Source organism: Ekhidna sp. (assembly GCF_965227465.1).
Classification (GTDB): Bacteria; Bacteroidota; Bacteroidia; order Cytophagales; family Cyclobacteriaceae; genus Ekhidna.
Genome location: NZ_OZ245746.1, coordinates 2,383,156 through 2,844,528, shown reverse-complemented (window position 1 = coordinate 2,844,528; position 461,373 = coordinate 2,383,156). Strand labels below are relative to the sequence as shown.

At 39.9% G+C, this 461,373-nt stretch carries 387 protein-coding genes, 2 tRNA genes, 2 pseudogenes and 1 riboswitch (2 of these 392 cut by a window edge); of the genes and pseudogenes, 178 read left to right on the top strand and 213 right to left on the bottom strand.

Translation table 11 applies throughout. The features are described 5' to 3' along the window. A protein-coding gene (locus tag ACO05G_RS12430) for a PIG-L family deacetylase (RefSeq protein ID WP_421763072.1) crosses the window boundary here: on the top strand, positions 1–143 show its end. 2,326 nt of this gene lie to the left of the window's left edge; 143 of the gene's 2,469 nt are visible here — the last part of the coding sequence; the start codon falls outside the window, past its left edge; the stop codon is at positions 141–143. A 134-nt stretch (positions 144–277) separates the two neighbouring features. Then, positions 278–1,984: a sodium:solute symporter gene (locus ACO05G_RS12425; protein WP_421763071.1), complete on the top strand. Its 1,707-nt coding sequence runs from the start codon at positions 278–280 to the stop codon at positions 1,982–1,984. Between the two features lie 32 nt (positions 1,985–2,016). On the opposite strand, the gene ACO05G_RS12420 is transcribed toward ACO05G_RS12425, so the two are convergent. After that, positions 2,017–2,880 (bottom strand): DUF2911 domain-containing protein, encoded by an 864-nt coding sequence (locus ACO05G_RS12420; protein ID WP_421763070.1) that lies wholly within the window; start codon positions 2,878–2,880, stop codon positions 2,017–2,019. 16 nt (positions 2,881–2,896) lie between these two features. Here ACO05G_RS12420 and ACO05G_RS12415 point away from each other — a divergent pair, with 16 nt between their 5' ends. After that, positions 2,897–3,517 (top strand): DNA-3-methyladenine glycosylase, encoded by a 621-nt coding sequence (locus tag ACO05G_RS12415; protein WP_348283775.1) that lies wholly within the window; start codon positions 2,897–2,899, stop codon positions 3,515–3,517. Positions 3,518–3,668: 151 nt separating this feature from the next. Further along, complete coding sequence (locus ACO05G_RS12410) at positions 3,669–5,153, top strand: OmpA family protein (RefSeq protein ID WP_421763069.1); 1,485 nt, start codon at positions 3,669–3,671, stop codon at positions 5,151–5,153. Between the two features lies 1 nt (position 5,154). On the opposite strand, the gene ACO05G_RS12405 is transcribed toward ACO05G_RS12410, so the two are convergent. Genes ACO05G_RS12405 through ACO05G_RS12395 form a run of 3 tightly spaced genes read right to left on the bottom strand, consistent with a single transcriptional unit; the run spans position 5,155 to position 7,301 of the window. Continuing rightward, the gene (locus tag ACO05G_RS12405) at positions 5,155–5,883 is read right to left on the bottom strand and encodes an ankyrin repeat domain-containing protein (protein ID WP_421763068.1); all 729 of its coding nucleotides are present in this window, start codon (positions 5,881–5,883) and stop codon (positions 5,155–5,157) included. A gap of 33 nt (positions 5,884–5,916) precedes the next feature. Continuing rightward, complete coding sequence (locus ACO05G_RS12400) at positions 5,917–6,375, bottom strand: N-acetyltransferase (RefSeq protein ID WP_348283772.1); 459 nt, start codon at positions 6,373–6,375, stop codon at positions 5,917–5,919. Continuing rightward, positions 6,372–7,301 carry a succinylglutamate desuccinylase/aspartoacylase family protein gene (locus tag ACO05G_RS12395; protein WP_421763067.1) on the bottom strand — a complete coding sequence of 310 codons (930 nt, stop codon included), beginning with the start codon at positions 7,299–7,301 and terminating at the stop codon, positions 6,372–6,374. Before ACO05G_RS12395 ends, ACO05G_RS12400 begins: the two co-directional genes overlap by 4 nt. Before the next feature lie 70 nt (positions 7,302–7,371). Here ACO05G_RS12395 and ACO05G_RS12390 point away from each other — a divergent pair, with 70 nt between their 5' ends. From ACO05G_RS12390 to ACO05G_RS12375, 4 genes are all read left to right on the top strand, one after another. After that, the gene (locus ACO05G_RS12390) at positions 7,372–8,658 is read left to right on the top strand and encodes an MFS transporter (RefSeq protein WP_421763066.1); all 1,287 of its coding nucleotides are present in this window, start codon (positions 7,372–7,374) and stop codon (positions 8,656–8,658) included. Beyond that, positions 8,645–9,070, top strand: a complete 426-nt coding sequence (locus ACO05G_RS12385; RefSeq protein ID WP_348283769.1) for a type I restriction enzyme HsdR N-terminal domain-containing protein — start codon at positions 8,645–8,647, stop codon at positions 9,068–9,070. The genes ACO05G_RS12390 and ACO05G_RS12385 overlap by 14 nt, the downstream gene beginning before the upstream one ends. A gap of 128 nt (positions 9,071–9,198) precedes the next feature. Beyond that, on the top strand, positions 9,199–9,501 hold the full coding sequence (locus ACO05G_RS12380; RefSeq protein WP_348283768.1) for an FtsB family cell division protein: 303 nt from the start codon (positions 9,199–9,201) through the stop codon (positions 9,499–9,501). Next, the gene (locus ACO05G_RS12375) at positions 9,501–10,028 is read left to right on the top strand and encodes a hypothetical protein (RefSeq protein ID WP_421763065.1); all 528 of its coding nucleotides are present in this window, start codon (positions 9,501–9,503) and stop codon (positions 10,026–10,028) included. The genes ACO05G_RS12380 and ACO05G_RS12375 overlap by 1 nt, the downstream gene beginning before the upstream one ends. Here the strand turns inward: ACO05G_RS12375 and ACO05G_RS12370 are convergent. The 6 genes from ACO05G_RS12370 to ACO05G_RS12345 all read right to left on the bottom strand — a co-directional run bounded on the left by ACO05G_RS12370 (position 10,025) and on the right by ACO05G_RS12345 (position 14,213). Beyond that, positions 10,025–10,381 (bottom strand): SiaC family regulatory phosphoprotein, encoded by a 357-nt coding sequence (locus ACO05G_RS12370; RefSeq protein WP_348283766.1) that lies wholly within the window; start codon positions 10,379–10,381, stop codon positions 10,025–10,027. The genes ACO05G_RS12375 and ACO05G_RS12370 overlap by 4 nt on opposite strands. Before the next feature lie 118 nt (positions 10,382–10,499). Then, on the bottom strand, positions 10,500–10,958 hold the full coding sequence (locus ACO05G_RS12365) for a hypothetical protein (RefSeq protein ID WP_421763064.1): 459 nt from the start codon (positions 10,956–10,958) through the stop codon (positions 10,500–10,502). Beyond that, the gene (locus ACO05G_RS12360) at positions 10,942–11,367 is read right to left on the bottom strand and encodes a DUF1801 domain-containing protein (RefSeq protein WP_421763063.1); all 426 of its coding nucleotides are present in this window, start codon (positions 11,365–11,367) and stop codon (positions 10,942–10,944) included. Before ACO05G_RS12360 ends, ACO05G_RS12365 begins: the two co-directional genes overlap by 17 nt. After that, positions 11,367–12,122 (bottom strand): ion transporter, encoded by a 756-nt coding sequence (locus tag ACO05G_RS12355; RefSeq protein WP_421763062.1) that lies wholly within the window; start codon positions 12,120–12,122, stop codon positions 11,367–11,369. Before ACO05G_RS12355 ends, ACO05G_RS12360 begins: the two co-directional genes overlap by 1 nt. Positions 12,123–12,175: 53 nt before the next feature. Continuing rightward, positions 12,176–13,252: an Ldh family oxidoreductase gene (locus ACO05G_RS12350; RefSeq protein WP_421763061.1), complete on the bottom strand. Its 1,077-nt coding sequence runs from the start codon at positions 13,250–13,252 to the stop codon at positions 12,176–12,178. 31 nt (positions 13,253–13,283) lie between these two features. Beyond that, positions 13,284–14,213, bottom strand: coding sequence for an exopolyphosphatase (locus tag ACO05G_RS12345; protein ID WP_421763060.1), 930 nt, complete (start codon positions 14,211–14,213; stop codon positions 13,284–13,286). 256 nt (positions 14,214–14,469) lie between these two features. Between ACO05G_RS12345 and ACO05G_RS12340 the strand changes: the two genes are divergently transcribed. From ACO05G_RS12340 to ACO05G_RS12320, 5 genes are all read left to right on the top strand, one after another. Next, on the top strand, positions 14,470–15,981 hold the full coding sequence (locus ACO05G_RS12340) for an acyl-CoA carboxylase subunit beta (protein ID WP_421765716.1): 1,512 nt from the start codon (positions 14,470–14,472) through the stop codon (positions 15,979–15,981). 127 nt (positions 15,982–16,108) lie between these two features. After that, positions 16,109–16,804 carry an SDR family oxidoreductase gene (locus ACO05G_RS12335; RefSeq protein ID WP_421763059.1) on the top strand — a complete coding sequence of 232 codons (696 nt, stop codon included), beginning with the start codon at positions 16,109–16,111 and terminating at the stop codon, positions 16,802–16,804. Between the two features lie 3 nt (positions 16,805–16,807). Next, positions 16,808–17,875 carry a M42 family metallopeptidase gene (locus ACO05G_RS12330; protein WP_348283759.1) on the top strand — a complete coding sequence of 356 codons (1,068 nt, stop codon included), beginning with the start codon at positions 16,808–16,810 and terminating at the stop codon, positions 17,873–17,875. After that, positions 17,875–18,327, top strand: a complete 453-nt coding sequence (locus ACO05G_RS12325) for a hypothetical protein (protein WP_421763058.1) — start codon at positions 17,875–17,877, stop codon at positions 18,325–18,327. The genes ACO05G_RS12330 and ACO05G_RS12325 overlap by 1 nt, the downstream gene beginning before the upstream one ends. A gap of 2 nt (positions 18,328–18,329) precedes the next feature. Continuing rightward, the gene (locus ACO05G_RS12320) at positions 18,330–19,076 is read left to right on the top strand and encodes a helical backbone metal receptor (RefSeq protein ID WP_421763057.1); all 747 of its coding nucleotides are present in this window, start codon (positions 18,330–18,332) and stop codon (positions 19,074–19,076) included. 3 nt (positions 19,077–19,079) lie between these two features. On the opposite strand, the gene ACO05G_RS12315 is transcribed toward ACO05G_RS12320, so the two are convergent. Both ACO05G_RS12315 and ACO05G_RS12310 read right to left on the bottom strand, forming a co-directional pair. Then, positions 19,080–20,063, bottom strand: coding sequence for an alpha/beta hydrolase family protein (locus tag ACO05G_RS12315; protein WP_421763056.1), 984 nt, complete (start codon positions 20,061–20,063; stop codon positions 19,080–19,082). A 71-nt stretch (positions 20,064–20,134) separates the two neighbouring features. After that, a complete protein-coding gene (locus ACO05G_RS12310) occupies positions 20,135–21,238 on the bottom strand; it encodes a helix-turn-helix domain-containing protein (RefSeq protein WP_421763055.1) in 1,104 nt (367 codons plus the stop codon). Positions 21,239–21,324: 86 nt separating this feature from the next. Here ACO05G_RS12310 and aat (ACO05G_RS12305) point away from each other — a divergent pair, with 86 nt between their 5' ends. Continuing rightward, positions 21,325–21,963 (top strand): leucyl/phenylalanyl-tRNA--protein transferase, encoded by a 639-nt coding sequence (gene aat / locus ACO05G_RS12305; protein WP_421763054.1) that lies wholly within the window; start codon positions 21,325–21,327, stop codon positions 21,961–21,963. On the opposite strand, the gene ACO05G_RS12300 is transcribed toward aat (ACO05G_RS12305), so the two are convergent. Both ACO05G_RS12300 and ACO05G_RS12295 read right to left on the bottom strand, forming a co-directional pair. Continuing rightward, entirely contained in the window at positions 21,960–23,075 is a 1,116-nt protein-coding gene (locus tag ACO05G_RS12300) for a DUF2914 domain-containing protein (protein WP_421763053.1), read from the bottom strand. The genes aat (ACO05G_RS12305) and ACO05G_RS12300 overlap by 4 nt on opposite strands. Before the next feature lie 83 nt (positions 23,076–23,158). Further along, positions 23,159–23,524, bottom strand: a complete 366-nt coding sequence (locus tag ACO05G_RS12295) for a glyoxalase/bleomycin resistance/extradiol dioxygenase family protein (protein WP_421763052.1) — start codon at positions 23,522–23,524, stop codon at positions 23,159–23,161. A 98-nt stretch (positions 23,525–23,622) separates the two neighbouring features. Between ACO05G_RS12295 and aat (ACO05G_RS12290) the strand changes: the two genes are divergently transcribed. The 5 genes from aat (ACO05G_RS12290) to ACO05G_RS12270 all read left to right on the top strand — a co-directional run bounded on the left by aat (ACO05G_RS12290) (position 23,623) and on the right by ACO05G_RS12270 (position 30,679). Continuing rightward, positions 23,623–24,270, top strand: a complete 648-nt coding sequence (aat, locus tag ACO05G_RS12290) for a leucyl/phenylalanyl-tRNA--protein transferase (protein WP_421763051.1) — start codon at positions 23,623–23,625, stop codon at positions 24,268–24,270. Between the two features lie 372 nt (positions 24,271–24,642). Continuing rightward, a complete protein-coding gene (locus ACO05G_RS12285; RefSeq protein ID WP_421763050.1) occupies positions 24,643–27,546 on the top strand; it encodes a GH92 family glycosyl hydrolase in 2,904 nt (967 codons plus the stop codon). 3 nt (positions 27,547–27,549) lie between these two features. After that, complete coding sequence (locus ACO05G_RS12280) at positions 27,550–28,527, top strand: isoaspartyl peptidase/L-asparaginase family protein (protein WP_421763049.1); 978 nt, start codon at positions 27,550–27,552, stop codon at positions 28,525–28,527. Next, positions 28,520–29,773, top strand: a complete 1,254-nt coding sequence (locus tag ACO05G_RS12275) for a sugar MFS transporter (protein ID WP_421763048.1) — start codon at positions 28,520–28,522, stop codon at positions 29,771–29,773. Before ACO05G_RS12280 ends, ACO05G_RS12275 begins: the two co-directional genes overlap by 8 nt. Then, complete coding sequence (locus ACO05G_RS12270; RefSeq protein WP_421763047.1) at positions 29,774–30,679, top strand: ROK family protein; 906 nt, start codon at positions 29,774–29,776, stop codon at positions 30,677–30,679. Here the strand turns inward: ACO05G_RS12270 and ACO05G_RS12265 are convergent. Further along, positions 30,676–31,230: a DinB family protein gene (locus tag ACO05G_RS12265; protein ID WP_421763046.1), complete on the bottom strand. Its 555-nt coding sequence runs from the start codon at positions 31,228–31,230 to the stop codon at positions 30,676–30,678. The two genes, ACO05G_RS12270 and ACO05G_RS12265, sit on opposite strands and share 4 nt — an antisense overlap. A 9-nt stretch (positions 31,231–31,239) precedes the next feature. Further along, complete coding sequence (gene ggt / locus ACO05G_RS12260) at positions 31,240–32,937, bottom strand: gamma-glutamyltransferase (RefSeq protein ID WP_421763045.1); 1,698 nt, start codon at positions 32,935–32,937, stop codon at positions 31,240–31,242. 420 nt (positions 32,938–33,357) lie between these two features. Here ggt and ACO05G_RS12255 point away from each other — a divergent pair, with 420 nt between their 5' ends. The 3 genes from ACO05G_RS12255 to ACO05G_RS12245 are packed head-to-tail and all read left to right on the top strand — an operon-like array spanning position 33,358 to position 36,439. Further along, entirely contained in the window at positions 33,358–34,158 is an 801-nt protein-coding gene (locus ACO05G_RS12255) for a hypothetical protein (RefSeq protein ID WP_421763044.1), read from the top strand. Between the two features lie 45 nt (positions 34,159–34,203). Further along, entirely contained in the window at positions 34,204–35,361 is a 1,158-nt protein-coding gene (locus ACO05G_RS12250; RefSeq protein ID WP_421763043.1) for a tetratricopeptide repeat protein, read from the top strand. A gap of 25 nt (positions 35,362–35,386) precedes the next feature. Beyond that, positions 35,387–36,439 carry an amidohydrolase family protein gene (locus ACO05G_RS12245; RefSeq protein ID WP_421763042.1) on the top strand — a complete coding sequence of 351 codons (1,053 nt, stop codon included), beginning with the start codon at positions 35,387–35,389 and terminating at the stop codon, positions 36,437–36,439. Positions 36,440–36,462: 23 nt separating this feature from the next. On the opposite strand, the gene ACO05G_RS12240 is transcribed toward ACO05G_RS12245, so the two are convergent. Then, a complete protein-coding gene (locus ACO05G_RS12240) occupies positions 36,463–36,927 on the bottom strand; it encodes a nuclear transport factor 2 family protein (protein WP_421763041.1) in 465 nt (154 codons plus the stop codon). After that, complete coding sequence (locus tag ACO05G_RS12235) at positions 36,924–37,616, bottom strand: SIR2 family NAD-dependent protein deacylase (protein WP_421763040.1); 693 nt, start codon at positions 37,614–37,616, stop codon at positions 36,924–36,926. Before ACO05G_RS12235 ends, ACO05G_RS12240 begins: the two co-directional genes overlap by 4 nt. 370 nt (positions 37,617–37,986) lie before the next feature. Between ACO05G_RS12235 and ACO05G_RS12230 the strand changes: the two genes are divergently transcribed. Then, the gene (locus ACO05G_RS12230) at positions 37,987–38,511 is read left to right on the top strand and encodes a hypothetical protein (protein ID WP_421763039.1); all 525 of its coding nucleotides are present in this window, start codon (positions 37,987–37,989) and stop codon (positions 38,509–38,511) included. Positions 38,512–38,521: 10 nt separating this feature from the next. On the opposite strand, the gene rsmG is transcribed toward ACO05G_RS12230, so the two are convergent. Genes rsmG through ACO05G_RS12215 form a run of 3 tightly spaced genes read right to left on the bottom strand, consistent with a single transcriptional unit; the run spans position 38,522 to position 40,836 of the window. After that, complete coding sequence (gene rsmG / locus ACO05G_RS12225) at positions 38,522–39,157, bottom strand: 16S rRNA (guanine(527)-N(7))-methyltransferase RsmG (RefSeq protein ID WP_421763038.1); 636 nt, start codon at positions 39,155–39,157, stop codon at positions 38,522–38,524. Beyond that, positions 39,158–39,769: an RNA polymerase sigma factor gene (locus tag ACO05G_RS12220; RefSeq protein WP_348283739.1), complete on the bottom strand. Its 612-nt coding sequence runs from the start codon at positions 39,767–39,769 to the stop codon at positions 39,158–39,160. Continuing rightward, positions 39,757–40,836 carry a glycosyltransferase gene (locus tag ACO05G_RS12215; RefSeq protein WP_421763037.1) on the bottom strand — a complete coding sequence of 360 codons (1,080 nt, stop codon included), beginning with the start codon at positions 40,834–40,836 and terminating at the stop codon, positions 39,757–39,759. The genes ACO05G_RS12220 and ACO05G_RS12215 overlap by 13 nt, the downstream gene beginning before the upstream one ends. A 90-nt stretch (positions 40,837–40,926) precedes the next feature. Here ACO05G_RS12215 and tgt point away from each other — a divergent pair, with 90 nt between their 5' ends. The 5 genes from tgt to ACO05G_RS12190 are packed head-to-tail and all read left to right on the top strand — an operon-like array spanning position 40,927 to position 45,551. After that, positions 40,927–42,057, top strand: coding sequence for a tRNA guanosine(34) transglycosylase Tgt (gene tgt, locus ACO05G_RS12210; RefSeq protein ID WP_421763036.1), 1,131 nt, complete (start codon positions 40,927–40,929; stop codon positions 42,055–42,057). Between the two features lie 6 nt (positions 42,058–42,063). After that, positions 42,064–43,149 (top strand): LptF/LptG family permease, encoded by a 1,086-nt coding sequence (locus ACO05G_RS12205; RefSeq protein ID WP_421763035.1) that lies wholly within the window; start codon positions 42,064–42,066, stop codon positions 43,147–43,149. Continuing rightward, on the top strand, positions 43,146–44,057 hold the full coding sequence (locus tag ACO05G_RS12200; RefSeq protein WP_421763034.1) for a DMT family transporter: 912 nt from the start codon (positions 43,146–43,148) through the stop codon (positions 44,055–44,057). Before ACO05G_RS12205 ends, ACO05G_RS12200 begins: the two co-directional genes overlap by 4 nt. A gap of 5 nt (positions 44,058–44,062) precedes the next feature. Further along, positions 44,063–44,383, top strand: a complete 321-nt coding sequence (locus ACO05G_RS12195) for a heavy metal-binding domain-containing protein (protein WP_348283734.1) — start codon at positions 44,063–44,065, stop codon at positions 44,381–44,383. Positions 44,384–44,411: 28 nt separating this feature from the next. Next, positions 44,412–45,551 carry a serine hydrolase domain-containing protein gene (locus ACO05G_RS12190; RefSeq protein WP_421763033.1) on the top strand — a complete coding sequence of 380 codons (1,140 nt, stop codon included), beginning with the start codon at positions 44,412–44,414 and terminating at the stop codon, positions 45,549–45,551. On the opposite strand, the gene ACO05G_RS12185 is transcribed toward ACO05G_RS12190, so the two are convergent. The 14 genes from ACO05G_RS12185 to ACO05G_RS12120 all read right to left on the bottom strand — a co-directional run bounded on the left by ACO05G_RS12185 (position 45,548) and on the right by ACO05G_RS12120 (position 60,247). Then, positions 45,548–46,504 carry an NAD(P)-dependent alcohol dehydrogenase gene (locus tag ACO05G_RS12185; RefSeq protein ID WP_348283732.1) on the bottom strand — a complete coding sequence of 319 codons (957 nt, stop codon included), beginning with the start codon at positions 46,502–46,504 and terminating at the stop codon, positions 45,548–45,550. The two genes, ACO05G_RS12190 and ACO05G_RS12185, sit on opposite strands and share 4 nt — an antisense overlap. A gap of 60 nt (positions 46,505–46,564) precedes the next feature. Continuing rightward, positions 46,565–48,178: a SulP family inorganic anion transporter gene (locus ACO05G_RS12180; protein WP_348283731.1), complete on the bottom strand. Its 1,614-nt coding sequence runs from the start codon at positions 48,176–48,178 to the stop codon at positions 46,565–46,567. 224 nt (positions 48,179–48,402) lie between these two features. After that, positions 48,403–48,945 (bottom strand): hypothetical protein, encoded by a 543-nt coding sequence (locus tag ACO05G_RS12175; RefSeq protein ID WP_348283730.1) that lies wholly within the window; start codon positions 48,943–48,945, stop codon positions 48,403–48,405. Positions 48,946–49,092: 147 nt separating this feature from the next. Further along, positions 49,093–49,572 carry a hypothetical protein gene (locus tag ACO05G_RS12170; protein WP_421763032.1) on the bottom strand — a complete coding sequence of 160 codons (480 nt, stop codon included), beginning with the start codon at positions 49,570–49,572 and terminating at the stop codon, positions 49,093–49,095. A gap of 330 nt (positions 49,573–49,902) precedes the next feature. Further along, complete coding sequence (locus tag ACO05G_RS12165; RefSeq protein WP_421763031.1) at positions 49,903–50,451, bottom strand: hypothetical protein; 549 nt, start codon at positions 50,449–50,451, stop codon at positions 49,903–49,905. A 218-nt stretch (positions 50,452–50,669) separates the two neighbouring features. Continuing rightward, on the bottom strand, positions 50,670–51,590 hold the full coding sequence (locus ACO05G_RS12160; protein ID WP_421763030.1) for an AraC family transcriptional regulator: 921 nt from the start codon (positions 51,588–51,590) through the stop codon (positions 50,670–50,672). A gap of 153 nt (positions 51,591–51,743) precedes the next feature. After that, a complete protein-coding gene (gene ispE, locus ACO05G_RS12155) occupies positions 51,744–52,532 on the bottom strand; it encodes a 4-(cytidine 5'-diphospho)-2-C-methyl-D-erythritol kinase (RefSeq protein ID WP_421763029.1) in 789 nt (262 codons plus the stop codon). Between the two features lie 109 nt (positions 52,533–52,641). Next, positions 52,642–53,454 carry an enoyl-ACP reductase FabI gene (locus ACO05G_RS12150; protein ID WP_348283725.1) on the bottom strand — a complete coding sequence of 271 codons (813 nt, stop codon included), beginning with the start codon at positions 53,452–53,454 and terminating at the stop codon, positions 52,642–52,644. Positions 53,455–53,610: 156 nt separating this feature from the next. Beyond that, positions 53,611–55,281, bottom strand: a complete 1,671-nt coding sequence (gene recN, locus ACO05G_RS12145; protein ID WP_421763028.1) for a DNA repair protein RecN — start codon at positions 55,279–55,281, stop codon at positions 53,611–53,613. 26 nt (positions 55,282–55,307) lie between these two features. Next, positions 55,308–56,195, bottom strand: a complete 888-nt coding sequence (locus tag ACO05G_RS12140; protein WP_348283723.1) for a DUF4835 family protein — start codon at positions 56,193–56,195, stop codon at positions 55,308–55,310. A 6-nt stretch (positions 56,196–56,201) separates the two neighbouring features. Beyond that, positions 56,202–57,392 carry a bifunctional phosphopantothenoylcysteine decarboxylase/phosphopantothenate--cysteine ligase CoaBC gene (coaBC, locus tag ACO05G_RS12135; RefSeq protein WP_421763027.1) on the bottom strand — a complete coding sequence of 397 codons (1,191 nt, stop codon included), beginning with the start codon at positions 57,390–57,392 and terminating at the stop codon, positions 56,202–56,204. A gap of 10 nt (positions 57,393–57,402) precedes the next feature. Beyond that, complete coding sequence (locus ACO05G_RS12130; protein ID WP_348283721.1) at positions 57,403–57,735, bottom strand: DNA-directed RNA polymerase subunit omega; 333 nt, start codon at positions 57,733–57,735, stop codon at positions 57,403–57,405. A gap of 10 nt (positions 57,736–57,745) precedes the next feature. Continuing rightward, entirely contained in the window at positions 57,746–58,552 is an 807-nt protein-coding gene (locus ACO05G_RS12125; protein ID WP_348283720.1) for an outer membrane protein assembly factor BamD, read from the bottom strand. Positions 58,553–58,615: 63 nt separating this feature from the next. Continuing rightward, the gene (locus ACO05G_RS12120; protein WP_421763026.1) at positions 58,616–60,247 is read right to left on the bottom strand and encodes an OstA-like protein; all 1,632 of its coding nucleotides are present in this window, start codon (positions 60,245–60,247) and stop codon (positions 58,616–58,618) included. Between the two features lie 24 nt (positions 60,248–60,271). Between ACO05G_RS12120 and tilS the strand changes: the two genes are divergently transcribed. Continuing rightward, on the top strand, positions 60,272–61,576 hold the full coding sequence (gene tilS / locus ACO05G_RS12115) for a tRNA lysidine(34) synthetase TilS (protein ID WP_421763025.1): 1,305 nt from the start codon (positions 60,272–60,274) through the stop codon (positions 61,574–61,576). A 34-nt stretch (positions 61,577–61,610) separates the two neighbouring features. Here the strand turns inward: tilS and ACO05G_RS12110 are convergent, their stop codons facing one another. The 16 genes from ACO05G_RS12110 to ACO05G_RS12035 all read right to left on the bottom strand — a co-directional run bounded on the left by ACO05G_RS12110 (position 61,611) and on the right by ACO05G_RS12035 (position 79,508). Then, positions 61,611–63,464 (bottom strand): cation:proton antiporter, encoded by a 1,854-nt coding sequence (locus ACO05G_RS12110; RefSeq protein ID WP_421763024.1) that lies wholly within the window; start codon positions 63,462–63,464, stop codon positions 61,611–61,613. A 91-nt stretch (positions 63,465–63,555) separates the two neighbouring features. Then, positions 63,556–65,271, bottom strand: coding sequence for a tetratricopeptide repeat-containing sensor histidine kinase (locus ACO05G_RS12105; RefSeq protein ID WP_421763023.1), 1,716 nt, complete (start codon positions 65,269–65,271; stop codon positions 63,556–63,558). A 5-nt stretch (positions 65,272–65,276) separates the two neighbouring features. Beyond that, positions 65,277–66,995 (bottom strand): OmpL47-type beta-barrel domain-containing protein, encoded by a 1,719-nt coding sequence (locus ACO05G_RS12100; protein WP_421763022.1) that lies wholly within the window; start codon positions 66,993–66,995, stop codon positions 65,277–65,279. 129 nt (positions 66,996–67,124) lie between these two features. Continuing rightward, positions 67,125–67,319, bottom strand: coding sequence for a YwbE family protein (locus ACO05G_RS12095; protein ID WP_421763021.1), 195 nt, complete (start codon positions 67,317–67,319; stop codon positions 67,125–67,127). Continuing rightward, positions 67,319–67,558 carry a CBU_0592 family membrane protein gene (locus tag ACO05G_RS12090; protein WP_348283713.1) on the bottom strand — a complete coding sequence of 80 codons (240 nt, stop codon included), beginning with the start codon at positions 67,556–67,558 and terminating at the stop codon, positions 67,319–67,321. Before ACO05G_RS12090 ends, ACO05G_RS12095 begins: the two co-directional genes overlap by 1 nt. 48 nt (positions 67,559–67,606) lie before the next feature. Beyond that, positions 67,607–70,183: an ABC transporter permease gene (locus ACO05G_RS12085; protein ID WP_421763020.1), complete on the bottom strand. Its 2,577-nt coding sequence runs from the start codon at positions 70,181–70,183 to the stop codon at positions 67,607–67,609. Continuing rightward, positions 70,170–70,499, bottom strand: coding sequence for a PadR family transcriptional regulator (locus ACO05G_RS12080; protein WP_421763019.1), 330 nt, complete (start codon positions 70,497–70,499; stop codon positions 70,170–70,172). Before ACO05G_RS12080 ends, ACO05G_RS12085 begins: the two co-directional genes overlap by 14 nt. 121 nt (positions 70,500–70,620) lie before the next feature. After that, complete coding sequence (locus ACO05G_RS12075; protein WP_421763018.1) at positions 70,621–71,067, bottom strand: YHS domain-containing (seleno)protein; 447 nt, start codon at positions 71,065–71,067, stop codon at positions 70,621–70,623. A gap of 11 nt (positions 71,068–71,078) precedes the next feature. Beyond that, the gene (locus ACO05G_RS12070; protein WP_421763017.1) at positions 71,079–71,420 is read right to left on the bottom strand and encodes a hypothetical protein; all 342 of its coding nucleotides are present in this window, start codon (positions 71,418–71,420) and stop codon (positions 71,079–71,081) included. 66 nt (positions 71,421–71,486) lie between these two features. After that, positions 71,487–72,443: an AraC family transcriptional regulator gene (locus tag ACO05G_RS12065; RefSeq protein WP_421763016.1), complete on the bottom strand. Its 957-nt coding sequence runs from the start codon at positions 72,441–72,443 to the stop codon at positions 71,487–71,489. 127 nt (positions 72,444–72,570) lie between these two features. Beyond that, positions 72,571–73,089 carry a DinB family protein gene (locus ACO05G_RS12060; protein ID WP_421763015.1) on the bottom strand — a complete coding sequence of 173 codons (519 nt, stop codon included), beginning with the start codon at positions 73,087–73,089 and terminating at the stop codon, positions 72,571–72,573. Positions 73,090–73,297: 208 nt separating this feature from the next. Further along, positions 73,298–74,836, bottom strand: a complete 1,539-nt coding sequence (locus tag ACO05G_RS12055; protein WP_421763014.1) for an NFACT RNA binding domain-containing protein — start codon at positions 74,834–74,836, stop codon at positions 73,298–73,300. A gap of 12 nt (positions 74,837–74,848) precedes the next feature. Continuing rightward, positions 74,849–75,619 carry an MBL fold metallo-hydrolase gene (locus ACO05G_RS12050; protein WP_421763013.1) on the bottom strand — a complete coding sequence of 257 codons (771 nt, stop codon included), beginning with the start codon at positions 75,617–75,619 and terminating at the stop codon, positions 74,849–74,851. After that, on the bottom strand, positions 75,616–75,891 hold the full coding sequence (locus ACO05G_RS12045; protein ID WP_421763012.1) for a hypothetical protein: 276 nt from the start codon (positions 75,889–75,891) through the stop codon (positions 75,616–75,618). The genes ACO05G_RS12050 and ACO05G_RS12045 overlap by 4 nt, the downstream gene beginning before the upstream one ends. Next, positions 75,881–76,255 carry a response regulator gene (locus ACO05G_RS12040; RefSeq protein ID WP_421763011.1) on the bottom strand — a complete coding sequence of 125 codons (375 nt, stop codon included), beginning with the start codon at positions 76,253–76,255 and terminating at the stop codon, positions 75,881–75,883. Before ACO05G_RS12040 ends, ACO05G_RS12045 begins: the two co-directional genes overlap by 11 nt. Next, complete coding sequence (locus tag ACO05G_RS12035) at positions 76,248–79,508, bottom strand: PAS domain S-box protein (protein ID WP_421763010.1); 3,261 nt, start codon at positions 79,506–79,508, stop codon at positions 76,248–76,250. Before ACO05G_RS12035 ends, ACO05G_RS12040 begins: the two co-directional genes overlap by 8 nt. Positions 79,509–79,540: 32 nt before the next feature. Between ACO05G_RS12035 and miaA the strand changes: the two genes are divergently transcribed. From miaA to ACO05G_RS11990, 9 genes are all read left to right on the top strand, one after another. After that, on the top strand, positions 79,541–80,458 hold the full coding sequence (gene miaA, locus ACO05G_RS12030) for a tRNA (adenosine(37)-N6)-dimethylallyltransferase MiaA (protein ID WP_421763009.1): 918 nt from the start codon (positions 79,541–79,543) through the stop codon (positions 80,456–80,458). A gap of 35 nt (positions 80,459–80,493) precedes the next feature. Next, positions 80,494–81,777: a hypothetical protein gene (locus ACO05G_RS12025; protein WP_421763008.1), complete on the top strand. Its 1,284-nt coding sequence runs from the start codon at positions 80,494–80,496 to the stop codon at positions 81,775–81,777. Next, complete coding sequence (locus ACO05G_RS12020) at positions 81,770–82,777, top strand: Gfo/Idh/MocA family protein (protein ID WP_421763007.1); 1,008 nt, start codon at positions 81,770–81,772, stop codon at positions 82,775–82,777. Before ACO05G_RS12025 ends, ACO05G_RS12020 begins: the two co-directional genes overlap by 8 nt. Then, positions 82,770–83,609 carry a hypothetical protein gene (locus ACO05G_RS12015; protein ID WP_421763006.1) on the top strand — a complete coding sequence of 280 codons (840 nt, stop codon included), beginning with the start codon at positions 82,770–82,772 and terminating at the stop codon, positions 83,607–83,609. The genes ACO05G_RS12020 and ACO05G_RS12015 overlap by 8 nt, the downstream gene beginning before the upstream one ends. Next, positions 83,602–84,423, top strand: a complete 822-nt coding sequence (gene murQ, locus ACO05G_RS12010; RefSeq protein WP_421763005.1) for an N-acetylmuramic acid 6-phosphate etherase — start codon at positions 83,602–83,604, stop codon at positions 84,421–84,423. The genes ACO05G_RS12015 and murQ overlap by 8 nt, the downstream gene beginning before the upstream one ends. A gap of 177 nt (positions 84,424–84,600) precedes the next feature. Beyond that, complete coding sequence (locus ACO05G_RS12005; protein WP_421763004.1) at positions 84,601–87,216, top strand: TonB-dependent receptor; 2,616 nt, start codon at positions 84,601–84,603, stop codon at positions 87,214–87,216. A gap of 20 nt (positions 87,217–87,236) precedes the next feature. Then, entirely contained in the window at positions 87,237–88,949 is a 1,713-nt protein-coding gene (locus ACO05G_RS12000; protein WP_421763003.1) for a choice-of-anchor J domain-containing protein, read from the top strand. Positions 88,950–89,034: 85 nt separating this feature from the next. Then, on the top strand, positions 89,035–89,934 hold the full coding sequence (locus ACO05G_RS11995; RefSeq protein WP_421763002.1) for an endonuclease/exonuclease/phosphatase family protein: 900 nt from the start codon (positions 89,035–89,037) through the stop codon (positions 89,932–89,934). 9 nt (positions 89,935–89,943) lie between these two features. Beyond that, positions 89,944–90,513, top strand: a complete 570-nt coding sequence (locus tag ACO05G_RS11990) for a hypothetical protein (RefSeq protein WP_421763001.1) — start codon at positions 89,944–89,946, stop codon at positions 90,511–90,513. Here ACO05G_RS11990 and ACO05G_RS11985 read toward each other — a convergent pair. From ACO05G_RS11985 to era, 6 genes are all read right to left on the bottom strand, one after another. Beyond that, complete coding sequence (locus ACO05G_RS11985; RefSeq protein WP_421763000.1) at positions 90,506–91,318, bottom strand: ParA family protein; 813 nt, start codon at positions 91,316–91,318, stop codon at positions 90,506–90,508. The genes ACO05G_RS11990 and ACO05G_RS11985 overlap by 8 nt on opposite strands. 91 nt (positions 91,319–91,409) lie before the next feature. After that, complete coding sequence (locus tag ACO05G_RS11980) at positions 91,410–92,012, bottom strand: SprT-like domain-containing protein (protein ID WP_421762999.1); 603 nt, start codon at positions 92,010–92,012, stop codon at positions 91,410–91,412. Further along, the gene (gene der / locus ACO05G_RS11975; protein WP_421762998.1) at positions 92,009–93,313 is read right to left on the bottom strand and encodes a ribosome biogenesis GTPase Der; all 1,305 of its coding nucleotides are present in this window, start codon (positions 93,311–93,313) and stop codon (positions 92,009–92,011) included. Before der ends, ACO05G_RS11980 begins: the two co-directional genes overlap by 4 nt. Positions 93,314–93,372: 59 nt before the next feature. After that, positions 93,373–95,112, bottom strand: coding sequence for a DUF885 domain-containing protein (locus ACO05G_RS11970; protein WP_421762997.1), 1,740 nt, complete (start codon positions 95,110–95,112; stop codon positions 93,373–93,375). 42 nt (positions 95,113–95,154) lie between these two features. Further along, a complete protein-coding gene (locus tag ACO05G_RS11965; protein ID WP_421762996.1) occupies positions 95,155–96,975 on the bottom strand; it encodes a S41 family peptidase in 1,821 nt (606 codons plus the stop codon). A gap of 17 nt (positions 96,976–96,992) precedes the next feature. Beyond that, positions 96,993–97,877 (bottom strand): GTPase Era, encoded by an 885-nt coding sequence (gene era, locus ACO05G_RS11960; protein WP_421762995.1) that lies wholly within the window; start codon positions 97,875–97,877, stop codon positions 96,993–96,995. A 15-nt stretch (positions 97,878–97,892) separates the two neighbouring features. Between era and ACO05G_RS11955 the strand changes: the two genes are divergently transcribed. Beyond that, positions 97,893–98,333: a YybH family protein gene (locus ACO05G_RS11955; protein ID WP_421762994.1), complete on the top strand. Its 441-nt coding sequence runs from the start codon at positions 97,893–97,895 to the stop codon at positions 98,331–98,333. Between the two features lie 58 nt (positions 98,334–98,391). Beyond that, positions 98,392–98,464, top strand: a tRNA-Met gene (locus ACO05G_RS11950). A 195-nt stretch (positions 98,465–98,659) separates the two neighbouring features. On the opposite strand, the gene ACO05G_RS11945 is transcribed toward ACO05G_RS11950, so the two are convergent. The 10 genes from ACO05G_RS11945 to ACO05G_RS11900 all read right to left on the bottom strand — a co-directional run bounded on the left by ACO05G_RS11945 (position 98,660) and on the right by ACO05G_RS11900 (position 109,231). Further along, positions 98,660–100,525, bottom strand: coding sequence for a M1 family aminopeptidase (locus tag ACO05G_RS11945; protein WP_421762993.1), 1,866 nt, complete (start codon positions 100,523–100,525; stop codon positions 98,660–98,662). A gap of 2 nt (positions 100,526–100,527) precedes the next feature. Then, complete coding sequence (locus ACO05G_RS11940) at positions 100,528–102,285, bottom strand: ABC transporter permease (RefSeq protein ID WP_421762992.1); 1,758 nt, start codon at positions 102,283–102,285, stop codon at positions 100,528–100,530. Between the two features lie 34 nt (positions 102,286–102,319). Next, complete coding sequence (locus tag ACO05G_RS11935; protein WP_421762991.1) at positions 102,320–103,207, bottom strand: ABC transporter ATP-binding protein; 888 nt, start codon at positions 103,205–103,207, stop codon at positions 102,320–102,322. A 43-nt stretch (positions 103,208–103,250) separates the two neighbouring features. Further along, entirely contained in the window at positions 103,251–103,565 is a 315-nt protein-coding gene (locus ACO05G_RS11930) for a YbjQ family protein (RefSeq protein WP_421762990.1), read from the bottom strand. 69 nt (positions 103,566–103,634) lie between these two features. Beyond that, entirely contained in the window at positions 103,635–104,270 is a 636-nt protein-coding gene (locus tag ACO05G_RS11925) for an ABC-2 transporter permease (protein ID WP_421762989.1), read from the bottom strand. Further along, positions 104,267–104,941, bottom strand: coding sequence for an ABC-2 transporter permease (locus ACO05G_RS11920; protein WP_421762988.1), 675 nt, complete (start codon positions 104,939–104,941; stop codon positions 104,267–104,269). The genes ACO05G_RS11925 and ACO05G_RS11920 overlap by 4 nt, the downstream gene beginning before the upstream one ends. After that, positions 104,941–105,810 (bottom strand): ABC transporter ATP-binding protein, encoded by an 870-nt coding sequence (locus ACO05G_RS11915; RefSeq protein WP_421762987.1) that lies wholly within the window; start codon positions 105,808–105,810, stop codon positions 104,941–104,943. The genes ACO05G_RS11920 and ACO05G_RS11915 overlap by 1 nt, the downstream gene beginning before the upstream one ends. Further along, positions 105,803–106,180 carry a GntR family transcriptional regulator gene (locus ACO05G_RS11910; RefSeq protein WP_421762986.1) on the bottom strand — a complete coding sequence of 126 codons (378 nt, stop codon included), beginning with the start codon at positions 106,178–106,180 and terminating at the stop codon, positions 105,803–105,805. Before ACO05G_RS11910 ends, ACO05G_RS11915 begins: the two co-directional genes overlap by 8 nt. A 470-nt stretch (positions 106,181–106,650) precedes the next feature. Next, on the bottom strand, positions 106,651–108,264 hold the full coding sequence (locus tag ACO05G_RS11905; RefSeq protein WP_421762985.1) for a caspase family protein: 1,614 nt from the start codon (positions 108,262–108,264) through the stop codon (positions 106,651–106,653). Positions 108,265–108,319: 55 nt separating this feature from the next. After that, a complete protein-coding gene (locus ACO05G_RS11900) occupies positions 108,320–109,231 on the bottom strand; it encodes a LysR substrate-binding domain-containing protein (RefSeq protein ID WP_421762984.1) in 912 nt (303 codons plus the stop codon). Between the two features lie 94 nt (positions 109,232–109,325). On the opposite strand from ACO05G_RS11900, the gene ACO05G_RS11895 reads away from it, so the two are divergent. Genes ACO05G_RS11895 through ACO05G_RS11880 form a run of 4 tightly spaced genes read left to right on the top strand, consistent with a single transcriptional unit; the run spans position 109,326 to position 114,152 of the window. Next, on the top strand, positions 109,326–109,700 hold the full coding sequence (locus tag ACO05G_RS11895; RefSeq protein ID WP_421762983.1) for a hypothetical protein: 375 nt from the start codon (positions 109,326–109,328) through the stop codon (positions 109,698–109,700). Positions 109,701–109,734: 34 nt separating this feature from the next. Further along, on the top strand, positions 109,735–109,977 hold the full coding sequence (locus ACO05G_RS11890; RefSeq protein ID WP_421762982.1) for a hypothetical protein: 243 nt from the start codon (positions 109,735–109,737) through the stop codon (positions 109,975–109,977). 24 nt (positions 109,978–110,001) lie between these two features. Beyond that, complete coding sequence (locus ACO05G_RS11885) at positions 110,002–111,675, top strand: proton-conducting transporter membrane subunit (RefSeq protein WP_421762981.1); 1,674 nt, start codon at positions 110,002–110,004, stop codon at positions 111,673–111,675. A gap of 11 nt (positions 111,676–111,686) precedes the next feature. Beyond that, on the top strand, positions 111,687–114,152 hold the full coding sequence (locus ACO05G_RS11880; protein ID WP_421762980.1) for a YbcC family protein: 2,466 nt from the start codon (positions 111,687–111,689) through the stop codon (positions 114,150–114,152). A gap of 56 nt (positions 114,153–114,208) precedes the next feature. Here ACO05G_RS11880 and ACO05G_RS11875 read toward each other — a convergent pair whose 3' ends face one another. Continuing rightward, complete coding sequence (locus ACO05G_RS11875; RefSeq protein WP_421762979.1) at positions 114,209–115,237, bottom strand: metallophosphoesterase; 1,029 nt, start codon at positions 115,235–115,237, stop codon at positions 114,209–114,211. Positions 115,238–115,522: 285 nt separating this feature from the next. Between ACO05G_RS11875 and sqr the strand changes: the two genes are divergently transcribed. From sqr to ACO05G_RS11860, 3 genes are read left to right on the top strand one after another with little or no spacing between them, the layout of a single operon-like run. Then, positions 115,523–116,782 carry a type III sulfide quinone reductase, selenoprotein subtype gene (gene sqr / locus ACO05G_RS11870; RefSeq protein WP_421762978.1) on the top strand — a complete coding sequence of 420 codons (1,260 nt, stop codon included), beginning with the start codon at positions 115,523–115,525 and terminating at the stop codon, positions 116,780–116,782. 11 nt (positions 116,783–116,793) lie between these two features. Continuing rightward, positions 116,794–117,102, top strand: a complete 309-nt coding sequence (locus ACO05G_RS11865; protein WP_421762977.1) for a TusE/DsrC/DsvC family sulfur relay protein — start codon at positions 116,794–116,796, stop codon at positions 117,100–117,102. An 18-nt stretch (positions 117,103–117,120) separates the two neighbouring features. Further along, complete coding sequence (locus ACO05G_RS11860; protein ID WP_421762976.1) at positions 117,121–117,633, top strand: DsrE/DsrF/DrsH-like family protein; 513 nt, start codon at positions 117,121–117,123, stop codon at positions 117,631–117,633. A gap of 77 nt (positions 117,634–117,710) precedes the next feature. Here ACO05G_RS11860 and ACO05G_RS11855 read toward each other — a convergent pair whose 3' ends face one another. The 4 genes from ACO05G_RS11855 to ACO05G_RS11840 are packed head-to-tail and all read right to left on the bottom strand — an operon-like array spanning position 117,711 to position 120,753. Next, positions 117,711–118,622 (bottom strand): TolB family protein, encoded by a 912-nt coding sequence (locus tag ACO05G_RS11855; RefSeq protein WP_421762975.1) that lies wholly within the window; start codon positions 118,620–118,622, stop codon positions 117,711–117,713. Next, the gene (locus ACO05G_RS11850; protein WP_421762974.1) at positions 118,600–119,094 is read right to left on the bottom strand and encodes a GNAT family N-acetyltransferase; all 495 of its coding nucleotides are present in this window, start codon (positions 119,092–119,094) and stop codon (positions 118,600–118,602) included. The genes ACO05G_RS11855 and ACO05G_RS11850 overlap by 23 nt, the downstream gene beginning before the upstream one ends. Then, entirely contained in the window at positions 119,045–120,178 is a 1,134-nt protein-coding gene (locus ACO05G_RS11845; protein WP_421762973.1) for an acyltransferase family protein, read from the bottom strand. Before ACO05G_RS11845 ends, ACO05G_RS11850 begins: the two co-directional genes overlap by 50 nt. After that, entirely contained in the window at positions 120,178–120,753 is a 576-nt protein-coding gene (locus tag ACO05G_RS11840) for an ankyrin repeat domain-containing protein (RefSeq protein WP_421762972.1), read from the bottom strand. Before ACO05G_RS11840 ends, ACO05G_RS11845 begins: the two co-directional genes overlap by 1 nt. A 203-nt stretch (positions 120,754–120,956) precedes the next feature. On the opposite strand from ACO05G_RS11840, the gene ACO05G_RS11835 reads away from it, so the two are divergent. Next, on the top strand, positions 120,957–123,005 hold the full coding sequence (locus tag ACO05G_RS11835; protein ID WP_421762971.1) for a helix-turn-helix domain-containing protein: 2,049 nt from the start codon (positions 120,957–120,959) through the stop codon (positions 123,003–123,005). 10 nt (positions 123,006–123,015) lie between these two features. Here ACO05G_RS11835 and ACO05G_RS11830 read toward each other — a convergent pair whose 3' ends face one another. The 3 genes from ACO05G_RS11830 to ACO05G_RS11820 all read right to left on the bottom strand — a co-directional run bounded on the left by ACO05G_RS11830 (position 123,016) and on the right by ACO05G_RS11820 (position 126,920). Next, the gene (locus ACO05G_RS11830; protein WP_421762970.1) at positions 123,016–124,257 is read right to left on the bottom strand and encodes a sensor histidine kinase; all 1,242 of its coding nucleotides are present in this window, start codon (positions 124,255–124,257) and stop codon (positions 123,016–123,018) included. Between the two features lie 163 nt (positions 124,258–124,420). Beyond that, the gene (locus ACO05G_RS11825; protein WP_421762969.1) at positions 124,421–125,818 is read right to left on the bottom strand and encodes an OmpA family protein; all 1,398 of its coding nucleotides are present in this window, start codon (positions 125,816–125,818) and stop codon (positions 124,421–124,423) included. A 7-nt stretch (positions 125,819–125,825) separates the two neighbouring features. Continuing rightward, the gene (locus ACO05G_RS11820; RefSeq protein WP_421762968.1) at positions 125,826–126,920 is read right to left on the bottom strand and encodes an OmpA family protein; all 1,095 of its coding nucleotides are present in this window, start codon (positions 126,918–126,920) and stop codon (positions 125,826–125,828) included. 208 nt (positions 126,921–127,128) lie between these two features. Between ACO05G_RS11820 and ACO05G_RS11815 the strand changes: the two genes are divergently transcribed. From ACO05G_RS11815 to ACO05G_RS11795, 5 genes are read left to right on the top strand one after another with little or no spacing between them, the layout of a single operon-like run. Beyond that, a complete protein-coding gene (locus tag ACO05G_RS11815) occupies positions 127,129–127,611 on the top strand; it encodes a Rab family GTPase (protein WP_421762967.1) in 483 nt (160 codons plus the stop codon). Beyond that, positions 127,608–128,372: a LytR/AlgR family response regulator transcription factor gene (locus ACO05G_RS11810; RefSeq protein WP_421762966.1), complete on the top strand. Its 765-nt coding sequence runs from the start codon at positions 127,608–127,610 to the stop codon at positions 128,370–128,372. The genes ACO05G_RS11815 and ACO05G_RS11810 overlap by 4 nt, the downstream gene beginning before the upstream one ends. A 27-nt stretch (positions 128,373–128,399) precedes the next feature. Beyond that, the gene (locus tag ACO05G_RS11805; RefSeq protein ID WP_348283669.1) at positions 128,400–128,723 is read left to right on the top strand and encodes a hypothetical protein; all 324 of its coding nucleotides are present in this window, start codon (positions 128,400–128,402) and stop codon (positions 128,721–128,723) included. Positions 128,724–128,726: 3 nt separating this feature from the next. Continuing rightward, complete coding sequence (locus ACO05G_RS11800) at positions 128,727–129,539, top strand: hypothetical protein (protein ID WP_421762965.1); 813 nt, start codon at positions 128,727–128,729, stop codon at positions 129,537–129,539. 5 nt (positions 129,540–129,544) lie between these two features. Continuing rightward, complete coding sequence (locus tag ACO05G_RS11795) at positions 129,545–130,177, top strand: peptidoglycan-binding domain-containing protein (protein ID WP_421762964.1); 633 nt, start codon at positions 129,545–129,547, stop codon at positions 130,175–130,177. A gap of 25 nt (positions 130,178–130,202) precedes the next feature. Here ACO05G_RS11795 and ACO05G_RS11790 read toward each other — a convergent pair whose 3' ends face one another. Further along, a complete protein-coding gene (locus tag ACO05G_RS11790) occupies positions 130,203–131,108 on the bottom strand; it encodes a Ppx/GppA phosphatase family protein (RefSeq protein WP_421762963.1) in 906 nt (301 codons plus the stop codon). A 67-nt stretch (positions 131,109–131,175) separates the two neighbouring features. Continuing rightward, a riboswitch (SAM riboswitch) is annotated at positions 131,176–131,287 on the top strand. A gap of 45 nt (positions 131,288–131,332) precedes the next feature. Between ACO05G_RS11790 and ACO05G_RS11785 the strand changes: the two genes are divergently transcribed. The 6 genes from ACO05G_RS11785 (at position 131,333) to ACO05G_RS11760 (ending at position 137,753) form a co-directional block, all read left to right on the top strand. Further along, complete coding sequence (locus tag ACO05G_RS11785) at positions 131,333–132,349, top strand: homocysteine S-methyltransferase family protein (protein ID WP_421762962.1); 1,017 nt, start codon at positions 131,333–131,335, stop codon at positions 132,347–132,349. A 2-nt stretch (positions 132,350–132,351) separates the two neighbouring features. Further along, complete coding sequence (locus ACO05G_RS11780) at positions 132,352–132,705, top strand: four helix bundle protein (protein WP_421762961.1); 354 nt, start codon at positions 132,352–132,354, stop codon at positions 132,703–132,705. Beyond that, positions 132,702–135,374, top strand: a complete 2,673-nt coding sequence (metH, locus tag ACO05G_RS11775; protein ID WP_421762960.1) for a methionine synthase — start codon at positions 132,702–132,704, stop codon at positions 135,372–135,374. Before ACO05G_RS11780 ends, metH begins: the two co-directional genes overlap by 4 nt. Positions 135,375–135,440: 66 nt before the next feature. Beyond that, positions 135,441–136,394 carry a methylenetetrahydrofolate reductase [NAD(P)H] gene (gene metF / locus ACO05G_RS11770; RefSeq protein WP_421762959.1) on the top strand — a complete coding sequence of 318 codons (954 nt, stop codon included), beginning with the start codon at positions 135,441–135,443 and terminating at the stop codon, positions 136,392–136,394. A 53-nt stretch (positions 136,395–136,447) separates the two neighbouring features. Beyond that, on the top strand, positions 136,448–136,906 hold the full coding sequence (locus ACO05G_RS11765; protein ID WP_421762958.1) for a hypothetical protein: 459 nt from the start codon (positions 136,448–136,450) through the stop codon (positions 136,904–136,906). Position 136,907: 1 nt separating this feature from the next. After that, positions 136,908–137,753 (top strand): hydroxymethylglutaryl-CoA lyase, encoded by an 846-nt coding sequence (locus ACO05G_RS11760; protein ID WP_421762957.1) that lies wholly within the window; start codon positions 136,908–136,910, stop codon positions 137,751–137,753. A 10-nt stretch (positions 137,754–137,763) separates the two neighbouring features. On the opposite strand, the gene dprA is transcribed toward ACO05G_RS11760, so the two are convergent. From dprA to ACO05G_RS11740, 4 genes are all read right to left on the bottom strand, one after another. Beyond that, a complete protein-coding gene (dprA, locus tag ACO05G_RS11755) occupies positions 137,764–138,858 on the bottom strand; it encodes a DNA-processing protein DprA (RefSeq protein ID WP_421762956.1) in 1,095 nt (364 codons plus the stop codon). A gap of 2 nt (positions 138,859–138,860) precedes the next feature. Continuing rightward, positions 138,861–139,196, bottom strand: coding sequence for a MerR family transcriptional regulator (locus ACO05G_RS11750; RefSeq protein WP_421762955.1), 336 nt, complete (start codon positions 139,194–139,196; stop codon positions 138,861–138,863). An 18-nt stretch (positions 139,197–139,214) separates the two neighbouring features. Next, positions 139,215–140,399, bottom strand: coding sequence for a CapA family protein (locus ACO05G_RS11745; RefSeq protein WP_421762954.1), 1,185 nt, complete (start codon positions 140,397–140,399; stop codon positions 139,215–139,217). 63 nt (positions 140,400–140,462) lie between these two features. Further along, positions 140,463–141,446: a M23 family metallopeptidase gene (locus ACO05G_RS11740; protein WP_421762953.1), complete on the bottom strand. Its 984-nt coding sequence runs from the start codon at positions 141,444–141,446 to the stop codon at positions 140,463–140,465. Between the two features lie 138 nt (positions 141,447–141,584). On the opposite strand from ACO05G_RS11740, the gene alaS reads away from it, so the two are divergent. The 5 genes from alaS to ACO05G_RS11715 are packed head-to-tail and all read left to right on the top strand — an operon-like array spanning position 141,585 to position 147,881. Then, a complete protein-coding gene (gene alaS, locus ACO05G_RS11735; RefSeq protein WP_421762952.1) occupies positions 141,585–144,200 on the top strand; it encodes an alanine--tRNA ligase in 2,616 nt (871 codons plus the stop codon). Continuing rightward, positions 144,201–145,667: an Asp-tRNA(Asn)/Glu-tRNA(Gln) amidotransferase subunit GatB gene (gene gatB / locus ACO05G_RS11730; RefSeq protein ID WP_421762951.1), complete on the top strand. Its 1,467-nt coding sequence runs from the start codon at positions 144,201–144,203 to the stop codon at positions 145,665–145,667. Beyond that, the gene (locus tag ACO05G_RS11725) at positions 145,664–146,773 is read left to right on the top strand and encodes a redoxin domain-containing protein (RefSeq protein ID WP_421762950.1); all 1,110 of its coding nucleotides are present in this window, start codon (positions 145,664–145,666) and stop codon (positions 146,771–146,773) included. Before gatB ends, ACO05G_RS11725 begins: the two co-directional genes overlap by 4 nt. Positions 146,774–146,777: 4 nt before the next feature. Beyond that, positions 146,778–147,356: a methyltransferase domain-containing protein gene (locus ACO05G_RS11720; RefSeq protein WP_421762949.1), complete on the top strand. Its 579-nt coding sequence runs from the start codon at positions 146,778–146,780 to the stop codon at positions 147,354–147,356. Between the two features lie 57 nt (positions 147,357–147,413). Further along, entirely contained in the window at positions 147,414–147,881 is a 468-nt protein-coding gene (locus ACO05G_RS11715) for a hypothetical protein (RefSeq protein WP_421762948.1), read from the top strand. A 7-nt stretch (positions 147,882–147,888) separates the two neighbouring features. Here ACO05G_RS11715 and ACO05G_RS11710 read toward each other — a convergent pair whose 3' ends face one another. The 4 genes from ACO05G_RS11710 to ACO05G_RS11695 form a co-directional block, all read right to left on the bottom strand. After that, a complete protein-coding gene (locus ACO05G_RS11710; RefSeq protein ID WP_421762947.1) occupies positions 147,889–148,398 on the bottom strand; it encodes a DUF1456 family protein in 510 nt (169 codons plus the stop codon). A gap of 11 nt (positions 148,399–148,409) precedes the next feature. Continuing rightward, positions 148,410–148,976 carry a hypothetical protein gene (locus ACO05G_RS11705; RefSeq protein ID WP_421762946.1) on the bottom strand — a complete coding sequence of 189 codons (567 nt, stop codon included), beginning with the start codon at positions 148,974–148,976 and terminating at the stop codon, positions 148,410–148,412. Positions 148,977–148,981: 5 nt separating this feature from the next. Beyond that, positions 148,982–149,503, bottom strand: a complete 522-nt coding sequence (locus tag ACO05G_RS11700) for an acyl-CoA thioesterase (RefSeq protein WP_348283648.1) — start codon at positions 149,501–149,503, stop codon at positions 148,982–148,984. Positions 149,504–149,568: 65 nt separating this feature from the next. Beyond that, on the bottom strand, positions 149,569–150,240 hold the full coding sequence (locus ACO05G_RS11695; protein WP_348283919.1) for a protein-L-isoaspartate(D-aspartate) O-methyltransferase: 672 nt from the start codon (positions 150,238–150,240) through the stop codon (positions 149,569–149,571). A gap of 23 nt (positions 150,241–150,263) precedes the next feature. Here ACO05G_RS11695 and ACO05G_RS11690 point away from each other — a divergent pair, with 23 nt between their 5' ends. Together ACO05G_RS11690 and ACO05G_RS11685 are read left to right on the top strand one after the other, a co-directional pair. Beyond that, positions 150,264–150,845, top strand: coding sequence for a riboflavin synthase (locus tag ACO05G_RS11690; protein ID WP_421762945.1), 582 nt, complete (start codon positions 150,264–150,266; stop codon positions 150,843–150,845). After that, complete coding sequence (locus ACO05G_RS11685) at positions 150,845–151,549, top strand: LytTR family DNA-binding domain-containing protein (RefSeq protein WP_348283646.1); 705 nt, start codon at positions 150,845–150,847, stop codon at positions 151,547–151,549. Before ACO05G_RS11690 ends, ACO05G_RS11685 begins: the two co-directional genes overlap by 1 nt. 22 nt (positions 151,550–151,571) lie before the next feature. On the opposite strand, the gene hemF is transcribed toward ACO05G_RS11685, so the two are convergent. Both hemF and ACO05G_RS11675 read right to left on the bottom strand, forming a co-directional pair. After that, positions 151,572–152,465 (bottom strand): oxygen-dependent coproporphyrinogen oxidase, encoded by an 894-nt coding sequence (gene hemF, locus ACO05G_RS11680; protein WP_421762944.1) that lies wholly within the window; start codon positions 152,463–152,465, stop codon positions 151,572–151,574. Between the two features lie 8 nt (positions 152,466–152,473). Further along, positions 152,474–154,993, bottom strand: a complete 2,520-nt coding sequence (locus tag ACO05G_RS11675) for a BamA/TamA family outer membrane protein (RefSeq protein ID WP_421762943.1) — start codon at positions 154,991–154,993, stop codon at positions 152,474–152,476. 5 nt (positions 154,994–154,998) lie between these two features. Here ACO05G_RS11675 and ACO05G_RS11670 point away from each other — a divergent pair, with 5 nt between their 5' ends. Beyond that, entirely contained in the window at positions 154,999–155,730 is a 732-nt protein-coding gene (locus ACO05G_RS11670) for a TrmH family RNA methyltransferase (protein WP_421762942.1), read from the top strand. Here the strand turns inward: ACO05G_RS11670 and pgi are convergent. The 4 genes from pgi to trpS form a co-directional block, all read right to left on the bottom strand. Further along, on the bottom strand, positions 155,712–157,301 hold the full coding sequence (gene pgi / locus ACO05G_RS11665; protein ID WP_421762941.1) for a glucose-6-phosphate isomerase: 1,590 nt from the start codon (positions 157,299–157,301) through the stop codon (positions 155,712–155,714). The genes ACO05G_RS11670 and pgi overlap by 19 nt on opposite strands. Before the next feature lie 11 nt (positions 157,302–157,312). Continuing rightward, positions 157,313–158,320: a calcium/sodium antiporter gene (locus ACO05G_RS11660; protein ID WP_348283641.1), complete on the bottom strand. Its 1,008-nt coding sequence runs from the start codon at positions 158,318–158,320 to the stop codon at positions 157,313–157,315. 116 nt (positions 158,321–158,436) lie between these two features. Further along, positions 158,437–160,146 (bottom strand): phospho-sugar mutase, encoded by a 1,710-nt coding sequence (locus ACO05G_RS11655; protein WP_421762940.1) that lies wholly within the window; start codon positions 160,144–160,146, stop codon positions 158,437–158,439. After that, positions 160,143–161,114, bottom strand: coding sequence for a tryptophan--tRNA ligase (gene trpS / locus ACO05G_RS11650; protein WP_421762939.1), 972 nt, complete (start codon positions 161,112–161,114; stop codon positions 160,143–160,145). The genes ACO05G_RS11655 and trpS overlap by 4 nt, the downstream gene beginning before the upstream one ends. Positions 161,115–161,191: 77 nt before the next feature. Between trpS and ACO05G_RS11645 the strand changes: the two genes are divergently transcribed. Then, complete coding sequence (locus tag ACO05G_RS11645) at positions 161,192–162,262, top strand: DUF1573 domain-containing protein (protein WP_421762938.1); 1,071 nt, start codon at positions 161,192–161,194, stop codon at positions 162,260–162,262. Between the two features lie 13 nt (positions 162,263–162,275). On the opposite strand, the gene ACO05G_RS11640 is transcribed toward ACO05G_RS11645, so the two are convergent. Next, the gene (locus ACO05G_RS11640; RefSeq protein WP_421762937.1) at positions 162,276–164,105 is read right to left on the bottom strand and encodes a M1 family metallopeptidase; all 1,830 of its coding nucleotides are present in this window, start codon (positions 164,103–164,105) and stop codon (positions 162,276–162,278) included. Between the two features lie 81 nt (positions 164,106–164,186). Between ACO05G_RS11640 and ACO05G_RS11635 the strand changes: the two genes are divergently transcribed. Beyond that, positions 164,187–164,309: a hypothetical protein gene (locus ACO05G_RS11635; protein WP_348283636.1), complete on the top strand. Its 123-nt coding sequence runs from the start codon at positions 164,187–164,189 to the stop codon at positions 164,307–164,309. Between the two features lie 2 nt (positions 164,310–164,311). Here the strand turns inward: ACO05G_RS11635 and gyrB are convergent, their stop codons facing one another. Next, the gene (gene gyrB / locus ACO05G_RS11630; protein ID WP_348283635.1) at positions 164,312–166,270 is read right to left on the bottom strand and encodes a DNA topoisomerase (ATP-hydrolyzing) subunit B; all 1,959 of its coding nucleotides are present in this window, start codon (positions 166,268–166,270) and stop codon (positions 164,312–164,314) included. Between the two features lie 183 nt (positions 166,271–166,453). Between gyrB and ACO05G_RS11625 the strand changes: the two genes are divergently transcribed. Next, positions 166,454–167,842, top strand: coding sequence for a leucine-rich repeat domain-containing protein (locus ACO05G_RS11625; RefSeq protein ID WP_421762936.1), 1,389 nt, complete (start codon positions 166,454–166,456; stop codon positions 167,840–167,842). 14 nt (positions 167,843–167,856) lie between these two features. On the opposite strand, the gene ACO05G_RS11620 is transcribed toward ACO05G_RS11625, so the two are convergent. The 3 genes from ACO05G_RS11620 to ACO05G_RS11610 are packed head-to-tail and all read right to left on the bottom strand — an operon-like array spanning position 167,857 to position 171,006. After that, positions 167,857–168,225 (bottom strand): CoA-binding protein, encoded by a 369-nt coding sequence (locus tag ACO05G_RS11620; RefSeq protein WP_348283633.1) that lies wholly within the window; start codon positions 168,223–168,225, stop codon positions 167,857–167,859. Then, a complete protein-coding gene (locus tag ACO05G_RS11615; protein WP_421762935.1) occupies positions 168,222–170,021 on the bottom strand; it encodes a toxin-antitoxin system YwqK family antitoxin in 1,800 nt (599 codons plus the stop codon). The genes ACO05G_RS11620 and ACO05G_RS11615 overlap by 4 nt, the downstream gene beginning before the upstream one ends. A gap of 25 nt (positions 170,022–170,046) precedes the next feature. Then, the gene (locus ACO05G_RS11610; protein WP_421762934.1) at positions 170,047–171,006 is read right to left on the bottom strand and encodes a tryptophan 2,3-dioxygenase family protein; all 960 of its coding nucleotides are present in this window, start codon (positions 171,004–171,006) and stop codon (positions 170,047–170,049) included. A gap of 76 nt (positions 171,007–171,082) precedes the next feature. Here ACO05G_RS11610 and ACO05G_RS11605 point away from each other — a divergent pair, with 76 nt between their 5' ends. Beyond that, a complete protein-coding gene (locus tag ACO05G_RS11605; protein WP_421762933.1) occupies positions 171,083–172,279 on the top strand; it encodes an acyl-CoA dehydrogenase family protein in 1,197 nt (398 codons plus the stop codon). A gap of 68 nt (positions 172,280–172,347) precedes the next feature. Here ACO05G_RS11605 and ACO05G_RS11600 read toward each other — a convergent pair whose 3' ends face one another. The 3 genes from ACO05G_RS11600 to ACO05G_RS11590 all read right to left on the bottom strand — a co-directional run bounded on the left by ACO05G_RS11600 (position 172,348) and on the right by ACO05G_RS11590 (position 174,724). Then, positions 172,348–172,584, bottom strand: a complete 237-nt coding sequence (locus ACO05G_RS11600; RefSeq protein ID WP_421762932.1) for a hypothetical protein — start codon at positions 172,582–172,584, stop codon at positions 172,348–172,350. 261 nt (positions 172,585–172,845) lie between these two features. Further along, entirely contained in the window at positions 172,846–173,301 is a 456-nt protein-coding gene (locus ACO05G_RS11595) for a DUF2214 family protein (protein ID WP_421762931.1), read from the bottom strand. Between the two features lie 610 nt (positions 173,302–173,911). Beyond that, positions 173,912–174,724, bottom strand: a complete 813-nt coding sequence (locus ACO05G_RS11590; protein ID WP_421762930.1) for a purine-nucleoside phosphorylase — start codon at positions 174,722–174,724, stop codon at positions 173,912–173,914. Positions 174,725–174,806: 82 nt separating this feature from the next. Between ACO05G_RS11590 and ACO05G_RS11585 the strand changes: the two genes are divergently transcribed. Further along, the gene (locus ACO05G_RS11585) at positions 174,807–175,985 is read left to right on the top strand and encodes an aspartyl protease family protein (protein WP_421762929.1); all 1,179 of its coding nucleotides are present in this window, start codon (positions 174,807–174,809) and stop codon (positions 175,983–175,985) included. On the opposite strand, the gene ACO05G_RS11580 is transcribed toward ACO05G_RS11585, so the two are convergent. The 3 genes from ACO05G_RS11580 to ACO05G_RS11570 form a co-directional block, all read right to left on the bottom strand. Further along, entirely contained in the window at positions 175,982–177,115 is a 1,134-nt protein-coding gene (locus ACO05G_RS11580) for an aspartate aminotransferase family protein (RefSeq protein WP_421762928.1), read from the bottom strand. The two genes, ACO05G_RS11585 and ACO05G_RS11580, sit on opposite strands and share 4 nt — an antisense overlap. A 135-nt stretch (positions 177,116–177,250) precedes the next feature. Further along, entirely contained in the window at positions 177,251–178,207 is a 957-nt protein-coding gene (locus ACO05G_RS11575; protein WP_421762927.1) for a transketolase family protein, read from the bottom strand. A gap of 21 nt (positions 178,208–178,228) precedes the next feature. Next, positions 178,229–179,080, bottom strand: a complete 852-nt coding sequence (locus ACO05G_RS11570) for a transketolase (protein WP_421762926.1) — start codon at positions 179,078–179,080, stop codon at positions 178,229–178,231. A gap of 236 nt (positions 179,081–179,316) precedes the next feature. Here ACO05G_RS11570 and ACO05G_RS11565 point away from each other — a divergent pair, with 236 nt between their 5' ends. From ACO05G_RS11565 to ACO05G_RS11535, 7 genes are all read left to right on the top strand, one after another. After that, positions 179,317–182,535 carry a SusC/RagA family TonB-linked outer membrane protein gene (locus ACO05G_RS11565; protein ID WP_421762925.1) on the top strand — a complete coding sequence of 1,073 codons (3,219 nt, stop codon included), beginning with the start codon at positions 179,317–179,319 and terminating at the stop codon, positions 182,533–182,535. A gap of 18 nt (positions 182,536–182,553) precedes the next feature. Continuing rightward, on the top strand, positions 182,554–183,903 hold the full coding sequence (locus tag ACO05G_RS11560) for a SusD/RagB family nutrient-binding outer membrane lipoprotein (protein ID WP_421762924.1): 1,350 nt from the start codon (positions 182,554–182,556) through the stop codon (positions 183,901–183,903). A gap of 69 nt (positions 183,904–183,972) precedes the next feature. Continuing rightward, positions 183,973–184,623, top strand: a complete 651-nt coding sequence (locus ACO05G_RS11555) for a hypothetical protein (protein WP_421762923.1) — start codon at positions 183,973–183,975, stop codon at positions 184,621–184,623. A gap of 11 nt (positions 184,624–184,634) precedes the next feature. After that, on the top strand, positions 184,635–185,966 hold the full coding sequence (locus tag ACO05G_RS11550) for a M28 family peptidase (RefSeq protein WP_421762922.1): 1,332 nt from the start codon (positions 184,635–184,637) through the stop codon (positions 185,964–185,966). 12 nt (positions 185,967–185,978) lie between these two features. Continuing rightward, positions 185,979–187,118, top strand: a complete 1,140-nt coding sequence (locus ACO05G_RS11545) for a hypothetical protein (protein WP_421762921.1) — start codon at positions 185,979–185,981, stop codon at positions 187,116–187,118. 206 nt (positions 187,119–187,324) lie between these two features. Beyond that, a complete protein-coding gene (locus tag ACO05G_RS11540) occupies positions 187,325–190,552 on the top strand; it encodes a SusC/RagA family TonB-linked outer membrane protein (protein WP_421762920.1) in 3,228 nt (1,075 codons plus the stop codon). Positions 190,553–190,572: 20 nt separating this feature from the next. Then, positions 190,573–191,958, top strand: coding sequence for a SusD/RagB family nutrient-binding outer membrane lipoprotein (locus tag ACO05G_RS11535; protein WP_421762919.1), 1,386 nt, complete (start codon positions 190,573–190,575; stop codon positions 191,956–191,958). Between the two features lie 72 nt (positions 191,959–192,030). Here ACO05G_RS11535 and bcp read toward each other — a convergent pair whose 3' ends face one another. The 5 genes from bcp to ACO05G_RS11510 all read right to left on the bottom strand — a co-directional run bounded on the left by bcp (position 192,031) and on the right by ACO05G_RS11510 (position 197,051). Then, positions 192,031–192,483, bottom strand: coding sequence for a thioredoxin-dependent thiol peroxidase (gene bcp / locus ACO05G_RS11530; RefSeq protein ID WP_421762918.1), 453 nt, complete (start codon positions 192,481–192,483; stop codon positions 192,031–192,033). Then, complete coding sequence (locus tag ACO05G_RS11525) at positions 192,480–194,312, bottom strand: M23 family metallopeptidase (RefSeq protein WP_421762917.1); 1,833 nt, start codon at positions 194,310–194,312, stop codon at positions 192,480–192,482. The genes bcp and ACO05G_RS11525 overlap by 4 nt, the downstream gene beginning before the upstream one ends. Positions 194,313–194,315: 3 nt before the next feature. After that, entirely contained in the window at positions 194,316–194,924 is a 609-nt protein-coding gene (locus ACO05G_RS11520) for a fumarylacetoacetate hydrolase family protein (protein ID WP_421762916.1), read from the bottom strand. Positions 194,925–194,969: 45 nt separating this feature from the next. Next, complete coding sequence (mtaB, locus tag ACO05G_RS11515; RefSeq protein ID WP_421762915.1) at positions 194,970–196,280, bottom strand: tRNA (N(6)-L-threonylcarbamoyladenosine(37)-C(2))-methylthiotransferase MtaB; 1,311 nt, start codon at positions 196,278–196,280, stop codon at positions 194,970–194,972. Between the two features lie 84 nt (positions 196,281–196,364). Beyond that, a complete protein-coding gene (locus tag ACO05G_RS11510) occupies positions 196,365–197,051 on the bottom strand; it encodes an arylesterase (RefSeq protein ID WP_421762914.1) in 687 nt (228 codons plus the stop codon). Positions 197,052–197,174: 123 nt separating this feature from the next. Here ACO05G_RS11510 and ACO05G_RS11505 point away from each other — a divergent pair, with 123 nt between their 5' ends. Together ACO05G_RS11505 and ACO05G_RS11500 are read left to right on the top strand one after the other, a co-directional pair. Continuing rightward, positions 197,175–197,897, top strand: coding sequence for an ABC transporter ATP-binding protein (locus ACO05G_RS11505; RefSeq protein WP_348283610.1), 723 nt, complete (start codon positions 197,175–197,177; stop codon positions 197,895–197,897). 3 nt (positions 197,898–197,900) lie between these two features. Next, the gene (locus ACO05G_RS11500) at positions 197,901–200,456 is read left to right on the top strand and encodes an ABC transporter permease (protein WP_421762913.1); all 2,556 of its coding nucleotides are present in this window, start codon (positions 197,901–197,903) and stop codon (positions 200,454–200,456) included. 234 nt (positions 200,457–200,690) lie between these two features. Here ACO05G_RS11500 and ACO05G_RS11495 read toward each other — a convergent pair whose 3' ends face one another. After that, complete coding sequence (locus ACO05G_RS11495; protein WP_421762912.1) at positions 200,691–201,863, bottom strand: hypothetical protein; 1,173 nt, start codon at positions 201,861–201,863, stop codon at positions 200,691–200,693. 264 nt (positions 201,864–202,127) lie between these two features. Here ACO05G_RS11495 and ACO05G_RS11490 point away from each other — a divergent pair, with 264 nt between their 5' ends. Then, positions 202,128–202,637 (top strand): transposase, encoded by a 510-nt coding sequence (locus tag ACO05G_RS11490; protein ID WP_421762911.1) that lies wholly within the window; start codon positions 202,128–202,130, stop codon positions 202,635–202,637. A 129-nt stretch (positions 202,638–202,766) separates the two neighbouring features. On the opposite strand, the gene ACO05G_RS11485 is transcribed toward ACO05G_RS11490, so the two are convergent. The 14 genes from ACO05G_RS11485 to ACO05G_RS11420 form a co-directional block, all read right to left on the bottom strand. After that, positions 202,767–203,228 carry a hypothetical protein gene (locus tag ACO05G_RS11485; protein WP_421762910.1) on the bottom strand — a complete coding sequence of 154 codons (462 nt, stop codon included), beginning with the start codon at positions 203,226–203,228 and terminating at the stop codon, positions 202,767–202,769. A gap of 638 nt (positions 203,229–203,866) precedes the next feature. Next, positions 203,867–204,130, bottom strand: a complete 264-nt coding sequence (locus ACO05G_RS11480) for a hypothetical protein (RefSeq protein WP_421762909.1) — start codon at positions 204,128–204,130, stop codon at positions 203,867–203,869. Between the two features lie 20 nt (positions 204,131–204,150). Beyond that, entirely contained in the window at positions 204,151–204,744 is a 594-nt protein-coding gene (locus ACO05G_RS11475) for a hypothetical protein (protein WP_421762908.1), read from the bottom strand. A gap of 192 nt (positions 204,745–204,936) precedes the next feature. Next, positions 204,937–205,155, bottom strand: coding sequence for a hypothetical protein (locus tag ACO05G_RS11470; RefSeq protein ID WP_421762907.1), 219 nt, complete (start codon positions 205,153–205,155; stop codon positions 204,937–204,939). A gap of 322 nt (positions 205,156–205,477) precedes the next feature. Further along, the gene (locus ACO05G_RS11465; RefSeq protein WP_421762906.1) at positions 205,478–205,870 is read right to left on the bottom strand and encodes an Imm7 family immunity protein; all 393 of its coding nucleotides are present in this window, start codon (positions 205,868–205,870) and stop codon (positions 205,478–205,480) included. A 24-nt stretch (positions 205,871–205,894) separates the two neighbouring features. Next, positions 205,895–210,148: a DUF6443 domain-containing protein gene (locus tag ACO05G_RS11460; RefSeq protein WP_421762905.1), complete on the bottom strand. Its 4,254-nt coding sequence runs from the start codon at positions 210,146–210,148 to the stop codon at positions 205,895–205,897. Between the two features lie 15 nt (positions 210,149–210,163). Further along, positions 210,164–213,712 (bottom strand): hypothetical protein, encoded by a 3,549-nt coding sequence (locus ACO05G_RS11455; protein WP_421762904.1) that lies wholly within the window; start codon positions 213,710–213,712, stop codon positions 210,164–210,166. A gap of 17 nt (positions 213,713–213,729) precedes the next feature. Continuing rightward, complete coding sequence (locus ACO05G_RS11450; protein ID WP_421762903.1) at positions 213,730–214,926, bottom strand: hypothetical protein; 1,197 nt, start codon at positions 214,924–214,926, stop codon at positions 213,730–213,732. Next, positions 214,907–216,301 (bottom strand): hypothetical protein, encoded by a 1,395-nt coding sequence (locus ACO05G_RS11445; protein WP_421762902.1) that lies wholly within the window; start codon positions 216,299–216,301, stop codon positions 214,907–214,909. Before ACO05G_RS11445 ends, ACO05G_RS11450 begins: the two co-directional genes overlap by 20 nt. Next, entirely contained in the window at positions 216,302–217,633 is a 1,332-nt protein-coding gene (locus ACO05G_RS11440; protein WP_421762901.1) for a hypothetical protein, read from the bottom strand. It abuts the gene before it with no gap. Continuing rightward, positions 217,626–219,056: a hypothetical protein gene (locus tag ACO05G_RS11435; RefSeq protein ID WP_421762900.1), complete on the bottom strand. Its 1,431-nt coding sequence runs from the start codon at positions 219,054–219,056 to the stop codon at positions 217,626–217,628. The genes ACO05G_RS11440 and ACO05G_RS11435 overlap by 8 nt, the downstream gene beginning before the upstream one ends. Before the next feature lie 2 nt (positions 219,057–219,058). After that, positions 219,059–220,144, bottom strand: coding sequence for a hypothetical protein (locus tag ACO05G_RS11430; RefSeq protein ID WP_421762899.1), 1,086 nt, complete (start codon positions 220,142–220,144; stop codon positions 219,059–219,061). Between the two features lie 1,738 nt (positions 220,145–221,882). Next, a complete protein-coding gene (locus ACO05G_RS11425; protein WP_421762898.1) occupies positions 221,883–223,013 on the bottom strand; it encodes a DEAD/DEAH box helicase in 1,131 nt (376 codons plus the stop codon). Positions 223,014–223,082: 69 nt separating this feature from the next. After that, positions 223,083–223,511, bottom strand: a complete 429-nt coding sequence (locus tag ACO05G_RS11420) for a hypothetical protein (RefSeq protein WP_421762897.1) — start codon at positions 223,509–223,511, stop codon at positions 223,083–223,085. Positions 223,512–223,587: 76 nt separating this feature from the next. On the opposite strand from ACO05G_RS11420, the gene ACO05G_RS11415 reads away from it, so the two are divergent. Beyond that, complete coding sequence (locus ACO05G_RS11415; protein WP_421762896.1) at positions 223,588–224,790, top strand: TlpA disulfide reductase family protein; 1,203 nt, start codon at positions 223,588–223,590, stop codon at positions 224,788–224,790. A gap of 5 nt (positions 224,791–224,795) precedes the next feature. Here ACO05G_RS11415 and ACO05G_RS11410 read toward each other — a convergent pair whose 3' ends face one another. The 5 genes from ACO05G_RS11410 to ACO05G_RS11390 all read right to left on the bottom strand — a co-directional run bounded on the left by ACO05G_RS11410 (position 224,796) and on the right by ACO05G_RS11390 (position 230,229). Then, positions 224,796–224,978, bottom strand: a complete 183-nt coding sequence (locus tag ACO05G_RS11410; RefSeq protein WP_421762895.1) for a hypothetical protein — start codon at positions 224,976–224,978, stop codon at positions 224,796–224,798. Positions 224,979–225,075: 97 nt separating this feature from the next. Further along, positions 225,076–225,645 carry a hypothetical protein gene (locus ACO05G_RS11405; RefSeq protein WP_421762894.1) on the bottom strand — a complete coding sequence of 190 codons (570 nt, stop codon included), beginning with the start codon at positions 225,643–225,645 and terminating at the stop codon, positions 225,076–225,078. Positions 225,646–225,729: 84 nt separating this feature from the next. Then, positions 225,730–226,578, bottom strand: a complete 849-nt coding sequence (locus ACO05G_RS11400) for a LytR/AlgR family response regulator transcription factor (protein ID WP_421762893.1) — start codon at positions 226,576–226,578, stop codon at positions 225,730–225,732. A gap of 5 nt (positions 226,579–226,583) precedes the next feature. Then, positions 226,584–229,268, bottom strand: coding sequence for a CHAT domain-containing protein (locus ACO05G_RS11395; protein WP_421762892.1), 2,685 nt, complete (start codon positions 229,266–229,268; stop codon positions 226,584–226,586). Between the two features lies 1 nt (position 229,269). Further along, on the bottom strand, positions 229,270–230,229 hold the full coding sequence (locus ACO05G_RS11390; RefSeq protein WP_421762891.1) for a hypothetical protein: 960 nt from the start codon (positions 230,227–230,229) through the stop codon (positions 229,270–229,272). A gap of 140 nt (positions 230,230–230,369) precedes the next feature. Here ACO05G_RS11390 and ACO05G_RS11385 point away from each other — a divergent pair, with 140 nt between their 5' ends. Next, positions 230,370–231,203 (top strand): hypothetical protein, encoded by an 834-nt coding sequence (locus ACO05G_RS11385; protein WP_421762890.1) that lies wholly within the window; start codon positions 230,370–230,372, stop codon positions 231,201–231,203. A gap of 67 nt (positions 231,204–231,270) precedes the next feature. Here the strand turns inward: ACO05G_RS11385 and ACO05G_RS11380 are convergent, their stop codons facing one another. Further along, the gene (locus ACO05G_RS11380) at positions 231,271–231,921 is read right to left on the bottom strand and encodes a DUF4159 domain-containing protein (RefSeq protein ID WP_421762889.1); all 651 of its coding nucleotides are present in this window, start codon (positions 231,919–231,921) and stop codon (positions 231,271–231,273) included. A 31-nt stretch (positions 231,922–231,952) separates the two neighbouring features. Continuing rightward, the gene (gene pafA, locus ACO05G_RS11375; protein ID WP_421762888.1) at positions 231,953–233,563 is read right to left on the bottom strand and encodes an alkaline phosphatase PafA; all 1,611 of its coding nucleotides are present in this window, start codon (positions 233,561–233,563) and stop codon (positions 231,953–231,955) included. Positions 233,564–233,696: 133 nt separating this feature from the next. On the opposite strand from pafA, the gene guaA reads away from it, so the two are divergent. From guaA to hemL, 3 genes are read left to right on the top strand one after another with little or no spacing between them, the layout of a single operon-like run. Beyond that, entirely contained in the window at positions 233,697–235,220 is a 1,524-nt protein-coding gene (gene guaA, locus ACO05G_RS11370; RefSeq protein ID WP_421762887.1) for a glutamine-hydrolyzing GMP synthase, read from the top strand. A gap of 30 nt (positions 235,221–235,250) precedes the next feature. Next, the gene (locus ACO05G_RS11365) at positions 235,251–237,095 is read left to right on the top strand and encodes a hypothetical protein (protein ID WP_421762886.1); all 1,845 of its coding nucleotides are present in this window, start codon (positions 235,251–235,253) and stop codon (positions 237,093–237,095) included. Further along, positions 237,076–238,365, top strand: coding sequence for a glutamate-1-semialdehyde 2,1-aminomutase (gene hemL / locus ACO05G_RS11360; RefSeq protein ID WP_421762885.1), 1,290 nt, complete (start codon positions 237,076–237,078; stop codon positions 238,363–238,365). Before ACO05G_RS11365 ends, hemL begins: the two co-directional genes overlap by 20 nt. A 16-nt stretch (positions 238,366–238,381) precedes the next feature. Here the strand turns inward: hemL and ACO05G_RS11355 are convergent, their stop codons facing one another. The 4 genes and pseudogenes from ACO05G_RS11355 to ACO05G_RS11340 form a co-directional block, all read right to left on the bottom strand. Next, a complete protein-coding gene (locus tag ACO05G_RS11355; RefSeq protein WP_421765726.1) occupies positions 238,382–239,059 on the bottom strand; it encodes a hypothetical protein in 678 nt (225 codons plus the stop codon). 18 nt (positions 239,060–239,077) lie between these two features. Then, positions 239,078–239,356: pseudogene (locus ACO05G_RS11350) on the bottom strand (DUF3667 domain-containing protein); the annotation flags it as partial. After that, complete coding sequence (locus ACO05G_RS11345; RefSeq protein WP_421762884.1) at positions 239,334–239,510, bottom strand: hypothetical protein; 177 nt, start codon at positions 239,508–239,510, stop codon at positions 239,334–239,336. The gene ACO05G_RS11345 and the pseudogene ACO05G_RS11350, both read right to left, overlap by 23 nt. Further along, entirely contained in the window at positions 239,507–240,841 is a 1,335-nt protein-coding gene (locus ACO05G_RS11340; protein ID WP_421762883.1) for an NfeD family protein, read from the bottom strand. Before ACO05G_RS11340 ends, ACO05G_RS11345 begins: the two co-directional genes overlap by 4 nt. Positions 240,842–240,941: 100 nt before the next feature. Between ACO05G_RS11340 and ACO05G_RS11335 the strand changes: the two genes are divergently transcribed. Genes ACO05G_RS11335 through ACO05G_RS11325 form a run of 3 tightly spaced genes read left to right on the top strand, consistent with a single transcriptional unit; the run spans position 240,942 to position 243,356 of the window. Continuing rightward, a complete protein-coding gene (locus tag ACO05G_RS11335) occupies positions 240,942–241,577 on the top strand; it encodes a hypothetical protein (RefSeq protein WP_421762882.1) in 636 nt (211 codons plus the stop codon). After that, the gene (locus ACO05G_RS11330) at positions 241,567–242,589 is read left to right on the top strand and encodes a LysM peptidoglycan-binding domain-containing protein (RefSeq protein ID WP_421762881.1); all 1,023 of its coding nucleotides are present in this window, start codon (positions 241,567–241,569) and stop codon (positions 242,587–242,589) included. The genes ACO05G_RS11335 and ACO05G_RS11330 overlap by 11 nt, the downstream gene beginning before the upstream one ends. Next, positions 242,586–243,356: a TIGR02757 family protein gene (locus tag ACO05G_RS11325; RefSeq protein WP_421762880.1), complete on the top strand. Its 771-nt coding sequence runs from the start codon at positions 242,586–242,588 to the stop codon at positions 243,354–243,356. The genes ACO05G_RS11330 and ACO05G_RS11325 overlap by 4 nt, the downstream gene beginning before the upstream one ends. A gap of 41 nt (positions 243,357–243,397) precedes the next feature. Here the strand turns inward: ACO05G_RS11325 and ACO05G_RS11320 are convergent, their stop codons facing one another. The 7 genes from ACO05G_RS11320 to pyrE all read right to left on the bottom strand — a co-directional run bounded on the left by ACO05G_RS11320 (position 243,398) and on the right by pyrE (position 248,384). Continuing rightward, positions 243,398–243,784, bottom strand: coding sequence for a VOC family protein (locus ACO05G_RS11320; protein WP_421762879.1), 387 nt, complete (start codon positions 243,782–243,784; stop codon positions 243,398–243,400). A 131-nt stretch (positions 243,785–243,915) separates the two neighbouring features. After that, the gene (locus tag ACO05G_RS11315) at positions 243,916–245,214 is read right to left on the bottom strand and encodes a serine hydrolase domain-containing protein (protein WP_421762878.1); all 1,299 of its coding nucleotides are present in this window, start codon (positions 245,212–245,214) and stop codon (positions 243,916–243,918) included. Positions 245,215–245,446: 232 nt separating this feature from the next. Further along, positions 245,447–245,800, bottom strand: a complete 354-nt coding sequence (locus tag ACO05G_RS11310) for a DUF5615 family PIN-like protein (protein WP_421762877.1) — start codon at positions 245,798–245,800, stop codon at positions 245,447–245,449. 12 nt (positions 245,801–245,812) lie between these two features. Then, the gene (locus tag ACO05G_RS11305; RefSeq protein ID WP_421762876.1) at positions 245,813–246,040 is read right to left on the bottom strand and encodes a DUF433 domain-containing protein; all 228 of its coding nucleotides are present in this window, start codon (positions 246,038–246,040) and stop codon (positions 245,813–245,815) included. Between the two features lie 293 nt (positions 246,041–246,333). Further along, positions 246,334–246,714 (bottom strand): hypothetical protein, encoded by a 381-nt coding sequence (locus ACO05G_RS11300; protein ID WP_421762875.1) that lies wholly within the window; start codon positions 246,712–246,714, stop codon positions 246,334–246,336. A 297-nt stretch (positions 246,715–247,011) separates the two neighbouring features. Next, positions 247,012–247,521, bottom strand: a complete 510-nt coding sequence (locus tag ACO05G_RS11295) for a dihydrofolate reductase family protein (protein ID WP_421762874.1) — start codon at positions 247,519–247,521, stop codon at positions 247,012–247,014. 221 nt (positions 247,522–247,742) lie between these two features. Continuing rightward, positions 247,743–248,384 (bottom strand): orotate phosphoribosyltransferase, encoded by a 642-nt coding sequence (gene pyrE / locus ACO05G_RS11290; RefSeq protein WP_421765715.1) that lies wholly within the window; start codon positions 248,382–248,384, stop codon positions 247,743–247,745. A gap of 104 nt (positions 248,385–248,488) precedes the next feature. On the opposite strand from pyrE, the gene ACO05G_RS11285 reads away from it, so the two are divergent. Beyond that, a complete protein-coding gene (locus ACO05G_RS11285; RefSeq protein ID WP_421762873.1) occupies positions 248,489–249,163 on the top strand; it encodes an NUDIX hydrolase in 675 nt (224 codons plus the stop codon). Here ACO05G_RS11285 and coaD read toward each other — a convergent pair whose 3' ends face one another. The 4 genes from coaD to ACO05G_RS11265 form a co-directional block, all read right to left on the bottom strand. Continuing rightward, positions 249,164–249,619 carry a pantetheine-phosphate adenylyltransferase gene (gene coaD / locus ACO05G_RS11280; RefSeq protein WP_421765714.1) on the bottom strand — a complete coding sequence of 152 codons (456 nt, stop codon included), beginning with the start codon at positions 249,617–249,619 and terminating at the stop codon, positions 249,164–249,166. A 15-nt stretch (positions 249,620–249,634) separates the two neighbouring features. Continuing rightward, on the bottom strand, positions 249,635–250,525 hold the full coding sequence (locus tag ACO05G_RS11275) for a DUF3822 family protein (RefSeq protein ID WP_421762872.1): 891 nt from the start codon (positions 250,523–250,525) through the stop codon (positions 249,635–249,637). Between the two features lie 4 nt (positions 250,526–250,529). After that, complete coding sequence (locus ACO05G_RS11270) at positions 250,530–251,123, bottom strand: hypothetical protein (RefSeq protein ID WP_348284050.1); 594 nt, start codon at positions 251,121–251,123, stop codon at positions 250,530–250,532. Between the two features lie 73 nt (positions 251,124–251,196). Further along, positions 251,197–251,688: an NUDIX hydrolase gene (locus ACO05G_RS11265; protein WP_348284051.1), complete on the bottom strand. Its 492-nt coding sequence runs from the start codon at positions 251,686–251,688 to the stop codon at positions 251,197–251,199. A 52-nt stretch (positions 251,689–251,740) separates the two neighbouring features. Here ACO05G_RS11265 and ACO05G_RS11260 point away from each other — a divergent pair, with 52 nt between their 5' ends. Beyond that, on the top strand, positions 251,741–252,145 hold the full coding sequence (locus tag ACO05G_RS11260) for a DUF1573 domain-containing protein (RefSeq protein ID WP_348284052.1): 405 nt from the start codon (positions 251,741–251,743) through the stop codon (positions 252,143–252,145). On the opposite strand, the gene ACO05G_RS11255 is transcribed toward ACO05G_RS11260, so the two are convergent. Then, entirely contained in the window at positions 252,142–252,810 is a 669-nt protein-coding gene (locus ACO05G_RS11255; protein WP_421762871.1) for a YggS family pyridoxal phosphate-dependent enzyme, read from the bottom strand. The two genes, ACO05G_RS11260 and ACO05G_RS11255, sit on opposite strands and share 4 nt — an antisense overlap. A 59-nt stretch (positions 252,811–252,869) precedes the next feature. On the opposite strand from ACO05G_RS11255, the gene ACO05G_RS11250 reads away from it, so the two are divergent. Both ACO05G_RS11250 and ACO05G_RS11245 read left to right on the top strand, forming a co-directional pair. Beyond that, positions 252,870–254,423, top strand: a complete 1,554-nt coding sequence (locus tag ACO05G_RS11250; protein ID WP_421762870.1) for a GH3 family domain-containing protein — start codon at positions 252,870–252,872, stop codon at positions 254,421–254,423. Beyond that, positions 254,424–255,044 carry a LysE family translocator gene (locus ACO05G_RS11245; protein WP_421762869.1) on the top strand — a complete coding sequence of 207 codons (621 nt, stop codon included), beginning with the start codon at positions 254,424–254,426 and terminating at the stop codon, positions 255,042–255,044. A 59-nt stretch (positions 255,045–255,103) separates the two neighbouring features. On the opposite strand, the gene ACO05G_RS11240 is transcribed toward ACO05G_RS11245, so the two are convergent. From ACO05G_RS11240 to ACO05G_RS11195, 10 genes are all read right to left on the bottom strand, one after another. After that, positions 255,104–255,445, bottom strand: coding sequence for a hypothetical protein (locus ACO05G_RS11240; protein WP_348284056.1), 342 nt, complete (start codon positions 255,443–255,445; stop codon positions 255,104–255,106). Positions 255,446–255,556: 111 nt separating this feature from the next. Further along, positions 255,557–256,396, bottom strand: coding sequence for an ABC transporter permease (locus tag ACO05G_RS11235; protein ID WP_348284057.1), 840 nt, complete (start codon positions 256,394–256,396; stop codon positions 255,557–255,559). Further along, on the bottom strand, positions 256,389–257,282 hold the full coding sequence (locus tag ACO05G_RS11230) for an ABC transporter ATP-binding protein (RefSeq protein ID WP_421762868.1): 894 nt from the start codon (positions 257,280–257,282) through the stop codon (positions 256,389–256,391). Before ACO05G_RS11230 ends, ACO05G_RS11235 begins: the two co-directional genes overlap by 8 nt. After that, the gene (locus ACO05G_RS11225) at positions 257,282–257,770 is read right to left on the bottom strand and encodes a hypothetical protein (RefSeq protein WP_348284059.1); all 489 of its coding nucleotides are present in this window, start codon (positions 257,768–257,770) and stop codon (positions 257,282–257,284) included. The genes ACO05G_RS11230 and ACO05G_RS11225 overlap by 1 nt, the downstream gene beginning before the upstream one ends. 69 nt (positions 257,771–257,839) lie before the next feature. Then, positions 257,840–258,361, bottom strand: a complete 522-nt coding sequence (locus tag ACO05G_RS11220) for a DUF4252 domain-containing protein (RefSeq protein ID WP_421762867.1) — start codon at positions 258,359–258,361, stop codon at positions 257,840–257,842. Positions 258,362–258,421: 60 nt separating this feature from the next. Further along, positions 258,422–258,838 carry a hypothetical protein gene (locus ACO05G_RS11215; RefSeq protein WP_421762866.1) on the bottom strand — a complete coding sequence of 139 codons (417 nt, stop codon included), beginning with the start codon at positions 258,836–258,838 and terminating at the stop codon, positions 258,422–258,424. Next, positions 258,822–259,331: an RNA polymerase sigma factor gene (locus tag ACO05G_RS11210; RefSeq protein WP_421762865.1), complete on the bottom strand. Its 510-nt coding sequence runs from the start codon at positions 259,329–259,331 to the stop codon at positions 258,822–258,824. Before ACO05G_RS11210 ends, ACO05G_RS11215 begins: the two co-directional genes overlap by 17 nt. Before the next feature lie 55 nt (positions 259,332–259,386). Beyond that, positions 259,387–260,430, bottom strand: a complete 1,044-nt coding sequence (locus ACO05G_RS11205) for a VWA domain-containing protein (protein WP_421762864.1) — start codon at positions 260,428–260,430, stop codon at positions 259,387–259,389. Next, positions 260,420–261,322, bottom strand: coding sequence for a hypothetical protein (locus ACO05G_RS11200; RefSeq protein ID WP_421762863.1), 903 nt, complete (start codon positions 261,320–261,322; stop codon positions 260,420–260,422). Before ACO05G_RS11200 ends, ACO05G_RS11205 begins: the two co-directional genes overlap by 11 nt. Beyond that, complete coding sequence (locus ACO05G_RS11195; RefSeq protein WP_348284067.1) at positions 261,303–262,187, bottom strand: DUF58 domain-containing protein; 885 nt, start codon at positions 262,185–262,187, stop codon at positions 261,303–261,305. The genes ACO05G_RS11200 and ACO05G_RS11195 overlap by 20 nt, the downstream gene beginning before the upstream one ends. Positions 262,188–262,322: 135 nt before the next feature. On the opposite strand from ACO05G_RS11195, the gene ACO05G_RS11190 reads away from it, so the two are divergent. From ACO05G_RS11190 to ACO05G_RS11125, 14 genes are all read left to right on the top strand, one after another. Beyond that, positions 262,323–262,655: a DUF4296 domain-containing protein gene (locus ACO05G_RS11190; RefSeq protein WP_421762862.1), complete on the top strand. Its 333-nt coding sequence runs from the start codon at positions 262,323–262,325 to the stop codon at positions 262,653–262,655. Then, a complete protein-coding gene (locus tag ACO05G_RS11185) occupies positions 262,655–265,015 on the top strand; it encodes an endonuclease MutS2 (RefSeq protein ID WP_421762861.1) in 2,361 nt (786 codons plus the stop codon). Before ACO05G_RS11190 ends, ACO05G_RS11185 begins: the two co-directional genes overlap by 1 nt. Then, positions 265,012–265,239: a cytochrome b5 domain-containing protein gene (locus ACO05G_RS11180; RefSeq protein ID WP_421762860.1), complete on the top strand. Its 228-nt coding sequence runs from the start codon at positions 265,012–265,014 to the stop codon at positions 265,237–265,239. Before ACO05G_RS11185 ends, ACO05G_RS11180 begins: the two co-directional genes overlap by 4 nt. Beyond that, complete coding sequence (locus ACO05G_RS11175) at positions 265,239–265,694, top strand: acyltransferase (protein ID WP_421762859.1); 456 nt, start codon at positions 265,239–265,241, stop codon at positions 265,692–265,694. The genes ACO05G_RS11180 and ACO05G_RS11175 overlap by 1 nt, the downstream gene beginning before the upstream one ends. Next, complete coding sequence (locus ACO05G_RS11170) at positions 265,691–266,791, top strand: DegT/DnrJ/EryC1/StrS family aminotransferase (protein WP_421762858.1); 1,101 nt, start codon at positions 265,691–265,693, stop codon at positions 266,789–266,791. The genes ACO05G_RS11175 and ACO05G_RS11170 overlap by 4 nt, the downstream gene beginning before the upstream one ends. A 29-nt stretch (positions 266,792–266,820) precedes the next feature. Continuing rightward, positions 266,821–269,712 (top strand): histidine kinase, encoded by a 2,892-nt coding sequence (locus tag ACO05G_RS11165; RefSeq protein WP_421762857.1) that lies wholly within the window; start codon positions 266,821–266,823, stop codon positions 269,710–269,712. Between the two features lie 3 nt (positions 269,713–269,715). Further along, a complete protein-coding gene (locus ACO05G_RS11160; RefSeq protein ID WP_421762856.1) occupies positions 269,716–270,453 on the top strand; it encodes a LytR/AlgR family response regulator transcription factor in 738 nt (245 codons plus the stop codon). A gap of 220 nt (positions 270,454–270,673) precedes the next feature. Continuing rightward, entirely contained in the window at positions 270,674–272,431 is a 1,758-nt protein-coding gene (locus tag ACO05G_RS11155) for a LamG domain-containing protein (RefSeq protein WP_421762855.1), read from the top strand. A 28-nt stretch (positions 272,432–272,459) separates the two neighbouring features. After that, positions 272,460–273,731 carry a hypothetical protein gene (locus ACO05G_RS11150; protein WP_421762854.1) on the top strand — a complete coding sequence of 424 codons (1,272 nt, stop codon included), beginning with the start codon at positions 272,460–272,462 and terminating at the stop codon, positions 273,729–273,731. After that, the gene (locus ACO05G_RS11145) at positions 273,728–274,267 is read left to right on the top strand and encodes an OmpH family outer membrane protein (RefSeq protein ID WP_421762853.1); all 540 of its coding nucleotides are present in this window, start codon (positions 273,728–273,730) and stop codon (positions 274,265–274,267) included. Before ACO05G_RS11150 ends, ACO05G_RS11145 begins: the two co-directional genes overlap by 4 nt. Beyond that, positions 274,264–274,932, top strand: coding sequence for a hypothetical protein (locus ACO05G_RS11140; protein ID WP_421762852.1), 669 nt, complete (start codon positions 274,264–274,266; stop codon positions 274,930–274,932). Before ACO05G_RS11145 ends, ACO05G_RS11140 begins: the two co-directional genes overlap by 4 nt. Then, positions 274,910–280,858 carry a hypothetical protein gene (locus tag ACO05G_RS11135; protein WP_421762851.1) on the top strand — a complete coding sequence of 1,983 codons (5,949 nt, stop codon included), beginning with the start codon at positions 274,910–274,912 and terminating at the stop codon, positions 280,856–280,858. The genes ACO05G_RS11140 and ACO05G_RS11135 overlap by 23 nt, the downstream gene beginning before the upstream one ends. Before the next feature lie 10 nt (positions 280,859–280,868). After that, a complete protein-coding gene (locus ACO05G_RS11130; protein ID WP_421762850.1) occupies positions 280,869–286,271 on the top strand; it encodes an RHS repeat-associated core domain-containing protein in 5,403 nt (1,800 codons plus the stop codon). Then, positions 286,264–286,716, top strand: a complete 453-nt coding sequence (locus ACO05G_RS11125) for a hypothetical protein (protein WP_421762849.1) — start codon at positions 286,264–286,266, stop codon at positions 286,714–286,716. Before ACO05G_RS11130 ends, ACO05G_RS11125 begins: the two co-directional genes overlap by 8 nt. A gap of 293 nt (positions 286,717–287,009) precedes the next feature. Here the strand turns inward: ACO05G_RS11125 and ACO05G_RS11120 are convergent, their stop codons facing one another. Continuing rightward, complete coding sequence (locus tag ACO05G_RS11120) at positions 287,010–288,179, bottom strand: hypothetical protein (RefSeq protein ID WP_421762848.1); 1,170 nt, start codon at positions 288,177–288,179, stop codon at positions 287,010–287,012. A 57-nt stretch (positions 288,180–288,236) separates the two neighbouring features. Here ACO05G_RS11120 and ACO05G_RS11115 point away from each other — a divergent pair, with 57 nt between their 5' ends. Beyond that, complete coding sequence (locus tag ACO05G_RS11115) at positions 288,237–290,312, top strand: IPT/TIG domain-containing protein (protein ID WP_421762847.1); 2,076 nt, start codon at positions 288,237–288,239, stop codon at positions 290,310–290,312. Between the two features lie 31 nt (positions 290,313–290,343). Here ACO05G_RS11115 and ACO05G_RS11110 read toward each other — a convergent pair whose 3' ends face one another. The 9 genes from ACO05G_RS11110 to folK are packed head-to-tail and all read right to left on the bottom strand — an operon-like array spanning position 290,344 to position 300,002. After that, complete coding sequence (locus ACO05G_RS11110; RefSeq protein WP_421762846.1) at positions 290,344–291,480, bottom strand: hypothetical protein; 1,137 nt, start codon at positions 291,478–291,480, stop codon at positions 290,344–290,346. Then, positions 291,477–292,397 carry a hypothetical protein gene (locus ACO05G_RS11105; protein ID WP_421762845.1) on the bottom strand — a complete coding sequence of 307 codons (921 nt, stop codon included), beginning with the start codon at positions 292,395–292,397 and terminating at the stop codon, positions 291,477–291,479. The genes ACO05G_RS11110 and ACO05G_RS11105 overlap by 4 nt, the downstream gene beginning before the upstream one ends. Next, the gene (locus ACO05G_RS11100) at positions 292,384–293,280 is read right to left on the bottom strand and encodes a hypothetical protein (RefSeq protein ID WP_421762844.1); all 897 of its coding nucleotides are present in this window, start codon (positions 293,278–293,280) and stop codon (positions 292,384–292,386) included. Before ACO05G_RS11100 ends, ACO05G_RS11105 begins: the two co-directional genes overlap by 14 nt. A gap of 2 nt (positions 293,281–293,282) precedes the next feature. After that, positions 293,283–294,026, bottom strand: a complete 744-nt coding sequence (locus ACO05G_RS11095) for an FkbM family methyltransferase (RefSeq protein ID WP_421762843.1) — start codon at positions 294,024–294,026, stop codon at positions 293,283–293,285. Positions 294,027–294,031: 5 nt separating this feature from the next. Beyond that, positions 294,032–294,850: a sulfotransferase domain-containing protein gene (locus tag ACO05G_RS11090; RefSeq protein ID WP_421762842.1), complete on the bottom strand. Its 819-nt coding sequence runs from the start codon at positions 294,848–294,850 to the stop codon at positions 294,032–294,034. Beyond that, positions 294,837–297,263: a YfhO family protein gene (locus tag ACO05G_RS11085; RefSeq protein WP_421762841.1), complete on the bottom strand. Its 2,427-nt coding sequence runs from the start codon at positions 297,261–297,263 to the stop codon at positions 294,837–294,839. The genes ACO05G_RS11090 and ACO05G_RS11085 overlap by 14 nt, the downstream gene beginning before the upstream one ends. Further along, positions 297,260–298,753, bottom strand: coding sequence for a lipopolysaccharide biosynthesis protein (locus tag ACO05G_RS11080; protein WP_421762840.1), 1,494 nt, complete (start codon positions 298,751–298,753; stop codon positions 297,260–297,262). The genes ACO05G_RS11085 and ACO05G_RS11080 overlap by 4 nt, the downstream gene beginning before the upstream one ends. A 9-nt stretch (positions 298,754–298,762) precedes the next feature. After that, positions 298,763–299,509: a sulfite exporter TauE/SafE family protein gene (locus ACO05G_RS11075; protein ID WP_421762839.1), complete on the bottom strand. Its 747-nt coding sequence runs from the start codon at positions 299,507–299,509 to the stop codon at positions 298,763–298,765. Position 299,510: 1 nt separating this feature from the next. Beyond that, the gene (folK, locus tag ACO05G_RS11070) at positions 299,511–300,002 is read right to left on the bottom strand and encodes a 2-amino-4-hydroxy-6-hydroxymethyldihydropteridine diphosphokinase (RefSeq protein WP_421762838.1); all 492 of its coding nucleotides are present in this window, start codon (positions 300,000–300,002) and stop codon (positions 299,511–299,513) included. Positions 300,003–300,085: 83 nt separating this feature from the next. Here folK and sppA point away from each other — a divergent pair, with 83 nt between their 5' ends. Next, a complete protein-coding gene (sppA, locus tag ACO05G_RS11065) occupies positions 300,086–301,819 on the top strand; it encodes a signal peptide peptidase SppA (RefSeq protein ID WP_421762837.1) in 1,734 nt (577 codons plus the stop codon). 175 nt (positions 301,820–301,994) lie between these two features. On the opposite strand, the gene ACO05G_RS11060 is transcribed toward sppA, so the two are convergent. The 6 genes from ACO05G_RS11060 to ACO05G_RS11035 all read right to left on the bottom strand — a co-directional run bounded on the left by ACO05G_RS11060 (position 301,995) and on the right by ACO05G_RS11035 (position 304,901). Then, positions 301,995–302,366: a hypothetical protein gene (locus tag ACO05G_RS11060; protein ID WP_421762836.1), complete on the bottom strand. Its 372-nt coding sequence runs from the start codon at positions 302,364–302,366 to the stop codon at positions 301,995–301,997. 27 nt (positions 302,367–302,393) lie between these two features. Further along, complete coding sequence (locus ACO05G_RS11055) at positions 302,394–302,675, bottom strand: hypothetical protein (protein WP_421762835.1); 282 nt, start codon at positions 302,673–302,675, stop codon at positions 302,394–302,396. A 127-nt stretch (positions 302,676–302,802) separates the two neighbouring features. After that, on the bottom strand, positions 302,803–303,345 hold the full coding sequence (locus tag ACO05G_RS11050; RefSeq protein ID WP_421762834.1) for a dihydrofolate reductase family protein: 543 nt from the start codon (positions 303,343–303,345) through the stop codon (positions 302,803–302,805). A gap of 21 nt (positions 303,346–303,366) precedes the next feature. Beyond that, on the bottom strand, positions 303,367–303,939 hold the full coding sequence (locus tag ACO05G_RS11045; RefSeq protein WP_421762833.1) for a hypothetical protein: 573 nt from the start codon (positions 303,937–303,939) through the stop codon (positions 303,367–303,369). Then, a complete protein-coding gene (locus ACO05G_RS11040) occupies positions 303,929–304,438 on the bottom strand; it encodes an RNA polymerase sigma factor (protein WP_421762832.1) in 510 nt (169 codons plus the stop codon). Before ACO05G_RS11040 ends, ACO05G_RS11045 begins: the two co-directional genes overlap by 11 nt. A gap of 97 nt (positions 304,439–304,535) precedes the next feature. Continuing rightward, positions 304,536–304,901 (bottom strand): cupin domain-containing protein, encoded by a 366-nt coding sequence (locus tag ACO05G_RS11035; protein ID WP_348284086.1) that lies wholly within the window; start codon positions 304,899–304,901, stop codon positions 304,536–304,538. A gap of 55 nt (positions 304,902–304,956) precedes the next feature. Here ACO05G_RS11035 and ACO05G_RS11030 point away from each other — a divergent pair, with 55 nt between their 5' ends. From ACO05G_RS11030 to ACO05G_RS11010, 5 genes are all read left to right on the top strand, one after another. Continuing rightward, the gene (locus tag ACO05G_RS11030; protein ID WP_421762831.1) at positions 304,957–306,531 is read left to right on the top strand and encodes an NAD(P)/FAD-dependent oxidoreductase; all 1,575 of its coding nucleotides are present in this window, start codon (positions 304,957–304,959) and stop codon (positions 306,529–306,531) included. 159 nt (positions 306,532–306,690) lie between these two features. Continuing rightward, on the top strand, positions 306,691–315,168 hold the full coding sequence (locus ACO05G_RS11025) for a beta strand repeat-containing protein (protein ID WP_421762830.1): 8,478 nt from the start codon (positions 306,691–306,693) through the stop codon (positions 315,166–315,168). A 7-nt stretch (positions 315,169–315,175) separates the two neighbouring features. After that, positions 315,176–316,381, top strand: a complete 1,206-nt coding sequence (locus ACO05G_RS11020) for a gliding motility-associated C-terminal domain-containing protein (RefSeq protein ID WP_421762829.1) — start codon at positions 315,176–315,178, stop codon at positions 316,379–316,381. Further along, positions 316,378–317,421, top strand: coding sequence for a PorP/SprF family type IX secretion system membrane protein (locus tag ACO05G_RS11015; protein ID WP_421762828.1), 1,044 nt, complete (start codon positions 316,378–316,380; stop codon positions 317,419–317,421). Before ACO05G_RS11020 ends, ACO05G_RS11015 begins: the two co-directional genes overlap by 4 nt. An 8-nt stretch (positions 317,422–317,429) precedes the next feature. Then, positions 317,430–319,487 carry an OmpA family protein gene (locus ACO05G_RS11010; protein WP_421762827.1) on the top strand — a complete coding sequence of 686 codons (2,058 nt, stop codon included), beginning with the start codon at positions 317,430–317,432 and terminating at the stop codon, positions 319,485–319,487. Here the strand turns inward: ACO05G_RS11010 and ACO05G_RS11005 are convergent, their stop codons facing one another. The 3 genes from ACO05G_RS11005 to ACO05G_RS10995 form a co-directional block, all read right to left on the bottom strand. Then, positions 319,488–322,376 carry a CHAT domain-containing protein gene (locus ACO05G_RS11005; protein ID WP_421762826.1) on the bottom strand — a complete coding sequence of 963 codons (2,889 nt, stop codon included), beginning with the start codon at positions 322,374–322,376 and terminating at the stop codon, positions 319,488–319,490. A gap of 113 nt (positions 322,377–322,489) precedes the next feature. Next, positions 322,490–323,032 (bottom strand): DUF1572 family protein, encoded by a 543-nt coding sequence (locus ACO05G_RS11000; protein WP_348284093.1) that lies wholly within the window; start codon positions 323,030–323,032, stop codon positions 322,490–322,492. A gap of 2 nt (positions 323,033–323,034) precedes the next feature. Further along, a complete protein-coding gene (locus ACO05G_RS10995) occupies positions 323,035–323,559 on the bottom strand; it encodes an NAD(P)H-dependent oxidoreductase (protein ID WP_348284094.1) in 525 nt (174 codons plus the stop codon). Between the two features lie 132 nt (positions 323,560–323,691). On the opposite strand from ACO05G_RS10995, the gene gldA reads away from it, so the two are divergent. The 5 genes from gldA to dnaN all read left to right on the top strand — a co-directional run bounded on the left by gldA (position 323,692) and on the right by dnaN (position 329,102). Next, positions 323,692–324,591, top strand: a complete 900-nt coding sequence (gene gldA / locus ACO05G_RS10990; protein WP_421762825.1) for a gliding motility-associated ABC transporter ATP-binding subunit GldA — start codon at positions 323,692–323,694, stop codon at positions 324,589–324,591. Then, on the top strand, positions 324,588–325,316 hold the full coding sequence (gldF, locus tag ACO05G_RS10985; RefSeq protein ID WP_421762824.1) for a gliding motility-associated ABC transporter permease subunit GldF: 729 nt from the start codon (positions 324,588–324,590) through the stop codon (positions 325,314–325,316). The genes gldA and gldF overlap by 4 nt, the downstream gene beginning before the upstream one ends. After that, positions 325,313–326,989, top strand: a complete 1,677-nt coding sequence (gene gldG, locus ACO05G_RS10980; RefSeq protein WP_421762823.1) for a gliding motility-associated ABC transporter substrate-binding protein GldG — start codon at positions 325,313–325,315, stop codon at positions 326,987–326,989. Before gldF ends, gldG begins: the two co-directional genes overlap by 4 nt. Positions 326,990–327,066: 77 nt before the next feature. Beyond that, a complete protein-coding gene (locus ACO05G_RS10975) occupies positions 327,067–327,882 on the top strand; it encodes a hypothetical protein (protein ID WP_421762822.1) in 816 nt (271 codons plus the stop codon). Between the two features lie 95 nt (positions 327,883–327,977). Then, on the top strand, positions 327,978–329,102 hold the full coding sequence (gene dnaN, locus ACO05G_RS10970; protein WP_421762821.1) for a DNA polymerase III subunit beta: 1,125 nt from the start codon (positions 327,978–327,980) through the stop codon (positions 329,100–329,102). A gap of 46 nt (positions 329,103–329,148) precedes the next feature. Here the strand turns inward: dnaN and ACO05G_RS10965 are convergent, their stop codons facing one another. The 4 genes from ACO05G_RS10965 to topA are packed head-to-tail and all read right to left on the bottom strand — an operon-like array spanning position 329,149 to position 333,101. Beyond that, positions 329,149–329,649 (bottom strand): GNAT family N-acetyltransferase, encoded by a 501-nt coding sequence (locus ACO05G_RS10965; protein ID WP_421762820.1) that lies wholly within the window; start codon positions 329,647–329,649, stop codon positions 329,149–329,151. A 4-nt stretch (positions 329,650–329,653) separates the two neighbouring features. Then, on the bottom strand, positions 329,654–330,250 hold the full coding sequence (locus ACO05G_RS10960) for a hypothetical protein (protein WP_421762819.1): 597 nt from the start codon (positions 330,248–330,250) through the stop codon (positions 329,654–329,656). Further along, a complete protein-coding gene (locus ACO05G_RS10955; RefSeq protein WP_421762818.1) occupies positions 330,243–330,719 on the bottom strand; it encodes an RNA polymerase sigma factor in 477 nt (158 codons plus the stop codon). The genes ACO05G_RS10960 and ACO05G_RS10955 overlap by 8 nt, the downstream gene beginning before the upstream one ends. Positions 330,720–330,767: 48 nt before the next feature. After that, positions 330,768–333,101, bottom strand: a complete 2,334-nt coding sequence (gene topA / locus ACO05G_RS10950) for a type I DNA topoisomerase (RefSeq protein WP_421762817.1) — start codon at positions 333,099–333,101, stop codon at positions 330,768–330,770. Positions 333,102–333,266: 165 nt separating this feature from the next. Between topA and ACO05G_RS10945 the strand changes: the two genes are divergently transcribed. Together ACO05G_RS10945 and ACO05G_RS10940 are read left to right on the top strand one after the other, a co-directional pair. Further along, positions 333,267–333,755 (top strand): SixA phosphatase family protein, encoded by a 489-nt coding sequence (locus ACO05G_RS10945; protein ID WP_421762816.1) that lies wholly within the window; start codon positions 333,267–333,269, stop codon positions 333,753–333,755. After that, positions 333,755–334,765: an agmatinase family protein gene (locus tag ACO05G_RS10940; protein WP_421762815.1), complete on the top strand. Its 1,011-nt coding sequence runs from the start codon at positions 333,755–333,757 to the stop codon at positions 334,763–334,765. Before ACO05G_RS10945 ends, ACO05G_RS10940 begins: the two co-directional genes overlap by 1 nt. Here the strand turns inward: ACO05G_RS10940 and ACO05G_RS10935 are convergent. After that, complete coding sequence (locus ACO05G_RS10935; RefSeq protein WP_421762814.1) at positions 334,754–335,323, bottom strand: TlpA family protein disulfide reductase; 570 nt, start codon at positions 335,321–335,323, stop codon at positions 334,754–334,756. The two genes, ACO05G_RS10940 and ACO05G_RS10935, sit on opposite strands and share 12 nt — an antisense overlap. A gap of 109 nt (positions 335,324–335,432) precedes the next feature. On the opposite strand from ACO05G_RS10935, the gene ACO05G_RS10930 reads away from it, so the two are divergent. The 4 genes from ACO05G_RS10930 (at position 335,433) to ACO05G_RS10915 (ending at position 360,165) form a co-directional block, all read left to right on the top strand. Beyond that, positions 335,433–337,232: a hypothetical protein gene (locus ACO05G_RS10930; protein ID WP_421762813.1), complete on the top strand. Its 1,800-nt coding sequence runs from the start codon at positions 335,433–335,435 to the stop codon at positions 337,230–337,232. Continuing rightward, the gene (locus tag ACO05G_RS10925; protein WP_421762812.1) at positions 337,222–337,638 is read left to right on the top strand and encodes a hypothetical protein; all 417 of its coding nucleotides are present in this window, start codon (positions 337,222–337,224) and stop codon (positions 337,636–337,638) included. Before ACO05G_RS10930 ends, ACO05G_RS10925 begins: the two co-directional genes overlap by 11 nt. 174 nt (positions 337,639–337,812) lie before the next feature. Next, positions 337,813–351,264: a T9SS type A sorting domain-containing protein gene (locus ACO05G_RS10920; protein ID WP_421762811.1), complete on the top strand. Its 13,452-nt coding sequence runs from the start codon at positions 337,813–337,815 to the stop codon at positions 351,262–351,264. A gap of 279 nt (positions 351,265–351,543) precedes the next feature. Next, positions 351,544–360,165 (top strand): T9SS type A sorting domain-containing protein, encoded by an 8,622-nt coding sequence (locus tag ACO05G_RS10915; RefSeq protein ID WP_421762810.1) that lies wholly within the window; start codon positions 351,544–351,546, stop codon positions 360,163–360,165. Here ACO05G_RS10915 and ACO05G_RS10910 read toward each other — a convergent pair whose 3' ends face one another. Then, on the bottom strand, positions 360,166–360,864 hold the full coding sequence (locus tag ACO05G_RS10910; RefSeq protein ID WP_421762809.1) for a 16S rRNA (uracil(1498)-N(3))-methyltransferase: 699 nt from the start codon (positions 360,862–360,864) through the stop codon (positions 360,166–360,168). A 138-nt stretch (positions 360,865–361,002) separates the two neighbouring features. On the opposite strand from ACO05G_RS10910, the gene ACO05G_RS10905 reads away from it, so the two are divergent. Continuing rightward, a complete protein-coding gene (locus tag ACO05G_RS10905) occupies positions 361,003–363,165 on the top strand; it encodes a glutamine synthetase III (protein WP_421762808.1) in 2,163 nt (720 codons plus the stop codon). Between the two features lie 154 nt (positions 363,166–363,319). Here the strand turns inward: ACO05G_RS10905 and ACO05G_RS10900 are convergent, their stop codons facing one another. Beyond that, positions 363,320–365,701 carry an ABC transporter permease gene (locus ACO05G_RS10900; RefSeq protein ID WP_421762807.1) on the bottom strand — a complete coding sequence of 794 codons (2,382 nt, stop codon included), beginning with the start codon at positions 365,699–365,701 and terminating at the stop codon, positions 363,320–363,322. Positions 365,702–365,809: 108 nt separating this feature from the next. Between ACO05G_RS10900 and ACO05G_RS10895 the strand changes: the two genes are divergently transcribed. The 5 genes from ACO05G_RS10895 to ACO05G_RS10875 all read left to right on the top strand — a co-directional run bounded on the left by ACO05G_RS10895 (position 365,810) and on the right by ACO05G_RS10875 (position 376,523). Next, positions 365,810–366,244 carry a peptidylprolyl isomerase gene (locus ACO05G_RS10895; RefSeq protein ID WP_421762806.1) on the top strand — a complete coding sequence of 145 codons (435 nt, stop codon included), beginning with the start codon at positions 365,810–365,812 and terminating at the stop codon, positions 366,242–366,244. A gap of 102 nt (positions 366,245–366,346) precedes the next feature. Then, on the top strand, positions 366,347–367,102 hold the full coding sequence (locus tag ACO05G_RS10890) for an MBL fold metallo-hydrolase (RefSeq protein ID WP_421762805.1): 756 nt from the start codon (positions 366,347–366,349) through the stop codon (positions 367,100–367,102). Positions 367,103–367,393: 291 nt separating this feature from the next. Further along, positions 367,394–368,110 (top strand): hypothetical protein, encoded by a 717-nt coding sequence (locus tag ACO05G_RS10885; protein WP_348284115.1) that lies wholly within the window; start codon positions 367,394–367,396, stop codon positions 368,108–368,110. A 15-nt stretch (positions 368,111–368,125) separates the two neighbouring features. Then, on the top strand, positions 368,126–376,048 hold the full coding sequence (locus ACO05G_RS10880) for a T9SS type A sorting domain-containing protein (protein WP_421762804.1): 7,923 nt from the start codon (positions 368,126–368,128) through the stop codon (positions 376,046–376,048). A 61-nt stretch (positions 376,049–376,109) separates the two neighbouring features. Further along, positions 376,110–376,523 carry a hypothetical protein gene (locus tag ACO05G_RS10875; RefSeq protein ID WP_348284117.1) on the top strand — a complete coding sequence of 138 codons (414 nt, stop codon included), beginning with the start codon at positions 376,110–376,112 and terminating at the stop codon, positions 376,521–376,523. 93 nt (positions 376,524–376,616) lie between these two features. Here the strand turns inward: ACO05G_RS10875 and ACO05G_RS10870 are convergent, their stop codons facing one another. From ACO05G_RS10870 to dnaE, 8 genes are all read right to left on the bottom strand, one after another. Then, positions 376,617–377,495, bottom strand: a complete 879-nt coding sequence (locus ACO05G_RS10870; RefSeq protein ID WP_421762803.1) for a hypothetical protein — start codon at positions 377,493–377,495, stop codon at positions 376,617–376,619. A 3-nt stretch (positions 377,496–377,498) separates the two neighbouring features. Continuing rightward, positions 377,499–377,939: a hypothetical protein gene (locus ACO05G_RS10865; RefSeq protein WP_348284119.1), complete on the bottom strand. Its 441-nt coding sequence runs from the start codon at positions 377,937–377,939 to the stop codon at positions 377,499–377,501. Between the two features lie 110 nt (positions 377,940–378,049). After that, a complete protein-coding gene (locus tag ACO05G_RS10860) occupies positions 378,050–378,268 on the bottom strand; it encodes a hypothetical protein (protein ID WP_348284120.1) in 219 nt (72 codons plus the stop codon). A 105-nt stretch (positions 378,269–378,373) separates the two neighbouring features. Next, a complete protein-coding gene (locus ACO05G_RS10855) occupies positions 378,374–379,273 on the bottom strand; it encodes an aminotransferase class IV (RefSeq protein ID WP_421762802.1) in 900 nt (299 codons plus the stop codon). A gap of 2 nt (positions 379,274–379,275) precedes the next feature. Next, a complete protein-coding gene (locus ACO05G_RS10850) occupies positions 379,276–379,989 on the bottom strand; it encodes a sulfotransferase family protein (protein WP_421762801.1) in 714 nt (237 codons plus the stop codon). Between the two features lie 3 nt (positions 379,990–379,992). Further along, entirely contained in the window at positions 379,993–380,355 is a 363-nt protein-coding gene (locus tag ACO05G_RS10845; protein WP_421762800.1) for a VOC family protein, read from the bottom strand. Between the two features lie 65 nt (positions 380,356–380,420). Beyond that, the gene (gene trxA, locus ACO05G_RS10840) at positions 380,421–380,744 is read right to left on the bottom strand and encodes a thioredoxin (RefSeq protein ID WP_348284124.1); all 324 of its coding nucleotides are present in this window, start codon (positions 380,742–380,744) and stop codon (positions 380,421–380,423) included. Between the two features lie 103 nt (positions 380,745–380,847). Beyond that, positions 380,848–385,080 (bottom strand): DNA polymerase III subunit alpha, encoded by a 4,233-nt coding sequence (gene dnaE / locus ACO05G_RS10835; RefSeq protein WP_421762799.1) that lies wholly within the window; start codon positions 385,078–385,080, stop codon positions 380,848–380,850. A gap of 229 nt (positions 385,081–385,309) precedes the next feature. On the opposite strand from dnaE, the gene ACO05G_RS10830 reads away from it, so the two are divergent. Next, on the top strand, positions 385,310–386,299 hold the full coding sequence (locus ACO05G_RS10830) for a hypothetical protein (RefSeq protein ID WP_421762798.1): 990 nt from the start codon (positions 385,310–385,312) through the stop codon (positions 386,297–386,299). Beyond that, entirely contained in the window at positions 386,286–387,866 is a 1,581-nt protein-coding gene (locus ACO05G_RS10825) for an N-acyl-D-amino-acid deacylase family protein (RefSeq protein WP_421762797.1), read from the top strand. Before ACO05G_RS10830 ends, ACO05G_RS10825 begins: the two co-directional genes overlap by 14 nt. Before the next feature lie 66 nt (positions 387,867–387,932). Here ACO05G_RS10825 and ACO05G_RS10820 read toward each other — a convergent pair whose 3' ends face one another. The 4 genes from ACO05G_RS10820 to ACO05G_RS10805 all read right to left on the bottom strand — a co-directional run bounded on the left by ACO05G_RS10820 (position 387,933) and on the right by ACO05G_RS10805 (position 393,422). Then, positions 387,933–390,365, bottom strand: coding sequence for an FtsX-like permease family protein (locus ACO05G_RS10820; RefSeq protein WP_421762796.1), 2,433 nt, complete (start codon positions 390,363–390,365; stop codon positions 387,933–387,935). Between the two features lie 51 nt (positions 390,366–390,416). Continuing rightward, positions 390,417–391,667, bottom strand: coding sequence for a hypothetical protein (locus ACO05G_RS10815; protein WP_421762795.1), 1,251 nt, complete (start codon positions 391,665–391,667; stop codon positions 390,417–390,419). Positions 391,668–391,816: 149 nt separating this feature from the next. Beyond that, complete coding sequence (locus ACO05G_RS10810; RefSeq protein WP_348284130.1) at positions 391,817–392,140, bottom strand: YciI family protein; 324 nt, start codon at positions 392,138–392,140, stop codon at positions 391,817–391,819. 37 nt (positions 392,141–392,177) lie between these two features. Next, positions 392,178–393,422 (bottom strand): hypothetical protein, encoded by a 1,245-nt coding sequence (locus ACO05G_RS10805; protein ID WP_421762794.1) that lies wholly within the window; start codon positions 393,420–393,422, stop codon positions 392,178–392,180. A gap of 180 nt (positions 393,423–393,602) precedes the next feature. Between ACO05G_RS10805 and ACO05G_RS10800 the strand changes: the two genes are divergently transcribed. Together ACO05G_RS10800 and ACO05G_RS10795 are read left to right on the top strand one after the other, a co-directional pair. Then, complete coding sequence (locus ACO05G_RS10800) at positions 393,603–393,962, top strand: hypothetical protein (protein WP_348284132.1); 360 nt, start codon at positions 393,603–393,605, stop codon at positions 393,960–393,962. 5 nt (positions 393,963–393,967) lie between these two features. Continuing rightward, on the top strand, positions 393,968–395,857 hold the full coding sequence (locus tag ACO05G_RS10795; RefSeq protein ID WP_421762793.1) for a tetratricopeptide repeat-containing sensor histidine kinase: 1,890 nt from the start codon (positions 393,968–393,970) through the stop codon (positions 395,855–395,857). Positions 395,858–396,123: 266 nt separating this feature from the next. Here the strand turns inward: ACO05G_RS10795 and ACO05G_RS10790 are convergent, their stop codons facing one another. Beyond that, positions 396,124–397,350 carry a M20/M25/M40 family metallo-hydrolase gene (locus ACO05G_RS10790; RefSeq protein ID WP_421762792.1) on the bottom strand — a complete coding sequence of 409 codons (1,227 nt, stop codon included), beginning with the start codon at positions 397,348–397,350 and terminating at the stop codon, positions 396,124–396,126. Between the two features lie 42 nt (positions 397,351–397,392). On the opposite strand from ACO05G_RS10790, the gene ACO05G_RS10785 reads away from it, so the two are divergent. Then, positions 397,393–398,475, top strand: coding sequence for a TolB family protein (locus ACO05G_RS10785; protein WP_421762791.1), 1,083 nt, complete (start codon positions 397,393–397,395; stop codon positions 398,473–398,475). A 168-nt stretch (positions 398,476–398,643) separates the two neighbouring features. Continuing rightward, the gene (locus ACO05G_RS10780; RefSeq protein ID WP_421762790.1) at positions 398,644–398,988 is read left to right on the top strand and encodes an endonuclease domain-containing protein; all 345 of its coding nucleotides are present in this window, start codon (positions 398,644–398,646) and stop codon (positions 398,986–398,988) included. Positions 398,989–399,128: 140 nt separating this feature from the next. Here ACO05G_RS10780 and ACO05G_RS10775 read toward each other — a convergent pair whose 3' ends face one another. From ACO05G_RS10775 to ACO05G_RS10755, 5 genes and pseudogenes are all read right to left on the bottom strand, one after another. Then, a complete protein-coding gene (locus tag ACO05G_RS10775; RefSeq protein ID WP_421762789.1) occupies positions 399,129–399,926 on the bottom strand; it encodes a phosphopeptide-binding protein in 798 nt (265 codons plus the stop codon). Positions 399,927–400,074: 148 nt separating this feature from the next. Continuing rightward, positions 400,075–402,807, bottom strand: a complete 2,733-nt coding sequence (gene acnA / locus ACO05G_RS10770; RefSeq protein ID WP_421762788.1) for an aconitate hydratase AcnA — start codon at positions 402,805–402,807, stop codon at positions 400,075–400,077. A gap of 269 nt (positions 402,808–403,076) precedes the next feature. After that, positions 403,077–403,718, bottom strand: a complete 642-nt coding sequence (locus ACO05G_RS10765; RefSeq protein ID WP_421762787.1) for a hypothetical protein — start codon at positions 403,716–403,718, stop codon at positions 403,077–403,079. 138 nt (positions 403,719–403,856) lie between these two features. Then, a pseudogene (locus ACO05G_RS10760) lies at positions 403,857–406,622 on the bottom strand (hypothetical protein); the annotation flags it as partial. A 173-nt stretch (positions 406,623–406,795) separates the two neighbouring features. Continuing rightward, the gene (locus ACO05G_RS10755) at positions 406,796–407,794 is read right to left on the bottom strand and encodes an acyl-CoA reductase (RefSeq protein ID WP_421762786.1); all 999 of its coding nucleotides are present in this window, start codon (positions 407,792–407,794) and stop codon (positions 406,796–406,798) included. A gap of 98 nt (positions 407,795–407,892) precedes the next feature. Here ACO05G_RS10755 and ACO05G_RS10750 point away from each other — a divergent pair, with 98 nt between their 5' ends. Further along, positions 407,893–408,237, top strand: coding sequence for a 4Fe-4S dicluster domain-containing protein (locus tag ACO05G_RS10750; RefSeq protein WP_348284144.1), 345 nt, complete (start codon positions 407,893–407,895; stop codon positions 408,235–408,237). A gap of 5 nt (positions 408,238–408,242) precedes the next feature. On the opposite strand, the gene ACO05G_RS10745 is transcribed toward ACO05G_RS10750, so the two are convergent. Beyond that, complete coding sequence (locus ACO05G_RS10745; protein WP_421762785.1) at positions 408,243–409,142, bottom strand: DUF58 domain-containing protein; 900 nt, start codon at positions 409,140–409,142, stop codon at positions 408,243–408,245. Between the two features lie 114 nt (positions 409,143–409,256). On the opposite strand from ACO05G_RS10745, the gene ACO05G_RS10740 reads away from it, so the two are divergent. Both ACO05G_RS10740 and ychF read left to right on the top strand, forming a co-directional pair. Next, entirely contained in the window at positions 409,257–409,613 is a 357-nt protein-coding gene (locus ACO05G_RS10740) for a DUF3276 family protein (RefSeq protein WP_348284146.1), read from the top strand. Positions 409,614–409,725: 112 nt separating this feature from the next. Beyond that, the gene (ychF, locus tag ACO05G_RS10735) at positions 409,726–410,823 is read left to right on the top strand and encodes a redox-regulated ATPase YchF (protein ID WP_348284147.1); all 1,098 of its coding nucleotides are present in this window, start codon (positions 409,726–409,728) and stop codon (positions 410,821–410,823) included. Here the strand turns inward: ychF and ACO05G_RS10730 are convergent, their stop codons facing one another. Next, positions 410,824–412,116, bottom strand: coding sequence for a type IX secretion system plug protein domain-containing protein (locus tag ACO05G_RS10730; RefSeq protein WP_421762784.1), 1,293 nt, complete (start codon positions 412,114–412,116; stop codon positions 410,824–410,826). A gap of 79 nt (positions 412,117–412,195) precedes the next feature. Here ACO05G_RS10730 and ACO05G_RS10725 point away from each other — a divergent pair, with 79 nt between their 5' ends. The 6 genes from ACO05G_RS10725 (at position 412,196) to nspC (ending at position 419,650) form a co-directional block, all read left to right on the top strand. Next, positions 412,196–412,753 (top strand): RNA polymerase sigma factor, encoded by a 558-nt coding sequence (locus tag ACO05G_RS10725; RefSeq protein ID WP_348284149.1) that lies wholly within the window; start codon positions 412,196–412,198, stop codon positions 412,751–412,753. Continuing rightward, positions 412,734–414,035, top strand: a complete 1,302-nt coding sequence (locus tag ACO05G_RS10720) for an outer membrane beta-barrel protein (protein ID WP_421762783.1) — start codon at positions 412,734–412,736, stop codon at positions 414,033–414,035. Before ACO05G_RS10725 ends, ACO05G_RS10720 begins: the two co-directional genes overlap by 20 nt. Positions 414,036–414,159: 124 nt before the next feature. After that, on the top strand, positions 414,160–416,781 hold the full coding sequence (locus tag ACO05G_RS10715) for a DUF5916 domain-containing protein (RefSeq protein ID WP_421762782.1): 2,622 nt from the start codon (positions 414,160–414,162) through the stop codon (positions 416,779–416,781). Between the two features lie 43 nt (positions 416,782–416,824). Continuing rightward, the gene (locus ACO05G_RS10710; protein WP_421762781.1) at positions 416,825–418,030 is read left to right on the top strand and encodes a saccharopine dehydrogenase C-terminal domain-containing protein; all 1,206 of its coding nucleotides are present in this window, start codon (positions 416,825–416,827) and stop codon (positions 418,028–418,030) included. A 1-nt stretch (position 418,031) separates the two neighbouring features. Beyond that, entirely contained in the window at positions 418,032–418,538 is a 507-nt protein-coding gene (locus ACO05G_RS10705) for a DinB family protein (protein ID WP_421762780.1), read from the top strand. After that, a complete protein-coding gene (nspC, locus tag ACO05G_RS10700) occupies positions 418,535–419,650 on the top strand; it encodes a carboxynorspermidine decarboxylase (RefSeq protein ID WP_421762779.1) in 1,116 nt (371 codons plus the stop codon). Before ACO05G_RS10705 ends, nspC begins: the two co-directional genes overlap by 4 nt. A 36-nt stretch (positions 419,651–419,686) precedes the next feature. On the opposite strand, the gene ACO05G_RS10695 is transcribed toward nspC, so the two are convergent. After that, positions 419,687–420,265, bottom strand: coding sequence for a hypothetical protein (locus ACO05G_RS10695; protein ID WP_421762777.1), 579 nt, complete (start codon positions 420,263–420,265; stop codon positions 419,687–419,689). Positions 420,266–420,416: 151 nt separating this feature from the next. On the opposite strand from ACO05G_RS10695, the gene ACO05G_RS10690 reads away from it, so the two are divergent. Then, positions 420,417–420,782 carry a hypothetical protein gene (locus ACO05G_RS10690; RefSeq protein WP_421762776.1) on the top strand — a complete coding sequence of 122 codons (366 nt, stop codon included), beginning with the start codon at positions 420,417–420,419 and terminating at the stop codon, positions 420,780–420,782. On the opposite strand, the gene ACO05G_RS10685 is transcribed toward ACO05G_RS10690, so the two are convergent. The 4 genes from ACO05G_RS10685 to ACO05G_RS10670 all read right to left on the bottom strand — a co-directional run bounded on the left by ACO05G_RS10685 (position 420,779) and on the right by ACO05G_RS10670 (position 423,728). Continuing rightward, the gene (locus ACO05G_RS10685) at positions 420,779–421,285 is read right to left on the bottom strand and encodes a hypothetical protein (protein WP_421762775.1); all 507 of its coding nucleotides are present in this window, start codon (positions 421,283–421,285) and stop codon (positions 420,779–420,781) included. The genes ACO05G_RS10690 and ACO05G_RS10685 overlap by 4 nt on opposite strands. A 51-nt stretch (positions 421,286–421,336) precedes the next feature. Beyond that, complete coding sequence (locus ACO05G_RS10680) at positions 421,337–421,795, bottom strand: hypothetical protein (protein WP_421762774.1); 459 nt, start codon at positions 421,793–421,795, stop codon at positions 421,337–421,339. Positions 421,796–421,910: 115 nt separating this feature from the next. Beyond that, positions 421,911–422,489, bottom strand: coding sequence for an ABC transporter ATP-binding protein (locus tag ACO05G_RS10675; RefSeq protein WP_421762773.1), 579 nt, complete (start codon positions 422,487–422,489; stop codon positions 421,911–421,913). Positions 422,490–422,495: 6 nt separating this feature from the next. After that, positions 422,496–423,728: an HD domain-containing protein gene (locus ACO05G_RS10670; protein ID WP_421762772.1), complete on the bottom strand. Its 1,233-nt coding sequence runs from the start codon at positions 423,726–423,728 to the stop codon at positions 422,496–422,498. A 45-nt stretch (positions 423,729–423,773) separates the two neighbouring features. On the opposite strand from ACO05G_RS10670, the gene ACO05G_RS10665 reads away from it, so the two are divergent. The 3 genes from ACO05G_RS10665 to ACO05G_RS10655 are packed head-to-tail and all read left to right on the top strand — an operon-like array spanning position 423,774 to position 426,963. Further along, a complete protein-coding gene (locus tag ACO05G_RS10665) occupies positions 423,774–425,324 on the top strand; it encodes a PglZ domain-containing protein (protein ID WP_421762771.1) in 1,551 nt (516 codons plus the stop codon). After that, the gene (tsaE, locus tag ACO05G_RS10660; protein ID WP_421762770.1) at positions 425,321–425,740 is read left to right on the top strand and encodes a tRNA (adenosine(37)-N6)-threonylcarbamoyltransferase complex ATPase subunit type 1 TsaE; all 420 of its coding nucleotides are present in this window, start codon (positions 425,321–425,323) and stop codon (positions 425,738–425,740) included. Before ACO05G_RS10665 ends, tsaE begins: the two co-directional genes overlap by 4 nt. Further along, positions 425,737–426,963 carry an alanine dehydrogenase gene (locus ACO05G_RS10655; protein WP_348284163.1) on the top strand — a complete coding sequence of 409 codons (1,227 nt, stop codon included), beginning with the start codon at positions 425,737–425,739 and terminating at the stop codon, positions 426,961–426,963. Before tsaE ends, ACO05G_RS10655 begins: the two co-directional genes overlap by 4 nt. Before the next feature lie 340 nt (positions 426,964–427,303). Here ACO05G_RS10655 and ACO05G_RS10650 read toward each other — a convergent pair whose 3' ends face one another. Further along, positions 427,304–429,970: a valine--tRNA ligase gene (locus tag ACO05G_RS10650; protein ID WP_421762769.1), complete on the bottom strand. Its 2,667-nt coding sequence runs from the start codon at positions 429,968–429,970 to the stop codon at positions 427,304–427,306. Between the two features lie 123 nt (positions 429,971–430,093). Here ACO05G_RS10650 and fahA point away from each other — a divergent pair, with 123 nt between their 5' ends. The 3 genes from fahA to ACO05G_RS10635 are packed head-to-tail and all read left to right on the top strand — an operon-like array spanning position 430,094 to position 433,038. Then, a complete protein-coding gene (gene fahA, locus ACO05G_RS10645) occupies positions 430,094–431,362 on the top strand; it encodes a fumarylacetoacetase (protein ID WP_421762768.1) in 1,269 nt (422 codons plus the stop codon). Further along, complete coding sequence (locus tag ACO05G_RS10640; RefSeq protein ID WP_421762767.1) at positions 431,359–432,243, top strand: flavin reductase family protein; 885 nt, start codon at positions 431,359–431,361, stop codon at positions 432,241–432,243. The genes fahA and ACO05G_RS10640 overlap by 4 nt, the downstream gene beginning before the upstream one ends. A gap of 57 nt (positions 432,244–432,300) precedes the next feature. Further along, a complete protein-coding gene (locus tag ACO05G_RS10635) occupies positions 432,301–433,038 on the top strand; it encodes a class I SAM-dependent methyltransferase (RefSeq protein WP_421762766.1) in 738 nt (245 codons plus the stop codon). Here the strand turns inward: ACO05G_RS10635 and ACO05G_RS10630 are convergent. Together ACO05G_RS10630 and ACO05G_RS10625 are read right to left on the bottom strand one after the other, a co-directional pair. Then, complete coding sequence (locus ACO05G_RS10630; RefSeq protein ID WP_421762765.1) at positions 433,035–433,955, bottom strand: NAD-dependent epimerase/dehydratase family protein; 921 nt, start codon at positions 433,953–433,955, stop codon at positions 433,035–433,037. The genes ACO05G_RS10635 and ACO05G_RS10630 overlap by 4 nt on opposite strands. Positions 433,956–433,966: 11 nt before the next feature. Continuing rightward, positions 433,967–434,620, bottom strand: a complete 654-nt coding sequence (locus ACO05G_RS10625) for a phosphoadenylyl-sulfate reductase (protein WP_421762764.1) — start codon at positions 434,618–434,620, stop codon at positions 433,967–433,969. 103 nt (positions 434,621–434,723) lie between these two features. Between ACO05G_RS10625 and ACO05G_RS10620 the strand changes: the two genes are divergently transcribed. The 17 genes from ACO05G_RS10620 (at position 434,724) to ACO05G_RS10540 (ending at position 452,290) form a co-directional block, all read left to right on the top strand. Further along, positions 434,724–435,134 (top strand): 6-pyruvoyl trahydropterin synthase family protein, encoded by a 411-nt coding sequence (locus tag ACO05G_RS10620; RefSeq protein ID WP_421762763.1) that lies wholly within the window; start codon positions 434,724–434,726, stop codon positions 435,132–435,134. Further along, a complete protein-coding gene (gene folE / locus ACO05G_RS10615; protein WP_421762762.1) occupies positions 435,097–435,789 on the top strand; it encodes a GTP cyclohydrolase I FolE in 693 nt (230 codons plus the stop codon). The genes ACO05G_RS10620 and folE overlap by 38 nt, the downstream gene beginning before the upstream one ends. Positions 435,790–435,884: 95 nt before the next feature. Continuing rightward, positions 435,885–438,278 carry a sodium-translocating pyrophosphatase gene (locus ACO05G_RS10610; protein ID WP_348284172.1) on the top strand — a complete coding sequence of 798 codons (2,394 nt, stop codon included), beginning with the start codon at positions 435,885–435,887 and terminating at the stop codon, positions 438,276–438,278. A gap of 73 nt (positions 438,279–438,351) precedes the next feature. Beyond that, positions 438,352–440,817, top strand: a complete 2,466-nt coding sequence (locus ACO05G_RS10605) for a ligase-associated DNA damage response DEXH box helicase (RefSeq protein ID WP_421762761.1) — start codon at positions 438,352–438,354, stop codon at positions 440,815–440,817. Between the two features lie 9 nt (positions 440,818–440,826). After that, on the top strand, positions 440,827–441,258 hold the full coding sequence (locus ACO05G_RS10600) for a DUF2147 domain-containing protein (RefSeq protein WP_421762760.1): 432 nt from the start codon (positions 440,827–440,829) through the stop codon (positions 441,256–441,258). Continuing rightward, complete coding sequence (gene pdeM / locus ACO05G_RS10595; RefSeq protein ID WP_421762759.1) at positions 441,259–441,879, top strand: ligase-associated DNA damage response endonuclease PdeM; 621 nt, start codon at positions 441,259–441,261, stop codon at positions 441,877–441,879. It abuts the gene before it with no gap. A gap of 91 nt (positions 441,880–441,970) precedes the next feature. Continuing rightward, positions 441,971–442,510: an RNA polymerase sigma factor gene (locus ACO05G_RS10590; protein ID WP_348284176.1), complete on the top strand. Its 540-nt coding sequence runs from the start codon at positions 441,971–441,973 to the stop codon at positions 442,508–442,510. Positions 442,511–442,512: 2 nt separating this feature from the next. Beyond that, positions 442,513–443,427 carry a hypothetical protein gene (locus ACO05G_RS10585; protein WP_421762758.1) on the top strand — a complete coding sequence of 305 codons (915 nt, stop codon included), beginning with the start codon at positions 442,513–442,515 and terminating at the stop codon, positions 443,425–443,427. Between the two features lie 48 nt (positions 443,428–443,475). Next, the gene (locus ACO05G_RS10580) at positions 443,476–444,366 is read left to right on the top strand and encodes a cell division protein FtsX (RefSeq protein ID WP_421762757.1); all 891 of its coding nucleotides are present in this window, start codon (positions 443,476–443,478) and stop codon (positions 444,364–444,366) included. Positions 444,367–444,369: 3 nt separating this feature from the next. Further along, positions 444,370–444,594 carry a DUF3098 domain-containing protein gene (locus tag ACO05G_RS10575; RefSeq protein WP_421762756.1) on the top strand — a complete coding sequence of 75 codons (225 nt, stop codon included), beginning with the start codon at positions 444,370–444,372 and terminating at the stop codon, positions 444,592–444,594. Beyond that, positions 444,591–445,376, top strand: coding sequence for an undecaprenyl-diphosphate phosphatase (locus tag ACO05G_RS10570; protein ID WP_421762755.1), 786 nt, complete (start codon positions 444,591–444,593; stop codon positions 445,374–445,376). Before ACO05G_RS10575 ends, ACO05G_RS10570 begins: the two co-directional genes overlap by 4 nt. Positions 445,377–445,380: 4 nt before the next feature. After that, the gene (gene truB / locus ACO05G_RS10565) at positions 445,381–446,055 is read left to right on the top strand and encodes a tRNA pseudouridine(55) synthase TruB (protein ID WP_421762754.1); all 675 of its coding nucleotides are present in this window, start codon (positions 445,381–445,383) and stop codon (positions 446,053–446,055) included. Further along, positions 446,042–446,968, top strand: a complete 927-nt coding sequence (locus ACO05G_RS10560) for a bifunctional riboflavin kinase/FAD synthetase (RefSeq protein ID WP_421762753.1) — start codon at positions 446,042–446,044, stop codon at positions 446,966–446,968. Before truB ends, ACO05G_RS10560 begins: the two co-directional genes overlap by 14 nt. Then, complete coding sequence (locus tag ACO05G_RS10555; RefSeq protein ID WP_421762752.1) at positions 446,965–447,771, top strand: M48 family metallopeptidase; 807 nt, start codon at positions 446,965–446,967, stop codon at positions 447,769–447,771. The genes ACO05G_RS10560 and ACO05G_RS10555 overlap by 4 nt, the downstream gene beginning before the upstream one ends. Positions 447,772–447,808: 37 nt before the next feature. Then, a complete protein-coding gene (gene gldC / locus ACO05G_RS10550; protein WP_348284184.1) occupies positions 447,809–448,138 on the top strand; it encodes a gliding motility protein GldC in 330 nt (109 codons plus the stop codon). Between the two features lie 155 nt (positions 448,139–448,293). Continuing rightward, positions 448,294–451,254 (top strand): TonB-dependent receptor, encoded by a 2,961-nt coding sequence (locus ACO05G_RS10545; RefSeq protein ID WP_421762751.1) that lies wholly within the window; start codon positions 448,294–448,296, stop codon positions 451,252–451,254. A 70-nt stretch (positions 451,255–451,324) separates the two neighbouring features. Then, positions 451,325–452,290: an alpha/beta hydrolase gene (locus ACO05G_RS10540; RefSeq protein ID WP_421762750.1), complete on the top strand. Its 966-nt coding sequence runs from the start codon at positions 451,325–451,327 to the stop codon at positions 452,288–452,290. A gap of 77 nt (positions 452,291–452,367) precedes the next feature. On the opposite strand, the gene ACO05G_RS10535 is transcribed toward ACO05G_RS10540, so the two are convergent. Further along, positions 452,368–453,501, bottom strand: coding sequence for a fasciclin domain-containing protein (locus tag ACO05G_RS10535; protein ID WP_421762749.1), 1,134 nt, complete (start codon positions 453,499–453,501; stop codon positions 452,368–452,370). Positions 453,502–453,619: 118 nt separating this feature from the next. Here ACO05G_RS10535 and ACO05G_RS10530 point away from each other — a divergent pair, with 118 nt between their 5' ends. Continuing rightward, a complete protein-coding gene (locus ACO05G_RS10530; protein ID WP_421762748.1) occupies positions 453,620–454,456 on the top strand; it encodes an ion transporter in 837 nt (278 codons plus the stop codon). Here ACO05G_RS10530 and ACO05G_RS10525 read toward each other — a convergent pair. Then, entirely contained in the window at positions 454,453–454,599 is a 147-nt protein-coding gene (locus ACO05G_RS10525) for a hypothetical protein (protein WP_421762747.1), read from the bottom strand. The two genes, ACO05G_RS10530 and ACO05G_RS10525, sit on opposite strands and share 4 nt — an antisense overlap. 86 nt (positions 454,600–454,685) lie before the next feature. On the opposite strand from ACO05G_RS10525, the gene ACO05G_RS10520 reads away from it, so the two are divergent. Beyond that, positions 454,686–455,057 (top strand): hypothetical protein, encoded by a 372-nt coding sequence (locus ACO05G_RS10520; protein ID WP_421762746.1) that lies wholly within the window; start codon positions 454,686–454,688, stop codon positions 455,055–455,057. A 34-nt stretch (positions 455,058–455,091) separates the two neighbouring features. Beyond that, positions 455,092–455,165: transfer RNA gene (locus ACO05G_RS10515), tRNA-Arg, on the top strand. A gap of 689 nt (positions 455,166–455,854) precedes the next feature. Here the strand turns inward: ACO05G_RS10515 and ACO05G_RS10510 are convergent. Both ACO05G_RS10510 and sucC read right to left on the bottom strand, forming a co-directional pair. Then, positions 455,855–456,280, bottom strand: coding sequence for a hypothetical protein (locus ACO05G_RS10510; RefSeq protein WP_421762745.1), 426 nt, complete (start codon positions 456,278–456,280; stop codon positions 455,855–455,857). Between the two features lie 67 nt (positions 456,281–456,347). Then, on the bottom strand, positions 456,348–457,559 hold the full coding sequence (gene sucC, locus ACO05G_RS10505) for an ADP-forming succinate--CoA ligase subunit beta (protein WP_348284192.1): 1,212 nt from the start codon (positions 457,557–457,559) through the stop codon (positions 456,348–456,350). A gap of 101 nt (positions 457,560–457,660) precedes the next feature. Between sucC and ACO05G_RS10500 the strand changes: the two genes are divergently transcribed. From ACO05G_RS10500 to ACO05G_RS10490, 3 genes are read left to right on the top strand one after another with little or no spacing between them, the layout of a single operon-like run. Further along, positions 457,661–458,308, top strand: a complete 648-nt coding sequence (locus ACO05G_RS10500) for an ABC transporter ATP-binding protein (RefSeq protein WP_421765713.1) — start codon at positions 457,661–457,663, stop codon at positions 458,306–458,308. Between the two features lie 4 nt (positions 458,309–458,312). Further along, a complete protein-coding gene (locus ACO05G_RS10495) occupies positions 458,313–459,143 on the top strand; it encodes a DMT family transporter (protein WP_421762744.1) in 831 nt (276 codons plus the stop codon). A 52-nt stretch (positions 459,144–459,195) separates the two neighbouring features. Next, positions 459,196–459,906 (top strand): YebC/PmpR family DNA-binding transcriptional regulator, encoded by a 711-nt coding sequence (locus ACO05G_RS10490; protein WP_421762743.1) that lies wholly within the window; start codon positions 459,196–459,198, stop codon positions 459,904–459,906. Between the two features lie 66 nt (positions 459,907–459,972). On the opposite strand, the gene gap is transcribed toward ACO05G_RS10490, so the two are convergent. Next, entirely contained in the window at positions 459,973–460,962 is a 990-nt protein-coding gene (gene gap / locus ACO05G_RS10485) for a type I glyceraldehyde-3-phosphate dehydrogenase (RefSeq protein ID WP_421762742.1), read from the bottom strand. A 173-nt stretch (positions 460,963–461,135) separates the two neighbouring features. Between gap and ACO05G_RS10480 the strand changes: the two genes are divergently transcribed. Further along, positions 461,136–461,373, top strand: the beginning of a protein-coding gene (locus ACO05G_RS10480) for a M16 family metallopeptidase (RefSeq protein WP_421762741.1). 2,609 nt of this gene lie beyond the right edge of the window; only the first 238 of its 2,847 coding nucleotides appear in the window; its start codon is at positions 461,136–461,138; the stop codon falls past the right edge of the window.

The following is a 461,373-nucleotide window of genomic DNA, read 5'->3' as shown; positions in this document are numbered from 1 at the left end:
GTCCAAAAAATGGAGGCTTACTCGTCGCTAGATATGGAGAGGGATATTATGTCTATTCAGGGTACAGCTGGTTTAGAGAATTACCGGCAGGGGTGCCTGGGGCATATAGAATTTTTGTAAACTTGATATCATTAGGTAAATGACAGAATTGATTTCCGAGCGGAACATAGATAAGCCACCATTCTTCAAAAAATGGAGATACCTCTACCTGTTTGTGGCGGCATGGTTGGCAGTAATGATTACAATGTTTCATCTATTTAGCTCCTCCTATTAAAGCATGAATACCCTCGACCTGATTGTGCTATTTGGCACACTGTTATTTATTGTGGCCTATGGCGTTTACAAAACGAGAGGGCAAAAAGATATAGAAGGATACCTTCTGGGAGGAAACTCTATGAAGTGGGGGACGATAGGACTCTCGGTGATGGCTACACAAGCGAGTGCTATTACTTTCATTTCCACCCCAGGTCAGGCATATGAAAGTGGGATGGGTTTTGTTCAAAATTACTTTGGCTTGCCGATTGCCTTGATTGTTGTATCTGCAGTCTTCATTCCCATATTCTATCGTTTGAAAGTATATACTGCGTACGAGTTTTTGGAGAAACGTTTTGATCTAAAAACCCGATACTTAGGGGCAGCTCTTTTCCTTATTCAACGTGGCTTAGCCGCAGGAATTACGATTTATGCACCTGCAATTATCATTTCCTCGATACTTCATTGGGACTTAACCATCACAATACTTGGGACGGGTATCCTGGTGATTATTTATACCGTATCCGGTGGAACTAAAGCGGTTTCTATTACACAGAAACAGCAAATGGCGGTTATAATGGCTGGTATGTTTGCAGCCTTTTTTATGATTATTGGATACATAAATGATCATACAACTTTTAGCGGAGCACTGGAGATTGCAGGTAATCTCGGGAAGTTGGAAGCTGTAAACTTTAGCACAGATGCTGGAGAGCGTTACACCATATGGTCGGGCCTTACAGGTGGTTTCTTCTTAGCACTTTCATACTTTGGTACCGATCAGTCGCAGGTTCAAAGATATTTAGGAGGAACAAGCGCGGCAGAGAGTAGGATGGGGCTGATGTTCAATGCCATTCTGAAAATTCCGATGCAATTTTTTATTCTGTTCGTAGGAGTTATGGTGTATGTATTTTTCATATTCTATAATCCACCCATTCACTTCAAAGAGGCTTCAGTCGATATTGTTGAAAATTCTGCTTATGCAGGTGATTTTGAAGCTCTTAATCAACAATATGATGAGATTTTGAGTGCGCGGAGAGTAGCTGCTGAGAATCTGGCAAAAGAATCTTTAACGGATGAACAGCGTTCGAATTTTGCGACTCAGCTGAAAGAGGCAGATGCAAGGTCGGTGCAGATAAGGCAGCAGGCCAAAGAGGTTATTTTAAAGGCTGATGAAACGTTGGAAACCAAAGATTCTGATTATGTTTTTCTCACATTTATCATCACCTACCTGCCTCATGGTTTGATTGGCCTGTTAATAGCAGTTATTTTTTCAGCGGCTATGTCCTCTACCTCTTCAGAGCTCAATGCATTGGCATCTACAACCTCCGTTGATTTTTATAAGCGTGCCATTAAAAAAGATGGATCGCCTCATCATTACTTAAATACATCTAAGCTAATGACCTTTGGATGGGGAGTGCTGGCGATTTTGTTTGCTATTCTTGCCAAGAACTCTGAGAACCTGATAGAGGCGGTAAATATTATCGGGTCAATTTTTTACGGAACTGTTTTAGGAATATTTTTAGTAGCTTTTTTCTTTAAGCGTGTGATGGGGAATGCAGTTTTCATTTCCGCTTTAATTGCACAAACGGGCGTTATTATTGTTCATTTCATGACAGAAGCTGGTGTATTCTCACTTAGCTACTTGTGGTATAATGTGATAGGTTGTGGCAGCACCATCATTTTGAGTTTGATCCTTCAGCAATTGATTGGACATAAAAAAAGCGTGAGCTGAGCCCACGCTTTTTAATCTTACTTGGTTTATAATTACTTCAATGAAGCAATTAAGTCTTCGTTTCTTTTGATGTATCCGAAATCCCCGCCTTCCCAGTTTTTCGCTTTTTCCATTGACTCTTGAGCGGCTGCAATAGCTTCTTTCTTCTTACCAAGCTTAGCTAATATTTGAGCTTTTGTGTGAATGTTCCAGAACTGTGCCGAATTTTCTCCTATAGATAAGTACATGTTCATCCACTCCAATGCTTTATCTAGATTTTCTCCAGAATTCAAATAATAGTTAGCAGCAGCAACGTAATTCTGAGGATTTACCTGGGTCTTAGCAGCAATGTCTTTCATTACTGCATCATGAAAGTTTACTGTTACAGGGATTTTAACCGAAGTATTTTCCCACGAAAGTTCAATGTTTGCTGAAGTGTTATCCGCACTGATGTCAGTAATCTGAAATGTCATAGACTCAACAGTGTTACTAAGTTTGGTAGGCTTTACAGTAGCTGTTGCGGCCACATTTTCTTCCTTATAGTTACCCATGTTTCCCCCAATCATTTCCGTATGAAGCATAACTTTCCATTCATCAGCTCCAGGCATGGATACAATTTGGTACTTTCCAGCCTTTACATCTTGTCCGGCTACTTTTACATCTGTACTAAAGTTTATGATAGTTCCTGCATTTGCTCCAGTCCTCCAGATTTGGCCATTAGGTACTAGCACATCAGGCCCCTCTCCAAAAATTGTTCTTCCTTTCTTACCAGGTCTAAAATAATCAATGGAAACATCAGTTAAGCCTACAGTTGAGCTCACAGAGCCTGCCGGGCTAGGCTGAGGAGTATTAATCTGTGCAGTTGCGCCAAATGTGATCAAAACGCATAGTGCGATTAGATTTGTGATTCTTTTCATGTTGTTTTAAGGTTTTATGGTTTTCGAAATTAATACATCCGTTTACGAAAAACTCCCAAGATCGTTTTATCTGAGAGAAGATGTTGTGCAAATCGCACAAGATCTTTTGGGCAAGGTACTTATAACGAACATAGGGGGGCTATTTACTGCTGGTAAAATTGTCGAAACAGAAGCCTATTGTGGCAGGGGAGACAAAGCATGCCATGCAAATGGAAAGCGAACACCGCGTACGGAGGTTATGTATGGTGAGGGTGGGAGAGCCTATGTGTATCTGTGTTATGGCATTCATCACCTCTTAAATGTGGTAACGAATAAAGATGGACAAGCAGATGCTGTACTAATTAGAGCGCTGGAACCCCTGGAGGGAATGGAAATAATGAAAGAGCGAAGGAAATTCACCAACGCTAAGCTGGCCTCCGGTCCTGGAACATTAAGCCAGGCAATGGGTATTCATGTAAAAATGACTGGACATGATCTGCTTTCAGATAAGATATGGATAGGAGAGAGCAATACAGACAATAATTTCAAGATTTTATCAGATACACGTATTGGGGTTGAGTATGCTGAAGAAGATGCGTTAAAACTATGGAGGTTTGTGATTGAAGGTAATAAGTTTGTAAGTAAATCAGTAAAATAAAAAAGTCCGGCTAACCATACCGGACTTCAAATAATTCACTAGCAGTTTAGCTTTGTCACCAACTAACCAATAGAGAAACTTTACAAGTACAATAATATATAAGGATATTTATATTATCAAATAAAATTCACAAAAAAATTAAATTAAATAGTTGAAAAGTTCAATATTTTTATTTTTAGTTCTCTTTAGCCTTAGGACTATTGCTCAAATCACTTTTGAAAGCAGTGGCTCACCTGTAGATTCATTGAATACACACTATGGACAGAACTACCTAACGCTTGACCCAGCTTCCGAAAGAATGGCCTTCACTCAGGATCGGAGTGGTTTGTCAGATTCTTTTATTGACAAGGAAAATATCAATGGTCAGGAGGTAATCCTATTTACAGATTGGCTGGATACACCTGGTATGGTGAGTCCAATCGGTTTTTCCGATGAGTGGATTTATTTCAATAAAGTGATTTTCGAATTAGGTGTTTATAAAGGCGGGGTTTATCGCACAAAATCGGTCAATATGAAGCCACAACCTGTGGAAATACCCTTCTTTAAGAATAGGTCTCCGGTACAAAGCGGTTGTATTTCTATGGACGGGAAATTCATGATACTCAGCATGGAATCCAATCATACCTATGGTGTAGAAGATCTTTATGTAGTTCGTCGCAACTTTGATGGGAGTTGGGGGAGTGCAAAAAATCTGGGCTTGCAATTAAATACGCCCTTTCAGGAAGTGACCCCTTTTCTGGCCGAGGATAATAAGACCTTATTTTTCGCAACTAATGGACGTGGAGGCGAAGGCAGTTTTGACCTCTTTTACACCGTTCGTCAGGATAATTCATGGCGTAATTGGAGTGAGCCCGTAAACCTTGGGCCTATGGTAAATACCAGTGGATCTGAGACTTCATTTGCTTATAGAGATGGGGCTCAATGGGCTTATTACATCAGTTCACAGGACAGTGATGGATATGGGGATATCATTCGGATCGAGTTCAAAGAGGACATTGCGGAAGACTCTGTTAGTTACGAGAAGCCATTGGTTGTTGTGCAAATACCACAACCTGAGGAACCAACGCTTGTTACACTGAAGGTGGTAGATGGAAATACTCAGGAAGTATTAGCCTCAGAATTAATCACGAGGTATGATACGTTAGTAAGAGCCAATGGAGTGTTTACTATCGATTCACTAACTGGTGAGGAAGTCGAAATAAAAGCTGCAGGCTACTTGCCAAAAATTATTGTTTTGGATGATCAATTAAAAGTAGGCGAGAATATCATTGCCTTATCTTCGGTAAAGAAAGGAAGTATAATTACGCTGGATCACGTGTTGTTCCATCGTGGAACTGCGGACATGATAGCAGGATCTGAGAACGAACTAGATCTTGTAGTGGAAGTCATGAATGATAATCCGAAGATTAAAATTTTACTTAAGGGTCACACGGATAATACGGGAGATCCTGTTAGGAATGTTCAACTTTCGGAAGCACGGGTTAAAGCGGTAAAAGCATACATCCTTGCACAAGGAATAAGCCCTTATCGAGTAACCGGTAAAGGATATGGAGGCAATGAGCCTATTGCAAGTAATGAAACGGAAGAAACACGGAAGCTTAACAGGCGAGTAGAGTTCGAAGTAGTGGCTGATTAGTTTATTCAGGTAAGTAATCACCTATTAGATTCCAATCCATTCCAGTTCCCCATCCATTTCCGTGATCACTTGTATTTATTTCTTCGTGTTTTTTGCTGATAGTATGATTACCATGAGCCAACAGACGTAAAATAGATCCAGGACGAAGATGTTGACTCGCCCAACTGAGTGGAGTATCCCCGTGAGCATCCTGCGCCTCTTTATTCGCGCCATGGTCCAACAAAAATCTAATAATCCGGTCGTCAGCATATGCTGCAGCCCGGTGAAGTGGTGTTTCCCCCCTGGTTCTTACATCCCTCATAAATGCACCTGTTTCTAGACCAGGAATCGTTATACCGTTTACGTCAGCACCATTATCAACCAATAGTTTTATTACGTAGAAATAGTACGGGCGCCCGGCTTTCGCCAGCGCATTGTGCAAGGGAGTCTCATTAGTTTTATCTACATGATAGTTCACATCTGCCCCGTGCTTAATTAGGAAATCACAAACTTTCCAGTGACCGAAAAAAGCAGCATTACCCAATTCATCATTTACGTTAATAGAAGATAAATCTCCACCTGCATTTAATACTAGTTTAAGCGCGGTGGTATCGTTATAATAAACAAGCCACTGCAATGGTTTAACGTGACCTTCATGAAGTAGCTCTTTCCAATTTGATTTTTCGAGAAGTTTAAATATAAAATCAGTACGTCCTCTACTGATATCTCTTATTATTTCTTGTGCGTCCACATAACTAATTTACTGAATTAGTAACTGAAATGCTTAGGGTTCAAATACTTTCACAAAAGCAACTTTTTCTATTCCGACCTCTGTCATCCACTGTTTTACTTGTTTAAATCCAAATCGCTCATAAAGTGCAATGGCCGGCCCATTTGCTGCTCCGGTTTCTACCGTATATTCTTCAGATTGAAAGTTGTGAAATAAAAAAATCAGTAATTCACTGGCTATCCCTTGCCTGAAAAAATCAGGACTAACCACAAGACTCTGAATATGGATTTTCTCAGCCTCTGCTTTTATTTCTATGACACCAGCAATATGCTCACCCTTCTGATAGCCGTAAAATTCAGTCTCTGCATTTAAAAACCCTGATAGCGGCCTTTTAAGTGGAGGAAAGTTGTTTTCAGCACCCAGAAGTTTAGCTTCTACCGCATATGAAGCCTGAAATACTTTCCTTATTCGCAATGCGACTTGCTCGTCTTTATGATCAAGTTTAGCAATCATTCAGCTGCTATGCCTGTATGAAATAGTGCGTCTCCACGATTGACGACTGGATTATTATTGATACTCAATACATAGCAATCATGCGTAGCTTTTATCGGGCGTTCATAATCGCCATAAGGATCAGAAATGACACCCAGAACTTCTCCTTTTTTGACAAATGCTCCATTTCGCGCCTGAGCATAATGCAATCCTGCTCTGCTCGCTCTGGACCAGCTTGATTTTCCGATAATGATCGAGTTTTTTTTAGGCTCTGGTGCTGTTTCAATCAACCCGAGATGTTTCATTACTCGTAGCATTCCTGCAATTCCCTCATCAATAGCCGGTTTTCTTAGCTTTAATGATTCACCGGCCTCATATACCAGCATACTTTTACCAAGTTTTCCTGCTGCCTTTCTTAGTGATCTATCCCGAAAAGGTGAGTTGATAACGAAGGGGGATGCAAAAGCCCTGGCTAAAGATTCATTCTTTTCATCATCCAGCATCGCTCTGACCTGCGGATAATTATTAATCAATTTACCACCTGTATGAAAATCTATTCCAAAGTCTACATGTGGAAGAACTTCATCCGTAAGAAAATAAGCAAACTGGCTTGCCAGGGAGCCATTTTTTGTTCCTGGGAAAGACCTGTTAACATCTTTTCCGTCCGGGACTTCCCGGCTAAAGTTTATAAAGCCAAACACATTGAAAATGGGAATTAAGATGACGCGACCGGCAGATACCTTATAAAGTTTCTGGCTGATGATTCTTCTCATGATTTCTACCCCATTTATTTCATCGCCGTGCATCCCAGCCATCAATAGTAGCGTCGGACCTTTCTTTTTTGCTTCATAGGAGAAGATGGGAATCTCAATCACTGTTCCAGAAGGGAGTCTTGCTGTTGGAATGTTTTGTCGGTGTAGTTTTTCAGGCTTTAGGTTGAAGTCCATGTTCTAATTTGATTTGACTAAAAGTAGTCAATGTAGCATTCATTATATTGCCACATCAACACGATTTTGCATGCTTAACGACAAAAAAATCATCAACGCCTGGTGTATGTACGACTGGGCCAACTCTGTCTATTCACTTACCATCACTTCAGCCATTTTCCCCATTTATTTTCAAAATGTGGCTGTTAATGCAAATGGTGGAGATAGAATTAACGCATTTGGATTTGAGATTGTGAATTCAGTTTTGTATTCATATGCCCTCTCGCTTTCCTTCTTATTGGTGGCTGTAGTTCTACCAATTTTATCGGGAATAGCAGATTACGCGGGCAAGAAGAAGTTCTTTCTAAAGATGTTTATGTTTATTGGCTCTTTTTCCTGCATAGGCCTGTTCTTCTTTACAGGAGAAAATGTGGAGTGGGGAATCCTTTGCTCAATTTTTGCCAGTGTTGGGTACTCGGGCAGTCTTGTTTTCTATGACGCATTCCTAAGTGAAATCGTCACGGAGGATAAGCGAGATATTGTGAGTGCCAGAGGTTATTCTTATGGATACATTGGTAGTGTGATATTGTTGGTAGTCAATCTGGTGATGGTTCAGATGCCAGATACCTTTGGATTTGCAGATGCAGGAGTAGCCTCCAGAGCTGCATTTCTAACTGTAGGAGTCTGGTGGATAGGGTTTTCCCTTTACGCGATCTCGAAACTCCCGGAAAATCCACATGGTAGAAAACCTGAAGGACATTACCTCACTAATGGATACAGGGAGTTACGAAAAGTATGGATGCAGCTGAAGGAAATGACGGGTATGCGGAAGTTTTTGCTGGCCTTTTTTTTCTACAATATGGGCGTTCAGACGGTAATGTATTTGGCTGCTACCTTCGGTTCCAAGGAACTAAAAATGGAGGCATCCAAGCTAATTATGACTGTTTTGCTTATTCAGTTTGTGGCAATAGGAGGCGCTTATCTTTTTGCTTATGTTTCCAAAAAGCTGGGAAACATCAAGTCGCTACTCATTCAAATTGTCATCTGGATTGGATGCTGTTTAGGTGCATACTTTGTGGATCAAGAGCTGGAATTCTTCGCGCTGGCGGCAATTGTAGGCTTGGTGATGGGTGGCATACAATCCCTTTCAAGAGCTACTTATTCTAAAATTATGCCACAGGATACTGTTGATACAGCATCATTTTTTAGCTTTTATGATGTCACTTACAATGTATCCATTGTCTTTGGGACCTTTGTCTATGGCTACATTGAGCAGGTTACTGGAAGTATGCGAAACAGCACTTTGGCGCTGGCATCTTTCTTTATTATTGGCATCATTTTTCTATCTCAAGTGAAGTTGAAGAATGCACCCACTTAAGCTACCTGATTACGATTACCATCTAAATGGGAATAAAATTTTCTGTCTCATTCGGAAAAAATGGATTGTATTGACAGCTGAAGAATGGGTGCGCCAGCACTTTATAAATTTATTGATAAGTCATCTAGACTATCCAAAAGGCCTTTTCAAGTTGGAGCATTCGCTGAGTTATTTCAAAAATCAAAAGCGATCAGACATTACGATTTTGAATAAAGAGGGAGGAGTGTTTTTATTAGTTGAGTGCAAAGCACCAACTATAAAACTTAATCAGAAAGTACTTGGGCAGGTTTCTGCTTATAATAAGGTTCTTGATGCCAAGTACCTCGCTATCACCAATGGATTGAATCATTTTATCTGGGCAAAAACGGTTAAAGGTTTTCAGCAAATCAGACTGTTTCCTGATTACAAGTGATTAATACAATTAGACATTATTAATACATTTCAGCGTGAATTGCTTATCAAAAACTGGTTGTTTCTCGTTACATTTGTATTGATCTGCTAAGCTTTGAAATACAAACCACCCACAAAAATTCAAAGCAGATGAAGCATTTATTAGATCGTATTCCGTCTTTTTTTAAGAATTTCTATTTTCTATCCATACTTTTTTTTATTGTATGGTTGGCATTTGTAGACAGCAATGATTTATTCATGCAAGCGAGTCTATCTGGGAAAAAGAGTGAATTAATCAAAGCAAAAAGCTTTTATCAGGAGCGAATCCTTCAAGTGAAAAATGATCAGGCTGCTCTAAATAACAATCCTGATCTTCTAGAGAAAATGGCACGTGAAAAATACCTCATGAAAAAAGAAAACGAGGACCTGTTTATTGTCGTTAAAGGGGACTAATGAGATCTTTTTTTACCATACTACTTTTAAGTTTTGTATGCTGTTCTTTTGCCCAAAACCAGCTTTCTGATAAAATATACTATGGAGGAGGGGGAGGATTCAGTACGAGTGCTAACCAGACAAACATTAGCATCTTTCCGCAGATCGGCTACAAAATAACTGACCGCCATTCTGCAGGTATTGGCATTATCTACCAGTATGTAAAAATAAAGCGGCCTGTGGACGCTTCTTTATCTAACTTCGGTTGGAGTGTTTTTAATCGCTTTAACGTAACAGACCAGTTTTTTGGATATGCAGAATTTGAGCGATTAACTTTTGAGTATTTCACATCTTTTTCACCGGAGCGAACAGAAAAATCAGCTTTTAATAGTTTACTTGTAGGGGCAGGCTATTCGGAGCAAATAAGTGATCGAGCCTCTTTTAATGTCATGGCGCTGTACAATGTGCTCTACGATGAAAGTGAAACTCCACGCCCTTATAATAGCCCTTGGGTTCTGCGCGCAGGTCTTGGAATAGGTATTTTTTAGTTGGGAGACACGATAAAGTCCATCCCTAACAACTCACTGTAATCCATTCCCATCTCCCGCATTTCAGCGTCCTTTTGATCATATAACCAATGAATTGATATTGGGTGTTTGCTTTTTTTGATTTCCCTAAATATCTCTAGTAATAGTTTTGCTGACTTGGTATTAAAAACTTTAAGCTGAAAATTAAAGTCATTGTAGATACGCCTTTGCAAATTTTGCTTTATCTCAGTAAGGATTTGCTGGTAGGAAGACCAATCATCACTGATTGATATACCTTTTACAAGAGCGGATTTAGTGGATGAATCCATGATGATTGCCGGCATGGTCCGGGTGGCTTTTTTAAAGTAGTCCATCAGGTTAAACAGTAAGGTGATATTAAGTTTAACTGGCGGGAAATGTTGAAGTTTTTATGATTAGTTAAGCTAAACCCAATCGTCGTTGAAGTGGTACTGTCTATCGTTAAATGTCTGCTTATTCAACTACCCTGATTGAGCGGATGATTCGCTTTAAGGCACGAGCTGCTTTGCGATTATTCATTTGTAAATGTGAAGTCCTTAGTTCGAACCTTTGACCCAATTTATAGAACCGATAATTTGTTTTTAAGAGCCCTTCTGAAATTTGAGTTGAGTACTTAGCTGAGACTTTTGCAATCTTAAAATCTAATGTTTTGACTAGCTCTTGCGTCTTTGCAGATTGTCCAATGTTAAAGGCCCCAAATGGTTGGGCATCTTCGAAATAGGTAATTATAAGATAGGTTGAACTGGAGTCTTTAACCGACGGAAATACCTTCACTTCATATCCTGTATCAATTACCTGCCAGCTTTTAGGTTTCTTAAAACTGAAAGTCAGATCCGGATCTTCGAATGAAACACGCTGCGAAAATGAAAGAAATGCTGAGATAAGAACAAAAAAGCTAATTATAATCCGCATATCGTTTCTTCAACATTTCAATAGACTTTTCTGTCATTTTTTCAAGTATGCCAAGGTCTATGTCTGCGAGTTTTTTAATATAAAGACAACCTACACTTTTTTTGTGTTTCCCCAATTTCCCCAAAAGTGCCTCCTGCCCTTCAAAACCTCCCATTACATAAATGGTCATACTGGTTTTGCGCGGAGAGAATCCTGCCAAAAACCAATCTCCCTCACGTCCGCTATCGTATTTGTAGTGATAGTTGCCAAAGCCTACAATCGAATCGCCCCACATGACCGGTTTTTCACCGGATATTTTTGTGATCAGTTTCAATAATTCACGCGCATCGTCTCGTTTCCATTCCGGCTCTATTGAGTCAATAAATGCTTCGACACTTAGATTGTTGGGTTTGGTTTTAAGCTCTGCCATTAGTTTCTTTTTCTCTTTCTTTCTAAAATTTGTTCCGTATAGCCAGATGCAATTATTCCTGAGGGTAAAGCGATGAGTCCAACACTCATTAAAGTTATGATACCTCCAAGGAATTTGCCCAATCGAGTTATAGGATAAATATCACCATAGCCAACTGTTGTTAAAGTGACTATACCCCACCAGATTGATTTTGATATACTTGAAAAGTGTTCGGGCTGAGCATCTCTTTCAACATAATACATGAGTGTTGAGATTATTACCAGGATAATGGAAATTAAACCCAATGTGATCACTAGTTCTTCTTTTTTCTCCTTCAATACTTTTTGAATTAAGTCAAAGGCCTTTGAATACCTAGCCATCTTTAGAATTCTAAAAACTCTAAATAGCCGCATTATCCGCAGGAATCTTAAATCAATTCCAATGAAAGGGAGATAAAAGGGCAGTATGGCAAACAAGTCTATCAATGCAATAGGGGTAGTCATAAACCTTAACCTTCCTATTATTGGTCTCGAATATTTTACTTTTTCTGTGGCAGTCCATACCCTTAATAGATATTCTATACTGAAAACAATTACAGAAAAGATTTCAAATTGTCTGAAAACAGGTCTATAAATAGTCCTTAAAGATTCTTCCGATTCCAGTATGATAGCTAATACGTTTAAAAGAATCAGAATTATGATAAATATGTCAAAATAATGACTAGCTCCATTCTTCTTTTTGGAGGGTTCAATTATTCTATAGATCGTACTTCTCATACAGCTGGATAAAGCTAATGAGTATTGTTGAATTTGGTTGGTAGCGTCTATCCCTATTTAATTATCTCAACACCCAACTTCTCGCCCAATTCTCTAAGATCTCTTACCACAGGATCCAATAAATGAATCCCATTCTTCAGTCGCTCGGCTGTCATTACCCGTTCAGGATCACCTGGTATCAGTACTTTTTCATGTGCATTCACCGTTTCCGAACCCCTGAATCGTTCAATCCAGTTGTCCATGTGGGATTTAAATTCCTCTCCATCACGGAATGCATCGATCCGCATAGCGCCAAAGAAATGTCCCAATCCTTCGCCTACCGGATTAGGAGCCGGATCTATAAATGCTACAAAAGGAGGTACCCAAGGACCATAATTGGCTCCTGATAATACAGCCGAAAGTATATCGACAACAGCACCAAGCGCATAGCCTTTATGAGAGCCATGCTCTCGATCTCCGCCTAGCGGTCGCATGGATCCTCCATTGATCAATCCTTTTGCATCCGTAGTGATATGACCTTTTTTATCCTGAAGCCACCCTTCCGGTGCATCCATTCCCTTTCGTTGCAAGACTTCCAGTTTGCCGTTAGCTGCAGTTGTTGTGGCCATGTCCAGCACAAATGGAGGCTGATTTTTTGTTGGAATCGCGATGGAAATAGGGTTCGTGCCGAGTAGTCGTTCTTTTGAAAACGTCGGAGAAACCAGCGGGCTGGCATTGGTCAGGGAAATACCGATACAGTCTGCTTCCAGTGCCATCATGGCATGGTATCCGGCAATTCCGTAATGGTTCGAGTTCTTTACAGCGACCCATCCTGAACCTACATTTTTTGCTTTTTCAATCGCCAGATTCATGGCGTGGGGGCCAACAACCAGGCCTAACCCAAGATCACCGTCTACAACGGCGGTTGAAGGAGTCTCGTGGACAGTAGTGATTTTTGGAGTGGCATTAAGTCTGTTTTTTTCATGCAAACGAATGTAGCCTGAGAGTCGAGCAACCCCATGAGAATCAACCCCACGAAGGTCGGCGCTTACTAACACATCTGCAGCTTGCCTGGCTTCATTTTCCGGACAGCCAATTTTTATAAATACGCTTATTGCGTATTGTTTGAGTTCTTCCGCTGAGAAAATCATGCGGCGAAATTAACCCATTGTGAATTATGTACTACGATTTTAGTTGATCTAGTACGTTGAAAAGAATTCCTTCTTTCAATGCATATCCGGAGATGCGGATATAGTTTAGAGATAAATTATCCAAAATATAATCGATTAAAACACAAGCCACCACAATCATATCCACGCGCATTTCAATCATTCCGGGTATGGCCAGACGTTCAATTCTGTTTTTCTTGATAAGATTTTCAAAAATCCATTGGAACGCATCTTTTCCAAACGGATACTCTGTCGCATCCTCATTTCGTTCAATTCCGTTTTCCTCACAATAGATGTCACTAAGCGTATCGAAAGTGCCTGAACATCCAATTAGGGTCTCTGGTTTGAATTCAGCACATGCTTTTAAAAGAGGAGCCAATTCAGTGTCAAAAAATAGGTGTAGATCGTCAATCTCTTTCTGAGTGATTGGATCGGTCTTGTGGAATCGCTCCACTAACCTTTGACCACCGACTTCAAAGCTTTGTCTCCAGTATGTTTTCGACTGATCTGCAATGATGAACTCGATGCTTCCACCACCAATATCCATGATCAGGTTCCTCTTGACTCCTAAGTCTAGTGCTTTGCTTGCTCCAAAGTGAATGAGTTCGGCTTCTCTGTCTCCTGAAATTATTTCGATTTCAATTCCGGTCAGATTTTTTATTTCATGGACCAACGCCTTGCCATTAGTTGCATTTCGAATCGCACTTGTTGCTGTGGCAAATATCTTTTCAACCTTATGAGAATCTATTGTTGATTTAAATTCATGCAAAGCTTTTAATGCACGGCCCCATGCTTCCGGCGCTATTTCGTCCCTATTGATTCCCTTCTCACCAATTTTCACAGCTTTCCGCTCACGATGAAGGATCTCATGCGACTCTTTTTCCACTTGAGCGATCAAGAGGTGGAAAGTATTGGTACCCAGGTCTATAACAGCGACTTTCATAGCAGGCCGCAATTTAACCCGAATAATTTGAGAGATAAATATTTGACTAGGTACTTCTTCAAAAGACTTTAAAGCATATTTGAAACACAAAATGACACTAAATAAAGCGTAGTTTGCTAACAAGCGTAAATTGCACAGCTGTAACTCTCAAGAGTATTTTATCTTTGGCGCTTTCAATAGAAATATGAGCACAGAAAAACCTAAAACCGCAACCAACATACAAAGTATCACAGAAAAAGTGGATCGCTTAGAATCTATGAACGAGGAAGCCTTAAAGGGTGGAGGCGAGGATCGAATTGCGAAACAACATGAAAAGGGGAAGCTCACTGCGCGGGAGCGAATTGACCTGTTATTGGATGAAGGATCATTTGAAGAAATTGGAAAGTTTGTGACGCATCGAGCTACCGATTTTGGGATGGAAAAGCAGAAGATCTTAGGAGATGGTGTAGTGACCGGTTACGGTACCATCGATGGTCGATTGACTTATGTTTTTAGTCAGGATTTTACGGTTTTCGGTGGATCTCTTTCTGAGACTTTTGCCGAGAAGATTGTTAAGATCATGGATATGGCCATGAAGAATGGAGCACCAGTGATTGGACTCAACGATTCAGGTGGTGCAAGAATTCAAGAGGGAGTAGTTTCGTTAGGTGGCTATGCAGATATATTCTATCGAAATACGTTGGCCTCTGGAGTAATTCCTCAGATTTCTGCAATTCTAGGCCCTTGTGCGGGTGGCGCAGTTTACTCACCTGCTATTACCGATTTCATCTTTATGGTGGAGCAAAGCAGCTACATGTTTGTGACTGGGCCCAATGTTGTGAAGACGGTGACTCAGGAAGATGTGACAAGCGAGGAACTTGGCGGTGCTCAGACACATGCTTCCAAAAGTGGGGTTACTCATTTTGCCTGTGCGAATGAGGCTGAGTGTATACGTCAAATCAAACAATTGATGAGTTACATCCCATCTAATTGTGAGGAAGAGCCGCCACGTTTAGCATACGATCTTGGGAATGAGACGCGAAATGAATTGGATAGTATGTTGCCTGATAATCCCAATCAACCATACGACATGCATGATGTCATAAATGGGATAATTGATTCAGATTCTTTTTTAGAGGTACATAAAGATTTTGCGGAAAATATCATCTGCGGTTTTGCTCGACTAGCAGGAAGAAGTATCGGAATTGTAGCAAATCAGCCCATGAGTATGGCCGGAGTATTGGATATCCATTCCAGCACAAAGGGAGGACGATTTGTTCGATTCTGTGACAGTTTCAATGTACCGCTTCTGGTACTGGTAGATGTACCCGGATTCTTGCCTGGTACGGATCAGGAATGGAATGGAATCATTACAAATGGGGCCAAACTGCTTTATGCATTTAGTGAAGCTACCGTACCAAGAATTTCCGTGATAACAAGAAAAGCGTATGGTGGAGCTTACGATGTAATGAATTCGAAACATATAGGAGCGGACATGAATTATGCCTGGCCAACAGCCGAGATTGCCGTGATGGGTGCGCAGGGAGCTTCTGAGATTATTTTCAGAAAGGAAATTCAGAAAGCAGATGATCCAAACGCAATGCATCAGGAGAAAATCAATGAGTACACGGAGAAGTTTGCTAATCCATACATTGCTGCTGCTCGTGGCTTTGTAGATGAAGTAATTATGCCGCATAACACTCGATCAAAATTGATCAGTGCGTTCAGAATGCTTGAGAATAAGGTGGATAAGTTGCCAAGGAAAAAGCATGGTAATATTCCGCTTTAACGAAATACTTCTTGGTGTCATTTCGACGCAGGAGAAATCCTTACTTAAAACTAGTGGAAGATCTCTCACATTCGTTCGAGATGACACAAATAAGGATGAATATGCTCAACAGCAATAGTTTGAGATTATGAATAATAAAACAGCAATAATTACCGCCGCATCGAAAGGAATGGGACAGGCATGCGCAGAAAAGTTGCACGCAGAAGGTTATCAACTGGCTATTCTGTCTCGTTCATCCGGAATACATGACCTGGCAAGTAGACTTGGTGGTATAGCCGTGCAAGGTTCCACAGATAATTTGGAAGATCTGACACGATTGGTTGAAGCCACCTTAGAGACGTACGGACAAATTGATGTTGTCATCAACAACACCGGACATCCACCAAAGGGTGAGTTACTCGAGCTAACAGATGAACAATGGAGTGAAGGTCTTAACCTGGCACTTATGAACGTGGTTCGCATGTCTAGGTTGGTTGTACCCCATATGAGTGGAGGTGGTTCTATTATTAATATCTCCACTTTTGGTGCCAAGGAGCCATCGCTTAGTTTTCCTATTTCTTCGGTAGCAAGAACGGCGCTTAGTTCTTTCACTAAGCTTTTTGCTATCAAATACGGACCTTCAAATATTCGAATGAATAATATTCTACCTGGCTTTATTGACAGCTACAAAGCAGATGCGGAAACAATAAAGCAAATTCCAATGTTGCGACAAGGAACGCCAGATGAGGTAGGGGAACTGGCAGCTTTTTTGGCTAGTGATAAATCAGGATATATAACAGGGCAAGACTTTTTGATAGATGGTGGTCTTGTCAAATCAATATAAAATATGGATAAAAAGAGTACAGATTTTCTTTTCAAATACCTTAACAATGCTTCACCGACCGGATTTGAAGCTGAGGGACAAAAAATATGGTTGGATTATATAAAGCCATACGTCGATGATTACGAGGTAGATACGTACGGAAGTGTCTATGGAGTGGTCAATCCTGAAGCTAAATACAAGGTTGTAATTGAAGCACATGCCGATGAGATCAGCTGGTTTGTAAACTACATCACGGATAAAGGCTACATCTACGTAGTGAGAAATGGTGGATCTGATCATCAGATTGCACCGTCTATGCGGGTAAATCTTCACACAGATAAAGGGATAGTAAAGGGCGTTTTTGGATGGCCGGCAATTCATGTCAGAAAAGACAAAGAGGATAACCCTACGTTGAAAAACATATGCATTGATGTAGGAGCGGAGAGCAAAGAAGAGGTAGAAAAAATGGGTATCCATGTAGGTACCGTTGCTACTTTCCAGGACGAGCTCTTCGAGATGAATAAAAAATATTTTGTTGGAAGAGCGTTAGACAACCGGGCTGGAGGATTCATGATTGCTGAGGTAGTTCGAAGACTTTCTGAAAATAAAGTGAAACTACCTTTTGGGCTGTATGTGGTGAATTCAGTGCAGGAGGAAATTGGACTCAGAGGAGCTGAAATGATCTCTAGACGAATAAAGCCAAATGTGGCAATCGTTACAGATGTAACTCATGACACGCAATCTCCGATGTATGATAAAATCACCAGTGGAGATATGACTGCAGGAAATGGACCTGCTATTACTTATGGTCCAGCTGTCCAAAACAATGTTAGAGATATGATCATCAAAGTAGCTGAAAAGAATAAAATTCCATATCAGCGAATGGCAGCATCCAGAACTACAGGTACGGATACAGATGCGTTTGCGTATTCCGATATCGGAGTAGCTTCAGCGTTGATTTCACTTCCGTTGAAATACATGCATACAACAGTAGAAACTGTGCATAAAGATGATGTTGAGAATGTGATTAAGCTTATTTATGAAACAGTAGCGCAAATCAAAGACGGTCAGGATTTTACGTATTTTAAATAATGAAAAGACTGCTTTTTATCACAATTTCTACATTGTTCTTAGCTTGTTCGTCCAGTGAAGAGCGAAAGGTAATTGGGAAATGGTATACCTACGCTGAGAGTGGTGACTACATGGAGTTATGGTTAAGCGAAGACAAGGCAATGACCTATCTCAGTAGCATAGATCAGTTTTTGCTCTATGATTTAAAACGAGATGAAAATCGGCTGAAATTTTCGCTGATTGAAAGCAAGTTTATAGAGGAACACAACTTTGAATTAGCCATTAATAAGTCAGATGAAGAATTGTTTCAAGCCACATTTATTGGGGATCAAAAAATAGATTCTTTAAAGACTTATTTTCTCCTAGATCGTGAGGTCCCGGTAATCAAAAGCACCTTAAGTGAAAATACATCTCTGATGGAAGAGCTATTTGTGCGATTGGAGAGTGGCTCTCACGCAGGACATGGTCATTAACAGTGAATGCCAAAACATATATTGATCAGATGGGGAGAGAGGTGGAAATAGTCTCTCCACCTCGTCGGATCATTTCTATAGTACCCTCTCAGACAGAGTTTTTGATTGATATCGGAGCTCCTGTAGTGGGTCGTACTAAATTCTGCATTCATCCGAATGACAAAGTAGAAGAAATTCAGATAATAGGCGGAACCAAAAACTTCCGATTTGATGCCATTCGAAACCTTAAGCCTGATCTAATTATAGGGAACAAAGAGGAGAATTATCAAGAGGGTATCAGAGAGTTAGAAAAAGAATTCCCGGTTTGGATGAGTGATATCTATTCACTAGATGATGCATTCGGAATGATGCAAAACCTTGGACAAATTTGTGAAAAAGATGAGCGAGCTAAAGAAGTCTTTAGGACTTGTCAACTCGCGGTTGAAAATGTTAAAGAATCAAAGTCTGGTGGAGTAGTTTACCTCATCTGGAAAAACCCATGGATGGCTGCTGGAAAAAATACATTTATAGATCACATGCTTTCACATCTGGGCTATGAAAACCTTGTAACTGAAGAGCGGTATCCTGAGCTTTCTGAAGATGATATCTCGAAGCTCAATCCAGATCAAATTTTATTCAGCTCGGAACCATTCCCCTTTAGGGATGAACATATGATAGATGCCAAACAGCTGTTCCCTGCTGCTCAATGTGAGTTGGTTGATGGTGAGCTGTATAGCTGGTATGGCAGTCGGTTGAGATTTTGGAATTGATTATCAATGCTTTCTGAATTTAAATCCATTGTCACCATTTATTTTAATCAGCCATTGATAAAGGTCAGCTTCATATTCCTTTTCTTTCACATTGTGATCCTGATCTGAATAGCTACGAATTTCATAGTTCTTGGAAGCTATTAATGATTCAAGGTTTTCAATACTTTTCTTGACCGGTCCATGATTATCCAGTTTAGGATCTCCGAAAATCCACATGATAGGAATATCTATTTGCTTTAAATATGTAATCGGATCAAAATAAGCGATTGTGGAATACCATTCTCTGTAAGCGATTAATGAAGGATGTGAAGGTTCTAAATCACCATAAACCCTCTTAATCCATGGAGTATCTTTGTATTTCTCAAATAGATCAGGAAATAGATCTTCTTCAGAGGTTTTAGCCTCAACATTTTGTATTGTTTTAGCTTGAGCTAATTCATCATCTGAAAATTCTTCTTTTTTCAGTCGCTGTGTCCTTTCAAATACTCTGTCTTCATGAACAGTAGTAACTGAGGCTGATTTAATGATCATAAAGTTGATTTTTTCGGACTTGGCAGCTGCCAATACAGAGACCCATCCTCCCTGACTAGCAGCATGGATGCCAATTTTTGCAGCTTTAACTTTAGGGTCAGTTGCTAAAATATCAACTGCTGCCATTATATCTCCAGCTAAATGCTCGAAACTGAAACGTTTCCAGTCATTTTCATCTCCATCTGATTCTCCAGTACCTCGTTTGTCATAAGTCAATGCGACATATCCAATAGAGGCCATCCATTTGGCACTGTATTTACTATTATCCCTCGTTTCAGGACCGGATCCATGCACAAAAACTACAGCAGGGAAAGGGCCTTCACCTTTTGGGTAGTACAATGTGCCTTGAAGTGTTACATCCCTGTTTTTAAAACTTATTTCTTTCGTAGTTGTGGCGAAGGAGATGATAGATACCCCGAAAACTAATAGAATAGGTAAGCCAATTTTTAAGTCCATATTATTTCATTTTTTTTTGCTCAAAAGACATGAATTGTAATTCTAAAATCGACTCATTTCTAAAGTGAGACTCATTTTAACTGATCGACATACTCAGAGGGTGTCAGTCCGGTGTGTTCCTTAAAGTTTCTGTTAAACGTGGCTTTACTATTATACCCTGCTTCGTGCGCAAGTCCAAGTAAAGTCATTGATCGATGATCGCCTTTGGATATCCTGTTTTGAATTTCGTTCACACGATAGGTGGCGATAAAATCTGAAATGGAGATTCCTAGCTGACCATTAATCAGATAAGATAATTGCTGTTCCGATAGTTCCACTTTATCAGCAATATCCCCAGATGTTAGACTTTCATTTAGGTATATTTTTTCTAATTCAAACAAGCCCAATAATCGTTCTATATATTTCGATTCTTGACCATTAAAAGAATTTACTATCTGCTTGTGATAACTTTTTCGAAGAAAGAGATGCTGGTAATTAAAAATCAAGCTCCCGAGTAGATAGATAAGCAGAGATACGATTAAACTTCCTATTCTATCAGAATCACCAAGATTTAAGAGTTTGAAATAGGAAATATAAAAGAGTCCATAAATTAAGGTAATAATGAATGAAAGTGCCCAAATTAACTTCCGCGTGGCATTTAGTAATCTAATTTTTTTATTGTTGTGAATGAATGCTTTATATCTGGACATGGAAGTTGAAAGTGTGGAAATCAATATGATCAAAAAGCCAACAGTGAATATCAGCTTAAAAGTCACTAAGCCAAAAATACTTTGAGGTATTCCTTCTGAGAAGAAAGAAAGCTTTGATGCGTCAGATAGTACTAGAAAGGGAATCTGCCATGCAATAGCAATGAGTAGAGGTAAGAAATATAAAATTATTCGCCAGTTCTTTCTTCTTACACCACAGATAAATTCAATATAAGAAATCAAGAACGGCCAGATGAGTAAGTCGATAACCGGTGAAATGCCTAACAGGAATGGATAAGAATCCACCAGATTAGTCTCCTCTACTATTTCGAAAAATAACAGTAAGGATAGTATGAGTAATATGACTGTTATGTTTTGAACATGTGGTGTATATCTCTTTCTGGATGCAAAGAATATGATCGCCATAAACAATCCCATGGTAAAGCCACACGAATAGAGTACTACCCAAGCATTTAAAGAGAAAGACATTTTAACTTTGAGGATCGACGATCCATTAAGGTTTCATTAGCTAATAAAAATACTCACCAAAGTTTTAATACACATTTATCACATCCATGCCCATCTATCAACTTACCGATGACATCATATTTCCACCCGTTGATGGAGCCGAAGATGGTATTGTAGCTGTAGGAGGGGATTTGCTACCAGAAAGACTCTTATTAGCGTATAAATTAGGCATCTTTCCATGGTACAGCGAAGATGAGCCAATTATCTGGTGGAGCCCAGATCCTCGCTTTGTCCTATTTCCGGAACGTCTGCATATCTCTAAATCGATGAGGCGAGTCATTAATAGTGATGTGCTTAAAGTTACATTCAATCAGGATTTTGAAGGAGTGATTGCAGCATGCAAAAAGATGCCTAGAGAAGGGCAGCAAGGAACCTGGATTACAGATGAAATGGAACTGGCCTATATTCGATTGCATGAGTTAGGTCATGCTCAGTCGATTGAGGTTTGGAAGGAAAATGAATTGGTAGGTGGAATGTATGGAGTAGATTTAGGTTCTGTTTTTTGTGGTGAATCCATGTTTTCAACGGTGAGTAATGCTTCTAAATTGGCACTCATTACTTTCATTAAAAAATTTAAGCAAGATGGAGGTAAGCTGTTTGATTGTCAGGTTCATTCGGAACATATGGTGACAATGGGGGCTGAAGAGATTAGCCGTAAGGAGTACCTGACGTTTTTACCAGACTAGAACTTTCTATTTATGAGCCTATGTGGCTCCTTGTTTTCGTTCTTTTGAATTTCAAATTCTATAACACCCAGCACCAACTCCTCTTCGGTCAGTACTTCAACTTTCCATTCTCCTTCTTTTACATGGCTCTTATAGGTATAGCCTCTGTACCCACCATCTCTTCCACCCATTATTTCATACGTGATATCTTCAATAAATTCCCATTTTTCTTTACGGGCATTATACCACTTCCACCGGTGGAATATGGTTTTCTTCAAGTCGGTAGGAGCAAAAATGGAAGAAAATACATAGACCTTTTCGTCAGGATTCCATATAAATTCACGTCGATGAGTTCGCCAAAATACGTACCATTCATCCCGCTCGAATGAAACGACATACTTATTGCCATCACGTTGAATATTGTGAGCAACAATGGCCTCACTTAAAGCCAATGGGACGGGTGGTATTAGCCTGAAAAAATAGAACGAATTAATAAAGACGTATATCACCAGGACTATTCCCAGGAGTTTCCAAAGTTTGACCTCCACTTTCATGTTTGGACTAACACGGTATACAATGAGTATAAGGGTAAGCGTACAAAGCAAACTAATAGCCCCAGAGAAAATAAATACATTGGTATTCATTGCTTTAATAAATACGGGGATAATAAAGGTGAAGAAAGTGAAGCTTAGAAAAAAGTAGATGCTAAACTGCAAGTACTTGTTCGAGATTCGTTTTTTGAGAAATTCATTGGCGAAGAGTAACAAAACTAAAATACCAAAAAAGTAGGCGGTCTTCGATAACGAGACACTTCTTGAGAAGTAGACCACATATGCGCTTGAAAGTGCCCCAAAGAAAAATTGAATAGCGAGTGGCAAGTATTCCTTGTAGCGGTCAATGAGCGTTCCCTTCCATTTCCCATCAGGTATCCGATTGTAAATGTAAAGCGTGACAGAAAGTGAGGTCATGTGCAGACACAAGATGGTTAAATCATAAAGCCGATCTATGCGGCCTAGTGTTAGCGAGTCGAATATGAATCCGCCCATGAAAAAAAAGATTGGGGCATATTTTTCATGCTTTTGAATGAATCTGCTGAAAGCACTTTTCTTGTATCTGGCGAGTATTTTTATCATCTACCTTTTCGAGAATCCAAATAAAGAATGAATTGGGCTCACAACCTATCGGGTTAGCGATTAAAAATAGATGAAGGAAGAATTTATGCGTCCTGTACAATAAAGATCGCATTGTTGTTCAAATCGTAGAAGCCAAACTCATGAGTCCCCCATGGAGTGTTCATCCGTAGCTTATCCTTGGGAATAGTTCCACGTTTTACAAACTCCTCATAATAAGGTTGAATATCCTTTACAAATATTTTCATCACAGAAGGGTAAACAGGGTCATCATCATTGTTGTGGTGCCATTGTAAATGAAACTCAAGGTTGTCACGTTGCAGTCCAGAATATCCCTTATCACCAAAATAAAGATTAAAACCAGTATGCTTTTCGTACCAGGCAAGATCTCGCTCAATGTCCGATGATGATAAAACAGGAATGATGTAGAGGGTTGAGGATGGGGTGTTCATAAGTTTTACTAACGTGGACGATGACTTTGCGTTACCGGGCAATTAAGGATTACTAGTTTTAGCATAACTTGACAAAGAATTTCTAATATTAAACACGAATGAGCTACCAACTTACTCAGGAGCTATTTTTCCCACCTGTTTCTGATGCCGAAGAAGATGGCTGTGTGGCTATCGGAGGAGATCTGAGTCCAGAACGACTCATGCTGGCATACCATTCAGGTATATTTCCCTGGTATAATGATGATGAACCAATCATGTGGTATAGCCCCAATCCAAGGTTTGTCTTGTTACCGGATAAGCTATATGTATCCAGATCTATGCGAAGTGTTTTGCGAAAGGAAGAATTCAAAGTCACATACAATGAGGATTTTGAAGGAGTAATTAACAGTTGCAAGCAGATGCAGCGGGTAGGTCAGGATGGTACATGGATTACTCAGGAAATGGTCGACTCATATATAGAACTACACAAACTTGGATACGCCCAATCTTTAGAAGTATGGAAAGAGAATGAACTGGTTGGAGGAATGTACGGTATTCATTTGGGGACCATATACTGTGGCGAATCTATGTTCTCAAAAGTGAGCAATGCTTCCAAAGTAGGGTTAATCAGATTCATTGAAAAGTTCAAAGAAGAGGGCGGGCAACTTTATGACTGCCAGGCCTATACGGATCACATGTCCAGCATGGGCGCAGAGCTGATTGATAGAGAAGAATTTCTTAAGTATTTAGAAGCAGTGAAAAAATAAGCAGCGGAAATTCGCTGCTTTTGGGTCTATCTTTTTTTAGCTTTCTTTTCACGTTTTTCCGCCTTCTTTTCTTTTGGCGTTTTCGTTGCTTCTTTTTTTACACTTTTCTGTGCGTTTTTTCCTTTAGCCATTTGCTTATTTATTTATACCAAAGATGGAATATATAAGTTGAATATGAGCATTCTGGGAAATTATATATTTCAAGATAGAAAGGCATTTAATAACTTAGCATTGCTCTAAATCTGCGTCCGTGAAGCAACCAAAATATTGATTAACCGCAATTTTGAAACCTAAACTTTATTACTAATCATTTGAAAGCCGGACTAAATCCCTAATTCCTTTGTTTCACAATTTCATTAATTTCCGATTCGTATGCAGAATCGTAACCTAATCATGAAGTCCTGTCAATGGTTTTTGTTGTGCCTCATTTTCTTTTCATGCACAGAACAATCACCAAAAAATCCTTTTGAACATGTGAACCCATTCATCGGTACCGGAGGACATGGGCACACCTTTCCTGGAGCTACTATGCCTTTCGGAATGGTGCAGCTTAGTCCGGATACCCGCTTGGAAGGTTGGGATGGGTGTTCGGGTTATCACTATAGCGATTCAATTGTTTACGGCTTTAGCCATACCCACCTAAGCGGGACAGGTATTGCAGATTATGGAGATATATTGCTGATGCCTTATACGGGAGAAACGTTTTTTAACAATGGCGCTGATGGTGACTCAGGATATCGTTCACACTTCTTAAAAGAAACCGAAATAGCAGAGCCGGGTTACTATGCAGTTAATCTCGAGGATGATGATATCGCTGTACAGTTGACGATAGGAAAGCGAGTAGGCTTTCATCAATATGATTTTAATGGAGCGAAAGATCGTAGACTCATCATCGACCTGGCTCACAGGGATGAAATCCTGGAGTCTAACTTGGAACAAGTTAATGCCTATGAGCTCACGGGATACCGCCACAGCAAATCCTGGGCACAGAAACAATACCTTTTCTTTCGGATCATTTTTGATCAACCGATTCAGTCACTGCAATATGGTGGAGGTGATGATGGAAAAAAAGCAGCACTCTCATTTGGTCAGGGCAATCAACTGAAAGTCAAAGTGGCTATTTCTGCTGTAGATGAGGAAGGAGCTCAACAAAATCTGGAAGCTGAAATTCCCGACTGGGATTTTGATAAAGCACGAAATGATTCTCGTTTGACGTGGGAATCACAGCTAAATAAGATCAATGTTGAAGGAGGGAGTGAAGAACAAAAAGAGGTTTTTTACACGGCCCTTTACCATACCATGATTGCACCTAATCTGTATCAGGATGTAGATGGCCGGTATAGAAGCACCGACCTGGAGGTTCACTCTGACACTTCCTTTACCAACCACACCGTATTCTCCCTATGGGATACCTATCGCAGTACACATCCCTTATATACTATCATTGAGAGAAAGCGGACCTCCGATTTCATTCAAACATTCCTTAAGCAATATGAATATGGTGGTCGGCTGCCTATGTGGGAATTGGCAGGCAACTACACGGATTGCATGATCGGATATCATGCAGTACCAACCATTGCGGATGCCTATTTGAAAGGGATCAAGGACTTTGATAGTGAAAAGGCTTTAGAAGCAATGATTCATAGCTCCATGCAAAACCGATTAGGGATAGATGAATTCAGATCTTCCGGTTATATTCCTTCAGATGTAGAAGCTGAAAGCGTGTCAAAAACACTAGAATATGCCTATGATGATTGGACCATTGCAGAGATGGCTAATCAATTGGGTAAGCCGGACATTGCGTCCGTCTACTACCAGCGTGCCCAGAACTATAAGAATGTTTTTGATCCGACCACCGGATTCATGCGCGCGCGAAATAATAACCGATGGTTTTATCCATTCGAACCTGCAGAAGTTAATTTCAACTATACTGAGGCAAATTCCTGGCAGTACAGTTACTATGTACCACAAGATGTAGAAACATGGATTGAAATGCTTGGGGGGGATGAAGCAGCAGAAACCAAGCTGGATGAGATCTTTTCTGCTAACTCGGAAACGAAAGGACGGGACCAGGCAGATATTACCGGACTCATTGGACAATATGCCCACGGCAATGAGCCAAGTCATCACATTCCTTATCTCTACAATTTTGTTGGAAGACCCGATAAAACACAAAAATTGGTTCGGCAAATCATGGATGAATTATACTCAAATCAGCCAGATGGACTTTCGGGTAACGAAGACTGTGGACAGATGTCTTCCTGGTTGGTGATGAGTGCCATCGGGTTCTATCCCGTTACTCCCGCAAGCACAGATTACATTTTAGGAAGTCCGTGGTTTAAAAGAGCTACAATCAACCTTGAAAATGGCAATCAATTTATCATTGAAGCAAAAGATAATGGTTCGAATAATGTTTATGTAGGGTCAGTTGAACTGAATAATTCTGAGTATCCGTATACCTACATCAAGCATGATGAATTGATGAAAGGTGGGATACTAACCTTCAACATGCAGGCAGAGCCCTCTTCATTCGGACGGGAGAAGGAGCATCGTCCCAAATCTAAAATTGATACAGAGGCTATTGCAATACCTGCGCTGGAAACCGGGGATCATGCTTTTATGGAAACCACGCTCGTGACACTCTCTACACCTACTTCGGAAGCAGATATCTACTACACCTTTACAGCAGGTGGTGAAAAAATAAAATACGATGAGCCTTTTGAGATAAATAGATCCACAGACCTCTTTGTTTGGGCTGAGAAGGGAGAAAAAGAAAGCCTGAAGGCCCGTAGTACTTTTTACAAAATTCCTGAAAAAAGAAGCATTTCACTGAGTACCGAATATGCCAATCATTATACTGCCGGAGGAGACATGGCTTTGATAGATTTTATCCGTGGAGGAGAAGATTTCCGTACTGGATCATGGCAGGGTTATGAAGGTGTAGACCTGGAGGCGGTAATAGATATGGGTCGAATTGGTGACTTCACTGTTGCGAAGATTGGGTTCCTGCAGGATGAGAATGCCTGGATTTTTATGCCCACTGAAGTGCAATTCTTTACATCGATTGATGGGGAAAGTTTTGAGGCCATCGGAACAGATGTCAATGGCATTACCTATAAGGAGAAAGGAGCAATCTTGCATGACTTTAAAGTTAACAAGTCTTTTAAAGGACGATACATTAAAATAGTGGCCAAAAATCGAGGGGTGTGTCCACCAGACCATAAAGGAGCCGGTGGAAAATCATGGATTTTTGCAGATGAAATTGTAATCAACTAACCAATGAGTACCAGAAGAAAGTTTTTAAAAAACTCACTCGCAGCGACAGCAGGTGTGGGATTGGTGGGAGCCGCTTGTGCCAAGGCAGAGCCTGCAGGAGTTGTCAGATCAAATACGCCTAAAGCACTCAGTACCTGGGTGCACGGATTGGAAGCCAACGAAGAGGCAATGCGAGTAATGAATGAGGGAGGCAATGCCTTGGATGGAGTAGAAAAAGGTGTGATGGTCGTAGAAGCTGATCCTAAGGGCAGCTCTGTTGGACTGGGAGGCTTGCCTGATCGGGATGGAAATGTGACATTAGATGCGTGCATCATGGATCATGCGGGAAATGCTGGTTCCGTGTGTTTTTTGCAAAACATCAAACATCCCATAGCGGTGGCAAGGAAAGTAATGGAAGAAACTCCTCATGTCATGCTTGCAGGAGAGGGAGCGAAACGGTTTGCATTGGCACAAGGGTTTGCAGAAGAAAACTTATTAACCGAAAGCTCTAAGAAAGCGTGGGAAGAATGGTTGAAATCCGCAGAATATAACCCCATAATAAATGTGGAAAATCATGATACCATTGGCATGATTTGCCAGGATGCGAAAGGCAACCTATCGGGCTCCTGCACGACCAGCGGGTTAGCCTATAAAATGCATGGAAGAGTGGGTGATTCTCCGATCATTGGAGCGGGGCTTTTTGTAGATAATGACTATGGAGCAGCTGTAGCCACAGGTATGGGTGAACTGATGATGAAAACCCTTGGATCTTTTCTTGTGGTGGAATTAATGCGCCAGGGAGCAAATGCTCAGGAAGCGTGCGAGGCGGCTATCCAACGAATAGTTGATAAACTGGATTACAAATCATTTCAGGTTGGATACCTGGCAATGGATATTGCAGGAAATACAGGGGCCTATGCCATCCATCCGGGCTTTAATTACGCTGAAATGGTAGGCGAAAAAAACGAATTGATCGACGCTAAATCCTACCTAAATGGCTAAGAAAAAATACGAAGCATCCATGTTTTACATGCTGGTGCTATTCTTTACATGGGGTTTTTTAACCGAGCTGGATGGCGCCCTTATTCCGTATTTGAAAGGACTATTTTCGTTATCTAATTTTCAAGCTGCACTAGTACAGTTTGCCTTTTTTATTGCCTTTTTCTGTGTGAGTATACCATCATCATGGCTACTTAATCGCATCGGGTATCATAAAGGAATTATCGTTGGGTTACTGGTTATGGCTATCGGAAGTTGGTTGTTTTATCCAGCATCAGCTATGGTCTCATATCCGCTATTTCTGGGAGCCATATTTGTGCTGGCGTCTGGTGTCACACTCCTTCAGGTGGCGGCCAATCCCTACGTAGCAAGACTTGGCGACCCTGAAAAAGCTTCAAATCGGTTGAATCTGGCACAAGGATTTAATAGTGTAGCCAAGATGATAGCTCCGCTGGCCGGTAGTTATTTTATTTTGCGAGGGCTTGCCGGTTTGTCAACTGCAGAGCAGGCAGAATCCGTTCAGATTCCCTATCTCGTACTCGGTGCTTTGTTGTTGATATTGGCAGTCATCTTCAGGTTTCTGGAATTACCAGAAGTGGTAGAGACGGCTGAAACATCTAATGCGGATAAGGGACAAAGTGTATGGAGAAAACCCCATCTCGTAAAAGGAGCTGTCGCTATTTTTTTATATGTGGGTGCGGAGGTTACGATCGCTTCTTTTCTGGTAATCTATTTAAGTGAAAATATTTTCCCGGGTCTCCCCGAATTTCAAGGATATATTGAGGGACTTAAGAATCCGGAGGATCAAATTGCCAGGTTTCGGGAAGTAGGTGCGAGATATCTTCCTTTTTATTGGGGTGGTTTGATGATTGGAAGATTATCGGGTTCATACATTCTCAAATTCGTTTCAAGTCAAAGACTTTTGACACTGGCGTCTCTTACTTGCATTGCATTGATGCTTGGATTCAGTATTTCATCCGGTTACCTGGCCATGTGGTTGTTGATAGGTACCGGATTATTCCTGTCTATCATGTGGAGCAATATTTTCACACTAGCTATAGCTGATTTGGGTCCGCAAACAAGCAAGGGGTCCGGTATATTGGTAGCAGCAATAGTTGGTGGAGCCGTGCTCCCACCATTGCAAGGACTGATTGCTGATAGTTCTTTTGGGTTACATAATTCATTTCTGATAACGATTATCTGCTTTATCTATATCGCCTGGTATGGATGGAAAGGGTATAAACATTAGATGAAATACTACATAGGAATAGATATTGGAGGAACAAGTACAACAGTTGGGCTGGTATCAGAGGAGGGTGTAATTAAAGATCGATCCATTATCCTGATTAAGGGATTTGCCTCCGAACCTATTGAGACTTTTTTAGATGCCATTGCAGAAGAGATTAAGAAGTTATCAGAAAAGCACGATCACTCCATCGAGGGGATAGGCATAGGTGCACCCAACGGAAATTTCTATAGAGGAACCATTGAGTATGCGCCTAATATGCCCTGGAAAGATGTGCATAAGGTAGCTGCATATCTTGAAGATAAAATGAACTGCCAGACAGTGCTCACCAATGATGCCAATGCTGCTGCAATTGGCGAGAAGCAATTTGGGGTTGCGAAAGACCTTAATGACTTCATCCTGATCACTTTAGGAACAGGTCTAGGGAGCGGAATTGTATCTGGGGGAAATGTAATTTACGGGCATGATGGATTTGCCGGAGAACTTGGACATTCTATTGTGGTGCCCGGAGGTAGAGATTGTACCTGTGGAAGAAAGGGATGTTTGGAAGCTTATGTTTCCATCCGTGGATTATTGGAGACTTACCATGCATATGATGTTGGGAAAGTAACTACTCCTCAGGAGATTGCCATTAAAGCTGTAGCGAGAGATCAGTTTGCGATAGAAACATTTGAAAAGACCGGTGAGTGGCTGGGTCTCAAGTTGGCAGATGCAGCTACCTACACGAGCCCCGAAGCGATCATCTTTTTTGGTGGAATTGCACAAGCAAGTGACTTGTTTTTTCCTTCATTAAAACAGACATTGGAGGCCAATGTGCACAATCTTTATCGAAATAAAATTCGAATCATGAAATCAGGGCTTCCATTAAATGATGCGGCGATACTTGGGAGTGCTGCTTTGGTGATTTAATTGGGAATTCGACCCATAATTAAACGGATTTGCCCCATGTGATTTGCTTGATGTTCCATCACGTGATACCATGCCCAATGGTTGCTCATTGCTCCTGAAGCTTTTTTTGAGAACCACTTATCATCTTTTTCCTTTAAAAGCGCTTTTGTTTCGGCTCGCACTTCATCCCATATCTCTAAATAATAGGAGATTGGCTGATCTTTCAGCCGGCCCCTGCCTTCATCACCCAGATTTAGGGCAGCACCCCATTTCTCATTTTCGTCTGCCGTAAATCCCCTTCCTTCAAACGTATATTTCTGATAGTAAACTTCTGTTGCTGCCAGATGCATGATCATCGCTCCAATTCGATTGGCTTTTTCATCCAGCAAAAAGTCTGTCCCTTCCTGATCAAGATTAGCCACACTTCGAGTGACCCTACCTTTTAAATCATCCAGCATAGTAACCATATTGCCGATGTTTTCACTATAGCCTTTAGGCGGTTTAATTACACTTTGAGCTTGGGCATTCCCTAAAAATAAGAGAACTGTAACTGAGTAGAATATTTTCTTCATGTAGTTTAATTAAAATCCTTCGGCGTAATTATCTCCTCTAGAGTAATCTGCACCACCCTCGAGCTTTCCATCGTCTCGTACAAGTATACAATCCATCCGCCCCATTGATTTGCGGCGTTCTATTACATGTCCAAGCTTCTCAAGGCCTTTTATTACGTTCGGTTTGATTGGCCGCTCTTCGATCAGAATACGGTCTGGGAGCCACTGGCTATGTGTACGTGTAGCGTTTACTGCATCTTGCATACCCATTCCATGATCGATTACATTCATTATCACCTGAAAGTTGGAAGTAATGATGGTCGATCCACCCGGAGTTCCAACGACCATCTTTAATTTTCCATCTTTTTCCACAAGGGTAGGGGTCATGCTGCTGAGCATACGCTTTTCAGGAAGTATAGAATTTGCTTCTCCACCTACTAATCCAAATTGGTTAGGCACTCCTGGCTTAGCGCTAAAATCATCCATTTCATTATTTAGGAAAAACCCAGCACCTTTTACATATACTTTGCATCCGAAAAATGAATTTAGCGTTGTTGTCAAGGAAACTGCATTTCCTTCAGGGTCCACTATCGAAAAGTGAGTGGTTTCCACGCTCTCGATGATTTCGACCTCACCTTCTTTGATCTCCTGAGAATCCGTTTTTTTCTTTAGTGAAATACTGGAAAATCGTTCCTCATTATACTCCTTATCCAGTAGCATATCAACCGGAACATCATAATAATCAGGGTCACCCAAATGAGTCGCCCGATCTGCATAGACCCTGCGCTCAAGTTCTGTCATTAAGTGAATGGTTTCGGCAGTATTATGACCCATTGCTTTTACATCGTACAGCTCGGCACCTTGTAGCAACTGTAAGATGGCTACTCCTCCACTAGAAGGGGGAGGCATGGAAATGATCTTATGTCCTCGGTAATTGCTGGTAATTGGATCTCTCCATTGGGCATTATACGCCTTTAGATCTTCCTCGGTAATTAGCCCACCTCCGCTTTGCATTTCCTTCACAATTTGATCAGCAACAATTCCTCCATAAAAACCTTCTCTACCTCTATCTCTTATCTGGGTCAATGTAGCTGCCAGTTCTGTGAATTTTAACGTATCACCAGCCTGCCATAGTTGGTCTTTTACAAGAAAGAAATCGGGTCCATTTACTTCAACAAATTCTTCACTTTTTTCATTGAATTCATCTGCCTGATCCTCTGTAATAGTAAAACCATAATAAGCAAGCTCTATGGATGGCTGAATTAATTCAGCAAGCGGCTTTGTTCCCAATTTTTCATAAAGCTTTAATATCCCATCCACTGAACCGGGAACACCTGCAGCCTTATGCCCAATTAAACTTAAATTATCTATCACATTTCCAGCCTCATCAAGGTACATGTTGCGACTTGCATTCTTTGGAGCTTTCTCCCGGAAGTCAAGTGCTCCTGTACTTCCGTCATTTAACCGATAGACTGCAAAACCACCTCCTCCAAGATTACCTGCACGAGGAAATACCACCGCTAGCGCAAATTTGACAGCAACTGCAGCATCAATCGCGTTTCCGCCATTTTTTAAAACCTCAACACCCACTTTGGTAGCTAATGGGTGCGCAGATGAGACCATTGCCTGTTCACCTAATGGTCCTACTTCAGGTTCGCGGGTAGTACTAATTTGTGATGACTGGCACGCGCAAACGAGCAGTGCCAGAAAGAGTGATTTTATTTTCATGAGTATGGTATCAGGATTTCATCCGCACAATTTTGGTGCGTTTTCTTTTTCTATGCTTTGCCTGGTTATAGGGGAACCAATGTTTTTTTGGTTTCACAACCTTCACTGTATGGGCACTCGACTTACATGAGGTGAATAGGAAGCCACTGGCCAGAATGACAAATGCTAAAAGTAATTTCTTATACATAATTACACGGTGAAACTAATCAACGAATAATCGGTAAAAAAATTAGACTTGAAGAGCGTTATAAGTCAATAAAATAGACCGTCATCATAAGTGGGTAACTATCAGTGGTTAGCATTTGGTTTCGTTAAGGAATTCGTGAATCGAAAATTTTGTTGTTACGGGTCGAATGTTTATCTTCATCAGCCCTAAGCGAAAATCAAGATCAAATCAACTTAAAAGCTTTCCAGCTACAAATGAAAGAGTCACCTAGAACCCCCATTGAAATCGAAATCCCAAAAGGCTATAGAAGATATAAATTGAAAGGCATTGATCGCGAGATCATAGCGAAGAAGGGCGGTCCAACAGCCAGACAGATTAAGACCAAAGCCTCGTATAAAGAGCTAAGAAATAATCAGAAAGAATTTGGTGTGGCTTCTATGATGGCTAAAACGTTACGCCAATCATTGTCAACCGGCATGGCTGAAATCTGCGAAACTTACGTTTCAGGTAAGCTTACGGCGCAGTTTCGAAATCTGGCAAAAATGGAAGAGGGAAAAACAGGAACAAGACCTTTATTCCTGAGTAAGCATGGACATCTTCTAAATGGATTTGAATTCAACTCGAAGGCACCATACGAGAAAATTTTTGGAGCCAAGTATTTTGTCAAACCTGGATCTCAGCGAGGACAGGTAATCCTTCATTTTCCAGCGTTTATTCCTGAAAAAACTTTTAAGAGCCCAAAAGGAGCTTCAAATTTTAAGATTACAGCAAGACTTATCGCCCTGTCAGATTATCAATTTGATCAAAAGGAGGGCGGATATAAGCCGGTGAATAAAGACCTGCATGGAAAATTTGGAACCTATGAGAGTTCTATGTTGCCTCTTCTAAAGATTCCTACCGAGCCAATGACCGGAATGATTTCGATCGATAACCGAATTATTCCTGAAGGTACCGGATTGTTTTTGGTGATGGCCATTAGCTTTTATAAGATGGAGAATGGGAAATTCAACCATCTTCACAAAGAAAGCAGCATGCAAATCCAGCGAGTATTATAACCTAAGGTTGAAGAGGCGCGTTTCTGTATAGGAAATACTAGCCTCATGAAATTAGTACTAACATCTGCGCTATTTTTTATCGTTGGTAGTCTGGTTGCTCAAGACTATTATGATAAAGCGCGAAGCTATTTTAATGCTGACAATCTGGATTCTGCCAGGCACTACATCAACAAAAATTTAAACCGAAAGCCGAATGCGGAGGATTACTTTTTAAGTGCGATGATACATGAGGCTGAAGGCAAGAATATTCGTGCGCTGGCTGACTATGAAGCAGTGATTCAAAAAGAGCCCGATAACATCGAAGCGTATTTCCAAAAAGGACTCATCTATTACAATACGGCAAGCATCGATCAAGCAATCAAGGATTTTAGCTATGTAATAGAAAATCAAAGAGGGTCAGAAACGAAAGCAATCTATTACGGCTATGATCCTTCTGGAGAGAAGGGAACGTTCCTTACAACTCTGCAATCGATGATTGGCCGGGTATATCAATATAGAGGACTATGTTATCAGCAGAATGGTAATTGGGATCAGGCACTAGCTGATTTTTCTGAGGCTTTTGAGTATGAGGCAAACGCAGATTTGTATATCAACCGTTCACAATTATATGCGAAAATGGGTCGAGAGTCAGCAGCGACAGCAGACTTGAAATCTGCAATCCAACTGGACTCAACAAATTATCGTGCTTGGTATAACCTGGCCATCATGGATGAATCTGTACAACTTCCTCCTGAATTAATAGCAGATGAAGAATTTGCACCAATGCTTAATTTGGTAGGTGCAAACGCTTATGAAAGCGGTGATTACAGTGCAGCTGCCATGTATCATTCAAAAGCGATTGAGGCCAATCCGGAAGATGACCTGGCTTACGTAAGCAGGGGCAAAGCCTTATTAAGAACAGGAGCTTTTGGTCAGGCCAGAAGAGATTTTATTAAAGCAATGCAGCTGGAGCCCTCAAGGACGGAAGCATTTTACTTAATCGGAAACTCGCTGTTTCATGAAAAGAAATTTAAGGATGCAGTTGGGTTTTATGAACAATACCTCTCCATTGATGCCCAGTATGAGAATGTCTGGTTTAATGCCGCAATGGCGTATTTGAGCTTAAAAGAAAAAGATAAAGCGTGCAAGTATTTGCAGAATGCTCAAAGATTGGGGATGCAAAAAGCGATCGAAATGTTAGATAAGCACTGTAGCAGTCAATAGGTGATTTTCTTTTTACCTTTGTAAGATGGCAAAGCAAACAAGTTTGAAAATTGATATGCACACGCATATCCTTCCTCATAGTATTCCAAATTTTGCAGAGAAGTTCGGCTATGGTGATTTCATTCATTTATTGCATCATAAGCCGGAAGCTGCTCGCATGATGAAAGGCGATAAGTTTTTCAGGGAAATCCAATCAAATTGCTGGGACGAAAAACTTAGAATTGAAGAGTACAAGAAATTCGATACGCAAGTACAGGTAGTATGCACAATACCTGTAATGTTTAGCTATTGGGCGGATGCCCATGATTGTCTGGATCTTTCCATGTTTTTGAATGATCACATTGCCCAGTTGGTGGAGGAAAATCCAAAGAACTACATTGGTTTAGGAACAGTACCTATGCAGGATACAGACCTGGCAATTAAAGAACTGGAAAGGCTTAAAGAACTCGGTATACCTGGAGTTCAGATAGGTTCAAATATCAATAACCATAATTTAAGCAAACCTCGTTTCTTTGAGTTTTTTGAAGCATGCGAGAAGCTTGAGATGGCCATATTGGTGCATCCATGGGAAATGATGGGTAAAGAGTACATGGAGAAGTACTGGTTGCCTTGGCTTGTTGGAATGCCAGCTGAAACCGCCAGAGCTGCAGCATCTATGATCTTCGGAGGTGTTTTTGAACGTTACCCAAACCTAAGGGTGTGCTTTGCCCATTCAGGAGGTTCTTTACTCGCTACCATTGGTAGGCTGGAGCATGGTTTTAACTGTAGGCCCGACCTGGTTGCGGTACACAATAACGTGAACCCACGTGAGTACCTTGGCAAATTCTGGGTAGATAGCATCACACATGATCCTACCTATTTGAAATACGTGATTGACCTGATTGGATCAGAAAAAGTATGTTTAGGCTCAGATTATCCATTTCCGCTTGGAGATTTGGAAATCGGGAAATTCATTACCGAAATGGATTTATCGCAACAAGATCTTGATAATATTTTTTACCAATCTACTTTAGACTGGTTGGGAATGAGCAAGGGGGAAAATAAAGAGCTATTAAAGGTGCTGATGGAGGAGAATTAATATCCTCTATTTATATCGATTTACTACTGACTTTTCAGGTATTTATCCAGAGAAGCAATGGCCATTTTCCTTACCTTATTTTTAAGCATTGGTGACCATCCCAGCAGAGTTCCTGTAAGTCCCAGTGCCATCTTTGACCAACGCCAAAAGTTAAAATCATCGGTATGTTTGATAATCAGACCATCTTTGAATTCCATGGTACTGTGGATGATGTTATGCACGGAGTTGCCTGTTTTTGAAAACTCATACTCAGCCTCCCAGATACAATTAGCCAATTCATCGTCACCAACTATTGAGTGGAAGTCAATTTCAAGCTTTCCTTTCGAACGATCTATGAGCATCTCCCACATGCCAGTGACCTCCCGATGATTTAGGTTTTTAAAAACAGGGTCATTAAATACCACATCCGGATGATAGCATTCGGCCATTTTAGATGCATCCTGCGATTGGAATGCTGAATAAAATTTCTCAAGTGTCGATCTACTCATATGTGATTTGCTATCAGGTGTTCTTTGACTTTTGGCAGTCCGGAGGTTGCCGTTTCTTCATAAAGATAGAAGTTATTTCTTGTAGCGATATCCGGAATGCTAGGATCAACGATGTATTTGGGAGTCTCTGGCCTTAGGAAATCAATAAGACTGGCAGCAGGGTAAACGACCAATGAGGTTCCGGCAACAATGAAAATATCGGCTGATTGAGCTTCCTGAATAGCTGGCTCCATCATAGGAACAGCTTCTCCAAACCAGACGATGTGTGGTCTAAGCTGTGATCCTTTCTCACATTTGTCTCCATCTCTCAGTTCCCAGCCATCCAATTCATAAACTAAATTTTCATCTAGCGTGCTTCGTACCTTTTGGATCTCTCCATGCAAGTGCAACACATTTTCACTTCCTGCTTTTTCATGCAATGCATCGATGTTTTGTGTGATTACCATCACCTCAAAATGTTCTTGTAGTTCTGCGAGTGCGAGATGACCCGCATTTGGCTGTACTTCCAGTGCTTGTTTCCTTCTTTGATTATAAAACTCCAGAACAAGTTCCCGATCTCGGGCCCATGCCTGAGGAGTTGCCACCTGAGTTACATCATGACCTTCCCAAAGGCCTCCAGAGTCTCGAAAAGTTTTTAGTCCACTTTCGGCGCTGATGCCTGCTCCTGTTAGTACAACAATCTTATTCATAAAAAAGCCTCCTTATTTTGGAAGCTTAATTTAGTGATATTACAGATTCCATTAGTTTAAAGTAAACGGATACCTCCGAACAGAGAAAGTTGGTCAGCTATCTCTTAAAAACATATTTCGATTTAGTAAATGGCATTGCTGATCCTTCAATACCAATGTTTGTAGTTCAATTGCTTGTTGGTTCTTAAAAAAAATATGAGATCAAATAAGTATTTCCTCAGAAAGTGAAAATGGGATATCACCGGCTTCCAAATTCATGATTCTTTTAGCTGGACTTGGAGTGTATTCTGGACGAAAATATACCATTAGATGTTGTAAATATCACAAGCATGAAAGCGTAACTTACATCTATGTGTAATCACTAATTACAATGAAAAAAGTATTGCTAATCGCTACTCTTGTAGCGTTCTTCGGTTGTGCCGATGCACAGACCGAAAAAGGTGGATGGCTAATTGGAGCATCTACAAGTTTTGAATATGCATCAACAAGCTATGATGATCCAACATTGGATAAAACCACAAATTTTAATTTGGAGATAGTAACCGGTTATTTTTTGATAGACAACCTTGCTGTGGGATTAAACTATGGTTATGACAAAGAAAAACAAGGATTTGATGGTAATACAACGACTTTCATTGGTCCGTTTGTTAGGTACTATGTTAAAGGAACATTCTTTGTGGGTACATCTTATTCTGCTGCAAGCCGTGAAGATATATTTGCAAGGGCGCCAGAAAAAAGCAGTTTTCGTTTATTGGCATTTGAGGCTGGATATCCTATATGGATCGTTGATACCATAGCAATTGAGCCTAGCCTTAACTATGGGATTGCTACAGGTGAGGATATTGTTAATAGCAAAACATTCGGACTGAATCTGGGATTAAATCTCTACTTCTAAAATTGAGAAATCATTGATGAACAGGCACGTAGATAATTTTCTTTGTCTCAAAGAAGGCCTCCTCGAAATATTCGGGGAGGCCTTTTTCCATATACCTCCGCCCAAACTCTTTCATCTCCTGTGTCAGATCCCCTCCTTTTAAAAGGATCATCCCATTGTCTAAATCATTCCGCTGATCCTTGCTTACTTTTTGGTGAGCCCAAATGAACAACTGCTTGGTTTGTGCAACTGCTCTTGAAACGATGAAGTCATATTTACCCTTTACTTTTTCCATTCGCTGATGCTCAGCAGTAAGGTTCTTTAATCCAAGAGCAGAAGCGACCTCCTTTACCACGGTTATTTTCTTTCCAATAGAATCAACCAGGTGGAAATGACATTCGGGAAAAAGAATGGCTAGTGGGATGCCTGGAAAGCCGCCACCTGTTCCTACATCCAGTATGTTGGAATCAGGAACAAAGGATGTGAATTTAGCTATGGCCAGGCTATGTAGTACGTGCCGCTCATAAAGTTGATCAATGTCCTTTCTGCTGACTACATTGATTTTTGCGTTCCATTCCTCATAGAGGCTAGCTAGCTGATCAATTTGATTTTTTTGATTATCAGAGAGCTCAGGAAAGTACTTATAAATGATTTCTGAGGTAATCAATTAGATGTGTTTCTTTTTGTCCTTCACCAGCTCATACATAAGCTCTCGAGCTCTATGTAGTTGTGCTTTGACGGTTCCCAAAGGTGCTTCAAGCTCTTTTGCAATTTCGTCATAAGATAGCTCATCAAAGTACCTCAATTTCACCAGTCGTTGATATTTTGCAGGAAGCTTATCTACAAACATCCGTACCAATTCGATTTTTTGATCTTTAATCGTCTCCTGGTCAGGTGTCAGGTTTTTATCTTGAACATCGATATTTACAGATTCACCGCTATCATCGGTAAACGTGCTGTTTAGACTGAAGGTATTTAGCTTTTTCTTTCGGATAAAGTCAATGGCATTGTTAGTTGCAATACGAAAAAGCCAGGTACTGAAGGTGTAGTCTTTTTTGAACCTTCCTAAGTTTTTAAACGCTTTTGCAAATGCTTCGATGGTTAGGTCCTCTGCATCGTCAACATTCCTCACCATCTTTAATATCATGTGGTAAACAGGCTTTTTGTAACGCTGCATCAACTCTGCATAAGCTGCCTGATCTTTACCCTCTGTGGCAAGATCAATCAACTTAAAGTCACGCAGCGCCTTCTCAGAAAACTGACGATTTAGTTCTTCCATGTAATGTCCTTTACGAGTTTTGACCACAGTGAAATTACCGGGGTAAGCACTGCATATAGCATGTCAACGAGAGGGAGCAACATATAGTTGATATTGATTCCCATTTTACTCGCTGCAAATCTATAACTCACTAATTTAATAAATAGGTAAAAAAGAACTAGCCAAAGTGAATTTCTTAAAGAAATAACCGGAAGAATTGTGATTAAAAAGAGTAAATGACTGGCATGAACCAGGCTCAACAAGGTTTTATGCTTCCATTTATAGTGATGACCCACTGAAAAGTGACGCAATTTTTGTCTGAAATAAGATTTCCAGTTTGATCCAGGAGTGGTGTAAACGAGCGTTTTTTCACCAAGCATCATCTGAATATTACTTTTTGAGGCATATTTCTGAATAAATAAATCATCATCTCCTCCTGTCACTGATTTGAATGTTTCATATCCACCCATTTTATTGAAGAATGATCTTCTGATGGATAGATTTCTTCCTACTGCCATGTAAGGATCTCCTTTAAGTCCAAAGGTGATATAGAGAAAAGCAGTCATAAATGCCTCAAATCGAATGTATTGACTTAAAAATGAATTTGAGTGCTGGTAGGGTGAAATACCAATGATGATTTCCTTGGAATCTTCAATCAGGCCGCTGATAGATGAAAGCCATTGAGAAGAGGCTGGCACACAATCAGCGTCGGTGAAAACAAGAAATTCGCCAGAAGCTCTGTTACAAGCTTGCTGCAAAGCAAACTTTTTTGAATTCCAATCGGATGGTACTTCTTTGATATCCAAGGTGTGGATTTTTTCAGATCTTAAAGATTTTAAATAACCTAAACTGCCATCTGTACATCTATCTAGTGCAATGATGATTTCAAAGTCGGGATAGTCTTGATTCAGCAGTTGAGGGACAAGCTGCCTTAAATGATATTCCTCATTCCTCGCTGCAATGACAATGGAAAGAGGAGGACGATTTATCGCAGGTTTTTTTCGAGACTTTTTTGCAAAAGCCAATGCTAAATACACCGTTATAATGAGGTGTAATCCTGCTAAGATGTAGGGCAGCACGAAATCCATTTGGTGAATTAAATAAAACCGCTGCTAAAAAGAATCAGATTTCTGAATAACCGGGTTTACCCATATCATTTAAGCTTATTTTTGCGACCGATGAAATTTGACTTACATCATACAGATAGCAAATCCAGGGCACGAGCTGGGACAATCACTACGGATCATGGAGATATTCAGACACCCATTTTCATGCCTGTGGGTACTGCAGGGACTGTCAAAGCGGTACATCAACGGGAGCTGAAGGACGATATAAAAGCCCAAATAATTTTGGGGAATACCTACCACCTCTACATGAGGCCTGGATTGGATATTGTGGAGCAAGCAGGAGGACTGCATAAGTTTAATGGCTGGGACCGGCCTATTTTGACGGATAGCGGAGGTTACCAGGTGTACTCACTGGCAGACAATCGAAAAATCGTGGAGGAGGGTGTTCACTTCCAATCGCATAAAGACGGAAGCAGGCATTTCTTCACTCCTGAGTCAATCATGGATATCCAAAGGACGATTGGTGCCGATATCATGATGGCTTTTGATGAGTGTACGCCATACCCCTGTGAGTATGATTACGCCGGGAAATCGATGCATATGACGCATAGATGGCTGGATAGATGCATCAATCGATTTGATGAAACGGAGAGCAAATACGGATTTAGTCAAACCCTTTTTCCAATTGTACAAGGCAGTGTATATAAAGATCTCAGGACACAATCAGCTGAGTATATTGCCAGTAAGGAGCGAGAAGGAAATGCGATCGGAGGGCTATCGGTTGGGGAGCCTGCCGAGGACATGTATGAGATGACGGATCATGTATGCGGCATACTTCCAGTAGATAAGCCACGATACTTGATGGGAGTGGGAACACCTGCCAATATTTTGGAATGTATTGCTTTAGGAGTAGACATGTTTGATTGCGTGATGCCAACACGAAATGCACGCAATGGAATGCTTTTTACCACTCAAGGAATCCTTAATATCCGAAATGAAAAATGGAAAGATGATTTTACGCCGATAGATGATGAGTTGGGAGGATATACAAGCACCTTTTACACAAAAGGATACCTGCGTCATTTAATTACGAGCAATGAAATTCTTGGCGCACAAATTGCAAGCATCCAAAATCTTACCTTTTACCTATGGTTGGTAGGGGAAGCACGGAAACAAATCTTAAATGATAACTTCGCTAGTTGGAAAGAAACAATGGTGAAAAAAGTAAGCCAGCGTCTCTAATCTGAAATGAAAAAACTTGACTGGTACATATTAAAAAAACTACTTATCACCTTCGTATTTGTGGTAGGCATGTTTGAGGTGATTATCTGTGTATTGGATTATGCAGATAAGAATGACGACTTCATTAAAAATGAACTCTCACTCGAACAAATATGGCAATACTACATCACCTTTATCCCTTTTATTGCCGGCCTTCTGACTCCCATTACGGTATTTATTGCCACGGTATTTGTTACTGCTCAACTTGCAGCCAAGACTGAAATTGTTGCAATTCTTGCGAGTGGAGTTAGTTTTAGGAGAATGATGCTCCCGTATTTGATGGGCGCACTATTGATAGGATTTGCCAGCTTTTATCTGAATAGTTACGTGATTCCAGATGCCAATAAATTCAGGATCAGCTTCGAGTACGAATACTTAAAAGATCCATTCTATAATACAGACAAACACATTCATTTAAAAATTGCAGAGCGAGACAGCCTGGAGGATTACATATACATGTATCGATATGATGTACGCAGAGATGTAGGTAACTCTGTGACCATTGAGACAGTGCATGGAACCAAGTTGATTGAAAAAGTAACAGCCAGACAAATTGAATGGAATGATGAGTCAGAGACCTGGAATTTAAAGAGGTGGCAAAACCGAAAGATTGTTAATCAGAAAGAGATTATTACCGAGGGGGACGATTTGGATACCTTACTCAATCTTTCCCCGGCCGATTTTGGTAATAAAGAACGGATATGGGAGACCATGACGATGACTGAACTTAATAAATACATTAAGCTTCAGAAGTCCAGAGGGGCTGACGATGTACACATCTTTCAGGTTGAGGAGTATATCAGATATATGTCGCCTTTTACGGTAATTGTCCTGATGTCTATCGGCGTGATCGTAGCAGCACGAAAATCCCGCCAGGGTACGGGTTTTCAGATAGCACTTGGTTTCGTTATAGCATTCGCTTTTATCATCACATTTGTACTAGCCAGGGCCATTGCAGAGGCAGATTCCATGAACACCGTATTGGCCATCTGGACACCTAATATCATTTTTGCCTGTGTCGCGGCATTGCTTTATAAAACCGTCCCACGATGATTCAGGAAAGGAAGGATTACCTGACCCTTCATTTCATTGTATTGATTTGGGGGTTTACAGCGATTCTTGGATTGCTGATTGATATTCCATCTGTTGAGGTAGTGTTTTTCCGGACGTTTATCTCATCGATCGGACTTTGGGTGTTATTGAAATTCTGGAAAAGACCCCTTAAAATCAATTCTCAAAAGCATCTGTTGATCATTTTAGGAACAGGGGTTCTCATAGCCGCTCACTGGATTTTATTTTTCTTATCCGCACGAATTTCTAACGCTTCGGTTTGCCTGGCAGGGATGGCGACATGTTCCCTCTGGACCAGTCTGCTGGAGCCACTTTCGCAAAAAAGAAAGATTAAAGGGTTTGAGGTGATGCTTAGTATCATCGCCTTTATTGGCATAGGGGTGATTTTTAACGTGGAATTTGATTATTTATCCGGTTTGCTCACCGCCGTGCTATCCGCGTTCATAGCATCCGTTTTTACTGTGATCAACGGACGATTGACAAAGACCTACGATCCATACGTCATTACTTTCTATGAAATGATGGGAGCATGTGTGGCGATCGCATTATTCTTCCCTGTTTATACTGGTTTCTTTGTTGAAAGCCTCTCCCTCAATCCATCCCTAATGGATTGGCTGTATTTGAGCGTGCTGGCCTTAGTTTGTACGGTGTATGCATACTCTATTTCTGTAGAGCTGATGAAACGACTATCCGCATTCTCTATCAACCTGGTAGTTAATCTGGAACCTGTCTACGGAATCATTTTGGCGCTCATTATATTTGGAGCAAGTGAAGAAATGAGCGCGGGATTCTATTTAGGAACCCTGTTAATCTTAACCTCTGTGCTACTCTATCCGTTATTGAATCGACGCTATAAGAAAAAGGCGTTATCAACCGATATAATTAGATAATAAATATGCTATTAACTACTACAAACAATGTGGAAGGAAAATCCATATCCACTTATTATGGAATGGTAACAGGAGAAGCCATCATTGGAGCAAACATCTTTAAAGATATTTTTGCTTCGATTACCGATATCGTAGGTGGTCGCTCGGGATCTTATGAAAAGTCACTGAAGGATGCCAAGAACATTGCAGTACAGGAAATGATGGAAGCTGCACAGGCACTCGGAGCAAATGCAGTTATTGCGATTGACTTGGACTATGAAACCTTAGGAAAAGATGGCGGAATGATGATGGTAAGTGCAAACGGTACCGCTGTTAGACTGGATTAAAAAAATCTACATTTTGTATCTTGCTATCATGGCAAGAAATACATTACTACTACTGGCACTGAGTGTTTCAATTACACTCAGTGCTCAATATTATCCTGCTAAAAATCAATGGGAAAGTAAATCTCCCACTCAGGTTGGTTTAGATCAATCGGCCATTGATGAAGCTGTACAGTTTGCGTTGGAGAATGAATATTCCGGTGAGAAGGACCTTCGCTTAGCAATACTCAAAAGTTTTAGCAGAGAACCCTACCATAAGTTACAAGGACCAACGAAAGAGCGTGGCGGTCCCGCAGGGATGATTATCAAGGATGGATATGTCGTAGCATCCTGGGGCGATACCAAGCGGGTAGATATGACTTTTAGCGTGACGAAAAGCTATCTTTCAACAACAGCTGGCCTGGCAGTAGATGATGGCTTGATTTGGTCAGTGAAGGACTTGGTCAAAGATTACGTTTGGGACGAGACCTTTATGGGCGAGCACAATGCGAAGATTACATGGGAACATCTACTTCAACAGACTTCCGATTGGTCAGGAGCGTTGTTTGGCTTGTACGACTGGGCAGATCGCCCAGATCGGGAAGGGAAATTTGATGATTGGAAATACCGTAAGCTAAATGAGCCGGGGAGCAGTTATAAATACAATGACGTCCGTGTCAACGTACTTTCATATTCCCTGCTGAATGTTTGGCGGAGACCATTACCACAAGTACTGAAAGAACGCATCATGGATCCGATTGGAGCGAGCACCACCTGGCGGTGGTTTGGGTATTGTGATTCGTGGATTACTATGGATGGACAACACATGCAAGTGGTGAGTGGCGGTGGCCATCATGGTGGAGGGGTATTTATCAGCACCGAGGATCATGCCCGATTTGGATTACTATTCGCAAGAAAAGGAATGTGGAATGGAGATCAGCTTATTTCTGAGAAGTGGACACAGCAGATTCAAACTCCTGCTTCAGCCTATGAAAGCTATGGGTATATGTGGTGGCTAAACAAAGGTCCTCGATCGTGGGAAGGCCTCCCGAATCATCTGTACTATGCAGCCGGATTTGGAGGGAATTTTATTGTGGTCGATGAGCAAAATGATTTGGTAATCGTAACCCGCTGGCTGGAACCATCCAAGATTGGTGAGATGGTCAGTAAAGTGTATAACGGACTGGATTAACTGACGGCAATTATCACTTTTCCCTTGTGCTTCCCTTCACCAAAATATTGGATAGCCCAGGGGGTCTTTTCCAATGGGTAGGGTCCGTCAATTAATGGTTTGATCTTGCCAGACTTGCATAGACCCTGAATCTGTTCCAGGTCTTTATTAGCATCAAGAGGTAGCATGTAAACAGGCTTTCTTAGGATGTATTGGGCAAAAACGACTTGCAAGAGCCGGCCGATATCGCCACCTACAGTGACATATCTTCCGTTAGGATTTAAGACTTTTACGTAAGCTTTAGGAGCGCGAGTGGATTTAGCATCGAGGATTAAATCGTACGTATTGTTGCCCTTGGTAAAGTCTTCCTTTTTGTAATCGATGATATGGTCAAAGCCAATTTCTTTCATAACCTCCAATTTATCACCTGTATCTACACCGGTCACCTGACAATTGTAGGTCTTAGCTATTTGTAGTCCAATTGAACCAACACCACCTCCGGCACCATTGATTAAGATATTCATGCCATCTTCGATTTTGCCCAGATCGACTAATCCCTGCCAAGCGAGGTTTGCGGCATGAGAAAGTGCCGCTGATTCTTCAAAAGAAAGATATTCAGGCTTTCTCACGATGGCATTCTCATGAATTGCAATGTATTCCGCAAAGCTTCCAAAACCGTAATTTGAGATATCTCCATATACCGCATCTCCAATCTGAAATTTCGTTACTTCTTCGCCAAGGGATTCCACTACCCCTGAAAGTTCCATGCCTGGAATAGCTCTCTTTGGTTTGAAGAGGCCAAAGAGGAGCCGATAGAGGTTGGGTTTGCCCCTGACCATACTCCAGTCGTAATCATTAACGGCACTACATTTAACGTTAATTAAAACCTCATTGGCCTTTGGGACCGGCTTTGAAACATCTTTAATTTCGAGGTTCTTAACAGGACCGTATTTGGGACAGTAAATGGCTTTCATTCATCGGGTAGTTAGGTTCAAACTACAGACGAAATTGCATCTTAGATAGTTACCAAAAGATCAAACTTCTTTGTCCATCAAATCAGTTACTACATGATAGCGAGGATCATCTATAGATGTTTCAATCATGTGTTCGAAATCAGGACTGGCCTTGAATAGGAGGGTCTTACACTCCGGGCTTAGGTGGACGAGCTTTACCTGCTTTCCATAATCCTTATATTTTTTTTCCAATGCGAATATGGCCTCAATACCGGAATGATCACTCACACGTGATTCCAGGAAATCAAGTTCAATGCTATCAGGGTCATTTGCCGGATCAAATTTGGAGTTGAAGGACTGAACAGATCCGAAAAACAATGGACCCCAGATTTCATACACTTTGGTACCATCATCTTTCATGGACTTGCGTGCACGAATCTTGGTTGCATTCTGCCATGCAAAAACGAGTGCTGACATAATTACACCAACAATTACTGCAATCGCCAGATCTTGCCATACTGTAACGGCGGAAACGGTTACTAATACAATGGCATCAGCCAAAGGAATTTTATTGATGATGCGAAAGCTACTCCAGGCAAATGTGCCAATGACCACCATAAACATCACGCCAACAAGTGCAGCAATCGGAATCTGCTCAATAAGTGGTGCCGCAAAAAGTATGAAACAGAGTAGTGCAAGTGCAGCAGTAATTCCGGATAATCTTCCTCTACCTCCCGAGCTAACGTTGATGATGGACTGACCAATCATGGCACAGCCTCCCATGCCGCCAAACATGCCATTAAGAATGTTTGCACCTCCCTGAGCGACACATTCACGGTTTCCGCTACCACGGGTTTCAGTCATCTCGTCAATCAGGTTGAGGGTCATCAATGACTCAATTAAACCAACAGCGGCGAGTAAAATTGCTGTTGAAATGATTAATCCCCAGTTTCCCTGAAGGGTATCAAATAATCCGAATATTTGCATTTGAAATGAAGGCAAACTGCCTTCTAGTCCGTTTCCTCCACCTTCTCTGATAAATGAACCTACGGTGCTTACATCCAGACCACCAAAAATGGTGATCGATGCGACTACAATGATTCCAACCAATGCAGCGGGTAGTTTTTTGGTGACTTTAGGCAGAAAGTACATAATTCCCATGGTAAGCCCCACCAAGGCGAGCATAATCAAAAGATCCTGTCCCTGCATCCATTGGTACTCACCATTGATACGTTCTTTGAATAGACCCAATTGGGATAGGAAGATGACAATGGCCAATCCATTCACGAACCCCATCATAACCGAGTGTGGAATAAGTCTTACAAACTTTCCAAGACGAAGCACCCCGGCTAAAATCTGAATACCACCAACCAATAAGAGGGTAATAAAAAGCCACTGTAGTCCGAGATTTTCTATCGGAGTGGTTAGTGCAGCTCCCACCTCATTTCCTTTTTGGATCATATGCACCATTACTACGGCCATGGCACCTGTCGCTCCTGAAATCATCCCGGGTCTTCCACCAAACATGGAGGTCACGATCCCCATCATGAATGCTCCATACAAACCAACCATGGGGTCAATGCCTGCAACGAATGCAAATGCAACTGCCTCTGGGACCAGTGCGAGTGCCACGGTAAGTCCGGAAAGGATGTCGTTTTTGGGATTGAAGGTGAAGTTTCGGAATAATCTTTTCATGGTCTTTCAAATGAGCGCGCAAAGATAGAATATTCGGGGAGGGGAAGTAACGGAGGCTTAATTATTTATCCGTAATCAGACCAATAGATGCTGTATGTCGATAAGCTTCCTCGAGTGTCACTCACCAGCAACATTGGTATCTAAGTTTTCAATAGTATGAATTCAATACCGTAAACAAAAAAAGCGCATTGAATGCGCTTACTTTCTAAAAGGATTTAAAAAATTTAGTTATCGCAAAAGTCGACTGCAAAAGTACCTTTTATCCAAAAGTTGCCATCTAATGTCGCATCGATCTTGCCAATCACATTTGTATCATTAATTGAAATGATCTCAATAAATCCATTATAGCCGTTGTAATTCTCAGTTGCACCAATCACGTGAAAGGTTACTCCCTGGTAATACCCAGCTTCCTCATCTGCGAATAAATCGTAGACACCTACCTCGGCTGGAGGTCTAAAAGAAACCGCATCCGTACTCCTAAATGTGAAATCACATACATCATTTGGATCATTTTTATCGAAGAGCTGAATAAACAGGTCTTGTGTGTCGTTAGCGTCATTACCAGTATCTGCTGCAATTTCTACGCTACCCCCTTTGGACTGAAATGAGACACCATTAATCATTCCATCAATGTCTGTCACAACTTCATCGGTTTCCTCATCAGGTATATTTTGTGTCGGATCAATGCTTTCATCTGTACATGAAGAAAGAATCGCTAATGCAAAAATTAAGTTAGCTCGGAGAAAGTTCTTGTAAATCTGTTTCATACTTAAACGTTTTGTTGAAAATGACCTACAATGGAGCAATTTTTATGCCGTAAAACGTTTTATGAAATGATATCAAGTGAGCTTTAGCATCTCTAACTTTTATTTTTACAATGATCCCAGAATAGGAAGCGACCGTTGGTATTTCGACTAAGTTTCGTGTTGAGAAACTTTAATAACTCTTTCGTTTTCAAAATAGATGTCAAGTACCGAAGGGTCGATGTTCATAATCCCTGGAACAAAACCGATTCCGTATGCCCAATGATTTTCATCATAGGTATAATCATAGTTGCCTAAAAGTTCAGTTACCTCGTCTTTGGTTAGTCCAATTAGAAGCTCTGATTCGATAATGTCTTCCGTTAGCTCGTAGCGTTCATATGGTTTTTGTTCCCAAGTTGTCTTGTCAAAAGTTCTATCTGGATAGTATGAAATGCTGAATATCCATATAAAAACAAAAGAAAAGTAGATTATCGGAACGAGCACAATTGTTCCAATCCATGGAACAATATTTCGCAGTTTATTATTTGATTTAAAGATTTTGTTGGTTAGCCATCTTATTAAAAAGAATGTTGGAATGACAAGAACCAAATTGATGATGAAAACCTCAATGCTAAATCCAAAAAATGCCATGGTTAAAATGAAGTGTTAGGAGTTGCAAGACTGTAGATTATTGATAACCCAACTATGAAGCTGCGGCCTTCGAGCTTAATTAATTGCGATGAAATTAGTGAAATCCTATGATTCATGACGGGTTGATAGCATGAAATGTGTTCTGAGAAGTCTGCCGATGCATTCAAAGTATCAGGTACGCACTTCACCATTCCAGATAAAAAACTCCCACTAGAATGAGAGGGTAGAAAGCACCTCAGGTTTTTGGCGGCAGATGAGCGGGATGTTCAGGAGACTCTTTGCAGGTGGCTAAGTAAGGCCATGCGCCATCATCGTATGTTATGGGCTTTTTTAGTCTTCTTCAAATTCCTCAAAGTTATCCAGTACTACGATTCGAGTGATTTTTAACTTCTTATGAAGTTCTTCGTCCAATGGATATTTAGGAAGCGTGGTATCTCTGGGAACTGCATATTCAATTCCAGGATATTCTGAATACCATTCAATAGCCTGTCCAGCGATGTACCAGTCAAGAGAATCATGAACTGCTTGAACATCGGCCATGGTTGATTCGTTAAGTGTTATCCCCTTGTCAGTAGTTCCTTTGAAAGGATAGAAAAATTCAATTGCAGATATAGTCTCCGATATTTTTGGTTCATAGTAGAATGAAAGCCCTAAATCATGATAGATCAATTCAGTGGAATAGCCATTATGATCAACCTTTTGAAAGTTGTCTCCTAGTTCTCTAATAATTTCAGATATTGAGGTTATACCGATTTGATAGTTGTCAAACCCCTTCCCATTGAGAATAAGTTTCTCTTGTTGTTGGTTCGTCTTGATTCCAAATGCGAATAAGAAAAGGACTAAAACTATGCCTGCTAATAAAGTGAAGTTGTATTTCATGAGTTGCGCAATTTCCCATAACGTTTTGTGTATGAAACGTAGCGTTTAAAAAGACACTAGTTTTCGTATAAACACAGAGCCGAATTTTTATATTTTGTTTTTATTTTTTCTATTCTTAAAAGCCAAATTTAAAAATTTGGCGGTCTTTGTAAACAAGCACAAACCTTTCGATTTGTACTTATTAGCTATGTTTTATACACCTTGTTGTACAGCGTTTTTTATTCAATTGGTATATACAAATCAACTATGAATTTATTTTCTGGATGTTCCCTAAAATCATTGTGATAAATTTCAAAAGGGTTTTCTGTACTTTTTTTGTATCCGTTTTCATTCATCCAAATAAAAAGACCTGTCCAAGATTTTTCAAATTCGTTAGATGTGATTTCAAAACGACCAACAATGCATTTTCCTTTATTAATAGTCAACTTATTAATCTCGCCTTCTACTTCAAATGGTTCATTCGTTATCAAAAATATGCTCATACGAACTTTGTCGGGTGCCGTAACTTTAATACTATCATAGAAAACTCTACCAATTTTAGCTTCAGGATTTTTTAATAGAGCTTTTGAATTTGCCCATTTTATAAGCTTTTCAAAGCCGTTTTCAACACCGTTTATTCCAATATGTGTGACTCCAGCAAGACTCAATTCAGGTGTCTCTTTAATTTCAATGTTTGCATTCATTTTTGTCCATTTTTTATGATTATTAACGATGCAAATATATTTTTCATAGTCGGGATACTCTTGACCATTCTTGCTTTCCAATTGACGAATCTTGCTAAATCTATTTGGATTTTGTTTCCTAAACTCTGTTGGATTTACTCCATAGTATTTTTTGAAAGCTCTAGTAAATGAAGAATTATCATTAAATCCACAGTTAGTTGATATTTCTGATATTCCAATGGTTTTATGCTTCAATTCCAAAGCAGACTTTTCTATTCTCCTTCTTGTTATATATTCATTCAAGGTTTCTTCTGTAATGAACTTAAATACTCTATGAAAGTGGTAAGGTGAGAAAAAGGCAATTTCCGAAACTGTGCTCAACGATAAATCCGACCCCAAGTTTTCGTCAATGAATTCAAAAACTCGGTTAATTCGATTTTTGTAATCGATTTCTATTTCTTTATCTAAAATTCTCATTTGTGGTCAAATGCTGTACAACTATAACGTAACACGCAAACTACTGAATTCCTTTTAAACAACGTGTCTGCAGCGTTTTCATTTGTTTTAAAACGTTTCATAGCCGTTTTTTATACGTATCACTTACGCCTATAAACGTTTATCAGACGCTTATTATAATTTGATCGATTTCCATTGATCGCTTTCTATCTCTTCTTCAAAGAGTCCATACACGGTACTGCCGCTACCGGTCATGGAGGCATAGCTAGCGCCTGCCTCGTACATCTCTTTTTTCAGTTGTTCAATTTCCGGATGATTGGGAAAAATGGAAGCTTCAAAGTCATTGAATAGCACCTCTTTCCACTCGTTTTTAGTCGTATGAATAAGGTCAGCGATGGGAGTGGGAGGTATCTGAGGTTTTACTCTGGCATATGCTTCCTGGGTAGAAACATGAATGCCCGGATTATGGATCGCTAAATAATATCCTGACAACTCAAGAGCTATCGGTTCTAGCTGCTCACCCCGACCCTTTGCCAGTGCTGGTTGGTTTTTGATGAAAAAGGGGCAGTCGCTTCCCAGCTGCAACGCATATGCTTCCAGTTGTGAGTGTGAAAGGCCAAGTTCAAAAAGATTGTTGAGCATTTTTAAGGTAAAGGCTCCATCAGCCGAGCCGCCCCCCAGACCAGCGCCCATTGGGATATTTTTCAGTAGGTGAATCTCTACTAGAGGGATGTCATGATCTGCCCGGATGAGTTCATAGGCTTTGATACAGAGATTGGAATTGGAATCCCCCGGGATGTCCAGCCCATAGCTGTAGAAACCAAAAGAGGCTGCCTCTATCACCTCCAGGCTGTCGTACCAGGGAATGGGATAAAAGCAGCTTTCAATGTTATGGTAGCCATCTTCCCGCTTGCTCACAATATTGAGTCCAAGATTGATTTTAGCGTTTGGGAAGGTGATCATAGTCGGTACTTTCTAGCATGTCATTCCGACGAAAGGAGGAATCTATACTACCAGAGAGATAGATCCTTCACTGCGTTCAGGATGACACTTTATTTATGCAGAGTTATTATTACTTACTCAGTTCCTCCACCATTGCCTCGGTAATCCCTGAACTGGAGAATCCACCATCATGCATCAGGTTTTGCATAGTAACCATGCGGGTAAGGTCGGAGAACATGGTAATGCAATAGTCAGCACAACTTTCTGCATCTGCATTTCCAAGCGGAGACATCTTATCAGCATAGTTAAAGAAAACATCAAAACCTGGAACACCCGATCCTGCAGTGGTCATGGTTGGAGACTGAGAGATGGTATTTACTCTGACGTTTTTGTCCCGACCCATTCGGTATCCATAGCTACGTGCGATTGATTCCAGAAGGGCCTTTGCTTGCGCCATGTCCGAGTAATCCGGGAACGTACGCTGAGCGGCAATGTAGGAAAGTCCAACAATGGAGCCCCACTCATTCATTGCATCCAGTTTTTCTGCCGTCTGCATCATCTTGTGAAACGAAAGCGCAGATACATCCAGTGTTTTTTGGAACCAATCGTAGTTCAGGTCACCGTAATCTTTTCCTTTTCGAACATTCGGACTCATGCCGATGGAGTGAAGCACGAAATCAATTTTTCCACCAAGAGCTTCAGTGGACTTGCTAAATAAGTTCTCTAGGTCTTCCATGGAGGTGGCATCTGCAGGGATGATTTCAGCGCCAACCTTTTCGGCCAGCTTGTTGATTTCGCCCATGCGCATGGCTATGGGAGCGTTGGTAAGCGTGAAAGTAGCTCCTTGTTCGTGGGCCTTTTCGGCCACTTTCCATGCAATTGAATTTTGGTCCAATGCTCCGGAGATAATTCCTCTTTTTCCTTTCAGTAGATTATGTGACATAGTATTTCTTTTTTCTATTCTTTCAATTAATCCCTAATTAACCCATTTTACTGAATCTACTCCCCCTTAACAAAGGGGGCTGGGGGGTTGTGTTTTTCTTCAAACTCTAAAATAAAACTTTCGATGGTTCTTAAGACATTTGACATGTGGTGTTTTTTAATTTGAGCGCTCGGGAGACATCTGCAACAACTCCTTCGCACTCTCCACCGCAGATGAACCGGGATTTTCTCCTCCAATCATCTTAGCAATCGCTGTAATGCGATCTTCATCAGCCAGGCGTTTGATTCTACTCACTGAACGATGAGAGGTATGATCTTTATAAACGAAGTAATGCGCATCACCACCAGCCGCAAACTGCGGCAAATGACTGATGCTGATCACCTGATGGTTTTTTGCCATGTGCTTCATCATACGGATCATCTGAAGAGCTACCTCACCAGACACCCCTGTATCTATTTCATCAAAAATGATGGTCGGCATAGCTGTCTTATCCGCGATCAGGTATTTCACCGCAAATATTAATCGGGAGAATTCTCCACCGGACGCTACCTCTTTGAGTTCTTGAGGTTTGATCCCTTTATTGGCACTAAACAGCATCTCAATGAGATCTAGTCCGTTTGTGGATGGTTCAGATGCGTTGACTTTGATTTCTACGGTTCCATTCTCAATACCAATTTGATGAATGATTTTCTCGATTTCATCTGCGAAATTCAGTGCACTCAGCTTTCTGGATTCAGACAGCTTACTTCCTTTGTCCCGCATTTCTTTTTCAGTAGATGCTAATTCCTTTTTCGCTTGAGTTATTTCATTGTCCAGATTGGCAACCTTGCTCAGGCTTTCGTCCAGTTCATCTCGAATAGCAACCAGTTCGGCCACAGTCAGCACATTGTGTTTTTTCTGAAGTCGAAAAAGTAAATCCAGCCGGTCTTTAAGTTTCTGAATTTTTTCCGGGTCATGCTCAACCTTCTCCTGCAATCGCTGCATCTCGTTAGCAACGTCAGCCAATTCAATGGAAGTACTCTCCAGCCTGTTGCTCAGCTCTTCGAGTTCCTTTGAAAAAGATGCAATGGAGTTGATCTGTGATTTAGCTTCAGTTAGTTGTTGTAAAACGGCAACCTCAGATTCATCTATCAAATGAATGGTTTGCGAGAGCTTAAGTTTAATGTCTTCGGCGTTTTCCAATACTTCCAGCTCATTTTCTAACTCCTCTTGATTGAGGTCATCAAGATCTGCTTCTTGAAGTTCATTTAGCAAAAATTGCTTGTAGTCGGCATCCTCTGCACTTTGTGCAGCCAGGGATTCCAATTTGTCCAGCTGTTTTTTGGCAATTGAAAATGCCTGGTATGATTCTTTATATGCATAGATCAATTCCGGGTGAGCGGCGAATGCATCCAATGCATTTAGCTGATAGGTATTGTTTCCTAATTGAAGCGATTCATGCTGAGAGTGCACATCCATCAGTTTTTCACCAATGGCTTTCAAAGTACTTAGGTTGGTGGGTGTGTCGTTTACGAATGCACGTGATTTACCTGATGGGCTGATTTCCCTGCGTATAACACACTCAGCTTCATAATCCAGGTCTTCTTCCTGAAAGATTTTTTGAAGTGCGTAGGAGGAAATATCAAAGATTCCTTCCACGATACACTTTTGATTCTCATCCAGTAATACTTTGGTGTCGGCGCGTTTCCCGAGGAGTAATCCTACTGCACCCAGCATGATTGACTTACCAGCACCTGTCTCTCCTGTAATAATATTTAGTTGCGGAGATGGAGACATCTCCAACTCCTGGATGAGGGCATAATTCTTTATCTGAAGCGACTTGATCATAAGTGTGGTCGCAAAGATATCAGAGACTATTGAATCAAGGCCTTATATTCATCGGTTCTTGATGGATCAATGTTGCTAAGCAGGTTGTAGGCCTGTCTGCGAGTGGCCAGACTTGATTCTGAGAAAATTTGCTGCAACTCGCCAGACTTAGCATCCATAAAACTGATTGTCAGGATTGAGCGTGGACGCGCTCGATTTGCTTTTTGAATTTCTGAAAGTGCAGCAAGAATGTTTTTTTCCGCTTGCTCACGATCTTCTGCCATGATATCAAGCCCATTCCTGTGGTAGGTGTATAGCGCTTTGCGGATAGGCTCCAATTGTGGATTTTGCACATTTTCTACCAACCAATACCGATTTCTGACACTATTGAACTGTTGCCAGCCGGTGTAGTTAGTTTGCTGTGCATTGTTTACAATTTTAAAGGCATTCTGAAAATGAGGACTGCCACCTAGCTCGGAAAAAGTATCGTAATCAAAACCTATAACCATGTAGGCATAATAGGCAAGCATGGATGTGATGTTACTTGTAAAGGTGTTTTCGTTGAATCGAAGTGGTTGAGACTGTACATATTCGAAATCCCAATCCCGATCTGCAAAATTCATAATGACTGACTCATATCCGGTTCCATAAACTGGACGGCTGGAAAGTACCTGGACGGAGGCTTTAAAAACTCCTACGCTAGGCATTTCCGTCATGGTGATAACCAAATTACAGTTGATGACTTCTTCTTCCTGAAATTCATCATTTGTCCACTTGGTGGTATTTAGAAATTGGGCAAACTCTGTTTCCATCTCCGTGAAGATGGCCCGTTCGGTGGTTTGGATTTGCTGAGCATTGACAATGACTCGGCAGTTGAGCTCTTGCGAAAAACCAATTGATGAGAATAGAATGAAAAGAATGCCTAAATATTTCACTTGATCTTATTTGAGATTTTTTATGACATAATCAACAATATCTTCTGCCACATCAGTCTTAGACTTCAACTCGAAATCCTGCTTGTTATTGTTCGCATCATAGAAGGTGACCTTGTTGGTGTCCTGCTGAAAACCGGCACCTTTATCATTTAATGAATTCAGAACAATGAGGTCGAAGTTTTTCTTCTTCAATTTCTCCTTTGCATTGACCTCTTCATTATGGGTCTCCAGAGCAAACCCGATATGGAATTGCTTTTTCTTTTTCTTTCCGAGCTCGGCAGCAATATCTGGGTTCTTTATCAGGTTGATCTGGAAGGTGTCTTCACTTTTTTTGATCTTTTCTTTAGCCGGGCTTTCCGGACGATAATCCGAGACGGCAGCCGAAAAAACCACAATATCTGCGTTTGAATAAGCGGTATCAGCTTGTTCCAGCATTTCCACTGCCGAATTTACGCTTATGACCTTCCCATGGTTTGGAGTATATGTGGCTGGACCGGAAATCATGGTTACCTCAGCTCCGGCGTTTTTAAAAGCATCGGCAATAGCAGTACCCATTTTGCCAGTAGAGTGGTTGCCAATGAACCGTACAGGATCAATTGCTTCGAAGGTAGGACCGGAGGTGATGAGAACTTTCTTTCCTTTAAGCCTTAAGCTTTTAGCGAACTTTTTTTTTATGATATCCAGGAGCTCTTCTGGCTCAGCCATTCTGCCCTGGCCGGATAGCCCACTGGCTAACTCACCATCTCTAGCGTCAATGACTTCATTGCCATATGATTGCAACTTTCTCAGATTTTCCTGAGTTGAAGGATGCTGATACATGTCCAGATCCATGGCAGGAGCCACTATGACCGGGCATTTAGCTGAAAGGTAAGTGGCTAATAAAAGGTTATCGCAGATTCCATTGGCCATTTTCCCTAAGGTATTGGCGCTAAGGGGAGCCACCATCATTAAATCAGCCCACATGCCTAGTTCCACATGATTGTGCCATTCGCCGGATTTTTTGTCAAAATATTCGGAGTAAACAGGATTTTTTGAAAGGGTCGCTAGTGTAAGCGGTGTGATAAAGTCCTTGGCACTGTTGGTCATGATGACTTTGACTTCCGCGCCTTCTTTTTTAAGTAGGCGCACAAAAAAAGCGGTTTTATAGGCCGCTATAGACCCACAAACCGCTAATAATATTTTTTTACCCGCCAACATGGCGACTAATTTATGCTAAATCCGAACCAGAGTTGTCTTCTTCTTCAGGTAATCTGAAATTAAGTTCTCCATTCAAGAATTCTTCAATTGCTGAAGTAGTTGGCTTTGGCATTCTTTCGTAGAACTTAGAAATTTCGATTTGTTCTCTGTTTTCGAAGATTTCTTCCAAATTATCTACAGAAGAAGCAAATTCAGCAAGCTTGGAGTTAAGCTCTTCTTTTTGATTTGCGCTGATTTGTCTCGCTCGTTTAGCGATAATGACCAAAGATTCATACAAATTGCCTGTCGGCTCAAGGATGTCTTGATTGTCTCTGGTTATTATTGATGGGTTTACGTGCTGCATTTCGCTCTTTTTAATTTGAATCCGCAAATTTAGTGATTTCTTCAATGCTTTCAGCATAAAACTTCTCAGCATCTTTTAAAAATTTGCTGTTAGGGTATTTATCAATAAAAGCCAGGTAATGATCGATGGTGCTTCTGAATCTTTCTTCCTGTTTGGAGCGGATACTTTCGGTAGCTAAATCATAAGAAGTTTCTATTCGGAGGAAAGCAACTTCCTCATTGTAATTAGAGTCTGGAAAGTCATCGGCAAAGTTGTCATAGACCACAAGTGCAGACTTATACCTTCTAAGCTTGTAGTAGAGTTTACATTGCTCATAGGCTTTCTTTTCCAGTTTCTGCTGCATAGAATCAATGATCCGATCCGCTTCAGGTGCATATTCAGAAGATGGATATCTGTTCAGGAATTTTTGCATCGCAGCAATTGCCTCAAATGTTATGGTTTGATCCAGCTCATAATCAGGGGATTGTAGGTATAACGAGTAGGCATGCCTATAAACTGCCTCCATTACGTACTCCGACCGACCATAAATTTTGACAAACTCATCGAAATGATGCGCACTCAAAATGTATTGTTTCTGATAGTAATAACTATAGGCCAGGTAAAAATTCCCTAACTCAGCCTCTGCGGTACCTCTTATGATTGGTAAAATGTCTTCAAGAAGGATGATCGTTCTGTGGTAATCCTCATTTTCATAATATTCAAGAGCCGCCTCATATTTTACTTTCCAATCTCCGCTTTTTTGAATCTTGCGAAACTTACTACAGCCAACTATTGTAACAGCCAATATCAACAAGAATAGAATTCGAATTTCCCTCATAATTTTTTTATCGGTCGGCAAAACTAGTGACTAATACCCTAAACAGAAATATGCCTTAGGTTATTAACCATCCTCTTTAATGGTTTTTAACATTTTGTCACGCTTTGGAGCGCCTCCCTCCAGATTAATTTTCTGCGAAGGGACGGAATTAGTAGAATCACTATCTTCTTTAGGTCTTACCCACATATCCGTAAAGAGGTCTTTTAGTTCAGGCCTTTCTTCTCCTCTCCATTGAAATCCTTCCAGCTTTTGGAGAGCCCCCGTGAGCTCGTGCGGAGGTATGAATCTGGCTTCCGGTTTGATGTAAAAAGTAATATTTTCTAATTCTTCATCTTTAAATCTGATAGTCATATCACTACACAGAATGCGATTCATCCCGAGTGTAATGATGTCATTGGGGTCATCATCATCAAGTACATAATAGATACTTTCACCGTTACCGTTTACATAGATCCGATCAATTTTCGATTTTTCAAAGTGGGCCTTCATGGTTCGACCCTTAATTTGATTGTAATTGGTAAGGGTATCTTCAGTGGCTAAAAAAGCCTTCTGTAACAAGGTCATTGACTTAATTTCTTTCTCAGTTACCTCCATGGAGATGGTATCACCTTCTAATTGATTTTTTAGATTCCAAAAGATTGGATCCTCATAAAAGAAAAGCAGTGAATCCTGCAGGAAATAAGCCGCAGAGTCTGCCAGTCCTTGCAGGTTTTTTTTCCAGATTCTCACGTTATTGTAGGCCAATATTCGTTTGGCGGAATCATAATCACTTTCAATAGAGACCAGGGTATCTGCAGCTAAATAAAGTGTATCCCTTTCAAGAAATCGCCTCATCAGGGCATTTCCATAGACTTTACTGATTCCATTGCCTTTATCTGCAAATCCATAATCTCCTGTGATCACTACCTCATCTTCTTTGGAAGTCAATTTCACATTTCCTTTTGCATCATAGTATTTCTTTAAATCATCGAAGGAGAGTTGATCTCCTTCCATGTAATAATCTGTCGTTTCAATCGTCCCCTCAATAAATTCAGATTGCTCAATCCGTGTTCTGAATGTTCCCCCTTTAGAGTGGAGGATAGATTCATCTTCAGTAATGATGGTGGTTTTTCCTTCTGTTATGGCAATTTTTGGAACCGTATTGTATCGGAGGGTATCTGATTTGAGGGTGTAATCGGGCGCAACTAAAACGACATTGGTCCAAAACAATGCGTATTTCTGCAGTCCATAATAGTATCCGGTTTCACTGGTCAGGACGTTTACTGAATCTTTAAGCTTTCCTCCGTTGTAATAATTTCCAACCTCGGTATCCATGTTGTAATCCAGGAAATTGGTGGTTAACCGTTGATCAGCTTTGGTATAGACCACATTTTGACGAAGTTTTGCGGTTCTATCCTGGCCATTGTAGATAAGTGAGCGTGCGGTAATTGTGACCGAGTCATCTATGATTTTCACATTGCCAAAAGCTTCCATCACATTATCCTTCACGTAGTAATAAGAGCTGTCGCAGTACATGGTGGTTGTTTCCTGAGCGAAAACAACGTTACCGATTAGTCGTCTTATTTTTTCTCCGTTTTTTCGAAATTCAAATAAATCCTCAGCTTTGTATTTAATTCTATCCACCTTCTGTGCCTGAATGGACAGAGTGTTGAATAGAATGGTTAAAAAAAATGTGGTTTGGACTAACTTCCGCATTGTGCAAAATTAACTGATCAAGTTGTGCATTCTTTACAAAAACAGTTCCATGATTTCATTCTTTCCAATCACCTGGTAAAAAAGGGTGAAAAAATACTCCTGGCTGTCAGTGGAGGATTGGATTCAATGGTAATGGCGCATTTGTTCCTGAAGGAAGAAATACCTTTTGCTATCGCACATTGCAATTTTGGATTGCGAGGTGAGGAGTCTGATGATGACGAAGCTTTTGTATTGGATTGGGCAGATCAGCACAATGTGAATTGCTACGTAAAGGGGTTTGATCTCAGCAGTGGTTCTATACAACTTGCAGCGAGAAATGCGAGATACAGTTGGTTTAACGAACTGGTATTGGAACATCATTTTGATAAAATCGCTACGGCCCACCATTTAAATGATTCACTGGAGACGTTATTGCTCAACCTTTCCAGAGGTACAGGGATTAAAGGAGTTTCTGGCATAGTGATAAAAAATAATCAAATTATAAGGCCCTTGTTGTTCGCTGAAAAGCAAAGGTTGTATGACTATGCGATGGATAATGATTTGGATTGGAGAGAAGATTCCAGCAATCAGAAAGTTGATTATGATAGAAATCTTCTTCGACATGATGTTATCCCTGATTTCCTAAAACTTAATCCATCCATGTTTAAAACGTTTGGTCTTACTCTTGAGCGGTTGACACATGCGTCTGATATAGTTCATCAGCAAGTAAATGAACTAAAAGCCCGGCATTTAACTGTTGAAGGAAGCGGCTATAGGCTGAATTTAGAATGGATTAATAAACCTTCTGATGAGTTAATGCTTGCTGAACTGCTGGCCCCTTATGGAGTGAATTATGTAACAGCTAAAGATATATTTGAAGCTCGTGGGAAGTCGGGTAAGAGTTTTCCTGTTAAAGACTGGTTAATCACATTAGACAGAGATGTGATCTATATTGATCAGGCGGGTGAAGAGAAGAAAGTAGAAGTATCGATTGGTTCCGCTGGGGAATACGGCTTAAATGGTGGAAGAATTTTGGTGGAGCAAATTACGAAAAAGGATGTGGTGTTTGGAGATGCTGATGTTGCACATTTTGATGCAGACAAACTTAGATATCCGTTTGTGATTAGATCGTGGGAAAATGGAGATCGATTTCAGCCGTTGGGGATGAAAGGGGAGAAAAAAGTCAGCGACTATTTGATAGATGAAAAAATACCACTGGCATCAAAGAAAAAGGTGCTGGTTATTGAATGCAATGGTAAAATTGCCTGGGTTGTTGGAATGCGTATAGCAGACAATTTTAAGCTTACAGAAGCAAGTTCCAGTGTTATTAAATTAACCTTTTATGGATAGCGCTAGAATGGTTTCAATTATACCATTAGTGTTGTTACCCCTCTAAAATATTTCTAAAATCAGTAAGGGCGTTGGTGTTTCCAATCACAGTCATCACATCGCCGAGAAGTAGATGGGTATCTCCATGAGGGATAAAAATTTCTTCTTTTCTACGCTGAATTACAAGTGATCCAGAAGGAGGGAAAGCGATCTCTTTTACGAGCTTTCTATGAAGATCTTTTTTTGTAATTTGAATTTCTTCGACGCGATAGATTCCAAAACTCTCTTGTACTGTTCCGACCGAATGCGGTCTTGTTACCATTGCTTCAATGTGACTTGCAAGTACTTCATCATGATCGACTATTTTCAGATCCCCTTGAGGATCAATCAGGTCATGTGATGCGGCCTGTTTTCTTGTAATAAGTTTGGTATGCTTTAAATCATTCTTGATATAACGTGTTATTTCCAAATTCAAAATACGCGATTCCATTAGTACGATAACCAGGTCTTTCGGCCTGAAATGAAGGGTATTTAGGAATTCAGGATCAATTTTCTCAACGTCGACATGCTTGATTCCTTTTTTATCAAACTCATGAACAATATCCTTATTTTGAAGGTAAGTGATGGAGGACGAGTCATGCATGTTTAGCCGCTCTGCCAGAAATAGACTTGCTCTGCTACCGCCAAAGATGTAAATCCCATGATGTTCTTCTTTTTGATCGCTAAACATCTGGTAGATAAATGGTGAGATCAAACTTACGATAATCGAGGAGGCGACAATTCCCGCGTTATCTGCCGTCGTAATTACACCTAATGACAACCCGACCTGAGCGGTTGCAATAGTTAAACCCATTCTTGCGGAATTAAGAAACCCACCGGCAATTGCTCGCTTGATTCCAAAAATCCGGGTCATGATCAGGGACGGTGTGATTTGAATGAAGTAAAAACTAAAAACCAACGTTAGGATCAAAGGAATGGACTCCTGAAAATTACTGAGCGCGGATAGGTCAAGATTCACACCCACCATGATGAAGAAAATAGGAATGAAAAAGCCGTAACTCATCCCATCCAGCTTGAATAGCAATGCTGATCGCTCTTTACTGACAAACATGCTGAGAAGCACTCCGGCGAAGAATGCCCCCATAACGTACTCGGTATCGATGAGGTGAGCAACTACTACAAATAGTAGCAGCAACGTCACTGCACCGCGTACTCTGATCTGACTGGCAGCATGCTCAAGGGTGTAAAGTAGTTTCTGAAAAGCTCTGACTTTAAGCAGTTTTTTGCCCAGTATATAGGTCACTACAAAAACCACGAAAATAACAGAGAAGAGCAAGAGCTCTACCTGAAATCCGTTTTTAAGCACGCCGGAATAAACAGAGATCAAAATGATACTCATTACGGTGGCGATTGCCCCTTGCATCAATAAAACCTGACCGAATCTACGGGTTAATTCTCCCTCTGCTTTAAGAATAGGTACCGTAATACTCACAGCCACTGTGGGTAAAATGAGTGTGTAAAAAACGATATCGATTTCGATAAATTGATTGATCAACAATGCCATAGGTAGTGAGAGGATCAAAGATCCAAAATAGATGATGATGGCCATGATAAGGGTATTGCTTACCAGATCAAAGGCCTTTAATTTGCGAGGGAAGGACGAAATGATCTTGTTGATGTCAATTTCAAGTCCGGCAAGAAAAATAAGTATAAGGAATCCGGTTTGGGCAAGAAAGTCCATATAGGCGGTCTCTTCCATCAAATCCAATACATACGGGCCAATTACGACCCCTAATACGATTTTGACGACAACTGCCGGCACTTTGGAAATTTCCAGCCATGAAAGCAGGAGTGGTACCAGCCATGCAATGATGAAGATGATAAATAGAGGTTGATAATTTAAATCCATAGCTGGGAATGCGGTGAAGTCGAACCTCCAGAGTAGGTAAAATAGTGAAAGAAATGATACCTATATCAATATCTTCACGAAGTATTACAATTTAATTCTCCCAGCGGGGTAAGGTCATATAGAAAGTAGTGCCTTTTCCAACTTCACTCTCGCATCGTATCTCTCCTTTCATGGCCTCCATGTACTTCTGCGAAATCGTTAATCCCAGGCCTGTCGACTCTAAGTCGCCATTCTTAAGTGGTCTGAAAGTCTCGAATAAGTAGGTAAGATCTTCCTTATCCATACCCGGGCCTTCGTCCTTCACAAAGATTTCATAGGACCCATTGCTACTATTTGCTCCTAGGTAGATCGTTGACTTTTCAGGAGAATATTTTACCGCATTGTACAGGACATTTTCAATTGCCTGAGTTAGGTAGATTTTGTCCCCTCGAATAAAAGAATTTTCTGGAATCTGAGAGAGATCGAAGGTTATGTTCTTTTTTGATGCAGCCAGGTTTTGTGATTCCGCATTATCTTCAAGCACATCTTTAATTAAGAGTTTTTCTTCAACCACGTTTAGTTTTCGGCTTTCAATAGCTCCCGCATCGAGGATTTTATGCACCATGTCCCTGTATCCTTGCGAAGACTTTTTCAACACACCTACCAAATGATTGAAATCTTCCGGTAGCTTATCTTCAAACTGCTCCAAAATTTGAGATAATGAACTTAGATCATTGATCGGTTTTTTCAGGTCGTGAGCAACCATGCTCATCATCATGTTCTTCTCTTTGTTTACAGCAGACAGTTCTTCATTTTTGATGGATAGATAGCTTCCTTGCTTCTCAATCTCTTCTTTTTGCTGGCTGATCTTATGGTTCTGCTCTGCCAGAAGAATATTTTTCTTTTTCTTTTGCCGGTACTGGATGTAGAGAATTACGAGAAAAGTAAGCGTAAGTCCGATAATAGTGATTAGTCCATTACGGAGCAGGCGTTCTTTTTCAAGCTGGGTTTGCTGCTCTCTAAGCGTGACTTCATTCAGTTTAAGCTGAAGTCTTTGTCTTTCTGCAATTTCATTGGCACGCTGTAAAGAATCCTGGGCGGCTTGTAATTTGAAGTTACTGTTTACGAGTTCCCGATCAGTTTTTGCTTTTTCCGTGGCAATTTGAGCTACTTTTTGCTGTGATTCGGATTGAATTTTTTTGGCTTGTTCATCACGCAGGAATTTATCTACTGTAGAATAAAGATCGAAGTATTCAATAGACTTTTCAGATTGCCCCATGGACTGATAGCATTCGTAAAGGATACCGTAGCATCTCTTTGTCATGTTTATATCTTCAAGTTCCTGTGCAACATCCAGAGCCTCCAGTGCCAGGTCAATGGCTTCCTGATTTTTGCCTAAACTTTGACTCACAGATGCGGCATTGATAAGGCCGGAAAGAATAAAATTCTTTTGTTTTAACTCTTTGGCAAGTGTGATGCCCTGGTTAAAGGCTGTAAGCGCATCCTCATATTGTTCATTATCAATTCGAACAAGTCCTAAGTTGAAGTATGCACTCTTAACACCATTCTTATTGCCTACTTTCTTATTGTTTTCAATGGATTGTTCAAAAAATGAAATGGCTTTATCAAATTTTCGATTGTTCCAATAGATGTAGGCTATTTTACCACAAACACCAGCGGCATTATCAAATTTAGCTTCATCGAGTGCTTTTTGAAGCGCTTCCTCGTAATGTGCAATCTGCTCGGAAGCTTCATTATTCAAATCTTGAGCAACCATGCATGTAACTATGCAAGAGAAAAAAAGATATAAATATGCGATTCTTGTCATACTCATCATTCAATATAGAATGCAATTTCTTCCTGATTTTCATTACCAAGCTTATCCAAAACCAATACATTAATTCTGTAGAGCCTGTTTTTCTTGAAATTCTCGATTAAACTTCTGTAAGGTAGCATAGTACCGCCATTTACCTGATAGCTAATCTTGTCTAGTCCGGCACCCTTGTCTGTCGAGGAAAGGAACAACACCACATGCGGTGGATATACATTTACAGTTTCACCTTCGATGATCTTCGTTTTGTTGCTGTTTATACTGAATCTGTTGAAAACTTCAGGGCCTTCATTGTCTACCATACAAATCATGCTTTCGGTGCTCGAATTGGATAAGTTATCATATCCATTATAGGTGATGGTATGAAATCCTCCGGACTCGATGCTAAATGGCTCTGCGTAGGTGCTTGAAGCACCATTATCGATTTGGTAATCAATTTCTTTAAAACCTGAATCGTCATCTGAACCCTTCAAACTAATCGTGGTTGCTTTTGAAATGTAAATCGTGTCTTTGACTGTAAATGAGGGTCCTGCTACTGAATGTCCGAGTTTTGGACCTGCTAGATCTACATAGCTTAGGAGGTTGTTTTTATCCGAAAATTCTGCACTTCTCACTCGGTTGTTCACCTTGTCCATGACCAATACCTCAATATTGAGGTTTCCAGCCTCAGTCAAATAAAACGGACTTTCATACAGTTTAAATTCTCCACCGTTGACGGAATATCTAATTTCTTTAACGCCAGCTTTATTGTCCATTGCGACTAGCTTAAGCTTGGTTCTTCCCGAATAGTACTCTTTGCCATTGGCGATGAACGTATTACCGATAATTTCATCAATGACTCTTGGTGCGGACTTGTCCAAATAAAAGGTGTAGGATTTCTTTTCCTCATTGTTGTCTACATCATCCACTGCGAAGTAGGTTACCGTATGCTCGCCTTCGCTGAGATTCGTAATTGCAATGGGATTTAAATACACATAGGTCTTTCCCTCATCAATCGTGTAAAATATCTTGCTGTTAGTTGAAGAATTGTCTTTTGCTTCTAAAAGTATTGTTGATCGTGCAGATAGTACATCCTCTGATTTATCACCTTCGACATTGAGTGCGCTTACAGGCGCAGAGTTATCAATTAATAGATTTACAGTCGAAATTTCTTCAACATTACCTACATTATCTACCGAGTAATATGCAATAGCACTGGACTTTTCGTCATTAAAAGCTAATGGACTGGTATATTTCTCAAAAGGCCCATTATCCACTGAGTAATAGATTGCTTCTATGCCTGAGGTTTCGTCGATTGCGGAGAAGCTCACCTTTCCTGCTTTCATTACAATTTGTTCACCGACTCTGGCCAATTTCTCTGAATCAAAATCAATGGCAGTTTTGGGTGGCTTACTATCTGCATAAAGTTCAAATATGACTTCTGCTTTGGGGTAAACAACCTTTTTGGTTTCAGGGTCCACTTGCCATGGAGAACGGATGGTATTATAACCTTCAGAATCGAGATACATGGGGCTACTATAAGCCGGATTTTTACCATCCAGTATCTCACGATCACTACCGTCTGGCGTTGAAGAAACGCTTAAGTAAACAGGCAGGTCTTTGTTTACAAAAACTTTACCTTCCTCGTCTTTGAATATCTTCTTCTTGTGTCTCGAATCTTGTGCAAGCAATTCAAACGAAAGTAAGGCTAGTATTGATAAAGTCAGGATCCTGATGCTCATGGAAAATGGTTATTTTGGTTAATATTTTCACTAATATATACCGTGAACCAGCCTACAGTTTTTTTTATAAGACGGATTGGAAGACCACATCGACCAATAAGCAAATAAAACGACCAATGGATTTCTTCTTTACTCTAAAACCTGCTTAACTCTTCCGACAATTCCGTCTTCTAACATGACTTTGATGCCATGAGGGTGTGTTGGCGATTTCGTAAGTATCCGCTTGACAATCCCTTCTGTGAGCTCACCTGATCGCTGGTGATGCTTTTGTACAACAGCTACTTCAGTGCCTACTTGAATATCGCTTCTTTTGGTTCCGTCCATCAGGCCTTTACTCTCATTTGTACCAACTTGAAAGCTGAAAATACGACCCACACAAAATTGACTGCCACAAAAGGGAATGCGCCATTCATGTAGGCGTTGTAAAGGAGCAAAAGTGAGCCGATTAAATTGAGAAGGAGGTAGGCATTGGATTCAGCATGGATTTTCTGAAAAAGATTCAGAGCGAATCCGATAAGTAAACAGCCGGCTCCCAGCCACCCGATGAGTTCTAATGTAGACATAGTTGAATTAGTTGTCTGGCGAAAGTAGGGAGCTTTAATGAAATTTGCTTACTCGTCCTTGAGGTATTGTACGGGATTGGTCTTCACTACTTTAAAAACTTGAGAAACAATGGCAATTAAGGCGATGGTGATAGTGATAACAATCGTGACTCCAATGATGCCAGCACCAAAGTTTACATGATAGGGATAATTTTCAAGCCACTTGTTTATCAGGATATGCCCAATAATTAACCCACCTGTCAATCCCAAAGAAATAATAATAAGGAATCGCTTGGTGAATACTTTGTATAAGTTTCCAGGAGATGCCCCAAGCACTTTTCGAATACTGATTTCTTTGAGTCGTATGTTGAGCTGAAGACCTACGATTCCCAACAGTCCCATAGATGCTAAAAATATGGAAACGAAACAACCAGTTGCAAGCAGTTGCATCATACGATTTTCCTGTCTGTAGGCACTCATATATTCTTCTTCCAGGAAGCTAAAATCGAATGGAAATGGATCGAAATGCTTTGCCCAGACCACATCAAATTTTTCTTGATTAAAAACGGTACCGTTACTGATTTTGAGATAAACTGATTGTAACGGGCTGACCGGAGCTTTATAGATCACAAGAGGATCTACTAAATTTTTGACTGATTCAAAATGATAATCCTCGACAACTCCAATAATTTTCGGATTGATCAAATCACCGTATTCGAAAGATACGATTTCACCAATGGGATTTTTGAGACCCATTTTTGAGACAAACGTCTCATTTACCAAAATCGCTTGAGTTTCATCTGTACCAATTTTAGGATCAAAATTTCTACCTAGTACAAGGTTGATATCTAACAGATTCAATAGGTCATTGTGAATACGCAGGTGGCGAACATCAAATTGATTTTCTCCTTTAATGCGCGTGCCATTGTAGCTGGAAATAGCAGCCACACTCGCCACCTCTGGCATCTGCGACAGTTCTCGCACAAAAGGTGTGATCTGACTTTCTTCTGCTTGGATATAGTCCATGTAAATCACATTCTTATAATTGATTTTGGTATCAAATGAGGTTAGATACTTGATCTGATTGTTCATGGTGAGCATTCCGGCTACCAATACAGTAGAGATAATAAACTGAAGCCCAAGCAGTGATTGAGTAATCCATTTGCCTGACTTGATTTTCTGTTCACCTTTTAAGCTTTTAATGATTTTGAATCTCGAAAGCACAGACGCTGGATACACTCCGCTGATGAATGCCACTCCGATCAAAATCCCAATAGCACCTAATATAAAGTTCCAGTCGGCTAGATATGAGAGACTGTAATTCTTGTTTACAAATGATGAAAAACCGGGCAGCAGAAACATCATAAGAACGAGTGCAAGACCACCTGAGAGGAGCGAAGAAATAAAGGATTCTGTAATCAGTTGGCTAAATATTCCGCCTTTTTCTGCGCCAATAACTTTTCGGAGAGCTACTTCCCTGGCTCTATTGATATAAAGCGAAATGTTAAAATTGGAATAGTTGATCATAGATATGATAAGGCAGAAAAAACCAATTCCGACAAAAAGGCGAATCATAGTAGTACTTCCGCCACGTGAAATTCCGTTGTAGTGACCATAGTCGTCATTTAGGTGAATCTCAGCAATAGGCTGAAGTTTTAGAATAACAAAGCCATCCTCACTATCTGGCTCATTCTCCTGATGAAGTAGGTTCATCTTTTCCTGAGCACTTGAAAGTGATGATACATTTTTTAGTTTTACCAAAGAGTTCATGTTGATGTCAAACCATGTGGTGAGTCTTCTTTCGGGAGCATTTGTAAGGTAGTTGCTGTAAGACATGATAAGGTCCCTTCGGATCGAAGTGTTTTCTGGGATATCCTGATAAACACCTCGTACTATAAAGTCTTCAAACTCCTTCCCTCTAATCAGCGAAATAATAGCACCGACCGCTTTGCCTCTCAGGTCTAATTTACCAGCCAGTTTTTCAGAAATAATGATATCGTTGGGCTGATCAAAAGTTGATGGCGTACCTTCCAGGAATTTTAAATCCAGAATTTTGACCATTTCTAAATCTGCCATGATAAATGATTGACCGATGGTTTCTTCACCTTTTCTTATCAAACCATAATCAGACTTGAATCGCGCGATACTTTCTATCTCGGGGATTTTCTCCTCAAATTGAACAGACATGAAATTGGAGCTTCCACCGATGTAGTGAATGTCGTCTCCACGCCTAAAGTCTGACACGATTCGATAAAGTCGTTCGTGATCCGGAAGGTGCTTGTCAAAGCTCAATTCATCATTGCCATATAGATATGCAAGCCAGCAGAATGATATACCGAGAGCAAGGCCAAGGATATTCAGACTTGAGTAGAGTTTATTTTTTTTGAGAAATCTCCATCCTGTTTTGACATAGTTTTGGTACATCATAAGGTATTGATTTAGATAGTTAGTAGGTTTCAGTGTTGAAAAACGAAGCGATCGAATTACTTCGAAAACAAAAAGCAGTCTGGCACGAAAGATGCCTTTCTTTTCAGCTCTCCAATAAAAGGCTTCATGCAAATCTCCCTGAATCTCCTCCAGCAGGTGGGAAACACAAAGTCTTTGGATCAGCCAATCGGCCCATTTTGGAGGATTAGACTTGGACATATTCAAGCGATGGTTTGGTCACTCCATTCCAAAGACGAACCTTAACGTCATTCAACTCGCTTACTATCTGGTACGCTGTGGTTGTTGCCCAGTAGATGCGTTTTCGTCTACCCCCTCTTTCGGCAGTAGGCTCACCAAATTTCGACTTTACCCAGCCTTTCTTCTCCATGCGTTTTAGCACAACATGTATAGCTGGGATAGAAATGTTTTTGCTTAGTGCATCCTCGTATTCTTTTGCGATATCTACACTGTTGATTTTCTCATTGCGTAGCAAAATCATCAATACAATTTCTTCAAGTGATCCAATCGATTCCATTAGATTAATAAATGTTTAAGTTATCAATACGAATATCATTAATAAATGTTTAAGTAATTAAAAAAAAAGGACGAAATTGCTTTCGCCCTTAACATTCAACCATAATTAAAGCCCGGAGAAACTACATTGATTTTAGTTTCTTCCAGTTTTCATTGGCATTTTTCACCATGTTGTTATGCCCTTTTTCATTCCAAACCTGTTTGGCGTCCACTTCGATGCTGTTTAGAAACAGGTAGTATTTTCCATCTTTTACCACAAACTTGTTTGGATCTACTCTGAATTTTGCACCTATTGCTATTCCGGTTGCACACCAGCCTCCATATTGAGGTTGGTATTTTTCGGGGTTTGCGTCGAATGATTTTTTTTGATCTGCTGAAGTAAAAAAGTATTTCACTCCATCTACCTCCGATACATACTCTTTTGAGCCACGCTGAGCTAACTGTAAATCAAGGTACGAGACAGGGCTATACCCACCCAGGGCGATCTTGCTATCATCGATGTTATATTCTTGTGCTGATACTGCCAAGGCACAAAATGCCATTAGGAAAGTTGCTATGATGTTTTTCATTTTTTTCGATTTTAGTTTTGGAAATATGTTTCGTTTACTACTAAGCCATTCTGCCATTTCCGGCGAATCACCTCGTGCCATTTAATTTCACTTCCGTCCTTCATATTGAAATGAAATAGGAATTCTGACATGCTTATATCGTCCCTGATCGAGCTGTTTAACAGAGAGATTTCATTTACCTGCGCGATACTGCCGACAAATCCGGTCAGCTTTTGTACCGCTTGTTCCCGAGTAGTCGTCTCTGATCCGTCCACGTCTCGGGTTTGAGCCTCTTCGCTAAAGAATTTGGCTACTGCCTGAGGAATCTCTCCTCTCAGTACCATGTTGTCCATTTGTGTTACTAATTCTTGCATTGTTTTATAGTTTATTGACAATGCAAAGCAAGTGTGAGGAGGTGCCAGCGTGTTTACAAAAAATACCTATTCAATGGTACTTTTTACCACTTCGGATGGGGTTTGATGGGTATGGTGTTTGAAAAAATTTGAAAAATGGCTGATTTCTTCAAAGCCAAGTCCAAAAGCTACTGAACCAACAGCGTGTCCTTCCTTCAAAAGTGATTTCGATTTTGAGATTAATGCGGTTTCAATGTGTTTCTTAGCGCCCTTTCCAGTGGCGGATTTTACAAGTCGACTTAAGCTTTTGGATGTCAGGTTTAATTGATTTGCATAAAATACAACCTGATGTTCTTTGTCTACATACTGTTTGAGCAGAGACTTGAAATCGTTAAGAATCTTTTTTTCACGAGGTTTATCCGTTATCTGCTCAATAAACTCTCTAGGCGAAAGAGTGGTGTTGTTTCTGAAAAACCTACAGAAGTAGGCTGTATCCTTAAACCCTAATGCGTACGATGTTTCCTTTATCGAGCCCCCCGATTCGAAAAGTGTTTGCCTGGCCTGATTAATAAGTTTATGATTCTTCCATTGAAAAAGCGTGAGGTTGAGTTTTTCCTTTGAAAGCTGCTGTATTTCTGAGTATGAAAGGATTTTATTTTTTATATCCAATGCTGCTTCAACATTTTTATCAAGCCATTCATTCGTGTCAAAAAGCATTTCCAGCTCTTCTTCATTCGTATTAAAAGGGTTTAAGCTTTTCCATTTTTTATTTGAGTAATCAAGTATTTCCTGACTCTGAGTTACCTTTATTTTTTCGTCTGCTTCAACATGACCTACTGAAAGCACGCGGGAGAAGAGGTAGCGATAATTTTTTGGAGATTTGGGATTAACCTGAAAGCACTTAGTGTCAGTACTTGTGAGAATAAACTGGTCAGCTGGAACAAAAACAGCAGATTCGTTTTCAAAGTAGTGCGATTGAAAATTCAATTCGAAGGAGGAATTCTCCGGTACGAGAAAAATAGCGGGGGCTTTAGTCCTCTCCATAGATATGAAATTACGAGGAGCACTGTTTTAATTTACGGAAACGACGCTATTCTCAATAGAAATGTCTTATGAACGTCAAAAAACTAGTAGGCACAACGAGACGTATTTTATGGCTCCTTGTTTTTGCTTACTGGTTCAAATACTTCGTTTTAATAAAGTTGCAATGATGTATGTTGTGACCAATCATTGCAAAACCAAGCGTCCTGGCTGTATAGGGTTGTTTATTGGCAGTTCCTTTAAAATCTAACATTTCGGGTTTAATATTTCTATAAATCCAAATTGTTGAATTTCGAACGGCTAGATATTCTTCTTGTAAGTCAGACAGCTTTACATCGGTTTGCTTTACTTTTTCTATGTAGTCATTTTCTTCTACACCTGATAATTCTGTCTCGTCAAATCGTGAAAACCGAAAAGCTCTATACGCGAAGATTCTTTCCATATCTATTATATGTCGAAAGACTTCCTTAATGGTCCATTTGTTTGACAGGTAGGAATAGTTTTCTAATTCAGGAGAAATTAATTCAAAAACGTTGAGGGTTAATTCTTTGCTTTTTTCAAATTCCGAAAACAAATCATCTGATTGTATTAAATCGAAATAATAACCGCAATATTCAGGTGCGTCTTTATAAATGGTCTTATTGTTCATACAATCTTTCTTGGATCAATTTATAGCTATATAACGGCAAGGTTTGTATGGTGTCGTTTATGAAGAGAATAACGATCATGTAAACGCCACAAACCCGTGCAAAACATTATTTTTATGCAGTTCATGACGTTCAAGCGGAAAAATTAAGGATTTGAGAATTAATTGGCGAGTGGAGACGAACAAAATGCTCGATTTTTAGCTGTGCATCTCATTGATCCAGCGATTTTGGCTCAACCATGACCACTTCTTCTTTCTCTACAATTACCTGCCCGGCTGGGGATCCTTTCATCTTACGCACAAACTTCTTTTCTGTGTAAATCACCGGGCACAAGGTGTCCGTTTTCCGTTTGGAATTAGCCGCAGCTAAAGCCGCCGCTTTTTCAATGATATGAGCAGGGTAGTTCTGTCCGGGTTGCTGTCGTATCACAACATGTGAGCCAGCCACGTCTTTAGCGTGAAGCCACAGGTCGTTTTTGTTGGCCACCTTTAGGGTTAACTCATCGTTCGCTTTGGCATTTTTGCCCAATAGAATCTGCCACCCGTCTACTTCGAAGGAATGATAGGGGAGGTTTTCTGTTTTGACTTTTTCCTTTTGTGTCAGACCATGATCTTTGAAATACCTTCTCAGTTCTTTGGTGTCTGCTATTTCCTGAATGTGAAGAATTTGCCGGCTCAGTTTATCAATTAGTTTTTCTTTAGCTGCAATGTTTTCTTGCAGCGCATTGATTTCCTGATGCCTGTTTTTGGCTTTTCTATATAGATTTTCTGCATTTTTTTGAGGACTCAGTTCTCGGTTGAGCTTAATTTCAATTGGCTGATCGGTATAAAAATCGTGGAGTACCGCTTTGGTCAACCCTGTTTGCAGACTGTGGAGGTTTGCCATGAGGATGTTGGCTAGTTCTTCCGGACTTCTCGAATTTTCAACTTGGGCCAGCTTACTACGTGTTTTCGAAATGTAATTCTCGGATTTTTTGATTCGCTGTTTGAGTTTGGAGATACCGTCAGCCTTTTCTTTCTCAAAGTAAAAACTTCGAACGGTCTTGTTATAGAGCCAATTTGTTGCTGCAATTGCACGCTCTGCTTTTTCTGTGCTTTGCTTCACAAGACTAATAGCCGGACCATCATGCAGGAAAATTGGATTTATGTCGAGTTTACTTAGCAATTCCTGAAAGTGGATCCATTTCTCCCGGTCTATTAGCTCATAAAAACCAGTTTCCTCGAGATACATTTTCACTTCTTTTCCCAGTGCCGGAATTAACTCAATCGGATTGCATCCATGAGCCACAAATTGTTGCTGGGAAATCTCAATGTCCTTATGCAAATCCGCCGGATTAATCTCTAAATCCTGGCTGAGATTTTTTCTGAAAATACTGTTCACCTCACCATTCTTCAGATAGAGTATGTTGGCCCTGCGTGCATGCATTTTAAAGATCAACGCTTCATCTGCAAATAGGATCTGAAAAGATCTTTCAAATCGAAAGACCTCAACCTTGGTGACGGTTTTGTCAAGTAATTGAGGAAATAGGTCGACGCTGTTTTTTCCAGCCCGTGCAAATTGCTCCGGAAAGGAGAGAAGCGAAACATTTGGATCCAGGTTGGCTCGGATGTAGAACTCCCGATCTTTATCTCCAAATCCAAGAATGAGCTCGTCCTTATTTTGTGAGAAACATTCGAGCAACGCCAATCCTTTTAGCTCTTTTTCCAGTTGCGGAGCAAGCCTTTTTAGAAAAAAATAGTTATGAAACATACCAATTGGCAATTAATGATCCTCAATTGACAATTGCAGTCCATCCCAGGCTAGCTCAATGTTCTCAGGTAGTTCCTTAGAAACTTCAGCGTGTAATCCAAGTCGGTGACTGATGTGGGTGAGGTAGCCTTTCTCCGGATTTAATTCCTGCATCAATTCGACCGCCTCATCCATGGTGAAATGACTGATGTGATCTTCTTTCTGCAATGCGTTTAAGACGATCACTTTTGATCCTTTGATTTTTTCTTTTTCCTCTTCTGAGATATAGTTAGCATCGGTGATGTAGGTAAAATCTCCAAAACGAAAACCGTAAACAGACAGCTTATGGTGCATCACCTCAACAGGTACAATAGTTTGTCCCTCTACTTCAAACGGAGAACCATCAAGCGTATGAAGTGCTATTCTGGGTATTCCCGGGTATTTACTCTCTGAAAAGATGTATGAAAACTCCCTTTTCAGCTGGTCTTGCACCTCTGTTCGGGCATAAACAGGCATATCCTTTTTTTGCCGAAAGTTGTAGCTTCTGATGTCATCCATTCCGGCTGTATGGTCTTTATGCGCATGCGTGAAGAGCACCGCGTCTAACCGATTGACTCGAGCTCGCAACATTTGCTGACGGAAATCAGGTCCGGTATCTACAACAATATGGACACCATTCATTTCAACAAAAATGGAAGACCTCAGTCGATTATCTCTAAAGTCCACTGAAGTACAAATATCGCAATGACAACCAATGACGGGTACCCCTTGTGAGGTTCCGGTACCAAGAAACGTGACCTTCACAGCTGCAATTGATTATTGGTGATTTCTGAATACAGCTTTTTATTGTTTTCGCTGAGTCTGGATGGGTCGATCCGAATGGACCTAATGATTTCAATGAGACTGTTGACCTTACCTTCAAGAGCGAAAAACTTATTGACAACAGCGACCTTACTTTCATTCAGAATGCAGTATCCTGATTGAAAATTTCCTTTCTCGTACCGAAGGATGTAGTCAGTTTCGGAGAGGATATCCTCCAGTTTATTTAAAAAATGATTGGTGTATTTAATTGTCATCCGTATACTTTTTCACCATTTCTACCACAGAATCATAATTCAGCGGCTTAGGGATGAAAGCATTAATTCCTACCTGCTCAAAATCCTCCATTGTATAATTATTCGCATTGCCTGTAATGGCAATTATTGGGATGTTGTTGTTGCTCCCATCCATGCTCCGAATTTGTTTGGCGCATTCCATGCCATCCATGACGGGCATATGTATATCTAATAAAACCAGGCTGAAATCATCCTTTTGCAAAAGATCGAGGACTTGTTGTCCATTTTTGACAGAGGAGATCTCATAGTTTAGTTGAGACAAGATTTTTCTCGTTAGGTTTTGAATTACGCTGCTATCTTCAGCTACAATTATTTTTTTACTCATTGGTGACTAATAGATTTTGGCTACTTTCTTTAAACTCATTAAACAAGTCCTTCAAAACTTGTACTTCACTATCTAACCCTTCAAATTTATTTTCTTTTAATCGTTTTTCAATAAAAGCTGCTTGCTTGGATAATTTTTCTACTCCTAATGTCCCCGCATTTCCTTTTAAGGTGTGAAGTTCGCCTTTCATTTTCTCATAATCCTTGCTGGCAAGAAACTTCTCCGTATTAGTCACAAGTAGCTCAGCTTCCTCTTCAAAGTCTATCAATGTTGATTCTATGAGTTCCTGCCCTCCAAATTTTGCCAGCTGATTGAGTGTATTTTGATTGATAACTAATTCCTCCGTTTTTTCTGCAATCGAGTCAATGGAAACTTCAAGAGGTTTAAAGTCAACCCACTTTTTGATTTTTTCAATTAACATCTCGGCTTTAATGGGTTTGGCGAGATAGTCATCCAGCCCTGCCTTCAGGAATCTCTCCCGATCTTCTTCCATGGAGTATGCTGTCATGGCAATAATGGGAGTATTAGATCCATGCTCGAGTTTTCTCACCTCAGATGTAGCTTTTATCCCATCCATTTTAGGCATTTGTATGTCCATGAAGATTAAATCAAAATCTTCCTGAGAGATTTTTTCAATCGCATGAAATCCATCAAAAGCTTCTTCTACCTGGCACCCGGACTTAATCATGATACTGCTTGCCACTTTTCTGTTCACATCATTATCATCCACAAGTAAGATTTTTGGCTGTTTGCCGGTAAATTCTTTCGTAAATGGTTTGTCGGTTTTAGTAGCCTTTACCAGGTCTGGAGAAACTTCCTCTGCCATGAATGTAAACCAAAAGGTGCTGCCCAGCCCTGGGGTTGAAACTACTCCAATCTCTCCTTTCATTGATTTAACTAACTCGCGTGATATGGCCAGTCCCAATCCGGTTCCGCCAAAATTCTTAGAGCTACTATTATCCAATTGATGGAAGCTTTGAAACAAGCTCTTTTGATCTTCTTCGGAAATGCCGATACCTGAATCTTTGATGGAAACTTTAAACACAAATTGTTTACCTCTCTGCTTGACCAGGCGGATGCTCATATTGATGTTTCCTTTGCTTTCACTGAATTTAATGGCATTAGAAGTCAGGTTAGAAAGGACCTGGATTAGCCTGGTTTCATCCCCAAGAATCCAATCCGGAATTTTTTCGTCAATGTGATAATAAAGGTTATTGTCTTTCGATGAGGCCTGCTGAGAAAATAGATCGTATACTTTTTCGATTGTTTTCACCAGATGAAGAGGTTGCTGCCGAAGGTCCATTTTACCGGCCTCAATTTTAGAAAGGTCAAGTATATCATTCAAAATGTTGAGCAATGTCTGAGAGGATTTATTAATCGTTTTAACATACTCAGACTGTTCGTTATCCAAACTCGTACTGGCCAGCAGGTCAATCATCCCAATGATTCCGTTCATCGGAGTTCGAATTTCATGACTCATGTTTGCAAGAAATCGCTCTTTGATTTTTAATGAACGTTCTGCCATCTCCTTGGCTCTTTTCAGTTCTTCATTGGTCTTTTTCAGTTGAGATATGTCCCTTGCTACCCCCTCTATTTCTACAGATCCATCGTCCTTGTTAATTAACCTGATATTAAAAAAGAATTGCAGCTTATTTCCTTTTGCCGTTTTCAGCGTCCCCTCTACGTTTCTTATCCGTTCTTCTTTCGTTATTCTTTTTCCAATTTCTAAAATTTGCCTGGTTCTGTCTGCATATTCCAAGATATTGGTATTTATCACCTCGCTCGACGCATAACCCAAGACTTCCTGTACTGAAGGACTAATCATCGTGATTTTTCCTTCTGTATCACATCGAAAATAGATGTCCTGAAAGGATTCAAATATGGTACGGAATTTTTCTTCACTCGCTATTAACGCACTCTCTGACTCCTTCTTTTCGGTTATATCATTCGCAATGATGGAAAGCTCTTCAATTCGTCCATTGGGTAAGAATATGGGGTTGACAAAAACCTCACGCCAGACCATCTTCCCATTCTTGTCCAGATTGTTCGTTTGAAAGTTGATGAATTTTCCTTTGAAGGCATCAGCATATTTGGCAATCCAAAATTTCTTAACCTCCTTGTTCAACAGGTCATGATCTACCTCATTGATACTGGTCCCAACTTTTGGTGCTATGCCATAGTATTTCTTGAATGCGGTCTCATAATTTTGATTGAAAGAGGTAAATCTAAAATCCCGATCAACAGACCAGATTTCGTGTGTGCTACTATCGAATATGGCTCCTAAAGTGGCTGCCTGGTTTTCAATCTTTTCCTCTTTGTGCTGGCGCTCCATGGCCAGACTTATCTGGCCACCGATATAGTCAAGTAGCTCCAGATCTTTATTGTTAAAGGCACTCTGGTCATGGTAGCTGCAAATGGACATTACTCCCATTTCAGAAGCTGTTCGAATAATTACTCCCAGCCAAATCTTAGGAATAGGGTCTTTGAATTCGATTTTATCCTGCTGACCAATCTTTTCTATTCCATCTTTATAAATAATCAGCGATCGGTCGCGTTGGACCGTGTAGTCCATGAGTGTTTGATCTACGTCAAAAGAGAAATTTTCAGATTCTGCATTCTGATTGATCCAGAAAACTTTCCGGTACTTCCTACCTTCTTTTAAGGAAATTTGAAAGTTTTGGACCTTCAACATTTGATTTAGCTGATGGTAGATATTCTTGTAGAGTTGCTCTAAGTCATTCTCAGTAATGGTAATGTTTGCAATCTGATAATACAGACTCTGAGCACTTTCTGCCCGAATTCTCTCGGTGATATCATAAAATACGCATCGATATTCTACCGGCTCATCATTCTCGAAAACAGACGTCATTTTGCCTGTCACATATATGTTTTTCCCCGACTTAGAAATCAGGACCGTCTCAAACCGTTCGAAACGGCTACCTGCTGTAATTTTTAAAATATTTTGAAGAGTGCCTCTTTGATATTCATGATGTACTGCTTGAAGAAATTTCATGTCAATAATTTCTTCTTCTGAGTAGCCGAGTTTTTTCTTGACAGCTTCATTGGCAAAGCGAATTTCTCCGGTGCGCCTAAAAATGATAATCAGGTCATTTGAGTTGTCAAAAAGGTCTTTGAGGTTTTGATTGGTCTTTTCAACCAGCGTGTAATAATCTCGCTGAGTATTATCTAACTGACCTTGAAGCTTGGCTATTTTCTTCTTTAGTTCATCAATATCGTTTTCTACCTCAGCCATATCGAATAAAATTAGGCATTTTAGCCATTCAAATGATGGCTATTTCGAACAAACCCTTATTAATATCTATCGTTGGACCTACCGCCGTAGGTAAGACAGCTCTGGCTATTCAACTTGCACAATGGCTGGAAACGGAAATTATCTCCGCCGATTCACGACAATTTTATCAGGAGATGACCATTGGCACGGCCAAGCCATCTCCCAAAGAACTAGCGTTAGTTCCACATCATTTTATAGACTCCCATTCCATAAAGGAAATTTATAGCGCTGGAGCATTTGGTAGAGATGCGGAGAAAAAAATTGTTGAAATTCATCAAACTAAGAAGACCGTTATCGCGGTTGGCGGATCAGGACTGTACTTGAAAGCTATATGGGAAGGGTTTGATGACATGCCGGAGGTCGATCTCAATATCCGAAAAGAGTTAAATGAAGAGCTTGGAGAGAATGGCTTGACTCACTTGCTGGACCAGTTAAAAGACTTGGATCCGGAATATTATGAAGAGGTCGATAAAATGAATGGTCAGCGGATCATTCGAGCATTAGAGGTTATCCGTGGAACCGGGAAGCCTTTTTCTTATTTCAGGCGCGCGAATACGAGAGAGATGCCATACGAGCAGTTAAAAATCGGGTTGAATTTGGAAAGAGAAAAACTTTTTGAACGAATTAATCTGAGGATGGACCTGATGATAAAAGCCGGACTTTTTGAAGAAGCTAAAGCTCTTTATAAACACAAAAATCACAATGCCTTGCAGACGGTGGGATATTCGGAAATATTTGATTTTTTTGACAGAGCATACGACCGGGAGGAAGCGATTCGGTTGCTCAAAAGAAATAGCCGAAGGTATGCCAAAAGGCAGTTGACCTGGTTCAATAAATATGATGACATTCATTGGTTTGAACCTGATCAGGTTGATGAAATTAAAGCACTAATTGAAAAGGCACTTCTTTAGGAAGCCGGATTTATGTTGATTTGCCATTTCTACCCATGACCCAGAATCGTAAAATCTTAATCATTACCTATTATTGGCCGCCCAGTGGAGGGGTAGGAGTGCAGCGATGGATGAATTATGCCATTCAACTAAATAATCGTGGATGGGACCCAATAATTCTTACTCCTGAAAATCCGCAATTTGAGATTAAAGATGAGAAGCTTCTTGAAAAAGTAAAAGATATCCCTGTATACAAGCTACCCATATGGGAGCCGTTCAATCTGTTTCATAAGCTAACAGGAAATAAAGATCGAAAGAATGTTCAGCAGGGTTTAGTCCTTGAAAAAACGACTCGATCTTTTAAGGACAAATTGATGATTTGGGTTCGTGGTAATCTTTTGGTTCCTGACCCTCGGGTTTTTTGGGTGAGAACTGCTTCCAAAAAAGCGATCTCTCTGGTGAAAGAACATGATATAGGTACAGTAATAACAACAGGCCCGCCGCATAGTATGCATTTGATTGGCAGAAGAGTGAGGAAAGCCACCAAGGTAAAATGGGTTGCGGATTTTCGTGATCCATGGAGTGAATGGGATGTGTTAGAGAAGTTAAATACCAGCACAATCATCCGTGGCGTTCACAGAAAGCTGGAATCACGAGTCAAAGAAGAGGCTGATGTTGCAGTAACTGTGAGTGCTAGGTTAGCGCAATCATTTGGAGGCATTGAGGTACTGCATAATGGAGTCACATCAGATGCCTTGAATAAAAGTGAGCTCGAATTTTCCAACTTTACGATTGGATATTTCGGAATGTTGAATGAACTCAGAAACCCACGCCAACTATGGCAATTGCTCGATCAAATGTGTCGTGAAAATCAGGTTTTTGCTTCAAAACTGCGTGTGAGAATTGGAGGAATCGTCTCTGAATCCATAAAAGAGGAGATAGATGAATTAAGTGAACTTCGGAGTAAAGTCGAATTTTTGGGATATCTACCTCATGATTCAATGCAGGAAGAATATCGTAAATGCCACGTCTTATTGTTGTTACTGAACAAGTCCAATAATTCAAACTGGATTCTTCCCGTTAAATTTTTCGAGTACCTGAGTGCTCGGCGAATGATTTTAGGTCTTGGCGAACGAAAAAGTGACTTAGGAGACTTGATGAACCCTAAGGATGTCGGTGAAGTATTGTCTTATTCTGAAGTTGATGGTATCAGGAACTTTTTAGAAGATATTTTTGAAAATGAAAGATTACCCAATGACAAGGATGTAACATCTTTGCTTAGGGAATTTTCTCATGAAAACTTGGTCAAAAAACTGGAAGAATTAATTAGTGATGAGTAAAATTCGAATAGGAATTATTGGTTGCGGACGGATTGCCCAAAGGCATGCCAAACATATTAATAAGCTTGGAGTTTTAGCAGCAGTTTGTGATGCTAGAAAAGAGCGGGCAGATAATTTGGGCAAAGAGTATGGTGTTCCCTCTTTCGATTCTATTGATGATTTTCTTCAAACCAAAGAGATGGATGTGGTAGCCATCTGTTCCCCAAATGGACTGCATGCTGAGCATACAATAGCCTCTTTCAATGCCGGATTCCATGTTCTATGTGAAAAACCCATGGCATTAACCTCTTCGGACTGTGAGGAAATGATCAAAACAGCTGAAAGGTGCAATCGAAGATTATTCATTGTTAAACAGAATAGGTTCAACCCTGCGATCGAAGCAGTAAAGGAAAAAATTGACAGAGGAGATTTTGGGAAGATCTATTCGATTCAACTTAACTGTTTTTGGAACAGAAATTTTGACTATTACGAAAAATCCGAATGGAAGGGTACCAAGAAATTAGATGGCGGTACGCTATTTACCCAGTTTAGTCACTTTATAGACTTGTTATATTGGATGATCGGTGATGTGGAAGAAGCCTACGCAATGATTGAAAATTATGCGCATCAAGGGGTGATTGAGTTTGAGGACTCAGGAGCAGTTGCATTAAAATTCAAAAATGGAGTGCTTGGTACCGTGAACTATACGGTCAATTCCTTTGCAAAAAATATGGAAGGATCTATCACCATTTTTGGAGAAAAAGGGACTGTTAAAGTAGGAGGTCAGTATTTGAACAAATTGGAATACCAGTCTTTCGAAGGTGAAGAAATCGGAGAGCTGAAGGAAGGGAATCCGGCAAATGAGTATGGTGAGTACCAGGGCAGTATGAGTAATCACGATCGGGTTTATGAAAATCTCATTGATGTGTTGCTCAATGAAGGAAGTATTTCTACAAATGGACTAGAGGGGTTGAAAACCGTCGAGATAATTGAGAGAATTTATAAATCGGCCAATGCCTGAACAAACGTTCATTGTGGGTGACGCTGGAGGTACCGGTACTCAATGGAGAGTGGTAAACGATGGAAATATTGAGCAGTTTGAAACGATTGGGTTTAATGCTTTCACGCATAGCATTGCGGATCTTAAATCAAGCATAGCAGATGTTTTTTTAAAAGGGATTAAAAAAGATACTCCGGTATTTTTTTATGCTGCCGGAGCGGATACGACCCAACAGTGCACCGAGATTGCTTCTTCGTTGAGTTCATTATTTGGAAATCGAGTAATAGTAAAAAACGATCTTCTGGGTGTGGCAAGATCACTTTGCGGCAAGGAAGAGGGCAATGTTTGTATCCTTGGGACAGGAGCAAATGCATGTTACTACAATGGAGAAGAAGTGAATAAAGTAAGTGCTTCATTGGGATATGTTTTAGGAGACGAAGGGAGTGGTGCATACCTCGGAAAAAAGCTTTTACAAGGAGTCTTTAGAAAATACTTTTCAGACGAGGTGATCCATCTTTTTCAAAATCAATATAGCCTCACACCCCATGAAGCAATTCAAAAACTTTACACAACCCCAAAACCTAATCAACTTCTAGCCTCTTTTGCCCCTTTCATACATGAACACAAGCATCAACCGGATATGTTTAGATTGATTACATCTTCTTTTGAAGATTTTTTTGATGGATTTTTCCGGAACAGCACATCTGACCTTCCATTTCATTTTTCCGGATCGGTTGCATATCATTTCTCAGATATCTTAAGAGAGGTAGGAAATGAAAGAGGGTTTTATATTAAGAATATTGTACAGTCGCCAATTTCAGGATTAGTTTTATATCATCAAAAATATGAGTAAAACGTCTTTAACCGAATCAGATTCCCGTTATGATCATTTAGAGTCAATGACCGTGTCAGATTTATTGACCAATATCAATAAGGAAGATCAGTTTGTTGCTGGCACTGTTCAACAATGCATTCCCCAAATTGAAAGCCTGGTATCAGAAATTGTCCCCCGGATGAAAAAAGGGGGTCGTCTATTTTACATAGGTGCAGGCACAAGCGGAAGGTTGGGGATAGTAGATGCATCAGAGTGCCCGCCCACATTTGGTGTTGATCACGGGTTGGTTGTCGGAATTATTGCCGGAGGAGATGGTGCTATTCGAAAGGCAGTGGAATTTGCCGAAGATGATGCCAAGCAAGGTTGGAAAGACCTGCAAGAATTTAATGTTGGTAAGGAAGATACAGTTATCGGAATAGCTGCTTCAGGAAGAACCCCCTATGTGATCGGAGCTGTCGACTCAGCACATGAGTTTGGTTGTTTGACCGGTTGTATCACCTGTAATGAACATACAGCATTGTCCAAAGTTTCTCAATTTCCGATCGAAGCATTGGTCGGACCGGAATTTGTGACCGGTAGTACCCGAATGAAAGCGGGAACTGCTCAGAAGCTCATATTGAATATGATTTCTACCTCTGTCATGATTCAATTGGGTCATGTTTCCGGCAATAAAATGGTAGACATGCAGCTCAGCAATGATAAGTTGGTGGAGCGAGGCGTGTTGATGATAATGGATCAGTTGTCGGTCACACGAGAACAGGCAAATGATCTATTAGCTAAGCACAAAACTGTCAGGGCAGCCATTGCCAATTTTTCTAAGTCAACTACCTGATTCAAAATTTTCATTCTCTACTCGATTAGTTATTTTCGTGGCTGGGATACAGATCACTTTGCCAAATTTTGTTTGTTATCTATTTGTTAAATGTGGCCTGTGAAACTTAAACGTAAAGAAACGTCTGCTTAGATAGTAGATTCTACTTTTGCAACCTTGTAACTATAAACCAATTTTATGATGAAAAAAACTCTACTGACTTTAATGTTGGCCCTGAGTGTAACTGTAATCTTCGCACAGTCTACAGTATCAGGGAAGGTGATTGACGCGGAGACCGGTGAAGCTCTTATTGGAGCAACAATCCTTGAAAAAGGAACAAGTAATGGAGTCATTACTGATATGCAGGGAAGTTTTTCAATTGAAGTACCTAATGGTGCTACGTTGGAAATTTCTTATGTTGGATTCTTATCCAAAGATGTATCTAGTAGCTCAGATTTATCTGCGATCAGACTTGAATCAGATGCCGTTGGATTAGCGGAAGTCCAGGTAATTGCTTCATTTGCAATTGATCGTAAAACGCCGGTTGCTGTATCTAGAATCACACAAGCTGAAATTGAGACGAAAATAGGAAGTCAGGAGTTTCCTGAGATTCTTAAGTCTACTCCAGGTGTATACGCTACCAAAGCTGGTGGTGGATTCGGAGATGGAAGAATCAATGTTCGAGGATTTAACAGTGAGAATGTTGCGGTTATGATCAACGGAATTCCTGTAAATGACATGGAAAACGGTCGGATTTTTTGGTCAAACTGGGCTGGATTAACTGACGCAACTACAAGCATGCAGGTTCAAAGAGGACTTGGAGCTTCTAAAGTTGCCGTGCCATCAATCGGTGGAACAATCAATATTGTTTCTAAAGCGACTGATAGAGCTGAAGGTGGTCACGTGTATGTGGCAACAGGAAATGATGCTTATTCGAAAGTAGGATTTTCACTTTCTTCAGGATTGAAGGACAATGGATGGGCATTTACTATTTCAGGAGCTAAGACTCAGGGAGATGGTTACGTTGATGGAACCGAATTTTTAGGGTTCTCTTACTTTGCAAACATTGCGAAGAAGATTAACGATAGTCATGAAGTAACCTTCACCGCAGTGGGTGCAAAACAACGCCACGGTCAAAGACAAAACAGAAGCACACTTGAAGATTATGAATTATCTGAAAGTGGAATCAAGTACAACCCGGATTGGGGATATAAAAATGGTCAATTGTTGCATGTAGAAGATAATTTCTACCACAAACCACAGCTATCTTTAAACCACTACTGGACAATCAGTAACAAAACAGATGTCTCAACTGCAGTCTATGCTTCCTGGGGTTCTGGTGGAGGCGGAGGAACCGGTGGTGATTTTGACCCTGCCAGAAATAATCGAGTTGGTGGACCTTACGGTACACTTAATATCGATGCACTTGTAGATAGAAATGAGTCTAGTGTAACTGGTGAGTCTGAAGCTTGGCTAAGAGCATCAAGAAATGATCACAATTGGTACGGTATTCTTTCATCTGTAAATCATCAGCTGAATGAAAATATTACTTTATTGGGAGGATTGGACTTGAGAAGTTACCTGGGTAAGCACTTTTATGAAGTTACTGACTTGCTAGGTGGTGAGTTCATCTTAAATGATGATGACATCAATAATCCAGTGAGAACTTTAAGAAAAGGAGATAAGTATAACTACAACTACGATGGTCATGTAGGCTGGCAAGGTGTATTCGCTCAGGCAGAATATTCGAAAGAAAAGTTGTCTGCTTTTGTAACAGTATCTCTTTCAAATACTTCTTATGCTCAAACAGAGTATTTCAATACATTAAGTGATGAGACTAAGGCAAATATCAATTCTGATGCAGCTGTTAGAACCCAGTATGAAAATCTGGCAGGCGGAACTGAGGAGTTAAACGCATTATTAGCGGAGAATCAGAAAACGGATAATATCAATTTCTTCGGATATCAGTTCAAAGGTGGAGCTAACTACAACCTGGATGATTACAATAATGTTTATGCTAATATAGGAACGTTTTCTAAAGCTCCTTTCTACAGAAACGTGTTCACTGATCGAAGATCAAATGAAGCGAATACTGAAGCTAAGAATGAGACAATCTTCAGTGCTGAGATAGGTTATGGTATGAGAAGAGGTCCTTTGAGTTTGAATGTAAATGTTTACAGAACAGAGTGGAATAACAGAGCATATACAATCGTAAGAACGGACAATGATGGAAACACCATTTTCGGTAACATCACCGGAATTGACGCGCTCCACCAGGGTGTTGAAGTGGATGGAAAGTATACGGTAAATTCTAAACTATCGTTCACGTATATGGCTTCAGTTGGCGATTGGAGATGGCTGAACAACATCAACGATGTGATCATCGAAGATGAGAATAATGTTCAGGTTGGAGATCCAATTGATGTTTATATAGAAAACTTGAGAGTTGGGGATGCTGCACAAACAACCGCAGCTCTAGGTGTGAGATATAACTTATTGGATGGGTTATTCATTGGAGCTGATGTGAATTTCTATGATAACCTATATGCATCGTATGATCCTACCTCACGAACTTCTCCAGAGGATAATGTAGAAGCATGGAAAGTGCCTTCATATACGTTGATGGATGTAAACCTTACCTACAAGTTTATGATCGGTGATTTCAATGCGTCACTTTACGGTAACGTTTACAATTTCTTTGATGAGAAATATGTTGCAGATGCAAATGATGGAAGCAACAATGATGCTCAGTCAGCATTTGTTTACTACGGTTTTGGTAGAACCTGGAACTTAGGCCTTAAGGTTAATTTCTAATTTAAGAACAGTTTAGAATAATGAAAAAACTAAATATATATTCATTGATAATCGCTTTGCTAGCGGTTGTTGTTATCTCATGTAATCCATTACAAGATGACATAGATCAAATAGAGCAGAATCTCACTATCGTGAAAGATGTGGAATACACATTGACAGATGATGATTACGAAACATTGGATGAGATTTGTGGATGCACGGGCTTTGGAAACTTCGGAAGCGAAGAAGATGTGAAAGCCAATGTTCCTACCATTCTTGCAGAACAATTTCCAGCATTGGGCCTTGGTTCTTCTGCAGTAGTGACTTATGATTTTTTCAGAGGTTTCAATGACGATGTGGATGTTTATCTGGATGTTGTAGATGATTTGAGGTATGAATTAGGTGAGTCAGACTATGCAGTTGGAAGTGCAGAAGCAGGTGATGCCGGTTTCTTCAATAACACTGTGACGTTTGAGGATAATGTAACTGCCATTCTTAATGCTGGGGTATCTTCTCCAACTGATGGTCAAATTGTTGCAGTAACTTATGAAAAATCGGATCTGGCTTATTCAGATATCAATTTCACTTCAGCGTATTCTGAGGATTATACCAGTATCACGGATCTTTCAGCAAGTAGCTTTCAGCTTTTTGATTTGGAAGGAACCCAGGATTGGCACAAGTATGTGAGCTCGTATCCATATGAAGCTGCAAGGATGTCTGGATTTAGCAGTGGCAACCAGCCCAATACAGATTGGATGATCACACCAGCAGTTGACCTTACTGGATTTGATGATGCAGAGCTTAGAATCCAACATGTACTTAATTTCTTAGGAGATGGTGTGTTTGGAACTGATATTGCAATCAGAGTTTCTACCGATTATGATGAGGTAGACCCTGCAACTGCAACGTGGGAAGATTTGACTTTCGACGTAGAACCAGCTGGTGATAGCTGGGATCCGGTAGATTCTAAAGCCAGCTTAGCAGCTTATGCAGATGAGACTATTTATATCTCTTTCTACTATAAGTCTACAGCTGATTATGCTCCAAACTGGAGGGTAATTGATATTGCAGTCCTTCAAGGAGAGGAAGTTGAAAAGGATACGTATAATGAGTTTTATACTTACAATTCAGCAACAACATCATGGTCAGCCATTGATTACGAAGATGCTTACTTTGTATCAGATTCGGATTATAAAGCATTCGGCCTAAGCGCTGGCTACTTTACAAGTTCGGATAGAGCTGAAAATTATTTACCTGGTTTCTTATCAAAAACGCTGAGACCTTTTGCTCAGGAAGATGATACTCAGATCGTCATTTATGATTATGTCTCAAGTAGCTCAGGGGCTCAAGTCCGAGGTGACTTTTATACATTCACTGGTGGTGAATGGGTAGAGTATGCTTCGACCATTGAAGCTTCATTTAACTTCGGATTCAAAGAAGAAGGATGGGTTGCTGATAACACCATCAAGGTTTCATTCGGAACCGCTGATTATACCTGGATAGTGGACAACTTCACAGGGGTATACAATGGTGCAAGTAACATGGCTCAGTTTGGTAATTTTAGCTGTTTCAACTGGACAGAAGCTGAAAAATTTGATGTGATTAGTTCCAGATTGGAAGTACTATATCCTTCAATTGAGGAAGACCCACAACCTTTCAAGGTTACGTATTCAGAATTCTGTGGCGCTACCGCAAACAGAGTGATGACAGTAGTCTACTCAGGAGGCGAATGGACGTTGGAGAGCGATGAATAGTAATTAAGATCAATTAAATATTTAAAAGGGCTGATATTTTCAGCCCTTTTCTTTTTTACTTTTGTATTTCATTAAGCGCACTTTTATGAGAAGATATTCTTCATTCTTTTTATCTATTTTAATTCTGTCTTTAGCTGGATGTGGGGATTCAGAAAACCCCACAATTAAAGAAGATCCGGACCCGGTATTTGAAGGAGACCCTGCAGTAGTAGCGGACGCTTGTTACCCTGCTTTTGAGGAAGATGAATTGAATGTGGCTACCTGGAACATCAAGTTTTTCCCACAAAGAACAACCACAGTAGAAAAGGTCAGCGAGATCATCGAATCATTACAAGCAGATATTATTGCTGTCCAGGAGATAGCTGAGCCTGAAGAATTTGTCGATCTTGGAGAGGAGATTGATAACTGGAATGCAGTTTACAGCGACGTTAGGTATGGTCAGGAACTCGGATTTCTATATAAGGAAAGTGCGTTTGATTCTTTTGGAGAACTTACTCAATTATTTGATGATGATTCATACGCTTTTCCAAGACAAGCTGTAATGGTTGAAGCGACACATGTCAGTGGGTTGGATGTTGTGCTTATTAATATTCACTTAAAGTGTTGTGGAGAAGATGACAGTGAGGAGCAGCAAAGAAGGGCGTTGGCAAGCGCCAAACTCCAAACCTACATCAATGATAATTTGGACGATAAAGCAGTCATTTTATTGGGAGATTTCAATGATGACATCACCGATGGATTAGTAAGTCCATTTCAGAATTTCATTGACGCTGCTGATTTTACCTTTGCCGATCAGGCAGTTGCAAATGGTGACATTTCGAATTGGAGTTATCCTAGCTGGCCTAGTCACCTGGATCATATTCTAATCTCTGATGAGCTATTTGATATGGTCAGAGGCACTCAAACGCTTCTGTTAGAGTCGTGTATAAGTAATTATTCAACTACGGTCTCTGACCACCGACCGGTAGTGGCATCATTTAAATAATATGTTTTAGTGCATACCATTACTCCTTACGAGCGCTGGAATCAATACTACAATTCCAGTCACGATGAAAAGTCACCTTTTTCAGGTAAGGAGTACAATTATGACCTGTACTCCGAAAACATCTACGGATACTACATTGATCCGGCATGGGATTTTTTTGGATCTGAGACCCTCTACATCAAAATACTGTTTGCGGACTATGAGCTCGGATTTGCAGTCATAGAGATGATCGGTGAATGGAATGATGCAATCAACAATGACATTATGCAGTTCAAGCGAAATATACTGGAGCACATGATGGATTTCGGTATCAATAAATTTGCACTGGTAGGAGAGAACATCATGAACTTTCATGGGAGTGATGACTGCTACTACGAAGAATGGTTTGAGGAGGTAGAAGACGGTTGGATCGCCGGGATCAATTTCGGCGAATTCATCATCGATGAAATGAAAAATTACAACATTGATAACTACATCAATATGTCCGGCAGTCTGCAGATAGAAAAATGGCGAACGGTGCCTCCTTTAAGGTTTTATCAGCTGGTTGATGGATTAATTCAACGCAGGTTGGCTATCTAGTTTGAACTTCCTGTTTTTGTAATTTCTCAACTACTTCGGCCAGATTCAGGCGGTTAATTCTTTCAATTACTTCTTCACTGAGCTTTAGAAAATCTTCAGCTACTGCACTCTGATTCGTAAAAGCATACACAGATTCATTTTGTTCATTTGCTTCGCTTACACGGATAGATTCTCGAACCCGCTGGTCTAAAATCAAGTTTCCTAGCTGTTGTTCTGCCTCCCTGGCAATTTTCTGATGAAACAGGGTCTGCTTTCTGTATTGATTAAAGAAAATGCCAAGTATCTGAAGGGCATGCTCGTGATTGACACTTTGCAGATAGGTCAAGAGTTTTTTAAATCCAGCAACAGAGAACGATCCGGGTGTGGCTGGAATTAAGATGCTGTTGATATTGGCAAGAAATGACTTGACTGTCACACCAAAGTGAGTGGGGAAATCAAGAAGAATGAAATCATAGTCATGTCTGATAGCGGATAACAGCTTATAGAAAATGATGTGTCCAAAGGAAATAAATTGCGTGTTTGATTCCATTTCTGCCATCCGATAATCCCCGGGTATCAAGTGTAGGTATTGATGTATTTCCAGGGGTTGAATATCCGGTTGTTCATTGTGGAGAAATTCCTTCGTCAGCGAGAATAGTGAATGATGATGGTCTGAATCAGTAAGAGCTTGAGTAAGATTGGCTTGTGGATCACAATCGATGACCAGTACTTTAAATGACCTGGACCAGCTGTGAGCAAGGCTTAGCACGGTGCTTGTCTTGCCAACACCTCCTTTGAAATTATAAACTGCTATCGATTGGGACATCCTCTCCTTTTAATTATTATTCCCAGCAGCGATGATTGTGATTGTTAAAATAAGAAAATTTTTTCTTTAAATCATCCTAATTCTAATAAAACTATTCGATTATCTCTACTTCTGCCAAGTCAGAGATAAGGTACTTCTTTTTGGTTTGAATTTCCTGACAAACAGATCGGGTACGTTTATTTTCCAGCTTGATAAATGATTTTTTGTTGAAAACGAACGCTGTTCCTATTGCTAACTCTTTAAGCAGCAAAGAATCTGAGGGTTCGTCAAACTGCTTGAGGATTTGATACAGGACAGGATCTGAACAGCTGGACGCTTTCGGATTCTTAAAATATCTTTTCAGTGCTGCTAGTACGCTTACATGAAATACCTCAGGAAGAAGCATCGGCTCAGCGATTTCCTTAAACGCTTGCTTCCATTCTTTACCATGTGGCTGGATTCTTCTGCCATATTGCTTAAAAGCAACCAAATGTCCAACTTCATGCAGGTAAGTGACCAGAAATGCATAAGGATTAAGGTCGTTATTGACGGTAATGGTATGCTTGTTCGATTTGGGATTGAATCGGTAATCTCCAAGCTTGGTTTGCCGGGCTTTTTTTACTTTGAACTCAAATCCCAATCGTTCATAAAGCTTCACACAGTAGGACACAGAAGCTTCCGGGACAAACTTTTTAAAGACTTCCGCTGAAGTCATTTTTTCCTAAAGATCATTTTGATTGGGACTCCCCTAAAGTCGAAATGCTCTCGCATCCGGTTTGTCAGGTAGCGCTGATAAGGCTCCTTGATGTACTGCGGGAAATTGCAGAAAAAAGCAAAGTTTGGCGTGTGTGTAGGAAGTTGGGTGATGTATTTGATCTTGATGTAATGACCTCTTACTGCGGGAGGCGGATATTTTTCAATTTCCTTACCCATAATCTCATTGAGCTTCGAGGTAGAAATTTTTCTTTCCCTGTTTTCGTGCACCTGCAGTGCAAGTTCCAGCGTCTGCATGATCCGCTGCTTGTTTAATACCGAGGTGAATATTACCGGGATGTAATTCAATGGCCCAAGCTTCTCTTCCAAAAACTTGCGATAGGTATCAGCAGTTTTAGAGTCTTTTTCCTGAAGATCCCATTTATTGACCATTAAGACACATCCTTTCTTATACTTATGCGCCAATCCTATGATGTTCATGTCTTGAGATTCGAGTCCGGTTTCCGCATCAATCATGATGACGCAAACGTCCGAATCCTGAAGTGCTTGAATCGCTCTCAAAACGGAGTAAAATTCAATATTCTCTTTAACACGTGATTTCCTTCGAATCCCAGCCGTATCCGTTAGGATAAAGTCTTTTCCGAACAGATTGTATCGGGTGTTGATGGCATCTCGAGTCGTACCTGCAATGTTGGTAACGATACTTCTTTCCTTACCTACCAGTGCATTGACAAAAGATGATTTACCAACGTTAGGTCTGCCTAGTATAGCGATCCTTGGGATGTCTTCGCGCTTCAGTTCATCATCATCAAAACCCTGAACTACTTCATCCAACAGGTCACCTGTGCCCGCACCACTTGCTGCTGCTATGGCATAGAGTGGAGCGTCCAGTCCCAAAGCATAAAATTCATTAGATGCAAGCATCTTTTCCTGGTTGTCGGCCTTATTTGCAGCGATAAAGATGGGCTTATCTATTTCGCGAACGACATTGGCAAAATCTTGATCCAGTCCATGTAAGCCTGTATCGCAATCCACCATAAAAAGGATAGCCGTAGCTTCTTCCAGCGCTTCTTTTACCTGGGTACGAATTGCTCCTTCAAAAATGTCATCAGATCCCTCTACATAACCTCCGGTATCGATGACGGTAAATTTCTTACCGTTCCACTCACCGTATCCATAATGACGGTCGCGGGTCACGCCCGACTCATTGTCCATAATGGCCTGCTTACTTTCTATCAGGCGATTGAAAAGCGTGGATTTACCTACGTTAGGTCTGCCTACTATTGCTAAAATGTTTGCCATTTACGGATAAATACTTATTCGGAACGATTTAAAGCGCGAAGTTAACTAAAGACTGATCGTTAATTTCCATTTTGTGATAAGATGTACGTATCAATCTCTTTTTCCAGAATGGGTAATGGCACAGATCCATTCCTGAGTATCGCATCATGAAAAGTCTGTATATCAAAGCTTTCACCTAATTCATCAGTAGCCTTTGCACGTAAATTTTTGATGGTCAGTTCACCCATTTTGTAACTCACAGCCTGTCCTGGCCAACCAATGTATCTGTCTATTTCGGTGGTTACCTCGTGAAGCGATAAAGCGGTGTTTTCCGCCATGTAATCAATAGCTTGTTGCCTTGTCCATCCTTTGTAATGCAAACCTACATCAACCACCAGGCGGCACGCACGCCACATTTCATAGGTATACCTTCCGAAGAGTTCATAAGGAGTTCCGTACATGCCCATTTCTTCACCCAAATATTCCGAATAAAGTCCCCATCCTTCACCAAAAGCACTGATGTAATAATTCGCTCGATAAGCCGGAAGATCGGTTAGTTCAGATGCCAATGTTATTTGAAGGTGATGACCCGGCACTGCCTCATGCAGAGACAGAGCAGGCAATGTGTAAAGGGTCCTGCTCGATAGATTGTAGGTGTTGACCCAGTATATGCCGGGTTTATTTTGAGACCTGCTACCTCCAACATACCGACCACCGGTATATTTTGGTGCGATCGCATCGGGTACAGGCTCTACCGTAAAAGGCAATGAATACAGTTTGGAAAATAGCTTAGGCAATTGTCCTTCTGCCTTTTTGCTTAACCAGGCAGCCCTGTTTAATAGCTCCTGTCCTGTTTTTGGATAGAATTGAGGATCCGTTCGTAGAAATGCTAAAAAATCCGCAAAAGACCCTTGAAATTCAACATCTGCAATGATTTGATCCATCTGCGCTCGTATGCGGGCGACTTCAGTTAAACCAGTGGCATACACTGAGTCTGGGGTGATGTCCAGCGTGGTGAAGTGGCGCACCCGATTCTCGTAATAGGCTTTACCATTTTTGATTCCACTAATACCTTCTGTTTCAGGAGCAGCACGAAGGTATTTTTCGGACACAAATTCCCTTAGCTCCTGATAGGCTGGAATAATCTCATTGGTGATAATTTCATTTGCCTGATTTTGTATTTGAGTGCGCTCATCAGCAGGAATCTGGTCCGGGATATCAAGGACTGGGCGGTAAAACGGATGTTGCGTGGGATCTTCATTAACCCAGGTATCCAATAAGTTTAAGGCATTTTTGACGATGATTTTGGGTGCCTGTATTTTTTCTTTTATTCCGTTTTTCATAAGTCCCTGATTGTATACCAGGAAATCCGGAAAGGTCCTTAACCATTTAAAATAGGATTCATAATCAGCCGCTGAAGCGAAAGGAAGATTAGGCAGGAAAAAGGAGGGAGCGTTAAAAAAGCCACCTTCTGCGTTAAAAGGAATCAGGTAGATTTTGTAATCGATTTCACTGATCTGATTTCGAAGTTGTAAAACCAGGATGGACCTGTTGATGATCTCATTATTAGTCAGTTCCTCATCAGGGATTTGTTCCAACGCTGTGAGTAGGGGACGTAGCTTATCAACCTTTTCATTCTGATTTTCAATTTTCTGAAAAACGTACGCCTCCGGATGTTTCCCTCGCCAGATCGGGTTGGCTACTGAGTAAGCATCATTTAATTCATCAATACGCTCGACGATGGAAAGTAATTTTTCATTGGATTGACCGTGGACGAACATTGCTCCAATCAAAAAAAGAAGGGCCAGTAATTTTCGCATATTCTTGACTATTTGAGGATAGTCAAGTTAAGAAACAATTTGCTATTGCTTCCCGTCTTCGATTTTGACTTTTAGTGAGTCTAACTGAAGAGTATCCGGTTGCATTTGCTTCAACCTTAAAGAGTCCATTCGCATGGAATCTAATCTTAGCTGCTCCTGTATTGCAAGCTGTTCAAGCCTGGCGATCTCTTTCAATCGTGCAAGCTCTTCCTTTGCTACCTCTATAGCTTTATCAAGTACTTCATCCTTTCCAGCACGAATGCCAGCCGATGTTGGTCTAACGTACATATCAGGCACAATTCCAATACGCTGAGTCTCGCCCTTATCGGGATAATAAACACCTATGCCTGATAGTGATGAGTAGGATCGTTGAAACACACGCAGTTTGGTCACATTCCCATCCGCTCCCGATGTTTGGCTTCCGACGATGGTCACATTAGGAGCTGTTTGCAGGCACATGCAAGTAAATTCAGCATGACTCTGGGTCTTTTCGTTAACCAACAGGATGACTTTTCCTTTGTAGTAATCTTCGTTTTTCTCTCCGCAGGTACTGGCACCTGACCAGATAAACTTACCCGGGTAGGTATAATCAGGTCGGGTAAAGATCGCGAAGGTGGTATCTGAAGGGTTCAAATACTTTGCAATAGAGCGGTAGGTGCCTCGAGGGTAATTACGGACGTCAAAAATGAGTACAGCGTTATCCATTAACTCATCCATCATCTCATCGACTTCCTGAATAGTCAGATTTTTTAAATCAACATAGCCGATGGAGTCACCAATATTCTTCCACTTGGGATCAGTTTTTTCTTTAGGGTTGAGGTCCACTGATTTATAAAAGGTAATGTTACCGGTTTTAGTAACACCATTTCGCCGGATCGTAATTTCGCCGGTCTCTTTGATGCCCATAAATAAGGTATATGGAATTCTTGATTTTTTGACAGCTTCGTTAGACCCCCAGAGATATTTTTTTTGTGATTCGTGAAGGGCCGTGGCAGATTGATTATTTACTGTGAGCAGGATGTCGCCCACTTGAAGATCATCTTTGCGTGCTTTTTCTTCATCAATAACCTCTGTCACCATTATTTGGTCTTTCACCATTTCAAAACGGACAACAGGAAAATTGAAATAAGGAAGTTGATCTACCAAAGGTGGAATAAAAGCGCCATGACTGTCATCTACTTTTACGACCAGTTCCAGCATAGTCAGCTGAAAGTCCAGTTGGATCTTTGCTTCTAAGAACTTAGGGATCATCTCCTTCAATACATCGTCCCAGGGTTGGTCGGTTTTGTATTTGTAAGGAAAGAAATACTCAATGTAGTTCCAGTATCGAAACAAAGGAAGCAGTCTGATATTTTCACTCTCCCAACTCAGTCCATAGTCGGGATTTTCATTTTTAGGTTCAAATTGCGCCACATTCCCTTGTCCGATGTAATGATGTTTGCCTTGAAACCGGTTGTTTTCAATGTGCATCAATGACTTTTTTAATTCATCAGAAAATCGATTGTCCTGAGTCCAGGAGAGGTCAAAGTTTTTCAGAAAAAGCTCATCTTCGCCAGTTTGATTACACTTGGTGCAAGGCTTTACCTGGCCAATGTAGTAGATCCACCGGTTCATGTATTCGGAAAATGCTTCGTAGGTACGGATGTTTGCGGTGTTCTTAAGAACCCCTTGCAATTTTTCATCCCAGTCAAAAGCTCCCTTGCCTACGAGTGGGTGATAGTACTTTAGAAATCCCCAAATCTTGCAGGTATAATAAAGTTTGTCAACCTCGGATAGCTCCTGAGACGTATTGTTCAATTCAACCCTGCTAAAACTGGATGAGGTGACGCTTAGAAGGATGATGCAAAAAAGGAATGAACGCATGACCGGGTTAGATTGGTTTAGTAGCCAAACCTAGTCAACTTTCTGTCGTCTTTCCGCCAATCTTTCTCCACTTTTACGAAAGTCTGCAGGTGAATTTTCTTTCCAAAGAAAGCTTCCATGTCCTTTCGGGCTTGCATACCTACTTTTTTAATGGATTCTGCCTTCTTTCCAATGATGATTCCTTTTTGGCTGTCACGCTCCACAAATATCTCGGCATCTATGTGAATGATGGTTTCTTCTTCCTTAAAGGAGGTGACTACCACCTCTGAACTATAAGGGATTTCCTGTTGATAATTGAGGAATATCTTTTCCCGGATAATTTCTGCGCTAATGAAGCGTTCGCTCTTATCTGTGATTTCATCTTTAGGGAAAAATGCCGGGTGCGTCGGCAGTAACTCCAAGATCCGCTCTTTTAATTCCTGCACCCCTTGATGCTCCAGGGCAGAGATGTTCATAATCTCCATGTCCGGATAGAGCTCTTTCCAGTAGTTGGTTTTGTCATAGGCCTGAGAGCCCTTGCTGGTATCTGTTTTATTGACAAGGAATATCACGGGCGCTTCGGCTCGTTGGGCCATTTCCACCAACTGGGGATAATCATTTTTGTCTTCCAAAGCCACCATGAACAGGATAATGTCTGCATCATCCAATGCCATGCGTACATATCCCATCATTTTCTCCTGCAGCTTGTAAGCAGGGTCAATGGCACCCGGGGTATCTGAGAATACGATCTGATAGTTTTCATCATTTAGAATGCCAAACATGCGATGACGCGTTGTTTGCGCCTTGCTACTCGTGATGGCAATTTTCTCATTCATCAATGCATTTAGCAAGGTGGACTTACCTACATTGGGCCTGCCGATGATGTTGACAAAACCGGACTTAAATTCTTTCGTTTCACTCATTGAACTGACAAAACTATGCGGATAACACTAACCATACTAATACTGGCACTTTTTACCTCCTTAAATGCGCAGGACGCTGAGGTGGAATTAATTAAATCTCAGGCAGATCAATTTTCTACATATTTAATGAATGGCGAGCGGGACAAGGTAGTAGCGATGTACACTAAAGATGCAAAAATCTTTCCTTCCGATCGCGACATATTGGAAGGTGAAGAACTGGCGAATTACTGGAATCCACCCGGTGAGCGGTCCTGGAAAACAACAAAACATCGTTTTATGGCAGTAGAGATCAAGATTATGGGCGATGAGGCGTATGATTATGGGTATTATGAAGGTACTTCAACCAATGGAGAACAAACGTCTGATTGGAGGGGTAAATATGTGGTTATCTGGCGAAAAGAGGACGGAGTGTGGAAGATCTACCTTGATATCTGGAACAGGATTAAAAATGACTAAGTATATTTTGAATTCTATTTGGTAAGAAAATATAAGCAGCGTAATTTTGCACTCATATCGCGGGGTGGAGCAGTTGGTAGCTCGTCGGGCTCATAACCCGAAGGTCACAGGTTCGAGTCCTGTCCCCGCTACATCCAAGCCTCAGAGTAATCTGAGGCTTTTTTTATGCCCTTTTAAGGACGAGAAGTTTATCCCGTGCTTGACACGGGAAGTCCTGTCCCCGCTACTAGAAACAGAAACCGATTCAGCAATGGATCGGTTTTTTTAGTTATTGCTCACTCAACCTGCTTACCACTTTCGTTCTCGATAGTGTTCAATTTTACTCATTAATCATTGCTTATCAGCTTAACATCGCTTCGATTATTCTCAGCATCGGTATCAATCAACTTATGGTATGGGTCTATACCAACTTCGATAGGTTTTTTATCCACAATAATTGCGAGTTCATTATGAATGGAAGTAATCTTATGTTTCTTCAGGTGTAACTGCTCTTCATTTTCACCAAAAATGCCAATGTCCAGGTAGTCTGCTAACTTAATTGAACTCGTGTTTCCCCATTTCGCCACTTCAGTTCCATAACTACGATTTCCTTTTGCATCGCTTCTAAACTTACTGACGTGAAACTCAAACGTTACCTGATATTGTCCATTTGCTAACTTTTTGTAAGTGGCACTAATCATTTTGTTGTCATACAAAGTGATGGTCTCAAACATGTCTGTAATGGTGTATTGAAGGGAATCTGGAGTTGCAGACCTGAGAAACTCCACCAACTCCAATGAAGTAGTGTAGGGTGCCTCCTGAAACTTTACTTTTTCAATATAGCGGCTTAGGGCGTCATTCATTTTATCCTCGCCGATGTAATCGCTCAGTGCATACAACACCACAGATGCTTTGGAATATCGAATGTACGGTTGATTATCTTCATAAATCACTGTGTTTTCGCCTTTTGGATCACTACCCCGATCGCGAAGATATTTGTCCGTGGCGTATTTGAGGTATTTCCGCATTTTACCTTTTCCATAGTGCTTTTCAAGCACCTTCAAACGAACATAATCGGCAAGTCCTTCTGCCAAAACACCAGCGCCAGCTACATCCGCCCCAATGACTTGATGCGCCCACCATTGGTGCGCCATTTCATGAACAGTAACATCAAAGGCGTAATCCACTCCTCCTTCCTCAGAATCATCTACATCTGCAATAAAACCACGTCCCTCAGAAAAAGGGATGGTGTTGGGGTAGGCTTGTGCGAAATTCCCAAACGTTTTTGGAAACTCAATTATCCGTGCCTGTTTATGCTGATAAGGACTGAAATTTTCTGAGCAATACACCAGCGCGGCTTTCATTCCATCCATCATTCTATCCAGATTATATTCATGTCCCTTGTGATAATAAATCTCCAAACTAACGTCATTCCAACGGTCTTTTTTGATTTCATAATTAGCAGAATTGAAAGAATAGAGATTGAGCATTTTACTATCCATTTTATAATGAAAGTATCTGCGTCCATTCTCTACCCATTCTTTTTGTAAATAACCGGGCGCAATGGCTGTTTGGTCTATCGAAGTACTGAAGATGGTTTCAAAATTGACCCAGTCTGAATCTTTGGATAGGGAATGATTTGCTAAAGCGGCTGTGTCAGAAGGTGATGGTGTGGGAGACAATTCAGGCAAACCAAACTTTTTTCTAACCTGATCATCCACTAACCCACCCCCGGGAAACCCAAGTGTAGGAAATAGTTTGTGTTTATTTAGAAAGGTGCCGTTGCTCAATACTGGGGAATGAGTACTCAAGAAGGTGTTGGGTTTGTTCCAAACTTGGAAGGTAAGCTCTAGACTGTCACCGGGCATTAGCGACTGTGTCAGTAAGTATCTATTGAACCTGAAAATGGTATCCTCTGATATAATCTCGGTAGGTTTATTAAATGCAAAGCGAGAATAGTAATCATTGTACTTAAGGAAAATGGTATCAATGCTTACTGTAGACTTATTCACCATTTTGTATGTGCCACCTGCTTTGAAATCAAGTGACTCTGGAAATATGTCTAGGAAGGTATTGATATCTGTAATTCGTGGCTGCACAGCGCCAGCATGATGCCCATATTTCAATTCCCATTCTGCACGATACTTTTCAATTTCCTTTGAAGAAGCGCGTGAATTTTCAATGTTGTCTTCGTAGTAAATTCGAAATCCCATTCCTAAAAACCAAGTAGTATAATGAAGAATACCATTCTATTGGAGCCCTTAAATCGAGTATTCATCACGCTCAGTCGTTCCCGAAAGGATACATGAAACCCACGATCCATCAAAAAGCCTGCGCCTATTAGTAGGAGTAATCCTGCAAGCATCCAATACAATGTATAGGCATAAAATGGAGATAGACTACTTCCAAAACCATTCATATCTGAATACCATGTGCCTGGACCTCTTCCATACACAAATACATCCTGCTCCACACCAATCATCCTAAGCAAAGGAGTGGCACAAGCCATGAATATCATGATGAGTACGAATGTGCCGACGTATGCGTTTCGAACGATCGTTTGTATAAAAAATGCAAGAAAAGCCCAGATCAAGAACTGCCACAAATTCGTGCCAAACAAACCGATTACATACAGGTCAATTTCAACATTATAGTAGCCTTTGGATAACTGAAAAATGATACCTGAGATCAGGACCATCAGTAGCATCACGAATTGCATTTTGATTAGGGCAATGAATCTTGAGCCAAGCAAGACCCAATTGTGAGCAGGGGTTGTGTCAACCAGGGGTTGCATTTCAGTTGATTTGGCACGCTGAATCAGTAGCCCTGAATACAGGAACGTGCAAACAATCATTGCAAATTGGAAAGCTTCGCTATAGTTGATCATCTTCCAGGTTACAGGTATCATACCAGTGCCTCGCACAACACCGGCTTGCGAATGTTCCACTATGATCATAATGACGCCAAATAATGTAAGGGCAACAAATGGCCAACTTTTCAAAATGAATTTCAGGTCAAGGTTGGAGAGTTTCCACATCACCTTTACGTTTTGTAGAAATGAAAAGTCAAATTTCACCTTTGGAAGTATCACTTGGGTGATGTTGCCAAAATTAGGAGGCATGGTACGCTCGCTCGCTTTTTTCCGAAAGGAAAAGGAAAGCGCCTGTTGGCCAAAGTAAAAGGATCGATACGCTACAGCTGAAATTAATGCAGCCATACTCAGCCAGGTCAGTCGGTTATAAAGAATGTACCCTGTAATAGGGATATGAAGCTCATTCATCTCCGCGGCTGTCCAATATTGAATGTAGAATTGGGTGGCCGAGTAACCAAATGGGTCCATGAAAGCGGCGAGTATACGGTTTTCTGGGTCTTGTAGCAGTGAATTTGTCAATCCTTGAATTAGCGAAAGGGCAATAACTGTGATGAAGCCAGCTGTGAGGTTTCTGGAAAACATTACTACAGCGAAAACAATCGACCCGTACAATATTGTATTGGGTAGGGTGTAAACAAGGTAAACATGCGCGTAGGATAGCAAATCAAACGGTATAGTAAGTGCTTTGTTAGTGCCCGGTAATACAGCTCCTACGGCCAGCCCAATTCCAATAAAAAGGACAATGATAGTGACTATCAGAAGCGAACTGAGAAATTTTGCAGATAAATAATTGGCCTTAGTGAAAGGGTAAGCGTACAGAATTTTATGCATCTCACAGCTAAAGTCTCTATACACAGACATACCGAAAATGGTGGGAAATAAGAAAATGATCAGTGTGGAGAGCGTATTAAACATCCCCATAATCGATGAAGGTGAATTCACTATTTTGCTACTAACGACCGTAGCGCTCACTTCATCTAAGATACCTGCGGATATGGAGGCAACCAGCAATGCAGCGATTAAGAATATGTTGCAATAGATATAGAATACTGGTCTGGTAAACCAATAGGAGAGTTCCTGTTTAAAGATGGAATAGAACATGTTGATGAGTTTTTTGATTAAATATTGAGGGACTTTAAGCGACTACTCGCTCGTCATCTTTTAATGTGTGGAAGTACACATCTTCTAAGTCTGGTATGACACTCTTAAAATCTCCATCTGGCTTAGATGCTGAATAAATCCGTATGTTCAGTCGATTCTCCTGATTGTAGTTGGAAGACAGCACCTGAAAGGTTGATTGTGCTGTGTCGAATTCCTCGGGATCAATGGTGCTACTCCAAATTTTTCCTTTAAAATCTTTGAGTGCATCCTGAGGAATGGCATGTTTCAAAATCCGACCTCTGTTTAAAATGGCCATGTCTGTGCATAGCTCTTTCACATCGTCTACAATGTGAGTAGAGAAAATGACTGTACTCTTAGTTCCTATTTCCCTAATCACATTCAGGAATCGAGTTCTCTCAGCGGGATCTAATCCTGCGGTTGGTTCATCTACAATGATGAGCTTTGGATTATTGAGAAGCAACTGCGCAATTCCGAAACGCTGCTTCATCCCTCCGGAATATCCGGCAACATACTTTTTACGAACATCAAAAAGGTTGGTAATGGTCAGCGTTTCATGCACCAGTTTCTTCCGGTCAACTTTAGATTTTACGCCTTTCAAGGTGGCCAGATAATTCAACAGACTTTCAGCTGACATTTTGGGATACACCCCAAAGGATTGAGGCAGGTAGCCTAGGCATTTTCTTAGATCGGTCTGCTCTTTTAGAACATCAATATCTCCAAAAGTGATGGAGCCAGTATCTGGCGGTTGCAATGTGGCGATCGTCCGCATAAGTGATGATTTGCCAGCACCGTTTGGACCTAGCAGCCCAAACATTCCTGTACCAATTTCTAGGTTCAGGTTATCGATTGCCTTCACTCCGTTGGCGTAGGTTTTTGTTAAGTTTTCAATTGTTAATTGCATTGTAGTGGTTTATTGTTTTCAATCTTTGACTAAAATCTTAGAGCTATGAAAGCTTTACTGCTGTGCCGTAGGCGAGGATTTCGGAAGTCGCTTGCATCACCATCGAAGTAGTGAATCGTATGTTGATGATACCATCTGCACCCATTTGCCTTGCCTCGTCAATCATCCGTTTCATGGCTTGATCTCTAGATTGCGAAAGCAGCTTGGTGTATTCGTCAATTTCACCGCCAACGATGTTTTTCAGCCCTGCGAAAATGTCTCTTCCAACATGTCGCGCTCGTACAGTACTGCCTTTGGCGATACCCACGATCTCCGAAATTTCTTTACCTGGTATCGATTCTGTGGTTGATATAATCATTTTTTATTTGTTAAATAACTGTTTTAATTAAATGGGTGACCACTCCTGTATTGTTGATTTTTAGAAACGCTACAAGTCCTTTTTTCTGTAATAGTTCACAGTGGTGAAAAAGGATAGCCAAACGATGAATAATGTAGCTAAGCTGAATAGCATTAGGTAGCCATTATTCCCTGGGATGTAATCATTTAGAAAGCCTGCTCCAGGAGAAAGAGTTGTCCAAAGCATTGCTGGCATCACGAAGATGATAACAGAAATTATCAAATTGATTCGATAGAAAACGAAATAGTATAGGGCTAGCTGAAAAATCCCATAGAAGCACGCAAAAACGAGCAGACTTATACTGGTATAAACTGGCTCTTGGTGTAAAGTGGCAGTTGTGAGATTGAATACGATAAAGTGGAGTAGTGTATTTGCCAACATGATGATAGATGAAGAGAGGAATCGTGCAAATACAATTTCTCTTCGAGTCACAGGTAGGCTGGCGGTGTGCATCCTCACCACGCTATTGGATTGTTCTGCAGCAAACACTCCAAGGATGATCATAATGATGTTCCCAATTCCGGAAGAGAATATTCCTAGTGTATTGGTATTGATAAAGGTGATGAACATGCTGAACACCAATATGAATGCTGATAGCACTAGAATCGACGTTTTATAGGCCTTGAAATCTCTGAAAATGAGTTGTTTGATCATCGTTTTGTTCATAGGTCTTTGTGTTTAAATACGTGTATGGAGATGATAATTGAACCGCCTAAAATCAAGAAACCGAAAACAGCAAGCTCTACTATTAAAGCGATAGGGTGTTGATTGATGAGGGTGATGTATACTTGGTAAAGAAGGTCAGTAGGGTTAAGCATATTGACAGTGAGCACGGTCACTATCATCAGAACAAGGAGACAAAATCCGTATACAATGGCTCCTTTTGCCATTCCAAAGCGGAAGAAAAATGGAAATGAGAAAGCATCTGAAAAGGTGAGTATGATAAAGGAGAAAATCCACAAAGGTGGCTGATACATAAAAAGATGCGCTGCTCTTAATGCCTCATTTGAACTGAAGGTGATCGCAAGAAAATGCACGCCTAAAGTGACCAAAACAAGCATCGCAGAGGAAAGGTATTTCCCCAACACGATTTGCTTGCGATTGACAGGAAGTCCGGCAAAAAAGAGATCCGCATTTGACTCATTGTCACTTATGGTAAATACTTTGGATGCTATCATCGTGCTTAGGATGACGGCCAAAACATATAATTCTACTTCTATATCTACCTTCGCTTTGATGGTGATATTGAACCCCGCACTAATGCCTGCGATGACGACAAAGAGCAAAAGCAAGTACATCGTATTGGCTCTGAAATCCTTTATTACCAACTTTAACATTAGCGTGCGTTTTTGAGCTGAAGGTTGTGGAAAAACATGATGTCTTCGAGCGATGCTTTGTCATAAACAGCCTGATCGCCAAATACCTTTTTTGAAGTTTTCAAATCAGCGGTAAGTCCCTCAAAACCATATTCGCCACTTCTTACAGCGATCATGTTCTTTTTTGTGTCATCATCAAGCAAATCATTTCCTCCTTTTATCAATGCGTATGCTTCGTTTACCTCATCTGTTGTCCTCGAAAACACTACTTGCCCATTGTTTACGTAAGTGATGTAGTCAGCTGCCTGCTCTATATCGCTTGTCACGTGGGAGGAGAAAAGAATAGACTTGTTTTCGTCTTGCATGATTCCTCGTAGGAAGTCAAGCATCTCCCTTCGTACTACAGGGTCTAAACCAGAAGTGGGCTCGTCCATTATGATGAAATCAGCATCATGTGATAGGGCGATGGCAATCGAAGCTTTCATGGACATACCTCGTGAAAATTTCTTTATTGATTTGTTTAGAGGGAGTCCAAATCGATCTACCAAATCATTGAAAGCAGCGTCATTCCATTTTTCATAAAATGGCGCAATTACATTTTTCAATTGCTTGAGGTTGAGGTGTGCGTAAAAAGTAGGTGTATCGTATACAAATCCAATACGTTTCTTGATGTCTACTTCCTGCTCTTGATGATCCATTCCAAATATTTTGATAGACCCTTCCTGCTTCATCACTAGGTTCATGATCGTTTTGATGATAGTGGTTTTTCCTGCACCATTCGGGCCAATTAGCCCCATGATGTATCCAGTTGGTAGATTGAAGGAGACGTTGTTCAAGTGAAAGCCTTTGTAGCTCTTTGAAAGATTTGATATTTCTAAAGTATTAGTCATTGTCATTAAATAAAATGTTTAGCATCTCTTCAAGTTCCTCTAATCCGATTCCCATTTTCTTAGCTTCAGTGACCATTTCCGTCATCTGATCTTCAATCGATTTCATTTTTTTCTCTCGAAGCATTTCTTTGTTTTGAATAGCTACGAATGTTCCTTTTCCTGCTACTGTGTCAATGAAGCCCTCTTTTTCAAGTTCTTCATATGCTCGTTTTGTGGTGATCACACTGATGTGGAGTTCTTGCGCAAGCTTCCGAATGGAGGGTAATGGAGCGCCCTCGTCTAGATCACCAGAAATGATCTGAGTTTTAATCTGCTTGCCTATTTGCTCGTAGATCGGCTCAGGGGACGCATTTGAGATAATTACTTTCATCTATTTTGCACTAAAATCTTAAATTGTAACTATTGTTAATAGTGTATATACTGTATATATACGCAAGTATAACACTTTTGTTTTAATTCACAATTATTTTTCTTAATAAGGAAGAGTTATTGGATTGCGTGTTTAGATATAAACACCAATTATTTTAGAAGAAGATTTGTTTTTTCACAAACTAGCTAGCGCTCGTTTGCAACGAGTGCTTTCATAACAATGTGATGCTTGCAAGCTACATTTTGAAATAGACACGCGTCACAGACGTGCCAGCCGGGAGTGCTTTCAAAATAATTTAAATAGGCACAAGCGGACGCTTGCGCCAGTTAAAGGGGGATGTTTTGCCGCATTCTTGACAACCTCCTAACCCCCTTTGATAAGGGTGAATTTGGAACCTGAAAGGGCGGATCGCACGTCAAGAAGCTCAAGTTCGTACTGCTTCGAGGGAAACTTGGTTAGAAACAATGAGCTTATTCTCGATCTTTTCGAATAAAAATAAAATCGCCACCTTCATCACCTGTATCCATGATAACGCCATCCTGAGGGACGGTTAGACTGTTGTTGAGAACACTTCGCCGCACTTGCGTAAAAAGCTCACTTGCTGGCAAAAAATCCCTTTCATTGTCTTCCAGATACTTGACCAAATAATTGAAGAATACAGAATTGTCTGGTACGGTGGAAAGCGTGCCTGAAGTTATGGCCCTGCGACTGGGCATTCTATAAAGCAGCTTGATATCGGTAGATGCTTTCCGGATGTCCTCACCACCACGTGTTTTAAAGATCCCGCCACTGAAGCAGGCATCAGAAATAAGTAAGGTATGTGCCGTGTTAATGCCTCGAATTTGCTCACGCAGATCACTATTTGACAACCAGTTGGAAGGGTTGTCTTTATCTGCATCCACCGGCCACCAATATCCTTGCGCCACCTGTTCGTCCCAGAAACCATGACCGGCATAAAAGATGAGCAAATTATCATTAGCGGTGAGTTGCGTGCGCAGCTGATATAACGTGCTGAATATCACCTCACGCGGAGCATTTTCGAGAACAACGATATTGCCAGAGTCAAAGCTGTAGTTATTCTCGAGGACTGATTTTAATTTAAGTACATCTTCATGAGGCTTTTCCAGATCGAGCGCATCGTCGTGATAATTGGAGTTCCCGATAAGCAAAGCGTGGTAAGAGCCATTTGGCTTGACGATATTCGATTTATTTCCCAAAGGCTCCTGATTTCTTTGTGCAACGATTTGTTTTGATTCGGCAGACGATTGATTTTGTATGTCTGTGAGGGCTTCTTTTACAATGGCCGGAGTTTCCATGAGGTAAAGGTCCCCTTCTTCCCAGCTTGCATACAGCATGATGTCGTTGAAGGGGGTAATGGAAAGGGCAAAAGGCTCTTGATCAATGGATTTTACCCCATAAGGAACCGACCACTGACCATTCGCTAATTGCTTCAAATAAAACCATCTCATGTGTTTCTCTGATTTTAGCGCACCAAGTACCAAAACTGATTGATTGTCAATTCCGATAACGTCAAGGATTCCTCCAAACTCTTCAAAAATGTGTTCAGTTTTCTTTGAGAAGTCCTTCGTGTCGGTGTAGCGCCAAATGATATTAGACTTTTTGGCATTATCAGAGAGGTACAATACCGAATTATCATAAGAGAAGCTGGGAGTAAAGTTAAAATATGAATAATCTCCTGGGTCGATTATGTCTCGAAAAAGACTCCATTCCCCGTTTGGTTGTTGCTCGGTAAGGTAAATGTGATGCTCATTTTTGCCGTGTAGCATCAGGATCATTTTGGTAAAATCATTGGAAAATCGAAAATGCACATGACTCTCATGATAGATCACGCCGTTGATGAGTTCAGTTAGCTGATTTGGAGTGTATACCCATTGACTTCCGTCAAAAACAAATCTCTTTACTTCATAATTTTCGACGGTCCCTCGAGCGACAAGGACGGATGAGTCGGGAAGCAATGCTCCGGATACTTCCTGATCCTCGGTATTGATTGGTTCTGGTAATCGTTGTGCAGAGGTAATTATTACCAGTAAACAGGATAATTTGATAATCAGTAAGTATCGCATAGCACTATAAAGATAAAAAATTGGTACGGTATATCCGATTCTTACATTTAGTGTCTCATTTTACCCAGCTGAAGTGCTTTTCTACCAGCCGCTCTTTGTTTTCTTCCATGTATTTGATGAGTTCAGACTGTGCGGGAGTTAGCGCTTTGCCCTTATTATAAATCAAATTCCAGCGTGTGGTGATTGGTAAGCCCGGCAAAGGGTAGAGCGCAATGTGCTCTCGGGCAAGCGCAGTTCGTAATCCAATCAGTGGCACGATAGACACTCCAAGACCCGCATTGATGGCTTGTTTTACTGCTTCATTGGATACCAACTCCATCGATTTACCTACTTTAATATTTTTGCTTTCCAGGTAATTGACCATCGCATTACGAGTAGCAGATCCTTCTTCCCGAAGCAGCAACGTGACCTTTTCCAGATCTTTTGGTTTTTTGATACGTCCTTCAAATTCCATATTCCCCACCAGGTTTAACTGATTCTCCATAAGTTCCACCTTATGAACCTTAAGGTCATCAGGTACCACAGAGACCAGCGAAAAGTCACTATCATTCTTGTGGAGCCCCTCAATCACCCGGTTCTTATTTGATACATCAATGGAAATCTCTACACTGGGGTAGCGATCCATAAAGTCTTTCAAAAAGTAAGGGATCACGTACTTTCCGGTGGACACTACTGAAATCTTAATCTTGCCAGTAAGTAAGCCTTTATGCTGATCGATCGTATAGCGGATGCCGTCCGCTTCTTCAAGAATTCGACGACTTCTTATGGCGATCTCTTTACCAAAATCAGTGACGTAAAGCTGCCTGCCTATCACTTCTGTAAGAGGTAATTCGAATTGCTCCTGTAATTTTTTTAACTGAATTGAGATAGCAGGCTGAGTTAAATGAAGATCCTCTGCTGCCTTTGTAATGCTCTGATAATCAGAAACCTTAAGAAATATTTTTAACTGATGCAAGGTATAATGCATATACTTATGTTTATGTAATTCATAATAAAATTAAATAAAAATTAATGAATAACCCCTATTAGTTTCGCAGTATCAATTATAAAAAATTAATGATATGTCACTTTTAATGAAATCAGTTCCGGTAAGCGAGTCGCAATCTCAAACACATGAAACAGCGCGCTCCAAAAGCAACGAATCACATGACGAGATGACCCTCGTAATGAAGACAACAAATACGCAAATCAGTTCCATGTCAGATGAGATGAAAGCAAAGAAGCGTAGAGCTTCAGCATCGCTCGAAGAGATGTTTAGAAATACGGTAGAGGATAAAGGGCAGCTAGATGCTCTTAAATCCAGTTGGACGTCTGATGATGAGTTGGAAATAGAAGGAATCTCTCAAATGACGCTACATAGTTTTCTATTAAAAGCAGAGGAGTTAGGAAAGAATATTACCTACACAAGGACTTTAAAAGTCGAGATCACGGACTAACTCAATCTCAATTAGAAAAATCAAATAAGTGAAAATGAAAAATTTCAGATTTCTTCTTATCGGTGCAGTCGCAGGAGGTGCTTTTGGTGCCAAGATCGGTGCTTACTTGTCCAACTTGTTGGAAGTATCTGCCTCATCCCTTTGGATCAATTCAGGATTTATTTACGGGATGTTTAGCGGAACCTTATTAGTTGTGGCATTCTTAGTCGCATTTGCGATAGCTGGGTATCAGCAACAGCCACGAGGTTACTCTCAAAAAAATATGGCAAGGGCCTGAACATCTCGCTAAAATCAAAAAGACATGCAAACAACATTGTTAACATTTGTCCCACTCCTGGCGCCTTTTTTACTTCTTGGTTATGCCGGGCTTCTGGCCATGCGCAGATCAAGCGAGTCTGAGGTATTAAAGGTTAGTGGAGAATCTATTGGTTTGATAGGAATAGTCATTGCGCTGATTTGTGCAACAAGGGTATTCATTAATGGTCCATTTCAGTCCACTTTGCTAGGTATAAACGAACTGGGCTTTTCGATCAGATTAGATGCGCTAAGTGTGTCTATGCTGGTAATGATTGCGATCCTGGGATTTGTTATCCTAAGGTTTAGCGCCAACTACCTGGATGGGGAGAAACGAAAAAGTGTATTTTTTAGTCGCCTGGCAGTAACTATAGCTTCGGTGGAGTTGCTTATTCTTTCAGGTAACCTATTTCAAATCTTCTTTTTCTGGGTGATTACCAGCGTTTGTTTGCATTCGCTGCTGGTCTTTTATCGAAAGCGACCTCAGGCAGTAGCTGCTGCTCGAAAAAAGTTTATAGTCGCACGTCTTGGAGATATTAGCTTACTTCTTGCTATTTACTTTATTTATCGATCTCTTGGGACAGGTAACCTGAGTACTATTTTTGAAATCGTCCAGTCAGAAAGTTTTGTAATGGATGGATGGTTAAACTGGGCAACAGCCTTACTAGTAATTACTGCGGCGCTTAAATCAGCTCAGTTTCCTACACATGGATGGTTAATAGAAGTAGTGGAAACACCAACACCTGTTTCTGCATTACTTCATGCTGGATTGTTAAATGCAGGACCATTTCTAATGGTTCGCATGAGCTTTCTGATGATAGAGTCTTCTACCGCATCCATGATGCTAATTATAATCGGAGGTCTTACTGCAATGATTGCATCGGTAGTTTATATGACTCAAGCTTCAATAAAAATTGCATTGGGATACTCAAGTGTAGCTCATATGGGATTTTCTTTGATGATTTGTGGTTTTGGAGTATATACAGCAGCCATCCTCCACGTAGTGGCCCATTCTTTCTACAAAGCTCACGCCTTTTTATCCTCCGGAAGTGCAGTAGATGTAGTTCGTTCTAAAAAATTCACTCTTCCAAAGCGAAAGGGCAGCATCCTTCGATTGATGCTGAGTATTTCACTGGCGTTAGGAATGTACTTTTTGTTCTGCAACATATGGGGAATCCACCCAGAACAAAACTTCAACCTGATGGCAATCGGCTTAATCATCGTGATGGGCCTTGCGCAGATGTTGGCAGCAACCATCGATACCAAAGGCAGTGGAAAAGCCATAGTGCTGACCATCGGAATGGCACTAATCGTCTCTACATCCTTTTTTACATTGGAGCATGGTGCAAGGGTTTTGCTTGGCTCGGAAATACCTGAACTGCAACAACCCGTCATGATCGTACAGTGGGCTATTGCTAGTCTGCTAGTCTGCTATGCCTTCATTATCGGATTACAACTTTTAGCACCGCGCCTTATGTCAGCTGGTATTGGTTATCGACTAGGCGTTCACATGAGAAATGGATTTTATGCAAATGTGATCTTTGATCGAATGATTGGCTCCCTGAAAAATGAAAAATTCAAATGGGCTAACCTGACAGTAGAGGAAGAAAAATCTCCTGATACATCTATTGAAACTATTGAAAAGATGGTTCAACAGCCTGAGTTATTAGTCAACCATTAAACACTAGAAAATTGACAACAATAAAGACATCCGTTCGATCTGAAATGAGGGACATCCTGAAACAAGGAACCCAATCGATTGCACCACTTTGGTCACTAGAAAATTTTGTAGCCGTTAACCCTTACCTGGGCTTATCGTCCACTCAATTTAATGAGGCGATGGACTTTCTTCATACCTGTGCAGGCGCGGAAGCTACTCTTCCGATCGTGTTCTACCTCGAAGCTTTGGAGAAAGGCCGTTTAACTCGTGAGGATATTGCAGAGGCATTGAAGACAAGCAATTTGAGTGATACAGAAGAAGCTGATGTGTTTATTCAAAACCTTTATAAGCTACGCGATCAGCAAGCTTCTTTTCAAGTGGCTACCATGATGGATGTTGCTAGCGAAATAAATGGAAAAAAATGGCGCAGATTCATGATAGACAGAATCTCACATTGGGCATCCGCATACTTCGATGAAAAGCAAGCACTTTGGAAAACTACGGCTAAAACAAACTCGCTTTTTGAGGCGTGGAAAAAAGATGCTGAGATAGATCTTAGTGCAGACGCTATGGGGCTCAAAGGATTCCGGAAATTGGTTAAATCTCTACCAAAAGATCACCTCGAAGCTGCTTCTCACGCATTGAATGTCTTGGATATTCCGGAGGACATGAGGCATCATTACCTCAATTGTCTATTGCTAAAAATGAATGGCTGGGCAGGTTTTGCTGCTCGTATTGACTGGGATGCCGGATTAAGAGGTGAGGAAAGCAATGCTTTGGAAGAATTTATGGTAATCCTTTTAGTGTGGGAAATGAGCTTGAAAGAGCTTCTTCCTTATCAAAACCTGGACACAAAGTGGAGGCAAGCTAAAGCGGAAACATTAGGAGTACTCTCAGCTAACCATTTTAATGAGTCGCTTAACCAAAAACTCATTCTTCAGCAAGCGTTTGATTTAGCCAATCAACGAAAGCTTATTAGTTCCATCAACCTGGCGGATAGTACCCTTAAGGAGAAAAGCATCCCACAGGTACAGGCGGTCTTTTGTATTGATGTACGCTCTGAGGTTATTCGAAGAAATCTTGAGGCGGCTCATAAAGACATTGAAACCATGGGATTTGCGGGATTCTTTGGATTCCCAATTAAATACCAACAGCTTGGCCAAAATGAAGGAACCGATCAATGTCCTGTATTACTTACCACCTCTCATACGGTAAGGGATCGGATGCAAAGCATAGAAGTAAACAGACGTGTCATTGATGGTCTAAAGCTTGGTGCACATCTGAAGAAAGCATGGAAGACTTTTAAATCAGGGGCTATTAGCTGTTTCAGTTTTGTCAGTCCATTAGGACTGTTTTATTTACCTAAGTTAGTAACTGACTCATTGGGTTTAACGCGACCGGTGGTACAGCCGAATCGTTCCGGATTAACTGCATATCAATTAAAGCACAAGGATGTAGAACTTGATGTGACAAAGACAGCCACTGCACAATCGGGCATCCCGATGAGCGATCGGGTACAATTAGCGCACAATGCACTGAAGGGGATGTCACTAACAGAGAATTTTGCTCCAATCGTGATGCTTGTGGGACATGGTGCCTCAACGACGAATAATCCGCATGCGACTGGCTTGGATTGTGGAGCCTGTGGTGGAAATTCCGGAGAGGCGAATGCGAAAGTAGCTGCGGCTACTTTGAATGATCCGGATGTGCGAAAGAAACTGGTGGATCTAGGGATTGATATTCCAAAATCTACGCTATTCATAGCAGCACTGCACGATACTACAACCGATGACATTTCACTTTTCCCATCAGGAAAGGTATCTACTTGGCATGAGAAACATCTTGAAGAATTAGCCACTGCGATACGAATCGCCGGTGAGGTTACTCGTCGAGAACGAGCCGTCAGAATGAACATCAAAGGAAAAAATATAAACGAGCGAGTAATACATCGAAGCAAAGACTGGTCTCAGGTTCGTCCGGAATGGGGACTGGCAGGTTGCTCTTCTTTCATCGTTGCTCCTCGTGAACGTACTGCGAATTTGAACCTGGAGGGTAAATCTTTTATGCACAGCTATGACTGGAAAAAAGATACGGGTTTTGGCGTACTGGAATTGATTATGACTGCTCCAATGGTTGTCACTTCATGGATCAACTTACAGTATTATGCTTCCACAGTAGACAACAAACGATTTGGATCAGGCAATAAGACCTTACACAATGTAGTAGGGGGACTGGGCGTGCTGGAAGGGTTTGCCGGTGACCTTCGGGTCGGGCTTCCATTACAATCCGTTCATGATGGTGAAAAATACCAGCACGAGCCGCAGCGACTGAATGTATTCATAGAAGCTCCAGTGGATGAAATGAGTAAGATTCTAAAAAAACACGAATCCATACGTCAGCTGTGTGATAATGAATGGATCTTCCTATTTGCGATGAATGAGCATGGGAAGGTCGCTTACAAATACATTGGAAATCTTGAATGGGAAGTTATAGAGTAGTAGAGTAGTGAATCATTCGTTTTGGTTCACAGCCGGTCCGCAAGGGCCGGTTTTTTTTATTCAAATTCCACAAGCTTCCCTTCTTTAGTGCCTCGATAATAGCGATTACCTGAGAGAAAAAGCACTTCTCCGTAGTGTCCATTTTTGATACTGGAATCCACCCCAAATATTTTGTTATTAAACAAGCTCACTACTTCGTCATTAGAACAGTGACCAACAACTACATGCTCAGAATTTGTCCGAGTTAACACACTGTCAATGGCTTGATCAGAAAGGTCTCCATAAAAATAGCCCCGATACCAGATGGGGCCGGAGCTTCCATAATAGGTTTTATAAAAATCGGTTTTTTTCATCTCCTCCTTACTGCGATCAATGGATTCTCGCATGGTTTTGTTGATAGATGTTAAGTCGAACCCAACAGTACTTAAAAAAGCATTGGAGATCCCTCCATGTACAAACACATGTTCGTTGATTTTGATAATGGTGTGCTTGGAACGCAACCATCGTCCCAGAACGGTATTTTTTCCATACAAATCATCATAACTCATTTCCAGCAATTCAGAAACCATTAGATATTTTTCATGTAAATACCTCAGGTCTTTGTGTAGCACCATGTATTCATGATTGCCAAGCAGGTAATGGAGGTTCCCGCCCAACTTTTGTGCTTGCTTTTCTAGCTTATAGATAAGCCAAAGGACTTCTGTTACCTTGTCTCCACGGTCAAAAATATCTCCGACTATGACTAAATGACCTTTGCCATAGCTCCAGTTTAATTCATTGTTGATTATGTTATTGTTTTGAAGAATTTCGACCGCCAAATCATATTGGCCATGGATGTCACTCAAAACAACGATCTTTTCCACATCCGTGTAGGTGGAGGGCTCCACCCGGAAAGTAGTGTCATAGGCATCTGCCATTAGCTCCTTTTGGACCACAGCTCCGTCTTCCACGCTTTTTTGTACCAGTTGTTGGTCTTCAATGAAGATATAGGGACCGTCGTTAGTGTCAGAGCTACCCTTTGTGGTTTGAGCATTTGCAGTGAATAAGGAGGTTATTGCTAGTGCAGCTATGATGAATCGTATCATGAGGTCTAAGTTATAAAATGTGTTCTTCATTTTGTCTTGATATAGTACCGCCATTTGAATTCACTAAAAAAGTATGGTACCAGCCTTGAAAGAAGGGAAAGGAACTATCATAACGCTTGCGATTTAAGGGATGGTTTAGAGGTTCTGGATAAAAGAATGAAGCTTGTGTAACATTTGTTACACAACTCACTATCAGCGACATAGCTCATGTCCGTCCTTGATATTTGTCAGCACTACTCCCCTCATTGTGGTCTTATTTTACCCCATCAATAAAGGAGATAAAAGATGAAAAATTTACTCATACTCGGAGCAGGGTCGGCAGGAACAATGATGGCCAATCATCTCAAAACGAGATTACCTAAAGACTGGAAGATCACAATTGTTGATCAATTCGAAAAGCATTACTATCAACCTGGGTTTTTATTTCTTCCATTTGGGATTTATGAAGAGGAGGACTGCTTTAGATCGAAGGGAGCATATATTCCTGAGGGAGTAAACTATATCCAAAAGAAGATTGAAGTAATTGAGCCAGAACAGCATCAGGTTAGGTTAGAAGAAGGGGATGTCTTGAAATATGACCTATTGATTATCGCTACGGGTTCCAGAATAGCACCAGAGGAAGTTGAGGGCATGAATGGGTCAGAATGGCAAAAATCTGTTTTTGATTTTTACACGTTTGAAGGCGCCAGACAGCTTCGAGATAAGTTGGAAAAATTTGAAGAAGGTAAGTTGGTGGTTCATATCACAGAAATGCCAATCAAATGTCCGGTAGCGCCTTTGGAGTTTGCTTTCTTGGCTGACTGGTACTTTCAGGAACGAGGCATCAGAGAAAAGGTAGATATCACCTATGTGACTCCATTGGATGGAGCTTTCACCAAACCCACAGCGGCTGCAACACTCGGGCACCTGCTTGATGAAAAAGGCATCAATACCGTCCCGGACTTTGCCATCGCTTCTGTAGATAATGAAAACAAGAAGATTGTCTCCTGGGATGAGATCGAGGTACCTTTTGATTTGCTAGTTACTGTACCTACTAATATGGGAGACGATGTGATCCTTCGAAGTGGGATGGGTGACGACCTAAACTTTGTGCCTACTAACAAGCATACATTACAATCTCAGGAATATGAGGATGTATTTGTTATTGGCGATGCAACAAACATCCCGACTTCCAAAGCTGGGTCTGTCGCTCACTTTGAAGCTGAGGTGCTTACTGAAAATATTCTGAATTATGTTAATGGAAGGGCATTGGAGCCAGCTTTTGATGGACATGCCAACTGCTTTGTAGAGACAGGTTTCAATAAGGCAATGTTGATCGATTTTAACTACGATCAGGAGCCGGTACCCGGAGTATTCCCTTTCAGAGGAATTGGACCAATGAAGTTGTTGAAAGAAAACAAGGTCAATCACTGGGGTAAACTGGCTTTCAGATGGATTTACTGGAATCGACTAATGAAAGGTAAAACGATACCATTTATCTCACCTCAGATGTCTTATGCAGGCAAAGAGGTGGAGCAAAAAAAAGAAGAACTGACAACACACTAAATATTTGAATCATGGAAACACTAATTGCAAATAGACCGGTAGAAGTAAATGAGCAAGGATACCTAATGGACATGGACCAATGGGATAAAGAAATTGCCAAAAGTATTGCTGCTGAGGAAGAAATTGAATTAACTGATCGTCACTTTGAAATCCTGGATTACCTGAGGGAAGAGCAAGTGAAAGGAACTGCCTTATCTATTAGAAGAATAGGCAAATCCGGGGTGGTGGACATAAAGGAATTCTATCAACTTTTTCCTGGTGGCCCGCTTAAAAAGGCATCTCGCTGCGCGGGAATACCCAAACCCGCAAGTTGTATTTAAACTTAAAATATTACCAAAATGGAAACAATAGAAGCACCTGCAAAGGAAACAACAAAGAAAAAACGAGCATTGAAAAAATTGATGATTATCAATTCCAAAGCTACCGTAGACTCAGTTTATGCTGCATTGATACTAGCGAATGGAGCAAGAATGGAGGGGCTGGACTCAGAGATTTTTTGTACTTTTTTTGGATTGGAAATGCTACAGCCTAAGAAGATGGACAACCTACATGTAGCAACTGTGGGTAATCCCGGGATGCATATTCCTACGATGATCGGAGGGTTACCAGGTATGGAAACATTGGCAAGTGCCATGATGAAACGCGAAATGGATAAACTTGATATTCCTCCTGTAAGTGAGTTTTTAGAAATATACAAAGCCTCAGGAGGTAAAGTATTTGCCTGCAAGCTTGCCATGGACATGTTTCACCTTAAGAGGGAAGACCTTTGGGATGAGTTGGACGATGTACTGACTGTCGGTGATTTTTATGAACGTGGACAGGAAGAGGGATCACAGATCATCTTTATTTAATAGAGGAATAAAAGGGCTCTTTTTAAAGAGCCTTTTTTTAGTGTGCGGCGAACAAATAGTAAGCATTTATCTTTTGGTTAGTACGAATCATCAGTCATACTCATGAATGCTTTAGTGCTCACCCATTGCACACTCCACTCTTCTCCTCCTTTGGTAAAAAACAAAAAATCACCATCTGGACTAACATATGGATTTCCTTGTCCATTATCGTTAATCCTCGAAGGAAGTGGCCTTGGAGTGCCCCAATTATTATTGGCTTTTTTATTACTGATCATTAAATCCAGCTGCCCCTCAATACTTGCATAAATGAGATAATCGCCATTAGGGGATACATAGGGAGTACACCTCGGTGAGCCACTTTCAAATACTTTCTTTGCATTTTGAAACTTGCCATCTCTCAGTTTAGCAACGAATAAATCCATGTTGCTGTAGTCAGGATTACTTGAGTGGAAATAAAGATTCCCCTCTTGAGTAATTGTTGGATGAGACGTCAACTTCTCTCGAAGATTTGGAATATCAACGTATTCCGGTTGTTGCCACTTACCACGCATTAATTCTGACTTCCAGATATGCCAGGTATCCACTGCTCGCTCTGATTCTACAGGCCTTGTAGAGCTGAAATAGACTGTGTTTCCATCTGGTGAAAATGACATCCCATGATCATTATAATTGCTATTGAAAAATGCATTTTCTGACGCAGACCATTGACCATTTTCTTTATGGATCACTTTCACATCAAATTTAGCAAAGTTCTTGTCTGAAACGGTGAAGTAATACTCATCTAAATCATTGGAAAATATCCCCTTGTGAATCAAATATTTGTCACTTACCAGGCCAGGAAGAAAAGGTAAAGGAGATTCTGTTGGAACCTTTTCTACCAAGTATTTATCCCCGATACTTTTACTGTTTTTTCTATCGCAACTTAAAAAGAGTGCTAGAAAGATAGAACTAGCCCATAATCTTGATTTAAGCATATCTGTAAACCTCATGTGGGCCAAAATCTAATAATTCAATTGTTCCGTCATGCTTTGCCCCTAGTTTTTCGGCTAATTTTTTAGAGGGTTCATTATCTGAACTAATGTAACTGACCAAACTTCCAAGTTTTAATTTATCCAATGCAAAATTTCTCACAGCAATCCCAGCTTCAACCCCATACCCTTTTCCTTGAGAAGAGGGGAGCAACCAATAGCCTAATTCAGGTTCAGGCCATGGCTCAGAATTCCATAATCCTACCGTTCCAATGAGATTACCTGACGAACGTTCCTGAAGTGCAAGGTATGAATAACCATGCAGTTCATAATGACCAATATAAGTTGCCATTAAGCGCCAGGAATCCTCAACATTCTTTACTCCACCAACAAATCGTGCATCTTCTTCTTTGGAAAAGAATTTGGCTATCAAGGGGAAATCCTCATGTCTCCATTGTCTGAATTTCAATCTTTCTGTTTCTAGATTTATCATGCTGTTGTTCTGTTGCAGAAACATCAAAGCTATTATCGATTTGCTTCAACCCGAATAAGGGTCTCAAAATTTTTGCACGTCGGATTGCAAATTCATACGTAATAAAACTACCTGCAAATGTGAAAATGTTGAGAAGTACAAATTGGAAAATAACATGGATATCTGATTGAAAAAACAGCCATGATCCTAGGTAAATGAATACCATGTGAATGATATAAACAGGATATGCCGCCTGACTTAAATAGCTAAGTGCGTGACTGGGTTTATTTAAATGCTTATACCCAAAACCAAATATGGCCATGATCCAGTGGAAGGATTCGATCGCCATCAAATAGTTTGGCGTTCTCAGATCGAATATCAATAACCGTATGAAGTACATTACTACAGCTATAGTAAGTAGTACCCATCTGCGCTTTGTCACTTCTTCCCAAAACCCTGAACCACTGTAGACACACAGAAAACCGGTTAGGAATGCGATAAGGCCAAGAAAAAATCCATGGGTAGTCATGGCGTAGACTTCAAATTCTGAAGGTGATACGATCTCAGCCTCCAGAATGAACGGAATCATCAGGATCAATAGTCCCAAGGAATTGTTGGTGAACCTCTTAATCATTTGGTGTACCCGACCACCCTGATTCTTTTTCAGAAAAAAGAAGATAGGGGATAGGACAAGGACGTAAATGAAAATATTACCTAAAAACCACAGATGCGAGGGGTTAAAAATGTACCTGAGTTTCTGATGATAATAATCCTGCCAGATAAAAACGTGAATAGGAATAATAACCGTCATTCCAAACAAGAATGGCAACAGAATTCGCTTAGACCGTTCGGTCAATAATTGTTTCCAGTTCCTGCGTTGAATTGCAAACCATACACCCATTCCTGATACGAAAAACAAGAGTGGGATTCTCCAAATATTGAGCATAGACATTGGAATCCACACCGACTCCATGGGATCGTTCGTCTGGATAAATCCAATAAGAACGCCCCAAGGTTGAAAGGCAATGGCGATGTGGTAGATCAATAATAATCCGATCGCGATCACTCTTAGCCAATCAATATCATATCTTCTTTCGGCTAACATTACTGGCTGTTTTTAATCATTTCAACGATAACAGGTCGTGTTTCCTGAACCTGTTGATAGTCTAGTTTCAAACCCAAAGGACCCAGGTCTCTGCTGATTTGATCATAAAAAGGCTTTACATCTTCAAATGGCGCAGAAATAGATTCCAACGCGGTAGATCCATAGTTGTTCCGCGCAGTTTTATCTGCCCCCTTATTCAAAAGCATCGCCACTATGTCTTTTCTGCAGAAAAAAGCTGCTGAGTGTAATGGAGTAGAGCCATCTGCGCTTTTGATATTGATATCAGCTCCGCCTTCAATTAATGCTCTGGCAACTTCAGGTTTATTGAAAATTGTCGCAATTGCTAGCGGCGAAGATCCGTAAGCATCTTTTTCATTGAGATCGGATTTTGCATCTACATGAGCTTTGATAGCTTCTATGTTTCCCATAAATGCTGCTTCATGAATATTGGTAAGAGAAGTCTTTTGTTTGGAATCATTTTGACCTTTAGAATTACAGGCACTGAACGAAAATACTAGAACTAATAGTAAAGCCAGATAGCTTGATTTAATTGTTTTCACTTTTGATAGTTTCATTGTTTTACTTTTAAGTTTTTGATAATACAAAGGTCTAAATCGTTGCTGCGGTAGAGTTATTAGCTATGAATTGATTATTGTCAACTATGAATTATCTCTTGTAACTATGAATTAACAGTATAAACTATGATGCAAAAGTCCTCACTCTTGTTGCTGAAGGGGTTTAATTTGACGATCATTGGCACTACTTAATCACAATGTTTATGGCCGATTTCCTGAATCCTCAGAATGATTTCCTTCAAAAGGTCATAGCGATTATTGAGGAAAATTTAGCGGATGAGCACTTTGAAGTTCCTGACTTGGCTCAGCAAATGAGCATGAGTCGGTCCAATTTACTGAGAAAGGTGAAAAACCTATCAGGTCTGTCCGTCAGTGTTTTCATCAGACAGGTGAGACTTCATCATGCCAAAGAATTGCTTAAAGGAGACTCGCATACTGTTTCAGAGGTTTCATATAAAGTAGGCTTCAACAGCACATCATACTTTACCAAATGCTTTCGTGAAACATTTGGTTATACACCTGGAGAAGAAAAGAGTCAGTCTGAAAAAAAACCAGTAATTGATCAGGCAAAAAGGCGATATAAAGTATTTTTTTTAGCAATCATGAGTTTTTTGGTGGTGATTGTATGCGTGATTTTATTGACTCGCGAATCAAAGGATTATGTTGAGCTGGACAAGTCCATTGCAGTATTGCCATTTAAGAATGACAGTGATGATTCATCCAATGTGTACATCATCAACGGGCTAATGGAAACCATTCTGGATAATCTACAAAAGATCGAAGATCTGGATGTGACCAGTCGGACTACTGTAGAAAAATATCGAGGAGCAGTAAAAACAATCCCGGAATTGTCCAAGGAACTGGGTGTGAGCTATTTCGTAGAAGGAAGTGGTCAAAAGATTGGAAATCAGATCCTGCTCACCATTCAGCTGATTGATGCAAAAAATGATCGCCATATTTGGTCACAACAATATGAACGTGAGGTTACTGATATATTCAAACTTCAGCAGGAAGTGGCTAAAAACATCGCAGGCAAAATACAAGCAATCATAACGCCCGAAGAGCAGAGGCGCATTGAAAAGATTCCAACAGATAACCTAGTTGCATATGATTATTACCTGAAAGGTCTTGACTTGACGAATAATGCGGAATCATCGGAAGAATTAATGGAAGCGCTACCGTACTTCAAAGAAGCGATAGCCGAAGATGAGAAATTTGCATTGGCATATGCTTACAGTGCGATATGCTACTATTACCTGGATATTTTTCAGGCCAATAAGCAGTATGGGGCAGAGATAAACACCTATGCTGACAAAGCACTGCTTTACGATGAAGAACAGCCTGAGAGTCTAATTGCTAAAGCGCTTTTTTACTGGCAGGATAATCAGTACGAGCTTGCGGTTAAATACTTTGAAAAAGTGCTCACTTTCAGTCCTAACTCGGGATGGGTGCACAATAAGTTATCCGATATTTATGCTGATTATATTCCTAATACTCAGCTTTATTTGAAGCATGCTTTACAAGGGATTCGAGTAGCTATTTCAGATCAGGATTCAACAGAAGCTAGCTATACGTATTTGCATTTGGGTAATGCGCTGGTTGAAAACGGATTTATACGAGAGGCAGAAAAGTATGTACTACGGTCTCTGGATTATAATCCGGATAATCTGTTTTCCGAATATGTATTGACCTATATCAAGCTGGCACAAAACTTCGATCTGAATCGTGCAAAAAATGAGCTTTTAGAGACCCTGGTAAAAGATACTATGCGTGTAGATATCATTCAGGAAATAGCCAAAGTATGCTATACCATGGAAGATTATGATGAAGCATGGGTCTACTATGAAAAATTCCTGAAGATCAAGAACACCTTTAATTTGGACATTTATGCTAGCGAGGATATTAAAATAGCCTTTACACTTGATCAATTGGGACGCTATGCAGAAGCCGAGAGATTTTATGAAGATTATTTACTTTATGCTCAGAACGATCCCACCATTTATAAGAATCTTAGTTTAAGTGCATACTATGCTGCTAAAGGGGATGTAGAAAAAGGAATGGAATACCTTAAAGCCTTTACAAAAGAAAGTGACTATTTCTACTGGTTAATCTTATTTTTAGATAAGGACCCAATTATCTTGAAACTTTCGGATCATCCTGATTTTGGGCAAACCCTGGGTTTAATTAATGAGAATTTTTGGGGGCAGCATCATGAGACAAGAAAAATGCTTGAGGAGGAAGGGGTATTCTAGATTAATAAGCCTAATTTTTTTCTTTTGAAAGATTCAGCGTTTCAATCTGATCCGCAAGACTAAATTTTATTCCTCTTTTTTCGAGTGTTTTCTTGGTTATTGATATCTCCTTAGTCAATTGATTGTTTCCATTCTCTCCTAAGATCCAATAAATGTTTTTTAGCGATGGATCAATGGCAGGCAATATGTTTTTCTTTACCCAGTGTTGAAATTCTATTGGAATTTTTGGGGCATTTGAAAAATCAAATAGCCATGAGGATGGCAAATACTCAGACTGAATAGCAATAGAGTGACTGTAAGCATCTTTAAAATCTCCGAAAGTGAAGTCTTCTTTCCATTTTAAAGAATAAATACTTAATTGCTTGTTGTAGAAAATAATTGCAGAATTATTCTCAAAAAGCACCTTATTGCTGTCTTTTGCCTTCTTTTTAAAATATAAAATAAATTCAGTCCCAATCCCTGATTCGCTTTTAACTTCGATTTTTCCGCCTAAGGATTCAATTTGCATTTTGGTGAGATAAAGCCCCATTCCTTTTCCATCTATTTCAGGATGAAATCTATTGTATAGCTTAAAGATTTTATCTCCATTTTTTTTCAAATCTATTCCAAGCCCATTATCCTTTATACGAATGATTACATGATCTACCGTTTCTTCGCTTTCGATTTTTATGACCAAATCCCGATGGGATGATCGATACTTTACTGCATTATTTAAAACATTGTAGAGTATGTTGTTAAATACCGGCCGAACAGAAAAAAGAGATCCGGCATTGGATAAATCTGCTTCCAATTCAAAATCACTTGTTTGCAAATTTGAAGTCAATATTTTCTTTATTTTTTCAACTTCAGGTTCTATCAATACTTTAACATTTGTATGAAAAAGCTGATCTCTGATGTTCGTGATTTCATTCATATCCCGTAAGAGTAAATCGAGATGGTCAATGACTATCCCCATTTTCTCAGAGATCTCGTATTCATCATTTTGAATTTGAAAAAGGGAATACAATCCCTTAAGTGCGGCAACTGGCGACCTTAGATTGTGTGAGACGAAGAAAGAAAACTCTCTCATTTCACTTATGTGTTTATCCAGTTCAATATTGGTGTTTTTTAGCTGGTTATTAGCTTCAGTCAGCTTTTCAGTAAGGTGCAGCTTTTCAGTTTTTAACTGACTATTTTCATCATTAAGTTTCTTTATGACTCTGCGTAATTCTGTAATCTCAGAATAATCAATGTTGGTTAAAGAAGTGTTCATGGCGAGGGTAATTATTAGACATCAAACATAGATCTGACATAATTGTAATTTTCGGATATTCGGTAAACAAACAATTGATCCAGTCAAACAACATTTCATAAAAAAGCCCGCCCCAAAAGGGGCAGGCTTAGACTCGCTTTTATAATTAGTCACCAACGATTGGTCATTTAAAAACTATCTCAAATTCTACACGTCTATTTTTAGCTCTTCCTTCTCTGGTGTTATTGTCAGCAACCGGGTTCGCTATACCATACCCTTCTGCTGTAATTCTAGAAGCATCAATGCCATTATCAATAAGATACTTTTCAGCAGCATGAGCCCTTTTTTGTGATAGGACTAAGTTTGCTTGTTCATTACCGGTATTGTCAGTGTAGCCTGATATTTTCAGGTTGAAGGTTAGATTACCTTTCAATACTTTAACCACCTTATCAAGCTTAGCATTTGAAGAGCCAAGTAACACATCACTCCCTGATTTAAATTGCACTCCTTCAAGAGCCTCTCTTAATACCTCTCTGACCTCATCATTGATTTCAGGGCATCCATTGTTAGAGGTAGGTCCTGCAGTCTCTGGACAATCGTCTTCTTTATCGATTACACCGTCACTGTCCGTGTCTTTCTCCGGACAGCCACTATTTGCACGCAATCCCTTTACTTGAGGGCATCTATCATCTTTGTCCGCTACTCCGTCTCCATCCGAGTCAGGGCATCCGTTCATGTTTGATATACCAGCCACATCAGGACAGGCATCATCTCTGTCAATAATCCCATCTCCATCAGAATCAGGGCAGCCATTGTTTTCCTTGCTACCGGCTTCATTAGGACAAGAATCTTGAGTGTCAACAATTCCATCTCCATCAGAATCTGGACAGCCCATGAACTGAGCTACTCCAGCGATTCGAGGACAGTTGTCTTCCTTGTCTGCAACACCATCTTTATCACTATCCGGACATCCATTAGTTGCCATTCCTCCTGCTTGAGATGGACACTTATCAAGTTTATCAATCACACCATCTCTATCAGAATCTTTCTTTCCTCCAGGTGTAAACACTAGACCAAGACTAGTTGTGAGATAATCAAATGCTTCATCTTTAGGTGTTATTTTATACCTGGATTGAATCTGAAAATCTACATTATTGGACAATTCATACCTTAAGCCTGCACCTACAGGTATTACCCCCAGGTTTTTATCTATATCTGTATCACTATTGTGTAGTAATCCAAATCCAGCTGTCAGATAAGGTTTGAGTTTAGCGTCTTCACTCATTATGAGCCCGTTATTCAACTTGTATTCTAAAGCCAGGTCATAGTCCTGAGTATTTATCTCAAAATTTTCACCATCTAGCTTAAAGAAATGAAGATTCCCAGCCAGGTTAAAAGACTTACTTAAGTAGTACTTGACACCAGTCTCTACACCTAACGATGCTTCATTTAGTTTGAATAGTTTGCCTTCAAAATGATTAAGAGTAAGTCCTAATGGGAAAGCAATTCTGTTGTCAGCACTCTGACCTACAACCAGGTAGCAGGATGCTAGAAGAACGATTATTGAAAGTAATTTTCTCATTTCTGTTTTAAAAAACTTTGAATTCAGTTCTTCTATTAGCTGCATGTTTAGAATCAGAACACTGAACTCCATCCACACACTCATTGAGTGGTTTGGTTTCGCCATATCCCACAGCTAGTAATCTTTCTTTATCGATTCCTTTGCTTATCAGGTATTCTACAACTGACTTTGCTCTTCTTTCTGACAGACTTTGATTAGCTTCTGCGGAACCGCGTGCATCCGTATGTGATCCAATTTCTACGATAGAATTTGGTTCTTCCTGCATGCGAGTCAAAAGTTTTGTGTCAATGATTCTTAAAGAAGATCTGGTTAACTCAGCACTACCAACTTCATAGTTTATTGGAAGCACGGTACCATTAGAAGGAATTGTACAAGGGACTTCTCTCCATACCGTAAGACCTCCTTGCTTTACCAAAACCCTTTTTGTCACGTCAGTGTAAATTGCATCTACGGTGACTTCTCTTGTTGTTTCATCTTTGACAAGCACGGTTTTAACAATTTCTTTTGTTTCAGCAGGTATTACTTCAGTTCTGTAAGTTGGCTCCTTTACGATTTCCTCTCTCGCAACTACCTGGTATTTACCTTCAACTTTTTTGGACGAAGTAGTCTGGTCTTTCACTTTTTTCTTAATAGAAACATCTCTTGTAACTGCTGGAATTTCTACAAAGTGAAGAACTCTACAGTCATCAGGGTCTATTGATGGACAGTCAGGATCTTTTTCTCCTGCAACCCACCTTCCTGTTTTCGACTTGATTTCTACAGTCTGAACATCGTTAGAAAATTCCTCAGGAACAACAGATAATTTATTGTATGGATCCTTAATCCAAATCGTGTCATATACTGTTTTGTATTCTGCAGGCTCAAGGATGTACTTTTTTGTCTCAGGCTTAATGACGACAGTTTCTGTTACTTCCTTATATTCTGCTGGGATCACTTCTAAAGTAGTATATGCTGGTTTTAGCATTACTCTTTCAGTTTCCTCCTTGTATTCATCCGGAGCTACACATTTTGCATAGCATTTACCTGGTTCTGGATTCTCCGGTAGGCCATCTTGTCCCTTGGACACATAAGCAAGTACCATAAATGATACTGCTAAAGCCATCTGTTTGGTGATTTTAATCATAACTTTTTAGGACAAACATTGCCATTCAAACTATCAACCATTGAAAATTTTCGGTGAACGCCCGTATTTCCCATCTAAACAGCAATCATTTAAAGGTTGTAAGCCATCTTATGATAGGGTGTTGTAGAATTATTGAATAGATTTATCTTTCAGAACCTAACCAAACATGTTTTTAATCTAATCTAAGGTGGAAGTATCCAAAAAAATAATCGTTGTTGGTCATTTCGGTGTGGGTAAAACATCACTGATCAAGCAATTTGTGTATGAGAAATTCTCCGATCAGTATCTGACCACTATAGGGGTTAAGATTGATAAAAAACTAGTGGAGATTGAGGGAGCTAAGCTTAATTTAATCTTGTGGGATATAGCAGGCGAACAAAGTGTTTCTAAGATCCCTAAAAATTATTTCATGGGAGCACACGGAATGATCTATGTTTTTGATCTTACCAGAGAAGAAACATATCAAAATATAGAAGATGAAATTTTCTCAATAGCAAAGGAAAACAGTCAAATGGAGTCTGTCGTGCTTGGCAATAAGTCTGACCTTGTTTCAAAAGAGTTTATCGAAGAAGTTCAGGGAGAAATTCCTATAAAGTTTAAGATTACCAGCGCAATGACAGGGGAGAATGTAGAAGAAGCATTCATCTCATTAGCCAAGAGTATATTATGAATTTAAAAGAATTAAAGTGTGAGCCATTTGTATCGAAAGCACAAGCTATAGTTTTCGGCAGAGATGGCTTGGTTCTTGAATCAGACAATACCCTTTTTAAAATGAAAAAAGGGAATGATAATGTGTTTTCAACAATATATTTCTTTCAGGGAATGGAGGAAATTGTTTTTGCTTTGGAAGATTCAGATGAGTTAAAATTCAATTGTATCTCAATTGATTTATTAGGACATGATTCTCATTTCGATTTTCGAGTAAAAAAGATATCTACTGATACCTTTTGCTTAAGTGTTTATGATTTTTCTGAACAATATGAGCGGGTTTTTGAACTTCAACAAGAGAGAAACTTGCGAGATATTTCTTCAAAAAAACTGGAAAGAGAAAATCGAAGAATCCAAGAAGAAAACGAGGTAATAAATAGACTTTATAAGCAAATGTCCCAATCAGGGACCTCAGAATTTGTACTGTTAAAATCTGATAATCTTTTAGTCAATGTTGATTTTAAGAATATAAACTATTTTGAGGCTTATGGCGATTATGTGAAAGTGTACACCGATGCAAAAATGTATATCATTCATAATCGGATGAAAAATATAGAGGAAGAATTACCTCCGGGCATGTTTGTACGAATTCACAGATCCTTCATCGTCCAAATAAATAAAATTAAAAATATTGAACAGATGAGTATTGATATTGCTGATCGGATATTGCCAATAGGGAGACAGCATAAAGCCCAACTCCTGAATCAAATAAAACAGTTGTAGATTATTAACTCACAATCTCTATTTAATATGAGCGAAAAAGATAATATGAGTAAACAGGAACAGGATAAGCTTGAAGCTGTAAGGGATTTACTGTTTGGCCAAAATGTAAAAGAGTACAGAGGTGAAATAAGTGAATTAAAACAATTTATTAGTAAGAATAGAGATGAAATTGAGTCATCAATTTCCAACCTCGAAAGCAAGTATTCCAAAAAATTAGACGATCTGGATAAGGTGCTCAAGGATCGTTTCAAAACCATTGAAAAAAACATGGAAGTCATGTCCGAATCTAAAATGGACAGAGGGCAATTGGCTAAGTTTTTAAGAGATCTGGCAAATCAGATAGAATCCTAATAGATGGGCAAAAAAGGTGATTTATCGATTCTAAAAGACCTTCTTTTTGAAGAAGAGAAGAAGAAATATGAAGAGCTAAGTCATGACCTTTCTGAAGTAAACGATAAAATAGATCGATCCCTTAGTAATAGGGTTGTGCCTGATCATGAAGTGAATCAAATAATGGGTAAGATGATGCAGGTAATGCCTGATAAACTTGGTCCTACCATAACGCAAACACTTAAGGTTCAGATAAAAGAATCCAGAGACGATGTAGTTCAGGCACTTTTTCCAATCATTGGACAGATGATTAAAAAGTATGTTGCGCAAGAGATAGAGGTTTTATCCGAAAAGATTGACAAACAGGTTGAGTCCCTGTTGTCATTTGAAAATCTTATTTTAAGGATCAAAGCATCATTCTTGGGTAAAAGCTATGCAGAGCTTTTAATACAAAAAGCCAGCGAGGCTGAGATACAAGAAATATTTATCATTGAAGAAAACTCGGGAATACTCCTGGCCAGTTATTCAAGGAACAAATCTTTTGATCAGGATATGATAGCTGGCATGCTCACCGCCATCAAATCATTTGCAAATGATTCTTTTTCCAAAGGGAATCAGAGTCTGGAGAATATTACTTATCAGTCACTGTCCATCAACATTCAGTCTTTTGAGAAATTTTACGTAGCAACAGCTGTCTCCGGAGTAATGACTAAAGAGTTCCAATCGAAGCTCAACGACATAATATTGAATTTCATTAAAGATATAGCCAGCAAATACTCTGAGCTTGATGAAGCCAAACTTGCGAAAAAAATTGAATTCCATTTTCGAAAAATCTAATCCCTATGAAAAAGATACTTTTTGTGATCTTGATAATCACCTTACCACTTATAGCATACTTTCAGTATAAAGACTACAAAAGGTTTAATCCTCCAACTAGTTATGAGTATATAATTAATGATGGTGTGGATGTGAATTACCATGATCAATTAGTGGTAGACGAATATTTTACAAAATCATTAGAGATTGGATCATTCGCACGAATGGTTTGGAATAATCATTCGATAGATGTGAGATTTCCTGATCAAAACTCGGAGTTGGCTATGAATTCAGCTGCGAACTATAATAGACTTATCTCAAGAGTAAAGCAATTAGAAGCCATTCTTTTAAATTCAACCAGCCTTAAAGAAGAAAACTTTTCAAACGAGGATATAAAGCTGATTGAAAGTGGAATGCCAGTCTCTTTGGTTAAATCAAATAGTGATGAAGTTGAAATTATAGCTCTTACTTTAGGTGATCAAAACCGATATGTTTGGGAACTCCAGAAACGTTTAATAGCCAAAGGCTATGACCACCAACTTGATGGGCTATTCGGCACGGATACTCAAACAGCTCTCATTAGTTATCAAAGAGATAATGGGTTTTATCCATCTGGAAGAATGAATGAACAAGTTTTCAGGAGCCTTTTCCTAGACTAAAATCCATTATTGATAAAAAAATCAATCAATTCTTCACAAATACTTTGTCGCTCTCCGGATGCTTTGTTTGATACAGATGATAATTGATACCATCTTTCAGGCCTACATCAGGGACAATGATTTTCTTTGCTTTGGCCGCCTTCATCACTGCAACATATATATCTGAGGCAGGAATAATAACGTCAGCCCGGTCCGGGTTAAGCTGAAGTTTGTTTAATCGATCTTCTAATGTGAGGTTCTTAAGCACGTCTTGAGTCTTTGTAAGTGTTTCGAGACTCATTTTTCTTGATTTAGGACTTGATCCGGAAAGCTCAAAAAGCTTATTGATGTTACCTCCTGTACCTACCGCTTCAATTTTTTGACCTTTTTTAAAGGCATACTTGCCCACCCATTCCCTCATTTCCTGCCAGGCTTCCGGTGTATCCCTACCTTCAAGTGTTCTAACGGAACCTATTTTAAAGGAATGTGAATAGACTTTTTCGTGATTTTCGTAGATATTCAGCTCAGTACTGCCGCCACCTACATCGATATGGATATAATGTGCATTGTCCAACCCTTGCAAAATGACTTTGTTGATCATTTCGGCTTCCTCATCACCAGAAATGATTTTTATATCTATCCCTAATTCCTGGTAAACACGATCTACAATTTCTCTTCCGTTTTCAGACTCTCGCATAGCAGAAGTAGCACATCCAAAATATCCATCTATCTCATACAAATCGATTAGATTTTTGTAAGCAGTCATAAGCTTGAAGAAACGCTCCTCATTATACTCGCTGATTCTACCTTCAGAGAATACATCATGACCTAGCCGAAGAGGGAACCGGACGTATTCGAGCTTCTTAAAAGTGATTACTTTTTCGTATTCCAATACCCTTGTTATTTGCAAACGAACCGCATTGGAACCAATATCTATGGCTGCTAATTTCATGTGGGGTAAAAATAGGAAAGAACCTACAGATCACTTGTGTACTATCGACCGATGCGTATATTTGCTCTACTTATCAAGAAAGACCGAGGGAATGGGCCCTGAGACGTCTTAGCAACCTGATCATCAGTGTGTGATTTTCGGTGCTACTTCCCAGCCTGTAGCAACAGGAAAGATGAGCGAATCCATTCGGAACTTTCTCTGGTAAGTAAGCTTTAAGCCAGAGAATGAAGAAACTAACAGAACTTTTACATAATAAAATCTTAGTGCTTGATGGAGCTATGGGCACGATGATCCAGCGTCATAAGCTGGAAGAGGAGGATTTCAGGAACAAAGAATTGAAGAATCACCCAAAGTCTCTTAAAGGGAATAATGATCTCCTCTCCATCACACGCCCTGACATTATCAAAGAAATTCATGCTGAATACTTTGAGGCAGGAGCCGATATTGCTGAAACAAACACGTTCTCAAGTACGTCCATTGCACAAGCAGATTATGGCTTAGAAGAATTGGTTTATGAATTGAATTATCAATCAGCCAAAATAGCCAAAGAAGTTGCAGAGGAGTTCACAGTCAGAGAGTCAGATAAGCCACGTTTTGTGGCCGGATCAATGGGCCCAACCAATCGAACAGCCTCTCTTTCACCTGATGTAAATGATCCTGGTTTCCGTGCCATTTCTTTTGAGGAATTAAGAATTGCTTATAAGCAACAGGCGGAAGCGTTGCTCGACGGGGGTGTAGATATGTTACTTGTTGAGACTGTTTTTGATACGCTTAATGCAAAGGCTGCATTATTTGCCATTGATGAAGTTAAAGAAGAACGCAACATTGATGTTCCGGTCATGATCTCTGGAACAATTACGGATGCTTCCGGCCGGACCCTTTCCGGACAAACCACCGAAGCTTTCTTGATTTCTATTGCCCATGTTGACTTATTAAGTGTAGGGCTGAATTGTGCATTGGGAGCCTCACAGCTAAGACCCTATCTCAAGATTTTAGCTGATAAATCTAATTTTTTTGTAAGCGCACATCCAAACGCAGGCCTTCCAAATGAATTTGGACAGTATGATGAGACACCCGAACTAATGGCTGAGCAAATCAAAGAATTTCTGGATGAAGGATTGGTGAATATTATCGGAGGTTGTTGTGGTACGACTCCAGAGCATGTTGCAGCGATAGCCAAGCTTGCGCAAGGCTACAGTCCACGGCAATTAGTCCATAGTCAACAGATAATCAGTGAATAGTTATGGCATTTAAGTTTGAGAAATTACAAGTCTGGCAAAGAGCTTTGGAGCTTACGGTTGAAATTGACAAGCTCATAAAAAAAATTCCGTCTGAAGAAAAGTACGCACTTGCCTCGCAAATAAAACGAGCTGCAGATTCAATTGTACTTAATATCGCTGAAGGCTCGACTGGTCAAACCAATAAAGAATTCTCTCGATTTCTAGGTATTGCTTTAAGATCAGGTATTGAAGTGGTGGCATGTCTTCACTTAGGAAAAAAGAGAGAAATAATTAATATGACTGATTTCAATGTACTTTATAACGAGCTAGAAGAGATAATTAAAATGATTCAGGGACTTAGAAATAGTTTAAAGTGAACCAATCTATCGACTATAATCTATCGACTAAAAGACTGGTTCTATCAGGTCTCGAACCCCTAATTGTAACCGAAAACACGAATTTTGTCAACGTAGGTGAGCGCACTAATGTAACCGGCTCCAAGCGTTTTGCGAGACTCATTGCTGAAGATAAGTACGATGAAGCACTAGAAGTGGCTTTAGATCAGGTACGCAGTGGGGCGCAAATCCTGGATGTGAACATGGATGAAGGAATGCTGGATGGAAAGAAGGCAATGGTCAAGTTCCTCCATTTAATTGCTTCTGAGCCAGAGATTGCACGCATCCCGATTATGATTGACTCTTCCAAGTGGGAAATCATTGAAGCGGGCTTGCAATGTGTGCAAGGAAAAGGAGTTGTGAATTCCATCAGTTTGAAGGGTGGGGAGGAGGAGTTCATTGAACAAGCCAGAAAAGTAAAGCGATATGGTGCTGCGGTGATTGTGATGGCTTTTGATGAAAAAGGCCAGGCTGACAGCTACGAACGTAGAATTGAAATTTGTGAAAGATGCTATCGCATACTGGTTGATCAGGTGAAGTTTTCACCTCAGGACATCATTTTTGATCCAAACATATTTCCGGTAGCAACCGGCATTGAAGAGCATAATAACAATGCACTTGATTTCTTTCGGTCGACTAAATGGATAAAGGAAAATCTACACGAAGCTAAAGTCAGTGGGGGTGTGAGCAACGTTTCGTTTTCATTTCGGGGAAATAATGTGGTTAGAGAAGCAATGCATTCGGCTTTCCTATATCACGGAATAAAGGCGGGTATGGACATGGGAATTGTCAATGCCGGAATGATTGAAGTATATGATGAGATTCCAAAAGACTTATTGGAGCATGTGGAAGATGTACTTCTCAATCGTAGAAATGATGCAACTGAGAGGCTTCTTGAATTTGCTGAAAATGTAAAAGGAGAAGGAAAAAAGAAAGTTGAAGATCTGGAATGGAGAAAAGGATCTATTGAAGAGCGTTTATCTCATGCGTTGATTAAGGGAATTGTTGATTTTATTGAAGACGATACTGAGGAGGCACGACAGAAATATCAAAGTCCACTAAAGGTGATAGAAGGCCCTCTGATGGATGGAATGAACATCGTAGGAGATCTATTCGGGAGTGGCAAAATGTTTCTTCCGCAAGTGGTGAAGAGCGCCAGAGTGATGAAGAAGTCCGTCGCATACCTAACTCCTTATCTGGAAGAAGAAAAAGCTTCGGGCAATACAAAAGGCAAGATTCTTTTAGCTACTGTAAAGGGAGATGTTCACGACATTGGAAAGAACATAGTAGGGGTTGTCATGGCTTGCAATAACTTCGAGATTGAGGATATGGGTGTGATGGTACCGGCCGATAAAATATTAGATCATGCAGAAGAAATAGGAGCTGATATCATCGGCTTAAGTGGTTTGATTACTCCTTCTCTGGATGAAATGGTGACGGTTGCGGAGGAGATGAGCAGAAGAAAAATGACAACTCCTTTATTGATAGGCGGAGCTACTACTTCACGCATTCATACAGCAGTGAAAATTGTCCCTAAATACAATCAGACGGTCGTTCATGTGCTTGATGCCTCCAAAAGTGTTGGGGTTTCAACAAAACTATTAAGCGATAAATCAGCTGAATTTAGCAAATTAATTAGGTCAGAATATGATACGCTAGCTGCAGATCATGCTTCCAAAACAGAGATAAAAAATTATATTCCTTACATTCAAGCAAAGGAAAACGCGATCTCCATAGATTGGTCAGATCACTCCGTTTACAAACCCTATAAAGAAGGAATTACCATTTTCGAAGACTACAACTTGGCAGAAATCAGAAAATATATTGATTGGACGCCATTCTTTTCAACGTGGATGCTGAAAGGCAAGTATCCTCAGATTTTTGAAAATCCAACCGTAGGGGAGGAAGCCAAAAAACTTTTTGATGATGCACAAGAAATGCTTGATGAAATTATTGCAAATGCATCCTTAAGAGCAAATGCTGTAGTTGGATTGTTTGAGGTTCAAAGAAATGGTGATGATGTTGAAATCTTATCTCAAGAGCAAACGTCGAAATTCCATTTTCTCAGACAGCAGGGAAAGAAAGCAAAAGGAGTCCCTAATCTTTCATTGGTTGATTTCTTAAATCCGATTGATAATGATTTTATGGGTGGGTTTGCCGTAACTGCTGGTATTGGTATTGAGGCATTGATTGAAAAATTCAAAGCAGAGCATGATGATTATAAAGAAATTATGGTCAAAGCACTTGCTGATCGATTAGCAGAGGCTTTTGCAGAATTGATGCATGAAAAAGTAAGAAAAGATCTATGGGGATATGCTAATGATGAAAAGTGGTCGAATAGTGACTTGATCAAAGAAAAATATCAAGGCATCAGGCCGGCTCCCGGTTACCCCGCTTGTCCTGATCACACAGAAAAAAGAATCCTGTTTGATTTGCTAAAAGTAGAGGATCATACGGGCATGGAGCTTACTGAATCTTTCGCGATGTACCCGGCTTCATCCGTAAGTGGATTCTATTTTTCTCATCCTGAATCTAAATATTTCGGACTTGGAAAAATCAGCAAAGATCAGGTTGAAGATTATGCTAAGCGAAAACAAATGAAAATAGCTGAAGTTGAAAAGTGGCTGGCGCCTAACCTAAATTATAAATAGAATTCCCCCTTTGAAGGGGGGAGGGATGGCTCCTGACGATTGACAGGGGGATGTAAAAAAACTAATATGAAAGTTGTAGATCACATAAAAAAATCTGACAGAACACTATTTTCTTTGGAAATCATACCTCCCAAAAAAGGGGACAGTATCAAAAATCTGTTTGATCAGATAGATCCTTTAATGGAATTTAAGCCGCCTTTCATTGATGTGACTTACCATAGAGAGGAATATGTGTATAAGGAAAGAGAAAACGGCCTTTTGGAAAAAAGAAGCATCAAGAAAAGACCAGGAACTGTGGGGATATGTGCAGCAATCCAGAACCACTACCACATAGATGCTATTCCCCATATCATCTGTGGGGGGTTTTCCAGAGAAGAAACTGAGAATGCGTTGATTGACCTGAATTTTTTGGGGATTGATAACGTACTGGCCTTACGGGGCGATAGCATCAAATCTGAAAGAGAATTTAAGCCTGAACCTGATGGCAATGCGTATGCCTCCGACCTGGTGCAACAGATTTCAGGGATGAATAAAGGTGAGTACATAGATGAGGAATTGCAAAATGCGATTCCCAGCAATTTTTGTATTGGAGTAGCCGGATATCCGGAAAAGCACTTTGAGGCCCCTAATATGAACTTTGACTTGAAATGGTTGAAGAAGAAGGTGGAATTAGGGGCAGAATATATCGTTACTCAGATGTTTTTTGACAACAAGGCATACTTCAAGTTTGTAGATGAGTGTCGTGCAATAGGAATAAACGTTCCGATCATTCCGGGGATTAAGCCGGTTGCTATCAAAAAGCATTTAACGGTATTGCCTAATATTTTTAAAATTGACCTACCGGATGAACTGGAGCAGGAAATCACTAAATGTAAGGACAATTCAGAGGTAAAAGAGCTAGGAATTGAGTGGGGTATTCAGCAATGTCGGGAATTGGTCGATGCAGGAGTCCCGGTATTACATTTCTACAGCATGGGTAAGTCAGACGCAATTCACCGAATAGCCAGAGAGTTTTTCTAATTTTTTTGGCACGATTTGGGAAGTGGTTAACTTCAAGTCTTAATTCTAATACTATGAAAAAAACACTTTTCCTTTTTGTATGCGTCCTATTTACATATTCGCTTTCTTATTCTCAAATGCCAACAACAACACCACTAAAAGATGGTGATGTTGATAAATTCATTAAAACATATGAGCCTTTGGTTGCAGATTTAGAAGCGTTGGGTGAGTCATTTGATAATATAGAAGATTATAATATGATTCAAGCGTTTGCTGCGAATGAAAAAATAAAATCAGTTTTTGAAAAGCACGGTTGGGATGAAGGTTGGACAGGAAAGTGGATTACCATATCCATCGCATACGGATTAGTGAAAATGGAGCAGGAAATCGCAAAAATGCCAGCCGAGCAAAGGGCACAAGTCCAGCAATATATGGCTACTTCTTCAACTCAAATGAAAACGATGGTGACAGATGATGATGTTGAGAAAGTTAAGAGTAAGATGGATGAGCTAAACAAAATATTTGACAAGTAATATGAAGATCATCGAATGTCCACGTGACGCCATGCAGGGCTTGCATGATTTTATTCCAACAGAAACTAAAGTCAACTACATCAATCAGCTTTTAAAAGTGGGGTTCGACACCATTGATTTCGGAAGCTTTGTTTCACCAAAAGCAATACCGCAAATGCGCGATACCGCGGAGGTTTTAGCAGGACTTAACCTTTCTGAGACTACATCAAAACTGCTTGCGATTGTTGCTAATATTCGGGGAGCAAATGATGCATGCCAGTTCGATGAGATTAACTATTTAGGATATCCACTTTCCTTATCGGAAACCTTTCAGCAGAGAAATACCAATCGGTCAGTAAACGATGCATTTAATGATCTGGCAGAGATGCAAGAACTCTGCGAGGACCATGAAAAAGTATTGGTTGTCTATCTTTCTATGGGGTTCGGAAATCCCTATGGAGATCCGTACGAAATGGATTATGTGGGCGAATTTGTAGATCGCTTAGATAAAATGGAGGTGCAGGTTATTTCCCTGGCAGATACCATTGGAGTTTCAGCTCCTGAAAATATATCTACCCTTTTTGAGACGTTAATTCCTAAATTTCCTCATATAGAATTCGGAGCTCACTTACATTCAACACCGACTACCATTTCAGAAAAAGTTGCAGCAGCGTATGAATCAGGATGCCGACGAATGGATGGAGCGCTCAAAGGGTATGGAGGGTGCCCGATGGCCAAAGATGATCTGACTGGAAATATGGCAACAGAAAAGATGTTAGCCTATTTTAATGCTGCCAATGTGGAAACCGGATTAGACATGACTGAATTTAAAGCAGCCATGAATATGACTCCCTCAATTTTTGGCTGAATCCAGAGGCTTAAACCAAACCAAACTTTTTGCCAGGCATACTCTTCACTAGGTTCTTGAATTCAAGACTAAGCAGGTGTGAAGCAACCTGATTGATAGGTATCTGACTTTTCGCGGAGATTAAGTCAATCTCAATTGGGGATCTATTTTCGCTTAATAATTCAAAAATTATTTGCTCCTGTTCACTTAGCTCAGGGATGATTTTTGGTTTATCATCTTCCAGATTCACATCCCAGTTAAGGTGGTAGATTAAATCTTCTACTCCGGTATAAATAAGTGCTCGTTGGGTCGCAATGAGTTTATTAGTGCCCTCAGAAAAGGTATGTCCCACATCACCAGGAACAGCAAAAACCAATCTGTTATATGAGTCTGCAATATTTGCTGTAATGAGAGCGCCCCCCCTTTCCGCAGCTTCTACCACTATGGTTGCATCTGTCATCCCGGCAATGATTCGATTCCTGACAGGAAAAAGGTGAGGGTCAGGCTTAGTTCCCGGGATACTTTCAGTGATGATAGCTCCATGCTCCTGTATTTCTTCTGCATATTTTTTATGGACTGAAGGATAAATTCGATCTAACCCACCTGCAAGAATAGCACAAGTAGGAATGTTGTTTTTGAGACAGGCTTTGTGTGATTGAATATCTATCCCGTAGGCAAGACCACTGATAATTGTGACACCCAGAACAGATAAGTCTGATACAATTTTATCTGTAATGTTTTTCCCGTAGGAGGTTGCTTTCCTCGTGCCAACTATGGCAATGGATTTTTTGGGATTGAGATCACCATGCCCCTTCTTATAGATGATGCTTGGGGCGTCCGGTATTTGCTTTAATCGCTTTGGGAAGAGTGGGTTTGAATAGTGAAGAATTTCTGCCCCGATTTTTTCGGAAGAAAAAACGATAGATTCAGCTTCTTTAAAAGGGCTGGCTTCTTTGACCGCCTTTGCCATTTTCTCACCAACTCCAGGGATTTTTAGCAACTTACTTTTTGGAGCTCTGAAAACCTCAGTGGCAGAACCACAATAACTTAAAAGTTGCTTTGTTCCTTTATTACCAACTCCTGGAATCAGCTCCAGCGCAATCTGGAAAACCAACTCCTCCGACATTGTTACAATTCTTGCTTAAGCTCGGTAAGAAATTTTCTAATCTTTTTTAAAGATTCAATCATCTCCATTTTGTCAGATGCCGTATCTCCACCATTGGAAATAAAATCTCTGGCCCCTTGAAGGGTATAGCCTTTTTCTTTTACCAGGTGGTAAATAAGCTTAACATTTTGAAGATCGTCTTTGGTAAACTGGCGATTACCTTTTCTATTCTTCTTTGGCTTGATGTTATCAAACTCACCTTCCCAAAAACGGATAAGAGAAGTAGCTACACCCAATTCGTCGGCCACTTCGCCGATGGTGTAATACTTTTTTTCAATTTCCTTTTCCTTGTAGGGCACTGTAGGTTGAGTAGGCTTTTATTTTTGAAGATAGAATATCTTCCCATCATTGTCAATCGCAATTGGATTTTCCGGGAAGTCTTCCAAAGATAATCGTTGGATTGTTTTTATCGAAGAAAGATTCAAATCATTTCTTGGTCCATCGGAATAACTTTGCCTGAAAGCATGAATTTTCCCTTTTAAAAACTTCCCGGTGGCATCTGTTTCGACTTCCAGAATAGGTGCTTCACCTGCAAGCCCCCTCAAATTAAATCTTCCATAGGTTAGAAAATTTCCTAAACTATAGGCGATAATGCGCTCTTTATAAACTTCAATCGCTCTTACAATGTGAGGCCCATGACCTAATACCACATCAGCACCATTATCAATCATGAGGTGCGAGAGTTCATATACATTCCCACGATCTTCACCATAATAGTATTCTCTTTTTCGGGTTACGTGCTGATGTTTAGATCCTTCGGCTCCTGCATGAAAAGAAGCAACAACGATATCAGTTAGAGAATCTAGAAGCTGGATGGTTGACCTGATTCTTTCATACTGGTGAATGCTTGCGGTACCTCTATTAGGTGCGAATGCACAAAACCCAACCTTTAGGTGACCAATTTTGGTAATAGTGTAAGGTTGGTCAATAGATCCGGCATGAGCAATTCCCAAAGAGTCCAAAACTCTTTGCGTATTTTTTCTTCCGATTTCTCCGAAATCATTTGCATGATTGTTGGCCACACTCATTAGGTCGAAACCATTTTCTGAAAAATTAGCCGCCAGGTATTCAGGTGATCTGAATAGATAGCAGAGTTTCGGGTTATTGCATTCTTTCTGATCGCCACCCTCATTGAGAACCGTCCCCTCTAAATTCCCAAAGGTGATATCTGCATTTCTCAAAGTTGTCCCTACATGGTCCCATAGATAATCACCATTTCCATCAGGTAAATACGATTTGTTTGGGAAATTGGTCCCAATCATAATGTCCCCAACTGCAACTATGGTCACGGTATCCGGAAGCAGTCTTTCGATGGATATATCAATTTCTTGATGAAGTTTTGAGAGTGTATCGCCTTTTTTGGTAATGAGATAGGTGGTATCCAGCTTAGCTTCAATAACCTCTGAAATTGGCAAATTAGGGGAAGTAGACGTTGGAGTCTTCACCGTATTACATGACCCTGCTGAAACTACTAGAGTTAGAAAAAAAAACTTTGTTTTCATGAACTACAAATAAAAAAGCGGTTAGCCGCAAAGACCAACCGCTTTTAAAGAAATTTTAAAAGCTTAGTAGTTACCCATTGACTGGTTTTCCAATGAGGAAAGTCTAAGTACCTCAGCATATTCCTCATCACTCAAATCTTGATAGAAGAAATTAACCGGGTTCACTTTTTTATTGTCCTTGATCACTTCATAGTGCAGGTGTGGAGCAGTTGATCCTCCAGTATTCCCTGAATACCCAATAATCTGTCCACGCTTCACTTTTTGACCCGGCTTTACAAGAAATTCACTGAGGTGAGCATATAGTGTCTGGTAACCAAACCCATGTTTGACCTTAATGTGCTTGCCATATCCCGAGAACTTTGTTTTCGTGTAAACAACTTGACCATCACCAGTAGCATAAACAGGAGTACCTGTAGGGAGTGAAAAGTCGGTTCCGGTGTGCATCTTTCTTACTTTATATATTGGATGCATTCGATAGCCAAATCCGGAAGCTAATCTTTTTAATTCTTTGTTGGAAACAGGCTGAATGGCCGGCATACTAGCCAATAAGGCTTCTTTATCTCGAGCCATATCCATGATGTTATCATAAGATTTTGTCTGGATATACATCTGCTTCTTCAACTTATCAATGCGCTGCATGTTAGTAAGAATCAACTCTTCACGTTCCAGGCCTTTTTCTAAAAGCTCCCGATACCTGTTTGATCCCCCAACTCCTGCAGATCTGATTGCATCAGGAATGGGCTCTACGCCAAAAACCACTCGATAAATATCATCATCTCGCTCTTCGAGAACGCCAAGCATTTTATTTGCTTCAGCGATATCGTTTTCAAGAAATTCGTAGTAAAGTTTAAGCTCTTCGTTCTCTTTTCTTAAGGCTGCCTTAGCAGGCGACTCAAAATAGTGGTCGGTCACAAAAAAGATTCCTAGACCAATTATCGAAGAAACAACAAGAAAACCTAGCAGATTGACCACAATATCCCAGGATGAGACTTTGATGCGCTCATACCGGCAGGATTCCGTGTCGTAGTAGTACTTAATTTTTGCCATGGGTTGATAGGGTAATTATCGTAATTTTGTAATTATTCTTTGCAGGTGATTTACAAATTACCGGTGCAATTTACGGATAATTGAGATTTTTTCATAATTACAAGATTTAACAGTAACATTCTAATCTACTCTTCCTCAATGGATTCTAAGTCAATAAGGAAAAAATTCCTTACATTTTTCGAGAGCAAATCTCACAAAATAGTGCCCTCTGCACCCATTGTTGTGCAAAATGATCCTACCCTTATGTTCACAAATGCGGGAATGAATCAATTTAAAGACTACTTTCTTGGTAATAAGGTTGCGGAATCTAAGCGAGTTTCTGATACACAGAAATGTTTAAGAGTTTCCGGAAAACATAATGATTTGGAAGAGGTGGGTATTGATACCTACCACCACACCATGTTTGAAATGCTTGGCAATTGGTCATTTGGAGACTATTTTAAGCAGGAAGCCATTGATTGGGCATGGGAGCTATTAACTAAAGAGTTTAAACTACCGGAGGATCGATTTTACGCAACCATATTTGAGGGAGACAGCTCAGAAAATCTAGATCAGGATACAGAAGCAAAAAAAATCTGGATGCAATACCTTCCTGAGGATCGGGTATTGAATGGAAATAAAAAAGATAATTTCTGGGAAATGGGCGATACCGGGCCATGTGGTCCGTGCTCAGAGTTGCACATTGATTTAAGGCCCCAAAGCGAAGTAGATAAAGTGCCCGGCAAAGACCTGGTTAACCAGGATCATCCTCAGGTGGTAGAAGTTTGGAATCTGGTATTCATTCAATATAATCGTCTTAGCAATGGATCGCTCGAAAACCTGCCGGAAAAGCATGTGGACACTGGGATGGGATTTGAGCGCTTAGCAATGGCGATTCAGGGCAAGCAATCCAATTATGACTCAGATGTATTTCAGCCGCTAATACAATGGGTGGCTAAAAAGGCTGGTGTTGATTATGGAAAAGATGAAAAAACGGATATCGCCATCCGAGTTATTTCGGATCACATCAGGGCAATTGCATTTACCATTGCCGATGGACAATTGCCAAGCAACAATAAAGCAGGATATGTAATAAGAAGAATTTTAAGAAGAGCAGTTAGGTACGGATACACGTTTCTCAATTTCAAGGGGCCATTTCTATATCAACTGCTTGATATTCTGGTTGACCAGTTTGAGGGAGTATTTCCTGAACTGACCAGTCAAAAGGATTTCATTGCAAAAGTCATCAGAGAGGAGGAGCTATCCTTCTTGCGAACACTGGATAATGGTTTGAAGAAACTGGATACGATTACTAGTGGAAAGGCTAAAGTTATTGAAGGGTCAACAGCTTTCGAATTGTATGATACCTATGGTTTCCCACTTGATTTAACTGCTTTGATTGCTCGCGAAAATGGCATGGAGGTTGACGAATCCGGATTTCAAAAGGAGATGGAAGTCCAAAAAAACCGATCTAAAAGTGCGGGAAAGCAGACTACCGGTGACTGGATGATGGTACATGAGGGCGATGAAACAGTATTTGTAGGATATGCGGAAACGCAAGCAACGACGAAAGCTCTTCGGTATAGAGAAGTAAAACAAAAAGATAAGACACAGTATCAAATTGTTCTTGAATCAACACCATTCTATGCAGAGAGTGGGGGCCAGGTTGGTGATACAGGATATTTACAATTTGGAGAAGAAAAGGTGGAGGTGATAGACACTAAAAAAGAGAATGACCTAATTGTTCATTTTGTTAAAAAGCTTCCCTCTTCACTTGAAAGTGATGTGAGGGCTGTAGTAAATGAGAGTAAGAGGCGATTAACAGAGAACAATCATTCAGCAACTCACTTATTGCATGCAGCATTAAGACAGGTGCTAGGTGATCACGTTCAGCAAAAGGGCTCTTTAGTAAATGACAAAATCTTAAGATTCGATTTTTCTCACTTTGCTAAAATGACGGATGAGGAAATAGCAGAAGTTGAGCGAATAGTTAACCAAAAGATTAGGGAGAATATCGCGCTTGATGAGAAGAAGAATGTGCCTATTGACGAAGCACAAAGAATGGGAGCGATGGCACTCTTTGGTGAGAAGTATGGAGATTTTGTACGCGTGATCACCTTTGACTCAGACTATTCGGTAGAATTGTGTGGAGGAACTCACGTGCTAAGAACAGGTAATATTGGCTTATTCAAAATTGTAAGTGAGGGTTCTAGTGCGGCTGGCGTTAGAAGAATTGAGGCTGTCACATCAGTAGCTGCTGAGAAGTACTATCAGCAAAAGCTTGAACTAATTTCGGAGCTGGAGGAAATGCTCAAACATCCGAAAGACTTGAAAAAAACAATTGAGAATCTGGTAAAAGAGAATCTTGCCAATCAGAAAAAGATTGATGAGATGAACAGTCAGCAAGCGGGTCAGATTAAGAATCAGTTAAAGAATGAGGCGAAGGAAGTAAATGGGAAGAAATTAATTCTTTACAAAGGAGAGTTTCCATCTGCAGATGCAATGAAGCAGGTGGCATTTGATCTAAAGCGAGAGGTTGATAATCTGGTATTACTCATTGCAGCTAATATAGATGGGAAGCCCATGTTAACTGTAATGCTTGCAGATGAGCTTGTAAAGAATGGAATGAATGCAAATGAAATCATTCGAAAAATGGCTTCTGCCATTAAAGGTGGAGGAGGAGGGCAACCGTTCTACGCTACTGCGGGTGGAAAAGATATTTCCGGTCTGGATGAAGCCCTTAAACTGGGTAAGGAAATGGTGGAAGCATCCTAGATGGAAAAGAGTTTACCTAACGAATTTCAACTGGTTGTAGGGCTGGAGGTACACATCCAGCTTTCTACAGTTAGTAAGCTCTTTGCGGCTGACTCTGCAGCTTATGGATCCCCTCCAAATACCAATGTGAGTGTGATTACCCTGGCTCACCCTGGAGTGTTGCCCAAGTTGAATAAGCAGGCTGTAGAATACGCAATCAGGATGGGCTTAGCATGCAATAGTGCTATTTCAAGGTACTGCATATTTGATCGCAAAAACTACTTCTACCCTGACCTGCCCAAGGGATTTCAAACCACACAGGATCGAACGCCCATTTGTATTGGAGGGGAGATTCGAATTAAAACGAAAAGTGGTGGAGAAAGAGTTGTAGAACTTAATCGAATTCACCTCGAAGAAGATGCTGGCAAATCCATTCATGATCTTGATGCAAATGATTCGTTTATTGATTTAAATAGAGCAGGAGTTCCGTTAATTGAGCTTGTAACCGAGCCATGTATTTATTCAGCAGATGAGGCAATGGCATTTTTAACGGAAATCAGGCATACCGTAAAGTTTCTCGATATATGCGACGGAAACATGGAGCAAGGGTCTTTGAGATGCGATGCGAATATCTCTGTAAATAGAAGAGGAGATAAAGAGCTTGGCCAAAAAGTAGAGGTAAAGAACATGAACTCGATCAGAAATGTAGGTAGAGCCATCAACCATGAGTTTAAAAGGCAAGTCGACTTACTGCAGAGAGATGAGCAAATTATTTCAGAGACCAGGCTGTTTGATGCAAATAAAGGGACGACTTCAGGCATGCGAATGAAAGAGGAGCTTAACGATTACCGATATTTTCCTGAACCTGATTTAAGCCCTTTTACTGTTTCGGATGAGTGGTTGGAGGAAATTCGAAGTAAAATGCCTCTCACGCCTAAAGAGTTGCGTGACCGATTCAGGAAAGTATATAAACTTTCAGATTATGATATTGGGGTTTTGACAAGTGACAAGTCAATGGCTATTTATTTTGAAGAAGTTTGCAAAAGGACCATTTACTATAAACAAGCAGCAAACTGGATATGTGGAGCTATAAAATCCATTATCAATAATGAAACTGACGGTGAAATGCCAGTTTCGGCTACTCAATTAGCAGATTTGATCAATGCAATAGAATCTGGAAAAATCAATCATTCAGCTGCCAGCAAGCACGTACTTCCTTTTTTAGTAAAGAACCACACGCATAGCGTCAGCGAGGCTATTGAGAAGCTTAATTTGAATCAGTCTGGTGAGGAAGATATTTCAAATGTAATTTTGGAGGTCTTAAATGCATTTCCGGATAAGGTCAAGGCTTACCAAAATGGAAAGAAAAACCTGATCGGTCTATTCATGGGTGAAGTGATGAAACGGACAAAAGGCAGTACTGACCCTAAGAAGATGAACGATCTTTTGAGAGATGCGTTGGAAAAAAGAGAACTGAAAAACAGATGATGAAAAGTATCTTATTATTGTTAGGTCTGGTGTTTAGTGTGGGATGTGCCCAGCAAGACTCAATAGGAACCAAAATCAGTGGCAATTTGGAGCAATTTCCGGCTGGTGGATTTGCTTATTTGGAAGTTATTGGAGAAAATGGCGTGCAGCCAATAGACACATTGGAAGTTGATACCAATGGGGATTACTCCACTTTTCTTTCGATTAATGAACCAGCATTTTATCGACTCAATTTCAATGGACGGCAGATAATTACCCTTATTCTCACAGGTGAGGAGAATGAGGTGGTAGTAAATGCCCAGGGGAATGATCCAAGGGGATTCTCAGAAGTATCTGGCTCATACGATACAGAATACAAAAATCAAATTGATGCGATGATGCAGGCGTATCGTCAACAGATACAACAACTTCAGCAAGCACAGCGGGAGGCACGTACAAACAATGATGCACAATCCTTTCAAAGTGCTCAGCTTCAAATGATGGACTTAGCAAAGACAACAGAAGGTGAATTGAAATCACTTATTAGAGATGCAAGTCCTTCGTTAGCTGCTTTTTATGGTATTCAAATGATTGATGCCACACAAAACTTTATGTTCATTGATTCCATTGCTGCTGAAATGCAGACTGAAATGCCGGAGAATTTTCATGTCAAAGGATTGTTAACTCAAGTGGCGGCCAAGAAGAGTTTGGCAATTGGTAAAGAAGCTCCGGAAATCGCTTTGGAAAATCCTGAAGGAGAAATCATAACCTTAAGTTCATTGAGAGGTAATTATGTTTTGGTGGATTTTTGGGCTGCTTGGTGTAGACCATGCAGAGCAGAAAACCCCAACGTGGTACGTGTATATAATCTGTACTCAAATAGGAACTTTGAAATTCTTGGTATTTCATTAGATAGAACCAGAGAGAAATGGCTGGGGGCCATTCAACAAGATGGATTGCCTTGGCTTCATGTTTCTGACTTAAAATACTGGAGGAGTCAGGCCGCAATAGACTATCAAGTCAATGCCATTCCTGCAACTTTCCTCATTGACCCAGAAGGTAAAATTATTGCAAAGAATCTTAGAGGAGCTAGCCTGGAAGCTAAGTTGAAGGAGATTTTTGGGTAATCTGATGTCATTAGATCAGTCGTATTGGGAAAAACGTTATCAGGAGGGTTCAAAAGGCTGGGATACAGGTGGTCCCACAAAACCTTTGACTTCATACATCGATCAGCTAGCCGATAAAGAAATTCGAATTTTAATTCCCGGAGCAGGGAATGCATATGAAGCAGAATACCTTTTTAATAAAGGATTCAAACACGTTTATATCATTGACTTAGCAAAGCAACCGTTAGATAACTTTAAAAGCAGGGTCCCTGATTTCCCCGAAAATCAGCTGATACAGGAAGATTTTTTTAATCATAAAGGCACTTATGATTTGATACTGGAGCAAACTTTTTTTTGCGCGATCGACCCTTCACTAAGAGCGTCCTATGTGCGAAAAACTAAATCACTCTTGAATCCGAGTGGAAAGCTCGTAGGGGTGCTCTGGTCCATCGCAATGAATGAAGGCCAGCCACCTTATGGAGGTTCCATAGCTGAGTATCAGAAGCTTTTCCATACTCAGTTCAAGATCAATTCATTATCCCCCTGCTACAATTCAATTAAGCCCAGAATGGGAAATGAGCTTTTCATCAACTTAGAGAATTAAGAGTTTCCAGCATTATGTCAATTTGGGGGTTTAAGAACCATTAGTTGACATATAATCATGAAACCAACACGTACTACCTGCCTTTTCCTAATCATTCTTCTTTTTTCATTTTATGTTGAAGCTCAGGAAGAAGACGAGACTCCAACCAGTGAAACGATTCTAAAAGTAGAACCTCCTTTTCGGAAAGGACAACTAAAATGGCTGAATGAGAATGGTTTTGAAACCCATTTGTACACATGGGATGAGGCAGAGGTAAATCTATATTTAAATAAATCACTTGAAAGGCGGTCAACTGCTAATATTATTGGTGCAGTTGGTGGGACTATTTTAGTGATGGGACTAGCAGCAAATTTTATGGGTAGCCTGGCTCACGATATATCGAATAATGACCCAGATGAAACGTATCAGGTATTTAAAGCCCCATACTATCTGGGTGGTACTATGATTGTCGCATCAGTCGGCCTAAGCTTTGACGCCTTGAGTAAGTTGAAAAAAGCGAAAACTGCCCGAGCCAATAAGAATTAACAGCTTCTTATGTAGCAGGTTTTTGTTTTTGTGCATCGTCGCTTTTCTCGTCTTCATTAGACCCTCTGTATTTTATCTGAAGTCCCTGAAGAAAATTTCTTAGAAACTGATCCTTACATAATCGATATTGTTTCTGAGTTGGTTTTCGAAAAAAGGCACTGACTTCATGTTTACTGACTTCAAACTTGGCGAGATCAAACGTCTGAATGATATCTTCATCGCGCATGTTAAGCGCAATTTTCAGCTTCCTGAAAATGATGTTATTGTTTAATTTTTTTTCTGGCTTAGGTGTTTCACCATCTTTTTTCCCTCTATGTTTTATTATCAAGCCATTTAAGAAAGCTGCCAGATCAACATCGTAGAATGATTTTTGATCGGGATCATCCTCTTTCTTCATCCAATCACTTATTTGAGTTCTTGTAACCTCTTTTCCTCCTTGCTTAAAAAGCTTAATCATTTTATCATCTCCATAATCGAAAATGTACCTGATACGTCGAAGGATGTCATTGTTATTCATGATAGATGAACTTAAATCAAATGGTCAACAAACTTTTGAAGTGCAGCCCAGAGTTTAGCTTTTTCCTGAACGTTCCCTGAAATCTGATCCAGTGGTTTGGAACAAAGGAATTCGCTCCCTTTGTAAGGGATAGGGGTGTAGAAGGCTTTGGCTTCTGGCACAAAAACCAGCGCTTTTTTAAACATCACAGATTGATCAAACCCATTACTGAAGATCTTGTAATCACTCTCAGGTACTTTACAGGCATCCAGGATTTTGTGAAGAAGTTCGTTCTCCGCGGGAGCGTGACTGGTATGAAAAACAGCAAAAGGCAAAGGTTTGGAGTCTGGAAGATCGTGATGCGGAATGTGGGGAGACTCCTGATGGTGCACTTCTTCTGGTTCCTCTTTTGATGCGGGCTTTGGTTGCTCTGGTGCAGCTTTTTCCTGCTTTGCTAAAAGCTCAGGTTCCGGTTCAGCTACAGTAGTAGATTCCTGCACTTCTTCCGTCTTATCAAGAGTCTCATCTTCAATGAGTTTGTCTTGTGGTAGCAAGTAGATTTCTTCGTTTATGAGTAAGTGCAGGTTTTCTTTTTCCATGGAGTTTAGTCTTCCATATCAAATATAGACTTTAGTTCTTTTGCTTCACTCGGTTTCATCCGCTTACCTAGCACCAGACGTAGTTGTCGCCTTCTTAGCGCTCCTTCATAGAGCTCTTTTTCAAAATCTGTTTCTGGTTGTAGCTGAGGTATATCTATTGGTTTTCCTGATTGATCAACAGCCACAAAAGTGAAAAATGCGCGGTTAGTATGTACTTTTTTGTCAGCCGGAATGTCTTCCGCAACTACTTCCAGATAGACCTCCATGGATGAGCTAAATGCTCGAGTGACAAAAGCAGAGATCGTTACTGTGTTTCCTTTACGGATCGGTTCAGAAAAAGAGATATTATCAACAGAGGCAGTAACAACAATGCGGTTAGAATGCTTTTGAGCGGCGATGGCAGCAGCAATGTCCATCCAATGCATAAGGCGGCCTCCCATTAAATTGTCAAGTCCGTTCGTATCGTTTGGAAGAACAAGTTCGGTCATAGTAACAAATGAGTCCTTGCAGTTTTTAATTTTTTTCATATGTAGATACAGTTTGAAATAGAGTGTATGAATACGCTTCCAACTTCTATAAAGAGTTTTATCAATTATTTAGTCCCTTTGCTGGGCCAGCCGCGTTCCCCACGCAAAGGTACGAAGCTGAAATTGTTGAATTGCTTCTTTTTTATCTTGTTTTCTGACACTTTCTCTATCAAAACCATTGATTGAATGTCGTTGTTCCCGACTGGGATAACTAGTCGTCCACCAATTTTTAGTTGTTCAATAAGCTCTTCAGGAATAGTAGGTGCTCCTGCCGTTACAATGATGCCGTCGTAAGGAGCAAAACGCGGCATACCTTTGGATCCATCCCCCTGATACATGTGAGGCTGATAGCCGAGTTTTGGTAGAAATCGAATGGCTTTTTGATAAAGCTTCTTTTGATATTCAATCGTGTAAACTTTTGCACCAAGCTCCACAAGTACGCATGCTTGATAGCCAGACCCGGTACCTATTTCTAAGATTTTATCCCCCGGTTGAACTTTCAATAGTTGCGATTGAAATGCTACGGTATAGGGCTGACTAATGGTTTGCCCTGCATCTATGGGAAAAGCTTTATCCTCATATGCATGATTTTCAAATATGGGATCAAAGAAATAGTGGCGGGGAATTTTGCCTATTGCCGCTAAAACAGCAGAATTTTTTACACCTTTTTTAGAAATTTCTAAAACCAATTGCTTTCGCAAACCCTTATGCTTGTAGGTATCTTCCAATTCACTTATTTTGAAGCTTAAATTTAATCAGCGTGTTTACAGGAATAGTTGAAACTGTCGGGAAAGTAGAAGAAATTTATCCAGTTGGGACCAATGTTGACTTTGTCATTTCTTCATTGATCTCTGATGAGTTAAAAATTGATCAAAGTGTTTCACATAATGGCGTTTGCCTGACCGTTACCAAAGTTGCAGATGGAAAGCATTGGGTTACAGCTATTGATGAGACGATGAATAAATCAAATCTTAGTCAATGGCAGGTTGGTAGTAAAGTGAATTTGGAGCGCTGCATGAAAGCGGATGGCCGATTTGATGGACATATTGTACAAGGGCATGTGGATAGCACAGCTAAAGTGGTTGACTTTAAAGATGAAAATGGTAGTTGGTTGTTCACATTTGAGCTACAGGAAGAGGGGTTAGTGGTGGAAAAAGGAAGTGTTTGTATTAACGGTACCAGCCTTACTTGTTTCAATGTTGGAAAAAAAATCTTTTCTGTGGCAATAATTCCTTATACATTTGAACATACCAACTTCAATCAGCTAGTGGTTGGTAGCACGGTAAATATTGAATTTGATATTATCGGAAAGTATATTGACTTAATCGTAAATAGAAAATAATGGCTCTCAATTGCATGGTAGTTGATGACGACAAAATGTCTCGTCTCGTTATTAAAAAATTCATTGATAAGACCGACTCACTGGTCTTAACTCACGATCTTGATAATACACAAGAAGCTCACGATATTTTACTTGGCGAAAGTGCCAATGATGTAGATATCGTATTTCTCGATATCGAAATGCCGGGAATGAGTGGCCTGGATCTCGTTAAAGACCTCCAGCATGCGTACAACGTAATTCTGGTAACGTCTAAGAAGGAATACGCGATTGAAGCTTTTGAAGATGCGGTGGCGGACTATCTGGTAAAACCGGTCGAGTATGAACGCTTCATGAAGGCAGTGAACAAGGTGAAAGAAAACCTTGAGAAGGAAAAGTTAATTGCGGAGCAGGAAGATCATATTTATGTAAAGAGCGATGGTAAGCTTTTCCGTTTGAGCTATGATAACATATTGTTTGTTGAGGCTTTAGCAGATTATGTCATTTTTAATACGGAAGCGGGGAAAAAACATATTGTTCATCATACAATGAAGGGGATCGAGAAGCGACTACCGGAAAGTATATTTAGTCGAGTTCATCGAAGCTATATCATCAATCGAGATAAAATAAATAAGATAGAAGACCTACAAGTCCACATTGGAGAGAAAACGTTCTCAATAGGAGCATCCTATAAAGAATCTCTTATGGAAAAGTTTAATCTTCTATAAATCAAAAACACTTTTTTAAGAATTAGGCATTGACCCAGTCAATGCCTTTTTTTAGTGATTTCAATGTTTCTTTTTGATCTGGCGTCTGTGGTTGATGGTCATATTCCCAGTTGGCTTCAGGAGGAAGGCTCATCAAAATAGATTCTGTCCGTCCGTTTGTATCAAGACCGAACTTGGTTCCTTTATCATGAACCAGATTGAATTCCACATATCTGCCCCTTCGAATTCTTTGCCAATTTTTGTCTTCCTCTGTCCAATCTTTAGACTTCAAATCAATCACAGCATCTTTATATGCAGGTATAAATGTTTCACCAACATCTTTTACAAAATTCCACTGGTCTGATTTAGACCGACCTTCTTTGTCACCTAGTCGGTCAAAAAATATTCCTCCGATTCCGCGAGTCTCATTTCGGTGTTTCACAAAGAAGTAGTCATCTGCCCAATCTTTAAATTTTGGGTAGAAACCAAGATCATGTTTATCGCAGGTGTTCTTTAAATGCCAATGAAAATTTTTAGCTTTTGCTTTTATCACATAATGAGGTGTGAGATCTATACCTCCGCCAAACCACCAAATGCCGTTACTCATTTCAAAGTACCGCACATTCATATGTATGATCGGGACCCATGGATTTTGCGGGTGTAGCACGATAGAAACGCCAGTGGCAAAAAAGTCAGCTTTACTTAGGTTTAACGCCTGTAGGATTTTTTCCGGTGTAGGTCCTGAAACTGCAGAAAAATTCACTCCTCCTTTTTCTATTAGATCACCATCCTTGATTACACGGGATCTTCCGCCACCGCCTTCATTTCTCTCCCAATTATCTTCCTGAAATGTTGATTTACCATCCAATATTTCAAGTGCTTGACAAATTGAATCTTGCAAGTCTTTGAACCAATCTGCGATACGTTCTTTTGTCATTTCTTCCATTAAAAAGGATATCCTATTCCGATGTTTACTTGCGTATTTCTATTAAAGTTTGAGAAGAATTCATCCCCAACAAATCGTTCGCCTTCCTTTTGTGCCGGGTCAATTAATTTAATACCTAGGTCTACTCTGAAGATGAGAAATTGCAGGTCAAATCTTAATCCAACGCCGGTACCCACAGCTATTTCGCTAAGGAAATCATTAAACTCGAATAGCCCATCATCACCCTCCGCATCAGGACCTACCAAGGACTGTCCCACTTGCCATATATTACCGGCATCCACAAAAATGGCACCATCAAGAAAGCCCACTAAATCTTGTCTTAGCTCTATACTTGACTCGATGAGTACATTTCCCTGCCGCTCATTGTTATAATTGACCTCATCAGTAGGGACATCATCTACTTCTAAAAATGTTGCATGAGATCCAGGTCCCAGTCTTCTGGGTCGCCAGGCTCGAATGCTACTACTACCACCAGCAAAGAAGTACTTTTCATAGGGTAGTGATTGATTGTCTCCGTATGGATAAGCCAAGCCGGCATTAAACCTGAATGCAACGTTGGTGTTTCTTGTTAAGCGATGAATTTTTCGAAGATCTATTTGCGTTTTCACGTATTGATAGGTCTCCAGGCTGTCACCGAAGAAAGACACGTTTTCCAATTGATTATTCAAATCTCCACCAACTTCAGCATTGAACCTTATATATGCACCTTCATTTCCGTTCGCATAATCACCAACCGATATATCAACCTGAAATCCGGCACTGCTTACAACTGCCGGTACGAAAGCAAGCGCATACGGATTATTTTCAAGTAAAAGTTCATCAATTTCATCTCTAAATTCTTGTCCTGTGATTAAGGCATCTGTTAGGTCAAGCTGCAGTGGAGTCAATGTATACCTAATTCTGTCTTTCACCTGCCAACTGTAGGACCACCTGGCTGAATAAATTTGACGCCTGTATTCGTCTACCCGATCTTCAAAAGAATAACTAAGAGAGAGCCTTGTTTTTGGGTTGAGTTTACCAAGCTTATTTTTAAAATATGATCCGAATGGGAATATAAACTGGGGGAAAGTGATTGCTCCTTCAGCTCCAAACTGACGAGATGTATAATTTGTGACACGCTCAGTACTTTCTGTAACAGAGTTTAAGTCTTCAAGTTTTGCGTTGGCATCAAAACTGAGTATTTCAAGCGTGCGAAAGGTGTTTCTATTCTTTAAGTTGATGTTTACGAATGGACCCGGTTTTCCCTGGGTGCGCGATAAACCAAATTCGCTGGATGTTTGAAATTTATCAAATGGCGAAGTAAAAATGTTTGCTACAAAGAAATTACCCGTAGTATCATAGTTGATATTTATAAATTTGAAATTATCTAAAAATGAAAGTTGTCGTTGGGTTTCTATTGTCAAATCACGACTGTATGGATCATCTTGTTGAAGCGGAATCCGCCATTCCAGTACCTTTTTAGAATACCTGTTTTCAGCAAAACTGAATGTAATGTCTCCATAAGTCTCAATCGTTCTATCTGCAGCTTCGTTAATACTTGCATCAGAAATAAAAACGATTGAATCGAGGTAAAATATTTTATGTTCTTGCTGACCTGCAGGATTTTTAATGATCTCCCTGATAATCAACGTATCCTGACCGAGTTGTGTCGAGTCTATTTGAAATAAGGTGTACTGCTTAGAAAACTCATAATAGCCGTTATTCACTGCCAGATCATAAACAAAATCACGTTCCTCTGAGATGGTCTCCTGATTATAATAACCTTTCTTAAGAGGTGCGTCTTTTAGGTTTTCAAAAACTAAGTCACGGAGTACAGAGTCCTCAATTTGATATTGAATTGAATCAACGTAATAGCGATTGTTAAGGTCAATGTGATACTCCAGGTTTATATAACGATCACTTTCACCAAACCATCCGCTCACCCAGTTTCTTAAATTTCGCCCAAACTTTCCGATTGCATTTAGGCTGTCGTAGTTTGCTGTATCAATTTGGATGGATGCTTCAAAATATCCTTTTGAATTTAGAAACTGATTAATTTTTTCTTTGGAGAGTTTTGTGCTGTTGTGGTTATAGATGGCTAGGGGTTCGCCCCACCTCATTAATTGATTGCCTTGTTTGACTTTTCTGTTTTTCTTGTCATATTTTTTCGCCTTTTTGTTCCTTAATTTTTGTTTACGTTTGTCGCTTTTAGCGGCGGCAATTTTACGATCATACTTTGAGAGAATTGAATCTCGTTTAGCTATTGCTTTTTCTTTATCGTAACCTTTAAATATCCATCCGTTTTCTCCTAGTTTGTATAAATGAGCAAGATGAGTAAAGGGATAGCCTAAAATGATTCTGCTATTACGATTCTGCTCTAATAAGATGGTAGAATTATCAGCCAAAGAGCCTGACACCCCATTAATTTTCTGTTTGGCAAGTATTTGCTCATCTTCCTTAAGAAACTTTGAGCCAAGGCACGAAGTAAGGAATATGCCCGCGAATAGTGATATTTGACTCAGTTTTAAAAATTTCTTCAAATCAGATGCTCTCTAGAAAGGAACAGAAGTATATAAAATCACTCAAAGTTAAGAAGTACAGAACTCGTGAGGAACGCTTTTTGGTGGAAGGTGCAAAAAATGTGCAAGAGTTGATCAATTCGGACTATGAAATTGAGATGATTGTTGGCACAGAGCAGTTTTTCGCTCAAAATTTGAAAACGGGCAATCACAGAAATGAAATAGTTGATGAGGATTTACTTACTCAGCTAAGTACATTTAAAACCAACGAAGATGCCATTGCTGTGGCAATAATGAAAAGTTGGAGTATGGAAGAGATCGATTTCACCGATCATCTTTTTGTTTTGGATGGAGTGGGAGATCCGGGCAATGTTGGAACGATCATAAGAACACTTGACTGGTTTGGGTTTTCTCAGCTCATATGCTCACAAGATTCAGCAGAATTTTATCACCCTAAAGTGATCAATAGCTCTATGGGATCTTTTACAAGATTGAAGGTTTACCACATTGATTTGGATGAATTCTACAAGAGAAACAAGTTGCCAGCCTATGCTGCAGACATGGAGGGTGAAAGCCTAAGTTCGTTAAGTTTTAAAGACCCAAGGGTCATCGTAATGGGCAGTGAATCCCATGGTGTTAGCGAGGTTACAAAATCACACCTTTCAAATACCGTATCTATACCTAAACACGGCGGTGCTGAGTCTCTGAATGTGGGTATAGCAACAGGTATAATTGCAGCTCACTTACGCATGGATTGAAATTTTTTCAGTAGGGATATAGTCGAATGGTCGTGATTTCCCTCTCTATTTTCCTTGATTTCTTTTAAGATGGGTTTTGAGAGTTGTTTTCCCAACTCAACACCCCATTGGTCAAAGCTGAAAATGTTCCAGATTAACCCTTGAGTAAAGACTCTGTGTTCATAGTATGCGATCAACTTCCCTAGATTGAATGGATTGAGTTCTTTGATGAGAATACTTGTTGATGGCCTATTTCCTTTAAAAATCTTAGAATTAATCAGGATTTCATCTGCTTCATCATCTACTTCATTTAAAACCTGACTCCTGGACTTTCCAGTCAACAATGCTTCAGATTGAGCAAAAAAATTGGCTAGCAGTTTCTCATGATGATCCGAAAATTTGTGCGCAGGATTTACAATCCCAATGAACTCACACGGTATAATCTTGGTGCCTTGATGAATGAGTTGATAAAATGCATGCTGCCCATTCGTACCGGGCTCACCCCAGATAATAGGTCCTGTTTGATAATTCACTTCATTTCCAGAACGGTCAACATATTTTCCGTTGCTCTCCATATCAACTTGTTGGAGGTAGGAGGGGAGGTATCTCAATCGATGGTCATATGGAAGTATTGCCATTGAGTTATATCCTTTGAAATTGTTGTACCAAATACCTATCATAGCCGAAATAATCGGGAGGTTTTTTGATGTCTCAGTCGTTCTGAAATGATCATCCATTTCCTTGGCACCTTGAAGCAGTTTTTCAAACTCATCAAACCCAACTGCACAGGCAATTGACAAACCGATGACTGACCAAAGAGAGAATCGCCCACCGACCCATTCCCAAAACTCAAACATGTTTTCACTTAAAATCCCAAATTCCGTAACAGCAGGTTCATTCGTGCTGACGGCCACAAAATGCTTGCTAATCGTCTCCTTAGTCCCACCATTTTCCAGGAACCAACTCCGTGCAGATAGCGCATTTGTGATTGTTTCCTGAGTGGTAAAGGTCTTCGATGCAATAATGAAAAGCGTGGTTTCAGGATTCAACCCTTCTAATGTTTCTACGGTTTGCGCCGCATCGACATTTGAGATGAAGTGAGGCGTTACATTTTTCCAATAGGGTCTCAACGCATAGGTGATCATTTTTGGGCCCAGGTCTGAGCCGCCAATTCCAATGTTTACAATATCTGTGATTTTCTTTCCTGAATAACCTGTCCAATCTCCGGAATGCAGCTTTTCTGTAAACGATTTAACTTTTCTAAGTTCCTTTTCCACTTCCTCCTTTTCGCGTGCCCTCAATGCGACATGTTGAACAGATCTGCTTTCGGTTTCATTTATTGGATCACCATCAAACATGGCTTTTATCCCTTCTTTTAAACCACACTCTTCTGCCAGGTTTATTAACGACTGCATCACATCTGACGAAAGATTGTTCTTAGAGAAATCAAAGTGAAAATCAGAAAAATCAAAGGTAAATTGATCTAGTCGATTTGAATTTTTTAGCAAATCACTAATGCTGGTTTCCTTAGCGGAAAGCTCGCTTAGTTTTGCCCATGACTTGGTTGTCGTTGGGTCAATTTTTGGTAGCATAATCGTTTAATTTAAAAAAATCCTGGAAGGATGTCTTCTCTTACAAACAGGTAGTAGGAATAGGCAATAAACCCGATTATGTAAACCATTCCTTCTGCTCTATCTAGTTTGTACTTATTCAAGGTAAACATGAATATGAACAGCATGAATGTTCCTAACATCACAATATACAAATCTGTATTTAGTGTAGAAGTGTAGACAAGCGGTGCATGTACAAGAGATGTAGCACCTAGGACCAATAATAGATTGAAAATATTGGATCCAACAATATTTCCGACCGCTAAATCTGATTTTTTATGAAATGCTGCAACTGCCGATGTAGCTAGTTCCGGTAATGATGTTCCTGCGGCTAAAATTGTTAATCCAATCATCTTATCACTTACATGATAGAATTTTGCTATTGTCACTGCATTTTCAACTATTAGGTTTCCACCGAAAACTAAACCTACAATTCCCAGCACAATCATAATAGTTGTTTTTAAACTACCATGAATTTCAATATCCTCTACTTCTGCTTCAGGGTTTCTGCTCAGGTTCATAAAAATATAAACCAAAAACAGCACAAACATGACAAGGAGAATGATTCCATCTTTCACATCTAGCGAATTCACATCGCCACCAAAGAAAAGTGTATCATTAACAAGAATAAAGAATATAAATGTTGCTAGTAAAGAGTATGGAACCTCTTTCCAGAGCGCATTTCTTTCAACTGTGAGTGGGTAAATAATACTGGCTATACCCAGAATCAGGAATATGTTAAAAATATTTGATCCAATAATATTTCCGAAAACGACTTCATTGGCTCCACTGCCACCATCTTGTACGGAACCGGAAATGATATTTACGACTAACTCAGGAGCAGAAGTTCCCATAGCTACTACGGTGAGTCCTATAGCAATATCGGATACATTAAAACGTTTGGCTAGTGAAGAAGCTCCATTTACCAGGTAATCAGCTCCTTTGATTAGAAGGATGAAACCTGCGATGACAAGTACAAAATTTAAAGCTACGGTGCTCAATTCAATTTCGGTTAGATTGGTGACTCACTGTTCGGAAAGACGAATTGTTATTATGTCTGTCTAATCTTCGCAAATTAACACTTTTGATTTATTTAATCCAATAATTTGTGATCTCATCACAAATTCAAGTCTTTCAGCAAGTTATGTACTTTATTTTTTAATTTTTCTTCAGTTCTAAAGTAATCATTGCCTTCTAATTCACTCTTGACCGAAAAATAAAATTTAATTTTTGGTTCTGTGCCTGAAGGTCTAACGCTTACTTTAGTACCATCAGCAGTAAGGTATTGAAGCACATTTGATTTTGGAAGATCAACGGGTTCTTTTTTTCCATTTTCATCGATTTTTTGTCCTTCTAAATAATCGATTGTGTTGATAATATGAGAGCCGGCCAATTGGCTAGGTGGATTTTGCCTAAAATTGATCATCATATCTTTGATTTCTTCTGCCCCTTTCAAGCCCTTCTTTGTAATGGATTTGAGTTCTTCGTAGTAGAAACCATGTTTTCCATAAACCTCAATGAGTAAATCAAAGACACTCATTTCTTTATCTTTTGCCCATGCCGTCATTTCAGCGATCATGACACTGCTGGCTACAGCATCTTTGTCACGTACCATTTCTCCAATCATGTATCCGTAGCTTTCTTCCCCACCTCCAATAAATATTTCCTTGCCTTCCTTGCTCCGAATCAGATCAGCGATCCATTTGAAGCCTGTTAGCGTGTCGTAGCAATTGACTTCATACGCTGACGCAATATCACGAATGAGCTCAGTAGTGACAATTGTTTTACCAATATACTCATTGCCTTCTAACCCTTTTTCACTCCATTTTTTTAATAGATAATAGACGAGAAGTGCTCCAGTTTGATTCCCATTAAGAAGTTGGAAATCTCCCTTTGAATTTTTCACAGCTATTCCTACTCTATCTGCATCAGGGTCTGTAGCCATTACAAGATCCGCATCAATGTTTCTTGCTGTTTTCAGTGCTAAGGACATGGCCTCTTGCTCTTCCGGATTCGGATAAACCACCGTTGGAAAGTCTCCGTCCGGTACAGATTGCTCTTCAACGACATGCACATTTTTGAATCCCAATTCTTCTAGGGCTTTGGGCACCATTGTAATTCCAGTTCCGTGAATTGGAGAGAATACAATTTTGAGGTCACTGTGACGCTCAATTTCTTTCTTTGAAAGCGATAACCCGTGGATCATTTGCAAGTAAGCCTTGTCCACATCCTCTCCTATGGTTTGGATAAGTGATGGATTCGAATTGAAATTAATCTCATCGATGGATTGAATTTTTTGAACTTCAGCGATGATGTTTTGATCATGTGGCGGCACTATCTGTCCTCCATCTTCCCAGTAGGCTTTATATCCATTGTATTCTCTAGGGTTGTGTGAGGCCGTAAGGACAACTCCGCCTTGACATCCTAAATATCTAATTGCAAATGATAGTTCTGGAGTAGGTCGAAGGTCTTCGAAAAGAAACACCTTTATACCATTTGCAGAGAAAACGCCTGCTGCAGTTTCTGCAAATAGGCGGCTATTGTTTCGGCTATCGTATGCAATGGCAACCTTTATATCGCTATTAAATTGACTTTTCAAATAATTTGAGAAGCCCTGTGTGGCCATGCCTACCGTGAACTTATTGATACGGTTTGTACCAATCCCCATTATTCCGCGGAGACCACCCGTTCCGAATGCTAAATCATTTTGAAAAGCTTCTTCCAACTCCTCCTGGTTCTCAAGCAATAAAGAAATTTGTTCTCTAGCATCTTGATCCAGATTAGTAGCGGCCAGCCATTCGTTCGCTTTATCTTTTGCTATGCTCATGCAAATCCTAATTTTCTTTTTACTCTTGTTAAAACTTCATTAGCAATCACAGCTGCTTTTTCTTCTCCTTTTTTGAGCTCGTTCTCCAACTCCTCCAGATTATTCATATAGTAGTCATATTTTTCACGCTCAGAGCTAAACTTATCTCTTAGTAATTCAAATAGCTCTTGTTTGGCGTGACCATAACCATAATTTCCCCCCAGATATTTCTGTCTCATGACGGCCACTTGATCTTTTGAAGCCAATAGCTTATAGATTGCAAATACATGACAAGTATCCGGATTTTTAGGTTCTTCAAGCGGGGTGCTGTCAGTAACAATTTGCATTACATTTTTTCTAAGCTTTTTTTCAGGTAGGAACACATCAATGATATTCCCATAGCTTTTGCTCATTTTTTGTCCGTCGGTACCTGGGATAGTCATCACGTTATCGTCAATCAATGCTTCGGGAACTGTGAATGTTTCCCCAAACTGATGATTAAATGATGATGCCATATCACGTGTCATTTCAAGGTGTTGCCTTTGATCTTTTCCTACTGGTACAAAATTGGCATCATATAGTAAAATGTCAGAGGCCATCAATACGGGGTAATCGAAAAGTCCGGCGTTTACATCAGCTAACCTATCTGCCTTATCCTTGAAAGAATGAGCATTTGCAAGCATTGGAAAGGGGGTGAAGCAATTTAAGTACCAGGTTAGCTCACAGCAGGCCGGAACCCTTGATTGTCGATAGAATGTATTCACAGAAGTATCGAAACCACACGCTAACCAGGCTGCTGCTACAGCATTTGTATTTTCAATTCGTAGATTTGCATCTTTAATGGTGGTAAGTGAGTGCAGGTCTGCTATAAAGAAAAAGGATTCATTGTCTTTCTTTTTAGATAATTCAATAGCTGGAATAATTGCTCCTAAGAGATTACCTAAGTGGGGTTTACCAGAACTTTGTATACCTGTTAGTATTCTTGCCATTCGTTCACAATTTTGTGCAAACCTATATAATTTGGGGCTTGTATTTTGAGGGCTATCTTGTAAAATATAATTTGAAAATGAAACTACTATTATCTACAGTCTCTGTGCTATTTCTTTTATCTGCTCAGGCACAACCGAATCTTTCATTCGAGATAACTGATTATAATTTTGGTGAGTTAAATGAGGAGGGGGGCTTTGCAGAATACACTTTTAAGTTTGTTAATAGTGGAGATGTGCCAATTAAGGTTACCGCAGTGAAGGCTTCTTGTGGGTGCACCACCCCTGGATGGACGAAAGAGGAAGTCATGCCTGGTGATTCGGGTTACGTAAAAGCAAAATATAATCCAAGAAATCGACCTGGACGTTTCAGGAAATCTCTAAGAGTAAGCACAACTCACGGACCCTCTAATCAGACATTATACATCTCAGGTTTTGTCAAACCAAAACCTAAAACTCCCGAGCAGGAGTTCCCAATTCTGGCGGGAGATTTGAGATTGAAATATCGTGGGTTAAATATGGGGAAGATCACAACAGAGAGGCCTGTGGAAAAATCATTTGACGTGTTCAACTACTCTGACACCATCGTTTCCCTTAATTCACTAAGTATTAGTCTACCAGAGCACATTACAGTATCACTGGTTCAGGAGTTCCTTAACCCCAGAGAAGTTGGTCAAATGATTGTGACTTACGATCCAATCAAAAAAGGAGACTATGGATATGTAAGTGACATGATTGAATTGACAGATAACTCTGAGGAATCCCTTTCAGTCATTGCGGTAATTGAAGAGTACTTCCCTGAAATGACTGCTGAAGAGCTTGACAATGCTGCAAAGTTGGAAATCATTGATAGATCTTATGACCTTGGAAAGGTCACAGCTGGAGAAAAATTGGAAATTGAGTTTGAATTAAAGAATGTCGGAAATGAAAAACTTTATTTCCGGACCATTAAATCAAATTGTGGCTGCATAACGTATGAAGTAAAAAATAAAGGCATCAAAAAAGGAAAAAGCCAAATGCTTAAAGTCTTTTTTGATACCTCTGATATGCGTGGTAATCAATATAAGTCAATCACGATTTATTCAAATGATCCCGTAGCTCCGACTCAGATAATTACAATTAAAGGTAATGTAAGTAGAGCAGAGAATTAAATTAAGGAGGGGATTAGTTCTCCCATTTATTATTTTCTCGCCTTACATCAGCCATATATCCATCAGGATCAATTTCTATTGAACTGATGTTTTCTTTAGATGAATCTACTGTGAACTCGTAGTACCTGTGAGTCCATGACCAATCCGGCAGTATAATTCGTTCAAGATCTGTTTCATTGGATTTTTCGCCTCTCATTATTCCTAGAGGAGCATAGTAAATTTTCTTTGTTCCATCTGAAAAAGTAACAAGAACATCCATTGGCATTGGCATCATACCTTCTCTTTTCAGCATAACGACTGTGTTGTCATCCTCTTCTCTTACCTCATTAATACCATAATCAATGGTGTGGGTAGTATTGAGCCAGTAGTCCAAATACCAATCTAATTCCAATCCGGATTCTTTTTCAAAAACCCTGATCCAGTCGTTGGCATCAGGATGCTTAAATCTCCACTGGTAATAGTATTTTTTCAGGGCTCGTGCAGTAGCTTCTTTTCCTATTAAGTAATTCATCTGCGCAAGTGCAATTGCGCCCTTGTAGTAAGAGCCTAATCCATAGGCAGAATTTGTATTAAAATGATCAGAATGAGTACTTAATGGTTCTTCTTTGCCTGATTGAGTCAAATAAACATAAGTTTTAAAATTCCTTGCCTGCGTGCGATCTGATCTATCAAATATGTGTGATGTAGTTTCAGCTGTTGCGTAGGTCGTGAAGCCTTCATCCATCCATGCATAGTAGCTCTCATTTGTAGCTAATAATCCTTGATACCAACTATGAAGTGCCTCATGAACAGTGACACCTACAAGGCTTTGAAGATTGCGATGGCCAGTAATAAGGGTAGCCATTGGGTACTCCATACCTCCATCACCACCCTGAATAACTGAATAGTGGGGGTAGGGGTATTCACCAAAATTCTCTTCTATGTATTCAAAAGCCTTGACTGCAAGATCTGGAAGCTCTTTCCATGCTTCAGTTTTTTCACCCTCCTGATAAAAGAAATGTAGTTCAGGCCCATTCTTAACAGTGGCAATTTTGTGTATATAGTCTGGGTCTGCAGCCCAAACAAAGTCATGAACTTTTTCGGCTTTAAATTTCCAGGTTAGGCTTTTTCCCTTTCTTTTAACTTTAACGCCCTCATCCTCATAACCGTATCCGATTTCATTTGGATTCTGTAAAACACCAGTTGCCGCAATCACATAATTTTTGTCGATGGTTAAGTTCACTTCAAAGTCACCCCAAGGGGCATAGAACTCTCTTCCTATGTAAGGATGCGCATGCCAACCCTTTTCATCATACTCCGCTATTTTCGGATACCATTGCGCCATGCTGTAGTCAATTCCTTCTGCATTATCTCGCCCACTTCTTCTGATTTGAATAGGCACCTGGCTTTGAAAATTCATATTTAAAACGGTTGCGGAACCCGGAATCAAAGGCTCTGCTAGCTTGACCTCAAGCACCGTGCCTTCAATATTATAAGCGAGGGCTACACCATCCTGATTCAAAGATTCAATCTTATGCCATCCAATCTCTGAATCATTCAATTTTGAAATACGATCGCCAACCCTTCCATCTGGATCTTCAATAGTCCTACTTCGTGTATCCATCATGCTATTTGGCTGAAAAGCATTAAAATAAAGGTGATAGAATACCTTCGTTAAGGTATCCGGACTATTGTTGAAATACTTCAATGATTGAGTGCCATTATATTGGTGGTTATCTACATTGAAATCAATGTCCATTTTATATTCCACTCTCTGTTGCCAATAGCCTTGGGAGAAGGAAAATGACCCGTAACAACCAAATAATAGCAGGCAAAAGACTTTATAAGTAAAATTATATTTCATAATTGAAAATTAGTTTAACATTTTAGCACCTCTTTGGTTAATTAAATCGTATATTGTTTTCAATCAATTAACCTGAAGAGTATGGAAAAAATTTTAGACTTTTTTCTTCTGATCATATTTGCTTTCGGTTCTGCTATCCTTTTCACATTTGCTGTGATATGGAAGTTTCTTCAAGCGATGTATCAGATTATTTTATCTAAATAACACTAAACGTCAACTTTAGCGTATTTGGCATTTTTCTCGATGAACTCCCTTCGAGGAGCTACCTCATCTCCCATAAGCATAGAGAACAAATGATCTGCCTCTGCAGCAGATTCTATCGTTACTCGCTTTAAACTTCTATGGGCAGGATCCATTGTGGTTGTCCATAGTTGATCGGGATTCATTTCCCCCAATCCTTTATACCTCTGAACATTTACAGCATCCTCCTTACCATTAGGAGCTACTTCTTTTATAACTCGTACTCGATCGTCTTCGGACCATGCATACTTTTCCGACTTTCCTTTTTTGATAAGGTAAAGGGGAGGTAATGCAATATATAAGTATCCACTTTCGATCAATGATCGCATATACCTAAAGAAAAAGGTCAAAATTAAAGTTCGAATGTGACTTCCGTCAATATCCGCATCGGTCATAATTATGATCTTATGATATCGAAGCTTCTCCATGTTAAGTGCTTTCTCATCTTCTTCGGTACCAAAAGAAACACCCAATGCAGTGATCATGTTCTTGATCTCCTCATTGTCATAGATCTTATGCTCTTGAGCCTTTTCCACATTAAGGATTTTACCTCTTAACGGAAGAATGGCTTGAAATTTCCGATCTCTACCTTGCTTAGCAGAACCGCCGGCTGAGTCTCCCTCAACTAGATATAACTCGCATACTGATGGATCCTTATCAGAGCAATCTGCTAATTTACCTGGTAAACCAGTCCCGGACAGTACATTTTTACGCTGCACCATTTCACGTGCCTTCCTAGCAGCGTGTCTGGCTTGAGCAGCCACTATAACTTTGGAAACGATTTGCTTGGCTTCTTTTGGATGCTCTTCTAAGTATTCATTCAGGATTTCACTCACACACGTATCTACCGCACCCATTACGTCAGAGTTACCAAGTTTTGTTTTTGTCTGACCTTCAAATTGAGGTTCAGCAACCTTGACCGAAATAACTGCCGTTAATCCTTCCCTGAAATCATCACCGGCTATCTCTACTTTTACTTTATCCAGAAGGCCTGATTTATCAGCATAGCTCTTTAATGTCCGGGTAAGTGCTCTCCTGAAACCTGAAACGTGCGTCCCACCCTCAATCGTATTAATGTTATTCACATAGGATACGACGTTTTCAGAATATGAGGTGTTGTAGCTAAGTGCAACCTCTACTGGAACAGTTCCCTTTTCACTAACCATATAGATCGGATCTGGAATCAGATTTTCCCGGGTCGAATCTAGATAGGAGACGAATTCAGAAAGCCCTCCTTCAGAGAAGAATGTTTCCTTTAGTGGTTCATCTGATTCATCAAGATCCCGATGATCGATCATGTGAATGGTGATTCCGGCGTTCAAGAATGAAAGTTCTCTCAATCTGGAAGCGATGGTTTCCGAATTATATTTATTGGCACTGAAAATATCCATGTCCGGTTGGAAATGAATGATCGTACCACTAATATCTGTTTTCCCTATTTCTTTGACAGGCTCTTGTGGTACACCTATCCTGTATTCCTGCTGATAGATCTTACCGTTTCGATGAACCGTCGCTGTTAGCTTGGATGATAAGGCATTGACACAGGAAACACCCACTCCATGAAGTCCACCGGAGACTTTATAGGTATCCTTATCGAACTTACCCCCCGCGTGAAGTACAGTCATTACCACTTCTAAGGCACTTCTGTTTTCTTTTTTATGGATGTCGGTTGGAATACCTCGCCCATTATCCGTTACGGTAATCGATTCATCTTTATTGATCTCTACGGTAATGGTATCACAGTGTCCCGCTAAAGCTTCGTCAATGGAGTTATCGACGACCTCCCATACCATGTGATGTAGTCCTTTTAGTCCTATATCACCAATGTACATTGCGGGTCTTTTACGTACTGCCTCCAGGCCTTCTAATACCTGGATATTACTAGCAGAGTAATCCCCTTTTTTGTTTTGCTTATTTTCTTCCATGTGCAGTGATTATAAACTCAATAAAGAGCTAAAATTGAATGATTTTGCAATTTTTTTAAGTCGCTCTTTTTAGTTTAGAATGTAGTCATTTTCAATCCTCAAAAGTACTAAAATTATCTCGATTTGGCGAGGTTTTTGATGGTTTAAATCGACCTTTAAAACCATTCTTAAACCTAACCTGTAATGCGAGTAAAAAACTGTCTGTTAATTCTATTTTTCTGTGTTCATGGCCTTTCTCTTTTTCCACAAGATTCTGCAAGAACATTTGAGCAAAATGAGAAGGATAGCATAGCTAATGATAGCAGAAGGCAATATGAAGAAAGATTAAAATTTTTGGAGGAGATTAGGAGGAGGAGAGAAAAAGATCCAATAAGATTTGATGATTCTGTGTCAAGGATTAAAGAATTGAGTAGGTATGAGGAAGCGACTCAACGAATAGAAAAGTATAAACTATCCGATATTTCTACACTAAAAGAGATCGATCTAACTGGTGCCAGACTGGAAAAAGTACCTGAATGGATATATAGTGCTCATAAATTAGAAGTATTTATTCTCGATCATAACAAGATATCAAAGCTCCCAAAAAGGCTAAAGGAGTTACCTAATCTAAAACGGATCTACTGGAGGTTTAATGATCTAAGTAAAAGCAAAGTCAAAATCAGCAAATTACCAAAGGTTGAGAAGCTAGATTTAACAGGGAATGGTTTAAGCAAATTACCCCGTCTACATCACTTGAATGAATTGAATGAGCTCGTTTTAGAGGATAATCAGTTTACTAAACTTCCTACATGGAAAGGAAGGCGCTTAAAGAATCTAGAGGAGTTGGATGTATCTAAAAATCCATTAAAACTCGATAAGAGATGGTATGGCCTTATTGATCATGTAGAAATCCTTAGGTTAAATAAATGTCAAATTGATGAAATACACCCTACGCTGTATAAGATGAGCGGACTAAAACAGTTACTTATTCAGGTGAATGAACTGGAGGAAATCCCAGAAGGTATCTCGTCTCTTAAATTTTTAAATAAACTTTCGTTTTATAAAAATAGTATTTCTACACTGCCTCCGGATCTTTTTGAGTTGAGAGGTTTGCAGGTAATTGATCTCTATTATAATGAATTGGAATTCCTTCCACCAGCTATTTCAAACCTCGAAAATCTAGAAATTCTTTATCTATCGTTTAATAAACTATATGATATCCCAGCTGAGATAGGTGAATTAGCCAATCTTAAAGAGCTATATATTCATCACAATAGATTGAGTCAAATTCCTTCAGAATATGCCCAATTAAAAAAACTTGAGGTGTTTCATATACAAGACAATTACATACCTGCATTTCCAAATCAAGTATTTAAGATGACTAGTTTGATAGATCTGGATATTTCAGACACAGAGATCAAGTCTATACCAATGGAACTTACGGATCTTAAATTGAAGAATTTTTATTGGAGAAATCTGGATATCAACTTGAACGACATCAGACAAATCGAGACCAGGAGGACATTGGTGGAATTGATGAAAAATAAAACAAATATTGTTCCGAGAATATCAATTAGAGAAACAACAAATTAATTTTTCAACCAGGTTTAGTATAGTTGATTAGACAGCATAACGAGCGTACAGGCATTTAAGGTTTCAATTCCCTTTTCCCTGGCTCTGTTTGCGAGTTGTGAATTTTCAGCTCCGGGGTTAAATATGATTCTTTTTGGATTCAGGGAAATAATATAGTCTTCCCATTCTGCCTGATTTTTTGGTCCGATATACATTGTCACAGTATGTATCCCCTCCACAACCGGCTTGTCCCTTAGATTGAGTATTTCAACACCAAAAACTTCACCTTTCTTAATTCCAATAGGAACAATTTCATAGTTTTTTGCTGTGAGCCTTTCGGCAGCAAGAAAGGCATACCGATTAGGGTTGGTTGTAGCCCCCAAGATTGCTGTTTTTTTGGTCATTGAGTTTTGCTTTTACTCTTTGTAGCAGCATAACCTAAATTGATGCCAAAGAAGATTGGAAAGTGAACTGAAGATTTTATTTCCTGATCGAAGTAATTATCCAAAACTTGAGAAGTTTCATACTGTTTTTGAAAGGAGCGAGCTGAAATCCCTGCCCCTAAGAACACATCAATGGTAAAGCCTGAAGTTCCAACATCTTTCATCCACCTATTGCCAATTAATAAACCATATCCGTAAGATGTTTCAACCAAATTCCCAAACAGACGAGGTTGTTGTATAATGAGCGTGTCTGTGTGATTTACCTGATTATTTTGATATTTGAAATTCACTTCGTGCCCAAAATAAAACATTCCAAATTTTGAATCTGAATGATAAAATTTTTGCCGTAGATGAACTTGCGCTCCTCTTCTGTAAATTTTGTAATCTCCAATGTCTTTATCAGCGGTAAAAAAGGGGGATCGACGCATATCAAATTGCAATTCATAGCCTAATCGTTCTTGAATGTAATATTCTATTGCAATAGGAAGCTGATCATCAATTAACCAAAACGGGTTACTCGCAATAATGAAGCTCTTATATTCATTCACTCGTGGTAAGAAATACCTCAATCCCCTTTTTTCTGGGTGATAATTAGGCTTATCAATGGACTCTTTTTCAGATTGATCACTGGAAACTCTAGTTTTAAAAATAGGTTTTTCGCTCTCGTAGATCGGATGATAAGTGCCTGCAACAGACCCATCCGGATTATACAAAGTCCACTCTCCAACACGTTTATCATCTTGTATTTGGCCTTTCATCTTAACAGTCCCATCCGGATAATACCCGATATACTCACCTGTTCCATCGCTCATGTTTGCCTCACCCTCTAAATGCCCAAGATCACTGTAATAGTACCATGTACCTGATTTTTTACCGTCCGAAATAGTTCCTTTCGATTTTTGATTCCCGCTTGGGTAATATTCGCTAAACTCTCCATTCCCAACGTCGTATTGAGCTTCGCCTAACAACTCACCCGTCGGATAAAACAACTTCCAATATCCATCTTTTTTGTCGTTTATAATGCTACCTGACTGACTGATTTTTCCATTTTCATGATAATACTGCCAATCTCCATGACGCTCACCTTTCTGATAATTTCCGATTGCGGCTAATGTTCCATTTTTATGAAAATACTCCCATTCACCACTTTTTAGTCCTTTTTTGAATTTACCAATAGCCTCAATTTCTCCACTTTCATAGTAGTAGATCCATTCACCTTCACTCTTTTCATTCACATTCTGGCCTTCCATTCTTCTGGTTCCAGATGGATAAAACTCAACATATTTCCCTGATTTGTTTTCGATTATTGCTTGAGCTTTTATTGACCCATCTTCATAGTAGTAATTCCATATTCCATCTTTTCTATTATTGAGATAATTGCCGTTGCTCTTTTCACCATCATTTTCATAATAAAACTGCCAGGCACCTTCTTTAGAGTTACCCTTCAGGAACCCTTCTGATTTAATATTCCCATTTTCATAATAGTATTTCCAAATTCCAAAAGGCTCCCCATTTTTAAATTTTCCTTCAGCTTTTTTTCTGCCATTTTCATAATAATAGCTCCAGACACTGTCGGGAAGGTTTTTGTTGTACCATCCAAAGGCTTTTAGCGAACCATTTAGATAAAAGGACTCATAAGACCCTTCCAGCGTTGAATCGAGCGATGAGAAGTGATAGACCTCACTGATTTGCGTGCTGTCAGCATCATAAAAATTCTTAACCTGCTGGATTTGCGAAATTGCTAGCTGGGATATCAATATTAAACCTATATATGTGCAGAATCTAAGCATGCGGATTTTCGAGTGCTCTTTTAAATTTCTGTCCCCATTCTTTCATTTCCTCAATAGTCCAGAGTTCAGGGTAGAATATAATCCTTTGCCGTCTCGGCGGAAGGTATTTTTGCCAATTTGTACCCCCTGAGGCCTTAATAACATCAGGATCCCTTTGTAGATATCGAGTAGCTGATTTTAGATGCTGCAGTGGCCAATCAACGTTAGCCTTTTGATCCAGTTTTTTCATCTCACGGATTATATCTTCATTATCATGATAATGCTCTTTGTATTTCCTAAGGATATTGCATGATGCTAATCGAGTTCCTAAATCAATAAACTCTTTGCCGTATTTAGCTTCAAATTGCTTCAGGGTTAGTGTTTTTTTGCCTGTAGCGAGTTCAGTTGCACCCGCTTTCCAATAGAGAAATTCATAAAGTTTTGAGATATCTTTTTCTTCGGCTAATTCATCTCTTTTTTCAGCATTGACCAGATTCTTAAAGTCGGTTGAGAAAATTTCAAGTTTTCTATATTGGGCCGATTGGAAACCGCTTGCCGGCAGTAAAGCCATCCTAAAAGCTAAAAACTGATCCTGATCCATTCCATCTGTCATGACGTCAAAAGAGTCGATTAAATGATCGAGGTATCTATTTATCCGTTTTAGTCGCTTAATAAAGGTCTTTTCTCCGATAGGGTCTGTGAAGACAATTTGCTCCATCTCGTTTAAGATCAGACGAAAGTACAATTCTGTCACCTGGTGGTATAAGATGAAGATTTTTTCATCAGGGATAGCTGTTCGTGGACTTTGTAAGCTTAGTAAAGTATCCAAATGAATATAATCCCAATAGGTTAGGTAGTCTGAGTAAAGAAGACCATCTAAATAGCTAGATAAGTCTTGCCCCATCACCTCATATTTTTCTTCTAATTTGGTGAGTTGATGAAGAATTTTTTCATCGATCTTCTTTTCGCTCATTGTTGTTGTTTTAGTTGAGTTTTAAGGTTGTAAATTTGGCGGAAATTTTAACAACAGACTAAAATCTATCCCTCTGATGAGTGCAGAAAAGAGAAACTTTGTAGATGAATTCGAATCACCAGATTTTTATGCCCTGGATGACTTGCTTACCGATGAGCATAAACTAATCCGTTCCTCAGTTAGGGACTTTGTTAAAAAGGAAATTACCCCGTACATCGAAGGGTGGGCGGAGAAAAATCATTTTCCAGAGGAAATTGTTAAGAAATTTGGAGAAGTTGGTGCGTTTGGTCCCACTGTGCCAGCTGAATATGGAGGTGGCGGACTGGACTATATTTCATATGGGCTAATCATGCAGGAAGTAGAGCGTGGAGATTCAGGTATGCGATCTACAGCATCTGTTCAAGGATCGTTAGTGATGTATCCGATCTATGCTTATGGTTCGGAAGAACAAAGAAAAAAATATCTTCCAAAGCTGGCTTCTGGAGAAATGCTTGGCTGTTTTGGTTTAACTGAACCCAATCACGGTTCCAATCCAAGTGGTATGGAAACCCATTTTAAAGACATGGGAGATCATTACCTGCTTAACGGAGCTAAAATGTGGATTTCTAATTCTCCAAAAGCTGATATTGCAGTGGTTTGGGCAAAGAATGAAGAAGGTAGAATTCATGGGCTAATAGTGGAACGTGGCTTGGAAGGCTTTAGTACGCCTGAAACGCACGGTAAATGGTCTTTACGTGCCTCATGTACAGGTGAACTGGTATTTAGCGATGTGAAAGTTCCGAAAGAGAACCTGCTACCAGGTAAAAACGGGCTAGGAGCCCCAATGGGATGTTTGGATAAAGCCAGATATGGGATAGCATGGGGAGCTATAGGTGCTGCAATGGATTGCTATGATTCAGCAAAACGATATTCATTGGAAAGGGAGCAATTTGGAAAGCCAATAGGGTCTTTTCAGTTGATTCAAAAGAAACTTGCAGAGATGTTGACTGAGATCACCAAAGCACAGCTCCTTAACTGGAAACTGGGTAAAATGATGGAAGAAGGAAAGGCCACAACATCACAGATATCCATGGCGAAAAGAAATAGTGTAGAGATCGCTTTGAATATTGCCAGAGAGGCAAGACAGATACACGGAGGAATGGGAATCACTGGGGAATATCCAATGATGCGTCACATGATGAATTTAGAGTCTGTTGTAACTTATGAAGGGACTCATGATATTCACCTACTGATTTTAGGTGCAGAGATTACTGGGATTCCTGCATTCAAATAATGAAAAGAAAGCGCCCACTTTTGGGAAGTGTGGCGCTTTACAACCTACTCTACTACTACAAATTCTTACTACGCATTTCGCCATCCATAAGGATTAATATCCGCGGTGGACAATTGTGCATTTATTTGATCAGAAGCTACATCCAGAACGCACTGCATACTGAGTTCGTCCCACACTAGTTTCTTAACATCTTGTTTAAATCTATTCTCATCACCATCAAATTGAATTTTGATTAAATCCAACCTTCCTGCTGCGGCGACCACCTCTGAAGGTTTACTCTTATAGATTATGGTATATTCTTTCATCGGATGAAATTTATGTTAAAACCTCGCACGATCAGAATTGTTTGATTGCTAGCTATTTATGGAATATATCTAGTTGAGAAAGCGAATTCTTTATTGCCTGTCTGACGTCTACTTCTAAAGATGATGACTCGTTAGTTCCAGTACCCTGATTTATGTTGGAATCGTCTTTAAAACACTAGGTTAAGCAGATCGTAGTGATAAATGCAGATTAACCCGTTCGAGAAATATTTATGCATTTGGAAGCTAATCTGTTCGAATTGATTATTTAATATCTATTCCATTCGCCATCAATTCAGCAAAAAGTGGAATTAGCGCCATTAAGATTAGTTCAGCGATTACAAAAATTCGCATTTTATCCACATTTCTTAATTGAATATTGGCAGGGGGAGAATGTTTATTTTGCTTTTTAGCTCGACTTATCATGACTGTTGGATAAATGGACAAAAGTCCAACTATCGTAAAAAGGGATATTTTTATAATGAAAAATGAGTTGGCTAGGTAGTAGCTTGAGCCTTTGCCAAGTAAAAACCAATTAAGTAATCCTGTTCCTACTACCATGATAGCAGATATACCATAGATTCCATCTATAAAGCCCAGTTGCCTTAAAGTTTTCCACGAAACTTGCTCGCTTATCAAAACTATCTGGCAAAATAATGAACTAAAGATGGTTACTATGAAAAGTATGTGAAAATAGGTATTCAGGGATAAACCTAACATGCTTTAGTTACGAATAACAAGTCTCCATTGTTTAAAAAAGGTCTGATCAATCTCAATTATTCATCAAGCGATCAGACCAACCAACTATCCTTAAGATAGCTTTTTCAACAACCTCAGTTATCTGTTTTTTAACCAATTTGAGCCCTAGATTAATTACTTTTTTGATAATAGCAGCTTGATAATCTGATAATTTTAAAAAAATACCCTATTCAGGGTAGCGTTATCAGCAAAATTTTATCAATTGATAAGAAAAATACCATTTTTAGGGTATTTATTTTGGTGTATGGTGTGGGTAGATTAGCTGTCTAATAAACCTTGACTATGCAACTCACCACAACTTGCTTTTTAGTATTACTCTTTTCATATGGTACGAGATTCAAAATGCACCACCAGATTAAAGTAGATTCAAAATCAACGAATCAAGAAACGATAATTGATATGGATGACTATTGGCCTTTTAAGTCTACATTAGAAAAAGGAGATCCCTATTTATCTGAGATATTTCTAAGCCAGCCCCCTAAGCATAATTTTAAAAGAAACGAAAAGGCAATGATTTCATCAATGGCCTCTATTTTTTAGAAATCAACATTTTTTGACTTGAAGCTTATTTTTACGTTGTTGACAGCAATTTCTTAATTAAAATAACCATGTCTTTTTCGGCGGTTTTGGCTGTAGCAATAATATCTTCAATGTCAATAGGCTCCAGGTTATCAGGATCACAATAGTCAGTCAAAACAGATATAGCAGATACTGGCAACCCCATTTGGTTTGCTGCGATTACTTCTGGAACTGTGCTCATGCCTACAACATCCGCACCGATCATTCGCAAAAATCGATACTCAGCCTTAGTTTCTAAGCTTGGACCTACCACAGATACATACACGCCCCTATTGAGTTTAATATTTTCTTCTTTAGCGATTTTGATTAGACTGTCGTTCATCTGTGAATTGTAGGGCTGGCTCATATCTGTAAATACCTGACCAAAAGCGTTTGCTTCATACCCTCTAAGTGGATTGTCAGGCTGAAGATTTATATGGTCTTCAATTAGCATTAACTCACCTTTATTCCATTCCAGATTCATACAGCCACCCGCATTGGATATTATCATTTTTTTTATTCCTAATTCTTTCATTACCCGAACTGGGAAAACGACCTGCTGCATGCTATGTCCTTCGTAGTAATGAAATCTACCTTGCATGGCTACTACCTTTTTTCCTCCCAGATTACCGTACAATAACTTACCCTTATGAAATTCAACGGTGGCGATAGGAAAGTGAGGAATATTCGCATAGACAAATTCTTTTTCAACTTCAATATCCTCTGCCAAGGCTCCCAGACCTGTTCCTAGAATAATGCCAACCTCAGGATTTTCAAATCCTTTCTCTTTTAAAAACTTTACTGCTGCACCTACTTTTTCAATCATTTGCATATTCTACCTGTTTGAAGTTGTATCTATTATTAATAAATCTCTAAATTGACTTTAAAATAAATAGACTGCAATCACTATGAGAAAAATTATTGCTGCCTTAGCATTTATCGCCTTTTCTAATACATTCTCTCAGGAACCAATTACATCCACACCAATGGAGGTCTTTGGTGATCATATCTTCGTCCATTTGAGTGTGGATGGGTCTGAACCTATGGACTTCATTTTCGATACAGGTGACGGGTTACCGGTAATAGATTTAGATGTTGCCCAAGAGTTGGGATTAGATCTGGATCATAAAGCTTCAAAAACAAGTGCTCAGGGAGCGGTCAAGGGAGCACTTATTGATCATAACACAGTGGAGTTAAATGGTATTGAGTTAGAAAAAGACATTCAACTTTATGCGACCAGTTTAAGACACCTTGAAATGAGTATTGGTAAAAACATTGACGGAATCATCGGATATGATTTACTCCATCATTATGTGGTAAAGCTGGATTATAGCAAAGGAATGTTTGAACTATACGATCAAGATACATACAATCATGATGGATTTGGTGAAAGCTTCGAATTTAGATTGGATAATTATATTCCTCATATCGAAGCTGAAGTAACATTAAATAATGGCGAGATTTTAACTGGAGATTTCTTTATCAATACGGGTGCAGGAACAACTATGGACTTTAATACCAGATTTGCTGAAAAGAATGACATTGTTGCCAGAACAGGTGATCACTTTTCTTACCCTGTGGTTGGGTTGAGTAAAAAGGAGACCATGCATTATGAAGGACGTGTTAAAAACTTTGGTTTTGGGACCTTTGATTTCTCAAAAATGCCTGTTGGTATTAGTAGTGCAAAACACGGAATACAGAATAATAAAAAGGTTGCCGGTATTTTAGGAAATAAGCTTCTAAAGAGGTTCGATATCACATTTGACTATTCTCGGGGAAAGATTTATTTCCTAAAAAACAAGTACTTTGATTCAGCCTTTACGGTTAATGCAAGCGGCCTTTACTTGCAATTAAGTGAAGATATGAGCAAGGTATTAATCCATCGGGTATACGATGCAAGCCCAGCAAAAATTGCAGGTATTAAAAAAGATGCGGAGATACTGGAAGTAAATGGTAAAGATGTCAAAGATTATACACTCCCAGAACTCCGAGACCTTTTGGAGCAGGTCAACCAGGATGTTGAACTCACACTATGGCAAATGGGAGAGGAGCAGTCTTTTATTCTTGATCTAAGCCAACTTATTTAACGAGGAAAAACATCATCAATGGCCTGCAGAATGATCTTGCAGGCTTTTTTTATTTCATCCATTGTGATAATTAGTGGAGGCGCAATTCTCATGGACTGATCATTAAATAAAAACCAATCTGTGACGACCCCAAGCTCAATTGCACGATCAATTAGTGGTTTTAGCACATCATAAGATTCAAATTCAATAGCCATCATTAAGCCTTTGCTTCTGATTGCTTTGATTTTTGGATGCTTTAACAATTTATGAAAGAGCTGTTCCTTCCTATCAATATCCCTTAAAAGTTGCTCGTTTTCAATGACTTGGAGGGTGGCTAAAGAGGCAGCTGAAGATACCGGGTGGCCACCAAAGGTGGAAATATGGCCTAAAACCGGGTTCTTTGTAAACACCTGCATGATTTCCATTTTGGATATGAAGCATCCAATAGGCATTCCACCGCCCATTCCTTTTGCACTGACCAATATGTCAGGTTGGATATCATAATATTCGAATGCCCAGAATTTCCCGGTTCTGCCAAATCCGCACTGAATTTCATCTAATATGAGTAGTGTACCTGTTTCCTCACATCTTTTTTCTACCGCTTTCCAATAGTTAGTATCAGCATAGCGTACACCAGCTTCTCCCTGTACAGTTTCTACTACAAATGCCGCTGTTTCTTCATTGATTTGGTTTAACTGATCAATACTTCCAAATTGAATATGTGAAATTCCTGGAAGGAGTGGACGATAGTTTTGCTTGAAAGACTCACTCCCCGTGAGAGAAAGAGCTCCATGGGATGATCCATGATACGCATCATGGCAAGCAACAATTTTAGACCTTCCGGTATATCTTTTCGCTAATTTCATGGCCCCTTCAATTGCCTCACTTCCTGAATTAACTAAATAGACTGCATCTATTTTCTCCGGAAGTGTGGTAGATATAGCATGAGCCAATTTTACTTGTGGGCTTTGGACAAACTCGCCATAAACCATCACGTGGAGGTGATTATCAACTTGTTCTTTTATTGCATCAACAACCTTTGGATGGCGGTGACCAACATTGGATACTCCAATGCCTGATATTAGGTCAATGTACTCCTTCCCTTCAGCGTCAAACATGTAAATGCCTTCTGCTGAGGTTATTTCGAGCATCAGAGGTGCATCAGAGGTTGGAGCTAAATGCGATAGAAAAAGTTGCCTGTTTGATAACATCCGGCAAAGATGCAAGACAAAAAAAGCCGAGACAATTTTGCCTCGGCATTAATAATCTTTTTTTTTGATCGAAATTTAAGATTTGCGGGAGATAGCCTTTTTTGCTTTTTCTACAATATCAGCTACTCCAAGACCGTACTTGTCCAGAAGGTCAGCAGGTTTTCCACTTTCACCAAATTGATCGTTCACTGCTACAAACTCTTGAGGGATCAGGTGATTTCTTACGATTGTTTGAGCAATACTTTCACCTAAACCTCCAGCAATCTGGTGTTCTTCCGCGGAGACAGCACAGCCTGTTTTAGCAATGGATTTCAGGATTGCCTGCTCATCCAATGGTTTAATAGTATGGATATTTATCACTTCAGCTGAAATACCCTGTTCTGACAACACCGCTTCCGCTTCAATGGCTCTCCAAACCATATGTCCGGTGGCAAAAATGGATACATCTGTACCCTCAATAAGTGTGATAGCTTTCCCAATTTCAAAAGGTTGATTTTCCATGAACATCGGCCATCCCGGACGTCCAAAACGGAGGTAGACAGGACCGTGATGGTCCGCAATTGCCATAGTCGCAGCTTTTGTCTGATGATAGTCGCATGGGTTGATAACGGTGAAATTTGGAAGCATTTTCGTCATGCCTAAATCCTCCAGTACCTGATGAGTGGCCCCATCTTCTCCGAGAGTTAATCCGGCATGAGATGCACATACTTTCACATTTTTCTCTGAATATGCGATTGATTGTCTCAATTGATCATAGACTCTACTGGTTGAGAAGTTTGCGAAAGTACCTGTAAAAGGGATTTTTCCTGCTGTTGCTAATCCAGCAGCGATTCCCATCATATTAGCTTCAGCGATACCAACCTGAAAGAATCTATCCGGAAACTCATTTTGAAAAGCGTTCATTTTTAAGGATCCGGTCAAATCAGCACAAAGTCCTACGATATTAGGGTTGTTTTTAGCTGCTTCAAGAAGTCCATCACCAAATCCGGAACGCGTGTCTTTTTTGTCGGTGTAAGTAAGTTTAGTTTTCATTATTCAGGTTGGTGATTTTAATTAATAGTCTCCTAAAGTTTCCTCTAATTGGCTTAATGCATCCACAAGTTGTTCGTCATTTGGAGCTACTCCATGCCATTTATGAGTGCCTTCCATAAAATCTACTCCTTTGCCCATTTCAGTGGTCATTAAGATCATAACTGGTTTCCTGGCGTTTGATTTTGATCGTGCTTCCTCAAGAGTTTGGATTAATTCCTCCATATTGTTCCCATTGCATGCTAGTACATGCCATCCAAAAGACTCATACTTTGCTTTTAGATCGCCTAGATCATTGACTTCAGTTAGGGGCCCATCAATTTGTTGCCCATTATAATCTATTGTAGCAATTAAGTTGTCCACTTTGTTGTGAGCTGCAAACATGGCGGCTTCCCAAACCTGACCTTCTTGCTGTTCTCCATCACCCATTAGTACAAAAACATTGCGATCATCTCCGTTTAATTTTTTAGCAAGGGCAACACCAACAGCCGCAGATAATCCTTGACCGAGTGATCCACTTGCTATTCTAATACCGGGAAGACCCTCTTCAGTTGCAGGATGACCCTGAAGTCTGGAGCCAATTTTTCGAAAAGTAGCTAGTTCTGCCACTTCAAAAAATCCAGCTCTTGCTAATGTGCTGTAAAAGACCGGTGAAATATGTCCATTTGAAAGAAAAAAAACATCCTCATTATTTCCCTCCATATTAAATGAAGCATCATATTTCATGATGTGATTGTAAAGTGCGACGAAGTATTCAGTACATCCAAGCGAGCCGCCCGGATGGCCAGAATTAACCGCATGCACCATTCGAACGATATCACGTCTGACTTGTGAGCAAATATTTTGAAGATTTTCAAGGTTAGGAGGGGATGCCATGTTGGAATAATTGATTGGGTTGCAAATGTATTGGATCGATTATTTTTTGTGTATTGACTCAACTCTTTTTTTCTTATCCTGCCTATTTTCCTTTGTTATGATTTATTGATTAGCGGTATTTTAAGTTTTTTAATTGAAATATGTCTACACAAATGGGACAATTCCTTTGTCAATAATACTATTATTCACTTTCTTTAGGGTTTTAGTAACTTAATTAATAACAAAAAAAGTAAAGTATGAAGAGGATTTTACTACTTACTGTTTTGTTCTTATTTGCCGTCACATCTATGATGGCACAGAGAACAGTTTCAGGTAAGGTCACCGATGATACCGGTGAAGGATTACCTGGAGTGAACGTTGTGATTAAAGGCACAACAACAGGTGTTACCACCGATTTGGATGGTAACTATCGAATCTCCGTTGAAGATGGAGCTACACTCGTTTTTTCTTATGTTGGTTTCAGTACTCAAGAAGTAAACATTGGGTCTAGAACTACGATTGATCTGGAGATGTCTGGAGCCACAGAGCTACAAGAGGTAGTTGTTACGGCGCTGGGTATTACACGGAAAAAAGACAGTGACATAAGTTCTGCGAGTATTGTTAAGACTGATGTGGTTGAACGTTCTGGTGAGCCAGGACTTCTTCAGGGTCTTGCGGGTAAGTCATCAGGGGTATTGATTACACAGAGTTCTGGAGATCCAGGAGCTGGTGCTTACATCCAAATACGTGGACAAAACACAATTAATGGTAATAGTCAACCTTTGATTATCGTTGATGGTGTGCCAATGTCAAATAGTCAATATGGATCTGGAACAGGCGGAGTTGTTCAGCAGTCTAGATTGAATGATCTGGCAGCTTCCGATATCGAAAGCATGACAGTTCTTAAAGGTGCAGCAGCTGCTGCTGTTTGGGGTACTGCTGCTGCAAATGGAGTTTTAGTTATCAAAACCAAAAGAGGAAATGTTGGAGATGGTAACTTCTCTATAGATTTCAATGCGAACTGGTCGGTTGATAAAATTAACAGAGAGCATACAAAGCAAGCACTTTATGGACAAGGTGCAGGTGGAGTATGGAACGCTAACGCATCAGGTCTTTCCTGGGGTGATAAGATTTCGGATCGTGACGGAGGAGCTAATACAGTTGATCAAACTGGAGCATATTTCGTAGGTGATCAAACAGGAACAACTTATTATCCTATTACTGCGAAAAATTCAAGAGAAACTTATAACGAGAGAAATAGAGATCAGGTATTCAGAGATGGATTTACTGAGAACTATTCTTTAGGAATGAGCTTTGTAGGGACTGATAACAGTAATACCTACGTTGGAATAAACAGAGTTAATCAAGAAGGTATAATTAACGGCCGTTCTGATTATTCAAGAAGTTCAATCAGATTGAATCACACTCGAAAGTTCAGCGATAATATATCGGGAAGGGTTAATGCTTCTTATATCAGTACTGAGTCTAGCCGGGTGCAAACCGGTTCTAACCTGAATGGTTTATACCTAGGGTATCTAAGAACAGCACCAGATTTTGACAACACTGATTACAGTGGTACATATTTTACTGGACCTTCTGATGCACTTGGAACACCAAATAGTCACAGATCTTACAGAAACAGACAAATTGGTCAGGCTGCTGCTATTTATAACAACCCGGGTTGGACAATCAATAAAAACTTGAATCCAAACAGAGTAGATCGAGTAATTTTCTCTCCTGAATTGAATTTCAAAATTGCTGAGAATCTAAACCTAACTACTCGTTATGGAGTTGATTTCTGGTTCGACAAGAGAAGAACCTATTACCAGGCAAACTCTGCTGGTGATTTCACACAAGGAGGGTATTTCAGAGATGACCGAAATGAGAAAACAGAGAACTTCAATGTTTTCTTAAATGGTGATAATGAGCTGACTTCAAGTGTTTCTTTGAATTGGATTGTGGGTTATATGCTTGAATCCGAATCTTATGGAAGACTTAGTACTTCAACGAATGTTTTCTTAAATGCAGATCCTAGTAAGCAGATTGTAACAAACGCTACGAATGCAAATATTCTTGGTGAGGAATTCAATTCCCTTAATAAGAAAAATGCAGCTTATTATACGTTAAACTTTACAATAGCTGAGGATTTACTTTTAGAGACAACTGGTCGTCTAGAGCGAAGTACTACACTTCCGGACATCAATTTCTACCCTAGTGTTTCATTAGGTTATGTATTGACTAATAAAGTATTAACTGATGCAGGTCCTCTTTCTTTCGCGAAATTAAGAGCTACTTGGGGTCAAGTTGGTATTGAGCCAGGACTTTATCAAAACCGTGATGTATTCTTCTCTTCAACTGCAGGTTCAGAGGGCTGGGGAGATTACTTAGATGGAGCTAACTATGGAGGTACTGTAAGAAGAGGTACTACTCAGGGTAATCCAAATCTTACAAGAGAAACGGTTACTGAGTGGGAGATTGGTACTGATATCAGATTGTTTGACGATAAGTTAGGATTGGGCTTCACATACTACAACAGAGAAACTACAGACGCAATCATGGATGTAGAGGTACCTGCTACTACTGGATATGCAGAAGCGGTTCAAAATCTTGCTGAGATTTCTAATAAAGGAATTGAGTTAGATTGGAATTACAACTTCTATTCTGGTAATGGACTGGAAATGAGCGTTTTTGGAACATTCACAAAGTACAAGAACATTGTAGAGAAGCTTCCTAATGTGAGTAGAATCATTCTTAATGGATTTACAAGTACATCTTCTTCAGTTGTTGAAGGTGCTCCTTTTGGTTCTATCTATGGTGGTAGATACTTACGAGATGCAGCAGGCAATATTGAAACAGATGCTGCTGGCTTCCCTGTAATCGATGATGAGCAAGGAGTTATTGGAGATCCTAACCCGGATTACAGAGCTTCTCTGGGTGCTGCAGCTAGCTATAAAGGGTTGAAATTCTCTTTCATGTTTGAAACTAGTCAAGGTAATGATATGTGGGCAGGAACTTGGGGTGTATTGCATTACTTCGGTATTGCACCTGAAACGGCTGTTGAGTCGGTGGCTCCAGTTGATCTTCCAACTTATAGTGGTGGTACAATCACTGCAGGTACTACCTTTAGAGGTAGTGTAGCTGACTTTGGTGGCGGACCAATAGCGCTAGAAGAAGGTTGGTATAGAACTGACGGTGGAGGATTCGGTTCTCTTGATGAGCAATTCGTGAGAGACGCTTCTTGGACTAAACTTAGAGAGGTTAGTCTTTCTTACGTGCTACCAACTTCAATTGCGAAGAAAGTAGGTATGAAAGAAATTGAAGTAGGTGTTTCTGGTAGAAACTTACTTATCATCACAGATTTCCCTGGTATAGATCCAGAGGTTAACTTGACTGGTGCTTCTCAAGGACGTGGTTTGGATTATTTCACAAACCCGGCTACTAAGAGTTACATATTCAACTTGAGAGCTAGACTATAATTCTAAAATTTGATTAAGATGAAAAGAATAATATATTCATTAACGTTATTGCTAGCTTTTGCATCATGTGAAAGTGTAGTAGAGGGGTTAAATAATGACCCTAATAACTTTACAGATACATCACTAGGACTTGTATTAAATCATGCGAATCTGAACGTTGTAGCTGTTGCTGAGGCACATCCCAATCGGATTGCTACGATATTTACGGACCAGTTTGGGGGTAATGACCGTCAATATGGTACACTAAATATTTACAGTACACTCCAAACTGACTATGATGAGGTTTGGGAGGATATTTATCAGAGAGGTATTGCTCAGTGTCAAATTGCAAAGCAAAAAGCGCAAGATGGTAGCAATGCTGTTGCAGAAGGACAAGCAACAATTCTTGAAGCATATCACTTTGGTGAGGCAGCTTTATTGTTTGGAGATATTCCTTTCAGCCAGGTAAATAGTTCTGACTTTGAGGATCCTGAATTTGAAGGACAGGTAGCTGTATTGAACAATGTTATAGGACTGCTTGATGCAGGAATTGCACTGGTTGGAACATCTCCTGCTGCAAATAATGTATTCAGTACCAGTTCTAGCTGGGCACAGATAGCAAATGCGTTAAAAGCAAGATATTACCTAGCGTTAGGTGATAATGCGAATGCGAATGCATCAGCCACGGCTGCTAACTTCACTTCGAAGGCAAATGATTGGTCGATTATACATACCTCAACAAATTTCTCAGAAAATCTTTTCTGGCAATTTCAGGTAGAGCAACGTCAGGATTACCTAAAAGTAGAAGGTAGTCTGGATTTTAGTTACATGTCGAAGCTGTTGAATACGGCTGAAGCAGAGTATAAAGGTAACTCTAAGACAGACGAAACTGCTAGGTATAATTACTATGTAAATGGTAATGATATCAATACCACAGCTGGAGGTTTTGCTGCGGTTGATAATAATTATTCTGTTATTTCTTTTGAAGAAATGCAGTTAATAATCGCAGAAACTGAAGTAGGTTCTGACAATAATGCAGCTTTGACTGCACTAAATGCAGTAAGAGCGAGTCATGCGGCTCAGTTTACTGCAGGTCAGTATGATCCGTACGTAATCACAGATTTCCAAGTAGGTGGTGAATTATATGATGGAACATCAGAAGATTCTTCACTAAATATGGAAGTAATGTTGGAGAAGTATTGCTCAGTAATTGGTCTACCGACTTATAGTGATGTTCGTAGAACAGACAACTTAGTTGGAGTTCCAATTAAAGGAACTGGAACAACTGTGATTCCACAGCGATTCTTGTATCCACAAACTGAGGCAGCTTCTAACTCTAACTTCCCTGGAGTGGTTGATCAGTATGTACCAACTCCGGTTAATAACTAATTTATTTGATATACTATATTTTAAAAGGCCACCTCTTGAGGTGGCCTTTTTTGTTTTTATCTTAGACCTATGAAAATCAAGACAATTAGCATAATTGTTCTTATTCTGCTTTCCGGATTTTCGGTCGCTCAAGAGCCGGAAATTGGTATTAGCAACACAGGTATACGTCCACTTTCTGCTTTTAGTAGAAATACCAGAAGTGTTGTGGAAGGAAACATCCACCTTGATCCAGAGTGGAAAGAAACAATACTCACCTTTGTTGAAAGAGATAAAAAACAAAAGTACCCAGCTAGATTTAATCTATTTCTTAATGTCATTGAAGTCAAAGTTTTTAAAAATACCTACGCCGTTGCATGGAAAGACTTGCAGCGTGCAGAAGTAGAGGGCAGAACGTATATTCCACTTAGTGATTTAGCGGATGTTTTTTTTGGTGAATTATTATATGCAAAAGATGACATAAGGTTATTAAAGGTATTCACTCTCGAACTCCTAAAGGCTAACTACAATCCAGCTCTAAATACGGGAAGGAAATATGATGAATGGAATGTGGAGGAAAAAATAATCCTTGAAGTTGGTGGAAAACCCAACGTTATAAAACGGAAAAAAGATATTCAAAAGGCGCTCGAGAATACGGCGTATGATCGTAAGAAATTGAACATTTCATCAATAAATGAGTCCAATCTAAAAGAATTGATCGATTACCTAACAAACAGCAAATAAATATCACATTTATGAAATCCACTTTTGTGCTTTTAACAATTATTCTAAGCTTCTCAACAAATGCTCAGTTGTCTTACGAGATCATCGAATCCGTAAGCGCTGATCGAATTGAAAAAGATATAAATAAGTTAGTTTCCTTTGGGACCAGACACACTATGTCTGAAACTGATTCAGATACCAGAGGAATTGGTGCTGCCAGAAGATGGATTAAATCTGAATTTGAGAAAATATCGAACGAGTGCAACGGGTGTCTGGAGGTTTCAATGCACCGAACCTTGGAAAAAGGTAATGCAAAAACCAGAATCACCAAGGATACCGAGATTGTTAATGTTTTGGCGATCAAAAGAGGGACGAAGTATCCTAATCGCTATGTGATTATGGCCGGTGATATAGACAGTAGAGTATCTGATGCTTTGAACTATACGGATGATTCACCAGGAGCAAATGATAATGCTTCAGGAATGGCTGGTGTAATTGAAGCGGCGAGAGTGCTGTCCAAATATGATTTCGAAAGTTCTATTTTATTAGTTGGCCTCTCAGGCGAGGAACAAGGACTGTACGGAGGAAAATATCTTGCAGCTAAAGCAATTGAAGAGGGATGGGATATTGTGGGTGTACTCAACAATGATATGATTGGAAATATTGAAGGTGTAGATGGAGTTATTGATAACCGAACGTTCAGAATATTTTCAGAACCTACCAATCCAAAAGACTCAGATTTTCAAGAAAGAATGAGAAGATACTACGGGGGTGAAGTTGATGGCATTTCAAGACAGTTGGCGAGGTATGTATACAAAATGACCAAAACCTACATGCCGGAGATGAATCCAATGATGATCTATCGATTAGATCGATTTGGCAGGGGGGGACATCATCGTCCATTTTGTGATGTCGGCTTTGCAGGTATCCGAATTATGGAAGCTCACGAGAATTACACGCAACAGCATCAAGATATCCGTGAAGAGGATGGAATCAAATATGGTGATGTAATTGAGCACGTCAACTTTGAGTATGCGGCCAAGCTGACATCAGTGAATGCGATTACACTTGCGGCCTTGGCTTCAGCACCTCCACAGCCTGCCAACGTAAAAATAGGAGGGGCAGTGAAACCCTCCACTACTTTAGCTTGGGATCCGGTTGAAGATGAGAATCTGGCGGGATATAAAATATACTTTAGAGCAACAACTTCACCCACCTGGGATAATTATCGTTTAGTTGAGCCTGGATTGAGTGAATTTACCTTAGAAGGTATTGTTATTGATAATTATTTATTTGGAGTAGCTTCTGTAGGTAAGGATGGAACTGAGAGCCTGGTCGTTTTTCCAGGAGAAGTAATGAGGTAGATAATTTATAGCATGAAATCTGGTTTATTATTGATTTTAGTACTTCTATTTGAGCTATCCGCTACAGCTCAGGTAATCAATCAAATCAATAGAGCAGATTTATCAACCCGACCAGGTTATATTGTTATTGATGGCAGTTTTGTTGACGCAGTTTTGTTGCCACCTGGTAAAAAGAGATTTTTTGAGTGCATTGTTAGAAGAGGGTCTGAGCTTACATACTATAGTCCATACGAAATATCAGAATATGGATTTACGAATGGTCGCTCTTATTTGTCACGTCCTGTGACCATTAATGGGGTTGAGTATCGTGTTTTTTTAGAAAGATTTTACACTGGAGAAAACTCTATTTTTTATCTAAAAACAGATGAATATGAAAGATTCTATCTTGAAATAAGCGATGGATTAGTTGAATTAAATAGGTCCAATTATAAGCAGCTACTTTCTTCAATAAATTTAGAATGTCCAACTAAAGATACCCGAAACTTAAAGTTATCCATCAAGTCGATTAGGCATTTTATGGATTGCAGCCCTCCCAATAAGTCTAATGACTTCTATGCTTCGGTAGGTTCTTTCACTGTCAGTAATTTCCCAGTGTCAAGGTTCATCGTTGGAAATTCTGGTGCTTTTAATGATTCAGGGACTCTAGGTAGGGTAGGCTTCACGCGATTTAAGCAGATTCGAAAAAGGACGTTAGATGAATCTAATTTTCACTACGGATTCGGCCTTAATTTGAGTAAATACTCGTTGACTAACTCCGCTTCAACCATTACTGAGGTTGATGGATCTGAATTTGCAAATTCCACTGAGCTGCTAGTGGATATTTTAAAATTGAATGTACCTGTTTACATCAAGTATAGAAAAGCGATTAATAAAGTGGGTTTTACAATGATGCTGGGAGCACACAACTCAGTTAATTTTGGAGAGGTAAATATTAACAATGTAAGACTAACAGATGGAAGTGTGACCTCACAAGATGATTTTGATATAATGCCTGATTATCAATTCGGTCTATCTTTTGAGCCTAGCCTGTTCTATGCATTTTCTTCAAATAAAGAAATTCATTGTTCACTTTCACTGGGAGGATTTTTTGCAAGTCAGTTTCAGATAAATGAGCGAACAATATGCATTCATTACGTTACCACGCTTCGGTAGTTTCTCTTTTGCCCAAGACTAATCAATTTTTTTTCATCTTCATTTCCACATGTTAATAAATCCGATTTAGGAGAATTCTTAACTCCTAAAAAAAATCTTTACACATCAATCTGTGAAAAGGTTGGATTAATGTCAATACCCTTTTTTACAATTAATTGGTATGACAAGTATATAAAATTAGGGGTTTATTCAATTAACTAATTTTTATGAAAAAAGCTTACCTAGTTTTAATGACCTGTCTTTTTCTGGTCTCAGGATTGATGGCCCAAAAGACAGTGACAGGGAAAGTCACCGATGATGACGGTGAAGGAATACCTGGTGCAACGGTTCAAATTAAAGGAACCACAAATGGAGTAATTACTGATGTGGATGGAAATTATAGCCTCAGCGTCTCTGATGGAGATGTTTTGGTTATTTCATTTATTGGTTTTGTTACTCAGGAAATTTCTGTCGGATCGCAGACAGTAATTGACGTATCTCTTAATACTAATTTTACTGAGCTACAAGAAGTAGTTGTGACTGCAATTGGTCTAACTGCAAAGAAGAGGGATTTAGGCTACTCTGTTCAAGAAGTAAATAGCGAAGAAGTAGATCGAGCGAATGAAGTTAATCTGGTCGCAAGTCTTGCAGGTAAGGCTGCAGGAGTTCAGGTGACTAGTTCAGGAGGAACAGCAGGCGCAGGAGCTCAGATTAGAATTAGAGGTAACTCTACTATTCAGGGATCCAACTCACCGTTGTTTGTTGTGGATGGAATTCCAATAGACAATAGCACGTTCACTACAGCCGATTCTCCGGAAGATGCAATCTCTAATTTGGGCTCTGGTGGAGTTAATAATTCAAACAGAGCTATTGACTTGAATCCCAATGATATTGCGAGCCTTACAGTTTTGAAAGGCCCGGCAGCAACTGCACTTTATGGTGTGAGAGCAGGAAATGGAGCAATCCTTATTACCACTAAAAGAGGTAAAAAAGGAGCCGCTAAAATCAACTATTCATTGGGGATGACCTTCGATAAGGTCAATAAACTTCCGGACCTACAAACGACGTATGCGCAAGGAAATGTCGTTGGTGGCGTTCCGACCTTTCAGGGTCCAATGACAGGTTCGTTTACCGGAAATAGTTGGGGTCCAAGGATTGATGAGTTAAGATATGCGAATGAAGCATCTATTTGGGATCCAAATGGACTAATTGTTCCTGCTTCTGATCCACGTGCAACTAGTCGTGTGGCTAATGCATACGACAATACAGGTGATTTCTTTGAAACTGGAATTACAACGAATCACTTTTTGAGTGCCAGTGGAGGTACAGATAATACCAACTATTACATATCGATGGGTTATTTGAATCAGGAGGGAATTATCCCAAATAATACGTTCGAGCGGACATCTGTAAAAGCTACAATATCCTCGGAACTTACCGATAGGTTGAAAGCTACATTTTCCGCAAATTTCATTAATAGTGGTGGGGTGAAAGTTCAAAATGGTTCAAATACCTCAGGAGTAATGCTTGGGTTATTAAGAACTACTCCATCGTTTGACAATAGAGGTGGTGTAGACCCAGCGAATGATCCTTCTGCATATCAGTTTGATGATGGGACTCCAAGAGCTTACAGAGGTCAGATTGGCGGTGGTGCCATTTATGACAATCCATACTGGACGGTTTATAAAAACTTCATGACGGATAATGTAAATCGCATCATTGGGTATGGTCAACTGAGTTATGAATTTACCGATTGGTTTACACTTAACTCAAGAGTAGGTATTGACCAATATTCAGATTTCAGAAAATTCAGAAATGACATTGGTTCAGGTTCATTTGGTGCTGGCCAGGTTATAAATCAGGCGATTACTAACACGGATCTCAATGTTGATGTGTATGGTACGGTGCAGAAAGAACTAAGCTCAACAATTTATGTCAACGGAACTTTCGGTTGGAATTACTACGACAAAAAAGTTGAAAACAGAAGAGAAGATGGTCAAGGATTAGCTTCAAGAGGCTTCTTCAACGCAGCTAGTGCACAAAGCTTTAGTGTAGTTGAAAGGCCAACAGCCAAACAACTTTATGGAGTTTATGGTGATATACGAATTTCCTATCAGGAGATGTTATATCTGAATATTACGGGTAGAAATGACTGGTCTTCGACTTTGGGATCTGCTAATAACTCATTCTTTTACCCAGCAGTGGCAGTCGGTTGGGCATTTACTGAAAATATTGATTTAGGTAATGCACTACCATACGGTAAAATCAGAGCTTCTTATGGTAAAGTAGGTAATGATGCTCCATTTGGGTTCACAGCTTCTACGTTTACACAAGCACGAGTAAGAGATGGGTGGACGACTCCAAATGGTGTACTTTTCCCGGCTTTAGGAACAAACTCTTTTATTCCTAATAATATTTTAGGGAACCCGGAGCTAAAGCCAGAATTCACAACGACGTTTGAAATAGGTGCTGATCTTAAATTCCTTGGTGGAAGAATCACTACCGACTTCACGTATTACAGATCATTAACTGAAGATGCAATTATCAGTGTGGATCTACCTTATACTACAGGTTTCGCACAGACTGTAATTAATGCAGGTGAAATTGAGAATAATGGTATTGAGGCTGTAGTTACAGGAAGTGTTGTAAGATCAGGCGATTTTGAATATGAAATCGGTTTGATTTTCAATAAATACGAGTCGGTTGTTAATGAAATTGCACCTGGACTTGATGTGATTACCATAGATCCATTCGGGACCCAACGTATTCAGAAAGGTGAGCCTTACGGTATTTTCTTTGGCACCAGATTCTTAAGAGATGATCAAGGTAGAATGGTGATTGATCAGAATACGGGCATGCCACTGCAAAACCCAGTTGATGGTAAAGTAGGTAACCCAAATCCTGATTTCACATTAGGGTTTAGAAATACCTTTAGTTACAAAAGTCTTGAGGTATCCATGCTATTTGATTTCCGTAGTGGAGGAGATGTATACAATGGTACATCAGGCGTACTCAATGGATTCGGAGTTGGAGCAGCTACACTTGATCGAAATGAAGTAGTAGTGTTCCCAGGAGTAGAAGCGGATGCAAACGGTAATCCAACGGAAACAGTAAACACACTTGCTGTAGTGAAAGGCGGAACAGATGGCGGAACAAACTTCTATCAAAATTACGGTTTTGTCAATCTTGACGAATTGACAGTTCAAGATGGATCATGGATCCGATTAAGAGATGTAAATATTTCTTATCGTCTTCCTGCATCACTTATTGATGGACTACCATTTTCAGCAATTACAGTTAATGCGAATGCAAGAAATGTATTCTTGATCACTGATTATACAGGTATAGATCCGGAAACTAATTTAACTGGTGCAGCGAGTAATGTATTTGGATATGATTACTTCAATAATCCAAATACGAAGAGTTATGGGTTCAAGTTAAACTTCACCCTATAATCAATCAAACAGATAATAACATGAAAATAAAAGTAATATCTATACTAACATCTTTGATCTTAATTACCGGTTCGTGTGATTTTGACGAGGATATTAACGTAAGCCCGGCAACTCCTGGTGATGTTTCCGCACAAGCAATTGTGCCGGCAGCACAAGCTGGAATGGCATGGGTGATTGGTGGTGAATTAGTCCGTTTAAGTGGATTGTTTACCCAGCAATTTGTAGGAATTAATGCTCAGCAAGCAGATAACTATCGTTATTTGTGGGTACCAGCTGATGGCGATGGAATCTTCTTCCGAACGTATGTTTCAACTTTGCAGCCTCTGGTAATCATTGATGAAAAAGCGACTGCAGAAGAATCGAATCATACTTCAGGTATGGCTAAGATCCTTATTGCACATGGTTTAGGATCTATGACTGACCTCTTTGGCGATATCCCTTATACCAACGCGTTTGGTGCACGGGATGGAGAGCTACAGCCTACTTATGATACCCAGGAGCAGATTTATTCAACTATTCAAAGTTTACTTGACGAGGCAATTACCTTGTTGAGTGGACCGGCAGGTAATGGACCGGCTTTAGGGGCAGATGATTTGATTTATGGTGGAAGCACCAGCAATTGGATAGCTGCAGCACATTCATTAAAAGCCAAGTATTATTTGAGACTTACTAAAGTTAGCGCTTCGGCTTACGCTGACGCAGAGGCTGAACTTGCGGATGCTATAGGATCGACAGCAGGAGACCTTCAGATGTCATTTGGTACTTCTCCTAATGAATCAAATCCGGCGTATCAGTTCTCTCAGGATAGAGGTGGAAATATTAACATTGATCCATTCTTTTTCGGAATGCTGAATACGCTAAACGATCCAAGAAGGTCTGCTATACTTTTAACAGATGCGACTCAGCCTTCTGGTTATTCTACTACGTTTAATGCGGGCACTTACTATACCAACATTAACGCACCAGTAATAATGACGAGTTATACAGAAATGAAGTTCATTGAAGCTGAAATTGAGCTCATGGGGAACAATGATGTCCCTGCAGCTGAAGCGGCTTTAGCTGAAGCAATCGGTGCATCTATTACGAAGCTCACGGGAGCCAATGACGTGGCTTATGTGGCTACCAACTCAGCTTTAGCAGGATTGGCTGACAATGCAGCACGTCTGGAGCAAATCATCACGCAGAAGTATATAGCGATGTACTCAAATGGTATTGAGCCTTGGACGGATTATCGTCGAACGGGATATCCTAATCTGACTCCAAATTCAAATGGGATTAACTCATTCAATTTGAATGGTGAAATTCCGCGAAGAGTTTCGTATCCGCAAACGGAGATTGATTTGAACAACTCGAATGTTCCGATCAAAGATGGAAACCTGCAAACGCCATTGTGGTGGGATAATTAATAACTATCGCATACTAAAAAACCGGAAGTCGTCAGATTTCCGGTTTTTTTATTTCTCTACACACCAAATCTGCTATTTCAATATCTGAGCTGTGTGATCCTTGGTTTTTACTTTCTCAATTACCTCTTCGATTTTTCCATCTTCATCGATCAGGAACGTTGACCTAAGCGTGCCCATATATTCACGACCCATAAATTTTTTCATATCCCATGTCCCAAAAGCATTATGAACTGACTTGTCTTCATCAGCAATAAGTTTAAATGGTAATTCATGCTTAGCAATAAATTTCTGATGTGATTTTTCTCCATCGCTACTCACCCCTAATACTTCATATCCCTGATCCTGAAGTGCTTCATAATTGTCTCTGAGGTTACACGACTCAGCAGTACAACCGGGTGTGTTGTCTTTTGGATAAAAGTATAACACCACTTTTTTACCCTTGTAATCAGATAGTTTAATTGGATTTCCGTCTTGATCTTTACTTTCGAAATCCGGAGCTTGGTCTCCTGTCTTTAATGTGATCATAGTGTTTTTGTATAAATGGTTCCGTTGTTCGAATTATCAATTACTTCTAAAGTAAACCTTCCTTTAAAGGGAATGTTTTCGTTTAGTTTTTGTGACCAAATAAGCTTACGCTTTGGTTCATAATGCATCAATATAAACACTCCATCAATCTCCGCTTTAAAACTTTTTATACCAGATAGGTCGTCATCAATACGAAATTTCAAATAGTCGGAATTGGCCATCTTTAGCTCAATATCAGGAGGAATTGAATCCTCCAGAATGGTATATGAAACCAGATCACGAGTAGCGAATACGATCTCGCCCTCATTCCATTCGCCACCCATAAAGTTGAATCGCTTACCAAAAACCGAGTAGACCATTGCCTTTTCTTTATTATAAGATTTAACCGGTTTTAGTGCTATATCCATATTGGACCTTATGGGCTGTGTAGGATTCTTGAAATGAAAAAGTTCAAGGTTTCGGGAAGAATCGATCTCTTTTTCAAAAGCCAAATACAACGTATCGAAAAGAGACCTACTCTTGAGATTCAACGTAAATTCATTTTGAAGATAGCTAATCTTTTGGTTTGAAGGAATCATCCCAACTAAGCCTGTTGGTACAGTTTCTCCATCAATAAATAAGCTTTTAGGAATCCCCTCACGGAGGTCCCACAGGTAATATTGATTTTCATCCTCAGTTTTGTACGGTTTTAACGGAACCCATTCATCCAACATTACTGACCCTTGCTGTTGTGATTTGAAATGAAGGAAATTGTCGATTTTTTCTGGTTTATAAAGCTTGGGAGGATTGGTTATTTCATCTGCGGTCAGAAGAATTCTGGTAGTCGAGGCATTTTGATAACTATCTTCTGTTTCTATTAAGATTTCATTTTGATCGGAAAAATCGATCCCCCGATTGACTATCGTGTAAATGTTATGTTCATTGCCATCCGCCAGGTATAGTTTATTAAACCGTCTACTTCCTTTTTTGTAAGCGGGATAATTGTAATGAACTAGTACATTTCGTTGCTTATTAAAACTAAAAGCTTCCTTAAACTCTGAAAAAAGGGTGTCACCGTCGAGTTGAAATGTGGTTTTTACTATTCCATTTTTGTTAGGAATACCATTCATTGGATCATAGGAATAAATCTCTACGCCAATTTTACCCTTTAAATTGATGGGTTCTTTTGTCTGAAACCAGGTTGGTGTTTTAATGAGATCAAATTCATACCTCCCGAAAAATCCGTTTACTCTGGCGTCTTCTTCTAAGGTGATAAAAGCCACCTTCCTTACTACAGGGGGTATGTTGTCTTGAATCTCTTTAAACCCTAAGGATAGAACATCAATGGGTCGCTGATTTGAATCGCGTATTTCAAAATGTAGATGTGGCCCACTGGATGAACCTGTATTTCCTGAATATCCAATGATATCCCCCCGCTTGAATGCAAATTGATTGGCTTCAGGGAAAAGGTCAACTTCAAATGATTCTTTCTCGTATTGCTTTTTAAGTGCCCAGGAGGCAATTTTTGGATCAAAAGCTTCCAGGTGTGCGTAGACCGAAAATGTGCCGTTCGGATGTTTCATGTAAAGTGCATATCCATATCCCGAAGCTGAAACCTTTATTCTCGAAATGAATCCATCTGCAACAGCATAAATGGGAAGCCCTGTTCTTCCTCCTGTTTTGACATCAATCCCGGTGTGAAAGTGTGAGCCTCTGATTTCTCCAACAGTACCTGCTAAATAGTTCTGTTGACCTGGGTTAATTGGGAACTGATATTCAATGGAATTGAAATCTTGTGCCTGTACAAAAAGCACGATTATGAGCAGAAGAAAGGAAAAAATATTTCTCATTGATTACTTAACCTCAAAGTCAAACATCTGTTTGTCTTCCAAATATCCGACCAAACGATCTCCTATCTTTACTTGTCCCACACCCTTAGGTGTACCCGTAAAGATGATATCTCCTGTTTTTAGTAAGATAAACCTGGAAACGTAAGATATAATTTCATCTATTGGCCAAAGCATGAGCTTGGTGTTTCCATTTTGCACTTCCTCACCATTTTTTTCTAAGCGAAAATTGATATCGGTCATATCACGATCTCCTTTTGATATAAAGTTTGAGATAGGAGCAGAGCCATTAAATGCCTTGGCAATCTCCCAAGGATGACCTTTTTCTTTGACCTTTGTTTGCCAATCCCTGGCAGTAAAATCAATTCCTAATCCGATCTCATCGTAATATTGATCAGCAAATTCTTTTTTTATGGATTTCCCTTCTTTTTTGATCTTCACCAAGACTTCCACCTCGTGGTGTATATCATTAGAGAAATCCGGGTGATAAAAAGGATCATTATTCTTAATGAGCGAAGTATCCGGTTTCATGAATATGATTGGATGCTCAGGTCGTTCATTACCCAACTCCGCTATATGCTCGGCGTAGTTTCTGCCAATACAGATTATTTTCATGTACCAAAAATAGTCAGCAAAAACAGCTAAAGAAAGGAGATTTGATTAATGGTGAATCAGTGTTTCTTCTGGTTCCATAACATCTACATGACCCTTATCATTGATGCTTAAGAGGGTTACTTCTTTAATTTCATTGATAAGTATTGGGTCGTATTTGGCAGAAACTCGTACATAGTTTTCAGTGAACCCGTGCATAACTCCATCTTCCACGTCTTCTTCAAAGAGTACCTGAAAGGTTTTATTGAGCTGCTGCTCATAGAAAAATCTGCGTTTCTTTTCTGATAAGGATCGAAGCATTTTAGAGCGTTTGTTTCGTTCGCCCTGATCCACTACTCCTATCATATGGACCGCCTTTGTGTTAGGTCGCTCAGAATAGGTAAACACATGGAGGTAGGAAATGTCCAGCTCATTCAGGAAGTTATACGTTTTTAGAAATTCCTCTTCTGTTTCTCCCGGGAATCCTACTATGACATCCACACCAATGCAGCAATCAGGCATCAAAGATTTGATTTTTTCTACTCTGCTTTGATACAAGTCACTTAGATATCGGCGATTCATTTTTTTAAGAATGGAATCGCTACCTGATTGGAGCGGAATGTGAAAATGCGGAACAAATCGCTTGCTTTGAGCTACAAACTCGATTACCTCATTGGATAGGAGATTGGGCTCAATAGAGGAAATTCGAAATCGTTCTATTCCATCAACTTCATCAAGCGCTTTAACTAAATCAATGAACTTCTCTTTCCTTCGACCTTCTTGAATACCAAAATCACCAATATTTACTCCTGTTAGTACAACCTCCTTTACATCTGTCTTGGCAATTTCCTTCGCCTGTTGCACTACGTTTTCTATACTATCGCTTCGACTTTTACCTCTGGCTAGTGGGATGGTGCAAAACGAACATCCATAGTTGCATCCATCCTGGACTTTTAGAAACGTTCGGGTTCTGTCTGCTATGGAATAGGATGAATTGTACGCTTTTGCTTCTTTTATTTCAGATGCAAAAACTCCGCCTTTTGTAAAATCGTCCAGGTGATCAAATAAGCGAAACTTTTCTGCAGCGCCGAGCACTGCATCCACACCCGGTATTTCTGAAATTTCTTTTGGCTTGAGCTGAGCGTAGCATCCAATAATCGTCACGAAACTTTCAGGGGAAATTTTCTTCGCTTCTTTAACAATCTTCTTACATTTTTTATCCGCATTTTCTGTAACGGAGCACGTGTTAATTATGAAGATGTCGGGACTGTCGGTGAAATCCACTTTCGCATAGCCACGATCTTCAAACATCCGCGAAATCGAGGATGTCTCAGAGTAATTTAACTTACAGCCAAGTGTATAGAATGCGACCTTTTTCATATCGGACCGCAAATTTAAGGCTTATAATGACTTTAAGTATTATTTCTCCTTCGTGCTAAAGATTGGATAAAATCTTCCATAGTTTTAGAGAAGAGGTAAAAGATAGTCCCATACCGTTTCAGCAACAATTTCATGCCCTTCGGGAGTGGGGTGTATACCATCCGAAAGATTCAATTCAGGATTTCCAGCAACTCCTTCCAATAAGAACGGAATATATATTGCATCATTCTTTTTTGCTAAATCGGGAAATATTCGTTGGAATTTTTGTGTGTAATCGCCCCCCAGATTCGGAGGTACCATCATCCCTGCAATAATGATTTTCACATCTGGATTTTCTTTTTTGACAGCATCAATAATTGCCTGGAGGTTTTTTGGAGTTTCTTCAAGCGAAAGCCCTCTTAAACCGTCATTTGCACCAAGTTCTAAAAAGAAGATGTCTGGGACTGTTCGAAGTACCCATTCAATCCGACTCTTGCCACCAGCGGATGTTTCCCCGCTAAGTCCTGCATTGATGGTTTTATAATTCAATCCTAAAGAGTCAATTTTCTGTTGGATCAAAGCTGGAAAGGCTTGATCCATATCTATTTGATATCCCGCTGTAATGCTGTTGCCAAAGAATAATATCACCTTCTCCTCATTTGCATTGTCTTTTTCTGTTTCTACCTCTGAAGGTACTGCTTGGTCAGTTTTCTTCTCGGATGTTGACTCTCCAGGAGATCCGCAAGCAACTAAAAAAATCAAAATGAATAGGTTTCGAACTCTATTAAACATTGGCTGTTATATTGAGGTGATTTAATTACCTGGATTATTAACCGTCCAAACGGATTAAACTTCAGGTAGACTAAGTTACAAACATGAAGTAAGGCTTTTCGTTTACTCCTTAAAATTTTCTCTATGCCCAACGAATCAATCATTTTAGAAGTTTCATCTACTTCTAAGACATTTAAAAATGGCGCCAAAGAAGTGCATGTCCTGGAAGACATAAACTTTAAAGTAAAAGAAGGAGCTTCCGTAGCTGTGGTGGGGCCTTCTGGTAGTGGAAAGACGACCCTTTTGGGTTTGTGCGCGGGACTTGATCGACCTACTCATGGATCTATTACACTGAATCACATTTTGCTTGATAAGCTAAGTGAAGATGAGATGGCACAGATTCGCAACCAATTTGTTGGGTTTGTCTTTCAGAATTTTCAGCTCATTCAGACGTTGACCGCTCTTGAAAACGTGATGATTCCGCTAGAACTACGAGGGGTGAAAGGAGCACGAACCCAGGCGACAGAATTACTGGAGCGCGTGGGGCTGGGAGATCGGGTTAGTCACTATCCCTCACAACTTTCCGGTGGTGAGCAGCAGCGTGTTGCAATTGCACGTGCTTTTTCCAATGAGCCTAAAATCCTTTTTGCAGATGAGCCTACGGGAAATCTGGATGAGGAAACCGGTCAATCTGTTGAAGACCTACTATTTGAAATCAATAAAGAGAAAGGGACCACATTGATATTAGTTACCCATGATTTGGAGCTGGCGGAAAAAACCAGTCAGATCATTCAGCTCAAAGGGGGACGTATCATCGATGAGCGTGTGGGCAAGAATGTTTCACAGTTACGTTCTACCGCCTCATAACTCATGGACAAAAAAATAACCATAGAGAAGTCGAAGTACAGTAAATCCTGGCCATGGCTCATGGCTTGGAGAGATAGCCGCAAGAGCCGTGGCAAGCTTCTGCTTTTTATTGCTTCTATTTCACTCGGAATAGCGGCAATGGTTGGTATCACATCCTTTCGAGAAAATCTGCTTGACGAGATTGATAAGCAGGCGAAGGGATTGGTCGGATCAGATGTGAGAGTCAAAGGAAGCAAGGATCTCCCCGACAGCTTGTTAGCATCATTCAGATCCATGTCGGCAGACTTCTCACAAGAAAGGTACTTCGCCTCCATGGTGATGTTTCAAAAATCTGGCGGTACACGCCTCGTCCAAGTCAGGGCATTGGAAGGAGCCTATCCATACTATGGTGAAATAGTCAGTAAGCCGGTAGAAGCTTCCACAGAATTTCAATCAGGCAGGTATGCCTTGGTGGATGAAAAGCTCATGATCCAATACGATGCTCAGGTAGGTGATAGCCTGGATGTTGGAAACTTGTCATTTATGATCACGGGTGCGATCACTCAGATACCAGGACAGACGGATGTGTCTTCTTCCATATCGCCGGTGGTATATATTCCATATCAATACCTGGATTCTACCGGATTGATTAAGAAAGGGAGTAGGATCAACTACGTCCATTATTTTCAGTTTCCTGAACAACCTGATACAGCCAAGGTGTGGGGTAAACTGGCTTCTTTTACTGAAAGCAAAGGCTTTGATGTAGAGACAGTTGAGGAGGAAAAACGGGAAACCGGAGAAGATTTTGAAAACCTATCCAACTTCCTTGAGCTGGTGGCCTTTACAGCACTTTTACTTGGATGTCTGGGCGTTGCGAGTTCCATTTATGTATATGCCAGGAGCAAAGTCCAAGCAGTTGCGGTACTTAGGTGTTTGGGAATGAAAGCCAGGCAAGCAGTCAGCGTTTATCTCATTCAGGTAACCCTGTTCGGTTTTATTGGAGCTTTGATAGGCAGTATTCTCGGCCTGATCATCCACATGTATTTACCTGCTGTAGTGCAAGATTTTTTACCTATTGATTTGGTGCCGGTTCCTTACTGGCCGGCCCTTCTTGTAGGAGTATTAATAGGAGTTATCATTTCCTTGCTGTTTGGACTTCTTTCTTTGATTGGCCTTAGAAAAATAAGTCCGCTTTCTGCAATCAGGCTTGGGTTTGGGGAGACTAAATTTCAGTTTGATAAAGCTTTGATTCCGATTGTAGGAGGTATCATTTTGTTCATTTTTCTGTCTGTTTATTGGCAGATTCAGTCACTGGGAGAAGCATTTGCATTCTCTGGGATTCTGATTGGAGCCATTGTTTTCCTAGGTGCGGTAGGAAAGGGGATAAGCTGGCTGACCAGAAAAATCATACCCAATAGCTTGTCCTACGTTTGGCGACAGGGATTTTCCAATTTATACCGACCAAATAACCAGACCGTAATACTGATTACTGCTTTAGGTTTAGGAACCTCGTTTCTTGCCACTTTATACTTTATGCAGGATTTGTTGGTGCAGCGGGTGTCATTGTCTGCTGCTAACGACCGTCCCAATACGATCCTATTTGACATTCAGTCCCAACAGCATGAGGAACTGAAATCCTTGACAGCTGAGTATGATTTACCCATCATTCAGGACGTTCCGGTTGTGACCATGCGTTTATTAGAAGTGAGAGGGTTTACCAAGGATGAAGCGTACAACGACACTACAATATCTATATCAGATTGGGCGTATAGCCGTGAGTACCGTGTGACGTACAGAGATTCACTCATAGATTCGGAGACGATCGTGGAAGGTGAATGGGCAGGAGAGGTGCGAAACGACAGCATCTTCATCAGTATTGCAGAAGGTTTTAAAGACAACCTGGACATTGAACTGGGTGATGAGCTGGTTTTTAATGTTCAGGGAGCTATCATTAAGACCTATGTAGGAAGTTTTAGAAAGATTGATTGGCGGAGGGTGCAAACCAACTTCCTCGTGCTGTTTCCGGAAGGTATTCTGGAACGAGCCCCACAATTTCATGTACTGGTTACACGCATTGACGAAATGATGACCTCAGCCAGGTATCAGCAAGCGGTGGTAAAGAAGTTTCCCAATGTATCTATCATCGATCTGGAGTTGATCTTGAAGACATTGGAAGATGTATTGGGCAAAGTCGCTTTTGTGATCCAATTTATGGCGTTTTTCAGTATTGGAACAGGTGTGATTGTTATGATCAGCTCCATTATTCTGAGTAAGTTTCAGCGTGTACAGGAAAATGTGCTCTTACGTACATTAGGAGCTTCAAAAAAACAACTTTGGACCATCACCATTGCTGAATACTTCTTTTTGGGAAGCCTGGGAGCTATTAGCGGTATTTTTCTGGCTGGTCTGTTTTGCACGCTCCTGGGACAGTTTTTATTTGAGTTCACCTTTGTACCAAATCTTGGTCAAATGGGCATTGTCTTTATCTCGGTTACTGCCATGAGTGTATTTATTGGGTTACTTAACAGTAGAAGTGTAGTACGTCAATCTCCAATGGAAGTACTGAGGAGAGAGGGGTAACCACGGCATTGTTGGTCTTGTGAGATCAATATTAGTATGTCATCCTGAACAAAGTGAAGGATCTTCATATATGAGTCCCTTATATACAAACGCACAGATACTTCGATAAACTCAGTATGACACCTGCGCTTAGATTGTCTCGCCTTTGTTGGTCTTGTGACCAACAAAGTCTCCCTGATACTTTAATAATATTCAGTATGATACCCCACTTCCTTTTTTAGAGGAACACTTATTTCATTCTGGATTTTTACTAAATCTCACACCAAATTTAAAAACGAAAGGACGGGCGTTGAGGTCGTTATTACGATAATTAAAATCGTAAAGGACCATAGACGTCATCTGTACAAACCCAATTTTAAATTCTCTACCAATCCCCAAAAGGTAGGTCGACTGCCAGGTTGCTGCTGTGGTGCTTTCATTACCAAAAAACGATTTATTGATCTGCCTCTCAGTCTCAGCCCATCCGAAAAAGCCTTTTGGAATTTCATAGCGCGTAAAGAAACTATAGCCATATCCATCACCGGTCAGGGCAGAGGTGGTGTCTTGATTGTTGAACTGTTCACGTAAGATGATACCTACTCCGGCAGCCCACTTTTTATTGATCCAGTAGCCCAGCTGTAGGTTGGAGTCTATGATGAACGGATCCGTGGATTGGATAGAGAAATTACCGCCCAGATAGAGTCGCTTTTTAAAAGGAACCTGTTCCAGGGAATTTCGCTTAACCCCTTTCTCAGGAAAACGGGTGTCAGGAAGCTTGCTGTACTTCTTTTTCAATTGCTGAATGTCCAGTTGCACATTTTTGAACTGCTCCGGATCTATTTTTTTGAACAATTCCTGTGCCTCGTCAGGTTTGACAATGTTTGGATTGGGTCTGGTAGGTGCGGAGGCAGGATTAATCCCGGACGCAGGATCTTTGAATTGCGCGAGTGGATCTTCAGCCTGGCCTAACTCATTGGGCATGTATTTTTTTGCCTGCTCTTCCAAAACTGCAGAGGCTTTTGCCAGGGCAATGCTGTCGGCATCTTCTTTGTTTATCTCTGGTTTGACAATGATAGGCTCCAGAATCAATTCCCGGTACTCTGGTGGTAGATTGGTTTTTTCAAAGACTTCCTCAGATAGGGCAAGTGAATCCGCTTTGGAAAAAGGCCTAATTTGAATGGAATCTAGTTCCATGGAGTCCAGCCGCAATTGCTTTAGACTATCAAATTTTTCTTTGTAGCGAGCCCTTGCTTTTGTTTGTTCTTTGAGTCGCTCCAGTTGCGCTTTTCGTTGTTTGGCAGTTTGCTTAGCTCCTTTTGCTTGATTGATTGCACGTGCATGCTTGCCGGTAGCTTTTGCGTCGACTTTTACCTGTGCAGCAAGCGATGTAATGGAAAGAATAAATAGAAAAATGAGTAGTGAACGCATAGCTAAATTCTACTCGCAAAGGTACATATAAATGGGTGGAAGGGTTGCATTAGGGTGGTGTTTAAACAACCCCCTAACCCCCTTTGATAAGGGGGAATACATAACCAGAATGTCATCCTAAGCGGAGGGAAGTGATCAATATTAGTATGTCATCCTGAACGAAGTGAAGGATCTGCATATACGAGTCCCATTAACCCCCTTTGGTAAGGGGGAATTCGCCTTTGTTGGTCTTGTGACCAACAATCATTCAATTATCTTTAAGAAATGCAGCCTGAAAAAATCTACTTCTATACAGCATCGATATTAGATTGGCACCAAGTTTTATCTGAGCGAGAAGTTAAAAAGATCATTATTGATTCTCTAGAATTTCTAGTGAAAGATAAATCAGTTGCTGTATCTGCATTTGTCATTATGCCAAATCATATTCATATCATTTGGAAACCTCTGAGGCAAAACCTTAAACTAAGGTTTATGAAGTTTACAGCACAGAAAATTAAATTTTGGTTGGTTGATAACAACTCACACTATCTTGAAAAGCTGATTGTAAATAAGAAAGATCGAACTTATCAGGTTTGGCAGAGAAATACACTGGCGACAGAATTATATACACCTAAGGTGATAGAACAAAAACTCGATTATATCCACAATAATCCATGCCAGGGCAAATGGATGCTCGCTGATGATCCTACCTCTTATCCTTGGAGCTCTGCTTCATTTTATGAAGCGGACGATGAAACCTTCTCCTTTCTTACGGATTATAGAGCTTTTATTTAATCACCGGGAGGCTCCACGCCTTTGTTGGTCGTGACTAACAATATGGTATGTTCGAAAGCTCAACTTCAGAAAGTATGCTCGTCGGTGACAACACCAACGAGGGCGGAGAAGAAACCCAAATTACTTAGTTTAATATGATTTCTTAATTGGAATCTGAAGTTCTGCAGCTAGTCTTTTCATTTCTGGCCCGAACCAACTGTAATCTGACTTAGAACTAAGCTCAAGTTTTCTTTTATCATAGAATAAGGTTCCTGTATAAACGAAGTAGTCTGCTACCCTATCTCTTGCTCTATGACTTGCATTATATGTTATGCGCTCTTTGTCAATCCTAATCCCTTTCAGTACCTGATATCTGAATGTCTGACCTGATGGTATGAACAATACAATAAACAAGTCCTTGATTACTTTATTCTTAGTATCAATGATGGTTACATACTTAGTTGTGAACAAGAACAATATGGCAATCGCGATAATAGCAACAAAAACATACGCTTGAACCCAGAACAGTAGATATATGTCTAATGCTCCTAATATTATCAGCATAGTCCATCTCATACCGTCCGAGAAATAGTGATCTTCTAACTTGACCATTGAAACAATTTACAAATTCATTATGAACCCACCCCCTAAAAAATCAAAAAACCCATCCGAGGTAACGTTATGTTGCTATGAAAGCAACAAAATATAAAAAGCATAGCTACAAGCTATGCTTAGTGTTCTTTTTTATAAACTACGCTTAGTTAGGGTCGTGACTGACAATATGGTATGTTCAAAAGCTCAACTTCAGAAAGTATGCTCGTGGGTGACAACACCAACGAGGGCGGAAGCTCTCTTTCTCTTCGTGTATTCGATGCGTAGGCATGATCAAATATACTGCGACCTGTATTCCTCAGAGTCCTTTCCCTCACCATTATCCGGACCTTAAGTGACTCTGAGGGTGTGCAGAATGTCATCCTAAGCGGAGGGAAGGGGGATCAATATTAGAATGTCATCCTGAACAAAGTGAAGGATCTTCATATACGAGTCCCATAAATACAAACGCGCAGATACTTCGATACACTCAGTATGACACCCATGCTGGCGTGCGTTTGCAACGCGTGCCTCTTTCGCCTTTGTTGGTCGTGACCAACAATATGGTATGTTCGAAAGCTCAACTTCAGAAAGTATGCTCGTCGGTGACAACACCAACGAGGGCGGAGAGGGCGGAGAAGAAACCCAAATTACTTAGTTTAATATGATTTCTTAATTGGAATCTGAAGTTCTGCAGCTAGTCTTTTCATTTCTGGCCCGAACCAACTGTAATCTGACTTAGAACTAAGCTCAAGTTTTCTTTTATCATAGAATAAGGTTCCTGTATAAACGAAGTAGTCTGCTACCCTATCTCTTGCTCTATGACTTGCATTATATGTTATGCGCTCTTTGTCAATCCTAATCCCTTTCAGTACCTGATATCTGAATGTCTGACCTGATGGTATGAACAATACAATAAACAAGTCCTTGATTACTTTATTTCCTACCCCTCAGAGTCACTCGTAGAGGACTCTGAGCTCACTGTTCGAAAGTCTACAACTTTAATTATTCCTTTCTCACCTCTCTCATAAAACCCGGCACTTGAATAAGCATACTTTGTGTAATCTCTGACTAGATTCCACTTGCCACTCACGGGGTTATGATGCATATAGTCCAGCACTTTGTTGATGCTTTCATCCCCGACAACTGCTTTCGCATCAAAGGACAATCGAAATACCTGATGCTTCTTCCCTTTTGAACGTTCATTTACCTGAACACCTTCTGCCAGTTGTGCCAAAATCGATTTTTCATTTTTGTCCTTCAGTCTGGAAATGATTTCATAAGCCATAAATCGCTTGCCCTCCCCAAGCACACTATTAAGTCCTTTGCAATCCTTCTTAACATATACAAGCAGATGTAAATGATTAGGCATCATTACATAACCACAAGTAATGAGTCCACGGCTTGATAATTGATTTATCCAATCCGGTAGATGCGTATGAATCTCGGCCTTTTCTAGCAAAGGAAGCCATTTGTAACAGGTAAATGTGGTGAAATAGAAGGTCTTTTTCTCTTCATGTATTCGATGTGTAGGCATGATCAAATATACAAACCTACCCGATTGTTCCTCAGAGTCCTTTCCCTCACCATTATCCGGACCTTAAGTGACTCTGAGGGTGTGCAAAACCTTCTCCTTTCTTACGGATTATAGAGCTTTTATTTAATCACCGGGAGGCTCCACGCCTTTGTTGGTCGTGACCAACAATATGGTATGTTCGAAAGCTCAACTTCAGAAAGTATGCTCGTCGGTGACAACACCAACGAGGGCGGAAGCTACAAATTGAATAAATTTCATTACTGCATAGTAAACACTAAGTGAAATAAGAACATTGAATAATTTCAGTCCCAAACTAAATCTATCCATTTGTACCCCATCCGCACTTGTTTTTACCTTCTCCACAGGCAATAGAGCATCTAAATAATTAAATAGTATATATATATAATACATTATAATCTATTCAGGTGTTGTTTTAAACAATGTCAAAAATGCAGAAAAAGGATTATCCGAAGTAGGATTATAAGGTGTTACTTTCAAGTCTCTTGCTGGCAAAAGAAAGTATGCTCGTCGGTGACAACACCAACGAGAGCGGAAGAAAGTATGCTCGTCGGTGACAACACCAACGAGGGCGGAAACTACGCTTAGTTAGGCTATGCCTAGTGATCCTATTTTTATAAACTACGCTTAGTTAGGGAATAACCCCCACCCCCGAAAAAACCAAAAAAAACCCACCAACGATCAAGAAGGTGGGTTGTGTAGATGTTATTGTTATTTATTCTTCTATTGTTGGATTGCATGGAGAGAGCCAGACATCCTTCTCTTCGTAGATTTGACCCCTTGCCATCTTAATAATTTGAAATTCATTATCTCTACCCTCAGAATCTTCATCATCACGTAGATATAATATTCCATAGGAACCCTTTGCAAGAGAAGAAACCAGATTTACCAATCCCTGCACTTCCCTTACATCCTCACTACGGTGATTAGTACTTCCTCCTAAATGAAGATAATATTTGCCATTTACTGGTCTAATATCAATCAGACTAGAGCCTGACCCCAGGCTAGCTACTGCTTGATCAAGCTCATCAACAATGCTGCTTATATTTTCTTCATTCTCTCCGTCAACACTTTCCTGAATAGAGAACCATCCATGAAATTCAACCATTTTAAACTCTTCTTTGATTGAACATCAATTTACAATATCAATTTTAATACTGGTATTATATCTCTCTGAATACTCCATTAACTTTTTAATCACATCCTCAGAAGGAGCTCCACCAGTAAACTCATAATAAACCTTTCTACCAGTGGATGCAGCTGCCTCAAAGGTAGCCTTAGCTTGATCTCTAAAAGCTTTACCCAATGAAGTAGAACTTTTAGTTTGACCTATAAATTCATCACTAACAGCATCAAACTCTCTTGATAGAGGGTCAGAATCAAATTTCATTCTTGATTTTCCACCCAACTTCTCAGCTAAAGCATCAGCTGCATCATCAGCTTTATTAACTTGGACTAAACTTCCAGAATATTTCTTAATTAAATCCTTACTCAACTTACCTATAGTAGGTCCCATTCCATTTTTGGCCATAAAACCTGGAACTCCTCCGCCTCCAGGATATAATGAAGCAGCATCTATAGCAGCATAAAAGCCAGCCGAGCTTTTAGATGCTAGATAAGGCTGACTTTCATTAAGAAATGGTTGGCCATTACCGTCCACACCAACAGAATACTCCTTTCTTACTATATAAGGGTTGTATGAACCACTTTGAATAAATCCAGCAATTGTGCTTGCTAAGTTTTTCCTAGCAGCAACGAATTGTAAATAAAGAGTTGCAACCACTTGATCATCTGCAACATTTCCACTTCCGTCTTTACAACAATCTCCAGTTGAACTTGTTGGTGCTGCTCCATCAGGATCAACAAATTTCAAAGGATTATTATGAGAATACACATACGGAGATGTGTTATAGAACATATCTGATAATGGATCAGGACTCATCCATCTACTTATCTCTGGATCATAGTATCTCACACCATAGTGAATCCATCCAGTCTCTTCCTGCAACTCCTTCCCATTATACTTAAACCTCTGCTCCTTACTCGCCACCCTCACACTTTCATTAAACGTCAACCCAAATGGATAGTAATCCTGCGTCGAAACAATGTTGGTCTTCTTGTGTGTTACAGTGAAGTCATCGAAATATACATAATTGGAAGAGTTGCTTTCGTTACTTAAATAAGCAATGATATACCCCTCTTGATGTGCAATTATGTTATTTATTTCTATTGTTTCTTCATTGAAACTCGCTGCAGAGGATATTTGAGCAAAGCCAGCTCCCGGCAAATTGTTATCATAATAAATTAAATTCATCTCCGTGTCAAAGTACAAATAATTCAAATAAGCTCCAGGCACATTATCACTATTACTGCCACCTACTCCTATTGCAGCTATCGCAGCTGCAACACCACTTTCAATTTGGGTTGGTAACACTCCTCCCTCTACGAGTGTCTGAGAGGTTTTGAATGCATCTCCTAAAGCTGTTTCAAACGTTGCAGGATTAATCGCGCTACTATATCCGGAACCTCCTGCATAGTATCCTTTTGCACTTAAATTCAGGGTGTCTCCTTTGTTTATGCTAATAACTGCAAAGGGTCCTGCAGGGCTGGCATTATTTATCCTGGCAGCTTTGCCGGTATTAGACACAGCCGGATGATCTACCCGGTTTGGTGTGTCTAAATTACCGAACTCTACACTTTCGGTGGTAAGGTTTGCATCTTCGAATGTTGCGGTGCGTGTATAATTTTCCGGTGTTGTGCTGAATGTAAGTCGTACATTTCCTAAATGGTCTTTGAGGTGGTATTGGTAGTCGAACCCACCCCCAGCCCCTCCAGGGAGGGGAGTTAGACGGCCTTCTTCGTGTTGGATCAGCTGCAGTTCTCTAATTCCTGAACCTTCGGTTTCATAAATAAACTCTCCAACATAGTCGGTAGTCTTAGTCAGGCTACCTCCTTCGTAGACTTTCTGCTGAAGTTTGATGCCCGCAGCGTCGTACAAATACTCAATACGGCCTGACCCTTCGACGGTGCTCAGGGTGACAGCCGTAGGGAGATTTAGGTGGTTGTAGTCAATGTTCGTGATGCCTTTGTTGGCATCTGAAATCATATTGCCGTTTTCATCGTACGTGTAGTCATTTCCGGTTCCTGAGCTACCATTGTCAAATCCTTCTGAACCGTGAGCGTCAGTTACTTTCAAGAGTTGATTGCCATCATAAGTATATGTTAGGTTGTCTATGTTTGATCCATTCTTCCCTTTACGAGTTAGGTTTTTAATGTTACCGTTCAAATCATAGTCTGGAATGGTAACGTCATATTCAGAGGTGCCTGTATTGGTATTATGAATATGATTTGCGTCTGTCAGTCGATTTAGCCCATCATAATCAAATTCATATGCACGTCCGCTAATGCTTTCCGCATTTATGTCGTAATTACTCCATCGCATAGCTGAGATGTTGCCATTGTATCTGTTTTCATGACCACTCAGTCCCGAGCTAGTATTGTAGTAAAGCTCCATACCGAATAGGTCTGAGACTGGATCTCCTGGAGATGAAAGGTTGGATTCATTGATACTGGTCAACCATCCACGGATGTTATAATCATAGTCCACCAGCTGTTCTCCCTCATGCAGGTCTTTCTGCACCAGCTGACCGATATTATCATAATCATTATGGGCAAGGAGTACCTCTGTCTCGCTATCGATTTGATGGTAAGTGTCAACCAATCGATCCATGTGGTCGTAGGTAAACCGCCGCTTTATTGTGGTAGTTGTGCTCCCATCACTATGGGCTGTTTGGGTCTTTCGAATGTTTCCTACAAAGTCATACTGATTGCTTATGCGATCTGTTCCTCCCAGGTGGTTTTCAGCTACCATCTGAATAGGTCGGTATTTGTCATCATAATAGGTAATGGAAGTGATAAAGTCTGTTCCTTCCGCTCGTGTCAGTGTACCTGTAACCTGGCCTTTTACATTTGGATTTTCAATGGGCTCTATGTGCCATGGTGGTGCAGCCACGTATACCGGCTGAAAAGTAGTTCCTGCTAAATCGGAGGCACCAACAAAAGTGTGGTTGTCGTAATAGGTGACCGTTAGCAGATCACTTGCTGTTGCAGAGGATGGATACGTGTTGTTAGTGTATCCTTCCAGTGGACCACTTCCATATGATTCTGCACGGGTGCCTGATGCCTTCACGGCATCTCTCACACTCTGTAGTGAGCCTGGTATTATTTTTTTACCAGTCAATACCGGACGATTCAATCCATCGTACTTGGTAAAGAACCATTCATTGCTAGCTCGTTGATTTCCGTCTTGTGTAAGAACCAATCGGTCCCACTGATCGTAGACCATGTATACTGGATCAGCTCCGGGTACTTGCTTGGAAATCATTCGATTTCGATCGTCATAATCATACTGGAAGGCCCAGATGTCAAGAAACTCAGGAGTTAATATCTCAATCGGTTTGATGTGAGTCCCAGGTTTTAAAGTTGTGTTATCGCTTATCGTAATGCTAGATTCTAATGTGTATGCCCAGGAAGGGGTTTGATTGCTGCCTGAAGGCACAGTACTATGTGAACCTTTAACATCAAATCCATCTACTACTAATCCTTCATAGTAATCTTTGATGTCCACATTAGCTTGTGGAGGCAAGACCACTCTCAATCGCTGACTTTCATCATATATATAATATGTTTCTGCCCACTCGCTTCCTGTAAAGGATTCCTTCTTAATGGTTCTTCCAAGCTTATCAACAATTGAGGCTATCTGATTACCATCTTCATCGGTTACAACCGTCCTAAATAACTCCCCAGTAGCGTAATTAGTAGAAGCACTAACCTGCAAATCTGAATATTCATACTTTTTTACCTCGCTTGCATCATTTGTCATATAGTAAGTAGATACGGTATTGCCGCTACCTATTCTCCAGTCATATCCCGGAGAAGATTCCTCAACAACCCTGTTTAAGGGAGAAGCTTCGAAGCGAGTTTCTAAAAAAGCATTATTTCCATCATTAGTTGTAAATCTGGAGTTATAGTAATCTCTAACTCCTTCTTTTGCTGTGGAAGTATTGATGAAGTTACCGTTAGAGAAAGTGGTTTCATAAGGCAAATAACTTATTGTCTGTCTCCCAAATACATCGTACTCAATAAGAGTTAGTAAATCTCTTGAATCAGGAGAACCCCACCGAACTATAGACTGTAGAGGTCGACCAAGTCCATCATAATATTGGATGTTCTGCTTTGTATGATTTGAAGAGTTGCTGACTGAATAATCCAAGTTTCCAGGAAGCTCTTGTCGGGCATCAATCGTTTTAATATAATTTTTTGTGGATGTCTGGCTAAATACAACCAGAGTAAATAAAGTGAAAATAAGTGTGACGCTATTTCTCATGTTGTGGCTGATTTATTAGTTTCCGTAGTTGTATTTGTATTGTCTAAATAGATTGGTATCATCATCTTTAGTCTTAATGAGCCGATTTAACTCATCATACTCATAATAAGTGGTGTATCCATTTGGATCTGTGATACTTGTGATCCCAATTAATGGATCATAAGTGTAGGTAGTCACCATTGCATTATTCAAAGCAGTTGTGTTTCTTAAGCTTGAAAGTGCAGATCTCAAAGCATCTTCATCTTGCGATGAATCATCATTATTAGATGCCGTTATTGCTGTGTTAATCCAGCTCTGTACTGATGACGTTATTTCTGACACTTTGAAGTTTTCAATTTTGGCAATCGGGTATTGTTTGTTGTAGCCCCAAACATATACTACGTTTACTCCATCTTTTCTGCTAATCTCCTTAAGGTTTCCACTATGATAGTAGTCAAGAGAAACACTTGCATTGTAATTATAATATGGGTTACCATTTAACCAGTTGGTTTCATCAAACCCTGAGTGAGTATTAAAATCTGGAAGAGTGACATTATAATTTTCTATGTCACCCACTTCTAGCCTCAAAACCTCGATAGGTTTATATAGATTATTCGAGGGTCCCGATGAAGAAACCTCATCATAAATGGATAGTGTACCATCGATGAGCTTATATCCATCCGTATCGTTTCCTTTCCAAATTTGTTCTTCTATTGGAGCAAAAATGTTCTGATCTTTTAACGACTGCATACTTATTGATGAGCCAGTTCCTGCACTTGTGCTATTCAAATAATCCTGTGGAAACTTTGTTCTTTTTACTATTTTTTCTTCATCGCTATTTGTGGTAATTACTCTAGTTGGCAAATTGTAAGTAGGATTATTATATTCATAATCAATTGTTGACGTTATTACCTCTGTGCCAAACGTCCCATAATAAATAGAGTGGGTTTCCTCACTATTCAATACAGTATAAGCATCGTCAACTCTGGTCAATTGATAAGGATATGAGGTTTGATAGCCTCCCCCATAGTATTCAGCAACCAGATAACCCTTTGTCATATTTGAGCGCTGAATTAGTTCATAATCAAAAATTTCTTCTTTTATTTTTCTAGAGTTACCATTTATTATCTCATAATACCCAACTGACAAAGGCTCATGATTGTATCCGTGGTTTATAATGGAATGATTGTTTGGCCAACCTTGTACCCAGAGAATTTGCGGATCTTGATGCTGATAGGCCAATTGATCAGGGCTATAATCATCTATGTGGCGAGATAAAATTTCATAATTATCGTAGTTTCCTTCGTAAAATTTGTGCACTTTAAATCCATTCGATAGGTGATCTTCCCTTACTTCAGAATAATATACCCAAGAGTTCTCAATATGCTTTGTAAGGGATGTTAGTCTGTATCTATCTGCAAAACTGTTGGTTCTAAGACCACCGAAATGATAAGGATTATACAATGGTATTACTGGCTCCATTGTTATGCTCCCACTGCTCGTTGAGGTTAAGTTTCCCCAACTATCACTTAATTGATATCGATATTCAATTAATTGTTCCTCACCATCCGGATCAACGATGATTTGAGAAGCCAAACGAATACCCCCTGCCGGAACGAAGTGATCTACCATATTCCCATTGTGATACTCAAAATGAAGTTTAATCTTTGGCTGATCCATTTTATTATCGATTGTACTCGTTGTAATTTCAGCTGTATAGTTTCCTGGTTCCAAGACCAGTATTATGTTCCGATCAATATGTCCACCAATGTACTGTTGATCATAATCGTAAGAATCATAAATACCATTCTGAACATTATCATATCCTGTATCCACACCCCATCCAAGTCTGCCAATGAATCCGCTAAAGCTTTTGTTCCCATTATATGGATTAACATGTTCTTCTGCGTAAACCTTCTTTATTACATAGTCATCACCAGGCGTTCCCTCGAAAATTGCATAGAACACATCATTTCCTTGATCATCTCTAATAGAAATCTTATAATCCAATATTTCATCCATTAGCTCATTCAAGTCAACGCCAGAGAATTTTTTTAGTAACATCTCAAAGTTGAGTTTTACATATTGCTCGTCACCGATAGTGAAATTCTTCGATAATATATTTTTTGGTATTCCAAAGTTGTTAACCCAGCCATAAGTATCATCCCAGAATAATTCCAACGTCTCCTCTTGATAATCCCAATCGGTATTATTATACTCATTTAGCTCATAATTGAATAACTGGTATCCACCTGTAGGGAATGTTACTTTATCCAAGGAACCATAGCTTGCGGTATTACCTTGAGGTTCTCTCGTGGGGTTGTCCAGCCATGGAAATGTTGATGAAAAAGGAAATTCCCCGCCATGCTGACCACTGTAATACCCCCAATGATCAGCCTTATAAGTAGTTCTATTTGGTAAGTTATCTTCGTTTTTATAGTCAAAAACGTACGGAGGTTTTGACTCAGACCCATCACCGGAAAATTCCTGTATCGATTTTAAAAAAATTCTCTGGTCATTTGCATCGTTCTCAATATCAAAATCAAAGTATTTTGAGGGAGTAGCACTTTGAGGGTTGTCAAATATTGATATTTTGCTCAACGCGTAAGAATTAGGTGCTCCATTATAAGTGTCCTGTCTTAAGATATTGGCTTCAAACGTAACTTTACTAACATCAACCTCATTACTTATCAATTTTACCTCGCTCACTCTCTTGGCTAGAAAAGTCTGATAATCATTATCATTTGGGTCATTAAGTTTAAAAGTTGATTGAGTCCATGGAAGTACTAACAATGAATTATTTTTTGCTCGTTTATAGGTAAAATTATTATCAGTGTATGTGATCTCAAGCCTTTCATTGACTCTTGGTGAGATAATCTCAGATAAATACCATGCTACCGTTGCGAGTTCAGTCGAACCTTCCGGAAAGGCATAATCAATATCTTCTCTACGTGTATCAGAAAAAATATATTCGGTACCATTTTCTGTTATAACCCTTATTTCAGTTTCCGATATGGTTATTTTCCAGTCTCTTTGAGTTCTAATAAAATAGGGTGTAACCAGATCATCATCAAGCACAAACTGACCTGAAAAACCATTAAAATTATAGTTGAATACATCGAAGGCCGCATCAAGCACACCAGTATAAATATTATTGAAATCTTGGTCAGAATAGGCCTGTCCTCCTACCCAATCAAACCTCGGATGTGGGTCTACCCTATGATTGACCTTTCTCGTTATCACACCTCCAGCGAATAAGGTCCAACCGTGCCCTGTATACTCTGAGGGATCATGAATTTTTACTCCTTGTCGGTACGATAGTGAAATTGGAAGGTACAGATCCCTACCCTTAATTGTATGTATTGGAATTTGAAGATTAAGCTCACCTTTAGCTAGACTTACTGGGCTATGGGCATATCTTCCTAATGAAGCCTCTTCTGGAGGAACTGGAATTGTATTTTCATCATATTCGGTTAATTCTAGTTGACCGAATACAAACATCGGGCTAATTAAACCTGCAATTATGAATGCATTGAAAATCAATGCCCCCAAAATTGTAACAATACTATTTTTTTTTGATTTCATTTTCTTGGTAGTAAGATTCATTGCTGATTCATTTCAAGTTTTTCAATTCTTTTATTTTGTTGGCTTAGCATGGTATTTTGAGCTTCAATTAGCTTCTGCTGTTCTATGGTATGCAACGTCAACTCCTCAATCTTCTTCAGCAGCAGCATATTCATTTCTCCCAATTGGATACCATTAGCTTCCATTTCTTTGGCAGATGGAATTTCCGGGAGGTGCTTGTTGGACTTGATGTAGGCGGCAGTTTCTTCGAGGGAGCGGAGGTCATAGTCTGGTTCGAATACATAGTCTGGCCCAGTTCCGGCAGCCACTTCTACTTTGACTTCTCTTGAATAGATTGTTCCTGCTACTTCTAGTTCTTCAGTGGGGTTGGTTGTGCCTATGCCTAGCTTTCCACTTTTGATGTATGATTTACCACCATCACCTCTGAATAGTACATTAACGGTATTTGAATTTGAATTATCCATGATTTGTAAGGAAGCAACTGATCCATGGCCATCGATTTTCACCATTCTGTCTGCTTTTATATTTCCTACTACTTCTAATTTTTCTGTAGGGCTAGTTGTGCCTATGCCAACATAACCATTTGTTAAAATTGACATCCTCGGTTTGTAATTTGAGATAAGGTGCAGGTTATGGTTACTTTCAGTTCCTATGAACCCTCCACCTCCATACCAACTTGAATGTGAATAAATGCCAGTAAGATATGCTGCACCAGAAGTTGAAGTAAGGATTTTCGAATGACCACTTCCTCTTACATCTAAAACTTTGCCCCAACCTTGAATGTTGGACGGAGTATCTGTACCAATTCCAACATTTCCATTCATAACATAAAAATGGGAGTTGGCCATTGTCCAACTTCGGTGAATTTCAAAGACATCTTTATTACCATTATTGTAATGCATATTTCTAAAAACCGTATAGTCATCATCACCATCGTTTTGAGTCTCTATAACCAATCGATTTTTGTTTGTTCCCCAGTTTTCAGAAAAGATATAAGATCGATCACCCGCTTCAGATTCAAACCTTATTTTAGCCGAATTTCCACCTAAATCCCCTAATCTAACATTAGTTCCGTCCCATCTCAGCATCGAACTCGCTCCAAAAGAACCGTTCTCGTTGAACTGAATTTGTTGGTTACTTCCTGCGGGTGCTTGTGCAAAAATTAAAGAATTACACAGAATTAGGATCCATGTTTTAATTACTCGAATCATCATTTTCTTGTTTAAGTTTCTCAATTTCATCTTTCAACTCAATTACATAAAGCGTCAACTCCTCAATCTTCTTTAGCAGCAGCATATTCATTTCTCCGAGCTGGACGCCATTGGCTTCCATTTCTTTGGCAGAAGGAACCTCGGGTAGGTGTTTGTTGGATTTGATGTAGGCGGCAGTTTCTTCGAGGGAGCGGAGGTCATAGGTGGGTTCGAATACATAGTCTGGACCAGGAACTGAAAGGTCCACTTTTACTTCTTGCGCGTGAACGGTACCTTTTACGGTAAGTTTTTCGTCTGGGTTGGTGGTGCCTATGCCAACATTGCCATCATGCTCAATCACCATTCTATCACTCGCTCCGGTTCTGAAAAGCACCCTTTGACCATATTGGGGTCCATAAGTATTCCCTGCTTCAATTAGCAGTGTATTTTTTGTTCCGGATCCCGTACCTGAGCCTTTTTCCAGTAAAACTTTTCCAAATCTTCTAGCATCTTGTTGATAAAGGATTAACCCTTTTCCATCTACATTATCAATGGCAATATTGCCGTTTTCTATCCATAGCTTTTCATTTGGTGAGATTGTTCCAATACCGACATTTCCGTTTGATGCTAATGCCAGATTATTTTGCCAATCCCATGAAGTTCCGGTATAGTACCTGGCTTGTAGTAACATTTTGCCGTCCGCCCTTCCAGAATTTGGGTTATCAGGTAATACCATTATTCGGCCATGTTGCCATGGATTTGAGCCATCGGTATTAGCAGGTAGCTCAAAACCTAATACTGCTCCTTTATTAACATCTCTAGTGCCTTTCGCTTCTATCAGCAGATTAGCATCTGAATTACTCGTACTTGATTCATCAATCATGTCGGATTTTACATGAAGCATGGCTTGTGGGCTTGATAATCCTATTCCCTCAAAGTGTGAGCTGATTTTTGTTCCAGATTGGAATTGAGAAGGGTCAATTTTTGCAAATGTAGGAGCACTTCCTCTAGGAGAAACAAGCTCATGCACGGTTATTTTATGCCAATCGTTTTGGGGTCCATGAAATCTTATCTCAAGGTTAAAGTTTGTTTTAGTGTTGGAGACAACCACATTGTCATTACTCCAAACCTGTCCTGAAAGTCGCTCTAGATGAAAACTATATGGAATGTTGTATTCAGAGTTTATTCTTAAATGATAAAGCTCGCTTCCTTGTCTTGAGCTTAGATTGATCAAATAGTCACCATGATGTGTGTGACCTAACTCGGAAGTAGAATGAGTGATTCGTAAACCAAAGCTGGTCGATTCCTCATTGAAATCTCCATTGTAGGTATATACCACGTTTTGGCCATACACAATACCTAATTGCAAAAGCAAGATGGATATGAAAAGTTGTCTCATTTAGTCTTCTTTTAATCTGTTAATTTCTTGTTGTTGTTTCTCATTCTCCTCTTTAAGCTCAATTACATACAATGTCAACTCCTCAATCTTCTTTAGCAGCAGCATATTCATTTCTCCGAGCTGGACGCCATTGGCTTCCATTTCTTTGGCAGAAGGAACCTCGGGTAGGTGTTTGTTGGATTTGATGTAGGCGGCAGTTTCTTCGAGGGAGCGGAGGTCATAGCCTGGTTCGAATACATAGTCAGGACCAGGAACTGAAAGGTCCACTTTTACTTCTCGCGCGTGAACGGTACCTTTTACGGTGAGTTTTTCGTCTGGGTTGGTGGTGCCTATGCCAACATTGCCAGAATTGGAATTCAGTATTACATCACTATCCCGTTGAACAACTAAGGGCATTTTGCTAGCCGTTTGTGTATAAATATAAAAGTCTCCCTCACTAATGTTATAAGTAGAGTTATCAGCATGAGCTACTCCAATTCTGATTTGCTCGTTACTTGAAGGAGTTTCAAAGCGAACTTCTGGCCATTCTGAAGATGATATTTTAAGATATTTGCGTGAGGTGAGGTTTCCAATTCTTGCATCTCCATTCACATCAAGCTTTTTCACGGGAGTGGTGGTACCAATTCCTACATTCCCTCCATCCTTTGCAATTAAAACTTTGTTTCCTCCCCAACCTATGTAAACAGGTATGTAAACTCCAGTTCCGTAATTGTAGGCATTAAGTCCGTGAATTCCTGTTTCACTTTGATTATACAGATATGTTGCTGAACCATTGCCATTGCTTGCAACTGCAATACCATTATTCACTAAAGTACTTGCCCAAGAAGCAATTGAACTATTGCTGGCGCCAACAGAAAGTTGATGGGTTGGAGAAGTTGTTCCTATTCCAACTTTACCATCTCTTTTAATCCGCATCTTTGGAGTTCCCCAAGCGATATCGGTACCTGATCCAGTTGAAGTCTGAGAAATGTGAAAGTCCATAGTCCCACCATTTCCGAAAAACATTATAGCACCTGCCCCTGATGAATAGTTTCCTACATTATTAGCAAACTTTGTATTGCCGAAAGTCAATAAACTTCCACTAACCATGCTTTGGCTTGCATAAGAATTAAACAAGATAGCATGAGAACCACTCCACGCTCGTGTAGCAATTTGGATGTTCGTATTCGTAGATCCATCTAAACCAGAACCAGAAGCATTGGTGGGCGTATTAATATTAAGACCATACGGTGAGCTTCCCAATGGCCTAGCATAACCAATATCTTCAGAGTTCTGAGCACTCAAGAAGAATATTGGAAAAATGGATATAAATGATAATAGTGATTTAATCATGATTGGTAAATCTTTTGAGTTTTTCAATTTCCTCTTGCTGAGCCTTTATTAGATTCATCATTTCAATCTGATATAAAGTCAACTCCTCAATCTTCTTCAGCAGCAGCATATTCATTTCTCCCAGTTGGATGCCATTGACTTCCATTTCTTTGGCAGAAGGAACCTCGGGTAGGTGTTTGTTGGATTTGATGTAGGCGGCAGTTTCTTCGAGGGAGCGGAGGTCATAGTCAGGTTCGAAGACATAGTCTGGCCAGGTATCTGATAATTCTACTTTAACTTCCTCCATAATGGCTTTTCCGTCCACAGCTAGTTTGTAACCGGATGGAATGGAAGTTGTGCCTATTCCAACATTGCCATATGCGTAGAGTGGGGCTGGATTAGCAGTAGTGCCTACTCTTACAGGATGTGTAGTGTGATATTGGAGATACAAGTCACCATAACTAGTGCTGGTGTGACTTTTGCCATTCACGTGTCTCGTCTTTATTTGACCATTTGCGCTTCCACCAACGTTTATATTTCCATTGACAGTAAGATGCATATCAGGTGTTGAGGTATTAATTCCCAAATACCCGGAATGATCCAGGGTCATTCTCTTTTTTAATCCATTATAGTAGGTGTAAAAGTGAAGCTTAGATGCCGTGCTTGTACCAAGTTGCTGCAATTGAATTTTACCGGTAGGGGACCAGTTGGATTTATTATGAAAATCTAAAGAGGTAGATTGATCAGAACCTCCTCCAGAATTAACTAAAGAAAGAACTCTTGCCTCTGCATTGGGAACTGACATCCCCAACTGGGCAATAGTTGACGGTGAATTAGTTGTTTCAGTTCCTACGCTAAGCTTTGAGTCTGGAGAAGTGTTAGCTATCCCGATATTGCCATTATTGGCTACCATCAATCCTGGAGTTTCCGTACTCGAGTCAAAGACAAGTGTTCCAGTTGGATTTGCTCCTACGTTTGCTGGATTTTCATAAATGGTGGGTCTAGAAGATACGATGGCTGATCCTTCATATACTCTAACACTTGCTCCCTTCCAACCATTGGAGAGAATGGATAAATAAACATCTACACTTCCATCAGTTTGCTGATAGGCTCTGACTCTTACCGACGCATAAGGTTGTCCATAAGTAGTATGGAGGTTGCCATAAAACACACCTCTATTTCCCATGTGGATTATTTGCTGAAATGTGCTGGAGGACCCATGGCTGCCTCCAAATAATTCAATCATGATTTTGTCACCCGTAGAGTTCGTACTCGTAGGTAGTGTGGCAATTTTCCAGTTTCTGTCTGTCGTACCACTAGACGATCTATCAAAAAAGAAAAGTTGAGCTGCGGCAGCTTGAGGGCTACTTCGCTCCAAATGAGTAGACTGGGAATAAGCTAAAAAAGAACTAGATGCCAGTATTAGACTTAGTAAGTTTCGCATTTTCATTCCTTTATTAATGAATCAATTATTGCTTGCTGTTTTGCAATCGTCTCATTTTGTTTTTCATTTTCTTTCTTCTGCTCAATCACATAAAGCGTCAGCTCTTCAATCTTCTTCAGCAGCAGCATATTCATTTCTCCAAGCTGGACGCCATTGGCTTCCATTTCTTTCGCGGAAGGAACCTCAGGCAGGTGTTTGTTTGATTTGATATAGGCGGCAGTTTCTTCGAGGGAGCGGAGGTCATAGTCTGGTTCGAAGACATAGTCCGGCCAGTTGGTAGCTTCTACTTTTACTTCTTTGGTACGAATGGTGCCGTTTACTTCTAGTTTGTGGGTAGGAGAGCTTGTGCCAATACCAACGCTTCCATTATCCTTTATGGTCATTTTCTCTGTTGGTGTTGATGATCCTGAAGTAGTAGTAAAAAAAGATAAATCTGTCGCAGATTGCCCGGTAGACCAATTTCCAGCTGAGACACCCCTTATTTCAGCCCCCACTTGTTCTCCGCCATCCGCACCGGTGAATAATAAAGACCCTAAAATATTATTTGCAGAAATGGTAACATCATCTCTATGTAAGTACAAATTACCTTGCGCAGTACCAGAACCATGTGACATAATCCCCATACCCGCAATATTGGGATTTGATTGATAAGGATTATTTAGGTTAGATCCAACTGTCAGATTGAAGGAAGGGTTTGTAGTGCCGATTCCGACATTACCTCCTGCATTTACTACGATATCGGCTTTCTGCAAACCGGAGCTAATTGGAAGTGCACTCGAGTATGATCCAGCACCAAATCCATAACTGTAGGTTTCCGGATCAAAGGCAATATCAAAATACCTTACATCAGAGCCATCGTTGCTTTTTCCTTGCAATCGCAGACCGCTGATTCCACCATTTTGAGTGGATATAAATCTGCTTATCAGACTTGAACTAGTTGCAACAGTAAGTCTCGCATCTGGTGATGAACTACCTATTCCAACATTTCCACTATTAAAGTAAATATTCGATCCTGTCGTTTGCCACTGAGCAAAAGAACATAGGCTAAGTGCTACAGCACCTGTGAAGATGAGTTGTCTGAGTTTCATAAATAAATGGATTTTAGAAAAATGGTGAGTTTGGTGGTTTGGTGAATAAAAATGACAGGTTAGGTTATCCGTTAGCTATCTACTTCTCAGTAGTAGTTGCTAGTTTAGGATAATCATCCCTTGTTTCAAATAAGGGAAACCATTACAAACATATTTATTCTCGTTGATTATTAAAAGCAATGTTGCTTCCAATGAACGAATGGTATGATATGAAGGATAAAGTGTAGCGTTCAGTGAACGAAGGACCTATCTCCTACCTTCTCCGCATTGGATAGTCCACTTTTTTAAGCCCTCGCTCTATTAGCTTTTCAATGCGCTTCATTTTATTGTTGTTAGTAGGAACATTACCAGTATGTGATCCTGAGCAAGGGAAGGGGATCAATATTAGTATGTCATCCTGAACAAAGTGAAGGATCTTCATATACGATTTCTTATATACAAACGCACAGATACTTCGACAAGCTCAGTATGACACCTTCGCTTTGGAGTGTTTTTCTTACGCCATTGCTGGTCTTGTGAAAACTATTATTAAAGACTCGTTGATGACAACCAACGAGGGCGAGACAACCCCCTAACCCCCTTTGGTAAGGGGAATACATTACTAGAATGTCATCCTGAGCAAAGAGAAGGGGGATCAATATTAGTATGTCATCCTGAACAAAGTGAAGGATCTTCATATACGATTCCTTATATACAAACGCACAGATACTTCGATAAACTCAGTATGACACCTTCGCTTAGATTGACTTTTTTTTGGTCTTGTGACCAACAATTCTTCTTAGCAAAGGCACGTAGGTGACAACCGACGAGGGCGAGACAACCCCCTAACCCCCTTTGGTAAGGGGGAATACATTACTAGAATGTCATCCTGAGCAAGGGAAGGGGATCAATATTAGTATGTCATCCTGAACAAAGTGAAGGATCTTCATATACGATTTCTTATATACAAACGCACAGATACTTCGATAAACTCAGTATGACACCTGCGCTTAGATTGACTTTTTTTTGGTCTTGTGACCAACAATTCTTCTTAGCAAAGGCTCGTTGGTGACAAAACCAACGAGGGCGAGACAACCCCCTAACCCTCTTTGGTAAGGGGGAATACATTACTTGAATGTCATCCTGAACAAAGTGAAGGATCTTCATATACGATTCCTTATATACAAACGCACAGATACTTCGACAAGCTCAGTATGACACCTTCGCTTAGATTGACTTTTTTTTGGTCTTGTGACCAACAATTCTTCTTAGCAAAGGCACGTAGGTGACAACCGACGAGGGCGAGACAACCCCCTAACCCCCTTTGGTAAGGGGGAATACATTACTAGAATGTCATCCTGAGCAAGGGAAGGGGATCAATATTAGTATGTCATCCTGAACAAAGTGAAGGATCTTCATATACGATTTCTTATATACAAACGCACAGATACTTCGATAAACTCAGTATGACACCTGCGCTTAGATTGACTTTTTTTTGGTCTTGTGACCAACAATTCTTCTTAGCAAAGGCTCGTTGGTGACAAAACCAACGAGGGCGAGACAACCCCCTAACCCTCTTTGGTAAGGGGGAATACATTACTTGAATGTCATCCTGAGCAAAGAGAAGGGGGATCAATATTAGTATGTCATCCTGAACAAAGTGAAGGATCTTCATATACGATTCCTTATATACAAACGCACAGATACTTCGACAAGCTCAGTATGACACCTTCGCTTTGGATTTTTTTCCTAGAAGGATTTACCTTCTCCGCATCGGATAGTCCACTTTTTCAAGCTCCCGCTCAATCAGCTTTTCGATGCGCTTCATTTTGTAGTTGTCATCTTTGCTCACAAGTGTAATCGCTACCCCACTGGTTTTTGCTCGTGCTGTTCGTCCAATCCGATGGACATAATCAGCTGCATCGTTGGGAACGTCGTAATTAACCACCAGGTTGATGTCCTTGATATCTATACCTCTGGATAGGACGTCTGTAGCGACCAGAATACGTAGTTTCTTAGCTCTGAATTTCAATAGGATTCGCTCACGCTCATCCTGGTCCAGCATGGAAGAGATTCCTTTTGCCTCGAGACCGGCTTTCTTCAGGCTTTGCACAATCTCTGAGACTTTCTTCTTGGTCGAAGAGAATATTAGGATGCTCTCGAATGCATCATAGCGACCAATGAGTTTACTGATTAGTTCGCTTTTGTAACCCTCTTCAACCTTGTATACCTCCTGGCTTATATTTTCAGCAGGCTTTGCTAAGGCCAACTCAATCTTTTTGGGATCCTTTAAGACCTCTCTCGCAAGCTTCTCAATTTTAGGAGCCATCGTGGCGCTAAACATAGAGGTTTGATTCAGGTTTGGTAAGAACGTGATGATCTTCTTGATGTCATCATAGAAGTTCATGTCCAGCATGCGATCGGCTTCATCCAGGATAAGGTGGGTAACCTGATCAAATTTTACATATCCCAGGTTCAGATGTGAGATAAGCTTTCCCGGTGTGGCCACAACCACGTTACTTCCCTGGGTAAGTGCTTTCTTTTGTTGTGTAAAATCGGAACCATCACCACCGCCATAGATCGCGATCGAGTGAACAGGAAGGTAATACGAGAAGCCCTCAAATTGCTGGTCGATTTGAATAGCCAGTTCCCGGGTAGGCACCACCACGAGCACTTTTACATCTTCACTGGGATTTTGAGCCAGGTAGTTGAGTGTTGGTATTACAAAAGCTGCAGTTTTACCTGTCCCTGTTTGGGCACACGCAATCAGGTCTTTTCCTTCTAAGATGGCAGGAATGGCTTCCTCCTGAATAGGGGTGGCCTCAGAGAAACCCATGTGATCGATCGCTTCGATGAGTTGATCGTCGAGGTTGAATTCTTTAAATGTCATTGAAGGCAAAGATGCATTAATCCGTAGAAATAAAAATCCCCCTGAAAAGGGGGATTAGTAAATTTATTTTTAGCTGAGCCAGCCTGCGGCCGTTCCTTTTTTAGCGAGGAATACCAATGCAATACCTATCGCCAGGGTCATGATCGGCATGACTATGCCACCTGGTCCATACACTTCCATGGAGTTACTCATAACTACATTGTAGAACATCTGTACGACAATACCTGCCACTGAAATAATAAGTACTGTTTGTGCCAGTTTCTTTCTGAGTAATAAAAGCAAGCAGCCTAAAGCTCCTCCCCATACTGCAACTGCAAATGCTGCTGTAACCCACGCCGGAGTTTGATTAATCAAGTCTTGCATGGCTTGCTCCATCTGTGCAATCACATCATCAGACGCATATGCCTGACTTAGGTAGGCACCTACACCCAGAAGATTCCATACGAATGCTAAAATGCTTACTACCCAAAACCAGGTAGGGGGTTTTTGATTTGTCATGATTTAATTTAGGTTGGTCAATAGAATAAATATACCTTATTTCATCCAATAGCGTAGAACTTTCTAAATTGATCCCATGAAGTCCATACTTGTCACTTTACTTGCTTTTTTTACTTTTCATACCTCTGCTCAGATCATAAAACCCGGGCAATGGCAAGGAATTGTACACTACTCTGGAGCCCGAGTACCGTTTACCATGGAGATTGGTTACCCGTTGGGAGAAGTCCCGGAAATTACGTTCGTAAATGGTAAGGAGCGGAGAGTGGTCCAAAATGCTATCATTGAAGGCGATAGCATTTTCATCCCTCTTGACCCGTTTGATGTTGAGATCAGGGCGAAGTATTTCGCTATGAACTTGACTGGTGTATATGTAAAATACTACCGCAATCAGCGAATGCCATTTACAGCAGCGTATGGAAAGTCACGGATGACAAAGAGAAGCGTACGTCCCACAGCTCCAATAGAAGAGAGGTGGAAAATTACCTTTTCGCCAGAATCTTCCGATATGTCAAAAGGAGTGGGGCTTTTTAAGCAAAAAGGAAATGTGGTGACAGGGACGATAATGACTCAGGTAAGTGACTATCGTTATTTTGAAGGTATTTTGGATGGAGACTCGATGAAGCTTACCTGCTTTGATGGTGCACATGCTTTTGCATTCTATGGTAAAAAAAGCGAATCTGGATGGCAAGGTCAAATGATCTATGGAGATGGGTACTCGGAAGAATGGAACGCGGTGTATGATGAAAATGCGCAATTGACTGATCCATTTGAAATGGTGCAGGTGGAAGCGGGCTCACAAAAACCGTATTATGATTTACTTGGGGCGGGTCAGGGAAAAGATGCCATAGATCCTACTGAATATGAAGGTAAAGTTTTAATAATCCAGTTATTTGGTACGTGGTGTCCCAATAGTCACGATCAGACCAAATATTTAGTGAACTGGTACAATAAGAACAAGGATAAGGCGGTAGCCATACTTGGGTCCTCTTTTGAGGCAAACTATTCCCAAGAGTATGGATTGGAGCGATTGGGTCAGTATCGGGAAATGAACGACATTCCCTATGATCTGGTACTGGGTGGTAGACTAAGTAAAACAGGTGCAGCCATGCCATTTCCATTCATGCAACGAATAGAAGCATTTCCTACACTTATAATCCTGGATAAACATGGATACGTTCGTCATGTGCATAGTTATTTCAATGGCCCGGCAACAGGTGAATATTACCAGGCATTTGATAGGCGATTCAATGAAATAATCGAATCATTACTTTCCGAATAGCGACATCAGGAAGTTTGAAGCTCCAATTCTTCTACCAGTTTATAGTAGTCATCGGACTTCAATAAGGCAAACTCTGTTTCATTATTATTTGCTGAGTCGTCATGGATTATCCACTCCTTTGTATCAGCAATGACACGCCCTTTGCCATAATCACTTTCCACCATGTCACCGATTTTTATCCTCTTCATATCAATCGATTTCAGGTCAATTAGGAAGAGTAAGGTGCTGATTTTTTTTGATTTAGGTGTGTCTTAATCGAGACTTCTTGTAAAGAATCACGATATCTTACTCCTGACGTGTGCAGTAAATCTTCCAGGTTGGATACGAAAAAGTCTCGGTAGTATTCACCCACTCACCAATCCAGTTAAACCCATTGTTGGAAATGTTTGAAAAGGTAAGCCGGTAAAACCCATCCATTCCATTGGGAGCTTTTTGTTCTCTGTATAGGATAATATCCCCATTTTCATTTTTATCCCCTTCCCAGCTTGATAAGGTAGGTGTAGCTACGCTTGATGAGTAGTAATGAACGTACCAGCTAGCACTATCAGCATTGTATTGCCGGATACTGCCCGAATGGGCACCATCTTCTTTCAATGTTTCGTCTTGTACAGCCAGCCCGTTCATGATGTACTTGAAAGTCCAATTCATCATCACAGTATCTGCCCAGTTGTTTTGATCTACACGTGCCACGGATTTGCATTTACATAAACCGATCAACGGTTCAAAATCAGCAGTCTGCTTAGGGGCTTCAGGATTTAATCTTCCAAATGGATAATCTTCTGAAGGCTCATATTCATATTGAGCAGTAAGCGAATTTGTTATTAATACAAGGATGATAAGTGAGAGTGTTTTCATGAGTTTAGCATTTTTGTAAACTAAACTCAGTTGCAATCAGAAAACCTTATGCAATGCAGTAAATGACTTATAGTTTGCAGCGAATCAGCCTGATACATCCTTTATTCGGAGTTTAAGGGACTTAACACCTGTTTTAGAAATGGGAATTTCTGTCTCATTTAACAGCCTGACTTTTGCGGTTTCAAAGTTCACCTGATCCAAATAATCCAGGTTTAGTAATGCAGAGCGATGGATGCGTATGAATCGGTAAGGACCTAGTTTTTCCTCCAGGGTTTTTAGACTCTGCCTTAGGGTGAAAGAATTTCTTTCTGTATGAATTTTCACACAATAATCGTCTGACTGGATCCAAATAATCTCTTCTAGAGGAACGGGTTTTAGTTTATATCCCGTTTTCACATTTAAATGCGGAGTTTCTTCCTGGCTTATTGCTTGTTGCAGGTCACTCGTTTTTCTTTTAAGGTTCTTGATTTCAATACTCTGGTTGCTAATTGTTTTAACCTTAGAATGATTATAAAGCCAAAGTACCATCAAGGTAGAAGCCATGAAGAAGGTCAACCCTTTCTGAAATAGAAAAAATTCATAGAAGGAAAAGAAATCAGTTAATCCAAGACTTTGAGAGAATAGCGAATGTAAGCTTACAAGGCAAAGTGAGATTAAAATAGAGACGAAAATAGTAAGGCCAATACCCGTCCATCTTTTATTAGTCAAATTACCTTTTTGAAATGTCTTTTTCCAAAGAAGCAACCCGATCGGAACATTAACTATCGCCCATAATGCCCATCTGATCAAATGGTTGCTGAGAAGAGTAACAAAAGAAACAGAACCGGTTTCATTAAGGTCAAATGTGTCTAAGTAGTATTTCTGTTGTGCAGCATCAAAGAATATAAGTCCGATAATAAATGAGATAATCAGGATGGAAGCTCGCTTATCCATGACTTTTACATTCCTACCAAAATGAAAGGAGCCCAGAAGTATGGTCTTGAGTATTCATCGGTATTCAATAATGAGAGTTTTGCTTGTCTCAATGCTGCATTGTACCCGTGATGTTCATTGTTGAGGTTGTATTTGTAGAACTCGATCATCATTTGGGCTGTGCTTGCATCTGCTACCTGCCAAAGTGATACTATGATGTTATTCGCACCTGCGTACTGCAATGCGCGACTTAGTCCAACAATACCTTCTCCTTTTGCGACTTTACCCAGCCCTGTTTCACAGGCCGAAAGGGTAACCAGGTCGGCATCAATATTTAGATTATAGATTTCACCTGTGTACAAGCTTCCGTCTTCTTCCTCTCCAGGTTTTAAGAATATACGTGAAAGTGCCGGCTCGGACTCATTTACAAACCCATGAGTAGCAAAATGAAGGTATCTATATTTTCCAAGGTTCTCTTTTTTAAAGTTTGATTCACTTGCTTCACTACCTATACAGACTTTGGTTCCACAATCGCTACCCATGAATAGATACCTGATTTCATCTATTTCCTTCTCAGAACCAGGAAGAGCAGACATTTTCAGTTCATTTGTCTCAAAAGAAATCGGAGCTATCAATAGAATTTCAGGATTTATTTGCTCTTCATCACTGATACGTTCATTGAATAGTGTTGCTGAATAATCATATGAAACGTGATATTTTTTGATTAAAAATTTCGTTTCCCGGAAGTTTTCAGATTCGTCATCAGGATCTATAAAGGCTTCAAATGGGAGTGTGCCGAGCACACCATCCGGGAGAATGACTAATTCGTTAATAGATGATGGGAGCTCCGGGATAAGTAGTGAATAGAGCGATTTAGCTGTTTTGTAAAAAGCGCTTTTACTGTTGTACTTGATTGCGTTTCTTAATCCAGATGTGAGTTTTTCAAAATCTTCACTTTTGGCTTTTCGAGTTGCGCTTACTCCCTTTTTAGTGACAATGAAAGTATACACGTCATCTTCACCTAGAAAATAAGAAAGCATGGCTGCCCCTTGAGTCAGATGTTCTTGTACTGATGCAATCGAAGCAATTGCATTATCATACTTAAGCTTATAATACTCCGGATAGTTTACTTCCAGATCGCTTATAAAGGATCTGTACGTGTTTTGATACGAAAACAACAGATCCTTCATTTCCTGATTCCCGGCATTTTCTTGCTGAGCCAGCTGTTGTTCCAGAAAGGATATTTCATCTTTCAGGCTGTCCTCAAGTTGGATTTGTTCTTCCGGAATACCTGCGAATTTTTTAGCTTTTGATTCCGTAATTGCTTCCAGTAAAACTGAGGACTTACTACGCTCGCAAAAATCAAAAGCTGTTTGCAGGTGCTTTTTCTTGTTGAAGCTTTGCTCACTTAAAATCAAGGATAATTGGATGCCGTTCTCGTAAACCTCTTTTGCAATTTGACCTAATCTCAGTTTGTCTTGCTCGTTCAGCCTATTTCTACGAATTGTTGTAATCAGATCATCGCACTTTTTGTATGTATCAATAGCACCGACTATGTCTTTAACATTTAATGACTTTTCGAAATGAAACGCCTCTAGACCTATTGCTTTTGCTTGTAGCGTCCTTAATAAAATATCTCCATTGAAGTAGTTCTCAAGTGTAGGTAAATCATAAAGGTCTGTAAATGATTGTTCTGGAAGGTTGGCATAAATCGCTTGCTGATAAAACTCTACCGAGGTTTTAAATTCTGCCTTTGCTTTGTATATCTCACCAATCAGGTAATAGGTGTTTGCAACATCAGGATGCTTTTCACCAAACAGACTGATATATATCTGTAGTGCCTCTTTTTGATTAAGAAGTGCTTTTTCATATTCTTCTTTTTCTAAATGCACACGTCCAATAATGCTTTGGATATAGGCTTTATTTGGATGATCTCCTTGGTAAGTAGCTCCGTAAATCAGTCGTACTTCATTTAGGATGCTCAAAGCCTCATCAAATTCTTCCTGCTCAATATTCGCAAAAGCGATGTTCAAACTGGCTCTAAGTGATCGTCTGCTATCATTTCCAAGCTCTTTTTCAAAGATGGCTTTTGCTCTGTTGAAATAGATGATCGCTTGAAGTGGATCGCTTTTTAGAAAGACCTGACCGAGATTGTTATATGAATTCGCGACCTCAATGGATTGTGGGCCAAATATCTTTCGTCTCATTTTAAAGGCCTGCTCTAAATACTGAGTTGCTAGCTGCCTGTTCTCATTGTTGTTATAAACCTGGCCTAACGCATCCAGGCAATTTGCTCGAGCTTCAGAATCTTGCTCGGTGAAATTTTCCTCTGCTTCCAGTAGATTTTCCAGGGCATCATCATTATGACCCAGGTTTAGGTTACTAAGGCCAAGTATAGTCAAACATCGGGCTCTCAGAATATCCTCGCTCGTTATCTCATTGTTGATAAATGCAAGCGTATTTTCGGCCAGGCTTTTAGCATGAAATGGATCACCAGCTTCCAGCCGGCAATTAATCATTTTTATATGTGAGTCAACATATTCCGGGTATTGCCCATTTTCAAAGAGGATATCTCCTGCTTCCTGATACTTATTATATGCCTCTAAAAATTGTCTGTTTTGATAAAATGATTCCGCTTCATTTAGTTGTACTTCCTGAGCAGCACTGGTTAGAAATACAATGGAAAGAGCTGCTGTGGTAAGAATACGCATGTTAAAATTTATACACATAGCTAATACTCAATACATCATCACGTGTGAGTCCGTCAGGGTTAAAATCTCGATCTACTAATTTAATGCCCTGAATGATCTTAATACTATTATTAACATCAAAGTGATATCCAAAGCTACCCAATACAGATAGTGCCAGGCCAGTTGTATTTGGAAGTTTGCTGCGTTCATCTGTTCCAGGAAGAATCGCTTCATCTTTAGTGATTCTGTATATCGGCAGGGCTCCAAGAGAAAAATTAAAATTGGTGAACCTCCAGTTTCTTTCTACACGAAGCATCACGTCAATTCCTCGCTTTAGTTCAATGCCTCTATCATGACTTTGCAAATATTCGGGATCTGGATAGTTAGGAAAACCTGCCCAGGTAAATTGATTGTTATTTTCAGTGAGGGCTATTTGAATGCCCGTAGCAAAAAGCCACTTTCCACTCAAAGCAGATATTCCAGCAACTGCATCAAAAGATCCAAGACTGGGCTGATAATACATGTGAATAGGAGCGTCCATTCCACCAGTATGTTCATTATTCACTGTTTCGTTGGAATCTCCTGATGGAATTTTGGCACCTAATGTTCCATTTATAGACCATCCATTATGGGTTTTTAAGAGTCTGGTATAACTTAATGAAATATCTCCGAGACCTGCAGTTTCCCCTAAATTTCCAGATACCCACATGTAGGGAACCTTGATTTGAATTGCGCTAAAGTCATTGATTCCGAGATTAAAATCAACTGTGGCGGCTTGAATTACTGCAGTTAAAAGGCTGGTTCCTTTATAGTAATTGAATTCTATTGACCTGAGCTTTATGGCAATTCTTTTACTATAATTCTGATCCGGCTTCATTGCACCCATCGTGCAAAAACCAGCATCACTACAACCTTGTGAATAAGATTGATATGAAATCATACTGGCAATAAGAAGAACAAATAAACGACGTAGTGTAAGCATAGCGATTGCATTATATGCTGTTACAATAATACAGAATCAAGAAACACTTATTTAAAAAAAAAATTCTTTTCGATTAAACCATTCAATAAAGGTCTTGTCAAAGCAGCAAATCGATTAGAAACAAAACGAAATACACAATTATGAAAAAGTTATTATTTATCCCAATGCTCCTGACTGTCATGATCTTTAGCTCATGTAGTGACGAGGACGAAGCTCTGACTCCTGATTTAATTACTGAATTGGATGCAGACTCTGAAGCAGCGCTTGAATCAAATTACGAAGATGTAGACCTAATAGTTGAAGCCGGTGTTGAATTTGCTGATGCATCCGGAAGGGTTGAGAGAGATACCGTACTTGAATGTGCAGATGTAACCCACGATCAAGAAAACAAAATCATCACAATTGATTATGGTGACGGATGCGAAATCAGAGGAGGTAGAGTTGTAAAAGGTAAGATTATCATTGAATACAATGACAGAAAACTTGTGCCTGGCGCGTTTAGAATCGTTACCCTTGAAGACTTCTTTATTGATGAGGTTCAAATCGAAGGCGTGCGAACATTGACGAATATCTCTGAGAGTATTGATGACAATCCAACCTTCAATATTTTACTAGAAGGAGGAAAGCTTTCCTTCCCAGATGGCACCTCTGCCACTAGAGACGCTGATCATACGAAAACATGGATCAGGGCAAATAATCCTCTAAATGATGAATTTCATGTGGAGGGTGAGGCGAGTGGATCTAACAGAGAAGATGTGCGCTATGAAGTGGAAATTCTTGAGAAGTTAGTGTTCAAACGAGCTTGCCGTGCAAATAGAGTATTTATCCCTGTATCAGGCATCAAGCAAATTACATTTGGAGACAATGTAGCAGTGATAAATTACGGGGACGGAGATTGTGATAATGAAGTTACTATCACATTAAATGGTGAGACGTTTACAAGAACCGTTCAGCCACGAGGAAACAGAAACTAAAAGTCCTAAATTCTTCAGGTAGGTATAACCCCATGATTCCAGTTTGGATGATTGGGGTTTACATTTTTTATAATGAGGAAGTGAAAGCATAAGAGATAATATTTGCCCCCATTTTTAGTGCTTCCAGGCGTATTTCTTGTGGGTCATTGTAAACAGATTGGTCCTCCCAGCCATTACCCAAGTCAGACTCGTAAGAATAGAAGCAAACTAATCTTCCTTCATAAATGATTCCGTATCCTTTTGCTGGACGTCCATCATGTTGATGGATTTTTGGTAATCCATTACTGAACTCAAATTTCTGATGATATATGGGATGATCAAAAGGGATTTCAATAAACTCAAGCTCTGGAAATACTTTCTTCATTTCAATACGTATAAATTGATCAAGCCCATAATTATCGTCGATGTGAAGGAATCCACCTGAGGTAAGGTAGTTTCTAAGGTTTTCTGCCTGAGCATTATTAAAAACTACATTTCCATGTCCGGTCATGTAGACATAAGGATACAGGAACAGATCAGGACTTCCAACCTCAACCACATCTTCTGAAACTGCCAGATTTGTATTTATTTGTCTGTTGCAGAAATCAATCAGATTTGGAAGCGCGGTTTTATTTGCATACCAATCTCCACCTCCATCGTATTTAAGTTTAGCAATTTTAACAGGCTGAGCAATCAATGCTGAAGAAGCAACAAAAAATAGAATACAGAGTTTTCTCATCCTTCAAGTATACTGATCTAATGTGGAATAGTTATTCAAAAATTTCTTTCAGTGGCTGACCAGTTGCTGAGCTAGGTAAAGCGATATTTAGGAGCATTGATAAGGTCGGGGCAATATCGGTAATTGAAACAGGTCGTGTAGTCGACCCATTTCTTACACCAGCGCCATAAAAAATGACAGGTATGTGCGTGTCGTAGGTATAAGGCGTTCGATGATCTGTACCTTGCCTCCCCCATGAATCATTTAAATTGCTCGAAGATAAAATGTATAAAATATCGCCAGACCGCTTGTTATCGTATCCATTTTGGAGCTTTAGTAATATCGGATCGGTAAACATCCTTTGTGCAACCAATTCAGCGTCAAAGGCTTCATATATGTAATCTTCTTTGAGTAAAATCTGAATGACTTTTTCCTTGATTTCCTTCAGGTTAAGATCTTTTTCCAAAATCAACTTCTGATTTAAGTATACCTGCTCATTGATGATAGAGCTAACCCATTTATCCTCACCATAGGTTTTGCTCAACTCTTCTGCAATGGTGGATTTTAGGTAACCATTATTATGATAGCCGGCAGGCATCTTATTCTTATACATGTATGCAGGCACATCGGTGGCTCCATGATCAGCTGTAAGAAATACGGTATAAGAATCTTCACCGACTGTTTCATCCAAAAACTTGAGCAGTTCGCTTATTTCCTGATCAAGCCGCAAGTAAGTGTCCTGTACTTCCATTGATCTAGGACCAAATTTGTGACCTAAATCATCGGTAGCAGAAAAACTGAGTGTCAGAAAATCAGGTATTGCATCCTGACCGAGATTTTCTCCTTTAATTGCTTCTATACCTACCTCCTTTATCATGGTATTAGTGAAAGGTGTGTATTTCAAGAGCGAGGGATCATTTTTAATCTTTGACAAATCATAGGGAAATGAAACGCCCATTCCTTTCCGGATTTCTTGCTCATAAGGGTTTTCATCTTCAATGCTCTCATTGTAGATCGCTTCATCTTTTAGGAGTGACCATGTTTGAGATAGAAAATAGTCAGGGCGCTTTTCTTGATTGTATTTTTTTACCCAATCTGGCAATTCTTTTGCGAAATAAGTACTGGTTATCATATTGCCACTCTGAAGGTCATACCAATAAGCTCCGGTAGGATTGTGACCAGCTGGAATTACAGCTCCACGGTCCTTCAAAGAAACCCCAACTACCCTCGACTTGAAATTGTAGAATAGCCTCAGCTCGTCAGTGATGGTGGTCGATCTAACATTGCGTGGAGATACGGATCCATTTGAAATGCCACCTACTACAGCTGCTGTTGTATCCTCTACGCAATTTATATTTCGATTGATGGAGGGAATAAACCAGTCATTTCCAATAACTCCATGTCTTGATGGAGTTGTGCCCGTATAGATGGATGCGTGACCAGGGCCTGTTTTGGTAGGAATGTAGTTGTAATGTGCATTTCTAAATAGAAACCCATTGTCGACTAATCTTTTAAATCCACCTTCTCCAAAATCATCATAATAGCGTGATAGGTAGTCATATCGCATTTGATCTACCACAATTCCAACAACCAGCTTGGGTGTTTCCTGTGCGGAGCTAATTGAAGAAATGAGTAATACGAGACCAAAAAGTAGTTTATTCATACATTTAGATTCATTCGAATATGTGAAGGTATTAAACCAAAATTATTCCAAAGTCAAATTGATTGTTTCTTTATAGAATTTTCATGCATCATTGACCCTGCTGAAATCAGTTGAAGCCTGTAATTTTGCGCGCATGCAAGATAAAATCCTAATACTTGATTTTGGGTCTCAGTATACGCAGCTAATTGCCAGAAGAGTTCGTGAGCTTAATGTTTATTGCGAAATCCACCCTTTCAGCAAATTCGAGATTACTCCGGATATAAAGGGAGTGATTCTATCCGGGGGACCTTGTTCTGTTCTGGATGAAGGTTCGCCGGATATGGATATGGATGTCCTGGGGGATTTACCGGTATTGGGTATTTGCTATGGAGCCCAGTTACTTGTTCAAAAAAATGGAGGTACGGTGGCGAAATCGAATCATAGGGAGTATGGTAGAGCAAATCTTAAAACTGTAGATACACATTTTGATCTGTTGAAGGAAGTGGAAATTGGGAGTCAGGTCTGGATGTCTCACGGGGACACCATTACTGACTTACCTGATGAGTTCCAGTTGATTTCTGCGACAGACTCCATTCCAGTAGCAGCCTATAAAATCAAGGATAAAGAAGTCTATGGTATTCAATTCCATCCGGAAGTAACGCACAGCACTCAGGGCAAAGTAGTCCTTAGAAATTTTGTTGTTCACATATGTAGTGCCTCTCAAGATTGGACACCTGATATCTTTGTTGAAGAAACAGTTGAAAACCTAAAAAAGCAATTAGGTAACGATAAAGTTGTTTTAGGATTATCTGGAGGTGTAGACTCTTCTGTTGCCGCGATGCTTATTCATCAGGCAATCGGAAAGAATCTTTATTGCATTTTCGTGGATAATGGCTTATTAAGAAAAGATGAATTCGAAGGTGTTCTTAAATCTTACGAAGGCCTGGGCTTAAATGTAAAAGGGGTTGATGCGAAATCGAGATTTTATGATGAGTTAAAAGGGGAGAGCGATCCTGAGGGTAAAAGAAAGATTATAGGTCGGGTATTTATTGAGGTATTTGATGAAGAAGCAAAGAATATCAAAGACGTAAAGTGGTTAGGTCAAGGAACCATTTATCCGGATGTAATCGAATCTGTGTCGGTAAATGGACCATCTGTGACCATAAAATCTCATCATAATGTGGGAGGCCTTCCTGCAAAAATGAATTTGAAGGTAGTTGAACCATTGAATACCCTTTTTAAAGATGAGGTGAGAAATGTTGGTAAAACATTAGAAATACCTGACTTTATTCTAGGTAGACACCCATTTCCAGGTCCGGGCTTAGGCATACGAATTTTAAGTGATATCACCGCAGAGAAGGTAAGAATCTTACAGGAGGTTGATGCTATTTTCATTAACGGACTTAAAGAAGATGGCTTGTATGATGAAGTCTGGCAGGCCGGAGCGATGTTGTTGCCTGTTCAATCGGTCGGTGTTATGGGTGACGAAAGAACCTATGAAAATGTTGTTGCACTAAGAGCGGTAGCCAGTTTGGATGGAATGACTGCTGACTGGGTACATCTACCTTATGAATTTCTAGGTAGGATTTCTAATACCATTATCAATCAGGTAAAGGGAGTTAATCGTGTCGTATATGACATTAGCTCAAAGCCTCCGGCTACCATTGAGTGGGAATAATCGTTAGCTTTGAATCCAAATAAGAAACCAGTGAGATTAACCATATTTAGCGCACTTATCGTATCCGCTCTTTTTGTGTTTTCGCAATCCAATCAGGGAGAATACCTGGAAGCTAAACGACAGTTCACGCTAGGCAATTATCAGGTAGCAAAGCAATCATTTCAGTCATTAAGTGATGATCAGGTTTTTGGAGCTTATGCTTCATTCTATTATGCTCTGTCTGCACTTAACCTTGGACAACCTAAAGTGGCAGAGGATATGTGGAAGCAGATTCAGGTGAAATATCCGGATTGGGATAAGCAATCGGAAGTTGTCTATTGGTTGATCTACACAGCTTTTAAACAAAACAAGCTTTGGAACGCATTTAGAAATGCTGAAAAATTACCAGAGAACGTAAGAGATGCGTTAATCCATTCATTTCTTTCAGAAATGTCTGTTGGAGGTTTGGATTCTGCCTATGCTTTGAATCCAAACAATCGATACATCGCTCAGTACTATGCGAATGCAATAAACAGCCAACCATATGATGAAAGAGATCAGCTCATGCTTATTGAGTTGTCGGAAAAATTTGATTTAGAAATCGGTGCTGATCAAAGCTTACCACGGATAAAGAAAGATGAATACGCAGTTGCGGTTGTTTTGCCATTTATATTCGAGTCCTTAGAGGCTCCACAAACTGTCATTCGCAATTCGATCATATTCGATCTGTATCAAGGAATGAAGCTGGCAGAAGAAACGTTAGAAGAGGATCGAATCAAACTAAATCTTTTTCCCTTTGACACACAAAAAAAAGGAGCAGATACCTATCAGTTAATTAAGGATAAAAAACTCGACAATGCGGATGTTATTATTGGACCGCTTTATCCGGATCCAAGTAAGTACATAAATACGTACTCTCGAGAGAACAAAATCACCATGATCAATCCGCTCTCATCCAATTCGGAAATCATTGGTGACAATCCATATTCATACCTGTTTAAGCCTTCCTACAGAACACAAGGTAGAGAAGCTGCAAAGTTTGCTGCGAAGAAATTTACGGCGAATAAGAAGCTGTTCATTTTCTATGAAACAGATCGCGATAGTTTAGTCGCTCAATCCTATTTAGAAACCATTGAAAGAGATAGTTTTTTTGTCGTTCGGTTCGATCGATTGACGAATGAAGATGCTCAGCAAATTCAAAAAGATTTTACTGAGCAATATGAAGTTAGGTTGGATACCATGTTTTCGCAAGCTGAAATAGACTCAATTTCCTTACTTCCCGGAAGGATAGTAAGAACCAGGAGTCTTAGAAATGAAAAAACCGGACGTATCATACGTGATTATAAAGGCGAAAATGTGATCGAGTCGTATGAAGTAAAATTTAAGGTTCAGCAGGATAGTATAGGCCATATTTTTGCGGCAACAGCCAGCAACCTGCTTGCCAATAATTTTATCAGTATGGTGGAGGTTAGGAGCGACAGTATTGGGCTAATTGGGTATAAAGAATGGCTTGATTTCTCACTTGTTTCTTATCCTCAGTTGGAACGTTTACAAGTAGACTTCTTAAGCCCTTCTTATTATTCCATAGAGAGTGACGATTTTGCACGTATTAAAGAGCGGTTTATTGAAAAGATTGGAAAAGACCCAAATGAATATCACATTCATGGATATGAACTAATCATGCATCTTGGATACCTGCTTAAAAAGCATGGAAAGTATTTCCAGCGTGGATTACAGACTGGTGACTTTCACTCCGGATATATCATGAACGGGATGAAGTATGGTCCATACAAAGACAACCAGGTAGTTCCCATTACAACATTAAGAAACCTAACTCTACAAAACCAAAATAGCGAACAAGCGGTTGAAAGAACAAATGAAGATAGCAACGAGTAAAGAACTTTTCGATCGAGCACAAGACGTTATTCCGGGAGGCGTCAACTCTCCAGTTCGGGCGTTTAAGGCAGTAGGGGGTGACCCCATTTTTTTTGGCAAGGCAGAGGGTGCATACATGTACGACGAGGATGGCAATTCCTACATTGATCTAATCAATAGTTGGGGGCCTATGATTCTCGGCCATGCAAATAAGGACATTGAGGAGGCCATCTTTAAAGCAGTAATTGGTTCACCTTCATTTGGAGCTCCCAGCAGAATGGAAGTAGAGTTGGCTGAATTAATTACCGAAATGGTTCCCTCTATTGAAAAAGTAAGAATGGTAAACTCCGGTACCGAAGCGACCATGTCTGCAATTCGACTTGCTCGCGGATTTACCAAAAAAGACAAAGTATTAAAATTTGAAGGGTGCTATCATGGGCATGGGGATTCGTTTCTGATAGCTGCGGGTAGTGGAGCCATGACAATGGGTACACCGGATAGTCCTGGAGTCACTGAAGGTACAGCTAAAGACACCCTTTTGGCGCCTTTTAATGATATAGAAAAAGTAAAAGAAGTCATCGCCTCAAACAAAGGGGAAGTGGCAGCTATAATTGTCGAGCCGGTTGCAGGCAATATGGGATGTGTTCTTCCTAAAGCAGGATTTTTGGAAGGACTGAGATCTCTCTGCGACGAAGAAGGGATCATTCTGATTTTTGATGAAGTCATGACCGGCTTTCGCCTTTCAAAAGGCGGAGCACAAGAGGTCTTCGGCGTACGACCTGATCTGACTACATTGGGTAAGATCATTGGTGCCGGTATGCCGGTAGGAGCTTATGGCGGGAGAAAGGACATTATGGACTATGTGTCGCCACAGGGCCCTGTTTATCAGGCAGGGACACTGTCAGGTAACCCAGTAGCTATGGCAGCAGGGTATGCACAACTTAGTTACTTGAATGATCATCCGGAGGTTTATGATAAGCTTGAGGATACTACCAAAAAGATTATGAAAGGCTATCGGAAAGCTTTAGATAAGTATAAGAAGCATTATACAATGAATCAGATAGGTAGCATGATCAGTTTATTCTTTACAGAAAAGAAGGTGACAGATTTCGAAACTGCAAAATCCTGTGATACGGAAGCCTTTGGCAAATATTTCCGGCACATGCTCAACAGTGGCGTGTATTTAGCTCCCTCACAGTTTGAATCACTATTTATTTCTGCGAGTATTGGGGATAAAGAAATTGATCAGATTGTAAGTTCCTTTGAGGGGTACCTAAAATCCATCGCTTAATTCATTCCTATTAAAATCAGATGAGTGCCAGCGAAATCAAAATTCCTACACCTAAAACCATACCCAATGCGATGGTGTAAATAAATCCGATGCACAAGGCTCTAAAGATGCACCAGCGCATTTTGATTTTATAAACCCTTTTAAAGCTTATGACAGCATAGATGAATGTAATAAGCACGGCAATATTGAGTCCCCAATCTTCAAAATCTTCGATAAGCAGAGCAAATACCCATACCCATCCGGTTATAAAAAAGTAGAATGCATGAAGATGTAGAGAGTGAATAAGGTGTTTGATATAAAGTCCCTTTCTCCAAAAAAAGAGCTTCAGAAGTAGGGCATATACCGGAAGGATAAAAAAGATGATTATTGGTATTTGCCTCAGAATATAATTCAGAAATGACGCCTTGGATTCCTGGCCAATCTTTATGAATTGGTTTCTGACGAAATAATCTGTAGTACTTAATGTATCCATCTGAATCGTATCCAAGATTTCCTCAGAAGTTAAATTGGTGTTCTCAATCAAATGATCTACAAGTCTTCGATGAGGTTTTGATAATGGCCAGTCGTCGTTGGAAGTAGTGTCAGGTAAAGTCAGCAGGCTGTCAAACTGCATTGCCGTTAAAGGTGCTTTTTCCTCATTGCCCATCACACGATCCTTTTTGTCCTTAACTGTGGGAGAAAAGACTTTAGCCATGAAAAAAAAGTGAAAAATACTGATAACCAGGTACCACCTTATGGGATTGGCATATTTAACTCTTTTTCCATTTATAAAAGCATTAGTAACCTTTCCAGGAAAAAATAAAAAAGGTTTGAATGTTCTTGCAAAGCGAGAGTCCAGCGAAAAGAAGTTAGCAGTGAACTCTCGAAATAGAAGCCCAATACTTACGTGGTTATCTGTGTTTTCCTGACCGCAATTTGGACAATAATTCGCCTTTCTATCTAGAGGCTCTTCGCAGTTCAGACACCTGCTATTTTTCCTTCTCTTTTTCACTTGGTTTATACTTATTCAATAGAAATGCCGCACCCCATAATACCAGCGCAATTATGCTGTAAAGCAGCTCATTGGTTGTAGTTCTCAAAGAAAAGAAAAGAAAAACGAAAGCCAGGATAGTAAAAGTCCAAATCAGTGTTGGGAATAATTTCATGCCTCTTTTACTTTCAGGCTGGTACCTTCATCAGAAATCACCTCGATCTTAACCCCTTCATCAATGAAATTTCCTCGTGTAAATGCATCGTATATTTCACCATCAATTTCTATTCTTCCACTTGGTCTTAATCGGGTGTAAGCCTTACCCTTCTTACCAATGAGTGATTTTTCTTTATAGAAAGTAGAGGTGAATCCCTGCTCAGTGTCTTGTACATCTTGCAATGCAATTCGCTTAAATACGTTACTATTTAGCAATCGCGCACCACCAAAGAACATTACAACAATAGCACCTAACATTCCCGCTATTACGGTGATAACGGAAATGAATATCTGATCACCGCCAACAAATGAGAAATCAAATACATCATTGTTGAGCATCACTAGTACCAGTGCTCCAATTGTACAAATAAGTCCCAGAATGCCTGGTAAACCAAACCCAGGTATTACGAAAACTTCTAAAGCAATTAGAAGAATTCCAACAACGAACATGATAATCTCCCAATTTTCGGCCAACCCATTTAAATAGTTGGGAACAAAGTATAAGATGACAGCAATCAAAGAAGCCAATATTGGAAATCCCACTCCTGGAGTCTGTAGCTCAAAATAGATGCCACCGATAATTATCAGTATCAAGATTCCACTAACAAAAGGATTTAGAAATAAAGAAATAATTTTTTCTGTTGCACCAAGTTGGAACTCCTGTATGTCATAATCTTCGACTCCTGCGCGGTTCATGATGTCATCAATGCTGTTGACCTCAGCTTCGCAGAATCCGTATTTGATAGCCTCTGAGGTAGATAAAGTAAGGATTTTTCCTTCAGTAGCAATGCTGTCCAGATCAATGTCTTCATCCACCATAGCTTCTGCCATTCTTGGGTTGCGACCCTTGGCTTCCGCGGTTGATCGCATGATCGATCGCATGTAGGATTGATACTTATCCGGAGCTGCAGCTCCATCCTGTGTAACGACAGTAGCAGCACCAATACTTGACCCTTTTGCCATGTAAATGCTATCACATGCAATGGATATTAATGCACCTGCTGATGCAGCGTCTTTGTTGATATATGCAAAAATTGGCTTTTCATAATTCAGAATTCTCGTGCGGATATCGTCAGCATCGTTGAGCGCTCCTCCATAAGTGTCTAACTCCAGAATTATGTAATCCGCATTTAACTCTTCAGCTTTTTCCAGTCCAAGCTCAGAGTACCTATTGGTACGTGGATCTATTACATCACTAATTTTCAAATGTAAAACCAGCGGCTTTTCTCTTTCTTGTGCAAAAAGAAGTCCGGTTATTAGAATAGCACCAAGGGTAAATAGTTTTCTCATAATCTGAGGTTAAATCATAACAATGTCTCAACTTTGAAACAGCTATTTCGTGGCTAAAGTTATTCTAAAATTGATCGACAAGTAACTTTATTTGATACCTATGTTTCCTAAATCAATTCGTCGAGTGAGTCTGAGCGGGCAGGTGTGGGGTATCATACCGGATACAGAAACTGATTCTTTTTTTTTAGAGGTTAGAGATGAGAAGGTAAAAACTTGCGGCATTTGGAAAGTGGACTTCCTGAAAGGTGATTTAGAGGAACTTGAACTAAATTTTGATTGGTGGAGTAAATTTATCGGTGCGGATAATAATCAATTATATTTTGTAGCGTATAATGATCTAAATGATCCAACAAAGCAATCATTCTTTAGCATCGGTCTCCTTTCGGGCGAAAAGGAAGAGATTGAACAAATTCCTGAAATAGAAACTTTTTTTAACCATCCAAACATCTATGAACATGGAACTGAATATTTTAAAACAGTTGCGGATTTTCTTTCTTTAGAGTTACCACTTTCCTGTGAATACCTGGAATGGAACAATAAAATCATAATCAGCTACTATCTTCGTTCTGATAATGGATTTGATCGGTTTTTATTGTTGTTAAGGGACGGTAAAAAAGAGTGGAAAATTCAGCAGGACAGCCAAATGAAGGGGTTTGCACCTGGCTCATTTTTTGTACATAATGACCAGATAATTTTTATTAAAGATCGAAATGAAGTTTGTGTGTATGCTGAGTAGTTTATTAATAGCATTGATTTCATTTGCTAATCCAAGTGATAGTATCCGTGCAGAACAACGCGAAGAAGGGTTGTTTGTCGTTCATGAGGTTGAGGAGCAAGAAACATTGTATTCAATTGCTAAACGATATGGAGGATCAGTGATTGGAATTATTAAGCACAATCAGATCGTTGATAATCGCATAGAGATTGGCCAGATTATTTATGTACTCGTAGAACATGAAGAGCCAATACAGGCAGTTGTTGTTCAGGCATCTACGCCATTCTCATCAAAAGGTATTCATCTTGTTCAACCGGGAGAGACACTCTACAGTATCTCCAAGCAGCACAATTTGAAACTGAAAGAGCTACGACTTTTAAATAACCTGCCCAACAATGACATAACACCTGGCATGCAGCTCAAATTGAATAGCGATGTGAAAATACCCCTGGAAAATGACGATTCATTAGAGGTATCCGGTGCTATAGATAATGATGTGACGGGAGGCTTGGACTCTGTCGATGTAGTGGAAGATCCTTACGCTGAATTTGAAAGGTATTTGGTACAAACAGGAGAGACCATGTCCACCATAGCCAGAAAGATTGGAGTAAGCATTGATAGCTTGAAAATCTGGAATGAGCTGGAGAATGACTTTCTAAGGATAGGACAGCCACTTTTTTACAAGGGGGAGGAGAAAGTAGAAGGAATTAAAATCAGTGAACCTAAAAAGAAAATTCGAACGCAGATCGATGAGAAAGGATTTAAGCGGATTTACGAAGAAGGTGTGGCTTCAGTAATACAATCAATGAATACATCCAGGTATTTAGCACTCCACCGCACCCTTCCCATAGGAACCAATCTGGAGGTAAGAAACTTGATGAATAACCAAATCGTCCATGTCAAAGTGGTTGGCAGACTGCCCAATACGGGCATCAATAAGAATCTATTGCTAAGACTATCTCGACCAGCCTATGACCAACTGGGGATACTCGATTCAAAATCCAGAGTAGAAGTTTCTTACCATAAGCAGTGAATAGGGAGGAGCTCAAATCATTTTTAGACTTCAAGGTAGCTGAGTACAATCAACCGGGGTTTATCCCTAACGATCCGGTATGTATACCTCATGAGTTTGCCCAAAAACAAGATATTGAGATCGCCGGATTGATAGCAGCCGTTTTTGCCTGGGGTCAGCGCAAAACCATAATTAATAAAAGCCGAGAGTTTTTAGGTATGATGGGTCATGAACCTCACCGCTTTGTTATGGAATGTAGCGATCAGGATGTCAAGCCATTTCAAGATTTTAAGCATCGTACCTTCAATGGGACAGATGCGCTCTATTTCATTCATTTTTTCAAGTGGTTTTATTCCCATCATAGTTCACTTGAAGAGGCTTTTCTAGGGAGTTTAGATAGGGAGACCGGAATGGAAGCTCGATTGACTCATTTTTTCGAACTATTCTTTTCATTACCCGATCATCCTAAAAGGACCTATAAACACATTCCTAACCCATCCAGGAAATCTGCGTGCAAACGAATAAACATGTTTCTTCGCTGGATGGCACGTCAGGATGATAAGGGCGTTGATTTTGGGATATGGGATTCTATAAAACCTTCACAGCTAATTTGTCCGTGTGACTTACACGTAGATAGGGTAGCCCGAAAGCTTGGATTGATTACGCGTAAGCAAACCGACTGGCAAACAGCCATCGAGCTAACCAAAAATCTCAAAAAACTGGATACGGAAGATCCTGTAAAGTATGATTTTGCCTTGTTTGGTCTCGGGGTGGAGGAGAAGTTTTAGTGTGGAAGCAATTAAATCAATCCTTCATGTTCAGGCTCGCTTTATTTGTAATCATCATTTATTTCAATCCAATATCCATTTGGATCCTGAAAGTAAACCTGTTTAATTCCGTCCTTTCGAATGTAATCCTTGTTCGGTGTATCCAGCCAATCGGAGTAGGGAATTCTTAATTCTTTCAAAAACAATACAAAAGAATTGAAATTAGGTGTTGACAAAGCGAAATGCACAGCCTTATTAATTTTTATTTCAGCCTTTGGTCGCGGAATCAGATGAAGCTGTTTCCCCTCGCCAATCGATAACCATCTGGTTTTAGAATCAGAAGCGGTATTCTTGATTTCTTTGAATTGAAATATCTTTTGATAAAACTCAAAAGATTCGTCAACATCTTTTACAGAAAGGGCAATATGGTTGAATAAAAAAGTACGCATTTAATAACTTAAAAATAAGGATGTCAAGTGAGAACCCCCGGACTCACTTTCAGGAAGCCACACCCACAGAAAGACATTCGTCAGAAAAACTAAAAAACTGGATGCTAGTGTCCAACTACAATGTGTATGCTTTAATTTTCACTCTCCCAAAGTTGCTGATATAATTCACCACGGAATTTGTCATTTAATTCATATCCTGGAGGGCGTACTTCATTATTCTGAGACATAATGATTCCTACAAAATTGCGTTTGGGGTCAGCCCAAAAATAAGTGCATTCATATCCTCCACCGATCCATAGTCCGGCTTCTCCTTGATTCATTATTCTCATGGTATCCCCACTGATCCAAAGATTATATCCATTGTATCCATAGGCATTATCTAGTTGAGTATGCTGTGCATAAATGTCTTCAACGGTCTCTTTTTCCAGAAATCGATAACCATTCAATTCACCTCTATTTAAGAGCATTCTTACAAAATCTGCATACCCATCGGCCGTTGCGACCATTCCTTCACCACCTAAGTACAAAGGATGATCCCATTCATAGTCGGGCACATCAGGTCCGAATATGTCCAACTCTCCTCTATTTGCTTTTCGCAATATTGAATCCCTTCCGGTAAACTTTGGAAGGAGTTTTTCATCATCAGGAAGTCGGTATTGTAACCCGGTAATTTCCAGTGGGGCAGTCACTCGTTCCTTAACCAATTGATTTAGATCCTTGCCTGTCGCTCTTTCAGCGACCAGACCCAACACGGTTGTGTTGATCCCATAAAAATAGTCGGTTCCGGAATGTTGGATCAAAGGCAACTTTGAAAGCCTTTTTATCAGTTCCTCAGAGTCTTTTGCGGTCGGTAAGTTTTGTGCAGCAACTAACGAGTCCAAGCAGGGATAACCAGTAGTGGCATAATAAAACCCCGCTTCATGATTAATGAGATGGAGCACAGTCATCACTGAATCATTTGGTACAAGTTGAATGGGACATGCCTGATCTCTATTTCCCCAATCATACTCTGTCAAACGCTTTCCTTCATTTGAGACTGCTACTTCCAGGTTTGCGAATTCGGGAATGTATTTTGAAACAGGATCATCCAATTTCATGATTCCATCTTCGATTAAGTCCAAGGCGACTGAAATAGTTACTATTTTGCTCATTGACCAAATTCGAATCCAGGTATCCCCGTCAACGCTCGTTCCAGGTAATAGCGCTTTATTGACTGAACTATGCTCGTAAATCAAATTACCGTCTATGTCTTCCAGTCTGACATAGATAAACGGATAAAATCCTTCGTCAACGTAGTGATTGAGAACACTATCTAATCCATCAGGGTTGGAAATTTCTAGAGCTATCTTCTTATCCTCATTGTTCGAGCAAGAGATACATACGATGATCCATAAAAATGTAATAGCAAAACGGAAAATGCTTCTTTCCATTGTTCTGTGATTTTTGTTCTCAAACTCTAAGGTAACTTTTTAGGCGCTTCTCTGAAAGACTGCAATTAGAAAGATCCAGAAGCAAGACAGTTGCTAGGAGAGGAGATACTTTCAGAATCTGCCTGCCGGTTTACATGCCGTTGGTATGCAGGCAAGTGGGTGGCGGTGAAGTTCAGAAGAAACTTGCAGAAAGCACTCAGGCGCATTCGTGCTTGCAATTGTTGGAAGAGTCCTAGTATTTCTTCTGTCTCAATGAATTGGAGTCCACCACGGTTAAAGTTCGTTCGAAAGTTAATTCTGAGTTAGAGGTTAATCTATCAATTACTTTCGCAGTTTCAAGTGGTTCTGTTGGTTGTTGTCTTATGAAAATAACACCAGCATTGGGCTTGAATCCATGTTTAAAAATGAGTTCACCGTAATCACTATCATAGGTTATGATGGTTCGGTCTTGTTCCATTGCCAATTTCATTACATGTTCGTCCGATGTTCCTGAATCATCAACACCCATTGATGTGATATCAAATCTTTTTGATTTCAAATAGTTGACACTCGCAATAGGAATGTTCTCGTTCGCAAGAAATTTCAAAGTGTATTAAGGTTAAGCGTTGGAATAAAGAAGTCCGTCCTTCATACAGTCCTGTATGTATGAGAAAACGGCTTGCAAAGATTCATTTGTTAAGCGAGGATAATTCTCAAGGATCTGCTGTTCAGTCCATCCCTGAGCAAGCAAGCCAATAATGTGTTCAACAGAAACTCTCGTTCCTTTGACTGTTGGCTTACCTAAAAGTACTTTGTTGTCGGATATTACATGTTCTCGCCATTCCATCTATCAAAGTTACGAAGAATAGTAGGAAATGTTGATCTGAAGTCTGTTCTCGAAAGACAGTAAATATATGGTGTAGCTACTTAACACCTACAACGGCTACCATAAAGAACTGCAATTAGAAAGACTAAACCAGAAGCAAGCCAGTTGCCAGGAGAGGAGATGCTTTCCAGAATCTACCTGCCGTACTTGACGTTGGTATGTAGGCAGGTGGGTAAACTACGCGTTCCGGTGAAGCGGTGAAAGAAAAGATGAAACTAGTAGAAAGTACTCAGGCGTATTCGTGCTAGCAATTGTTAGTGAATGTTTGATTTTAGTCTTTCATAAAGTCTCTTAGTCAATTCCTTATCAGGATTGTTAATCACCCATAAGTCTTTGTCAGTCTTAATGTAAAGAAAAGGAGGGTATTCTAAATATGTTGATAGTTCGACTGGTCCTAGTTCAGAATAAAACGAGCCTTTTTTAATGTCGCCACTGTCGTGTCCCCATCTTCGTCTTAGGTCACCCGGCAACCCACTTTTCAATTCAATACTTTTGATTTGGTCAATTGAAATATGTTTCTGGAAAAGTCTCCCAATAGTCAATCGATTGGCAGATATTTTTAGCTTTGGTGGAATTGATGAGATGGCAACAATTGCTATTACCAGTAGAAAAATTGTTCCAAGTAACCATCCCATAGACCCGCTTTATGTTCACTAACCTTTAGCTTCTCATCCCATAATTATTCTAAGGAGCTGAATTTAATAACTTAAAAATAAGGAGGTCGAGTGACGAGAAGCAAAGAAAGTTGATAGAATAAAATAAAATTTAACGGTACAACTATCATCCGTAAGCTGGACTTTATAAATATCTACTAAAGTATCGGATAGCACTAGCCATTTCCAAAAGCCAGAAATCGTGGTTATTTTGCACAGAAAGCGGCAGATAGGTATTAGTCACATACATTTTACCGCTTGTTGTGCTTTCGTTTATTTCTATTCTATTAGGTAAGTTAAGGAAACAAGCCCGCTAGAGTAGGTTTTACTATCTGCTAGTTTTAAATTGACTCTGTTTTCAATATTACTAAATAACGGTTTTCCACCACCTAAGATAATAGGATGAACAGATAGCCAAAGTTTGTCTACTAACCCTAAGTTTATAAGTGAAGTTGTAAGTCCACTGCCCCCAAAGAGCCATATATCTTTTCCTTCGGCTTTTTTTATTTTTTGAACTTCTTTTCTAATATCTCTCTTTATCAAAGTTGCACCTTCTTTTACGTAATTGAGCGTTCTAGAAAATATATATTCTTTCAACTTTGGGCCAGGACTTTTTCCAATGGTCATAGTCATTTCATAGGACCTTCTTCCAATAAATACAGTGTCGACTTGTTGAAAAAACTTTGAAAGTCCATAGTCCTGATCGGCGAAACACCAATCATATTCGCCATCGGGCCCTTCAATAAAGCCATCTAGACTAACGGCAAGCCCTAGGATAACTTTTCTCATAGTGAAGTATTATTAGTTAGTTATAATGCACAACAACGTTATATCAGGACCATTCCTGTTATTAACCTTTCAAATATACCTTCAATCCCATATTTAAGGTAATTCAGGCACCTGAAACATAAATTGAGTTTCAACAAGTGTTAATTAACCGTATTATTATTCGGATATAACCGTTTATAATCGGATAGAACTCAATTCACATGTTTTTAATTAAGGGTAGATTAACCCCAATTTCCAGGATCCTCTCTCCATTCCTTTAATGTCTTTAGCGCATCATTTTCAAACATGCGCTCATCCTGCGCGTGATCAAGCAAGTGATGGTAATCGCTTAACACCACCAGTTTCACATCTTTCTGTTCGAAATTTTCTTTGGCAATTTCAAACCCGTACGTAAAGATCGCTACCATGCCCACAACTTCAGCACCTGCTTCTCGCAGCGCATCTGCTGCTGCCAATGAACTTCCACCGGTAGAGACCAAATCCTCTACCAAAAGCACTTTCTGGCCTTTCTCTATTTTCCCTTCAATCATGTTTTGTAATCCATGTCCTTTCGATTTTGATCGGATATAGATAAAGGGTAGACCAAGTTCTTCAGCAACTAATGCACCCTGCGGGATACCAGCAGTTGCTACACCGGCAATTACATCTATGCCATCAAATGAATTGGAAATAGCCAGGGCTAGCGCAGTTTTGATTTTTGATCGAACGTCCGGGTAGGAGAGACTTAATCGGTTATCGCAATAGATCGGTGACTTCCAGCCGGAAGCCCATGTGAAGGGCTCATTAGGACTAAGTTTGATTGCTCCGATTTTTAATAGGTCCGCCGCAACTTCTGCAGCTAGCTTAGGGTTGTAGATTTTGATACTCATGAGTGTGCAAAAATAAAACTCCAGTATTACCCATCAATAATATGAACCGCTTGTTTCATTTTTAATTTATGATTTAATTGCTTCCGTAATTCTGAACGATGAAAATTTTTATAAATGACATTCCTGTTTATATCCTTTCTGAAAAGAAAGTGAACATGAACAGGGCATATGGATTAGTCGTACGTGAGTTTGAAAGCATCGTTCCAGAAGTGTTGGTTGATGATGTGCTAATTATGAATGCTTCCTTTGAACAGATTGACAGTCTGCTCAAGCTAATGACAGATAAGAAGCTCAAAAAAGTACATTCCATTTTTATTTCATCACGGGAAAAACGAGCCTTGATCAATCACATTAAGAGTAAGTTCAAAGTAATTGAAGCGGCAGGGGGTATCGTAGCAAAGGAGGATAAACTCCTAATGATCTATCGGCGAAAAGTATGGGATATACCCAAGGGCAAGCTGGATAAAGGGGAATCTATCGAAGATTGTGCCGTTCGGGAAGTTGAAGAAGAAACCGGTGTAGTCGTGAAAATTGATAAGAAAATTGATGCTGTTTGGCATACCTACACGACGAAGAAGAAATACATCTTAAAAAAGACACACTGGTATGCCATGCACTGTTTGGATGATTCGAAAATGACACCACAAATGGATGAAGGGATAAAGAAAGTGGAATGGATGAATCTGGAAGAGGTTAGGAAGGCATTACACAGCTCCTATCGATCCATTAGGTATGTGATGCAGGAGTATACAAAAATGATGAAGGAGGCCTAACTAAACCTCGTAAGGCAAGAAAGGATTCACATCTCCGCCATACCGGTGAACTTCCCGAATAATACTTGAACTAATAGGAGCAAGCTCAGGTGAAGTAATGAGAAATATGGTCTCTAAATCCTCATTTAGATACCTGTTGATCTGAGAAATGCTATTTTCATACTCAAAATCAGTCGTGTTTCGTAAGCCTCTTACCAGGAATTTAGCCTCATATTTTTCTGCCAACGAAGCAGTTAGTTCATCATAGACCTCAATTTCTACACGGCTTTCATTCGCAAATGCTTCATTGATTTTGCCTACCATCCAATCCAGTTCGAAATAACGATTGTTTTTTGTCGTATTATGTCCAATTGCGATGATCACGCGATCAAAGAGATCCAGACTTCTCATGACAATATCGAAGTGTCCTTTAGTAAATGGATCGAATGAACCGGGGAAAATGGCTGTTTTCATAATGCAGGTAGATATTGCTTACACACAAAGATACCCACTCATCACATCAAAGTATTGATGGTCCTCTACCTCATCGTACAGGTAGCTAAACTTTAAGAATGATGGTTTAGATCCAAAAGAGATGTTTCTAATGTATCGCTTCAGAAGAGACATTTCTTCAGATGCCGGCTTAATAAAACCCCAAACGAAAACATGGCTTTCTTTACCACTCATGCCTAATTCATTGAAAACAAGCATGATATACTTCAGATAGTCTTCTTTTTTTCTGGCTGCAAATTGATTGTAATACAGAAGCTTTTTGCCTTCAGTTGCTACAATATGGATAATACCTCGATCGATAAACGCATACATGCTTTTATCCTCAATGTGATCCGCATGCTTTAGAAAACCTTCGATTAACGCACTCCCCTGATGGATGATGTGGACTTTTTTCTTTTTGTAGATGGATTCAATCCATCTGCATAACTTGGTCTCGGCAGCAAATACATTGACAGAATCGACTGCTACCTGCTTATAGTAGTTGACTTCTTCGAATGCGGTCTTTATCTCGCTATTGATCGCCAGGTAATCAGCGGCAGCTTCCTGCACAAACATACTGGCTGGGACTAGCGAAAACTTATGAGATTTTAAACATAGCTTAACATCCTTCCAAAATCCGGCGGTGAGGTATTCGTGGTTATCCAGTATGTCTTTTATCAACCTAAGACGACCATTTACGGTCTTTATGCCCTGAAGCCGATAATCTTCAAGACCCATCACCACATTGTCCTGAGAATCAACGACTGCAAATTGCAGATCGTAAATTCCAACCTGCATGATAAGCGAGTAATGATCAAGTTCGTCTATGGTGAACTTGGTATCTTTTACTCGCTTAACAAGCTTATAGGTCGATGTGTCTTGTGCAATCAAAATTTTATTCCCAGTTACCCGCTGTGGTCACACTAGTGCGTGATCCAAATCTGAGCGGCTTCCGGGTATTGTATTCACTTTCTTCGTCTCTACTCGGATCAACTGGACGTGGATTTTTTACTTCGATAGCATTCACCAAAAGTCCTGCTTTCGAAATCCGATCTGCCCAGACGTCAAATTTAACCGGCGGTTGTACACCAGGCACATAAGGTAAAGTTTCCAGATTAAAGTTTGGCCATTTACCGGCTCTAAACAATGAATCCATAACCGGAACTGTTCCTAAGGTATCGATATCAACTATTATGCTGTCTTTACCATAAGGTTGAGGAATAATGGTCTCAGTTTTCTCCGTCAGGTAAAATTTACCTGTATCGATAAAAGCTAAAAGTTTATCCCAATCACTGGTATATTGACCATTTACGGTCATATATGCGATCTCAGCCTCTCGAATCATCTTTAATTGTTCAATGATGCGAGCTTCGGCATTTTCAATTCGCTCTGCTTCATTAATGGATGATTTGATACTGTATACTAAAAATACGGCCAATGACACCCATACCACGAGCATGACCACAGAAACAATCTTCGTTTTACTCATTGCTAAATTTCTTTTTCGCTAGGTTTTTGCAATTATAAATATTTAATGGTGATTCTTGAAGCACCAGTTACTATTAATGCTTAAAAGTAATCAAACCCTTAAGTTCCTCAATTTTATCTCTTGCATTAGCGGCGATAAATGCATTATGAATGGTTTCCTGTGGAAGCTTATTTAGTTCTGCGATAGAAAAAAACTTCGCTTCCTTCAAAATTTGCATATCCAGCCCCAATTCCGGATCCATTCCTAGCTTTAAATTACCGGAAATACGCCTGACTTGAAAAAATATTTCAATCGCATGATGATTTGGACCAATATATTCATTGGTAAATAGATATCCTCCAATCTCCACCTCAAGATTTGTTTCTTCTAGAAACTCCTTTTTTAGAGCCTCTTGGAGTGTTTCTCCAAATTCAACACCACCTCCCGGAGGAGACCACAGGTGTCCCATAGGCCCTACTTTGTCATGCTTGAGGAGTAGAATTCGCTCATTTTCTTTTAAAATTCCGCAAGCTCTGACTCTGACTTTTCCGGAAAATGGATCTTTCGATTGGTTTTGGTTCAACATATCAGACAGATGTTCGTTAATTTTGACGTAAAGAACTTAAATCAATATACTCATGAAATATCTAGCAACGTTACTGTTAGTCGGATTTGCATTTTTTGCAACAGCACAGGAAGAAGAGGAACCAATGACGGGCCCTAAAATTTCATTTTCAGAAAAATCATTTGATTTTGGTGAAATTACTCAGGGAGAAAAAGTAGAGCACGTATTCGAATTTGAAAACGTAGGAAATGAGCCTTTGATATTATCTGATGTACGCACTACATGCGGATGTACTGCTCCTGAATGGCCAAGAGAACCCATTGCACCAGGAACCAAGTCAAAGATCAAAGTGGTATTCAACAGTGCAGGAAAAATGGGAATGCAAAACAAAGTGATCACTGTTATGTCAAATGCGGTGAACAACCCTGAACGGGTAAAGATTGTCACCAATGTGATGCCTCCTGATCCTAATAACTAATAATTCCGGGCACCAAAAATGGCGCTCCCAATTCTGACCATATTACTACCTTCTTCGATGGCGATTTTATAGTCGCCACTCATTCCCATGGAGAGGGTGTTCATTTGAACCTGTGTGTGGTCAGAATTCTTTAATTCATCATAGCGTTTTTTAAGCCCGTTAAATTCTCTTCTCACCTGCTCATCATCATCGGTGTTAGTGGCCATCCCCATTAAGCCAACGATTCGAATATTGTTCATTTCTTTTAGTTGGTCTCCATTAAGGATTTCATTCAATTCATCTTGATCCAAACCAAATTTTGTTTCCTCTTCTGCGATATGAATTTGTAAGAGACAATTAACAACCCTATCAACCTTTTCTGCCCTTTTATTTATTTCCTTCAAGAGCTTGAATGAATCCACCCCATGGATAAGATGAACAAAGTCAACGATGTATTTGACCTTATTTCGTTGAAGATGACCTATCATGTGCCATTTTATGTCCTTCGGAAGTTTTTCTGCTTTCTCAGTTAATTCCTGAACTTTATTTTCACCAAAGTCTAAATGACCACAATCGTAAGCTTCTTGAATATCGGAAACCGGCTTAGTCTTGCTTACTGCCACCAATGTACATGACTGAGGCAAACTTTGTTTGAAATCTGCTAAATGACTTGATATTTCGCTCATTATTATCTCTTTTACATCTCTTAAATTTGAAATCTAAAGAATAAGTTTCAATCTACTGAATGGCAATTTTAGGGACATTACTCAAGAAGGGGATCATGTTGAGGGAAAGTTTGGAGCAGATGTATTCCTCCCCACTTGATTTGCAGAAACAAGAGCTAAGAAATTTGCTGATTCATTGTCAGAACACAAAGTTTGGACTGGCCTATTCCTTTGATAGCATTCTGAATAAGTTTAAAGGGGACAATGCTCAATTTTATGAAGCCTTTAAATCTGAAGTCCCTATTTATGATTACGAAAAATTATACGCTGAATGGTGGCATTTGGCGCAAAAGGGACAAAGAGATGTTTGTTGGCCTGGAAAGATTAAATATTTTGCACTAAGCTCAGGTACCTCAGGCTCGTCTTCCAAATACATACCCATTACCCGCGACATGGTGAAGTCCATCCGTAAAACTTCGATGAGACAGATTTTGACCATGAGTAAATATGATCTACCAGCATCTCTTTTCTCAAAGGGGATACTCATGCTGGGAGGGAGCACCGATTTAAAAAGGAGCGGACATTTCTTTGAAGGTGATTTATCAGGAATAACTGCCGCACAGATTCCATTTTGGTTTCAACATTTCTATAAGCCCGGAAAAAAAATAGCAAAGACCAAAAACTGGAACGAAAAGCTGGAAGAAATTGTAAAAAAAGCACCAGAATGGGATATTGGAATAATCGTTGGAGTACCTGCCTGGCTTCAGATACTTATGGAAAGTATTGTCAAGAAGTATCAGGTTGAGACTATTCACGAGATCTGGCCAAACCTTCAAATATTCGTTCATGGAGGTGTCTCATTTGAACCTTATAAGAGAGGGTTTGAGAAGCTTTTGAGTAAACCCCTTTACTACATGGAAACATATCTGGCCTCAGAGGGTTTTATAGCCTTTCAGGCTTTTCCTAATCATAAATCCATGCGCCTGGTACTGAACAATGGTATTTTTTACGAATTTGTGCCCTTTACGGAAGCTAATTTTGATGAGGATGGAAAAATTAAGGAAGGAGCGGAGACGCTTAAAATAGATGAGGTGGTAGAAGGTAAGGAGTATGCACTGCTAATCACTACAAATGCCGGAGCATGGCGATACATGATCGGTGATGTCATCAAGTTTACATCTATTGAAACAAGTGAAATAGTGATTACAGGTAGAACCAAACTCTTCATGAGTTTATGTGGGGAGCATCTTAGTTTGGACAATATGAATAAAGCAATAGAATTGGTTGAGGAGGAGATGAAAATAGATATCAGAGAGTTTACGCTACTTGGGGAACGATCCGGTAGCTTATTTGCTCATCATTGGTATATCGGCACGGATGATACTATTGATGAAAATTTGCTTGCGGAACGATTAGACTTTCATTTAGGGGAACTAAACGATGATTATAAAGTGGAGCGATCTTCTGCTCTCAAAGATTTGATAGTCAGTGTGTTGCCTGTAAATATTTTCTATCAATGGATGGAGGCACAAGGAAAAGTTGGAAGCCAAAATAAATTTCCTCGTGTACTTAAGAAAGAAAAGGCCCAACTTTGGCAAAATTTTCTGATCGACCAAAACCTCCAAACTAGCTAGATGCCCCCTATAATTAACGGACTGATTTTCGGACTGATCTTTCTTTTTGCGCTTGGACCAGCATTTTTCGCATTGATTCAAACAAGCATTCAGCAGGGATTAAAGAAGGCTATTTTTTTGGCAGTGGGTATTTCAATAAGTGATGTTTTTTATGTTGTAATTGTGCTTTTGGGAATGACAAAGGCCTTGGAAACAGATGATTTCAAGTTCTGGATGGGGATTTTTGGTGCCGGCATGCTTAGTGTTTACGGCTTCTACTCGTGGTTCAAGACACCAAAGATTCATACAGAAAACACAGTAATGGACGAGTCGAGTAATGCTAAGCAGTTTGCGAAGGGGTTGTTTCTCAACGGCCTAAACCCTTTCATAATCGTTTCCTGGGCTACCTGGGTGAGCGCCATTGCCATCAATTTTGAGTATCAATTCAACGAACAGATTCAATTTTTTGGAGGAATGCTGATTACCATCTTTACCATGGATGTGGGAAAAGCTTTTGTCGCACACCGATTAAAGCATTTGGTTACCGTAAAGTTTGTTAGAGGAATGAATAGGACAGTAGCTGTTATTTTGATCTTATTCTCTTTGCAGATTATTTATTTTCTATTAACTAATTATGCATAAAAAAACGCGCCCTGAAGAGAGGCGCGTCTTACTTTTTTCAACCTAACTAACTTATTTTTTTATTGGATGGTAAATCCAAATACTTTTTCTTCCCTGTTGGTATTTACTACTAACGTATAAGTTCCTTCATTCAGATTTGTAATCTCAGAAAGGTCTAACTTTTCAGAATTAATTTCTTTTTCATTCTCGTTTAAATAAACTTTAATCTCCTCCTTCTTCGGATTTGATAACCAAATTTTTGTTCCTTTGGTGAATACTGGCTGGCCGCTTTCAATGGCGATCGCCTTATCGCTGAATTGTATTTCCACATCCTGTGGTTGACTTTCAGCCTTAGTGGTGTTAAATGAGACAACAAAGTTGAACGATACCACTGAAATAAGAATTGATATTAGTTTGATCATAACCTGCTTTCTTTCTAATAACTAACACAAACAACGTGAAAAACCCTGACTTGGTATGGGTGTTTTAGTTAAGTTGTCAGAAATGATAGGTGAATCCTCAAAAAAAATCGTTTAGGCCTTTAAGTCCCTTTTATTGAGTATCCAGGTGATAAAAGTCATGTAAATGAAGCCCCAAACGATCGGAATTATCCATTCAAACCACAGTGGACCTTCCTTAATTTCCTGGAAAATATATCTGGCAAATGGACTTTCGTAAAACTTACCGCAAAGCTTTTCAATGGAGTAAATTGGAAAGAATTTGACGATTCCTTCGGTGTAATCTTTAGTGAATGGAGCAAACTCCAATATGCCCGTAATAATTGGCTCAAAAACCATGCTATATAGAAATATAAGAACGATTGCGAATCCTGCTTTTTTAATTACCATCGCCACACTAAATGCAAAAAGACCAAACACAACGAGTTGCATGAAGTAGGCAAGTAGGTGCTCCAGATCTGAAAATATATATTTCAAATCCAGCACGTGGGAGTATTGCAAACCAGCAATTAAACCTGACACGAAAAGTACAATTGTGCAGATAGTTGCCAGGAAAAGGATCAGAGAAAGTTTGGATAACAAAAATTCTCTTTTACTTATTCCATCAATAATGTTTTGGCGCAGCGTATTGTAAGAGAGCTCGTTGTTAACAGAAACAATGATGATAAATGAAATGAGGATTTTAACAAATGATCCAAGCCATGTGGAATTGTGCCAAATGTCCGGAAAATCGTATATGGGCAAGATAGATGGTTTGATTCCCTCAATATCTGCTCCTTTGCTTTCTAACCATTCCAGGAAAAAAACTCCCCCATTGGTAATAATCAACTGTGCCAATAGATAGAGCCCAAACAGAATCCAGAAGACCCGGTAGTGCTTTAGTTTTAGCCATTCTAGTGTAAAAGCTCTAATCATTTTCCTTTAATATTTTTAAGAATTCTTGCTCTAATGATTTGGATTGAGGGATTAGCTTTTTCAATGTAATCCCCTGATCGAAGCAGAACTTATTCAAGTGATCTGAAGTCTGATTTTCTTTTAAGAATGCCATGATAGTGCCATTCTCATTCTCAATTCTTTCCAATCCTTCGAACTTCTCTAGTGTAGATGTGAGCTTGCCCAAATCTTCTGAAGAAATTTCAACGGCATTTGTTTCTCCAAGAATGTCATTTACTGCACCCTCATGAAGTTTTACCCCTTTTCTGAGAATACAGAAATCCGTACATACTTTTTGAACTTCATCCAGTAGGTGACTCGCCATAATGATGGTTTTACCTTGCGCAGCAATGTCACGAATTAGCTGCCTAACCTCTGCTATTCCTTCAGGATCAAGTCCGTTTGTAGGTTCATCCAGCATCAAAACAGGGGGATCAGATAGGAGAGCAGCTGCCAGAGAAAGTCTTTGCTTCATACCTAAGCTGTAAGCTTTAAACTTGTCATTTCTACGGTCGTAAAGGCTGACTTGCTTCAAAATTTCATCGATGCGATCAGTTCCACATTTTTTAATGTGCCCAACTATGCGTAGGTTCTGGACAGCAGTGAGGTAACTATAAAAGCAGGGAGTTTCCAGAATAGAGCCGATCTTTTGTCTGGCCTCTACATTATTCATTCCTCCAAACCATTCGAAGGTCCCACTGGTAGGCGCTACTACCTCCAGGATCATTCCAAGGGTGGTGGTTTTACCACTTCCGTTGGGCCCCAATATTCCATACACTTGACCTTCTTCAATCGTAAGATCTAGTTGATCTACAGCGGTTAACCTTCCAAATTTTTTGGTGAGTTTATTGATCTTTAATACGCTCATTAGAAGTTAAATTGGTCAGTTAATAATGGTAGTACATCCGAACTCTGAAAGCTTTGGAGTAATATGGGGATTTTCCCAAAAGGGATGTCACCCCTGATATAAAAGGCGATAGCATTACCTTCTGCAGCCACTATGCCTACGTATTCTTCTTCTTTCCCGACTATTCTCATTTCTTGTTGTCCAAATAGGGAGATGTACTCTTCAAAGCCCTCTGCTTCGTATGTTTTTATAAGCTCCTTATAACTTTTGGTAACTACTGTGGTAGAATCCAGGGTGTAGATTAAGATCTTCTCAATGTCATTGACCATTTCATTGAACGTAGGATCCTGAGCAATATTGACCATTCGCAATGTACTTGGGTACAGGCAGATGGGATTCATCCATCTTGTCAGTCTGCGAGGCTCAGCAAAATCCTTAATTATGGATTCCTGAGCGATGGATGGTAGTATGAGCAGGACAAGTAGTATAGCGAACAGGTATTTCTTCATGCAGTCGTGATCAAGTAATTTCAAAAAATGGGCGGATAATAACCATATCCGCCCAGGTCAATTTTGTTTTTAGTCTATCGCTTTATCAATATTCTCAAGGTATTTGAGTTGATTGACTCTCATCAGGCTTGCGAGTTTAGAGATTTGTTTTAAATCAATTTCTCCATATAAGCTTACCATGGCAAACTTTTCTTTTCCGCCAGCTACCAGAATCAATTCCTCAATCACACCACCTTTCTCCCGAATAGAAATCTTTACGTTTTCCTCGGCATCCTTTACCGTCATTAACTCTTCAAATCCGGCTTTTTCTACATCCGAAACAGCACCATCATATAAAGCTTTAGGAGCGGATACCTTTTCACTTGCTATCACTTTCATGCCTTTCAACTTACTTGTGATGTCATAAAACAATTGCTCATCTTCTTCACTTCCCTCCATTTCTGCAAAAAGTGAGAACATTTTGCTACTTACAGAGACTTTGGTGAAGGTTTCATCATTTTCATATTTATCCATGTACTTGCTTACAACCTGCTGGCTAAAAGCTGCTCCGGCTATGGATAAAATCATTATCGTTAATACAATCTTTTTCATCTTAATTTTATTTTTAATGGTCTAAATCAAAAGGTTTTGGTTTTCTGTTTTTAGAGAGCACTAGGATTCTTCCTGAAGTTCTTCTTTTGCCTTGTTAATTTTTGTCAGCTCCAGCGTATGATTTTGTCCTTGTTTTAATTCAGACCCGATCATCATTAAAGCTTCCCTTGTCGCTTGCAGGGCCTTTTCAGGATCTTCAATCGCAAATGGATCTTTCTTTGCATCGTTGAATACCAACGCTGCAGTTAAAACTCCAATCGTGATAGTGGCAGCAGCAGAAATCCATGTTTTTTTGCTGGTGATCGATTTTGATCCCTCATACTTTGCTGATTTCTTATTCGCTAAGTATCGAAAGTAGTGCCCTTCATTGCTGAGTGCCGGGTTAGATTTGAAATGTCTTTTGATGACTTTTTCTTCTTCCAAACTGGTCTCACCATTCCAGTACTTTTCCAGTAGTTTATCAATTTGCGATCCCATATGCGTCAATTTTTTGCATGGCTTCTTTTACTTTCTTTCGAGCTCTGTGTATGTTGACTTTTACATCACTTTCTGAAAGCCCGCACGTATCTGCTATGTCCTGATAGCTCATGTCTTCCACTTCGCGAAGATGAAAGACCTCCTGTTGCTTGTTCGGTAGCGTTTTTAATACTGTTGCCATTTGAGACATAAAGTCATTTGTAATGGCCAGCTCCTCTACCGTACCTGTATGTCGCATGTTTACCACTTTTTCATCCAGGTCTGCATACCTGTTTCTTCTAATGATCTCGATGCATCGATTTCTGACAATGCGAAAAGCCCACGCGTTAACTTTTTCAACTTTGTCAAGATCCTTTCGAATACTCCAAATTTTTGTCAGGCAGTCCTGAACTACATCCCTTGCAGTCTCTGGTTCATGAACAATCGATAACGCGTACCGATACATGCCGTCAGAGGCTGGTAAGATGTGCTTATGGTATAGGTTTTGTGACATTCAGCAAGATGATGTGGAAGCCGAATGAAAAGTTACAGATTAGTTAATACTTTTTTTAATCTGTCAACACATTCGTCACAAACGTGGATTTAGTCAGCAACCAAAGTAGAAGGAAAACTGCAGCCCACTTAAGATAAACGAAGTAAAAGTCTGTAGTGTCCTTGTATCGCGTTTCTTTTATTTCAGCTTTTTCAAGACGATCGATCTCATCAAATACCTGGACAAGTGCTTCTTTATCTGAAACACGATAGAATTTTCCATTTCCAATTTGAGCGATTTCTCTAAGTGTAGATTCATCAAATGTGTTTTCAACCATCCTGGGCCTTCCAAAAAAATCTGTTCCGAAAGGTACCTTTCCCTCTCGGCCAATAGCAATAACGTACATTTTTATATTGTACGCATTCGCAAGATTGGCAGCCGTAATCGGATCTACATTTCCAGCTGTATTATCTCCATCACTTAATAAGATCATCACTTTTGATTCGGAAGTGGATTCTCTGAGAAAATTTATTCCTGAAGTGATCGCATTGCCAATAGCCGTTCCCCGACTCTCTATTTTGTCAAAATCGATATCCTCGATGAGCTCATAAAGCAAACCATAGTCTGTTGTAAGTGGGCAAGAGGGGAGCGCATCACCGGAAAAAATAACCAATCCGATTCGATCCTGAAACCTACCGGAAACAAAATTCCTGGCTACTTCTTTTGCAGCTTCCAGTCTGTTAGGAAGGAAGTCCATGATCTGCATTGACTCGGAAATGTCAATATTTAAGACAATGTCTATTCCTTCGCTCCATTGCTCCACTTGTTCATTGGTGGTTTGGGGTCTGGCAAGGCTGGTCATGATGAGCATCAAACTGATGACAAAGAAAACAGGAGGGATAAATCGTAAATAGGTAATCGGGTCACTTCTCAGGTCCTTCTTCGTCAATGCAACTGGCAATTTTTGACTGAATTGGTTCACGATTAGCCATCGCAAGATGAAAATTAAAGGAATGGCGATCATCGCATAAAACCAAAGTGGATTGGCCCAGTCAAAACTTTGAAGTTTGGCCGGTGTAAACCACTCGAATGAAAACCAATCAGCTGTTTTACTTTCCATCTTTTATTTCCTCTACTTTTTTTCCGTAACGATGTTGGGTAAAATTCTCAATCTGTTCAAAATCCTGGAATATATTTTCCTGAATACGTTTTCCATAAACCACTCGATCAATTGATTTCAAAGGTTCCTCGATTTCTCGGGCAAAGTCATGACCTAGAATTTCCTTGGTGGTCATTACAGAAAAAGGAACTTTGTCCAGCCGTTGATGATAGTTTTTCCAGAAAACCAAAGCCTTTTCAGCAAGTTCTGGTTCAGGATCTACTTTCAACTTCGTGATGTAACCATTAAATAATTCTGAGAATTGCTGATACTGGCTTTTTAGTCTATTTAGTTTGATCCATTTGATTATTCGCTTTCCAAAGATTAAAAGCAGAATAATTGTAAGGAGAATTAGGCCTCCAAGCACGTAATAAAGAAGCGGATAATTAAACTGGGTATTAACGTTCTGATAAGCCAGGTTTTTCTTAAGTGAGGTTGAATCTGAAACAAATGGCGCTAACTCAGTGAGAAAAATTGAATCCAGAGGTGTATTGATAACAGTAGAGTCGCTACCATTTAATATGATGGCTGGTAGTTGCAGGTATTGAACTTTATCAATTTCGAATGACTGCACAGTATATACCGTACTGTCAAATGCCATCCCTTCTCTGATGGATGTTGGGAAAAACTTTTTCCCACTAAACTCAAAAGGGATGAAAGAATGCAGGCTATCGGGAAATACCATTTCTATTTCAGGAGGATAGCTTGCAGATACCCAAAAGTTCACATCCTGGCCGATCAAAAGGCTGTCTTCTACAAAACCCCCGCGAACGGAAATTTCCTGTGCGCCAATGTTTAGCGAACACAATCCAGCGATTATCCAAACCAATAGCCTACCTCGTCCTTCTTGCATTGCTTCTGTTTCTATGTCTAAAAAGTTTGATGAGTTTTGGCACATAATCATCTTCAGTACCTATAGAGACATAATTCACATCGTTTCTACGACAAAAATCTTCTAAAGATTCTTTGTTTTTCCCATGTGTTTTATCAACCGCATTTTTAAACTCTTTTGATGAGGTATTTAGCCATATGGTCTTACCAGATTCCTTTTCATATAGTGGCACAATCCCTAGCTGAGGAATTGCAGATTCGCGTTTATCCGAGATGTGAACAACCACTAAATCGTGTTTTCTAGCCAGTCCTCTCATGGAGTGAGTGAAATTCTCATCAATGAAGTCCGAAATTATAAAGACAATTGCCTTTTTGTTCAAAAGGTTTAAGGTGTATTTAATACCATCATCAATATTTGTCTTTCGAGACTTTGGTTTTAAGGAAAACATGCGGTCAATTATCTCATATGCATGTTTTACAGTTTTGCTTGGTTTGACATAATCTTCTACCCGATCAGAATAGCAAAGCAACCCTACTTTACTTCCTTCTCGAATAGCAGAAAGAGCCAATAGTCCGGTCATTTCCTTCGCCAAATCAATTTTTTGACGTTTATCCTTTCCAATTTCCTGTGAGGCAGAAACATCCAAAAGAAAAAAAACAGTTTGCTCTTTTTCTTCAATAAATGTTTTCATGAAAGTACCATGGCCTTTGGCCGTCACACGCCAATCAATATTCCTGACATCATCTCCCCATTGATACGGACGTACATCGTCAAATTCTAATCCTGACCCCTTAAAGATGGAGTGGAAGTCGCCCTGCATCTGCGAATTGATCGCTTTTCTAATGCGTATTTCGTACCGTCTAATTCTTTTTAGGATGTCCTTCATGTCGAGTTTTTAGCGCTATCAAGTTTGGCATTAATATGGCATTATTGATAATTGCATTGCATTGTATGATCTTTGTTCATTGATCATTCAAGCTTTGACCTTCAAAATTATATTTTCACTTATATATTGACTGATTTGAGAAACATTTTTTTAACCGCTCTTGTAATAGTTTTCGCTTGTTCAGATTCAGAAGTCCCTCAGGATCTGATTAGTCAGGATAAAATGGTGAAAGTAATGATAGAAATTCATTTGCTTGAAGCTAAAATAAATAATACACCAATTGATCCATTTGATAGTACTCAGGCTGTTTACGATCATTATGAGGAATTGTTATTTAAAGATTTGGGTATCAATCAGGGTCAGTACGAACGCAGTTTTAATTACTATGTTGATAACCCCAATCAATTTGAGAAAATTTACACTGCAGTAGTGGATACATTGATGGAGAGAGAGAAAAGGTTTAAATAGTGAAAGTATATCCACAGGATATTGAAGAAAAGCTAGGTTTTGATCAGATTCGAAAATACCTGATTCAATTTTGCCAAAGTCTTAGAGGAGCTCAATTAGCACAGAAGGCCAAGCCTACGGAGAAGTACGAGGTGCTTGTCAAGTGGTTAGCTCAGGCAAAGGAAATGATTCGGTTAAAGGGAAGCTCTGAAGATAAGGTGTCTTTTGAATTTCCGGATATCGATGATTATCTGATTCGTATAAAAGTACCGGGTTCATTTTTAGATCCATTGGACTTTCATGAACTCAAGCGAGGAGTAAATACTTTGTCCTCATGGGTTCTTTTTTTCCAAAAAAGGGGAGAGGACTATCCAGAGCTTTTGTCCTTATCAAGTCAAATTGAATTGGATCCGAACCTGGCCATACATATCGATAAAACCATTGATGATCGAGGAGAAGTAAAGGACTCAGCTTCCAGGGAATTAGCAGAAGTTCGCTCAAAAATCACAAAATCAGAACGTGCGGTTCGATCAGCCATCCAGAAGGTGCTTAAAAAAGCCAAAGCAGATCAGTTTACTGAAGAGGACAGTACGTTAACAGTCAGAGATGGCAGGCTTGTTATTCCAATAAAAGCAGAACATAAGAAACGTATTCAAGGATTTGTGCACGATGAATCTGCAACAGGTCAAACGGTTTTCATGGAACCCGGAGAAGTCCTAGACCTGAATAATCAGGTTAGAGAGTTGAAGTATGCAGAAAAACGGGAGGTCATCCGAATCTTAATTGAATTGTCAGATCATGTTAGAGCCAACCTCAAAGATTTAAAGAGTGGTGCCAGCTTGCTTGAAAAATTAGATTTTATTCATGCAAAAGCATTGCTGGCAAGTCATATCAACGGAATAGTACCTGAGCTGGTGAAAAGTACGCAATGTGCATTGGTAAATGCGTTGCATCCACTTTTATATCTCACTCATAAAGAGAGTGGAAAGTCGGTTGTACCACTCAACCTTGACCTTGATCACCAGAAAAGAATCTTAATAATCTCAGGACCAAATGCAGGTGGTAAATCTGTCGCTTTAAAAACGGTAGGATTACTACAATACATGGCCCAAACGGGACTTCCGGTTTCTGTAGGAGAAGAGAGCAAAATGGGACTTTTCTCTTCTATTTTTATCGATATTGGAGATACGCAATCCATTGAAGATGATTTAAGTACATATAGTTCTCACCTCACATCCATGAAATATTTTCTTAAAAACACGGATAAAAAATCCATGTTTTTAATCGATGAGTTTGGTAAGGGAACCGAACCCCAGTTTGGCGGAGCTATTGCGGAATCTGTCTTGCATGAGTTGAATAAAAAGCGGGCATTTGGTATTGTGACAACTCACTATCAAAACCTCAAGAAAATAGGAGATGAAACCCCTGGGTTGATAAATGGGGCTATGAAATATGACCTGGATGCACTTGAGCCACTTTTTGAATTAGAGGTGGGCAAACCTGGGAGTTCATTTGCTTTTGAAATTGCAGGTAAAATTGGATTGCCTAATAGCATCATTGAGTCGGCTAGGAGTAAGATTGGGAGCTCCCATGTTGCTTATGATCAATTGCTGAATCAGTTAGAGAAAGAAAAAGACAAGTTTGAAAAGCTTTCTAAAAAGCTGACAGCTGACCAGGCAGATATTTCGAAAGTCCGCAAAGACTATGAAGATCTTCGCAGTATGCTGGAAGATGATAAGAAACGAATTATTAAAGAGGCCAAACAGGAAGCTCGCCACATCATTGATAATGCGAACAAAGATGTGGAGCGTGTAATTCGTGAAATCAAGGAGAGTAAAGCTTCCAAAGAGCGAACCAAAGCGGCTCGCGATAAATTAGATGAAAAGAAGACCTCATTAAGGTCAAAACCGGTTTCAAAGCCCGTTAAACTTAAGGAGGGGGATGTTGTGAGGGTAGTTGGACAGGAATCATCCGGTACCATTCAAAAAATTAAGGGAAAGCAAGCAGAAGTACTATTTGGGTCAATGAAATCCATTGTATCCATTGAGAAACTTCAAAAAGCGAATAATACTCCGCAAGTGAGTTATCAAAAGCAGGTGAAGAAGTTGGGGATAGACTTGACCAGCAAAATGGCAAATTTTGATCATGAGATTAGTATCAGGGGAATGCGAGCTGATGAAGCTCTGGGAAAAGTGGAGTCATTCATAGATGAGGCATTGCTTGTTGGAGCGGATGAGATCAGAATTGTACATGGGAAAGGTCATGGAGTGCTTAGGGAGATCGTTAGGAATGTCACAAAAGGTCATCCAAGCGTTGCTGGTGTAGCAGATGAACATGCAGACAGAGGTGGAGCAGGAATTTCAATTATAAAGCTACAATGACTGAGTTCACCAGAAATCAGCTAGCTCTTCGAAATGGCAATGACCGAGAAGAAATATGGATTGCCTATCGGGGTGTAATTTATGATGTGACACATTCTAAATTATGGAGAAATGGTAAGCATTATGAACACTGGGCTGGGCAGGATCTTACGGATGAATTACCGGATGCTCCGCACGATACGAAAGTTTTTGAGAAATTGCAGGTTATAGGAAAGTTGGTCTAATGAAAATTATTGAGTCAGGAATAAAGAATGTAGACGCACACGAAAGTGTAAAAGTGGTAATGCCGAGCAACCTTTACGGTTGCGAATTGGCTGAAAATGTCTTCGTTGGACCTTTTGTGGAAATTCAGAAAGAAGTGAAGATCGGTGCACGAACCAAAGTACAGTCACATGCTTTCATTTGTGAGCTAGTTACTATAGGTACTGATTGCTTCATTGGTCATGGTGTAATGTTTATAAACGATGTTTTTTCATCCGGAGGACCGGCTGGCGGAGATGCTTCAAAATGGAAAGCCACAAGTGTAGGAAATAAGGTTTCCATTGGCTCTAATGCCACCATCATGCCTGTGTCTATTTGTGATCAGGTAGTCATAGGAGCAGGATCCGTTGTTACTAAAGACATAACAGAATCAGGTGTATATGTAGGTAATCCTGCCAAGAAATTAAGAAATATATGAGTATTCCTTTTGTGGACCTAAAGGCTCAATATGAGTCGATTAAAAATGAGATTGATTCAGCAATAGAATCAGTAGTAAATCAAACATCATTTATTGGAGGTAGTGTGGTGAGAGATTTTGAGGCAGCCTTTGCTGAATATGTAGGAGTGAAAAACTGTGTAGGGGTGGCCAATGGCACAGATGCCATCGAAATTGCTTTGAGAGCACTCGGAGTAGGGCCGGGGGATGAAGTTATTGTCCCGGCGTTGACCTGGATAAGTACTGCCGGAGCAGTAAATAGCGTGGGGGGAGAACCCATATTTGTTGATGTACTGGAAGATCAACGCACCATAAATCCAGCGTTGATTGAGGAAAAAATCACACAAAAAACAAAAGCAATTATTCCGGTTCATTTCTATGGGTTGCCTGCACAGATGAATGAAATAATGACCCTGGCTCGAAAGCATAATCTCAAAGTGCTGGAGGATAGCGCTCAAGCACATGGAGCACAAATAGATGGGAATCTGGTAGGTACGATTGGCGATATAGCCACTTTCTCTTTTTACCCAGGTAAAAACCTTGGGGCATATGGAGATGCGGGAGCAATTGTTACCAATAATGATGATTCGGCAAATACATGTCGCATGGTTTCAAATCATGGTCAATTGACTAAGCATGATCATCAAATCATTGGAAGAAATAGCCGATTGGATACGATGCAGGCAGCAATCCTAAAAGCGAAACTCCCATATTTAGATGAGTGGACTGAAGCCAGGATTCGAGTAGCTAGTTGGTACAATGAGCAGCTACGAGATGGAGTGACCAAGCCAACTATACCACTAAATATGAAGCATGTTTTTCACTTATATGTCATTCAATCCCCAAAACGAGATGATTTGATGAATAGTCTTAAACAAGAGAATATCGGGTGTGCGCTTCATTATCCAACCCCACTTCCGCATCTAAAAAGCTATGCGTATCAGAATCATAAAATTGGCGATTTTCCGGTTGCTGAAAAATTATGTTCAGAAATTCTCTCTTTACCAATTTTTCCTGAATTGAGTGAAGAGGATCTTGATCGAGTTTGTGATATTATCAATGAATTCAATTCGATATAGCTTCTGGTTTGTTTTATTAACTTCAAGTTGTGCGTACGTTTTTAGCCTCTTTTTTTTTCACTATTCTTTTCCTCTCTTCTATTGAGGTTCAGTCTCAGGAATTGATAAACTATACTATCAAAGAAGGACTACCATCGAACACGATCTATTGTTTAGAACAGGATGATAAAGGGTTCATTTGGTTTGGAACCGATGCAGGTTTAAGCCGATTTGATGGTCGAGAATTCCGAAACTACAGCCTTCAGGAAGGACTTCCCGACATGGATATTTTGAATTTCTACAAGGACTCGAAGGGAAGAATATGGATGTATACATTCAATGGAAGAGTCAGCTTTATAGAAGATGGCAAAATCTATTCATCTGCAAATGCAGCTTTTTTAAAGCACACAGATTTTCAATCCAGAATAACAGGCATTGAAGATAAGGATGGAAAGGTTTACGTGACAGCTTACAAAGAAGGCCATAAGATATTGGATGAATTGGCAAATACCGTTGTTGAAGAGGCAGGCGAAAGTGGTATTAACAACTATTTTCTTGCAATAGCCAATGATGTGTTCTATAAAATAGTTATCACGTCTTCAATTTATGAAGTTTACTATTTGCCATTTGAAGAAATCCAAAGTAATCCTAATTGGATACCACTCAATGTGCAATATGAGAATTTAGCTTCGATCAAGATAGTTGGTTTATCGTATGCGAAAATCTTCAAGAATAACATTTTGGGTATAACTCAATCTTCCACTGAGCCTTTCATATTTCATTTAAATTTATCAGAGCGAGTTTTCCATCAAAGCTTTACCAAGGATTTAAGGATTTACAATTTTGATGAGATTAATGATAAAGTTTTTCTATTTACCAATCTTGGAATAAAAAGCCTTGACATGGAAACTTTCAAAATCTCGGACTATTTCAATTATCAGGAGACGACTGATTTTATAATTGACGCTGAGGGCAATTACTGGATTACCACATTAAATGATGGTGTTATTTTTCAATCAGCAAATGATGTAAAAAAAAATAGGAAGGATTTTATTTTAGTTAAGGGCCTTTACAATCAAAATGATTCAAACTTATTTATAATTAATGACGAAAACGCTGTTCTTAGGATGGATCAAAAAGGGGAATTTTCTCACCTTTTTGATTTGCCTAATAAATCCTATCTAAAAAGTTTGCATGTCGATTCAATAAGCCAGGTTTGGACGCTAAATTCCTCCGGGCTTAGAGTGAATGGAACACAATATTCACAATTATATAGGTCTTCTAACTTAAGTTTTTTTAAAGATGGAATCTTTGTTTTTCAACTACCACCCAGGCCAATTAGTTATTTGAATGTTTCATCCACAAAAAAAATCGATTTTGATTATCAGGATTTAGGGAAGATTTGGGATTTTGAATTTTCATCTTCCAATGAAATAATTTTAGCTTGTGAAAATGGGTTGTTTTTGATGGATTTGGATAAAAAGACGATTGAAAACTATGCCCCATTTGATAGGATTCGCGTAACTGACATTGAAATAGACAAATATGACAATGTCTGGTTAGGTACCAATGGACTTGGACTAGTCAGGGTCAGAAAAGACTCAATAGATTTTTTAAACGATGATGAAATTGAGAAGCATAGAATTGATAATTTTTTTGATGTTTATGCGCGGGTATTATTGGTAGATTCAGTAGTCTATGCATCAAGCCCTAGAGGGGTTAGCAAAGTGACGTTTGGAGCCAAGGGAGTTTATGAAATATATCACATTACTGAATCTAATGGGTTAATACCTGCCAGAATAAATGATTTGACTTATTTCAATGGGAAAATATATGTTGCTCAGGATAATGGCCTTTTCTATTTTGACCATGAGCATGATTTTCAGGATAAGTTGCATTTCCCCATTATCATAGACGAATTTATAGCTGATGATTCCATTTTTAATATCAATTCTTCAAATTTTTTAGTACCGTACGGTACGGATTTGGTCCAAATTAATTGCATGTCAATTTATTATCGGGATCAACAAAATTTGAAATATCAATTCAAATTGTCTTCTGATTCTGAGGAAAACGATAATTGGAATAATAGTGATAATAGTCAGTTCATTTTTCCAAACCTGCCTTCTGGGAAATATAAGTTCCAGGTTCGTGTTAGATCTACAAATAGCGAATGGACAGAGTCTGCTGGTTTATCATTTGAAGTTGACAATGTTTTTTGGAGGACTATTTGGTTTCTACTACTTCTAGGTGTATTTGTTCTCTCAATTTTCATTGGTGTTTATATCTTTTATAATCGTTTGTTAGAGAGAAGAAAAGCTTTAAAAAGGGAAAAAATTGCTTCAGATCTAAAAGCACTTAAAGCTCAGATCAACCCTCATTTCTTATTTAATTCGTTGAATTCAATCCAGTCCTTTATTCTGGAGGAAAATAATGAGAAGGCCGAGAAATACCTGGTTATGTACGGCAAACTAATGCGTACTATTTTGAATCACTCTAATGAGTTGACGGTAGCAATTAAGGATGAAATCGCTTCCATAAATCTGTATATAGAGCTCGAAAAGCTTCGACTTTCGAAACCATTGGATTTTGTGATTGAAATTGATGATATAGACCCACAAATGGATCACGTTCCATCAATGATTATTCAACCTTTGATCGAAAATTCAATTTGGCACGGAATTCAAACAGTTGAGAGGCGCGGGAAGATAATCTTAACTTTTAGGGGAATAGGAAAGGAGATTATGGTATCAATTGAAGACAATGGAAAAGGCATCTCAAGCCAAGATAATCTATCAAAACAAGGGCCGCACGGAGTTCAATTAGTTCGCGAGCGAATTGAATTAATTAATCGCTTAAAAGGGATCACTTCTAATTTTGAAATTCTCTCAAACGAAATGGGAACAAGAGTATCATTTACTTATCCTTTTGATTTAAATTGAGATATGATTAAATCACTCATTGTAGACGATGAGCCTCGAGCTGTTAAGGCCCTCCAAATCACATTGGAAAGACATTGTCCAGAAATTGATTTAATAGCAACTGCTTCAAATATTGATGATGCGTTCAGAATTATTCTTTCTAAAAAACCTGATTTAGTTTTTCTGGATATTAACATGCCTAATGGGACAGGATTAGATTTATTAGAACGCATCAAGGATACTGAAGAATGCAAAGTTATTTTTACAACAGCTTACGAAGAGCATGCGATTACTGCATTTAGGCTTTCTGCAATAGACTACCTTTTAAAGCCAATTGATAAAGTTGAATTAATTCAAGCAATAAACAGATATAAAAAAAGGAAGATAGACTCGGAAAGAAAGAAAATCTCTGTGTTCACAGAACTCTATAAGAAGCAGCATCCCGAAAGGATTGCAATCAATACTTTAGAAGGAGTTCATGTAGTAGATATAGATGATTTATATTTTCTTTCATCAGAAAAGAATTACACTAACTTTCATTTAGAAAAGAGCATCATTATAGCCTCAAAAGCCATTGGAGAATATGAGAAATGGTTAAATCTTGATCAATTTGTTCGAATTCATCGCTCTTATATCATTAACCTTTCGAAGGTGAAAGAATTCGACAAGAAAAAGAATGGTGTCATGTTACAGAACGAGCTTTTTATTGAAGTTTCAAGAAGTAAAAAGGATTTACTTCTTCAAAAATTGAAAATCGTCTAACTCCCGTTCGTTCACTCAATCATACACTTTATCCTTGATTTCCTACCATTTATTCATTGGTTCATCAATACCGTGTTTAGACCTCTTTATAGTGATAATTTAGCAAAGTGAAAATCAAATACCTAAAGCTTAATCACTCACTTCTAGTCTTAAAGATTGCTCTTCTCATTATGTTTTTAGCAAGCTTCTACTTGATCTGAGAACAAGAACCTCTTTGTTTATGAAAAAATCGAATCTACTTACCATCGTATTGATAGCTGTTTCTTTTGTTGCCATTTCACAACCAACTGATGGACTTATAGCTCATTTTAAAGGAGATAATAATGTAACAGATGCCTCATCTAATCAGTTGAATGGATCTCGTTCTTCAGGGGTAACTTTTGGAACAGACAGAGATGGAAACGGTAATAGTGCATTTGTTTTTAATGGGACAACCGGATTTTTGAATCTGGACCCTATTGTTGGTAGCATGGCTAACAACACAACTGGAACTTTCGCTTTTTGGATAAAGCCGGATGATGCAACACCTTCATCAACTCAATATGCCGTTTCATTTGGAGATACGAACGGATATCGTTGGATGGCCGCCTTATTTTATACAGCGGCTGATGGTTCAAGCGTCTTAAGATTTGCCGCAAGAAATAACTCTCCTATTCAATTTCTAATTGAGACATCCAATCAACTATCAGACGGAACTTGGTCACATGTGGCATGTGTTCAAGATGGATCACAGGCAAAAATTTATGTAGATGGAGTCTTTGTTAGTCAAACAGCAGTTGGTCAGCAATCTAGTCCTGGGGCATGGTTTAATAACCTTAGTGGCATTGACAACAGCCGACCCGGTTACTTAAATCAAAATAATAAAACACAAGGATACTTTAAAGGCAGCTTGGACGATATTGTTTTTTACAATCGTGCACTCACCGGAGCTGAAATTGTAGATATATATGAGCAATCCGGATCAGCAGGTGGTGGAGGTGGAGTCACTCCTACAAGTGTGGTTTGGGAGCAAAATGGTAACGATATCTATACTGACAAACAGGTAGGAATCGGAACAGAAACTCCAATGGAAAAACTATCATTGATTGATGGTCAACTCTTTATGGGTCAAAGTACCACCAATAAACTTGAAAGCGGTAGAATTCGATTTTCAGAATTTGAAAACTCCTATCAGGGATCATACATTCACTACGATGGATCTTCGAATATCCTGAGCCTAGGTGTTCACCATTCAAATGATGCAGACCCCACTAAAGATGTGGATGCTATCTCGATATTGCGATCCAATGGTAGAGTGGGGATAGGAACAGATGCTCCTGATCAGCAATTGATGGTTGATGGACACATTTCAACTAGCAAAACTTACAATACTAAAATACAATTTGTGCGGCATGGCTGGTCAGGTTCGCATGGGATCCTATTCAATTCCTACTATAATTCAACAGTTAATGGCAGTCTTGCCGCAACTGGTAATACGTTTCATGCCAATAGTGAAGGAAGTCATACAACTGGCGCAGGTGCTATCATGTTTTTTAGCAATGGCGGAACAATGGATTTCAGGATCTCAGAAAAGTCACCCGGAGCTGATCAAGCGATTGATTGGGGAGTACCAAAGATGCGGATTAAAAGAAATGGTTACGTCGGGATTGGCACTACTGAAATAGATGCAATGCTTACAGTATCGGGTAAGATTCATGGGCAAGAAGTGAAAGTAACTATAGATGCAGGGACTGGTCCGGATTACGTTTTTGAGGATGATTATGACTTAAAATCCCTTGAAGAAGTAGCTGAATATATTGAATTAGAGAATCACCTTCCTGAGGTCCCATCAGCAAAAGAAATGGAAGCAAACGGAGTTCAGTTAGGTGAAATGAATATGCTACTTTTGAGAAAAATTGAAGAGATGACACTTCATCAGATTGCACTTTTAGAGCGAATCAAGAAATTAGAAAGGGCACTAGCAAAGCAGATTGATTAAGCTGACCTTATATATCGCCACTTTTTCTATGCTAGTAGTTCCACTGGTATCCTTCAGTCAGACCAAGATTGCTGTGCCTTCTACAACGATGCAGTTTGAAGATATCCGCATGCCTAAAAAGCAACGGATAAATACAAAGAGAATAGCGCGATATAAATCAAAAAAATTGAATGACCTCAATCGATTGGTAAAGAAGCATACGAATCTTCCGAAAGAAAAATTGAATGAATATAGGTTGGTTTTTCAAGGACTTGATTCTGGTGAACTTGAGCTAATCTATTCGGAAATTAATCAACTGAGTAACTCCAATTTATATCCGGACTACTCAAAAGAGATCAATACCTATAACCGACTTAGCGAATACAACAAGGACTCTCTTAAATCCTTGAAGGCTTCAGAACTCAATAAAATTAAAAGTTATCGCCAAAATATTCCTAATAAGTATAATAAGTCAATTCTCATAGACTCCTCTGACTTTCAAAAGTTCTATCAACTCCCAGATTCATCAGTCCTCACCAGTCAAATACCAAATTATGAAGGTTACATCAAACGCGATGGGCTTGATAGCCTTGGTCAGTTTGAAAGACCAATATTAAGCGACTCTATAATTAAGAGAGACATAGAAAGACGTCTTGAAACCTTTGTTTCTGAAAAAGTGGATGCGGGAAGGTTAAATGAGTTTAACACGCAACCTGCTACACCAAAGCAACAGGTTCAGCACTACGTTCCAAGTCTTGAGAAATTTAACTATCAAAAACCCCAGATTCCTGAAAAGAAGCTATCAAAAGCCCTTCTAGAGCAAGAAAAGGAACGTAGAAAGCAGGAATTGCTGGATCAATTGAATCCAAACTCTGCAGAAGAGTATGCCGATAAAGTGACCGTTTTATCCAGATTTTCAATTGGTGGATATATGCGCTATGATGCGGCTAAAAATGCGTTAGAGTTCACGCCTCTGATTACCTATTCCCCTCTCCAAAAAGTGGCGATAGGCATTGGTTATCAAACCAATATATCACTCCAGAGCAGTGATAGCTTAAACACCCAAGGCTGGAGAGCTTTTGCTCAATACACCTTTTTCTTCACCTATTATTTACATGCAGAATCCGAATGGGTAAAACGAAATTCGGCTTTTGAAAATATGCCGGCTACCACCGAAAGAAATACATACGCTGGCATAGGAAGGAGCTTTAGGTACAAGTTTATCAGATCCAGTATTACAGCTTTATACAATTTCAATGCACCATCAGACTTAAGAACGAAAAAATTTACACTCAGACTAGGATTAACAATTAACAAATGACTTTTAAACAATTCAGTATAGGACTTTTTACGGCAATTATCATTGCCTTGGGCATCTCGATTTTCAAGCTATTCTTTGAGCAAAAAGTGGTATATGTAGAAACCAACAAGCTCCTTGAAAATTATGAGGGGATGAAAACTGCAAGAGCTGAATTTCAGCAAAAAGCGACTCAATGGCAAGCTAATATTGACACATTAAAGGCCGAGTTGGACAGAGAAATAAAAAGCTATGAGGCTGCTAAGGGCAGAATGAGCATGAAAGAGCGTGAACTCAACGAAAAGCTTATTAGCACCAAACGTCAGCAGTTTATCGATTATCAAAATGGCATTCAGCAAAAATCACAACAGGAAGATTTTCAAATGACTGAAAAAGTACTCACTGAGATTAACGCCTTTATTGAAAGCTATGGAAAGCAAAATGGATATGACTTGATTTTAGGAGCCAATAATTCCGGCAACATTGTCTACGCAAATGATTACCTGGATATCACAAGTGAATTGCAAAAAGCATTAAACGCCAACTACCAAGGATTTTGATTATTAAACTAAGACATATCAATCAAAGGCTGTCTTACAGTACCAGCGTGTTACTCATGGCGATGATCTTGCTGCTTGGATGTACCACACCTGAGTATATGGAGGAGGTAGAGCTACAGGAGTTTATAAATAAGGAATCCAATGGCTTGACACGATCCATCGAGACAGGAAAGGTAACCATGAAAATGAGTTATCGTCCAATCGACTTCATGGTTTGGCAGGAGATTGACAATGAGATTGATTCTGCTAAAATCAGTCAAGCTTTTGATAATTATGATCAGTACCTGTACTACGTCATGCAGCTTTCCGCTGGAGAAAGAGATGCCCTGTACGGTTCGGCTGTAAATCAGTCGGACTTTAGCGATAAGCTTCAAACGCTATCATTTCGTATGCCACAATACATAAATCTGACGACATCAGAAAACGACACGATTCCGCTAGCAGATGCTTATTACAGTCGGATGTTTGGTATGAGTGCTAGCAGCGATGTATTGCTGGTATTCAATAAAGAGCAGATCAAATCTGACGAATGGATTTCAATTAATACGCAAGAATTCGGATTTAAGACCGGTAGAAGAAGTTTCCGATTTGATCTAAAAGACATTAAGAATACACCTAAACTAATACAACTCAAACCTTACCATGAAATTTTTGAGAAGAACTAAAAAAGTAAGTGCCATCCTCAACCTAAATAGGGGTATGCGTCTTCACTCACCAACGAAGACGATTCGTAAGCACATCAAAGTAATAGCCGCATTTTTTATTGTAAACTTTCTCTCCAGTTTGTTTGCACCAAATATCGCCTATGCCTTGACTTCAGGACCAACTGCGCCAGAATCTTTCTCTTTTGAACCAGTAGATATGACCGATGTGGTCAATCTTCAAACAGGAGATTTTGTGTACGGAGTTCCGCTAATGGAGGTGCCTGGACCTGGTGGAGGTTTTCCAATTAACCTCTCATATCATGCAGGAATCCAAAACGATCTTGATGCTTCATGGGTAGGACTGGGATGGACCCTCAATCCCGGTGCTATTTCCAGGTATGTCAATGGTATGCCAGATGATCACAGAGGCAAAACAAACACACAAAGAGACTTTTGGTCAGGTGGAGAAACTACGTATAATTCTTATGGGGTATCGTTTGGTGTTGGTGATTTTGCATCTGTGTCAGCCAATGTAATCACGGCAAATGATAGCTACAGGGGAACTGGTTTGGGATATTCACTTGGAGGATCTATTGGAGATCAGTTCTCTCCGATTGGTTTAGCTGGAAGTGTGGGAAAAAGTCCTTTTGGAGGCTATAATGCTAGTATAGGCATAGTCGGAAGTAAAGGTTTTGGGGCCTTGGGTGTTAATGGATTTGCTGGAATCAATTATTCAGAGGGACAGGGGCTTAGCGCTGGATTTAGCGGGGGCATTTCCGTTGGTTATAGTAATAAAAATGGTAAGCGAGTTTCAGCTTCTTTATTAGGAGCTTCAATTAGTACCGCAGGTGGGGGTGTAGGAGTCTCAGTGGCTGGTGCCTCGACTTCTCAGCATAACTCTCAATCTGGTAAAATAAGTACCAGCTCCTCAAGTAGTGGAATTACCATTCCAATACCAGTAGTGCCGGGTTTATCAGTAAGTCACAAAAGAACGTATGTCAGATACTGGAGTGATGAGACCGAAGGGGTTACCATCAATGGAGCTCTATACAACGAGAAGCCAAGCTCTAACAATTATGAGAACAGATCATATGATACATATGAAATCGAAGATCGAAAATCTTTCTCCGGTTTATATGCTATCAAATTCGCTGGAGGATCCGGTACGCTTAGTAATGGCTTACAACTCGCTGCTGTCGAGATGGAAGATCGACTTAAAAAGAGTCCTGACAATGCTACTCTCCTGGATTATGATTCTTATAATGTAAATGCACAGGGCCTTGCTGGTGGAATTAAACCTTATTACTACCAATCTTACTTGAATAGAAGGACCTTGAAACGTCATGAAGATGGATCGGATGTCTATGATCTTAAAAATATTCAAATGCCAGGTGCAGGAGATCAGTTACGTCCACACTTTCGATTTGTTGGTGATTTTGGAAATAAGTTAATCCAAGGTGAACATTTTGCTCAGGCTTCTATGAGTAGTAGCAATCCAATATTTATTCAGTTCAATGGTGAGATGAATTCCTTCGAATTGAAAGTAAACAGTTCAAGTAATTATCGTCAGGAAGTTACTGGTAGTAAGAATGTTAAGCCAATATATGGAGGGAATAATTTGCTCACTGGGTTTGAAGTGACTAATGAAACAGGTGTTGTTTATGAATTCAAGCAACCAGTTTATGCTAGTACCGAACATGTCTATTCAGAAAACATTGACAAAAGAAAGGGTCTTGAAAACGATCAACCGGTCGGTGGCCATGCATTCAATCACCTGAAGAAACCAGATAAATATGCTTATAGCTGGCTTTTAACTGCCATGAAAGGGCCGGATTATGTTGATAGAGGCGATGCTGGCCTATCGTCAGATGATTGGGGATATTGGATAGAATTTGATTATGGAAAATGGACTAATGACTATGGATGGAGAACACCAGATTCGGGATTTACAAAAGATATTGACAATAACTTTCAGTCTTTTTCTCAGGGATACAAAGAGCTGTATTACCTAGATGCAATAAAAACAGCCACTCATACTGCTTTATTTACAAAGTCAATTCGTAAAGATGGTCACGGAGTTGCCCTGGAGAAAAACCTCGTGAAAGTCCAGAACAATAATTATGATGTAATAATTGACGATGGAGGTTACGATCCTAAAGAAAAAGCAGTATTGGTTGGAGAGGCTAATTGCTCTCCATCAGGATTAAATGTAGATCTACCGGTTTATGGATACAGTTATCCTACTAGTACGTTAAAGCTTGATAATATCATGCTTTTTAAGAATGAAGATTTAGAGCCATTGGATATACAAAAAAACCGAAGTAATTATTTCAGCACTTTTACAATTACGGGCATTTCTGGATGTACCCCTGGAAGCTTTACACAGCAAGTACATACTTCAAACAGTGTGTGGGATGAAATGGATGCAGCGGATTATCCTAGTTTGCAAGATTTAGCTATTAGAACAATAGTTCTGAAGACAGACTACAGTCTAAGTAAAGGGACGTCTAATAGTTTTAGCAATGATAACCTTTACAAAAAAGATCCTGTTTTATCTTCTTCTAGAAATGGAAAACTGACTTTAAAAGAGCTCGTTTTTAAAGGCAAGGGAGGCATTAAGCGAATGCCTTCACAAAAGTTTAAATATGATGTTGATTATCCTACCTATTCAACTTCAGTTCGTAATTCAAGAGGCACTGCCAATGGTGCGAGCAAGCTTTATTTAAGAAATTGGGAAGGACTTGAAAATGGAGATCTTGTTAAAGTTTCATATGAGGGTGGTAAGGTTTTTTGTCATGCAAAAGGGATTCGAATCATTTCCGGCATTTCCTACATGCTTGTTGAAACAATAAATGAAACATTGTTCCAACCCGGCTTAGCCACGGTTCAATACTCAAAAACAAAAAATCCAGGATATTCTAGGACTCACAAAGACATATGGGGCTTCTTTAAAGCTGATTTTGAGAATACAGAAAAGAACAATCTGGATAAGATGACCACCGAGGTTTCGGGTCGAAATGTGGATGTCTGGAGTCTGAGAGGAATTACCAGTCCTCTGGGAGCTAAAACAATCATTGAATATGAATCCGATACCTATGGAGAAAGTGTATTCACTAAATCATACCCTTTTATATTAGATGATGAAGACTTATATGATAACGATTCAAAATTTATAACAGGTACTCTCAATTATCCTGGTTCTAGACCCTCTGAAGGATCTGTAAAAATATATTATAAGGAGTATCCAAAAACAACATGTGCTCAATATGTTACAGAGGGATCAACTACTACTTGCGTCAGATACAATCACGATTTCAACAATCCAATCATTAGATACGCGGAGTTAAATGATGTCACATTCAGCGGGTCTGGTAATAATATTTCGTTTCAATTTTTGCCGAACAAAGCAAATACTCATAATCTGATAGAAGTGACTTATGTCAATATCCACTTTCTCCAACAACCTTTCTATGGTGGTGGCTTGAGAGTAAAATCGATTGAAAGTCATGACCCGGTCACAAAAGTTTCCAATAAAATCAATTACGAGTACTTCGACGTTGATAGAATCGGAGATTTTTCGTCCGGAGTTACATCTTACGAGCCTATTATCACAGATCCCGTTTTCCAAGACCTCAGCGAAGAAGAAAAGAAAATATATGCACATGAAAGTGGCAATGATCTTTTAGGAAACGTAATGAATTACTCCAGATTCATGCCTGGACCAGGGGTGTTTTATAAAAATGTTACTGTAAGTGCAGAAACCTTTAGAGATCAGGAACAAATAGGACATTCACAAGGTAGGACGGAATATGAATTCCATACTTACAAGCGATCTATGTTGAAGTATCGCAAATATGGTTATGATTCTGATAATCAGGGAACTAGCACCTATCAAGGAACAGAATTCACCGCTGCGCAAACACGAAAATTAGAGATTAAGAACCTTTCTTCACTAGTTGGCGCAATGAAGTCCGTCTCCTATTATGATGCTGATGATAACATTCTATCGAAGAGTGAAACCGGATACCTGCATGATGACAGTGGATTGATTGAGAATAAATTCGAGGGGCAAGGAATTATAGAAGAAGTTTTCGTTAATGGAAGATTTACGAAAACTAATAACGATGATTGGAAGGCAGTAGGAGTTGTTAGCTCTGCTATGGAATATCCTTCAATTCAAGTAGGAGAACGTCATTACAATTACAAAACGGGAATTGAAACTGTTTCTTACAATGTCGCTTTCGATCACCTTTCCGGGCAATTAACAGAGTCTGTCACATCGGATGGATATGGAAATCACTATTTGAACAGAACAATCCCAGCGTTTAGGGTCTCAGCCTATGCATCTATGAAAGACGATAATTTGTTGGGCCAGCAAGCGGGTAATGAAACCTGGCTAATTGGTGCCCCAAGTGTAGAAGGTTCAACCGATGTTGAGCAATTTTTGATGTTGAACAGAGAGCCCTTTGTTAAACTTGGGTTGGTTGGAGCATCTGCTACGACCTGGAAAAAGTTTGGTAACACCATTGACGGTGTTGTCACCGAAATACAAGGTCAGAGTGGTATTTGGAGACAGAGGGGACAATACGCATGGGTAGGTGATGAATCAAAGGATAAAAATGAAGATGGAACTGATAAACCAATCAACTATCAGTTCTTTAATTATGCAAGCGAATCGTCTAACGGACCTAATTGGCAGAGAAACTCATTGATTACCAAATATGATGTGAACTCTCATGCGCTCGAAGTAAAGGATATTAATGGCAACTTTGCTGCCACGAAATTTGATAGCCAAAATGAACGTGTATTTGCTACAGTAGCCAATGCTAAGTACGATGAATTTGCTTTCTCTGGTGCCGAAGATGAAACAGTAGAAGATGGCGGAATTCATTATTTCGGAGGTCGCGTACAAAAAGGAGGAACTGTTGTAGAAAAAACCGAATCAAATTCGATTCCTGTTCATACCGGTAAGCGCAGTATTAAAATAACAGGTACTGGCCAGGCTTTTCGATATTGGGTGCCTCAGTCTGCTGCAGGTAAGATTTACAGAACTTCTGTATGGGCCAATCACGCCGATGCGCAGATAAGATATAAAGTTGATGGGGGAACGGTCAAAGTGACCAGAACTAACGAAAATAAAAAAGCAGGCGATTGGTACTTAATTGAAGCGGAGATACCTGTTCCGTCTTCATTTACTGATTTAGAGGTATTCACACGAAGAGGTTCAAGTACGGCTACCATTTATTGGGATGATTTTAGAATTCACCCAATAGACGCTACAATGACCAGTTATGCTTATAACGAATGGGGAGAGCTTTCGGATATCTTAGATGCTAACAACCTCTTTACGCACTATGATTATGATGCGATGGGACGTTTAAAGTCCGTGACGCGAGAGACATTTAGCGACGGGCCAGTTAAGATTTCTAATACGAGCATTTACTATTCTAAGAATGGTACTGATCAATCCCTTTACGGTAGAATACAATCTTCGAGTAACAATAATGTAGTTAATCTAAGCGTAGATTTTACCAATACAGGGTCTGATAATCTTACTTACAAATGGAAAGTAGGCAGTAGTAGCCACACCACGAATAAAAGTACGTATGGATACGTGGTTAATAGCTCAAACTCGGGTTATAAAGATGTCATTGTCGAAGTAATTGATAATGCAAACGGAACTTCATTTACTGCCTTCGATCGAATTTTCTTTAGGTATTGTACTCCTGCTGGTCAATGGCTGGGTAATGCATATTGTGAGATGGATTACGTGGAAACGAATGAAGGACAGACCTTATGCTACACAGGTAGATTGGTGCGAAACAAATCCAACGGAAATTGTTTAACACCTACTGTCGTGGTTATCGATTCTAATTCACCTCAATGTTTGGATAATTGCTCAGAGGAGTGCCCTCCGGGTCAAATCTGTGAAATTGAACAACAATAAAATCACCATCATGCGATATACAATATTCACATTCATTTTTTTAGTTTCTTTGTCCGCTTTCAGTCAGGGAAGTGTCAGTGTTGTGGCAAGTCTAGGCGAAACTAACTGCCCGGGAGTAGAACTTACTTACTCCGCCTCTGTATCTAATTATACAGGACCCAGTAGTTGCATCAACTATCAATGGTCGGTAAGCAATAACGGGACTGTTACCGGTTATTCATCTAATCAAAGCTCGATTGATGTGATATGGGCTTCCGGTAGTACTAGTGGCACGGTATCAGTTACTGTAACCTCAGGTGATGGCGGATTTGAAGAAGAGCAAGGCCCATCTAATCCAATTGGACCTGGCGAACCTGAGTCTAGCTGCCCCTTTCTGCTGGATGATGATTCCAAAGTTTTCAATTTAGGATCAGTTGCGCAGGGAAACATCAGCTCTACCAACAGTCACAGTGGTATCTTTTGTCCGGGAAGTACCGCACAATTGAGCGCTTCTGTTACCGGAGACGCAGTTTTTCTAGGGTGGTACAAGAATGATAATCGAGTTTCTCAAAGCCTGAATTATACAGCTACCAGTGCGGGTACATATCAGGCACGTGCGCAATTGTCTTCTACCTGCGTCAATGAGACGATAACCTCAAATGAATACTTATCAGGTCCCTCAGGATACACACAAGGTACACCAGTGGGTGATCGAACGGTCTATAAAGGAAAGAAGGTCTCTGGAGATGTTCGCGTAATCAATAGCAATGCTAAAATCGATCGGTGGCGAATAAAAAGAGGAAATAACGATTGGGAAACGTATAAAACGGTTCCTTCAAATACTTCAGGTATTCATGTATTGAACTATATCGATGAGATTTTTAACGAAACTACCTTATTTAAGGCTCGTGTAAAACAAGATTGCTCGGGGAATCCTGCAGAATTTCTACCAACGATTACCATAAATGTTATAGAATACATTGCTGATTATCATTCGATTACTACAACCGCATTTGATAATGAAGGTATTATTGGTAAATCAGCTAGCTATTTTGATAATGCCGGAAAATCACTACAGTCCCAATCACTAAGTCCGGAAACGGATGAAATTTTTGCCAGTGAGCCTTTAGTTGATAATTATGATAGAGTAGTTGGACAGACGCTAAGTGCTCCAATTGGTAGAAATTCATTTGGATTCAAAGAAGATTTTATCACGGTGGATGGAAATAAAATTAATGAGTCAGATTGGAGCGGAGCGAATCCGAAGATTATTGACAAATCAGAGCCAAACACATTAGGCCATTATTACAGTAGCAATAATGCCTCTGATGATGGATTGATTCCGGAAACGAGTTACCCTTATACCGTTAGCAATTATTATGAGAATGGAAGCGGAGAGCAGAAAACTTCAACGTTACCAGGAGATCATCATTTTCTCGAAAGTGGTAATAATGGCATTCAAAAGACTTTACCTGTCCTTCAAGGAGAGTTGCGCTATTACTCTGAATTAAGAAATCTGATAGTTGGCCAAGGTGGCATCCCTGAAAGACTTGTTAAGCAAGTAGCGATAGACGCAAATGGGAATGAGGCAATTATTTACAAAAACGATGCAGGTCATACCATCGCAACTGCAATCAGTGGAGGGCCAAAGTATGCAGAAGCAGTAACGCATACAAATAATGGAGCATGGATAGAGATACATATCCCAAAGGGCCAGGCACGCTCGTTTAATACGTATGAGGTGGTTGACCTAGTATCCGGAAATACCGCCACTGGAACCATTGGTCAGGGGCTTTATAAGATGAGAAAGTCTTCAGGGACACTTAGTTATAAACTGACTTATACCAGTTTTACGTACAATTTTTATGACAACAAAGGCCGATTAGTTGCATCCATGACCCCAATGGGAACACAGCAAATTATTAGTCAGGGGGGTATAGGTTCGATTGTAGGGGTCACCGACTTACCATATACCACCCTTTATGAATATGATTTCCGGGGTAGGTTGGCATCTATGACAGAACCAGATGCAGGAACTTCACGATTCAAGTATCGAAAGGATGGGCAGATACGCTTTTCACAAAATGCCTATCAAGCATCTTTTGAAAATGGTACAAAGCCAAGATTTTCATACACCGAATATGATCAACTTGGAAGACCCATTGAGTCAGGAGAATTTATCGAAGCTTTTGATGTACCATCTGCAGATAAATTAAAATTTAGTGGACAAGAGATCACCACTTTGTTAAATAAAACTGGAACAACAGCTCAGATAACATCTAGTCGCAGGTTTGATTGGATCAAAACATATTACGATGTTGGGGCGCTACCATCTCTTCCATCTAATTTTTCAGGAGAGTTTGCTTTGGCACAGGAATTTGTTGCTGGAGCAGTTTCTTCAACTGAGTCAGAAGACGTTCAAACCTGGTATAGCTATGATGAGCTAGGACGGGTTACATGGTTTCTACAGCATTACAAAGAGCTGGATAAGCACTTCCTGATCCAGTATGAATATGACTTTCTAGGGAATGTTACGAAGGTAGCATTCCAACCACAGACCTATGGGCAGCAGGTAAGTGAGGCCTTCTGGCACTACTACACCTATGATAAGAATCAAAGACTAAAAACCGTAGAAACATCAGTTCATCCTGATAACGAAAAGTACCTTCACGCGACTTACGAGTATTACGCTCATGGTCCATTGAAACGTGTGGTGTTAGCTGAAGATCTTCAAGGAATCGATTATGCCTATACTCCGCAAGGTTGGTTAAAAGCGATCAATCACCCAGTCAGAAGTCATGATCCGGGCGGAGATGGAAGCAATGGGGTGCATCAGGATTTTTTCGGAATGACTTTGGAGTATTATGAAGGTGATTATGCCAGATCGGACAAGCAGATTGGATCGTTGGATTTGGATGATAATCAAATTCCTCAGCAGTTTAACGGGAATATCAGAGCTACGATTTTTGGTGAGGGAACCAATGGTGGTTACAGCACAAGTTATGAACAGGCCAAATTCTATAATCGTCCTGCCTCCTTAAATTATAAAGACCCATTAAGCACAGATCTGAATAAAAAGGCAGAGAAATCCATCACACTAACCGATGGGTTTAATTCCAACGGTCATTCGGTATCCTTACAAATTACCCCTGATGTACCAGCCAGCACGCGAACAGTAGATCTCGAGAAGGGTGAAGTGTATGCTTATCAATACGACGAGAAGTATCAGCTCAAAACGGCTGATTATACAGCAGACGGAAGTGTGACGAATAAATTTGATGTAAGTGTTGATGGGTATGATGAGAATGGAAACATCAAAGGAATAGATCGATATGGAGACAATCCGAATTCCTTAAGAGACAATTTCAAGTTTCATTACGATGACGAGGTGGATCCTGTCATTATAGGAACAGAACTGGATGATGCAGACAATATTGCTACGAATAGACTGCTCAAAGTAGATAATTACATAGATCGTATTCATTATAATGAAATAGGGCAGGTAACAGGGATTGAGTATACGGATCCTGAAAGAACGGATATTGAGATTTACTACAATGTGTCCGGGAAAGTAACTGATGTTTGGGACGTTTCGGTACCTTCTTCACCAGAGTTGATTATATCCTTTGCATACGACGATCGAGGTTTCCGCATGATGAAGAAGATCGGTGAGGTTGAAGAATGGTATGTGAGAGATGCTTCTGGTCAGGTAATGGCGATTTATCACAGAGATGTGAATCCATCAACTTCTAACCTGCCGGCACAGATCGAGTTACCTATTTATGGTGCTACGAAGCTGGGAATGGCATTCAAGAACCCGGATCATTATAAATACATTTATGAGTTGACGGATCATTTAGGAAATGTGCGTGCCATTGCCACAAAACTGGGAGTTCAAGCCACCGCTTCCATGGAGCCGAAGAACAATACCCATGAGTCCCAATACTTTGACAACCTGACAAGTTCACGACAGAAAGATGTGACCAATGCTTACAGAGGCACGCACATGGCACATTTGGATGAAACCCAGCCCATTGGACCTACGACAACTTTACGGGTTAAACAAGGTGATCAAATCAATCTGGAAGTATTTGTTAAATACGACGATGCGGCTAATCCATCAACCGTGGCAAGTGGTCTATCGGACTTACTGGATAATCACGTAAACGATGCAGCAGTTGGGGTAGAGGGAGGCAGCCTGACAACCGCTGCTGCAGCTAACCTTGCCGCTGTGTTAAGTGGCGTTGGTTCCGGGAATGGACAGCCTAAAGCCTACATTCAGTATGTTCTATTTAATGAGGTTTATGAAATGGTTGGCAGTGATTATGTGGCGGTTGAAAATGGTGTTGCAGTGTCTGGAAATGCAGACTGGAAGCAAGTTACCCTGACAGGTCCTGTTACGGAAGATGGCTTTTTGTTTGCCTATTTGGTCAACGAATCAAACTTGGATGTCTTCTTTGATGATTTCACGTTTTCAATTATCGGTAATCGCATGATTCGGGCAACTGACTACTATCCATTTGGAGCGGTTGCGAAGGTTTGGCAAAATCCGGAGCAAACACAACAGGAACCCTATCGCCATGGCTACCAGGGACAGTATGCAGAGCAGGATACAACCACAGGATGGAATGCGTTTCAGTTGCGGATGTTTGATCCATTAATAGGTAGGTGGTTGCAAGTGGATCCTTACAGACAATTTTCCTCATCCTACATTGGAATGGGTAATAATCCTATCAAATACACTGATCCGGATGGCGGATGCGTTGACGCTGATAAAAACCCTATTCCCTGTCCGAAAGGTGTAGAAGATGGAATGGACGGGTTTCATACTACAATACTGGATGAATTTGCAATCACGACATCTAGAATGACTGAGTGGCAACAAATCCGGTATGACATGGGATTAAATATTTTGCAAAGGCAATTAATCAAAGATCCTTCATTGAATAGCGGTGTTAATAGAATAGTTTGGAGTGGATACTATAGAAGAGATTTCAATAGTTTTTTCACAGGTTATGGAGTCGAGGCGAACCTGTATATTGGTTTAGGAGGTGGGGTATCTATTGACAGAATTCAAGATTCGCAAGGTGGAAATGACTTATACATATCTTTTAGCGGTGGATATGGTGCTGATATTTCAGCCGAAATGCATGGAAGCGCTTTTGATCATACTCCAGGTCCTGATGCAATTGTAGGAGGTAGCTATTTTTGGGGAGCCGCTTATGGGCCTGTTTCTTATCAAAGATCGGGAACAATGCAGTATAGCTCTGAAACTGGCCTGACATTAGGAAGATATTATCAAAATCAAGTAGGGCTGGGTGTAGGAACGCCATATTTAGTAGGAGGAGGAAAAGGAGGTTTAACCTATACAATTAATCTTTCAGATATTGCAAGATATTTTCAAGGATATCAAACAAGATCTTATCATGAATGATGAATTAGGAAAACAAATAGCTGACTATTTTAAAAAAAGGATTCAAAAAACTAAAGGAATTCTTATCGCTACTGTTTTGATAATTACATTTATAATAATTCTTTTAGAATTTATTTCCCCTGATTTCATCAACGTGTATAATAAATGTGACGAGGCACAGGAAATAAATGAAATGACGTTTAAAGGTGTTATTAGTAAGAAAAGGAATCCAAATTCTCAACATGGTTTACATTTCCTAGTAATCACATCTCAAAATGAGAAAGAAATTGTATTAGTTCTCGATGGTGATTCGATAAAGAGCAGCTCAAGTGGTCGGAGCTATCTATGGGAGTTCTTAAATGTTGGAGATTCCGTACTAAAACGTTCCGGTACCTTCGAAATTTCTTACAAGAAACCTAAAGGAGTTTGGGAAATACAAGCTATGGGCTTTAACCTTTGCGAATAGTAACCTCCTCACTAGTCCAAGGATGTAAGAATTAAAAATAGTAAGCTGGCGCAAGCGTCCGCTTGTGCTTAATAATTAAATAAGTAGCATTGAAAGGTCCAAGTGGATACTTGAACCAGGTAGGGAATAGTAACATCCTAGTCAGCGTCTGCAACGCTTATAGAATCACTTCACTTATTTAGTCAAGGATGTTAACAATTTGAGAATCTCTTCGAGTTTCCTGACAGCTTTGGACTACTTGCAGCTAATTTTGGATGATTGATAAATTCAATGACCATTCAAGAATCAGGAAATTATCTTCCCAAAGGCAGTTTCATTCCTAAGTAGATAGCGACATTGTTTAGTTTGTAGCGGGAGGTGTTCGACAAAGCATCTTTAAGAGTGCCAAAAGCCATCGAATCATTAAACTCAACAAATAGGCTGTTCAAACCAATATTATAGTCTAAAATTATACTAGCCGAAGCAATTGGTTCCAGATTATTTATCTCGAATGTCTCAGATCTAATAAAAATATTATTACCATTAATTTCATCAATTATTCTTTCCTGATTTTTGAAGGTTGAAAATCCTGCACCTGCTCCTAAGTGAAAATTGAGTTTAATATTATCTGAGAGATATGCTATTAAATATTTAGCTCCCAGACTTGCTCTAATTGAACTATAATCGAAGATAGTTTCAAAAGCCCTTGTTTCGTTAGAATAATCAATCTGATAACCCTTGTAATAAAGAAAGGAAAGTGAAGTGGTAAAACTTATTCTTTTTCTGGATCCCTTATTAAACCTTATTTTCAGGTTCAAACCTGAGGTACTTGGTGCATGATGATTAAACTCTTCCATTGATGAGTTCGCTGATTCAACACTAAAGCTTCCAAAACCTGAACCTAACGATAAGTCTAGAGTGTTTACCTCTTTCTTGCTCATGTAAGCTTGTGCAGTCTTGTTTAGGCATCTATGATAAGATAGGAAGAAGTCAGCTAGAGACTTGTCCGATAATTCTAGGCTTTTGATCTTACCAGTAAGATCATAACAATTGTTTACCAAAACAGCACTGATATTGGCTTGATAAAAATTATCTGCCTTAAGTAAAAGATATAATCTTTTGGAGGGTGCTCGATAGGCATACTGTCCTTGAAAATAGTATAAAGGAACATCACCATCTACTATTACTCGAATAAAGCTGGGCTCAAGTCTGTTTAACTCTATTCCCAATTGATTAGAAATATATACCCTCCCTTTTTTGTAACCATAAGAAAGTATTTGTTCTGGATTATAATTTACTTCATTGTCGTTTTTGAATTTCTTGAAAATACAGATTTTTTCACTTGATGCATCACCTTGTTTTTTGACTAATCCATCAATTGTATCATATTGCTGAGTTACTATAAATCCTTGATTAAATTCCTGCGCAGACAAAAGCGTTGCACAAAAAAAAATAATGAAATAGAAACAGAAATTAGCCTTCATATCATTTAGTTTGCGATGGAATTTTGGTAATTTAAGATGCTTAAAATGATCCCAAATATGCAAATAAAATCCCACACACTAGTTTGTGTGTTTTTAATTTTACTAGTAAGCTGCACAGAAGATGAAATAGGACGACCATACCCCAGGGTTATCACAGAAGGTGTATCTAATGTTTCGGAAAAAGGAGCGGTTTTCAAAGGAAGAATTAGTTCATATGGCAAAGAAGAAATTTCTTCAATTGGATTTGTTTGGAGCCTAAAATCCAGTCCTAATCTTAATTCATCAACAGATGAGATGGTTTATATGTCTCTTGATGATGTAAAGGGGAATCAATTTCAATTTGAGCTAAGATCTACACTTGAGCCTGATGAGAAATATTGGGTTAGGGCGTTTGCAACGCAAGGAGATTTAAGAATATTTGGTGATACCACCTCCTTCATTAGCAGTGGAAGTTTTAGTAATCCTGTGGTACAGAATTTTGAACCAAAAAGTGGAACTGATTCCACCGAAATTATAATTTCAGGAGAGGGATTTAGTCATAAACCATCCGAAAACTTAGTGTTCTTTAATTCGCTTCAAGCTTCTGTCGTAGAAAGCAATACAGAAGAATTAAAAGTGCTGGTGCCTGCCGGAATCGAAACTAGGGAATCTAGTCTGAAAGTTTTAGTAACAGGAAATGAGTTTGAAGTTGATGGGAAATTTATAAGAGAAGCTCCGGAAATAATATCTGTTAGCCCAATCAAAAGCGCATGTGGAACGGCTATAACAATTAATGGCTCAAATTTTAGTACGCTCGAAAGCGGAAACAAGGTTTACTTTGGAGATATTCCTGCGCAGGTTGTGTCATATTCGTCGGGTAAGATTATAGCAATTGTTCCAAATGGATTGAGTCCAGATCCATTGAAAATTAGGGTCGAGGTTGCAGGCCAAATGAGTATTAGTAGCACAAATTTTGATTCGGAATCTCCGATTGTGAGTTCATTTTCACCTACGAGTGGTACAGATAATGATGAAATTACTATTGTTGGATCGAACTTTGGGAATTCACCCGAAGGAGTAAAGGTGTTTTTTGATGAATTAGAAGCTAATGTTGTTAGCGTAATTTCCAATAAAATTATAGCCACTGTACCAGCAAATATTTCAACTAGTGAGGTTGATTTAATTGTGGAGGTGGGATGTTCAGCGCCCGACGTTTCAGCTGTCAAGTTTCACCGTTTGGCTCCTGAGATTACTGATTTCAATCCTAAAAGCGTAAGCTGTTCTGAGATAGTAACGATTACAGGAAGTAATTTTGGAACTGCACTAAACGCAAACAAAGTATTAATAAACGGTAATGAAGTTACAATCATAGGAGCCACCTCAAATGCGCTTGAAGTACTTGTTCCAATTGGTGTTGATGGAAGCTATAATATCCAGGTAATAACTGCTTCACAGGCTGATATCTCTGATGAGCAACTCGAAATTGTGAGTGATGCGCTTTGTGCTAAAAATTTGATAGCTTTTTACCCATTTAATGGAAATGCAAATGATGAAAGTAATAATTCAAATCATGGAGTTGTGAATGGGGCCATCTTGACAACCGACAGAAATGGTGAGCAAGATGCCGCTTATCAATTTGATGGAATTAATGATTACATTTCTTTGGGGACTTCAAATGTTTTTTCTCTTGGCGAGTATTCCGAGTTTACTATATCTGTTTGGATATTGAATTATACAGCAACCATAGCAAACAATAAAAGCGAAACAGTTTTTAGTAAATATATTTCTGCTGGAAACAATAGGATTTATGATCTTTATTTAGTTTCAGATCATAACCTTCGGTTTGCCGCATGGGAAAATGGGGCAAGTAGCAACAGAAATTCGGTTGAAAATCCGGTTGATAATAATTGGAACCACTTAGCAATTGTGAATGATGGAAATGACTATATTTTTTATTTGAATTCGACTGAAGTTGCAAGGACCAGTAAAACCTTCGAAATTAAAACAAGTGGCTCAACATCAGTTGAGACTTTATTGGGTGCTTTGCGTTTTTCAAAAACAAATTACGACGGTCCGTTCAATGGAAAAATAGATGATTTCATGCTTTTTAACAGAGCCCTCTCTGCATCAGAGATCGTAACATTATATGATTGATAAGCACTGTTTGATAAAATCTAATAAATGGTTATTTCTCTGATTTCAGCAAGATGAGAATATTGTCAATATGGTTATCACTTGACAGTTTTGGACTACTTGCAGCTAATTTTGGATGATTGATAAATTCAATGATTTTTTCATTTAGGTCTTGCTGATCGGAATAGGGAACCAATACTTCTTTTAGCTTTTCATCTACAGGGTAGAACGAAGGAATAAGCGATCGTATTCCATACTCCATTGCATTATTGATGTTTCCAGAAATCTTGGTTTCCCCGTAGTATTCGGTCCAGATATGATGCCTGGTCTCCTCAACTATGGGTGCAACAAGTACATCCGTATAGGCTACAAGCTCCTGCAATTTTTCGTCCGAAATAAACCGATCAAAGGTGACCACCTGAATGTGATTTGTTTCAAGCGACTTGAGTTTCTTAACAACCCTTTTTCCATAGCTGCCATATGGCTTGCCGGCCAACGTAATTTTGATAGAAGGTACAGATTTAGATTGTAAGGATTGGATCAATTTTGCTATCACATCATAATCCCTACGCCTTCTGTCAATCGTTCCGATCACCGTGATGCCAAAATAATCTTTCTCCTTTTTCTGAATGGATTTTGTCGTAACCCAACTAATTGGTTTATCACAAAACTGCCTGGAGAATCGAGAATAGTTGCTTTTTGCATAATCCAACATAAACTGGGATGGAAACAAAAAATGATCCACTCGATCTAAAAATCGCTTTCTGAAGTACAGCTCTCGTTTCAGTAAAAGAATTCTGACCAAGTAAGAAAAGTCTTTCCACAGGAAGAAGGGACTCCATCTAAGCTTGATTTTACTTCTATCAAAATAAGCATGAATATTATGAACAATTACGGCTAAGGGAGCCTGGAATTTAAGACGATTAAGTTCAGAAAAATGAGTCTGGGCAGTGGTAAATAAGATGAGATCCCACGCCTTATTTAGGATTTCGTGATTATTAAAAAATGAAAGTATAGACTTTTCCTTATCAAGTATAAATAGGTTCTGGAGTGGTCTTTCAAATGAAATCTGCTGATAAATATTCTTTCTTGTTGCCAGCCCAAGCTCTACATGTGAATCAGCGAGCTGGTTACAGATTCCCTGAACGACTTCAGGATGATAGTCCAATTCTATAAGAAGTACTCTCATTTTTTTACAGATTCGATACCCTTTTTTAATTGAGCAGAATAGTAATCAGCATCCCAAATAGGGGAGGTAAGCAGTTCCTGTAATTTAGGGTTGTCTTCTTCAATTTCAACTGCTAAGCCACAAGATCTTGCTTCCAGCAAAGATCGTTCACCTCCACCATGGACTTTACATGGGACATAACAAATTCGGGATACGTGATATTTAGAAGCCAGTTTCTCATAGCCCTGAAAATCTTCAACTATAACTCCATCTGATCTTAATTTTGTCAACAATCCCTCACTCTTACGATCCCGATTTTTTAAGTCACCTATAAGCAGTCGATTTCCATTTTTAGCAAGCAGCTTACCAAGCCTTTTATAGGTCCTCGGGGCACCTACTACAATGTAGTCGTATGTTTTATGAGTGTTTTCCGGAGTTGGAATCATGACCTCTCTATCTATCCCAAACGCATGAAAGGCTTTTGAATGTCGAACGGATCTCTTTCTGTACCATTCTGTTTCAAACCAGACCACATCATAAAATACTTGTTCATCCTCTTTTGGCCTATGGTTGCTGGCAGATATCATCAATCCTAAATAGGGATTTATCTGCTTACTGTTTTTGCGTAAGAAATAATCCATTGAAGTTCGCCATGCAGACTTTACAATGATAAAATCGTGTTCATTAAGTTCTTTCAGAAGCTTGGATGAATCTTGCTCTTGGAAGAAGATGAGTGTGACCTTAAAGTCCGCCTTCAATCTTTTTATAGCTTCCGTAAATCCATCATGCCAATTTTTGAATTTATTGCTTTGAGGATTAATGGCCACCAGTACACCCACATTTTGAACTGAATGAGGTGTAACAGTTCTATCTATTCTTCCTAAGTAAAAGAAGTACTCAAGTAGTCGGAGATATTTTCTTATCCTAGCTCTTATCATTCCTAAGAATTTGGATGCTTTTTTCAAGTTCCAGGTCTATTTGGCTGATCCTGGAATCAGTACTTAGGTAATAGGATGGCTTTGTCAAGAAAGCATTGATGCTTCGATTTAATTTTGAGCTATTTAATCCTTTTATCACCTTCAAATATCCGTTCTTCAATCGGTAATTCTTTGAAGTCCCAATTACTTTTTGGTAAGCTCCACAATCAATGGCTTGACAGTCATTTAAGCCTATACTTTTTTGCCAATCGGTCCATTTAAAAGTGTTTACAGCTTTATTTTCAAAGTTTGCGGCTAGGAAATCCAGTTGAATCCATGGCACTCTTAATATATCTGCGACTATAGCCCCGTGCATGGCTTCAGCGATGATGTTTTCACTTTTTGCTATCTCGTAAAGTGTATGTTCAATTCCTTGGGGGATCTGTGGATCTATCACATGGACCCCCGTTTCTTTTTCAAATTTTTGCCAGTCGATATATGCAGACGTTCGAAAATAGGGAATAATGCTCGTATGATAGGTTTTTGGAGTTTTTACTAACGATTGAAATAAATCCGTTTGCCTAATTAGATACGCACCATCTGATATAAATGGCATACCCTTATCTATCACACTCGAGGAAAGAGGACCTCTTACAAAAGAGCCATCAGCAAACGAAATGTTTTTGATTTTCTCTGTTGATCTACAACCCGATCCCAACGTAAAAATTTCCCGATTGGAAAGCCCGACAGAATTAAGAAAATCATTGGTAACTATGCTGCCAATGCCTAATGTAGGATGTTTTAGGCTGTTAAGATCAAAAGCCTGGATAAGCAATTCATTGAGATGATCTCCAAAATTTTTAATCTTGGGCTTATAAAAAATCAAATTATTGACACCATTCATTATCAGTTCTCTACCGCTTTATAAAACTTTTCAGGATGTAATAAATGCCTTTTATGAATCCAAACGGTATCATTTTGGGTCACAAACTGCTCCTTGTACATTTCTACGAATCCATAGCTGATTAGTAGTTTTGAAATTGCGGGATATAGTTGCTGACCTTTAAAAACTTCTACTGTTTCCGATTCAACCTGAATACAACCAACCTTATTTCTGAAAGTATTTTCACCTCCTTTAAGCACTTCATAGGTAAAGCCCTCCACATCAATTTTAATCAAATCGATGGATGAAACATGAGACAACTCTTCCATCACTTTATCAAGCGTTGAAACCTCGACTTCTAGTTGCTGATAGTTTTCATCACCTTTTACAAGTAAACGCTCCCCAAGGGTACTAACACCATCGTTTCTTCCACCGACTTTTGTAATGTTAAAGTTTGCATGACCTGATTTGTCAGACAAAGCAATAGGGAATATTTGACTCAAAGGATAGTTTTCTTTTAGCTCTTTTGAGAGAATGGGATGAGGCTCAAATAGGTAGATATTGGAAGGTTCTATTCGATAAAATGTTTGAATTTTTTTCGCATCCTGTCCATGGTTAGCCCCAATCTCAAAGATCACATTCACATCAATATCACTGTATTTCCTGGATTTCTCAATCATCTCAATAAGAGGTGAATTGGCGAGACGCTCTCTTTTAGAAAAAAGAATTCTTTGTATTACAGCTAGTATTTTTTCTTTGAATGTCATTGGATCTAAAGTAGATAAGGTTCGGCCATTTTTAAAAAATCAGTCCTATGAGATTGAAACTGAATTTTCAGCGCTTCCTTTAGTTTCAAATCTTCCTTACTCAAGTCAGGAATTTTTGATGCATTAAACTTAAAATAGAAAGGACTCAGAGTATTTTTTAAATTTTGTGGAATAATCTTTGAAAACTTTAATGAGACATCATGTAGCCATTTATTTCTCAATGCTAAAGATTCATTCCTGACTTGAAAGTCGAAATTCTCATAAAATTCAACACTAATTTCTAACTCCTTAGCTAGCCGTTTCATTATCTTCTTGGGGTGCTTCTTCAGATCATCAAATTCAATAATTCTTATGTCATTGGTTGCAGTTATCCACTTTTGAATAAAAGGTGCAAAATCAATTTTATTCTTAATGACATCACGGTCTAAAAATTCTTTTAAAGAACCACTGAATTTTTTGGTCTTATAGGTATGAAACTTGTATTCAGATACAATTCTATCTACTGGATCCCGGTAAATGAATAGCACCAATTTCTTTTTGAACAATCTTGGGATATTATTTATAGCAGTCTTTGTGTAAATGTATTCAGGTGTTGCTTCCAATAGTACCTTTTCATCTGTTAAAGTGTGAAACAAGTCAATATAAGCTTCAATTCCATGTGTGTTAAAATTGCAACTCCTGTTAGCTGGGCTAATAGCATCTGAAAAAAAGCCGGTTTCCTTTTTTGATGCCTCACAAACGTCGGGATGTTGAGCTAGCCAATCAAAAATTGAGGTAGTTCCGGTCTTTGGAGGCCCTGCTATGATTAGGTTAGACTGTGACATTTCTGGATCTAATCTCAACAGCCAGACCTCCAATAAAAAATAAAAACACCATTAAAGAACTCACCATCATTACGCTATTTCCTGTGTAGTATGTCTGAGGCTTGAACTCGAAAACGATCTCTTGGCTGCCAGCAGGAATTTCAATGGCCCGCAATACATAGTTTGCACGAAGTATTTGAGCTTCATTCCCATCAATGGTGGCTACCCATCCGGCCGGATAGTAGATTTCTGAAAAAACACCTAAAACACTACCATCGTTGACGCTCGTTGTATAACGGATCCTGTTAGGTGTTTTCTCTTCTAACTTGATCGAGCCTTTTCCTGAAACCTGAGGTAAGTCGAATTTACTTTGATCAATTACTGCCTGATTTTTGGAATCAATGGAACATACTTGGGCTATTTCTTCATCTGGTGAATTGACCGCAATGATTTCATTAACCAGCCATGCATTTCCATTTGCGTATTGATTTGGAAACACTTGTGCACCTGCATACATGAATTTGGTATTCAGCATATTTAACACTGGAAGATTTGAAAAATCCATCGATTGGCTTTGCAACGTTTGAAAAGCGGATTGTAATTCTGATTGGAGACAGTAATCAATTAAGTCTTGGTAGCGCCTGATTTTTGCTCCATGATATCCTCCAATGGATTCATGATAATAGGACGTGCGATTCTCATTCCATGGATTTTGGAGATTAAGAACTCGATCACCATAGTAGGCTTGAGAGGCAATCAAACGATCTGCTTCCGTCATTTGAAAAAACGCTTTCGATGGTTCTTTAGCAAATCGCTCCGATCCCAAAAATCTTTTTGTCAAAGAGAAGCTATCGACAAAAATTAGAAAGACTAAACCCAGCATTACCTGGCTGGATTTCACCCGCTTTTTAAAAATGGCCCATATCAGCACAGCAAAAGCAACAACAAACATGAGGGCTCTCAAAGCGTCTTTAATTAGCAACGACTTACGGTCCGAACGAACAGCATCTATAAACCACTCGGGAAGCTGACCATCAATGGCACCACGGTAACCAAGCGCACTTGAAAAAATTAAAAGGGCTAAAAGGAATCCACCTCCAATACCAAATAGTAGATAAATTTTCTTTTTAAGTTCAGGACTCCACTCAGATCGAACCAGTTTTTCCAGCACAACAAAACCCATGAGATTCATCGCGAAAATGCTGATAATAATTGTGAAGGTTACGGATCTGAACTTATTGTATCCGGGCAGATAGTCAAAAAGGAAATTATTGAATGCCTCAAGATTTTTACCCCAACTCATCATAATTCCTAGCACAACAAGTGAAATAAGCCATACTTTGTGGCGCTTGGGCAAAACCAATATACCTAAAATGAAGAGCACCACTGTGAGGGTGCCTGCATAGTAGGGTGCTGTCAAAGGTTGGTCTCCCCAGTAGGTAGGTATCGCCTTTATTTGTTGGGCAATTTGTGTCCTATTGTAGCCTGCACTTCTTAATGCTTCTGCAACCTCAGATTTGGTGGATAATTCTTGCTGGGAGGAACCGCCAAAAATATTCGGAACAAAAAGAAAAAGGGGCTCTGCAATTCCATTGCTGTATCTGAATGCATACTCCTTATCCAGACCGGATGAGGCTTGTTGATCCGCTTTTAACTCGGACTTTCCTCTGATGGTGTATTTACTATACTCTAAGGTGGTGGCAAGTCTTCCATAATTAGCACCCACTGCTAACACCGCTGCAAGAATCATTAATGAGGCATTGATTCCAAACGCTTTAAAGTCCTTGTGTTTTAAGGTTTGAATCAGCAGGTTTATGCCATAGGCTAGTATGATGATAACCAAATAATAAGTTATCTGAGGGTGATTGGTTTTAATCTGAAGGCCAAGCGACAAAGCTGTAAGTCCAAATCCTAGCCATCTCTTACCTGAAAAAGTGAGATGTATGCCTGCTAAAACCAAAGGCATGATTGCTACTGCCGCAATTTTCGCATTATGACCAGCCATTATTCCAATCATATTGAAGCCGTTTAACCCAAAAGCAATAGCTCCTGCAGCTGCAATCAACGGTCGCACTTTAAAGCAAAGTAAAAGGATATAAAAACTTACAAATGACGCAAATAATATTCCTTCCGGATGGCCCATCCCAAGCAGATAAACACGGTAAGCATATTTGAGTAAATCACCGGAATATTGAACACCGGTAAGGTATGCGGGCATGCCACCAAACATATACGGATTCCATAGTGCTTCTTCCCCTGTTCCATCCCGATGCATAATCAATTGATTATTCCCTCCCTGACTCTGGAGGATATCATGCTGGTCTATTTGCTGATCACCCAAAATGGATGGGTAGTGTACCAAAACTGTAATAACCAAAAAACCAAGGATAATCAATCCATGGGTGAGGATGTTTTGTTTTAACGTTGACTTCATTTTGGGAGGTTGATTTTTAAGAATCTTTCAAAGGTAGAATGAATGATTTTATTGATATCTGCTGAAATACGAAATTTGTAAATGAGAAAAACAAAAAATAGAGTTGTTAGAATTGAACGAATCGTGATTTTTAGTATTGGGTTTAACGCCGGTTGGAAAAGGTAAGCCCCTATAGTAATAACGGCTCCAATTACGAAGAGTGGGATATGTGACCGAACGAAGGGATGAATCCTGAAATGATATTTCACAAAAAGAAGTTTCACGATAATGTGGATGGTGATGGCGGTGAAATAGCTAATTACAGCTCCATTAAGCCCATAGATGCTGATCAAAAAGTGATTCATCGAGACAAGTATTATTGCTGCCAAAACCTGAAAAAATAAGTTATACCTGTATAAATGAGAGAAATTGATGATTTCACCTGCAAAACTTGAGATCATCAGCATCAACTTTGTTGCACAGACCCCAATGACAATCCAAAACCCCATTTGAAATTCGGATCCCTTAGGGATAAAATCGAAAAGGTCTTGCAAATTGGTGATTATCCCGATGAAAAGTAACATCCCAATGATGGACATGGTGATGGAGCCTCTTTTATAGAGCCTACCAACTTCATCCATGTTTTGTTTTTCAAACTCCTCTGAAAGGATAGGGCCAACTACTTTTGACATATTGCGTCGTGGCATTTCTACGATCATCGCTATAAAGAAGCAGGTGGTAAAAATTCCATTCATTTCCGGGCCAAGAATGGTGGTCACCTGATCATATGTTGCATTATTGATCAAAGCAAAGCTGCCAGCCAGTAACATGCTGTAGCTGCCAAATTGAAACAGTTTCAGTCCCCATTCTTTTGAGATAAAGACAAACTGAAAATCGAATCGAAAGCCATGCTTAATCATCAATTGGGCAATAAGCGATAAAAAAGCCAGCGAATAATTAACTCCCAAACCAATCACAGCGCCATCAAAATCCCACCAATCCATCGCAAAACCAATGACAAGTAAAAGAGCTCCTAATCGCAAAAAAATATCTCTTAAAAAGGAAGGGAATATGACTTTTTTAATGCTTCGACTGTAACTAAAGAATAGGTCAAAAAAGCTATTAGAAACAATGATAATTGCCGTGATGGACAGGTAATGAACATACGATGGCGCATTTACCAGGTACCTTAACGTAATGGCATCTTTGAATAAATAGCATACAAATAATACCAGGGCATTGCCTCCTAGTGTTATTAGAAATAGAAAACTAAAAAATTGATTGTTACTTCCCTTTTGAAAAGCAGGAAAGTATTTAACAAAAGAGCTCCCCATTCCTAAAGAGGATACAGGAGACACCATCATAGCATTTGATGTGATAAGCGTGAAAAGTCCGATTTGCCCCAGGTCAAGATACTCAACCCTTACGTAGAGGGTATTCACGTACCCTACAATTACTCCGATATAGGAGATGACTGTACCCCAGAAACTTTGCTTAATGACTACTCCCACATGGATAAATTAGAAAAACCACAATTTAATAGAAAGCGCTACTATCATCACTAACAGAATCATACGGATAATTTTATCACTTACACCTACTGACCAGCGACTAGCCACCCATCCTCCGGCTGATTGTCCGATCGCCAGAACCAATCCATATTCCCACCTAATTTTTCCGCTTAAGTAAAAAACGATTAAGGCAGCTATGGTATAGGAAAGGGCAACAAAGACTTTGATAGCATTTGTTTTCGCCATGTTGAAGCCATGAATAGCTGAAAGTGTTGCAATCATAATGAAACCAATACCTGCCTGAATGAATCCGCCATAAATCCCTACGAAGAAAAAGGCGACCACACTAACCCAAATCTTTTTGCTTGTCAGCATCGCTTCGGTTTGAGTCTTTACATTCGGTTTGAAAACAGTTATCCCCATGACCATAAGCATAATGACAGCCAGTATGCGATTAAACAAAGTCTCGTCAATATCTACTGCAATCTTTGATCCGATGATGGCTCCAAAAATGGCTGGTATAGCAACATAGATAGCGAAAGGGAAAACCCTGACTCCTTTGCTTCTAAACCCCGCGACAGAAAAAATATTCTGAGAGAAAATGGCTACACGGTTTGAGGCATTTGCCTCCGCTGATGGCAAGCCAAGAAAAATAAGCAGTGGTAAAGTGAGGAGTGATCCCCCTCCTGCTACTGTATTCATAAACCCTGCGAATAAACCAGCACCAATCAAAAATATTCCTTCAATGACGGTCATACTATAGCTTGTAATCTGTGAGTCTGCAAGCTAATTCATCCTGACATTCAGCGAGCATTTGTAACTGATTCTTTCCATTTATGGGGTGGACCTCCAATGGACACATTTCCGTTAAAGGGATCAGGGTGAACCTGCGACTTTCAATTCCCGGATGAGGTATTTTAAGATTATCCAATTCAATCCTTTGATCGTGATAGTATAGGATATCAATATCGATACATCGCTCGCCCCATTTTTCTTTTCGGATGCGGCCTAAGGATTTTTCCGTCTTTAATAAGGTCTCCAATAGCGCTAGTGGATCTTGCGAAGCTTCTATTTGCAAAATGACATTTAAGAACCAATCCTGATTTTCCTTGCCCCAGGGCTGAGTCTCATAGATGGTCGATTCATCCATAATCTGAATACCTTCCGCAATAAGCAGCTGTTCTGCCTCTCTCAGGTATTCCAACCGGTTGCCTATATTGCTACCCAACAGGATGTAAATTCCGTTCATACACTTTCTAGATCCAATGTTTGCAAACCTCGTCTTACTTTTGCGTGTTTCAAAGACAAACTAAACGTAGCAATTTATAATACATGGCTTTTTTAAGAAATCTTCTTGCCACAATTGTGGGCCTTATCATCTTCACGCTGTTAGGCTTTTTTATGCTGATAGGAATTATTGCGTCAGCTTCTGCTGATGAGGTGCCTACGGTAAAGACCAATTCGGTACTCTATTTTCCTATGTCAGGCATTTTAATGGAGAAAGCTGTAGAAGATCCTTTTCTTAATGCGTTTGCCGACGGACCTGCTCCGCAGAGTCTATTGGACATTATTGCAGCGATCAGAAAAGCCAAGACCGACGATCGAATAAAAGGTATCTACATAGAGCCGATGTATTTAGCAGGCAGCTATGCGGGTCTACAGGAAATCAGGGATGCACTGCTGGACTTCAAAGAATCTGGAAAGTTTGTCTACGCCTATGGAGAGTACATCAGTGAGTCTGACTACTACGTTACTTCCGTTGCAGATAGCTTGTTTCTAAACCCGACAGGGGCGATTGAATTCAACGGACTTGATGTAAATATCACGTTCCTGAAAGGAATGTTTGACAAGTTGGAGATTAAGCCTGAAATTTTCCGTGTCGGTGAATTTAAAAGTTACGTAGAGCCATACATACGAAAAGACTTAAGTAAGGAAAACAGGCTGCAGTATAGCCAGCTGCTTAATTCCATGTACAATACGTATTTATCCAATGTGTCGAATTCGGTTCAAATCCCCGTGGATAAGCTGACTGAAATTTCGGATCAGATGAAGGTAAGCTTACCAAAAGACGCAGTGGACGTGGGATTGATTCATAAGCTTGGATATGAAGACGAGCTGAAAAGCGTGATGAAAGAAAAACTGGGTCTCGCTGAAAGCAAGGAGCTGAGAACCATGAAAATGAATAAATACATTCAGGCAATCTCTAAGGAAAGCAATTACTCGAGCAACAGGATTGCAGTGATTGTAGCAGAAGGAAATATTGCAATGGGAGGTGACGAAGGAATTGTGGGAGCTACTTATGCAGAGGAGATCCGAAAAGCACGGAATAACGACAAAGTAAAGGCGATTGTGATGCGGGTCAATTCGGGAGGAGGCAGTATGACCGCTTCTGATATGATCTGGCGTGAGCTTATGCTGACAAAAGGTAAAAAGCCGATTATCGCTTCCATGGGAGGAGCTGCAGCATCTGGAGGTTACTACATTGCTATGCCAGCTGATACCATACTGGCACAGCCAAATACGATTACCGGATCGATAGGCATCTTTGGGATGTGGTTCAACTTTGGGGAGTTTTTAGAGAACAAAATGGGTATTACCCATGATGTGGTAAAAACGGGAGCGTACTCTGACATTTATACGGTTACCCGAGCTCTGACAGATGCGGAACGAGCCATTATTCAGCGCGGAGTAAATGAGGGGTATGAAGTATTTACGCAGAAAGCTGCAGATGCCAGAGGCATGACTCAGGCGGAGCTGAAAAAGATTGCCAGTGGCAGAGTGTGGAGTGGAGAGCAAGCGCTCCAAAATGGACTGGTAGATGAGCTTGGAAGCTTCAATGATGCCATCGAACTGGCAGCCAAAGCTGCTGGAATCGAAGACAATTACAGTGTCGCGTATTATCCAAAGCAAAAGCCGTTTATTGAAGAAGTATTGGAAAAAATGAGCGCCAAAGTGCAATTCACCTTGTTCGGTATCGATGCTGACCCGGTGATCAAAAAAGCTAAAGAACTCAATCAACTCAAAGGACTTCAGGCGCGTTTACCGGGTAATTTGGAGGTGAGGTGAGGGGAGATTTGGTTAATGGTCAGCTATAATGAGTGAGATTAGATAGCACTAACCTTTTCAAGCTCCTCAAAGCCACACCTACATAATAATTTTACACTTCGTGGCGGACTTTCCAAGTGCCACTAAACTATCCTGAGCAATAAAACCCCATTTATAGCCGATGTTGTGGCAGTTTTTACTTTATTTCTTCGCAATACTGAATTGCTTCCTTACAGTCAATATCTAAATACTCATGCATATCGAAAAACTGCTTCTTAATTGTCCACACAAACCTGAACTCTGATTGAATTTGATACTTATTATCTTTTAAGAACATGAGATCAATTCCATTTCCAATCATTTGGTTAGTTCGTTTAGCCATGCCCGGTCCACCAATAATTAAATTACCTTGCTCATTAGTAGAATCATTTATAGAAAGTCCATTAATTTCTTTTTCAATAATTCTTCCATCTAGGTAGTTGCAAAAACCAATAAACACTTGATCATTCCCAGATAATGAGTTCGAAACAGCAGCAGCGAAGTTCAGAGAATCCTTAATTCTGAACACTCCATTGGTTTTAAATTCGTCCTTTATTTATTGTGAGTGAATTAGGCTCGTAGAAAGCATGTAACCATTCTCGCCAACTTGTGTCATAAGGTGAAATGTAAATCCCTCTTTATCAGACTTTCCAGTTATAGCTCCTCCACCTTCTGATTTATCACCTCGGACTTCATCAGGATAATTTCTGAACTTCATAAATGAACTAATTCGTAGTTTGCCCTCCTTGAAAAATAGGTCTATAAATTCCTGATCCATGTACCTATAGACAATTGGAAGTTTTGTGTTAAGAGGTTTACCTACTTGTAGATTGATCATGTTCCTTTATGTGCTACAACAATTGTATAACGCCCGTGCAAATCATCATTATTGATTGATTTGTAACGTTAAATGGAAAATTAGCAATAAAATGATATTAAGTCATTTTTAATCGCCTAGCTGGGAATCATTTCCGTTTTCTGATCAAGTGATTTTGAACTAGCTGACCAAAATAGACTTTTGACTTTACAAGTTCGAATTCCAATTCATTAGGAAAGTCTGCAAAGAGGGCAGGGCCTCCGCCTAATACAATCGGGAACGTGGTGATGATCATTTTATCAATCAGGTCTTCTTTTAGAAAGCTCTGAATAGTTGCCCCACCATCGATGTAAAGTCGGGTATGTCCTTGCGCATGAATGTGCTTTAAAACTTCGGTCAACGTACCACTGACTAAAAAGGCTTTCCCTTCATGACTCTTCGGAATTTCCTTCATGGAATGACTTAGCACAAAGACCGGCTTCTTATACGGCCACTCTACATCGAATCCCAGCACAGTTTGAAAGGTGTTTCGCCCCATCACCAGGGCATCAATATCCGTCGTAAAAGCATAATATCCCATATCCTCACCTTCGGGAATCGGAATCGCATCCAACCAGGCAATCCCGTCATTTTTGTCAGCTATTCTTCCATCCAGACTGGTAGCGATATATACACTGTTTTTCTTTGTCATAACAGTTTAGGTAAATGTTGATTAGTCTTCAAGCAGCTTTTTCTTCATGTTAATCAGACTTTGTCTGCGTGGGATGTGCATGGCTTTTCTCTCCCAACGGACCAGGAAGAAAGCAAGTAAAAACATCCCAATAATCAATAACCATTTCTCCAAACTAGCTCCGAAATGCAACATCTTTCCAAACGTAAATATCCCCATAGGAATAAGGTAGTAATAGATCATAATGGTTGCAATTTGAACAATAGAGTCGCTATTGGAAATGGCATGATCCAGCTCTCCAATCATGGTTCGGTCAAATGTGTTTTCCTTTTTCTTCCTTTTGGCACGGAAGTACATTAAGAATACAACAGTCAGCGCCATGATTATGGCTCCTGCATAGTCCCATGGTCCTTCATTATCCATTATTGCGTCGGTTAGCAAGATAATTGCCACTGTACTATTTATGGCCATGAGCATAATCTCTACCAGATTGATTCTTTTGCTCGCTGCATTTTTTTTCCGTGTTACACTCTTGTGTAATGCGCTTTCATTTATTGCGTACATCGTTTCTCCTTTTTGTTCGTCCCAGATTTTTTGCATTTGCTCAAACTCCATATTCGTATTGTTTTGAGTTGTTAACTAATATTTTTTTGATCCGATAGATCTTCACTCCGATGTTGCTTTCTGATATCCCCATCATCTGGGACATTTCTTTATAGCTAAATCCATCCAGAAGAAGAAGCGTGAGTGATCGGTCGATTTCATTGAATTGCTTGATCTGATCATAGAGCCAATCCACACGTTCATCTTTGGAATCTTCACTTGCCATAAGTATGTGGGCTGCTTTGTCCATCTCCTGATGACCGTCCACATGTTTCTTTTCCCGCGTGCTCCATTTGATAGCGGTATTGAGTGCAATCCGGTAGAGCCAGGTGGAAACTGCAGCGTTTCCTTTGAAATTTGGGACAGATCTGAACATTTGCATACAGACATCCTGAAAAAGATCATTCTGATCTTCTTCGGAAAAGGCATATGCTTTGATCACTTTAAAAAGTAATGCCCGATAGTTCTCAAGCCATTCATTAAAAATCTTACGCTGTTCGCTTTCTTTCATTTTCGAATCGTTACTCCACTAGTCCGGGACATGGAGCTTTTATTACAAGAAGATGAAAATATTTTTAATTTCCGTCTTTTCTGTATCCTAAAAGCAATTACCTAAGGTTTAACTGCTCTTCAATACTCTTTGTGATATCGGACTGTACTTCGCCTGTATGAGCGGTACTTTTATTTTCAATGAGCATGATCCGACATTCTTCTTTGGAAGAAACACGGTGATTAACACCTTGCTTGACTACATAGAAATCCCCTTTTTTTAAAAGAAATGAATCTTTACCTTCTTCTTCGAAGAGTAATTCACCTTCCAGAATAAAGAACGCTTCGTCTTCATGTGCATGATTGTGCCAGGGGATATCTTCTCCTTTGATTTTGGCAAGCTTCACAAAAACATCATTGACTTCACCGATAACTTTGGGCGAAAAATAGGCTGTGATTTCAGAAAAGTAATCGTTGATATTCATGAGATAAATATACGGAGAATGTAAGTCTGAACACATCGAAGCTTACTTTTGTGCCATGCCCATTCATGACCTGTTCGTAACCCCTGAAATTGGATTCAACTCAGAATCGCTGGAGGATTACTTAAAATCTTCGGGACACTTAAAGGAGGGGCAATATGTAGATATTCAAAGAAGATCCGTTGATGCCAGGCAAAAGAATATCAAGGTAAACTTACGGGTAGAAGTGCGTGATACTCCACCTGAGGTTGAATATGTAGAGTATTTCAAAGAAGATCACAAGGGAAAGGATGCTGATCCTGTTATCATTGTAGGGGCAGGTCCTGCAGGTCTTTTTGCAGCTATCAAAGCAATAGAAGGAGGCCTTAAGCCGATCGTGTTGGAAAGAGGAAAGGATGTGCAGGCAAGACGAAGAGATCTTGCCGCAATCAATAAGGATCATATAGTCAACCCGGAAAGTAACTACTGTTTTGGTGAGGGAGGAGCAGGAACTTATTCCGATGGTAAGCTATATACCCGATCCAAAAAAAGAGGAAGTATCCGCCGTGTATTTGAAATTCTGGTTGCACATGGCGCTACTCCTGAGATCCTTTTTGAGGCGCATCCCCATATTGGAACAAACAAGCTTCCCAAGTTGGTAACAGCATTACGTGAAACCATTGAAAGTGCGGGTGGGGAGGTTCACTTCAATACAAAGGTGACGGACTTCATCATCGAAGATGGTGAAATGAAAGGCGTGCTTACCGAGCAAGGTGAGTTCAAAGGGCTGTCTGTGGTTCTTGCTACGGGGCATTCAGCCAGGGATATTTTTCGTTTGTGTCAAAACAGAAATGTGAAAATCGAAGCAAAACCTTTTGCTTTAGGAGTAAGAATTGAGCATCCACAGCCACTCATCGATCAGATCCAATATAAGTGTGATGATCGAGGTGAATACCTGCCTGCGGCAGCTTATTCGCTGGTTTCACAGACAACTTTGAAAGGAAAAGAACGTGGTGTTTTTTCATTTTGCATGTGTCCGGGCGGCTTCATCGTTCCGGCAGCTACAGCCCCGGGGGAACTTGTTGTGAATGGAATGAGTCCCTCAAGAAGAGACAGTAAATATGCCAACTCAGGAATGGTCGCTGCTGTGGAACTGGAAGATATTCTCGGCTATCAAAAATATGGAGAATTGGCTGCTATGGAATTCCAGGCTGATGTAGAAAAGCAAGGCTGGAAACTAGGTGGAGAAACACAGGTAGCTCCGGCCCAAAAAATGGTCGATTTTGTCAATGGAAAAGTTTCTAAAGAGCTCATGGACACTTCATATCAACCGGGGCTTCATTCGGTCGATATGATGGAGGTACTACCTCATTTTATCGGAAAGCGCCTACGTCAGGGATTTCAGTTTTTTGGTCAGAAAATGAAAGGTTACCTGACGAATGAAGCGCAAATAATTGGAGTTGAAAGCCGCACATCATCACCTGTCAGGATACCTCGAACTCGTGAAACATGTGAGCACAGGGAAGTAAAAAGGCTTTTTCCATGTGCAGAGGGTGCAGGGTATGCCGGAGGAATTGTTTCTGCCGCGATGGATGGTGAACGATGCATGGAAGGTGTCATTAATCTCTACAAAAAAGCTAAAAGCAGCTTGTAAGTAGAAATTTTACTTCTTTCAGTCAATGCTTGGTTCTTAATTTTCATCAACCTATCTAATTAATTCACTGCTATATCGAATTGATTTAAAAAACAGCTTTCGAGGTATATTATTGACCTATTTTTGGAGGTATTCCACTTTAGTCATAGTCCCTTAGTTATGAAATATTTGAAGAGATTTACCCTTGTAGGTTTGTGTGCAATAGTCATGTTCTTATCTACTAAAACGAATGCCCAGGAATTTTCAGCAGGTATAAACACTGAAACACCTAATCCCAATGCGGTACTCCATTTGGTGGCACCAAATGGGGATCAAGGATTACTAATACCAAGTCTTACCACTGCAGAAAGAACCAGTATGACGCTAACAGCTGCTGATAACGGACTGATGGTTTTCGATAGTGAAGACAATGCTTTCTACTTCTGGGTAAATCCAAATTGGGTGTTGACAACCAATACAGACAATCAAAATTTAACCAACGTACTGGGGCAAGGCAATGATGCAGGGGGAGCATCAATCGAGAATGTGGCCGATCCAGTGAATCCGCAGGATGTAGCAACCAAGAATTACGTTGATAACCAAGGAGATTCAGATGATCAGGATTTGGAACTGACTGGAACAACTTTATCGCTAACCAACGATCCGACTTCAATAGACCTAACACCGTTTCTTGATAACACGGATAATCAAAACCTATCTAGCGTACTTGCTTCAGGGAATGATGCAGGTGCCATTGCTATTACTAACCTACCAACTCCAACAAATCCAGCAGATGCTGCAACCAAGAGTTATGTGGACAGCAACGCTGGGCTTACCACAGTTACCAGTGTTGATATTGTTGATGGAGAAATTGCCAACGCAGATATCAATGCTGGGGCCAATATCTCCTGGAGTAAAATAGACAAAACAGGAGCTAATGTGAGTGATTTCACGAATGACTTGGGTTTTATAGATAATGCTGCAAATCCTACAGCATTAGATGTATCTGGAAGTTTTGGGACAGGCCTTCAAGTTGATCAGGTAGGCGGAGCAACCGCTGGGGATATTGCAGCAGCATCAGCTATTGTCAATGGAAACCCAAATTTGGATTTAGACAGTACGGATGATTTGGATTTGACAACAGTACCTAATGGGGCCGGAGATATCGCCGGTGATTTTGGTACGGGATTGCTTGTGGATTTCGTAGGTGGTGCAAATGCATCAGACATTGCAGGTGCTACAGCAACTGTTCTTGGAAATCCAAATTTAGATTTGGACAGCACGGATGATTTAGACTTAACCACAGTACCAAATGCAGGAGGAGATATAATTGGAGATTTTGGTAGTGGGTTAATCATTGACGCGAATGCTGTAACAAGTGCAGAAATTCAAGATGGATCAATTGTTGATGCTGATGTTAGTGACGTTGGTGCCAATAAAATAACTTATGATAACACAACTTCTTTATTATCAGCCATCGATGTACAAGCAGCGATCGATGAAATTGATGGTACTGTTGACGGTATAGGAACCCCAGCCGCTAACGTTGTAACCTTCAACAACGTAGCTTCCGGCTTAACCGCAACGGACGTACAAGGAGCTATTGATGAGATCGATGGAACCATTGATGCAGGAGATTTAACCGATGATCAGACAGGCGCAGAAGTAACCTTCAATAATGTTGCTTCCGGCTTAACCGCTACGGACGTACAAGGAGCAATAGATGAGATCGATGCTACAGTTGATGGAATAGGAGCACCAACTGCTGCAACAACTACTTTTAACAATGTAGCCTCCGGTTTGACTGCTACGGACGTACAGGGAGCGATTGATGAGATTGATGCGAATATTGATGCAGGAGATTTAACCGATGATCAGACAGGGGCCGAAGTAACCTTCAACAATGTCGCTTCCGGTTTAACTGCTACGGATGTACAGGGAGCTATTGATGAGATTGATGGTACTGTTGATGGTTTAGGAACCCCAGCCGCCAACGTAGTAACATTTAACAATGTAGCTTCAGGTTTAACTGCTACAGATGTTCAGGGAGCGATTGATGAGATTGACGCAACGATCGATGCAGGCGATTTGACCGATGATCAGACAGGCGCAGAAGTAACATTCAATAATGTAGCTGCAGGTTTGACCGCTACGGATGTACAGGGAGCCATAGATGAGATTGATGCGACTATTGATGCAGGAGATTTGACCGATGATCAGACAGGGGCCGAAGTAACCTTCAACAATGTCGCTTCCGGTTTAACTGCTACGGATGTACAGGGAGCTATTGATGAGATTGATGGTACTGTTGATGGTTTAGGAACCCCAGCCGCCAACGTAGTAACATTTAACAATGTAGCTTCAGGTTTAACTGCTACAGATGTTCAGGGAGCGATTGATGAGATTGACGCAACGATCGATGCAGGCGATTTGACCGATGATCAGACAGGCGCAGAAGTAACATTCAATAATGTAGCTGCAGGTTTGACCGCTACGGATGTACAGGGAGCCATAGATGAGATTGATGCGACTATTGATGCAGGAGATTTAACCGATGACCAGACAGGAGCAGAAGTAACCTTCAACAATGTAGCTTCAGGTTTGACCGCTACGGATGTACAGGGAGCGATTGATGAGATTGATGCGACTATTGATGCGGGAGATTTAACCGATGATCAGACAGGGGCCGAAGTAACCTTCAACAATGTAGCTTCAGGTTTGACCTCTACGGATGTACAGGGAGCGATTGATGAGATTGATGCGACTATTGATGCGGGAGATTTAACCGATGATCAGACAGGGGCCGAAGTAACCTTCAACAATGTCGCTTCCGGTTTAACTGCTACGGATGTACAGGGAGCTATTGATGAGATTGATGGTACTGTTGATGGTTTAGGAACCCCAGCCGCCAACGTAGTAACATTTAACAATGTAGCTTCAGGTTTAACTGCTACAGATGTTCAGGGAGCGATTGATGAGATTGACGCAACGATCGATGCAGGCGATTTGACCGATGATCAGACAGGAGCAGAAGTAACCTTCAACAATGTAGCTTCAGGTTTGACCGCTACGGATGTACAGGGAGCGATTGATGAGATTGATGCGACTATTGATGCGGGAGATTTAACCGATGATCAGACAGGGGCCGAAGTAACCTTCAACAATGTCGCTTCAGGTTTGACCTCTACGGATGTACAGGGAGCGATTGATGAGATTGATGCGACTATTGATGCGGGAGATTTAACCGATGATCAGACAGGGGCCGAAGTAACCTTCAACAATGTCGCTTCCGGTTTGACCGCTACGGATGTTCAGGGAGCTATTGATGAGATTGATGCGACTATTGATGCGGGAGATTTAACCGATGATCAGACAGGGGCCGAAGTAACCTTCAACAATGTCGCTTCCGGTTTAACTGCTACGGATGTACAGGGAGCTATTGATGAGATTGATGGTACTGTTGATGGTTTAGGAACCCCAGCCGCCAACGTAGTAACCTTCAACAATGTAGCATCCGGTTTATCTGCTGTGAATGTGCAAGCAGCGATCGATGAGATTGATGGTACTGTTGATGGTTTAGGAACCGCTGCATCCACAACCTTCAACAATGTCGCTTCCGGTTTAACTGCTACAGATGTTCAGGGAGCTATTGATGAGATTGACGCAACGATAGATGCAGGAGATTTAACCGATGATCAGACGGGAGCAGAGGTAACCTTCAACAATGTAGCCTCAGGTTTAACTGCTACAGATGTACAGGGAGCTATTGATGAGATTGACGCAACAATAGATGCAGGAGATTTAACCGATGATCAGACGGGAGCAGAAGTAACCTTCAACAATGTAGCTTCAGGCTTGACCGCTACGGATGTTCAGGGAGCTATTGATGAGATTGACGCAACGATAGATGCAGGAGATTTAACCGATGATCAGACGGGAGCAGAAGTAACCTTCAACAATGTAGCCTCAGGTTTAACTGCTACAGATGTACAGGGAGCTATTGATGAGATTGACGCAACGATAGATGCAGGAGATTTAACCGATGATCAGACGGGAGCAGAAGTAACCTTCAACAATGTAGCTTCAGGCTTGACCGCTACGGATGTTCAGGGAGCTATTGATGAGATTGACGCAACGATAGATGCAGGAGATTTAACCGATGATCAAGATTTAAGCATAGCAGGTAATACTATAGCAATAAGCGGAGATCCTAATTCAGATGTTGATTTAGCTTTTTCTCCACCAGCAGATGGTGAGGTACTAACCTGGGATAATACGAACACTCGTTGGGATGCACTAGCTGTCCCAGTTACAGGCGACATGTTTGCGGCAGTCTATGATCCGGGCGCGGTATTAGGAGATGCCTTTGATTTAAGTAACCACATCACGTTTACTCCACCGGCAGATGGAGAGGTGTTGACCTGGGACAATACGAATGGCCGTTGGGATGCACTAGCTGTCCCAGTTACAGGCGACATGTTTGCGGCAGTCTATGATCCGGGCGCTGTATTAGGAGATGCCTTTGATTTAAGTAACCACATCACGTTTACTCCACCTGCAGATGGAGAGGTGTTGACCTGGGACAATACGAATGGCCGTTGGGATGCACTGGCTGTCCCAGTTACAGGCGACATGTTTGCGGCAGTCTATGATCCGGGCGCGGTATTAGGAGATGCCTTTGATTTAAGTAACCACATCACGTTTACTCCACCGGCAGATGGAGAGGTGTTGACCTGGGACAATACGAATGGCCGTTGGGATGCACTGGCTGTCCCAGTTACAGGCGACATGTTTGCGGCAGTCTATGATCCGGGCGCGGTATTAGGAGATGCCTTTGATTTAAGTAATCACATCACGTTTACTCCACCGGCAGATGGAGAGGTGTTGACCTGGGACAATACGAATGGCCGTTGGGATGCACTAGCAGTCCCAGTTACAGGAGACATGTTTGCGGCAGTCTATGATCCGGGCGCGGTATTAGGAGATGCCTTTGATTTAAGTAACCACATCACGTTTACTCCACCGGCAGATGGAGAGGTGTTAACCTGGGACAATACGAATGGCCGTTGGGATGCACTAGCTGTCCCAGTTACAGGCGACATGTTTGCGGCAGTCTATGATCCGGGCGCTGTATTAGGAGATGCCTTTGATTTAAGTAACCACATCACGTTTACTCCACCGGCAGATGGAGAGGTATTGACCTGGGACAATACGAATGGCCGTTGGGATGCACTGGCTGTCCCAGTTACAGGCGACATGTTTGCGGCAGTTTATGATCCGGGCGCAGTATTAGGAGATGCCTTTGATTTAAGTATTCACACCTCATTTACAGCTCCTTTAGACGGAGATGTATTGACATGGGATAATACAAACGGTCGTTGGGATGCTCTGGCTCCATCCCCTGTTCTGAATTCAGGTAGTGGTGTGACAATTAACTCAAACAACATCGACCTTGGCGGAATATTAGCTGGACCTACTTCGATTACCACCGGTGCTGGAAATGACCTCACAATAGATGGTGCTGGGCAACTATTCATTAATACAGGAGTAGCCAATTTTAGAAGTAATACCATTAATCTGGGAGATAATGCTGGAGATAATGTTCGTGTTGTTGGCGGAATTACTTTTGATGAATCCACATTTGATTTAAATCTTGATGTTACCGATCAGACTGTAGGATTAGGTACTTTGATAGTACCTGATCTTGTAGGTGCCACAGAAACATTGGCAGTGATAAGTGATATCGGCAATTTCATAGATGGTAGTGAGAATAATTTGGCTGGAAATTCCAGTGCATCACCTTCCGGAAGTAATAACATTATTTTTGGATTTAACTCGGGTGTAAGCATGACCACTGGTTCGGATAATATTGTTATTGGTTCTTCTGCGGATAATACTGCAGCAACTACAGGAGGCAATGTTTCCATAGGTGTATCAGCTGACGGAAATGGAGGAGATGCAATTGCAATAGGAAACACTGCCCAGGCTGATGGAGTAAGTTCAGTGGCAATCGGTAAAAATGCAATTGCTTCAGCCGCTAACACATTTATAGTTGGTGGAACAGGAGTTGATGCCCTAAGTGTAGGAATCGGAACTTCTATTCCTGCAGTTACTTTGGATATTGCTGCTACTGATGCGATTAGAGTGCCAGTTGGAATCACAGCCGAGCGACCTGCAACCCCTGCTGATGGGATGTTTAGATTTAATACAACTGATGGAAATTTTGAAGGCTATGTAGCGGGAGGTTGGGAGCAAATTACGGGCAACCCCAACTTCCAAATGGGCTTTGTTGAAGATCCTAACTCGGCAGTATTTGGTGCAGGAACTATTCTGCCAGTTCCGGCAGGTAAAGCGATTCAGGTGATTGATGATGGAATTGGTGGTGGCGGTATGGTAGCTGCAGCCACATTCAATAATGATTTAATCACTAATAGAGCAACATTGGCATTAGCCTCCGCACGAGGTAATACTGGAGGACCTGCGGCTGTTCAGGGAGGTGATGTTATAGGTGAAATCGTTTTTAACGGACACTATGGGGGAGTGTTAACAAACTTTGATAAAGGAGCCGGTATTGAAGCGGTAGCAGCTAACAATTGGACTTCAGGAAATACGGGAGCAGACTTGATTTTCATTACATCACCATCAGTAGCTTCAGTACCAACTGAACGCATGAGAATTACTGAATCCGGAGGAGTTGGTATTGGTACAGGAACACCTGTTTATGACCTACATGTTTATAATACATTAGATCAGGCAAAAACAATTACCGTAGATGCACAGGGGACTCAGACTGGTCAATTAGGAGCATTTATCCTTCAAACGCTTGGAGACGGTTCAACCTTAGTAGATCAAATAGGAACCAATGGCTGGATGATCCAGGGATATGGTGATGCTTTCTCTGACGCTACCAGACAAAATGATCTGTCGTTTGGGTACTACCAGGGAAATGTAGAAACTTCAAGTATTCTTCATTTAGATGGCAGTGGAACGGTTGGTATTGGTACTGGTGATCCGTTAGCTCCGCTTCAAATAGGGGATAATTTCGGTTTTGCGCACTTTGAGAATGCCACGGAGGGTATTAATGGTGAAGCCATTACCAATAATCTTTACCCTGACTATACGAATATGACAGATAATGCTTTGGTGAGAATGAATGCTGATTCTTCTTCAATGATTTTCATGGATGATGGGTCTATCAGCTTTATGAGAATCGCAAGATTAGGAGATGCTGGTGCAACAGCTACGGTTGATTTGACAAACACGAGTGCCGAGATTTCTTCTTGGATGGAATTAAATGATGATGGTTCGGTGCAAGTCTCTGGAGGTGAAGGAAATTCAATTGTTAATGACGGAGCTAACGTAGCACTTAAAGCTGGTGATGGATTTGGTGGAGGAAATGGAAATGGAGGTCTATTAATTCTTCAGCCTGGTCTTGGAACAGGTACCGGAAATGATGGATTGATAATAGCTGATGGTGATTTACAAGTAGCCAATGGCAGGTCTTTGGTTTTGGAAGATGGTGCAGCTTCAGATGCTGTTGGATTCCGTGCTCCAGGCACAGTCACTTCTGGTGTTATTTGGGAACTGCCACCGGCAGATGGATCAGCAGGTCAGGTTTTATCTACTAGTGGAGGAGGCAGTGGTATTTTATCATGGGTTACTCCTGCTGGATTTGTCACGCCAACTTTTGATGATTCAAATAATTTGATTGTTGGATCTACCGCCGGAACTGATCCTATGTTTAGCGGACTAGACTATCAACTTGGTGTAGTATCACCAAGTGGAGGTAAGGCATTTTTATCAGCTCATTCATATGGTGGTATTCCTGAGTTGAGATTATCACGAACTAATGGCACTCAAGGAGGAGAATTACCAGTATCGATCGGAGAGGTACTGGGAGAGGTTGTATTTACAGGTAGAGAGGTCAACTCTGGCAATTACCCAATTTCAGCAGTAATTAGAGCTGAGTCAACTGATAACTTTGACGAACTGAGTGCATATGGTACTGATTTAGTTTTTATCTCAACTACTTCAGGCACAATATCACCTGTTGACGCTATGCGTATTAGTGGAGGCTTCATCGGAATCAATAATAATGCACCAAACGTAGAATTAGATGTAATAGGTGGTGCTGAGATAACAGGGAACGTGGATATTGGTGCAGGAAATATTGTTTTAGCATCAGCTGGAGGAATTACAGCTACTGGACAGATCAACGCCAATGCATCCAGTGTTACAACAGCACAATATCAAATTAGTGGTGTTACTGTAATTAATGGCTCAAGTGATTTCACTGCAAATTCTTTGGATGTTGGCTCAAGTTCTGCTTCAATTACTACTGGTGGGGATATAACACATACTGGTAATTATGTGACTCCTCCAGCTACGGCTGTTGCAATGTCCTCGCTACCAGGTGCATTACCAGCTGGCAGAATTATTAGAGTTAATGCGGATGGAAACATTACCAATATTTTAGCGGGTGTTGATGGTCAGGAAATCGTACTAGTATGCGTAGTTGGAGGTCCTAATACAATAGGAACTGGTGGTAATGTAAAACTTCACCAAAATACAGCAATGCCAATGGTTGCTGGAGCATCCATTCATTTTGTTTGGATACAACAACTAGGAAATTGGGTAGAAATAGGGAGGTCAGAATAATTTAATTATGAGGCAATTAATTTTCTCAATACTTATTTTTTGTGGTCTGACTTCAGCCGCTCAAATAAATTTAGGAGACTCGACTACTGTTTACCTAGGCGATAGTGCCATCTTTTTCTTTGGTGGTAATACTACACTAAACGGATTGCTAAATAATTCTGGTACCATAGTCAGTTATAGTGACATGGATTTAGTGAAGAATAGAGATATCGGAAGCATTAAGTTTACAGGAGTGAATAATCAAAAACTTATTGGAGATACGATTGAGATAGATTCAATTAAGGTAAATGACTTTATTGTAAATAAACAAGGCACGTTACAGTTGCTAACGAGTCCTATTGATGTTTTAGGTGAGTTTATAACTGAAAACGGAATTATTGAGGCTGATGCTGATGCCATTTTTGTGAGTGGAAGCACGATGGATAATGGTTCCGGATATGTAGAGGGTAAACTTTTCGGTAAATCCAGAGGGAATCCGATTACATTTCCAATGGGCGTAAACGGAGCACCAAATTATGTGACCATCTCTAACTTACCCAATGGCACAATTTTGAGCGTTGAGTGTAAGCAACCCGATAGTGATTCGCTATTCCTGGATGAAAATATGTTGGGAATCAGCAGAGATGTCGAGTGGGTGATTAAGTTATCAGCTAACGATTCGCTCGAAGCACAAATGGTATTTAATTATTCCGGAGTTACACTTACGAATGAAAAGAATATACGGGCTAAGGACGAGAGACCTGGCTTAGTTCTGTTTTCCAAGGTGGATACGCTCTTTCATGAAGTAAATGCTACAAATTCGAATATCAGTATAGATCAATCTCAAGGAGTGATAACTGCTAATTCAAATATTATCATTACTGGACAAGGAAGAAGATTTGCAATCGCCCTGATTCCAAGTATTGATCAGCCAACGCTTTTTGTTCCCAATGCTTTTTCTCCCACAGCCACAATTGAAGAAAATCGAATTTTTCGAGCCTATTATGCGGGTGCAACCGTAAAAGAAGTATCTATAGCAGTTTACGATTCATTCAATAAACAAGTATACACGGCTAGTGATAGTGGAGATGAGCTTGATCTTTCCAATTATGGATGGAATGGTGTTCTGAATTCCGGTTTGGATGCGCCTGAGGGTGTTTATTATTACACGGTACGAGTTGTTACCGATGAGGGATCGAATAGTAAAACTGCGTCTTTTATTTTGATCAGATGAAGAGAATTGGCTTGATCAGCTTTTTTATCCTACTAATTACCGTTTCAACAAATGGTCAGGAAGGACAATTTTCACAATATTTTGCCAGTACATCGGTATTAAACCCTGCATTTACCGGAACCATTCCCAACTTATCATTTAATTCCAACTATAAAAGAGGAGGCTCGTTAAGCCAGCCATCTTTTCTGGAGCTGATGCAAGTGACCTTTACCTATCCTTTTAAGAGAACCACAAGCAAAGACTTTCAAATAGGAGGTGCAGGAATTACATTTTTCCAGGAAAGACGCGGTTTTCAGGGTGTTTACAATACCAAGAAAGTGCTACTCTCAGGTGCATATGCAATTAGATTAAGTCGCTTAAGAAATCAATCTATGATATTCGGCCTACAAGGAGGGGTCACCGAGCATCGAATAGATGGATCCAGACTTGAGTGGGGTTCTCAGTTTAATCAGTTTTGGGGATTTGATAATCGGTTCGCAGGAGAGAGTGTAGGCTCCAGCCCGATCCTCTACCCAACATTTAATTTTGGGGTGATCTATACGGCATACGATAATGAGAATAGGTATGTAAGAGACAAGAGTTTGCTGCTGGGAATAAGTGTTGATAATTTGAATAGACCCAATGTTAAGTTTGATGGTTTCGAGGGATCAAGAAAGAGTTTTCTGTTGAAGGCATTTGGATCCGCTAAACTGCCATTGTCTCCTCGCTGGTATATTCATCCTTCAACATATGTCCTTTACTCTCAGGGACAACAGCAAATCAACGCTGGTGTGTACTTTACCACTTTTGTGAGTTCTGCCAGGGCTAATACCGCAGTGCAACTTCAAATAGGATCATGGTATCGTTTGGAAGATTCCATCATTGTATTGACAGGATTTGAAATAAATAATCTGCGGCTGGGTTTTAGCTTTGATTTAAATACCCAATCCTTTGATATTAACAGTGAATCAGGTGGCAACTTACCAACCTATGAGATTTCACTAACTTACAATTTGGATCTGTCAAACCCACTTAGAAATATATCGAGTCCGATATTTTGATATTCGAAATGAAGAAGATACTGCCAGCTATTGTATTGTCTTTACTATGTTTTACTGTCTTCTCTCAGTCGGTTCCTCGTTTGCTTAAAATGGCCGATGACCGATTTCAAAATGATCGATATTTTGAGGCGATAGAGTTTTATGAAAAAGTAGTTGGACTAGATGAAAATAATCAGCTTGCTAAATTCAGATTGGCCGAGTGCTTTAATCGTACACTTCAGTATGAAAAGGCCAAATCCACTTTTTTAGTCCTTAGTAACACTCCCGACCATGATTATCGGGCACGGTCTTTATATAGTTATGCAAACCTACTCAAGCAGGAAAGTAAGTTTGAAGAAGCGGATTCCATCTATTTCTTTTTGATTTCAGTGCCAGACGCTGAGCCTTACCTGGTTGAATTGTCAAGAAAACAACGCGAGGGTTGTCAATTGGCTCTAAGGCAAAAAAAAACGGATAAGGGTTTCACGGTGAATTTCATGGATGAAATCAATTCTAAGTTTCATGATTTTGGAGCGGTAATTAATCCATCAAATGATCACCTTGTTATGGTATCAACTCGTAATTCATCGGGTACACAATATGAGGGACTTCAATATGAGGGGCTTTTACCTGACTTGATGGCATTTGAGAGCAGAGGTAATAATCGATGGAGGGTAAACTCTTCAGAACAGCGATTTTCCAGTTTAAATACCAAATGGTCTGAAGGATCAGGATCCTTTACCAAAGATGGTCAAACGTTTTACTTTTCTTCATGCGGAGGTCAAAATGGTGCTTCATGCTCCATCATGGTAAGTTATTTAGAAGATGGAAGATGGACTGATCCGGTAGCTCTGAATGCTTACATAAACGAAGTGGGTTCCGAAAATATACACCCCTCGATTTCTGCCACTGGAGATACACTTTTTTTTGTATCGAATCGAAGTGGAGGAGTTGGTGGCAATGATATATGGATCAGTCTAAAAGGCTTAGAAAAAGAATCCTGGACCCCTGCTATTAATATGGGTGCCGTTATAAATACACCGGAAAATGAAATTACTCCATATTATTCCTCAGCTTTTCAATGCTTGCTCTTCGCGAGTGATGGTCACATTGGTTATGGTGGATATGATAGCTATGCGGCAAAAGGGGAATCTTTTTTCGAACCGGAGATATATAATCTGGGAGATCCGTTTAATTCGACCTGGGACGATACTTATTTCAATATTTCTGATACCGTTGGATTCATGGCTTCCAATCGTGTCGACCATGAAATATTGAATTTGTACAGTTTTCCAGTTAGTAATGAACGATTGTTTCTTTCATTATTGATTTCAGGAGAATCCTTAATAGATGCACGTTTGGCTTCCAAATTCAGGGATGTTACCTCTTTAGACCTGGTGACCTTTAGGGTTGAAGATTACGCAGGATATGATTTATTCGAACCCATAAAACCATCCAAAGGCAAACCTAAAATTCTGGAAGATGAGTTGAGTCAAACGGAATCAACAGAGGTTCCATTTGAAAGATTATTTTTTAGTTATGGATCTTCCTTTCTTAGACCAGAAGGCAAGGTGGCTTTGGAAGAGCTAGCGATGCAGGTTGCAGGAAAATCAATTGGATCCATAGATATATTGGCTTTTACGGATAGTATCGGTCCAATAAAGGCAAATATTAAACTAAGTGAGGATAGAGGTGCTGCAACCAGAGAGTATCTCACATCATTGGGTGTCGATCCAACAATCGTTAATGTCTTGCCTAGAGGAGAGCTCCCGTCTGAAGGAAATAATGATCATTGGTTTAAACGTATTTTAAAACGAAGAGTGGAAATCATCGTGAAAGCCAATGAACCAATAAGTTTTGAAAAAGCAACACCATTTATTGTGCGTAAAACATCGAAACTATCAGATATTGCTAACGCGATAGGAGTTAGTATTCAGGAAATCAAGGAATGGAATGGAGACATTAATAGTATTATTTCCGCCGGAGAAACCATCAGATTAAAAGAAGATAAAATTAAAGATTCACCTATTCAGCTTCTGGTAAGCGAAGCAGATTTTATGCTATTTATCACTGATGACGATAGCTAGCTAACCTTTCGACACCAAGATGTAAGCCCCCCAATTGTAAGGGTTCTTATCGACTTTTCTGAATTGTGCCCTGGCATTAAAAAAGGCTTGTTGAGGATCTGGTTCTGTCAGCAATTCCTTATAAAAAAGGTTCATAAAATTTCGGGCTGCCTGGTCATTTATTTTAACCAATGATAGCAAAACATTTTGTGCTCCAGCCACCAAAAATGCACGTTGTAATCCAAATACACCTTCTCCATTCTGAACCTTTCCAAGCCCCGTCTCGCATGCAGCCAAAACAACCAGATTGGTTTGATCTAGTACCAGATTCATTGCTTCATATGCCGATAACAATCCATCGTTTTCTCCCGATTCGCTTTTACTTAGAAATAAGCCGGAACTGTGTAGTGGATCCGTGTGATTAGGATCTTCTATAAAATAACCATGTGTGGCAATGTGAATGATGCCTGGATTAGCGAAGCTCTTAATTCGATCCTCAGTGGCTTCATTAAAGTAGAATGTTTCCGTTTTCCATCTTCTCACATCCAGAATCTCAGTAATGTCTCCTGCTTCCCTCTCAGCACCGGGTAGTTGCTTAAGGGCATAACCTTCGATTCGTGAGAAATCAGGATTTCCAAAAATTTTAGCTTCTCTTAAAAGATTTTTTTCCTCCCGGTAAAGCAGGTCCTTACCGCTTGTGATATTGACAATATCGTACTTATCTGACATGTAGGTATCATTGGACGGGTCATAAAAAACCACAGGGTTAAGCTTATGAAAAATACCATCTGGAGATATATATATTTTATTCACATCACCTAAATGCTTATCAATTGGCTCCCAAAAAACACTGTAGCTTAACTTATCTTTTACCCCAAATTTCAGTGCATTTCTATATGTAGCAAAACCTCGTGTAAAATCAATGGCGGCAAGTTTTACGGGTAATAAAACACTATCCTTCTTGACAATAAAACTTACATAGTGTGATTCATCTTCAAAACCCTGATCAATTTTTTCATCAATTACAGTTACTGAGTAATCCCGGTACTGGATAATGTCAACCATTGCCGTACTATCGCTGAGGGCGTTGCTAATCTCAGCCCAATGATGGTAGGTGGTCTTTTCCTGGTCTGCGAATACTTTAAATTTCCTGGATAGGTCTTTTTCTAATGAGGCACATTCCTCCTCCAATTGGGTGATGGAAATACCTTTAAGTTTCCTGTCTTCTTCGGTAAGTAGATAAGCTTGGGCAAGACTGTATTTTTTTTCTCTCCAGGAGTTGTAATCCTCTTTGATTTTATCGTCATCACTACTTTGAATGAGTTTCCGCATCTTCTCAGAAGCGTAAAAGAGGATACCTCGGGTATTAAGAAAGTGATTTAGAGCATTCTCAGCATACGAGCTGGTTATGTTCTCATCTCTGAAAGCAAGTGAGCAAAATCGCTCAATATTGTATCGGGTTTCATCAAAATAAAGTTTTCGTTGATTGTCAGTCAATACCGGAAATATATCTTGCATGTGTTTGATCTCTGCGTCCAATGCATGGTCAAATGATTTCATAGCGGACTGATAATCCTTAACGATCATGTAATACAAACCGAGATCATTGACTGTTTTGATATACAAAGGGTGATAATTTCCCAGCGTATTGGCCCTGATTCGCTTGGCTTCTTCAAGCAATTTTCCTGCGAGTGAAAAATTTCCGAATTGAAGATAAAGGAGAGCAACATTGTTTAATGAGGTTGCATAGTTTGCATGCTCAGTGCCATAGATCACCTTATCCATATCCAACACCTTCATGTAAAGGTCTAGGGATTTGGCCAGTTCGCCTCTATCCTTGTAGATACTCGCAAGGTTGCTTAGGCTGCTTGCATAATCAGGATTCATGGATCCGAATAACTCCAAAAAACCTTTAGAGCTTTCGATGAAACACTCCTCAGCTTTTTCAATATCTCCTTGTCTCTTGTAAATCGTTCCCAGATTATTGATCATATAGGGTCTAACCGTTCGAATATCACCAGCTACATTCAAGGCTTGATCCATGTAATCATTAGCAGTTTTTAAATCATTGAGTCGATAATATAGAACGCTCAATCCATTTAAGGTCTCCAGCATCATAATGGGATTATCCTTATAGCTGCTATTCTTTTTTTCGAGATTATGAAGGAGGTAATTTTCTGAATCTGAGTACTCACCTTGCTCTATTTTTAAAGCTGAAAGTCTGTCAATTGCTCTTAGATATTGAATTTCATCTTTACCCTTTGCCATCTCTATAGCCTTGACCAATTCGGTTTCACTTTTCTGCAGATCCCCGAAGTGACGGTAGGTAGTTCCAATTTCAATTTGTAGAGCAATGGCTGTTGAGTCGTTTAAGGAAGGTCCAAATGAGATCGCTTTATTAAGTGCTTTCAGGCTTTCATCAAAATTTCCGACTTCCCGATAAAAGACACCTGTGCGGTATAGCAAACGAATTTGAGATTTAGTGTTTTTCTGATGATGTTTTTGTGTTACCCTTCCGGCTAAATCAAGAAATTTACCTGCATCATCGAATCGGCCCAACTCCTGATTAAGCGCGGAGATATTGTAGTATAAACCTAGAAGATCCTGATGGAGTGAGTCCTTATTTTTAATCTCTTGCGAAATACCGCTAAGAAAAGCAGACATACTTCTTTGCTTATCATTGACCTCCCATAAAATCAGTCCGACATTATTGTAAATCCCGGCAATGCCTATTTCAGATACGCATTTAGCTGAATCCAGGTCAGATAAAAGCGAATTGGCATAAAACTTTGCCTTTAGTGGAAAGCTATATTTAAAGTTATCTGCACTGTCTAGTTTCTGAAGACAAGTCTGACCTGACAATCCAATTGAGAATAGTAGAAAAAATAAAAATGTGATTCTCTTTCGCATTGTTACTGCACTATTTAACTAGTTGTAATAGCAAGGATAATATAATCTGAATGGAAGATTATGTTTTTCCTACCAATCAACCATGAGCAACGATCAACATCGAAAAATGTATACTAAAGATTGTCTGTGAAGTGTTTTTCTGTTTTTTCAACGGAAAACTTCTCCTGATTAAAGGCATCAGTTCCACCTTTAGGAATGGATAATGAAACCCAATTTTCGCCCTTTATCATTTTCGCCAGGTAAACCATCTGACCGATGTGATAACTATAATGGGCCAGTTGCCGATGGATTGCGTCTATGACCGAATGACCTTCATTTCTAATAAATACTGTTTTATTAAGATCTTCTTCGTTTAGGTCATTCAGTGCTTCCAAAAAACATTTCCAACCTTCTTCCCATTTCTGCAACATCTTTTCCCTTGTCTTAATGGTAGATTCGAATTCTCCCTCTCTATCGCGCCAATCTTTTTCACCATCCTCAGTGAGAAAATTAGTCCATCGGGAAAGCATATTTCCTGACAGGTGTTTAACAATCATGGGAATGCTATTTGATCCTGAATCTGGAATGAGGTGAAGCTCATCATCAGAAAGAGCTTCGAATGTTCGTTCACCCAGTGATTTGTAATAGGAGAGTAGTTTGATTAGGTTTTCCAGCATGCTTAAAATTCAATTATGGCTTTCGCCTGATCTTTTAGCCTTTTTAAGTAGGATTCGTCTGTGATCTTTCCATTTGCCATCTTTCCATTGATTTGTATCAATTTTGGTTTTATGGCCAGAACGTTCATGCCAAGATAATTGAAAATATCGGTCAAGTGGCTCATAGCCATTACGCCCCCCTGAATTCCCGATGAAAGCCCTACGATAGCACATTTCTTTCCCTTCAAAGTTCCGGGAAATTCCAATCCATCAAGAAATGTTTTTAAGATGCCGGGAAATGATCCATTATACTCAGGCACGATAAACACATATTTTTGAGCTTCTTTCATATGATCTCGCACCGGATTAAAATCCACATTTGTTCCCTGATTTTCGTAAAGTGCTGTCGTAATAAAATCAGAAGGGAGGTGCTCTAGGTCAATAATCGTAGATTCAACGTCATGTTCCTTCAGTATTTCCTGGTACTGAAGTGCTACTTGCTTGGAGATTGAGTTTTTGCGATTGGTGCCGCTAATGATAGTGATCATACAGGATTTTCTAAATCAATATTGTAGTTATGGACGCATATAAGAATATTTGCCCGATAATTGCGTTTCAGGACAGTTAGGTCCGCAAAGAAACACAAACCTGTAAACCCGAAGAACGACTTTTAGTTCAAAATGTCCATCGCTGTAGAACATCTTACGAAAGTTTATGGTAGTCAGAAGGCACTGGATGATATTTCCTTTGAAGCTCCAAAGGGAAAAATCACCGGATTTTTAGGGCCCAATGGTGCTGGAAAATCGACTACTATGAAAATAGCCACCGGTTACATTAGTTTAACCTCTGGTAATGTAACTGTTGATGCGATAGACGTTTCGAAAGAGCCGTTGAAGGTAAAAAAATTGACAGGGTATTTACCTGAGCATAATCCACTATACCTGGAAATGTTTGTAAAGGAATACCTGGGGTTCATAGCATCTGCTTATGGAATGAAAAATCGATTGAACAGGATATCTGAAATGATCGAAATGTGTGGGTTGGAGAGGGAGCAGAAAAAGCGAATAGGTGCACTTTCAAAAGGATATAGACAAAGAGTGGGGTTGGCACAGGCACTTATCCACGATCCACAGGTTTTAATTTTGGATGAGCCTACCAGTGGTCTTGATCCCAACCAACTTGTTGAAATACGAAAGGTAATAAAGGAAGCCAGTCAGGATAAGACAGTCATTTTATCTACGCACATTATGCAGGAGGTGGAGGCTTTATGTGATAAAGTAGTGATTATCAATAAAGGAAAGATTGTAGCAGATGATGAGGTAAAAAGTCTTAAGTCAACCCAATCAGAGGTTACAAGCTACCGGGTTGAATTTGAGGCACCTATTGATTCGGAACTGTTTGAAAATGCAGGACTATCTATTTCTAGAATTACTGAAAATTCATATCAGATATCTTCCTCAGAAGATCCAAGAAAGATTATTATGAAGTTGTCTGGTGAGCATTCGTTACCACTCATAAATATTGCCAAAGAGGAGCAATCATTGGAAGGAGTTTTTCACGAACTGACAAAGGACAAATGATTACAATTCTTCGAAAAGAAATCAATGAATTTCTGGATTCCTTAATAGCCTATGTGGTAATTGGAATCTTCCTAACGGGTATTGGACTCTTAATGTGGGTGTTTCCGGAGACGAATGTGCTGGACTATGGATATGCAAGTATGGAAACTCTGTTTTCTCTGGCTCCATATGTTTTTATGTTTTTGATTCCTGCAATCACCATGAAAGCCTTTGCAGAAGAAAAACGAAGTGGAACAATTGAATTGCTATACACGCTTCCTTTCAGAGACATAGAGATTGTCATCGGCAAATTTTTAGCGGGGTTCTTACTCGTGATTTTCTCAATACTACCCACCTTGATCTATTATTTCTCACTTTCGTATCTGGGTAATCCGTTAGGAAATATTGACACTGCTGGAATTATAGGTTCATATATTGGACTGGCATTGCTTGGGGGTATTTTCACCTCCATCGGTATATTGTCCTCAGCATTGACAGGAAATCAAATTGTCTCTTTCATTTTAGCTGCCTTTCTGTGTTTTGTTTTTTATGCCGGTTTTGATTCCATCGCCTCCATAAATATCTGGTCCGAGACCTCCTTCATCATTGAACGAATAGGTATTTTGGCCCATTACGAAACCTTAAGCAAGGGACTCATTGACCTGGGAGATGTGGTTTATTTTCTCTCCATGATCATCCTGTTTTTGTATGTAACACGTATCATTTTAAACGTACAGAAAGGATGAGTGAAGGAAGAAAAATTGTTTGGCTACAAACGATCGCGCTCGTGCTTTCCATATGGTTAGTAAATCAACTTGCTGATAAGTATCGAGTACAAATTGATCTCACAGAAGAAAAACGCTTCACGATCTCTGATGCTACAAAGGAGTTACTCAATTCACTGGATCAGGATGTTTTTTTTGAAGTTTATTTAGATGGAGATTTACCCTCAAATTTTGAACGCTTTCAAAAATCGATTGGTGAGATGCTCGATCAGTTTGCTTTGGAAAGCAATAATCGAATCCAGTACAAATTCACAGACCCTGCACAAGCAACAAACCTTCAGGCAAGAAATCAATACTATCAGTCACTTATAAACAAAGGAGTTCAGGCCACCAATTTGAATTACAAAAATGCGGATGGTGATAAAATGGAAAAGCTCATCTTTCCAGGAGCATTGGCTTCTATGGGCATGGAGGAAATACCTGCCAACCTACTGAAAGGAAGTAGTGCAGCGGGTCCAGAAGGGATCTTAAATCAAAGTATTGAAGGGCTTGAGTATGAACTGGCATCAGCAATTGCGCAACTCTTGTATGGTGGCACAAAGAAGATAGCTTACGTACTGGGTCACGGGTCTCCTGATTCGCTAGAGATAGCTGGATTCAGGTCTGCCGTCCTTTCCAAATTTGACTTGTTCAATATTTCACTTGCTGGTCGTCAGTCCCTTAGCGGATATGATGCCGTAGTTATTGGAAAGCCGACCAAGCCATTTAGCGACCAAGAGAAATACCTGATTGATCAGTACTTGATGCGAGGAGGAAATCTGATCTATTTTATTGATGCACTAAGCGTTAATATGGATAGTGCATCAGGAGAAGGTACTGTTGCTATTCCTTACGAGACGAACCTGACGGATCAGTTATTCAGATATGGTGTGCGCGTTAATCAAAACTATGTGCTGGATGTCAACAGTGGTCAATTTCCGGTAGTATCTGGAAATATGGGCAACCAACCACAAATTCAAATGATCCCATGGCCGTTTTTTCCTGTGCTTACTAATTTCAGCAAGCATCCATCGGTACGAAATCTAGACGCTATTTTGGGTCGATTTATATCAGAAATTGATACCGTAAAGGCAGTTGGTATCATCAAAACACCATTGATAAATACCAGCCAATACACGAAACTGTTAGGACCACCTGTGCGGGTAGCCTTCAATGATTTGCGAGATAAGCTACGACCTGAGAAATTTACAGATGGACCTAAAACCATTGGATATCTATTGGAAGGAAAGTTTACTTCTCTGTATGCCAATCGGATTATTCCAAAAGGAGTGGACAAATCTACTTTTGTAGAAAAGGGTGAGCCGGGCAAAGTGATTGTAATCGGAGATGGTGATATCATTCGAAATGATCTTGACCCGGAAACAGGTGAGCCTCTTGGATTGGGTGTTGAGCCATTCACTAAAACCACCTATGCCAACGAAGAGTTTATCCTGAACATTCTTGATTACCTGGTTGATGATTCAGGTTTGATTGAAACTCGATCAAGGGAAGTAAAAATTCGTCCATTGGATCGGGTGAAGGTAAGTCAGGAGCGAACAAAATGGCAGATGATTAACCTTGGATTACCTGTCTTTCTCATTTTGGTAATAGGTGCGCTAAAATGGATTTTTAGGAAAAGAAAATATGCCAGCTGATGAGTAAGAGCCTAAAATATATAATCCTTATCACCTTGTTACTCATCACGAATTTGTGGTTGTTATTTTCAGACTCAATGAGTCGTGAAGATTCCAGTTCAAAATACTTTGACATTGAAGATCTTTCAGCAGTCAGTAAAATTCAATTTGATGTTGATAATAAAATTATTAAGCTTGAACTCACGGGTGAGGGATGGATATTAAATGAGTCTTTTAAAGCAGATGAAGGGTTTGTAAATACTTTGCTGTCTGTTTTGCAGCGAGTAGAGGTTGGAAGAACCTTTGAGAACCTGGACCAGGATGTTATAGGAGCTGTTGAGGTTGAATTTGATTTCAATAGTCGTTATCGCTTTCAGTTTGCCAGCAATCCAACACAGACTAAATCCTATTTCATTAGTGATGGAAAAACAATGGAGGTTGCGGTCCCTGGATATAGGGATAATGTAATCGATTTTTTTACCCTTCATCCGGATCAATGGAGAGAAAGATTGGTTTTTGAGGGCACGTGGAGAACCATACAAAGAGTTTTGATTGAATCTGCTGCAAGTGAATCCATTGAAATTAAATTTGATGAAAAGTTCTTTTTGGTAAATGGGAATCAACCCTATGACAGCACGTCCGTCATTAACTTCTTAAATCAGTTTGAATACTTTCAGGCGAACGAAATGATCTCTGAAGGTCGCTTCCCGGAGTTTGACAGCCTGAGCCAGACGATTCCAATGGCAAAAATCACTTTGGATGACATCAAATCGGATGAGCCAACAGTGTTGTCTGTTTTTCCAAGAATTGATAATCAGCAATATCACTTGATGGTAAAGGACGGTGAGGAGCGAATGGTGGTGGATGCCAGAAGGGTAAGTCAAATTCTTACAGGTCCTGCAGGACTTAAGTGATCATAATTTCAACTGTTTATCTCATAATTTGTGCTTAAATTAGCGACCCGAAAAATCAGGGTAAAAACCCTCAATCACTAAGCTTTACAATACATATGAAATTCATCGTATCATCATCCTACCTTTTAAAGCAATTGTCAGCTATTAACGGTGTGATAACAACAAACCCGGTTGTTCCAATTTTAGAAAACTTTTTATTCGAAATCAGTGACGGTAATTTGACGGTAACTGCATCGGATCTTCAAACAAGCATGATCACTGAGTTGCAGGTTGAAGCCAAAGAAGATGGAAGCATCGCGATTCCTGCAAAAATTTTGCTAGAAACGTTAAGAAATTTGCCGGAACAGCCGGTAACGTTCTCCATAGATAGCAATACCTACAGCATCGAGATCAACTCCGATAATGGTCGTTACAAATTGGCAGGAGAGAATGCTACTGACTTCCCGAAGATACCAACAGTTTCTGATGGATACGCAGTTAACATGTCTTCAGAAGTATTGGGTAGAGCGATCAACAACACGATTTTCGCAACTTCAAATGATGAGCTAAGACCTGCAATGACAGGTGTATTTGTAAAACTCGATGAAACAAATACCACATTCGTAGCAACCGATAGTCATCGTTTGATCAGGTATAGGAGAGTAGATGTGGCGGCTGATATGAGCCACAGCATGATCATTCCTAGGAAAGCGCTGACATTGCTGAAAGCGACGCTCCCTTCAGAGCTGACTAATGTGAATGTGGAGTTTAACGCTTCAAATGCATTTTTCAACTTTAATCAGGTGAAGATGATTTGCCGATTGATTGACGAACGATTCCCTGATTATGAGAACGTGATTCCTTTAGACAATAACAATAATGTGGTTGTAAAGAAGGGAGACTTGTTAAGTTCTCTAAAACGAATTGCGATCTACGCGAATAAGACTACTCATCAGGTAAGGCTTAAAATCACAGGAAGTGAATTAATGATCTCTGCTGAAGATTTAGATTTCTCCAATGAAGCAAGTGAGCGATTATCATGTGAGCATGATGGTGAAGATTTAGAAATTGGGTTTAACGCCAAATTCCTTGTTGAGATGTTAGGAAATATAGATTCTGATGAAATTACATTGAAATTAAGCGCGCCGAACAAAGCAGGAATCATCACTCCGAATGATAAGGATGATGAAGAAGATATTTTGATGTTGGTTATGCCTGTTATGCTAAATAATCAGGTTTAATTTTAATACGAATAAAATACATTTTTAAAAGTGATGCTTGGAGGCATCACTTTTTTTGTTTCTCAAAAAGCAAAACTTCTTGATTATCAGGAGTTTTGATTGGATTTAATTCTTCAAACCCTAGACTCATTAATGTGGCTTGAGATCGATGGTTTTCCTGAGAAGTAATTGCAAAAACCTTGGATATTCCTGATTTTTCAAAGGCGGAATGCAAAACGGCAGTTCCGGCTTCTTGTATAAATCCATTTCCGGTATACTCAGGCAGGAGTGCAAAGCCAAGGTCAGGATACTCCAGGTAGTCCCTCTTAATGAGCCCACAAATCCCAATAGGCGCTTTATTCAAAGTCATTACATGCAGGGCAAACCCATTTTGTTGATGACTGGTGATGAGACTTGATTCAATGTAATTAATAGCGTCTTTGTGGTCATGGATACTCCGATCTCCAATGTGTTCGATCCAGGTTTCTGTATTCATTAGCTTTAGAAAAAAAGGAGCATCAATTATTTCTGCATTCCGAATGACTAACCTGTCTGTGTGGAGTTCCATATAATTAGTCTTCGGTGCTTAAATCTCGAATCATGTGCTTAAGTCGTTTGATTTTCCGACCATAAATCATGTGTATCAGCCAGTGCATGATTCCGCCAATAATTCCAGTAAGGATAACCGAAAATCCTATGGCAAATATCCAACCCTCTAATGAGTCTATTTTTTGCAGATTCTGGTGATTTTCTTCGGCAACAAAGCCATAAATAAGGCCCACGGTCATGGATAGCCATATGACTACTTTATAGTGAAGCAAGTAGAATCTTAGGTAGCCATAGACTTTCTTTAAGCTGTCTAACACATTCCCATCATAATTGAAACCCTTGATTTTTTTTATCAAAAACTGATAGTAGAATAGGTAAATAACTGTAACTACGAGATAGAAAATAATAAATTCAGTAGATTCATTTCTATCACGGAGGTGCCAGATTAGCAACGGAACACAAACAATACTGAACCAGAATTCAATAAGTAGGATTGTCCTTATCCAGTAAAGGGTAGTTCGTGTACCTTTTCGTTCCAGCATATTGATCTGAAAAGAAGAGGCGTCCATTTGCTCCTTACTTTTTTTCCAGACTGATCGTATGTCCAACTCTTCAGCCATTGATTATCTCTTTTAATTTCTCTTTGAGCCTATTCACTTTAACTCCTACATTCGTTACCGTAATACCTAGAATCTCACTCATTTCTTTATAGCTCTTGTCCTCCAGATAAAGTAAAATGATTGCCCTGTCAGACTCCTTCAATTGCTTTATTCCTTCATAAAGCTTATCAATTTGTTCTTTATCAGAATCATTTTCATCAATGGAATCAATTCGTGTCTCTAATGGAACTGTCTCCACCTTTCTCTTCATTCGTTTAGAATGAGACATGCATACATTTAAGGTGACACGGTAAACCCAGGTCGATAGCTGAGACTTCCCCTGAAAAGACGTATAGGACCTCCAAAGTTGTAAACTGACTTCCTGAATCAAATCCTTCAGAGATTCTTCGTTTCTTGCATAGGCCCTGCATATATGCATAATTAAGGGCATATTCTCCTCAACGTACGATTTAAAGAAATCCTCTGACACACTACGATGGGTTAGTGTAAGTAATTCCCGATTTATTTCATCGAGAGCTTATTTTTTTTTGGTTGCGGCCTTTTTACCACCTCTTCCTTTTTTCTCAGGTGCTTTTTCAGCGAGTTCTTTGCACTGTTCGAAGGTGAGTTCCTCAGGAACTACATCCTTAGGGATTTTCACATTCTTCTTACCAAACTTGATGTAAGGTCCCCAACGTCCATTGAGTACTGCTACGTTTTCATCTTCATCAAATGTCTTGATGTATTTATTAGCATCAGCTTCGCGTTTGTCGAGAATGAGCTGTACTGCTTCATCTTCGGTAATTGTGAGTGGATCTTGCTCTTTCTTAATGGAAACAAACTTTCCATCATGTCGGATGTAGGGACCAAACCTCCCTACAGCTGCGACCATCGGTTTGTTTTCAAACGTACCTACTTCGCGAGGTAGTTTAAAGAGCTCTAAGGCTTCATCTAAGGAGATAGTATCCATGAACTGGCCGTGTTTCAAACTGGCATACTGCGGTTTTTCTTCACCTTCAATAAGCTCACCTTTTTGAACATAGGCACCATATTTTCCATGGCGGGCATAAATTTTCTCACCAGACTTGGGATCTTCACCAATTTCTCTCACTTGATTAACGGCTGCTCTATCCAGGTCGGCAGATTTTTCCACAGTGGAATGAAAGCCACCATAGAATTTGTCAATCATTTTATTCCACTCGGTTTTGCCTTGTGCAATGTCATCAAATTGCTGCTCTACATCAGCAGTAAAATGATAATCAATCACATTTGGAAAATGATCTACAAGGAAATCATTTACTACCATCGCAGTATTAGTCGGGAAAAGCTTATTTTTTTCAGCACCAGTCAATTCGGTAACTTCTTCTCGTTTTATTTCGCCACCTTTTAATCGGCACTCAATAGAGATACGCTCTTTGCCGTCGCGCGCATCTTTCTCTACATAATTCCTTTTTTGGACCGTCGATATAGTAGGAGCATAAGTAGAGGGACGCCCAATACCCATCTCCTCCAGTTTTTTCACCAGACTAGCTTCCGTATATCTTGGAGGATGACGCGTAAACCCTTGCTTCGAGAGCATTTCCTTAAGATCAAGTGCTTGTCCCACGTTAAGCGGAGGTAGCATGTTGGTGTTCTCTTCCTCACCATTATCCTCGTCAGTAGATTCAATGTAAACTTTGAGAAAGCCCTCAAACTTCACTACCTCACCTTTTGCTACTAATTTTTCTTCTGTAGATGAGATACCAATGGTAGCTGTTGTTTTTTCAAGTTTTGCGTCAGACATCTGCGATGCAATCGCGCGTTTCCATATCAGATCGTATAGCCGGTTCTCTGCATCATCCTTTCCTGCAGATTGTACGTTGAAATTAGTTGGCCTGATTGCTTCGTGAGCTTCCTGGGCCCCTGCTTTTTTTGTTTTGAAGACCCTTCTGTTAGCATAATCCTCCCCGTAGTTGGCTTTAATGGCTGCAGCAGCTCCGTTCAAAGCTTCATCGGATAAATTAAGTGAATCAGTTCTCATGTAAGAGATCTTACCGGCTTCATAAAGCTTTTGAGCCACTGACATGGTTCGAGCGACTGAAAACCCCAGTTTTCTACTTGCTTCCTGTTGTAAAGTGGAAGTAGTAAATGGAGGAGCAGGAGATTTTTTAGCTGGTTTTGTTTCCAGATTTTCGATTGAAAAATCAGCTTCATTACACTTCTGAAGAAAGCTCATGGCTTCCTCTTCGGTCTTGAATTTTTTAGGCAATTCGGCCTTGAGAATTTTACCACCTTCCAGGTTAAATTCAGCTGTAATTCGGAAAGACGGTTCAGGAGTGAACTTAGCAATTTCCCTTTCCCGCTCAACCACTAATCGAACAGCGACAGATTGTACCCGACCTGCTGAAAGGCCTCCTTTAATTTTTTTCCAGAGAATTGGAGAGAGTTCAAACCCAACAAGGCGGTCAAGAATTCTTCGTGCCTGCTGAGCATTCACCAGATCAATATCTATTCCTCTTGGATTTTGAATTGCATTTTGAATTGCATTTTTGGTTATTTCCCTAAATACAATCCGTCGGGTTTTTTTGTCATCCAGGTCTAATGCCTCTGACAAATGCCATGAAATAGCTTCTCCTTCACGGTCATCATCCGATGCAAGATATATGGTCTCTGCAGCTTTGGCCAGCTTTTTTAGTTCTTTTACGACATCTTTTTTGTCTTTCGAAATCTCATATGTAGGGCTAAATCCATTCTCGATATCTATTGCCGAGTCGTCTTTTGGTAAGTCACGCACGTGCCCGTAAGATGACTTCACTTCAAAATCTTTACCTAAATACCCTTCAATAGTTTTAGCCTTGGCTGGCGACTCTACAATTACAAGATTTTTTCCCATGGATTCAATTTTCCTTCAAAACAAGATGTAAGCAATGTACAATTTGGCCGTAAACATAACACCACTATTTAAATCCTGTTCAAAACAATTTTGAAAAATCGAAATTTCTATGATTTGCTGTGACATCATTCATTGTGCTATATTTATATCAAACCAACCTTTCCGATGAACAAAAAACTTCATCTTATCAGACATTCGTATGCCGAGGATCCCAATGGCAAAAAAGATATTGATCGGTCCCTTACTTTAGAAGGCCAAAGTACTGTCCGAGCGCTTGGCAGGCATTTGATTAATAACCAATTCAATCCAGATAAAATAATTTGTAGCACGGCCGTAAGAACTCGTGAAACAGCACTCAACCTGATTGAAGAATTGGAGATGAATGAGCGCGTTGTTGAATACAAAGAGGTCGTTTATAATGCCTCATTAAGAGAGCTGCTGGCTGTTTTAAATGAACTCCCGGAAGACCACAAGGAGATTGCCATTATTGGCCACAATCCAACAATAACCTTTTTTGGAGAGTATCTGTCAAATGCAATTATTGGTAATATGTCTCCAGCAGGAGTAGTGACAATCAAGTTTGAAAAGCTGAATTGGAATGAGGTCTCTCAGGGATCGGGTATTTTTGATAATTATTATCATCCTAATCATTAATGTATAACCCAAGTGACGTTGGTAAGAAAGGTAGTATTTTCGGCCTTCCTTATAATTTGGAAGAATCAGATTTGATTTTTTTACCAGTACATCTTGATGTTACTGTTTCCTACGGTCACGGCACCTCCAAGGCGCCTGATTTAATTCTCGATGAATCCTCACAACTCGATCTTTCCCTTTTGAGTATTCATAATCCATGGGAGCTTAAAATGGGTATGTATGATCGAACAGTCATTGCCAGCCAAAATGAAATTCAGCGCGGAAGAGCTAAAAATATTATTGGCGCACTTGAGGCAGGTAGGGAACCAGAAGCAGATCAGCTTGGCTATGTAAATGAATATTGTACGCAGACGCATGAAAAAATTGAAGAATTAGCTACCTCCTTATTAAACCTCGGTAAAGTAGTTGGTGTAATAGGAGGAGATCACAGCTCTCCTTTAGGTTTAATGAAGGCATTAGCAAGTAGGCAATCATTGGGCATCTTACAAATCGATGCACATATGGACTTAAGAAATGCGTATGAGGGATTTGAGTATTCGCATGCGAGTATTATGTACAATGCCCTACAGGTGAATCAAATTACATCTCTTACACAAGTCGGCATAAGAGATTTTTGTGAAGAAGAGGAAGCGTATATTCAAAAATCAGAAAAGCCTATTCATGTCTTTTATGATGAAGGGATTTTTAAGAATCAAGTCCAAGGAAGATCATGGGATACTCAAGTGGACGAAATCGTGAAAACCCTACCCGAAAATGTATATGTAAGTTTCGATATGGATGGATTAGATCCTTCACTTTGCCCTAATACAGGAACCCCGGTTCCGGGAGGACTAAAGTTTAACGAAACAATATACCTGCTTGAAAAGGTCGTCAAATCAGGAAAGAAGATTGTTGGATTTGATGTTTGCGAGGCTGGGACTGACTCTTGGGATGCAAATGTGGCCGCAAGGATACTATTTAGACTTGCTGCTTTTACAGGAGTTTCAAATAAGCTACTCTCATTCAGATAATTCCACTAAAAGCTGTTTGAAAGAACTAGTATTATATTTTGCCATACCGTGGTTTTCTACCCTGACAAATCCCTCTTTATCTATTAAATAGGTCGTAGGTATGGAATGTGTATTATATGTTTCAGGTAGGGATGAACGGAGAAAGTAAACTGGGAATTCAAATCCTTTCTTCATAATAAATGATTTGGCCTTCATTTCATCCTGATCCATGGATACCATAACGAATTCAGCTACTTGATTTCCTTTGAATAAAGCATGAATATCTGGCATTTCTGCTATGCACGGAGGACACCAGGTGGCCCAGAAGTTCAGGAAGATCGCCTCACCTTTAAATGATTCAAATGATAGCCTGTTACCTTCCATATCTTCTAACCAGAAGTCATAATCAACAGGTTTCTTTTCCTCAACCAAGGTTGGAGTTATCATCCCTGTAGCTAGCACTAGCTGTTGAATTTTTCCTATGATCTCAGTATGCCATCCTCCCAAATAGATTATTCCAACTACAACGATTAGAACGATCCATTCGATTAGCTCTCTTTTTATTTTTTTTATCATCATTGGGGGTTCGAAATCTAATTACACTCAAATGAGGTAAATAATTCCGTCTTCTGATCCTTTTATAATAGACCTAGTATTTTTATAAATTGCATGTAGAAAATCTCACCTTATGAAAATTAAGTTAACAGCCTTAGTCATCTTTTTAATCTCTGTATTTTCATCAGAGGCCCAGAAAATCAAGTATAAGGATCTTTTTCCTGTATTGGCAGCAAAAAATTACGAGGAGGGAGTTCCAAAACTTCTCCTATACCTGGCTGATCCAAAAAATGCAGAGGAAGCAAATCCTAATCTTCAAATGGGTTTGTGGTTAGAGGATCGTTTTATGAATTATGATGTGGTAGGCGATTCTTCCAAAGTTTATGAAGTCGGAGATTCGGCCGTATTCTTTCTTGAAAAAGCAAAATCACTCATCGATGAAAAAGAGCTAAAAAAGAAAGACGAGTATTATCAGGCTTTTTTTAGAAGAGATCTTCGGACAGGCGAGTTTGGAATAAAAGTTTCAGACGTCCACTTGGATATTGAGAAGAAGGTAGAGAAAATTGAAAGTCGAATTGCAGATGTAAAAGAAATGCACAGAAGGGTGATTAAGGTTGAGAATAATCAAAAATCAGCCATGGAAGCATACAAATCATTAACTACCCGATTTTCAATGTACAATAACATGTTGATAGGGGCAGATGCAGATGTACAATCAAAGCTTGAAAAGATTGAGGAAAGTGGAAGGTTGGGATTGGAAAATACTAAAAGTGTGCAAGAACTTGCGGTAAAGCTTGGCTCAGATAAATATAGTGATGAACCCATATTGAAAGCGATTAATCAATTTGGTGCTGACGGTATGAGTGCTTCAAATATCCGCTCAGGAACAATTGAGATTTGGGATTTTGAAAACTGGGCAAGGACTGCTTACTCAGAGATTCGAGGAGGAATCGCACTATTCAAGACGATGATTAAAAATTATGCTGATGAAATACGTGATAAAAAATCTAAAGTAAAAAGTAGTCAAAATGTTGAGATCGGATATTTCCCAACGGATCTCTTAGAACAATTTGATAAATACGATCCAGAATCTACGGCTGAGAAATTGTTAAAAATCGAAATGTATGAGGCCAGAATCATCAAGCAGGTTGATTTGCAAATAAATCCTGCATTAATGGATTCTGCACTTATTGGTTCTCAATTGGCCATCTATCAGCAAGCACTTGAGGATGCTAAAAACATGAATTTATTAGCTGAGTCTATCACAGCTGACGATTTAGAGACGGCAAAAAATAAGTATACTGATTACATTGAAAGCTTCTTTAAGAAGTATGTAACTGCTTCAAAATACGTTTCTGACATGCAGGTGTGGTCAAGAAGACAGGTTGAATGGCTCACCAATTCAGTAGAATTTTGGGAAGAGAGGAACAGATGGGGAATAGATGCTGAAAATGAAGAGTTACGATATCCTTTGTTTGTACAGGACGCTCCGGAGGGAGGGAAGATGACCCTAGGTGTTCCTGTTAAAACACCGGAAGAGATTGTAGCGTTTGGCGCAGATTTGGAGGCGAAAAAAGGATACGTTCTATCCTTTGGGCCGGATAGATTGTCAAAATGGAAGCTTGAATTTGATTTACCAGGTACAGAGGCGGTGCAATACGAAAGTGACTCACTTCCAACAATATCTGGAGCGGAAAGCTTCTATATCTATAATACTTCCGCAGTGGAAAATAATTTTGTTGTTGTTAGCTATACCGCAACAGGTCAACTCAACTGGGGAACAGTGGTAACTATTTCAAAAAAACCGGTTGACTTCAAATTTGATGACCTTACTCAAGAACTAACAATTCTACTTTATCCTGAGGAGCAGCTTCCACTTGAATCTGATGAATTGGGTTACGTAGTTATTGATAGGACTGGAAATGCGAGATAAATTTTTAGTATTCGCATTATTTTTTGCCATTCTATCCTGTTCAGAGGAAGACCTTCCGATTGGTCTTTATGATTATCAGGTCGAAAGATTACTCAGTGGTCAGTCTGGCGATAAAACCTGGATGCAGATTGTTAGCTCCACAGATTGTAAAGATTCTTTAAAGTTGCTTATTGAATCTGCAAGCGACTCACTGGATATTTTTGAAATAAGATCAGCACTCGATTGCAACGTAGATACAATTTACATCGGGAAAGCAAATGCCTCAAAATTGATCGGTGGATTGCTATTTGCGGATTCACTAGTGTTCTCGGATGGAACTTATTGGATCGTTAAACAAATTACCTCAGACTTTCTGGATATTCAACGTAATGGCAAACAAGAAAGCTATTTACATACGCTGGATTAATATATATAGCAATTCCATATACCTCTGAATTGTAAGGGTTTTAGTTATAGCAAGCGTACAATTAGTCGAATTATTACATAGTTACAACTAAGTAAAGTGTTTTAATACCTAAAAGCGAGCTTTAGGTAGATGATTTCTTGTTATTTTAACGCTGGTTATACTGTATCCAATCTTATGAGAGTTACACTTTTCCTTTCCTTAATTCTTCTTCTTTTAGGAACCCATGCACAAACAACATATACAAGTGTTGGATCAGGTTCATTCACAACAACAGGCGCATCTGTTTGGTCACCGTCACCAGTAGCCGCAGACTTTACTAATGGCCTTAATACATTTATCATCGCTGATGGCGATGTGATAACAGTTGATGGTGGATCCACTATCACGATTGAAGCCATTGAAGTTGGTCAAGGAGGTGGAATCGGGACTCTGACAATTGGAAATGCAAGCTCAGCATCATCATTAACTTTGAATGGCTCTCTAGTTATTCAGTCCACATCCATATTTCAAACCAATAATAATGATGGAAATACCCATACTGTTAGCATAGCAGGAGATATAGTAAATAATGGAGGCACCTTTGATTTGGATAATGGAACTGGCCTTGCCAATGTAACATTACCCAATACCTCAACCTCAGTGCTTTCAGGGAGCGCCATGATTTTCAATGATCTCACAATAAATGGAGGAGCAGGTGTTATACTTATCGCGTCCATTGATGTCAATGGAAATTTTTTAGCTGATGCTAGTGGTACAGATATTTCAACATCATCAAATCATAACTTTGATGGAAATTTCACGCTGACCAATAGCGCGACATTCACAGCGACAAACAGTACACAGTTTTTCGATGGAGCTGGAGCACAAGCTATTGCTATCTCTGGTGGAGTTGCAAACTTCAATAATTTAACATTAGACAACAGTAATAAAACAGTAACTGGTAATGTCATTTCTGATGGTACATTTGAAATTACTGCTGATGCCATTTGGACGAATAATGGTGGGAATCATCAAATAGCCATATTTGAAGTGAAGAATGCAGTTGGAGTTGCACTTACCGGTGGGTCAGTCACCTTTACAGGAGGTGAAATTAGGTTTGGTGACAATGCTGCTACTGATGGAACAGTTGATATGTCTGATCCAATCGGCACAACAGGCCCATCCATAACTTTTGATGGCAATTGTAGCATTGAACGAGATGATCAATTGACAGTAGAAGGAGATGTTGAAATTACTGCCGCAGGATACTTGGTTATTAATGGAACTGATGCTTCTTTACCGGCAGGGGAAAGCGATTCCGAATTAAATGTTGTCGGAACTAGAACATTGACAATGGGTCCAGGTGCTGATTTATATATTCGAGGATATGATAACTTCCCTACTGGATTTACTACATATACTCTAGACCTAACAAGCCTTGTTAGATACGATGCAGATTTTGATCAAATTATTCATAGTGAAAATAGCATTGATAATTCAACTGTTCCTTTTGGGAGACTCTATTTAAGTCAGGATGACGCTTCTGCACAAAGAATTCGACAACTCTTTGCAGGAGATGATGACCTACAAGTAAATGGCCAATTTGATATGGTTAATGGGGTCCAATTTTTAGTTATTCATACTGCAAACCTGGAATTTGGAGAAGATATCCGAGCGGATGACGGAACCACTGCAGGTTCGCCAGTTTTCAACGCGGCTAATTCTACAGTTACGATGGATGCTAACACCAATCAGGTTGTTGATGGACCAGTTTCTGGTAATTACGAAGTGGATAGCTGGATCATTACCAATACTGCCACACCTACAACCACTCGAACAGTATTCGTGGATGACAACATTGCAATTGATGTTGCTATTACGATTCAAAATCCTAATGGATCCACTGCGAATACACTTATTGTCGATTTAGATGACAATCAGATTTTTGCAGAACCAGGGGATGGTGAAACATTTACTTTAGGTGCTAACTGCATCATTTATACAAGTACTGACGATACTGATGGATTTGCAGAAGCCTTTGATGATGGAGGAGATGTAATAAATATTGATGCAGCAAGTATTGTAAGGTTTGATAGAGCTGGAAATCAAAGTATACCAAATTTCAATGGGGGAGCATTTGGAACGATTCAGTTCGCTGGCAGTGGAAATAAATACGTAAGTAACAATCTTAATATCAGTGGTGATGTAACACGAATATCAGGAACACCTGTATTTAGACCTGGTACTATTTTTATTGGATTTGAAGTGCCAGTGGCGACAAGTCATACTGTGACTGGTGACTGGAATATGGCGACCGCATATACTGGAGACAGTGAGACGGGTATCGTCACTTTTAATGGCGCGGATCAGAATATAAGTTCTTCAGATTTTAATGAAGTTGTATTTAGTGGATCTGGTAATAAGACGATTACAGGTACCCTTCTTGTAGATGGAGATTTAACCATAAACGATGGTGTGACCGTAAATGCTGGTTCCGAAGCTATAGATATTGCAGGCAACTGGGCAGAGAATGGTACAGGTACATTTACACAAACAGGGTCAACGACAGATTTCAATGGAGGAGCCACTCAGACCATTGTCCAAAATACCGGATCCACATTTAATGACCTTGATATAACCAATAACACTACAGTTGATATCAATTCGACTGTACAGGTTGGTAGAGATTTGGATATCGCTGATGGATCTGATATCAATATTGAAGGTGAAACCATTCGCGTGAGTAGAGATATTAGAGTTAACAGCACAGCTACTATCACATATACTACACCATCTACCAGTATTGTAATTATGGATGGTAGTAGTGAGCAGGATCTTAGAAACATCAATGCAGCTCAAAATTTCCCAACACTTCAGTTTGAAGGAGTCGGTAACAAAGAGTTGGTTAATAACATTCTAACCATTGAAGGAGACTTAACAATTGCGAATGAGTCCACTTTTCAAGGAAATAATTTTGAGATAAACTTTGAAGGTTCAAACTGGACAAATAATGGAAATTTTCAGCATAACAATAGTGTCAATTTCCTAAATAGTGGAGGTTCTGCTACAGTGAGTACTTCTTCATTTCATGATATAGAGATTGGAACAAACGATGGTTCAGTAACGACAACTGTCACACTAGGTGGTAACATTTCATTAAGTGGACAAATAGACATTTTCGCGAATGGGACTTTAGATGTTTCTGCAAGTAATTACTCCATAACTGTCGAAGAAGATTGGAACAATTACGGTTTTTTCAATGCCAGAAGTGGTACTGTAACATTTACCGGAGGGGAATCTGATTTTAGAAGTTTTAATCTGGTGGATGCAAACAGTGGAGCACAGGCAGATAAAGCCTTCTATAATTTGACGGTCAATACAAATTCTGATTCTCGCTTTGATGTAGAGCAGGAAGGAGTTGTTTTAAATGATCAAATCGATGTTTTAAATGATTTAACAATCACCACCGGTATTTTCAGGTTAGTAGAAGATGATGGTGGGGTAGACCCGGGCCCGGCACTCCTTAATGTAGGAGGTAGTTTGGTCAACATAGGAAATGGATTTGAGTTTAGACAGGAAAATGCCAGAATAGCATTAAATGGCACTTCTGGAACTCACGATGTGAATCTTGGTGGAGATCAAGTAAGAGATTTTGAAATCAACGCTTCGGGCGCTACTTATCAACTAACTGGTGATTTTCTTATGCGTGATGATACAGATAACGCATTTGAACTTTCAGCGGGCACTCTTGACCTCAACGGCAATATCATGACCGTCAATAGAGGTGGACTGGATATGTCCGGAGGTACTTTGATTGTTGATGAGGGAGCTTCCTTATTACTAAATGATATTGCAGTAGATCCTGATTTTAACAAAACAGGAGGTACTCTTCAAATTGTGGGTATCGATGGGAGTCCTGCTACTTTAAGTTCGGTAGATGATGATGGTTTCACGTTTACTCAAACTCTTGGGGATTTTCAGGCACAGTATTATACAATAGCCAATACAACAGGAGATGGAATTAGAATTGAAGGAGGAACACTAGACACAGGAGCTACTGGGAATGATTTTAGTGATGGAACCTTTACCAGTGGTGTAGGCAATGCATACTTAACACTTGCAACTGGAATCCTTAATAATACTTCTGCAAGTAATGTTGTATTCAATGAAGGCCCTACGCATAACGTTTCTTTAACAAACTTAGGAACAGCTCACACAGTGGAACCAACCATTGAATTCGTCATCGCTGGAGGAACCTTAGCTGGTGCACAGGATGAGGAGGATAACCCCGATGGAGGAGCAGCTACCGGATTTATCAGGTGGAATGAAGATCCAGGATTCACATGGACAGGAGGAACAAGCACATCCTGGAATACAGCTTCTAATTGGAACGATACTAGCGGTGATGCTGATGGTATACCTGATGCTGATGATATTATTTACATAGAGGCTGGAGCTACTTTTGACCCTATTATAGGAGCAGGTGAAAGCTTTACGGTAGAACGTGTGACTGTTAGAAATAGCGGCGTTTTGACGTTTACCGGTGATGGTTCATTGACAGTTAATGGGAATTTCACTGTATTTTCAGGTACCACGGTTGATATGTCTGCAAGTGCAACATCTACATTAAATATTGGAGGTGCATGGGCCAATGCAGGAACGTTTAACGAAGGAACTGCCACAGTTACTTTTAATGGTACAGCAGGAACTCATTCAATTACAACATCTGGAAATGGAGACCCATTTTATAATCTCACAATTGATGGTGCAGGGGCCACTTACACCCTTGGATCAATTCTTACGATTACAAATTCATTCACGTTATCAGACGGGACATTCGATGGGTCAAGTGGATTTGATATTTTTATTAATAATGATTGGACAGTTAATGGTGGGACCTTCTCTCCAGGCCAAGGAAGAGTACGATTTAATGGCACTACAGGTACGCAAAATATTTCTGGAGGCACGATTTGGGATGCACTATTCGAAGGGGCCGCAGCTAAGAGTATAGATGGGAACATTTCCGTAGGAGACGATTTAATCATAGCCGCAGGTAGTGGTTTAGTGTCAGGGAATGATAGGACCATATTTGTTGGAGGTGATTGGGATTTAGATGAACCGGGTGGATTTGTTCCAGGAACAGGCACAGTAATTTTTAATGGAACTGCTACCCAGAACATAGAAGCAGATGCTAATCAAACACTAACATTTAATAATGTCATCTTTCAGAATTCTGGTGTTAAAGACTTGGAAAATGGAGCTGCATCTGCTGGAACAGATATTACGGTAAACGGCAATTTTTCTGTGATTTCTGAAAATACTTTTGTTGATTTTGAAAGTGGAGTTATCGTAACCATTGGTGGTACACTATCTCAAACCGGGGGAGAAATGCGAATATTTGATAGCAATTTCCCTTCTGCAACAGGTGGCTATAGCTTAACAGGAGGGGAAGTAGAGTTTAGGAATGATGGAGCTCAAACACTACCTGCTGATGTTACATTCAATGACATTGAAATTCGTGATAATGGTGGTGGTAGTACTACAGCTACACTCTTAGGAAATATCACAGTAAATGATGATTTAGTTCTTGATGATGGGGCAGTTACTCTGGATGTTGCTGGATTTACAATAACACTCGCTGATCTCATGACTGTTGAATCTGATGAAGTACTTACCTGGAATGGCGGTACCTTGATTCACACTGGTGGATTTTGGAGTATGGATGCAGACTTTAATACAACAACTAGACCATTCGAAAATCTTATATTAAATGGAACGGATAGGAAAAGACCAAATTCAGATATTGCGGTAAATGGTAATCTGACAGTGGGCGATGGTGTTGAATTGGAACAACTCACGAGAACCATAACAAATGACGGTGGTGATGCATTTACCATGGAGCAAAACTCCATTCTCGACAATAGAGTAGTTGGTGTTGCATTCCCTACTGGTTTTGCTAGTTATAGTCTTGACGAAACAAGTCGTGTAGATATCCAAGCCACAGGAAACCAAACAGTTTTCACCAACTCAGGTACTCTTGAATATGGTGAATTGAGGGTGTTTACAACAGGATCCGCCACTCTGGATGGAAATCTCATTGTCCAAGGGGACTTTGACATGAATGGAAACCCTACCCTCCAAGATGCAGGGTTTGATTTAACACTAAACGGAGCTACAATTGATATCCAGGATTATACCCCTACAGCTGCTACAACTGTAACTTTCAGCAGAGCTGGAGATCAAACGATTTTTGATAATGATGGGTCAGGACAGGATCTTGTTCTCGAAAATGTTGTTTTTGGAGGGACTGGGACAAAAACATTACAGCCAAATGCAGCAGATGAAGTTTCAGATATTTCAGGTACTGTCACAATAAATTCTGGAGTTACAGTAACCACAGCAAGAGGTGTTGAGTTTAGTGGAAGTACATGGACGAATAATGGAACCTTTGATTTGACGATAAATGCGAGACCGTTTGTTTTTGATGGAGGAAATGCAACTATAGATCCTGGGACAAATGACATAGCAGCATTAACGGTTTCAAATTCAACCGGCACTACTGTAACTGTTCAAAATAACGGCTTTGATCTTGGTACAGGAGATTTTAATATCAGTGCTGATGCAGAAATTGATTTTAGCAACTTGACACATAATATTGGCTCTGAAAATGTGATTATAAACGCTACGGGATCGTGGATTCTTACAGGTGCTACATTAGATTTTGATCAAAATGGTGGTCAAAATATTCCGATCATCGATGAAGGCAATGCTAATATTACAAGTTTCCCTTCTGTAGCTATAAGCACAGCCGGGACTAAAATACTTACTGGAGATATTGTTGTAGATGACCTAACAATTGGAGCAAATACAGATCTGGATGTAACCACAGCAAATAATTATCAAATTACTGTTAATGGAAGTTGGACCAACAATGGGGGAGATTTCTTCGAAAGAGAAGGAACTGTTGTTTTCAATGCAGACGATACGAATACCAAGAATATCGATCCGAATGGTGAAGATTTTGCGACAGTAACATTCCAAGGGACAGCCACTTCGCCGGAGCGTATTTATACACTAGTAAGTGATATGCAGGTCGAGGGAGATGATACAGGTGCTGGTTTAACCCTTGCTGCAGCAACTTTAGATTTAAACGGTAATACACTGACTCTTGGGGATAATGATACTGGTGATCCTGATGCAGAACTAAATGTAATTGGAGCCGATGGAACACTACAAGTAGATGCTGGTGCTACTCTTCAGTTTGATACATTTGATGACGGTGGAGATGTCGCTGATACCGAAATTGGAGGCAATCTTGATGTTCAAAGCGGAGGAATTTTAAGCATAGTTGGTAATACCACTGATGTAGCAAATGTTACACGATCAGCTGGAGGAAACAGAGTTGACATCAACATTGAAAGCGGTGGAGAAATACATGCTCAGTATTACAACATTCAATACCTGACCGATGAAGGATTAGAAGTAGAAGATGGAGCAACAATAGATGCAACTAACAATTTTAGTAATGGAACATTTTCAAGTCTGGAAACTGATGCTGGCGATGGGACAGGCGGAGATGACAATCCTATTTCCGGTAATAGATATTTAACCATAGAGTCAGATGCAGCACTGACAATAAATAACGTAGTGTTCAATTTTGATGGAAGTCCTACAATAGGACAGCACTACAATGTTACAAGGTCAAATGGTGTCGGTAATCTTACGATCGATTGGAACAATACATCAGGTCCATTAGGACGAACCGGGTTTGATTATGAGGAAGATGGGGCCGGAGGCAGTCCCCCGGAATCTACAGGTCAGCTTACCTGGGATCTTCCACTCGATACTCAATGGACTGGAGCGGTAAGCACAGATTGGAGCACAGCAGGAAATTGGGATAACGGAGTACCATCAATTCCTGGAAATGATAGAGAAGCTATCATTAATCTTGGATCACCATTTAACCCAACAATTGAGACTGGAGATGGAACTGTTAATATCAGCGCATTGGTAATCAATGATGGAATATTAAAGGTCATCAGCTCTGGAACGCTTGATTTGGATGGTGATTTGACCCTTGGTGATGGAACAGGAGGAGTATTGATAATGGACAATACGGCAACTGTTAATGTGGAAGGATCTTGGACTACTTCAGCAAACGCAATATTTGACAATGGGGACGGAACGGTAACTTTTGATGCAGATGCTGGTGCTTCTGTTTCCATCTCCCCTGGAAATCAAAATTTCCATAATGTTACTTTTTCAAACGCTACCAATGCAGGTGATTTCAATTTGGTTGCTGCAACATTCGATTTTGATGGGAATCTTGTAATTGAGAACTCCGCCAAAGTAATACCATCCACAACTGGGTATGTTTTTAATGTGGCAGGTGATATTACTGCAACTGGGGGAGAATTTGATACCACGGTTGATGGTGAAATGATACTTGATGGAGCTGCTCAGACAATTACCAATATGTCATTTGATGAAATGACCGTGTCAGGTACCGGAACAAAGACAACTAGTGGAACTACAATAGTCAACGATGATTTAATCATTGAATCAGGCACTACACTTTCAGGTGGAGGAGCAATAACCCTCAACGGAGATGTATATGTTAACGGTACATTTAATGGCGTTACGAGTCAGAATTATACATTTACTGGCGATGATTGGAACGCAGTTGCAAACAGCTACACAGGAGATGGAACAGTAATATTTAATCGACCAACAGGCACGCAGTATATTAGACAAATTACTGCTGGTGACAATCCTGTGGAGTTCCATAACTTAACATTAAGTGGAAATGCTCAGATTCAATTAGGCAGACTAATAGGAGGAGATCAAGACGATGGAAATATTGATCTGACTGGAGACTTGACTGTTAATAATACCATTAATATACTTGATGTTAATGGTTACTTAATTGACAATACGTCGGGGACTGGTACATTCACACTTGCAGATGCAGAAATCATTCGCGTTGAAGGAGCTAATAATTTCCCATCAAACTTTGCAACATATGACTTAGCTGATGGCAGCTTTACGTACTATTATGGTACTGTAGATCAGACCGTTCGAGGTGGAGTTACTTATGGAAACTTCTACATGAATAATGCAACTACCAAGACCTTAGGTGGAAATATTGATATAGATGGGGATTTATTTTTTAGAAATTCAACCCTGGATGTTTCAACCAGTAATTACTCCATTAACCTAGCAGGAAGATGGGATACAAATAATGGAAATGATGATGGATCATTCAATGCAAGAGCAGGCACAGTCACCTTCGATGGAGCTGCAGATCAAACACTCGATATTGGAGAAATTGGAACACAGAGCTTTAACGATATTTTAGTTAACAAATCAGGTGGAAATGTCGAAGTAGCTACTAGTAACATGACAATTCTTGGAGACATCAATGTTTTCAATGGAACTTTCGATGGAAATGGGTTAATCGTCACCATTGGTGGCAATATGAATGCGTCAGGTACAGGTCAATATGCCAATACAGGAACAGGATTGTATTACTTAAATGCTAGTTCTGGAACTCCAACAATCGGTACGAATGGATCTTCGATAGCAGGCAATGTTGAGATAGATGCTTCTGGTAGGATTTATGAATTGGTTGATGATTTCATAACACTTGGAAATTTTACTTTGACTGCAGGAACTCTCGATGTTAATGGACAGACATTGTCAATAGGTGACGCTGAAGATGTAGTGGATATTTTTGGTACCCTGAATGTGAGTACAACGAGCAAACCAGGTGGAACTTTGGCTTTGGGCAATGATGTACAGTTAGTAGTAAATCCAGGAGGTACAATCAGTATTGTTGGTACTAGTGGAGCACCTGCTACGGTTACAAGTACAGGTACAACAGACTATATATTCTCTGTTACGGGTACCGGAGCAAATCCAGGCAATATAGCTGCAAGAAATTATCTCATTGAATATGTTGGTGCAGATGGTATTTATGTAAATGCGAATACCGTAATTGATGCAACCAATAATTTTAGTGAAGGGACTTTTCAAAACGGTTTCGCTGGTGGAAAATACCTTCGAATTGAAAATGACCAGGACTTAACTGGCTCAAATAGAATTGAGGACATTGTTTTTGACGATAATCCGGGAGGAGGAGCTACTAACATTTTTAAAGCAACTTCATCGACAGGAGATATCGAAATATTTAACTATTCAGGATCTTTTTCAGGTGATGATTTTGATGAAGATCCAAACGATCTGATTACCTGGTTAGACCCACCAACAGTTACATGGACTGGAGCAGTAAGTAATGACTGGTTTACTGCCGGAAACTGGGATTCGGGAACAGTTCCATTAGCCACACAAAATGTAATTATACCACAGACATTAAACGAGCCAATTATTTCAGATAATGTAAGCGTTGCGGTCGCAGATAATCTAACCCTTGAAGTAAATGCAGCACTTATCGTTGATACTGATGATGTAGATGCAGTAGATCTACAAATAGGTGGTGACTTGACTTTCGAGGCAAGCAGTAGACTAGAAAGTAGGGGTACTGATGATGATATTGAAATAGGAGGAAGCTGGTTAAGACTCTCTTCAGCACTATTTACAAGAGGTACTAGTGAGGTAACTTTTAACTCAATCTCTGGAACAGAGACAATTAGTAATACCGACGGATTTTATGATTTAATTATCAATGTTGCTGGAACAACTACGCTTGCTACGGCACTAAATGTGAGCAACGATTTTACGGTTACCAGTGGTACATTTGATCTGGGCACTTCTGATCTAACTGTTGGTGGTAATTTTTCAAATTCAGGAACAGTTGAATCTGGAACTCAAACAATTTTATTAATACCATCTACTGCTGTAACACCTAAAAACTTTGATCCTGGCACCTCTACTTACAACTCAATCACTATTGGTCAGTTAGCAGGAAATAATGTTGAGTATGACTTACTCAATGATCTAATGGTTGATAGGCACTTTGATTTGGTACTTGGAACCGTAGATCCAAATGGAAATGATCTTTTACTTGGAAATAGCAATGGTACGCAAGATAATATTACCATTGGTGGAACAATTCTCGTTGAGGCAAACGAAAGTATAGAACTTGGAGATGATGCCGTATTAGTGGTATCTAATGGAGGAGATTTAAGGTTTAATGGAACAAACCCAAGTAATGTCGCTACTCTTACTAGAAGATCCACTGGTTCTTATGATTTTACCGTCGAATCAGGAGGCACCTTTGAGGCAAGTAATTTTCTAATCGAGCACATGGAGGATGAAGGAATCTGGTTGCAAAGTGGAGCTACTCTCGTTAGCTTGGATGACGGAACCTTCCAGAATGGAAGCAATGCTTCATATTATCTAAGGTTGAGCAATAATCTGGGATCAGATCTCACTGCTACTGACATTGCATTTAATACGGGTCCTACTAATAATGTCAGAAGAAATGAGATTGGTGGTAGCAATATTATCTTCAGTGACGCAAGCGGTGCATTTGCAGGACCTACATTCGAATTAGATGATGGAGTTGCAACAACTGGTGAGGTTCAATGGTCGTATACGAATCCGCTTACAGTATGGACCGGCGGTTCAAGTACGGATTGGCATAATGCAGGTAATTGGGATAATGGAATTCCTTCCAATGCAAACACAGTGCAAATTCCGGATGTAAGTGGAGGGTCTAATAGGTATCCAATTATTAGTACTGCTGTAGCAAGTGCTGCCAGCTTAACAATTTTTGCAAACGCATCATTGACGTTGACTGGAAGTCAAACTTTAACTGTCGATAACGAGCTTTCAAATTCAGGAACATTAACTGTGGTTGGTACAGAAACACTTGACATAGGCGACAGTTGGACTAACAATGGAACATTCGTACCTGGAAGCTCAACAGTAACCCTATCATCAGGATCAGATGTAACTGTTTCAGGAGGGGCTAGTTTTTACAATTTAACAATAGATGGTGCCGGCACGGGCGCTGCAATTGTATTTTCCAGCTCAGCATCACTTGATGTAGACAACAACTTCACGATTACGGATGGTGTTTATCAAATTACTGATGCTTCACATACTTTAACTATTGGAGGAAATTTCGTTGTAGATGCTACCAATGGATCTTTTGTAGATAATGTTTCGACTGTTACATTAGATGGCACTGCCCAGGATATTGGTAACAATAGTGGAACCACCATTTCTTTTAATAATCTAACACTAGCAGGTTCTGGAACTAAGACTGTGCGAGAACAACTGGACATCAATGGTGATCTTTCCATTGGTACTGGGACCACAATGGCATTTGTTAACGAAACCATTTCTTTCGCTGGAAGCAGTTTTGATGTGGATGGAGCTTTGACTACAGGAGGAACCAGCACTATTACATTTGATGGAAGCCAAATACAAGTACTGACCGGGAATGCCGGCATTTTGGATTTAGACAATATTGTAATTAGTAATACAGCTGCAGGAAATAACGACGTGCAATTGAACTTGGATGTGAATGTTGGCGTGAATGCGGATTTTGCTACTGGTGTAGTACAATCCAGTGGTTCCAATCCGTTAACCTTTGAAGATAATTCCACTGTTTCTTATGATGGTGTGGCCGAAATTGTTCCATCGGGAATTGCTACTGATGGCAACAGTTATGCTGTCGGTCCTGTGGTTAAGGTTGGGGATGATGATTTTGCATTCCCAATAGGAGAGGGGTCAAGACATGCTAGAATTGGTATTTCTTCAATCATCTCAGCATCAATTACTGATAGATATAGCGCTGAATACTTCTACTCTCAACAGGCAAATGTTGCTGACCCTAAGAATGGGAGTATTATCAGAGTGAGTGGACTTGAATACTGGGATTTGAACAATGTTAACGCACATAGTGGCGAACCACTTGTTACGCTTTACTGGGATGCAATAAGTCAGGTGACAAATCCTGCTTCTCTTACAGTTGCACATTATAATGGGGCATCATGGGATGATGAAGGAAATGGAAGTACGACTGGTACGGCCTCATCCGGAACAATAACATCGGCTAATAATTTCACATCATTTTCGCCAATAACGCTAGCTACCACTGATGATTCTGAAAATCCATTGCCTGTAGAACTAATCAGTTTTTACGGTACAGCTGAAGGCAATGAGATTAAATTATACTGGAGTACGGCTTCAGAACAAAATAACGACTACTTCGAAGTGCAAAGGTCTTCGGACGGAACCAATTTTGAAGCAATAGGAGTAGTTCAAGGATCAGGAAACAGTAATCAAATGTTAGACTATACCCATATAGACAAGCAACCATACTTTGGACTTAATTATTACAGGCTGAAGCAAGTGGATTTTGATGGAACAGAAGATCTTTTGCAGATCATTCAGGTCAGCAATGATTTTGTAATGAAAGACATAGCAATTTCAACCTATCCAAATCCAACCATTGCCGATAATATTAACATATTCATGCAAACTGGAGATGATCATACTCCGGTGAATGTGAAAATTGTCGATATGGCAGGTAGATCATACTTCGAAAATCAATTTGAAGCAGCTATTGTAATGGATGAAAAACTTAATGTTTCGCGTAAGATGACCTCAGGAATTTACTTTGTTGTGGTAACACAAGGTAGAAATATCAAGCGTCATAAGATTATCATAAGATAATTGAATATTAACTAGCGTAATTATTTAGTCTCTTCTCCCCGAAGAGGATATGAGTACTTCTATCGGTATCAAATTGTCGTTTATCGATATTTTTTAAGCTTATGCTTGCATATTTTGTAACTTTAAGCCTATAAATTCAAGTAATTGACTTCAAACTGTTACTATTTTTTGATGATGCAATTGTACTATATCAATTATCAAATGATAATTTTAGATCAAAAATCGCCCAACTGAACAAACTTAGATATAGACGTTCTAAGCTTTCAATCACACTAAATAATGAAAAGATTTCTTTTAAGCGCATTTGTTTTAATAACATCGCTATGTGCATTTGCCGGTGCGCCGAACATTTTTTACTATGTAAACGATCAGGACAACACGCTATGGCAATTAAATGTCGACACTGGAGTTAGCTCTGAAATCGGAACCATTAGTGTTGGTGGTATTGAGGCAATAGCATTTTGGCCAATTCCCAATAATAATATTTTGTACGCTGCAAATGGAGATGATCTGGGAACCCTGGATACATCTGACGGAACCTACACTTTAATATCTGAAATTGATGGAGGAGCTACCTTAAATGGAGCTCTCGGCGCAATTGAAATTACGGATGTAGATGGACTGTCCTTTGACCCTTTTACGGGCGTATTGTGGGCTTCAGAACGACGCGGAACTAATGGTGACTATGATGTCATATTTCAGATTGATGAAACTACTGGTCAATATGTACCTGATGCCTTCGGACCAAACATAGATTATATTGTAATAGATGGAGACGGCATCTATGATGATGTTGATGATATAGCCATTAGTCCTACAACCGGGTTGATGTTCGCCGTTTCTAATAATGGAGACGTAGATCAGTTAATTAATATCAATAAATGGACCGGGGCAATCTCCGTAATTGGCAATCTTACATTTCAGGATGTAGAAGGAATGGCGTTTGCCAACAATGGAAATCTCTATGGATCGCTGGGTGGCGGGAGCAACCCGAATTTTTATGAAATTGATCCATCAGATGCCAGCATGACTGGTGGTGTTGATTTAGGAGATAATGGTGGCAACCCGGATACCGAAGCTCTTTCTGCTCTGGTCGCTGATGCCAATACAGTCTCCGGTACGCTTTTCGATGATCAAAATCTGAATGGAGTCAGGGATGGAGAGCCTGGTTTAGCAGGAGTAACGATTAATCTTTACTTGGATAACAATAGCAGCGGAGCTTTAGATGGAGGAGATAATTTATTGCAAAGAGTAACGACTAATTCATTAGGTCAGTTTTCTATTTACATCGCCACCACCGCAGAGTTGATAATCACAGTAGATGACAGCACACTTCCAAGCAATTATACCTTAACCACTACCAATCTTCAGACGGCAACATTTACAGATAATATCAATTTCTCAGAAACAAACTCAGGAAACAACTTCGGCGCGGGAGCATCTACAGATACGGATGGAGATGGCATCATGGACTTTACCGAAGGAACAGGTGATAGTGACGGTGATGGGGTATTGGATAGAGACGATCTTGATTCAGACAATGACGGAATTTTAGATGCAGATGAGGGTACCGAGGATTTAGATTATGATGGAGTTCCAAAATATAGAGATCTCGATTCTGATAATGATGGTATTCCTGATGCTGTAGAAGCAAATGGTGGCGCTGAGCCAACTAACTATTCAAGCGCTTCAGCTACCATTACAGGTTCAGTGGGAACCAATGGAATACCAGATGCAGCAGAGACTTCAGCGGATTCTGGAATTTCTATTTTGGCCAATGGAGATCAGGATGCTGATGGTATAGAAGATTATTGGGATCCGGATTCAGATAATGACGGAATTCTAGATGTAATTGAAGCAGGTGGTACCGATTCTGATGGAGACGGTAATCTGGATTCATTTGCAGATACCAATGGAGATGGAATTTCAGACGCTTTGCTTATCAGCCCACTTACTATTTTAAACACAGATCAGGCATATGAATCAGCAAATGCCCTGACTGAGCTACCCAACTATTTGGATTTGGATAGTGACAATGACGGCATAGATGATACCAATGAAGGATACAGCAACTCTCAAACTGACAGGCCTGCATTAATTACTGACGGAGATAGTGACGGAATCATTGACTTTTGGGATATCTCATTAGGAGGAACTCCAATTACTCCTAATGATCATGATTCAGACGGTACACCTGATTATTATGATACGGACTCAGATAATGATACCATCTCAGATCTCATTGAAGCGAATGATAGTAACGCAGATGGTACAGAAGATGATACCGTAACTGGTAATGATGACAATGGTAACGGAATTGATAATGCATTTGATAATGATTGCTCATCAGTATCCTATTTGAATGAAGTTTCATCCGATTATGGAGAAGAAGTGATTTCGAGCGGCAGTATGGATATTGGAAGCAGCGATTTAGAATTAATGTATGATGATCCAGATGAGCAATTGGTGGGCATTAAATTTTCAAACCTGCCAATACCAAATGGTGCTGATATTATAAGTTCATATATACAGTTTGAGGTTGACGAAAACACACATACAGGTACTGTTATAGTTGACATTTTCGGAGAACTAGTCGATGATGCATCGAATTATACAGGCACTAATAGTGATATCAGCAACAGAACTCCAACTTCCGCAAGTGAGGCATGGACAATAAATACAACATGGGATACCAATGGTGAGAGAGGTGTAAATCAGCGATCACCTGACCTTTCATTGGTAATTGAAGAAATTATTGCCCAGGGAACATGGGCATCAGGAAATGACTTAAGTTTTATCCTCCAACGAAATTCGAGCGATGCTTCCACAAACAGAAGGACCGTAAGTAATGACCCTGTCCTTGTAATAGTATATGAAGGAGGGTTAAGTTATGGGTGTGGAACCAGTGTTGCTTTACAAGATACAGACTCAGACCTCTTACCGGATTTCAGGGATAATGACGATGATAATGACGGTATCCTTACTGCTGTAGAACCAACCGATTCAGAACCGAATGGCACACCAAACTACCTGGAAACGAATACTACATGTTCAGCCACCGGAACACTAATTTCCGGAAATGCAGATGCAGTAGTCTCAACGTTTAATGAAGATACTGGAGAGCCAGGTGCAAATGCACTCGGTGCTGCTGATGGGAGTGGTGCACGTATGGGAGACGAGTCAGATGCAATTCTTGTTTTGGATATGACCGATGAAGTAAGGCTTGGAGAAGATGTTACTGTTAGATTAAGAAGTTCAGGAACCGGAAGCGCAGATATTCGCGTCCAATTTTCAAATGACAATGTCAGCTATGGATCAGCCATTGATTTAAATTTTGATAACAATGGAACGTACACCGATTATGCATTTACGGTAAACGTCTCACCAGGAGCGAGGTACATAAAGCTGACAGAAATCCTTGATTCTGAGCAAACTTTACGTATCGATGCTGTTAGTTACAGTTTTAATGATTGTGCGGCAGACACTGATCTTGACGGTGTACTAGACGCTTCTGACACAGATTCTGATAATGACGGAATACCAGATGCTACCGAAGGAACAGGAGATACGGATGGAGATGGTGTGACGGATGACCTGGACTTGGATTCTGATAATGATGGCATCCCTGATGCGGTAGAAGCAAATGGAGGAACTCTCCCAGCCAATATGACGGCTGATGGTCAATTCAATGTTCCTTATGCACAAGCAAATGATGGTGACGGAGATGGTCTTGTCAATGATGTCGATGGAACACCATTAAGTAATCCGGATACTGATGGGGACGGTCTTGATGACAGAATAGATGTAGATGCAGATGGAGACGGAATTCCGGATGTAGTGGAAGCGGGAGGAGTTGATAGCGACGGAGATGGAGTATCGGACGCTGTAACAGACGCTGACGGAGATGGACTACTCGATCTTTATGATACAAGTGAATTTGGATCCGCACTAGGAATTACATCTAGTGATGCAGATTCATTCCCGGATTATCTTGATATCGATTCAGATAATGATGGCATAACAGACCACAGAGAAGGACAAACTTCTGCTGGGTACACAGCTTCAGCCAATGTAGATACTGATGGTGATGGTCTTGATAATAACTATGATACCGATAATTCGGGAACGGCTAGCGGAACTTTCGATATCGACTCTGATGGAACACCCGACTACCTTGATACAGATTCTGACAATGATGGAATCACTGATTTGATCGAAGGAAACGATGCTAACGCTGATGGAGTAGCTGATGCAGCTTTTTCAGGTACAGATACAGATAATGATGGTTTAGATGATAATTTTGATAATGTTTCTGGGCCAGTTGCTGGAAATGAAGCGGGTTCCAATGTAGCCCTTCAAAATACGGATAGTGATTCTCAATCTGATCATCGAGATGCAGATGACGATGCAGACGGAATTTTAACCGTCAATGAAGATTTCAATGGGAATGCAGACTTTTCTGACGACTTTACTCAAGGGGGTTCTCCGGTACCTGATTACATCTTTTTAGGAGACACGGATGGAGATGGAACTGATAATGACCTGGATCAGGATAAAGACAATGATGGTATCACGGATATCAATGAAGGCGGAGGAACAGATCCTGGCGCAGATGCCGATTCGGATGGTATTCCAAACTATGCTGATTCAGATATAGCAGGCTTCATAGATGGAAATGGAGACGGTATCAATGACAATTTTGATAATGATCAGGATGGAGTCCCAAATCACTTTGACTTGGACTCGGATAATGATGGGGTTCCGGATGCAGTAGAAGCCATTGGAGGCTCATTGCCTGCAGGCATGAATGCCGATGGACAATATCCCGCTGCAACAGTAAGTGCTAACGACACGGATAGTGACGGACTCCATGATACCTACGATGCAAACAATGGAGGCAGTGCTTTAACCAACACGGATTCAGATGGAGACGGTGTGCCAAACAGCAGCGATCTGGATTCTGATAATGATGGTTTACCGGATGCTTTAGAAAATGGAGGAGGAACCTTGCCGGCAAATATGAATGCTAATGGGCAATATCCCTCAGCATATGTTGCTGCGAATGATTCAGATGATGATGGTATAGTAGATGATGTAGATCCTGATAATGGAGGAACAGCGATCACACCAAGATCGACTGACGAAGATGGTTTGATCGATGCGTATGATCGCGATTCTGATGATGACGGTCTTGCAGATATAATAGAGGTAAATGGAACCGATGCAAATGGAGATGGAGCTTTAGATAGCTTCACAGATTCCAATGCAAATGGGTTAAATGATTCTGTTGATATCAATGCTTCTGGAACCGCATTAACGTTGGTATATACTGATTTTGATAGTTATCCTGATCACTTGGATATTGATTCAGATAGCGACGGTATTGTAGATAATATTGAAGGTCAACCAACAACCGGATATAACGCACCACAAGATGTAGATACGGATGGTGACGGTATAGATGATGAGTATGATAGTGATAACGGTGGTACAGCGATCACATTACAAGACAGTGATGGTGACGGAGTATATGACTTCAGAGATACAGACTCGGATGACGATGGTGTGTTTGACAGAATTGAAGGATCAGATGCAGATCAGGATGGAGTTTTAGACCATACTGGTCCTCAAACTGATAGTGACAATGACGGACTTTCCAATCGGTTTGATACGGTTAGCGGACCTGCTGCTGGGAATGCTACCGGCAGCCAGGCTGGTTTACAAAACTCAGATTCGGACGCCATTCTGGATTGGCGAGATAATGATGACGATGGTGACGGAATTCCGACCGCCAATGAAGACAATAATGCAAACGGAAACTGGAGTGATGATTTCACGCAAGGAGGTAGCAGCCCTGATTACCTGCATGTAGATACAGATTTTGATGGAGATGGTGTTTTGGATAGTAGCGATCCGGATGCGGATAATGACGGAGTTCCAGATATTGATGAAGGATTTGGAGAAGACCCAAGTGCTGATGCCGATACCGACGGGATACCTAATTATCTGGACCCTGATTTTGTGCATGGAACACTAGGAGTATTTGTTGATTCTAATGGTGATGGAGTAAATGACCTGTTCGATACTGATCTGGATGGAATACCTAATCAAAAAGACAGAGACTCTGATAATGATGGGGTTTCTGACTTGATAGAGGCTGGAGGAACAGACTCAGATAATAATGGTATAGCGGATGACTTAACGGATACTGATGGCGATGGTATTGTAGATCTTTTTGATGGATCACCATTAGCATTGCCTGATACCGACGGTGATGGGTTGATCAACGTATTTGATGCTGATGCAGATGGAGACGGAGTGGTTGATGCAATTGAAAATGGCCAAACGGATGCAGATGGAAATGGTCGTTTAGATGGATTTACAGATACTGATGGAGATGGGTTTGATGATCGTTACAATCCGGATTCTGGTGGCTCGGCGATTACAATAGCAGACACAGATGGCGATGGATTTGATGATTATCTGGAAGGTGATAGTGATAATGATGGAATCAGTGACAATGTGGAAGCACAAACCACTGCGGGTTTTACTGCTCCGGCAGGAGCTGATGCAGATAGAGATGGAATTGATGACAACTACGATTCAGATTCAGCCGGAACGCCTATCTCTGAGGTAGATACCGATGGTGATGGCACACCGGACTTTCAGGATACAGACAGTGATGGAGATTCGGTACCGGATGTCATAGAAGCAAGTGATGCCAATAGTGATGGAATTGCTGATTGGGACGGAAATTCAGACGATATTTTTGATGCATCAGAAGGAAATACAGATTCAGATAATGACGGAATTCTGGACGCTTTTGATCCGGATAGTGGAGGCTCAGCACCCGGCTTGCAAAATACAGATGCAGCAGATGATAATGATTATCGGGATGCAGATGATGATAATGATACCATTGATACAATAGATGAAACCACGGATGCCGATACCAACGGCACGGATGATTACCTGGAAACAGATACACCTGTAGCTGGAGATACGGATGGAGATGGAGTAGCAGACACTTCAGACCTTGATGATGATAATGATGGTATACCTGATGCTACCGAAGGTACTGGTGATACAGATGGCGATGGGATTACTGATGATTTAGACCTGGACTCTGATAATGATGGAATACCTGATGCCATAGAAGCAAATGGAGGAACATTGCCATCCAATATGACACCAGAAGGCAGATTTATCATTTCTTATGCAGTAGCGAATGATAGTGATAATGACGGACTTGTAAATGATGTGGATGGTACACCATTATCAGATCCTGATTTTGACTCAGACGGACTGGAAGATCGGATAGATAAAGATGCTGATAATGATGGCATACCGGATATAATTGAAGCAGGAGGGTCTGATAGTGATGGCGATGGAGAAGTAGACGATGCTACAGATGTCGATGGAGATGGACTGGCAGATATTGTGGACTACTCCGAAAATCCGGGTGATCATTTAACACCAGGCGATAAAGATGGAGATGGAAGTGAAAACTACATTGATTTAGATAGTGATGGTGATACCATATTTGATTTAGTAGAAGAACAACGTGCTCCATCAGATATTGATACCGATAATAATGGGATAGTAGATGGCTCTACTGATGCTGATAATGATGGAGTGCTTGATTCAGTTGATCCTGATGAGGGCGGATTTGCAAGTTTGCCCGATGATTTTGATGGTGATGGACTAGCTGACTACCTGGATTTAGACAGTGATGGTGATGGATTACCTGATGCTACAGAAGGTACTGCCGATACTGACGGAGATGGGAATGAGAATTACATCGACATTGATAGTGATGGAGATGGCATTACTGATAATAGAGAAAGCCAGTCATCCTCTGTTTATCGGGCACCAAATTTAATGGATGATGATAATGACGGTCTCGATAATAGGTATGACACTGATAATGGCGGAACTGCTATCTCTATTGTAAATACAGATGGCACTGGGCTGGCTGATTACCTGGATACAGATTCAGATGATGATGGCATACCTGATAGTATAGAAGGCCATGATGCAGATCAGGATGGAGTAGCTGATCGTACAGCAATTGGTTCTGATCTTGATCAGGACGGACTTGATGATAGTTTTGATACCGTAACATCTGGTAACGCCGGCAATGCTACGGGATCCAATGCTGCGCTTATAAATACTGATGGAGGAGATCAGCGCAATTGGCAAGATGTAGATGATGACAATGACGGTACGAACACAAGTGCAGAAGATGACAATTCGAATGGAGACTGGTCTGACGATTTCACGCAAGGGCAGGAAGTGAATACAGTTCCTGACTACCTGTATAATTCCTCCACCAATCCACTGCCAGTGGAATTGGTTTATTTCAAAGGAAAATCTGAAGGCTCATCCACTTATCTGTATTGGTCTACAGCTAGCGAAACCAATAATGCATATTTTGAGATTGAGAGATCTTCCGATGGTCTTTCTTTTGAGGCGATCGGGCGAGTAGAAGGGTTTGGAAATACCAATGAATTGATTGATTACGATTATAGGGACAGTAAGCCAATTGCTGGAGCTAATTACTACAGATTAAGACAAGTTGATTACGACGGTCAGTTTGAAGTACACCAAATAATACTTGTAAACCATGAAGGGCATGTAAGTGATCTTCAGGTCGCTATATATCCAAATCCTACTGATCAATATAATCTGAATGTACGAATATCAAGCAGCGATAGTCATGCACTGGTCGACATAAAGATGACAGACATTTCAGGGCGCATCTTTTATTTGGAATCTATGCCCGGGTCTTCCATTATCGATAAGAAAATTAAGCCTCTAAATAACATGGATGCTGGCATTTATTTCATCACGGTGAAACAATCAGGAAATGTATTTAAGCATAAGATTGTGATCAAATGATCAATAGTTATTAATCAAATTCACAGCGCAGCAGGCTACTAAGCCTGCTGTTTCTGTTCTCAAGGTATTTTGTCCAAGCGAGACCGCATTAAATCCTCTTTCCAAAGCTTTTTTAACCTCCTCTGAATGGAAGTCACCTTCCGGTCCGATGAGTAGTACGATCGATTTGTTCGGATGAAGCGAATCTGAGATGTATTGATGAGACTCATCTACATGCGCGATCAGCTTGAGTTCTGAGTTGCAGTTTTCTAAAAAGGTACTGAGTGGTTGCAGTTCATTCAGCTGTAGTAGAAAAGGATTGCCTGACTGCTTCATGGCACTTATGGCCTTTTTCTGTAGCCGCTCCAGTCTGAGTTTCTTACGCTCGCTATGTTTCGTTAGGACAAATGTTACTTCATCAACTCCTATTTCACTGAGTTTCTCTATAAGCCATTCCATCCGATCAGCATTTTTTGTTGGTGAGATTGCCAGGTGAATATGAAAAGACTTCTGCGGAGCATGTTTAGACTCGATTATGTCAAATTCACATGATTTCTTAGTAACCTCAGTCAGAATAGCCCGATGTTTCCCTCCTTTTCCATCAAAAATCACTATTTCATCCCCTTTTTCGTGCCTTAACACCTGCGCACAATGTTTTGATTCCTCCTCAGAAAGCGTCCCACTGTCCTTCTGAATCTTATTTTGATAAAAAATGGTCATGCAGGTTAATTTTTAGTCTTAAAATGAAACAATTTATGCAAATCGATGAAAAAATGGATTAAAATTGAGTTGATTTTTATTTGATTTACAAAAAATAGCTACTTTTGGACATCAAAAGTAATTTGAATAATATAAACCATGGCACATTTAAGACACCAAGCTCTTAATTTAGTTCAAAACAGAAAGAAGGTCGACGTAAAAGCTCCTTCTAAACGCATCTCTGATTATTTCGGAGAAATGGCCTTCACAAAGGCTCAGATGCAGGATACACTCTCACCTGAGGTATATAAGCGTGTTACAGATTCCATAGAAAATAGAAAGAAAATAGATATTGAAACGGCAGATGCTGTAGCTGCTGCTGTTAAAAATTGGGCCATGGAGCGAGGAGTAACACACTATACTCACTGGTTTCAGCCACTTACTGGTGCAACTGCTGAAAAGCATGACTCTTTTTTCGATCCAAGCAAGGGCATTGAAAATTTTAAAGCATCGGCACTTGTACAGCAAGAGCCCGATGCGTCCTCATTTCCAAATGGAGGGATAAGAAGTACATTCGAGGCACGTGGATACACCGCATGGGATCCTTCCTCACCCATATTTATCTATGGTAAAACATTGTGTATTCCAACCATCTTTGTTGCGTACACTGGAGAAGCATTAGATCATAAAGCACCACTTTTAAAAGCACTTGAAGCAGTAGATAAAGCTGCTGTTAAAGTGTGTCGTCTATTCGATAGGAATGTATCAAAAGTAAATGCATCTCTGGGATGGGAACAAGAATACTTTTTGGTTGATAAAGCATTATATAATGCGCGCCCAGATTTAGTGATGGGTGGAAGAACAGTTTATGGTCATAACCCTGCAAGAGGTCAGCAATTAGATGATCATTACTTTGGGACTATCCCGTCAAGAATATATGATTTCATGAAAGAATATGAGATAGAATCTCATAAACTTGGAATTCCATTGATGACTCGTCACAACGAAGTAGCGCCAGGTCAGTATGAAGCTGCACCAATGTATGGAAATGTAAATGAAGCCACGGACCACAATCAATTGTTGAAAGATGTCATGGAAAAAGTGGCCAATAAACACGGCTTAAGAGTGCTTTTTCATGAAAAACCATTCGCTGGATTAAATGGTAGTGGCAAGCATAACAACTGGTCTTTGGTGACAGATACTGGAGTTAATCTGTATCAGCCGAGCAGTAGTCCTAAAGAAAACCTACTATTCCTAACCTTCTTTGTAACAACTATCAAAGCTGTACACGAATACGCAGACCAGCTTCGATCAAGCATAGCATCAGCAGGAAATGACTTTAGGTTAGGTGCTAATGAGGCGCCTCCAGCAATTATCTCCGTATTCATTGGTTCTACCTTGACTAAGGTGCTTGATCAGCTCGAAAAGTCTGGAGACATTATGTTGGAAAAAGGAGAGAACCTATACATGAAGTTAGGTATTGATCAAATACCGTCAATAATTCTTGATAATACAGACAGAAACCGTACTTCACCATTTGCATTTACCGGAAATAAATTTGAATTCCGAGCGGTGGGTTCTGATGCCAATGTATCAGATCCAATGATGGTGTTGAACACCATTATGGCGGAACAGCTTTCTGATTTTTATAAAAAAGTAAATAAACTCACTGACGGTGGTAGAGAGAAAAGACTTGCCATTATAGATGTGCTTAGAGATTATATCAAAGAATCTAAGTCTATTAGGTTTGAAGGAGATGGGTATTCAGATGAGTGGGTGAAAGAAGCTGAAAAAAGAAAGTTATCGAATGTTAGAGATACTCCTAGAGCATTAGATTTCTCCGTTACAGATAAGGCAATAAAGCTTTACGAAAAGCACAAAGTCATGAACAAAGTGGAGGTTGAAGCTCGCCATGAAATTCGCCTCGAAAACTACATCATGAAGGTTCAGATTGAATCCAGAATGATGGGCGATATTGCAAGTAATATGATTATACCCACCGCAACCAAATATCAATCTCAATTGATTGAGAATGCAAAAGGGTTAATGGATCTGGGGCTGGATGCCACGGAGATTAAAAAGACCATTGAAGAAGTATCTACTCATATAAATAATGTAAGAAGACTGGCGCATGAAATGACAGAGGAACGTAAGCGCATTAACAAGATCGAAGACATTCGTGAGAAGGCCATTGAATACTGTGATAACGTGAGAAATAAATACTTTGAGCCACTTCGATATGCCGTTGACAAGCTCGAGTTACTGGTAGACGATGAGGATTGGCCACTTCCTAAGTACAGAGAAATGTTATTTTTAAGATAATAGATAAGTTGTTAGATAAAGAGGCTGTCTCAAAAGCATAATATTCGTCATAGCGAACGAAGTGTGGCTATCTCTGGAGGGGTTCAGGACCACTTTGAATAAAGATTGCTTCGTTATACTCGCAATGACGAGACTTTTGAGACAGCCTCTTTATTTATTCATATTTTAAGTTTTCTGAGGGGTTGACTATCGCAGCTTTATAAGCCTGAAATCCTGTGGTCAGCATAACAAAAGCCATCACAACCAAAAGTACAACTACAAAAACCATGAAGCTTATTTCAGTATGATATTCGAAATCACCAAGCCAGTTATTCATGATTTTATAGCCTATAATAAAAGCAGGCAGAGCTCCTACTAAAACCAACCAGATAAAATCTTTAACAAGTAGCATTACCAAGCCTTTAACATCCGCTCCAAGCACTTTCCGCACACTAATTTCTTTCGTTCGCTGCTCGGCGGTAAATGATGCCAGACCTAGCAATCCCAGACCCGAAATGATTATCATCATCAACGCAAACCCAAGGAATAACTGACCTCTCAATTGATCACTCTCATAATCGCGTAAAAAATTCTGGTCCAGAAACTGATATTCCAATGGGGCGTTAGGAAAGAGCTCCTCCCAGGAAGCCTGTAGGTGATCAATCCCTTCTTCCAGGTCACCAGAAATTTTCACCATCGCCTGCCTGTTATTTAGATTAGGAAAAATCATAAAGGACTCAATGGGATTATATAGCGATTGATGATGAAAATCCTTTATTACACCAATCACTTTATGGAATACAGTACTATCCTGGTCAAACTGAAATCGCTTGCCAATAGGTTCATCCCAGCCAAATCGCTCAACCATTGCTTCATTTATCAATACTGCTGATGCCGTATCACTTGAGTGATCTCTTGAAAAGTTTCGTCCTCTTACCAACTCAAGATCCAACACATCAGCATAGTCATAGTCCACTCCGAACCAGTCAACTCCATAGTCCTCCATCACTCCTTCATTTGTTTCCACGAGCATCACGTTTTTACCAAAACCATTCCCTGGAACAGTAGTAGAGGTAGAGGCATTTTCAATATTAGGATTGGCTAAAAGCTTGGTTCTTAGAGTTTCCCACCGTTCACTGGTAGTTCGGTTTAGCGTAAAATTGATTACCTGATCTTTGTTGAAACCGAGATCTGCGTTTCTTACAAATTGCATTTGCTGATAAATAACTAATGTTCCTATCAGCATAAAAATAGAAACGGCAAATTGGATCCCAACTAATACCCTTCTAAGCCAAACGTTACCGGTTCTTTTACCACTTGACCCGCCTTTTATGGCTTTAATTGGACTAAATCGGGAAAGATAAAAAGCTGGGTAGGAACCACTAATCAAGCCAGTAAATACCAGGATGCCCAATAGAATAAGTATAATATTTTTTGAAAGTAAATCACTCAATATAAGTGATGTCCCAAGCTGAGAATTGATGATAGGAACAGCCACTAGCAATAGTAGAATACTTATGATCATTGATATAAGTGCGATCAGAATAGATTCGACAATAAATTGACGGATTAAAGCGCCTCTAACAGCACCCATTACTTTACGGATTCCTACCTCCAAAGATCTTCTCATAGACCTGGCTGTGGCAAGGTTCATATAATTGATGCAAGCAATCAGAACAAGGAAGATAGCAACTGCCAGGAAGATGTAGATGTAGTCAATATTTCCAAGAGCAGATGGTTCATTCTGAAAATCAGAGTAGAGGTGAATATCAAGAATATTGATCATTTCATATTTGACCTTGATGTCAAATTGGTCAAATATGGTTGCTACATATTTAGGTATGATCTCATCATTAAGTCGCTTTTCCACGTAAGCAGGATCCACGCCATCATTTAATACCACATAGGTATATAAGCCAAAGCCTCCCCAGCTTTGAGAATTAGCATAGCGCTCATTCGTACTGAATGATGCCATTGCATCCGGTCGGATATGAGATGTGACTGGAATGTCTTCATATACACCTGTTACTTTATAAGAAAATCGCTCAGTCTCCAGCAATTTGCCCATTGGATTTTCTCCTTTAAAGATCTTGTCAGCAAGTGTTCTACTTATTGTCACACTGTTGGGAGCATTGAGAGCAGTTACCGGGTCACCTTGCAGGAAGTTAACAGCAAAAACTTCAAACACTGTTGAGTCCACGAGGTACCAGTTTTCAGCCTCATAATTTCTATCATCATAACGGAAGCGTGTAGTCCCACCGCCGGCAAAACGGGTAAACTGTTTGATCTCCTGAAATTCCTCATTGACTGTCTTCCCAAGAGGTGGCTGACTTACTGCCCAACGAAATGCATTATCTGGCTCTGTAATGTCCGCGGAGATTCGATAAATATTTTCAGCATTCGGGTGATGCGTATCAAAGCTGGTCTCTTGATTGAGGTATAAAACGATAAGCAATGCGGAGGCAATACCAATAGTCAATCCCAGGATATTTAAAAGCGCATAGCCCGGTTGTCGCTTAAGGTGGCGAATAGCTACCAGAAAGTAGTTCTTTAGCATAGTATTAGAGTTTGTGACCTCAGTAATGTACTCTCTCTAATAGACTTAGTTACTTCCATTTATCACAATTAAGATTTTTTAACAGATAGTATACCTTTGTATGCAGATATGAAAACAGCAGAAATACACACTAAAAAGGGAGTGATGAAAATCGAGTTTTTCGAGAATGATGCTCCCAACACCGTAAAGAATTTCGTTGATTTAGCGAATGATGGTTACTATGATGGATTAACGTTCCATCGAGTGATCCCTAATTTTGTCATACAAGGTGGTTGCCCGAAAGGAGATGGCTCAGGTGGACCGGGTTATCAGATAGATTGTGAGCTGGACGGAGATAATCAGTATCATGATCGAGGAGTATTATCAATGGCTCACGCCGGAAGAAATACCGGAGGGTCGCAATTCTTTATTTGCCACAGCAGAGAAAATGTATCACACTTAGATCGGAATCACACCGTTTTCGGTAAGGTGGTCGACGGATTAGAAGTCATTGATCAGATAAAGGAAGATGATGTGATGGAGAAAGTGGTTATTAATGATTGATGCAATTTTAAATGAATACAAAAGCCTACTTTTAAGTGGGCTTTTTTTGTTTTAAAATCAAACATGCCAACTACTGGGGTGTTATTGTTAAAATTTAATTCCATGAAAAACTTCCTTATTCTAATCATATTTTTTTCAGCCATTTCGAGCTATAGTCAGCCAAGAGCACAGGCGGATACTATTCCAACCTCAGATGGAGATTTAATTGTTCAGCCCATTATTCATGGAACGTTGGTATTGAAGTGGAAGAAGCAGGTCATCTATGTAGATCCATATGGTGGTGGAGAGCGATTTGAGGGGCTGGATAATCCTAGTTTAATTCTCATAACAGACATTCATGGTGATCACTTAAATCAAAAAACACTCGATGCACTAAATACAGATCGATCTACTTTTATAGTTCCTCAAGCCGTAAAGGACAAACTCTCAAAGGAAATGCAATCCAGAGCTAACGTAATTGCCAATGGTCAAACCATTGTTTTTGAGGAAATTGAAATTCTTGCTGTTCCCATGTATAACCTTCCGGAAACAGACGACTCTCGTCATCCAAAAGGACGCGGAAATGGATACGTACTTAATATAGGTGGAAAGAGAGTCTATATTTCAGGAGATACGGAAGACATCCCTGAGATGCGAAATTTACGAAATATTGATATCGCATTTGTTTGTATGAACCTGCCGTACACCATGGATATAGAACAAGCTGCCAGTGCAGTGAATGAATTCAACCCTGCAGTAGTTTACCCCTTTCATTATCGGGGGAAGGATGGATTAAGCGATGTTGAATCCTTCAAATCCAAAATTCAATCTGTTAATCCTGAAGTAGAAGTGAGGCTTAAGAACTGGTATCCGGAATAGACCATTTTTTATTTGTGTCAGCACAATAATGTTTATTGTGTGCATGAGTTTTTGTTCGTCTATTATTTCTGGGTGTTGGTCGATTCGACTAATGGTTGAAATTTATGCAATCGATTGCACTAAAACCTGCCTCATAGGCTGTTTCCAAATATTAAGGCAGTGTTATGTCCAAAATATCTCTTTATCAATAAAAAATTGGGAGTCTCTCCGTTCTTGCAATCTTTTGAAAGAGTCTTTAGATTGTGCTAGCCTTTTAAATAATTAGTTTACTAACCCATTAAAACAATCATTATGAAGAAACTTCTTTTGGTTTCTCTAATGATTTTCTTGACTAGCATAGCCATTGCGCAGGAAGATTCCGGTGGAATCAGTCCTGAGTCGGGAGAATTATTAATAGAAATCACCTCATCACCTTTTGGCAGAGACGTAAGCTCATCATCGAGCGGTACGACCTTGCTGAATTTTGGTCAGTTCAGGGCCAGGTATTTCCTAACTGACGCTTTAGTTCCACGCCTCGGCGTTTGGTTTTCCATTGATGATAACAAAGGTGGAATGTCAACTCCAGACGTGACACAAACTGTTTCACAATTCATGGTTACACCCGGCATAGAATACCATTTCTTAAATGAAAATGGTTTTACATCTTATGCTGCCTTAGATGTAATCGTTACAAGCAGATCTGTTAAACAACTAAGTGAAACAGATGCTGATATTGCAGGGGCACTTCCCAATCCAGGCGAAGATGTTTCTTCCATTATTACTGAGAATAACCGATCGTTCAGTTTTGACGAGCGAGGATTTTTTGGTATTGGAGCAATGGGAGCTGTAGGAGCCGACTATCATTTTTCCTCTCGATTTTACATGGGAGCTGAGATAGGATTCTACTTTGTTACCGGAAAAAGTTCTGATGTGGAAATTGATGGTACCCTTTATCAAAGCGGTATCAAATATTTCGAAGGTGGCGTAAAAACCAGCAACTCATTCAGAATTGGATTCAAACTACTTTAACTAACGTCTAGAATAATGAAAAAATTATACAATAATATATTATACCTAAGGGCATTAATGCTGATCACAATGGTCGGGTTTTTTGCTTTTAGTGCAAATGCGCAAAGCATTACGATTAATTCGTCAACAGCGACCGCATTATACCCATTTGATACATATGAGGTCGATTATACTGCGACTGGATATCCAGCAGGTACCACTTTTTACCTGGTATTAGATGTAAACTCAAATGGATACCTCGATGCTGAGGAAGATAATGAAGATATTATCATAGATAGCAGCACTAGTGCTAGTGGCGTATTGGATGGAAGCCTGCCTAATATTGGTGGGAACTCCTATGATGTCTACATAGTAGCTGCCGAGGACGGTACCATTGGAGATGTGATCAATGAAACCTTCTCAGTTGGAATTGGTACAACATCCGGTACTTTAAGTGTAAACTATCCATATACATTTGATCAGGGTACGGTTGAAAGATCTGCTACAACAACGACTCAGGATTTAACATCTGATGACTATTTTGTCTTAGTTGTCGATGTGACTGCAACTGATGTTGTACCAGCAAATGATCTTGTTGTAGAAGTATCAACTAATGGTACAGATTACTCTGCACTGACTGACCAACAAGGTAACAGTTCATTCTCTGCGTTTGACGGGGAATTGATTTTTGCACTTTCGCAAACTTTAAATACAAGCACAGTCACTTTTAGAGTTGTCCAAAATAACAGTGCAACTATTGCAGCTGCTACTGAAACATGGTCACTCAATAGCATAGATTTCTATGAGTATAGTGGTACGCTTGTTCAGTATAATGAGCAATACGTAGATTTTATCACTGTTAATAACCCGGTAATCACTATTGATGCTGATTCTTATGGTGATTATGTAGGTGAAGATATTTCTGTGGAGTATTCATCTGACGGTTTTACTTCAGGTGCAAACTTCTATTTATTCACAAATGAATTTGGTGAAGGTGGGGAGTCTGATCTTATTGATTTAGATAATCGAATAGTTCTAGGATCTGCAACTACCAATTCAGCAATTATCGAGGAAACATGGCCATTTGATATGGGCGGTGATACTTGGTCGCTTTACGTTGCTGGTTTTTATGGCGATGTAGATGATCCAAACACGGTTTATTTTGACGGTGAAGGTGGACAAGATGACATTCTAAATGTTGCTGGCTCAGATGAAGATCCGGCAGGATCAATACTAACCTTTGATTTGGCTGGTGCGAGATCTGCTGCCACTAACCCTGTGGATTTATCATCCTCAACTAATGTTACGTTAGAAATAGATGTTTCTGGTGCTGGTGCAGCAAACCCTCTGTTGGTACAATATTCAACAAATGGAACTACTTGGACCAATCTTGAAGCAAGAGATGGATCTGATGAAATTGACGCAGCAGGTACATATGAATATGATATTGAAGGAGGAGCACTATCTGCAACTACGAGGTTGAGAGTTGTGCAAGAATCAACTGAAAGTGCCGGCGTGAATACCTGGAATCTGAATTGGTTTGAAGTTCGATTCTACGAATTTGTAACATCTCAATTTGTTGATACCAGAAGTGTTTTCAATTATTCTGTTACAGTAAATGATATAGAGGATTTCGAAGCGACGGATATTACGGGAGGTACGGTGTATCCTGGAGACGAAATAACAGTTAATGCAGATAGAGATGGATTTGATCTTAGTACGGATATAAGTGCAACTGCAGATTATACCGTAGTTATCGATAATAGATACACACTAGACGATGCGGTTGTTTCCATAGATGGTGTTACCGAAGAGATCAGTATCACAGGTACCATACCTACGACGTTGGAATATGGAAATTATGATGTGGCTGTAAAGGTCTTCGACGGATCATCTCCTTTGATAGGATTGGATGTTACTGTTTTTGATGATTTCCATGTATTGGATGATCTGGCAATTGTTGGTGATGACGAAGTTGAGGAAGGTGATTCTGATGCATCATTCACATTGGCAGGTGATAGAAGTTTAACTACTCCTGCAATAGATGTAGAATCAACTGATGACCTCACAATTTCATTTTATCTGGACAGGTTGTCTGGAGCATTAAGCCCGGCAGGAACGGATATTATGGTACAGGTAAACGCTGATGGCGGGGGCTTTATAGATATTGCTTCATTCAATATCAATGATGCTGCTGGCGGAGAGACATTCACGATTGAAAGCGCCGACTTACCAGGTGCTTATGTTGGTGGATCATCTGTTTTCAGGTTTATGCAAGAAAGTAACAACGGATTGGATCTGGATACCTGGTACATTTCGAATATTGAAATCCAAGGTGGAACGAATATTTTCGAGCCAGAGTATATGGAGTACAATACTCAGATGCTCGAGGTACTTGAGCCTAACATTGAGCTTACTGCAATCGATAATATTAATTCTGTTTTCTATCCTGGAGATGCTATTGATATCGAATTTGATGTTACAGGTAGCTTTCCTGATGGAACAACATTTGACCTTCTCTTAGAAACTGGGTTTGATGAAGCTGGTGATATTCTAGTAGAAGGAGATATAAATGCTGCAGGCACGATTGCCACTACCGTACCATCACTAGCTCCTGGTACCTATGATCTACATATCCTTTCTAGTTATGAAGAAGTAGAATCAAATACGGTTCAGCTAGTCATTTCTGAGGTGTTAATTACAAATATCGCTATTTCATCTACAGACGCTATTCAGGTTGGTTCTAACTCCATTGTTTATCCTGGAAGCTCAATAGATATAGCTTACGACATAGAAGGAACAGTGAGTGTGGATGCGGTCATTAATCTTGAGATTTATGATAATGACTTAGAAGAATATATTCTGATTGAAGAAGGTGTAGCTATAACAAATACCATTTCATCAACGCTTCCGACTGGAGCCGCATTTTATGATGGTGGCGATGCAGATTTCAGATTGACTGTTACGAATGGAAATCTGAATGAAATTGTCATGGAGGATTTGACCTGGAATAATAGTGATGATGAAACAACTGGTTCTGGCCAGTATTTCCCAGTAGCCGACCGAGAAGGATATGTGAGTAGCAATTACTGGTACGCTGGCAGTGGTCAAAGAACTGCAACATCGATTCCATTGGACTTTTCAATGGGTGGTGAAGTAGATTTTGATTTAAGGCTTTTAAGTACTGCTTATTATGAATTTGATCAAGAGATACGCCTAGAGTATTCTATAGACGAGGGTGAAACATGGGAAGTATTAGAAACAGGTACCATAATCAATTCTACAGCAGATATCTTTCCTGATAATCTGGAAATTCCAGAAGAAGCATGGTCAGACGCACTTCTTTTAAGATTCATTTATAATGAAGATGAAAGCGTTTCTAGCATAGAAAACCTCATCTATTTCTATGGATTCGAAATTTATAATTTCGAAGAAATCCCTGTTGCCACGTCTGAGTTTGGATTTGGTGGTGATCTGGTTGTTGAAACACTTTCTGTAAGCCTTGCAACCATAGAAGATACCGATTTCGTATTAGGCGAAGAATTTACCGTAGAATACAACGCAGTTGGTCCATTCCCGGCAGAAGTTGAATTTGCAATTGCGCTATTTGACGATTCAGGTGATTTCTATGCAACACTCGCTGAGGTTGATCAAACGGATGCAGTACAACAGGTAGTAAATATGCCTTATGAGGATGGTGAGTATACCATTTCAGTACTTCCGTTCATTAGAGAAACAGCAAGTGATGTGTTCAGACCAGAAGCAGAAGTGATTGATCTGGATGAAGAGGATGACTTTGATATTATCGCTGGTGGCTCTTTAGATGGAGGAGGCGAGGCAGAATTCGACCAATCAGGAGATCGCTTATTGCGAACCATCGAGATTGATTTATCCGGAGTGGGTTCTGCTACTTTAGATTTTGACTTTGATTGGGACAATGGAGCAGATATTACTCCACTATCAACAGTACCTCAATTGCAGGCATCATCTGATGGAAGCATATTTACTAATATACCAGTAACGGGTTCAACCTTTGAGGATGATGGCATCATCTATCCTACGATGACATTTTCTGTCGAGATACCTGCTGAATACCTAACAGCAACGACGCAATTCCAATGGGTACAAGATGTGAATCTTGGATCTGGATCTGATGTATGGTCAGTTTCTAATATGGCAGTTACATTAGGATCTTCAAATGAATGGGATGAGTCATTGTATAATGCATTCGGTAACGATCAAACCATCTTTGTCAATAATCCTGACTTAGGTAACTACGTTTGGGAACAAGCTGATCAAACTGATGCAGTCTTTGGAGGTGAAACCTTCGATTACAATTGGGATTTTGATCCGGATCTTTTGGAAGAGAGCACCTTCCCAACTGGAACGGAATTCGTATTCTCAATTAATAGAGAAGATCCAGCAACTGGTGAAAACCTGGTCATAGGATCTGCCAGTGCACTAGGTACATTCACTTCTGAAATGATCCCAGTGACCATTGAAAATGATACATATGATGTGTTGTTAACTGCGACAGTCTTGGATGGTGACGATGAAGAAGTTGTGATTTTTGAAGAAGAAGATATAGCTGACCTTGACATCTTTATTAGAGCTGTTGAAGCAAGTTATGTTGGTGATGAAAACGCAGTAATTTATGCAGGTAGCGACCTTGAATTTGAAATATTAATTGAGAACGAGGAATCTGCAGGAACATTTGACGACCTGAATGCCAACTTAATCATCGATTATGATGGTGATCGTTGGTTGCTAGCTTCACAGCTAGGTACAGGCAACATATCTGCTACATTCCCTCCATTCGTTACTTCTGCCAGAAATGGCGAAGGTGGCGATGATATAGAAGTATTAATCGAGTTTTCAGAAGATGGTCCCGTAGGAGCAATTGGGGAGATCATTGAAGACAATCCAATTAGCAACCTTACTGAGGATGAAGACAATTTCATAAGTGGTGATCCCGACGGTGAAGGTGGGGTTGATTTCCAAAATACAAGTGGACGTGGACTGATTACTACCATTGATATTGATGGTAGTGAATTGGAAGATGCGTTGCTTTTAGAATTTGATCTAACGTTTGATCAGTTACCAGAAGATCTTACCAATGATCAGTATGTAGTGTTGGAATACTCCACTGATGGAGGTGCGACATACACCGAAATAGAAACATTCCCTGAAACAGACGCTGAGGAAACTTTGACTAATGAAAGATTTAGATTTGATGTTTTACAAGCGTGGAGAGATTCGGATACTCGATTCAGATGGAGGCAAGAGGAAATCAAAGGAAGTCTTCTGATTGAAGATATCGGATTCACTTTTGCTGAAGTACTTCCATTTGATTACGTTAGTACTACAGTAGATATCCAAAAGCAGTCTCTACTAGTAACGAACCTCAACGCTGAGGAAGCGTGCTTTAGCGATGAGATTGTACTCGATTACGAAGCTAGAGGTACTTTTGGTGCTGATAACATCGTCACTGTACATATTGAGTCTCTGAATGGATCTGTTGATCAAGACTTAACACTGGAATTTGATGGAATTACTGGAGGAACAGGATCATTACCTGGTTTTACCCTTCCTACGGACATTTATGATCCGGGTGATGATAATTTGAACTTTAGGTTTAGTCTGAATTATTCAGATGATACCTATAGTGATATCGGAGAAGGTTATTCTGGTAATAATGAACCATTGAGTGAAAGCAATATTGAAGTTGTATCAAGAATTGATTTGGACGCAGAGTTTTCTCTGACATCTAGCGATTTGGTATGTGACGGAGAAGATGTGATGGTTAACATTGATGATGTTCAAAATCACTTCACCTACACGGTATTTGATGTTGCGGTAGGAGCTGGTACACCTTTGGGGTCTTTGACGTACGATCCTGAAGATGGCGAAACAGAAATTAATCTGGGCACCATCGCTGATGGTACTACATTAGGTATGCAGGTTACTTCCAGTACATCTGCAGGAACTACATGTAGAACTATCACTTCAACATATACATTGGATATTGAATTTCAGCCAAATGCGCTTGTATGGTTATACAATGATAATTTGGATGAGTATGAGGAAGTTGCAAATGGACAATCGGTAGATGTTTGTGAAGACGGATCCATTTATTTGTCACTTGGTAGAGATGCAGATGAAGCGTATGACGAAGACTTCTCTTCTACTTTGATCGAATGGTTTAGAGATGATGTAAATACTCCGGTTGCAATTGATGAATCTTATATTAGCAATAATGAGATTAACAATGTTTCAGGAAGTTATTTCGCTCGAATCACAGACGGTGCTTGTCAATATTTGACTGAAGCAATTCAGGTGAATATTCTCATGTCTCCAGCTAAACCTACCATTACAATCACAAGTGGTTCATTAACCGGATGTGAAGGTGATGATCCCGTAGTGATGGAAGGTCCAACCGGGTTTGCATTTTACGAATGGAGTACCCCTGGTGGTACATTGACTTCTCGAGTGATTGAAGCTGATGAGCAAGGTACGTATACGTTACAAGTTTCTGATCAGCCTTTCAGTGGAACCACTTCTAGCTGTGCTAGTAATTCTTCAGATCCGGTAACATTAGAGCGCTACAATCTTTCTGAGTTTGGAATTTCATTAACCACAAGTATTACTGCGGGAGATGTTATTGCCGATGGACAGATTATAGAAGAATGTGGATCTGAGAGAATATACTTCTTCGATGATACATCGTACGGAGTTAATGGTGGAACTGTAGAAATAATTCGAGATGGTGTGAGTGAAGGTTTTACCACCAGTAATTTCATTGACTTGGATGAATCAGGTGTTTATAGCTTTAACTGGATCAATGATGATGCTCCAATCGGAACATCGTGTACAGTATCTTCTGTACAGTTCACATTGACAATTTTTGAAGCACCTGATGCGGTTACAATTACAACTACTGACGTAACTGATTTTTGTGAAGGAAACGGTTCTGTTACATTAACAGCTCCTGCAGGATTCGCTCAGTATAGATGGTTAAATTTTGGTAGTGCAATAGATTCCAATACCGATGGATTTGGTAATACCAATAACACAATAGTCGTAGATTATGCTGGTGAATTTTCAGTTCAGGTATCCAATCAAGCAGATGGTACAGGTTGTTTCAGTGCATTATCCAATGAGATAGATGTAAATGTTAGACAATTTGCATCTGATGGAATTGGCGTAGACCAACAAGGTACTCTTTGTGGTCCAGGTACAGCTGTCTATGAAATTACAAGCACATTAGATGATTATAATTATCAAATATTCAATAGTATTACTGATGTAGCTATTGGACCTGCCTTTAGAGGTAATAACAATAATGCATCCATTTTTGTGGATATTCCTGTGACGGAACAAACTGAGTTCTATGTGATGGTGAGTTATGCTTCAGGTGAGGGTTGTCCTGATCCGGAACCATCTACCACTTTCACTGTAAGCTTTTACGATGTATCGTTAGAGCTTGATGGAAATAACATTGAAGCTGTTACTTCTGGTGGATTCAGTTATGATGAGATCGAGTGGTTCAGAAATGGAGTTAGGTTACAACAAAGAAGTGGTGATAATTCCATTTTTGTGACTGACAATGCTGAGTACAGTGCCGAGGTTACTTTTGATGATGGTGCTTGTGTGATAACAACTAATACGGTTGCTGTTGAAGGTGCCAGAATCCAAACGTTCTTTGGTGATCTGGAAGCATCAACTTATCCAAATCCATCTTCAGATTTTATCAATGTTGATATGAAGGGTGGAGATCTTGGAGCTTATCAGGTAAGTGTATCTAACCTATCCGGTCAGGTGATGCTTTCTGAAGAGTTTGAGAAAACAGAAGAAGATGATTCAATGGCAGTTGATATCAGATCTATTGACAAGGGTATTTATACCTTAATCATTAGAAAGGGTAATACTGTTCAAAGCTTCAGAATTGTAAAACAATAAATTAATAGAGTAGAGCAGTAGGGGTTGTACTCCTACTGCTTCCCTTAAAAACATATATAAAATGAAAAGATTATTTAATATTTTAATGTTAGCGGGAGTAGTGATGCTTACTTACTCTTGTTCTGAAACATCCGCACCTACGGCTACCCAAATGTTACCGGGTGAATGGGATGTCGCTGAAACTTATGTAAATGGACAGACACAGGGTACTGTTGATTTGTTTACACGCTTTATCTTAGAAAGAGATGGGTCGTTTGTATTGGAAGATATAAATGGAATCTTTTTTGCTGGTAACTGGACAGCTACAAATGATCAGTTGACGTTAAATGCGGCAGACGGTACGGTATTTAATTTTACCATTATTTTTCAATCTTACACCAAGATGCAATTGCTTCAGACCATATCTGGGTCTAACACTGGCGACTTGGAAATAAGATACCTTCTGAATAACCGCTTCGATAACGAAGATTATTAATTTTAAAGTACTCAATTAAAAAGGCGAGCCATTTGGCTCGCCTTTTTTTGTTTGTAATCGGTATTAAGCAGTCATTTCCTAGCAATGAAAACGCTAAAATGCGTCCGCAATCCACTGCATAAACGGGACGAATTTATAAAGCAGCATGATTGGAAGACTTAAAATAAATAAGCTTCTATCTAGCTTCTCTTTTTCATGAGTCTGTGAAATACCCATCGCAATAATTAGCCATGCGAAACTATGAATAGGCATGGTTAAGTAGGTTGTTAAAGCAAATAATAAGAGAAGGTAATTTCTGTAGTTAGTTAATTTAAATCGTGATGGCAATAAAAAAACTAATGCAAGAAGCGATTCAATAAGAATGGTATGCCAGGTAATAAACTTAGTGCTAAGCCTAATGGAGTCATTGGATTTTAAAGTTGCTGTCTCAATTTCATTGGATGCAACTTTGCGCATCATATTTATATTTTCAGCAATATCAGTTCTTGATTGATCTCCAAGAATCTTTGATTCTTCAGCAAATCTTGAGTCTGTTAGGAAGGTAAAATGAAAGTAGGTTCCTGAAGAAAAGTCGGGAGACAAGATCTTCCAAATTGTTGCAAAGAAGAATACCAGACCAATTAATGCTCTGGAATTTCGCGCCAGTATTCCGACAGAATCTTTGAACGATAAAGCAAATGCAATAGCTATTACCCAATATAGATTTACGAATAAGTGATTGTCTTGCGTCCACCAGTTTGCTGTTGTTTTTAAAAACAAAACAATAGCTAATACATACCACAGGTATTTATTTTTATGTAGTTCAGGAATTACCAGGCCTAATGCGGAGAGAGTCAGTATAGGCGCCATGAACCTCCAGTCATCACCAACAACCCACTCCGAAAATAAAAACAACACAAGAGTAGCTTTCAACGCCAGATCCATTGATTCAATGGATCCAATTTTATCAAGTAATTTTTGGATCTTTTTCACAAGCTACTTTCTAGTTTGTCGATAGGGCATACTAAGTTCATTCACAGTTTCATACGCTATAGAAGCTGTTTGATTATCAAAAACGCATTTTTTTACTTGAATCTTAATGTAGTCTGGAGTCTTAGATAACTTTAGCTTTCCGAGCGTTTTTCCCAGTTCTCTCAGGTTAGAGTTGGAGGGATAAGCTCGAGCTTTTTGCCATTCTTTTTCCAGGAATTTTTTAAAGAAGGGATCATTCGTATTCACTTTGATTTTGACTTCTCTTTTATCGAAAACTCCAGATACAATGACTACTCGGTTGTTTAGTTTATCTACTGTTGAGAACATTCCAAATCCGCCACCTTTGGCTGGGGTGAGAAGTCCATTTGTTTGAGTAATGTAGATCTGAGACAGGGCAACTAAAATCAATAGTACGCACGGCAAGTAAAGAAATACTTTTTTCAATTTAGCCTGATTTTCGATAGTTCAAGATGATTAAAGATAAGTCTATTAGCATGAAAAAGCCTGATCTTGTGATCAGGCTAATCAAATTATTAACGTTTTTATTGTGAGGGTTACGCAGCAGCGCTCATCTGAATAATCCACTGTTTGAAAAAATTAAGTTCAACCCATTGTTTATTTGCTGCATGACGATCTCCAGTAGTTTCAACCAGAACCCATTGCGTTCCACATTCATCTGCTTTTTTATCGATGGCATTTCGCTTCAGGGTCTTGCCATCTACTTCATATTCGAATGATAATTTTCTTAAATGTTTTTGACTAATCGCTTCCATAACTTTTGAACTTTAAATGATAGTTCAAATATGAGATGCAATTCAGTTTAATGTGAGCGTAATTTTGGTATTTGAAGAAATACGTGATTTGCGTAGTTGTTAATGCTAAAGCTTTTCACATCTTTCGCTAAGACTGTCATACATTAATTCATTCAGCTTTTTTCTAATGGCCGAACCAGTCTTATTTTCAATTAACCTGCCATCTATTTCTTTCACCGGGGTTAGTTCGCCCATTGTCCCAGTTGCAAAAACCTCATCAGCATTATAAAATTCGACAAGGCTCAGGTTTCGTTTCTGATACGGAATATTATTTTTATCAGCAAGTTCAAGTACAAACCCTCTGGTTATACCATGAAGGCATGCATTTGCAAAAGGGGTGTAGAGAACTCCGTCTTTTACCATAAAAAGATTGGTATCATTAAGTTCGGCAACAAAACCCCTTTCGTCCAGCATGACTCCAGCATCTACACCGGCAAAGTTGGCTTGAATCTTCGCAAGAATATTATTTAACAGGTTATTGTGATGTATTTTGCTATCCAAAAACTGAGGTCCATTCCTTCTTTGAGTGGAGGTAATCACCCGGATTCCGGAATCATTATCATAAACCAATGGTTTCCACTCTGCAAGCACTATGAGACAACTTCCTTTTTGATTCAATCTTGGATCCATACCCGATGTGATCTTCTCTCCACGACTGAGGGTGATGCGCATAAGCGCATCTTCGGTCATTTGGTTAGCCTGAAGTGTTTGTTTGATTGCATTCTTAACAAAGTCACGTGTTGGAACATGTTCAAAAGCTAAGGCTTTGGCTGAAGCAAACAACCTGTCAATATGACGATCTAAATGAAGAACACCTTCTTTATAAACTCTTGAACCCTCCCAGACAGCATCTCCACCCTGTACAGTACTGTCAAAAACAGAGACTTTTGCTTCATTTCTATGATAAAGTTTGTCGCCTACCCAGACCTGAATATTTTCATTCTTAGGATTGTACTTCTGTAACATGTTTAGTTGATTTTATACTTCTCTAATTTTTCAAAATAAGGCATGGCTTCTGCAAGTAATGATTCGCAATGTTCCGGAAGGGGACGCTCACTGGTTTTTTGCTTACTGAAGCCGGTAGAATTATGCACGTTTTTGTACCAGGATTTCGCCCAGACTCCATCTTCAGGAATAGGCCCCTTTTCCCATGTCAGCATGCGATCTTCGAAAGGAATATTCAGTTGAGCACATAGGTAATTCAAGTTTCTTTTAGGATCTTTTAAAACATCATTGGAATCAATGACGATAGGAGAAAAGGCACCTTTTTCAAGTACATAATCCAGTATGTCTGCTTCATGTTTCAGCCCAATGTCCTGAAGGGTTGGATCATTAATAACCTGCGCAAATGATGCAATCAATTGCTTTGGATTCCTAATCAAAAATACATTTTTTATATCCTTAAGGTAGCTCCAGTCAAGTCCGATGTGATGATGAGCCATGTTTTTAAGAAATACAATTTCATATTTCTTATCCAGCGATCGGATGTCATCCAAAATTTCAACAACATCACTCGACATGGAAGCAATCGTTTCTTCTTTGCCCGGGTGATCAAGTCCGGTTTGAATTAGGTAGTGTGCATAAAATGGTTCATCAACTACTTTAATTTTTGAATGCTGGGCAAACGCGTACATCAGTGCAGTCGAGATATTTCTAGGACCTGAGATTAGGTTGATTATCATGGATTAAATTCCTTTTCCTAGAACTAATTTAAATCCATTAATGTCCTCAATCACAAATTCTCTCATTTGGTAATCTGTGTCATTGATTGGTTCAATAATTTTAACGCCTGCATTTTGAAATTCTTTGTAAACGGCATCAGCATCATGAACAAAAATGTACAGCTTAGCCTCATCAGTTGGTTCAACCGGGTGATCTGATTTCGCGAAGTGTATACCAACAGCTTCTTCACGATTTACAACAGCGTAGGTCGGGGGATCTTGCCAAAGAAAGGAAATAGTGAAACCTAGTTGGTCTCGGTAGTATTCTGCGCTTTTTTTAACATTCTTTACCGGTAGAATGATCGAGGAGTGTGAAAAGAGTTTCATACACTAAAGGTCATAAAAAAAGCCCTGACTTCTTTAGCCAGGGCTTTAATTTCCTTCCTTTATGCTTAGGCCATTTGAGCAGTAAGCTTATCACTGAGAACATTTTTAGGTACAGCTCCAATTTGTTTATCCACAATTTCACCGTTTTTGAATACTAAAAGTGTTGGGATTGATCGGATACCAAATTTTGCTGAAACTTCAGGATTAGCATCTACATCTACTTTACCAACTACCGCTTTACCTTCAAAGTCTCCTGCTAGTTCTTCTACTACTGGACCGATCATTTTACATGGACCACACCACTCTGCCCAGAAATCAACAAGTACAGGTTGATCTGAATTAATGATTTCCTCAAAGTTGCTGTCCGTAATTTCTACTGCTTTTGCCATTGTCTTATATTAATTTTTTTGATTGCTTATGTTCGGAACACAAAAATAATTTGAATAGTTTATTCTCGTTTGATAAAACACTAGTTTGTTGTTGCCTTGACAATTAGTTCTTTTGGAGTAGCACCCTATAGCGAAGTTCCTCAATGCCTTGCAATTCTTTAATTAATTCATCTGTGGGGTCTATAGTAAACTTTCGACTCAACATCTCCAGATTAATTGCCCTATTCTCATAAACTCCTACCAGAGACATTTTCAATAATGATTTTCCAGGAAATTTTTCAGCAATTCGTTCTACTTCATCTACAATAATATCGTTAACATCCTCCAGGCGCATTTTTAATTCAAGTCCCCGGGTCATTTTTTCACGAATCTCACTTAGATGTTCAATATTCTGAATTTTAAACTCTAACTCTTCACTGTTCCATCGGTTTTGAATATTGCCCGTGAGGTAAAGGAACCAACCCTTCTCCAGCATCGGTTTGAATTTGAGATAATCTTGGGAAAAAAGGTAGAAGGTGTAATTGTCATTGAAATCTTCCAGCGTAAACTGACCAAAAGGATTTCCTTTTTTCGAAGTACGGTGCTGTACATCACTTACAATACCACCTATTCGAACCTCTCTCCCCTGGAGTTTTTCTGGTTCAGATAATTGATGAATTCCCGCATTGGTCAGGTGGTCCATCTCAAACTTAAACTGATTTAATGGATGTCCTGAGATGTAAAGACCCACCATTTCCTTTTCTATATTAAGTTTCTCGATATCACCATAAGGCTCAATACGACCTACTTTAGGTTTAGTAATATCTGTCCCAGAGGCACCTCCGAAAAGTGAAGACTGATTGCTTGCTTCTTCTTCCTGCATCCGATTGGCGTAGCGAATGGATTTTTCAATAAGGGAAGAGTTTTCATCATCTGGTTCCACATATTGACGCCTATGAAACTCTTCAAAGCAGTCGAACCCACCGGCTTTTGCCAGACTTTCAAAGGACTTTTTGTTGACAGTCCTGAGATTTACCCGTTTGGCAAAATCGAAGATGTCTGAAAAAGGACCGTTTTCATCTCGCTCTTCTATAATAGCCTGTACCGCAGACTCACCGGTTCCTTTAATAGCCCCCATTCCAAACCGTATCTCACCATCTGCATTTACTGCAAAGTCTTTTTGAGATTCGTTGACGTGTGGTCCTAGTACAGGAATGTTTCGGTTTTTACATTCCTCCATAAAGAAACTCACTTTATCAATACTACTTTGATTATGAGTAAGTACGGATGCCATGTATTCGGCAGGGTAGTTGGCTTTGAGGTAGCCGGTATGATAGGCTACTACAGAGTAACATGTACTGTGAGATTTATTAAATGCATATGCAGCAAAAGCTTCCCAGTCCGTCCATACTTTTTCAAGTTTATCTTCTGGGTGACCCTTTTCCTTGGCTTGTTCAATAAACTTGGGTTTCATCTCATCCAGGACGTCCCGCTTTTTCTTACCCATTGCCTTACGTAAGACATCAGCTTCACCTTTAGTGAATCCTGCTAGCGATTGAGATAGAAACATTACCTGCTCCTGATAGACGGTGATACCGTAGGTCTCTGCCAGATATTCCTCCATTTCAGGAATATCATAGGAGATGGCCTCCTTGCCATGCTTTCGAGCAATGAAGTTTGGTATGTATTCCATGGGTCCCGGTCGATACAGGGCGTTCATGGCAATCAAATCTTCAAACTTGTCAGGCTTTAGCGCTCTGAGGTGTTTTTGCATTCCAGGTGATTCAAACTGGAAAGTACCATTTGTTTCTCCTCTTTGATACAACTCATAAGTAGTTTGATCGTCAAGAGGAATATCATCAATGTTGATTTTAATTCCATGCCTTTTCTCGACGTTCTCAACAGCTGTTTTGATAATGGAGAGGGTTTTTAAACCCAGGAAGTCCATTTTTAGCATCCCTGCAGATTCAACAACGCTGTTATCGAACTGAGTGACCATCATTTCAGAATCCTTTTGCTTAGCTAAAGGAACAAAATTGCTCATGTCGTCTGGTGTAATAATTACTCCACACGCATGAACTCCTGTATTTCTCAAAGAACCCTCTAAAACAACCGCTTGATTCAAGACTTGCGAAGGAAGGTCTTTTCCCTTCTTTAGATCTTGTAGTTCTTTTACTTCAGCAAAGACCTTTGAAAACTTAGTTCCGGGTTGCTCCGGGACCAGTTTCGCAATAGCATCAGTTTCCGGGAGAGGTAATTCCATGACTCTACCGGCATCACGGATGGCTGACTTAGGAGCCATTGTACCGTAGGTAATGATTTGTGCTACTTGATCTTTACCATATTTATCAATTACATAGTTGATGACCTTTTCACGTCCTTCATTATCAAAGTCGATATCAATATCGGGAAGCGACACCCGATCTGGATTTAGAAAACGCTCAAAAAGGAGGTCATACGCGATTGGATCTACATTGGTGATCCCGATACAGTAGGCGACCACTGAGCCTGCTGCCGATCCACGACCTGGACCAACTGCTACATTCATTTCTCGTGCTTTTGCTGTGAAATCCTGGACAATTAGGAAGTACCCAGGGTAGCCAGTGTTGGCAATGGTCTCTAATTCAAAATCAATTCGATCGCGAATTTCATCTGTGATCTCATCATAGCGCTTTTTAGCTCCCTCGTAAGTAAGGTGCTTTAGATAGGCATTTTCACCTCGCTTACCTCCATCTTTATTATCCCCCGGGTCAATAAATTCCTCAGGGATATCAAAAGCGGGGAGTAATACATCACGTTCTAAGCTATACTCCTCAATCTTATCTACTAAAGTTGAAATGTTTTCAATGGCATCCGGGATATCCCCGAATGATTCTTTCATTTCTTGCTGTGTTTTGAAGTAGTAATTATCGTTCGGCAAACCGGGTCTGAAACCACGACCTCTACCAATGGGAGTGCTTTGTTTTTCGTTTTCCTTAATGCAAATCAATACATCATGAGCTTTGGCATCCTCACGGTCGAGGTAGAAGTACTCATTTGCAGCTATTAGTTTGACATCATGCTTCTTTGAAAAATCTACCAGTATTTCATTAAGTCTGTTTTCCTCTTCAAGTTCATGACGATTGATTTCCAAATAGAAATCATCTCCAAACAAATTCTTCCAATAAAGCAGGGCTTCTTCTGCCTGGGTTTCTCCTACATTCAATACCAAATGAGGTATTTCACCACCTAAGCTGCCACTTAATGCTATTAGGTCCTCCTTGTACTTTTCGATCAGTGCTTTGTCGATTCGTGGGTAAAGGCCATAATTTCCTTCTTTATAGGCAATTGAACTTAGTTTGATGAGGTTTTCATACCCCTTCTTTGATTTTGCAAGAAGTAATTGCTTGAATCTTTTATCCGGATTGTCTTTGGTGAACTGAAGCTTCAATCTTTCTTCAGCGACATAGAATTCACATCCGATGATTGGCTTTATTCCAGCTCCTTTAGCAGCTTTCACAAACTTAAATGCCCCAAACATGTTGCCCAGATCCGTCATAGCTACTGCTGGCATTTCATAAGACTTGGCTTTTGCTACTATAGCTCCTACATCTGGGGTTGCTTGCAAAACGGAGAATTGTGAATGCCCATGTAAGTGACAAAATGCTCCTTTAATATCTTCTGCCTTAACCTCCTCTGTACCAATTTTACCACTTGATTTTTCTCTTTTTGTGGCAAAATTTGCGGCATCTAAATCTGGAGCTTCATAGTTGATGTCCTCCGGCGTTGTATCATCAATGGTTGGTATGATCGCTCTCTTGAGGCATTCAAAGAATGCCTTGGCTGTGGCATCTACATCATAGGCTGCATCGTGTGCGTCTGCAAAAGGCTCACCGAATAGTTTTTCATATAGCTCGACAAGTTTTGGTGACTTTAGCCTACCACCAATACCGCCCTGTAGCTGGCAAAATTCCTTTGTATCGAGGGCCGTATCAATATTTTTTGCATCCTCAAGTAGGTTTTCTTTTTGCTTGCGTAGGTACTCAGCTCCGATGATCTTGTTATCAAACTCGATGTTATGACCGACCAGTACTTCGGCACGCTTGACGTCTTCTGAAAAAATATCGAGCACTTCTGATAAATCCTCTCCTACCTCTTGAGCTCGCTTTGTTGAGATGCCATGAATTTTTTCTGCATTGAATGGTATGGTAAACCCTTCAGGCTTGATAATGTGATTTCCTGTTGAAATCAGTTTCCCGGTCTGATCGTGAAGTTGCCACGCGATTTGTACCAGCCTGGGCCAATTATCCAGCTCCTCTACTGGGGCTGATTTATTATGTGGAAGTCCGGTAGTTTCAGTATCAAAAATGAGGTACATAGAGGGGGCTTATATTCTCTTTCAAAATAACACAAAGCCGAGCGATGTTTGACTAAAATTTCAATGAAGAACACACGCTGTGGATAACTTGTGGATATTCCATGAGCGTATGCGACTTTGGAATATGTAAAATGCTAATCATAGGAGCGCTAGATTTTAATTGTCTTGTCGCTTACTGAAATCCTTTTAGTATATTTCTCATACCTAACACACTGAGTCATCAAATAGTATGAAGATATTACAAGTTGGAATGGGCCCTTTGGGTCAGAAAATTTCAGAGTTTATTGAACAACGAAGCGGGCTACAAATAGTCGGCGCAATTGATACCAACCCTCAACTGATAGGGTCCGATTTGGGTAGCTTGAATACAAAATTGACAACTCCCATTAAAGTTGTTGAGTCAATAAAGCATGTGGATGATAAGCCTGATGTAATCATTCTGACCACTACCTCAACAATGGAAAGTATTACTCCACAGATACTTGAACTTTTGGATTTGGAATTACCAATTGTGTCTACGTGCGAAGAGCTTTCCTATCCATGGATTTGTTCTCCGGATCTTTCTAAACAAATAGATGATAAGGCAAGGAAAAAAGGCGTAGCGGTATTAGGAGTAGGAGTAAATCCGGGATTTCTAATGGATGCATTACCAAGTTTTCTTACGGCTGTGTGTCAGAGTGTTGAGTCGATTAAAGTAGATCGCGTACAGGATGCAAGTCAACGTAGACTTCCTTTCCAAAAGAAAATAGGAGCTGGTTTATCGCAGGATGAGTTTGCAAAACGCAAGTCTGATGGTTCTTTACGCCACGTGGGCCTTACAGAATCCATTCAATTTATCGCTACTGCTTTGGGATTGGAGCTTGACCGTGTAACTGATGAAATTTCACCTTTGATATCTGAGAATGGCATAAAGACCAAGGATTTGAATGTAGAACCAAATTTTTGCACAGGAGTGAGGCAAATTGGAACTGGATACCTGAACGGAAAGGAAATCATTAAGCTCAACTTCATTGCGGGCGTGGGTATTGAGTCTTCTTACGATAGCATAGAGGTTGCTGGGAATCCAAATATTAAATCAACCATTGAAGGAGGAGTGAACGGAGATATAGCAACTTGTGCGATCACCGTAAATGCTATTTACTCCATTGTTCGGGCTAATCCGGGTCTCCGGACCGTTCACGATGTGCCACTAATCTCACGAATGAATGGAAAAGCGTAAAGTCATAATGAGATACTCTCTTTTACTCGTCACACTAGTAATGCTTCTGGGTTGCAGGGAAGCGGATAGGGCCGATATGCTGATTAAGAATGGGACGATCATTGATGGCACAGGAAACGCATCATATTTTGCTGATGTAGCAATTAGAGGTGACTCTATTCTGGACATTGGAGCGTCGCTTTCTGAAAAATATTCATATAATAATGAGATAAACGCTAATGGATTCATTATTTGTCCTGGGTTCATTGACCCTCATACACACGCTTTGTCGGATTTATTGAGTGATGATAAACACAGCAATTTGAATTACCTCACCCAAGGAGTTACTACGGTTTTCGTGGGAAATGATGGAGATGGTCCATATCGGATTAACCAGGTCACTGAAAACCTTACGGATAGCATAGGCACTAATGTAGCCTTTCTCATTGGACATGGAACGGTCAGAGAAGCTGTAATGGGGATGAAAAATGAATCTCCGACTCAGGGTGAGTTGAATCAAATGAAAGCATTAGTGAAGTTGGGAATGGAGGAGGGAGCATTCGGACTCTCATCAGGTCTTTTTTACGCTCCTGGGAGTTTTTCTACTACTGAAGAGGTAATTGCATTAGCGGAAGAAGTAGCAAAATTTAGCGGTATTTATGACACACATTTGCGAGATGAAAGTTCGTATTCTATTGGATTATTAAAGGCAGTAGAGGAGGCAATACGGATAGGAGAAGAGGCAAATGTGGCTGTAAACCTTGCTCACATCAAGGCACTCGGCGTTGATGTTTGGGGCATGAGCGATGAAATAATTGAGATGGTAGAAGATGCGAACGATAGAGGAATCAGGACAACAGCTGATCAGTATCCCTGGAGCGCTTCAGGAACACACTTAGAAAATGCACTATTAAATAAATGGGTAATGGCGGACGGAGAAGAAGCCTATATGAATCGCTTAAATGACCCGGCATTAGCAAAACAGATTCGATCTGAAATTAAAGAGAACTTAAGAAAGAGAGGAGGGGCTGAATCAATCTTAATAACTGCAGACAGCAAAGATGAGCGCTTAATTGGATCCAATTTGCAGGAAATAGCTGATTCAACCAATGAGCACCCTGTAGATGTGGCTTTGGATATTATCAGAAATGGAGGATGTAGGATTGCGTCATTTAATATGAATCAAAGTGACATTGAAAACTTTATGGTGCAACCCTGGGTGATGACGAGCTCAGATGGGACCAATGGTCATCCTCGAAAATATGCCTCATTTCCCCAAAAGTATCAGAAATATGTGGTGGAGAGAGAGCTGCTGACTATAGAAGAATTTGTTCATCGATCTACTGGACTAACGGCTCAAAGTATGGGAATATCAAAAAGGGGGACATTGAAAGTGGGTAACAAAGCAGATATAATCATGTGGAAACCGGATGGTTTCAAACCTAAAGCTGATTTTCAAAATCCTGCGCGTTACTCAGAAGGCATCCATTATTTAATCATCAATGGCGAAATCGTCATTCAGGATGAAAGCTATAATCAAAAGCTTGCTGGACAGGTACTTTTAAAACAATCCGAAAATATTGAATGATTACATTCTCAAATAAAAAAGCCCACTCTAACATTTAGAGCAGGCTAAGTAATAGAGTAGTGTAAATTATTCGTCTTTTAACGACTTGGCGGGATTAGCTCTTGCCGCGCTCCATGACTGGAAGCTCATGGTGAACCATGCAATCACCAGAGCTACAATTCCAGCCAATAAGAAAACCATGAGGTTAATATTTGTTCGATTTTCGAAATCCTGAAGCCATTTATCCATGAAGTAGTAGGACAGAGGTGCTGCGATGACAAAGGCAATCGCAACAAGCTTCAAAAACTCTTTAGAAAGTAAAGTAATGATGCTCATTATCGACGCGCCTAGTACTTTTCTCACCCCAATTTCCTTTGTTCTCTGTTCAGCAGTGAAGGCAGCCAAACCGTATAACCCTAAACAAGCAATGAAAATAGCAAGAAAAGCAAACACACTAAAAATCTGTCCTAACTTTTGTTCAGACTGATACAGATCATTGAATCGATCATCAAGAAAGCTATACTGGAAAGGTTGCCCGGGAGCAAACTCGTCCCATCTTGCTTCTATGAAGTCCAGCGATTCTCGCACATTTTCGCCATCAATTTTGAAAGAAACATATCCACGACTATTTCCAAGGGTAAATAGTAATGGTTCAATGTTATTTTTTAAAGAGGTATAATGGAAGTCTTTGATTATTCCCACCACGTTATAAACTTCCACTGTTGGATCCTCCTGAGAACCTCCATACGTTGAAAGCTTTTTATTAAGTCCTGTATCCCAACCCATGTGGCGGACAAGTGACTCATTGACAACAATCGCCATACTATCACTAGGAAAGTCCTTTGAGAAGAATCTTCCTTCCACCATTTCCATTCCTAATGTCTCCAGGTACTCATGATCAACTCGTGCCTGATAAAACACATAGCTCTCATCCTTCGTTGGGGTAGCCCCCGGAAACCAGAGGTTATTATTACTCTGGGTGTCAACGGGAAGGAAACTCGAAAGTGTACCACTATTGATTAGTGAGCTCTGTAGTACTTCATTTTTATAGGAAGATGCCTGGTCGCCCATAATCCATGGATCATGGACCATCACGACTTGATCTTTTGAGAATCCAAGTTTTTTATTCTGAATATAAGATAGTTGCTGGAACACAATAGCTGTCCCAATAATCATAATGATGCTTACGCAAAATTGAACAATGACCAATATGCTTCTCAATCCACCGCTTTTCAATCCCAGGTTCAATTTTCCTTTTAAAACTTCTACCGGACGAAATTTCGAAAGAAAAAATGCCGGATAGCTGCCTGCCAAGAGCCCTACAACCAGTAGCACTGTGAGAATGATAAGGATAAAGCCTGCGGAGAAGAGCTGATCAATTCTCATTTCCTTAGCTGCCAGTTCATTGAATTGACCGAGTAGCAAGAAAGAGAGTACATAAGCTATTACTATAGAAATGAATGTGATGATAAATGCTTCAGACAAAAACTGTCGAATTAGTTGATGCCTATATGCACCCATCACTTTTCGGACACCAACTTCTTTCGCCCTGCCAGCTGATCTGGCTGTAGAAAGATTCATAAAATTGATGCAGGCAAGAATCAAAATGAAGAGCGCAACAGCAGTAAAGACATATATGTACTTAATGTCTCCATTAGCCATGATTTCTCCATCTTTATCAGAGTATAGATGAATATCTTTTGCAGGAAAAAGGCTGAAACCTGCAGCATTTCCTGCATCATAAAACTCCTGCAAAGAAACTCCAATGTATTTCTCTACTTCTGGACCTATATACTTTTCTATAAGTGCAGGAAACTTTGCTTCTAATACTGCCGGGTTAAAACCATCTTGAAGTTTGAGGTATGTTACGAAGTTGAAGCTCATCCAAAATTGAGATTGCGCTTCTTCTCTGCTTTCCATCGTAAACATCATAGTAAAATTCATGTGAGAGTTTGAAGGCATATCTTCAAATACGCCGGTAACCTCCCAATTTTCATCGTTATCGATTACAACGATTTGACCGATTGGATCTTCTTCACCGAAAATCTTTTCAGCTTCCGTTTTACTTAAAACCAGTGTCTTAGGCCTTTTTAGACATTCCTCAACGTCACCTTTTATTAGTTTGAAATCAAAAAAGGTGAAAAAGTTAGGGTCAACAAATGCCACATCATCCTGGTAATAGTTGTTTTCTGTATCCTTACGCTTGATCAACCAGTTTCCGCTTTCACGAATCCTTACCGCATCAGTCACTTCCGGATATTCGGCCACCATTGTTTTGGCAGCAGGTGCAGATGATAAAGCCGTAATGAATTCAGACCCATTGATCATCCCGGAAAAATCCATTCTATAGGTCTTCGCTATATCTGAATGAAACGTGTCGTAGCTTAGTTCATCTACTACATATAAGGAGATCATCAGAAAGCATGTTAGACCGATTGATAGCCCTAAAATGTTGATGAATGAATAAAATTTATGTTTAAATAGGTTGCGTAAAGCAACATTGAGATAGTTCTTTAGCATGATTTTGAGTTTTTGTCCTTTGAGTTAGTTAGTCCTAGTCCTTGTAGTTCTTTAGTCCAGTTTTATGCGTTCCACTCTATCCCATGGAACATAAACACGATCAGAGCCTGTTTTTACGAGTATCCCCGAATTCCTATCATCCACATCCTGGCTATCTTCAAGTTCGAGTTTGCTACCGTCTCTGAGCGTAACTGTAGACGCACTTGATCCTCTTGGTGAGATTTCTTTAATATTTCTAAATGGAATGATAAATTTCACATCATCGTTTTCACCATTTAGTAATTCGAATGTGTACTCCTCATCGAGATCGTATATGATTTCACCTGTATACTGATCTCCGTTATCAACTTCGAGAGTCCCAGAGATTTTCTCAGGTGATGAAAAAGAGTTGTATGAAGGTCCGCTGTTAGGAGCTTCTTTAAAAGTCACCATATCAAATTCGTCCCAGTCAATGTCTACTCTTCCAAGTCCCTTTACTGTAACAATGATTCCTTTATTATCATCGTCTACATCGTTGGTACCTCTCAAGTCCAGTTCTCGTCCGGATCTTAATGTTACAATACTGCTACTGTATCCGTCTTTTTCTATCGATTTGATTTTATCAAATGCGATTTCATAATCATCTCCATCCTCTTCGCCATCAAGCACATCGGTTCCCACTCTTTCATCATGGTCCCACTGAACAAATCCGGTAAATTCTCCCAGGTCACAAATGACCGTTCCGTAAAGTGGTTCACCAAACTTTTCCTCCAATCTTGAGGGAGTGGGAAGAAATTCGATACGTTCGATGTTGCTCCATGAAAGTCTTACGTTTCCCAGCTCCTTGTCCAGAACGGTAATTCTGGCACCAATATCATTGTACCCGCTACCATCAATGTCGATGTATTCCCCGTTTTTGAGCTTAACCTCTACTCTGCTACTGGATCGCATTCGTAATGAATGAATGTTGCCAAATTCCGTAGAAAATTCATGTACAAACCTGCCATTGTTATCATCGTCCCAGGAAATATTCACAAATCTGGATATCAGATTGTCATTATTGTCATAATATCTGTCTTCCAGATCATCGAGTTCTCTACTTGATAGGTAATCAAGATTTTTATTTTCTTTTTTTGAAGCATTGAACATGTCTGTCCAGTAAACTTCTTCTTTGCCCCATCGAAGCGGTCCTTCATAAACGTCTCCGTCTTCGGTTTCCACTTTTCCGTAGATAAATCCTTCGTCCTGGGCAGAGGAAGAAAGAAATAAAAGTGTCAATAGAGTAGAGAAAGGTACTTTGAGGTAATTAATTAGTCGTGTCATAGTGTTTGAGTTTAGGTTTCCTTTAGAGGTTTGATGCAACCTAAAGACAAAAGGTTGCAGCAATGGTTTTTTTAATTTGTATTGATTAGTACTAGTTAATACATAGTACATACGCACAAGTTCAAAGAATGTTATTTCAAAAAGACTGTTTAGTTAGTTTTTTTTACGAACAGATGGAAATACTGATTGAGGGGGCACGAGGCGGCAATGGATCGGGCTTCTTTATCATTTTTAGCTTCAATCAAAACAAACCCAGCAATCAGTTCTTTTGCTTCTATGAAAGGACCATCAGTAGTCACGTTCTTTTTACTGGGTATCATTTGTCCTTCATCCAATGACAGGCGTCTTGCAACGATATGTTTTTCCGCTAATGCTTCAGCCCATTTCCCATATTGCACAATGCATTTTTCTTCTTCAGCAGAGGTCAGTGCATCTCTGTTTGGTGAGGCAATGAGGATTAAATATTCTGACATAGTTGGTTAACGAATTCAGCCATGGTTTCTGGACAAATTAGTTGATAATTCCAATGATGGTATTTTCACCAGTGGGTTCAAAATTCGCATCCTGATCATATTCACCCCATGGACTGTTCATGATAAATTGAAAAGAATCATTAATCCACACTCCTTGAGTAGGCTCTCCCAAATCACCACCTTGAACTTTTATCTCTTTGTCAACAATTGTATTTCCATCATCCGAAAGCATGTATTTGATCACTCTGTTTGGCTTGGTTCCATTATGCAATCCGAGCAGTGAATTATTTTTATAATAAAGGCCGTCAATTCCTTTAATTAGAATATCCTCTGCTTCGATTTTTAGTTTTTTAACCTGCTTGGTTTTTAGGTTGAGTTTGTAAATGCCATCAATGTAGTCACTGAGAAATAAGTTTTCCTCAGTTTCATCTAAGGTCAATCCCTGAAGATTAAACACTTTACCGGAGAGATCAACATACGCTTCTAGTTTTCCTTTTTTTTCGCTGATCCAATAAATTTTATTCGCTACTCCATCAGAGATGTATACGTTTCCATTGCTATCTGTGATAAGATCACCAAAATTATGGCCACCTGTTAGTGCAAATGTTTCAAGGAGCTCACCATTTTTCAGATCATACTTGAGAACACTTGCATAACCCTCTTCTGCATGTTTGTAAGCCTGATAGTTACTCATAGACGATGTGCACGACCAGAGCAGTTTCTCATCCTTAGAAACCTGAAGTCCCATAACACTCCACGAGTTTTTTGCAGTTTCCGCCCAGAGCACGGTAGACCCATCTTTTCCTACTTTCCAGATATTCCCATCTCTGACTCCACCAATAAAATAAGCTGCTTGTTTTTCAGCATACGAGATTGATTCAGGATGTGTATGTAGTAATTTGAATTGCTTTTGCTCAGCAGGATCAATCCGTATATTCAATTCTTTTTGCCTCTTTTGGATGTCTAATAGGGCATTCGATTCCCATATAGATTTGAAGTCATCATCCTGTGTGAAATCCTGTGTAGCATCCATCAAAATGTACTTTTGAAGGATTTCAATGGATTTCTCTTCATTTCCAGTCAAAGCATATCCACCTGCAAGGTTATATACCACTGCTGGATAGTTTGGTCGCATGGTATCTATAGATATCATTTTCGCTAAAAACAGTTCATAGTTCTTTTCTTCATGGGCCTTTAATCCCTCCTGATATAATTCTCTTAAACTCTGCGATGTTCCAACAAAGGAAACTAGCATGAAAACTGATGATATAATTTTTCGCATTATCGATTAATATTTATCCCACAACATGTAAGATATCAACTACCATTAACCGTTGGTAAAAATGCTTGAGATGTAAGTCAGAAAATCTTCAATTGAATTTACCATTGCAAGTGATAGTTTCACATTATCATTTGATATATTGGGAGCAATTATTTTTTAATCACTAAATAACTTCAAAAGATGAATCACGATATTTATTTAAGACTTAATGGAGAAACACTTGAATGGTCTGACACCCAAGATGGTAGCTATGCAGCGGTTGGTCCTTCAAGTCCTTCCACCCCTGTAAATGGTACAGATACGGTTACTTTTCATGGCGGAGATGGAATCCAGAAAATTATGAAAATAGATGATGGGAAAAATGGATCTCCCAAACTCATCAAAGCAAAAAGAGGAGAGGATTCGAATACAGTTGTTGCAACTATTAAAGATACAACTGTCAGAGGTGAAATAGATCAATACAGCATCAAGGTAAAACCGGAAGGGGGAGGACAGCCAATTACGGTTGATCCAGACATGCATGGGGAAGGCAATCCTTAATGAAATTGAAACAGGTATTTTTTATAATTATCCTATTATCCACTTCCACCTTCTCACAGAATAATGAGAAGGTGGATAGTTTGCTTAATGTATTAGAAAAAGAGCAATTATCTGACTCTTTGAAGTGTATTGTGCTTAGCCGTTTAGCATACTACGAAAAGGATCCTACAAAAAAAATAGCGTATGCGAATGATCTGTTATTATTTGCTCAACAAACCAATCAACCTAATTTTTATTATAACGCCTTCTATTTTAAAGCTTACGCCGATAAATATTTAGGCAACCTTACCGCTTCTTTGGCTGCTTTCTTTGAAGCTTTGGAATACACGAGGAGCGATAGGGACAGGTGTGAAATCTACACCGCTATCGCTGACGTGTACAAGCAGAATAAGGATTATGAGAATGCTTTTCGCTATTACAATCTAGCCATCGCTGTTTTCGGAGATGGTCTACCAGAGACTTCACCAGAGCAACGCGCTCAGGCTATTGCATATTCAAATGCCGGTGATGGATATCTCACAGTTAAGAAATTGGATAGTGCCCTCTTATATTTTGAATATGCAAAATCCATATTTGAATCAAATAATCATGAAATTGGAACTGCGTATAGTTATGGAAATATAGGGCTGGTGTATGCAGAGAATGGACAGAACGTGGAAGCCGAGAAATCCATAAATCAGGCGGTATCGATGCTTGAAAAATACCAGGACTATTATTCAATATCGATTTTCTACACTTATATGGCAGATATTTATGTTGCCAGGGACGAATATTCTCGCGCCTTATCTTATGCCAACGAAAGTTTGAGAATGGCCAAGGAGCATATGCTCAAACAGCAAATTCGTGATGCAAATCAAAAACTCTACGAAATCTATAAAAAGAAGGGAGATACCGACCTGGCACTAGGACACCATGAAGAGTATTTAATATATAAAGACAGCCTGACTAGTATTGAAACGGTACAGCAAATGGCCGACTTGCGCACAGAGTTTGAAGTAGGACAGAAACAAGTAGAGGTGGATTTACTCACCGCAGAGAAACGGACGCAACGCATTATAACCATAGCTATTGCGGCTTTTGCATTTATACTGATCGTACTAGCAGCTATCATTTATAAGTACTATCGCTCTAAAGCCAAGGTCAGTCGAATACTGGGTGAACAAAAAGCTGAACTTGAACGACTGAATAGCACCAAAGACAAATTCTTTTCTATCATATCACATGACCTGAGAAGTCCGGTTGCTGGTTTTCACGGCATTAGTCAGATGATTAAGATGATGGTACAAAACAAGCAAACAGACCAATTACTGGAGATGACCGAACACATTGATTCATCAGTAGATCAACTCTCTAAATTGCTGGACAACTTACTCAACTGGGCGATGCAACAGCAAGGACACGTTCCAAATGTCCCGGAAAAGTTGAACTTAAAAGAGATGGCAGAAGATCTGGTCAAAACCCTATCGAATATGGCTCAGGGTAAATCGATCGAGCTCTCGGCAGAAGTCCCCGAAAACCTGGAATTGTGGTCTGATAAAAACACGACAATGACCATACTTCGAAATTTGATGAGTAATGCACTAAAGTTTACTCCTGAGGGTGGTAAGGTCGGAATACAAGCTTCCGAACAAGATGGGATGGCTAAAATTGAAGTGATTGATACGGGGGTGGGTATGCCACAGGATAAATTGAAAAAGCTTTTCCAATTACAAGACAAAAAGAGTACTTATGGCACTTCTGGTGAAAAGGGATTAGGGCTAGGACTTCAATTGGTACATGAATTCATGGAAATGAATAATGGTAAGATTGAAGTCAGCAGCGAAGAAGGTGCAGGCACTACTTTTAGGCTTTGGTTGCCCTTGTTTGAGGCGGTGAAGGAGCCTGTTGCTAAATAAAAAGCGTTATTCGAGGCGAAGTATTTTTTCTATACCGTATTCCCTTGGGGGTTTCCGAAAGGAAACTGAGTCATGGGAATTTCTTGAGATAGTGTAGGTTCTTGAGATTCCCAAGTCTCACATGCGTCCTTCGCAAGGGAATAGGGGCAGTTAGGTTTGTACTTCTTACCAGAAATCTATGTTAGAAATAAATCCCCCTTTGAAGGCGGTCCGACGTTTCGGGGCGTGTGTCGGGATTGGAGGAGGATGAGGGATGTAAGTAATTCCTAAAACTCAATCTCAAAGCTCAACTTTTCGCCACCCCTATCTATAATGACGGTCGTCATATCTCCCTTTTCAAAAGTAGATAATGCACGCATGTAGCTCATCATGTCAGTTACTGTACTGTCGCCCAGTTGTACCACTACGTCACCTTTTTGAATTCCGGCCTTGATAGCAGGTTTGTCTTCACTAACTCCATCTATTCTCATACCCTTACCATCAAACATGTAGTCTGGCACGACCCCCAATGTCACTGTGAAACGAGGATTATCCGATTCATCTTTGGTTTTGGTAAATGCTATTTTCTCATCGTCATCCATCAAGACAATCATTTGCTCAATCATCGATGCGACCTTTAGAATTCCTTCCTCATTGATTTTATCCGTGTCATCTCCCGGTTTGTGGTAATCCTCATGTTGACCGGTGAAGAAATGAAGTACTGGAATATCCTGAAGGTAGAAAGAAGTGTGATCAGATGGTCCTACACCTGATTCACTTTTGATCAACTTGAGACTGTCCGAATTAACTTCATCCAATAGCCAGTTCCAAATAGGAGAGGTACCGGTTCCATTTACTGCCAATCCTCTGGACTCATCCAAACGACCTACCATATCCATGTTAATCATGAAATTTACCTGGGAGAGATCAATCGTAGGGTTCTTAGTAAAATAGTTAGATCCCCATAACCCTTTTTCTTCTCCCGATAGTCCAATAAAAAGGACATCCCTATCCAGTTCTTTTTTAGCAAGAACTCTGGCCAGATGTAGCATTGCAGCCACGCCACTAGCATTGTCGTCAGCCCCATTATGAATGGCTTTTTCTCCTCTATGTAGGGAAGAAAAATCACCCATACCCAAATGATCGTAATGCGCACCTACTACGACCAACTGGTCACTTGGGTTATCTATCATTCCGATCACATTATACCCGGTAATGCCGTCTTCACCACTTTCCTCTGAAGGTTGTGCGTGTGGGTTATCCGCATCCTTCACAAAAAAAGATTGATAAAAGCCATCTGTACCTTTTGGTTGTAGGCCAGCCTCTTTGAACTCCTTCATTATGTAATCAGCGGCCATTTTTTCGCCTTCTGTCCCCACTTCTCGACCGGATAGTGAGTCGCTTGCCAAAACAGCAATATCATTGGAGATTGAACGGAGAGGGTCATAGTTTTCTGGCTGTTCACAGAAACAAAAAACAAAAGTCAGGAGGATAAGTGATAAATGCTTTTTCATACAGATCAATTTGTGAGTTAGATTCGCGATTCGAATATACCAATGATGAAGAACTTTACGATTTTATTTCTTGGGCTGATCACATTATCATGTCAGCAATCAGCTTCTACGCAAAACGAAACACCGGTCTCAGATACGCTTAGATACGAGCAAGAGACACACCTTAAAAATGTACGCCAACTTACATGGGGTGGAAACAATGCGGAAGCCTACTGGAGTTTTGATGGGAGTAGTTTAGTATTTCAATCAGATTATACTGAATGGGGAGCAGCATGCGATCAAATTTTTACACTGGATGTAAGCCAATCAAAAAAAGGTGAAAAACCGAATATGGTGAGTACAGGTCTGGGGCGTACCACATGCGCGTACTTTTTGCCAGGCGATTCATTAATCGTTTACGGATCAACACACCTGGCCGATAGTCTTTGTCCTCCAACACCACCAAGAACCGAAAAATATGTCTGGCCGATCTATGAGGGGTATGACATCTTCGTTGCAGACCTTAATGGAAATATTGTAAACCAATTGACCACAGAAGATGGGTATGATGCGGAAGCCACAGTCTCTCCTAATGGAGATCGGATCATTTTTACCTCCACTCGCTCTGGAGACCTTGAACTATACACCATGGATTTGGATGGTTCTGATGTAGTTCAAATCACGGATGATTTGGGCTATGACGGAGGAGCGTTTTTCTCTCCTGATGGGAGTAAAATTGTTTGGAGAGCGTCCAGACCGCAGACAGAAGAGGAAATTGCAGAATACAAAGGATTGTTAGCGCAAGGGTTGGTTCAGCCAACGAAGATGGAACTTTACATAGCAAATGCTGACGGGTCAGACGCGAAGAAGATCACAGAATTAGGCAATGCCAACTGGGCACCTTTTTTTACTCCGGATGGCGACAAGATTTTGTTTAGCTCAAATCATGCTTCTCAACGAGGATTTCCTTTCAACCTTTTCATGATTAACGTGGATGGCACAGGATTGGAGCAAGTAACATTTGATGATACTTTTGATTCATTCCCTATGTTTAGCCCTGACGGTAAGTACCTGGTATGGGCTTCCAATAGAAATAATGGTGGCAATAGAGACACCAATCTATTTGTAGCAGAGTGGGTGGATTGATAATTTAAATCACCTAATCCCCCTCACCCCCTTTTCAAAAAAAGGGAACGTGCCTACTAGACATTAAGTCCTGAATCGGGTCAAGGTCTATAATTATATATCTGATATTTTTATCTTTCTGCGATAGAACAGTTCCCCCTTGGTGAAGGGGGCTAGGGGGATTGACTAATGAGTAATAATTTAAAGCAGTTAGCAAGAAACCAACGGAACAATAGCACTCCTGCTGAGATTAAATTATGGTCAGAGTTGCTAAGGGCTAGAGGCTTTTATGGATATCAATTTAACCGCCAGTTTGTTATAGAAAACTATATAGTGGATTTCGTTTGCCGAAAGTTGAAGTTGGTAATCGAAATCGATGGTAGGAGTCATCAATTTAAAGTGGAAGATGATAAAATGAGAGACAAGTCCCTAGAAGGTCTTGGATATAATGTTGTTCGATTTTCTGAAGGTGAAGTCATTAAAGACTTTAATAATGTAATTAGAACTTTAGAAGCTTATTTGCCTGAGAATTAATGTTAATTCACTAGCTAATCCCCCTCACCCCCTTTTCAAAAAGGGGGAATGGGTAATCGAGAATAAGATATTCAGACACATAAAAAATCGTCCCACCACTACAAGCGATGAGACGATTTTTGAAGGAGGGAAGTTTACGATTATTCTTCAAGCGTAATAGATCGTTCCACTGAATTAAATGGACCAGGTACCGCATTTCCTTCAGCATCTATAAGCTCCAATTTAATTTCCGTTCTACCCATCGGTAATCCTTCAATATAATATGGAGCCCATTCATCAATCATGAATTCATTCCCATTAATGGTTGCTCGCACTTTGTTCCCATCGGCTGATAGGGTAGTGTTGAGCAGGTAAAAATCCAGCATTACTTTCTTTGTATCCTCACCTTTATAAGTTCCTTTAGGTCTACTGTAAAACAAGTGTGGAGCAGTTAGATCAGCAGGTTCAGCTTCAACATCACCCACTACCAAATTCTCAATATGAAATGCATCCGCTCCTTTTACACTTTCATGATAAGAACGCGATAAAAAGGCAAGTACTACATAATTGCCCACTTCCAAGTTTTCATTTACACCTGGCATGTAGTGTGCTGCATAAGGCCCATTATTCACAATAAAGTGGATGTGTTGGCCTTTGTCAGAGTTAGCGATTCCACGCGTTTCATAATCGTCAGTCGGCATGCCTAGTTCGTAGTTTTGTACATCAAAAGTGTAATTAACCACGAAAGTGCTGTCAGTTGGGGTAACTGCCGCATCCCCTCTTTTGATCAAATTAGCTATCGGAAATTCTGGTGAAGGTGGAGCCTTGGTTAGCGTAATTTCGGGTGCTGATGACTCTTCACTCGCTTCTTCTTTCTTTTGTGGAGCCGTACAGCTAGCCATCAGGAAAGCAATTCCAAATGAGTATAAGGCTATTTGTTTTAGATAATTAATTTTCATTTTTCTGATTATTAGGTTCTAATTAATTGTTAAGATAACATGTTTGGAGGGGGATTTTGTTCGAAAAAGTTTGAATTAATCAAAATTAAACTAAATAAAAAAGGCCCAATCCAATGATTGAGCCTATGATATCTTGTACTGATATTGATTAATCCTTCAGGAAGTTTCTCAATACATAATTCAAGATTCCACCGTGCTTATAGTATTCTACATCCACTCCGGAATCTAACCTTACAAGGGCTTTAAATGTTACTTCGGAACCATCCTTTTTCGTGGCAGTTACATCTACCAACTTTCCGGGAGTGAGGTTATCGGAGATACCTGAGATATCGTAGGTTTCTTCACCTGTCAATCCTAAAGTATCCTGAGTTTCACCTTCCTGAAACTGAAGGGGTAAAACGCCCATCCCTACTAAATTAGAACGGTGAATACGCTCATAACTTTCTGTGATTACTGCTTTCACACCTAATAGTGTCGTTCCTTTGGCTGCCCAATCTCGGGATGATCCGGAACCATATTCTTTACCGCCAATAACCACTAGCGGAGTTCCCTCTTCCTGATATTTCATGGAGGCATCAAAAACCGTCATCTCTTCTCCGGTCGGTTGATAAGTGGTCCATCCGCCTTCTCTGCTTGCCAATTTGTTCTTAATTCTCACATTGGCGAATGTTCCTCGCATCATCACTTCATGATTTCCGCGACGAGAGCCGTATGAGTTGAAATCTTTCTTCTCAACGTTGTTTTCTACCAGGTATTGACCGGCCGGATGCTCAGGTAAGAACTTACCGGCAGGGGAGATGTGGTCTGTGGTTACCATATCTCCTAATTGCAACAGCACTTTAGCTCCCTTGATGTCATCCGGGTTAGGAACTTCTTCCGGCATATTTTGGAAGAAAGGAGCCTCTTGAATGTACGTGGACTTGCTGTCCCAATCGTACGTTTGTCCTTTTGGAGCAGCCAGATTTTTCCAGGTATCGTCACCTGCAAAAATCGTTTCGTAGTTTTTCTTGTAATCTTCCGGACTGAGCACGCTGGTCATCACCGCCTCAATTTCCTTTGAAGAAGGCCAGATATCCTTAAGGTAAACGTCATTACCATCTTTATCTTTTCCAAGCGACTCGTTGTTCATGTCAAAGTCAGTATGCCCTGCGAGCGCATATGCTACTACCAGCATCGGAGAAGCCAGAAAGTTCATTTTAATGTTCGGGTGAATACGCGCCTCGAAATTCCGATTACCGGAAAGTACTGAGCTAACCAGCATGTCATTTTCTATGACAGCTTTTTGAACTGAAGGGATCATGTCACCAGAGTTTCCAATACAGGTAGTACATCCGTACCCAACTGTATAGAATTTAAGATCTTCCAGATATGGCATCAGTTTCGATTTTTCCAGGTATTCAGTAACCACCCGAGAGCCTGGAGCTAATGATGTTTTAACCCAAGGCTTAACTTTTAATCCTAACTCAGAAGCCTTTTTAGCTACCAATCCAGCACCAATCATCACACTTGGATTTGAAGTGTTAGTACATGAGGTGATGGCAGCAACTACTACTGAAGCATCCGATAGGCGGTAATCTTTTCCATCGATTGTCACATCGACTGAGCGGACTCCATTCTTATTTTTTACGGTAGGAGCTGGCATCCCACCCTCATTGGCCCAATCGGCCGTTCTATCGGAGATATTGATGTATTCCCTTCCTTGTTCTTTTAGCAAGCCTACGATTTTTTCCTTGGCTTCTCGTAATAAAATCTTATCCTGTGGTCGTTTTGGTCCGGAGATCGTAGGTTCTACCGTTCCCAAATCTAATTCTACCACATCAGTGTACTCAATCTCCGCATTGTCATCCCTCCAAAGCATATTGGTTTTAGCGTATGCTTCAACCATATCGATGTGGTCTTCTGTACGACTGGTGTTTCTCATGTAATCAAGCGTCCGCTGATCGATAGGCCAGTGAGTATCTGTACAGCCAAACTCAGGGGACATATTAGAAATAGTCGCTCTGTCAGTAACCGCCAGGTTTTCTAGTCCAGGACCGAATACCTCGACGATTTTTCCAACTACTCCATAGTCTCTTAGCAATTTGGTGATGGTCAATACCAAATCAGTAGAGGTCGTACCCTCTTTCATCTTACCGGTAATTTTCAGACCAATCACCTGTGGGAGAATCATGTAAATAGGTTGTCCCAGCATGGCAGCTTCTGCCTCGATTCCTCCGACACCCCATCCCAAAACTCCAATACCATTCACCATTGGTGTGTGTGAGTCTGTTCCCACTAACGTATCCGGGAACAAATAACCATCTCTTTCAATCACCCCTTTGGCCAGATATTCCAGGTTTACCTGGTGACAAATGCCCATGCCCGGAGGGACTACACTAAAGTTTGTAAATGCTTGCTGGCCCCATTTCAGGAGTTTGTATCTCTCTTCATTGCGCTCATATTCCAGATCCACATTTTTTTGATAGGAATCAGCCGTTCCAAAATGATCTACCACTACTGAGTGATCGATGACCATGTCAGCGGGTACAACCGGATTCGTTTTACCCGTATCTTTTCCTTTACGAGCTACTGCAGCTCTAATTGATGCGATATCTACGACAGCCGGAACACCGGTAAAATCTTGCATCAAAACCCTTGCAGGGCTGTAAGGAATATCCTTAACTCCTGCCGTCTCTTTCCAATTGAGTATGGTATCAATGTGATCTTCCGTGACGGCAAAACCATCATAATTCCGGATGACATTTTCTAAGAGAATTCGGATGGAGTAGGGGAGTTTTTTAACAACCGGCTTTTTCTTGGCTAATTCAAAGAGGCTGAAATATTTGTGTTCTCCTAGTTGACTGGGTAGTTGTTTTTCGATTCCTAGAAAATCCTGAGGCATATGTGATTGTGTTTAAAGGTTACTTATTCGGTAAAATATAAACATTAAATCGCTTATATAGTTCCAGACCCCTTTAAAGACCATTCCTCTCATTCTAATAAATTGATGAATAGCAACACGTGAGTAATTGCTTAGTTGGTTGTATTTGGGCTCGGTTATGCTAAAGACCAGATATGGCACGTGACTCTGGGCTTTTTTAATATTTACAATCTAGCGGATATGCAGATCAGTTTCAAATAACTACTTAGCGGCATGTGCTATATCATTTGTTATCTGCCTTTAATATTAAGAATTGCCGATCCATTAGGAGGTTTACCCTGAGAACTTGAATCTTTAACATAAGTTTCTATTTTTTCGTTTGTAATTAAACTTTTTTCAATCTCAGTGTCCACTTTATCGATGAGACTCAACATTTTCTTATCATTGGATATTTCATAGTTCATTCTACCTCCAAAATATATTGGTTGAGGATAGATGAACCTCAATGCATTTTCTCTATGAAATTTATGGGCATCATGAATGCGAAAAATAGTTGCTAGGATATTTTGATCTCCCTTTTTGAATACAATTTCCATTCTACTTCTAATATCTTGGTTTCGACTACCATTGTATTCAGTATCCTGGGCTTCTCGCACATATTCTACAAGGTCTACCTTGCAATAGTCAACGTTAAACTCTTTTGGGAAATCAATAGCATTGATAAACTCAGTATTTATCCCAAGAATCCAATTCTCCCAAAGCCAAAAGGAGCTTGGGCTTGGATTCCACGAATTTGGTGGAATTAAAACGCGAGAATATCCATCGTTTAAATCGTAGCAACATGTCAAATCGACATGTACATAATTCCCAAGCCAATCTTTTGGCATCTCTTTAGGTGGCAGGCATGTGATAAGCATTAGCTGTGTCTCCATAACGGTTTGATTAAATATTCCTCAGTTCAATGGCCATTTAACTGATTTACATTAAATATACCGTTTTTCAATTTCACCAATAAAAAAAGCCCAACGCGTATGCGTCAGGCTTTAGGTCTTTCATTCAGGCTGCTATTACTTCACCAGCTGCTTGGTAGAAGGCTTAAACTTTGTCAGGTTGATACCATCAACGGCCGCTTCATATTCTTCCATCTTAGGTGTTCTTCCCAAAATAGTTGAAAGGACCACAACCGGGGTGGAAGAAAGCAAGGATTCTCCTTTTTTACCTTCTCCATCTTTTACCACTCTTCCTTTGAATAGTCGCGTGGAGGTGGCCATAACCGTATCTCCCGGTTCTGCTTTTTCCTGGTTACCCATGCACAGGTTACAACCCGGACGTTCCAGGTACAAGATGTTTTCGTATTTCGTACGTGCGGCAGCTTTTGGTGCATCATCGTCAAACTCAAATCCGGAGTACTTCTGCAGCACTTCCCAGTCGCCTTCCTCTTTCAACTCATCTACGATGTTGTAAGTAGGAGGGGCCACCACCAAAGGAGCTTTGAATTCTACCTTACCATTTTGCTTTTCGATGTTCTTGAGCATTTGCGCAAGAATTTTCATGTCGCCTTTATGTACCATGCATGATCCTACAAATCCAAGATCCACCTTTTTCTCCCCACCGTAAAATGAAAGTGGTCGAATGGTGTCATGTGTATATCGTTTTGATACATCAATGTTGTTTACATCAGGATCGGCAATCATTGGCTCCCCAACAATGTCCAGATCTACAACCACCTCTGCATAGTATTTAGCATCTGCATCGGGTGTAAGAGCAGGCTTTTCACCGGATCTAATTTCGTTGATTCGTTTGTTGGCAATGTCAATCAAGCCTTGAAGCACCTGGCCTTTGTTATCCATGCCTTTTTCGATCATAATTTGGATTCTGCCTTTGGCAATCTCCAACGACTCAATCAAGGTTTCATCCTCGGATATGCAAATGGAAGCTTTCGCCTTCATCTCTGCCGTCCAGTCGGTAAATGTGAAGGCCTGATCCGCAGTAAGCGTACCAATGTGTACCTCAATCACTCTACCCTGAAACACATTCTCACCATCAAACTGGTGCAGCATCTGTGCCTGAGTGGCATGAACCACATCTCTGAAGTCCATGTAGGGCTTCATTTCTCCTTTAAATGTCACTTTTACAGATTCCGGGATCGGCATGGAGGCCTCTCCGGTGGCTAACGCAAGTGCGACTGTTCCTGAGTCTGCACCAAAAGCTACTCCTTTCGACATTCGGGTATGGGAGTCACCACCAATGATTACTGCCCAGTCATCCACCGTGATGTCATTCAACACTTTATGGATTACATCGGTCATTGCATGATACTTTCCTTTAGGATCCCGGCCTGTGATCAAACCAAAATCGTTCATGAACTGCATCAGCTTTGGAATATTTGCTTGTGCTTTGTTATCCCAAACAGAAGCAGTATGACATCCCGATTGGTAGGCCCCATCTACAATCGGAGAGATGGTTGTAGCTGCCATTGCTTCCAGTTCCTGAGAAGTCATCAGCCCGGTAGTATCCTGTGATCCTACAATGTTGACCTCTACTCGAACGTCTGATCCTGCATGTAAGGTTTTTCCCGGCGTATTTCCCACTGCATTTTTGTTGAATATCTTTTCAACTGCTGTGAGTCCCACTCCCTCTTTTGTAATCTCTTTGGATGGGGCGTATACCACAGGTGCTTCTATCTCTAATGTTTTAGCAGCGAACGTCTGCAGCTTCTTACCAAAGACTACTGCGTAAGACCCTCCGGCTTTAATAAACTCTACTTTTTGTGGTGTGAGTGATGCAGAGATGTCCATCAACTCCTGATCACCCTTGTATAGCTTTTCTTTTTTGTGTTGATAGTTAAAACAGTTCCTGTTTCAACTGAATACGTTTGTTCCAGAACGGGTTCACCATCTGCATCAACAACCGTATTTCCATCAGCATCTTTTTTCTTTACCCAGTTTTTAAGGTCAATACCAATACCTCCGGTAACGCCAACAGTCGTTAAGAAGATAGGAGAGATGCCATTAGTCCCTGCAATTATGGGTGCAATGTTGATAAATGGAACATAAGGACTGGCTTGAATGCCCGTCCACAATGCTACGTTGTTTACCCCCGACATTCTGGAAGAACCCACACCCATGGTTCCTTTTTCAGCGATTAGCATGACTCTCTTGTCTGGATGTTTTGCTTTCAAGGCAGTAAGTTCCTGCTGCATATCCTTGTTATGTTCGAAAATACACTGCCCATGCAATTCCCGATCGGATCGGGAGTGTGCGTCAGCTCCCGGAGAGAGTAAATCGGTAGAGATGTCTCCTTCGCCGGCAATAAACGTTACAATCTCAATTTCTTCTTCTACTTCAGGTAGTTTAGTGAAGAACTCTGCTTGCGCATAGCTTTCTAAAATTTCTTTAGCTATGGCATTCCCATTTTCATACACTTTTTGGAGTCTATCGGTATCAGCATCATATAAGAACACCTGAGTTTTAAGCACTTCAGCTGCTTTTTTAGCGTTATCGGCATCATCACCAAGCGCCAGGTCAAGTAGTACTTCGATAGAAGGCCCGCCTTTCATGTGAGATAATAGCTCAAACGCGAAAGTTGGTGTGATCTCTTCAACCACAGATTGACCAAGAATAATTTCTTTTAAGAATTTTGCCTTGACCCCTGCCGCGCTAGTGGTGCCGGGAATGGTATTGTAAATAAAGAATTTGAGGGAGTCTTCTCTATGTTCGTTACCAGCATCTTTAATCTGGGCGATGATTTCGCTGAGTAATTCAGCACCTTCTATCGGTTTTGGATGAAGTCCTTGACCTTTTCGTTCTTCGATTTCCTGGATGTAGTGGTTGTATGTATGCATTCTGAATATTTCTATCTTAAACTATGTTAATGAGACAAATAAGTCCCTTTTGCTCAGACCAATTTAATCTCCTGGTGCGCTGATAATTCACGATTCCGTGCTCATCAAAAGCTGGCAAAGATAATTGATTAGCTGTTGTTTGGAATGTGCACCAAACAAAAATTATCAGGTTAAGCGAGTCAGGAATTTTAACGTATCTACATCATCTGCGTAATCCCAAAGTTCGGGCCTTTGAGCTTTTCCAAAAGGGATATGGTCTTTACCGACAATGCATTGAATTTTTTCTTTAAATCCATCGAGTACTGATGTCAAATTCTCGATCTCATCATATTCCTGATGAAAAATTACACTTATAGGTGACACCAATTCGTCAGTAGAATTAATCAATACAAAACCTGTGTCTAAATGTGGGGTCTTATTTATCAGATAAATGGACTTATAATAATCATAATTATTTCGGTACTTGTTGTGGTTCGCAACCTCTTTAAACGCCTCAAAATGTGGAAATGCATCTCTAAAGTCATACCCTTTTGGGGTAAATACTTTCGATACGTTTCTGCAGCCCAATCCAAAGTATGAAAAAATATCCTCACCTAATGCACTCAACTCTTTATCAGTTTCCTTACCTGTTAGGATTGCAATAGAAGTCCTGTTTTTGCGGATAATGCTTGGAATATCTTTAAAGTAGTATTCGAAATATCGAGCAGTATTGTCACTCCCGGTAGCTATAACCGCGTCAATATTTGTCAGCTTTTCCCTGATTTCAATATTCCTTTTAAATCGAGGTTCAATTTCGATGATCCAATCAACCATTTTTTTCATTAAAAATTGATCATCACTACTTGGCTTGATTGCTGCAAAGTGACCTGACATTAAAACGGACAACAAGTCATGAAAGCCTACAAAAGGAATGTTTCCGGCCATCACGATTCCTACTATTTTGGGTGTGACAGATTCAAAGTCATATTTACTGACCCATTCTTCTAACTTGTTCTTTTCGAGCATAAATGCGATCCCTTCTAGCGCATTCTTCACACTTTCATAAGAAAACCAACCGTTCTGGGCTTTTGCCGCTGCAGCTAATTTTACGATTTCATCCTCTGGAAGATTCGCAATTTTTTGCCCGAGCTTATGGAATGCTGCTATTTTTTCGAGATTATTCATAAAAAAGTTAAATAAGTCTTCTTTGTAGATTGGGCTGCAAACTTATTGCGATTAATTTTGTTCACTCATTTAGAACTCGATAAAAAAGCGTTTTTTCTATGGCTATAATGATCACTGACGAATGCATCAACTGTGGTGCCTGTGAACCCGAATGTCCAAATACCGCGATATATGAAGGTGGTGTAGAATGGAAGTGGGCAGATGGAACCGACCTCAAGGATATTGAAATGGAAGATGGATCCAAGTTGGATGCCAAAGAAATTCAAGAACCTGTTTCTGATGAATTCTATTATATAGTACCTGGAAAATGCACTGAGTGCACTGGATTCCACGAAGAACCTCAATGTGCCGCTGTTTGTCCTGTGGACTGCTGTGTACCAGATCCGGATTATGTGGAAACGGAGGAAGAGCTGACTGCCAAGAAAGAGTGGCTACATCTTTAAGAAAATTAACGCATCTTTTTACGTTTGATTAAATAGGCTCCAAGGATCTTGTCAAAAGAATCGTTGGTGTTGACAGGTACGAAATCCACTTTCATCATCCCGCATTTGATTTTTAAATCTTGATAAAACCGGGCCATTTCCTCACGATACAGGCCTTTCACATCATGTGGATTCACTTTGATTGATTCATTGGTCTCAAGATCAATGAACTTGTATGGACGGTCTTCAAATTCAAAATTTAGTTCACTTGAATAATCAGAAACGTGAAAAATAATCACCTCATGTTTGTTATGCTTTAAATGCTGAAGGGCATTGAGAAGATCCTCTTGATTACTATTTTGAAACATATCCGAAAATATGACTACCAATGATCGTTTATGAATCTTGTCTGCCATCTCGTGGAGCACACTGGATATATCGGTTTGCTTTCCAGGCTCACTTTCATGCAATTCCGACAACTTAGTAAGTATTGTATTTAGATGTGACTTTGTGCTTCTTAAGTCAGTTTCAGATTCGATTTTATCTGAAAAGACTGACAATCCAACAACATCTCTTTGCCTGGTAAGCAAATAGGAGAGAGCCGCTGCTGCAAAAACTGAAAATCTAAGTTTATCCTTATCCGGTTTAGGATAATGCATAGACCCAGAGTTGTCAACCAGAATTCTGCAACGAAGATTCGTTTCCTCTTCATACTGTTTGGTATATAAGCGATCCGTTCGTGAAAAGACTTTCCAGTCTATGTGACGGGTGCTTTCTCCAAAATTATAGAGCTTATGTTCTGCGAACTCAACGGAAAATCCATGATAAGGAGACTTGTGGAGACCGGTTATAAACCCATCAACTAACTGCTTGGCAATTAATCCCAGGTTATCATATTGATTAATTTCGGAAATGTTTGTGGTCATATACTGTTATTCAACGGCTAATCCTTGATATGTTTTGCAGATAAAAAATATAAAGCGCTATATTTAGCCCCGATTTTAGTTAAAAACTAACACCTAACACAAATTTTTACACAAGTGGAAGATAATAACGAAAAAGGAAGAGACGAGATCTATTCTGAGAGAGTAAAGGCGGGAAAGCGTACTTACTTTTTTGATGTGAAAGCGACACGGTCGAATGATTATTACTTGACTATCACCGAGAGCAAAAGAAAGCCGAAGGATGATGGTTTTTTTTATGAGAAACATAAAATTTTCTTGTATAAAGAAGATTTTAATAAATTCGTAAATGCACTAAATTCTACAGTGAATCACGTGAAGGAAGAATTGATGCCTGAAGTGGATTTCACCCAGTTTGACAGAGAAAATGATACGGAACAGCATGTAGCTAATGCGGAAGTATCAGAATCTGATTCAGAACTAAAGTGGGATTAATAAGATAATTTTTTTTAAGTATGAAGAGAGAGGCTTCCTGATGTATTTCGGGAGGCTTTTTTTATGCTAATTTTGCGCTCCAAATACAAAATACATAATCTAAAATATATCCATGGGTCTACAATGCGGAATTGTAGGATTACCAAATGTTGGTAAATCCACCTTATTCAATGCACTTTCTAATGCCAAAGCAGAAGCAGCAAACTTTCCATTTTGTACAATTGAGCCAAATGTAGGCGTAATCACTGTACCAGATGAAAGGCTTCAAATCTTATCAGACCTGGTAAATCCTAAAAAAGTGCTCCCAACAGTTATGGAATTTGTGGACATAGCGGGCTTAGTGAAAGGAGCAAGTAAGGGCGAAGGGCTAGGAAATCAATTTCTAGCAAATATTCGTGAGGTTGATGCGATCATTCATGTAATACGATGCTTTGATAATGATAACATCGTTCATGTGTCAGGTAAAGTGGACCCGATTGAGGATAAAGAAGTCATTGATACTGAGTTGCAATTGAAAGACTTGGAATCAATAGATAAGCGAATCGAGCGCGTTCAAAAAATTGCTAAGTCAGGAGATAAGGAGGCAAAAGCTGAGTTTGAGGTATTAACAAAGTTTAAGACACATTTGGAAAGCGGTCAGAATGCAAGATCGCTGGAAATGGATAAAGAACCCAGAGCCTGGGTAAAGCCGTTGCAACTGCTAACAGATAAACCAATTATCTATGTAGCAAACGTAGATGAAGAGTCGATTAATTCAGGGAATGAGTGGAGTAAGAAATTGGCCGATAATATCAAAAATGAGGATGCGCAAATCATTTTGGTGTCTGCAGGTCTGGAGGAGCAGATTGCAGAATTTGAAGATCCGGATGAAAAGCAAATGTTTCTTGAAGAATATGGGTTGAAAGAATCCGGTTTAAATCGTTTGATCAAAGCATCCTATTCGCTATTGGATTTGATAACCTATTTCACTGCCGGGGAAACTGAGGTACGAGCATGGACCATTAAAAAAGGATGGAAAGCGCCACAAGCTGCGGGTGTTATTCATACCGATTTTGAGAAAGGATTTATCAAGGCGGAGGTAATAAAAATCCCTGACTACCAGGAATACAAGACCGAATCAGGGTGCAGAGAGGCTGGAAAACTGGCCATTGAGGGAAAAGAGTATGTCGTTAAAGATGGTGATGTTATGCACTTTAGATTTAACGTTTGATCACCGCTCAACCGATCTGAACCTCTTATAACCTATAAGTTCATCATTGATGTTTCCGGGCTTTCGGTAATAGACCAGGATCTCATATTCATTTTCTGCCTGAAAGTGACTTCCTTCAAAATGAAAAGGAGGTAAATCCGCACTTTCAACAAAGTAGAGGTATTCATAATAGCCCTGTTTTAACGGTATGGTTGTTTCATATCGCTCAAATCCGTTCTGATTGGAATATTTCATACGATTAAGGTCATTCATGCGCCAATCGTTGAATCTACCCATGACATAGACATCACCATTTACTCTCGAAGATTTCAGAGAAAATTTCACATCGGCATAATCTGCATTAAGTAGACCTTCGCCAGGATCATTATTTTGAATGATGTAATTTCCATTAATATCCTGAAAATTTTGAGTGTATGTGATATTGGCTCTGGTAGCATCTAGTTTAAGCGGAGCATAGATTTTTTTACCCGTATTTGATATTCTACCTACATTCCTTCCAGCTACACTCAAAGTTCTTAAATCAGCAAACCGGAATTCATTCCAACCAGGAAAATTAGTTTTCAAATCCAGGTGACGGAATTCCATGTATCCCTCATTTGCCTGTATCAGCGTTGGCGAAATATTGGTTATCGCAGTATTCCAATTGTGATTCTGCAACAGAATAGTACTAATGTCCTGCATAGGTGAATTCACTTGTCTGTTGCCATAGTTGATATTGTATTCAATCTGATGATTTAATTCTCTTTTATTAATCGTTGTACTCACTCTTACGGTGTGATCAATAGAAGTACTATTTTCAACAACCAAAAATTTTCTTGTGAACAAGACATCATCAGGATTACCTCTTCTAAAAACAGCAAGTATATAGTTACCGGAAAGAAAAGGTTTTGGGATTAGAAAACGGTAGTTAATATACGGCTGAACCGTATTAACCGAATAATCAAATTCATCAATCCTATAATTATTGATCTGAGAAAGAAACTCCATGTCTCTCAACCTGGACTTATTCCAATCTTTATTACAGTGATAGATTTTAGCGCCAAGGTTTTCAAACTGATCGGTGAGTAAGTCAAAGTTGATTGCAAGCTGTTCGGATTTACTTAGACTAACAATTGGATTTTCCAGTTCTTTAACCTGTCCGTTCTCGATAGGCGTGATTTTGCTAAAGCCTACAATATCCTCGTAATCATAATTATCAAAAATTAATTTTTTATTTTGGATGGATTGTTGGGGTACAATAGGTTCACATTGTACTAATAAGAAAGCTATTGTAATAATCGCTAGGTTCTTCATAACTTTAGAGGTACAAATACCCAAATTAGATATTACAACTATAATAATTACCATTGGGTCTATTAAAAAGCCATGATGAATGTCGGTAACTGAAGAAAAACTGATTAAAGGCTGCCAGAAAGGCAAACGGGAATTCCAGCAGATGCTTTATGATAAGTATTGTGATGGGATGTTTCTGGTTGCATTAAGGTATTCAAAGGCTCAACAAGAAGCTGAGGATATCCTTCAGGAAGCATTTATTAAGGTTTTCAAGAATATTAAAAAATTCAGGAAAGACTCGTCGTTGGCATATTGGATTAAAAGAATAGTTGTAAATACGGCGCTTAATCATCAGCGAAGTAAACTCTACCTCTATCCGATGGTAGATGTAACTGAATTGGATGATTGGAGTGAACGAGAGTCAATCGTCTCTGATCTGGGTTATGAGGAACTCTTATCTCTGATCAGGGAGCTTCCAACAGGATGTCAGGTAATTTTCAACTTATTCGCAATAGAAGGGTTTAAACATCATGAAATAGCCGAAAAATTGAAAATAAGTGAAGGAACTTCCAAATCTCAATATTCGCGTGCTAAATCGTTGTTAGCTGAAAAAGTTTTGCAGAGAGATAAGATAAAGTATGGGTCCGAAAAACTTTGAAAATAGTATCCGGAGGAAGTTTGAAAATCAAACAGGAAAAGCACCAAAAGGTGTTTGGGATGGTATTGAAAATTCCCTAAACGCTGATTTGGTAACCGTCTATGCCGCGCAGCATACGATGTACAAATGGATGTCCGTAGCAGCTGTTTTCATTGCCGTGCTATTGATGGGGGTGTTAGCGTTTCCAATTTCACATACAAGCGACAACCAATCCGTAGGGACATCTTATAATGCGTTACTATCCCAAGATTGGGATACAGAACTTTTTTCCCGAAACGGGCAACCTCCAACTTTCCAGACAGGTGACCTTACTTTTAATCCAATTGTAATTAATTCTTTCTCTCAAGAAGAGGAGGTTTTATTTGATGTTGACCGCTCATCAATAAGAAATAATTATTATACACATACGAAAGCAATAAGTCCATTAAAATCAGCCATTGAAACGGCAACAGTAAGTGAGGAAATTTATCCTTATTATTCAGTTGCAAATACGAATAGAAAAAAAGGGTTAACTAATAATACTTCTAAAGTTTGGGCAGGGGTAGAGGCAGGTGCCGGTTCATTCAATGCAGATTTTGCTGGTACCGGAGCATTGTCCAATTCCTTAAACCCTGCGGGACTTGCGTCTGCAGTTGGATCAGGAAGTTTTGTCAATCCTACCACCAATGTAGCCCAAACCATGGAAGAAGGAATTGCAACTTCAATTGGTGTAGATTTTGGAGTATCTATTGGAAAGAAATGGACGTTGGAAAGCGGAGTTGCCTACACTCGAATGGATAATGAAGGTGCTGCATCTATCAATGTTCTAGATGTTTATACCATAGACAACAATGATTTTATCAATGGGTCTGAAGGCATTGGTGATGGTGTACCAATCGGTGCTAATTCACGTGAAGCGACCATTGATGTCGAAAAGACTTATGATCATGAAGTGGCATTGAATAACCGAGTGCAGTTTGCTTCAATTCCCTTGAAAGCCGGATATTTTCTAGTAAACAAGAAGCTAAGCTTAAGAGTGAATGCCGGCTTTTCAGCCAACTACCTGGTTGAGGGCAATTTATCAGATCCAACAAGACAAATTTTAAATAGCGATGATCTCAACCTTTACAATGAATGGTCTTTTGATGGCATTGGTGGATTAGAACTGGGGTATTCGATTTTTAATAAATTTGATCTTACCATCGAGCCGAACTACAGGCACTCTATTACTCCAATTAGTAATTCAGTTAATTCTCCATCTAGATTTGTGGTTCAGACAGGCTTCCGATACACGTTAAACTAGCCTTCTATCCTTAAAAAATCCTATTTCGCATAAAAGATGTAACCCTTCATCACAAGAAGAGTATTGTTTTGTATTAGCAATTCTTCAGGACAACTGACTTTTTGCTGGTCACTAACTCAAAATCATGCGCTCTACTGGACTACTCTGTTCTTCATTCCTATTCCTGTGCCTCTTCGGGTTTTCACAAGAAGAGTTACCTCCTACAAAATCCTACACCACAGCCCGGATTGAATCTCCTATCATTTTGGATGGAAAACTTGATGATGATGCCTGGAATCAGGTAGAGTGGGGAGGCGATTTCGTTGGTCATAGACCCGAATACAACGTGGAGCCCACTCAAGAAACCCAATTTAAAATTCTATATGATGCCAAGTTTTTGTATGTAGGCATTAGAGCCTGGGATACAGAGCCTGAAAAAATTGTTAGGCGGATGTCGAGGAGAGATGGTTTTGATGGGGATTTTGTTGAAATAAATATCGATAGTTATAATGATAAGCGAACGGCATTTTCTTTTTCTGCTTCCGTTTCAGGTGTAAAAGGAGATGAGTACGTTTCCAACAATGGCAATGATTGGGACAGTACCTGGGATCCAATTTGGTATCTCAGGACCAGTATCGATGATCAAGGCTGGATCGCCGAATTCAAAATTCCGTTATCACAATTAAGGTTTGCAAACAAAGAAAATCATACATGGGGGATTCAATTTACCAGACGACTTTTCAGAGAGGAGGCCCGCTCTACCTGGCAGCCGATAGATCCAAATTCACCGGGTTGGGTTCATCTTTTTGGTGAGTTAAATGGTATTAAGGGAATTAAACCCCAGAAACAGCTGGAAATTCAACCCTACGTGTTGGCTTCTTTGGAAAAGTATCCGAAGGAAGAAGAAAACCCATTTAGAGATGAAGGAAAAGAAGTTAACGCCAACCTTGGGTTAGATGCTAAAATTGGTATCACCTCGGACATCACACTTGATCTTACAGTCAATCCGGATTTCGGACAGGTAGATGCAGATCCATCCAGAGTTAATTTGTCGGCTTTTCAGCTGTTTTTTAGGGAAAGAAGGCCATTCTTTTTGGAAGGAAGCAACCTATTGTCTTTCCGTACGAGTGGTGGTCCTAATAATTTGTTTTACTCCAGAAGAATTGGAGGACGACCTCATGGATATCCTGAAAATGTTCAATTCATGGACTATCCTAACAATACTCGAATTCTGGGGGCCGCCAAAATAACAGGAAAGAATGCAAAGGGATTCTCCTGGGGTGTTCTTGAATCCATAACAAATAAGGAGCGGGCAGACGTACAATATGAGGACGGAGAACGTGGAGAAGAGATAGTTGAGCCTTATACCAATTTTTTGGTAGGAAGAGTCCAACAAGATATTGACGGTGGCAAAACGGTCGTGGGGGCACTTGCAACACATGTGAGACGATTTGATAATAGGGGAAATGGATTAGAATACTTGCATGATAATGCATTCAGTGCCGGAGTTGATCTGGATCATAATTTTAAAGACAGGAAGTATGGGATGGAATTTAAGGTGATGTTTAGTAGAGTCGAAGGTACTCAGGGGGCTATATTTAATACCCAGACGGCATCAGAGCGATTTTTCCAACGTCCGGACAATAATCACAAAGAAGTCGATTCAACAAGAACCAGTCTTGTCGGTTCTGCGGCCACATTTTCATTTGGAAAACGAAGTGGTAACTGGCGCTGGTCCATTGGATCAAACTTCAGATCTCCTGAATTGGTGCTCAATGATGCCGGATTTTTGAGACAAACAGATGATATAAACAATTGGATTTGGACACAGTACAGGGTGAATAAGGTAACCAACATCTTCAGGTGGCAGAATTACAACTTCTATGCTGAATACAACAATGATTTTGGAGGAGCGATAACTGGCCAGGGGATGAATTTCAATATGAATTGGGAATTCAATAATTACTGGGGATTTGGTCAGGGAGTTTGGGTAGGCGGGACACGAGTATCAAATGCAGACTTGCGAGGTGGACCCTCTATAAAATACCCGGGAAATGTCAATTATTGGTATCGGATTGGAACCAACAGTAGAAAGAAAGTACGATTATCATTTAATAACTGGTTCAATTGGGGGAATAACGATTACTCAAGAAGTTCTGGTATCTCAGTCAATGTAAACATCAGGCCGACTGATGCTCTTCAGGTATCTATCTCTCCAAATATCAACTGGAACAGAAATGATTTACAATACATTGCTCAAAGAGAATTTGGTGATGAAACTCGCTACATTCTGGGTAAAGTTGTTCAGGAAACATATAGTATGTCGGTCAGGGCCAACTACAACATTACGCCTAATCTTACCTTAGAATTTTGGGGACAGCCGTTCATAGCTGCCGGAGAGTACAGTGAATTCAAAAGGTCACACTTGCCGAATTCAGAAAATTACACCAATCGATTCCATGCTTATTCTGAATCAGAAATTGAATTTAATGGTCAAGATGAGCTTTATCAGGTGTATGAAAACGGTTCTTCTGACGTTGACTATGAGTTTAGCGATCCGAACTTTAACATCGTACAGTTCAGATCAAATTTTGTCATGAGATGGGAATATATTCCTGGCTCTACCTTGTTTATGGTTTGGGCAAATAATGGCTCATACTTTGACCAGTCTCGGCAAAATGATTTCAACGATCTAGCATCTAGACTATCAGGTCTTACCGGAAATAATACCTTCCTAATTAAATATACCTATCGGTTTATTCTGTAAGCATTCTTCCTACTAACTTTGGATTAAAATCTAAATAACTATCATGTCCAAAGTTGTCATTATAGGTGCAGGAGGTGTGGGAAGAGTTACCGCCTTCAAATGTGCTCAAAATTCAGATGTTTTCTCAGAAATCATTTTAGCATCACGAACCCAATCTAAATGTGATGATATCGCTGCTGATGTTAAGGATCAATTGGGAGTATCCATAAAAACCGATCAGGTAGACGCTGATCATGTAGATCAAGTGGTTGCACTATTCAAAAAGCACGATCCCAAAATGGTTATCAACGTAGCACTTCCGTACCAGGACCTGACCATTATGGATGCATGTCTAGAAGCTGGAGTGCATTACCTGGATACGGCGAATTATGAGCCACCTGAGGAGGCAAAATTTGAATACAAGTGGCAATGGGCGTATCAGGATAAATTCAAGAAAGCTGGCCTTACAGCGGTATTGGGCTGTGGATTTGATCCGGGAGTTACCGGGGTTTTTACCTCGCGAGCAGCAAAGCACTTTTTTGATGAAATCCATTACCTCGATATAGTTGATTGCAATGCCGGAGATCATGGAAAGGCATTTGCCACCAATTTTAATCCGGAGATTAATATTCGTGAAATCACCCAAAAAGGAAAGTACTGGGAAAATAGTCAGTGGGTGGAGACAAATCCATTTGAATTCAGGAAGGAGCTGGATTATCCGAATATTGGCAAGCGACCATCGTATTTACTTTATCATGAAGAGCTAGAGTCGTTGGTAAAAAATTATCCGTCAATTAAACGAGCTCGATTCTGGATGACGTTTGGAGATGAATACCTGACGCATCTAAGAGTGATTCAAAACATTGGAATGGCTTCCATAGAACCTGTCAATTATGAAGGAAAGGAAATCGTTCCACTTCAGTTCCTGAAGGCTGTCCTTCCTAACCCAGGAGACTTAGGCGAAAATTATGAGGGAGAAACCTCCATTGGCTGTAGAATCAAAGGAATAAAAGACGGTAAAGAAAAGACCTACTATATCTGGAATAATTGCAGCCACAAGGCTGCCTATGACGAAACTGGAGCGCAAGGAGTTTCTTATACAACAGGCGTACCCGCAATGATCGGTGCATACATGATGCTAACTGATAAGTGGATAGGAGCAGGTGTATTCAATGTTGAAGAGTTTGATTCTGATCCATTCTTGGAAAAATTGGAAAATTCCGGTCTCCCATGGCATGAAAAACATGACCTAGATTTAGGAATGGATTGATATGGTTGACGTTCAAAAAGTTCCTGAGTTTTACAGAGGATATATAAAGGCCGCCGGTGAAGGTGAGCTAGTTCCGTTGTTGTTAAAATCCGGTGATGATTTCATCCATTTTTGCAGAGGAATTTCCGAACAGCAGGGATTGTATAAATACGCCCCTGATAAGTGGAGTATTAAAGACATTATTCTTCACTTGACGGACTCAGAAAGAGTGTTTGCATATCGTGCACTGCGTTTTGCAAGAAATGACAAAACAGAACTTTCCGGTTTTGATCAAAACCTGTTTGTGCCGGAAGCCAATGCTGATGGGCGTACCATTCACAATTTGTTGTCTGAGTTTACCAATGTAAGAGCAGCAACTGTGGATTTATTTAGCTCGTTTAGTGAAGAAGTGCGACAAAGATCCGGAATAGCTAGCGGTGTTGAGATGACAGTGGAGATGTTGGGTTATATCATATCAGGCCATTTGAAACATCATTTAAATATCATTCACGAACGTTACTCCAAGTGAAAATACCCTCACCATGCTTTGTCCTTGATGAAAAGAAGCTAATCCGAAATCTGGAAATCATAGATCATGTTCAGAAGAACGCAGAAGTTGAGATTATTCTGGCTTTCAAAGGGTTCTCCATGTGGAGTGCTTTTCCTGTAGTGAAACAATATGTGAACGGCGCAACTGCGAGTTCTTTAAACGAGGTAAAGCTTTGTAATGAGGAAATGGGAGTGAAGTCACATACTTACTGTGCGGCTTATATGGATGAGGAGTTTGATGAAATTGTCGCTAATTCATCTCATCTAACCTTCAACTCCCTGAATCAATATCAGCAATTTATTGATCGAGTCCCTTCAGATGTAAGCGTGGGATTGCGTATCAACCCTGAATGGTCTGATGTAGAAACGGATTTATATAATCCGTCCAGTCCGGTTTCGCGATTAGGAATATCAAGTTCGAATCTTTCTGAATTGCCGGATAGGGTGGATGGCTTGCATTTTCATGTCTTATGTGAGTCTGATTCATTTGCCCTTGAAAATGTACTCTCATCGTTTGAACAGAAGTTTGGTCATTTGTTACCTAAAATCAAATGGGTAAACATGGGTGGAGGACACCTGATGACGAGAGAAGGTTATAACACGAATCATTTAATTAATCTTTTGTCAGCATTTAAGGAGAAGTATGATGTTGATATCATCCTGGAGCCGGGAAGTGCTTTTGCCTGGCAAACAGGAGATCTACATACAACCGTACTGGATGTGGTGGATAATGGTGGAAAGAAGACGGCCATATTTGATGGATCTTTTACCTGTCACATGCCGGACTGTTTGGAAATGCCATATCGACCAAAATTGGAAAATGGATCTGACGTTAACATAGAAAACTGGCTTCCATATAGGCTAGGAGGGGTTAGTTGTTTAGCTGGTGATTTTTTAGAACAGTATTGGTTTGAAAAGCCACTCAGAGCCGGAGATCCGATTATTTTTAAAGATATGATCCATTATACAATGGTAAAGACCAGCACATTCAATGGGGTTAAGCATCCATCCATTGGAATTATAAAAAAAGACGGACGATTCGAATTGGTGAAAGAGTTTGGATATACTGATTTTAAGGAACGACTCTCCTAGATTTCTTATCAGCGTGTTCAAGATGAGTAGCTAAACCTACTCCTTTAGTTTAGGCTCCATCTCGCCTCGCATGAAAAGATTATACTCTTCACAGGACAGGTACCCCTCACCTAGAGAATATGGACAGGTTTTATATACTTCATCAAATATTCCTGCCTGTACTACTACACCTGATCCATGACAAACAGGACACAACATTTTTTCAAGGCCACCACAGTCGTATTCAGCATTTTCTAAATCTGTTTCAAATTGTTTTGCCTGTGTGCGCTGAATTCGAAGGTATTCATCTTCAGCATATTGTAAATAGACAATGGCAGGTTCGTAGTAGCGCCCTTTAGTTCCTTTCAATTGAATGTACTTATTTAACCAATTGATGCTTTGCTTATACTTTCCTAGGTGAAAACTGTTACGACCAAAGAAATAGGCCATTTCAGAAGGTAGTTTCTCTTTGTTTTGAAGTACGATTTGAAATAGAATCTGTGCGCTATCATATTTACCCAAAGCCATCAACTCTGCTCCCTTTTCCATTTTGGAAATAAGTTCAGAGTCTCTAATTATTTGAGCATCTACAAGAAAGGCCGAACAAATACAGATTAAGTAAAAGAGTTTTTTCATGAAGCATTGATAACGACTGGCAAAATAAAATGGTTTGATGGTCTTATGCTACTTAGTGCAAAAGATTAACCAATTTTGTGACTGATTAATTCTTTTGTCATTTTTAGCAATAATTGGCACCAATATCGTTCTTGATTGAGACAGTTCCCATATGAGAAGAATACTATTTTATTCATTGATCCTTTGCTTGACACATGTGTGCCTTGCGCAAAATACCCGAAGTGCTACAACTCCCAAGCCGCCTAAACCTCAGTATCAAGCGTTTAAAAAGGAAAAGAAGAGTTTCTTCGCCTTTTTAAAAAAGAAGGAAAAAGGAGTATCTCAAAAAACGAATCAAGAAGAAGTTGCTGAATTTAGATCCAGAATCAAGAAGGTTTACAGGAAAAAAGCAAAGGAAGAAAAGCGCGCTAGCAAACCTCAATATGCTGATCACTCATATTTTGGACACAAAAGACCTCCCAAAAAGCGTCCACCGGGTAAGCAAAAGTTTTGCAAAACATGCAAAATGAAGCACTAAGCAGCAGTGTGGATTCGATAAATCTTTTGAGATTTTATTCTTAAACCAAAATGAGATAGAATCGATCGACGGATTGACTGTACCAAAAATGTATGATTTACACCACCTTCTGATACCGCGTATTTGATAATGGGTCGTTGAATTTCCTTAATGAGGGAAAGTCTACCTATCCACTTCGCATACATAGACTTCCAATCTGAATCATATGCTTCCATATGAGATCGACCATCCCACATAATCTCTAATTGATTATCTGAATGATCATGTCTGTAAATGGCCGCTATGATATCATAATTATCTTCCAGAATATCCTTAGCAAAATGGATCTTCTTTTTCAGTTCGATTATGAAATCATCCTCCAATCCCATGGGGTTGTGCTGAAGGTTGTAAGAGGTAAGGATTTGCTGGAGCCACTGATCCAGTAGGATTTCTTTTGAAAATGCCTGGACGGACTTTAGTAGATAATTCTTGTCCTGAGTGAAATATTTCTCTTCTATGAGCATAAAAAAAGGGTATCACAAAGATACCCTTCAATTCTCAATATTTTGAGTGGATTAGTTAAAAACAAACGTCCATTCCCCAGTAATTCCACTAGTTCTGGCTGTTGATTCTGTAACTTGAAACTCCAGAGAAAGACTGTTTTCTGAAATAGAAGCAGTCATAGGTGTAGTAACACCATTTTGGGTTTTATTAATGATAGATCCTGAGGCATTCCCAAAATCCCAATCACCATTGGCCCAAACATCGCTAAATCCGGTTGGTACTCCAGAAACGGTATAGGTCCCGCCATCTTTTGTCCCTGTAAAATTAATAGTAAAACCACTCCAATCACCATCTGCAGTTCCACCATCTGTTTGTACAGTAGTAGGCTGAGCCCACCCTGTTACGGTCAGATCAGCAGAAATTTCATCTAATGGATCTGGAGCAGGATCATCACCACCGCCACCGCATGACATAAAAATAACTAAGGAAGCAAAAACTAAGGCAGCAAGTAAGTTTGATAATCGTTTCATAATTAAATCTAAATATTTGTCTTGATTAAGTACAGTATCAAAAGTAGAACTTTTTGTTATTTATACCTACTAAACTCGAAAATGCTCGCTAAATTATTCGTTAGGTGTATTTATTTTAAAGATTAAGCCGATTTTCACACAACTCTATTTCTCGTTTATCATTTGATGCGATAACAAGAACCTGATTTTTCAGCTTTTCGAGGTTGTTTTTCCACCAGATAAAGCCTTCTTCGTCCAGGTTGGAAGTAGGCTCATCCATAAAAATCACATCATTTTTATAGAAAAAGGCTGTAATAAGCTTGGTACGCTGCTTCATCCCGGTAGAAAACTCTCCAATAAGCTTTTTCAGCGGTAATGATGCTGAGTCGGCCATTTCTTTGGGATTGCAACGTGCTTTTTTAAACTTTCCATGAAAATTTAGAAATTCCTCCAGTGTAAATTCTTCAATTATTTCAGTGTAAGGTCCAATGAATACCGAGGAATGATCACTGTCGTCAATTTTTGTATCGTTTACCAGGATTTCGCCTTTACTTGGTGTTAAATAACCTGCAATTACCTGGAGTAGGGTTGATTTTCCTGCGCCATTCTTTCCCGTAATAGCCGTAGAAATACCAGAATTGATCTCAAAATTCTGATCCCGAAAGATCCAATTCCTGCCGTACTTTTTTCCAATGTTTTCTCCTGTAATGGTCATGGGCATTTAAAAATTCATCAATTGCTTGGGAGCGCACAAATAATGCTTGGTCACAATTTTACTCATTGCCTTGATATTGGGCAGGTCAGAAGCCTCAGCCACATCTACTACTTCACCATGTTTTCTTAAAATTTTGATCGACTGACCTGAAGCAATGTATGCGGAATTGCTAACAGATCCGGTCTTAATAAAGTAACTCGCTTCCTCCTCATTTACGTTATACAATTTCTTTGCTTTTTGAATCAGATCGTCGGTTACGATTCTGCCGATAGGATCATTGGAAAAGGAGATTCCTAATAGCTTTCGATCAAGTAACATTTCGCTGAATGATCGTAGTACCACATCCTCATGATTTTGCCAAAATTTAATCGAGCCCCAGATGTCGCTATCATCGAGTAAAGAATAAACCTCCAAAATATCGGGATCCTCTTCAAAGTCCTTCGCTGAGATGTTTTGCTCTAAAAATATTTTAAGTGCCGGAGTGGCTGTTAGCTCAACGCCTTTTTGGGTAAGTGTTTTGGCCCTTTTGATTAACTCGATCAGCATGACTTCAGCACTCACAGCAGTTTTGTGCAGATATACCTGCCAATACATCAGTCGACGAGCACTTAGAAAATTTTCTATGCTATAAATCCCTTTTTCCTCTACGACCAATTGCTCATTAGAAACATTGAGCATTTTAATAATACGCTCCGAACCGATAGATCCCTCATAAACACCGGTAAAAAAGGAATCACGTTTGAGGTAGTCTAGCCGATCAATATCTAACTGGCTGGATACGAGTTGATGAAAAAAGGATCTCGTGTATTTATTCTGGAAAATATCCAGTGTTAAATCCAGAGCACCATTAAAGTCTTTATTTAATCGCTCCATCATCCAGGTACCAACCTGCTCATGATGAACCTGATTAAAAAGTGAAAATTCCAAAGTATGGGAAAATGGGCCATGCCCCACATCGTGGAGAAGGATAGCCAACATACTGGCCTGACGTTCCTGATCCGAGATTTCGATTCCCTTGTCCTGAAGTGAATTCAAAGCCCGACGCATGAGATCCATTGCTCCCAGCGCGTGATGAAATCGGGTATGTAGGGCGCCCGGATAGACAAGATCTGTAAGCCCAAGCTGTTTAATTCTTCTCAGACGCTGAAAATAACGATGCTCTATGATGTCAAAAATGAGATCGTTGGGTATATTGATGAATCCGTAAATCGGATCATTTAGAATTTTCTTTTTGTTCAACAGCGTTTGTGATTTACTTAGCAATCCAATGCTAAAACTGAATTAATGCAGCAATTTAAAATCTTATGGGCGGACGATGAAATCGAGCTGTTAAAGCCGCATATTTTATTCCTTGAACAAAAGGGTTATCAGCTTACTCCCGTGAATAGTGGATCTGATGCGTTAGAGGAAATTGACCATAACTATTTCGATATTGTTTTCCTCGATGAAAACATGCCAGGAATGAGTGGATTGGAGACGCTTAATTACATAAAATCGACCCACCCTAATCTTCCGGTGGTCATGATTACTAAGAACGAAGCAGAGGAAATCATGGAAGAAGCCATTGGGGCGAAGATTGCTGATTACCTCATCAAGCCTTTGAATCCCAATCAGATTCTACTCTCGGTAAAAAAGATTTTAGACAATAAACGCATTATTTCTGAGCGAACGAATCTCGGTTATCAAAAGGAGTTTCAGCAACTAGCCATGAGTGTGATGGATGCAGAGGATCATCATGACTGGATGGAGATTTACAGGAAACTGGTCTATTGGGAACTGGAGATAGATGATACAGAGGACAAAAGCATGGTCGAGGTATTAGGTTCGCAAAAGGTAGAAGCAGACGGAAATTTTTCTGAGTTCATTACCTCTAATTATGAAGACTGGATCACCGATCCGGACATAGAACGGCCGCTTTTGTCACATAATTTATTAAAGCAAAAAGTTTTTCCAGAAATTGGAGAAGAACCGGTCTTTTTAATTGTGATTGACAACCTCAGATATGATCAATGGAAAATGATAGAGCCGGACGTAGCTGAGCTCTTTAACGTGAGTTCCGAGGAAATGTATTTCTCCATCCTTCCGACTACTACCTCCTATGCAAGGAATGCGATGTTTGCGGGCATGACCCCTATGGAAATAGCCAATCGATACCCGGATTTATGGGTAGACGAAGAAATTGATGAGGGAAAGAATTTGAAAGAGGCGGAATTGCTGGAGGCCAATATGGCGAGAAATAGAATCCAGGAAAAGTTTAGCTATCATAAAATCATTCGAGCGGAAGAGGGGAAGCAGCTGAGCGAGAATATCCCAAACCTGATGAATAACAAGCTGAATGCCATTGTTTTCAATTTTGTGGATATGCTTTCGCATGCCCGAACGGATATGCAAATGATCAGAGAGCTGGCTCCTGATGAATCGGCTTATCGCTCATTGACCAAATCATGGTTTATGCACTCTTCATTATATGATACGCTAAGGTCGCTGGCCAACCAGAAGGTGAAGGTGATGATAACGACTGATCATGGCACCATTCGGGTAAATAAGGCTCAAAAGATCGTTGGCGACCGGAAAACCAACACAAACCTGAGATATAAGGTGGGCAGGAATCTCGCTTTTGATGAGAAATCGGTCTTTTTTACCCGCGAACCTGAAAGATTTGGATTACCTAAACCACATGTAAGCTCAGCATATGTCTTTGCTAAGGATGATCACTTTTTTGCCTATCCAAATAATTTCAATCACTATGCCCGCCACTACACAGATACTTTCCAACACGGAGGCATATCCATGGAAGAAATTATGATCCCATTTATCACGCTGGCAAACAAATGACCATTCCCAACTATAATGAAGAAGAGCTTCAGGAAGTAGCTCGTAAGTTGATCAGCAATTTTGGTCAAATCAAAGTCTGGTGTTTTGATGCAGAGATGGGTGCTGGTAAGACAACTTTAACAAAGCAAATATGTCGGGAACTGGGAGTAGGTGATGAGATGAGTTCACCTACTTTTTCCATTGTAAATGAATACCAAACCGAGAGCGGACAAGAAATTTATCATTTTGATTTTTATCGATTAAAGGATATGGAAGAGGCTATGGATATCGGTGTGGAGGATTACCTGTTCTCAGGAAATCTCTGTTTGCTGGAGTGGCCTGCAATCATTGAACCGCTGCTGCCTGATGAATACCTGCAAATAAGCATTAAATTAGTAGGCGATAACACCCGATCACTAACTGCACAACCTAAATGAACGAAACGTCTAAATCCGGATTTGCGAAGTTGGCACAGGAACAGACCCTCTATCCGCAGGAAGCGCCCGCCAAGATTTCGAAAAAACATCAATCCCTACAGATTGGAGTCCCACAGGAAATTGCAGATCAGGAAAAACGTATGCCTATAAAACCTTCTTCTGTGGGCGTATTGGTCGCCAATGGGCATGAGGTGGTTGTAGAATCCGGTGCGGGAGACTCTGCAAATTTTCCAGACAAGGAATATAGTGAAGCAGGGGCTAAAATTGCTTACAGTGCGAAAGAGGTATTTGAGTGTCGAACCGTGCTCAAAGTAGAGCCGCCCACGATAATGGAAATTGAGATGATGAAGCCTGGCAGTACGTTGATTTCGGCATTTCAGGCAGGAAAGCAAAACTCAGCATACCTGGAGGCCATCAACAAAAAGAAACTAATAGCGATTGCCTATGAATTTATACAGGATAAAGTAGGCGGACTTCCTTTGGTCAGAGCGATGAGCGAGATCGCGGGTAGCAGTGTGATGATTATTGCTGCTGAGTATTTAAGCAGTTCGAATAAGGGGAGGGGAGTGATTCTGGGAGGTATCACGGGTGTACCACCTACCCGGGTGGTCATCATCGGAGCAGGTACCGTGGCGGAGTTTGCAGCTCGGGCTGCATTGGGACACGGAGCAGAGGTTCGCGTTTTTGATAATCAGATTTATAAAATGCGCAGGCTGAAGCACTCGCTTGGACAGGAGATTTATACATCCACGTACGATGCAGCATTATTGGAGAAAGAAGTCCGTGAGGCGGATGTGTTGATTGGTGCGGTACGGTTTGAAAAAGGTCAAAGTAAGATGCTGGTTACTGAAGACATGGTCATGAGCATGAAGCAGGGATCAGTGATTATTGATGTAAGTATTGATCAAGGGGGGTGTATTGAAACGGCGGAACTCACCAATCACAAAAAGCCGGTTTTTGTCAAGCATGATGTGACGCACTATTGTGTACCCAATATTGCCTCCCGTGTAGCAAGATCTGCGTCACTGGCGATCTCCAATATTTTCACGCCGATCTTGCTTGAGGCTGGTGATTGTGGAGGATTTGATGAGATGATCTACACGCACCCCTGGCTGCAAAAAGGCGTCTATTCCTACAAAGGTACTCTTACGAATTTGGCACTTGCCAAACGCTTCAACCTGGCATTTAAGGATATCAGTTTATTTATGGCGGCCAGGATTTGAGGCACAACTTCTTATTTCATGTATCATGCAAAGTGAAAATCAGCATGCAGCTGAAGAATTAAAATCTCTATTATCTAATATAAAGATTCCTCGTTCCTCGGAATGACAGCAATGTTTAATTTGTCATGCCGGTCTTGATCCGGCATCTTCATTTATATCATTTCTTACAAAAAGAGAAATCTCTACCATCTGGCAGAAAGATTCCTCGTTCCTCGGAATGACACTAAAGCTAGATAGATTCTTCGCTGCGTTAAGAATGGCATCTTGGTACAAAATACGAGGGATTCCTCTTTGAAAGGACGGTGCGTAATCACGCCTGTAGTACTCTCAAAGGACACACCTACAATGAAGCCAGACTATCCTCCAACGTCTTCAGCTTGGCTTCAGCATCTGACAGCTTTTTGCGTTCCATAGCAACCACCTGCTCAGGTGCACCATTTACAAATCGTTCGTTGGACAGCTTTTTCTCCACCGACTTCATAAAGCCTTTGGTGTAGATTAGCTCTTCCTCGATCTTTTTCTTCTCAGCTTCAATATCAATATTCTCAGTAGCAGGAATGAAGAATTCGTCCGATCCTATAACGAAACTAAACGCATTAGCAGGTTTGTCACCAGCTTTAATGGCTGATAAATTGCTCAATTTTTGCAGTGACTCACCAATACTTGTGATCGCCTTCGAGTCGGTTGTCAACTCCAGAGCTTCTTTAGGAGACAGGCCTTTTGAGCTTCGAATGTTTCGAATACTGGACGTAATCTCAAACAACAAATCCGCCTCTTTCAGTACCGCATTGTTAAACTTTTCAGCTTTTGGCCACTCAGCTACAATTATTGCTTCGCCATCCTTACGGTCCTTTAGTTCGTGCCAAAGTTCTTCTGTAATGAATGGCATAAACGGGTGTAGTAATTTCAACACCTTCTCAAACAGTTCAATAGTTGCAGCGCGCGTCTTTGAATCAATCGGTTGACCATACTCAGGCTTAATCCACTCCAGGTACCAACTACAGAAGTCGTTCCAGATCAGTTTGTATGCAGTCATCAAAGCATCTGACATTCTAAATTTGGAAAAGTGATCTTCGAGTTCGGTCAGCGCTTTATTCAACTTATTTTCAAACCAGGTAATTGCCTGAGTATTCACAGCAGGTTGAGCTGCATCGGTTGTTTCCCATCCTTTTACTAATCTGAAAGCATTCCAGATTTTGTTGGAGAAATTTCTTCCTTGTTCTACGAGTTTTTCATCAAATAGTAAATCATTACCTGCTGGGGAGCTGAACAACATGCCTGTTCGTACTCCATCTGCACCATACTGTTTGATGAGATCCAGTGGATCAGGAGAATTACCTAAAGACTTTGACATCTTTCTGCGCTGTTTGTCACGTACAATTCCCGTTAGATAGACATTTTCAAATGGCTTTTCATCCAGGTATTCATATCCGGCTATGACCATTCTGGCTACCCAGAAGAATAAAATCTCCGGTGCAGTCACCAATGTATTAGTAGGATAAAAAAAGCTTAAATCCTCGTTTTTACTTTTATCTATTTTACCTGTTACCGGATCAAAGCATTTTTCATTGAATCCGTCAAAAACGGCAATCGGCCATAGGTTGGAAGAAGCCCAGGTGTCCAGTACGTCTTCGTCTTGTTTCAGGTCTTTCTCAGTCAGACTGTTATTGCCTGTGGTTTTTCGTGCTTCCTCTACAGCTTTTTCTATAGTCTCAGCAACCACAAAGTCGTTCTCGCCATCGCCATAATAGAAGGCAGGGATACGCTGACCCCACCACAATTGTCGGGAAATACACCAGTCGCGTACATTCTCCATCCAGTGGTTATAGGTATTCTTAAACTTAGATGGGAAAAGCTGAATTTCATCATCCATCACAGACTGGTGTGCGCGCTTCGAGATTTCCTTCATCTTTATAAACCACTGCAACGAAAGCTTCGGCTCCACAACAGAGTTGGTTCGTTCAGAACGACCAATCTTGGTTACAAATTCTTCTTCTTTAACCAATATCTCAGCCGCTTTCAGATCTTTAATAATCATCTTGCGCACTTTGAATCGATCCTCACCTACATACTTTTCAATCTCACACTTCTCATTGAGCGTTCCATCCAAATTGATTGTATCAATGATTTCCAGATTATGTCGCTGACCAATCTCGTAATCATTTGGGTCGTGAGCAGGTGTCACTTTCAGACATCCGGTACCAAAATCTAATTCTACATAGTCATCTCCAATGATTGGGATTTCGCGATTAATGAAAGGAACCAGCGCTTTCTTACCGATCAGGTGTTTGAATCGTTCATCTTTCGGATTTACAGCAATGCCTGTATCTCCCATGATGGTTTCCGGTCGCTGAGTCGCAATCGTTACGAATTCATCCGAATCCTTGATTTGGTATTTTACGTGATAAAGAACCGCCTCCTCGCCATCCTCATTGTAAATTACTTCTTCGTTTGAGATGGTTGTTTGAGCTTCAGTATCCCAATTAACCATCCGTAAGCCCCGGTAGATGTAACCTTTATTGAACAAGTCAACAAACTGCTTAATTACCGCATCATGATAGTTTTTATCCATGGTGAACGAGGTTCGTTCCCAATCGCACGAAGCACCTAATTTTTTTAGCTGCTCCAAAATGATCCCGCCATACTTGTCTTTCCACTCATAGGCGTGCTGCATAAACTCATCCCTGGAGAGGTCACTTTTCTTGATGCCTTTTTCACGAAGCATCTTTACCACTTTGGCTTCCGTAGCAATGGAAGCATGATCTGTGCCGGGCACCCAACAGGCTTCTTTACCTTCCATTCGAGCTTTTCGGATCAATACATCCTGAATGGTATTATTGAGCATGTGGCCCATATGCAAGACTCCTGTGACGTTGGGAGGCGGGATTACGATCGTATATGCTTCTTTGCCTGTTTTGGGAGTGGCATGAAAGAAGTTTTGATCCATCCAGTATTGGTACCATTTGTCCTCTACCTGGGTCGAGTCATATTGTGCGGAAATGCTCATTTATGCTATTTCTTCGTGTTAAAATTTTTGAAGCCACAAAGTTAGTAGCTCTTACACTTCTTTTCCCTTTGTCAATGGAATTATGCCATGCATATTTGTGGTTAAGGAATAAAAAATTATAAAATGGAAATAGCTGCTAATAATCCAAGCCTTAAATCGTGGGTGGAAATACCTGAAAATTCAGATTTCCCCATCCAAAACCTGCCTTTTGGAATTTTTAAGACTGAAGGCAGGAAAAGAGCCGGAGTGGCAATTGGAGATAAAGTGGTAAATCTGGCAGCACTACACGAACATGGATTATTGAGTGACCTAAGCCTTCCAGATGGCATTTTCGAGCAAGAGTATCTTAATAATTTTCTAAACCTGGGTAAACCAACCGGTCGATTGGTTCGAAATCGAATCTCTGAATTGCTTCAGGTGGGGAATGAAGAGCTAAAAAGCCATTATGCATTAGGTTCTTTTATGTTAGATATGGAAAAAGTTACCATGTGCCTACCTGTGCAGATTGGAGACTACACGGACTTTTATTCCAGTGAACAGCATGCCTACAATGTGGGATGCATGTTTCGAGATCCTGAAAATGCACTAATGCCCAATTGGAAACACATTCCTGTAGGCTACCACGGCAGATCTTCCTCCATCATTGAGTCCGGTGTTCCTATTCATCGACCGAAAGGGCAGCAAAAACCGAATGACGATGAGCCTCCAGTATTTGGTCCCTGCAAACTTTTAGATTTTGAGTTGGAGATGGCATTCATTACCTGTGGGTCGAATGAGCTGGGAGAATCCATCAGCATTGAGGAGGCTGAGGATCATATTTTCGGCATGGTACTTTTCAACGATTGGTCAGCCAGAGATATTCAGAAGTGGGAATATGTGCCACTTGGTCCATTTTTGGCGAAGAATTTTGCTTCTTCCATCTCTCCATGGATTGTAACTTTAGACGCATTGGAGCCTTTCAGGATAGCTGGCCCTAAACAGGAACCGGAGGTGCTACCATACTTACAATATAAAGGGAATAAGCACTTTGATATTGATCTTGAAGTCGCCATTCAACCTGATGGCGGTGAAGAAAAGGTAGTAGGTAATTCCAATTTTAAATACATGTATTGGAATATGGCGCAGCAACTGGCACATCAGACAGTAAATGGATGTAACATTAAAACTGGAGATATGTACGGGAGCGGTACGATTTCAGGACCAGAACCACATCAGTTTGGATCCATGTTAGAGATTTCCTGGAAAGGAACTAAGCCAGTTAGTATGCCCGATGGGAGCGAAAGGAAATTTATCCAGAATGGTGATACAGTGATCATGAGGGGGCACGCTGAACATAATGGAGTTCGAATTGGTTTTGGAGAAGTAGCAACTAAAGTACTTCCCTCCAAATGACGATCGATCCTAAAGAACTCCCAGTACCGCAACTGCATGGGCATCTGCTAAGTGCTGTTGCTCCAAGACCTATCGCTTTTGCAAGCACGGTTGACAAAGAAGGGAACGTAAATCTGAGCCCATTCAGCTTCTTCAATGTATTTAGTGCCAATCCACCAGTCATGATTTTCTCACCGGCCAGAAGAGGAAGAGACAATACCACAAAACATACGCTTGAAAATGTCAAAGAACATGCCGAGGTTGTGGTAAATGTGGTGTCCTATGACATGGTGCAGCAGATGTCACTGAGTAGTACGGAATATGAAAAAGGCGTCAATGAGTTTGTGAAGGCAGGCTTCACTGAAGTAAAATCAGAACGGGTAAAACCACCTAGAGTAAAGGAAGCGCCAGTTTCTTTTGAATGCAAGGTAATAGAGGTGAAGTCGCTGGGAGAAGAAGGAGGAGCGGGGCAGCTTGTAATTTGTGAGGTCCTTTTGATTCACATTGCGGACCGTGTGTTGGATGAAAATGGGAAGATTGATCCAAATAAAATTGATCTGGTTGCCAGGATGGGAGGCAACTGGTATTCCAGAGCATCGGGAGATGCTATATTTGAAGTAACTAAACCTTTAACAACTATGGGAATAGGTGTTGATCAAATACCAGATAGAATCAGAACCAGTACCGTCCTGACAGGTAATCACCTGGGGCAGCTGGGCAATGTTGAAGCTTTACCTACAGAGAATCAGGTAAAAGAGTTTGCTAACGAGCCGGAAGTTCGCTCGATCCTAGATTCATTTGATGATGACGAAAATATCCAACTCGAGCTTCATAAGCTGGCCGCAGATCTTCTGAATGAAGGAGAAGTCGATACTGCATGGAAAGTCCTAATGATGGAATGAAATAGCTATTAGTCTATAGTCGTAAATCGACAATGGACTAAAAATTGTTGACTTGAAATGAAAGACAACTTCTCCACCCAATCAGACGACTATGCAAAGTTTCGTCCAGTCTATTCCAAAGAATTGATTAATTATCTCATCTCTTTGACCAAAAATCAGGAGGTCTGCTGGGATTGTGGAACAGGTAATGGTCAGCTTGCTGTTGCCTTATCAGATACTTTTAGGCAAGTAAAGGCTACTGACATTAGCCAAAATCAGCTGGATAACGCTACAAAACGACCCAATATTGAATACTCCAAGCAGCCGGCGGAGCAAACCAATTTCCCGGATCAGTATTTTGACTTAATTACTGTTGCTCAAGCCGCTCACTGGTTTGATCATCAGCGCTTTAATGATGAAGTTAAGAGGACATTGAAACCAAATGGAATTATTGCTTTGTTTGGTTACGGATTGGTGAAGGTAGAGGGAGTGATCGGAAGTATTATCAAAGACTTTTATTGGACTATAACTAAACCTTACTGGGATTCAGAACGAGATCATATTGAAGCGCAGTATGAAACCATTCCTTTTCCATACGACGAGATTCAAGTGAGTCAAAATTTCGATATCATAAGCGATATGACAGTGGATCAATTAACAGGTTACATCAGTACCTGGTCTGCTGTTCAACATTTCATTAAGGCAAATGGCTATTCCCCTATCGATCAATTGAAAATCGACCTTACGAAGGTCTGGAATAACGAAGATCGCCAAGTTACTTTTCCGGTATTTATACGAGTGGGGCGTGTTTCCTAAAAAGCAAACCTCGTTTTAAATTCCTCCAATTCAGTTTTTAATTCTCTAGTTTCAAACCTTTCGATTAACTCAAATAATTTACTTTCTGGGCTGATCTTTAATTCACGAAGGTTCATGTGCTGGTTGGTGAATAAAAACTCAAGTGAGGGATATATTTCCTTCAACACATCTACAATATCTAAAATCTGGAGGTTCTTATCTACGAGATTGTAGATTCCGCTAGTCACCTCCTTTGTAATGACCTGAGCCAAAGCGTGACATAAAGAATCTACATGAATAAATGCCCGAGATTGTTTTCCATTTCCATTGATTTGGATGCGACCGGTAAAGTTCGCATCAAACATGAAACGATTGATTACCGCATCAAATCGCATGGATTTACTATAGCCATAAACATTACCCCCTCGAATGTTAATCGCATTCTTCTTTTCTGCTAAACGATTTACGTGTTCCTCGCCTCGCAGTTTAGATATTCCATAAAATGTAGATGGAGCGGGAGTCGTGTTTTCATCTGACATATGATCACTTGCCCCATAAACCGATGTACTACTCAAGTAAATAAATTTGGAGATATCTGATTCTTCGGCGCAATAAACAACTTCGGCGGTTCCCCAATGATTCACCTGCTCGTAGTAGTGAGGATCAGTGTTTGCAAATGGTGTGGTGACTATTGCAGCAAGATGTACTACAACATCAGCATCTTTCATAAGTTTTTTAAGTTGACGGGTATCTAAAATATCACCCCTCACCGATTGAATTTTTGCTTTATGCTCAAATTCTTCGCCAAGAAAGAAATTATGATGCCCCTTGCTTAGGTTATCATATACGATAATTCTCTCAATCTCAGGACTTGTGATGAGGTGTTTGACCAGTTTCGTTCCAATATATCCGGCTCCTCCGGTAATGAGTACTTTCATGTTTAAGGTGATTATTTGACCAAGTCTGTATGCAATCCGCACTCTACTTTATTCAAGCCAAACCAGCGTGCTTCTCTTTCCTGCATATCCAAGTCCATTTTCCTGGTGCATGGCTCACATCCAATACTGATATAGCCTTTTGCATCAAGGGGATGTTTGGGGAGTTTGTGTTCCTTATTGTAGGCGAAGATCTTCCGGTTATCCCAATCTAACATCGGATGAAACCGAATGCTGTCAAAGGGTGCAGGTTGTTCAACTTTCATTGCTTTTCTAACCGCACTTTGATCCCCCCTTACTCCATTGATCCATATGTCATGGCTGGCAAGTACCGATTCCATTGGTTGAGTTTTGTTGAGATAGCAACAATGATCAGGATCCGTTGTAAAAAGTAATTTACCATTCGATTCCCGCTGCATATATTTAGGTGTGTTTGGCTTCAAGTCTACTATTGTTAAGCCTAACAAACTTGCAATCTCATCTCGAAAGGAAATGGTTTCAGGAAATAAGTAGCCAGTATTAATAAAGTAGACAGGAATAGAATTGTCGATATTACTCAGGATATGTAGCATTGGAATACTATGCGTTTGGAAGGATGAGGTTGTAAAAAGACGCTTGCCCTCATTCTTATATGCTTCAATTTTTTTCCTGATTTCTGAGACCTCCATTGAGTATGTTTTGGGGCAAAACAAACACAGGATAAAATAAATTCATAGGCTTTCGAAACATCTTTGATAAAGCCATTGTTATGAGTTCCAGTAATTTTGCAACATGCCAAGAGTAACAGTCAATCGTAAAGAACATTTCAACGCTGCTCACAGACTATATAATCCTGAATGGACCGATGAGAAAAATGAGCAGATCTTTGGAAAATGTAACAACCCAAATTGGCATGGACATAATTATGAGGTGATTGTAAGCTTGACAGGCGAACCTGATCCTGAAACAGGATACGTTTATGATATGAAGAAATTGAGTGATCTTGTTAAAATACAGGTTCTCAATAAGTTCGATCATAAAAATCTTAACTTAGATGTAGTTGAATTCAAAAGTTTGAATCCTACAGCGGAAAATATTGTTAAAGTTATCTATGACTTGCTTCGCGCTGAAATCGAAGAAGAGTACGAGATGAAAATTACACTTTATGAAACAGAAAGAAACTACGTCGAATATTCAGGCTGAGGAGCATGATGATATCGCGGAGCAACACGTAGGAACATCTTACGATACTCCACTTCGTCCAGACGCATTTGAACAGGACGATGAATTAAAGATCGAACTAATATCCAAGCATTTCAAAGAGATTATGCATGTATTAGGTTTGGACCTGGAAGACGACAGTCTATCCGGAACTCCAAGACGAGTGGCGAAAATGTATGTGCAAGAGGTATTTGCTGGTCTAAATCCAAAGAATAAACCCAAGGTGCGACTCTTTGAAAATAAATACAAATATGACCAAATGCTTGTCGAGAAAGACATTACATTCTATTCTCATTGTGAACATCATTTCGTGCCAATATATGGTAAAGCTCATGTAGCCTATTTTCCGAATGGTAAGGTGATTGGCCTATCCAAAATCAACCGAATTGTTCAATACTACGCCAAAAGACCACAAGTTCAGGAAAGGTTAACTGTTCAAATTGGAAATGAATTGAAATCTATCCTGCATACGGACCATGTGGCGGTGGTTATAGATGCGTCTCACATGTGTGTTTCATCTAGAGGTGTCAACGATACCAATAGCCAAACAGGTACCGCATTTTTTGACGGTAAATTCAAAGATCAAGATATCAAAACGGAATTTTTAAATTACGTAAATTCAATAAGCAAGCCATAATTTGATCTGAAAGATCTAAAGTTCCATGAATGGTTTTCTATAAAAACTAGTTGACATATCTTTGCGCACTGTTTTTGAAAACCATATAAAAAATCATGGATAAATTAATCTATTTAGTGCCTGCCCTTGGGCTTTTAGGGCTTCTTGTGATGATCATCAAATCTCGCTGGGTTTACAAGCAAGATGCTGGTGATGAGAAAATGCAAACTCTTGCAAATTACATCAGAGAAGGGGCGTTGGCATTTCTTAGCGCAGAATATAGAATACTTGCCATTTTTGTTGTTATTGCCGGGGCACTGCTTGGGGTAATTTCAATGATGGTGGAAACCACTCACTGGTTCATCATTGTAGCATTCGTTATTGGAGCATTCTTCTCTGCATGGGCAGGAAATATCGGTATGCGAATCGCGACTGCTGCAAATGTAAGAACCACTCAAGCTGCACGTACAAGCCTTCCACAGGCATTAAAAGTTTCATTTACAGGAGGAACCGTGATGGGATTGGGAGTAGCTGGTTTAGCAGTATTTGGACTAAGTGTTTTGTTCATTTTCCTATTTCAATTCTTCATGGGTGGTCAGTGGACAGCTAATGGAGTTAATGACATGACTGTTGTGCTTGAGGCGTTAGCAGGTTTTTCTTTAGGTGCTGAATCTATTGCACTATTTGCTAGAGTTGGAGGAGGTATTTATACCAAAGCAGCTGATGTTGGGGCTGACCTGGTAGGTAAAGTTGAAGCAGGGATTCCTGAGGATGATCCAAGAAATCCAGCTACAATCGCGGACAATGTTGGAGACAATGTAGGTGACGTTGCAGGAATGGGTGCCGATCTTTTCGGTTCTTATGTAGCAACTGTATTAGCATCGATGGTTTTAGGTAATTACGTGATAAGAGATATGGGGGGTTCTATTACAGATGAATTCAACGGTATCGGCCCAATCCTTCTCCCGTTGGTGATTGCGGGACTTGGTATTGTATTCTCATTGTTTGGAACACTGTTAATCAAAGTTTCAGGTAACGATGCAAAAGAAGCTCAAGTTCAAGCCGCACTTAATAAGGGAAACTGGGGATCTATCATCTTGACAGCTATTTCATGTTATTTCCTAATTGATTTAATTCTTCCTGCTGAAATGACAATGAATTTCTTCGGAGAAGGCAATCTGACGGTCACTTCAGGAAATGTTTTTGGAGCTGTCCTGGTTGGACTAGCGGTAGGAGGACTAATCTCTTACTTTACAGAGTATTATACAGGTCTTGGTAAAAAACCGGTTCTTGATATTGTTCAAAATTCTGCAACAGGAGCTGCTACTAACATCATTGCCGGACTTTCTACGGGTATGATTTCAACATTTGCTCCAATCTTGCTTTTCGCAGGTGCGATCTGGGGAGCTTACGAGCTAGCTGGATTCTACGGAGTTGGTATTGCAGCATCCGCTATGATGGCTACCACAGCTATGCAATTAGCGATTGATGCGTTTGGTCCAATTGCAGATAATGCAGGTGGTATTGCTGAAATGAGCGAATTGCCAGATGATGTTAGAGAAAAAACGGATATCCTTGACTCGGTAGGTAACACTACCGCGGCAATCGGTAAAGGATTCGCAATTGCATCTGCTGCATTAACAGCATTAGCGCTTTTCGCAGCATATGTCACGTTTACAGGAATTGATGGAATTAACATCTTCAAAGCAGACGTACTCGCTGCTTTATTTATTGGAGGTATGGTTCCGGTTGTATTCTCTGCGCTTGCTATGAGATCTGTAGGTAAGGCAGCCATGGAAATGGTGAAAGAAGTAAGACGTCAGTTCAAAGAGATTCCGGGGATTATGGAGGGCACTGGTCAGCCAGAGTACGGAAAGTGTGTAGACATCTCTACCAAAGCGGCATTGAGAGAAATGATGCTTCCGGGAGCAATCACGATTATTGCACCAATTCTAATTGGTTTCTTGATGGGACCTGAGGCCTTAGGTAGCTACATGGCAGGTGTTGCTGTATCAGGTGTGCTTTGGGCCATATTCCAGAACAATGCCGGTGGTGCTTGGGATAATGCGAAGAAGTCTTTCGAAGCAGGTGTAATGATCGATGGTGAAATGACCTATAAAGGTTCTGAAGCTCATAAAGCAGCAGTAACCGGAGATACAGTTGGTGATCCATTTAAAGATACGTCTGGCCCATCAATGAACATATTGATCAAATTGACTTGCCTGGTTGGACTTGTAATAGCTCCTATTTTAGGAGAGGTTTACGGATCAGGTGGACACGGAGCTAGTGATGAAGCTGCAATTATTGTGGTGGAGGAAGCTGAACCAGTGATTGAAATGAAAGAAGTTTCTAAAGAAATTAAAGTGGAAATGACTTCATTGGAAGATGGACAAGTTCAGGCTATTGTCACATACATGGTACAGGAAAATGCTGAATCAATGACTAAAGTTGATACCTTGGTTGGGGATGAAGCCACAGTGAAAGCACAAATAGACGCGATGAAAGATTAATTTCTTGAAAATATAAAATGAAAACCTCGACCTTAGGTCGGGGTTTTTTTATGCCTTTACTTAACTTCCGCCTGTGTCCAATGAAGCATTGTTTCAAATAGCAGAAGACTGGTTTAAGTCTAAAAAATGGGAATCTTTTGAATTTCAAAGACAAACCTGGGATGCCTATTTGAATGGTAAAAGTGGCCTCTTAAATGCTCCCACTGGATCTGGAAAAACGTATGCATTATGGATTCCTTGCGTGCTTGAATTCTTAAAGCATCATGAACTACACGATATAAAGCCTGAAGTCCAGATTTTGTGGATTACCCCACTAAGAGCGCTGGCAAAAGATATTCGATCAGCCATGCAATCTTTTTGTGACGATTTGGATTTGCGATGGAAAGTCGGACTTAGAACCGGTGACACAACTACCTCAGAAAGGCAAAAGCAAAAAAAAGAAGCTCCACAGGCGTTGGTGATAACCCCCGAAAGCCTGCACGTATTATTGAGTCAGGGTGACTACCCCAATTACTTGAAGAATGTAAAAAGCATCATCGTAGATGAGTGGCACGAGTTAATTGGGACAAAGAGGGGGGTGGCAACCGAACTTGCCATTTCCAGGCTAAAAAAACTATCAAAGGATAAATTGAAAATATGGGGCATATCCGCCACCATTGGAAACCTGCCCCAGGCCAAGCGTGTCTTATTAGGGGAGGATCTTTACCGAGACTCAGTTTCGATCAAATCTGAAATAGAGAAGAAGATTGAAGTAGCTTCCATTATGCCGGACGAGGTGGAGAAATTCCCATGGTCAGGATATTTAGGCGTCAAGCTGATCGATAAAGTATTACCCATTATTCAGGAGAGTAATACCACACTTCTTTTTACCAATACACGTTCACAAACGGAGCTTTGGTATCAGGCAATTTTAAAAGAGGCACCAGAGCTTGCCGGCATTATAGCCATGCATCATGGATCTATGGATCAGCATATACGATCATGGGTAGAGGATGCGCTTCATGCAGGTAAGCTAAAATTAGTCGTTTGTACCTCCAGTCTAGATTTAGGTGTAGACTTCCGGCCAGTTGATTCGGTCATTCAGATTGGAGGACCCAAGGGGGTATCACGATTTCAGCAACGCGCCGGCAGAAGTGGTCATGGGCCCGGAGAAGTCAGTCGAATTTATTTTGTGCCTACACATTCTCTTGAACTCATTGAGGGAGCAGCACTTAGGACTGCCATAAAAAATGGAAAATTTGAACAGCGAAAGCCATTAGAAAAATCATTGGATGTTCTCGTTCAGTATTTAGTGACTTTATCTGTTAGTGGTGGATTCAGACCTCTGGAAATTCTCGAAGAAATCAAGCAAACCTATTCATTTCGGTTATTGACTGGAGAAGAATGGAATTGGGCACTTGAATTTATCACAACTGGTGGAAGTACATTAGGGGAATACGACGAATTCTCGAGGGTTTATAATGACGATGGAATTTACAAAATCATTAATAGCAGAGCAGCTCAGCGTCACAAGTTATCCATTGGGACTATTGTGGGAGATCCTGCCATGAGTGTGAAATTTATAACTGGCGGACATTTAGGGACGGTTGAAGAGAGTTTTGTTTCGAAGTTAAATCCCGGTGACACGTTTTGGTTTGCCGGACAAAATCTCGAGTTCATCAGAATAAAGGACTTAACCGTGTTGGTTAAGAAGTCCAAACGCAAGAGCGGCTTAACACCTTCCTGGGGAGGTGGCAGATTACCACTATCTTCTTTGCTTTCGGATTTAATACGATCAAAACTCCAATTAGCTATAAATGGAGATTTTTCTGATCCGGAACTCGAAAAGATCAAGCCGATTTTAGATTTACAAAGTAAGATGTCAATGATCCCTGATAAAGACTCTTTACTCATAGAGAAAGTAGAAACGGAACATGGACATCATCTTTTCTTTTTCACTTTCGAAGGGATGTTTGTCCACGAGGTGTTAGCAGGATTGATCGCTTATCGGATGAGCAAACTTCAGAAAATAACGTTTTCCATCTCAATGAATGATTACGGGTTTGAATTACTCTCTGATCAGGAAATCGCGATTGAAGAAGGCTTGGAATTGGATTTGTTCACCGAAGAAAATATCTATCATGATATTAATGAATTGATAAATATGACGGAAATGGCGCAGCGAAAATTTAGAGATGTTGCCACAATAGCTGGACTTATATTTCAGGGATATCCGGGAAAGAATATTAAAGCACGTCATCTACAGGCCTCCTCAGGCATCCTTTACAAGGCTTTCCAGGAATATGATGAGCATAACTTATTATTAAAGCAATCCATGGAGGAGGTCATGACACTTCAATTGGATCAGTCCAGGTTTATGGAAGCCATTCGAAGAATAAATAAGCAAAAGGTTATCCTTAAAGAAACTGAAAAGCCTACGCCGTTTGCATTCCCAATTTTGGTCGATATGATCAAACGAGAGCGCTTAAGTTCAGAAGATGTGACCGATAGAATTTTAAAAATGCAAATGCAGCTTGAAAGGTCTGTCGGAGACGATTAAATTTGACGTATGAAAAGCGTAATATCCATTTTAACTTTAATTGTAACATTATCACTTCAAGGTCAATCCATCGTTGGGAAGTGGAAAACCATAGACGATGAGACGGGCAAGCCTCGTTCTATCGTTGAGATTTATGAAAAGCAAGGCAAATTCTATGGAAAAATTAGTAAGCTTTTTAGGGAACTGGGTGAGGATCCAGATCCTATTTGTGATGAATGTGAAGATGATCGAGAAGGTAAGAAGATCATCGGAATGGAGATCATCACTGATATGAAATACAATAAAGGGGATAACCTGTACCATAAGGGTGAAATTCTCGATCCTGAAAATGGCAATATATACGATTGTAGACTTTGGGTAGAGGATGGCAATTTAAAGGTGAGAGGATATCTATTGTTTTTTTATCGAACGCAGACCTGGCTGCCGTATGAAGGAGAATAAATGGAGATAAACATAGCCAATGAAAGACTTCATTTATTGCCTGAACGAGCACTTTTTCTAGAGAGTTTTAAAACACTGATTCTTTCAGATCTGCATCTTGGAAAAGCCGGACATTTTAGGAAACATGGGATACCCATTTCAAAAAAAATCCACAATACGGATTTAGCAATTCTCGAGATGCTTATCAAAAAGCACATGCCAAACCAGGTCATTCTACTTGGAGATCTCTTCCATAGCCATGAAAACAATGAATGGAATGATTTTCTTCGTTTTTTAGCGGTCTATGACTTTGTTGATTTCACTCTCGTTGAAGGTAATCATGACATACTAAGTGATTACCCAAGCGCTCTCTCGGTTATTCCATATTTAGAAATTGGCCCTTTTTCGCTCACACATATAAAAGAGGATTCAACGAAGTATAACTTATCAGGGCACATTCATCCGGGGGTTTCTGTAAAAGGGAGAGGCAGACAAAGTATTACGCTTCCTTGTTTCTATTTTTCGAATGGTTATGGGATTTTACCTGCTTTTGGACAGTTTACCGGTATCAAGAAAATACGCCCAAAGAAGAAAGATGTAGTTTACGGCATTGCGGATAATCAGGTGATTGAATTAACGTGAGATTTATCGTATTTTACAATTGTAAACCCCAGCACTCACCCATGAGGGGTTACTTTATTGATTTTAAACGTATTAAAAACTGGCTTGGTGTATGAAGGACAGTGAAATACTGGCGGGAATTAGTCGCGGAGATGAGCGAATGCTTGATCACCTGTATAAGAAATATTACAGGATGATGACCAAGATCGTATTGTCCAATAATGGGACTGAGGACGAGGCGAAAGATGTATATCAGGAGGCCTTACTCGCTTTTTGGCAAAAAGCTGCTAGTGGTAAATTGGTTTTGACATCCAAAATCAGTACCTATTTATACAGCATTTGCCTAAATCAGTGGAGAAAGGAACTAGACAGAAAAAGTCGTTTGAGCTCTGAGGAGGTAGATGGTGAAGAATATCAAACGCATGATGCTAAAGAGCGTCTTAAAATTGTTACTGATTGTATTGGGCAGTTAGGCGATGTGTGCAAGAAGGTCTTGACCTATTACTATTTTGATGGGTTGGGAATGCCGGATATCGCGAAGAAGATGAACTTTGCCAACACTGATACAGCCAAGACAAAAAAATATAAGTGTAAAAAGAAGCTAGACAGTTTAATAAAAAGCAAATACACCACTGAGGACTTTTTTGATTAGACATGACAAAAATTAACCAAGAACAAATTGACAGATTCCATTCAGGTAGAATGGACGAGGCGGAAATTTCTGATTTTAGGCAACAGCTTGAGTCTGACCCCTCTTTAAAAGCGGAGAGTAATCTTCAAGGCGATATTATAAATGGCCTAAAAGAATTCCGTAAAGCCGAACTTAAAGCAAGACTTGATGCAATAAACGTTGGACCAACCTGGGTTGAGTTTGTTCAGCAATCTACTTTGATGAAATCAATGGGTGGTGTCATTGTCGCTTCAATAATTGGTACAGGAATTTATTTTCTTGGTGAGAAAAATGAAACTATTGATAGTTCAGCGCCGATCTCGGTTGAAGCTCCGCAATATGAGTCAATTGAATATGTGTGGGATTTGGGGCTAGATAAGGATCCTGTCAATCAAAACAAAGAACTTGATAAGCCAGTACTGGAGATCAATAGCAATTTGGTTGCGTCTGAAATACGAGACTCAAAACCAATGAAGGTCAGTGCTACGCTGGAAGATTCATCTCCTATGGATGAAAGTCAGGTATTCAAACCATCCTTTGAAGCACCTTCTGTGCAAGGTGTAGAAGAGGAATCCGAATTTGTATCTTCAGAATTGGATGAATTGCCAGAAAATAAGTCAAATGATGTCTCTGAAAATCCTATCGATGTGGAGACCGAATTATCCAAGAGCACAGTCATCAAATACAAGTATTATGATGGTAAGCTGTTTTTGAAAGGAGATTTTGATAAAGCTCCATATGAAATTCTGGAAATAAATAGTGCCAGAGGTAGACGTATATATGTTTTCTATCTCGATAACTACTATAAAGTTGGGGTCACTGACAGGCTTACTGCCTTACCATTGGTTGGAGATAAGGAAGTAATCAAAGAATTAGAGCTCCTTCGTACGAATAAGTAAATTCAATACGTTCCAAAGCATCTTCATTTTGCCTAAATTCGTGGCTTAATGGAGGACAAGAAAACCAGAAAGAAACGAAAGCTAGGAAGTTATCCCTTTGCCAGCGTGGTATTTAGCATCACGGTGGCATTGTTGGTTTTGGGGCTGTTTGGTTGGTTGCTTCTTCATAGTTCAAGACTTGGAACGCGCATTCAGGAAAATATAGAAGTACAGGTATACCTGAATAAGAATATTTCTAAGGCAGACATTGCTAAAATACGAACCTCGATTGCGTCTAAACCCTACATCCTGGTTAAAGAAAATTCGCAAATCACACTCATTACCAAAGAGGAAGCAGCCAAACAGTTTGTTGATGCAACTGGTGAAGATTTTAAGGATTTCCTGGGAGATAACCCATTAAGAGATCTTTTTGCTGTAAAAATCAAAGGTGATTATCAGGCGCTCGACAGTTTAAATAAGATCAAAGCAGAAATAGAAGGTATTCGGGGTGTGTTTGAGGTTGAATTTGAAGAAAGCCTGATCGAAAGCATAAATGAAAATCTGACCAAAATTGGATTTATACTTCTTGGTATTGCCATTTTTGCGTTGATGGTGGTGATAATCCTGATCAACAATACCATTAAGCTTGCACTATTTTCACAGCGATTTCTTATTAGAAGTATGCAGTTGGTTGGTGCTACAAGTTCATTCATTCAACGGCCATTCCTTTTTAGGTCCATGATGTATGGATTTTTTGCAGGGGTTTTAGCGTGTAGTATAATCTATGGCTTTACCATGTACATGAATACCGTAATTGAAGGACTAGCTGAAATTCAAGACGTGAATGGATTTTTTATACTGTTTTCACTCATCCTATTAATGGGAATTATCGTTGGATACTTCAGCTCACTTAGAGCGATTCGAAAATATTTAAAAATGTCACTAGACGAACTTTATTAAGACATGTCAGAAAAAAGAAAACTTGCTTTCTCTAAAGCTAACTACGTAATTATGATTACTGGTGTCGTGGTACTGGCACTAGGCTTCATTATTATGACAATGGATACCGAACCTTACGGTTTTGGATTCCTTGGACTAACACTCGGCCCAATTGTAGTGATGCTTGGATTCATCATTCAATTTGTAGCCATATTTTACAAGCCAAAAACAAAATCAGAATCTGAATGAGTTGGATTGAAGCCCTAATCTTAGGGATTATTCAGGGGCTTACAGAGTTTTTACCTGTGAGTAGTAGTGGACACCTTGAAATTGGATCTGTACTCTTAAACGCACAAAGTTCGGATAATCTCTTATTCGCTGTTGTAGTTCATCTGGCTACCGCTTTGGCTACCATAGCGGTGTTCAAGAACGATATAGTCGGTCTACTCAAAGATATTTTCAAATTTGAGTGGAATGAGTCAACGCAATTTGCGACTAAGATTCTCCTGTCTATGATACCAGTATTTGTTGTTGCAGTATTCTTCAAAGATGAGATTGAGACGCTTTTTACTGGCAATCTTGTGCTGGTGGGGTCCATGCTGCTAATTACAGGTGCCTTACTATTATTTGCACATTACAAAAAAGATGGAAATAAATCAGTTGGTTTTATAGGTGCACTAATTATTGGAATAGCACAGGCATTTGCTGTTCTACCGGGAGTTTCCAGATCAGGATCAACAATAGCCACTGCGTTGATTTTAGGTGCAGAAAGGTCTAAAGCAGCCAGATTCTCTTTCTTGATGGTTTTGATTCCAATTCTAGGAGCTAGTTTATTAGAGCTATTGGATTATGCAGATGATACCGCTGCGCATACAATTGGCGGTTCGAGTCTTGTAATTGGATTTCTTGCTGCTTTCTTGTCAGGTTATATCGCTTGTAAGTGGATGATCACCATTGTGAGAAAAGGAAAACTTACCTATTTCGCTATTTATTGTTTCATTATCGGCACGATCGCCATTATAGCGGGATAAACAGATGGAAAATAGCTACGAGGAGGGGAGACTTTTATTGATTAACAAACCCGTTGATTGGACATCCTTTGATGTAGTAAAGAAGCTTCGATACGTTTTAAAGGTCAAGAAAATAGGACACGCAGGTACACTTGATCCTTTAGCTACCGGGCTATTAATAATCGGGACAGGGAAGTTTACAAAAAAACTCAACGAGCTTCAGGGCTTGGACAAAGGCTATGAAGGTATCATAGAAATAGGCAAGACCACTCCCTCGTATGATCTTGAAACGGAGTTTGATTCAGAAACCGAATGGTCCCATCTGAATGAAGAGGACTTTAAGCGAGTGAACAATTTCCTAACAGGTCCCATTCAACAAATTCCACCTGCACATTCAGCAATTAAGATCGGTGGTGAACGTGCCTATAAAAAAGCTCGAAAAAATAAAGAAGTGAAAATGGAGCCTCGCTCTGTCATCATACATAAATTTGATATAGACACATCTAAACTGCCCGATATAAAGTTTTCAGTTTCCTGTTCTAAGGGTACATACATTAGGAGTCTTGCTCATGATTTTGGCAAGGAGCTAGGAGTAGGAGGATACCTAAAAAAACTTGTTAGGACAAGTGTAGGTAATTACCAGCTGTCAGATGCTGTAGATTTGGATGAGTTTATTCGCCAACACAATGAAGGTAATTGATCACATAGATGCTTTTGATAAGCCTGATTATTCGGTAGTTACCATCGGTACATTTGATGGCGTACATATTGGGCATCAGACAATTCTGAAGAGACTGGTCGAAGACGCAAAAAAGAACTCCGGAAAAAGTATATTGATTACATTTTGGCCTCACCCCAGATTCATCCTCAATAAGGATGCTGACAAGCTGAAATTACTAACCACTTTTGAAGAAAAGGTGAAGTTGGTCGCTGATATAGGTGTTGACTATATCATCAAAATCGCATTTACACCAGCTTTTTCTAACCTGAGTGCTCAGCAATTTGTGAAGGATATTTTAGTTGATAAAGTGGGAACTACCAATTTGTTCATAGGTTATGATCATCATTTTGGGAATAATAGAGAGGGCAATATTCATTTCCTTAAAGAACATGCACCTGAGCATGGATTTCAAGTAAATGAAATTTCAAAGCAGGAAATTGATCATATTGGTATTAGCTCAACAAAAATTAGGAATGCACTGTCAAGTGGAGAAATTCATCTGGCTAACTCATTGTTGGGGAGAGATTACAGTGTAAAGGGCAGAGTAGTGGACGGTGCGAAAAAAGGAAGGTCCATAGGATTCCCAACAGCAAACATCGAAGTAGAAGAGTCTTATAAACTTTTGCCAGCCGATGGAGCATACGCCATAAGAGCCGTGATCAAGGGTAATATTTATGATGGGATGTTAAATATTGGCTTTAAGCCTACTGTAAATGGATCAAGCCGAACAATAGAGGCACATCTCTTTAATTTTGATCAGGATATATATAATGAAGATATTGTCGTTCAATTTGTAAAAGCTTTGAGAAAGGAAATGAAGTTTGAAAGTCTGGAGAAACTCAAAGAACAATTAGAACTAGACAAAGCAGCTGCATTAAGAATATTAGCATGAGATTAGTTCAATTACATGTGTGGATTTTGTTTTTAGTTGTACTAGCAACATTTAGTTGCAAAAAAACAGATGAGCTTACAGATTTTACCGAGGCTGATGAAATATTACTTGGTGAAAAACTAGCAGCAGTAATAAGCGAAAGTCCAAACTATGCCATTATTCCCACTGAGGGTAATTCCATTCCCTATGGATATGCGAATTCAAGATTGTTGGAATTAGTCAACAGTTCTTCGATCACAAAAGGCGAAGATTTTATATGGACTATTACCTTGCTGGAAGACGAAAGCAGGCAAGCATTTGCACTGCCAGGTGGCTATTTTTATGTGACCACTGGAATGATTTTTTATCTGGAAAATGAAGACCAGTTCTCCGGGTTATTGGCCCACTTTGTTGCTCATATTAATCAATCTCATATAACCGAGCGATTATTCTTTAAATATGGAGTAAATGGATTGAAGAATATTGCCACTTCCGGTGATCCGGAATCTTTGAATGAGATCATTGAGGATCTGGATCTTTTCAATGACTTTATTCAACTATCCAGGGCAAGCGAGCTACAGGCCGACACATTGGCGATAACAATCTTGAGCGAAACGGATCAGTCATGCGAATCAAGTGGTGTCTTCCTTTCCCGGATTCTTAATGTTCAGCCAACGCAGCAAATCGCTTTGATCAATTCGCATCGGGTAGAAGAATCCAGAGTAGAAAGCATAGAATCCGCTGTAATGTCAGCAGGATGTGATACTTCAATCGATTCAGAGTCAGCCAATCGATATCGTTCTTTTAGAAACTCGCTTCCCTAAATAGTTTTGGAAGCATTGAAATAAATACAATCATTAAATGAAAAAGTCAGAAATCAAATTCGTAGTAGAGTTAGATAAGGAGAATATACCGGAAAAAATCATGTGGGATGCGGATGAAAAGGAGCAATCTGGATTAACGGAGACCAAATCGATTAGCTTATCCTTATGGGATCATGATAATAAAAATACCATGAGAATAGATTTATGGTCTAAAGACATGCCTTTGGATGAAATGAAGCATTTCTATATCGATTGTCTGGGAGGTTTAGCTCAAAGTGTTCTTAACGCCACAGGAGATGAATACATGAACCAGGAAATCTCGGCACTTTGTGATAAGTTGGTTGAACATGTAAAAAATGAGGGCTAAACCACCATTTAGCCGCTACTATTCACCAAAAATCATTAATATTATGCATGCATAATATAGTTTAGACTATCATTAGTCTTTATTACCATAAACTAAGTTTTATGGTTAAATTTCTAGTTAATTGCCGAATATAATTTGCTAAAACATTAACCCGTATGAACCGTAACGTAACAAAATGGATTTTGAGTGCCTTTTTAACTCTGATTTGGAGTTTTTCATTTGCACAAACTACCGTATCCGGAAAAGTCATTGATGCCGAGACAGGAGAACCTTTGATAGGTACTCAGATTCTTGTCAAAGGAACTGTATTGGGAACTATATCAGATGTGAATGGTGATTTTGCCCTATCAGTCCAATCAGATCCGCCCATAACTTTGGTGATTACCTACGTTGGTTATGAAAGACAAGAAATTGAAGTTACTGCTTCAGGTCAGTCATTAGATATTCAACTAGCAGAATCTACTTTACTTGGTCAGGAAGTTGTTGTTTCGGCTTCCAGGGTAGAAGAAAATATTTTACAATCACCGGTGAGTATTGAAAAAATGGATATTCTGGCTGTTCAGAATACGTCAGCCCCTAGCTATTATGAAGGAATAGCCAATTTGAAAGGGGTGGATGTGGCATCCTCGAGTATCAATTTTCAAATAATCAACTCCCGTGGGTTCGGGTCTACAGGTAATACGCGTTTCGTACAGTTGATCGATGGGATGGATACGCAGGCTCCTGCACTAAACTTCCCAATTGGGAATCTAAACGGACCATCTGTTTTAGATGTGGAAAGTGTAGAGCTTATTCCTGGCGCATCTTCGGCTCTTTATGGTCCAAATGCTTTTAACGGAATACTTCTAATAAATAGTAAAAATCCATTCGAATATCAGGGATTAAGTGCTTTTGTTAAAACGGGTGTGAATCATGTTGGTGATAATGCTGATCAGGATCCAGCCTTGATGAATACATTTTCTGCCAGGTATGCAAAAGCGATTAATAACAAATTCGCATTCAAGTTTAACATAACCTACTCAACTGCAGATGATTGGCATGGAACATCTGACTTTGATCGAAATGCAGCCAATAATCCGTTTGCGAGTATAGGTGGAACGAATCCTGGGTCAGACAGACTTCATTTTCACGGAGATGAAGCCGCAATTAATTTGGCTATTTTCCCTTTTAGCTCAACATTTGGGGCACTTGCAAGATCTAGAAATTTCGGACCCGGATTGAGTGCGAACAACTATGCGGAGGCAGGTGATCTGCCAAATCATGTTGTATCAGTTACTCCATGGGAGGAAAAATATTTGGCCGACTATGGCGCTGAAAATTTAAAGTTCAATACGGGGCTATTTTATCGATTGAATGATGATTTAGAGTTGAGTTACTTGTATAATGGGGGTTTTGGTACCAGTATTTACACTGGAGCTCAGCGGTACTCTTTAACCAATTTTAGTATCCAGCAACATCGCCTACAGTTGCGAGCGGATAATTTCTTTGTAAGAACTTATGCTACCATCGAGAATTCAGGTGATTCCTATATCACTGAGTTTCTGGCACTCAAAATGAATGACAATAGAAGCGGGGGAGGAGTTTCTACTTATCTAGCAACTTATGGTGTCAATTATCTTGAATACTTAAATAATGAAGGGTATCAACCTGGAGAAGTTCAAACCCTCCCGGCAGATCAGCAATTGTTAGTGCAACAAGCCGCACACCAGTACGCACGAGGACTCAATGACAATCAGTTTTTTCCATTGGATCCTATAGAGCAGGCCGAGGATTTTCAGCGAGTTAAAAATGAAGAACTGGATGGCACCATTCCTTTTGGACCAAAATTTAGTGATGCTACCAAAATGTATCAAACTGATGTTCAGTATGATTTTAAAAATCAGATTGATTTCATGGAGTTTCAAATGGGAGGTAGCTACCGAATCTTTGACCTTCGTTCGGACGGAACCATTTTTCCTGATCAGGACGGAGGAATTCAAATCAATGAATACGGAGCTTACATGCAAGCTGGAAAACGCGTAAGCGACAATTTGAAGTTATCCGGGTCTGTGAGGTTTGATAAAAATGAAAACTTTGATGGTCAGGTAAACCCTCGAATATCGGCTGTTTATACAGTAGCAGATAATCATAATTTTAGGGCTTCTGTTCAGACAGGTTTTAGAAACCCGACTACACAGGGCCAGTACATCGATTTGAATACGATCAGTACCAGATTACTTGGTGGGTTGCAAGAGAATTATGATCGATATGACCTTGCAAGAACAAGTAGTACTGGAGAAGTGCTTGCATTCACCGGGGGATCAGTTAATGCCTTTAGAAACAGCATTTTCTCCGGAAACGGTTTTGATAATGCGATTCAAGAACTTGAAACATTCACTACAGGAGATATTAAACCGGTAGTGCCTGAGGAAGTTCGCTCAGTTGAGGTGGGATATAAAAGTCTGATCAGCAATAAGCTATTGGTTGATGCTGTCTACTATCATAATACCTACACCAGCTTTATTACCCAGATACGAATAGTAGTTGCAGGCGAGCATACAAGTGAAAGCCTTCCTTCGGCACAGGCGACAGGTGCACAAGAGGGAGATGCAAACTACCTGACGATCCTAAATGGTTCGGCATTGACGTTGAATAGTGATGGATCATTTACAGGGAATACGGCACAGATCTACTCTAACCTGGATGATGAGGTGACCTCACAAGGTGCAGCTATTGGGCTTACCTATAATCTACCAAGAGGATATACGATTGGAGGTAATTATAACTGGAACCGATTAGAGGGTGGGTTTACAGAAAATAATCTGACTGAATTCAATACCCCTGAACATAAATACAATATCAAGTTTGGCAATCGAAAGGTTACAGACAAGTTTGGATTTAATGTTACTTACAGATGGCAGGAAGCATTTAGATGGGAGTCTTCGTTCGCAATAGGAGATATACCATCTTACAGTACGTTGGATGCTCAGGTATCCTACAAGTTGGATGAATTCAAATCAGTGCTAAAGTTGGGAGGGTCAAACATCATGGGTGATCCATATAATCAAAGTCTGGGAGGTCCGAATATCGGAACCATGTATTACCTCTCATTGACGTTTGATGAGTTAATGAACTAAAGAGAACAAAAAAAATTAACCGCCATTTCGACCGAATTGGCGGTTTTTTGTTTAATACTAAATAATTAATATGAAGAAAGTTTTAATGATATCACTTGCAGTGATATTCTTTGGGTGTAGTGATGATGACTCCCTTTCCGGGAGATATGTACAAGATGTTTTTGCAGATGCTGAGATTTCATTTGACATAAAATATGGTGAAGGAGCAGCCTTAGTAGGACCAGTTAATGACCTGTATCTTGATGTTTATAGGCCTAAAGGAGATAACGAGACGAATAGACCTTTATTGCTGTTGGCTCATGGCGGTGCTTTTGTGTCGGGCACAAAAAACGCGATCAAAGATCTGTGCATAGCATATGCGAAGAAAGGCTATGTAGTTGCAACTATGCAATATCGTTTGATTAATGATCCTTCTATTCTAGATAAAGATTCTGTTGCTTATGCAGAAGCAGTAGTTTTAACACTGTCCGATATGCGAGGAGCTATCCGATATTTGAGAAGTGATGCTCAGAACGCAAATACGTATGGCATAGATCCAAATATGATCATCATAGGAGGTGTATCTGCGGGTGCAGTAATGTCAATGAACGTTGGTTTCCTGGATGAGGATGATAAAAATTATCCGCAGTATTTAAAGGATATACAGGCGGAAAGCGGTGGATTTGAAGGAAATACCAATGATATCAATGTTTCATCCGAGGTACAGGGCATGATCGCTTTCTCAGGATCTGTCTTCAGAGATACCTGGATTGATAGCAATGATCCACCAATTTTCATGGTGCATGATGAAGAAGATGAAGTGGTACCATGTAATTATCAGGATACGAATGTGGTTCCGTTTCCACTCTTTGCTTATGGTTCTTGCTCCATAGTCGATGCACTTACAGAGGCTGGTGTAGCATATGAGTTTGTTTCTTTACCAGGCGAAACAAACCCACCTAATAACCATGTTACTTATTTAGGAGAGGATCAAGCTCAAGCACTAATTGATCAATCTGCTGAGTTCATTAGTAAAATTGTTAAAGGAGAGATATAGGGTTTAGTTTAACCTATAACAATAAAAAGCCCGACCAGAAAATGGTCGGGCTTTTTTAATATTTATGATTATTTCTCTTACTGAGCAGTTGCCGGAGCAAGAATACCCGCGATCACGTGAATTCTTCCATTTGATGAAGAAACTGCATCTGCAACAACAACTTCTGCGTCAAAATTTGTGTAAGTTGTTTGGTCAGCTAAATTCACATCTCCATTACCGTCGATATATATCCCAACTCCATTGTCAGCAGGAATAGCATCAGTATTGAAAAAGAATTGCAATGATCCTTGTTGTAATGTAGTGTAAGTTGCACCGGTTGTTAAGTCATCCGGTCCCAGCGTTTCAATCCCATCGTCTGTTCCGCCTCCTTGACCAACAACCACGTGATTTCTGACGTATGCATCCCACTGAGCTGCAGATAATGCATCGATAAAGCCTTGAACTTTTGCTTCAACAGTTGCTTCATCATCACTTTCAGTCACACCTGCAGCAGCCTCAAAAGTTGCATTTGTAGGAGCAAATACGGTTAAATCCTGAACTGCTGTTAAAGCGCCTACGATTGTAGCTTCAGCAGCTTTTCCTTCGTCTGCTTTTGCAATCCCTTCAGCAAGAATAGAGAAATCAGCACCCAATAAAATTGGCTGAGCAACTGTTCCTAGTGTTGCAACGATTGCCGCACCAATTGTTGGTGGCACCATTACTACATCAATGATGTGAACTACGCCATTAGTAGCCTGGATGTCAGTAACACTGAATGTAGCGTTACTTGTAGCTCCTGAAATGATAGAAGGTCCTCCACCTACTTCAAAAGTTTCCCCTTGTAGTGTTGTAAAAGTTGCTCCTTCTACTAAATCTTCAGAGTTAATCACCTGACCAGCTACGTGGTAAGCAAGTACTGCAGTAGCAATATCCGTACTTACTGTGCTAAAGTCTTCAAGACCAAGTGTTCCAAGAAGTGTAGATAAAGCAGCATTTGTAGGAGCAAATAGTGTTAATTCTCCATCTGCTTTAAGAGAAGCATCAAGATCTACAGCAAGAAGTTCAGTTTCTAAAGATGATAGATTATCTCTACTTTCTAGAATCTGCCATATAGTTTCGGTTGCAATGACAACATCATCGCCATCATCGCTACAGCTTGATAGCGCAATAAATGATGCCATCACACCTATCAGTGTAAAAGCTTTGAAATACTTCAAAATCGATTTTTTCATTGTATTTGGTTTTAAGTTAACGTACGAATTTAAAATTAATTAATTAATCGTTTAAGTTGCGAATTGTTTGGTAACAAGACACATTTCATCACGAAAACGTTGACCTATATTCAAAATTATGTCTCAGCCACAGTTTAAACACTTCCCACATCTCAGACAAAAGCTCTTTGTTGTCGTCTTTGGTACAGAAACAAGGACTGGGAAGCTTTTTGATATTATCCTACTTTGGGCCATTTTATTAAGTGTTTTGAGTGTCATGCTGGAGAGTGTGAAAGAAATTCGTGAAGCATATGACTCACTATTCTTCATATCTGAGTGGTTTTTTACAATTCTCTTCACCATTGAATACCTGCTCAGAATATTTATTACGGCAGAACCTAAAAAATATGCTTTTAGTTTTTTTGGAATTGTCGACTTATTAGCGACCCTGCCCACATATCTCACGTTATTTATGGCCGGGGGTAGCTATCTGGTGGTCATAAGATCACTACGATTGTTGCGTATTTTCAGAATACTAAAGTTGGGTAGATATTTAAGAGAAGCCTCAGTTCTGTCCAATGCCCTTGCTGCTAGTCGCTACAAAATTTTTGTTTTTTTAGGGGCGGTATTCACATTAGCCATGATCATGGGCACGCTCATGTATATGATAGAGGGAGGTGAGAGTGGATTTACGAGTATTCCAAGAAGTATCTATTGGGCAATCGTAACGATAACAACGGTTGGATATGGTGACATTGCTCCACAAACGATAACAGGACAGGCATTTGCATCAGTATTGATGCTCATGGGTTATGCGATAATTGCTGTACCAACCGGAATTGTGACAACTGAAATCGCGCAAGCAGAAAAAAATCAGAAAAATGCTGAATCCTCAAAAAGGCAATGTGCAGCTTGTGGTAAAAAGGGACACGATAAAGAGGCAATTTTTTGTAGTAATTGCTCGGCAAAGCTCTAAGCAGAAGGCTTATTTCTAAAGGTTCGGATCACCAACCAGATAATCGAGATAGAAAACACAATTATCAGAAAAACATTAGAGGCATCAGATATTGTTAGTGTGTCCCACCACTCAGAAAATTTTGTTGGTTCGTTTCCTTCCATTCTTTTTTTGGGGTTAAATATAACACGCTAAACTGTACAATGGATTTCATTTTTTGTAACTTACATATTTAGAATTGTATTTATCCATGAATATGTTATTAATCACCTTATTATTATCTCTTACTCAATCACCAATTACGATTGCGAAGAAGAATGGAGATCAGATCGTGCTAACAGATGTCATGATTTATCAGACAGAAGAAATGGGCTCTCCAAATTCGATCAACTATTCTATAAGAGGTAAGAAAGAAAAAATAAGTGTAGATAAGGTAAAGCGAATCTCATTTAAGGAAACCATAGGCAAGAAAAAAGGAATTACCACATACCGCATAATTCTGGTTAAAAACAATAATGACAAATTGGAGGTGGAAATGAATCTCGTGAAGATAGAAGGGAAGGATAAGGAAGGAAAAACAGCTTCCATGAGCCTGAGTTCGATAGATAAGATTTCGTTTTAACCCATAGAATTCTATATTTGCGATCCCTATTTCTGCACTCGTAGTTCAACTGGATAGAATACCAGATTTCGGCTCTGGGGGTTGAGGGTTCGAATCCTTCCGAGTGCACATCAAACACCTATTATCGTAGGTGTTTTTTTATATCCATTTTTCAAAAAAAATGTAGAAACAGGAAGGATGAGAACCTTGGTTCGAAATGAAGCGAAGCGAATTCACGAGGGGTTTAGCGTATGGAAGTGTGTATGAGTAATCCTTCCGAGTGCACATCAAACACCTATTATCGTAGGTGTTTTTTTATATCCATTTTTCAAAAAAAAAGTAGAAACAGGAAGGATGAGAACCTTGGTTTGAAATGAAGCGAAGCGAATTCACGAGGGGTTTAGCGTATGGAAGTGTGTATGAGTAATCCTTCCGAGTGCACACCAAACACCTATTATCGTAGGTGTTTTTTTATATCCATTTTTCAAAAAAAAATGTAGAAACAGGAAGGATGAGCACCTTGGTTCGAAATGAAGCGAAGCGAATTCACGAGGGATTTAGCCTATGGAAGTGTGTATGAGTAATCCTTACGAGTGTACCAAAAACAAAAGCCCTGACGATGTTTTCGTCAGGGCTTTTTTCATTAGCAGTGATTATTGCGATTTTTTTTAATTCTTAGCTAAGTAAGACAAGCAAAACAATCACCGTCAATATGGATAGGAAAAATCTAACGTAACTCATAATTGATTTGTGTTTGTTGTCACTTTTAAGGCCATTATTTTCTTAGATACCCCCAATTGATTCTTTGAATAGGTCAATTATCTCGATAAATGAAGGGAATAGGTTCGATAACCTTCAATAAAGTTGGATGAGATACGGTGAGAAGTTTCCTTGGTTTCTTCAATTTCCCAGCTTTGGATGCTGTCACCGATTTCTACAAACAACCGAGTTTCTAGTCGATCCAGGTACCATTTTCCCATTACTCCCGGAGGATCAGAAGGATTACATTTTGAGGCACCTTCATTGATCTCATAGGTTCCGTTTAGATAGTAGGTTATAAAGTTGTCAGTGAGACAAGAGCGGGGGACAAGTGTGCCCAGTTCAATTTCAATCTCTTCGATTTGCCAGGTTTTACCAAATTCATCAGTCCCTGAAAAAAGTTGAGACCTGCTTTCAGGGCGAGGTGAATCTTCGACACAACTTATTAAAATAGTAGCTAAAAGGAATAAACGTAAAAAAGCCATAGTTGAGTGATTTACAACTATGGCAAGCTTTTATTTATTGACCCCTAAAGGGCAGAGACAGGAAATGTTATGAAAGGACCTCTTTTACCTTATCGGCAGCATCCTTTAACACGATTGCTGAAGTCACCTTTAAACCAGAATCTTCAATGATTTTTGCCCCTTCCTCGGCATTGGTTCCCTGAAGCCTTACAATGATTGGTACTGTGATATCTCCAATATTCTTGTAAGCTTCCACCACACCATTGGCAACTCTATCGCAACGTACAATACCTCCAAATATATTGATGAGAATTGCTTTAACGTTCGGATCTTTCAAGATGATTCTGAAGCCTGCTTCAACCGTCTGTGCGTTTGCGCCACCTCCTACATCCAGGAAGTTTGCTGGCTCACCCCCAGAAAGTTTGATGATATCCATGGTGGCCATCGCAAGGCCTGCGCCATTTACCATACATCCTACATTTCCATCTAGCTTCACATAGTTAAGTCCTGATTTTCCAGCTTCTACTTCCAAAGGATCTTCCTCTGATAAGTCTCTGAGTTCCGCTATGTTTTTGTGACGGTAAAGTGCATTATCGTCAATATTCACTTTAGCATCTACAGCAAGAATTTTGTTATCAGATGTTTTTAGTACAGGGTTTATTTCAAATTGCGAAGCATCAGTTCCCTCATATGCCTTATAAAGAGCGAAGATGAACTTTACCATCCCTTTAAAAGCATCACCTTCCAATCCAAGAGCAAAGGCAACTTTTCGAGCCTGGAATCCTTGAAGCCCTACAGCTGGATCAATCCATTCTTTAACGATTTTATCAGGCGTCTCTTCCGCTACTGTTTCGATATCCATACCCCCTTCAGTAGATGCCATGATCACGTTTTTCCCTGTGCCTCGATCTAGTAGAATTGATAAATAATATTCTTTTGGATCAGACTCTCCAGGGTAATAAACATCTTGTGCAATTAGTACCTTGTTTACTTTTTTTCCTTCTGCACCAGTCTGATGTGTAACCAATGTACCTCCCAGAATATCTTTTGCTTTTGGAGCCACCTCCTCAAGACTTTTCGCTAACACCACTCCATTAGACCCGGTCTCGTTTACTTTACCTTTTCCCCGGCCTCCGGCATGAATCTGAGCTTTGATTACATACCATTCTGTTCCGGTCTCCCTGTTCAATTCCTTGGCAGCTTCAACAGCTTTATCAGGTGTATCTGCAACTACACCTTCCTGAATAGTTACTCCGTAAGATTTAAGAATTTCTTTGGCTTGGTATTCGTGAATGTTCATTGGTTTAAATTTTCTGCGAAGCTAAATCATTGGTGACGGATAATCAAGTATGGAACTCTTCTGTTAACGTTTTTCTGGAGTATAATCATATCTTTGCCGCCATGCTGAAAGCGGAGAATATTCATAAATCCTATAACGACTTACAGGTACTCAAAGGAATTGAACTGCAGATAGCGAAAGAGGAGATTGTGAGTATTGTGGGAGCATCCGGAGCTGGAAAAAGCACATTACTTCACATCCTTGGTACATTGGATAGCCCTGATTCCGGAAGTCTGACACTAAATAATACACAGGTTTCTTCCTTAAACCAGAAAAAATTGGCGCAGTTTAGAAATGAGGAAATTGGTTTTATTTTTCAATTTCATAATTTGTTTCCAGAGTTTACAGCGCTTGAAAACATTTGCATTCCGGCTTTCATAAAAGGAACAAAGAATCCACAAAAAAGGGCACAGGAACTATTGGATATTTTAGGGCTTAAGGGGAGGAAAGAGCATAAGCCATCTGAATTATCTGGGGGCGAACAACAACGTGTTTCTGTAGCAAGGGCTCTTATCAATGCTCCTTCGATCGTTTTTGCTGACGAACCAAGCGGTAATCTGGATTCTCAAAGTGCAGATGATCTACACCAACTATTTTTTGATCTTAGGGAAAAAATTGGTCAGACCTTTGTCATCGTAACCCACAATATGGAATTGGCAGGTATGGCTGATAGAAAACTTGAAATAAAAGATGGAATTATAACTTCTTGATGCATTGAGTTCAGGAGTTAAATACATGCTTTTTGCTTCATTTACTTTTACACTTATGAAAGTCTGTGTGAAGTATCTGCCACACATTCCGGCTATCGAGATCATCCTTTTTCGCTCAGTCATCTCACTAGCCATCAGTCTGTTTTTCCTAACCCGTCAGAGAGTAAATATCTGGGGTAACAACAAAGCTGTTTTAATTGGTCGTGGTGTGGCCGGGGCAATAGCGTTGGTTATTTACTTTAGCTTATTGCAACAAATCCCTTTAGCAACAGCATCAACATTGCAATATTTAGCTCCAATTTTCACCGCTGTTCTGGGTATTTTTCTAGTTGGGGAAAAAGTCAAAAAAATTCAATGGTTGTTTTTTGCAACTAGCTTTGCAGGAATTTTAGTTATCCAGGGATTTGACCCCCGGATTACCTTTTGGCACCTGGTTATGGGCATTACCGCCTCACTTTTTATGGGTTTGGCTTATAACTTCATTAGAAAATTGAAAACCAGTGAGCACCCTTTAGTTATCATTTTCTATTTCCCGCTAATCATGTTACCAATTTCGGGTATATGGTCATTGTTTATTTGGGTTCAGCCAACCGGAATGGATTGGATATTCCTGATACTTGTTGGTATAACCACTCAAATTGCTCAATTTCTGATGACGAAAGCCTATCAAAAAGAGGAGCTCAATAAGGTGTCCATTCTTACCTACATCGGGATCATTTATTCACTAGCATTCGGTTTTTTCCTTTTTGATGAGACCTACAATTTGGTGACCTATGGGGGTATGGCATTGGTTCTAACAGGAGTCGTTTTTAACGTAATGTGGAAGCGAGGCTGATTCTTGATTTTCATTATACCTTCGGCTTTATTTGCACTAAAATTTAATAATCATGGGAAGAGCATTTGAATATAGAAGAGCTGCCAAAGAAAAGCGCTGGGATAAAATGAGTAAAGTATTCCCTAAGCTGGCTAAAGCTATTACCGTGGCAGCACGTGATGGAGGAATGGATCCTGAAATGAATCCCAAGCTCCGAACTGCTATTCAAAATGCTAAGGCAGAAAATATGCCTAAGGATAACATAGAAAATGCGATCAAAAGGGCAGCAGGGAAGGACATTGATGAAATTTCTGAGGTGACGTATGAGGGTAAAGGTCCCCATGGAGTTCTTGTTTTTGTCGAGTGTGCTACTGATAACACCACAAGAACGGTAGCAAACGTCAAATCCTATTTTAATAAGGCAGGAGGAAGTTTTGTTCCGAACGGATCACTAGAGTTCATGTTTGACAGAAAAGCCGCTTTCGAATTTGAAAAAACTGAGGGTATGGATATTGAAGAACTCGAGCTTTCACTAATCGATGGTGGATTAGAGGAAATTGAGGAAAATGAAGGAATGATCTACGCGTATGCAGATTATACCCAGTTTGGTGAGATGAGTAAGGTTCTGGAAGATCTGGATATTGAAGTGAAAAAGGCTAATCTAAAGCGAATCTCAAATAATCCGGTTGAATTTAGTGATGAACAACTAGAGGAGATCGAAAAGATGCTAGACAAGATTGAAGATGACGATGATGTTCAGGCTGTGTATACCAACATTGCCTGATCTAAGATTTTATACGCATAAAAAAAGGGAGCATATGCTCCCTTTTTATTTTCTAGTAAACCAGAATTAAGCAATCTTGCTGATTAAGTCAGCAGTTCTTGCGGAATATCCAGCCTCGTTATCATACCATCCCACCACTTTTACCAACGTGCCCTGGCAAGAAGTAAGCTTTGCATCGAAGATGTTTGAATGAGGGTTTCCAACGATATCAATGGATACGATGGGATCTTCGGTGTATTCAAGAATTCCTTTCATTGGTCCTGTCGCAGCAGCTTTCATTGCAGCATTCACTTGCTCAGCCGTTACCTCTTTCTTAACCACAACTGTAAGGTCGGTCAATGAACCAGTAGGAGTAGGGACTCTCATGGCAATACCATCAAGCTTACCATTAAGGTGTGGAAGTACTAATCCAACAGCTTTTGCAGCTCCTGTAGAAGTAGGAATGATTGACAAGGCTGCAGCTCTCGCCCTTCGCAAATCCTTGTGAGGTGCATCCTGAATATTCTGATCGGAAGTATAAGCATGGACGGTGGTGATATAGCCTTTCTCGATCCCGAACGCATCATCAAGTACTTTAGCCATTGGAGCTAAGCAGTTGGTGGTACAAGAAGCATTTGAAAGGATTGTCTCATCTCCAGTTAGCGTGTCTTCATTTACTCCAAGCACAACAGTAGGAATATTTCCTTTTGCTGGTGCAGAGATTACAACCTTTTTAGCTCCGGCGGTTAAGTGGCCTCCGGCTCCAGCTTCGTCAACGAAAAATCCGGTAGACTCAAGTACGATTTCTACACCAATTTTACCCCAGGGAAGGTTTTTAGGATCACGCTCTGCTGTAACAGGAATAGCTTTTCCATTTACGATGATATGATTATCATCCGCTTCTACAGTACCAGGAAATCTTCCATGGTTAGAATCATATTTTAAAAGGTGAGCTAGCGTATGAGTATCTGTTAGGTCATTTATCGCTACTACTTCTACGTTATCCTTTTCAAGGAGAGCTCGGAAGCTAAGTCGTCCGATGCGTCCAAATCCGTTAATACCAATTTTTGTTGACATGTGATCTTGCTTTGATTTTGAGGTGCAAAAGTAAACCCTCTAGCTGAGGTTTTCAATTTTGAACCTAATGATTATCAACCATTGATATCTATGTCAGCGCCATTTATATTAAAATACTTCTTCAAGCCTTTAACTTTAAGTAAATAGCGTGTGTAAAATCTATAAAATAAGAAATGAAAAAATTTAAGAACCTATCGATAATAATGTTAGCGTTGATGGTTTGCACTACTGCTTGTACCGGTGACGGAAGTAGCGCAGATGAGCTATCAGTTGATTATGAAAAATTTACACTAGATAATGGGTTAGAGGTTGTTCTTCATGAAGATAAATCAGATCCCATCGTAGCGGTATCTATCCTTGTCCATGTAGGATCAAATAGAGAGAAACCAGGAAGAACAGGATTTGCCCACT

What these genes read in the sequence shown, in the direction of transcription:
- ACO05G_RS11455 (WP_421762904.1), bottom strand. Translation starts at nt 213,712, where the DNA reads ATGAAATCAAAAAAAAATAGTATTGTTACAATTTTGGGGGCATTGATT.
- ACO05G_RS11850 (WP_421762974.1), bottom strand. Translation starts at nt 119,094, where the DNA reads ATGATAAATCTAGAAACAGAAAGATTGAAATTCAGACAATGGAGACAT.
- trpS (WP_421762939.1), bottom strand. Translation starts at nt 161,114, where the DNA reads ATGGCAAGAATACTAACAGGTATACAAAGTTCTGGTAAACCCCACTTA.
- ACO05G_RS11720 (WP_421762949.1), top strand. Translation starts at nt 146,778, where the DNA reads ATGTCATTAGATCAGTCGTATTGGGAAAAACGTTATCAGGAGGGTTCA.
- ACO05G_RS11135 (WP_421762851.1), top strand. Translation starts at nt 274,910, where the DNA reads ATGAAATTTTTGAGAAGAACTAAAAAAGTAAGTGCCATCCTCAACCTA.
- metF (WP_421762959.1), top strand. Translation starts at nt 135,441, where the DNA reads ATGAAAGTTGTAGATCACATAAAAAAATCTGACAGAACACTATTTTCT.
- ACO05G_RS11315 (WP_421762878.1), bottom strand. Translation starts at nt 245,214, where the DNA reads ATGGAAAGAAGCATTTTCCGTTTTGCTATTACATTTTTATGGATCATC.
- ACO05G_RS11415 (WP_421762896.1), top strand. Translation starts at nt 223,588, where the DNA reads ATGAAGTCCATACTTGTCACTTTACTTGCTTTTTTTACTTTTCATACC.
- fahA (WP_421762768.1), top strand. Translation starts at nt 430,094, where the DNA reads ATGGAAATAGCTGCTAATAATCCAAGCCTTAAATCGTGGGTGGAAATA.
- ACO05G_RS10880 (WP_421762804.1), top strand. Translation starts at nt 368,126, where the DNA reads ATGAAAAAATTATACAATAATATATTATACCTAAGGGCATTAATGCTG.
- ACO05G_RS12245 (WP_421763042.1), top strand. Translation starts at nt 35,387, where the DNA reads ATGGCAAAGCAAACAAGTTTGAAAATTGATATGCACACGCATATCCTT.
- ACO05G_RS11590 (WP_421762930.1), bottom strand. Translation starts at nt 174,724, where the DNA reads ATGATTGAAAAAGTAGGTGCAGCAGTAAAGTTTTTAAAAGAGAAAGGA.
- ACO05G_RS12170 (WP_421763032.1), bottom strand. Translation starts at nt 49,572, where the DNA reads ATGGCATTTTTTGGATTTAGCATTGAGGTTTTCATCATCAATTTGGTT.
- ACO05G_RS11035 (WP_348284086.1), bottom strand. Translation starts at nt 304,901, where the DNA reads ATGAATATCAACGATTACTTTTCTGAAATCACAGCCTATTTTTCGCCC.
- guaA (WP_421762887.1), top strand. Translation starts at nt 233,697, where the DNA reads ATGCAAGATAAAATCCTAATACTTGATTTTGGGTCTCAGTATACGCAG.
- ACO05G_RS10570 (WP_421762755.1), top strand. Translation starts at nt 444,591, where the DNA reads ATGAGTTGGATTGAAGCCCTAATCTTAGGGATTATTCAGGGGCTTACA.
- ACO05G_RS12310 (WP_421763055.1), bottom strand. Translation starts at nt 21,238, where the DNA reads ATGTCTTTCTCTTTAAATGCTTGGGTAGTACTCTATTCGTGTGGCTTT.
- ACO05G_RS11150 (WP_421762854.1), top strand. Translation starts at nt 272,460, where the DNA reads ATGCTAGTAGTTCCACTGGTATCCTTCAGTCAGACCAAGATTGCTGTG.
- ACO05G_RS10910 (WP_421762809.1), bottom strand. Translation starts at nt 360,864, where the DNA reads ATGACCATTTTTTATCAAAATAAGATTCAGAAGGACAGTGGGACGCTT.
- ACO05G_RS11565 (WP_421762925.1), top strand. Translation starts at nt 179,317, where the DNA reads ATGAAGAGGATTTTACTACTTACTGTTTTGTTCTTATTTGCCGTCACA.
- ACO05G_RS12095 (WP_421763021.1), bottom strand. Translation starts at nt 67,319, where the DNA reads ATGGACGGAACCAAAAGAAGCGATATTCAAGTAGGCACTGAAGTAGCT.
- ACO05G_RS11670 (WP_421762942.1), top strand. Translation starts at nt 154,999, where the DNA reads ATGCTCTCTAGAAAGGAACAGAAGTATATAAAATCACTCAAAGTTAAG.
- mtaB (WP_421762915.1), bottom strand. Translation starts at nt 196,280, where the DNA reads ATGAAAAAGGTCGCATTCTATACACTTGGCTGTAAGTTAAATTACTCT.
- ACO05G_RS11545 (WP_421762921.1), top strand. Translation starts at nt 185,979, where the DNA reads ATGAAATCTGGTTTATTATTGATTTTAGTACTTCTATTTGAGCTATCC.
- ACO05G_RS12090 (WP_348283713.1), bottom strand. Translation starts at nt 67,558, where the DNA reads ATGTCTACATTAGAACTCATCGGGTGGCTGGGAGCCGGCTGTTTACTT.
- ACO05G_RS11635 (WP_348283636.1), top strand. Translation starts at nt 164,187, where the DNA reads ATGGAAAAAATTTTAGACTTTTTTCTTCTGATCATATTTGCTTTCGGT.
- sppA (WP_421762837.1), top strand. Translation starts at nt 300,086, where the DNA reads ATGGCTTTTTTAAGAAATCTTCTTGCCACAATTGTGGGCCTTATCATC.
- ychF (WP_348284147.1), top strand. Translation starts at nt 409,726, where the DNA reads ATGGGTCTACAATGCGGAATTGTAGGATTACCAAATGTTGGTAAATCC.
- ACO05G_RS11160 (WP_421762856.1), top strand. Translation starts at nt 269,716, where the DNA reads ATGATTAAATCACTCATTGTAGACGATGAGCCTCGAGCTGTTAAGGCC.
- ACO05G_RS10930 (WP_421762813.1), top strand. Translation starts at nt 335,433, where the DNA reads ATGAAAATTAAGTTAACAGCCTTAGTCATCTTTTTAATCTCTGTATTT.
- ACO05G_RS12175 (WP_348283730.1), bottom strand. Translation starts at nt 48,945, where the DNA reads ATGAAACAGATTTACAAGAACTTTCTCCGAGCTAACTTAATTTTTGCA.
- ACO05G_RS10730 (WP_421762784.1), bottom strand. Translation starts at nt 412,116, where the DNA reads ATGAAGAACCTAGCGATTATTACAATAGCTTTCTTATTAGTACAATGT.
- ACO05G_RS11105 (WP_421762845.1), bottom strand. Translation starts at nt 292,397, where the DNA reads ATGATAAGAGCTAGGATAAGAAAATATCTCCGACTACTTGAGTACTTC.
- ACO05G_RS11055 (WP_421762835.1), bottom strand. Translation starts at nt 302,675, where the DNA reads ATGATCAATCTACAAGTAGGTAAACCTCTTAACACAAAACTTCCAATT.
- alaS (WP_421762952.1), top strand. Translation starts at nt 141,585, where the DNA reads ATGGATTCTAAGTCAATAAGGAAAAAATTCCTTACATTTTTCGAGAGC.
- ACO05G_RS11200 (WP_421762863.1), bottom strand. Translation starts at nt 261,322, where the DNA reads ATGCAAGAAGGACGAGGTAGGCTATTGGTTTGGATAATCGCTGGATTG.
- ACO05G_RS12020 (WP_421763007.1), top strand. Translation starts at nt 81,770, where the DNA reads ATGAGTAAAATTCGAATAGGAATTATTGGTTGCGGACGGATTGCCCAA.
- ACO05G_RS12160 (WP_421763030.1), bottom strand. Translation starts at nt 51,590, where the DNA reads ATGAGAATTTTAGATAAAGAAATAGAAATCGATTACAAAAATCGAATT.
- gatB (WP_421762951.1), top strand. Translation starts at nt 144,201, where the DNA reads ATGGAAAAGAGTTTACCTAACGAATTTCAACTGGTTGTAGGGCTGGAG.
- ACO05G_RS11860 (WP_421762976.1), top strand. Translation starts at nt 117,121, where the DNA reads ATGGAAACAATAGAAGCACCTGCAAAGGAAACAACAAAGAAAAAACGA.
- ACO05G_RS11130 (WP_421762850.1), top strand. Translation starts at nt 280,869, where the DNA reads ATGCGATATACAATATTCACATTCATTTTTTTAGTTTCTTTGTCCGCT.
- ACO05G_RS12125 (WP_348283720.1), bottom strand. Translation starts at nt 58,552, where the DNA reads ATGAGGGAAATTCGAATTCTATTCTTGTTGATATTGGCTGTTACAATA.
- ACO05G_RS12060 (WP_421763015.1), bottom strand. Translation starts at nt 73,089, where the DNA reads ATGAACAATAAGACCATTTATAAAGACGCACCTGAATATTGCGGTTAT.
- ACO05G_RS11625 (WP_421762936.1), top strand. Translation starts at nt 166,454, where the DNA reads ATGCGAGTAAAAAACTGTCTGTTAATTCTATTTTTCTGTGTTCATGGC.
- ACO05G_RS11445 (WP_421762902.1), bottom strand. Translation starts at nt 216,301, where the DNA reads ATGAGACAACTTTTCATATCCATCTTGCTTTTGCAATTAGGTATTGTG.
- ACO05G_RS12065 (WP_421763016.1), bottom strand. Translation starts at nt 72,443, where the DNA reads ATGGAGAGGACTAAAGCCCCCGCTATTTTTCTCGTACCGGAGAATTCC.
- ACO05G_RS12045 (WP_421763012.1), bottom strand. Translation starts at nt 75,891, where the DNA reads ATGACAATTAAATACACCAATCATTTTTTAAATAAACTGGAGGATATC.
- ACO05G_RS11230 (WP_421762868.1), bottom strand. Translation starts at nt 257,282, where the DNA reads ATGAGCGTATTAAAGATCAATAAACTCACCAAAAAATTTGGAAGGTTA.
- ACO05G_RS11110 (WP_421762846.1), bottom strand. Translation starts at nt 291,480, where the DNA reads ATGAGAGTACTTCTTATAGAATTGGACTATCATCCTGAAGTCGTTCAG.
- ACO05G_RS11840 (WP_421762972.1), bottom strand. Translation starts at nt 120,753, where the DNA reads ATGAAACTATCAAAAGTGAAAACAATTAAATCAAGCTATCTGGCTTTA.
- ACO05G_RS11980 (WP_421762999.1), bottom strand. Translation starts at nt 92,012, where the DNA reads ATGACTTCAGCGGAAGTCTTTAAAAAGTTTGTCCCGGAAGCTTCTGTG.
- ACO05G_RS12205 (WP_421763035.1), top strand. Translation starts at nt 42,064, where the DNA reads ATGAAAAAACTTGACTGGTACATATTAAAAAAACTACTTATCACCTTC.
- ACO05G_RS11985 (WP_421763000.1), bottom strand. Translation starts at nt 91,318, where the DNA reads ATGTCCCAATCGATAGCAGTTTATAATTTCAAAGGAGGTGTTGGCAAG.
- ACO05G_RS10690 (WP_421762776.1), top strand. Translation starts at nt 420,417, where the DNA reads ATGAGAAGAATACTATTTTATTCATTGATCCTTTGCTTGACACATGTG.
- ACO05G_RS12385 (WP_348283769.1), top strand. Translation starts at nt 8,645, where the DNA reads ATGCACCCACTTAAGCTACCTGATTACGATTACCATCTAAATGGGAAT.
- ACO05G_RS12075 (WP_421763018.1), bottom strand. Translation starts at nt 71,067, where the DNA reads ATGAAAAACATCATAGCAACTTTCCTAATGGCATTTTGTGCCTTGGCA.
- ACO05G_RS10805 (WP_421762794.1), bottom strand. Translation starts at nt 393,422, where the DNA reads ATGCGAAAAATTATATCATCAGTTTTCATGCTAGTTTCCTTTGTTGGA.
- ACO05G_RS12195 (WP_348283734.1), top strand. Translation starts at nt 44,063, where the DNA reads ATGCTATTAACTACTACAAACAATGTGGAAGGAAAATCCATATCCACT.
- ACO05G_RS11235 (WP_348284057.1), bottom strand. Translation starts at nt 256,396, where the DNA reads ATGATTAGAGCTTTTACACTAGAATGGCTAAAACTAAAGCACTACCGG.
- pafA (WP_421762888.1), bottom strand. Translation starts at nt 233,563, where the DNA reads ATGAATAAACTACTTTTTGGTCTCGTATTACTCATTTCTTCAATTAGC.
- ACO05G_RS11485 (WP_421762910.1), bottom strand. Translation starts at nt 203,228, where the DNA reads ATGGTCAAGTTAGAAGATCACTATTTCTCGGACGGTATGAGATGGACT.
- ACO05G_RS10545 (WP_421762751.1), top strand. Translation starts at nt 448,294, where the DNA reads ATGAACCGTAACGTAACAAAATGGATTTTGAGTGCCTTTTTAACTCTG.
- ACO05G_RS12300 (WP_421763053.1), bottom strand. Translation starts at nt 23,075, where the DNA reads ATGATAAAAATACTCGCCAGATACAAGAAAAGTGCTTTCAGCAGATTC.
- ACO05G_RS10945 (WP_421762816.1), top strand. Translation starts at nt 333,267, where the DNA reads ATGAACAAAAAACTTCATCTTATCAGACATTCGTATGCCGAGGATCCC.
- ACO05G_RS11965 (WP_421762996.1), bottom strand. Translation starts at nt 96,975, where the DNA reads ATGCGTTCATTCCTTTTTTGCATCATCCTTCTAAGCGTCACCTCATCC.
- sucC (WP_348284192.1), bottom strand. Translation starts at nt 457,559, where the DNA reads ATGAACATTCACGAATACCAAGCCAAAGAAATTCTTAAATCTTACGGA.
- aat (WP_421763054.1), top strand. Translation starts at nt 21,325, where the DNA reads ATGCCCATCTATCAACTTACCGATGACATCATATTTCCACCCGTTGAT.
- ACO05G_RS12325 (WP_421763058.1), top strand. Translation starts at nt 17,875, where the DNA reads ATGAAAAGACTGCTTTTTATCACAATTTCTACATTGTTCTTAGCTTGT.
- ACO05G_RS10640 (WP_421762767.1), top strand. Translation starts at nt 431,359, where the DNA reads ATGACGATCGATCCTAAAGAACTCCCAGTACCGCAACTGCATGGGCAT.
- ACO05G_RS11885 (WP_421762981.1), top strand. Translation starts at nt 110,002, where the DNA reads ATGCAAACAACATTGTTAACATTTGTCCCACTCCTGGCGCCTTTTTTA.
- truB (WP_421762754.1), top strand. Translation starts at nt 445,381, where the DNA reads ATGGAAAATAGCTACGAGGAGGGGAGACTTTTATTGATTAACAAACCC.
- ACO05G_RS10825 (WP_421762797.1), top strand. Translation starts at nt 386,286, where the DNA reads ATGGAAAAGCGTAAAGTCATAATGAGATACTCTCTTTTACTCGTCACA.
- ACO05G_RS11580 (WP_421762928.1), bottom strand. Translation starts at nt 177,115, where the DNA reads ATGCTCGAAATAACCTCAGCAGAAGGCATTTACATGTTTGACGCTGAA.
- ACO05G_RS12370 (WP_348283766.1), bottom strand. Translation starts at nt 10,381, where the DNA reads ATGGACTACTTTAAAAAAGCCACCCGGACCATGCCGGCAATCATCATG.
- ACO05G_RS11320 (WP_421762879.1), bottom strand. Translation starts at nt 243,784, where the DNA reads ATGCGTACTTTTTTATTCAACCATATTGCCCTTTCTGTAAAAGATGTT.
- ACO05G_RS10725 (WP_348284149.1), top strand. Translation starts at nt 412,196, where the DNA reads ATGTCGGTAACTGAAGAAAAACTGATTAAAGGCTGCCAGAAAGGCAAA.
- ACO05G_RS10650 (WP_421762769.1), bottom strand. Translation starts at nt 429,970, where the DNA reads ATGAGCATTTCCGCACAATATGACTCGACCCAGGTAGAGGACAAATGG.
- ACO05G_RS11120 (WP_421762848.1), bottom strand. Translation starts at nt 288,179, where the DNA reads ATGAAGGCTAATTTCTGTTTCTATTTCATTATTTTTTTTTGTGCAACG.
- dprA (WP_421762956.1), bottom strand. Translation starts at nt 138,858, where the DNA reads ATGTCGGAGGAGTTGGTTTTCCAGATTGCGCTGGAGCTGATTCCAGGA.
- ACO05G_RS11875 (WP_421762979.1), bottom strand. Translation starts at nt 115,237, where the DNA reads ATGATACGATTCATCATAGCTGCACTAGCAATAACCTCCTTATTCACT.
- ACO05G_RS10720 (WP_421762783.1), top strand. Translation starts at nt 412,734, where the DNA reads ATGGGTCCGAAAAACTTTGAAAATAGTATCCGGAGGAAGTTTGAAAAT.
- ACO05G_RS11910 (WP_421762986.1), bottom strand. Translation starts at nt 106,180, where the DNA reads ATGAAAGTAATTATCTCAAATGCGTCCCCTGAGCCGATCTACGAGCAA.
- ACO05G_RS11490 (WP_421762911.1), top strand. Translation starts at nt 202,128, where the DNA reads ATGCAGCCTGAAAAAATCTACTTCTATACAGCATCGATATTAGATTGG.
- ACO05G_RS12080 (WP_421763019.1), bottom strand. Translation starts at nt 70,499, where the DNA reads ATGGAATCGATTGGATCACTTGAAGAAATTGTATTGATGATTTTGCTA.
- ACO05G_RS11795 (WP_421762964.1), top strand. Translation starts at nt 129,545, where the DNA reads ATGAAAAAGATACTTTTTGTGATCTTGATAATCACCTTACCACTTATA.
- ACO05G_RS10555 (WP_421762752.1), top strand. Translation starts at nt 446,965, where the DNA reads ATGAGATTAGTTCAATTACATGTGTGGATTTTGTTTTTAGTTGTACTA.
- ACO05G_RS10885 (WP_348284115.1), top strand. Translation starts at nt 367,394, where the DNA reads ATGAAGAAACTTCTTTTGGTTTCTCTAATGATTTTCTTGACTAGCATA.
- ACO05G_RS11250 (WP_421762870.1), top strand. Translation starts at nt 252,870, where the DNA reads ATGGCAATTTTAGGGACATTACTCAAGAAGGGGATCATGTTGAGGGAA.
- ACO05G_RS11025 (WP_421762830.1), top strand. Translation starts at nt 306,691, where the DNA reads ATGAAATATTTGAAGAGATTTACCCTTGTAGGTTTGTGTGCAATAGTC.
- ACO05G_RS11225 (WP_348284059.1), bottom strand. Translation starts at nt 257,770, where the DNA reads ATGAAGAAATACCTGTTCGCTATACTACTTGTCCTGCTCATACTACCA.
- ACO05G_RS11745 (WP_421762954.1), bottom strand. Translation starts at nt 140,399, where the DNA reads ATGAAAACAAAGTTTTTTTTTCTAACTCTAGTAGTTTCAGCAGGGTCA.
- ACO05G_RS10975 (WP_421762822.1), top strand. Translation starts at nt 327,067, where the DNA reads ATGAGTCGTGAAGATTCCAGTTCAAAATACTTTGACATTGAAGATCTT.
- ACO05G_RS11920 (WP_421762988.1), bottom strand. Translation starts at nt 104,941, where the DNA reads ATGTTAAAGTTGGTAATAAAGGATTTCAGAGCCAATACGATGTACTTG.
- ACO05G_RS11000 (WP_348284093.1), bottom strand. Translation starts at nt 323,032, where the DNA reads ATGCTGGAAAACCTAATCAAACTACTCTCCTATTACAAATCACTGGGT.
- ACO05G_RS11285 (WP_421762873.1), top strand. Translation starts at nt 248,489, where the DNA reads ATGAAAATTTTTATAAATGACATTCCTGTTTATATCCTTTCTGAAAAG.
- ACO05G_RS11210 (WP_421762865.1), bottom strand. Translation starts at nt 259,331, where the DNA reads ATGTCACAAAACCTATACCATAAGCACATCTTACCAGCCTCTGACGGC.
- ACO05G_RS12285 (WP_421763050.1), top strand. Translation starts at nt 24,643, where the DNA reads ATGCAGAATCGTAACCTAATCATGAAGTCCTGTCAATGGTTTTTGTTG.
- ACO05G_RS10685 (WP_421762775.1), bottom strand. Translation starts at nt 421,285, where the DNA reads ATGCTCATAGAAGAGAAATATTTCACTCAGGACAAGAATTATCTACTA.
- ACO05G_RS11930 (WP_421762990.1), bottom strand. Translation starts at nt 103,565, where the DNA reads ATGATTATATCAACCACAGAATCGATACCAGGTAAAGAAATTTCGGAG.
- ACO05G_RS11240 (WP_348284056.1), bottom strand. Translation starts at nt 255,445, where the DNA reads ATGATCAAACTAATATCAATTCTTATTTCAGTGGTATCGTTCAACTTT.
- ACO05G_RS10815 (WP_421762795.1), bottom strand. Translation starts at nt 391,667, where the DNA reads ATGACACGACTAATTAATTACCTCAAAGTACCTTTCTCTACTCTATTG.
- ACO05G_RS11145 (WP_421762853.1), top strand. Translation starts at nt 273,728, where the DNA reads ATGACTTTTAAACAATTCAGTATAGGACTTTTTACGGCAATTATCATT.
- ACO05G_RS10890 (WP_421762805.1), top strand. Translation starts at nt 366,347, where the DNA reads ATGAAAAACTTCCTTATTCTAATCATATTTTTTTCAGCCATTTCGAGC.
- ACO05G_RS11710 (WP_421762947.1), bottom strand. Translation starts at nt 148,398, where the DNA reads ATGAATAACAATGACATCCTTCGACGTATCAGGTACATTTTCGATTAT.
- ACO05G_RS12150 (WP_348283725.1), bottom strand. Translation starts at nt 53,454, where the DNA reads ATGTCACATAATCTACTGAAAGGAAAAAGAGGAATTATCTCCGGAGCA.
- aat (WP_421763051.1), top strand. Translation starts at nt 23,623, where the DNA reads ATGAGCTACCAACTTACTCAGGAGCTATTTTTCCCACCTGTTTCTGAT.
- ACO05G_RS11380 (WP_421762889.1), bottom strand. Translation starts at nt 231,921, where the DNA reads ATGAGAAAACTCTGTATTCTATTTTTTGTTGCTTCTTCAGCATTGATT.
- ACO05G_RS11945 (WP_421762993.1), bottom strand. Translation starts at nt 100,525, where the DNA reads ATGGGATTTCGAATTTACTACGAAGACAACATTGAAAATTCACGCGCT.
- ACO05G_RS12230 (WP_421763039.1), top strand. Translation starts at nt 37,987, where the DNA reads ATGAAAAAAGTATTGCTAATCGCTACTCTTGTAGCGTTCTTCGGTTGT.
- gap (WP_421762742.1), bottom strand. Translation starts at nt 460,962, where the DNA reads ATGTCAACAAAAATTGGTATTAACGGATTTGGACGCATCGGACGACTT.
- ACO05G_RS12350 (WP_421763061.1), bottom strand. Translation starts at nt 13,252, where the DNA reads ATGATTTTCTCAGCGGAAGAACTCAAACAATACGCAATAAGCGTATTT.
- ACO05G_RS10960 (WP_421762819.1), bottom strand. Translation starts at nt 330,250, where the DNA reads ATGGCTGAAGAGTTGGACATACGATCAGTCTGGAAAAAAAGTAAGGAG.
- ACO05G_RS10560 (WP_421762753.1), top strand. Translation starts at nt 446,042, where the DNA reads ATGAAGGTAATTGATCACATAGATGCTTTTGATAAGCCTGATTATTCG.
- ACO05G_RS12100 (WP_421763022.1), bottom strand. Translation starts at nt 66,995, where the DNA reads ATGAGCATCAGGATCCTGACTTTATCAATACTAGCCTTACTTTCGTTT.
- ACO05G_RS12000 (WP_421763003.1), top strand. Translation starts at nt 87,237, where the DNA reads ATGAAAAAACTAAATATATATTCATTGATAATCGCTTTGCTAGCGGTT.
- ACO05G_RS11180 (WP_421762860.1), top strand. Translation starts at nt 265,012, where the DNA reads ATGACTGAGTTCACCAGAAATCAGCTAGCTCTTCGAAATGGCAATGAC.
- ACO05G_RS11265 (WP_348284051.1), bottom strand. Translation starts at nt 251,688, where the DNA reads ATGTTGAACCAAAACCAATCGAAAGATCCATTTTCCGGAAAAGTCAGA.
- ACO05G_RS10830 (WP_421762798.1), top strand. Translation starts at nt 385,310, where the DNA reads ATGAAGATATTACAAGTTGGAATGGGCCCTTTGGGTCAGAAAATTTCA.
- ACO05G_RS12110 (WP_421763024.1), bottom strand. Translation starts at nt 63,464, where the DNA reads ATGGATTTAAATTATCAACCTCTATTTATCATCTTCATCATTGCATGG.
- ACO05G_RS10500 (WP_421765713.1), top strand. Translation starts at nt 457,661, where the DNA reads ATGCTGAAAGCGGAGAATATTCATAAATCCTATAACGACTTACAGGTA.
- ACO05G_RS11500 (WP_421762913.1), top strand. Translation starts at nt 197,901, where the DNA reads ATGGACAAAAAAATAACCATAGAGAAGTCGAAGTACAGTAAATCCTGG.
- ACO05G_RS11220 (WP_421762867.1), bottom strand. Translation starts at nt 258,361, where the DNA reads ATGAAAAAGATTGTATTAACGATAATGATTTTATCCATAGCCGGAGCA.
- ACO05G_RS10750 (WP_348284144.1), top strand. Translation starts at nt 407,893, where the DNA reads ATGGCTATAATGATCACTGACGAATGCATCAACTGTGGTGCCTGTGAA.
- ACO05G_RS10540 (WP_421762750.1), top strand. Translation starts at nt 451,325, where the DNA reads ATGAAGAAAGTTTTAATGATATCACTTGCAGTGATATTCTTTGGGTGT.
- ACO05G_RS11050 (WP_421762834.1), bottom strand. Translation starts at nt 303,345, where the DNA reads ATGACAAAGAAAAACAGTGTATATATCGCTACCAGTCTGGATGGAAGA.
- ACO05G_RS10585 (WP_421762758.1), top strand. Translation starts at nt 442,513, where the DNA reads ATGACAAAAATTAACCAAGAACAAATTGACAGATTCCATTCAGGTAGA.
- ACO05G_RS11940 (WP_421762992.1), bottom strand. Translation starts at nt 102,285, where the DNA reads ATGTTCTATTCCATCTTTAAACAGGAACTCTCCTATTGGTTTACCAGA.
- ACO05G_RS11255 (WP_421762871.1), bottom strand. Translation starts at nt 252,810, where the DNA reads ATGAGCGAAATATCAAGTCATTTAGCAGATTTCAAACAAAGTTTGCCT.
- ACO05G_RS11925 (WP_421762989.1), bottom strand. Translation starts at nt 104,270, where the DNA reads ATGAACAAAACGATGATCAAACAACTCATTTTCAGAGATTTCAAGGCC.
- ACO05G_RS11570 (WP_421762926.1), bottom strand. Translation starts at nt 179,080, where the DNA reads ATGGCATCCCCTCCTAACCTTGAAAATCTTCAAAATATTTGCTCACAA.
- ACO05G_RS10675 (WP_421762773.1), bottom strand. Translation starts at nt 422,489, where the DNA reads ATGACCATTACAGGAGAAAACATTGGAAAAAAGTACGGCAGGAATTGG.
- ACO05G_RS12055 (WP_421763014.1), bottom strand. Translation starts at nt 74,836, where the DNA reads ATGTTTCATAACTATTTTTTTCTAAAAAGGCTTGCTCCGCAACTGGAA.
- ACO05G_RS10490 (WP_421762743.1), top strand. Translation starts at nt 459,196, where the DNA reads ATGGGAAGAGCATTTGAATATAGAAGAGCTGCCAAAGAAAAGCGCTGG.
- topA (WP_421762817.1), bottom strand. Translation starts at nt 333,101, where the DNA reads ATGGGAAAAAATCTTGTAATTGTAGAGTCGCCAGCCAAGGCTAAAACT.
- ACO05G_RS11555 (WP_421762923.1), top strand. Translation starts at nt 183,973, where the DNA reads ATGAAAATCAAGACAATTAGCATAATTGTTCTTATTCTGCTTTCCGGA.
- ACO05G_RS11800 (WP_421762965.1), top strand. Translation starts at nt 128,727, where the DNA reads ATGGGCAAAAAAGGTGATTTATCGATTCTAAAAGACCTTCTTTTTGAA.
- der (WP_421762998.1), bottom strand. Translation starts at nt 93,313, where the DNA reads ATGGCAAACATTTTAGCAATAGTAGGCAGACCTAACGTAGGTAAATCC.
- ACO05G_RS11605 (WP_421762933.1), top strand. Translation starts at nt 171,083, where the DNA reads ATGAGTGCAGAAAAGAGAAACTTTGTAGATGAATTCGAATCACCAGAT.
- ACO05G_RS11700 (WP_348283648.1), bottom strand. Translation starts at nt 149,503, where the DNA reads ATGAAAAAAATTAAAAACTGCAAGGACTCATTTGTTACTATGACCGAA.
- ACO05G_RS10715 (WP_421762782.1), top strand. Translation starts at nt 414,160, where the DNA reads ATGCGCTCTACTGGACTACTCTGTTCTTCATTCCTATTCCTGTGCCTC.
- ACO05G_RS11100 (WP_421762844.1), bottom strand. Translation starts at nt 293,280, where the DNA reads ATGAATGGTGTCAATAATTTGATTTTTTATAAGCCCAAGATTAAAAAT.
- ACO05G_RS12420 (WP_421763070.1), bottom strand. Translation starts at nt 2,880, where the DNA reads ATGAAAAGAATCACAAATCTAATCGCACTATGCGTTTTGATCACATTT.
- ACO05G_RS10620 (WP_421762763.1), top strand. Translation starts at nt 434,724, where the DNA reads ATGCCAAGAGTAACAGTCAATCGTAAAGAACATTTCAACGCTGCTCAC.
- ACO05G_RS11030 (WP_421762831.1), top strand. Translation starts at nt 304,957, where the DNA reads ATGCCCATTCATGACCTGTTCGTAACCCCTGAAATTGGATTCAACTCA.
- ACO05G_RS11905 (WP_421762985.1), bottom strand. Translation starts at nt 108,264, where the DNA reads ATGCGATACTTACTGATTATCAAATTATCCTGTTTACTGGTAATAATT.
- ACO05G_RS11295 (WP_421762874.1), bottom strand. Translation starts at nt 247,521, where the DNA reads ATGAGAAAAGTTATCCTAGGGCTTGCCGTTAGTCTAGATGGCTTTATT.
- ACO05G_RS10755 (WP_421762786.1), bottom strand. Translation starts at nt 407,794, where the DNA reads ATGAATAATCTCGAAAAAATAGCAGCATTCCATAAGCTCGGGCAAAAA.
- ACO05G_RS12365 (WP_421763064.1), bottom strand. Translation starts at nt 10,958, where the DNA reads ATGCGGATTATAATTAGCTTTTTTGTTCTTATCTCAGCATTTCTTTCA.
- ACO05G_RS10630 (WP_421762765.1), bottom strand. Translation starts at nt 433,955, where the DNA reads ATGAAAGTACTCATTACCGGAGGAGCCGGATATATTGGAACGAAACTG.
- ACO05G_RS11510 (WP_421762914.1), bottom strand. Translation starts at nt 197,051, where the DNA reads ATGTTTAATAGAGTTCGAAACCTATTCATTTTGATTTTTTTAGTTGCT.
- ACO05G_RS11780 (WP_421762961.1), top strand. Translation starts at nt 132,352, where the DNA reads ATGGCATTTAAGTTTGAGAAATTACAAGTCTGGCAAAGAGCTTTGGAG.
- ACO05G_RS11195 (WP_348284067.1), bottom strand. Translation starts at nt 262,187, where the DNA reads ATGAAGGACATCCTAAAAAGAATTAGACGGTACGAAATACGCATTAGA.
- ACO05G_RS12180 (WP_348283731.1), bottom strand. Translation starts at nt 48,178, where the DNA reads ATGAAAAGATTATTCCGAAACTTCACCTTCAATCCCAAAAACGACATC.
- ACO05G_RS11430 (WP_421762899.1), bottom strand. Translation starts at nt 220,144, where the DNA reads ATGAAACTCAGACAACTCATCTTCACAGGTGCTGTAGCACTTAGCCTA.
- ACO05G_RS10535 (WP_421762749.1), bottom strand. Translation starts at nt 453,501, where the DNA reads ATGAAAAAATCGATTTTGAAGTATTTCAAAGCTTTTACACTGATAGGT.
- ACO05G_RS11970 (WP_421762997.1), bottom strand. Translation starts at nt 95,112, where the DNA reads ATGCGAAAATTACTGGCCCTTCTTTTTTTGATTGGAGCAATGTTCGTC.
- ACO05G_RS11865 (WP_421762977.1), top strand. Translation starts at nt 116,794, where the DNA reads ATGGAAACACTAATTGCAAATAGACCGGTAGAAGTAAATGAGCAAGGA.
- ACO05G_RS10610 (WP_348284172.1), top strand. Translation starts at nt 435,885, where the DNA reads ATGGATAAATTAATCTATTTAGTGCCTGCCCTTGGGCTTTTAGGGCTT.
- ACO05G_RS11890 (WP_421762982.1), top strand. Translation starts at nt 109,735, where the DNA reads ATGAAAAATTTCAGATTTCTTCTTATCGGTGCAGTCGCAGGAGGTGCT.
- ACO05G_RS11825 (WP_421762969.1), bottom strand. Translation starts at nt 125,818, where the DNA reads ATGAGAAAATTACTTTCAATAATCGTTCTTCTAGCATCCTGCTACCTG.
- ACO05G_RS10925 (WP_421762812.1), top strand. Translation starts at nt 337,222, where the DNA reads ATGCGAGATAAATTTTTAGTATTCGCATTATTTTTTGCCATTCTATCC.
- ACO05G_RS11935 (WP_421762991.1), bottom strand. Translation starts at nt 103,207, where the DNA reads ATGCAATTAACAATTGAAAACTTAACAAAAACCTACGCCAACGGAGTG.
- ACO05G_RS11835 (WP_421762971.1), top strand. Translation starts at nt 120,957, where the DNA reads ATGGCCGATTTCCTGAATCCTCAGAATGATTTCCTTCAAAAGGTCATA.
- ACO05G_RS12360 (WP_421763063.1), bottom strand. Translation starts at nt 11,367, where the DNA reads ATGGCAGAGCTTAAAACCAAACCCAACAATCTAAGTGTCGAAGCATTT.
- acnA (WP_421762788.1), bottom strand. Translation starts at nt 402,807, where the DNA reads ATGCCTCAGGATTTTCTAGGAATCGAAAAACAACTACCCAGTCAACTA.
- ACO05G_RS12035 (WP_421763010.1), bottom strand. Translation starts at nt 79,508, where the DNA reads ATGGCTGAGGTAGAAAACGATATTGATGAACTAAAGAAGAAAATAGCC.
- ACO05G_RS11855 (WP_421762975.1), bottom strand. Translation starts at nt 118,622, where the DNA reads ATGAGGTTTACAGATATGCTTAAATCAAGATTATGGGCTAGTTCTATC.
- ACO05G_RS12105 (WP_421763023.1), bottom strand. Translation starts at nt 65,271, where the DNA reads ATGACAAGAATCGCATATTTATATCTTTTTTTCTCTTGCATAGTTACA.
- ACO05G_RS10680 (WP_421762774.1), bottom strand. Translation starts at nt 421,795, where the DNA reads ATGAAACGATTATCAAACTTACTTGCTGCCTTAGTTTTTGCTTCCTTA.
- ACO05G_RS11425 (WP_421762898.1), bottom strand. Translation starts at nt 223,013, where the DNA reads ATGACATTTAAAGAATTCAACCTCGACGATCAACTCATCGAAGCGATC.
- ACO05G_RS10580 (WP_421762757.1), top strand. Translation starts at nt 443,476, where the DNA reads ATGGAGGACAAGAAAACCAGAAAGAAACGAAAGCTAGGAAGTTATCCC.
- ACO05G_RS12240 (WP_421763041.1), bottom strand. Translation starts at nt 36,927, where the DNA reads ATGAGTAGATCGACACTTGAGAAATTTTATTCAGCATTCCAATCGCAG.
- ACO05G_RS11440 (WP_421762901.1), bottom strand. Translation starts at nt 217,633, where the DNA reads ATGATTAAATCACTATTATCATTTATATCCATTTTTCCAATATTCTTC.
- ACO05G_RS11560 (WP_421762924.1), top strand. Translation starts at nt 182,554, where the DNA reads ATGAAAAGAATAATATATTCATTAACGTTATTGCTAGCTTTTGCATCA.
- ACO05G_RS10525 (WP_421762747.1), bottom strand. Translation starts at nt 454,599, where the DNA reads ATGGAAGGAAACGAACCAACAAAATTTTCTGAGTGGTGGGACACACTA.
- ACO05G_RS12390 (WP_421763066.1), top strand. Translation starts at nt 7,372, where the DNA reads ATGCTTAACGACAAAAAAATCATCAACGCCTGGTGTATGTACGACTGG.
- ACO05G_RS11355 (WP_421765726.1), bottom strand. Translation starts at nt 239,059, where the DNA reads ATGGCTAAAGTCTTTTCTCCCACAGTTAAGGACAAAAAGGATCGTGTG.
- ACO05G_RS11395 (WP_421762892.1), bottom strand. Translation starts at nt 229,268, where the DNA reads ATGCGTATTCTTACCACAGCAGCTCTTTCCATTGTATTTCTAACCAGT.
- ACO05G_RS11830 (WP_421762970.1), bottom strand. Translation starts at nt 124,257, where the DNA reads ATGAACACTTCTTTAACCAACATTGATTATTCTGAGATTACAGAATTA.
- sqr (WP_421762978.1), top strand. Translation starts at nt 115,523, where the DNA reads ATGAAAAATTTACTCATACTCGGAGCAGGGTCGGCAGGAACAATGATG.
- ACO05G_RS11125 (WP_421762849.1), top strand. Translation starts at nt 286,264, where the DNA reads ATGAATGATGAATTAGGAAAACAAATAGCTGACTATTTTAAAAAAAGG.
- ACO05G_RS11260 (WP_348284052.1), top strand. Translation starts at nt 251,741, where the DNA reads ATGAAATATCTAGCAACGTTACTGTTAGTCGGATTTGCATTTTTTGCA.
- ACO05G_RS11400 (WP_421762893.1), bottom strand. Translation starts at nt 226,578, where the DNA reads ATGGATAAGCGAGCTTCCATCCTGATTATCTCATTTATTATCGGACTT.
- ACO05G_RS12085 (WP_421763020.1), bottom strand. Translation starts at nt 70,183, where the DNA reads ATGTCCAAGTCTAATCCTCCAAAATGGGCCGATTGGCTGATCCAAAGA.
- ACO05G_RS10665 (WP_421762771.1), top strand. Translation starts at nt 423,774, where the DNA reads ATGCAGCAATTTAAAATCTTATGGGCGGACGATGAAATCGAGCTGTTA.
- ACO05G_RS11740 (WP_421762953.1), bottom strand. Translation starts at nt 141,446, where the DNA reads ATGGCAAAAATTAAGTACTACTACGACACGGAATCCTGCCGGTATGAG.
- ACO05G_RS11335 (WP_421762882.1), top strand. Translation starts at nt 240,942, where the DNA reads ATGTTTCCTAAATCAATTCGTCGAGTGAGTCTGAGCGGGCAGGTGTGG.
- ACO05G_RS11095 (WP_421762843.1), bottom strand. Translation starts at nt 294,026, where the DNA reads ATGACATTCAAAGAAAAAATACTAGCTGTAATACAAAGAATTCTTTTT.
- ACO05G_RS10780 (WP_421762790.1), top strand. Translation starts at nt 398,644, where the DNA reads ATGAGTAATAATTTAAAGCAGTTAGCAAGAAACCAACGGAACAATAGC.
- ACO05G_RS11015 (WP_421762828.1), top strand. Translation starts at nt 316,378, where the DNA reads ATGAAGAGAATTGGCTTGATCAGCTTTTTTATCCTACTAATTACCGTT.
- ACO05G_RS10940 (WP_421762815.1), top strand. Translation starts at nt 333,755, where the DNA reads ATGTATAACCCAAGTGACGTTGGTAAGAAAGGTAGTATTTTCGGCCTT.
- ACO05G_RS12200 (WP_421763034.1), top strand. Translation starts at nt 43,146, where the DNA reads ATGATTCAGGAAAGGAAGGATTACCTGACCCTTCATTTCATTGTATTG.
- gldG (WP_421762823.1), top strand. Translation starts at nt 325,313, where the DNA reads ATGAGTGAAGGAAGAAAAATTGTTTGGCTACAAACGATCGCGCTCGTG.
- ACO05G_RS11435 (WP_421762900.1), bottom strand. Translation starts at nt 219,056, where the DNA reads ATGCGAAACTTACTAAGTCTAATACTGGCATCTAGTTCTTTTTTAGCT.
- ACO05G_RS11305 (WP_421762876.1), bottom strand. Translation starts at nt 246,040, where the DNA reads ATGGAATGGCGAGAACATGTAATATCCGACAACAAAGTACTTTTAGGT.
- pdeM (WP_421762759.1), top strand. Translation starts at nt 441,259, where the DNA reads ATGGAGATAAACATAGCCAATGAAAGACTTCATTTATTGCCTGAACGA.
- miaA (WP_421763009.1), top strand. Translation starts at nt 79,541, where the DNA reads ATGATGGCTATTTCGAACAAACCCTTATTAATATCTATCGTTGGACCT.
- ACO05G_RS11390 (WP_421762891.1), bottom strand. Translation starts at nt 230,229, where the DNA reads ATGCTTACACTACGTCGTTTATTTGTTCTTCTTATTGCCAGTATGATT.
- ACO05G_RS11845 (WP_421762973.1), bottom strand. Translation starts at nt 120,178, where the DNA reads ATGTTAGCCGAAAGAAGATATGATATTGATTGGCTAAGAGTGATCGCG.
- ACO05G_RS12380 (WP_348283768.1), top strand. Translation starts at nt 9,199, where the DNA reads ATGAAGCATTTATTAGATCGTATTCCGTCTTTTTTTAAGAATTTCTAT.
- ACO05G_RS10935 (WP_421762814.1), bottom strand. Translation starts at nt 335,323, where the DNA reads ATGATGATAAAAAAAATAAAAAGAGAGCTAATCGAATGGATCGTTCTA.
- ACO05G_RS10590 (WP_348284176.1), top strand. Translation starts at nt 441,971, where the DNA reads ATGAAGGACAGTGAAATACTGGCGGGAATTAGTCGCGGAGATGAGCGA.
- ACO05G_RS11420 (WP_421762897.1), bottom strand. Translation starts at nt 223,511, where the DNA reads ATGACAAATCAAAAACCCCCTACCTGGTTTTGGGTAGTAAGCATTTTA.
- bcp (WP_421762918.1), bottom strand. Translation starts at nt 192,483, where the DNA reads ATGATCACATTAAAGACAGGAGACCAAGCTCCGGATTTCGAAAGTAAA.
- hemL (WP_421762885.1), top strand. Translation starts at nt 237,076, where the DNA reads ATGAAGATAGCAACGAGTAAAGAACTTTTCGATCGAGCACAAGACGTT.
- ACO05G_RS11785 (WP_421762962.1), top strand. Translation starts at nt 131,333, where the DNA reads ATGAAGAAACTAACAGAACTTTTACATAATAAAATCTTAGTGCTTGAT.
- ACO05G_RS11115 (WP_421762847.1), top strand. Translation starts at nt 288,237, where the DNA reads ATGCAAATAAAATCCCACACACTAGTTTGTGTGTTTTTAATTTTACTA.
- ACO05G_RS10695 (WP_421762777.1), bottom strand. Translation starts at nt 420,265, where the DNA reads ATGAAAAAACTCTTTTACTTAATCTGTATTTGTTCGGCCTTTCTTGTA.
- ACO05G_RS10520 (WP_421762746.1), top strand. Translation starts at nt 454,686, where the DNA reads ATGAATATGTTATTAATCACCTTATTATTATCTCTTACTCAATCACCA.
- ACO05G_RS11595 (WP_421762931.1), bottom strand. Translation starts at nt 173,301, where the DNA reads ATGTTAGGTTTATCCCTGAATACCTATTTTCACATACTTTTCATAGTA.
- ACO05G_RS11610 (WP_421762934.1), bottom strand. Translation starts at nt 171,006, where the DNA reads ATGAGCGAAAAGAAGATCGATGAAAAAATTCTTCATCAACTCACCAAA.
- ACO05G_RS11900 (WP_421762984.1), bottom strand. Translation starts at nt 109,231, where the DNA reads ATGCATTATACCTTGCATCAGTTAAAAATATTTCTTAAGGTTTCTGAT.
- ACO05G_RS11010 (WP_421762827.1), top strand. Translation starts at nt 317,430, where the DNA reads ATGAAGAAGATACTGCCAGCTATTGTATTGTCTTTACTATGTTTTACT.
- ACO05G_RS11760 (WP_421762957.1), top strand. Translation starts at nt 136,908, where the DNA reads ATGAAGATCATCGAATGTCCACGTGACGCCATGCAGGGCTTGCATGAT.
- ACO05G_RS11520 (WP_421762916.1), bottom strand. Translation starts at nt 194,924, where the DNA reads ATGAAAATAATCTGTATTGGCAGAAACTACGCCGAGCATATAGCGGAG.
- ACO05G_RS10905 (WP_421762808.1), top strand. Translation starts at nt 361,003, where the DNA reads ATGGCACATTTAAGACACCAAGCTCTTAATTTAGTTCAAAACAGAAAG.
- hemF (WP_421762944.1), bottom strand. Translation starts at nt 152,465, where the DNA reads ATGACAAAAGAACGTATCGCAGATTGGTTCAAAGACTTGCAAGATTCA.
- ACO05G_RS10810 (WP_348284130.1), bottom strand. Translation starts at nt 392,140, where the DNA reads ATGTCAGAATATTTAATCCTCATTGCCTCACCAAACAGAGATGCACTG.
- ACO05G_RS10965 (WP_421762820.1), bottom strand. Translation starts at nt 329,649, where the DNA reads ATGGAACTCCACACAGACAGGTTAGTCATTCGGAATGCAGAAATAATT.
- ACO05G_RS10785 (WP_421762791.1), top strand. Translation starts at nt 397,393, where the DNA reads ATGATGAAGAACTTTACGATTTTATTTCTTGGGCTGATCACATTATCA.
- ACO05G_RS11645 (WP_421762938.1), top strand. Translation starts at nt 161,192, where the DNA reads ATGAAACTACTATTATCTACAGTCTCTGTGCTATTTCTTTTATCTGCT.
- ACO05G_RS12355 (WP_421763062.1), bottom strand. Translation starts at nt 12,122, where the DNA reads ATGAGAAGTACGATCTATAGAATAATTGAACCCTCCAAAAAGAAGAAT.
- ACO05G_RS11600 (WP_421762932.1), bottom strand. Translation starts at nt 172,584, where the DNA reads ATGAAAGAATATACCATAATCTATAAGAGTAAACCTTCAGAGGTGGTC.
- ACO05G_RS10765 (WP_421762787.1), bottom strand. Translation starts at nt 403,718, where the DNA reads ATGGAGACACAGCTAATGCTTATCACATGCCTGCCACCTAAAGAGATG.
- ACO05G_RS12185 (WP_348283732.1), bottom strand. Translation starts at nt 46,504, where the DNA reads ATGAAAGCCATTTACTGTCCCAAATACGGTCCTGTTAAGAACCTCGAA.
- ACO05G_RS11470 (WP_421762907.1), bottom strand. Translation starts at nt 205,155, where the DNA reads ATGTATTATATATATATACTATTTAATTATTTAGATGCTCTATTGCCT.
- ACO05G_RS10655 (WP_348284163.1), top strand. Translation starts at nt 425,737, where the DNA reads ATGAACGAAACGTCTAAATCCGGATTTGCGAAGTTGGCACAGGAACAG.
- ACO05G_RS11525 (WP_421762917.1), bottom strand. Translation starts at nt 194,312, where the DNA reads ATGAGAAATATTTTTTCCTTTCTTCTGCTCATAATCGTGCTTTTTGTA.
- ACO05G_RS11685 (WP_348283646.1), top strand. Translation starts at nt 150,845, where the DNA reads ATGGCTCTCAATTGCATGGTAGTTGATGACGACAAAATGTCTCGTCTC.
- ACO05G_RS11790 (WP_421762963.1), bottom strand. Translation starts at nt 131,108, where the DNA reads ATGAAATTAGCAGCCATAGATATTGGTTCCAATGCGGTTCGTTTGCAA.
- ACO05G_RS11345 (WP_421762884.1), bottom strand. Translation starts at nt 239,510, where the DNA reads ATGAAATTATTCCCAACACTGATTTGGACTTTTACTATCCTGGCTTTC.
- ACO05G_RS12280 (WP_421763049.1), top strand. Translation starts at nt 27,550, where the DNA reads ATGAGTACCAGAAGAAAGTTTTTAAAAAACTCACTCGCAGCGACAGCA.
- ACO05G_RS11805 (WP_348283669.1), top strand. Translation starts at nt 128,400, where the DNA reads ATGAGCGAAAAAGATAATATGAGTAAACAGGAACAGGATAAGCTTGAA.
- ispE (WP_421763029.1), bottom strand. Translation starts at nt 52,532, where the DNA reads ATGATCACCTTCCCAAACGCTAAAATCAATCTTGGACTCAATATTGTG.
- ACO05G_RS12005 (WP_421763004.1), top strand. Translation starts at nt 84,601, where the DNA reads ATGATGAAAAAAACTCTACTGACTTTAATGTTGGCCCTGAGTGTAACT.
- ACO05G_RS11205 (WP_421762864.1), bottom strand. Translation starts at nt 260,430, where the DNA reads ATGGAAAGTAAAACAGCTGATTGGTTTTCATTCGAGTGGTTTACACCG.
- ACO05G_RS11245 (WP_421762869.1), top strand. Translation starts at nt 254,424, where the DNA reads ATGCCCCCTATAATTAACGGACTGATTTTCGGACTGATCTTTCTTTTT.
- ACO05G_RS11505 (WP_348283610.1), top strand. Translation starts at nt 197,175, where the DNA reads ATGCCCAACGAATCAATCATTTTAGAAGTTTCATCTACTTCTAAGACA.
- ACO05G_RS11810 (WP_421762966.1), top strand. Translation starts at nt 127,608, where the DNA reads ATGAATTTAAAAGAATTAAAGTGTGAGCCATTTGTATCGAAAGCACAA.
- ACO05G_RS10530 (WP_421762748.1), top strand. Translation starts at nt 453,620, where the DNA reads ATGTCTCAGCCACAGTTTAAACACTTCCCACATCTCAGACAAAAGCTC.
- ACO05G_RS10625 (WP_421762764.1), bottom strand. Translation starts at nt 434,620, where the DNA reads ATGGAGGTCTCAGAAATCAGGAAAAAAATTGAAGCATATAAGAATGAG.
- ACO05G_RS11040 (WP_421762832.1), bottom strand. Translation starts at nt 304,438, where the DNA reads ATGAAAGAAAGCGAACAGCGTAAGATTTTTAATGAATGGCTTGAGAAC.
- ACO05G_RS12330 (WP_348283759.1), top strand. Translation starts at nt 16,808, where the DNA reads ATGGATAAAAAGAGTACAGATTTTCTTTTCAAATACCTTAACAATGCT.
- ACO05G_RS10790 (WP_421762792.1), bottom strand. Translation starts at nt 397,350, where the DNA reads ATGAAAAAGCATTTATCACTTATCCTCCTGACTTTTGTTTTTTGTTTC.
- ACO05G_RS12070 (WP_421763017.1), bottom strand. Translation starts at nt 71,420, where the DNA reads ATGCAAGAATTAGTAACACAAATGGACAACATGGTACTGAGAGGAGAG.
- ACO05G_RS10875 (WP_348284117.1), top strand. Translation starts at nt 376,110, where the DNA reads ATGAAAAGATTATTTAATATTTTAATGTTAGCGGGAGTAGTGATGCTT.
- ACO05G_RS12395 (WP_421763067.1), bottom strand. Translation starts at nt 7,301, where the DNA reads ATGGACTTCAACCTAAAGCCTGAAAAACTACACCGACAAAACATTCCA.
- ACO05G_RS12265 (WP_421763046.1), bottom strand. Translation starts at nt 31,230, where the DNA reads ATGAAGAAAATATTCTACTCAGTTACAGTTCTCTTATTTTTAGGGAAT.
- ACO05G_RS12165 (WP_421763031.1), bottom strand. Translation starts at nt 50,451, where the DNA reads ATGAAATACAACTTCACTTTATTAGCAGGCATAGTTTTAGTCCTTTTC.
- ACO05G_RS10745 (WP_421762785.1), bottom strand. Translation starts at nt 409,142, where the DNA reads ATGACCACAAACATTTCCGAAATTAATCAATATGATAACCTGGGATTA.
- ACO05G_RS12375 (WP_421763065.1), top strand. Translation starts at nt 9,501, where the DNA reads ATGAGATCTTTTTTTACCATACTACTTTTAAGTTTTGTATGCTGTTCT.
- ACO05G_RS12130 (WP_348283721.1), bottom strand. Translation starts at nt 57,735, where the DNA reads ATGCAGCACGTAAACCCATCAATAATAACCAGAGACAATCAAGACATC.
- gldA (WP_421762825.1), top strand. Translation starts at nt 323,692, where the DNA reads ATGTCCATCGCTGTAGAACATCTTACGAAAGTTTATGGTAGTCAGAAG.
- ACO05G_RS12120 (WP_421763026.1), bottom strand. Translation starts at nt 60,247, where the DNA reads ATGCGGAAGTTAGTCCAAACCACATTTTTTTTAACCATTCTATTCAAC.
- dnaN (WP_421762821.1), top strand. Translation starts at nt 327,978, where the DNA reads ATGAAATTCATCGTATCATCATCCTACCTTTTAAAGCAATTGTCAGCT.
- ACO05G_RS11330 (WP_421762881.1), top strand. Translation starts at nt 241,567, where the DNA reads ATGCTGAGTAGTTTATTAATAGCATTGATTTCATTTGCTAATCCAAGT.
- ACO05G_RS11955 (WP_421762994.1), top strand. Translation starts at nt 97,893, where the DNA reads ATGCGGATAACACTAACCATACTAATACTGGCACTTTTTACCTCCTTA.
- ACO05G_RS10820 (WP_421762796.1), bottom strand. Translation starts at nt 390,365, where the DNA reads ATGCTAAAGAACTATCTCAATGTTGCTTTACGCAACCTATTTAAACAT.
- ACO05G_RS12015 (WP_421763006.1), top strand. Translation starts at nt 82,770, where the DNA reads ATGCCTGAACAAACGTTCATTGTGGGTGACGCTGGAGGTACCGGTACT.
- tgt (WP_421763036.1), top strand. Translation starts at nt 40,927, where the DNA reads ATGAAATTTGACTTACATCATACAGATAGCAAATCCAGGGCACGAGCT.
- ACO05G_RS12250 (WP_421763043.1), top strand. Translation starts at nt 34,204, where the DNA reads ATGAAATTAGTACTAACATCTGCGCTATTTTTTATCGTTGGTAGTCTG.
- ACO05G_RS10710 (WP_421762781.1), top strand. Translation starts at nt 416,825, where the DNA reads ATGTCCAAAGTTGTCATTATAGGTGCAGGAGGTGTGGGAAGAGTTACC.
- ACO05G_RS11475 (WP_421762908.1), bottom strand. Translation starts at nt 204,744, where the DNA reads ATGCCTACACATCGAATACATGAAGAGAAAAAGACCTTCTATTTCACC.
- tsaE (WP_421762770.1), top strand. Translation starts at nt 425,321, where the DNA reads ATGACCATTCCCAACTATAATGAAGAAGAGCTTCAGGAAGTAGCTCGT.
- ACO05G_RS10775 (WP_421762789.1), bottom strand. Translation starts at nt 399,926, where the DNA reads ATGAAAATTAATTATCTAAAACAAATAGCCTTATACTCATTTGGAATT.
- ACO05G_RS10600 (WP_421762760.1), top strand. Translation starts at nt 440,827, where the DNA reads ATGAAAAGCGTAATATCCATTTTAACTTTAATTGTAACATTATCACTT.
- ACO05G_RS12315 (WP_421763056.1), bottom strand. Translation starts at nt 20,063, where the DNA reads ATGGACTTAAAAATTGGCTTACCTATTCTATTAGTTTTCGGGGTATCT.
- ACO05G_RS12235 (WP_421763040.1), bottom strand. Translation starts at nt 37,616, where the DNA reads ATGAATAAGATTGTTGTACTAACAGGAGCAGGCATCAGCGCCGAAAGT.
- ACO05G_RS10575 (WP_421762756.1), top strand. Translation starts at nt 444,370, where the DNA reads ATGTCAGAAAAAAGAAAACTTGCTTTCTCTAAAGCTAACTACGTAATT.
- dnaE (WP_421762799.1), bottom strand. Translation starts at nt 385,080, where the DNA reads ATGTACCTCATTTTTGATACTGAAACTACCGGACTTCCACATAATAAA.
- ACO05G_RS11915 (WP_421762987.1), bottom strand. Translation starts at nt 105,810, where the DNA reads ATGACTAATACTTTAGAAATATCAAATCTTTCAAAGAGCTACAAAGGC.
- ACO05G_RS10635 (WP_421762766.1), top strand. Translation starts at nt 432,301, where the DNA reads ATGAAAGACAACTTCTCCACCCAATCAGACGACTATGCAAAGTTTCGT.
- ACO05G_RS11410 (WP_421762895.1), bottom strand. Translation starts at nt 224,978, where the DNA reads ATGAAGAGGATAAAAATCGGTGACATGGTGGAAAGTGATTATGGCAAA.
- ACO05G_RS11005 (WP_421762826.1), bottom strand. Translation starts at nt 322,376, where the DNA reads ATGCGAAAGAGAATCACATTTTTATTTTTTCTACTATTCTCAATTGGA.
- ACO05G_RS11535 (WP_421762919.1), top strand. Translation starts at nt 190,573, where the DNA reads ATGAAAATAAAAGTAATATCTATACTAACATCTTTGATCTTAATTACC.
- ACO05G_RS12190 (WP_421763033.1), top strand. Translation starts at nt 44,412, where the DNA reads ATGGCAAGAAATACATTACTACTACTGGCACTGAGTGTTTCAATTACA.
- ACO05G_RS11995 (WP_421763002.1), top strand. Translation starts at nt 89,035, where the DNA reads ATGAGAAGATATTCTTCATTCTTTTTATCTATTTTAATTCTGTCTTTA.
- ACO05G_RS11715 (WP_421762948.1), top strand. Translation starts at nt 147,414, where the DNA reads ATGAAACCAACACGTACTACCTGCCTTTTCCTAATCATTCTTCTTTTT.
- folE (WP_421762762.1), top strand. Translation starts at nt 435,097, where the DNA reads ATGAAACAGAAAGAAACTACGTCGAATATTCAGGCTGAGGAGCATGAT.
- ACO05G_RS11405 (WP_421762894.1), bottom strand. Translation starts at nt 225,645, where the DNA reads ATGAAAACACTCTCACTTATCATCCTTGTATTAATAACAAATTCGCTT.
- ACO05G_RS12340 (WP_421765716.1), top strand. Translation starts at nt 14,470, where the DNA reads ATGAACGAGGAAGCCTTAAAGGGTGGAGGCGAGGATCGAATTGCGAAA.
- ACO05G_RS12295 (WP_421763052.1), bottom strand. Translation starts at nt 23,524, where the DNA reads ATGAACACCCCATCCTCAACCCTCTACATCATTCCTGTTTTATCATCA.
- ACO05G_RS11460 (WP_421762905.1), bottom strand. Translation starts at nt 210,148, where the DNA reads ATGAGAAATAGCGTCACACTTATTTTCACTTTATTTACTCTGGTTGTA.
- coaBC (WP_421763027.1), bottom strand. Translation starts at nt 57,392, where the DNA reads ATGTTGGCGGGTAAAAAAATATTATTAGCGGTTTGTGGGTCTATAGCG.
- ACO05G_RS11575 (WP_421762927.1), bottom strand. Translation starts at nt 178,207, where the DNA reads ATGAAAACTAAACTTACTTACACCGACAAAAAAGACACGCGTTCCGGA.
- gldC (WP_348284184.1), top strand. Translation starts at nt 447,809, where the DNA reads ATGAAAAAGTCAGAAATCAAATTCGTAGTAGAGTTAGATAAGGAGAAT.
- ACO05G_RS11550 (WP_421762922.1), top strand. Translation starts at nt 184,635, where the DNA reads ATGAAATCCACTTTTGTGCTTTTAACAATTATTCTAAGCTTCTCAACA.
- ACO05G_RS11620 (WP_348283633.1), bottom strand. Translation starts at nt 168,225, where the DNA reads ATGACCAAAAAAACAGCAATCTTGGGGGCTACAACCAACCCTAATCGG.
- ACO05G_RS11655 (WP_421762940.1), bottom strand. Translation starts at nt 160,146, where the DNA reads ATGAGCATAGCAAAAGATAAAGCGAACGAATGGCTGGCCGCTACTAAT.
- ACO05G_RS12040 (WP_421763011.1), bottom strand. Translation starts at nt 76,255, where the DNA reads ATGAGTAAAAAAATAATTGTAGCTGAAGATAGCAGCGTAATTCAAAAC.
- ACO05G_RS11725 (WP_421762950.1), top strand. Translation starts at nt 145,664, where the DNA reads ATGATGAAAAGTATCTTATTATTGTTAGGTCTGGTGTTTAGTGTGGGA.
- ACO05G_RS11085 (WP_421762841.1), bottom strand. Translation starts at nt 297,263, where the DNA reads ATGAAGTCAACGTTAAAACAAAACATCCTCACCCATGGATTGATTATC.
- ACO05G_RS11450 (WP_421762903.1), bottom strand. Translation starts at nt 214,926, where the DNA reads ATGATGATTCGAGTAATTAAAACATGGATCCTAATTCTGTGTAATTCT.
- ACO05G_RS10855 (WP_421762802.1), bottom strand. Translation starts at nt 379,273, where the DNA reads ATGTTACAGAAGTACAATCCTAAGAATGAAAATATTCAGGTCTGGGTA.
- ACO05G_RS11385 (WP_421762890.1), top strand. Translation starts at nt 230,370, where the DNA reads ATGAAAAAGTTATTATTTATCCCAATGCTCCTGACTGTCATGATCTTT.
- ACO05G_RS11820 (WP_421762968.1), bottom strand. Translation starts at nt 126,920, where the DNA reads ATGGCTTTAGCAGTATCATTTATGGTACTTGCTTATGTGTCCAAGGGA.
- murQ (WP_421763005.1), top strand. Translation starts at nt 83,602, where the DNA reads ATGAGTAAAACGTCTTTAACCGAATCAGATTCCCGTTATGATCATTTA.
- ACO05G_RS11495 (WP_421762912.1), bottom strand. Translation starts at nt 201,863, where the DNA reads ATGCGTTCACTACTCATTTTTCTATTTATTCTTTCCATTACATCGCTT.
- ACO05G_RS11270 (WP_348284050.1), bottom strand. Translation starts at nt 251,123, where the DNA reads ATGAGTAAAACGAAGATTGTTTCTGTGGTCATGCTCGTGGTATGGGTG.
- ACO05G_RS11585 (WP_421762929.1), top strand. Translation starts at nt 174,807, where the DNA reads ATGAGAAAAATTATTGCTGCCTTAGCATTTATCGCCTTTTCTAATACA.
- recN (WP_421763028.1), bottom strand. Translation starts at nt 55,281, where the DNA reads ATGATCAAGTCGCTTCAGATAAAGAATTATGCCCTCATCCAGGAGTTG.
- ACO05G_RS10705 (WP_421762780.1), top strand. Translation starts at nt 418,032, where the DNA reads ATGGTTGACGTTCAAAAAGTTCCTGAGTTTTACAGAGGATATATAAAG.
- ACO05G_RS12025 (WP_421763008.1), top strand. Translation starts at nt 80,494, where the DNA reads ATGACCCAGAATCGTAAAATCTTAATCATTACCTATTATTGGCCGCCC.
- ACO05G_RS11765 (WP_421762958.1), top strand. Translation starts at nt 136,448, where the DNA reads ATGAAAAAAACACTTTTCCTTTTTGTATGCGTCCTATTTACATATTCG.
- ACO05G_RS10915 (WP_421762810.1), top strand. Translation starts at nt 351,544, where the DNA reads ATGAAAAGATTTCTTTTAAGCGCATTTGTTTTAATAACATCGCTATGT.
- ACO05G_RS11045 (WP_421762833.1), bottom strand. Translation starts at nt 303,939, where the DNA reads ATGGAGTTTGAGCAAATGCAAAAAATCTGGGACGAACAAAAAGGAGAA.
- ACO05G_RS10900 (WP_421762807.1), bottom strand. Translation starts at nt 365,701, where the DNA reads ATGCTAAAGAACTACTTTCTGGTAGCTATTCGCCACCTTAAGCGACAA.
- era (WP_421762995.1), bottom strand. Translation starts at nt 97,877, where the DNA reads ATGAGTGAAACGAAAGAATTTAAGTCCGGTTTTGTCAACATCATCGGC.
- ACO05G_RS10850 (WP_421762801.1), bottom strand. Translation starts at nt 379,989, where the DNA reads ATGATAATCAACCTAATCTCAGGTCCTAGAAATATCTCGACTGCACTG.
- ACO05G_RS10800 (WP_348284132.1), top strand. Translation starts at nt 393,603, where the DNA reads ATGAATCACGATATTTATTTAAGACTTAATGGAGAAACACTTGAATGG.
- ACO05G_RS10860 (WP_348284120.1), bottom strand. Translation starts at nt 378,268, where the DNA reads ATGGAAGCGATTAGTCAAAAACATTTAAGAAAATTATCATTCGAATAT.
- ACO05G_RS11640 (WP_421762937.1), bottom strand. Translation starts at nt 164,105, where the DNA reads ATGAAATATAATTTTACTTATAAAGTCTTTTGCCTGCTATTATTTGGT.
- ACO05G_RS11705 (WP_421762946.1), bottom strand. Translation starts at nt 148,976, where the DNA reads ATGGAAAAAGAAAACCTGCACTTACTCATAAACGAAGAAATCTACTTG.
- ACO05G_RS11540 (WP_421762920.1), top strand. Translation starts at nt 187,325, where the DNA reads ATGAAAAAAGCTTACCTAGTTTTAATGACCTGTCTTTTTCTGGTCTCA.
- ACO05G_RS11895 (WP_421762983.1), top strand. Translation starts at nt 109,326, where the DNA reads ATGTCACTTTTAATGAAATCAGTTCCGGTAAGCGAGTCGCAATCTCAA.
- ggt (WP_421763045.1), bottom strand. Translation starts at nt 32,937, where the DNA reads ATGAAAATAAAATCACTCTTTCTGGCACTGCTCGTTTGCGCGTGCCAG.
- ACO05G_RS11300 (WP_421762875.1), bottom strand. Translation starts at nt 246,714, where the DNA reads ATGGGATGGTTACTTGGAACAATTTTTCTACTGGTAATAGCAATTGTT.
- ACO05G_RS12335 (WP_421763059.1), top strand. Translation starts at nt 16,109, where the DNA reads ATGAATAATAAAACAGCAATAATTACCGCCGCATCGAAAGGAATGGGA.
- ACO05G_RS10845 (WP_421762800.1), bottom strand. Translation starts at nt 380,355, where the DNA reads ATGAAACTCTTTTCACACTCCTCGATCATTCTACCGGTAAAGAATGTT.
- ACO05G_RS10510 (WP_421762745.1), bottom strand. Translation starts at nt 456,280, where the DNA reads ATGGCTTTTTTACGTTTATTCCTTTTAGCTACTATTTTAATAAGTTGT.
- ACO05G_RS11175 (WP_421762859.1), top strand. Translation starts at nt 265,239, where the DNA reads ATGAAAATTATTGAGTCAGGAATAAAGAATGTAGACGCACACGAAAGT.
- ACO05G_RS11155 (WP_421762855.1), top strand. Translation starts at nt 270,674, where the DNA reads ATGAAAAAATCGAATCTACTTACCATCGTATTGATAGCTGTTTCTTTT.
- ACO05G_RS12345 (WP_421763060.1), bottom strand. Translation starts at nt 14,213, where the DNA reads ATGAAAGTCGCTGTTATAGACCTGGGTACCAATACTTTCCACCTCTTG.
- ACO05G_RS12215 (WP_421763037.1), bottom strand. Translation starts at nt 40,836, where the DNA reads ATGGATTTCGTGCTGCCCTACATCTTAGCAGGATTACACCTCATTATA.
- ACO05G_RS11215 (WP_421762866.1), bottom strand. Translation starts at nt 258,838, where the DNA reads ATGGGATCGCAAATTGATAAACTACTGGAAAAGTACTGGAATGGTGAG.
- ACO05G_RS12270 (WP_421763047.1), top strand. Translation starts at nt 29,774, where the DNA reads ATGAAATACTACATAGGAATAGATATTGGAGGAACAAGTACAACAGTT.
- ACO05G_RS10995 (WP_348284094.1), bottom strand. Translation starts at nt 323,559, where the DNA reads ATGATCACTATCATTAGCGGCACCAATCGCAAAAACTCAATCTCCAAG.
- gldF (WP_421762824.1), top strand. Translation starts at nt 324,588, where the DNA reads ATGATTACAATTCTTCGAAAAGAAATCAATGAATTTCTGGATTCCTTA.
- ACO05G_RS11170 (WP_421762858.1), top strand. Translation starts at nt 265,691, where the DNA reads ATGAGTATTCCTTTTGTGGACCTAAAGGCTCAATATGAGTCGATTAAA.
- ACO05G_RS11020 (WP_421762829.1), top strand. Translation starts at nt 315,176, where the DNA reads ATGAGGCAATTAATTTTCTCAATACTTATTTTTTGTGGTCTGACTTCA.
- ACO05G_RS12255 (WP_421763044.1), top strand. Translation starts at nt 33,358, where the DNA reads ATGAAAGAGTCACCTAGAACCCCCATTGAAATCGAAATCCCAAAAGGC.
- ACO05G_RS11465 (WP_421762906.1), bottom strand. Translation starts at nt 205,870, where the DNA reads ATGGTTGAATTTCATGGATGGTTCTCTATTCAGGAAAGTGTTGACGGA.
- ACO05G_RS10920 (WP_421762811.1), top strand. Translation starts at nt 337,813, where the DNA reads ATGAGAGTTACACTTTTCCTTTCCTTAATTCTTCTTCTTTTAGGAACC.
- ACO05G_RS12425 (WP_421763071.1), top strand. Translation starts at nt 278, where the DNA reads ATGAATACCCTCGACCTGATTGTGCTATTTGGCACACTGTTATTTATT.
- trxA (WP_348284124.1), bottom strand. Translation starts at nt 380,744, where the DNA reads ATGGCAAAAGCAGTAGAAATTACGGACAGCAACTTTGAGGAAATCATT.
- gyrB (WP_348283635.1), bottom strand. Translation starts at nt 166,270, where the DNA reads ATGGAAGAAAATAAGCAAAACAAAAAAGGGGATTACTCTGCTAGTAAT.
- folK (WP_421762838.1), bottom strand. Translation starts at nt 300,002, where the DNA reads ATGAACGGAATTTACATCCTGTTGGGTAGCAATATAGGCAACCGGTTG.
- ACO05G_RS12415 (WP_348283775.1), top strand. Translation starts at nt 2,897, where the DNA reads ATGGTTTTCGAAATTAATACATCCGTTTACGAAAAACTCCCAAGATCG.
- pgi (WP_421762941.1), bottom strand. Translation starts at nt 157,301, where the DNA reads ATGCTACCAAAAATTGACCCAACGACAACCAAGTCATGGGCAAAACTA.
- ACO05G_RS12400 (WP_348283772.1), bottom strand. Translation starts at nt 6,375, where the DNA reads ATGATTGCTAAACTTGATCATAAAGACGAGCAAGTCGCATTGCGAATA.
- ACO05G_RS12275 (WP_421763048.1), top strand. Translation starts at nt 28,520, where the DNA reads ATGGCTAAGAAAAAATACGAAGCATCCATGTTTTACATGCTGGTGCTA.
- ACO05G_RS11090 (WP_421762842.1), bottom strand. Translation starts at nt 294,850, where the DNA reads ATGTCACAGTCTAACCTAATCATAGCAGGGCCTCCAAAGACCGGAACT.
- ACO05G_RS11340 (WP_421762883.1), bottom strand. Translation starts at nt 240,841, where the DNA reads ATGAGAAAACTATTTACCCTTGGTGCTATTCTAATAACCGGACTTCTT.
- ACO05G_RS10895 (WP_421762806.1), top strand. Translation starts at nt 365,810, where the DNA reads ATGAAAACAGCAGAAATACACACTAAAAAGGGAGTGATGAAAATCGAG.
- ACO05G_RS12220 (WP_348283739.1), bottom strand. Translation starts at nt 39,769, where the DNA reads ATGGAAGAACTAAATCGTCAGTTTTCTGAGAAGGCGCTGCGTGACTTT.
- ACO05G_RS11075 (WP_421762839.1), bottom strand. Translation starts at nt 299,509, where the DNA reads ATGACCGTCATTGAAGGAATATTTTTGATTGGTGCTGGTTTATTCGCA.